At 62.3% G+C, this 454607-nt stretch carries 431 protein-coding genes, 5 tRNA genes, 1 other RNA gene and 3 pseudogenes (2 of these 440 running past the window's edge); 248 read left to right on the top strand and 192 right to left on the bottom strand.

Annotated features, from left to right (window positions below; all coding sequences use genetic code 11):
• The 10 genes from JHX87_RS14970 to JHX87_RS15015 form a co-directional block, all read left to right on the top strand.
• Positions 1-188: the 3' portion of a hypothetical protein gene (locus tag JHX87_RS14970; RefSeq protein ID WP_271885429.1), read on the top strand. 256 nt of this gene lie to the left of the window's left edge; 188 of the gene's 444 nt are visible here — the last part of the coding sequence; its start codon lies beyond the left edge, outside the window; its stop codon occupies positions 186-188.
• On the top strand, positions 185-1318 hold the full coding sequence (locus JHX87_RS14975) for an HD domain-containing protein (protein ID WP_271885428.1): 1134 nt from the start codon (positions 185-187) through the stop codon (positions 1316-1318). The genes JHX87_RS14970 and JHX87_RS14975 overlap by 4 nt, the downstream gene beginning before the upstream one ends.
• A gap of 150 nt (positions 1319-1468) precedes the next feature.
• On the top strand, positions 1469-2680 hold the full coding sequence (locus JHX87_RS14980; RefSeq protein ID WP_271885427.1) for an NADP-dependent isocitrate dehydrogenase: 1212 nt from the start codon (positions 1469-1471) through the stop codon (positions 2678-2680).
• Positions 2681-2734: 54 nt separating this feature from the next.
• On the top strand, positions 2735-3160 hold the full coding sequence (locus tag JHX87_RS14985; RefSeq protein WP_271885426.1) for an EamA family transporter: 426 nt from the start codon (positions 2735-2737) through the stop codon (positions 3158-3160).
• A 70-nt stretch (positions 3161-3230) separates the two neighbouring features.
• Positions 3231-3899, top strand: a complete 669-nt coding sequence (purQ, locus tag JHX87_RS14990; RefSeq protein WP_271885425.1) for a phosphoribosylformylglycinamidine synthase subunit PurQ — start codon at positions 3231-3233, stop codon at positions 3897-3899.
• 139 nt (positions 3900-4038) lie between these two features.
• Positions 4039-5754: a sensor histidine kinase gene (locus JHX87_RS14995; RefSeq protein WP_271885649.1), complete on the top strand. Its 1716-nt coding sequence runs from the start codon at positions 4039-4041 to the stop codon at positions 5752-5754.
• Between the two features lie 25 nt (positions 5755-5779).
• Positions 5780-7105, top strand: a complete 1326-nt coding sequence (locus JHX87_RS15000; protein ID WP_271885424.1) for a sigma-54-dependent transcriptional regulator — start codon at positions 5780-5782, stop codon at positions 7103-7105.
• 680 nt (positions 7106-7785) lie between these two features.
• The gene (gene metZ, locus JHX87_RS15005; protein ID WP_271885423.1) at positions 7786-8973 is read left to right on the top strand and encodes an O-succinylhomoserine sulfhydrylase; all 1188 of its coding nucleotides are present in this window, start codon (positions 7786-7788) and stop codon (positions 8971-8973) included.
• A gap of 124 nt (positions 8974-9097) precedes the next feature.
• Entirely contained in the window at positions 9098-10060 is a 963-nt protein-coding gene (folE2, locus tag JHX87_RS15010; RefSeq protein WP_271885422.1) for a GTP cyclohydrolase FolE2, read from the top strand.
• Between the two features lie 110 nt (positions 10061-10170).
• Positions 10171-12552 (top strand): ATP-dependent helicase, encoded by a 2382-nt coding sequence (locus JHX87_RS15015; RefSeq protein ID WP_271885421.1) that lies wholly within the window; start codon positions 10171-10173, stop codon positions 12550-12552.
• Positions 12553-12555: 3 nt separating this feature from the next.
• Here the strand turns inward: JHX87_RS15015 and JHX87_RS15020 are convergent, their stop codons facing one another.
• Positions 12556-13827 carry an acetylornithine deacetylase/succinyl-diaminopimelate desuccinylase family protein gene (locus tag JHX87_RS15020; RefSeq protein WP_271885420.1) on the bottom strand — a complete coding sequence of 424 codons (1272 nt, stop codon included), beginning with the start codon at positions 13825-13827 and terminating at the stop codon, positions 12556-12558.
• Between the two features lie 180 nt (positions 13828-14007).
• Here JHX87_RS15020 and JHX87_RS15025 point away from each other — a divergent pair, with 180 nt between their 5' ends.
• Genes JHX87_RS15025 through JHX87_RS15040 form a run of 4 tightly spaced genes read left to right on the top strand, consistent with a single transcriptional unit; the run spans position 14008 to position 18214 of the window.
• Positions 14008-14289 carry a hypothetical protein gene (locus JHX87_RS15025; protein ID WP_271885419.1) on the top strand — a complete coding sequence of 94 codons (282 nt, stop codon included), beginning with the start codon at positions 14008-14010 and terminating at the stop codon, positions 14287-14289.
• A gap of 13 nt (positions 14290-14302) precedes the next feature.
• On the top strand, positions 14303-14938 hold the full coding sequence (locus tag JHX87_RS15030; protein WP_271885418.1) for a DUF1523 family protein: 636 nt from the start codon (positions 14303-14305) through the stop codon (positions 14936-14938).
• The gene (deoC, locus tag JHX87_RS15035) at positions 14935-15876 is read left to right on the top strand and encodes a deoxyribose-phosphate aldolase (RefSeq protein ID WP_271885417.1); all 942 of its coding nucleotides are present in this window, start codon (positions 14935-14937) and stop codon (positions 15874-15876) included. Before JHX87_RS15030 ends, deoC begins: the two co-directional genes overlap by 4 nt.
• 7 nt (positions 15877-15883) lie before the next feature.
• Complete coding sequence (locus JHX87_RS15040; protein WP_271885416.1) at positions 15884-18214, top strand: aldehyde dehydrogenase family protein; 2331 nt, start codon at positions 15884-15886, stop codon at positions 18212-18214.
• A gap of 129 nt (positions 18215-18343) precedes the next feature.
• Here the strand turns inward: JHX87_RS15040 and JHX87_RS15045 are convergent, their stop codons facing one another.
• From JHX87_RS15045 to JHX87_RS15055, 3 genes are all read right to left on the bottom strand, one after another.
• On the bottom strand, positions 18344-19339 hold the full coding sequence (locus JHX87_RS15045) for an ABC transporter permease (RefSeq protein ID WP_271885415.1): 996 nt from the start codon (positions 19337-19339) through the stop codon (positions 18344-18346).
• Positions 19332-20339 carry an ABC transporter permease gene (locus tag JHX87_RS15050; protein ID WP_271885414.1) on the bottom strand — a complete coding sequence of 336 codons (1008 nt, stop codon included), beginning with the start codon at positions 20337-20339 and terminating at the stop codon, positions 19332-19334. Before JHX87_RS15050 ends, JHX87_RS15045 begins: the two co-directional genes overlap by 8 nt.
• Positions 20340-20528: 189 nt before the next feature.
• Positions 20529-22232, bottom strand: a complete 1704-nt coding sequence (locus JHX87_RS15055) for a peptide ABC transporter substrate-binding protein (protein ID WP_271885413.1) — start codon at positions 22230-22232, stop codon at positions 20529-20531.
• Between the two features lie 263 nt (positions 22233-22495).
• On the opposite strand from JHX87_RS15055, the gene JHX87_RS15060 reads away from it, so the two are divergent.
• Both JHX87_RS15060 and JHX87_RS15065 read left to right on the top strand, forming a co-directional pair.
• Complete coding sequence (locus JHX87_RS15060; protein ID WP_271885412.1) at positions 22496-24328, top strand: ABC transporter ATP-binding protein; 1833 nt, start codon at positions 22496-22498, stop codon at positions 24326-24328.
• Positions 24325-25668: an NAD(P)/FAD-dependent oxidoreductase gene (locus JHX87_RS15065; RefSeq protein WP_271885411.1), complete on the top strand. Its 1344-nt coding sequence runs from the start codon at positions 24325-24327 to the stop codon at positions 25666-25668. The genes JHX87_RS15060 and JHX87_RS15065 overlap by 4 nt, the downstream gene beginning before the upstream one ends.
• Positions 25669-25674: 6 nt before the next feature.
• On the opposite strand, the gene JHX87_RS15070 is transcribed toward JHX87_RS15065, so the two are convergent.
• Positions 25675-26673: a hypothetical protein gene (locus tag JHX87_RS15070; protein WP_272833718.1), complete on the bottom strand. Its 999-nt coding sequence runs from the start codon at positions 26671-26673 to the stop codon at positions 25675-25677.
• 370 nt (positions 26674-27043) lie between these two features.
• Here JHX87_RS15070 and JHX87_RS15075 point away from each other — a divergent pair, with 370 nt between their 5' ends.
• From JHX87_RS15075 to JHX87_RS15105, 7 genes are all read left to right on the top strand, one after another.
• Entirely contained in the window at positions 27044-28210 is a 1167-nt protein-coding gene (locus tag JHX87_RS15075; RefSeq protein WP_271885409.1) for a M20 aminoacylase family protein, read from the top strand.
• Between the two features lie 139 nt (positions 28211-28349).
• Positions 28350-29234, top strand: coding sequence for a formyltetrahydrofolate deformylase (gene purU, locus JHX87_RS15080; protein ID WP_271885408.1), 885 nt, complete (start codon positions 28350-28352; stop codon positions 29232-29234).
• 395 nt (positions 29235-29629) lie between these two features.
• Positions 29630-30295 carry a hypothetical protein gene (locus tag JHX87_RS15085; RefSeq protein WP_271885407.1) on the top strand — a complete coding sequence of 222 codons (666 nt, stop codon included), beginning with the start codon at positions 29630-29632 and terminating at the stop codon, positions 30293-30295.
• A 284-nt stretch (positions 30296-30579) separates the two neighbouring features.
• Entirely contained in the window at positions 30580-31869 is a 1290-nt protein-coding gene (locus JHX87_RS15090; RefSeq protein ID WP_271885406.1) for a tyrosine-type recombinase/integrase, read from the top strand.
• 3 nt (positions 31870-31872) lie between these two features.
• Positions 31873-32169 carry a hypothetical protein gene (locus JHX87_RS15095; RefSeq protein WP_271885405.1) on the top strand — a complete coding sequence of 99 codons (297 nt, stop codon included), beginning with the start codon at positions 31873-31875 and terminating at the stop codon, positions 32167-32169.
• Positions 32170-32374: 205 nt separating this feature from the next.
• Positions 32375-32725 carry a hypothetical protein gene (locus JHX87_RS15100; RefSeq protein ID WP_271885404.1) on the top strand — a complete coding sequence of 117 codons (351 nt, stop codon included), beginning with the start codon at positions 32375-32377 and terminating at the stop codon, positions 32723-32725.
• A complete protein-coding gene (locus tag JHX87_RS15105) occupies positions 32712-33260 on the top strand; it encodes a peptidoglycan-binding domain-containing protein (protein WP_271885403.1) in 549 nt (182 codons plus the stop codon). The genes JHX87_RS15100 and JHX87_RS15105 overlap by 14 nt, the downstream gene beginning before the upstream one ends.
• 1319 nt (positions 33261-34579) lie before the next feature.
• Here JHX87_RS15105 and JHX87_RS15110 read toward each other — a convergent pair.
• From JHX87_RS15110 to JHX87_RS15120, 3 genes are all read right to left on the bottom strand, one after another.
• Positions 34580-34990 carry a hypothetical protein gene (locus JHX87_RS15110; RefSeq protein WP_271885402.1) on the bottom strand — a complete coding sequence of 137 codons (411 nt, stop codon included), beginning with the start codon at positions 34988-34990 and terminating at the stop codon, positions 34580-34582.
• 236 nt (positions 34991-35226) lie between these two features.
• Positions 35227-35652, bottom strand: a complete 426-nt coding sequence (locus tag JHX87_RS15115; protein WP_271885401.1) for a hypothetical protein — start codon at positions 35650-35652, stop codon at positions 35227-35229.
• Positions 35653-35689: 37 nt separating this feature from the next.
• The gene (locus JHX87_RS15120; protein WP_272833719.1) at positions 35690-35833 is read right to left on the bottom strand and encodes a hypothetical protein; all 144 of its coding nucleotides are present in this window, start codon (positions 35831-35833) and stop codon (positions 35690-35692) included.
• Between the two features lie 172 nt (positions 35834-36005).
• On the opposite strand from JHX87_RS15120, the gene JHX87_RS15125 reads away from it, so the two are divergent.
• Positions 36006-36635 carry a recombinase family protein gene (locus JHX87_RS15125; RefSeq protein ID WP_271885400.1) on the top strand — a complete coding sequence of 210 codons (630 nt, stop codon included), beginning with the start codon at positions 36006-36008 and terminating at the stop codon, positions 36633-36635.
• Between the two features lie 261 nt (positions 36636-36896).
• Here JHX87_RS15125 and JHX87_RS15130 read toward each other — a convergent pair.
• The 6 genes from JHX87_RS15130 to JHX87_RS15155 all read right to left on the bottom strand — a co-directional run bounded on the left by JHX87_RS15130 (position 36897) and on the right by JHX87_RS15155 (position 42918).
• A tRNA-Leu gene (locus JHX87_RS15130) sits at positions 36897-36981 on the bottom strand.
• A gap of 101 nt (positions 36982-37082) precedes the next feature.
• Positions 37083-38003 carry an arginase gene (rocF, locus tag JHX87_RS15135; RefSeq protein ID WP_271885399.1) on the bottom strand — a complete coding sequence of 307 codons (921 nt, stop codon included), beginning with the start codon at positions 38001-38003 and terminating at the stop codon, positions 37083-37085.
• 85 nt (positions 38004-38088) lie between these two features.
• Positions 38089-40176 carry a TonB-dependent receptor domain-containing protein gene (locus JHX87_RS15140; RefSeq protein WP_271885398.1) on the bottom strand — a complete coding sequence of 696 codons (2088 nt, stop codon included), beginning with the start codon at positions 40174-40176 and terminating at the stop codon, positions 38089-38091.
• A gap of 217 nt (positions 40177-40393) precedes the next feature.
• On the bottom strand, positions 40394-42112 hold the full coding sequence (gene metG / locus JHX87_RS15145; protein WP_271885397.1) for a methionine--tRNA ligase: 1719 nt from the start codon (positions 42110-42112) through the stop codon (positions 40394-40396).
• 70 nt (positions 42113-42182) lie between these two features.
• The gene (locus tag JHX87_RS15150; protein WP_271885396.1) at positions 42183-42563 is read right to left on the bottom strand and encodes a carboxymuconolactone decarboxylase family protein; all 381 of its coding nucleotides are present in this window, start codon (positions 42561-42563) and stop codon (positions 42183-42185) included.
• Positions 42541-42918 (bottom strand): MerR family transcriptional regulator, encoded by a 378-nt coding sequence (locus tag JHX87_RS15155; protein ID WP_271885395.1) that lies wholly within the window; start codon positions 42916-42918, stop codon positions 42541-42543. The genes JHX87_RS15150 and JHX87_RS15155 overlap by 23 nt, the downstream gene beginning before the upstream one ends.
• A gap of 187 nt (positions 42919-43105) precedes the next feature.
• Between JHX87_RS15155 and JHX87_RS15160 the strand changes: the two genes are divergently transcribed.
• The 3 genes from JHX87_RS15160 to nudC all read left to right on the top strand — a co-directional run bounded on the left by JHX87_RS15160 (position 43106) and on the right by nudC (position 46210).
• Complete coding sequence (locus tag JHX87_RS15160) at positions 43106-44155, top strand: YjgN family protein (RefSeq protein ID WP_271885394.1); 1050 nt, start codon at positions 43106-43108, stop codon at positions 44153-44155.
• On the top strand, positions 44139-45173 hold the full coding sequence (locus JHX87_RS15165) for a M48 family metallopeptidase (protein ID WP_271885393.1): 1035 nt from the start codon (positions 44139-44141) through the stop codon (positions 45171-45173). Before JHX87_RS15160 ends, JHX87_RS15165 begins: the two co-directional genes overlap by 17 nt.
• Before the next feature lie 62 nt (positions 45174-45235).
• Positions 45236-46210 (top strand): NAD(+) diphosphatase, encoded by a 975-nt coding sequence (gene nudC / locus JHX87_RS15170; protein ID WP_271885392.1) that lies wholly within the window; start codon positions 45236-45238, stop codon positions 46208-46210.
• 49 nt (positions 46211-46259) lie between these two features.
• Here the strand turns inward: nudC and JHX87_RS15175 are convergent, their stop codons facing one another.
• The gene (locus JHX87_RS15175) at positions 46260-46877 is read right to left on the bottom strand and encodes a GcrA family cell cycle regulator (protein WP_271885391.1); all 618 of its coding nucleotides are present in this window, start codon (positions 46875-46877) and stop codon (positions 46260-46262) included.
• Between the two features lie 116 nt (positions 46878-46993).
• On the opposite strand from JHX87_RS15175, the gene JHX87_RS15180 reads away from it, so the two are divergent.
• The 4 genes from JHX87_RS15180 (at position 46994) to JHX87_RS15195 (ending at position 52143) form a co-directional block, all read left to right on the top strand.
• A complete protein-coding gene (locus JHX87_RS15180) occupies positions 46994-47812 on the top strand; it encodes an ABC transporter permease (RefSeq protein ID WP_271885390.1) in 819 nt (272 codons plus the stop codon).
• Between the two features lie 142 nt (positions 47813-47954).
• Positions 47955-49127, top strand: a complete 1173-nt coding sequence (locus JHX87_RS15185; RefSeq protein ID WP_271885389.1) for an aspartate aminotransferase family protein — start codon at positions 47955-47957, stop codon at positions 49125-49127.
• 136 nt (positions 49128-49263) lie between these two features.
• Entirely contained in the window at positions 49264-50190 is a 927-nt protein-coding gene (argF, locus tag JHX87_RS15190; protein ID WP_271885388.1) for an ornithine carbamoyltransferase, read from the top strand.
• A gap of 123 nt (positions 50191-50313) precedes the next feature.
• Positions 50314-52143: a calcium-binding protein gene (locus JHX87_RS15195; protein WP_271885387.1), complete on the top strand. Its 1830-nt coding sequence runs from the start codon at positions 50314-50316 to the stop codon at positions 52141-52143.
• An 81-nt stretch (positions 52144-52224) separates the two neighbouring features.
• Here JHX87_RS15195 and JHX87_RS15200 read toward each other — a convergent pair whose 3' ends face one another.
• Positions 52225-53817 (bottom strand): phosphoenolpyruvate carboxykinase, encoded by a 1593-nt coding sequence (locus JHX87_RS15200; protein ID WP_271885386.1) that lies wholly within the window; start codon positions 53815-53817, stop codon positions 52225-52227.
• Between the two features lie 206 nt (positions 53818-54023).
• On the opposite strand from JHX87_RS15200, the gene JHX87_RS15205 reads away from it, so the two are divergent.
• The 6 genes from JHX87_RS15205 (at position 54024) to JHX87_RS15230 (ending at position 57294) form a co-directional block, all read left to right on the top strand.
• Positions 54024-54449 carry an HPr kinase/phosphorylase gene (locus JHX87_RS15205; RefSeq protein ID WP_271885385.1) on the top strand — a complete coding sequence of 142 codons (426 nt, stop codon included), beginning with the start codon at positions 54024-54026 and terminating at the stop codon, positions 54447-54449.
• A 61-nt stretch (positions 54450-54510) separates the two neighbouring features.
• On the top strand, positions 54511-55485 hold the full coding sequence (gene rapZ, locus JHX87_RS15210; protein ID WP_271885647.1) for an RNase adapter RapZ: 975 nt from the start codon (positions 54511-54513) through the stop codon (positions 55483-55485).
• Positions 55482-55904, top strand: a complete 423-nt coding sequence (locus JHX87_RS15215) for a PTS sugar transporter subunit IIA (RefSeq protein WP_271885384.1) — start codon at positions 55482-55484, stop codon at positions 55902-55904. Before rapZ ends, JHX87_RS15215 begins: the two co-directional genes overlap by 4 nt.
• 11 nt (positions 55905-55915) lie before the next feature.
• On the top strand, positions 55916-56179 hold the full coding sequence (locus JHX87_RS15220) for an HPr family phosphocarrier protein (protein WP_377776051.1): 264 nt from the start codon (positions 55916-55918) through the stop codon (positions 56177-56179).
• A gap of 5 nt (positions 56180-56184) precedes the next feature.
• Positions 56185-56799 (top strand): TetR/AcrR family transcriptional regulator, encoded by a 615-nt coding sequence (locus JHX87_RS15225; protein ID WP_271885382.1) that lies wholly within the window; start codon positions 56185-56187, stop codon positions 56797-56799.
• A 105-nt stretch (positions 56800-56904) separates the two neighbouring features.
• Positions 56905-57294, top strand: coding sequence for a DUF2852 domain-containing protein (locus JHX87_RS15230; protein ID WP_271885645.1), 390 nt, complete (start codon positions 56905-56907; stop codon positions 57292-57294).
• Between the two features lie 50 nt (positions 57295-57344).
• Here the strand turns inward: JHX87_RS15230 and betC are convergent, their stop codons facing one another.
• From betC to JHX87_RS15275, 9 genes are all read right to left on the bottom strand, one after another.
• A complete protein-coding gene (gene betC / locus JHX87_RS15235; protein ID WP_271885381.1) occupies positions 57345-58850 on the bottom strand; it encodes a choline-sulfatase in 1506 nt (501 codons plus the stop codon).
• Complete coding sequence (gene choX / locus JHX87_RS15240) at positions 58843-59784, bottom strand: choline ABC transporter substrate-binding protein (protein WP_271885380.1); 942 nt, start codon at positions 59782-59784, stop codon at positions 58843-58845. The genes betC and choX overlap by 8 nt, the downstream gene beginning before the upstream one ends.
• Positions 59785-59823: 39 nt before the next feature.
• Positions 59824-60699: a 3-hydroxybutyryl-CoA dehydrogenase gene (locus tag JHX87_RS15245; RefSeq protein ID WP_271885379.1), complete on the bottom strand. Its 876-nt coding sequence runs from the start codon at positions 60697-60699 to the stop codon at positions 59824-59826.
• Between the two features lie 139 nt (positions 60700-60838).
• Complete coding sequence (locus tag JHX87_RS15250; protein WP_271885378.1) at positions 60839-61765, bottom strand: electron transfer flavoprotein subunit alpha/FixB family protein; 927 nt, start codon at positions 61763-61765, stop codon at positions 60839-60841.
• Positions 61765-62523 carry an electron transfer flavoprotein subunit beta/FixA family protein gene (locus tag JHX87_RS15255; RefSeq protein ID WP_271885377.1) on the bottom strand — a complete coding sequence of 253 codons (759 nt, stop codon included), beginning with the start codon at positions 62521-62523 and terminating at the stop codon, positions 61765-61767. Before JHX87_RS15255 ends, JHX87_RS15250 begins: the two co-directional genes overlap by 1 nt.
• 136 nt (positions 62524-62659) lie before the next feature.
• Entirely contained in the window at positions 62660-63232 is a 573-nt protein-coding gene (locus JHX87_RS15260; RefSeq protein WP_271885376.1) for a cob(I)yrinic acid a,c-diamide adenosyltransferase, read from the bottom strand.
• Positions 63232-63417 (bottom strand): twin transmembrane helix small protein, encoded by a 186-nt coding sequence (locus JHX87_RS15265; protein ID WP_377776053.1) that lies wholly within the window; start codon positions 63415-63417, stop codon positions 63232-63234. The genes JHX87_RS15260 and JHX87_RS15265 overlap by 1 nt, the downstream gene beginning before the upstream one ends.
• A 39-nt stretch (positions 63418-63456) precedes the next feature.
• Complete coding sequence (locus tag JHX87_RS15270; RefSeq protein WP_271885374.1) at positions 63457-64275, bottom strand: SDR family NAD(P)-dependent oxidoreductase; 819 nt, start codon at positions 64273-64275, stop codon at positions 63457-63459.
• A complete protein-coding gene (locus tag JHX87_RS15275; RefSeq protein WP_271885373.1) occupies positions 64272-64817 on the bottom strand; it encodes an SH3 domain-containing protein in 546 nt (181 codons plus the stop codon). The genes JHX87_RS15270 and JHX87_RS15275 overlap by 4 nt, the downstream gene beginning before the upstream one ends.
• A 148-nt stretch (positions 64818-64965) precedes the next feature.
• Here JHX87_RS15275 and parC point away from each other — a divergent pair, with 148 nt between their 5' ends.
• Positions 64966-67209 (top strand): DNA topoisomerase IV subunit A, encoded by a 2244-nt coding sequence (gene parC / locus JHX87_RS15280; RefSeq protein ID WP_271885372.1) that lies wholly within the window; start codon positions 64966-64968, stop codon positions 67207-67209.
• A 17-nt stretch (positions 67210-67226) separates the two neighbouring features.
• Here the strand turns inward: parC and JHX87_RS15285 are convergent, their stop codons facing one another.
• The 3 genes from JHX87_RS15285 to JHX87_RS15295 all read right to left on the bottom strand — a co-directional run bounded on the left by JHX87_RS15285 (position 67227) and on the right by JHX87_RS15295 (position 69326).
• On the bottom strand, positions 67227-67811 hold the full coding sequence (locus JHX87_RS15285; RefSeq protein WP_271885371.1) for a cytochrome b/b6 domain-containing protein: 585 nt from the start codon (positions 67809-67811) through the stop codon (positions 67227-67229).
• 1 nt (position 67812) lies between these two features.
• On the bottom strand, positions 67813-68271 hold the full coding sequence (locus JHX87_RS15290; RefSeq protein WP_271885370.1) for a c-type cytochrome: 459 nt from the start codon (positions 68269-68271) through the stop codon (positions 67813-67815).
• Between the two features lie 176 nt (positions 68272-68447).
• On the bottom strand, positions 68448-69326 hold the full coding sequence (locus tag JHX87_RS15295; RefSeq protein WP_271885369.1) for a tellurite resistance TerB family protein: 879 nt from the start codon (positions 69324-69326) through the stop codon (positions 68448-68450).
• A 230-nt stretch (positions 69327-69556) separates the two neighbouring features.
• Here JHX87_RS15295 and tuf (JHX87_RS15300) point away from each other — a divergent pair, with 230 nt between their 5' ends.
• From tuf (JHX87_RS15300) to JHX87_RS15325, 6 genes are all read left to right on the top strand, one after another.
• The gene (gene tuf, locus JHX87_RS15300; protein ID WP_272833720.1) at positions 69557-70732 is read left to right on the top strand and encodes an elongation factor Tu; all 1176 of its coding nucleotides are present in this window, start codon (positions 69557-69559) and stop codon (positions 70730-70732) included.
• A gap of 201 nt (positions 70733-70933) precedes the next feature.
• Positions 70934-72604 carry a Pycsar system effector family protein gene (locus tag JHX87_RS15305; RefSeq protein ID WP_271886877.1) on the top strand — a complete coding sequence of 557 codons (1671 nt, stop codon included), beginning with the start codon at positions 70934-70936 and terminating at the stop codon, positions 72602-72604.
• A gap of 93 nt (positions 72605-72697) precedes the next feature.
• The gene (locus JHX87_RS15310; RefSeq protein WP_271886876.1) at positions 72698-73093 is read left to right on the top strand and encodes a VOC family protein; all 396 of its coding nucleotides are present in this window, start codon (positions 72698-72700) and stop codon (positions 73091-73093) included.
• A gap of 61 nt (positions 73094-73154) precedes the next feature.
• A complete protein-coding gene (locus tag JHX87_RS15315) occupies positions 73155-73541 on the top strand; it encodes a VOC family protein (protein WP_271886875.1) in 387 nt (128 codons plus the stop codon).
• A gap of 5 nt (positions 73542-73546) precedes the next feature.
• Positions 73547-73960: a GFA family protein gene (locus JHX87_RS15320; RefSeq protein WP_271886874.1), complete on the top strand. Its 414-nt coding sequence runs from the start codon at positions 73547-73549 to the stop codon at positions 73958-73960.
• Positions 73961-74181: 221 nt separating this feature from the next.
• Complete coding sequence (locus JHX87_RS15325) at positions 74182-75543, top strand: dicarboxylate/amino acid:cation symporter (RefSeq protein WP_271886873.1); 1362 nt, start codon at positions 74182-74184, stop codon at positions 75541-75543.
• Positions 75544-75615: 72 nt separating this feature from the next.
• On the opposite strand, the gene JHX87_RS15330 is transcribed toward JHX87_RS15325, so the two are convergent.
• Positions 75616-76119: a DUF892 family protein gene (locus JHX87_RS15330; RefSeq protein ID WP_271886872.1), complete on the bottom strand. Its 504-nt coding sequence runs from the start codon at positions 76117-76119 to the stop codon at positions 75616-75618.
• A gap of 188 nt (positions 76120-76307) precedes the next feature.
• On the opposite strand from JHX87_RS15330, the gene JHX87_RS15335 reads away from it, so the two are divergent.
• The 32 genes from JHX87_RS15335 (at position 76308) to rplP (ending at position 116005) form a co-directional block, all read left to right on the top strand.
• Entirely contained in the window at positions 76308-78185 is a 1878-nt protein-coding gene (locus tag JHX87_RS15335; protein WP_271886871.1) for an ABC transporter ATP-binding protein, read from the top strand.
• A gap of 51 nt (positions 78186-78236) precedes the next feature.
• Positions 78237-78312, top strand: a tRNA-Trp gene (locus JHX87_RS15340).
• Positions 78313-78713: 401 nt separating this feature from the next.
• Complete coding sequence (locus tag JHX87_RS15345) at positions 78714-79673, top strand: polysaccharide pyruvyl transferase family protein (RefSeq protein WP_272833721.1); 960 nt, start codon at positions 78714-78716, stop codon at positions 79671-79673.
• A gap of 110 nt (positions 79674-79783) precedes the next feature.
• Positions 79784-79978, top strand: coding sequence for a preprotein translocase subunit SecE (secE, locus tag JHX87_RS15350; protein WP_271886869.1), 195 nt, complete (start codon positions 79784-79786; stop codon positions 79976-79978).
• 176 nt (positions 79979-80154) lie between these two features.
• Positions 80155-80691: a transcription termination/antitermination protein NusG gene (gene nusG / locus JHX87_RS15355; RefSeq protein WP_271886868.1), complete on the top strand. Its 537-nt coding sequence runs from the start codon at positions 80155-80157 to the stop codon at positions 80689-80691.
• A gap of 86 nt (positions 80692-80777) precedes the next feature.
• Positions 80778-81230 (top strand): 50S ribosomal protein L11, encoded by a 453-nt coding sequence (gene rplK / locus JHX87_RS15360; RefSeq protein ID WP_271886867.1) that lies wholly within the window; start codon positions 80778-80780, stop codon positions 81228-81230.
• A gap of 3 nt (positions 81231-81233) precedes the next feature.
• Positions 81234-81932, top strand: coding sequence for a 50S ribosomal protein L1 (gene rplA / locus JHX87_RS15365; protein ID WP_271886866.1), 699 nt, complete (start codon positions 81234-81236; stop codon positions 81930-81932).
• Between the two features lie 399 nt (positions 81933-82331).
• The gene (gene rplJ, locus JHX87_RS15370) at positions 82332-82847 is read left to right on the top strand and encodes a 50S ribosomal protein L10 (protein ID WP_271886865.1); all 516 of its coding nucleotides are present in this window, start codon (positions 82332-82334) and stop codon (positions 82845-82847) included.
• 65 nt (positions 82848-82912) lie between these two features.
• The gene (rplL, locus tag JHX87_RS15375; protein WP_271886864.1) at positions 82913-83287 is read left to right on the top strand and encodes a 50S ribosomal protein L7/L12; all 375 of its coding nucleotides are present in this window, start codon (positions 82913-82915) and stop codon (positions 83285-83287) included.
• 230 nt (positions 83288-83517) lie between these two features.
• Positions 83518-87663 (top strand): DNA-directed RNA polymerase subunit beta, encoded by a 4146-nt coding sequence (gene rpoB / locus JHX87_RS15380; RefSeq protein WP_271886863.1) that lies wholly within the window; start codon positions 83518-83520, stop codon positions 87661-87663.
• A gap of 52 nt (positions 87664-87715) precedes the next feature.
• Entirely contained in the window at positions 87716-91948 is a 4233-nt protein-coding gene (gene rpoC / locus JHX87_RS15385; protein ID WP_271886862.1) for a DNA-directed RNA polymerase subunit beta', read from the top strand.
• A gap of 102 nt (positions 91949-92050) precedes the next feature.
• Complete coding sequence (locus tag JHX87_RS15390; RefSeq protein WP_271886861.1) at positions 92051-92569, top strand: GNAT family N-acetyltransferase; 519 nt, start codon at positions 92051-92053, stop codon at positions 92567-92569.
• A 74-nt stretch (positions 92570-92643) separates the two neighbouring features.
• On the top strand, positions 92644-93582 hold the full coding sequence (locus JHX87_RS15395) for a DMT family transporter (protein ID WP_271886860.1): 939 nt from the start codon (positions 92644-92646) through the stop codon (positions 93580-93582).
• Positions 93582-94397: a glycosyltransferase gene (locus tag JHX87_RS15400; RefSeq protein ID WP_271886859.1), complete on the top strand. Its 816-nt coding sequence runs from the start codon at positions 93582-93584 to the stop codon at positions 94395-94397. Before JHX87_RS15395 ends, JHX87_RS15400 begins: the two co-directional genes overlap by 1 nt.
• 270 nt (positions 94398-94667) lie before the next feature.
• Positions 94668-95039: a 30S ribosomal protein S12 gene (gene rpsL / locus JHX87_RS15405; RefSeq protein WP_022705687.1), complete on the top strand. Its 372-nt coding sequence runs from the start codon at positions 94668-94670 to the stop codon at positions 95037-95039.
• A gap of 12 nt (positions 95040-95051) precedes the next feature.
• A complete protein-coding gene (rpsG, locus tag JHX87_RS15410; protein WP_271886858.1) occupies positions 95052-95522 on the top strand; it encodes a 30S ribosomal protein S7 in 471 nt (156 codons plus the stop codon).
• Positions 95523-95540: 18 nt separating this feature from the next.
• Positions 95541-97664, top strand: a complete 2124-nt coding sequence (gene fusA / locus JHX87_RS15415) for an elongation factor G (RefSeq protein ID WP_271886857.1) — start codon at positions 95541-95543, stop codon at positions 97662-97664.
• Between the two features lie 84 nt (positions 97665-97748).
• Positions 97749-98924, top strand: a complete 1176-nt coding sequence (tuf, locus tag JHX87_RS15420) for an elongation factor Tu (protein WP_272833720.1) — start codon at positions 97749-97751, stop codon at positions 98922-98924.
• Between the two features lie 773 nt (positions 98925-99697).
• Positions 99698-101053 (top strand): IS1380-like element ISPme1 family transposase, encoded by a 1356-nt coding sequence (locus tag JHX87_RS15425; protein ID WP_011997539.1) that lies wholly within the window; start codon positions 99698-99700, stop codon positions 101051-101053.
• A 390-nt stretch (positions 101054-101443) separates the two neighbouring features.
• Positions 101444-102583: an efflux RND transporter periplasmic adaptor subunit gene (locus JHX87_RS15430; RefSeq protein ID WP_271886716.1), complete on the top strand. Its 1140-nt coding sequence runs from the start codon at positions 101444-101446 to the stop codon at positions 102581-102583.
• Positions 102580-105639, top strand: coding sequence for an efflux RND transporter permease subunit (locus tag JHX87_RS15435; protein WP_271886715.1), 3060 nt, complete (start codon positions 102580-102582; stop codon positions 105637-105639). Before JHX87_RS15430 ends, JHX87_RS15435 begins: the two co-directional genes overlap by 4 nt.
• Before the next feature lie 249 nt (positions 105640-105888).
• Positions 105889-106980, top strand: coding sequence for an alpha/beta hydrolase (locus tag JHX87_RS15440; protein WP_271886714.1), 1092 nt, complete (start codon positions 105889-105891; stop codon positions 106978-106980).
• 359 nt (positions 106981-107339) lie between these two features.
• Complete coding sequence (locus JHX87_RS15445) at positions 107340-110819, top strand: Hint domain-containing protein (protein ID WP_271886713.1); 3480 nt, start codon at positions 107340-107342, stop codon at positions 110817-110819.
• Between the two features lie 350 nt (positions 110820-111169).
• The gene (gene rpsJ / locus JHX87_RS15450) at positions 111170-111478 is read left to right on the top strand and encodes a 30S ribosomal protein S10 (protein ID WP_042247848.1); all 309 of its coding nucleotides are present in this window, start codon (positions 111170-111172) and stop codon (positions 111476-111478) included.
• A 12-nt stretch (positions 111479-111490) separates the two neighbouring features.
• Positions 111491-112354, top strand: a complete 864-nt coding sequence (gene rplC, locus JHX87_RS15455) for a 50S ribosomal protein L3 (RefSeq protein ID WP_271886712.1) — start codon at positions 111491-111493, stop codon at positions 112352-112354.
• Positions 112354-112974, top strand: a complete 621-nt coding sequence (gene rplD / locus JHX87_RS15460) for a 50S ribosomal protein L4 (RefSeq protein ID WP_271886711.1) — start codon at positions 112354-112356, stop codon at positions 112972-112974. Before rplC ends, rplD begins: the two co-directional genes overlap by 1 nt.
• Positions 112971-113267, top strand: a complete 297-nt coding sequence (locus JHX87_RS15465; RefSeq protein ID WP_271886710.1) for a 50S ribosomal protein L23 — start codon at positions 112971-112973, stop codon at positions 113265-113267. The genes rplD and JHX87_RS15465 overlap by 4 nt, the downstream gene beginning before the upstream one ends.
• 94 nt (positions 113268-113361) lie before the next feature.
• Positions 113362-114201: a 50S ribosomal protein L2 gene (gene rplB, locus JHX87_RS15470; RefSeq protein ID WP_271886709.1), complete on the top strand. Its 840-nt coding sequence runs from the start codon at positions 113362-113364 to the stop codon at positions 114199-114201.
• 3 nt (positions 114202-114204) lie between these two features.
• Positions 114205-114483, top strand: a complete 279-nt coding sequence (gene rpsS, locus JHX87_RS15475; RefSeq protein ID WP_122110449.1) for a 30S ribosomal protein S19 — start codon at positions 114205-114207, stop codon at positions 114481-114483.
• 5 nt (positions 114484-114488) lie between these two features.
• Complete coding sequence (gene rplV, locus JHX87_RS15480) at positions 114489-114869, top strand: 50S ribosomal protein L22 (protein ID WP_271886708.1); 381 nt, start codon at positions 114489-114491, stop codon at positions 114867-114869.
• A complete protein-coding gene (gene rpsC, locus JHX87_RS15485; protein WP_271886707.1) occupies positions 114869-115579 on the top strand; it encodes a 30S ribosomal protein S3 in 711 nt (236 codons plus the stop codon). Before rplV ends, rpsC begins: the two co-directional genes overlap by 1 nt.
• Before the next feature lie 12 nt (positions 115580-115591).
• A complete protein-coding gene (gene rplP / locus JHX87_RS15490) occupies positions 115592-116005 on the top strand; it encodes a 50S ribosomal protein L16 (protein ID WP_271886706.1) in 414 nt (137 codons plus the stop codon).
• Positions 116006-116083: 78 nt separating this feature from the next.
• Here rplP and JHX87_RS15495 read toward each other — a convergent pair whose 3' ends face one another.
• Complete coding sequence (locus JHX87_RS15495) at positions 116084-116734, bottom strand: GntR family transcriptional regulator (protein ID WP_271886705.1); 651 nt, start codon at positions 116732-116734, stop codon at positions 116084-116086.
• A gap of 182 nt (positions 116735-116916) precedes the next feature.
• Here JHX87_RS15495 and JHX87_RS15500 point away from each other — a divergent pair, with 182 nt between their 5' ends.
• The 14 genes from JHX87_RS15500 (at position 116917) to JHX87_RS15565 (ending at position 124634) form a co-directional block, all read left to right on the top strand.
• Positions 116917-118353, top strand: coding sequence for a YfcC family protein (locus tag JHX87_RS15500; protein WP_271886704.1), 1437 nt, complete (start codon positions 116917-116919; stop codon positions 118351-118353).
• 268 nt (positions 118354-118621) lie between these two features.
• Positions 118622-118828, top strand: coding sequence for a 50S ribosomal protein L29 (gene rpmC / locus JHX87_RS15505; protein WP_271886703.1), 207 nt, complete (start codon positions 118622-118624; stop codon positions 118826-118828).
• A 12-nt stretch (positions 118829-118840) separates the two neighbouring features.
• On the top strand, positions 118841-119086 hold the full coding sequence (rpsQ, locus tag JHX87_RS15510) for a 30S ribosomal protein S17 (protein ID WP_271886702.1): 246 nt from the start codon (positions 118841-118843) through the stop codon (positions 119084-119086).
• A gap of 77 nt (positions 119087-119163) precedes the next feature.
• Positions 119164-119532, top strand: a complete 369-nt coding sequence (gene rplN, locus JHX87_RS15515; protein ID WP_010400243.1) for a 50S ribosomal protein L14 — start codon at positions 119164-119166, stop codon at positions 119530-119532.
• On the top strand, positions 119532-119837 hold the full coding sequence (rplX, locus tag JHX87_RS15520) for a 50S ribosomal protein L24 (RefSeq protein ID WP_271886701.1): 306 nt from the start codon (positions 119532-119534) through the stop codon (positions 119835-119837). Before rplN ends, rplX begins: the two co-directional genes overlap by 1 nt.
• Positions 119837-120397 (top strand): 50S ribosomal protein L5, encoded by a 561-nt coding sequence (gene rplE, locus JHX87_RS15525; RefSeq protein ID WP_271886700.1) that lies wholly within the window; start codon positions 119837-119839, stop codon positions 120395-120397. The genes rplX and rplE overlap by 1 nt, the downstream gene beginning before the upstream one ends.
• 19 nt (positions 120398-120416) lie before the next feature.
• Positions 120417-120722, top strand: a complete 306-nt coding sequence (gene rpsN / locus JHX87_RS15530; RefSeq protein ID WP_271886699.1) for a 30S ribosomal protein S14 — start codon at positions 120417-120419, stop codon at positions 120720-120722.
• Between the two features lie 10 nt (positions 120723-120732).
• A complete protein-coding gene (gene rpsH, locus JHX87_RS15535; RefSeq protein ID WP_271886698.1) occupies positions 120733-121131 on the top strand; it encodes a 30S ribosomal protein S8 in 399 nt (132 codons plus the stop codon).
• A 10-nt stretch (positions 121132-121141) separates the two neighbouring features.
• Positions 121142-121675, top strand: coding sequence for a 50S ribosomal protein L6 (rplF, locus tag JHX87_RS15540; protein ID WP_271886697.1), 534 nt, complete (start codon positions 121142-121144; stop codon positions 121673-121675).
• A 12-nt stretch (positions 121676-121687) separates the two neighbouring features.
• On the top strand, positions 121688-122047 hold the full coding sequence (rplR, locus tag JHX87_RS15545; RefSeq protein ID WP_271886696.1) for a 50S ribosomal protein L18: 360 nt from the start codon (positions 121688-121690) through the stop codon (positions 122045-122047).
• Between the two features lie 114 nt (positions 122048-122161).
• A complete protein-coding gene (gene rpsE, locus JHX87_RS15550) occupies positions 122162-122731 on the top strand; it encodes a 30S ribosomal protein S5 (protein ID WP_271886695.1) in 570 nt (189 codons plus the stop codon).
• A gap of 12 nt (positions 122732-122743) precedes the next feature.
• Entirely contained in the window at positions 122744-122929 is a 186-nt protein-coding gene (gene rpmD, locus JHX87_RS15555; protein ID WP_271886694.1) for a 50S ribosomal protein L30, read from the top strand.
• A gap of 110 nt (positions 122930-123039) precedes the next feature.
• Entirely contained in the window at positions 123040-123762 is a 723-nt protein-coding gene (locus tag JHX87_RS15560) for a hypothetical protein (protein ID WP_271886693.1), read from the top strand.
• Positions 123763-123944: 182 nt separating this feature from the next.
• Positions 123945-124634, top strand: coding sequence for a VPLPA-CTERM sorting domain-containing protein (locus JHX87_RS15565; RefSeq protein WP_271886692.1), 690 nt, complete (start codon positions 123945-123947; stop codon positions 124632-124634).
• 103 nt (positions 124635-124737) lie between these two features.
• Here JHX87_RS15565 and JHX87_RS15570 read toward each other — a convergent pair whose 3' ends face one another.
• Complete coding sequence (locus JHX87_RS15570; RefSeq protein ID WP_271886691.1) at positions 124738-125346, bottom strand: hypothetical protein; 609 nt, start codon at positions 125344-125346, stop codon at positions 124738-124740.
• Positions 125347-125590: 244 nt separating this feature from the next.
• On the opposite strand from JHX87_RS15570, the gene rplO reads away from it, so the two are divergent.
• The 18 genes from rplO to JHX87_RS15660 all read left to right on the top strand — a co-directional run bounded on the left by rplO (position 125591) and on the right by JHX87_RS15660 (position 141484).
• Positions 125591-126067 carry a 50S ribosomal protein L15 gene (gene rplO, locus JHX87_RS15575; RefSeq protein ID WP_271886690.1) on the top strand — a complete coding sequence of 159 codons (477 nt, stop codon included), beginning with the start codon at positions 125591-125593 and terminating at the stop codon, positions 126065-126067.
• Between the two features lie 107 nt (positions 126068-126174).
• Entirely contained in the window at positions 126175-127542 is a 1368-nt protein-coding gene (secY, locus tag JHX87_RS15580; protein WP_271886689.1) for a preprotein translocase subunit SecY, read from the top strand.
• 36 nt (positions 127543-127578) lie between these two features.
• Positions 127579-128226, top strand: a complete 648-nt coding sequence (locus JHX87_RS15585) for an adenylate kinase (protein ID WP_271886688.1) — start codon at positions 127579-127581, stop codon at positions 128224-128226.
• Between the two features lie 214 nt (positions 128227-128440).
• Positions 128441-128809 carry a 30S ribosomal protein S13 gene (gene rpsM / locus JHX87_RS15590; RefSeq protein ID WP_271886717.1) on the top strand — a complete coding sequence of 123 codons (369 nt, stop codon included), beginning with the start codon at positions 128441-128443 and terminating at the stop codon, positions 128807-128809.
• Positions 128810-128822: 13 nt separating this feature from the next.
• Positions 128823-129212 (top strand): 30S ribosomal protein S11, encoded by a 390-nt coding sequence (rpsK, locus tag JHX87_RS15595; protein ID WP_271886687.1) that lies wholly within the window; start codon positions 128823-128825, stop codon positions 129210-129212.
• Between the two features lie 115 nt (positions 129213-129327).
• Positions 129328-130344, top strand: coding sequence for a DNA-directed RNA polymerase subunit alpha (locus tag JHX87_RS15600; protein WP_271886686.1), 1017 nt, complete (start codon positions 129328-129330; stop codon positions 130342-130344).
• A 117-nt stretch (positions 130345-130461) separates the two neighbouring features.
• Complete coding sequence (rplQ, locus tag JHX87_RS15605) at positions 130462-130881, top strand: 50S ribosomal protein L17 (protein WP_271886685.1); 420 nt, start codon at positions 130462-130464, stop codon at positions 130879-130881.
• Positions 130882-131202: 321 nt separating this feature from the next.
• Positions 131203-131814, top strand: coding sequence for a helix-turn-helix transcriptional regulator (locus tag JHX87_RS15610; RefSeq protein WP_271886684.1), 612 nt, complete (start codon positions 131203-131205; stop codon positions 131812-131814).
• A 61-nt stretch (positions 131815-131875) separates the two neighbouring features.
• Positions 131876-132466: an acyl-homoserine-lactone synthase gene (locus JHX87_RS15615; protein ID WP_271886683.1), complete on the top strand. Its 591-nt coding sequence runs from the start codon at positions 131876-131878 to the stop codon at positions 132464-132466.
• 72 nt (positions 132467-132538) lie between these two features.
• Positions 132539-133855 (top strand): replication-associated recombination protein A, encoded by a 1317-nt coding sequence (locus JHX87_RS15620; protein ID WP_271886682.1) that lies wholly within the window; start codon positions 132539-132541, stop codon positions 133853-133855.
• Between the two features lie 31 nt (positions 133856-133886).
• Complete coding sequence (crcB, locus tag JHX87_RS15625) at positions 133887-134261, top strand: fluoride efflux transporter CrcB (RefSeq protein WP_271886681.1); 375 nt, start codon at positions 133887-133889, stop codon at positions 134259-134261.
• Complete coding sequence (locus JHX87_RS15630) at positions 134258-135313, top strand: RluA family pseudouridine synthase (protein ID WP_271886680.1); 1056 nt, start codon at positions 134258-134260, stop codon at positions 135311-135313. The genes crcB and JHX87_RS15630 overlap by 4 nt, the downstream gene beginning before the upstream one ends.
• Positions 135310-135969 (top strand): HAD-IA family hydrolase, encoded by a 660-nt coding sequence (locus JHX87_RS15635; protein WP_271886679.1) that lies wholly within the window; start codon positions 135310-135312, stop codon positions 135967-135969. The genes JHX87_RS15630 and JHX87_RS15635 overlap by 4 nt, the downstream gene beginning before the upstream one ends.
• On the top strand, positions 135966-136679 hold the full coding sequence (locus JHX87_RS15640; protein WP_271886678.1) for an ATP12 family chaperone protein: 714 nt from the start codon (positions 135966-135968) through the stop codon (positions 136677-136679). The genes JHX87_RS15635 and JHX87_RS15640 overlap by 4 nt, the downstream gene beginning before the upstream one ends.
• Positions 136680-136841: 162 nt before the next feature.
• A complete protein-coding gene (locus tag JHX87_RS15645; protein ID WP_271886676.1) occupies positions 136842-137858 on the top strand; it encodes an amino acid ABC transporter substrate-binding protein in 1017 nt (338 codons plus the stop codon).
• Positions 137859-137972: 114 nt separating this feature from the next.
• Positions 137973-139229, top strand: a complete 1257-nt coding sequence (locus JHX87_RS15650) for an amino acid ABC transporter permease (RefSeq protein ID WP_271886674.1) — start codon at positions 137973-137975, stop codon at positions 139227-139229.
• A 1-nt stretch (position 139230) separates the two neighbouring features.
• The gene (locus JHX87_RS15655; RefSeq protein ID WP_271886673.1) at positions 139231-140685 is read left to right on the top strand and encodes an amino acid ABC transporter permease; all 1455 of its coding nucleotides are present in this window, start codon (positions 139231-139233) and stop codon (positions 140683-140685) included.
• Between the two features lie 10 nt (positions 140686-140695).
• Positions 140696-141484 (top strand): amino acid ABC transporter ATP-binding protein, encoded by a 789-nt coding sequence (locus JHX87_RS15660; RefSeq protein ID WP_271886672.1) that lies wholly within the window; start codon positions 140696-140698, stop codon positions 141482-141484.
• 72 nt (positions 141485-141556) lie between these two features.
• Here JHX87_RS15660 and JHX87_RS15665 read toward each other — a convergent pair whose 3' ends face one another.
• The 6 genes from JHX87_RS15665 to ttcA all read right to left on the bottom strand — a co-directional run bounded on the left by JHX87_RS15665 (position 141557) and on the right by ttcA (position 147411).
• Positions 141557-142075 (bottom strand): SixA phosphatase family protein, encoded by a 519-nt coding sequence (locus JHX87_RS15665; RefSeq protein ID WP_271886671.1) that lies wholly within the window; start codon positions 142073-142075, stop codon positions 141557-141559.
• Positions 142076-142163: 88 nt separating this feature from the next.
• On the bottom strand, positions 142164-143063 hold the full coding sequence (gene argB, locus JHX87_RS15670; protein WP_271886670.1) for an acetylglutamate kinase: 900 nt from the start codon (positions 143061-143063) through the stop codon (positions 142164-142166).
• A gap of 63 nt (positions 143064-143126) precedes the next feature.
• On the bottom strand, positions 143127-143777 hold the full coding sequence (yihA, locus tag JHX87_RS15675) for a ribosome biogenesis GTP-binding protein YihA/YsxC (RefSeq protein WP_271886669.1): 651 nt from the start codon (positions 143775-143777) through the stop codon (positions 143127-143129).
• Positions 143774-144535: an MOSC domain-containing protein gene (locus JHX87_RS15680; protein WP_271886668.1), complete on the bottom strand. Its 762-nt coding sequence runs from the start codon at positions 144533-144535 to the stop codon at positions 143774-143776. Before JHX87_RS15680 ends, yihA begins: the two co-directional genes overlap by 4 nt.
• Positions 144532-146379: a membrane protein insertase YidC gene (gene yidC, locus JHX87_RS15685; protein WP_271886667.1), complete on the bottom strand. Its 1848-nt coding sequence runs from the start codon at positions 146377-146379 to the stop codon at positions 144532-144534. The genes JHX87_RS15680 and yidC overlap by 4 nt, the downstream gene beginning before the upstream one ends.
• 156 nt (positions 146380-146535) lie before the next feature.
• Complete coding sequence (gene ttcA, locus JHX87_RS15690; RefSeq protein WP_271886666.1) at positions 146536-147411, bottom strand: tRNA 2-thiocytidine(32) synthetase TtcA; 876 nt, start codon at positions 147409-147411, stop codon at positions 146536-146538.
• Positions 147412-147516: 105 nt separating this feature from the next.
• Here ttcA and JHX87_RS15695 point away from each other — a divergent pair, with 105 nt between their 5' ends.
• Positions 147517-148410 (top strand): alpha/beta fold hydrolase, encoded by an 894-nt coding sequence (locus JHX87_RS15695; RefSeq protein ID WP_271886665.1) that lies wholly within the window; start codon positions 147517-147519, stop codon positions 148408-148410.
• Between the two features lie 9 nt (positions 148411-148419).
• Here the strand turns inward: JHX87_RS15695 and yidD are convergent, their stop codons facing one another.
• The 3 genes from yidD to rpmH all read right to left on the bottom strand — a co-directional run bounded on the left by yidD (position 148420) and on the right by rpmH (position 149236).
• Positions 148420-148641 carry a membrane protein insertion efficiency factor YidD gene (gene yidD, locus JHX87_RS15700; protein WP_271886664.1) on the bottom strand — a complete coding sequence of 74 codons (222 nt, stop codon included), beginning with the start codon at positions 148639-148641 and terminating at the stop codon, positions 148420-148422.
• A complete protein-coding gene (gene rnpA, locus JHX87_RS15705; RefSeq protein WP_271886663.1) occupies positions 148638-148991 on the bottom strand; it encodes a ribonuclease P protein component in 354 nt (117 codons plus the stop codon). The genes yidD and rnpA overlap by 4 nt, the downstream gene beginning before the upstream one ends.
• 110 nt (positions 148992-149101) lie before the next feature.
• The gene (gene rpmH, locus JHX87_RS15710) at positions 149102-149236 is read right to left on the bottom strand and encodes a 50S ribosomal protein L34 (RefSeq protein WP_066013101.1); all 135 of its coding nucleotides are present in this window, start codon (positions 149234-149236) and stop codon (positions 149102-149104) included.
• 270 nt (positions 149237-149506) lie between these two features.
• Here rpmH and JHX87_RS15715 point away from each other — a divergent pair, with 270 nt between their 5' ends.
• Positions 149507-150928, top strand: coding sequence for a sensor histidine kinase (locus JHX87_RS15715; protein WP_271886662.1), 1422 nt, complete (start codon positions 149507-149509; stop codon positions 150926-150928).
• Between the two features lie 83 nt (positions 150929-151011).
• A tRNA-Arg gene (locus tag JHX87_RS15720) sits at positions 151012-151088 on the top strand.
• Positions 151089-151464: 376 nt separating this feature from the next.
• On the opposite strand, the gene JHX87_RS15725 is transcribed toward JHX87_RS15720, so the two are convergent.
• Positions 151465-152085, bottom strand: a complete 621-nt coding sequence (locus JHX87_RS15725) for a helix-turn-helix domain-containing protein (protein ID WP_271886661.1) — start codon at positions 152083-152085, stop codon at positions 151465-151467.
• Positions 152086-152322: 237 nt separating this feature from the next.
• Between JHX87_RS15725 and JHX87_RS15730 the strand changes: the two genes are divergently transcribed.
• Together JHX87_RS15730 and JHX87_RS15735 are read left to right on the top strand one after the other, a co-directional pair.
• Positions 152323-152559: a helix-turn-helix domain-containing protein gene (locus JHX87_RS15730; RefSeq protein WP_271886660.1), complete on the top strand. Its 237-nt coding sequence runs from the start codon at positions 152323-152325 to the stop codon at positions 152557-152559.
• A 512-nt stretch (positions 152560-153071) separates the two neighbouring features.
• Complete coding sequence (locus tag JHX87_RS15735) at positions 153072-154514, top strand: helix-turn-helix domain-containing protein (protein ID WP_271886659.1); 1443 nt, start codon at positions 153072-153074, stop codon at positions 154512-154514.
• A gap of 548 nt (positions 154515-155062) precedes the next feature.
• Here the strand turns inward: JHX87_RS15735 and JHX87_RS15740 are convergent.
• Positions 155063-155656 carry a hypothetical protein gene (locus JHX87_RS15740; protein WP_272833726.1) on the bottom strand — a complete coding sequence of 198 codons (594 nt, stop codon included), beginning with the start codon at positions 155654-155656 and terminating at the stop codon, positions 155063-155065.
• Between the two features lie 183 nt (positions 155657-155839).
• On the opposite strand from JHX87_RS15740, the gene JHX87_RS15745 reads away from it, so the two are divergent.
• The 7 genes and pseudogenes from JHX87_RS15745 to JHX87_RS15775 all read left to right on the top strand — a co-directional run.
• Positions 155840-158272: a type VI secretion system Vgr family protein gene (locus tag JHX87_RS15745; RefSeq protein ID WP_272833727.1), complete on the top strand. Its 2433-nt coding sequence runs from the start codon at positions 155840-155842 to the stop codon at positions 158270-158272.
• Positions 158273-158287: 15 nt separating this feature from the next.
• Positions 158288-159232 carry a Tle-like phospholipase domain-containing protein gene (locus tag JHX87_RS15750; protein WP_271883873.1) on the top strand — a complete coding sequence of 315 codons (945 nt, stop codon included), beginning with the start codon at positions 158288-158290 and terminating at the stop codon, positions 159230-159232.
• 77 nt (positions 159233-159309) lie between these two features.
• Entirely contained in the window at positions 159310-159795 is a 486-nt protein-coding gene (locus JHX87_RS15755) for an ankyrin repeat domain-containing protein (protein WP_271883872.1), read from the top strand.
• A gap of 174 nt (positions 159796-159969) precedes the next feature.
• On the top strand, positions 159970-160455 hold the full coding sequence (locus JHX87_RS15760; protein ID WP_271883871.1) for an ankyrin repeat domain-containing protein: 486 nt from the start codon (positions 159970-159972) through the stop codon (positions 160453-160455).
• A 174-nt stretch (positions 160456-160629) separates the two neighbouring features.
• Positions 160630-161115: an ankyrin repeat domain-containing protein gene (locus JHX87_RS15765; protein WP_271883870.1), complete on the top strand. Its 486-nt coding sequence runs from the start codon at positions 160630-160632 to the stop codon at positions 161113-161115.
• Between the two features lie 57 nt (positions 161116-161172).
• Complete coding sequence (locus JHX87_RS15770; RefSeq protein ID WP_271883869.1) at positions 161173-162231, top strand: DUF4123 domain-containing protein; 1059 nt, start codon at positions 161173-161175, stop codon at positions 162229-162231.
• Positions 162232-162390: 159 nt separating this feature from the next.
• A pseudogene (locus JHX87_RS15775) lies at positions 162391-163141 on the top strand (IS630 family transposase); the annotation flags it as partial.
• A gap of 328 nt (positions 163142-163469) precedes the next feature.
• Here the strand turns inward: JHX87_RS15775 and JHX87_RS15780 are convergent.
• The 10 genes from JHX87_RS15780 to JHX87_RS15825 all read right to left on the bottom strand — a co-directional run bounded on the left by JHX87_RS15780 (position 163470) and on the right by JHX87_RS15825 (position 176824).
• Positions 163470-164036, bottom strand: coding sequence for a histidine phosphatase family protein (locus JHX87_RS15780; protein ID WP_271883868.1), 567 nt, complete (start codon positions 164034-164036; stop codon positions 163470-163472).
• Positions 164029-165090 (bottom strand): ABC transporter ATP-binding protein, encoded by a 1062-nt coding sequence (locus tag JHX87_RS15785; RefSeq protein WP_271883867.1) that lies wholly within the window; start codon positions 165088-165090, stop codon positions 164029-164031. Before JHX87_RS15785 ends, JHX87_RS15780 begins: the two co-directional genes overlap by 8 nt.
• Positions 165091-165108: 18 nt before the next feature.
• Positions 165109-166860 (bottom strand): ABC transporter permease, encoded by a 1752-nt coding sequence (locus tag JHX87_RS15790; RefSeq protein WP_271883866.1) that lies wholly within the window; start codon positions 166858-166860, stop codon positions 165109-165111.
• Between the two features lie 104 nt (positions 166861-166964).
• Positions 166965-168287: an ABC transporter substrate-binding protein gene (locus JHX87_RS15795; protein ID WP_271883865.1), complete on the bottom strand. Its 1323-nt coding sequence runs from the start codon at positions 168285-168287 to the stop codon at positions 166965-166967.
• A 131-nt stretch (positions 168288-168418) separates the two neighbouring features.
• The gene (locus JHX87_RS15800; RefSeq protein WP_271883864.1) at positions 168419-169708 is read right to left on the bottom strand and encodes a sigma-54-dependent transcriptional regulator; all 1290 of its coding nucleotides are present in this window, start codon (positions 169706-169708) and stop codon (positions 168419-168421) included.
• Between the two features lie 5 nt (positions 169709-169713).
• On the bottom strand, positions 169714-171642 hold the full coding sequence (locus JHX87_RS15805; protein WP_271883863.1) for an ATP-binding protein: 1929 nt from the start codon (positions 171640-171642) through the stop codon (positions 169714-169716).
• A gap of 20 nt (positions 171643-171662) precedes the next feature.
• Positions 171663-172865 carry an ABC transporter substrate-binding protein gene (locus tag JHX87_RS15810; protein WP_271883862.1) on the bottom strand — a complete coding sequence of 401 codons (1203 nt, stop codon included), beginning with the start codon at positions 172863-172865 and terminating at the stop codon, positions 171663-171665.
• A gap of 233 nt (positions 172866-173098) precedes the next feature.
• The gene (locus tag JHX87_RS15815) at positions 173099-173869 is read right to left on the bottom strand and encodes an enoyl-CoA hydratase-related protein (RefSeq protein ID WP_271883861.1); all 771 of its coding nucleotides are present in this window, start codon (positions 173867-173869) and stop codon (positions 173099-173101) included.
• 1 nt (position 173870) lies between these two features.
• A complete protein-coding gene (locus JHX87_RS15820; protein WP_271883860.1) occupies positions 173871-175184 on the bottom strand; it encodes a ferredoxin reductase domain-containing protein in 1314 nt (437 codons plus the stop codon).
• Positions 175184-176824: an AMP-binding protein gene (locus JHX87_RS15825; RefSeq protein ID WP_271883859.1), complete on the bottom strand. Its 1641-nt coding sequence runs from the start codon at positions 176822-176824 to the stop codon at positions 175184-175186. The genes JHX87_RS15820 and JHX87_RS15825 overlap by 1 nt, the downstream gene beginning before the upstream one ends.
• 156 nt (positions 176825-176980) lie before the next feature.
• Between JHX87_RS15825 and JHX87_RS15830 the strand changes: the two genes are divergently transcribed.
• Both JHX87_RS15830 and JHX87_RS15835 read left to right on the top strand, forming a co-directional pair.
• Entirely contained in the window at positions 176981-177799 is an 819-nt protein-coding gene (locus tag JHX87_RS15830; RefSeq protein ID WP_271883858.1) for a DUF6502 family protein, read from the top strand.
• Positions 177796-178698 (top strand): DUF5666 domain-containing protein, encoded by a 903-nt coding sequence (locus JHX87_RS15835; protein WP_271883857.1) that lies wholly within the window; start codon positions 177796-177798, stop codon positions 178696-178698. The genes JHX87_RS15830 and JHX87_RS15835 overlap by 4 nt, the downstream gene beginning before the upstream one ends.
• A gap of 30 nt (positions 178699-178728) precedes the next feature.
• On the opposite strand, the gene JHX87_RS15840 is transcribed toward JHX87_RS15835, so the two are convergent.
• A complete protein-coding gene (locus JHX87_RS15840; protein ID WP_271883856.1) occupies positions 178729-179442 on the bottom strand; it encodes a tryptophan-rich sensory protein in 714 nt (237 codons plus the stop codon).
• A 113-nt stretch (positions 179443-179555) separates the two neighbouring features.
• Positions 179556-180086 carry a fasciclin domain-containing protein gene (locus JHX87_RS15845; protein WP_271883855.1) on the bottom strand — a complete coding sequence of 177 codons (531 nt, stop codon included), beginning with the start codon at positions 180084-180086 and terminating at the stop codon, positions 179556-179558.
• Positions 180087-180228: 142 nt separating this feature from the next.
• On the opposite strand from JHX87_RS15845, the gene JHX87_RS15850 reads away from it, so the two are divergent.
• Entirely contained in the window at positions 180229-180774 is a 546-nt protein-coding gene (locus tag JHX87_RS15850; protein WP_271883854.1) for a sigma-70 family RNA polymerase sigma factor, read from the top strand.
• Positions 180767-181438, top strand: coding sequence for an anti-sigma factor (locus JHX87_RS15855; RefSeq protein WP_271883853.1), 672 nt, complete (start codon positions 180767-180769; stop codon positions 181436-181438). The genes JHX87_RS15850 and JHX87_RS15855 overlap by 8 nt, the downstream gene beginning before the upstream one ends.
• A 52-nt stretch (positions 181439-181490) precedes the next feature.
• Here JHX87_RS15855 and JHX87_RS15860 read toward each other — a convergent pair whose 3' ends face one another.
• The 4 genes from JHX87_RS15860 to hppD all read right to left on the bottom strand — a co-directional run bounded on the left by JHX87_RS15860 (position 181491) and on the right by hppD (position 187462).
• Positions 181491-184637 (bottom strand): efflux RND transporter permease subunit, encoded by a 3147-nt coding sequence (locus JHX87_RS15860; RefSeq protein WP_271883852.1) that lies wholly within the window; start codon positions 184635-184637, stop codon positions 181491-181493.
• The gene (locus tag JHX87_RS15865) at positions 184634-185773 is read right to left on the bottom strand and encodes an efflux RND transporter periplasmic adaptor subunit (RefSeq protein ID WP_271883851.1); all 1140 of its coding nucleotides are present in this window, start codon (positions 185771-185773) and stop codon (positions 184634-184636) included. Before JHX87_RS15865 ends, JHX87_RS15860 begins: the two co-directional genes overlap by 4 nt.
• A 181-nt stretch (positions 185774-185954) precedes the next feature.
• The gene (locus JHX87_RS15870) at positions 185955-186311 is read right to left on the bottom strand and encodes a Rieske (2Fe-2S) protein (protein WP_271883850.1); all 357 of its coding nucleotides are present in this window, start codon (positions 186309-186311) and stop codon (positions 185955-185957) included.
• A 38-nt stretch (positions 186312-186349) separates the two neighbouring features.
• Positions 186350-187462, bottom strand: coding sequence for a 4-hydroxyphenylpyruvate dioxygenase (gene hppD, locus JHX87_RS15875; RefSeq protein WP_271883889.1), 1113 nt, complete (start codon positions 187460-187462; stop codon positions 186350-186352).
• Between the two features lie 137 nt (positions 187463-187599).
• Here hppD and JHX87_RS15880 point away from each other — a divergent pair, with 137 nt between their 5' ends.
• The gene (locus JHX87_RS15880; RefSeq protein ID WP_271883849.1) at positions 187600-188061 is read left to right on the top strand and encodes an Lrp/AsnC family transcriptional regulator; all 462 of its coding nucleotides are present in this window, start codon (positions 187600-187602) and stop codon (positions 188059-188061) included.
• Position 188062: 1 nt separating this feature from the next.
• Here the strand turns inward: JHX87_RS15880 and JHX87_RS15885 are convergent, their stop codons facing one another.
• The 7 genes from JHX87_RS15885 to JHX87_RS15915 form a co-directional block, all read right to left on the bottom strand.
• Positions 188063-188548 (bottom strand): MarR family winged helix-turn-helix transcriptional regulator, encoded by a 486-nt coding sequence (locus JHX87_RS15885; RefSeq protein WP_271883848.1) that lies wholly within the window; start codon positions 188546-188548, stop codon positions 188063-188065.
• 98 nt (positions 188549-188646) lie between these two features.
• On the bottom strand, positions 188647-189957 hold the full coding sequence (locus JHX87_RS15890; protein ID WP_271883847.1) for a TRAP transporter large permease: 1311 nt from the start codon (positions 189955-189957) through the stop codon (positions 188647-188649).
• The gene (locus tag JHX87_RS15895) at positions 189954-190469 is read right to left on the bottom strand and encodes a TRAP transporter small permease (RefSeq protein WP_271883846.1); all 516 of its coding nucleotides are present in this window, start codon (positions 190467-190469) and stop codon (positions 189954-189956) included. Before JHX87_RS15895 ends, JHX87_RS15890 begins: the two co-directional genes overlap by 4 nt.
• Positions 190466-191470, bottom strand: coding sequence for a TRAP transporter substrate-binding protein (locus JHX87_RS15900; RefSeq protein WP_271883845.1), 1005 nt, complete (start codon positions 191468-191470; stop codon positions 190466-190468). Before JHX87_RS15900 ends, JHX87_RS15895 begins: the two co-directional genes overlap by 4 nt.
• 26 nt (positions 191471-191496) lie before the next feature.
• A complete protein-coding gene (maiA, locus tag JHX87_RS15905) occupies positions 191497-192141 on the bottom strand; it encodes a maleylacetoacetate isomerase (protein WP_271883888.1) in 645 nt (214 codons plus the stop codon).
• A gap of 20 nt (positions 192142-192161) precedes the next feature.
• Positions 192162-193373, bottom strand: a complete 1212-nt coding sequence (gene fahA, locus JHX87_RS15910; protein ID WP_271883844.1) for a fumarylacetoacetase — start codon at positions 193371-193373, stop codon at positions 192162-192164.
• A 165-nt stretch (positions 193374-193538) separates the two neighbouring features.
• Positions 193539-194273, bottom strand: a complete 735-nt coding sequence (locus JHX87_RS15915) for a helix-turn-helix domain-containing protein (RefSeq protein ID WP_271883843.1) — start codon at positions 194271-194273, stop codon at positions 193539-193541.
• A gap of 112 nt (positions 194274-194385) precedes the next feature.
• Here JHX87_RS15915 and JHX87_RS15920 point away from each other — a divergent pair, with 112 nt between their 5' ends.
• Genes JHX87_RS15920 through JHX87_RS15935 form a run of 4 tightly spaced genes read left to right on the top strand, consistent with a single transcriptional unit; the run spans position 194386 to position 198099 of the window.
• A complete protein-coding gene (locus JHX87_RS15920) occupies positions 194386-195345 on the top strand; it encodes an MBL fold metallo-hydrolase (protein ID WP_271883842.1) in 960 nt (319 codons plus the stop codon).
• Between the two features lie 27 nt (positions 195346-195372).
• Positions 195373-196956: an FAD-dependent oxidoreductase gene (locus JHX87_RS15925; protein WP_271883841.1), complete on the top strand. Its 1584-nt coding sequence runs from the start codon at positions 195373-195375 to the stop codon at positions 196954-196956.
• Positions 196944-197147: a DUF2783 domain-containing protein gene (locus JHX87_RS15930; protein ID WP_271883840.1), complete on the top strand. Its 204-nt coding sequence runs from the start codon at positions 196944-196946 to the stop codon at positions 197145-197147. The genes JHX87_RS15925 and JHX87_RS15930 overlap by 13 nt, the downstream gene beginning before the upstream one ends.
• A 22-nt stretch (positions 197148-197169) precedes the next feature.
• Entirely contained in the window at positions 197170-198099 is a 930-nt protein-coding gene (locus tag JHX87_RS15935) for an MBL fold metallo-hydrolase (protein ID WP_271883839.1), read from the top strand.
• A gap of 75 nt (positions 198100-198174) precedes the next feature.
• On the opposite strand, the gene JHX87_RS15940 is transcribed toward JHX87_RS15935, so the two are convergent.
• Entirely contained in the window at positions 198175-198603 is a 429-nt protein-coding gene (locus tag JHX87_RS15940; RefSeq protein WP_271883838.1) for a MarR family winged helix-turn-helix transcriptional regulator, read from the bottom strand.
• A 142-nt stretch (positions 198604-198745) separates the two neighbouring features.
• Between JHX87_RS15940 and hmgA the strand changes: the two genes are divergently transcribed.
• On the top strand, positions 198746-200113 hold the full coding sequence (gene hmgA, locus JHX87_RS15945) for a homogentisate 1,2-dioxygenase (protein ID WP_271883837.1): 1368 nt from the start codon (positions 198746-198748) through the stop codon (positions 200111-200113).
• A 69-nt stretch (positions 200114-200182) separates the two neighbouring features.
• The gene (locus JHX87_RS15950) at positions 200183-201385 is read left to right on the top strand and encodes a CaiB/BaiF CoA transferase family protein (RefSeq protein ID WP_271883836.1); all 1203 of its coding nucleotides are present in this window, start codon (positions 200183-200185) and stop codon (positions 201383-201385) included.
• A 39-nt stretch (positions 201386-201424) separates the two neighbouring features.
• Here JHX87_RS15950 and JHX87_RS15955 read toward each other — a convergent pair whose 3' ends face one another.
• The 6 genes from JHX87_RS15955 to JHX87_RS15980 form a co-directional block, all read right to left on the bottom strand.
• Positions 201425-204448: a CapA family protein gene (locus tag JHX87_RS15955; RefSeq protein ID WP_271883835.1), complete on the bottom strand. Its 3024-nt coding sequence runs from the start codon at positions 204446-204448 to the stop codon at positions 201425-201427.
• Between the two features lie 29 nt (positions 204449-204477).
• Positions 204478-205809 (bottom strand): HlyD family type I secretion periplasmic adaptor subunit, encoded by a 1332-nt coding sequence (locus JHX87_RS15960; protein WP_271883834.1) that lies wholly within the window; start codon positions 205807-205809, stop codon positions 204478-204480.
• Positions 205806-207521: a type I secretion system permease/ATPase gene (locus JHX87_RS15965; protein ID WP_271883833.1), complete on the bottom strand. Its 1716-nt coding sequence runs from the start codon at positions 207519-207521 to the stop codon at positions 205806-205808. The genes JHX87_RS15960 and JHX87_RS15965 overlap by 4 nt, the downstream gene beginning before the upstream one ends.
• A 98-nt stretch (positions 207522-207619) precedes the next feature.
• Positions 207620-209263 (bottom strand): transposase, encoded by a 1644-nt coding sequence (locus tag JHX87_RS18480; protein WP_377775989.1) that lies wholly within the window; start codon positions 209261-209263, stop codon positions 207620-207622.
• A 730-nt stretch (positions 209264-209993) separates the two neighbouring features.
• Positions 209994-210869 (bottom strand): alpha/beta hydrolase, encoded by an 876-nt coding sequence (locus JHX87_RS15975; protein WP_271883832.1) that lies wholly within the window; start codon positions 210867-210869, stop codon positions 209994-209996.
• 54 nt (positions 210870-210923) lie between these two features.
• Positions 210924-211811: an alpha/beta fold hydrolase gene (locus JHX87_RS15980; protein ID WP_271883831.1), complete on the bottom strand. Its 888-nt coding sequence runs from the start codon at positions 211809-211811 to the stop codon at positions 210924-210926.
• 305 nt (positions 211812-212116) lie between these two features.
• Between JHX87_RS15980 and JHX87_RS15985 the strand changes: the two genes are divergently transcribed.
• Positions 212117-214084, top strand: a complete 1968-nt coding sequence (locus tag JHX87_RS15985) for a DEAD/DEAH box helicase (protein WP_271883830.1) — start codon at positions 212117-212119, stop codon at positions 214082-214084.
• Positions 214085-214114: 30 nt separating this feature from the next.
• Here JHX87_RS15985 and JHX87_RS15990 read toward each other — a convergent pair whose 3' ends face one another.
• From JHX87_RS15990 to JHX87_RS16000, 3 genes are all read right to left on the bottom strand, one after another.
• On the bottom strand, positions 214115-215359 hold the full coding sequence (locus tag JHX87_RS15990; protein WP_271883829.1) for an NAD(P)/FAD-dependent oxidoreductase: 1245 nt from the start codon (positions 215357-215359) through the stop codon (positions 214115-214117).
• A gap of 3 nt (positions 215360-215362) precedes the next feature.
• Positions 215363-217027, bottom strand: a complete 1665-nt coding sequence (locus JHX87_RS15995; protein ID WP_271883828.1) for a thiamine pyrophosphate-binding protein — start codon at positions 217025-217027, stop codon at positions 215363-215365.
• A gap of 82 nt (positions 217028-217109) precedes the next feature.
• Positions 217110-217574, bottom strand: a complete 465-nt coding sequence (locus JHX87_RS16000; protein ID WP_271883827.1) for an Lrp/AsnC family transcriptional regulator — start codon at positions 217572-217574, stop codon at positions 217110-217112.
• A gap of 111 nt (positions 217575-217685) precedes the next feature.
• Here JHX87_RS16000 and putA point away from each other — a divergent pair, with 111 nt between their 5' ends.
• Positions 217686-221093, top strand: a complete 3408-nt coding sequence (putA, locus tag JHX87_RS16005; RefSeq protein WP_271883826.1) for a bifunctional proline dehydrogenase/L-glutamate gamma-semialdehyde dehydrogenase PutA — start codon at positions 217686-217688, stop codon at positions 221091-221093.
• Positions 221094-221114: 21 nt separating this feature from the next.
• Here the strand turns inward: putA and JHX87_RS16010 are convergent, their stop codons facing one another.
• Both JHX87_RS16010 and JHX87_RS16015 read right to left on the bottom strand, forming a co-directional pair.
• On the bottom strand, positions 221115-221996 hold the full coding sequence (locus JHX87_RS16010; RefSeq protein WP_271883825.1) for a LysR family transcriptional regulator: 882 nt from the start codon (positions 221994-221996) through the stop codon (positions 221115-221117).
• A gap of 159 nt (positions 221997-222155) precedes the next feature.
• Entirely contained in the window at positions 222156-222407 is a 252-nt protein-coding gene (locus JHX87_RS16015) for a hypothetical protein (protein ID WP_271883824.1), read from the bottom strand.
• Between the two features lie 271 nt (positions 222408-222678).
• On the opposite strand from JHX87_RS16015, the gene JHX87_RS18485 reads away from it, so the two are divergent.
• Both JHX87_RS18485 and JHX87_RS18490 read left to right on the top strand, forming a co-directional pair.
• Positions 222679-223719, top strand: a complete 1041-nt coding sequence (locus JHX87_RS18485; protein ID WP_334220877.1) for an MFS transporter — start codon at positions 222679-222681, stop codon at positions 223717-223719.
• Positions 223670-223930: a hypothetical protein gene (locus tag JHX87_RS18490; RefSeq protein ID WP_334220876.1), complete on the top strand. Its 261-nt coding sequence runs from the start codon at positions 223670-223672 to the stop codon at positions 223928-223930. Before JHX87_RS18485 ends, JHX87_RS18490 begins: the two co-directional genes overlap by 50 nt.
• A 91-nt stretch (positions 223931-224021) precedes the next feature.
• On the opposite strand, the gene cobD is transcribed toward JHX87_RS18490, so the two are convergent.
• Positions 224022-225020 (bottom strand): threonine-phosphate decarboxylase CobD, encoded by a 999-nt coding sequence (gene cobD / locus JHX87_RS16030; RefSeq protein WP_271883822.1) that lies wholly within the window; start codon positions 225018-225020, stop codon positions 224022-224024.
• A 202-nt stretch (positions 225021-225222) separates the two neighbouring features.
• On the opposite strand from cobD, the gene JHX87_RS16035 reads away from it, so the two are divergent.
• From JHX87_RS16035 to JHX87_RS16060, 6 genes are all read left to right on the top strand, one after another.
• Positions 225223-225726: a type III secretion system chaperone family protein gene (locus tag JHX87_RS16035; protein WP_271883821.1), complete on the top strand. Its 504-nt coding sequence runs from the start codon at positions 225223-225225 to the stop codon at positions 225724-225726.
• Between the two features lie 36 nt (positions 225727-225762).
• The gene (proC, locus tag JHX87_RS16040) at positions 225763-226578 is read left to right on the top strand and encodes a pyrroline-5-carboxylate reductase (RefSeq protein ID WP_271883820.1); all 816 of its coding nucleotides are present in this window, start codon (positions 225763-225765) and stop codon (positions 226576-226578) included.
• Positions 226575-226907 (top strand): tRNA-binding protein, encoded by a 333-nt coding sequence (locus JHX87_RS16045; RefSeq protein WP_271883819.1) that lies wholly within the window; start codon positions 226575-226577, stop codon positions 226905-226907. The genes proC and JHX87_RS16045 overlap by 4 nt, the downstream gene beginning before the upstream one ends.
• A complete protein-coding gene (locus JHX87_RS16050; protein ID WP_271883818.1) occupies positions 226907-227854 on the top strand; it encodes a 2-hydroxyacid dehydrogenase in 948 nt (315 codons plus the stop codon). The genes JHX87_RS16045 and JHX87_RS16050 overlap by 1 nt, the downstream gene beginning before the upstream one ends.
• Before the next feature lie 80 nt (positions 227855-227934).
• Positions 227935-228135 carry a CsbD family protein gene (locus JHX87_RS16055; RefSeq protein ID WP_271883817.1) on the top strand — a complete coding sequence of 67 codons (201 nt, stop codon included), beginning with the start codon at positions 227935-227937 and terminating at the stop codon, positions 228133-228135.
• 90 nt (positions 228136-228225) lie between these two features.
• A complete protein-coding gene (locus JHX87_RS16060) occupies positions 228226-229464 on the top strand; it encodes a glycerate kinase type-2 family protein (protein WP_271883815.1) in 1239 nt (412 codons plus the stop codon).
• 10 nt (positions 229465-229474) lie between these two features.
• On the opposite strand, the gene JHX87_RS16065 is transcribed toward JHX87_RS16060, so the two are convergent.
• The 8 genes from JHX87_RS16065 to JHX87_RS16100 form a co-directional block, all read right to left on the bottom strand.
• Complete coding sequence (locus JHX87_RS16065) at positions 229475-229759, bottom strand: protealysin inhibitor emfourin (protein WP_271883814.1); 285 nt, start codon at positions 229757-229759, stop codon at positions 229475-229477.
• A 40-nt stretch (positions 229760-229799) separates the two neighbouring features.
• A complete protein-coding gene (locus JHX87_RS16070) occupies positions 229800-230897 on the bottom strand; it encodes a M4 family metallopeptidase (protein WP_271883813.1) in 1098 nt (365 codons plus the stop codon).
• Positions 230898-231003: 106 nt separating this feature from the next.
• Positions 231004-232011: a sn-glycerol-3-phosphate import ATP-binding protein UgpC gene (locus tag JHX87_RS16075; protein ID WP_271883812.1), complete on the bottom strand. Its 1008-nt coding sequence runs from the start codon at positions 232009-232011 to the stop codon at positions 231004-231006.
• A gap of 4 nt (positions 232012-232015) precedes the next feature.
• Positions 232016-232864 carry a sn-glycerol-3-phosphate ABC transporter permease UgpE gene (ugpE, locus tag JHX87_RS16080; protein ID WP_271883811.1) on the bottom strand — a complete coding sequence of 283 codons (849 nt, stop codon included), beginning with the start codon at positions 232862-232864 and terminating at the stop codon, positions 232016-232018.
• Positions 232864-233742 (bottom strand): sn-glycerol-3-phosphate ABC transporter permease UgpA, encoded by an 879-nt coding sequence (ugpA, locus tag JHX87_RS16085; protein WP_271883810.1) that lies wholly within the window; start codon positions 233740-233742, stop codon positions 232864-232866. Before ugpA ends, ugpE begins: the two co-directional genes overlap by 1 nt.
• A 58-nt stretch (positions 233743-233800) precedes the next feature.
• On the bottom strand, positions 233801-235120 hold the full coding sequence (gene ugpB, locus JHX87_RS16090) for a sn-glycerol-3-phosphate ABC transporter substrate-binding protein UgpB (protein WP_271883809.1): 1320 nt from the start codon (positions 235118-235120) through the stop codon (positions 233801-233803).
• 212 nt (positions 235121-235332) lie between these two features.
• On the bottom strand, positions 235333-236340 hold the full coding sequence (locus JHX87_RS16095) for a DUF808 domain-containing protein (RefSeq protein WP_271883808.1): 1008 nt from the start codon (positions 236338-236340) through the stop codon (positions 235333-235335).
• 167 nt (positions 236341-236507) lie between these two features.
• Positions 236508-237389: a sigma factor gene (locus JHX87_RS16100; RefSeq protein ID WP_271883807.1), complete on the bottom strand. Its 882-nt coding sequence runs from the start codon at positions 237387-237389 to the stop codon at positions 236508-236510.
• A 134-nt stretch (positions 237390-237523) separates the two neighbouring features.
• Here JHX87_RS16100 and cobS point away from each other — a divergent pair, with 134 nt between their 5' ends.
• Complete coding sequence (gene cobS / locus JHX87_RS16105; protein WP_271883806.1) at positions 237524-238495, top strand: cobaltochelatase subunit CobS; 972 nt, start codon at positions 237524-237526, stop codon at positions 238493-238495.
• Between the two features lie 48 nt (positions 238496-238543).
• Here the strand turns inward: cobS and JHX87_RS16110 are convergent, their stop codons facing one another.
• Positions 238544-238774: a ribbon-helix-helix domain-containing protein gene (locus tag JHX87_RS16110; RefSeq protein WP_271883805.1), complete on the bottom strand. Its 231-nt coding sequence runs from the start codon at positions 238772-238774 to the stop codon at positions 238544-238546.
• On the bottom strand, positions 238767-238946 hold the full coding sequence (locus JHX87_RS16115) for a DUF4169 family protein (RefSeq protein ID WP_271883804.1): 180 nt from the start codon (positions 238944-238946) through the stop codon (positions 238767-238769). The genes JHX87_RS16110 and JHX87_RS16115 overlap by 8 nt, the downstream gene beginning before the upstream one ends.
• A gap of 96 nt (positions 238947-239042) precedes the next feature.
• Here JHX87_RS16115 and JHX87_RS16120 point away from each other — a divergent pair, with 96 nt between their 5' ends.
• Entirely contained in the window at positions 239043-239297 is a 255-nt protein-coding gene (locus JHX87_RS16120; protein WP_271883803.1) for a hypothetical protein, read from the top strand.
• Between the two features lie 59 nt (positions 239298-239356).
• Here JHX87_RS16120 and fumC read toward each other — a convergent pair whose 3' ends face one another.
• The 3 genes from fumC to JHX87_RS16135 all read right to left on the bottom strand — a co-directional run bounded on the left by fumC (position 239357) and on the right by JHX87_RS16135 (position 242457).
• A complete protein-coding gene (fumC, locus tag JHX87_RS16125) occupies positions 239357-240751 on the bottom strand; it encodes a class II fumarate hydratase (protein WP_271883802.1) in 1395 nt (464 codons plus the stop codon).
• Positions 240752-240843: 92 nt separating this feature from the next.
• Positions 240844-241752: a dihydrodipicolinate synthase family protein gene (locus JHX87_RS16130; RefSeq protein WP_271883801.1), complete on the bottom strand. Its 909-nt coding sequence runs from the start codon at positions 241750-241752 to the stop codon at positions 240844-240846.
• A 249-nt stretch (positions 241753-242001) separates the two neighbouring features.
• Positions 242002-242457: a MarR family winged helix-turn-helix transcriptional regulator gene (locus JHX87_RS16135; RefSeq protein WP_271883800.1), complete on the bottom strand. Its 456-nt coding sequence runs from the start codon at positions 242455-242457 to the stop codon at positions 242002-242004.
• Positions 242458-242547: 90 nt separating this feature from the next.
• Between JHX87_RS16135 and JHX87_RS16140 the strand changes: the two genes are divergently transcribed.
• The gene (locus JHX87_RS16140) at positions 242548-243225 is read left to right on the top strand and encodes a hypothetical protein (RefSeq protein ID WP_271883799.1); all 678 of its coding nucleotides are present in this window, start codon (positions 242548-242550) and stop codon (positions 243223-243225) included.
• A gap of 10 nt (positions 243226-243235) precedes the next feature.
• Here the strand turns inward: JHX87_RS16140 and JHX87_RS16145 are convergent, their stop codons facing one another.
• The 4 genes from JHX87_RS16145 to JHX87_RS16160 form a co-directional block, all read right to left on the bottom strand.
• The gene (locus JHX87_RS16145; protein WP_271883798.1) at positions 243236-243715 is read right to left on the bottom strand and encodes an SspB family protein; all 480 of its coding nucleotides are present in this window, start codon (positions 243713-243715) and stop codon (positions 243236-243238) included.
• 134 nt (positions 243716-243849) lie between these two features.
• Positions 243850-244204: a transfer-messenger RNA gene (gene ssrA, locus JHX87_RS16150) on the bottom strand.
• Positions 244205-244320: 116 nt separating this feature from the next.
• Positions 244321-246492, bottom strand: coding sequence for a catalase/peroxidase HPI (katG, locus tag JHX87_RS16155; protein WP_271883797.1), 2172 nt, complete (start codon positions 246490-246492; stop codon positions 244321-244323).
• 358 nt (positions 246493-246850) lie between these two features.
• Entirely contained in the window at positions 246851-247876 is a 1026-nt protein-coding gene (locus tag JHX87_RS16160; RefSeq protein ID WP_271883796.1) for a LacI family DNA-binding transcriptional regulator, read from the bottom strand.
• A 141-nt stretch (positions 247877-248017) separates the two neighbouring features.
• On the opposite strand from JHX87_RS16160, the gene JHX87_RS16165 reads away from it, so the two are divergent.
• From JHX87_RS16165 to JHX87_RS16190, 6 genes and pseudogenes are all read left to right on the top strand, one after another.
• Positions 248018-248947, top strand: a complete 930-nt coding sequence (locus tag JHX87_RS16165) for a carbohydrate ABC transporter permease (RefSeq protein ID WP_271883795.1) — start codon at positions 248018-248020, stop codon at positions 248945-248947.
• Positions 248948-248958: 11 nt separating this feature from the next.
• On the top strand, positions 248959-249834 hold the full coding sequence (locus JHX87_RS16170) for a carbohydrate ABC transporter permease (protein ID WP_271883794.1): 876 nt from the start codon (positions 248959-248961) through the stop codon (positions 249832-249834).
• Between the two features lie 29 nt (positions 249835-249863).
• Positions 249864-251162: an ABC transporter substrate-binding protein gene (locus JHX87_RS16175; RefSeq protein WP_271883793.1), complete on the top strand. Its 1299-nt coding sequence runs from the start codon at positions 249864-249866 to the stop codon at positions 251160-251162.
• A gap of 64 nt (positions 251163-251226) precedes the next feature.
• Positions 251227-252312, top strand: a complete 1086-nt coding sequence (locus tag JHX87_RS16180; RefSeq protein ID WP_271883792.1) for an ABC transporter ATP-binding protein — start codon at positions 251227-251229, stop codon at positions 252310-252312.
• Between the two features lie 92 nt (positions 252313-252404).
• The gene (locus tag JHX87_RS16185) at positions 252405-254477 is read left to right on the top strand and encodes an alpha-galactosidase (RefSeq protein WP_271883791.1); all 2073 of its coding nucleotides are present in this window, start codon (positions 252405-252407) and stop codon (positions 254475-254477) included.
• Positions 254478-254578: 101 nt separating this feature from the next.
• Positions 254579-254734: pseudogene (locus JHX87_RS16190) on the top strand (IS5/IS1182 family transposase); the annotation flags it as partial.
• Between the two features lie 26 nt (positions 254735-254760).
• On the opposite strand, the gene JHX87_RS16195 reads toward JHX87_RS16190, so the two are convergent.
• The 4 genes from JHX87_RS16195 to speB (JHX87_RS16210) are packed head-to-tail and all read right to left on the bottom strand — an operon-like array spanning position 254761 to position 259160.
• Positions 254761-256368: a 5-guanidino-2-oxopentanoate decarboxylase gene (locus JHX87_RS16195; protein ID WP_271883790.1), complete on the bottom strand. Its 1608-nt coding sequence runs from the start codon at positions 256366-256368 to the stop codon at positions 254761-254763.
• Positions 256365-256817 carry a universal stress protein gene (locus JHX87_RS16200; RefSeq protein ID WP_271883789.1) on the bottom strand — a complete coding sequence of 151 codons (453 nt, stop codon included), beginning with the start codon at positions 256815-256817 and terminating at the stop codon, positions 256365-256367. The genes JHX87_RS16195 and JHX87_RS16200 overlap by 4 nt, the downstream gene beginning before the upstream one ends.
• Positions 256818-256833: 16 nt before the next feature.
• Positions 256834-258186, bottom strand: coding sequence for a YjiH family protein (locus JHX87_RS16205; protein WP_271883788.1), 1353 nt, complete (start codon positions 258184-258186; stop codon positions 256834-256836).
• Between the two features lie 20 nt (positions 258187-258206).
• A complete protein-coding gene (gene speB, locus JHX87_RS16210; protein ID WP_271883787.1) occupies positions 258207-259160 on the bottom strand; it encodes an agmatinase in 954 nt (317 codons plus the stop codon).
• Positions 259161-259370: 210 nt separating this feature from the next.
• Between speB (JHX87_RS16210) and JHX87_RS16215 the strand changes: the two genes are divergently transcribed.
• Both JHX87_RS16215 and JHX87_RS16220 read left to right on the top strand, forming a co-directional pair.
• A complete protein-coding gene (locus JHX87_RS16215; RefSeq protein ID WP_271883785.1) occupies positions 259371-260276 on the top strand; it encodes a LysR family transcriptional regulator in 906 nt (301 codons plus the stop codon).
• A 139-nt stretch (positions 260277-260415) separates the two neighbouring features.
• Positions 260416-261867 carry an aldehyde dehydrogenase family protein gene (locus JHX87_RS16220; protein ID WP_271883784.1) on the top strand — a complete coding sequence of 484 codons (1452 nt, stop codon included), beginning with the start codon at positions 260416-260418 and terminating at the stop codon, positions 261865-261867.
• 44 nt (positions 261868-261911) lie between these two features.
• On the opposite strand, the gene JHX87_RS16225 is transcribed toward JHX87_RS16220, so the two are convergent.
• From JHX87_RS16225 to JHX87_RS16250, 6 genes and pseudogenes are all read right to left on the bottom strand, one after another.
• Entirely contained in the window at positions 261912-262901 is a 990-nt protein-coding gene (locus tag JHX87_RS16225; protein WP_377775992.1) for a C45 family autoproteolytic acyltransferase/hydrolase, read from the bottom strand.
• A 13-nt stretch (positions 262902-262914) separates the two neighbouring features.
• Positions 262915-264369: a biotin carboxylase gene (locus JHX87_RS16230; RefSeq protein ID WP_271883782.1), complete on the bottom strand. Its 1455-nt coding sequence runs from the start codon at positions 264367-264369 to the stop codon at positions 262915-262917.
• A gap of 18 nt (positions 264370-264387) precedes the next feature.
• A complete protein-coding gene (locus tag JHX87_RS16235; RefSeq protein WP_271883781.1) occupies positions 264388-267129 on the bottom strand; it encodes an aminotransferase class I/II-fold pyridoxal phosphate-dependent enzyme in 2742 nt (913 codons plus the stop codon).
• 96 nt (positions 267130-267225) lie between these two features.
• Positions 267226-268209, bottom strand: a complete 984-nt coding sequence (locus JHX87_RS16240; protein ID WP_271883780.1) for a carbon-nitrogen hydrolase family protein — start codon at positions 268207-268209, stop codon at positions 267226-267228.
• A 195-nt stretch (positions 268210-268404) separates the two neighbouring features.
• On the bottom strand, positions 268405-269886 hold the full coding sequence (locus JHX87_RS16245; protein WP_271883779.1) for an NAD-dependent succinate-semialdehyde dehydrogenase: 1482 nt from the start codon (positions 269884-269886) through the stop codon (positions 268405-268407).
• Positions 269887-271164, bottom strand: a pseudogene (locus tag JHX87_RS16250) (4-aminobutyrate--2-oxoglutarate transaminase). It abuts the gene before it with no gap.
• Between the two features lie 149 nt (positions 271165-271313).
• On the opposite strand from JHX87_RS16250, the gene JHX87_RS16255 reads away from it, so the two are divergent.
• Positions 271314-271880 (top strand): cupin domain-containing protein, encoded by a 567-nt coding sequence (locus JHX87_RS16255; RefSeq protein WP_271883778.1) that lies wholly within the window; start codon positions 271314-271316, stop codon positions 271878-271880.
• Between the two features lie 88 nt (positions 271881-271968).
• On the opposite strand, the gene JHX87_RS16260 is transcribed toward JHX87_RS16255, so the two are convergent.
• The 7 genes from JHX87_RS16260 to JHX87_RS16285 form a co-directional block, all read right to left on the bottom strand.
• Entirely contained in the window at positions 271969-272328 is a 360-nt protein-coding gene (locus tag JHX87_RS16260; RefSeq protein WP_271883777.1) for a RidA family protein, read from the bottom strand.
• A gap of 12 nt (positions 272329-272340) precedes the next feature.
• The gene (locus tag JHX87_RS16265) at positions 272341-273057 is read right to left on the bottom strand and encodes a DUF3726 domain-containing protein (protein WP_271883776.1); all 717 of its coding nucleotides are present in this window, start codon (positions 273055-273057) and stop codon (positions 272341-272343) included.
• On the bottom strand, positions 273054-273419 hold the full coding sequence (locus tag JHX87_RS18495) for a hypothetical protein (protein ID WP_334220875.1): 366 nt from the start codon (positions 273417-273419) through the stop codon (positions 273054-273056). The genes JHX87_RS16265 and JHX87_RS18495 overlap by 4 nt, the downstream gene beginning before the upstream one ends.
• Positions 273420-273449: 30 nt before the next feature.
• Positions 273450-274730 carry a hypothetical protein gene (locus tag JHX87_RS16270; protein ID WP_334220874.1) on the bottom strand — a complete coding sequence of 427 codons (1281 nt, stop codon included), beginning with the start codon at positions 274728-274730 and terminating at the stop codon, positions 273450-273452.
• A gap of 65 nt (positions 274731-274795) precedes the next feature.
• Positions 274796-276343 (bottom strand): BCCT family transporter, encoded by a 1548-nt coding sequence (locus JHX87_RS16275; protein ID WP_271883775.1) that lies wholly within the window; start codon positions 276341-276343, stop codon positions 274796-274798.
• Between the two features lie 44 nt (positions 276344-276387).
• On the bottom strand, positions 276388-277401 hold the full coding sequence (locus tag JHX87_RS16280; RefSeq protein ID WP_271883774.1) for a membrane dipeptidase: 1014 nt from the start codon (positions 277399-277401) through the stop codon (positions 276388-276390).
• On the bottom strand, positions 277398-278849 hold the full coding sequence (locus tag JHX87_RS16285) for an aldehyde dehydrogenase family protein (RefSeq protein WP_271883773.1): 1452 nt from the start codon (positions 278847-278849) through the stop codon (positions 277398-277400). The genes JHX87_RS16280 and JHX87_RS16285 overlap by 4 nt, the downstream gene beginning before the upstream one ends.
• Positions 278850-278941: 92 nt before the next feature.
• On the opposite strand from JHX87_RS16285, the gene JHX87_RS16290 reads away from it, so the two are divergent.
• The gene (locus tag JHX87_RS16290; protein ID WP_271883772.1) at positions 278942-279826 is read left to right on the top strand and encodes a LysR family transcriptional regulator; all 885 of its coding nucleotides are present in this window, start codon (positions 278942-278944) and stop codon (positions 279824-279826) included.
• A 33-nt stretch (positions 279827-279859) separates the two neighbouring features.
• Here JHX87_RS16290 and JHX87_RS16295 read toward each other — a convergent pair whose 3' ends face one another.
• On the bottom strand, positions 279860-280639 hold the full coding sequence (locus JHX87_RS16295; protein ID WP_272833730.1) for a protein-disulfide reductase DsbD domain-containing protein: 780 nt from the start codon (positions 280637-280639) through the stop codon (positions 279860-279862).
• Between the two features lie 233 nt (positions 280640-280872).
• On the opposite strand from JHX87_RS16295, the gene JHX87_RS16300 reads away from it, so the two are divergent.
• Complete coding sequence (locus JHX87_RS16300; protein ID WP_271883770.1) at positions 280873-281472, top strand: YqgE/AlgH family protein; 600 nt, start codon at positions 280873-280875, stop codon at positions 281470-281472.
• Positions 281473-281500: 28 nt separating this feature from the next.
• On the opposite strand, the gene map is transcribed toward JHX87_RS16300, so the two are convergent.
• The gene (gene map, locus JHX87_RS16305) at positions 281501-282298 is read right to left on the bottom strand and encodes a type I methionyl aminopeptidase (RefSeq protein WP_271883769.1); all 798 of its coding nucleotides are present in this window, start codon (positions 282296-282298) and stop codon (positions 281501-281503) included.
• Positions 282299-282402: 104 nt separating this feature from the next.
• Here map and JHX87_RS16310 point away from each other — a divergent pair, with 104 nt between their 5' ends.
• Together JHX87_RS16310 and JHX87_RS16315 are read left to right on the top strand one after the other, a co-directional pair.
• A complete protein-coding gene (locus tag JHX87_RS16310; protein WP_271883768.1) occupies positions 282403-283143 on the top strand; it encodes a competence/damage-inducible protein A in 741 nt (246 codons plus the stop codon).
• Entirely contained in the window at positions 283143-283850 is a 708-nt protein-coding gene (locus JHX87_RS16315; RefSeq protein WP_271883767.1) for a GNAT family N-acetyltransferase, read from the top strand. Before JHX87_RS16310 ends, JHX87_RS16315 begins: the two co-directional genes overlap by 1 nt.
• A gap of 10 nt (positions 283851-283860) precedes the next feature.
• On the opposite strand, the gene kynA is transcribed toward JHX87_RS16315, so the two are convergent.
• The 5 genes from kynA to JHX87_RS16340 form a co-directional block, all read right to left on the bottom strand.
• Positions 283861-284682, bottom strand: a complete 822-nt coding sequence (kynA, locus tag JHX87_RS16320) for a tryptophan 2,3-dioxygenase (protein WP_271883766.1) — start codon at positions 284680-284682, stop codon at positions 283861-283863.
• The gene (locus JHX87_RS16325) at positions 284672-285373 is read right to left on the bottom strand and encodes a cobalamin biosynthesis protein CbiX (RefSeq protein WP_271883765.1); all 702 of its coding nucleotides are present in this window, start codon (positions 285371-285373) and stop codon (positions 284672-284674) included. Before JHX87_RS16325 ends, kynA begins: the two co-directional genes overlap by 11 nt.
• Positions 285373-285936, bottom strand: coding sequence for a DUF4202 domain-containing protein (locus JHX87_RS16330; protein ID WP_271883764.1), 564 nt, complete (start codon positions 285934-285936; stop codon positions 285373-285375). Before JHX87_RS16330 ends, JHX87_RS16325 begins: the two co-directional genes overlap by 1 nt.
• Positions 285937-286013: 77 nt before the next feature.
• Complete coding sequence (locus tag JHX87_RS16335) at positions 286014-286823, bottom strand: hypothetical protein (RefSeq protein WP_271883763.1); 810 nt, start codon at positions 286821-286823, stop codon at positions 286014-286016.
• A gap of 25 nt (positions 286824-286848) precedes the next feature.
• Positions 286849-287913 carry an NAD(P)/FAD-dependent oxidoreductase gene (locus JHX87_RS16340; protein ID WP_377775987.1) on the bottom strand — a complete coding sequence of 355 codons (1065 nt, stop codon included), beginning with the start codon at positions 287911-287913 and terminating at the stop codon, positions 286849-286851.
• On the opposite strand from JHX87_RS16340, the gene mnmC2 reads away from it, so the two are divergent.
• Positions 287912-288583 carry a tRNA (5-methylaminomethyl-2-thiouridine)(34)-methyltransferase MnmC2 gene (gene mnmC2 / locus JHX87_RS16345; protein WP_271883761.1) on the top strand — a complete coding sequence of 224 codons (672 nt, stop codon included), beginning with the start codon at positions 287912-287914 and terminating at the stop codon, positions 288581-288583. The two genes, JHX87_RS16340 and mnmC2, sit on opposite strands and share 2 nt — an antisense overlap.
• A 6-nt stretch (positions 288584-288589) precedes the next feature.
• Here the strand turns inward: mnmC2 and JHX87_RS16350 are convergent, their stop codons facing one another.
• Both JHX87_RS16350 and JHX87_RS16355 read right to left on the bottom strand, forming a co-directional pair.
• Entirely contained in the window at positions 288590-289315 is a 726-nt protein-coding gene (locus JHX87_RS16350; RefSeq protein WP_271883760.1) for a rhomboid family intramembrane serine protease, read from the bottom strand.
• 8 nt (positions 289316-289323) lie between these two features.
• Positions 289324-289734 (bottom strand): META domain-containing protein, encoded by a 411-nt coding sequence (locus JHX87_RS16355; protein ID WP_271883759.1) that lies wholly within the window; start codon positions 289732-289734, stop codon positions 289324-289326.
• 153 nt (positions 289735-289887) lie between these two features.
• On the opposite strand from JHX87_RS16355, the gene JHX87_RS16360 reads away from it, so the two are divergent.
• Positions 289888-291156 (top strand): 4-aminobutyrate--2-oxoglutarate transaminase, encoded by a 1269-nt coding sequence (locus JHX87_RS16360; protein WP_271883758.1) that lies wholly within the window; start codon positions 289888-289890, stop codon positions 291154-291156.
• Between the two features lie 351 nt (positions 291157-291507).
• Here JHX87_RS16360 and JHX87_RS16365 read toward each other — a convergent pair whose 3' ends face one another.
• Together JHX87_RS16365 and soxR are read right to left on the bottom strand one after the other, a co-directional pair.
• Positions 291508-291717 carry a hypothetical protein gene (locus tag JHX87_RS16365; RefSeq protein WP_271883756.1) on the bottom strand — a complete coding sequence of 70 codons (210 nt, stop codon included), beginning with the start codon at positions 291715-291717 and terminating at the stop codon, positions 291508-291510.
• 83 nt (positions 291718-291800) lie between these two features.
• Positions 291801-292451 (bottom strand): redox-sensitive transcriptional activator SoxR, encoded by a 651-nt coding sequence (gene soxR / locus JHX87_RS16370; protein ID WP_419182190.1) that lies wholly within the window; start codon positions 292449-292451, stop codon positions 291801-291803.
• Between soxR and JHX87_RS16375 the strand changes: the two genes are divergently transcribed.
• From JHX87_RS16375 to JHX87_RS16390, 4 genes are read left to right on the top strand one after another with little or no spacing between them, the layout of a single operon-like run.
• Complete coding sequence (locus JHX87_RS16375) at positions 292350-292931, top strand: NADPH-dependent FMN reductase (protein WP_271883755.1); 582 nt, start codon at positions 292350-292352, stop codon at positions 292929-292931. The genes soxR and JHX87_RS16375 overlap by 102 nt on opposite strands.
• Positions 292928-294133: an MFS transporter gene (locus JHX87_RS16380; RefSeq protein ID WP_271883754.1), complete on the top strand. Its 1206-nt coding sequence runs from the start codon at positions 292928-292930 to the stop codon at positions 294131-294133. The genes JHX87_RS16375 and JHX87_RS16380 overlap by 4 nt, the downstream gene beginning before the upstream one ends.
• 26 nt (positions 294134-294159) lie before the next feature.
• On the top strand, positions 294160-295101 hold the full coding sequence (locus JHX87_RS16385) for an ABC transporter ATP-binding protein (RefSeq protein ID WP_271883753.1): 942 nt from the start codon (positions 294160-294162) through the stop codon (positions 295099-295101).
• 5 nt (positions 295102-295106) lie between these two features.
• Positions 295107-295868, top strand: a complete 762-nt coding sequence (locus JHX87_RS16390; protein ID WP_271883886.1) for an ABC transporter permease — start codon at positions 295107-295109, stop codon at positions 295866-295868.
• A 4-nt stretch (positions 295869-295872) separates the two neighbouring features.
• Here JHX87_RS16390 and JHX87_RS16395 read toward each other — a convergent pair whose 3' ends face one another.
• The gene (locus JHX87_RS16395; protein ID WP_271883752.1) at positions 295873-296346 is read right to left on the bottom strand and encodes a hypothetical protein; all 474 of its coding nucleotides are present in this window, start codon (positions 296344-296346) and stop codon (positions 295873-295875) included.
• A gap of 185 nt (positions 296347-296531) precedes the next feature.
• Between JHX87_RS16395 and JHX87_RS16400 the strand changes: the two genes are divergently transcribed.
• From JHX87_RS16400 to JHX87_RS16425, 6 genes are all read left to right on the top strand, one after another.
• Positions 296532-297053, top strand: a complete 522-nt coding sequence (locus tag JHX87_RS16400; protein WP_271883751.1) for an HdeD family acid-resistance protein — start codon at positions 296532-296534, stop codon at positions 297051-297053.
• A gap of 95 nt (positions 297054-297148) precedes the next feature.
• Positions 297149-298513, top strand: a complete 1365-nt coding sequence (gene rimO / locus JHX87_RS16405; protein WP_271883750.1) for a 30S ribosomal protein S12 methylthiotransferase RimO — start codon at positions 297149-297151, stop codon at positions 298511-298513.
• The gene (locus JHX87_RS16410) at positions 298510-299379 is read left to right on the top strand and encodes a sulfotransferase family protein (RefSeq protein WP_271883749.1); all 870 of its coding nucleotides are present in this window, start codon (positions 298510-298512) and stop codon (positions 299377-299379) included. The genes rimO and JHX87_RS16410 overlap by 4 nt, the downstream gene beginning before the upstream one ends.
• 87 nt (positions 299380-299466) lie before the next feature.
• A complete protein-coding gene (gene ettA / locus JHX87_RS16415) occupies positions 299467-301122 on the top strand; it encodes an energy-dependent translational throttle protein EttA (RefSeq protein ID WP_271883748.1) in 1656 nt (551 codons plus the stop codon).
• Positions 301123-301442: 320 nt separating this feature from the next.
• Positions 301443-301820: a tetratricopeptide repeat protein gene (locus tag JHX87_RS16420; RefSeq protein ID WP_271883747.1), complete on the top strand. Its 378-nt coding sequence runs from the start codon at positions 301443-301445 to the stop codon at positions 301818-301820.
• Between the two features lie 23 nt (positions 301821-301843).
• Positions 301844-303076 carry a DUF2254 domain-containing protein gene (locus tag JHX87_RS16425; protein ID WP_271883746.1) on the top strand — a complete coding sequence of 411 codons (1233 nt, stop codon included), beginning with the start codon at positions 301844-301846 and terminating at the stop codon, positions 303074-303076.
• Between the two features lie 8 nt (positions 303077-303084).
• On the opposite strand, the gene JHX87_RS16430 is transcribed toward JHX87_RS16425, so the two are convergent.
• On the bottom strand, positions 303085-303378 hold the full coding sequence (locus JHX87_RS16430) for an HNH endonuclease family protein (protein ID WP_271883745.1): 294 nt from the start codon (positions 303376-303378) through the stop codon (positions 303085-303087).
• An 82-nt stretch (positions 303379-303460) separates the two neighbouring features.
• On the opposite strand from JHX87_RS16430, the gene JHX87_RS16435 reads away from it, so the two are divergent.
• Positions 303461-304102, top strand: coding sequence for a DsbA family protein (locus tag JHX87_RS16435; protein WP_271883744.1), 642 nt, complete (start codon positions 303461-303463; stop codon positions 304100-304102).
• Here JHX87_RS16435 and JHX87_RS16440 read toward each other — a convergent pair whose 3' ends face one another.
• The 4 genes from JHX87_RS16440 to lysM all read right to left on the bottom strand — a co-directional run bounded on the left by JHX87_RS16440 (position 304103) and on the right by lysM (position 308688).
• Positions 304103-304945 carry a glycosyltransferase gene (locus tag JHX87_RS16440; RefSeq protein WP_271883743.1) on the bottom strand — a complete coding sequence of 281 codons (843 nt, stop codon included), beginning with the start codon at positions 304943-304945 and terminating at the stop codon, positions 304103-304105.
• 18 nt (positions 304946-304963) lie between these two features.
• Positions 304964-306064 carry a glycosyltransferase family 61 protein gene (locus tag JHX87_RS16445; RefSeq protein ID WP_271883742.1) on the bottom strand — a complete coding sequence of 367 codons (1101 nt, stop codon included), beginning with the start codon at positions 306062-306064 and terminating at the stop codon, positions 304964-304966.
• 93 nt (positions 306065-306157) lie between these two features.
• Positions 306158-308044 (bottom strand): acyl-CoA synthetase, encoded by a 1887-nt coding sequence (locus JHX87_RS16450; protein ID WP_271883741.1) that lies wholly within the window; start codon positions 308042-308044, stop codon positions 306158-306160.
• A gap of 158 nt (positions 308045-308202) precedes the next feature.
• Positions 308203-308688: a peptidoglycan-binding protein LysM gene (gene lysM, locus JHX87_RS16455; protein ID WP_271883740.1), complete on the bottom strand. Its 486-nt coding sequence runs from the start codon at positions 308686-308688 to the stop codon at positions 308203-308205.
• A gap of 196 nt (positions 308689-308884) precedes the next feature.
• On the opposite strand from lysM, the gene JHX87_RS16460 reads away from it, so the two are divergent.
• Positions 308885-309412: a CAP domain-containing protein gene (locus JHX87_RS16460; protein ID WP_272833732.1), complete on the top strand. Its 528-nt coding sequence runs from the start codon at positions 308885-308887 to the stop codon at positions 309410-309412.
• 3 nt (positions 309413-309415) lie between these two features.
• On the opposite strand, the gene JHX87_RS16465 is transcribed toward JHX87_RS16460, so the two are convergent.
• On the bottom strand, positions 309416-311245 hold the full coding sequence (locus tag JHX87_RS16465; RefSeq protein ID WP_271883738.1) for an ABC transporter transmembrane domain-containing protein: 1830 nt from the start codon (positions 311243-311245) through the stop codon (positions 309416-309418).
• Positions 311246-311316: 71 nt separating this feature from the next.
• On the bottom strand, positions 311317-311949 hold the full coding sequence (locus JHX87_RS16470; protein WP_271883737.1) for a 5'-methylthioadenosine/S-adenosylhomocysteine nucleosidase: 633 nt from the start codon (positions 311947-311949) through the stop codon (positions 311317-311319).
• Between the two features lie 109 nt (positions 311950-312058).
• On the opposite strand from JHX87_RS16470, the gene zapE reads away from it, so the two are divergent.
• Positions 312059-313171, top strand: coding sequence for a cell division protein ZapE (zapE, locus tag JHX87_RS16475; RefSeq protein WP_271883736.1), 1113 nt, complete (start codon positions 312059-312061; stop codon positions 313169-313171).
• On the opposite strand, the gene JHX87_RS16480 is transcribed toward zapE, so the two are convergent.
• Together JHX87_RS16480 and accD are read right to left on the bottom strand one after the other, a co-directional pair.
• Positions 313168-314439 (bottom strand): bifunctional folylpolyglutamate synthase/dihydrofolate synthase, encoded by a 1272-nt coding sequence (locus JHX87_RS16480; protein ID WP_271883735.1) that lies wholly within the window; start codon positions 314437-314439, stop codon positions 313168-313170. The genes zapE and JHX87_RS16480 overlap by 4 nt on opposite strands.
• A gap of 33 nt (positions 314440-314472) precedes the next feature.
• Complete coding sequence (accD, locus tag JHX87_RS16485) at positions 314473-315429, bottom strand: acetyl-CoA carboxylase, carboxyltransferase subunit beta (protein ID WP_271883734.1); 957 nt, start codon at positions 315427-315429, stop codon at positions 314473-314475.
• 91 nt (positions 315430-315520) lie between these two features.
• On the opposite strand from accD, the gene cls reads away from it, so the two are divergent.
• The 5 genes from cls to JHX87_RS16510 all read left to right on the top strand — a co-directional run bounded on the left by cls (position 315521) and on the right by JHX87_RS16510 (position 320672).
• The gene (gene cls, locus JHX87_RS16490) at positions 315521-316948 is read left to right on the top strand and encodes a cardiolipin synthase (RefSeq protein ID WP_271883732.1); all 1428 of its coding nucleotides are present in this window, start codon (positions 315521-315523) and stop codon (positions 316946-316948) included.
• 80 nt (positions 316949-317028) lie between these two features.
• Positions 317029-317796 (top strand): DUF6478 family protein, encoded by a 768-nt coding sequence (locus tag JHX87_RS16495; RefSeq protein WP_271883730.1) that lies wholly within the window; start codon positions 317029-317031, stop codon positions 317794-317796.
• Between the two features lie 11 nt (positions 317797-317807).
• A complete protein-coding gene (locus JHX87_RS16500; protein ID WP_271883729.1) occupies positions 317808-318188 on the top strand; it encodes a hypothetical protein in 381 nt (126 codons plus the stop codon).
• A gap of 111 nt (positions 318189-318299) precedes the next feature.
• Entirely contained in the window at positions 318300-319400 is a 1101-nt protein-coding gene (nspC, locus tag JHX87_RS16505; protein ID WP_271883727.1) for a carboxynorspermidine decarboxylase, read from the top strand.
• A gap of 42 nt (positions 319401-319442) precedes the next feature.
• Positions 319443-320672 carry a saccharopine dehydrogenase family protein gene (locus tag JHX87_RS16510; protein ID WP_271883725.1) on the top strand — a complete coding sequence of 410 codons (1230 nt, stop codon included), beginning with the start codon at positions 319443-319445 and terminating at the stop codon, positions 320670-320672.
• Between the two features lie 71 nt (positions 320673-320743).
• On the opposite strand, the gene JHX87_RS16515 is transcribed toward JHX87_RS16510, so the two are convergent.
• The 6 genes from JHX87_RS16515 to JHX87_RS16540 form a co-directional block, all read right to left on the bottom strand.
• Entirely contained in the window at positions 320744-322462 is a 1719-nt protein-coding gene (locus JHX87_RS16515; protein ID WP_271883723.1) for an ABC transporter substrate-binding protein, read from the bottom strand.
• Between the two features lie 37 nt (positions 322463-322499).
• Positions 322500-322763 (bottom strand): DUF2160 domain-containing protein, encoded by a 264-nt coding sequence (locus JHX87_RS16520; RefSeq protein WP_334220878.1) that lies wholly within the window; start codon positions 322761-322763, stop codon positions 322500-322502.
• Between the two features lie 231 nt (positions 322764-322994).
• The gene (locus JHX87_RS16525; protein WP_271883720.1) at positions 322995-323816 is read right to left on the bottom strand and encodes a carbohydrate ABC transporter permease; all 822 of its coding nucleotides are present in this window, start codon (positions 323814-323816) and stop codon (positions 322995-322997) included.
• A complete protein-coding gene (locus JHX87_RS16530; protein WP_271883718.1) occupies positions 323816-324682 on the bottom strand; it encodes a carbohydrate ABC transporter permease in 867 nt (288 codons plus the stop codon). Before JHX87_RS16530 ends, JHX87_RS16525 begins: the two co-directional genes overlap by 1 nt.
• Positions 324682-325773, bottom strand: a complete 1092-nt coding sequence (locus tag JHX87_RS16535; protein WP_271883715.1) for an ABC transporter ATP-binding protein — start codon at positions 325771-325773, stop codon at positions 324682-324684. The genes JHX87_RS16530 and JHX87_RS16535 overlap by 1 nt, the downstream gene beginning before the upstream one ends.
• A gap of 23 nt (positions 325774-325796) precedes the next feature.
• The gene (locus tag JHX87_RS16540) at positions 325797-326867 is read right to left on the bottom strand and encodes an ABC transporter ATP-binding protein (RefSeq protein WP_271883714.1); all 1071 of its coding nucleotides are present in this window, start codon (positions 326865-326867) and stop codon (positions 325797-325799) included.
• A gap of 418 nt (positions 326868-327285) precedes the next feature.
• On the opposite strand from JHX87_RS16540, the gene JHX87_RS16545 reads away from it, so the two are divergent.
• From JHX87_RS16545 to JHX87_RS16595, 11 genes are all read left to right on the top strand, one after another.
• The gene (locus tag JHX87_RS16545; protein ID WP_271883713.1) at positions 327286-328896 is read left to right on the top strand and encodes an alpha-glucosidase; all 1611 of its coding nucleotides are present in this window, start codon (positions 327286-327288) and stop codon (positions 328894-328896) included.
• 88 nt (positions 328897-328984) lie between these two features.
• On the top strand, positions 328985-331168 hold the full coding sequence (gene glgB / locus JHX87_RS16550) for a 1,4-alpha-glucan branching protein GlgB (RefSeq protein ID WP_271883711.1): 2184 nt from the start codon (positions 328985-328987) through the stop codon (positions 331166-331168).
• Between the two features lie 39 nt (positions 331169-331207).
• Positions 331208-332467 (top strand): glucose-1-phosphate adenylyltransferase, encoded by a 1260-nt coding sequence (gene glgC, locus JHX87_RS16555; RefSeq protein ID WP_271883710.1) that lies wholly within the window; start codon positions 331208-331210, stop codon positions 332465-332467.
• Entirely contained in the window at positions 332467-333891 is a 1425-nt protein-coding gene (gene glgA, locus JHX87_RS16560; protein ID WP_271883708.1) for a glycogen synthase GlgA, read from the top strand. Before glgC ends, glgA begins: the two co-directional genes overlap by 1 nt.
• Positions 333888-336026, top strand: coding sequence for a glycogen debranching protein GlgX (glgX, locus tag JHX87_RS16565; protein WP_271883706.1), 2139 nt, complete (start codon positions 333888-333890; stop codon positions 336024-336026). The genes glgA and glgX overlap by 4 nt, the downstream gene beginning before the upstream one ends.
• Positions 336023-337654 carry an alpha-D-glucose phosphate-specific phosphoglucomutase gene (locus JHX87_RS16570; RefSeq protein ID WP_271883704.1) on the top strand — a complete coding sequence of 544 codons (1632 nt, stop codon included), beginning with the start codon at positions 336023-336025 and terminating at the stop codon, positions 337652-337654. The genes glgX and JHX87_RS16570 overlap by 4 nt, the downstream gene beginning before the upstream one ends.
• Before the next feature lie 202 nt (positions 337655-337856).
• A complete protein-coding gene (locus tag JHX87_RS16575; protein WP_271883703.1) occupies positions 337857-338315 on the top strand; it encodes a (2Fe-2S)-binding protein in 459 nt (152 codons plus the stop codon).
• A 3-nt stretch (positions 338316-338318) separates the two neighbouring features.
• Positions 338319-340466, top strand: coding sequence for a xanthine dehydrogenase family protein molybdopterin-binding subunit (locus tag JHX87_RS16580; protein WP_271883702.1), 2148 nt, complete (start codon positions 338319-338321; stop codon positions 340464-340466).
• The gene (locus JHX87_RS16585; protein ID WP_271883700.1) at positions 340463-341059 is read left to right on the top strand and encodes an Isoquinoline 1-oxidoreductase subunit; all 597 of its coding nucleotides are present in this window, start codon (positions 340463-340465) and stop codon (positions 341057-341059) included. Before JHX87_RS16580 ends, JHX87_RS16585 begins: the two co-directional genes overlap by 4 nt.
• Before the next feature lie 4 nt (positions 341060-341063).
• Positions 341064-341963 (top strand): XdhC family protein, encoded by a 900-nt coding sequence (locus JHX87_RS16590; RefSeq protein WP_271883699.1) that lies wholly within the window; start codon positions 341064-341066, stop codon positions 341961-341963.
• Positions 341960-342505 carry a nucleotidyltransferase family protein gene (locus JHX87_RS16595; RefSeq protein WP_271883697.1) on the top strand — a complete coding sequence of 182 codons (546 nt, stop codon included), beginning with the start codon at positions 341960-341962 and terminating at the stop codon, positions 342503-342505. Before JHX87_RS16590 ends, JHX87_RS16595 begins: the two co-directional genes overlap by 4 nt.
• An 80-nt stretch (positions 342506-342585) precedes the next feature.
• Here JHX87_RS16595 and JHX87_RS16600 read toward each other — a convergent pair whose 3' ends face one another.
• Positions 342586-343260, bottom strand: a complete 675-nt coding sequence (locus JHX87_RS16600) for a DUF1269 domain-containing protein (RefSeq protein WP_271883696.1) — start codon at positions 343258-343260, stop codon at positions 342586-342588.
• Between the two features lie 299 nt (positions 343261-343559).
• Between JHX87_RS16600 and JHX87_RS16605 the strand changes: the two genes are divergently transcribed.
• Positions 343560-344582 (top strand): histone deacetylase family protein, encoded by a 1023-nt coding sequence (locus JHX87_RS16605; protein ID WP_271883694.1) that lies wholly within the window; start codon positions 343560-343562, stop codon positions 344580-344582.
• Positions 344583-344588: 6 nt separating this feature from the next.
• Here JHX87_RS16605 and JHX87_RS16610 read toward each other — a convergent pair whose 3' ends face one another.
• Positions 344589-345059, bottom strand: coding sequence for a PPC domain-containing DNA-binding protein (locus JHX87_RS16610; RefSeq protein ID WP_271883692.1), 471 nt, complete (start codon positions 345057-345059; stop codon positions 344589-344591).
• A gap of 153 nt (positions 345060-345212) precedes the next feature.
• The gene (hchA, locus tag JHX87_RS16615) at positions 345213-346091 is read right to left on the bottom strand and encodes a glyoxalase III HchA (protein ID WP_271883691.1); all 879 of its coding nucleotides are present in this window, start codon (positions 346089-346091) and stop codon (positions 345213-345215) included.
• 138 nt (positions 346092-346229) lie between these two features.
• Here hchA and JHX87_RS16620 point away from each other — a divergent pair, with 138 nt between their 5' ends.
• Positions 346230-347003: an SDR family oxidoreductase gene (locus JHX87_RS16620; protein ID WP_271883690.1), complete on the top strand. Its 774-nt coding sequence runs from the start codon at positions 346230-346232 to the stop codon at positions 347001-347003.
• Entirely contained in the window at positions 347000-347293 is a 294-nt protein-coding gene (locus JHX87_RS16625; protein WP_271883688.1) for a putative quinol monooxygenase, read from the top strand. Before JHX87_RS16620 ends, JHX87_RS16625 begins: the two co-directional genes overlap by 4 nt.
• A 60-nt stretch (positions 347294-347353) precedes the next feature.
• Here the strand turns inward: JHX87_RS16625 and JHX87_RS16630 are convergent, their stop codons facing one another.
• Together JHX87_RS16630 and JHX87_RS16635 are read right to left on the bottom strand one after the other, a co-directional pair.
• The gene (locus JHX87_RS16630) at positions 347354-349411 is read right to left on the bottom strand and encodes a TRAP transporter permease (protein WP_271883687.1); all 2058 of its coding nucleotides are present in this window, start codon (positions 349409-349411) and stop codon (positions 347354-347356) included.
• A gap of 88 nt (positions 349412-349499) precedes the next feature.
• Complete coding sequence (locus tag JHX87_RS16635) at positions 349500-350501, bottom strand: TAXI family TRAP transporter solute-binding subunit (protein ID WP_271883685.1); 1002 nt, start codon at positions 350499-350501, stop codon at positions 349500-349502.
• A gap of 185 nt (positions 350502-350686) precedes the next feature.
• Between JHX87_RS16635 and tpa the strand changes: the two genes are divergently transcribed.
• From tpa to JHX87_RS16655, 4 genes are all read left to right on the top strand, one after another.
• A complete protein-coding gene (gene tpa / locus JHX87_RS16640) occupies positions 350687-352069 on the top strand; it encodes a hypotaurine--pyruvate aminotransferase Tpa (RefSeq protein WP_271883885.1) in 1383 nt (460 codons plus the stop codon).
• A 106-nt stretch (positions 352070-352175) separates the two neighbouring features.
• Positions 352176-353642, top strand: a complete 1467-nt coding sequence (pdxR, locus tag JHX87_RS16645) for a MocR-like pyridoxine biosynthesis transcription factor PdxR (protein WP_271883684.1) — start codon at positions 352176-352178, stop codon at positions 353640-353642.
• A gap of 438 nt (positions 353643-354080) precedes the next feature.
• A complete protein-coding gene (locus tag JHX87_RS16650; RefSeq protein WP_271883683.1) occupies positions 354081-357419 on the top strand; it encodes a M10 family metallopeptidase C-terminal domain-containing protein in 3339 nt (1112 codons plus the stop codon).
• Between the two features lie 89 nt (positions 357420-357508).
• A complete protein-coding gene (locus JHX87_RS16655) occupies positions 357509-357895 on the top strand; it encodes a hypothetical protein (protein ID WP_271883682.1) in 387 nt (128 codons plus the stop codon).
• Between the two features lie 3 nt (positions 357896-357898).
• On the opposite strand, the gene JHX87_RS16660 is transcribed toward JHX87_RS16655, so the two are convergent.
• From JHX87_RS16660 to JHX87_RS16680, 5 genes are all read right to left on the bottom strand, one after another.
• A complete protein-coding gene (locus JHX87_RS16660) occupies positions 357899-358729 on the bottom strand; it encodes an HTD2 family dehydratase (protein WP_271883680.1) in 831 nt (276 codons plus the stop codon).
• Positions 358726-359829 carry a CaiB/BaiF CoA transferase family protein gene (locus tag JHX87_RS16665; RefSeq protein ID WP_271883679.1) on the bottom strand — a complete coding sequence of 368 codons (1104 nt, stop codon included), beginning with the start codon at positions 359827-359829 and terminating at the stop codon, positions 358726-358728. Before JHX87_RS16665 ends, JHX87_RS16660 begins: the two co-directional genes overlap by 4 nt.
• Positions 359829-360992, bottom strand: a complete 1164-nt coding sequence (locus JHX87_RS16670) for an acyl-CoA dehydrogenase family protein (RefSeq protein WP_271883677.1) — start codon at positions 360990-360992, stop codon at positions 359829-359831. The genes JHX87_RS16665 and JHX87_RS16670 overlap by 1 nt, the downstream gene beginning before the upstream one ends.
• Before the next feature lie 90 nt (positions 360993-361082).
• On the bottom strand, positions 361083-361469 hold the full coding sequence (locus tag JHX87_RS16675) for a VOC family protein (protein ID WP_271883676.1): 387 nt from the start codon (positions 361467-361469) through the stop codon (positions 361083-361085).
• A 7-nt stretch (positions 361470-361476) separates the two neighbouring features.
• Complete coding sequence (locus JHX87_RS16680; protein ID WP_271883675.1) at positions 361477-362886, bottom strand: hypothetical protein; 1410 nt, start codon at positions 362884-362886, stop codon at positions 361477-361479.
• 185 nt (positions 362887-363071) lie between these two features.
• On the opposite strand from JHX87_RS16680, the gene JHX87_RS16685 reads away from it, so the two are divergent.
• The 5 genes from JHX87_RS16685 (at position 363072) to arsH (ending at position 367945) form a co-directional block, all read left to right on the top strand.
• Positions 363072-364292: an AGE family epimerase/isomerase gene (locus JHX87_RS16685; protein ID WP_271883673.1), complete on the top strand. Its 1221-nt coding sequence runs from the start codon at positions 363072-363074 to the stop codon at positions 364290-364292.
• Entirely contained in the window at positions 364289-365290 is a 1002-nt protein-coding gene (locus JHX87_RS16690; RefSeq protein WP_271883671.1) for a Gfo/Idh/MocA family protein, read from the top strand. The genes JHX87_RS16685 and JHX87_RS16690 overlap by 4 nt, the downstream gene beginning before the upstream one ends.
• A gap of 100 nt (positions 365291-365390) precedes the next feature.
• Positions 365391-366353, top strand: coding sequence for a 2-hydroxyacid dehydrogenase (locus JHX87_RS16695; protein WP_271883669.1), 963 nt, complete (start codon positions 365391-365393; stop codon positions 366351-366353).
• 43 nt (positions 366354-366396) lie between these two features.
• Positions 366397-367278, top strand: coding sequence for an isocitrate lyase/PEP mutase family protein (locus JHX87_RS16700; protein ID WP_271883667.1), 882 nt, complete (start codon positions 366397-366399; stop codon positions 367276-367278).
• Complete coding sequence (gene arsH, locus JHX87_RS16705) at positions 367253-367945, top strand: arsenical resistance protein ArsH (protein ID WP_271883666.1); 693 nt, start codon at positions 367253-367255, stop codon at positions 367943-367945. The genes JHX87_RS16700 and arsH overlap by 26 nt, the downstream gene beginning before the upstream one ends.
• Positions 367946-368288: 343 nt before the next feature.
• Here arsH and gndA read toward each other — a convergent pair whose 3' ends face one another.
• From gndA to JHX87_RS16730, 5 genes are all read right to left on the bottom strand, one after another.
• Entirely contained in the window at positions 368289-369701 is a 1413-nt protein-coding gene (gene gndA, locus JHX87_RS16710; protein WP_271883665.1) for an NADP-dependent phosphogluconate dehydrogenase, read from the bottom strand.
• A 57-nt stretch (positions 369702-369758) separates the two neighbouring features.
• Positions 369759-370223 (bottom strand): PaaI family thioesterase, encoded by a 465-nt coding sequence (locus JHX87_RS16715; protein ID WP_271883663.1) that lies wholly within the window; start codon positions 370221-370223, stop codon positions 369759-369761.
• A gap of 66 nt (positions 370224-370289) precedes the next feature.
• The gene (gene pdxY, locus JHX87_RS16720; protein WP_271883661.1) at positions 370290-371138 is read right to left on the bottom strand and encodes a pyridoxal kinase; all 849 of its coding nucleotides are present in this window, start codon (positions 371136-371138) and stop codon (positions 370290-370292) included.
• Positions 371135-371815, bottom strand: coding sequence for an MOSC domain-containing protein (locus JHX87_RS16725; protein WP_271883884.1), 681 nt, complete (start codon positions 371813-371815; stop codon positions 371135-371137). Before JHX87_RS16725 ends, pdxY begins: the two co-directional genes overlap by 4 nt.
• 85 nt (positions 371816-371900) lie before the next feature.
• Positions 371901-372452, bottom strand: a complete 552-nt coding sequence (locus JHX87_RS16730; protein ID WP_271883660.1) for a biotin transporter BioY — start codon at positions 372450-372452, stop codon at positions 371901-371903.
• Positions 372453-372626: 174 nt separating this feature from the next.
• Between JHX87_RS16730 and JHX87_RS16735 the strand changes: the two genes are divergently transcribed.
• Positions 372627-373748 (top strand): Ppx/GppA phosphatase family protein, encoded by a 1122-nt coding sequence (locus JHX87_RS16735; RefSeq protein ID WP_271883658.1) that lies wholly within the window; start codon positions 372627-372629, stop codon positions 373746-373748.
• Positions 373748-374503 carry an RlmE family RNA methyltransferase gene (locus JHX87_RS16740; RefSeq protein WP_271883656.1) on the top strand — a complete coding sequence of 252 codons (756 nt, stop codon included), beginning with the start codon at positions 373748-373750 and terminating at the stop codon, positions 374501-374503. Before JHX87_RS16735 ends, JHX87_RS16740 begins: the two co-directional genes overlap by 1 nt.
• A 3-nt stretch (positions 374504-374506) precedes the next feature.
• Here JHX87_RS16740 and JHX87_RS16745 read toward each other — a convergent pair whose 3' ends face one another.
• The gene (locus JHX87_RS16745; protein ID WP_271883655.1) at positions 374507-375559 is read right to left on the bottom strand and encodes a helix-turn-helix domain-containing protein; all 1053 of its coding nucleotides are present in this window, start codon (positions 375557-375559) and stop codon (positions 374507-374509) included.
• 83 nt (positions 375560-375642) lie between these two features.
• Positions 375643-376539, bottom strand: coding sequence for a tRNA (adenosine(37)-N6)-dimethylallyltransferase MiaA (miaA, locus tag JHX87_RS16750; RefSeq protein WP_271883653.1), 897 nt, complete (start codon positions 376537-376539; stop codon positions 375643-375645).
• Positions 376540-376632: 93 nt separating this feature from the next.
• Here miaA and pyrH point away from each other — a divergent pair, with 93 nt between their 5' ends.
• The 8 genes from pyrH (at position 376633) to JHX87_RS16790 (ending at position 385256) form a co-directional block, all read left to right on the top strand.
• Positions 376633-377367, top strand: coding sequence for a UMP kinase (gene pyrH, locus JHX87_RS16755; protein WP_271883651.1), 735 nt, complete (start codon positions 376633-376635; stop codon positions 377365-377367).
• Positions 377368-377524: 157 nt separating this feature from the next.
• A complete protein-coding gene (gene frr, locus JHX87_RS16760; protein ID WP_271883650.1) occupies positions 377525-378088 on the top strand; it encodes a ribosome recycling factor in 564 nt (187 codons plus the stop codon).
• Between the two features lie 7 nt (positions 378089-378095).
• On the top strand, positions 378096-378830 hold the full coding sequence (uppS, locus tag JHX87_RS16765; RefSeq protein WP_271883649.1) for a polyprenyl diphosphate synthase: 735 nt from the start codon (positions 378096-378098) through the stop codon (positions 378828-378830).
• Complete coding sequence (locus tag JHX87_RS16770) at positions 378827-379660, top strand: phosphatidate cytidylyltransferase (protein ID WP_271883648.1); 834 nt, start codon at positions 378827-378829, stop codon at positions 379658-379660. Before uppS ends, JHX87_RS16770 begins: the two co-directional genes overlap by 4 nt.
• Before the next feature lie 3 nt (positions 379661-379663).
• A complete protein-coding gene (dxr, locus tag JHX87_RS16775; protein WP_271883647.1) occupies positions 379664-380821 on the top strand; it encodes a 1-deoxy-D-xylulose-5-phosphate reductoisomerase in 1158 nt (385 codons plus the stop codon).
• A complete protein-coding gene (rseP, locus tag JHX87_RS16780) occupies positions 380818-382149 on the top strand; it encodes an RIP metalloprotease RseP (RefSeq protein WP_271883646.1) in 1332 nt (443 codons plus the stop codon). Before dxr ends, rseP begins: the two co-directional genes overlap by 4 nt.
• A gap of 102 nt (positions 382150-382251) precedes the next feature.
• A complete protein-coding gene (bamA, locus tag JHX87_RS16785) occupies positions 382252-384552 on the top strand; it encodes an outer membrane protein assembly factor BamA (protein ID WP_271883645.1) in 2301 nt (766 codons plus the stop codon).
• Between the two features lie 95 nt (positions 384553-384647).
• Positions 384648-385256: an OmpH/Skp family outer membrane protein gene (locus tag JHX87_RS16790; protein ID WP_271883644.1), complete on the top strand. Its 609-nt coding sequence runs from the start codon at positions 384648-384650 to the stop codon at positions 385254-385256.
• Between the two features lie 17 nt (positions 385257-385273).
• Here JHX87_RS16790 and JHX87_RS16795 read toward each other — a convergent pair whose 3' ends face one another.
• On the bottom strand, positions 385274-386212 hold the full coding sequence (locus tag JHX87_RS16795) for a nucleoside hydrolase (RefSeq protein WP_271883643.1): 939 nt from the start codon (positions 386210-386212) through the stop codon (positions 385274-385276).
• Positions 386213-386333: 121 nt separating this feature from the next.
• On the opposite strand from JHX87_RS16795, the gene JHX87_RS16800 reads away from it, so the two are divergent.
• Positions 386334-388148 carry an ABC-F family ATP-binding cassette domain-containing protein gene (locus tag JHX87_RS16800; RefSeq protein WP_271883642.1) on the top strand — a complete coding sequence of 605 codons (1815 nt, stop codon included), beginning with the start codon at positions 386334-386336 and terminating at the stop codon, positions 388146-388148.
• Positions 388149-388170: 22 nt separating this feature from the next.
• Complete coding sequence (locus JHX87_RS16805) at positions 388171-389232, top strand: CaiB/BaiF CoA transferase family protein (RefSeq protein WP_271883641.1); 1062 nt, start codon at positions 388171-388173, stop codon at positions 389230-389232.
• Between the two features lies 1 nt (position 389233).
• Here JHX87_RS16805 and JHX87_RS16810 read toward each other — a convergent pair whose 3' ends face one another.
• Positions 389234-390205: a zinc-binding metallopeptidase family protein gene (locus tag JHX87_RS16810; protein WP_271883640.1), complete on the bottom strand. Its 972-nt coding sequence runs from the start codon at positions 390203-390205 to the stop codon at positions 389234-389236.
• A gap of 273 nt (positions 390206-390478) precedes the next feature.
• On the opposite strand from JHX87_RS16810, the gene JHX87_RS16815 reads away from it, so the two are divergent.
• From JHX87_RS16815 to JHX87_RS16830, 4 genes are all read left to right on the top strand, one after another.
• Positions 390479-391141, top strand: coding sequence for a 50S ribosomal protein L21 (locus tag JHX87_RS16815; RefSeq protein ID WP_271883639.1), 663 nt, complete (start codon positions 390479-390481; stop codon positions 391139-391141).
• Between the two features lie 5 nt (positions 391142-391146).
• The gene (gene rpmA / locus JHX87_RS16820; RefSeq protein ID WP_271883638.1) at positions 391147-391419 is read left to right on the top strand and encodes a 50S ribosomal protein L27; all 273 of its coding nucleotides are present in this window, start codon (positions 391147-391149) and stop codon (positions 391417-391419) included.
• A gap of 127 nt (positions 391420-391546) precedes the next feature.
• On the top strand, positions 391547-392098 hold the full coding sequence (locus tag JHX87_RS16825) for a GNAT family N-acetyltransferase (protein WP_271883637.1): 552 nt from the start codon (positions 391547-391549) through the stop codon (positions 392096-392098).
• A 127-nt stretch (positions 392099-392225) separates the two neighbouring features.
• Positions 392226-393206 carry an LLM class flavin-dependent oxidoreductase gene (locus JHX87_RS16830; protein WP_271883883.1) on the top strand — a complete coding sequence of 327 codons (981 nt, stop codon included), beginning with the start codon at positions 392226-392228 and terminating at the stop codon, positions 393204-393206.
• A 3-nt stretch (positions 393207-393209) separates the two neighbouring features.
• Here the strand turns inward: JHX87_RS16830 and JHX87_RS16835 are convergent, their stop codons facing one another.
• The 3 genes from JHX87_RS16835 to JHX87_RS16845 are packed head-to-tail and all read right to left on the bottom strand — an operon-like array spanning position 393210 to position 395517.
• The gene (locus JHX87_RS16835) at positions 393210-394556 is read right to left on the bottom strand and encodes a sensor histidine kinase (protein WP_271883636.1); all 1347 of its coding nucleotides are present in this window, start codon (positions 394554-394556) and stop codon (positions 393210-393212) included.
• A complete protein-coding gene (locus tag JHX87_RS16840) occupies positions 394553-395215 on the bottom strand; it encodes a response regulator transcription factor (RefSeq protein WP_271883635.1) in 663 nt (220 codons plus the stop codon). Before JHX87_RS16840 ends, JHX87_RS16835 begins: the two co-directional genes overlap by 4 nt.
• The gene (locus tag JHX87_RS16845; RefSeq protein ID WP_271883634.1) at positions 395215-395517 is read right to left on the bottom strand and encodes a PepSY domain-containing protein; all 303 of its coding nucleotides are present in this window, start codon (positions 395515-395517) and stop codon (positions 395215-395217) included. The genes JHX87_RS16840 and JHX87_RS16845 overlap by 1 nt, the downstream gene beginning before the upstream one ends.
• A gap of 146 nt (positions 395518-395663) precedes the next feature.
• Between JHX87_RS16845 and JHX87_RS16850 the strand changes: the two genes are divergently transcribed.
• Entirely contained in the window at positions 395664-396359 is a 696-nt protein-coding gene (locus JHX87_RS16850; RefSeq protein WP_271883633.1) for a calcium-binding protein, read from the top strand.
• Positions 396360-396422: 63 nt separating this feature from the next.
• On the opposite strand, the gene JHX87_RS16855 is transcribed toward JHX87_RS16850, so the two are convergent.
• From JHX87_RS16855 to JHX87_RS16885, 7 genes are read right to left on the bottom strand one after another with little or no spacing between them, the layout of a single operon-like run.
• Positions 396423-397553 (bottom strand): M20/M25/M40 family metallo-hydrolase, encoded by a 1131-nt coding sequence (locus JHX87_RS16855; protein ID WP_271883632.1) that lies wholly within the window; start codon positions 397551-397553, stop codon positions 396423-396425.
• On the bottom strand, positions 397550-398725 hold the full coding sequence (locus JHX87_RS16860) for a M20 aminoacylase family protein (RefSeq protein ID WP_271883631.1): 1176 nt from the start codon (positions 398723-398725) through the stop codon (positions 397550-397552). The genes JHX87_RS16855 and JHX87_RS16860 overlap by 4 nt, the downstream gene beginning before the upstream one ends.
• The gene (locus tag JHX87_RS16865; protein ID WP_271883630.1) at positions 398709-400382 is read right to left on the bottom strand and encodes an ABC transporter ATP-binding protein; all 1674 of its coding nucleotides are present in this window, start codon (positions 400380-400382) and stop codon (positions 398709-398711) included. Before JHX87_RS16865 ends, JHX87_RS16860 begins: the two co-directional genes overlap by 17 nt.
• Before the next feature lie 3 nt (positions 400383-400385).
• Positions 400386-401261 (bottom strand): ABC transporter permease, encoded by an 876-nt coding sequence (locus JHX87_RS16870; protein ID WP_271883629.1) that lies wholly within the window; start codon positions 401259-401261, stop codon positions 400386-400388.
• Positions 401261-402202: an ABC transporter permease gene (locus JHX87_RS16875; protein ID WP_271883628.1), complete on the bottom strand. Its 942-nt coding sequence runs from the start codon at positions 402200-402202 to the stop codon at positions 401261-401263. The genes JHX87_RS16870 and JHX87_RS16875 overlap by 1 nt, the downstream gene beginning before the upstream one ends.
• Positions 402203-402261: 59 nt before the next feature.
• Positions 402262-403827: an ABC transporter substrate-binding protein gene (locus tag JHX87_RS16880; protein ID WP_271883627.1), complete on the bottom strand. Its 1566-nt coding sequence runs from the start codon at positions 403825-403827 to the stop codon at positions 402262-402264.
• A 46-nt stretch (positions 403828-403873) separates the two neighbouring features.
• Positions 403874-405418, bottom strand: a complete 1545-nt coding sequence (locus JHX87_RS16885; RefSeq protein WP_271883626.1) for a M81 family metallopeptidase — start codon at positions 405416-405418, stop codon at positions 403874-403876.
• Between the two features lie 155 nt (positions 405419-405573).
• On the opposite strand from JHX87_RS16885, the gene JHX87_RS16890 reads away from it, so the two are divergent.
• The 6 genes from JHX87_RS16890 (at position 405574) to JHX87_RS16915 (ending at position 412366) form a co-directional block, all read left to right on the top strand.
• A complete protein-coding gene (locus JHX87_RS16890; RefSeq protein ID WP_272833742.1) occupies positions 405574-406290 on the top strand; it encodes an IclR family transcriptional regulator in 717 nt (238 codons plus the stop codon).
• A gap of 394 nt (positions 406291-406684) precedes the next feature.
• A complete protein-coding gene (locus JHX87_RS16895; protein WP_271883624.1) occupies positions 406685-407788 on the top strand; it encodes an ABC transporter ATP-binding protein in 1104 nt (367 codons plus the stop codon).
• A 13-nt stretch (positions 407789-407801) separates the two neighbouring features.
• Positions 407802-408875 carry an ABC transporter substrate-binding protein gene (locus tag JHX87_RS16900; protein ID WP_271883623.1) on the top strand — a complete coding sequence of 358 codons (1074 nt, stop codon included), beginning with the start codon at positions 407802-407804 and terminating at the stop codon, positions 408873-408875.
• A gap of 98 nt (positions 408876-408973) precedes the next feature.
• The gene (locus tag JHX87_RS16905) at positions 408974-410050 is read left to right on the top strand and encodes an ABC transporter substrate-binding protein (protein WP_271883622.1); all 1077 of its coding nucleotides are present in this window, start codon (positions 408974-408976) and stop codon (positions 410048-410050) included.
• Between the two features lie 59 nt (positions 410051-410109).
• Positions 410110-411408, top strand: a complete 1299-nt coding sequence (locus JHX87_RS16910) for an ABC transporter permease (protein WP_271883621.1) — start codon at positions 410110-410112, stop codon at positions 411406-411408.
• A 4-nt stretch (positions 411409-411412) separates the two neighbouring features.
• On the top strand, positions 411413-412366 hold the full coding sequence (locus tag JHX87_RS16915; protein WP_271883620.1) for an ABC transporter permease: 954 nt from the start codon (positions 411413-411415) through the stop codon (positions 412364-412366).
• 9 nt (positions 412367-412375) lie between these two features.
• Here the strand turns inward: JHX87_RS16915 and JHX87_RS16920 are convergent, their stop codons facing one another.
• The 8 genes from JHX87_RS16920 to JHX87_RS16955 all read right to left on the bottom strand — a co-directional run bounded on the left by JHX87_RS16920 (position 412376) and on the right by JHX87_RS16955 (position 419246).
• On the bottom strand, positions 412376-413320 hold the full coding sequence (locus tag JHX87_RS16920; RefSeq protein ID WP_271883619.1) for an AEC family transporter: 945 nt from the start codon (positions 413318-413320) through the stop codon (positions 412376-412378).
• Positions 413317-414135, bottom strand: coding sequence for an MBL fold metallo-hydrolase (locus tag JHX87_RS16925; protein WP_271883618.1), 819 nt, complete (start codon positions 414133-414135; stop codon positions 413317-413319). Before JHX87_RS16925 ends, JHX87_RS16920 begins: the two co-directional genes overlap by 4 nt.
• Positions 414132-414941, bottom strand: a complete 810-nt coding sequence (locus tag JHX87_RS16930) for a TatD family hydrolase (protein WP_271883617.1) — start codon at positions 414939-414941, stop codon at positions 414132-414134. Before JHX87_RS16930 ends, JHX87_RS16925 begins: the two co-directional genes overlap by 4 nt.
• 3 nt (positions 414942-414944) lie before the next feature.
• Entirely contained in the window at positions 414945-416057 is a 1113-nt protein-coding gene (locus JHX87_RS16935) for a DNA polymerase III subunit delta' (RefSeq protein WP_271883616.1), read from the bottom strand.
• A complete protein-coding gene (tmk, locus tag JHX87_RS16940) occupies positions 416054-416650 on the bottom strand; it encodes a dTMP kinase (RefSeq protein WP_271883615.1) in 597 nt (198 codons plus the stop codon). The genes JHX87_RS16935 and tmk overlap by 4 nt, the downstream gene beginning before the upstream one ends.
• A complete protein-coding gene (locus tag JHX87_RS16945) occupies positions 416650-417798 on the bottom strand; it encodes a D-alanyl-D-alanine carboxypeptidase family protein (RefSeq protein WP_271883614.1) in 1149 nt (382 codons plus the stop codon). Before JHX87_RS16945 ends, tmk begins: the two co-directional genes overlap by 1 nt.
• A gap of 118 nt (positions 417799-417916) precedes the next feature.
• Complete coding sequence (locus JHX87_RS16950; RefSeq protein WP_271883613.1) at positions 417917-418594, bottom strand: DUF2270 domain-containing protein; 678 nt, start codon at positions 418592-418594, stop codon at positions 417917-417919.
• Between the two features lie 79 nt (positions 418595-418673).
• Positions 418674-419246 carry a thymidine kinase gene (locus JHX87_RS16955; protein WP_271883612.1) on the bottom strand — a complete coding sequence of 191 codons (573 nt, stop codon included), beginning with the start codon at positions 419244-419246 and terminating at the stop codon, positions 418674-418676.
• 163 nt (positions 419247-419409) lie between these two features.
• Here JHX87_RS16955 and JHX87_RS16960 point away from each other — a divergent pair, with 163 nt between their 5' ends.
• Positions 419410-420603, top strand: a complete 1194-nt coding sequence (locus tag JHX87_RS16960) for a multidrug effflux MFS transporter (RefSeq protein ID WP_271883611.1) — start codon at positions 419410-419412, stop codon at positions 420601-420603.
• Positions 420604-420639: 36 nt separating this feature from the next.
• Here JHX87_RS16960 and JHX87_RS16965 read toward each other — a convergent pair whose 3' ends face one another.
• From JHX87_RS16965 to JHX87_RS16975, 3 genes are all read right to left on the bottom strand, one after another.
• Positions 420640-421872: a DEAD/DEAH box helicase gene (locus JHX87_RS16965; protein WP_271883882.1), complete on the bottom strand. Its 1233-nt coding sequence runs from the start codon at positions 421870-421872 to the stop codon at positions 420640-420642.
• A 362-nt stretch (positions 421873-422234) separates the two neighbouring features.
• A complete protein-coding gene (gene dtd / locus JHX87_RS16970; RefSeq protein ID WP_271883610.1) occupies positions 422235-422684 on the bottom strand; it encodes a D-aminoacyl-tRNA deacylase in 450 nt (149 codons plus the stop codon).
• Positions 422684-422911: a hypothetical protein gene (locus tag JHX87_RS16975; RefSeq protein ID WP_271883609.1), complete on the bottom strand. Its 228-nt coding sequence runs from the start codon at positions 422909-422911 to the stop codon at positions 422684-422686. The genes dtd and JHX87_RS16975 overlap by 1 nt, the downstream gene beginning before the upstream one ends.
• A 132-nt stretch (positions 422912-423043) precedes the next feature.
• Here JHX87_RS16975 and JHX87_RS16980 point away from each other — a divergent pair, with 132 nt between their 5' ends.
• Complete coding sequence (locus tag JHX87_RS16980; RefSeq protein ID WP_271883608.1) at positions 423044-423295, top strand: DUF2312 domain-containing protein; 252 nt, start codon at positions 423044-423046, stop codon at positions 423293-423295.
• A 60-nt stretch (positions 423296-423355) separates the two neighbouring features.
• Here the strand turns inward: JHX87_RS16980 and JHX87_RS16985 are convergent, their stop codons facing one another.
• Entirely contained in the window at positions 423356-424249 is an 894-nt protein-coding gene (locus tag JHX87_RS16985; RefSeq protein ID WP_271883607.1) for a hypothetical protein, read from the bottom strand.
• A gap of 151 nt (positions 424250-424400) precedes the next feature.
• On the opposite strand from JHX87_RS16985, the gene JHX87_RS16990 reads away from it, so the two are divergent.
• A tRNA-Thr gene (locus JHX87_RS16990) sits at positions 424401-424476 on the top strand.
• A 239-nt stretch (positions 424477-424715) separates the two neighbouring features.
• On the opposite strand, the gene JHX87_RS16995 is transcribed toward JHX87_RS16990, so the two are convergent.
• Positions 424716-425360, bottom strand: a complete 645-nt coding sequence (locus JHX87_RS16995; RefSeq protein WP_271883606.1) for an NADPH-dependent F420 reductase — start codon at positions 425358-425360, stop codon at positions 424716-424718.
• 11 nt (positions 425361-425371) lie between these two features.
• The gene (locus tag JHX87_RS17000; RefSeq protein WP_271883605.1) at positions 425372-426433 is read right to left on the bottom strand and encodes an LLM class flavin-dependent oxidoreductase; all 1062 of its coding nucleotides are present in this window, start codon (positions 426431-426433) and stop codon (positions 425372-425374) included.
• A gap of 111 nt (positions 426434-426544) precedes the next feature.
• On the opposite strand from JHX87_RS17000, the gene JHX87_RS17005 reads away from it, so the two are divergent.
• Positions 426545-426919 carry a winged helix-turn-helix transcriptional regulator gene (locus JHX87_RS17005; protein ID WP_271883604.1) on the top strand — a complete coding sequence of 125 codons (375 nt, stop codon included), beginning with the start codon at positions 426545-426547 and terminating at the stop codon, positions 426917-426919.
• Positions 426920-426922: 3 nt separating this feature from the next.
• Here JHX87_RS17005 and JHX87_RS17010 read toward each other — a convergent pair whose 3' ends face one another.
• The 4 genes from JHX87_RS17010 to JHX87_RS17025 form a co-directional block, all read right to left on the bottom strand.
• A complete protein-coding gene (locus JHX87_RS17010) occupies positions 426923-427222 on the bottom strand; it encodes a GNAT family N-acetyltransferase (RefSeq protein ID WP_271883603.1) in 300 nt (99 codons plus the stop codon).
• Positions 427219-428307, bottom strand: coding sequence for an NAD(P)-binding domain-containing protein (locus tag JHX87_RS17015; protein ID WP_271883602.1), 1089 nt, complete (start codon positions 428305-428307; stop codon positions 427219-427221). The genes JHX87_RS17010 and JHX87_RS17015 overlap by 4 nt, the downstream gene beginning before the upstream one ends.
• Complete coding sequence (gene speB, locus JHX87_RS17020; protein WP_271883601.1) at positions 428304-429341, bottom strand: agmatinase; 1038 nt, start codon at positions 429339-429341, stop codon at positions 428304-428306. Before speB (JHX87_RS17020) ends, JHX87_RS17015 begins: the two co-directional genes overlap by 4 nt.
• A gap of 83 nt (positions 429342-429424) precedes the next feature.
• Positions 429425-429889 carry a MarR family winged helix-turn-helix transcriptional regulator gene (locus JHX87_RS17025; RefSeq protein ID WP_271883600.1) on the bottom strand — a complete coding sequence of 155 codons (465 nt, stop codon included), beginning with the start codon at positions 429887-429889 and terminating at the stop codon, positions 429425-429427.
• 231 nt (positions 429890-430120) lie between these two features.
• On the opposite strand from JHX87_RS17025, the gene ectA reads away from it, so the two are divergent.
• The 5 genes from ectA (at position 430121) to JHX87_RS17050 (ending at position 435007) form a co-directional block, all read left to right on the top strand.
• Positions 430121-430642: a diaminobutyrate acetyltransferase gene (ectA, locus tag JHX87_RS17030; protein ID WP_271883599.1), complete on the top strand. Its 522-nt coding sequence runs from the start codon at positions 430121-430123 to the stop codon at positions 430640-430642.
• 47 nt (positions 430643-430689) lie between these two features.
• On the top strand, positions 430690-431979 hold the full coding sequence (ectB, locus tag JHX87_RS17035; RefSeq protein ID WP_271883598.1) for a diaminobutyrate--2-oxoglutarate transaminase: 1290 nt from the start codon (positions 430690-430692) through the stop codon (positions 431977-431979).
• Positions 431980-431984: 5 nt separating this feature from the next.
• Positions 431985-432380 (top strand): ectoine synthase, encoded by a 396-nt coding sequence (locus tag JHX87_RS17040; protein WP_271883597.1) that lies wholly within the window; start codon positions 431985-431987, stop codon positions 432378-432380.
• Positions 432381-432487: 107 nt separating this feature from the next.
• The gene (locus JHX87_RS17045; protein WP_272833942.1) at positions 432488-433873 is read left to right on the top strand and encodes an aspartate kinase; all 1386 of its coding nucleotides are present in this window, start codon (positions 432488-432490) and stop codon (positions 433871-433873) included.
• 357 nt (positions 433874-434230) lie between these two features.
• Entirely contained in the window at positions 434231-435007 is a 777-nt protein-coding gene (locus JHX87_RS17050; RefSeq protein ID WP_271883595.1) for a hypothetical protein, read from the top strand.
• Between the two features lie 112 nt (positions 435008-435119).
• On the opposite strand, the gene JHX87_RS17055 is transcribed toward JHX87_RS17050, so the two are convergent.
• Positions 435120-435194: transfer RNA gene (locus JHX87_RS17055), tRNA-Thr, on the bottom strand.
• A 135-nt stretch (positions 435195-435329) separates the two neighbouring features.
• Here JHX87_RS17055 and JHX87_RS17060 point away from each other — a divergent pair.
• The 8 genes from JHX87_RS17060 to JHX87_RS17095 all read left to right on the top strand — a co-directional run bounded on the left by JHX87_RS17060 (position 435330) and on the right by JHX87_RS17095 (position 440351).
• Positions 435330-435497 carry a hypothetical protein gene (locus tag JHX87_RS17060; protein WP_271883594.1) on the top strand — a complete coding sequence of 56 codons (168 nt, stop codon included), beginning with the start codon at positions 435330-435332 and terminating at the stop codon, positions 435495-435497.
• Positions 435497-436768 (top strand): UDP-N-acetylglucosamine 1-carboxyvinyltransferase, encoded by a 1272-nt coding sequence (murA, locus tag JHX87_RS17065; RefSeq protein WP_271883593.1) that lies wholly within the window; start codon positions 435497-435499, stop codon positions 436766-436768. The genes JHX87_RS17060 and murA overlap by 1 nt, the downstream gene beginning before the upstream one ends.
• 3 nt (positions 436769-436771) lie before the next feature.
• On the top strand, positions 436772-437248 hold the full coding sequence (locus JHX87_RS17070) for a DUF2948 family protein (RefSeq protein WP_271883592.1): 477 nt from the start codon (positions 436772-436774) through the stop codon (positions 437246-437248).
• Positions 437249-437251: 3 nt separating this feature from the next.
• On the top strand, positions 437252-437749 hold the full coding sequence (locus tag JHX87_RS17075; RefSeq protein ID WP_271883591.1) for a GNAT family N-acetyltransferase: 498 nt from the start codon (positions 437252-437254) through the stop codon (positions 437747-437749).
• A gap of 81 nt (positions 437750-437830) precedes the next feature.
• Positions 437831-439141, top strand: a complete 1311-nt coding sequence (gene hisD, locus JHX87_RS17080) for a histidinol dehydrogenase (protein WP_271883590.1) — start codon at positions 437831-437833, stop codon at positions 439139-439141.
• Between the two features lies 1 nt (position 439142).
• Positions 439143-439403: a SemiSWEET family sugar transporter gene (locus JHX87_RS17085; protein ID WP_271883589.1), complete on the top strand. Its 261-nt coding sequence runs from the start codon at positions 439143-439145 to the stop codon at positions 439401-439403.
• Positions 439400-439879, top strand: a complete 480-nt coding sequence (locus JHX87_RS17090; protein ID WP_271883588.1) for a UPF0262 family protein — start codon at positions 439400-439402, stop codon at positions 439877-439879. Before JHX87_RS17085 ends, JHX87_RS17090 begins: the two co-directional genes overlap by 4 nt.
• Before the next feature lie 4 nt (positions 439880-439883).
• Positions 439884-440351 (top strand): arsenate-mycothiol transferase ArsC, encoded by a 468-nt coding sequence (locus JHX87_RS17095; RefSeq protein ID WP_271883587.1) that lies wholly within the window; start codon positions 439884-439886, stop codon positions 440349-440351.
• A gap of 7 nt (positions 440352-440358) precedes the next feature.
• Here the strand turns inward: JHX87_RS17095 and JHX87_RS17100 are convergent, their stop codons facing one another.
• Positions 440359-441258: a DMT family transporter gene (locus JHX87_RS17100; protein WP_271883586.1), complete on the bottom strand. Its 900-nt coding sequence runs from the start codon at positions 441256-441258 to the stop codon at positions 440359-440361.
• Between the two features lie 180 nt (positions 441259-441438).
• Positions 441439-441672 carry a DUF1127 domain-containing protein gene (locus JHX87_RS17105; protein ID WP_271883585.1) on the bottom strand — a complete coding sequence of 78 codons (234 nt, stop codon included), beginning with the start codon at positions 441670-441672 and terminating at the stop codon, positions 441439-441441.
• A 137-nt stretch (positions 441673-441809) separates the two neighbouring features.
• Between JHX87_RS17105 and JHX87_RS17110 the strand changes: the two genes are divergently transcribed.
• Together JHX87_RS17110 and JHX87_RS17115 are read left to right on the top strand one after the other, a co-directional pair.
• Positions 441810-442676 (top strand): LysR family transcriptional regulator, encoded by an 867-nt coding sequence (locus JHX87_RS17110; RefSeq protein WP_271883584.1) that lies wholly within the window; start codon positions 441810-441812, stop codon positions 442674-442676.
• A 78-nt stretch (positions 442677-442754) separates the two neighbouring features.
• Positions 442755-444323, top strand: a complete 1569-nt coding sequence (locus JHX87_RS17115) for a CmcI family methyltransferase (RefSeq protein ID WP_271883583.1) — start codon at positions 442755-442757, stop codon at positions 444321-444323.
• A gap of 30 nt (positions 444324-444353) precedes the next feature.
• Here JHX87_RS17115 and edd read toward each other — a convergent pair whose 3' ends face one another.
• Positions 444354-446156, bottom strand: coding sequence for a phosphogluconate dehydratase (gene edd, locus JHX87_RS17120; protein WP_271883582.1), 1803 nt, complete (start codon positions 446154-446156; stop codon positions 444354-444356).
• 180 nt (positions 446157-446336) lie between these two features.
• On the opposite strand from edd, the gene JHX87_RS17125 reads away from it, so the two are divergent.
• From JHX87_RS17125 to ftsY, 6 genes are all read left to right on the top strand, one after another.
• The gene (locus tag JHX87_RS17125) at positions 446337-447530 is read left to right on the top strand and encodes an RSP_2647 family RNA methyltransferase (protein ID WP_271883581.1); all 1194 of its coding nucleotides are present in this window, start codon (positions 446337-446339) and stop codon (positions 447528-447530) included.
• Positions 447530-448069, top strand: coding sequence for an RSP_2648 family PIN domain-containing protein (locus tag JHX87_RS17130; protein WP_271883580.1), 540 nt, complete (start codon positions 447530-447532; stop codon positions 448067-448069). Before JHX87_RS17125 ends, JHX87_RS17130 begins: the two co-directional genes overlap by 1 nt.
• 63 nt (positions 448070-448132) lie before the next feature.
• Positions 448133-449593, top strand: a complete 1461-nt coding sequence (zwf, locus tag JHX87_RS17135) for a glucose-6-phosphate dehydrogenase (protein WP_271883880.1) — start codon at positions 448133-448135, stop codon at positions 449591-449593.
• Positions 449594-449595: 2 nt separating this feature from the next.
• Positions 449596-450267 carry a 6-phosphogluconolactonase gene (gene pgl, locus JHX87_RS17140; protein WP_271883879.1) on the top strand — a complete coding sequence of 224 codons (672 nt, stop codon included), beginning with the start codon at positions 449596-449598 and terminating at the stop codon, positions 450265-450267.
• A gap of 19 nt (positions 450268-450286) precedes the next feature.
• Positions 450287-451903, top strand: a complete 1617-nt coding sequence (pgi, locus tag JHX87_RS17145) for a glucose-6-phosphate isomerase (protein ID WP_271883579.1) — start codon at positions 450287-450289, stop codon at positions 451901-451903.
• A 109-nt stretch (positions 451904-452012) separates the two neighbouring features.
• The gene (ftsY, locus tag JHX87_RS17150) at positions 452013-453044 is read left to right on the top strand and encodes a signal recognition particle-docking protein FtsY (RefSeq protein ID WP_271883578.1); all 1032 of its coding nucleotides are present in this window, start codon (positions 452013-452015) and stop codon (positions 453042-453044) included.
• Between the two features lie 85 nt (positions 453045-453129).
• Here ftsY and hisG read toward each other — a convergent pair whose 3' ends face one another.
• On the bottom strand, positions 453130-453810 hold the full coding sequence (gene hisG / locus JHX87_RS17155) for an ATP phosphoribosyltransferase (protein ID WP_271883577.1): 681 nt from the start codon (positions 453808-453810) through the stop codon (positions 453130-453132).
• Positions 453807-454607 carry the 3' portion of an ATP phosphoribosyltransferase regulatory subunit gene (locus JHX87_RS17160; RefSeq protein WP_271883576.1) on the bottom strand. 261 nt of this gene lie beyond the right edge of the window, so the window shows 801 of its 1062 coding nt (coding positions 262-1062); its start codon lies beyond the right edge, outside the window — the gene reads right to left on this strand; its stop codon occupies positions 453807-453809. The genes hisG and JHX87_RS17160 overlap by 4 nt, the downstream gene beginning before the upstream one ends.

Genomic DNA, 454607 nt, shown 5'->3' on the forward strand with positions numbered 1-454607 from the left:
AGCTTGCAGGCACGCTTGTTCTGGCGCTGATGATTGCATGGCACCTGTATCGCAGCTATTCCGGGCTGTGTTCGGTCAGCGATCTGTTCGGCAGTGCGGAACTGGGCATCTATGTCTTTTTCGCCCTTCTGATGACGATGCTGATCCGGCGCGGGGCTGAACTTGTTGCGGAAAGGGCAGGAGAATGAGCGATCTGGATCAATCCTTCGCCTTCCTGTGCGAGGCGGATCGACTGAAATCGGTGCAGCGTGCCAGCGTGCTGATGGATCTGTCGCGCCCCGAAAACAGTGCCGAGCACAGTTGGCATGTCGCGCTTTACGGCATGGTGTTCGGCATCTCTGACCGTGCCATCCGCATGCTGCTGCTGCATGATCTGGTCGAGATCGACACCGGCGATCACCCCATCCATTTGCAACATGACACCCCCGCGATCGAGGCGGCCGAGGCCGCCGCCGCGCGGCGCCTGTTCGGCATGCTGGCGCAGGGCGCGGGGCATGCCGATCTCTGGTCCGAATTCGAGCAGGCTGCGACGCCTGACGCGCGGATGGCCAAGCGTATGGATCATGTGCAGCCGATCATGCAGGTGCTTTGCGCCCCCGATCCCTTGCCTGACCATTTGCAGATCGTGCGCGACAATATGGCCAGCGGCCGCGCCGCCCGGCTGCGTCAGGAATGGCCGCAGATCATGCAGGCCGCCGATGCGCTGCTGGTGGGGCAACCCGTGACCGGAGAGCTTGGCCAGCGGCTGAGGTTTCTGGCCGAGGCCGACCGTCTGAAATCCGTCTATCGCGCCAGTCGCCTCTGCGATTCCTCGCGTCGGGAAAACAGCGCCGAACATAGTTGGCATCTGGCGCTTTATGCGCTGATCATGGCGGCGCATGCCGATCCGCGGGTAGATATCAGCCGGGTGATCCGGATGCTGATCCTGCATGATCTGGTCGAAATCGATACCGGGGATGTGCCGCTGCATTCCGCCAATGGTCAGGCCCATCACAGCGCCGATCAGATGGCCGCCGAAAGCGCCGCCGCCACGCGGATCTTTGGTCTGCTGCCGGATGCGCAGGCGGTAGAGTTTCGGGCGCTGTGGGAAGAGTTCGAAGCCGCGGCCACCCCCGACGCGCTCTTTGCCAAATCGCTGGACCGGGCGCAGCCGGTGATGCAGAACCTGGCAGCGGATGGCGGCACCTGGGCGGAATTCAACGTCACCTATCCGCAGTTGCAGCAGCGCGTCGGCCGCCAGATCGCGCGCGGCGCGCCTGATCTGTGGCGCTGGCTGGATCAACGGGCGCAGCGATGGTTCACGCAAAACGCCCATTGATCCCCGCCGACGGTCCGACGTACCGCGCCCAACCGGCGCGCGACAAGGCGTATCTTTCGGCATACCATAGCATACAACCTTTTCATCCGCGGCAATTCCGGCTATAGCCACCCCCAATCACATTCCAACAGCGATCAACGGGAGCCACCCATGTCTAAGATCAAGGTCGAAAACCCCGTCGTCGAGCTCGACGGCGATGAGATGACCCGGATTATCTGGGATTTCATCAAGCAGAAGCTGATCCTGCCCTATCTGGATATCGACCTGAAATATTACGATCTGGGCATTGAAGAGCGTGACCGCACCGATGACCAGATCACCGTGGACGCGGCCGAGGCGATCAAGAAATACGGCGTCGGCGTCAAATGCGCGACCATCACCCCAGATGAAGCCCGCGTCGAGGAATTCGGCCTCAAGAAGATGTGGCGCAGCCCCAATGGCACGATCCGCAACATTCTGGGCGGCGTGATCTTCCGCGAACCGATCATCTGCAAGAACGTGCCGCGTCTGGTGCCGGGCTGGACCCAGCCGATCATCGTGGGCCGTCATGCATTTGGCGATCAGTACCGCGCCACCGATTTCCGCTTCCCGGGCAAGGGCAAGCTGACCATCAAATTCGTCGGCGACGATGGCGAGACCATTGAACATGAAGTGTTCCAGTCGCCCGGCTCTGGCGTCGCCATGGCGATGTATAACCTGGACGATTCGATCCGCGATTTCGCCCGCGCCTCGATGAATTACGGTCTGGCACGCGGCGTGCCGGTCTATCTGTCCACCAAGAACACCATCCTGAAAGCCTATGACGGTCGCTTCAAGGATCTGTTCCAGGAGGTCTTCGATCAGGAATTCGCCGAAAAGTTCAAGAAGGCTGGCCTGACCTATGAGCACCGCCTGATCGACGACATGGTCGCCAGCGCGATGAAATGGTCGGGCGGTTATGTCTGGGCCTGCAAGAACTATGACGGCGATGTGCAGTCGGACACCGTCGCGCAGGGCTTTGGCAGCCTTGGCCTGATGACCAGCGTGCTGATGACGCCCGATGGCAAGATCGTCGAATCCGAGGCCGCCCACGGCACCGTGACCCGCCACTATCGTGAGCATCAAAAGGGCAATGCGACCTCGACCAACTCGATCGCGTCGATCTTTGCCTGGACCGGCGGTCTGAAGCACCGCGCCAAGCTGGACAATAACGAACAGCTGATGAACTTTGCCACGACGCTGGAAAAGGTCACCGTGCAGGCGGTCGAGGATGGCTTCATGACCAAGGATCTGGCGCTGCTGGTCGGACCCGATCAGCAATGGCTGACCACCATGGGCTATCTGGAAAAGGTCGATGAATATCTGAACAAGGCGCTGGCATAAGGGCCGCGCCAAGGGCCGGGGGCAACCCCGGCCTTTTCTTTTGCAGGTGAGGTCATGGTCGAGAACTGGGTTTTCTGGGCAATCCTGTCAGCGGTCTTTGCCGCATTGACGGCGATTTTCGGCAAGGTCGGCGTCGCCGGAGTCGGGGCCGATTTCGCGACCTTCATCCGAACCGTGGTCATTCTGGCCGCGCTGGCGCTGATCCTGACCGCGCGGCGCGAATGGCAGGGAATCGAGGGGATCTCGGGCAAAAGCTGGTTGTTCCTGATCCTGTCAGGGCTTGCGACCGGCTTCAGCTGGGTCTGCTATTACCGCGCGCTGAAACTGGGCGATGCTGCGCGCGTCGCGCCTGTCGACAAGCTCAGCGTCGTTCTGGTCGCGCTTTTCGGCGTGTTTTTTCTGGGTGAGAAGCTGAGCCTGACCAACTGGACGGGCGTGCTGCTGATCGGGGCCGGCGCGATTTTGGTCGCCTGGCGATAGGAATTGCGGCTTAACACCCGCGCCCGGCTGCGCTATGGAGCAGCCAACCCCATCAGTCCGAGGCCTTGCCATGAAAGCTGCTGTCGTCACGTTTCCCGGATCGAATTGCGACCGCGATCTTGCCATCGCGCTTCAGCAGGCGGGCGCGCAGGTCACCCGTGTCTGGCACAAGGACAGCGATCTGCCGGCCGGTACGGATCTGGTCGCGGTGCCCGGCGGCTTTTCCTTTGGCGATTACCTGCGTTGTGGCGCCATTGCCGCGCAGTCGCCGATTGCCACCGCGCTGCGGCAGCATGCGCAGAAGGGCGGCTATGTCCTGGGCATCTGCAACGGCTTTCAGGTGCTGACGGAACTGGGCCTGCTGCCTGGCGCGCTGATGCGCAACAGCGGGCTGACATTTCTGTGCCGTCAGGCGCAGTTGCAGGTCGAAACCGCCGACAGCGCCTTTACCGCCGGATATGAGAAGGGGCAGAAGATCACGATCCCGGTTGCCCATCACGACGGCAATTACCAGATCACGGATGAAGGGCTGGCCCAGCTGAAATCCGGGGATCGCATCGCCTTTACCTACGCGCCCGGTGTGAATGGCTCGGTCGAGGATATCGCGGGCGTTCTGTCCGAAAATCGCCGGGTGCTGGGGATGATGCCGCATCCCGAACGCAATGCCGATCCGGCACTTGGCGGGACCGACGGGATGCCGTTATTCCGCTCATTGGTGGACAACCTCGTCCAAGCCTGACTTGTTCCATAGGCTTTCTGGGCTTAAATTGCGTCAGTTGCGCAACAGTCCGGACTAACTCGTGATCGAAAACACAAAGGCCAGAACAGCAGGCGGAGGAGGAGAGGGCGGCGCCTCGCTGTCTTACAATCCGTGGTGGCTGCGATTTGCCTTTCTGGCGATTTTCGTGACCGCGCTGGTGTCGGTCTGGACCACGAATGCCTGGCTGACGGCGCGGTTTTCCGAAAACACGCGCGTCCGGTCCGAACTGCGTCTGGCGTTATATACCGGGAACCTGTTGTCGGAATTGCAGCGTACGGCGGTTGTGCCCCTGCTGCTGGCACGCGATCCGGCGCTGATCGGCGCGCTGAACGGCAATGACTTTTCCACCACCTCGGCGCGGCTGATGGCGGCGCAGAAGGAAATCGGCGCGTCATCGATCAAACTGCTGGATGCATCGGGCCGCACGGTCGGGTCCACAGATCGCTATCAGATTGGCACGAATAACGTTCTTGCCCCTTATTTCGTTGATGCATTGCGCTCTAGCGACACGGTGTTCAATGTCACCAACAGCGGCGGCGGGGCCTATGAATTCGCCTATTCCCGCGCTGTCGTCGCGGATGGCCGCACGTTGGGCGTGATCGTCGTCAGCGCGGATCTGAACCGGCTCGAACGCTCTTGGGCCAGCATCTCGGACGCGGTGGCCGTGACCGACAGCGAAGGGACGATCATCCTTGCGACCGAACCGCGCTGGCGCGGCCGCACCCTGCCCGAGGCGCTTGAGGTCCGCTCGGCCCCTTCGGCGATTCAGCGGGCCTTTCAGGTCACCGCCGACTGGGCCTCTTCGCCCGCCGATGCCTACGTGAAGGGCCGCGCGGTGATGCAAAGCGAGTCGCGAATCCCCTTTCGCGGCTGGCGGATGATCAGCTTCACCACCTATGCCTCGATTCGAGAGCGGGTGAACGGCGTCTTGGCGCTTGAGATCATGGGCTTTGCCATGCTGCTGGCGGGCACTTTTTATGTCCTGTCGCGCCGCGCCCGGCGTCAATCCGCCGTCTATATGCGGGAATCCGCTGATCTTCGGGCGCTGAACATGCGTCTGACCCGCGAAATCGCGGAGCGGGAGCGGGTGCAGAAAGAGCTGCGCGTGGCCGAGCAAACGGTGCAGCAATCGTCGAAACTCGCCGCTTTGGGCGAGATGTCGGCCGGCGTAAGTCACGAATTGAATCAACCACTTGCGGCGATGAAGACATATCTGGCGGGGGCTCGGCTCTTGCTGCAGCGCGGGCGCAGCGAAGAGGCGCTGTCCAGTTTTCAGCGGATCGACGATCTGATCGAGCGGATGGGCTCGATCACGCGGCAGCTGAAATCCTACGCCCGCAAGGGCGGCGAGGCGGTCGAACCGGTGGATTTACGCCTGGCCGTCAGCTCGGCCCTGACCATGATGGAGCCGCAATTGCGCAGCGGTTCGATCAGCGTTGTGCGCAACCTGCCGCGTCAGAAAATCACAGTGCTTGCTGACCGAATCCGGCTTGAGCAGGTCGTGATCAACCTGCTGCGCAACGCCGTTGATGCGGTCAAGGACCGCAAGGACGCGCGGATCGAGATCGCGGTGGACAGCGGCACTCACGCTTACTTGTCTGTTCGCGACAACGGTCCCGGCGTATCGGACCTGGAAAAATTGTTTGAACCGTTTTGGACAACCAAGAAGCCAGGTGAGGGAACGGGTCTGGGGCTTGCCATTTCATCGACAATCGTCGCTGACTTCGGGGGCCGACTGACCGCACATAACGAAACCGACGGCGGCGCCGTCTTCCGGGTCGAGCTACCGCTGCACACGCCCGGCCAGCCGCCTCAGGCACTTGCCGCAGAATAGAATATTTCGAGAGAGGAACCATCGGATGTCACGCAAATTAAAGATTGCGATTGTTGATGACGAACCCGACATGCGTGAATCGATCAGCCAATGGTTGGTTCTGTCCGGCTTCGAGACAGAGACGTTTGCCAGCGCCGAAGACGCGCTGAAGGTGATCAGCAGCGACTGGCCGGGAATTGTCGTGTCAGATATCCGCATGCCCGGCATGGATGGCATTGCGTTTCTGAAGCGCCTGATGGGGCTGGATTCCAGCCTGCCCGTCATCATGATCACCGGCCATGGCGATGTCCCCATCGCGGTCGAGGCGATGCGGATCGGGGCCATGGATTTCATGGAAAAGCCGTTCAACCCCGACAAGATGACCGCCCTGGCGAAAAAGGCCACGGCGTCGCGGCGGATGACGCTGGACAACCGCGCCCTGCGTCGCGATCTGTCCGAAGGCCAGCAGGTGATGTCCAAGCTGATCGGCTCCAGCCCGGTGATGGACAGGCTGCGCGAGGATATCCTGGATCTGGGGCAGGCCGATGGCCATGTGCTGATCGACGGCGAAACCGGCACCGGCAAGACGCTGGTGGCCCATGCGCTGCACGCCGTCGGGCCGCGCGCGTCGAAGAAATTCATCCCCGTTTCCTGCGCCGCCTATAATGACGAGGCGCTGACCGCACGGCTTTTCGGGCCGCTGGAAGAAGGTCTGCCCGCGGTCGAAGAGGCCCGTGGCGGAACGCTGTGCCTTGAGGATATCGAGGCCCTGTCCGAGGGGCTGCAGGCACGGCTGCTGGCCTTCATCAGCGAACAGGGCACACCGGCCGAGACCCGAATCATCGCGATTTCCAATGCCCGTGGCGAAGGCCGCAAGGCCGAAGATTCGCTGCGCCCCGATCTGTTCTATCGCCTGTCCGCCCTGAAGATCACCCTGCCGCCGCTGCGCGCGCGGGGCGAGGATATCCTGGCGCTGTTCACCCGCATGGCCGAGCAGTTTTCCGAGGAATATGGCTGCGAACCGCCCCAGGTCAGCGCGCAAGAGGCCGCCCAGCTTCTGCAGGCCCCCTGGCCCGGCAATATCCGCCAACTGATCAATGTGGCCGAACGCGCCGTGCTGCAAAACCGTCGCGGCTCTGGCAGCATCGCCTCGCTGCTGATGGCGGATGGCGAGGATACCCAGCAGGCCACGACGACCGAGGGCAAGCCGCTGAAGGAATATGTCGAAAGTTTCGAAAAGATGCTGATCGACAATACGATGCGCCGTCACAAGGGCAGCATCGCCAGTGTCATGGAAGAACTGTGCCTGCCGCGCCGGACCCTGAACGAGAAGATGGCGAAATACGGCCTGCAGCGCAGCGATTATCTGTAGTCTGAAAAAGGAAGCGAGGGGCAGTGGGCTGCCCCTCGCGACTTCTGACCAGACTCAACTTTCAAAACACACACATCGTCATTCAGACGTAACCAAGTCTCGGTCGTACAACGGCAAGGTACTGGGGTAAAACACTCAGCTCCTTGGGTTTGCCCCAATAACAATCGGGGTTTCCAAGCCGCTCAACTCACTAACACCCTCACCGAAGCGGTACTCTTATATTCTGTCAATGGACGCACTCAGAAGTCGGATATCGCGATGCTGATACACATAAAAGCAGCTGGTAAAACTGCTGCGAACCAACAAATTCATCTGCATCGCGCCCTCCCTCTGGTTGAGCCGTTCCCGCGGCTCCACGTCTTTGCTTGACTGCTCCATCAACATAACCTGAGCGCGAACTATTCCAACCTGTCTATTTGGTCAATAAGTTCAAGATTCTGAACAGCTGACTGTAAATAAACAGAAATTATGCCTCCATTTGCAGGGAGTGCAGAATTTTCCGCAAAAAATTTTCATTACGTATGTTCAATTAAACATCTTTTCGGCTGTAATTTGCGGTTGTGTTGCGATGTCGGCACAGTCCTTATGCGTGAAATCGCTTTTCTTGCCCCGCTGCCGTCGCGCTTGCACAACTGCGGGGCTGGCGCTAACCGGATGCGGTCAGCGAGAGGTGCATTGAAATGACCGAAGATTCCGCCAAGCGTTTGGGTCCGCGTACGCAGGCCGTCCATCATGGCACACGCCGCAGCCAATATGGCGAGATGTCCGAGGCGATCTTCATGACTCAGGGCTTCGTCTATGACAGCGCCGCGCAGGCGGAAAAGCGTTTCGAGGGCACCGGGCCGGATGAATTCATCTATGCCCGCTATGGCAACCCGACCAGCCGCATGTTCGAAGACCGCATTGCCGCGCTGGAAGGCACCGAAGACGCCTTTGCCACGGCCAGCGGCATGGCGGCGGTGAATGGCGCATTGTTTTCCATGTGCTCGGCCGGGGATCATATCGTCGCCGCGCGGGCGCTGTTCGGATCATGCCTTTACGTTCTGGACCTGCTGCAGCGCTTCGGGGTCGAGGTCAGATATGTCGACGGCACGGATCTGGATCAGTGGAAGGCGGCTATCCGGCCCGGCACCAAGGCGGTGTTTTTCGAATCCGTCTCGAATCCGACGCTGGAAGTGATCGATATTCGGGCCGTGGCCGAACTGGCCCATGCTGTGGGTGCGCAGGTTGTGGTCGATAACGTCTTTGCCACGCCGGTCTTTTCGAAAGCAGTCCAGCAGGGCGCAGATATCATCGTCTATTCGGCGACCAAGCATATCGACGGGGGCGGGCGTGCGCTGGCCGGGGTGATTTGCGGCACGCGCCAGTTCGTGCGCGAGGTGGCCGAGCCTTACCTGAAACATACCGGCGGCGCGATCAGCCCGTTCCACAGCTGGCTGATGCTGAACGGCCTGACCACCATGGATCTGCGCGTGCGTGCGCAGGCCGACAGCGCCCTTGCCATTGCACAGGCGCTGCAGGGGCATCCACGGTTGGGGCGCGTCATCTATCCGGGTCTTGCCGATCATCCGCAGCACGAACTGACCATGCGTCAGATGGGGTCGGGCGGCACGATGATCGCCATCGAGTTGAAGGATGGCAAAGACGCGGCCTTTGCGGCACTGGACAAACTGCAGATCATCAAGATCTCGAACAATCTGGGGGATTCGAAATCCATCGTCACACATCCGGCCACGACCACGCATCAAAGACTGTCGGATGAGGTCAAGGCACAGCTTGGCATCAGCCCCGGCCTGCTGCGGATTTCGATTGGTCTGGAGGATACGCAGGATCTGATCGACGATCTGACAGCCGCCCTGAACGGCTGATTACGGCCAAATTTCTGAAAAACGCCGGATTCGGTCGCGAATCCGGCGCAACCTCTTTAGAAACATCCGGTGCGGCCCCATATTCCCGCAGCAATGCATTTGAAGCTGGCAAAAGGTTGGCCTGATGACTGAAGCCCGTCCCATGACCCCCGCCTATCCGGCGCTGGCCCGTCGTTATGATTCCGAGTTCCGCGTTGATGAGGCTTACAAGGCAACGCTGCCCGATCTGCAAAATGGTCCCTCAAGCCTGATCGTCGGGGCGCATGCGCCGATCCAGCATGTCGGGATCTCGAATTTCCGGCTGCCGATCCGCTATCAGACCCGCGATGGCGGGGAAATCGCCCTTGAAACCAGCGTCACCGGTACCGTCAGCCTTGAGGCGGATCGCAAGGGCATCAATATGTCGCGGATCATGCGGTCCTTTTACGGCCATTCGGATCATCTGTTCAGCCTCAAGGTGCTGGAAGCCGCGCTGGACGATTACAAGGCCGATCTGGACGCCTTCGACGCGCGGATCCAGATGCGCTTTTCCTACCCGATCCGGGTGGACTCGCTGCGCTCGGGCCTGTCGGGCTGGCAATATTACGACATCGCGCAAGAGGTGATCGAGCAGCAGGGTCAGCGGCTGCGGATCATGCATTTCGATTACGTCTATTCCTCGACCTGCCCCTGTTCGCTGGAACTGTCGGAACATGCGCGCGAAACGCGGGGACGCCTGGCGACGCCGCATTCGCAACGCTCGATTGCGCGGATTTCCGCAGTGATGAAAGGGCCGGAAAAGATCTGGTTCGAGGATATGGTCGAACTGTGCCGCCGCGCCGTGCCCACGGAAACGCAGGTCATGGTCAAGCGCGAGGATGAGCAGGCCTTTGCCGAACTCAATGCCTCGAATCCGATCTTTGTCGAGGATGCGGTGCGTGCCTTTGCCAAGGAATTGCTGGCCGATCACCGTTTCGGGGACTTCCGCATCATTGCCAGTCATCAGGAATCGCTGCATTCCCATGATGCGGTCAGCCTGTTGACCGACGGTCCGACCTTCGCGCAATCCTCGCTGGATCCGACCGTTTTCGCCAGTCTGCGTGCCTGAGCCTATCGACCTGCTCTGATGGCTGGAACATATTTGAGCGTACATATGAAATCAGAACGTAGAGGGAACAAAGGCTTTCTTTACACAACCGTTCGGCCTATGTTGTGGCGATGGACCTGATTGACGATTCCGACGATGTGACGCCGGTCCCGCTGTCGCAGCGGGCCATGGCCGGGCGCGCGGCCCCTTATCTGGACGGGCTCAACCCCGCCCAGCGTGCGGCGGTCGAGGCGCTGGACGGCCCTGTGCTGCTGCTGGCAGGGGCGGGCACGGGCAAGACGCGGGCGCTGACTTCGCGCATCGCGCATCTGCTGGCGCAGGGCAGGGCGCATCAGCGACAGATCCTGGCCGTGACCTTTACCAACAAGGCCGCGCGCGAGATGAAAGACCGAATCGGCCGCCTGCTGGGCGAGGCGGTCGAGGGCATGCTTTGGCTGGGCACCTTTCACGGTATCAGCGTCAAGATCCTGCGTCGCCATGCCGAATTGATCGGCAATGGCGAGCTGCACCTGAAACCCAGCTTCACCATTCTGGACACCGACGATCAGATCCGGTTGCTGAAACAGCTGATCCTGGCCGAAAATCTGGACGAGAAACGCTGGCCCGCACGGCAGTTGGCGCATTTGATCGATGGCTGGAAGAACCGCTGCCTGACCCCCGCCAGACTGCCGCAGGGCGAGGCGATGGCCTTCGACGGTTGGGGCGGCAAGCTGTATCAGGCCTATCAGGACCGGCTGCTGACGCTGAATGCGGTCGATTTCGGCGATCTGCTGATGCATTGCGTCACGCTGTTTCAGGCGCATCCCGATGTGCTGAAACAATGGCAGGACCGATTCCGCTATATCCTGGTGGACGAATATCAGGATACCAATGTCGCCCAATATATGTGGCTGCGGCTGCTGGCGCAGGCGCACAGGAATATCTGCTGCGTGGGTGACGACGACCAGTCGATCTATGGCTGGCGCGGGGCCGAGGTGGGCAATATCCTGCGCTTTGAAAAGGATTTTCCGGGCGCGCAGGTAATCCGGCTTGAGCAGAATTACCGCTCGACCCCGCAGATTTTGGCGGCGGCCTCTGGCCTGATTTCGGCCAATGCCGGACGTCTGGGCAAGACCCTGTGGACCGAGGCTGAGGCGGGCGAGAAAGTCCGCCTGATCGGCCATTGGGACAGCGAGGCAGAGGCCCGCTGGATCGGCGAAGAGATCGAGGCTTTTCAGGGCGGACATCGCGCGGCCCTGGGCGCGGTGGGGCTGAATGACATCGCCATTCTGGTCCGTGCCAGCCATCAGATGCGTGCCTTTGAAGATCGCTTCATGACCATCGGCCTGCCCTATCGCGTGATCGGCGGCCCGCGTTTCTACGAGCGGCAGGAAATCCGCGATGCGATGGCTTATTTCCGGCTGGTGGTCAGCCCGTCCGATGATCTGGCCTTCGAGCGGATCGTGAACACGCCCAAGCGCGGTCTGGGCGACAAGGCGATCAAGACCATCCAGAATGTCGCCCGTCAGAATGCTGTGCCGCTGCTGGAGGGCGCGCGGATCGTGGTGGGAGAGGGGCATCTGGGCGGCAAGGGGCTGGCCAATCTGCGCGAGTTCGTGGTCGGCGTCGGGCGCTGGCATGCCGATGCGCTGGATGAGGGCATCAGCCATATCGAACTGGCCGAGCGGATTCTGGACGAATCCGGCTACACGGCCATGTGGCAGAATGACAAATCGCCCGACGCGCCGGGCCGGTTGGACAACCTCAAGGAACTGATCAAGGCGCTTGAGGAATTCGACAATCTTCAGGGCTTTCTGGAACATGTCGCGCTGGTGATGGACCGGGATGAGGGGGACGCGACCGAAGAGGTCAGCATCATGACCCTGCATGGCGCCAAGGGGCTGGAATTTCCGGTCGTGTTCCTGCCCGGTTGGGAAGACGGGTTATTTCCGAACCAGCGCGCGATGGATGAGAACGGCACCAAGGGCGTCGAGGAAGAGCGTCGATTGGCCTATGTCGGCATTACCCGGGCCGAGCGTCTGGCCACGATCAGCTTTGCGGGCAACCGGCGGCTGTATGGGCAGTGGCAATCCAGCATGCCCTCGCGCTTTGTCGATGAACTGCCCGAGGAACATGTCGAGGTTCTGACCCCGCCCGGCCTCTATGGTGGCGGCTATGGTGCGGCGATGGCCTTTGCCGGGGCGAATGCGGGCACGCAGATGCATGATCGCGCGGCGAATGCCGATGTCTATAACTCGCCCGGCTGGAAACGGATGCAGGCGCGCGCGACGCAGCACAAGACGCCGGTGCCGCGCAGCAGCGTGACCATCGATGCCAGCGCCGAGGCCATCTTTACCGTGGGCGACCGCGTCAGCCATGCGAAATTCGGCGAAGGTCAGGTGATGGGCATGGCCGAAGACACGCTGACCGTGCAATTCGACAGCGGCGGGTTCAAGAATATCAAGGCCGCCTATGTCCAGCCCGTCGGGCGTGATGACGATGTCCCGTTCTAGGGATTAACCGCCAGTCACCAACAGATCCTGCAGCACCAGCGCCATCACCTTGGCGCTGTCCAGCATATCGGTGACGCCGATCCATTCATCGGGCTGATGCGCCAGATCCAGCACGCCGGGCCCATAGGCGATACAGTTCTTCAGCTTGCCGATCCGGTCGATATGTTTCTGATCATAGGTGCCGGGGCTGACGACATAGCCCGCCTCGCGGCCAAGAATACGCTGGATCGCGGCGGCGGTGGTGCGCACGACCGGGGCATCCTTGTCGGTCATCGAGGGGATCACCTCGAACAGGTCGCGGATTTCGTAGTTAAAGCTGGGACGCTGTGCCTTGACCTTTTCCAGTAGCGCCGTGATCTCTCGTTTGACCTCGGCCAGATCCTCTTCGATCAGAAAGCGGCGGTCGATGACGATGCGGCAGCGATCGGGCACGCAGGGGGCGGGCAGGCCGGTGAAATCCGCCGCCTGTTCCGGCGCGCCACCGTGGATCGAGTTGATATTCAGCGTCGAGGATCGCGCGCCTTCGGGAATGACCGGCATTTCGGTATGTTTGCCCGACAGCAGCGGCCACAAGGTCGCCTCCATCTCTTCCAGCACGGCACCCATATGGCGCACGGCGCAATCGCCCAGAAACGGCATGGAGCCATGGGCGATGCGGCCATGGGTCTCGATCTCGGCCCACCAGACGCCGCGATGGCCCAGACAGATGCGGTCCTTGTGCAGCGGTTCCGGGATGATCACGTGATCGACATGTGCAAAGGCACCCTGCTGCGCCAGATAGGCGACGCCGCCATAGCCGCCGGATTCCTCATCGGCGGTGGCGCTGATCTCGATCCGGCCCTGGTAATCGGGATGGGTAGCGACAAAGGCTTCGGCGGCGATGATGCTGGCGGCCAATCCGCCCTTCATGTCGCAGGCGCCGCGGCCATAGATCCGGTCGCCATCCAACTCTCCGCCAAAGGGGTCGCGGGTCCAGCCGTGGCCGACCTCGACCACATCATGATGGCTGTTGAAATGCACGCAATCGCCGGGCGCCGCGCCCCGGTGCCGCGCGACGATGTTCCAGCGCGGATATTCGGCGCAATCCCCCGGCGTGCCCTTGGCCCGGACCAATTCGCAGTCCCAGCCTTGTGGCTGCATCCGGGCCTGCAGATAGTCGCAGATATCGCGGTAATGGCGTCCCGGCGGGTTCAGCGTCGGGATGCGGATCAGGTCTTGCGTCAGGGCGATCAAGGCGTCGCGCCGCGCGTCGATGGCATCTTTGAGCGTGGTCATGCTGGCAGGCTAGAGCCGCGCGCGATTCATGGCAATAGTGCTGTCATATTCCGCAGGGCAGGACCTGAAAACCACAGCCGGACGATCTGTTTCGGCACCGGCCGTGAACGCTGGTGCATCCGCGAGGGGTCATGTTAGGCTTCCGAAGGATATGAAGGTTCGCAAGAAAGGTGGAGCGACATGGCCGCACTGGCACGCCTGATTGTCTTTGTCCTGCTGGTCGAGACGATGTTCTACCTTCTTCTGCGGATCTACATCAGATCACTCAGGCGCGAAAAGCTGGAAGAAATCTGGGAGACGCGGCATCCTGACATTGCGGGGAACAACGACGCCCGGGACGAGTTTGTCCGCAGGTCGATGGTCGGATTCGACAAGACATTGAAGTCGCGCCTGCTTTGGCTGGTCTTCATCATTCCGACGCTGGCGATTATGGGGATCGTCTATTGGGTGAACTGGCAATAGGGGGCCGCTGACCATGTATTACGTAAAGGTGTTTCTGGGTGTCCTTCTGGGCGTGGTGGTGTTCATGTTCCTGGATTACACGCTGCCATCCAAGAACACCGTCCGGATCACCAATACCTATAACCGGCTGACCGCGATCACGCCGACAAATTCGATCTTCTATGCCAGCGACGATGCGGGCACGGTGGAAAATACCCAAGGTCAGCGCGACATCCGTTTCATCGAAACCGTGCGTCCGAATGGCAAGGTCTTCGTCTATCGCAATGAGGATACCGGCTGGATCTGGCCGCCCTATTTCAAATATGACAGCTCGAACCTGCAGGCCGAGGCGACCAATCTGCGCTCGGATTCGCGCGATCCGCAGTGGGTCAGCGTGACCGCCTATGGCTGGCGCATCGCCTGGCTGTCCTCTTACCCCAATGCGATCTCGATCGATACGCTGGCCGGACCGAATGAGCGCCCGCTGAACTGGGCCGCGCTGATCATTCTGGCTTTGCTGTTCATCTTTCTGGTGCTGATCTGGCGGATGTGGAACCAGTTCATCGAACGCACCGTCGAACCGGCCATCGAAGCCGCCGACGCCCAGTGGGAAGAGGCGACAGCCCGCCGCCGCTCTTTCTTCGACCGGCTTAAGGGCACCGGAAGATGAGGCGAAATCCCGGCACGGATCTGAATACGGATATCTTTGCCGACATCCACATCAACACCCCCGCGGTCGAACGCCGGGCCGCCACGCTGCCCGCCCGCCGCAGCCTGAAGAAAGAGCATCAGGCGGCATGGCTGCTGAATGCCGTGCGCTGCATCGATCTGACCACGCTTGCGGGCGATGATACCGAGGATCGGGTGGCGCGGCTTTGCGCCAAGGCGCGTCAGCCGATTGCGCCGGACCTGCTTGAGGCCGTCGGCGTCACCGGCCTGACCACCGGTGCGGTCTGCGTCTACCCCACCATGGTCGCCGCCGCCAAGCGTGCCCTTGGCAATTCCGGGATTCCCGTGGCCAGTGTCGCCACAGGCTTTCCGGCGGGCCTCATGCCGCTGGATCTACGCCTGGCCGAGATACGTTACGCGGTCGATCAGGGTGCGGATGAAATCGACATCGTGATCAGCCGGGGCCTTGCCCTGCGCGGCGAGTGGTCGGCCCTCTACGACGAAATCCGCGCAATGAAAGAGGCCTGCGGTCAGGCCCGGATGAAGGCGATTCTGGCGACGGGAGAGCTGAAATCCCTGGAAAATGTCGCCCGGGCCAGCCATGTCGCCATGCAGGCCGGATCGGACTGGATCAAGACCTCGACCGGGAAAGAGGGGGTGAATGCGACCCTGCCCGTCTCGCTGGTCATGTGCCGCGCCATCCGCGACCATCAGGCCATGACCGGCCACAAGGTCGCCTTCAAGCCGGCGGGCGGGTTGCGCACGGCCAAGGACGCGCTGAACTGGCAGATCCTGATGAAAGAGGAGCTGGGCCGCGACTGGCTGGATCCCGATCTGTTCCGCATCGGTGCCAGCTCTTTACTGGGCGATCTGGAACGCCAGATCAGCCATCACGTGACGGGCCGCTATGCCGCCGCCCATCGCCTAGCAATTGCCTGAGGGACGAATGAGCCGCGTGAGCGAAATCATGGAAACGATGGAATACGGCCCTTCGGTCGAAGACAGCAGTGCCGTGCGCGACTGGCTTGCGGCAAAGGGGGAGTTCGGCCATTTCATCGGCGGTAAATTCACCGCGCCGGGTGCGGGCTTTGACACCCGCGACCCCGCGACCGGCGATGTTCTGGCGCAGATCTCTCAGGGCAGCGCCGATGATGTCGCCGCCGCCGTTCGCGCCGCCCGCAAGGCGCAGCGCGGCTGGGCGAAGCTGAGCGGCAGCGACAGGGCGCGCTATCTTTATGCCATCGCCCGCCATATTCAGAAACGAGAGCGTTTCCTGTCGGTTCTGGAAACGCTGGATAATGGCAAGCCCATCCGGGAATCCCGCGACGCCGACATCCCGCTGGTGGCGCGGCATTTCTATCACCATGCGGGTTGGGCCGAATTGCTGGACACGCAGTTCCCGGGCCATGTGCCGCTGGGCGTCTGCGGTCAGATCATCCCATGGAATTTCCCGCTGCTGATGCTGGCCTGGAAAATCGCGCCCGCGCTGGCGGCCGGCAATACGGTGGTGCTGAAGCCCGCTGAATATACCTCGCTGACCGCTTTGGCTTTCGCCGAAATCTGTCAAGAGGTCGGACTGCCCGCAGGCGTGGTCAATATCGTCACCGGCGATGGCGAAACCGGCGCGGCATTGGTCTCGGCCAAGGTCGACAAGATCGCCTTTACCGGCTCGACCGAGGTGGGACGCAAGATCGCCGAAACGCTGGCGGGAACCGGGCGCAAGCTGACGCTGGAACTGGGCGGAAAATCGCCCTTCATCGTGATGGAGGATGCCGATCTCGATGCCGCAGTGGAGGGCGTCGTCGATTCGATCTGGTTCAATCAGGGGCAGGTCTGCTGTGCGGGATCGCGGATTCTGGTGGCGGAAAATGTCGCGGACCGGTTCGAAGGGCTGCTGCAGGCCCGGATGGAAAAGCTGCGCCTTGGTCCGCCGCTAGACAAGTCCACCGATATCGGTGCGATCGTCGATCCGGTGCAAAAGGATCGCATTATCTCGATCTGCCGTGCCGCCACCGATGCCGGGGCAGAGCTTGTCGGCGGCAACGCGGCGCAGGGCTGCTTTATCGCGCCGGGCTATCTGCGCCGGATCCAGCCCGCCAATCCCGGCATGCAGCAGGAAATTTTCGGCCCGATCGCGACCCTCTCGACCTTCCGCACGGCCGATGAGGCAATCGAACTGGCCAATAACACGCGCTACGGGCTGGCCGGATCGGTCTGGTCGGAAAGCGCGACAGTGGCCACGGATCTGGCGGCGCGCATCCGGGCCGGGGTGATCTGGATCAACGGCGCCAATATGTTCGACGCCGCCGCCCCCTTCGGCGGTTATCGCGAAAGCGGCTTTGGTCGCGAAGGCGGGCGTGTCGGCATGCTGGAATATCTGGCCGAACCCAAGGTCAAAGCCGTCCGCGAAGCAGAGGCCAAAGCGCCCATTGTCGCCCCCGGATCCGACCCCATGGACGGCATTGACCGCACCGCCAAGCTCTATATCGGGGGGGCGCAGAAACGTCCCGATGGCGGCGGCTCTTACCGCGTGCCGGGCGGGCTGGCGCCCCTTGGCAATCGCAAGGATATCCGCAACGCGGTCGAGGCGGCGGGCAAGGCCACGAAATGGGCGGCGATGGGCGGTCACGCCCGCGCGCAGGTCCTGTATTACATCGCCGAAAACCTCTCTGCCCGTGCAGAGGAATTCGCGGCGCGCACCAGCAGGACTGAAACCGACGCGGCCATAGCCCGCGCCTTCCACTATGCCGCCTGGGCCGACAAGTTCGACGGTGCCAATGTGCAGGCCCGATCCGGCACGCTGGTCAATGTCATCCCCGAAGCTTATGGAGTAATGGGCATCGCCTGCCCGAACGCGCAGCCACTGGCAGCTTTCATGTCGCTGGTCATGCCTGCCATCGCCATGGGCAACAGCGTGGTCGCGATTGCAGCCCAGGACGATCCATTGCCCGTGACCGATCTGTATCAGGTATTTGATACCTCTGACCTTCCGGGCGGCGTGGTGAACATCGTGATCGGCAGCAAAGACGAACTCTCTCAGGTTCTTGCCGCCCATGATGCGGTATCCGCCATGTGGTATGTCGGCTCGCAGACAGGGCTGACGCAGGTTGAGCGGTCAGCCGGGGGCAATCTGAAACCTGTCTGGTCGCCAGAAAATCGCGACTGGACGAAATCTGACGCGCAGGGAGAGATCTTTCTGCGGCACGCCGTTCACGTCAAAACCGTCTGGTTACCCTATGGCGCCTTGCCTGCGGGATCGGCTGGCGCTGCTTATTGAGGTCAAATGGGGGGCTGTCTGCCCCCCAAACCCCCCGAGGATATTTCAACACAAAAGATAAGCTGCTTTCTTCTTTGTCCAAATATCCCAGGGGAGCCGCCTGCAAGGCGGCGGGGGCAGCGCCCCCTTTTATCTGCCGCGAATGCGTGGATCCATGGCATCCCGCAGGCCGTCGCCGATATAGTTCACGCAGAGTACCGTCGTTGAAATGAATAGGCCTGGCAGGATCACCCGGCTTGGGTACAGCGCCATCTGATCCACGGCGTCATAGAGCAGGCGTCCCCAGGTCGGGAAATCGGGGGGGAAGCCAAGCCCCAGGAAGCTGAGGGCGGATTCGGTGATGATGGCTGTTGCGATGCCCAATGTGGCGGCGACCATGATCGGTGAGAGGACATTGGGCAGGATATGGCGCAGGATCATCCGGCCAGATGGAGTGCCTATGGATTTCGCCGCCAGGATGAACTCTCGCTCTTTCAGGCCCAGCACATCGCCGCGTACGATCCGCGCCGCCTGCATCCAGCTTGTCGCGCCGATGGCCGAGACGATGAGGATGAAGATACCCGTGGCCGAGCCCAGCTTCTGCGACAGAGGTTCGCGAAAAAGTGTGACCATCAACAGCAGCAGCGGCAGCAGCGGCAGCGCCAGAAACAATTCGGTCAGCCTCATCAGCGGCGCATCCAGTCGGCGGAAATAGCCCGAGGTCACGCCGATCAGGCTGCCGATGGAGATGGCGATGGTCATGGCGGTCAGGCCCACCGCGATCGAGACACGCCCACCGGCCATCAGCCGCGCCAGCATGTCGCGTCCGAGCTGATCGGTGCCCAGCGGATGGGCCGCTGTGAAGCCGGAATTGCGGGCGCGAATATCCACATAGGTCGGATCGATGGTCCAGATCGACGGTCCGATTGTGACGAAGAGGATGGTTGCGATGAACAGGACCAGCGCCACCATTGCGCCGCGATGGCTGCGGAACTGGCGCCAGATGTCACGCCACTGGCTGCGGGTTTCGCCGCCGGCCTCTTGCGGGTTGTCGGGGGGAAGTTCGCTGGTCACCGCGGAAGCTGCGGCGGTTTCGTCGATCAGTTCCTGCTGGTTCAGCTTCTGCTGGCGCGTGGTCTCAGTCATAGCGGATCCTTGGGTCAAGCAGGCCGTAGATGACATCGGCGATCAGGGTGAAGAGCACGATCAGGATCGCGAAGATGAAGGTCAGCGTCAGCACCATCGGGATGTCATTGGCGTGGATCGAACTGATCAGAAGCTGCCCAAGACCGTTCACCTTGAACACCTGTTCGGTGATGATGGCCCCGCCGAAGACGGTTGGCAGACCAAGCGCGATCACGGTCACCACCGGGATCAGCGAATTGCGCAACACGTGCTTCATCACCACGGTCTTTTCCGACAGCCCCTTGGCGCGTGCGGTGCGCACATAATCCTGCCCCAGATTGTTCAGCATCGAGGCGCGCATGAACCGGCTGATCTGCGCGGCATTATACAGCGCCAGCACCGTGACCGGCATGACCATCTGTCGCACCTGCGCCAGGAAGCTGTCCCAGTCCCGCACCACCAGCGTCGTGTCATAGACCGAGGGGAACCATTGCAGCTTGACCCCGAAGATGATGATCAGAACGACGCCCGTAAAGAAGGTGGGCATCGAAAAGCCGATCATCGAGATGAAGGTGCCCAGCTGGTCGAACCAGCTATATTGCTTATAGGCCGAGATGATGCCGATCGGGATCGCGATCAGCACCCCGATGATATAGGAAAACCCTACCACGGTCAGGGTCTGGGGTACGCGTTGCGCGATGACGTCAAAGACCGGGCTGCGTGACTGGAAGCTGATGATCCGCTGCATGCCGTCGCTGAAACCGGTGCCAAAGACCTGATCGATCCAGTGCAGCGGCTCGACCCAGAAAAACTGCTTCAGCCACAGCACATAGCGGATGTACCAGGCTTCGCCCAGGCCAAGCGCCTCGCGCATCCGCTCTTTGACCTCGGGCGGGACGGTCAGGGGGACATCGCCCAGCGGATCGCCCGGAGAGGCCTCCAGCAGCAGGAAAATCACCAGCGAGATGAACAGCAGCGTCGGGATCGCCAGCAGCAAGCGTCTGATGGTGAAGGTCAGCATGGGGCAGCCTCCTGCCAGGCGATGGGATTGCGATCAGATCTGACCATCGGGATGGGATCCTTTTCCAGTGGCATGCGGCCCGGCCCGCCACGCAGCGACCGGAACCATCGGCAAGGCGGCTGACGTGTCACAGCATGTCGGACAAGGCGGGCGGCACCGGCTTGGCCGTGCCGCCCGCCGGAAGCAGGGTTACTCTTTCACGCGATACCAGTCGGCCACGTTCCAGATTTCCGAATCCCAGGCGTTCAGCGCCACGCCGCCCAGCGAATTTGCATGGGCCGAGGCGGTGCCGCGATAGACCAGCGGAATGATCGCGTTGCTTTCCTTGGTCAGCATCTCGTTCAGCTTCTGCCCGATCTGGCCGCGCTCGGTCGGATCGACGGTCTGGTTCAACTGCGCCAGAAGCTTCTCGTATTCCTCATCGCAATAGCGGCTCATGTTTTCGCCCTGCCACTGATTGTCGGGGCCGGGGGCCTTGGCGCAGGTCCATTTCGCCAGATAGGGCGAGGGATTGCCGCCTTCGAAATTATCGGCATACATTTCGATATCGGCGTAGAATTTCTGGATCGTGTCCGGCGAGCCGGGATCCGAGCCGAAATAGACCGAGGCATCGACGGTTTTCAGTTCCGTCTCGACGCCGATTTCCGACCACCATTGCTTGATCAGCGCCTGAAAATCCTGACGCACGGCATTGACCGAGGTCTGGTACAGGATCGACAGCCGCACGCCGTCCTTGGCGCGGATGCCGTCGCCGCCCTTGACCCAGCCAGCCTCTTCCAGCAGCGCATTCGCGCCCTCGATATCCTGGGTCAGGCATTCGGTATTGGGCGATGCCCAGGCCTCGGGCGCGGGGACATAGTTGCAGGTCGGCTGGCCGGATGCGCCATAGCCGATCTCGGTCAGCAGCGCGCGGTCGATGGCCATGGACAGGGCCTTGCGCACCGCCGGATCGGACAGGAAGGGATGCGGATGCGCCAGGGTCGAGCGTTCGTCGGGGGGCAGAGAGGATGACGGATCGGTCAGGTTCACGTGCAGGCGTTCGACCAGACTGCCAAAAGCGGCCGAGACCTTGCCCTTGCCCCCGGCCTCCATGCCCGCGATGACATCCGGGGCAAGCTGGGTGTTCCAGGCATAGTCATATTCGCCGGTCTCCATCACCGCACGCGCGGCGGCTGCCGCATCGCCGCCGCCTTTCAGCGTCGCCGTGGCGAAGGCGGGCTTGGCTGGGTCGCGATATTCGGGATTGGCCTCGAAGGTAATGACGTCATTGGTCAGGAACTTGGTCACGCGGAACGGGCCGGTGCCGATCGGGTTGAAGTTCTGATCGGTGCAGGTCGGGGCATTGGCGCCCTTGCAGTTTTCGAACTGCGCCTTTTGCAGGATCGGCGTATTCGACCCGACAAAGGCCGAATAGGGATCGGGCATGGCCTGGGTGAAATTGATCTTCACGGTCAGATCGTCGACCGCTTCCATGCTGTCCACGCCTTCGAATTTGGCCAGCTGGGAACAGCCACCTTCCGGGTCCATGCAATATTCGCCGGTAAAGACCACGTCGGCAGCCGTCAGTGGCGTGCCGTCCGACCATTTCAGCCCTTCTTTCAGCTTCCACGTCACCGATTTCAGGTCTTCGGCAATGCCGCCATTGTCCAGCGTCGGGATCTCGGCCGCCAGACGCGGGAACAATTCGCCCTCGGGCGTCATCCCGGCCAGCGGCTCCAGAGTCATGCTTGAGGCGACCATCTCTTTAGTGCCGCCTGACAGATAGGGGTTCATGGTCGACGGGGCCTGCCACAAGATCAGGTTCACCGCGCCATCCGCGCCACGTTCGGCCATGGCGACGGGTGCCAGGGCAAGGGTTGCAGCCGCGCCCAGCATGATTGTTTTCAGTTTCATCTCTCTCTCCTGTTGGGAAAAGACCCGCGCGGGCAGGGTGCGTCAGAACCCCTGCCTCGCCATTTGACGGCTTTCATTCTTGTCATGGCAGCCCCTGTTCTCGCGGGCGTCGTGACGCTTTGCCCCTGCGGAATGTGATCAGTTTCAAACAAAGCTTGAAAGAAAAGCAAGACTTATCCTTCAGGGCGTGCACGCATCTTTCGTCTTTGACTTTTCGCGGGCTGCGGCTAGCCTGATCTTCGGGCAACGCCGGGAGAATGTCGATGCTGGACGAACAGCCGCTTGTTTCCATTAACAAACTTCGGGTCGAGTTTGAAACGAATGACGGTGTTGTCGTTGGCGTCAAGGATATCAGCTTTTCGATCAATCCCGGTGAATGCGTCTGTGTGGTGGGGGAATCGGGGTCGGGCAAATCGGTCAGTTCGCTGGCGCTGATGCGGCTTGTCGAATTCGGTGGCGGGACGATCACCAAGGGCGAGCTTTGGTTTGACGAAGGCGACGGCCATGTCATCGATCTGGCAAAGCAGACCACGCCGACCATGCGCGATATCCGCGGCAACAAGATCGGCATGATCTTTCAAGAGCCGATGACTGCGCTGAACCCGGTTTTCACCATCGGCGATCAACTGACCGAAGGGCTGATCGTCCATCGCGATATGTCAAAGGCCGAGGCCCGCGCCCGCGCGTTGGAGATCCTGAAACAGGTCCGTATCCCGGAACCGGAACGGCGGATGGATCAATATCCGCACGAGCTGTCGGGCGGCATGCGCCAGCGCGTCGTGATCGCCATCGCCATGGCCTGCGAGCCAAGACTGCTGATCTGCGATGAGCCGACCACGGCGCTGGATGTAACGATTCAGGCCGAGATTCTGGCGCTGATCGACCGGCTGAAGCGTGAAAAGCAGATCGCGGTTCTGTTCATCACCCATGACATGGCGGTGGTGGCGCAGATGGCCGATCGCGTCGTGGTCATGTATCGCGGCGACAAGGTCGAAGAGGGCAGCGTCGAAGAGATCTTCGAAAACCCGCGCGAGGATTACACCAGAATGCTGCTTGCGGCGGTGCCCCGGCTGGGTGAGATGACCGGCAAGCCCGCGCCCGAGCGTCTGCGCCTGATGCGCGACGGATCGACGACCGAGGCCACGCCCATCATCGTTGAGAATCCGACGCCGCTGCTGACGGTTCAGAACCTGACCACGCGATTTGCGGTGAAAGGCGGCCTGCTGCGGCGCACCGTGGCCCGGGTCCATGCGGTCGAGGATGTGTCCTTCACCATCAACAGCGGCGAAACCATGTCTCTGGTGGGCGAATCCGGTTCGGGGAAATCGACCGTTGCCCGGTCGATCCTGCGGCTGGTCGAGCCGGAATCGGGCCATGTCGATCTGGGTGGCACCGATATTCTTGCGCTGTCGCCCTCGGCGCTGCGCGATCTGCGGCGCGACATGCAGATGATCTTTCAGGATCCCTATGCCAGCCTCGATCCGCATATGAAGCTGTTCGATCAGGTGGCCGAACCGCTGCAGAATTACGGCATCGGCAATCGCAGCGAACGGCATGACCGCGTGGCGTCGCTGTTCGACCGGGTCGAATTGCCGCGCAGCTTCATGCGCCGCTATCCGCATGAAATGTCGGGCGGGCAGCGCCAGCGCATCGCCATCGCCCGCGCCCTGGCGTTGAACCCGAAGCTGATCGTCGCAGATGAGGCCGTGTCGGCGCTGGATGTGTCGGTGCAGGCACAGGTTCTGAACCTGCTGATGGAATTGCAGCAGGATCTGGGGATCTCGATGCTGTTCATCAGCCACGATATGGCTGTGGTCGAACGGGTCAGTCACCATGTCGGCGTCATGTATCTGGGGCGCATCGTTGAAATCGGCACCCGTCAGCAGGTCTTTGAAAACCCGCAGCACAGCTATACCCGGCAGTTGATGGCCGCTGTGCCCGTCGCCGATCCGCATCAGAAGAAGATCAGCGAAGACCTGAACTTCAAGCCGATCCCATCGCCCATCCATCCTGTCGATTATCAGGCCCCGCCATCGGTCTATAAACAGGTCGCCCCCGGTCATCAGGTGCTGATCGATCCGGTGACCCATTCGTGACATCGTCCCCGCCCATCCCGCCGGGCACCCCGCCGCAATTCCGCGACAGTTTGCCAGAGGCCTGCGATGTCGTGGTGATCGGTGGCGGCATCGCGGGCGTAAGCGCCGCCTTGTATCTGGCGCGCGACGGGCTGGATGTGGTGCTGTGCGAAAAAGGCGTGATCGCGGGCGAGCAATCCTCTCGTAACTGGGGGTGGATCCGGGCGCAGGGCCGGGATGAGGCTGAAATCCCGATCATGCTGACCGCCCGCGCCCTGTGGAAATCGCTGGCGCAGGAACTGGGGCCGGAACTGGGCCTGACGACCTGCGGTGTCAGCTATCTGGCGATGGATCAGGCGGATCTGGCGCGGTTCGAAGGCTGGCTGCCCGTAGCGCGACGCCATGGGCTGGACAGCCGGGTGATCGGGGGCAAGGCCCTTGCAGATCTGCTGCCCCATCAGGCGGGCTGGGCCGGTGCGTTGGTCACGCCCTCCGATATGCGGGCCGAGCCGGTCTGGGCTGTGCCCGCCATGGCCCGGCTGGCCGCCGCCGAGGGCGTCAGGATCCGGGAAAACTGCGCGGTGCGGGGGCTGGATCTGCAGGCTGGCAGCGTGACCGGTGTTCTGACCGAGGATGGACCGATCCGCGCGCCAAGGGTGCTGCTGGCGGGGGGCGCATGGTCGGGTCTTTTCGCGGGAAATCTGGGCCTGTCCCTGCCGCAGCTTTCGGCGCGCGCCACCGTGGCGGCGACAGCGCCGATGCCCGATTTCTGGTCCGGGGCGGCGGTGGATGCGAATATCGCCTTTCGGCGACGCGCGGATGGTGGCTATACGCTGGCGCCCGGCACGGCGCATGATTTCTGGATCGGCCCCGCCGCCTTTCGCCATCTGCGCCATTATATGCCGCAACTGCGCCGCGACCTGTCCCAGACCCGGCTGCAATGGCACGCGCCGCGCGGCTATCCCGATGGCTGGCGCACGCCGCGCCGCTGGGCCGGGGATGAGCCATCGCCTTTCGAGCGGATGCGTTTGCTGAACCCAGACCCCAATCCCGCCCGGCTGAGAAAGATACAGGATGATTTCGCCGCCGCCTTCCCGCAGATCGGCCGCCCGGCACTGCGCGCCGCATGGGCCGGGATGATCGACACCATGCCCGATCAGGTGCCGGTGCTGGATGAAACGCCGATCGCGGGATTTTTCGTCGCCACCGGCCTGTCCGGGCATGGGTTCGGCATCGGGCCGGGCGTCGGCCATGTCATGTCGCGGATCATGCAGGGCAAGGATCCGGGCCATGACCTGACCCGCTTTCGCTTTCTGCGCTTTCAGGATGGCAGCCCGATCCGGTTGGGTCCGGATCTGTAAACACGCTTAATGCAGCGCGCGGTCGCGGCTCATTTCGAACATGATGCCGTTTCGTGGGATGCGCTGATCCTTCAGATCCACCGGCAAATTGCGTTCGGCGATGATTTGCAGGCAAACTTTGTAGGAGCTGGGGTCGTAGTGCCGGATACGCTCCATGGCGGCGGCGACATAGCCTTCGTCCGGGCGATAGATGGGCGATTGCAGATAGAAGCTCAGCAATTGCGCGGCGATGTGATAATGCCCGTCCGGCGCGCCCAGACGGAAGAAATAGCGCAGATAACCCTCCATCGCGGGCGGATCCAGCCAATCCTTTTCATAGAGCTCTTCCGTGTGGACATAGTACCACATGTTGACGGCTGACGGGTTGAAATCGACATCCGCTGCCATGCGCCACAGCGCCAGGACTTCCTTTGGCAGCAGGTTTGTCCGATCGGTGTTCTGAGCGATCCCTGCCAGAGTGTAACTTGCGCTTCCGTACTGATGCCGCGCCCGAAGAAGCAGAAAGAACCGCACCTCGACATCGTCCCAGTAAATTTCAAGCGATTGATCCTCTGCGGTGTTCTCAAGCAGCCATTTCCACGCAGTGTTGTAAGATGAGGCGGCTGTGTCAGGGTCAGACTTGATATCTGCGTAAAACGCAAGGATCGCCTCATTCGTGACCTTGTCGCGAACCTTCCTGATCTGATCGTCCAGCCAGCGGTCGATCCGGGACCGGTCCCAGGCAAACAACTGCCGCCCGCGTCCGGAATGATCCTCAAGATTACCTTGTTCCGCGCGCGGGCCGGAAAGAACTTCGGGCAAGGGCAGGCTGGGCGCTGTCCAGCGGTTCTTTACCCGTTGCGCCCGGTCTGGCCGACGGGCAAGGCGGAACAACATCAGCCCGACGAGATTGACCACCAACAGCAGCATGAAGATCTTGCCGCGCGACCAGCCCGGTTCCGCAGCACGCTGCGGCGGGTATTGCGGCGCTGGTGCGGCAGTATGCGATTGATCTGCGGGGGGCATCGGCGCGCCCTCTGTTATCGCATCCTCGCGCGTGGTGCCGAGACGGTTCAGCACCCGCAGCCTGACGCAGGCGCTGCTATCGCCGAGTATGCATTCCTGCTTCAACTGCTCTCGGACATCTGGCGGGGGCGATGTCTGGGCGAAAGCGGGTGCGGGCAGCGCGCAGAATGCCACCGCCAATACCGTCGAAAAACGCTTTGCAATTAACCGCATGGCTGAAAGACCGAAAGAGAACCACCAAAATATCGGCCCCAACCTAGGGGATTCGCGGCCGCCGCCGCAAGCCGCTTTCGGGTGGGGCAGGATGTGATGCGTGGCCCCTTTCCTGATCGCTGGGAAAGTCCTAACCTATGCGCGAAGGAGACCACCCATGCCAGTCAAGAACCGCTTTGCAGAGCTGCTGCCCGAGATCACCGCGTGGCGCCGAGATTTCCACGAACATCCCGAATTGCTGTATGACGTTCATCGCACCGCAGGCCGTGTCGCGGAATTACTGCGCGAATTCGGCTGCGATGAGGTTGTCGAAGGCATAGGCCAGACCGGCGTTGTCGGCGTGATCAAGGGCAAGTCCGACAGCAAGGGCCGCACCATCGGATTGCGGGCCGATATGGATGCGCTGCCGATCATCGAACAGACCGGGGTGGACTATGCCTCGAAAACGCCGGGCAAGATGCATGCCTGCGGCCATGACGGCCATACGGCGATGCTGCTGGGCGCCGCGAAATACCTGGCCGAGACGCGGAACTTTGACGGCACGGCGCTGGTGATCTTCCAGCCCGCCGAAGAGGGCGGCGCGGGCGGCGAGGCGATGATCCGCGACGGGATCGTCGATCGCTGGGGCATTGATGAATTCTACGGCATGCATAATATGCCGGGCCTGCCGGTCGGCAGCTTCGCGATCAAGCCCGGCCCGATGATGGCTGCGGCGGATCAGTTCGATATCACCGTGACGGGCAAGGGCGGCCATGCCGCCAAGCCGCATGAATGCATCGATACCACGCTGACCGCCGCCCAGATCATCGTGGCGCTGCAATCGGTGGTGTCGCGCAATATCGACCCGCTGAAGAATGCGGTGATCTCGGTCTGCGTGGTCTCGACGGATTCCACCGCGCATAATGTCATCCCGCAGGTGGTCCAACTGAAGGGCACGGCCCGCAGCCTGGACCCGGCGGTTCGCGATCAGCTGGAAGAGGGCATTGCCCGCGTCGCCAGCAATGTCGCGGCCGCCATGGGCGCCACGGCCGAGGTCCATTACGAACGCGGCTATCCGGTGACCATGAACGATGCCGATGCGACCGAATGGGCAGCCGATGTGGCCCGCGCCATCGCGGGCGATATCGACATGGACATGCAGCCGATGATGGGGGGCGAGGATTTCAGCTATATGCTGAACGAACGTCCGGGCGCCTATATCTGGGTCGGCAATGGCGATACGGCGATGGTTCACCACCCCGCCTACAACTTCAACGACGACGCCATTCCCGCCGGGTCCAGCTGGTATGCCGGCATGGTCGAGGCGCGCCTGCCCGCCGCCTGATCGGTGCTTGGCAGGGCAGAAAGTCGCACAGACACGCGCTGGCGTCGGAAACGGAATATTTCAGTCCGGATAACCGGGTGAAATGCCGGATGGGGCGGAGCATTCCGTCCCATTCTGATATCGAGGGGACGAACCGCAGATGAACAGCTTTACCTTGCGCGTCACATGCGCCTCGACCCGTGGCATCGTCGCTGCGATCTCGGGTTTTCTGGCGCAGCATGACTGCAATATTACCGACAGCGCGCAATTCGACGATTCTGCGACCGGTCGTTTCTTCATGCGCGTCAGCTTTCGTTCCGAAGGCAGCGCGACGCTGGAACAGTTGCGCAAGGATATCGTCGAGGTCGCGCAACCCTTTGACATGGATGTCGAGATCACCGCGGATTCCGAGAAGAAGAAGGTGCTGATCATGGTGTCGCGCTTTGGGCACTGCCTGAACGATCTGCTGTATCGCTGGCAGATCGGGGCCCTGCCGATCGACATCGTTGGCGTCATCTCTAATCACCACGATTACCAGAAGGTCGTGGTCAATCACGACATTCCCTTCCACATGATCCGCGTCACCGCCGAGAACAAGCGCGAGGCCGAGGCCCGGCAGATGGAGATCATCCGCGAAACCGGCGCCGAACTGGTGGTGCTGGCGCGTTATATGCAGGTGCTGTCGGATGAGATGTGCCGAGAGATGTCGGGGCGGATCATCAATATCCACCACTCGTTCCTGCCCAGCTTCAAGGGGGCGAACCCCTATAAACAGGCCTATGAGCGCGGGGTGAAGCTGATCGGGGCGACCTCTCATTACGTGACCAGCGATCTGGATGAGGGGCCGATCATCGAACAGGACACGGTGCGCGTGACCCATGCGCAAAGCCCGGGCGATTACGTCTCGCTGGGCCGCGACGTCGAAAGCCAGGTGCTGGCGCGCGCGGTCCATGCGCATATCCATGGCCGCGTGTTCCAGAACGGCCCCAAGACCATCGTCTTCCCCGCCTCACCCGGCAGTTACGTGTCCGAGCGGATGGGCTGAATTTCTTGGGTGGCGTGCCTCTTGCCGTGCGGCGAGGGGCGCTTGGGCAGGACGCGGTTCTGAGTGGTCTCAGGGATGATAAAGACCCGCCTCATGGGCTCAGAAATTTCTCTTGCAATCTATGCACCGGAGTTGAGGCGTAGGTGAGGGGCGGGATCAAGCCCTGAGCAATATGACTGTGTCGAAGCGTCGCTGCGGGTTCATTCGTCTGCTCCCAGCCAAAGACTGGCATTGGCGCTAGCTTGCCATCGATTTGTTTAGCTGCTTCTACTGTGTGGATCACAAACACAAGCGGCTCATTTCATTCGCAAAAAAGAACTCTAAGACTGTGGCGGCATTGATAGTACTTTGATAAGTAACGTCGCGGTACATAATTGAATAGCTAGGCAGTTAGAATGACAGAAGCATGGTCACCGCTTAAACCTGAGGATGCTGGCTTCGTTGCGATAGCCAGATTGGACTATATATTTTTTCTTGAGCAAATGGCGGAGCCGCCCAAGGTTGCATTTGAGAGCCGAGCAGAACTGGAAAAATGGTTATCTGACGAATTTGAAAATTATGAAGTTCGACCAATACTAGGTGGTAATAATGCGGTTCACGTTGCAGTAATAGATCAACGCTTCACGCGTCTAGAGCAGGTTTGGGTTAAAAAGTCCTACCGCGATTACCGCAGGGCAATGAAGTATGTTGCAGAGGAGTTCCATGGCTTATGTGACTTAAGCGCACTAGATGCTGATCATGTTGTTGCTAGAACTATACTAGAAGGCTTCTCGGATTCTTGGATTGCAATTTTCCCGACCTACAGAAGCTCAAATCGTGGCTTTGGATCAATTGAACGCAAACTTCCTAAGGCCCGAAAAGGGTTCGGAAGCATTGAGCTTTCCCCATTGGCGGCTTTCAAGATAATGAACGGGAGGATACCAGTCAGTATTGATGATCTCAATCATGCGCTAGATGATATCAAGAGGCAAATTTCTTCAGACAACAACAACTACCTTCAAGATTTTATACGCTCCATGTATGTTGATTTTTCGAAATATATCGAAGATAGGTATTCTTGACGTTAAACGGCTTGCACATTGCTACCGTTGCTCGCGATCGATGCTGCACGTACAGCGATTGGTGGGAAGGTCCAGCATTGTTGATGCCAAGACGGCGCGCAGCGACAGGTCACTTCGGCGCTCATTTTTCAAGAGGAAAACAGCCTGCAGGGACGCGTGGCATAATCCGATGATATGGTGCGGGCGGCGGGATTCTGCGATTTGAAGCACTAACCCTATGAAACCCTTGCTTTCATTGTGCTTAGTAGGGCAAACCTGTGGGGAATACCTGTGGGGAATCAGCGATGAAACGCAAGAAGCACGGCCTGCCGCCCTATGTTGAGAGGCGTTATCAGACCTTCTACGCTGCGCTTGACGTGCCAAAAGGGGTTAGAGGCATTGTGGGCAAGAAGCGATTTGTTCAAAGCCTTAAGACCAGCGATATTCGCGCTGCGGAACGGATAGCAATGCAGGTTGTGGGTAGGTGGAAAGAGATCATCGAGAGAGCAAAGGGAAACACAGACCTGATCGAAAGCGCCGTTCTTCTTCGTCAGCTAAAAGAAATTAACCCTGAAATTGACGCTGACCAACTAGCCTACCAAGCCTACACACATCAAGTTCAGAAGAATCCCGGTGAGTGGCCTGTAACTGATGTTATCTCGCCGCAACATGGACAAGCCCTTTCCGTAGCAATGGGAGATTCCTTTCCTCTTGCTGTTCATATTTCTGACTATGAAAAATCCTTAACTCACGTTCAAGAACAGCACAAAGAGCGACAAGTTTCCGATGTTCGTAGGTTTGTGAAGAAGTTCCCTACTGCACAATCAGCTACAAATAGAGCAATCAGAGATTGGGTTGAGATACACCTTATCACAGAGAAGGAATTAGCTATCAGGACATGCAATAGGATCATAACAGCCTGTCGTGGTTACTGGAAATTCCTTCAAGACAGGAAGTCTCTTGATCTGCCTCCCCCTTTTGACAGGGTAGTACCTGCACAGAACAGAGTTCTAACACAGAAACAGATTGCCAGCGATCAGAGGCGATCCTTCACACCTGACGATTACAAGAAATTGCTCAAAGCAGCACAGGATGCAGGCGACAAAAACTTGGTGAATCTCATCAAAATTGGTGCTTATACAGGCTGCAGACGGGAAGAACTTTGCAGCTTGAAAGTTGATAACGTCAAGAAAGACAGAATCCAGATAGAAGATGCAAAGACACAAGCCGGTTGGAGGGACGTCCCCTTACATGACGCTATTCTTGATCTTGTCGCTACAATGAAAGAGGAAAGCAAAGATGGCTACCTGTTCTCTGGACTTGCTAATGGGAACAAGCACAAAAAGAGAGGTGATGCTATCGGTAAGAGGTTTACACGGCTAAAGACTTCTCTTGGCTATAGCAAGAACCACGTCTTTCACTCATTCAGGAAAGGCTTTGTGACGCTGTTTGAGAGTATCGGACCAGAGGCAGAGGTGGTGCTTGCAAGAACCATTGGCCACAAGATCACTACGATGTCGTACGGCTTGTATAGTAGTGGTGGCGTCACTTTCGAGGCTAAGAAAGAGTACATCAACAAGATCAGTTGGGAGTAGGGAATGAGACCTTTTGTTTTTAACTTATTTTTGGCATCGTTGCTAATAGTCAGTGGATGCTCCGAGCAGCCAAAAGCCAGCATAATAGGCTTTGATGGTAGCGTGGTAAAAATGGGAATATCCAACCACGGCGCTAAACTTGTCTCTACTCCAACCTTCAGACGCTCGATTACTGAACCTAGAGCCGTTAAGTTTTGTATTGATAAAGGCTTTAGTGGAGCAACCTATCAACAAGAGATCACTGAACAGAGTTACGCGCTTGGGCCGCAGTTTCGACATATCGCCTACCTTTGCGAGTAACCCAGCGGTGCAGACTTGCCAGAAAGCGCCGCAGCAGCGCCAAGGTCAATTATGAACAGGGTGGGCGTCGGCATATCCTTAAAGCCGCTGTATGAGCGTTACAGAGCCTCTCAGAGCCATTGAAGAACTGGTAGACTGAATAGCCAGATCATCTTAGAGTGCCAGATACTTCTGGAATCAACATGCACGACAAATCGGGAATAAGATGGAAAACCTCAAGCATCTACTCACTCAGAGAGAGGAAATAGACAGAAAGATCGCTGCGGACGCAGAAGAACAAGTTGCAGAGATAAAGACACTACTTGAACATCTTTGTAAGGTTACCGGAAAGAACATGTATGAACTTCTTTCGCTTAAAGAACCTGTAAAGACAAGAAATAGAAAGAAAGCAAGCAACCAAGACACACCCGAAAACGGAGAATGGAAGAAATTTAAGAAGGAAAATGACGGAAAGGCCTTTATGGTCGATGGTGAAAGCATCACCTTGAAGAATAAAGGCCCCAACAACAATAAACTTTACTCTGCATGGAAAAGAGGCTCACTTGTCGAAGATTGAACTCAAAGAACTTACCTTTCTTGCGTTTGCACTGCCCGCCTTAATCGCCGCCACAGAGGCAAGCTCGCAGGTAGATCATGGAACCATAGCAGGACATTTTGTTGCTCAACAGAAGCTAGAATTTATGGGCTACGATGTAGGTAAGGCAGATGCGATAATAGGGCCAAAGACACTTGAGGCGATAAGGAAAGATGCGGAACTTAAGGGCTACGAAGCTTCGATGGAAAAATTTCAGGAATTTTACATTGGCGAAGTGATCCGTGGAAGCAAACCCTACGATAACGAAGAAGTTAAGAAGAGGATTACGGAAGCAGTTGGTGAAAAACTGTTAGACCCTTACAGCGCGGTCTATGATAATTGGAGGATTCTTCCATCAGGTGCAATTTGCGTAGACGTTAACGCCAAGAACACTTATGGAGCCTTTACAGGATCAACGCCGTACTATGCTACGGTAATTTTTAATACTGTGATGATCCCTTTCCATGATGAGAATCTTAATTTCTGGAGTTGTTACCTAGATCCTAGAGGACCCTAATTTGGCCTCTTATGGGCGCTTAAACGCTTATAGCCCCCTCCTACCCAAGAGCCCACCAAAGCCGCTGTGCGAGCGTTACAGTGCCTCTCAGGGCCTATCCCTGACCTAAACTGACAAAGCTCTAACAGGATCACCAATGAACTTCCGGTATGCTGGCTTCCCATCGTCAAGAATAGCGTCTTTAACCGTACACCCGTAGCTTTCCTGACAGTACCTGTTCACGATCTTTGCAATGTTCGGTTTGTCGCGGTTCAGGCTGTCTTTGGGTAGCTTGCCTAGCATTGACCCTTTCTCAGCGCCTAACAGCCTTGGGTCCAGAAGCATATTCCTGGTAGCCGCATGACTCCCTGATGCTGCTTCCAGCAGCCCTTGTATCAGGTGTGTACGCTTGTCCTTTGTCATTCGGGTAAGGTCGTGAAGTAGCCAAGAAGCCCTATGGTAGTGATCTTCTGAACGCTTAGCATTCTCACGTCTACGACAAGTCCTTGAAGCGTTCTTCTGACACTTGGTAGAACAGTATCTTTGATTTGTTCTTTTTTTAGTGAAGGTATCGTTACAGACGGAACAGATTAAAGTGATATAAGTCATAAAAAATCCAATCAAAAAAAAGGCCCCCTAGGCCAAATTGGAAAAGCCTAGGGGTTTACATCCACTCCAAGGAGCGTGGAATGAGGTTTGAGAGGCGGCACAATCCACCTCCGCAATTATATAAGAGACAGAAGTGCTAATACGAGCGCAGCGGACAGGTGTGTCCTTGACTCACGATCTAACGATCTATTAGCTACAAATAAATAAAGAAGATAGGGGCAAAGCCCAATACTGTAGTGCCTGCACTATAGCCTCTATTAATCTACAAATAAGTAATACAGATTATTGTAGCTATCAACACTATAGTCAGTTGCGATAGACTGTTGTGAGGCTATGCCGAACAAGAGGCGAGGAAGCGATAGCTTCCGAGAAGTGCAATACTTAAGTTTTAGAAACTACAGTATGACTAAACTACAGTAGTTTTATTTAATAACATATAAGTAATTAATTCAAACTGTAGAGAGGAAAACTTTAGTATTACCCCCTACCCCCATTATGTAGGGTGCCATGTTTGGTTTTGCAAGGCTTATCATGTCAGAATAATCAAATGACGTTACGTCACATTGCATTTTTATTATTGACTGTGACATTTATGCAACACATTACAGGTTGGTCAGAGACGGCAAATTCTTGCTCATTATCGCCTAATATCAGGTTGTTACGCTGGTTTCCACAGTTTTTGCCGCCCCATTACTTGCTTTACGTAGGGTTAACTTTGCGCTCGCCGAGCGTCAATGAATTGTTTTGATTAGATTTTCTGGTACTTCATCGTGACTTCCATCATTGTATGTAGAACCGTATTCTGTGGTTACCCTAGGCTTTTTCTTGTCTGTCTTGACTGTCCTGAACGATAAGAGGGAATTGGGCAACCAAAGACGATAAGTATTTTCTTCTTTTGGGTACTTGAAGAGAACTCCGAACTTCAACAGTTGCAACAGAATCTCAATGTCATACTTCCCTTCCTTTACTTTGAATTTATTGGGGCCGTATGCCATGTATGATCCTAGAGCGATTTTTGTAGACTCGTTGTTTGGTAGCTGATACTTCTCGATCAGTTCATCAACCAGATTCCCTGTCGGTAGGTTCGATGGCGTAAACTTTTCTTCGTAGATGATAATTGATTCATTGTTTGTATTTGTCATTTTGTGTATTCCTTCTCTCAAAATCGGTTAACCAAAAAAGTGTAGAGTAATCTTCTTTGATAATTCTTTGTCTAAAAGGCCCTAGTTCTTCTTTCTTCAAGCAACTAAGGCATAGTGAATAGTGGACCTTCCCATCCCAGAAGGGCTTTTCTCTACAGCCGATCTTTATGCATTGAGGACTATATTTCCTTTCCCACGGATGATAAGTGTGTTGCCTCCGGTTCAGTGTAGCTACGTTAGTCATGGGTAGCCTTCCCCGGATCAGTGGTTTTTTTGCCTTTCTTGTCTTTCAGGTAGGTGTAGTCATAAAAACCGTTAGAGGGCATTTCTATCCCTACCCGTGCCCACTCTCTGAACGATCTAGAGCGTATGCTACGGGTGTCAGTCTCAACGCTACGAAGTTTGGCAAATTTGCGGATAGGTTCCGGTCTCCACGAATAGTGCTGACTATCCATAGCGCGAGTAGTCATAAGCCTGTCTGGATTGTAGCCCATCTTCACTAACAGCCTTGCACCGTCATATGCAGGTGAGTTGACTAATCCGATTAGCTGACCATCCACGAAGATAGCATATTTAGACTTTCTGTCTTGTTTGTCAGAAGGGAGGGTCTCATAAGTTCTGATTTTGTACTCAACGACTATTAAATCTTCTTTTTTCTCCATCTTGTTTCCTAAAATTAAAAAATTCCCTTCCGGGCGATCATCCCAGAAAGGTTAAAAATTCATTTATCTGAATGTAAGGTAGATCAGCATTGCCGATCATGTCGTCTCTCGCCTGACGTGGTGCAGGGTTAGACGCTTTACCTATATAATCACGATCATCACATTTTGCAAGATCAGCCATGTCAGGTATTGACATTTCTTTCAGCGCTAACGGCGTAACGAATCGACTATCCGTAAGGGTATACCTCTACATACAGCCTCACTTGTGCCAGTAAGCGTGTCCATAAGGGTTGTAATGTCTATACGGACATGTCTATATAAGGACAGAACCTTTACGGACAGGAATCACCCTCATGCAGACCATCCTCTACGCCCGTGTCTCTACCCAAGACCAAACCAGTATCCATCAGAAGGCCCAAGCAGAGAAAGCAGGCTTCAAGATTGACAGAGTTGTAGCTGACGAAGGCGTTAGTGGGGTCTCTGTTGCCTTTGCGGATCGTCCAGAGGCTAGACGGCTCTTTGACATGCTAAGACCAGGTGACGTGCTGGTAGTCCGTTGGGTTGATCGTCTTGGCAGGAACTATGACGATGTGACCAACACAATTCGTAGCCTTATGGCACAAGGCATTATTGTCAGGACTGTGATTAACAACTTCACGTTTGACGGCTCAACGAAAGACCCTGTGCAGAAGGCCGTTAGGGATAGCCTCATTGCCTTTATGGCTGCTACTGCCCAAGCCCAAGCCGAAGCGACTAAGGAAGCACAGAAAGCCGGTATCGCTCATGCCAAGGGGCAAGAAGGCAAATATCTAGGGCGCAAGCCTTCCTATGATCGACAGACCTTCAACGCTGTTCTTGATGCTCTGCAAGGCTCTGCAACTGTTTCCGAGATTGCCCGGACACACAACTTGTCACGTCAGGCTGTCTTGAGGATCAGGGACAATACTGAACAGGTTGAGGCAGCACTAGCCAAATGGTCTTGACTTCTTTGTAGCAATGTGAATGGCGGGATTCTTCTTAGGGTCCCCCCAGAAAATCAGGTAGGCCCCCCTGATTCGTGTGGGTAGGCCCTCACATTTCCAAAATAAAACAAAAAGTTAGTATGTCTCTATAGGAATTTCCTTAGGGACCAAGCCAGATTCTACAAAAAAAATGACAGACCTTGCATGGTAGGACAAACCTGTGGGGAATACCTGTGGGGAAGGCATCCATCAAGTCACTGATTTTAAACAGTAATAGGGTGATGGTGCGGGCGGCGGGAGTCGAACCCGCACGGGCCAGGCCCTAGCGATTTTAAGTCGCTTGTGTCTACCGTTCCACCACGCCCGCAAGGGTTGGGATAATCCCGCCCCATCTGCTGTCGCTAACCAAGCCGTCGGGGATTGGCAAGTCAAACCCCGGCCCGGCATCCGCACCGGCCCGGGGGTGCGTCAATAGCTGCGGGTCGGGCGGTCAAAGACCTTGCGGCCCATCAGGCTGCCGACCAGATCCACCATCAGCTTGGCGGTGCGGCCGCGTTCGTCCAGAAACGGGTTCAGCTCGACCAGATCCAGCGAGGTGACAAGCTGGGATTCGTGCAAAAGCTCCATCACCAGATGCGCCTCGCGGAAGGTGGTGCCGCCGGGAACGGTGGTGCCGACCGCCGGGGCGATCGAGGGGTCGAGGAAATCGACATCCAGCGACACATGCAGCAGGCCATTGGCGGCGCGGACCTTGTCCAGAAAGGCGCGCAGCGGCGCGACAATGCCCTGTTCGTCCAGAACGCGCATGTCGTTCACGGCGATATCGCTTTCCTGCATCGCGGCATGTTCGGCCGGATCGACGCTGCGGATCCCGAACATGCAGATATTCTCGCCGGGCACCGGGGCGGGGAAGGGCGGAAAGGGATCAAAGCCCGGGCGGCCATTGGCATAGGCCATCGGCGTGCCATGCAGATTGCCCGAGGTGGTGGACTCGACCGTGTGAAAATCGCTATGCGCGTCCAGCCAGATCACGAAAAGCGGGCGGTTCACGCTGGCCGCATAGGCCGCAACGCCCGCGACCGAGCCAAGCGCCAGCGAATGATCGCCGCCCATGATGATCGGCATGCCGTCGGCCATGGCGGATTGGGTGGCCTCGCGCAATGCGCTGGTCCAGGCGATGGTTTCGGGCAGGTGATGCACGGCATTATTGGTGCAGGTTTCATCGCCAAGGGGCGAGGGGGTGACGTCGCCGCGATCCTCGACCGTATGGCCAAGCGATGACATGGTGCTGGCCAGACCTGCGGTCCGGTAAGCGGCAGGCCCCATCAGGCAGCCCGGGCGGCGCTGGCCTTCGTCAATCGGGGCGCCCAACAGAATGCAATGGGTCATTGCGGCTCCTTCTCTGGATTTCGCCCACCATAAGAACACCCCGCCGGTGAAGTCCACAGGCGAGGTGCGTTCCGCGTTTTCCGGATCAGAATTCGGCGGTCAGCCCGACCCAGAAGCTGCGCCCTTCCAGTACGGTATTCGCATCCGCCGCGATCAATTCCTTGTCGAACAGGTTATAGATCGCCGCATTCAGCGTCGCATAGTCGCTGACCCGGTAATTCGCGCCGATATCGACCGTGGTATAGGCGTCATATTCATAGGCCAGCACATTGCCATCGCTGTCCCATGCCGTGGGCGTGCCATTGGTGCCTGTCCGCGCACCGGCGTTGACTTCCTTGCCGTGATAATTCAGCGCCGCCCAGCTATCCAGCCCATCCACGGGCGTGATCCATTCGCCGCGCAGGTTCAGCATATGCTTGGGCGTACGCTCCAAGGGCAGGCCGCGATAATCGCCGGTCAGCTGCTCGGAATCGGTATAGGTGTAGTTCGCCCGCACCAGCACGTCGTCGGTGATGTCCCAACGTCCGGTCAGCTCGACGCCCTGCAACCGGGCCTTGCCGACGTTGTAAAACTCCCACCGGTTATAGGTGTTGCCATCGACGACGATCGGAGTGTCGGTATTGCGGCTTTCGATCTTGTTTTCGAACCTGGTGCGGAACAGCGTGCCGCCCAGCTCGAAATTGCCGCCATGATACAGGGCGGCCAATTCGATATTGGTGCTTTCTTCCGGGTTCAGATCCGGGTTCGACACGATGACCCCCGCCCCGCGCTGCGTTGTGTAGTAATAGCCGGGAACCACGGAACGCAGATCCGGCGCGCGGTAGCCGGTGGAGATGCCGCCCTTGATGGTCAGGGCCTGGGTCGCGTTCCAGACGGCATAGATCCGGGGGGTGACATGGCTTCCGAACTCTTCGTGATCGTTATAGCGAAGGCCCAGCGTCAGCGCGAAATCGTCGCGGATCTGCCATTCATCCTCGGCAAAGACAGCCCATTGCGCCGCGGAATAGCGATAGGTCTGGCCATCCTGCAGTCCCGGGTTCTGATCGAACAGCCGCGCGTCGAAATACTGCCCGCCATAGGTCAGGCGGTGTTCCCCGTTCCAGTTGACCGGGGTGTTGAATTTGGCGTCGAAAACGCGGTTCTCGATCTTTGGTGCGCGGTCGGAATAGATGAAGCCGCCGGTGCCGTCGCCGGATCCGCGCATGCGCCGACCGGTTTCGCGGGAATAAGACAGATCCGCCGTGGTTGCGCCCCAATTCCCCGAATAGGACAGGACCGCCTGACGCCGTTTGTTTTCCTGGAACGTGTCGGTATAGGGATTGCCGTTGAAATCGTCGATATCCTCGATCGTCTTGCCGATGCGGCCCGTATCCTCCAGATGGGTGATGCTGCCTTCCAGATAGATCTTGTGATCGGGGTTGATCGCATAGCTCAGCCGCGCGCCGACATCCTGCAGGTCGCGCCCCTGCAGCCCGCCAATGACCTCGGCCTCGGAGCGGTCCAGATTGCGTCCCCAAAGCTGCAGGCCGATGGTGTCGCGGATCAGCGGCCCGCTGAGATAGAAGCTCTGCTGCCGGGTCGAGCTGTATTTGTCATCCTGCGGCACGGTGAATTCGGCCGTGACAGATCCGCTCCAGACATCCGCCACCGGCTTGGTGATGATATTGACGACGCCGCCCATCGCGTCAGAGCCGTAAAGCGACGACATCGGGCCGCGCACGACCTCGATCCGTTCGATGGCCGAGACGGGCGGGATGAAGCTTTGTTCAAAGCCGGCGCTGCCATTGACCCGCGATTCCCGCGTGCCCTGACGCTTACCATCCACCAGGATCAGCGTGTACTGCCCCGACAGGCCGCGGATGTAGATGTCTTCGCTGTTGCTCTGGCCGGTGGTCACGACACCCTGCACCTGCTCCAGCGCGTCCGACAGGCTGGTCACGCTGCCCTTGGCCAGCTCTTCGCCGCTGATCACGCTGACACTGGCGGGGGCGTCCTCGACCAACTGTTCGAACCCGCTGGCCGTAATCGTGATCTCATCCAGCAGATAAGGGTCATCCGCCGCTTGCGCCAGCGCGATGGTCGGCGTGGTCAGCGCGGTCACGGTAAGCAGCGTCGCCCGCAGCCGAAGCGGATGGCGGGACATGTAAAAGCGGGCCGGATGTCTTGTCGGCATGAGGATTTCCCTTTGGCAGAGTGCTGAAATTTCTGCCTGGGACAGCGGACAAGAGGAGGGATCGCATACCTGGGTAATTCAGTCGGGATTACCTCGGCTTTGCACAGGCTGCAAGTCGCAAACCGGTCAAATCCGGGTGTCAGCGGTCTGAAATTGCGCAGTATTCTGATGATCTTGCCCGCGCCCCTGCCTGCTGGCCGGGCGGGGTGCGGCGGAATTAGCTGCGCGATCCCTGAAAGCGTTGCGCCCATTCCTCGCGCTGTTCATCGCTGATCTTGGCGAAGAGGACATCTGGCACGGCAAAGCCGTGACCAACCGGCAGAAGGCTGAGCGCCGCGGCCACATCCTCGGGCCAGTCGCGGTTTTCGGTCTGCATTGCCGCCAGCATCTTATCCGCCGCGAAGGGAATGAAGGGCGCCGAGAGGACGGCGTAAAGCCGGATCAGGTTCAGGCCCAGACGAACCTGCATCGCGGCCCGTTCGGGGTCAGTTTTGAAGGTGGACCAGGGCGCAGCGCTTTGCAGATATTCGTTGCCCTGCACCCAGATGGCGCGCAGTTCGGCGGCGGCCTTGCGCACCTCCATCGCCTGCATGAAGCCCTCATAGGCGCGAATGCGGGTCGTCAGCGCCTGGATCAACGCAGTCTCTTCGGGGCCATGCTCGCCGCCTTCGGGAACGATCTCGCCGAATTTCGAGCGGCAGAATTTGGTGATGCGGCTGACGAAATTGCCCAGAACATCGGCCAGATCCTTGTTCACCGATTGCTGGAAATTCTCCCATGTAAATTCGCTGTCGCCGGATTCGGGTGCGTGGCTGAGCAGCCACCAGCGCCAGTAATCGGCGGGCAGGATCTCCAGCGCGTCATCCATGAACACGCCACGCCCCTGGCTGGTGCTGAACTGACCGCCATCATAGGTCAGATAGTTGAAGGATTTGATGTAATCGACCAGCTTCCACGGCTCGCCCGAGCCGATGATCGTCGCGGGAAAGCCCAGCGTGTGGAAGGGAACGTTATCCTTGCCCATGAACTGGGTATAGGTCACATCCTCGGCCCCCTCATCCTTGCGCCACCAGCGGCGCCACTCGGCATCGGGCTTTCCATGCGCATCGGACCATTCGGCGGTTGCGCCGATATATTCGATGGGGGCGTCGAACCAGACGTAAAAGACCTTGCCCTGCATGCCCGGCCATTCCTGATCACCGCGCTTCACCGGAATGCCCCAATGCAGATCGCGGGTGATGCCGCGATCTTGCAGCCCGTCACCGTCATTCAGCCATTTGCGCGCAATCGAGGTGGTCAGAATCGGCCAGTCGGTCTTGCTGTCGATCCAGTCGCTGATTTCGCCCTTCAGCGCCGATTGGCGCAGATAAAGATGCTTGGTCTCGCGCACTTCCAGATTGGTACTGCCGCTGATGGCGCTGCGCGGGTCGATCAGATCGGTCGGATCCAACTGCTTGGTGCAGTTCTCGCATTGATCGCCGCGCGCCTTTTCATAGCCGCAATTCGGGCAGGTGCCCTCGATATATCGGTCGGGCAGGAAGCGGCCATCATCGATGGAATAGACCTGCTTTTCGCTGACTTCGCGGATGAAGTCATGATCGGCCAGCTTGCCCGCGAAATGCTGGGTCAGCGCGTGGTTGCGCTGACTGGAAGAGCGGCCGTAATGGTCAAAGGACAGCCCGAACCCGCGTGCCAGTTCGCTTTGCTCGCCATGCATCCGGGCGCAATATTCCGCGACAGGTTCGCCGGTCTTGGCGGCGGCCAGTTCGGCCGGGGTGCCATGTTCGTCCGTGGCGCAGATGAACATCACCTCATTGCCCCGCGCCCGCAGATAGCGGGCGAAGAGATCGGCAGGCAATTGGGATCCCACGAGGTTCCCAAGATGCTTGATGCCATTGATATAGGGCAGGGCAGAGGTGATGAGGTGGCGTGCCATGATGCGTCCTTGTCAGTCGGCGTTTATCTAGCCTTGATGCACGGTGAAGAAAAGGACCAGCCGCGACAGGTCAGCTATGTTCACCCGCAAAGACCTCTTTCGCGGCGAAAAGCCCGTTCAGCGCGGCGGGAAAGCCCGCATAGACGGCCATCTGCATCAGGATCTCGGTAATCTCCTGCCGGGTCAGGCCGACATTCAGCCCCGCCTGGATATGCACTTTCAGTTGCGGCGTGGCGGTGCCCATCGCCGCCAGCGCGGCAATCGTGGCGATCTCGCGGTCGCGCAGGTTCAGCCCGTCGCGCGAATAGATATCGCCAAAGGGAAATTCCAGCAGATAGGTGGCGAAATCCGGGGCGATATCGGCCAGCGCCTCGATCACCGCCTGCCCGGCATCGCCATCGATCCGCGCCAACTGGCGCTGGCCGCGCTCATATCTCGTCTCGCTTTGCATGATCTGTCCTTTCCTGATCGTAGCTGGCAATCTTGCTGTCCAGAACGGAAAGGGTGGCCTGCAATTCCGCGATCTGCGCGATGACCAGATCGCGGCGCCTGCGCAGTATCGCGGCGCGCTGCGGCCCGGTCTGCGTCCCCTGTTGGCGCAGCCTTGCATAATGCAGCATGTCCTGTATCGGCATGCCCGCCGCTTTCATATGGCCAATGAAGGTGATCCAGACCAGCGCATCCGCCCCGTAATCGCGATGCCCCGCCGCGTCGCGAAGCGCGGGCGGCATCAGCCCGATCCGTTCGTAATAGCGGATCGTATGCGCGCTGCGCCCACTGCGCCGGGCAAGTTCGGCAATCTTCATGGCAACCTTTCCCGTCAGACGCCAGCGAGGCTAACGGTTAGAGCACGCTCTAAGTCAAGCGATCCGCTGAGGATTATCGGCCTCACATTTGGCAAATATGAAATTCTCGTGTTTCAGGGGGTTCCTGACATTCGCGTGATCAGATAAGGCGCCGAATATCGCGTTAAACATTCAGGAATTTTTATAAATGGAACCCACAACTGAACAGCATCAGATCCGCTTTACCGGTGATGCCAAGACATATTTCGGAATCTGGATTGTCAATATTCTGTTGTCCATCGTGACGCTGGGCATTTATTCGGCATGGGCCAAGGTCCGCACGCAGCGCTACTTCAACCAGAATACGCTGATCGACGATCGCCGCTTTGACTATCACGCGACAGGCAAGCAATTGCTGATCGGGCGGCTTCTGGTCGTGCTGTTCCTGATCCTGACAGCGGTGCCCGTGCTGGGTGCTGTCCTGCTGCTGGGACTGATCGTCGCCTTGCCCTGGCTGATCAACCGCTCACTGGCATTCCACGCGCGGATGACCAGCTTTTCCGGCGTGCGCTTCGGCTTCGATGGCAGCTACGGGCGGGCCTTTCTGGTCTTCATGCTTTATCCGCTGCTGTCTGTCCTGACGCTGTTTCTTTTCACCCCCTTCCTGAGCCGCGCTTCACATCGCTATGTGCTGAACAACGCGCGCTATGGGACGGCTCGTTTCGGCTTTGACAGCCCGATTGGCCCGTTCTACGCCGCGTTCCTGCTGTCGGCCTTGACGGGTGTGGCGCTGGCCTGCATCGCGTTCATCGCGCTTGGCGGCGTCGGGATGTACCAGCAGTTCATGCTTGCCGTGCAATATGGGGCCACGCCTCAGGCCGGCTCGGAAATGATCATTCTTGTGCTCTATGCCTCTTTGTTCATCGGGCTTTTGCCGGCGGGCTTCATCTATCAGGCATTTCTGCGCAACGCGGTCTATTCCAATATCACGCTGCAGGGCGGGCATCGTTTCGTCTCGACCGTCAAGCCGCTGCACATGGTCTGGATCGCCATGTCCAACGCGGTTCTGTCCGTGATCAGCCTAGGTCTGCTGTATCCGTGGGCGAAAGTCCGCATGGCCCGCTATCTGGCAGATTCCACGCAGGTGAAGGTCGCAGGCTCGTTCGACGTCTTCGTCGGGATCGAGGAAGGCAAGGTCACCTCGGTGGGCGATGCCTATACCGATATCGAGGGCATCGATCTTGGCCTCGCCGTCTGACGTTGCAGGCGCCGCGAGAGGGCATGCCTTCGCGGCGCGATCCTCGCGGCGGATTGCGGCACGGCTGGTCTGGCAGAATAGTAGCGCAAAGCTGCTTGATGAGGTTGGCGACCTGCTGGTGCAGGGTGTCGTCCAGCGGGTCGAGCAGATGCCGGGCGGCCCGGTTCTGGTTCATTTGCCACAGGGCTGGCTGTTCGAGGCGGATCGGAATGCCGCGCTGGACGGCTTGTCCGCCCCGCGCCCGGATGCCTGGATCAGCCGGTTGGAGGCCTTTCACCCAAGGCTGATCGCGGTGGCGCTTGCCTGCCTGCTTGGCGCCTATTCCATCTGGCGGTGGGGGCTTGATCTGATCGTCGCGCTTGCCATGGCGGTCACGCCCGAGCTTCCCGTCAAGGGGATGGATCAAAGCAGCCTGTTCATGCTGGATCGACTGATGGCCGATGAAAGCCGGATCCCGGCCGGTCGGCAGGCAGAGGTTCAAGCCATCTTCGACCAGTTGACGGATCAAGTGCCGGATGCGCCCTGGGGCGATTATCGGCTGGAATTCCGCGATATGCCCGATATCGGGCCGAACGCCTTCGCGATGCCTGCGGGCACCATTGTCATCACCGATCAATTGCTTGACGAATTTTCGCAAGACGATGTCATCGCAGGCGTGCTGGCGCACGAGTTGGCCCATGTCCATGAACGTCACGTGTTGCGGCAACTGTATCGCGCGGGCAGCAGCTATCTTCTGATCGCCCTGATTGCAGGCGATCCGGGGCCGTTCCTGCAGGATATGCTGCTGGAGGGGAACGCGCTGATGTCCCTGTCCTATTCCCGCAGGCAAGAAGCGCAGGCGGATGCGCTTGGCACTGCCACCGCGGGGGCGGCGGGCTATGACGCCGCGGCGCTTGCGATGTTCTTTGAACGGCTGCAGCGCGATTATGGCGATGGCGACCTGGGCTGGCTGTCGACGCATCCGGGGATGGAGGAGCGCATCCTCAGGATCAGAAATCGGGCGCGACCGTCACCGTGACGGCGGCGCTTGCAGCCGCAGGCGATCGCGGGCAACCTGCCGGAATGATACCTGAATCCGACGTGACATTCGCTGGCAGCTTTCTGGACCGCGCCGACCGGCTGCGTGCCGATGCCGCAGGAATCCGCCGCATGCTGGACGATCCCGCCAGCCTTGTTCTGCCCTTCTGGCATGGCAAGGCGCTGTTTGATCTGACCGCGCATGGTCCGCGCCTGGCTTGGATCTCTGCGGCCGACCGGCTGATCGCGGATTGCCCCGAGCCGCCGATCTTCATGGGGCTGGATCCGGGCGGTCTGCCTCATTTCGCGGCTGATCTCTCCTATATCGCGCCGCCGGATGAAGCGCCGTCAGAGTTTGTCGACCAGCGTACGCTGGATCTGTCCGAGACGCGGAAATTCTTCGAATTGCGCGCCGTCATGGGTGAGATCGACCACCGCGATGCCGGGATCGCGGCAGCGGCCAAGGGGATATTCGAATGGCGGCTGACGCATGGTTTCTGCGCCAATTGCGGGGGCCGCAACCGGGTGGCCCATGCCGGCTGGCGCTTTGACTGCCCGGATTGCGGGCGGCTGCATTTCCCGCGCACCGATCCGGTGGTGATCATGCTGATCCTCGATGGCGACCGGGTTCTGATGGGTCGCAATGCGAACTGGCCCGAGGGGATGTATTCGCTGCTGGCCGGCTTCATGGAGCCGGGCGAGACGGTGGAAGAGGCCGTCCGCCGCGAGGTGCACGAGGAATCGGGCATCCGCGTGGGCGAGGTGCGCTATGTCACCTCTCAGCCCTGGCCGTTTCCGGCCTCGCTGATGATCGGCTGCGCCGGGCAGGCCGAAACGCGTGAGATCACCCTTGATCCGCATGAGCTGGAAGATGCGATCTGGGTCAGCAAGGAAGAGATGGCGCAGGCCCTTGCCGGGCAGCATCCCCGCATCGCGCCAGCGCGCAAGGGGGCCGTGGCGCAGGTGATCCTGCGGGCCTGGGTCGATGGGGTGGTACCGGGGTTCCAGAACGCGCCTTCATTCGAACGTCAGGCATGAAAAAAGCCGCCCCAAGGGAGGGCGGCCATTACAGCGTGCGTCAATGCACTCAGCGACGACGGTCGCGGCGCGAACTCATCGGCTGGAAGGCGACGCCGACATGGGCCTCGCAATAGGGCTTTCCTGCCTGACTGGGCAGCCCGCAGAACCAGAACTTGTCCGTGGCCGGGTCGCCAATGGGCCATTTGCAGGTCCGCTCGGTCAGTTCCATCAGCGACAGCTTGCGGGCCTTTTTCTCGACCTCACGCACATTTGCCAGTGCTTCGGGGCTGATTTCATTCGCCGAAGGCTGCGGCGGAAGCGGCTGACCGGCGGGCACGATGGGGCGGCGCGGAACCGGGGTAAAGCTGGGCTGCGGCGCGGCTGCGGCAGGCTTTTCCGCGGCGGGTTCGGGCTTGGCAGCAGCCGGGGCAGGGTCGGGCTTGGGCGCGGCGGGCTTCTTTTCCGCCTTCTTTTCAGGTGCCGGTGCTTCGGCCTTGGCGGGCGCGGCCGCAGGTTCGCTGCTATTGCTGCTGTCATCATTGCGGTTGGACAGGCCAAGGCGATGGACTTTGCCGATGACCGCGTTGCGGGTCACGCCGCCCAGTTCCTTCGCGATCGCGCTGGCCGACTGACCTTCGCCCCACATGCGCTTCAGCGTCTCGACACGTTCATCTGTCCAGGACATAGCTGCCTTTCCAGGCGGGTCGTCCCGCCGTCCATCTTGAAACCTGTGAATAGTCCCGTCACAAACGGGGCTGCCGAGATTTAGCCTTCGTAACGCAAGAATTCAAGGACCGCAGCATGGCGCGTGACACAATCATGGACAATACCGCGATGGGCGTGCGCCGCTTCGGGCGCGTCAACTGGCTGGGACTTGCCACCCTGGCCAAGCGCGAGGTGATGCGCTTCATGGCCGTCTGGCAGCAAACGATCTTTGCGCCGCTGATGACGGCGGGCCTGTTCGTGCTGGTCTTTGCGCTGGCGCTGGGCCAGGGCAGGGGAGAGGTGATGGGCCTGCCCTATCTGGTCTTTCTGGGACCGGGCATCCTGATGATGACGGTGATCCAGAATGCCTTCGCCAATACCTCATCCTCGATCACCGCGGCCAAGGTGCAGGGAAATATCGTCGATACCCTGATGCCCCCGCTATCTGCGGGCGAATTGCTGACCGGCTATCTGGTCGGATCCGTCGCACGGGCGTCGCTGGTGGCGCTGGTCATCGGCACCGGCATGGTTCTGGTCACCGGTGTCGGAATCGCCCATCCGCTGTGGCTGGTGACCTTCGTGCTGCTGGCGGCGCTATTGCTGGGGGGCTTGGGCATTCTGGCGGGCATTCTGGCACAGAAATTCGATCAGATGGCGGCGATCACGAATTTCATCATCACCCCGCTCAGCTTTCTGTCCGGAACCTTCTATTCGGTCCAGAACCTGCCCGAGCCATTTCGGACCCTGTCACATTGGAACCCGATCTTCTACCTGATCGACGGGGCGCGCTATGGCGTCACGGGCGTCAGCGATGCGCCTCCGGTCCGGGGCGTCCTGATCTGCGCGGCGGTCGTGGGGCTGGTGCTTTTCGTGGCCTGGCGGTGGTTGAAAACCGGCTACCGGATGAAACCGTGATTGCACGGGACAAGAAACCGCGCTATGGCTGGCCCCATGATCGCATGGACCGCATATATCGCCCGTTCACGACGTTGACGCTTTCGTCAACGACCGATCGCTTCTGCCTGCAAAATTTGTCATGCCATTCGGGGAATCCGCCATGATTTCGCATGTTCTGCCGACCTATAACCGTGCCGCCCTGTCCTTCGAACGGGGTGAGGGCAGCTGGGCCATTACGGCCGATGGAACCCGATATCTGGATCTGGGCGCGGGCATTGCGGTGAATGTCCTTGGCCACGCCCATCCCGATCTGGTTGCGGTCCTGACCGAACAGGCGGGCAAGATCTGGCACGTGTCGAATATCTACCAGATACCGCAACAGGAACGCCTGGCCGATCTGCTGGTCGACAACAGCTTTGCCGATACCGTTTTCTTTACCAATTCGGGGACCGAGGCGGCCGAGCTGGCCATCAAGATGGCCCGCAAATACTGGGACCATCAGGGCCAGCCCGACCGGATCGAAATCCTGACCTTCGAGGGCGCGTTTCACGGACGTTCGACAGGCGCCATCGCAGCCGCCGGATCAGAAAAGATGGTCAAGGGCTTTGGCCCGCTGATGCCGGGCTTCCGGCAATTGCCCTGGGACGATATGGACGCCCTGCGCGAAGCGATCGGCGAAAAGACCGCCGCGGTGATGATCGAGCCGATCCAGGGCGAAGGCGGGATCCGCCCGGTCCCGGACGAACAGCTACAAGAAATCCGTGCCCTCTGCGACAAGACAGGCGCGCTGCTGATCCTTGATGAGGTGCAATGCGGCATCGGTCGGACAGGCCGCCTGTTTGCGCATGAATATGCGGGCATTTCACCGGATATCATGATGGTCGCGAAGGGCATCGGCGGTGGCTTCCCCCTTGGCGCGGTTCTGGCAACCGAACAGGCGGCGGCGGGAATGGTGGCGGGAACGCATGGCTCGACCTATGGCGGCAACCCTCTGGGCTGCGCGGTCGGGTTGAAGGTCATGCAGATCGTCACCGACGACCGCTTCCTGTCCGAGGTCAATCGCAAGGCCGCGCTGCTGCGGCAAAAGCTGGAAGGGCTAGTGGCTGCCCATCCCGATATTTTCGAAGGCGTCCGTGGGCAAGGTCTGATGCTGGGGCTGAAATGCCATGTCCTCCCGACAGAGATGGTCGCGGCAGGATACGATCAGAAGATCCTGACCGTGGCCGCGGCCGATAATACGCTGCGCCTGCTGCCTCCGCTGACCATCACCGATGCCGAAATCGCCGAGGCCGTCGAACGGCTGGACGCAGCCGCAGGCCAACTGTCGCGATGAGCATTTCTTCTTTGTCATAAATATCCCGGGGGAAGCCTTTCAGATCCCGTCGAGGGATCTGAAAGGCTGGGGGCAGAGCCCCCTTGACCCCGCCACGACAACATTGCCTGCTGGCCGAAACCATGAAAGCCGACCAATGAACAACTTCCTCGATATCCACACGACCGATCCTGCGGCGCTTCGCAATATCATCGATACGGCGCGGGCCATGAAAACCGCGCGGCAGGGGCGACCAAAGGGAACGCCGGATGATGTGCAGCCGCTGGATGGGCGGATGGTCGCGCTGATCTTTGAAAAACCATCGACCCGGACCCGTATTTCCTTCGACGTCGGGGTCAGGCAGATGGGCGGTCAGACCATGGTGCTTTCGGGCACGGATATGCAGCTGGGCCATGGCGAAACCATCGCCGATACGGCCCGGGTGCTGTCGCGCTATGTCGATCTGATCATGATCCGCACCTTCGAAGAGGCGACTCTGCTGGAAATGGCGGAATATGCGACCGTTCCGGTGATCAATGGCCTGACGAACCGCACCCATCCCTGCCAGATCATGGCCGATATCATGACATTCGAAGAACATCGCGGCCCTATTGCCGGGCGCAAGGTGGTCTGGTCGGGCGATGGCAATAATGTCTTTGCCAGCTTCGCCCATGCCGCAGGCCAGTTCGGCTTTGACCTGACCTTCACCGGCCCGCCGCCGCTGGATCCCGAGCGCGAGGTGCTGGAATTCGCAGCCGCCGCAGGTCGCCCGGTCACGATCGAGCGGGATCCGTCCCTTGCGGTTGCAGGCGCCGATCTGGTCGTCACCGATACCTGGGTCAGCATGCATGATCCGCAATCCGCGAAAGAGCGCCGCCACAACCAGCTGCGCGGCTATCAGGTCAACGCGGCGCTGATGGCCAAGGCCAAGCCCGACGCGCTGTTCATGCATTGCCTTCCCGCCCATCGCGATGATGAGGCGACAAGCGAGGTCATGGACGGCCCGCATTCGGTCATTTTCGACGAGGCCGAAAACCGTCTGCACGCGCAAAAGGCGATCATGCGTCATTGTCTGGGCGTCTGAATCCCCAAGATAACGCCACGTCATGCGCCTTTTGGTTGAGTAAAACCTCGCAGCGCAGTTGAAACGAATCCTCTGACACCTCTGACTGTCGTGATCAGTCACCAAGACGAGGAGGAGGATCAGGTGAGCGTATTCGACTATAAGGATCTGTCAGGGGCCGAGGCTGCGGAACTGGTCGCGCTGACGCATCGGCTTGCCGGTGTGTCCCAGATGAACGGGATGCCCCAGATGGGCGCCCTGATGCAGGGCGGCGTGCTGAGCGGTGGCGCTGTCGCCACGGGCCTTCCGGAGGGCTGGCGCAATGTCGGCGCTGCCGAACTGGGGCTTGATCCATCCGTCGTCGACGCGCAGGGCTTCATCAAACTGACCAGCCCCCTGACCGGAAATCTGCCGGGCGGGCCGCAATTGATGATCTTTGCCGAAGAAAATCCCGATGGCAGCATTGCCCGGCTGGCGGTCTCTTATGCCGGCACCAACAATCTGGCGGATGTGATCGACTACACGCAGCTGAACAGCGGCGAGATGTCCGCCGCGATGGAGCCGGTGCTGAGCGCGCTGCGCAGCTTTGCCGAGGGGCAGGGGCTGACGGGAGAGGATGTCATCGTCACCGGCTATAGCCTGGGGGGCGGCTATACGAATATTCAGGCGCGCTTCGCCGATCAACTTGCGGGTGGGTTCTTTGCCGACTCGCTTTATGTCGGGCATGACGGGCCGGTCATCCATGACGATCCGGGCCGGGTGCTGAATGTCGGCTATGAAAATGACGTCATTTTTCGCGCGACCGGCACGGCCGAGGATTTCTGGGACGCCATCGGTCAGGCCGATCCGCTGCTGTCCAATAATGACAACAGCTATCAGACCACCACGGATAATCTGGTGATCTTCGACGGCGCCTATGCCGGGGCCGAAGTGACGCTGCAGATCGATTCGATCCTGAACCTGATGAGCTGGTGGGGCCATGTCGGCGGCGTCTTTTCCGATGCGCTGCAGCGGGTCGGCAATTCCGCCTTCTATGAGTTCACCAGTCAGGACAGTGCGATTGTCGTCTCTAACCTTGGTGCCGATCTGCGCGGGCTGGTCTGGGTCCGGGACAAGGCGGCGCCGACCTCTGACCATCATGGCGCGCCGGGCTTTATCGTCGGCACGGCCTATGACGACAGGCTGGCCGATGGGCTGAAGGGCGATTGGCTGGATGGCGGGGCGGGCGATGACCTGATCCGCGTGGAGCACGGGTTGAACCGCGTGGATGGCGGGCAGGGTGAGGATATCTTGCAGATCGTCACCCGCGTCGCGGATCTGCAGGTCTATCGGCTGGCGGATGGCACGATGGTCTTTGACAGCGGCAAATCCCTGACGCTGGCCAGTGATATCGAGGCCGTGCAGATCAAGCATCCCGGCCTTCTGGGCGGAACGACCGATTATTCCATCAAGGGTGATCGGTTAGAGGATGAACATTGGTCCTTCTTCGAACTGGGCGACCGCGATATCGCCTATGGGCAGGCGGTCAGCGGGTTAGGCTCTGACGAAGTGCTGTCGGGACGGGTTGTCTTTGGGCAGGCGGGAGATGATCGGATCACCGGAACCTCTGGCGCGGATCTGCTGCATGGCGGAGAGGGCGGCGACCAGCTCAGCGGCGGTCGCGGCAATGACCGGCTGTTCGGGGCCGAAGGCGATGACCAGCTGAGCGCCGGGGCGGGGCTGGATCGTCTTGCTGGGGGGCAGGGCGATGACGTGTTCATCTTCGATGCCGCCGTATCGGGCCGCGCGATTGTCGAGGATTTCAACCTGATGTCGGGCGATCAGGACCAACTGATGTTCCGTGGCGGCGACGGGCAGGCGGCGCTGGCTGCGGCGCAGCAGCAGGGCAGCGATGTCGTGATCGAGTTCGGCAGAATGGTGATCGTGCTGGAAGAGGTGCAACTGGCCGATCTGGAGAACAGCCTGCTGCTGTAAGCCCGGCTTTCCCGGCACGCCAAAAAGAAAAGCAGGTGCCGTTTGCGCGGCACCTGCGGAAATTGGATGGGGGTGTGCCGGTCAGCCGATGGCGGCGGCGCGCACCTCATCATCGATCGCTTCCAGATATTGCGCGAAATTGTCGCTGAACATCTGCACCAGTTTTGCGGCCTGTTCGTCATAAGCCCCGGCATCAGCCCAGGTCTGGCGCGGATCCAGCAGCACATCCGACACGCCGGGAACCGAGACCGGAACCTCGAACCCGAAATTCGGATCCTTGCGGAACTGAACGTCGTTCAGGCTGCCATCCAGCGCCGCCGACAGCAGCGCGCGGGTGGCGCGGATCGGCATGCGTGACCCGGTGCCGAAGGCGCCGCCGGTCCAGCCGGTATTGACCAGCCAGCAAGAGGCCCCGTGCTGCGCGATCTTTTCCTGCAGCAGCTTGCCATAGACCTCGGGGCGGCGCGGCATGAAGGGCGCGCCGAAACAGGTCGAGAAGGTCGGGATCGGCTCGGTCACGCCAACCTCGGTGCCCGGCGTTTTCGAGGTGAAGCCGGACAGGAAGTGATACATGGCCTGCGCCGGGGTCAGCCGCGCGATAGGCGGCAGAACGCCATAGGCGTCGCAGGTCAGCATGATCACGTTTTTCGGATGCCCGCCAAGGCTGGTGTCCGACGCATTGCTGATCGCATCCAGCGGATAGGCGCAGCGCATGTTGTCGGTGATCGAGTTATCCTCGAAATCCAGTTCCAGCGTATCTTCGTCATAGACCATGTTCTCGATCACGGTGCCAAAGCGCGTGGTCGTGGCATAGATCTCGGGCTCGGCCTTGGGCGACAGGTTGATGGTCTTGGCATAGCAGCCGCCTTCGAAATTGAAGATGCCATTGTCTGACCAGCCATGCTCATCATCACCGATCAGGGTGCGCGACGGATCGGCCGACAGGGTCGTCTTGCCGGTGCCCGACAGACCGAAAAAGATCGCGCTGTCTTCGGGATTGTCGATGGCGTGATTGGCGCTGCAATGCATCGGCATGATGCCCTTGCCCGGCAGGATGTAGTTCAGCAGCGTGAACACGGATTTCTTGTTTTCGCCGGCATAGGCGGTATTGCCGATCAGGATCAGTTTCTTCTGGAAATTCAGCGCGATCACGGTTTCGCTGCGGCAGCCGTGGCGTTCCGGGTCGGCCTTGAAGCTGGGGCAGTTGATGATGGTGAATTCGGGCATGAATTCCGCCAGCTCTTCCGCTTCCGGGCGGCGCAGAAGATGGCGGATGAACAGGCCGTGCCATGCCATTTCGGTCACGACGCGCACGTCCAGACGATTTTCGGCATCGGCACCGCCGAACAGATCCTGGACGAAATAGTCCTTGCCCTTCATATGCTCCAGCATGTCGGCATGCAGCCGGTCAAAGGCCTCGGGATCCATCGGCTTGTTGTTTTCCCACCAGATGCTGTCTTCGACATCCGGGGTGCGCACGACATGCTTGTCCTTGGGCGAACGTCCGGTATGGGCGCCGGTGGTGGCCAGGAAGGTGCCGCCCAGTCCCAGACGACCCTCGCCGCGGGCAATCGCCTCATTGATCAGCGAGGGCTCCAGCAGGTTGTAATAGACCCGGCCGAGTCCCTTGATTCCCTGATCTTCCAAGCGGCAATTCGGGTTTACGCGGGTCATGTTGTCGAGGCTCCTGACTGTAGGGCTGCGAGAATTGTAACGGTTGTATTGCGGGCTATAGCACGCGGTGGCGGCTCTGAAAGAAGGGAACGCAAACAGTTAGCGCAAACAGGTAATGTTAACGCCATCAGGCAGTTAATTGCGCGATTGAGGACGGAAAATTAACGCTGATTGCGCAGAATTGGACGGGAAAGGTGATTCGGAAGATGCAGGTTCACGGAACAACGGTGGCATTGAACGGGAAGGGGGTGTTGATCCTTGGTCCCTCCGGGTCCGGCAAGTCGACATTGGCGCTGCAACTGATGGCCGTCGGGGCGCAACTGGTGGCAGATGACCGCACCGATCTGGTGAAGGATGGCGGCGATATCGTGGCACATTGCCCCGAAACGATTCTCGGGCAGATAGAGGCGCGCGGTCTGGGCATCCTTGCGGCAGTGCCCGGACAGCCCGCCAGACTGGCTGCTATTGTCGATCTGGGCCGCGAAAGCGTGGACCGTATGCCACGCTCACAGTTTCATGACATCCTGGGTGTGGCCTTGCCACTTGTCTTGGGGCCGTATCGACCGCATCTTTATGCTGCGTTGCGGCAGTTGTTGATCGGCGGCATGATAACGCAGGGTAAGTCAGCTTAAGCCAGCGAGAAAGGGAACCGGCCATATGGCATTGACGCCGGAACATTGCAGCGGAGACGAGGTGCCGGACACGGTGCAGCGGCTTGTGCTTGTGACCGGGCCGTCGGGCGCGGGCCGTTCCACGGCGATCAATGTGCTTGAGGATCTGGGTTTCGAGGCGATCGATAACCTGCCGCTATCTCTGATCCCCCGTCTGCTGGATGGCCCGACGCGGCCCACGCCGCTGGCGCTTGGTCTGGATGTGCGGAACCGGGATTTCTCGGCCTCGAACGTGATCGAACTGATCGACCGGCTGACCCGCGATCCGCGATACACGCCCGAGGTTCTGTTTCTGGACTGCGCCTCGGATGTGCTGGTCAACCGCTATAACGAGACGCGGCGCAGGCATCCGCTGGCGCCCAACAGTTCTCCGCTGTCCGGTGTGTTGGCCGAGATCGACCTGCTGGGGCCGATCCGCTCGCGCGCGGATGTGCTGGTCGATACGTCGGAACTGTCGCCCCACGATCTGAAGGCCGAACTGACCCGCTGGTTCGATATACGATCGGACCGCAAGCTCAGCGTGTCGCTGCATTCCTTCAGCTACAAGCGCGGGGTGCCGCGCGGCGTGGACATGATGTTCGACTGTCGTTTCCTGTCGAACCCGCATTGGCAGCCAGAGCTTCGGGCCAGAACCGGCCAGGACGCTGAGGTGCAGGCTTATGTGGCATCCGATAACCGATTCGCAGAATTCTTCGAGCGCGTGTCAGGGCTGATCAGGTTTCAACTTCCGGCACATATCGAAGAGGGCAAGTCACACCTGGCCATCGGGTTTGGCTGCACCGGCGGGCAACACCGTTCCGTCACAATGGCTGAAAAGATGGCAGTTGAGCTTGCGAATGCAGGCTGGCCAGTGTCAATAAGGCACAGGGAACTTGAACGGCGCGTCCCGACATTTACGTCCTCGGGCTTTCAGCATCACGGCGCACAGCGTCAGCATGCTGAAACCGGGCAGGAGAAGATGCGGGCGCCCTCTATTGAACGTGGTGGATCGCATTGATTGGTATTGTGATCGTCGCACATGGTGGCCTGGCCCGGGAATATCTCTCGGCGGTCGAGCACGTGGTGGGACCGCAGAAAGGCATTGCCGCAGTCGCGATCGAGGATGATCACGACCGTGCAGCGAAAACGGCTGAAATCCGAACCGCGGCGGATGCCGTGGACAGCGGCGGCGGCGTGGTCGTCGTCACCGATCTGTTCGGCGGTTCGCCCTCGAACCTGTCGCTGCCTGCCTGTGCGGTGCGTGACCGGACCATTCTTTATGGGGCGAACCTGCCCATGCTGGTCAAGCTGGCCAAGTCACGGCACTTGTCGGTGTCCGACGCCGTGGCCTTCGCGAAAGAGGCGGGCCGTAAATATATCAACTCTTACAACGTTCCCCTTGAAGCTGTCGCAAATATCAGGTCGCATGCCGGATGAGTGACGGAACCATGCGCCAACTGGCAATCATCAACGTCAAGGGTCTGCACGCACGCGCCAGCGCGAAATTCGTCGATGTGGTCGAACGTTTCAACGCCGATGCCCAGGTCGAAAAGGACGGCATGCGCGTGTCCGGCGACTCCATCATGGGCCTGCTGATGCTGGCCGCACCGCGCGGAACCGAAATCACCGTCACCACCACCGGCCCCGAGGCCACCGAACTGGCCGACGCGCTGGAGGCCTTGGTCCAGGACTATTTCGGCGAGGGCATGTAGGGGCCGTGGGGGACCGCAAATCCTATCACCACGGCAATCTGCGCGAAGCCCTGGTCGAGGCCACCGCCACCCTGATCGAGGAAATGGGCCCCCTGGCCTTCACCCTGTCCGAGGCTGCCCGCCGCGCGGGTGTCAGCCCTGCCGCTCCCTATCGCCATTTCAAGGGCCGCGAGGATCTGGTCGAAGAGGTGGCGCGTCAGGGATTTCTGGATTTCGCCGCGCGACTGGAAGCTTCCTTTGACGATGGCAGGCCGAACCCGATTGCCGCGTTTCAACGGCTGGGTCAGGCCTATCTGGACTTCGCGCGCGAACGTCCGGGTTATTACATGGCGATGTTCGAATCCGGCATCTCGATCACCGCGAATTCCGAACTTTCCGTAGCGGGCGATCGTGCCACAGGCGTGATGATCCGCGCTGCCGAGGCGCTGACCGCGCCATTACCGGCGGACAAGCGCCCGCCCGCGCGCATGGTCGCGAACCATGTCTGGGCGCTGAGCCATGGCGTGGTCGAGCTGTTCTCTCGTGGCAAGCCCGGCGGTCGCAGCCCGGTCGGCCCGGCCGAGATGCTGGAAAGCGCTGCCATCATCTACATGCGCGGCCTTGGCCTGATCCCCGAATAAATTTTCACGCCCTATACTTGACCGCAGCCGAAAAGCACCCAATTATGTAAATGTGATTAACATTAACATGAAAGGATCGCCACGATGCAAACCGCATCATATCGAATGCCCGCCTATCCGCAGTCGGAATCGCGTGGCTCTCGGCCTTTGACCCGGGTTCGCGATTGGCTGGACGAAAGGGGGCGGCCTGCGTGGATTGCCGCGATGGTTCTGGGCTTCATTGCCTTCTGGCCGGTCGGTCTGGCGATCCTTGGATACATGATCTGGAGCAAGCGCATGATTGGATGCAGCAGCAAGCGCCGGTACCGCGCAAGTTACCATGCGGCCCCGACGGGCAATATGGCCTTTGACGCCTATCGCGAAGAGACGCTGAAGCGGCTTGAGGATGAGCATACCGAATTCATGACTTTCCTGCAGAAGCTGCGCGAAGCCAAGGACAAGGCGGAATTCGATCAGTTCATGGAGCAGCGTGACAAGGAAAAGCTGGACGACTGATCCGCACGCATAACGACCAGGGGCCGGAACACCGGCCCCTGCCGCGTTTCTCATTCGCCGCGCGGGAAGCGCTTGTTGTCTTCCAGCACGTTCAGGTCCATGTGGTTGCGCATGTAACGCTCTGACGCGTCCATCAGCGGCTGATAGTCCCAGGGGAAATACGCGCCGTTGCGCAGTGCCTCATAGACGATCCAGCGCCGGGCCTGCGACTGCCGGACCTCGGCATCATAGGCATCCAGATCCCACCGTTCCGCCGCCATCGCCCGCATCGCGGCAATCTGATCGGCATGCGATGGATCGCTGGCCAGATTGACCCGCTCTTCGGGATCGTCATCCAGATTGAACAACAGCTCGGGATCGGCCTGACAGGCGATGTATTTCCACGGCCCGTCCCGCAAGGCGACCAGCGGGGCGATGCTGCCCTCGGCCGCATATTCCATCGGCACCGGACCGCGCGTCGCCGCGCCATCCGCCAGGGAACGGCCATCCGTCCAGGGCGCGATATCGCGCATCGAAAGCCCGGCCAGATCGCAGATCGTCGGCAGCACGTCGATGGTGCTGACCGGCTCATCCACCCGGCCCGGCGGCATGGAGGGCGCGGAAATCATCAGCGGCACCCGTGCCGAGCCTTCGAAGAAGCTCATCTTGAACCACAGCCCGCGACGGCCCAGCATTTCGCCGTGGTCAGAGAGGAACAGGATGATCGCCTCTTGCCGCGTGTCTTCCAACACCTGAAGGATCTCGCCGATCTTGTCGTCGATATAGCTGATATTGGCGAAATAGGCCTGACGAGAGCGGCGGATGTCGCGCGGGGTGATGTCGAAATTCCGCCAGTCGCTGGCATCCATCAGACGCCTGGAATGCGGGTCGTGATCCTCATAGGCCATCGCCTCGGGCGGCTGCAATTCTGCCGCGCCCTCATAGAGATCCCAGTACTTGCGCCGCGCCACGAAGGGATCGTGGGGGTGGGTAAAGCTGACGGTCAGGCACCAGGGCCGCTGATCCGCGCCGCGCGACAGATCGTACAGCTTGCGACAGGCGTTATAGGCGACCTCATCGTCATATTCATATTGGTTGGTGATCTCTGCCACGCCGGCGCCGGTGACCGATCCCAGATTGTGATACCACCAGTCGATCCGCTCGCCCGGCTTGCGATAATCCGGCGTCCAGCCGAAATCGGCGGGGTAGATATCGGTGGTCAGCCGCTCTTCGAAGCCATGCAACTGATCGGGGCCGACGAAATGCATCTTGCCTGACAGACAGGTCTGATAGCCCGCCCGGCGCAGGTGATGCGCATAGGTCGGGATGTCCGAGGCAAATTCGGCCGCATTGTCATAGACCCGCGTGCGGCGGGGCAGTTGGCCGGACATGAAGCTGGCCCGGCCCGGTGCGCAAAGGGGGCTGCCTGTATAGGCATTGGCAAAACGGGTCGAGCGTTCGGCCAGTCGCTTCAGGTTCGGCGTATGCAGGAAATCGGCGGGGCCGTCGGGAAACAGCGTTCCCGTCAGCTGATCCGCCATCAGGATCAGGATATTCGGTTCAGCGCCATCAGCCATCTATGGCGGCCCTCACGGCGGCAAGCCCGGGCTGCCCGTCAAGCGTCGTCACGCCGTCCAGCCATGCATCCAGAGCCGCCGGATTGTCGGCCAGCCATTCGCTTGCAGCCTCTTGTGCGGCCATGCCGTCATCCAGAATCTTGCCCATCAGGACATTTTCCATCGGCACGTCAAAGACAAGCTGGCTGAACAGCTTTGCGACATTCGGGCAGGTCTCGACCCATTCCTTGCGCGCAAGGGTATGCACGCTGGCGCCGCCGTAATTCGGCCCGAATTGCGCGTCCCCGCCCGACAGATAGGTGATCTCGACCGCCTCGTTCATCGGGTGCGGCGCCCAGGCGAGGAAAACCGTGGGCATGCCCGCCGCATCATTGCGCCTGACCTGCGCCATCATGGCCTGTTCGCCGCTTTCGACCAGCGTCCAGTCGCCCAGACCGAAATCATCGGCCTCGATCATCGCCTGAATCGACTGGTTTGCGGGCGCGCCCGGTTCGATCCCGAAGATCTTGCCGTCAAACTCATCCTTCCGCGCGTCCAGATCGGCGAAATCCGCGACCCCGGCCTCGGCCCCGGCCTTGTTCACGGCTAGCGTGAATTTCGCGCCCTCCAGGTTCTGCACCAGTTCGACCACCGTGCCCGCAGCATCCAGATCCGTGCGGAACTCTTGCTGGGCGGGCATCCAGTTGCCCAGGAACAGGTCGGTCTGGCCGTTCTTCAGCGCCTCATAGCCGACCGGAACCGACAGCGTGGGGATGTCGGCAGTATAGCCAAGCGCCTCCAGCAGGGTCGCCGCGACGCCATTGGTGGCGCTGATATCGGTCCAGCCCGGATCGGAAAAACGCACGGTCATGCAGGTTTCCGGGTCCTGAGCCAGTGCGGGCTGGGCCGCTGCCAGCGTCAGCACCGCAAGGGTAGAGATCTTGAAGCGTGTCATGCGCCCTCTCTCACGTTGGTTATCGGCGGTCGGCCCGGCTTAGCGGGTCGGCACCGGGGTTTCGCCGCGATAGTCATAGAATCCGCGCCCGGTCTTGCGACCCAGCCAGCCCGCCTCGACATATTTGGTCAGCAGCGGGCAGGGGCGGTATTTGGTATCGGCCAGCCCGTCATGCAGCACGTTCATGATCGCCAGACAGGTATCCAGCCCGATGAAATCCGCCAGTTCCAGCGGGCCCATCGGCCAATTCGCCCCCAGCTTCATCGACTGGTCGATGGATTTGACCGAGCCGACCCCTTCATACAGCGTATAGACCGCCTCGTTGATCATCGGCATCAGGATGCGGTTCACGATGAAGGCCGGGAAATCTTCGGCGCTGGCGGCGGTCTTGCCCAGCTTGTCCACAACCTCGTGCAGCAGGTCATAGGTGGCCTGATCGGTGGCGATGCCGCGGATCAGCTCGACCAGCTGCATCACCGGCACCGGGTTCATGAAATGGAACCCCATGAATTTCTCGGGGCGGTCGGTGCGGCTTGCCAGACGGGTGATCGAAATCGACGAGGTGTTCGAGGTCAGGATCGTGTTCGGTTTCAGATGCGGGACCAGATCTTCGAAAATCGCCTGCTTGACCGTCTCACGCTCGGTCGCGGCTTCGATGACCAGATCTGTCTGACCCAGATCCGCCAGTTGCAGCGTGGTGCCGATGCGGCCCATGGCGGCGTTTTTCTCGTCCTGGGTGATCTTTTCGCGGCTGACCTGACGCTCCATGTTCTTGTCGATCAGCATCAGGGCCTTATCCAGCGCGTCCTGACTGATATCGGTCATCAGGACCTCATAGCCGGCCAGTGCAAAGACATGGGCAATGCCATTCCCCATCTGACCTGCGCCGATCACCCCAACCGTTTCAATAGCCATCTGTCCGCATCCTATCTTGGTTGCCGCGACGATAGGGTGCGAAAGGGGGGCGTTTCAATGCGAAAACGACCAGAGGTGACGCCAAGAAAAAACGCCCCGGACAATGCCGGGGCGTTCAAGGGTCGGAAAATCTGCCCGCTTACAGTTTCTCGGTCAGTTCCGGCACGGCGTCAAAGAGATCCGCGACCAGGCCGTAATCGGCGATCTGGAAGATCGGGGCCTCTTCGTCCTTGTTGATCGCGACGATGACCTTGCTGTCCTTCATCCCGGCCAGGTGCTGGATCGCGCCCGAGATGCCCACGGCGACGTAAAGCTCGGGCGCCACGACCTTGCCGGTCTGACCCACCTGCCAGTCATTCGGGGCATAGCCGCTGTCCACCGCAGCGCGTGAGGCACCGACGGCGGCGCCCAGCTTGTCGGCCAGCTTCTCGATGATCTCGAACTGCTCTTTCGAGCCGACGCCACGGCCACCCGACACCACGCGACCGGCCGAGGTCAGCTCGGGGCGGTCGCTTTCGGCCACCTGATCGGACACCCAGGAGGACAGGCCCGGATCATCGGCCAGCACCGCATCCTCGACGGGTGCCGAACCGCCGTCACCCGCAGCGTCGAAGCTGGCGGTGCGCACGGTAAAGACCTTTTTCGGATCCTTCGATTTCACCGTCTGGATCGCATTGCCGGCATAGACCGGACGTTCGAACGTGTCGGCATCGACCACCGCCGACACATCCGAGATCACCATCACATCCAGCAGCGCGGCGACGCGCGGCATGATGTTCTTGGCATCGGTCGTGGCGGGCGCGGCGATGTGGTCATAATCACCAGCCAGAGAGACCAGCAGCGCCGCGGCCGGTTCGGCTAGGCGGTGGCCGTAACGCGCATCCTCGGCGACCAGAACCTTGGCGACGCCCTCGATCTTGGCGGCCTCCTCGGCGGCGGCCTTGGCGCTGGAACCGGCGCAAAGCACCGTCACATCGCCCAGACCCTTGACCGCATTCACGGCCTTGGCCGTCGCATCGCGGTTCAGTTCGCCATTCGTGACTTCACCCAGCAGAAGAACAGCCATCACACGACCCCCGCTTCTTTCAGTTTCGACACCAGCTCATCGACCGAGCCGACCTTGATCCCGGCCTTGCGGCCCTCGGGTTCCTTGGTGTTGACGATCTCCAGCCGCGGCGAGACATCGACGCCGTAATCGGCGGCGGTCTTTTCCTCCAGCGGCTTTTTCTTGGCCTTCATGATATTGGGAAGGCTGGCATAGCGCGGCTCGTTCAGGCGCAGGTCGGCGGTGACGATGGCGGGCATCTTGACCTCGATGGTCTGCAAGCCGCCATCCACTTCGCGGGTGACCTTGGCGCTGTCGCCCTCGATCTCGACCTTGCTGGCAAAGGTGGCCTGCGACCAGCCCAGCAGCGCCGCCAGCATCTGGCCGGTGGCGTTCATGTCATTGTCGATGGCCTGCTTGCCCGCGATCACCAGCCCGGGCTGTTCCTCATCGATCACGGCTTTCAGGATCTTGGCGACGGCCAGCGGCTCGATATCGGTGCCGACATCATCGGCGGCGACGACCAGAATGGCGCGATCCGCGCCCATGGCCAGCGCCGTGCGCAGCGTTTCCTGTGCCTGCTTGACGCCGATCGAGACGGCCACGACCTCTTCGGCCTTGCCTGCCTCTTTCAGACGGATGGCCTCTTCGACGGCAATCTCGTCAAACGGGTTCATCGACATCTTCACATTCGCAAGATCAACTCCCGATCCGTCCGCCTTCACACGGGCCTTCACGTTATAGTCGATCACGCGCTTGACTGGCACGAGAACCTTCATTGGCCTCTCTCCCTTTTGTTTGCGTCATCTTTCGAGGGACAGTGTTAGCGGCTGGTTTTCTGCATGTGCAACATAAAAACGCCTTGAGACGTAGCGTTTGCGGCGCAGATCATGCCACCTGGCGCGGGTGCTGGCGCTAACGGCTGGCCCCCGGAACCCACAGGATATCCTCTGTCCCCCCACCATTTGCCTGTCTGGCCGCCACGAAAAGCCAGTCCGACAGGCGATTCAGATAGCGCACGGCGGCGCTGTTCACATCACCCGCCGCAGCCAGGTCGACCGCCCGGCGCTCGGCCCGGCGTGCCACGGTGCGCGACAGGTGCAGATGCGCCGCCAAGACGGTCCCGCCCGGCAGGATAAAGCTGCGCAGCGGTTTCAGATCGGCGTTCATTTCGTCGATTTCGGTTTCCAGCCGGATGACCTGATCGTCGATGATCCGCAGCACGGGATATTCGGCCTCATCGTCACGGGCCATGTTCGGCCGCGCCAGATCGGCGCCCAGATCGAACAGATCGTTCTGGATCATCGCGATGCGGTCCGACAGGATATCCGCCGCATGCAACCGGCACAGGCCCAGCGTGGCGTTCAGTTCGTCCACGGTGCCATAGGCCTCGACCCGGGCGTCGTTCTTGGCAACCCTGCTGCCATCCGACAGCGCGGTATCGCCCTTGTCGCCGGTGCGGGTATAGATCTTGTTCAGAACGACCATCAGCGTCCCCTCAGCCAGATCAGCGTCATGATCAGCGCGATTGCGACTGCCTGTGCGATAATCCGCCAGCGCATGATCTTGTTGGCATTGCGCCGGTTGAATTCGCCACCTTTTGCGAAGCCGCCGATTCCGGTCAGCAGGATGGCAAACACCACCAGCATCGCCAGAATGATCAGGTAATACATCGAATTGTCTTGCATGCGGGACCGCCTTTCCTGCGCAGACTAGTTGCGGCGGGCGAACCAGTCCAGAGCGCGGGTCGAGAGAATGCGCCGCCCAATGCCGGAAATCCGGGTCGGCGTGGTGACATAATAGCGCGGTTTGGGCCGTCTTGTCGTCAGTGCCTGCAGGATCACATCGCTGACGGCAGAGGCCGGCAGTTCGAAACGGTCTTTCCCTTCGGGATGATAAAGCCGTTTCTGAAGGTTGTCGCGATATTGCTGCTGCCGGGGGCTGTCCTGCCAGTTCACCCATTTTTCGAAATGCGGGATCGAGTTCACGCGGATGCGGCTGGTGATCGGTCCCGGTTCGATCAGCACGACCTTGACCGGGCTGTCCCTCATCTCGATGCGCAGCACGTCCGTCAGCCCCTCCAGCGCGAATTTCGTCGCGACATAGGCGCCGCGCCAGGGGATGCCGACAAGCCCCAGGACAGAGCTGATATTGACGATCCGCCCGCCATGCGCGCGAAAATGCGGGATCAGGCGCACGGTCAGGTCATGGGTGCCGAAAAGATTTGCCTCGAAAATCGCCTGCAGGCCGCCGCGCGGGATATCCTCGACCGCGCCGGGCAGGGCGAAGGCGGCGTTGTTGACCAGCGCGTCAAGCCGACCCTCTGCCAGAACCTCTTCGGCCAGACGTGCCACGCTATCGGGATCGGACAGTTCCAGATGCAGGCAACTCATCCCTTCCGCTTGCCGGGCGGCGATATCCTCGGGCTTGCGGCAGGTCGCCACGACCTGCCAGCCTTCGGCCTGCAACCGGCGCGCGGCGTCCAGTCCGATCCCCGAGGAACAGCCCGTGACCAGAACCCGACCGGTCATTCCGCGGGCGAAAGGAATTGCCCCGACATATAGCCCTCGCGACCCTCGGCATCGCGGATGCGGATCCAGGAGCCATCGGTGGGGCCAAGCGCCTCGACCGGTGCCCCTTCGCCAAGCGCGCCGATCACGCGGTCGCTGGTCGTCGGGCCTGCGCGAAAGTTGACGCGACTGCCGGTCACGTAAAGGATCGGGCCGCTGGCGGTGCTGCGCAGATCCTCGGCGCGATCTTGCTGGCCTTCCTTGCCCTCATGTTCGGGTGAGGGGCGCAGCGGCGGGCCGGGGAACCTGTCGACCCGCTGCGGTGTCTGCGATTCTGCCTGAACGACCGCCGGGGCCGCCTCTTCGGGCTGCGTGTCATCGTTCGGGGCGATCGAGGTCTTGATCTGTTCGATCAGCTTTCTGGTTTCGGGATCCTGCGCGGTGGGACGCGGCTCCTCGGTCGGGGTCACGGTGGCGGTGCTGTCGCCATCCGGGCCGACCGCGATCATGGTCACCGCGATGACGGCCAGCAATGCCAGCACCAAAAGGCCCAGTCGAATCATGCCGTCATCCCCATCGTCTGTCCCATCTGGCGCGGTCCTTAACCTATCTTAACGAGCAAGGCCAATTCCCCGCGCCTGCACCCGGTTCCCGCATCAGGACGAAATTTCCGTCTGGACCGGCGCCGCGCTGCGTCCTATCCAGTGGCGCATGTCAGATGATACGCCGATCGAGCCCGAAGAAAATACCGTCCCCGAACCGCTGAGCCGCGCGATCGGCGACCGGTATCTGACCTATGCGCTGTCCACGATCATGAATCGTGCGCTGCCCGATGCCCGCGATGGTCTGAAGCCCGTGCATCGGCGGATCCTGTTCGCGATGCGCGAACTCCGGCTGTCGCCGAACGGCGCCTTTCGCAAATCGGCCAAGATCACCGGCGATGTGATGGGCAACTATCACCCCCATGGCGATGCCGCGATCTATGATGCGATGGCGCGTCTGGCCCAGGATTTCGCCATGCGCTATCCGCTGGTGGACGGGCAGGGCAATTTCGGCAATATCGACGGCGATAACCCCGCCGCCGCCCGCTATACCGAGGCGCGTCTTGCGGGCACCTCGGAATCGCTGATGGACGGGCTGGCCGAAGACGCGGTCGATTTTCGCCCGAATTACGATGGCACGCTGACCGAGCCTGTCGTGCTGCCCTCGGCCTTTCCCAATCTGCTGGCGAATGGTGCCTCGGGGATTGCGGTGGGTATGGCGACCAATGTGCCGCCCCATAACCTGCATGAGGTGATCGACGCCTGCCTGCATCTGATCAAGACGCCCGATGCGCGCGACGACACGCTGGCCGGGATCATTCAGGGGCCGGATTTCCCGACCGGTGGGGTGATCGTCGAAAGCCGCGAAACCATTGCCGAGAATTACCGCACGGGCCGGGGCGCTTTCCGCGTCCGGGCACGCTGGTCGGTCGAGGATCTGGGCCGGGGCCAATGGCAGGTCGTGGTCACTGAAATCCCCTATCAGGTGCAGAAATCCAAGCTGATCGAGCGTCTGGCCGAGCTGATCCAGACCAAGAAGATCCCGATCCTTGCCGATGTGCGCGACGAATCGGCCGAGGATATCCGCATCGTTCTGGACCCCAAGACCCGCAGCGTCGACCCCGAACAGATGATGGCCGCGCTGTTCCGCGTCAGCGATCTGGAACTGCGTTTCAACATGAACATGAACGTGCTGATCGATGGCCGCGTGCCCAAGGTCTGCAGCCTTAAAGAGGTCCTGCGCGCCTTTCTGGACCACCGCCGCGAGGTGCTGCTGCGCCGCACGAATTACCGGCTGGACAAGATCGCCGCCCGGCTTGAGGTGCTTGAAGGCTATCTGATCGCCTATCTGAACCTGGACCGGGTGATCGAGATCATCCGCTATGAGGATGATCCGAAGGCGGTGATGATCGCCGAATTCAAGCTGTCCGATGTCCAGGTCGAAGCGATCCTGAACATGCGCCTGCGCGCCCTGCGCAAGCTGGAAGAGATCGAGCTGCGCACGGAACGCGACAATCTTCTGGCCGAGCGCGAAGAGCTGCAGGCGATGCTGGCCGATGAGGCGCAGCAATGGTCGCGCATATCGGATCAGTTGAAAGAGGTGCGCAACCTCTTCGGAAAATCCTCGGAAGAGGGTAAACGCCGCACCGATATCGCCGAGGCCCCGGATGTCGCGCCCATCGACATGGACGCCATGATCGAACGAGAGCCGCTGACCGTGATCTTGTCCAAAATGGGCTGGATCCGGGCGATGAAGGGCCATCAGGCGCTGGATGCGGAACTGAAATTCAAGGATGGCGACGGTCCGGGGCTGGCGCTGCATGCGGAAACCACCGACAAGCTGATGGTTTTCGCCTCGAATGGCCGGTTCTACACCCTTCCCGCCAATAACCTGCCCGGTGGTCGCGGCATGGGAGAGCCGCTGCGCCTGATGATCGATCTGCCCAATGAGGCCGAGGTGATCGCCGTGTTCCCCTGGCGCGAGGGCGAGAAATATCTGGTCGCATCGAAGGCTGGCGACGGGTTCATCGTCGCCGCGGGCGATATTCTGGCGCAGACCAAATCGGGCAAGCAGGTGCTTAATGGCGAGGCGCTGCTGTGCCGCCCGGTGACGGGCGATCACATCGTGCTGGTCGGATCGAACCGCTATATGCTGGTCTTCCCGGCCAGCGACTTGCCGGAAATGTCGCGTGGGAAGGGCGTCCGCCTGCAGAAATTCGGCAGCGGCGGCGGGTTGGTTGCGGCTGATACACTGACCGATGCCACCTTCGTGACCCTGTCCGAGGGGCTCAGCTGGCCCATGGGCGGCGGCAAGACCCGCACAGAACGCGATCTTGGCGAATGGCTGGGCAAGCGCGCAAGCGCCGGTCGCGCGGTGCCGCACGGCTTCCCAAGTAACAACAAGTTCGGCTGACCAGTGCGCCGCGCGGCTTAGCGGCGGCGCACCCATTTCCAGCCGGTCAGCATCGGCCTTACCAGATCCTCGTGCTTCCACAGCCGGTAAAAGGCGATGGTGGCGATATGCAGGATGACCAGGATCAGCAGGATATTCGCGCCCAGATGGTGCCAGCCGACCGCCTTGCGCGACGTGGCGCTGCTGACCTGATCGGCCAGCGGTCCGACATTGATGTAATCGTCGGGATCCGCGATCAGCCCGGTTCCCGTCTGCCAGATCAGCGCCGCCAGCATGGCAAAGACGGCCAGACCGCCCAGCGGGTTATGACCGGGCCAGAGGCTGGGCGTGCGCCGGAACATGGTCTTCACATAGGCCAGCAGCGCCCTGGGCCGTGGCAGAAAGCTGGAAAATCGCGCAGGTTCCGGCCCGATGAAGCCCCAGACCAGCCGGAATGCCAGCAGGGTGATGATGCCATAGCCGAACCAGAAATGCAGCGTCATGACATTCGGGCCGAACTTGCCCAACAGCCAATTCGCGATCACCAGCGTTGCCAGCGCCCAGTGGTAGAAGCGCAGGGCAGGGTCCCAGACCCTGACCCGTCTGGCGGTTTCCTGGGCCATGTCAGCGCGGTTTGCGGTAATCGTCGTGGCAGGCCTTGCAGGTTCCGCCCAGCTGCTGCAGCACCGGCCCGATGCTGGCCTGCCCGCCGGTGACGGCGGCCTGCGACCCGGCAGCCGCGTTTTTCAGATCCGCCAGCTTTGCGCTGAAACCTTCGGGGTTTTCGAAAGCCGCCGGCAGGGTCGCGGACTCACTGGTATCCTCGGATGACGTGCCGGGCACCGCGAAGAGGGGCGCCACATTGTAATTCGTCAGCGCCTCCAGATTGGCGGCGGCGGCGGCAGCGGCGGCCTCGTCATAGTCGATCTCGCCCTTGGCCATTCCCGACAGCTTGCCCATCTCGATCGAGATCAGGCTCATATAGCCCTGACGCCCCTCGATCGCGTCTTCGGCATCCTGAGCGAAAATCGCGGTGGGCGCGGCAAGCGCGGTGGCGATGACGGCGTATTTCAAGAATTGCATTGCTGGCTCCTGTCGGGCGTGGCTATGGCGGTTGCGTTCCGGGTGCTGCCAAGGTCGCGGCAGTCTGAAAACATTGCCAGAGAGCGCAAGCCGGATCAATCGTATGCATCAAATGGCTGGGTCTTGCGACCGCGTGCCCCGCCCAGGGAAAATCATGGCCGGGCGGGGCAATAGTGTCAGGAATACAGCGGCGTAACGCCCGCCTCTTCATGGATCTTGTTGACGGTATTTTGATCGACGCCAAGGGCCTTGGCCAGATCGTTCAGATATTCCGCCTCGGCCAGGCTATCCAGATCGATGGCCAGCAGCGACATCAGATAGACCTGCGCCTCAAGCCCCTGCGGCACCTCACGCGCCAGCGCCTTGGCATCGACCGGCGTGGCCATCTGTTCGCGGATGAAATTCCGCTCGTCCTCGTCCAGATCGTCGCCCAGATGGGACAGCAGGCGCTGCTTTTCGGCCTCGTCGATCTTGCCGTCGGATTTCGCGGCCTGGATCATCGCTTTCAGCATCAGCCCGGCCACGGCATTCTGTTCCGGCGTCGGCAGAACCTCCGGCTCGCCATCGTTGGAGACGGCGTCATTGAACAGCTCGCCAAAGCTGGCGTCGTTGCGTTCCTGCGAGTCCTTGCGGGCCAGTCCGCCTGCGGCCGCGCCGCCCGCCGCACCACCGGCCGCGCCGCCCAGAAGGCCGCCCAGCAGATCGCCCAGACCGCCTCCACCTTGACCGCGAGAGCCGGACAGGCTGTCCAGCAGGCCGCCCAGACCGCCCGAGGCGCCCGCCGAATTCGGCCCGCCATAACGGCGGCCGGTACCCGCGCCCGAGGAATTGCCGCCCAGAACCTGCCGCAGCATGTCCGAGACGCTGCCGCCCGAACTGCCGCTGGTGTTATTGCCCAGCAGGTCGTTCAGCAGACCGCCGCTGCCGCCCGAACGCGAACCTGCAGACTGGGTGCTGCGTCCCGAACCCTGCTGGGTTTTCTTCATCAGCGCCCCGACGCCCTTGGCAACCATCACGCCTGCGGCAACACGGGCCAGGCTCTTCATCAAACTCATATCTCTACCTCCGTCAGGATGCCGGAATAGGGGTCATCCCATTGCATTCGTTGTTGAACGACTCGCTTCGCCCTCGGGTTCCCTGCCGATTCCGCGACAAGTTCCGCGCTGACACATATAAAGGCAAAGGGAATTGGCGTTTGCCACCCTTGATTTTTCCCGAATCCGCTTATAAATCGCGGCGCACATTCATCGGGGCCATCACGCCGCCCCGCGATCAGGAGGCCCAGATGGCAAAGGCAAAGTTTGAACGTACGAAACCGCACGTTAACATCGGCACGATTGGTCACGTTGACCACGGCAAGACGACGCTGACGGCTGCGATCACGAAATATTTCGGTGATTTCAAGGCTTATGACCAGATTGACGGCGCCCCGGAAGAGAAGGCGCGCGGGATCACGATCTCGACGGCGCATGTGGAATACGAGACGGATGACCGTCACTACGCCCACGTGGACTGCCCCGGCCACGCCGACTATGTGAAGAACATGATCACGGGTGCTGCGCAGATGGACGGCGCGATCCTGGTGGTGAACGCGGCCGACGGCCCGATGCCGCAAACGCGCGAGCACATCCTGCTGGGCCGTCAGGTCGGCATTCCCTACATGGTCGTCTACCTGAACAAGGTCGACCAGGTGGATGACGAAGAGCTTCTGGAACTGGTCGAGATGGAAGTGCGCGAGCTGCTGTCCAGCTATGACTATCCCGGCGACGACATTCCGATCGTGAAGGGCTCGGCTCTGGCCGCTCTGGAAGGCCGCGACGAGGAAATCGGCGAAAAGTCGATCCGCGCGCTGCTGGAAGCCGTTGACAGCTATGTCCCGACGCCCGAGCGCGCCGTGGACAAGCCGTTCCTGATGCCGATCGAAGACGTGTTCTCGATCTCGGGCCGCGGTACGGTTGTGACCGGCCGTGTCGAGCGTGGCGCGGTGAACGTCGGCGACGAACTGGAAATCGTGGGCATCCGCCCGACCAAGAAAACCACCTGCACCGGCGTGGAAATGTTCCGCAAGCTGCTGGATCGCGGTGAGGCTGGCGACAATATCGGCGCGCTGCTGCGCGGCGTTGAGCGTGACGGCGTGGAGCGCGGTCAGGTTCTGGCGAAGCCGGGTTCGGTGACCCCGCACACGAAGTTCGAGGCCGAAGCCTATATCCTGACCAAGGAAGAGGGTGGCCGCCACACGCCGTTCTTCGCGAATTACCGTCCGCAGTTCTACTTCCGCACGACGGATGTGACCGGGACGGTGAAGCTGCCGGAAGGCACCGAGATGGTGATGCCGGGCGACAACCTGAAGTTCGAGGTCGAGCTGATCGCCCCGATCGCGATGGAAGACGGCCTGCGCTTCGCGATCCGCGAAGGCGGCCGCACGGTCGGCGCCGGCGTCGTCGCCAAGATCCTCGAGTGATCATCGGCGTAGGGTGCGTGCAAGCACGCACCTTACCCAACATCAAGGCCCGTCCCGAAAGGGGCGGGCTTTCGCGTTGAAAGGGGGGGCTGCCCGCGGGAAGGTCGAAGAGATCGGCGCAAATATGCTGATGAACGCACTTGTTCAGGTGGAATACGGTGTCTGCGTCGTTGTCTTCTCTGAATGAAAGGGAGGGCAACTGTGAGCAAGAAGACCAGCAAGAAGGAAAAGGCCGATCCCGTCAGCGGGGATGAGGCAGGTGCCGCTGCGGATTCCGCGCGGGTCGCGGCCGCCTCCGATCCGAAACCGGCGAAGGAAAAGGCACCCGGATCATCGAAAGCGGTTGAGACGATGTTCCGCAGCGCCATTCGCGCAGAGCTGGAGATCATCGCTTTGGCGGCGACAAAGGCGAATATCATGATCTCGCTGAACGGGCTGATCATCTCGGCGCTGATGATCTCGGGGGCGTTCATCTTTGCCTCGACCGCGGCCTTTCTGCTGCCTGCGGGCGTTTTCCTGATCACCGCGGCCGCGTCGATCTTCTTCGCGCTTCTGGCCGCCTCGCCGGAACGGGCCGGGCTGTTCACCGGTCTGCGCGACTGGGCAGCGGCAATGTGGCACGGCAAGGCCCGGCTGCGCGATCTGCGCGGCTATCTGCGCCGCAAAGAGGTCTCGCCCGACGATCCGGACCTGAACGTGCTGATCTATGAACATCGCGTCGCCCTGACGCGGGACCAGCACTGGCAGCGGATGCAGGAATTGCTGCGCGACCGTGAAGAGATCTATCACCGGATGACAGATCAGCTTTACTGGCTGGGGGTGATGGCGGATCGCAAGTTCCGGATGCTGGATCTGTCCTATACCATTTTCCGGTGGGGGCTTCTGGCCTCGGTCCTGGTCTTCATCAGCGTGAAATCCGTGGTCGGCCTGTTCCCCAGCCTTAGCGGCGCGCAGGTCACGCGGCTGCATAATCTGGGCATTTCGGAATTCACCGACATCTATGAACCCTCGGCCGTGCAGCAACTGGCGGATGGGCGGGTGCTCGTGGTCGAGGATGAAGCCTCGCGCGCGATGAGCGTGATGAGCATCGCCGAAGATGGCAGCCTGATCGAAAATGCCCGCGACGATGTGCGCATCACCCGCGCTTTCGGGCGCAAGCTGAACGATCTGGAAGGGCTGTCCATCGATGACAGCGGCAATGTCTATACCATCACCTCGCATTCGCTGAACAAATCCGGGGACCGCAGGCCTGACCGGGAACAGTTGCTGCGTTTCCAGATCAGCGGCAATTCGGTCGGCAATATCCGCAGCTATCTTGGCTTGCGCGATGCGATCGCGACCGATGAGGCGTTGAAGGCCGATATCCTTGCCCAAAGCGGGGAAGAGCCGGATTTCGAGACGCTGAATATCGAGGGCCTGTCCTATTATAAAGAGGCCGGGCACCTGCTGTTGGGCCTGCGCGAGCCGATGGCTGCGGGCCGTTCTGTCGTGCTGATCATGGTCAACCCGGACGAGGTGTTTGAACATGACGGCGCGCCGCGCTTTGCCAAGCCGATCCTGCTGGATCTGCGCGGCGGCGGCATTCGTGCGCTAAGCTATGACCCGATCCTGCGCAGCTTCCTGATCGTGAATGAGATCGAGGGCTATGAGGGCAATCGTTATTCCCAGCTTTGGTCATGGTCCGGCGATGCCGAGGATGCGCCCGAACCCGTCGCGCTGCCCGATATCATCAACCTGAACAATGTCGAATCCATCGATTCGATCACCATTCAGGGTGAGCCGCGCCTGCTGCTGATGAGCGATGAGGGCAATGAAAAGAAGAACCGCCCGGCGCGTTACATGATGTTGGAATATGACCAGATCGAGGGCTGAGGGGCGCTGACCCGGTGGCCGCGACGGCATGGCGCGTCGGCGCGGCCCTGTGATAAAGGAGGACGCGACACCACGGACACAGGAGGTCGCGTCATGGCAAAATATATCCATTCCATGATCCGCGTGCTGGACGAAGCCCGCTCGATCGCTTTCTACGAACAGGCCTTTGGCCTCAGCGTCGCGGACCGGCTGGATTTCGACGATTTCACCCTGATCTATCTGTCAAATCAGGACAGCGAGACAGAGCTGGAGCTGACGGTGAACAAGGGCCGCAGCACCCCCTATGATCTGGGGGATGGCTATGGTCACATCGCCTTTTCCGTGGAGGATGTCGATGCGACCCATGCCCGGCTGGAGGCTGCGGGCCTTGCCCCGCGCAAGCTGGTTGACTTTGCCCCGGGAGGCGAGGTGATCGCGCGGTTTTTCTTTATCGCTGATCCGGATGGCTATCAAATCGAGGTTTTGCAGCGCGGCGGACGGTTCAAATAGGCTGCTGACGGGAATGGTCAGCAGGGTGATCGGATAATGCCCCCTCGAAAGGAGCATTACCATGATCGACCATATCGGATTTGCCGTGTCTGACCTTGCCGCCTCGCGCGCGTTCTATTCGCCTGCGTTGCAGCCACTGGGCATCACCCTGCTGATGGAGGTCACCGAAGAGATGACCGGCGGCCATGGCGCGCATCTGGGCTTTGGCCGCGACAACAAGCCCTTCTTCTGGATCGGAACCGGAAAGCAGGTGGCCACCAGCGTCCATGTCGCCTTCGCCGCCCGGGACCGGGCTGCGGTCGATGCCTTTCATGCTGCGGCCCTGAAGGCCGGGGGCAGGGATAACGGCGCGCCCGGTCTGCGCCCCGAATATCACCCCGGCTATTACGGTGCCTTCGTGCTGGACCCCGATGGCAATAATATCGAAGCCGTCTTTCATGGCGGGTGATGGCCATGAAAACCTATCACGCAAGCTGTTTCTGCGGCGCGGTCCGGTTCGAGGCCGATGGCGATCTGGCCGATGGCACGATGCGCTGCAACTGCCGCTTTTGCCGGAAAATGCGCTATTGGGAGATGCGTCTGCCCGATCCGGCCGGGTTTCGCCTGCTGGCCGGGCGTGACGCGCTTGTCGAAACGCCCAGAGCGCAGGATGACGGGCTGCAGATGCATCACTGGTTCTGCGGCCGCTGCGGAACCCGGCTCTGGACCGATGGCGATATTCCGGAAATGGGCGGCCGTTTCCTGCAGGTCTGCGTCGCGGCCCTTGACGATGCGGGACAGGATGAACTGATCGTCGCCCCGATCCACTGGGCCGACGGCGCCCGTGATGACTGGTGGCAGCCGGCCCCCGAAACACGGCATCTGTGACGGCTGGAATATCGGCGGCGGTGGGTTCCGGTCGGCCCCGCCGCCGCTTTTTTGGCTGCTGTCGCGCATCCCGCAGGGCGCCGGTTCAAGCCGGGAAAATCCCCAAACGCGAGAGAGCTTTGCTAACTGTTCGCCTATTGGTCTACATTCATGCTATCTTTCGGGAAAGCGGCGCCGAAGAAGCGTCATTGTAGCAACGATAACCATCAAGGGATTTTTATATGGCCGACACATCCGACAAAGCCGCGAAGTCAAGCGGCAAGATGAGCCTGACGACAAAGATCATGATCGGGATGGTGACGGGGCTGATCTTTGGCGTCTTCGCCAATCAGGTCAATCTTGGTTTCATCAACGACTACCTGATCAATGGCCTTTTCCACATGATCGGTACGGCCTTCGTGAACGGGCTGAAAATGCTGGTCGTTCCGCTGGTCGTCTTTTCGCTGCTGACCGGCGTGTTCGGGATCAGTGACGTCAAATTGCTGGGCCGCGTCGGCGGCAAGGCATTTGGCCTGTATCTGATGACCACGGCCATTGCGATTGCCGTCGCCATCACGCTGGCGCTGGTGGTGGGGCCGGGTGTCGGCTTCAACATGGAGGGCGTGGATGTCTCGAACGTGAAGGCGGCCGAGGCGCCCAGCGTCTGGATGGTCTTTGCCAATATCGTGCCGACAAATCCCGTCGCGGCGCTGGCCAATGGGGAAATGCTGCAGATCATCTTCTATGTGATCGTGGTGGGCATTGCCGGGCTGATGCTGGGCGAGGCCTCGGCCCCCTTCGTGGCCGCCTGCGAATATATGAACGATCTGATGATGAAAGTGGTCGAGATCGTCATGGCCTTTGCGCCGATTGGCGTTTTCTGCCTGATCGCACGCGTCTTTGCGCAGCAGGGGATCGAGCTGTTCCTGCCGGTCGCCAGCTATGTCGCCGTCCTGACGGGCGCGCTGCTGCTGCACCTGTTCGTGACGCTGATGCTGCTGTTGAAGGTCATGTCGGGGCTGAGCCCGGTCACCTTCATCCGCAAGATCCGCCCGGCGCAGATCTTTGCCTTTTCCACCGCAAGCTCGAACGCGACGATTCCTGTCACCTATCGCTGCGTGACCGAGCGTATGGGCGTCGATAATTCTGTCGCCTCCTTCTCGGTTCCCTTTGGTGCCACGATCAATATGGACGGCACCGCGATCATGCAGGGCGTGGCGACGGTGTTCCTGGCCAATGTCTATGGCATCGATCTGGGGCTGTCGGGCTATATCACGGTGATCGCAATGGCGGTGCTGGCCTCGATCGGGACGGCGGGCGTGCCGGGTGTCGGCCTTGTCATGCTGACCATGGTGCTGACGCAGGTCGGGCTGCCGGTCGAAGGGATCGCGCTGATCCTGGGTGTGGACCGCCTGATGGACATGATCCGCACGGCGGTGAACATCACCGGCGATGCGGTGGTGACGACCATCGTGGCCAAGTCCGAGGGCAAGGTCGATCTGGATGTCTATGACGACCCCACCGCCGGAGAGGTCGATGGCAGCTTCGAGATCGACCCGGAGGCCGAGAAACATCTGGCCGCGATTGCACGGCATACGGACTGATCGGTAGATCATCCGGCATCGTAAAAAAGGCCCCGGTCGCTGCCGGGGCCTTTTCGATTGCGGGCAAGGTGCTCAGACGCCGTCCATGGCTGCCTTGTTGACCTCGCCTTCCGCGATTTCCGTCATGTGGCGATCGCCGTCCCAGGTCTGGTCCAGACATTCCTGCAGCCGGGCGCCATCACCCTCATGGCCCAGGCGGTTCGCGAAGGTGCGCGCGCAGCCATAGCCCGCGATGGCGTAATGGGCCATGCGCTGGTATTGGGTGATGATCGCGGCATCCTGCGCGTCCTCATCGGCAAAATCGGCCTCAAGTGCGTGCTTGCGCGCCTCGACGACAAGACCTTCCATGCCGCGGCAATGCTCTCCGGTCGGGTCCACGCCATGCTCGTTGCACAGCGAGGCCAGCACATCCATCCCTTCCGAGATGCCCTGGCTGCCGGCGATCAGCGCCTCGGACAGTTCTTTCGACTTCGCGGCGCGGCCCATCTCGGTCACGATGGCCATGGATTGCTTGCACGCCGAATAAAGATCGCGAAGCTGGTCCAGATAGAGGTCGTTGAGGTTCTTGATGGTCATTCTCATCTCCGCTTTTTGGGTGACTGCCTCTGGGGCAGTTTGCGCTGCGTCAACGTGGCGTGGCAGAGGCCGTTCCGCGAACCAGCAAAGATCAAGTCGGGGCCGGGAAAAGAGGGTCGGCTTGACTTGCCACCGATCATAGGTCAGCAGATATCCTTGATATTTTTCTGTCAGATTGAAGCGCCTGCATGTTTTCCTGGTTCGAGCGCCGGATTGATCCCTATCCATCGGATGCGCCCGGCACGCCGCCGCGCAATCTGATCGGATTCCTGCTGCATTTCAGCCGGGGCGCCATGCCCTGGCTGCTGCTGATGGCGCTTGGTTCGGGGCTGATCGCGGTGATCGAGGTGGCGCTGTTCGGCTGGCTGGGCGAGTTGATCGACCAGCTGGCCGATACGCCACGCCAGAGCTTCTGGCAGATGCATGGCACGCGGCTGACCTTCATGATGCTGGTGCTGGTGGTTCTGTTGCCATTGCTGAACCTGCTGTCTTCGATGGTGCTGCATCAAAGCCTGATGGGGAACCTTCCGCAGCGGATCCGCTGGCAGGCGCATCGTTACCTGTTGCGCCAATCGGTCGGCTATTTTCAGGACGAATTTGCGGGGCGCATCGCCCAGCGACTGATGCAGACGGCCCTTGCCGTGCGCGAGGTCGCGATGAAGGTTCTGGATGTCGGGACCTATGTGCTGATCTATTTCATCGGCGCGCTGGCGCTGGCGGCCAGTCAGGACTGGCGGCTTGCGCTGCCCTTTGCCTTATGGGCACTGGGTTATGGCGTGATGCTGTGGCAGATCGTGCCGCGCCTTGGCCGCGTGGCCGAGGCGCAGGCCGACGCGCGCTCGGCCATGACCGGGCAGGTCGTGGACAGCTATACCAATATCGCCACGGTAAAGCTGTTTTCCCATTCCGCGCGGGAAGAGGCCTGGATGCGCAGCGGCATGGATGGTTTTCTGCAGACCGTTTACCGCCAGATGCGCCTGTCCAGCCTGCAGGATGTGATCCTGAACCTGCTGAATGTGTGGCTGGTGGCCTCGGTCGCGGGGGTCGGTCTGTGGCTTTGGACGCAGGGGCGGGTTGAGGTCGGGGCGCTGGCGGTTGCGGTGCCGCTGGCCCTGCGGCTGAACAATATGGCGCATTGGATCATGTGGGAATTCGCCGGGCTCTTTGAAAATATCGGCACCGTGCGGGATGGGATTTCCAGTCTTGCATTGCCGCGCGAGGTTCTGGACGTGCCCGGTGCAAAACCCTTGCAGCGGGGGCCGGGCGCGGTGGATTTCGACCATGTCACCTTCCGCTATCGCGGGGTCGAAGGCGCGCGGCCCATGGCGGTGCTGGACGATCTGACGCTGCATATCGCGCCCGGGGAAAAGGTCGGTCTGGTCGGGCGGTCAGGGGCAGGCAAATCGACGCTGATCAACCTGCTGCTGCGCTTTCACGATATCGAGCAGGGACGCATCACCATTGACGGGCAGGACGTCTCGCAGGTCACGCAGGACAGTCTGCGCGCGGCAATCGGCGTGGTGACGCAAGACAGCTCTCTTCTGCATCGCTCGGTGCGCGAGAATATCACCTATGGCCGCCCCGACGCCGATGAGGATGACGTTGCCCGCGCCCTGCGCATGGCCGAGGCGGATGGCTTTGTGCCCGAGCTGTCGGACAGCTATGGCCGCCGGGGGCTGGATGCGCATGTCGGCGAACGCGGGGTCAAGCTGTCGGGCGGGCAGCGTCAGCGCATCGCGATCGCGCGGGTGGCGTTGAAGGATGCCCCGATCCTGGTGCTGGACGAGGCGACCAGCGCCCTGGACAGCGAGGTCGAAGCCGCGATCCAGTCCCGGCTGGAGGTGCTGATGCGGGGCAAGACGGTCATCGCCATCGCCCACCGCCTGTCCACGATTGCGGCAATGGACCGGCTGATCGTGATGGATCAGGGTCGCATCATCGAACAGGGCAGCCATGCCGAATTGCTGGCACAGGGCGGGCTTTATGCACGGCTCTGGGCGCGGCAATCGGGCGGTTTCCTTCTGGCGGATGAGGACGCGGATACGGATATCGTGGAGCAACCTTAATTTCGGCTTGAACCCGCGCGGAAGCTGCCGTAAGCACTCGCCTCACGGCCTAGGGGTATAGCTCAGTTGGTAGAGCATCGGTCTCCAAAACCGAGGGTCGTGGGTTCGAGTCCCTCTGCCCCTGCCAGGTCGTTTGCTTCTCTGCGTCTGTCCGATCTGAGGAACATCTGTCCAGCGATATGATTGTTCCGGTGCAATGCGACAGCAGCCGAAGCCGCCAGTTTTCCCCCGCATATGACACCGATAAGTCGCCCGAAGGCGTCCCGACCAACTTCGCCGCGCTTGAACTTGTGGCCATCCCAAGCTCAGATCGCGCGATCTGCACCGAAATAGCGGGACCGAGGCAACGATCCCGCGCCGCAATTCACGAGGTGATCCATGGCTGGGTCCGCATATTCAAGACATGACGATGAAGCTGTGATTCCGCGAATTGGAATCACGGGGTCATTGGGCAGAGGGAACTATGGCGACGAGCTTTACATAAAGAATTACGAATATTGGTTCTCTCCCTGGGCAAGGCTGTTCTTCATGGCGGGGTTGCCGCGGCAGCCTTACCTGTCGGCCCTCAGGAACGAATATGTCGACATGATGGACGCGATTGTCATGGGCGGCGGTGATTTGCTGTGCCCGTATCGCGAGGCGATTGACCGGGATTTCATCAATCCCGCCTATCTTCGCCGTCCCGTCTATGTGGCGGGGATCGGCGTCGAACGGAACAGGCCGGACATATCGGACAGCGTCGTTCAGCGCTGGTCCGATTTCCTGCGGCATGAGAGCATTCATTTCATTTCCAATCGCGACAGGGGATCTGCGGATTGGCTCAGAGAGCATATCAGGCCACATGTTCCGGTCAGCGATCATCCTGATCTGGTGCTGGCCTTGCCGCTTCCAAAGGCGAAGCCGCCCGAGGGCAAACCCATCGTCGGGCTGGTCACGCGCCATATCAAGCATTCGAAGGAATACCGGATTCTTGAGAAGGCGTCGGCCTATCTGGCCGATAAGGGCTGGCGGGTGCGGCATGTCATTGGCGGTGTCGGACCGCATGGCGCCAAGGATTTCGAGAACGCAAAACTTCTGGAGTTTCCCGGGAAGGAAGTGGTTTATACCGAGGATCTTGACGGCATCAGCCGCGCCCTTGGGGAATGCTCGCTTGTTCTCAGCATGAAGCTGCATACCACGATTGTCGCGGCAATGTATGGCGTGCCGACGATAAGTGTGAACCCGGTCGTCAAGGCAAGAGCCTTCATGGCGGCAATCGGACGACGTGATCTGGCGGTGCCGTCCATGTCTGATGCGCTGATGGACATTCTGCACGCAGGCATCCCGGCCTCTCCGCTTGACGAGGTCAATAAGCTGAAACACGAGGCTGCCGTCTTCATGGGCGATCTGAGCAGGCGCATCTGGTCGGACTTCATTCGCTATAATCCGACGGTCGCGCGGCATGTGTCGGCAGAACCTGCGATCCCGTCGCCACTGGCCTTTTATTAGGCGCTGCGACGCGGGGCTTTCCGGGGCCGCCCCGGCTTAATACATCTGGACGGGTTGAAACGGCGGGCGACAGGCGCTATCTGAGCCCTGCAAATCCGAAGGAGCCGCACGTGGCTAATCCCGTTCAGTTTATCAATCAGGTCCGCGCCGAAGCCGCCAAGATCACCTGGCCGACGCGCAAAGAGGTCATTACGACGACGATCATGGTCTTTATTATGGCGGCGCTGTGCAGCGTGTTCTTTTTCCTGGTGGATCTGGCGATCCGCTTTGGCATGACCGAGGGACTGCGCCTGATCTCGGGCTGAACAAGGGCTTGCATTTCAAGGCTTCGGGCGTTATTTGCGCTCGACTGTCCGGCAAACGGCGTGCATCGGATCCGCATGCGCGCCGCTTTCAATTTCGCCGGGCGATTTTGAATCCAAGGGGTTAACCGCCATCTGGGCGATTCTCTCCCGTATGATGAACAGGGGTCTGTCGGAACATGGCAAAGCGTTGGTATTCGGTCAGCGTCCTGTCGAACTTCGAAAAGAAGGTCGCCGAGGCGATTCGTCAGGCAGTGGCTGAAAAAGGTCTGGAAGAGCAGATCGACGAAGTGCTGGTCCCGACCGAAGAGGTGATCGAGATTCGGCGCGGCAAGAAGGTGACCTCGGAACGTCGCTTCATGCCGGGCTATGTGCTGGTCCATATGGACATGTCGGACCGCACCTATCACCTGGTCAATTCGATCAACCGCGTGACGGGTTTTCTGGGCGCGCAGGGCAAGCCGATGCCGATGCGCGACGATGAAGTCAACGCGATGCTGAACCGCACGGGCGAGGGCGAGGCCGCTGCGCCGCGCAACCTGATCCGCTTTGATGTGGGTGAGAAGGTGAACGTGACCGATGGGCCGTTTGAGGGCTTCTCGGGCATGGTGGAAGAGGTCGACGAAGTCGCGGCCCGCATCAAGGTCACCGTCTCGATCTTTGGTCGGCCCACGCCGGTCGAACTGGAATTCACGCAGGTCTCCAAGACCGCGTGATTGGTCGCGGGAGACGTCGTCTGGTCAAGCCGGCGTCGGACCGCTAAGTCTGCCCCATGGGGGCGTGATGATAAGGAGAAGGCCAGATGGCCAAGAAAGTCGTCGGGCAGCTGAAGCTGCAAATCAAGGCGGGTCAGGCGAACCCGTCCCCGCCCGTTGGTCCCGCACTGGGTCAGCGCGGCATCAACATCATGGAATTCTGCAAGGCGTTCAACGCCAAGACGCAGGAAATGGAACAGGGTGCCCCCGTTCCGGTCGTGATCACCTATTACGCCGATAAGTCGTTCACCTTTGAAACGAAGACGCCCCCGGCCTCGTTCCTGCTGAAAAAGGCGGCTGGCCTGAAGCCGGTCGGCAAGCGGAACCGTTCGAAGGGTTCGGAAAAGCCGGGTCGCGCGACCGCAGGTTACGTCACCGTCAAGCAGGTGCGCGAGATCGCTGAAGCCAAGATGAAAGACCTGTCGGCCAATGACGTCGATCAGGCCATGAAGATCATCCTGGGTTCGGCCCGCTCGATCGGTATCGAGGTGAAAGGCTAAGCCATGGCAAAGATTGCAAAGAAAAAAGCCGCGGCCCGCGCCGCCTTTGAGGGCAAGTCCAACCTGACCGTGGAAGATGCGGTCAAGCTGGTCAAGGACACCGCCTCGGCGAAATTCGACGAGACCGTCGAAATCGCCCTGAACCTGGGCGTTGACCCGCGTCACGCGGACCAGATGGTTCGTGGCGTCGTGACCCTGCCTGCCGGTACGGGTAAGGACGTCCGCGTCGCCGTGTTCGCCCGTGGCCCCAAGGCTGACGAAGCCAAGGAAGCCGGTGCAGAAGTCGTCGGCGCCGAGGATCTGGTGGAATCCATCCAGGGCGGCAAGATCGACTTCGATCGCGTCATCGCCACCCCCGACATGATGCCGCTGGTCGGTCGTCTGGGCAAGGTGCTGGGTCCGCGTAACCTGATGCCGAACCCCAAGGTCGGCACGGTGACCGTGGATGTCGCCAATGCCGTCAAGGCAGCCAAGGGCGGCGAAGTCCAGTTCAAGGCCGAAAAGGCCGGTGTCGTGCATGCCGGGATCGGCAAGGTGTCCTTTGACGCCGACAAGCTGGCCCAGAACCTGCGCGCCTTCGTCGATGCCGTGAACAAGGCGAAGCCCAGCGGCGCGAAAGGGACCTATATGAAAAAGGTCTCGATCAGCTCGACCATGGGTCCGGGCGTGTCGGTTGACGTGGTTTCGGCCGCCGCCAACTAAGATCGCGGCCCGAACAGGGCGATTTTGAAATTCGGAACAGGCGGGCCGTCGCGGCCCGCCTGTTTTCGTTTGTTTGGATCGGGTTGTCGGGTTATACTCGGCGGGCAATTCCTGCATGTCGCGGCCGATTGGCCTCTGCGCGAAATTAACGCTTCACATCCCGCCCAAACATGTTTAAAGAAACGCCTCGCTGCGCGCGCGGATGCGAATCTGCGCGTGTGTCGATTCGTCCGAGACGGTGGGTGCTGGTTTACCAGCTTAATTTCCTGCCTGAGATGGGAACAAGCATTTTTCCGAAGGCATGGCCTTTGGGCGGTCTTGTCCCTTGCGGACTCGGCCCGGTTTTTTATGCCGGGAAAAGTGAGAGCCGGGGGGAAACCCCCAACTTGGAGTGAAACCGTGGATAGAGCACAAAAAGAACAGGTGGTCGAGGAACTCGGCCAGATCTTTGAAAGCTCTGGCGTCGTGGTGGTTGCCCACTACGAAGGGATGACGGTTGCACATATGCAGGACCTCCGCTCGCGCATGCGCGAAGCCGGCGGTTCGGTTCGCGTTGCCAAGAACAAGCTCGCCAAGATCGCCCTGGAAGGTAAGGCCTGCGCAAGCATCGCCGATTATCTGACGGGCATGACCGTGATTTCCTATTCGGAAGATCCGACCGCTGCGGCCCGGATCGCCGACAAATACGCCAAGGATAACGCCAAGTTCGTTATTCTGGGCGGTGCAATGGGTGACACGGCTCTGGATCCGGCCGGTGTGAAAGCCGTCGCCTCGATGCCGTCGCGTGAAGAGCTTATCGCTTCGATCGCTGGCTGCCTGGGCGCGCCTGCTTCGAACATCGCTGGTGCCATTGGCGCGCCTGCTTCGAACATCGCGGGCATCCTCAGCACTCTGGAAGAGCGCGAGGCTGCGTAACGCAACCCTTTCCTGACGAGTGGTTGAAAACCCGACGTTGGAACACTAACTGAGAGAACGGAAAAATGGCTGATCTGAAAAAACTCGCCGAAGAAATCGTGGGCCTGACCCTGCTGGAAGCCCAGGAACTGAAAACCATCCTGAAAGACGAATACGGCATCGAGCCGGCCGCTGGCGGCGCCGTCATGATGGCTGGTCCTGCTGCTGGTGGCGAAGCCGCCGCTGAAGAAAAGACCGAATTCGACGTCGTTCTGACCGAAGCCGGCGCGAACAAGATCAACGTGATCAAGGAAGTTCGCGGCATCACCGGTCTGGGCCTGAAAGAAGCCAAGGACCTGGTCGAAGCTGGCGGCAAGGTGAAAGAAGGCGTTTCCAAAGCTGAAGCCGAGGAAATGAAGAAGAAGCTCGAAGAGGCTGGCGCCAAGGTCGAGCTGAAGTAATCGACCGCATGGTTGATTGATTTTAGGCAGGGTCCGGGTATTTCCCGGTCCCTGCCGAACCTGTCTTGAAGGGCGGTCTGCGATCAGACTTTCCTTCAGGGCATGTTCGAGGTTCGGGAGCTGCACGGTGGGACGGGCGGCAAGTATGGAACCTCACCCCTGCATTCGTAGCCTGCGTTCCGGGGGCCCCGACCCGGAATGTGCGCGAAGACGAAAGGTGACTAGACCCCATGGCGCAAGCTTATGTCGGCCAGAAGCGTATCCGGCGCTACTATGGCAACATCCGCGAAGTATTGGAAATGCCGAACCTTATTGAGGTTCAGAAATCCTCTTACGACCTGTTCCTGAATTCCGGCGAAGGTGCCGGGCATCACGACGGCGAAGGGATCCAGGGCGTTTTCCAGTCTGTTTTCCCGATCAAGGATTTCAACGAGACCGCAACGCTTGAGTTCGTGAAATACGAACTGGAGCATCCGAAATATGACGTTGACGAATGCCAGCAGCGCGACATGACCTATGCCGCCCCGCTGAAGGTCACGCTGCGTCTGATCGTGTTCGATGTCGATGAAAACACCGGCGCGAAATCGGTCAAGGATATCAAGGAGCAGGACGTCTTCATGGGCGACATGCCCCTGATGACCCAGAACGGCACGTTCGTCGTGAACGGGACCGAGCGCGTTGTCGTGTCTCAGATGCACCGTTCGCCGGGCGTGTTCTTTGACCATGACCGCGGCAAGACGCACAGCTCGGGCAAGCTGCTGTTCGCCTGCCGGATCATTCCCTATCGCGGCTCGTGGCTGGATTTCGAATTCGACGCCAAGGATCTGGTCTTCGCGCGCATCGACCGCCGCCGGAAATTGCCGGTGACGACGCTGCTCTATGCCCTGGGCATGGATCAGGAAGGCATCATGGATGCGTTCTACGACACAGTGGATTATTCGCTGCGCCGCTCGGGACGTGAGCAGGGCTGGGTCACCAAGTTCTTCCCCGAGCGCGTCCGTGGCACCCGTCCGGCCTATGACCTGATCAATGCCGACACTGGCGAGGTCATCACCAAGGCTGGCGACAAGGTCACCCCGCGTCTGGTCAAGCGTCTGCTGGAATCGGGCGAGCAGGTGAACCTGCTGGTTCCGTTCGAGCGGATCATCGGCCGCTTTGTCGCCAAGGATATCATCAACGAGGAAACCGGCCTGATCTATGCAGAGGCCGGCGATGAGATCACGGCGGAATATGACAAGGATGGCGAGCTGAACGGCGGCCTGCTGAAGGTTCTGCTGGACAATGACATCACCGATATCCCGGTGCTGGACATCGACCACGTGAATGTCGGCCCCTACATCCGCAACACCATGGCTGCGGACAAGAACATGAACCGCGAACAGGCGCTGACCGATATCTATCGCGTCATGCGTCCGGGTGAGCCGCCGACGGTCGAGGCCGCCTCGACCCTGTTCAACAGCCTGTTCTTTGATGCCGAGCGTTATGACCTGTCCGCCGTGGGCCGGGTCAAGATGAACATGCGCCTGGATCTGGATGCGCCCGATACGCAGCGCACGCTGCGCCCCGAGGATATCGTGGCCTGTATCCGTGGCCTGGTCGAATTGCGCGACGGCAAGGGCGAGATCGACGATATCGACCATCTGGGCAACCGTCGCGTCCGTTCGGTCGGCGAATTGATGGAAAACCAGTATCGCGTCGGCCTGCTGCGCATGGAGCGCGCCATCCGCGAGCGCATGTCGGGTGTCGAGATCGACACCGTCATGCCGCAGGATCTGATCAACGCCAAACCGGCCGCGGCGGCGGTGCGTGAATTCTTCGGCTCGTCGCAGCTGTCGCAGTTCATGGACCAGACCAACCCGCTGTCCGAGGTGACGCATAAGCGTCGTCTCTCGGCGCTTGGGCCGGGCGGTCTGACCCGCGAACGTGCCGGCTTCGAGGTGCGCGACGTTCACCCGACCCATTACGGTCGGATGTGCCCGATCGAAACGCCGGAAGGTCAGAACATCGGTCTGATCAACAGCCTCGCCACCTTTGCCCGTGTGAACAAATACGGCTTTATCGAGACGCCTTATCGCAAGGTGATCGAGGGCAAGGTGACCGACGACGTGGTCTATATGTCCGCGACCGAGGAGATGCGTCACACCGTGGCGCAGGCCAATGCCGAGCTGGATAACGACGGCAAATTCGTTCAGGAACTGGTCAGCACCCGTCAGGCGGGCGATTTCATGCTGAACCCGGTCGATGCCGTCGATCTGATCGACGTGTCGCCGAAGCAGCTGGTCTCGGTCGCTGCCGCGCTGATCCCCTTCCTGGAAAATGACGACGCCAACCGCGCTCTGATGGGGTCGAACATGCAGCGTCAGGCGGTGCCGTTGCTGCGTGCCGAGGCGCCCTTTGTCGGCACCGGGATGGAGGCCATCGTGGCCCGCGATTCCGGCGCCGCCATCATGGCGCGTCGTGGCGGGATCATCGACCAGGTGGACGCCCAGCGCATCGTTATCCGGGCCACCGAAGATCTGGGTGCGGGCGACGCGGGCGTGGACATCTATCGTCTGCGCAAGTTCAAGCGTTCGAACCAGTCCTCGACCATCAACCAGCGTCCGCTGGTGAAGGTGGGTGAGAAGGTCGTCAAGGGTCAGGTTGTGGCCGACGGTCCCTCGACCGATCAGGGCGAACTGGCCATCGGTCGGAACGTGGTCGTCGCCTTCATGCCCTGGAACGGCTACAACTACGAAGACTCGATCCTGATCTCCGAGCGGATCCACCGCGACGACGTGTTCACCTCGATCCATATCGACGAATACGAAGTGGCGGCCCGCGATACCAAGCTGGGTCCGGAAGAAATCACCCGCGACATCCCGAATGTCGGTGAAGAGGCGCTGCGCAACCTTGATGAGGCCGGCATCGTCTATATCGGCGCCGAGGTCGGACCGGGCGATATTCTGGTGGGCAAGATCACCCCCAAGGGCGAAAGCCCGATGACGCCGGAAGAAAAGCTGCTGCGCGCCATCTTTGGTGAAAAGGCCTCGGATGTCCGCGATACCTCGCTGCGTCTGCCGCCGGGTGCTTACGGCACCATCGTGGAAGTCCGTGTCTTCAACCGTCACGGTGTGGACAAGGACGAACGCGCGCTGCAGATCGAGCGTGAGGAAGTCGAGCGTCTGGCACGTGACCGCGACGACGAACAGGCGATCCTGGACCGCAACATCTATGCGCGTCTGAAAACGCTGATCCTGGGCAAGACCGCCGTGAAGGGTCCGAAGGGCGTCAAGTCCAATTCGGAAGTGACCGAAGATCTGCTGGGCACGCTGAGCCGTGGTCAGTGGTGGCAGCTTGCCGTCAGCGAAGAAGAGATCGCCAAGGAAGTCGAGGCGCTGCATCAGCAATACGACAACCAGAAGAAGGCCCTGGAAGCCCGCTTCGAAGACAAGGTCGAGAAAGTCCGTCAGGGCGACGACCTGCCTCCGGGCGTGATGAAGATGGTCAAGGTCTTTGTCGCCGTGAAGCGCAAGCTGCAGGCCGGTGACAAGATGGCCGGTCGTCACGGCAACAAGGGTGTCGTGTCGAAGGTCGTGCCGATGGAAGACATGCCCTTCCTGGCCGATGGCACCCCCGTCGATCTGGTTCTGAACCCGCTGGGCGTGCCGTCGCGCATGAACGTCGGTCAGATTCTGGAAGCGCATATGGGCTGGGCATCGCGCGGTCTTGGCGTCAAGATCGACGAGGCGCTGGAAGATTATCGCCGCAGCGGCGATATGACCCCGGTCCGCGAGGCAATGAAGAACGGCTATGGCGATGAGCTTTATGCCGAGAACTTTGCCGAGATGGATGACGAAACCCTGGTCGAGCACGCCAATACCGTGCGCACCGGCGTTCCGATCGCCACGCCGGTCTTCGACGGTGCCAAAGAGGCCGATATCAATGACGCGCTGAAGCGCGCGGGCTTTGACACATCGGGTCAGTCGATTGTCTTCGACGGTCGCACGGGCGAGCAGTTTGCGCGTCCCGTTACGGTCGGCGCGAAATATGTCCTGAAGCTGCATCACCTTGTCGATGACAAGATGCACGCACGCTCGACCGGGCCGTATTCGCTTGTCACCCAGCAGCCGCTGGGCGGTAAGGCGCAGTTCGGTGGTCAGCGTCTGGGTGAGATGGAGGTCTGGGCCTTGGAAGCTTACGGCGCCGCTTACACCCTGCAGGAAATGCTGACGGTGAAATCGGATGACGTGGCCGGCCGGACGAAGGTCTATGAATCCATCGTCAAGGGCGAGGACAACTTCGAAGCCGGTGTGCCGGAATCCTTCAACGTGCTGGTCAAAGAGGTCCGGGGTCTGGGCCTCAACATGGAACTCCTGGATGCGGAGGAAGAGGAGTAAGGGCCGCGGCCCTTACCCCATTCATCCCCGTACCCTTCATTAGGAATTGAGAATGAACCAGGAAATCGCCACCAATCCCCTGAACCCGCTGGCTCCGCCGCGGCAGTTCGACGAAATCAAGATCTCGCTGGCCTCGCCGGAAGAAATTCTGGCCTGGTCCTTTGGCGAGGTGAAGAAACCCGAAACCATCAACTACCGCACGTTCAAGCCCGAGCGTGACGGGTTGTTCTGCGCGCGCATCTTTGGTCCGATCAAGGATTACGAATGTCTGTGCGGCAAGTACAAGCGGATGAAATATCGCGGCCTCGTCTGCGAAAAATGCGGTGTGGAAGTCACGCTGCAAAAGGTTCGCCGCGAGCGGATGGGCCATATCGAACTGGCCGCGCCTGTCGCCCATATCTGGTTCCTGAAGTCGCTGCCCTCGCGCATCGGCCTGATGCTGGATATGACGCTGCGCGATCTGGAGCGGATCCTCTATTTCGAAAACTACGTCGTGATTGAGCCGGGTCTGACCGACCTGACCTATGGCCAGTTGCTGAGCGAAGAGGAATATCTGGACGCGCAGGACAACTATGGCGCTGACGCCTTCCAGGCCGATATCGGCGCCGAGGCGATCCGCGTCATGCTGGCCAATATCGATCTGGAAGCGACGGCAGAACAGCTGCGCGAAGATCTGAAAGAGGCGACGGGCGAACTGAAGCCGAAGAAGATCATCAAGCGCCTGAAGATCGTGGAAAGCTTCCTGGAATCCGGCAACCGTCCTGAATGGATGGTGCTGACCGTGATCCCGGTCATTCCGCCGGAACTGCGCCCGCTGGTGCCGCTGGATGGCGGCCGCTTTGCGACGTCGGACCTGAATGACCTTTATCGCCGCGTCATCAACCGCAACAACCGCCTGAAGCGCCTGATCGAGCTGCGCGCGCCTGATATCATCGTGCGCAACGAAAAGCGGATGCTGCAGGAATCGGTCGATGCGCTGTTCGACAATGGCCGTCGTGGCCGCGTGATCACGGGCAACAACCGTCGCCCGCTGAAATCGCTGTCGGATATGCTGAAAGGTAAGCAGGGTCGCTTCCGTCAGAACCTTCTGGGGAAACGTGTCGACTTCTCGGGCCGTTCGGTCATCGTGACCGGCCCGGAACTGAAGCTGCACCAGTGTGGTCTGCCCAAGAAGATGGCCTTGGAGCTGTTCAAGCCCTTCATCTATTCGCGTCTGGAGGCCAAGGGCCTGTCCAGCACCGTGAAGCAGGCCAAGAAGCTGGTCGAGAAAGAGCGCCCCGAAGTCTGGGACATTCTGGACGAGGTCATTCGTGAGCATCCGGTTCTTCTGAACCGTGCGCCCACGCTGCACCGTCTGGGCATCCAGGCGTTTGAGCCGATCCTGATCGAAGGCAAGGCCATCCAGCTGCACCCGCTGGTCTGTTCCGCCTTCAACGCCGATTTCGACGGCGACCAGATGGCCGTGCACGTCCCGCTGTCGCTGGAAGCGCAGCTGGAAGCGCGCGTGCTGATGATGTCGACCAACAACGTGCTGTCGCCCGCCAACGGCGCGCCGATCATCGTGCCTTCGCAGGACATGGTTCTGGGTCTGTATTACACGACCATGATGCGCGAAGGCATGAAGGGCGAAGGCATGGCATTCGCCAATGTCGAAGAGGTCGAGCACGCACTGGCCTCGGGTCAGGTGCATCTGCATGCCAAGATCACTGCGCGCATCAAGCAGATCGACGACAATGGCAACGAAGTGCAGCAGCGCTTTGAAACCACGCCGGGCCGGATCCGTCTGGGCAGCCTGCTGCCGCTGAATGCGAAGGCGCCCTTCGAACTGGTGAACCGCCTGCTGCGCAAGAAGGACGTGCAGCACGTCATCGACACGGTGTATCGCTACTGCGGCCAGAAAGAAGCCGTGATCTTCTCGGACAAGATCATGGGTCTGGGCTTCCGTGAGGCATTCCGCGCGGGCATCAGCTTCGGCAAGGACGACATGGTGGTGCCGGACAACAAATGGTCCATCGTGGAAGAAGTGCAGGAGCAGGTGAAAGAGTTCGAACAGCAATATCTGGACGGTCTCATCACCCAGGGCGAGAAGTACAACAAGGTCGTCGATGCCTGGTCGAAATGTAACGACCGCGTCACCGAGGCCATGATGGCCACCATCGCCGCCACCCGCAAGGATGACGACGGTGCCGAGATGGAGCCGAACTCGGTCTATATGATGGCCCATTCCGGTGCGCGTGGTTCGACCAACCAGATGAAACAGCTGGGCGGCATGCGCGGCCTGATGGCCAAGCCGAATGGCGAGATCATCGAGACGCCGATCATCTCGAACTTCAAGGAAGGTCTGACCGTTCTTGAATACTTCAACTCGACCCACGGTGCCCGGAAGGGTCTGTCGGATACGGCGTTGAAGACGGCGAACTCGGGCTATCTGACCCGTCGTCTGGTCGATGTGGCGCAGGATTGCATCATTCGCGAGCATGACTGCGGCACCGAACAGTCCATCACGGCTTCGGCTGCGATCAACGATGGCGAAGTTATCTCTCCGCTGAGCGAGCGTATCCTGGGCCGCACGGCTGCAGAAGACGTGCTGGTGCCGGGCAGCGATGAGATCATCCTGCGCAAGGGTGAACTGATTGACGAGCGCAAGGCAGACGCGGTCGAGCAGGCCGGCGTGCAGAATGTGCGGATCCGCTCGGCTCTGACCTGCGAGTCCGAGGATGGCGTCTGCGCGCTGTGCTATGGCCGCGATCTGGCCCGTGGCACGCTGGTGAATATCGGTGAAGCTGTCGGCATCATCGCCGCCCAGTCCATCGGTGAGCCGGGCACACAGCTGACGATGCGGACCTTCCACATCGGCGGGATCGCCCAGGGTGGCCAGCAGTCCTTCCAGGCTGCGGCACAAGAGGGCACCGTGCAGTTCCGCAACGAAAGCACGCTGACCAACGCCAATGGCGAGCAGGTCGTGATGTCGCGCAACATGCAGCTGGTCATCATCGATGATCAGGGGCAGGAACGCGCCAGCCACAAGCTGTTCTACGGCAGCAAGCTGTTCGTGAAGGAAGGCGAGCGTGTCATCCGCGGTGCCAAGCTGTACGAATGGGACCCCTATACCCTGCCGATCATCGCGGAAAAGGGCGGCGTGGCGAAATTCGTCGATCTTCTTTCGGGCCTCTCGGTCCGCGATGAGACGGACGAAGCAACCGGCATGACGCAGAAGATCGTGACCGACTGGCGCTCGGCGCCGAAAGGGAACGACCTGAAGCCCGAGATCATCATCATGGATGAGAACGGAGAGCCGGTTCGCAACGAACAGGGCAACCCGGTCAGCTATCCGATGTCGGTGGATGCCATCCTGTCGATCGACGATGGTCAGGAGATCCGTCCGGGTGATGTCGTCGCGCGTATCCCGCGCGAAGGTGCCCGCACCAAGGACATCACCGGTGGTCTGCCGCGCGTGGCCGAACTGTTCGAAGCCCGTCGCCCCAAGGATCACGCGATCATCGCCGAAATCGATGGTTACGTGCGCTTTGGCAAGGACTACAAGAACAAGCGCCGCATCGCGATCGAGCCGTCGGAAGAGGGCCGCGATCCCGTCGAATACATGGTGCCGAAAGGCAAGCACATCCCGGTGCAGGAAGGCGACTTCGTGCAGAAGGGTGACTATATCATGGACGGGAACCCGGCACCGCATGACATTCTGCGCATCATGGGGATCGAGGCCTTGGCCGATTACCTCATCGACGAAGTGCAGGACGTTTACCGGCTGCAGGGTGTGAAGATCAACGACAAGCACATCGAGGTGATCGTGCGGCAGATGCTGCAGAAGATCGAGATCCTCGACAGCGGTGATACCACGCTGCTGAAAGGTGAGCATGTCGAGCGCGACGAGTTCGAGGAAGAGAACGCCAAGATCGAAGCCAAGGGCGGCCGTCCGGCCGTGGGCGAGCCGGTGCTGCTGGGCATCACCAAGGCATCGCTGCAGACCCGCAGCTTCATCTCGGCCGCGTCGTTCCAGGAAACGACCCGCGTGCTGACCGAGGCTGCCGTTCAGGGCAAGCGCGACAAGCTGATCGGCCTGAAAGAGAACGTCATCGTGGGTCGTCTGATCCCGGCTGGTACGGGTGGCGCGACCGCCCGCGTCCGCCGCATCGCGACCGAGCGCGACAATGTCGTGATCGAAGCACGCCGCGCCGAGGCCGAGGCTGCCGCGGCGCTGGCGGCTCCGGCTGCGGAAGAGATCGTCGAAGCCGATTTCGTGGAAGTCCCCGAAAACAGCGACGATTGATCGTCTCAGATAATGACAGAAAGGCCCGGCGTCTGCCGGGCCTTTTCCTTTGGTCACTTGTTGTTCTATGGTTGCGGGCGCAACGGCTGCCCATGACCCGCGATGACAGATATTCCCACCCTGACAACGACGCGCCTGATCCTGCGACCGATGCGGGCAGATGACTGGCCGGATTTTTATCGCTTTCTCGCCTCGGACCGCGCGATCCATATGGGCGGTCCGTTTTCGAAGGCGCAGGCCTGGCGCATGTTTTGCGCCGATCATGCGCAATGGGATCTGTTTGGCTGCGGCGCCCTGATGATCCGGCACCGCGATGGCGATGCGGCGGTCGGACAGGTCGGGATCAACTTTGGCCCGCTCTTTCCGGAATATGAGCTTGGCTGGCTGCTTTATCCCGGGATGGAGGGGCAGGGGATCGCCTGCGAGGCCGCCCGCGCCCTGCGTGACTGGGCCCGCGATGCCCGCCGCCTGTCCACATTGGTCAGCTATGTCGATCCGGAGAACCTGCGCTCGCGCCGTCTGGCGGAACGGCTGGGCGCGGTGCCGGACCCGGAGGCCCCACGTCAGGAGGCGTCGGATCTGGTCTATCGCCATTACGGCACACGCAGCGCGGCACCCTAAAACTTCAGATCGGGCCTTGCGAAGCGCGGATCAGCTTCATAACCCTTGGCGTATCACGTCTTTGGTGAGACTGCATGCGCGCCCCTCTTATCTCTCCGATCCGGCGGATGCGTCCGGTATCGATGCGTCCCGAACCGCCACAGGCGGGCGAGAACCTGCGCGGTGCGGGGCTGATGACGCTGTCGATGGTCAGCTTTGCCAGCAATGACACGGTGATGAAATTCGTCACGCAAGAGATGCCGCTGTATCAGGCGATCTTTCTGCGCGGCCTTGTGGTGGTGATTTTCCTGATCGCGCTGGCCTATCGCAAGGGTGGCAGGCTGCGGCGGCCCCAGGGGAAGGATCGCGGCCGGATGGCCCTGCGCGTGGTCGGAGAGGTCGGATCGACGATCCTGTTCCTGAATGCGCTGCAGCATATGGCGATTGGCGATCTGTCGGCGATCATGCAGTCGTTGCCGCTGGTGGTTATGGTGGCGGCGGCGATCTTTCTGGGTGAAAGCCTGGGCTGGCGGCGAACGCTGGCGGCGCTTGTCGGGCTGATCGGGGTGCTGATCATCCTGCGCCCCGGCGGCGAAAGCTTCGGGATCTGGTCGCTGACGGCAATTGGCGCGATGCTGATGGTGACGCTGCGCGACCTGTCCACGCGCCGCTTCAGCGCGCAGGTGACGACCACCACCGTCTCGTTCTATGCAGCCTGTGCCGTGCTTCTGACCGGCGCGGTCGGGATGGCGTTTCAGGGATGGGTCACGCCCAGCCTGTCGCAGCTTGGCCTGCTGCTGCTGTCCGGGGCCTTTCTGACCGTCGGCTATCTCAGCGCGGTCAGCGCCATGCGCATCGGCGAGATTTCCTATGTTGCGCCATTCCGCTATACCTCGCTGCTGGTGGCGATCATCGCCGGGCTGCTGGTCTTTGGCGAATGGCCCGATTTGTGGACATGGGTCGGGGCCGGTCTGGTCGTCAGCGCGGGCATCTATACGATCCTTCGGGAATCGCAATTGGGGTGGAGACGCTGATGCGTGTGCAGATGCTGGGCCTGTGCCGGTTTTCCTATGTCGGGCTGCGCGGCTATCAGGTCGAACATGACAGCGTCGCGGCCCGGCGGGATTATCTGTATGATCCGCAGCGTCTGGCGCGGCGGTGGCTGTGGTTCACGAAGGTCGCCTTGCCCGCATGGCAGGCGCAGACCGACCCGGACTTTACGCTGGTGGTGATGACCGGCCCCGATCTGCCCGATCCCTATCTGTCGGGCCTGCGCGATCTGGCCCGGCAGATCCCGCAGCTGAAACTGGAGCTGATCCCGCCGATGGACTACCATCTGGCGGCCTGCAAAGAGGCGGTCCTGCCCCATATCGACCACTCGGCCGATGTGATCGGGCATTTCCGCCATGACGACGACGATGCCGTCGCCTTTGATTACGTCGCCGCGACGCGCAAGGATTTCAACCGGGTCAAGGCGCTGTGGAAAACGACAGAACGTCTGTCGCTGGATTATGCGCGCGGGCTGATGCTGAAGGCCGGGCCTGATGGCGTCAGTCTGACGCCGCGCATCTGTCACAATATGGGGGTGGCGCTGACCATCTTCCTGCGGCCGGACGTGCCAGAGACGGCCTTGAACTATGATCATTCCAAACTACCTCTGTGGATGCCGGGCGTGGCTGTGACGAAACCGCTGATGTTCATCCGCTCGATCCATCGCGACAGCGATTCCGGCGATATGGGGCCGGGACTGCCCTGGGATGTGAAGGGTCAGCAGCTTGAACGGCAGTTGCAGCGTCGTTTCGGATTCACGCTGGACGGGTTGAACGATCTGGCACGCCAACTGGGCTGACGGGGCACATGGCCGCGGCCCGGCCCATGTTGACAGATCGGTGATTCACACATATATGCCGCACACCCGTCGCAATCCTGCGCCGGGAAAACCAGAACCTTTTCGGTCACGATCCGGGCAAAATTTGTCCCCGATCCTCTGGAAAATAAGCTCGTCCACCCCAATCGGGGACGGATGGGTTTTGGGCTTTTTGCGATTCGCGCAACTGGCCGTCGAGAAGTGGCGCAGTCATCGACTGCGAGTATTGACGAAAGCAAGACGGGGAACCGAATGCCGACGATCCAACAGCTGATCCGCAAACCGCGGCAGCCCAAAGTGCAGCGCTCGAAGTCGCAGCACCTCCAAGGATGCCCGCAAAAGCGCGGCGTCTGCACGCGCGTCTACACAACGACGCCGAAGAAACCGAACTCGGCTATGCGTAAGGTCGCCAAGGTGCGCCTGACGAATGGCTTCGAGGTCATTTCCTACATCCCGGGCGAAAAGCACAACCTGCAAGAGCACAGCGTTGTTCTGATCCGTGGCGGTCGTGTGAAAGACCTTCCGGGTGTCCGTTACCACATCCTGCGCGGTGTGCTGGATACCCAAGGCGTCAAAGACCGTCGTCAGCGTCGTTCGAAATACGGCGCCAAGCGTCCGAAGTAAGGAGAGGCCTCCATGTCACGTCGTCACGCCGCTGAGAAGCGCGAAGTGCTGCCCGACGCCAAATATGGCGATCGCGTCATCACGAAATTCATGAACAACCTGATGGTTGATGGGAAGAAATCGGCCGCCGAGCGGATCGTCTATAACGCGCTGGAGCGTGTTGAAGGCCGCCTGAAGCGCGAGCCGGTCGAGATCTTCCACGAAGCCCTGGACAATGTGAAGCCTTCGGTCGAAGTGCGTTCGCGTCGTGTGGGCGGTGCCACCTATCAGGTTCCGGTCGAGGTTCGCCCGACCCGCCGTGAGGCGCTGGCCATCCGCTGGCTCATCACCGCTGCGAAGAACCGCAACGAAAACACCATGGAAGAGCGCCTTGCTGGCGAGCTGGCCGATGCCGTCAATGGCCGCGGCACCGCCGTCAAGAAGCGCGAAGATACCCACAAGATGGCCGACGCCAACAAAGCGTTCAGCCATTATCGCTGGTAACCGGAAGGAAGGCCCTTAATGGCACGCGATTATCCGCTGCAGCGTTATCGTAACTTCGGCATCATGGCTCACATCGATGCCGGCAAGACCACGACGACCGAGCGTATCCTTTTCTACACCGGCAAGTCGCACAAGATCGGCGAAGTCCATGACGGCGCCGCGACGATGGACTGGATGGAACAAGAGGCCGAGCGCGGCATCACCATCACCTCGGCCGCGACCACGACCTTCTGGCAGCGCCACGAGGACACCGATTACGTCGAGGACCCGAACGAGCGTCTGCGCTTCAACATCATCGACACCCCCGGCCACGTGGACTTCACCATCGAAGTCGAACGTTCGCTGGCGGTTCTGGACGGTGCCATCTGTCTGCTGGACGCCAATGCCGGCGTCGAGCCGCAGACCGAAACCGTCTGGCGTCAGGCTGACCGCTACAAGGTTCCGCGGATCGTGTTCGTCAACAAGATGGACAAGATCGGCGCCGATTACTTCAACTGCGTGAAGATGATCAAGGACCGCACCGGCGGCACCCCGTGCCCGATCGCCCTGCCGATCGGCGCCGAGGACAAGCTGGAAGGCATGATCGACCTGATCAAGATGGAAGAGTGGGTCTGGAAAGGTGAAGACCTCGGCGCAAGCTGGGTTCGTCAGCCGATCCGTGACGAGCTGAAAGATCTTGCTGAGGAATGGCGCAGCAACATGATCGAACTCGCCGTCGAAATGGACGACGATGCGATGGAAGCCTATCTGGAGGGCAACGAGCCCGACGAAGATACGCTGCGCAAGCTGATCCGCAAGGGTACGCTGTCGCTGAGCTTCTTCCCGGTCATGGCTGGTTCGGCGTTCAAGAACAAGGGTGTGCAGCCGCTGCTGAATGCCGTTGTGGATTTCCTGCCCTCGCCGCTGGACGTGCCCGCCTATATGGGCTTCGAGCCGGGCGATGAGACGGAAACCCGGAACATCGAACGCTCTGCCTCGGACGAGCAGCCCTTCTCGGCGCTGGCGTTCAAGATCATGAACGACCCCTTTGTCGGCTCGCTGACCTTCACGCGGATCTATTCGGGTACCCTGTCCAAGGGCGACTCGATGATGAACTCGACCAAAGGCAAGCGCGAGCGTGTCGGCCGCATGATGATCATGCACGCCATCAACCGCGAAGAGATCGAGAATGCCTATGCGGGCGACATCATCGCGCTGGCAGGTCTGAAGGAAACCACCACGGGCGACACGCTGTGCGACCCGAACAAGCCGGTGGTTCTGGAAACCATGACCTTCCCCGAGCCGGTGATCGAGATCGCTGTCGAGCCGAAGTCGAAGGCCGACCAGGAAAAGATGGGCCTGGCCCTTCAGCGCCTGGCTGCCGAGGATCCGTCCTTCCGCGTCGAAACCGATCTGGAATCGGGTCAGACGATCATGAAGGGCATGGGCGAACTTCACCTCGACATCCTGGTCGACCGCATGAAGCGCGAGTTCAAGGTCGAGGCGAATATCGGTGCGCCGCAGGTGGCCTATCGTGAGACCATCTCGACCGAAGCCGAGATTGACTACACCCACAAGAAGCAGTCGGGTGGTACGGGTCAGTTCGGTCGCGTCAAGCTGATCATCACCCCGACCGAGCCGGGCGAAGGCTATTCGTTCGAATCGCGCATCGTTGGCGGTGCCGTTCCGAAGGAATACATCCCGGGCGTCGAAAAGGGGATCAAGTCGGTCATGGATTCCGGTCCGCTGGCAGGCTTCCCGGTGATCGACTTCAAGGTCGCGCTGATCGATGGTGCCTATCACGACGTCGACTCGTCGGTTCTGGCCTTCGAAATCGCGGCGCGTGCCGCGATGCGCGAAGGTCTGCGCAAGGCAGGGGCCAAGCTGCTGGAACCGATCATGAAGGTCGAGGTCGTGACGCCGGAAGAATATACCGGTTCGATCATCGGCGATCTGACCAGCCGTCGCGGCATGGTTCGCGGGCAGGACACGCGCGGCAACGCGAATGTCATCGACGCTTTCGTGCCGCTGGCCAATATGTTCGGCTACATCAACAACCTGCGCTCGATGTCCTCGGGCCGCGCCGTGTTCACGATGCAGTTCGACCATTACGACGCCGTGCCGCAGAACATCTCGGACGAGATCCAGAAGAAATTCGCGTAATCAAGGCGGTGCGCAGGCAACTGCGCACCCTACCATCCCTGTAGGGTGCGTGCTTGCACGCACCGTCACGAAAAGGAGCCAATTATGGCAAAGGCAAAGTTTGAACGTACGAAACCGCACGTTAACATCGGCACGATTGGTCACGTTGACCACGGCAAGACGACGCTGACGGCTGCGATCACGAAATATTTCGGTGATTTCAAGGCTTATGACCAGATTGACGGCGCCCCGGAAGAGAAGGCACGCGGGATCACGATCTCGACGGCGCATGTGGAATACGAGACGGATGACCGTCACTACGCCCACGTGGACTGCCCCGGCCACGCCGACTATGTGAAGAACATGATCACGGGTGCTGCGCAGATGGACGGCGCGATCCTGGTGGTGAACGCGGCCGACGGCCCGATGCCGCAAACGCGCGAGCACATCCTGCTGGGCCGTCAGGTCGGCATTCCCTACATGGTCGTCTACCTGAACAAGGTCGACCAGGTGGATGACGAAGAGCTTCTGGAACTGGTCGAGATGGAAGTGCGCGAGCTGCTGTCCAGCTATGACTATCCCGGCGACGACATTCCGATCGTGAAGGGCTCGGCTCTGGCCGCTCTGGAAGGCCGCGACGAGGAAATCGGCGAAAAGTCGATCCGCGCGCTGCTGGAAGCCGTTGACAGCTATGTCCCGACGCCCGAGCGCGCCGTGGACAAGCCGTTCCTGATGCCGATCGAAGACGTGTTCTCGATCTCGGGCCGCGGTACGGTTGTGACCGGCCGTGTCGAGCGTGGCGCGGTGAACGTCGGCGACGAACTGGAAATCGTGGGCATCCGCCCGACCAAGAAAACCACCTGCACCGGCGTGGAAATGTTCCGCAAGCTGCTGGATCGCGGTGAGGCTGGCGACAATATCGGCGCGCTGCTGCGCGGCGTTGAGCGTGACGGCGTGGAGCGCGGTCAGGTTCTGGCCAAGCCCGGCTCGGTGACCCCGCACACGAAGTTCGAGGCCGAAGCCTATATCCTGACCAAGGAAGAGGGTGGCCGCCATACGCCGTTCTTCGCGAATTACCGCCCGCAGTTCTACTTCCGCACGACGGATGTGACCGGGACGGTGAAGCTGCCGGAAGGCACCGAGATGGTGATGCCGGGCGACAACCTGAAGTTCGAGGTCGAGCTGATCGCCCCGATCGCGATGGAAGACGGCCTGCGCTTCGCGATCCGCGAAGGCGGCCGCACGGTCGGCGCCGGCGTCGTCGCCAAGATCCTCGAGTGATCATCGGCGTAGGGTGCGTGCAAGCACGCACCTTACCCAACATCAAGGCCCGTCCCGAAAGGGGCGGGCTTTCGCGTTCCCGCCAGCGGTCTGACATGAGAACCCGCGCTATACCGTTCTGCTCAACGCCCGGGATCTGACCCTGATCGCCATCTGCCATATTGTCCGAGGCCTGGTGTCGCTGTCCGTCGGCGCTTGATTGCCCTGACCACCCGGCAGCTATCAGCGCTGCTTCGCCAAGCGTCCCAGAGTTGCGGGGCAGGGTATGCTTATCTGCTGATCATGCCGTATGTCGCGGTTGGCCACGTTACCTGCTTATCTCAACTCAAAGTCTGACAGGTCGACATCGCCGCAGAGAATGTCTTGGCGCGCGAATTTCCAAGTGCAGACAATAAAACACGAGAGTTTTAAAATTTTTCCCTTATGATTTTAAATGGTAGGATCCCGTCGCCATTGCACCGGCGTTTCTTGCCAATGCATGCGGCTGCTCATGATCTGCTGATGACCGATCTCGATTTATGCCACCTCTGCCAAGCCTGACCCGACAGATATTCCCGCCATATGGTTATTGCACAATAGCGACCCATATTCGCGACTGAAAACGATTTAACTGCCCGCCCGCCTGTCTTTAAAGTCACGTCCGGCCCTGACGGGTGGGGCGAATGATTGCAATATTACTCCCACATTCTCCAAGTAAGTCGCTGATTTCGCTGTCGTAATCGTGATATTTCGCATATAAATCATGGCGTTGACGGCTGCGAGGGGCGCGTTTCATGGATCACCTGGAGGGTGCGGGCTTGGCGCGGGGAGATCGGGTTGATTTCGACCGCCGTGTGCGTCTGGAGTTCCGTGGTGCGCAGATCAGTTCAGACGGTGGCCTGCTGGTGATGCGCGAGCTTGATGACGTGCTCGGCCTGTCCAATCTGGCGTCGGAGGCGCTGCGAGACAGCCGCACCGGGAAGAACACGCTCCATCGGCTTGACGGATTGTTCCGGCAATCGGTGTTCGGACGACTGGCCGGATACGAGGATGTGAACGATGCCGACCGCTTGGCCCTCGATCCCGTGATGCGTCAGGTCGTTGGCGGCAGGGCCGTCGAGGCGCAAGCTGCTTCGGCATCGCAGATGGGACGGTTCGAGACCGAGACGCTGGCTCTGGCCGCGAACCGGGCGGCGCTGGCCGATCTGAACGGCCAATGGATCGACCGGTTTCATGACCGCAACGGGTTGAAATACATCGTGCTGGACATGGACAGCTCGGTCAGCCCCACCCACGGCGATCAGGAAGGTACTGCCTGGAACGGGCATTTCGACTGCACCTGCTATCACCCCATCTTCTTGTTCAACCAGTTTGGCATGCTGGAGCGCTGCGCCCTGCGTAACGGCAATGTCCACAGCGCCGATGGCTGGCGGGATGTCCTTGATCCCGTCATTGCCCGATATGCTGGCCGCGACCTTGGTGGACGCTTCTTCCGGGCCGACGCTGCCTACGCGATCCCCGCGATCTATATGCGGCTGGAAGAAGCCAGGTTCTTCTACGCCATCCGTCTGCCCGCCAACGCCGTCTTGCGCGAGAAGATCGCGCATCGGCTGACACGGCCCGTGGGACGGCCTTCGCTGACCAAGGTCAAACGGTTCTTCGAGGACTTCGAGTATCAGGCGGCGTCCTGGGACAAGCCGCGCCGCGTCATCGCCAAGATCGAATGGCATCCGGGCGAGCTGTTCCCCAAAGTCGGCTTCATCGTCACCAACCTGCCGATGGAGCCAGACTGGGTGGTGAGGTTCTACAACCAGCGCGGCACCGCAGAGCAGCACATCAAGGAAGGCAAATATGCCTTTCGCTGGACGCGGCTGTCATGCCGGAAGTTCCGGCACAACGAGGTGCGGCTGCAACTGCACGCGCTGGCCTACAACCTGGCAACCTTCCTGCGCTGCATCGAACTGCCCGAGGCCATGGCGGACTGGTCGTTGACCAGCCTGCAACTCAAGCTGATCAAGATCGGCGCCCGCGTCGTCCGCCACGCCCGCGCCATTACCTTCCAGTTGGCCGAGGTCGCCGTCACCGGCCCGATGGTGCGGGCCGTCCTTGCCGCCATCCGCCGTCTTCGAACGCCTCCGTCATGCGCATGACCACGATCCATGCCCAAGCTGAACGAAAGCGGCAGGACAGGTCCGTCTGCCGCGCGGAAAAGCGGCTCTGCCGGGCCAGAATGCTGCGGGTTCGAGGCTTGATCCACCCGACTTCGGCCGTTTGCGCGACGACAGACACCGCTCGGGGCGAAAAACGCTTGCCCAGCGAGCAAAATCAGGCGATCTTGAAGTCAAGCGGCAGGCCACTTGGGGAATGTCGGCTGAAACTCTGAGCATTGGAAAGGTTGAGTCTTCCTGGCAGCACCTTGATTGGGTCCACATATCGCGACTGCGTCCCGCTGCTTCGACTTTTTCCGAACACCAGACGCTGCGCTTGACTAGGCACATAGCTGGGCAGGCTCCTGTGACATTTTCCGTTCAAAACCGGCCATGCCATCTGGCGACGATCCATGCACGAAGGCTACTTTTATGAAATTCAATATCTCTGCGGTCATTTCCCTGACGCTTCTGGCGTCTTTGTCTCCAGCATTCGCACAGGTGGGCGATCCGGGCGAAAGCCTGCGCCCGGCCAAATTGATGGTCCTGGAAGAGGCCGCCGACTTCGTCGAGCGGCGGTTTTTCGGGCGAATCGCGGCCAGATCGACCGTTGATCTGTCCTTTCGGGCGGGCGGCCAGATTGAGGAACTGCCTATCCGACAAGGCCAGTTTGTCGAAGCGGGCACTCTTCTGGGACGACTTGATCGCGGTCCCTTCGAACGCGCCGTGAATGAGGCGCAGGTACAGCTTAATCAGGCCGAACGGCAGTTGGCACGTCTCAGTAAATTGGGGGCGGGCGTCGTAGCCCTAGCTGAAATCGAGAATGCCCAGAGCACACGTGACGTGGCACAGGTGGCCTATGAGGATGCATTGGACAGCCTGAACTATGCCACGATGCAAGCTCCCTTCGACGCGCTCATCTCGCAGCGACTGGCGGATCAATATGCGACAGTTGCGGCGGGCGAACCCGTCGTTCGAGCACATGACATGAGCGAAATCCAGGTTCACATTCAGGTGCCGGAAATCCTGTTCCGCCAGTTCGGCGGCCAGCTGGAGTTTCAGGCCAGCGCGCAGATGGTCGTCGACGGCCCTCTTTATCCATTGGAATACCGCGAGCTGACCGCCGAGGCTGCCGAAGCGGGCCAGACCTATCGCGTAGCCTTCGCGTTCGGCGAGGATCAGCCCGAAAATCTGTTGCCGGGGGCCTCGGCCACGGTTCAGGTCACCGTCCAGCGCCCGGGCTCGGACAGCGTCGTGACGCTGCCGGCCAGTGCGCTGCGCTATGCGCCCGATGGCCGCCCTCAGGTGCTGGTTTATCGCCCCGATGACGCCGACCCCGATCGCGGCACGCTGGCCAGTCGCAGCGTCACGATCGAACCCGCCGGGGGCACCAGGTTTTACATGCTGGACGGTCCCGAGCCGGGCGTGACCATCGTCGCCTCGGGCGCGGCGATGCTGGCTGACGGGACGCGGGTAGGCCGCTTTACTGGTCTGTCCAACGACAATGGTCCTACGCCCGAGGCGTCGCAATGAACCTAGCACGTAAGGCGATCGACGCGCCGCTTCTGACTTGGCTTTTGATTCTCGGCTGCCTTCTGGGCGGCCTGTGGGGGTATGCGACCGTAGGCCGGCTGGAGGACCCGAGCTTTACCATCAAGCAGGCGGTGGTGATCACCTCCTATCCCGGGGCCTCGGCGGAACAGGTCGCCCGCGAGGTCAGCGAGCCCCTAGAATCCGCGATCCAGCAGATGGCCTCGCTGGACACGGTGACCTCGTCGAACAAGCCCGGCTCATCGCGCATCGATGTCGAAATCCTGTCTACGGTCAGTGGGGCCGAGCTGCCGCAGGTCTGGGACGAGCTGCGCAACCGCGTGGCCGATGCCCAATTGCCCGAAGGCGCGAACCTGCCGGTCGTAAACGACGATTTCGGCGATGTGTTCGGGATCTTCATGGCGGTGACCGCGCCCGGGTTTTCGGATGCCGAGATCCACGAGATCTCGACCTATCTGCGGCGCGAGATCCTAACGGTCGAGGGCGTGTCGAATGTGGCCATCGCCGGTTTGCCGGAAGAGGCGGTCTATGTCATGCCAGACATGGCCATCGCATCCAATCTGGGTGTCCCGCCCGGCGCTTTGATCGACCAGATCAGCGCGGCGGCAGCCGTGTCACCCTCGGGGTCTTTGGCGGCGGACGGCAACCGCTTCGGGATCGACGTGCCGCGCGGCACCAACAGCGTCGATGCGCTGCGCGAGCTGACCGTGAACGTGGGAACCTCGGTATTTCAGATGACCGACATCGCCACGGTCGAACGCGGTCGCGTTCCCACCCCGCGCGAAATCATCCGCTTTGACGGGCAAGAGGCGTTCACGCTTGGCATAGCGGGTGTGTCGTCGCAGAACATCGTCGATATCGGCATGCGCGTCGATGCCAAGATAGCCGAACTGTTGCGGGAGCTGCCCCATGGCGTGCAGCTCCACCCCATTTATCAGCAACATCTGGTCGTGGACGAATCCTCGTCCGCATTTCTGGTCAATTTGGCGATGTCGGTGGCGCTGGTGGTGGTGGTGCTGGCGCTCTTTATGGGATGGCGGTCGGCGGTCGTCATCGGATCGACGCTGTTTCTGAACGTGATCGGAACGTTCTTCTTCATGTCGCTTGGCGGGATAGAAATGGAGCGGATCTCGCTTGGCGCGCTGATCATTGCGATGGGGATGCTGGTCGACAATTCGATTGTCTTGGCCGAATCGATGCAGATCAAGATGGCCTCGGGCAGCTCGTCCCGCGACGCCGCCGAGGATGGCGCGAAGCGGGTCCAGCTGCCGCTGCTGGGCGCGACGGTGATCGGCATCATGGCCTTTGCCGGCATCGGCCTGTCGCCGGATGCGACGGGCGAGTTCATGTTCTCGCTGTTCGCGGTGGTGGGGATCTCGCTGCTGCTGTCCTGGGTACTGGCGCTCACCGTCACGCCGCTTCTGGCCCATTACGTCTTCAAGCGCGGCAAGGGCGACGGTGAGGGTGGCGATTACAATGGCCCAGTCTTTCGGGCCTATCGCACGGTACTGGGTGGGGCGCTGAGGGCGCGCTGGCTGTTTCTGGCGGCGATGATCGTCATCACCGTGCTGTGCTTTCGCGGCTTTGCCTCGGTGCCCCAGCAGTTCTTTCCCGACAGCAGCACGCCGGTCTTTTATGCGCATTACAAACTGCCGCAGGGCAGCGACATCCACAGCGTGTCGGACGACATGCGCAAGGCCGAGGAATGGTTGCTGCAGCGCGACGAGGTGACGTCGGTCGCGACCTTCGTAGGCTCGGGGGCGACGCGCTTCATGCTGACCTATTCCCCAGAAGAGGCGCTGCCCAGCTATGGCCATCTGATCATCCGTACCGCCACGACCGAAACGATCCCGCGGCTGTTGGAGGATCTGAACGAATTTGGTCGCGAAACGCTGCTTGAGGGCGAGTTCCGGACCGAACGTCTGGCCTTTGGTCCCGGCGGCGGCGCGCCCATTCAGGCGCGGATTTCGGGGCCCGATCCAAAGGTTCTGCGCGCGCTGGCCGATCTGGTCAGCACCACGCTGACCCGGCAGGATGCGGGATTGATTGATATCCGGACTGACTGGCGCGAATACGAGCCCGTGCTGATCCCAGAATATGCCACGCAGCGCGCGCAGACGGCCGGGATTTCGCGCGCCGATCTGTCAGATGCCGCGCTGATGGCGACCGAGGGCCTGCCCGTCGCGATCTATCAGGAAGCCGACAGGCAGATCCCGATCCGCCTGCGCGGCAGCGGCGCCAATCCCGATCTCGCCCAGCAGATCGTCTATTCCGAGGCTGCCGAGGATTACGTCAGCATGGAGCAGCTGATCGAACGCGTTGGATGGGAGCCCCGCGACACCCTTATCCAGCGCCGCGACCGGGTTCCGACGATCACGGTCGAGGCGGGGATCCCCACAGGGGGCAATGCATCCGATGTCTTTTCTACCATCCGCGCCCCGGTCGAGGCAATCACCATGCCCGATAGTTATGTCCTCGAATGGGGAGGGGAATATGAAAACAGCACCGACGCGCAACGCAGTCTGGGCCAGCAATTGCCGGCTTCACTTCTGATCATGGTGCTGATCTCGATCCTTTTGTTTGGCAAGCTGCGCCAGCCGCTGATCGTGTGGCTTCTGGTGCCCATGGCCGTCAACGGAGTGGTGATCGGTCTTCTCATCACCGGCCTGCCATTCTCCTTCACCGCGCTTCTGGGGCTGCTGTCACTGTCGGGGATGTTGCTGAAGAACGGCATCGTATTGGTCGAGGAGATCGATCTGGTTCGGGCAGAGGGCATGCCCTTCCGAAAGGCGATCATTGAAGCATCGACATCAAGGCTGCGCCCGGTCGTGCTGGCGGCGGTCACCACAATCCTGGGGATGGCTCCGCTGTTGTGGGATCCATTCTTTGCCTCGATGTCGGTGACCATCATGGGCGGTCTGGCCTTCGCAACTATCCTGACCCTGATCGCCGCGCCGGTCCTCTATTACGTGTTGTTTAGCAAGGAAAGAAAAATGGAGGAAGGCGGGAGTGCTAATCCGGTCGGGGCAAGCGGATGATGCGCGGCCTTGCGGCGAATGGGGCTGCCTTCAGGTCACCCATGACAGCACCTGCTGAGAGGCTTCGTGGCGCTAGCAGACTCCGGCAGCAATGCGCGTCCCGCAAATCGGGTGCAGATCAGCGGTAACGGCCTGCGGGACGTGTTTGATAGACAGCCAGCGGCGGCTGGAACAATGGATAATGGGAGAACTGGAATGACCAACGCTCAAGGGTGCTTGCACGCGAACAGGGCATCCTGCCTTTTGATTATGGCCATCACCCTGTTCCTTGGCGGGTGCGCTGCCAGACCCGGTCCTGAGGTTCTGCGAACGATCGAGGCGCGCGTTCCCGGCGCGCAGACCGTCACCATCTATGCCGCCACGACCCGTGAGCGGGCGGCTGAGAACGCTAATGTCTTCACCTCGGGGCGTGCCAGCCAGCCGAACTACTCGTCCTTCGATATCTCGGTGCCGCCCAACCATCAGCCAGGCGTGATCGAATGGCCGGACGAAGAGATCGACCCGCAGACCAGCTTTGCCACGGTCGGGCAAAGCATCCTGACCCGGCAGGGCTTCCTGCAAAAGGTCGCCGCATCGCAAGACAGCAGAAAGGACGTGCTCATCTTCGTGCACGGCTATAACTACAACTTTCCCGAGGCGCTGTACCGGCTGACCCAAATGACGGTCGATGCCGATCTGGACAACACTCCGATCCTGTTCGCCTGGCCTTCTCAGGCTGCCATTGCGGGCTATGTGGCCGACAAGGAATCCGTTACCTATTCGCGCGATGCGCTGGCCGATCTGCTGGCGGCGCTGGCGCGGGACCAGCGCATCGGCACGATCACCGTCTTTGCCCACTCGATGGGCGGCTGGCTGACGGTCGAGGCGTTGCGCCAGCTGCGCCTGTCGGGGCAAAATGACATCCTTGACCGCCTGACCGTCGTGCTTGCGGCGCCCGATATCGACGTCGATGTGTTCCGCGCGCAGATGCAGGTCCTCGGCCCGATGACGCAGCCGATGGCAGTGCTGGTCTCGCCCGATGACCAAGCCCTGCGCGTCAGCAACCGGCTGAGCCGCACCCGCATGCGCGTCGGCGCGCTGGACATCACCGACCCGGCCGTGCAGCAGGCCGCGCGAGAGGCTCGCTTGGCGATCATCGACATCTCCAGCCTCGAGGCTTCGGACGGCCTGAACCATGACCGGTACGTCAGGCTGGCCTCCTTCTACGCCAATCGGGGGCGGGAGGGAGGAGACGGCCCTGGCCCTAGTCTTCGCCGCACAGGGGCCTTTGTATTCAACACGGTCGGCGCCACCCTTTCCAGCCCATTCTCGATCGTGGGCGAGGCTTTGGCGGGTGAGTAGGACCATCCCGCAGACCCGGCGTGGACGACGGTGGCTTGCCGGGGCTGCCTTCACGCTTGTCGTGCTGATCGCCGCAGCCCTGGTGGGGCTGGCCCTGAGGTATCAGCTTTACTACCAAATTGTTAAAAAAATTAGAGGAGTAAATGCGTCTGGAGGAAGGCCCTGGCTATCATTTGATAAGTTCTCAATATCGGCTGAAATGTTTCTTCGATATTAAGAGTTTCTGATCAAGTGAATTTTCCCCGTTCCGTATGCGCCCGCCGTATTGCGGTTTTTCCTTGTTGTTGTGCCTGGCTGGACCGGATCGTTCTGGCGTCTTGGGGATCCCGTGCTGATCCCGGATCACGGAGTATGGGGTAATGGCCACGAATGAAAACGACAGCGTCACGGGCAGCGCTGTAGACGACACGCTGCGTGGTCTGGCTGGCGATGATACCATCAGCGCCGATGCCGGGAATGATCTGGTCTTTGGCGACGATGACGTCAGTCTCTATGATGGTGCCCAATCCCACTATGTCAGGGGCTATGTCGGGACGACCGATGGCGGCGTGACGGGGTCCACCGATTTCACCCTTACCCAGGGGACGCTTGGCGGCAATCCGGTGACAACCGCCGCGACCGTCAGGTTCAACGTCTCAACGCCGCGCCTGATCCGCTTCGTCGATGGCGCGGGCGACACCGAGATCGCGAATGATACCGTCAACGAGCAGGCGTCAAGCGATCCCGACCAATATGTCGAGATCGACGGCATCCTCTACAATGCGGTGATCGACTACACGCTTCGGATGACGGATGCGTCGGGAACAGACTATGTCTTTGCCGTGCTTGACGTCGATTGGGAGCGTGACGGAGATTTCAACGACAATACCAACGGGAATGGCGCCGAAGACGGCCCGATACTGATCCAGATTTCCGGCCCGACGCCGACGGCGACCACGGAACTGACCGCGCAGGAAATCACGGATCCCAATGCCGCCCTGCCTTACGCCAGCTATGCGGTGACGCCAAGCTTCAATGACAGCCTGTCGGGTGGGGACGGCGATGATACGCTTCTGGGTCAACAGGGCGATGATTTCATCGACGGGGGGGCCGGCAATGACTTGTTGTCGGGAAACAGCGGCGTCGACACGATCCATGGCGATCTCGGAAATGACACGATCTATGGCGGCAGCAACAGCGACACGATTTCAGGCGGCCGCAACGATGATGTGATTTACGGCGATAGGGGAAACGCGCCCTATCAGACCAACCTGCTGAAAAACGGTGGCTTCGAAGATATCTCTGGTGGCGTCAATACCGGGTCGACACCCGCCGGCTGGACAACGACGGGGGTCGGAAGCGGGACCTATGCCCTGAACGATGAACGGAAGAGCGAGGGGACTTATGCATTCGCCCTGGGCGGTGGTACCGGCGCGACGGGGCAGACCCTTTCACAGACGGTAAATACGATACCGGGCGAAAGCTATACGCTGAAATTTGATGCGGGTTCCTTTGCCTATCTGTCGGATCTGGGGCTGAACATCAGCAGTGGCGGCAACGTCATCTCTTCCACGAATTTTCAGCCGCCGGAAGAGAGCGCCAATGGGGGCCTGACCTCTTACACCTATACATTCGTCGCGACCTCTGAATCGACGACGATCACCTTTATCAACAATGGTCCCGTCGTGACCGCGCCCAACAGCGATATCGACCTGGACAATATCCGCCTGCTGGAGGCCAATACCGAAGATGGCGGCAACGATACCATCGACGGCGATCGCGGGAATGACACGATCTATGGCCAGGAAGGCGATGACAGCCTTCTGGGTCATCTGGGCTATGACGAAATCCACGGCGGGACGGGTAACGACACGATCGACGGTGGGACCGGCAATGATCTTATCTACGGTGACGATAATATCGATCCGGGTGCCGGGACCGATTATCACGATGTCAGCGCCTATTTCGGGACGACCAATGGCGGGTTGAATGGCGGCCAGGACTTTACCCTGGTTGACGGGACGCTTGGGAATCCTGTTCCGGCGTCTCTGGCGCCCGCACAGGTGCTGTTCAACGAAAGCCAGCCCTCGGTCATCCGCTTCTTTGACAATACCGGTGATGCGATCATCGAAAATGACGGCGGCGGCGCTGCTGGCAACGACAAGGTGAACTCGGACCCGAACCAGTATGTCGAGATCGACGGGGTCAAGTATAACGTTGTCGTCGACTTCACCCTGCAGATGACGGACGGGACGAACCTGTATGAATTCGCCGTGCTTGATGTCGACTGGGATGGCGACGGTGATTTTGACGAGAATGTCGATGGTAACCGGGCAGAGGACGGCCCGCTGCTGATCCAGACCGCGGGGCCCAATCCCCCCGCTGGCACGACGCTGACGGCGGTCGCCGTTCTGGACGGCAACGCGACCGTTGCCTATGGCGACCATGCTGCCGTCACCTATGACGACAGCATCATCGGCGGAGACGGCGACGACACGGTCTATGGCCAGCGTGGCAACGACACGATCCGCGGCGACGGGGGCGCTGACTCGCTCAGTGGCGGCGTCGGTGACGACAATATCTCGGGCGGTATCGGGAATGATACGGTCGAGGGCGGCGACGGCGCCGATATTATTGCGGGCGGCGACGATAATGACAGCCTGTATGGCGAGCTTGGCGATGACACCATACTGGGCGATGCCGGCAATGACCGGCTTTTCGGTGGCGAAGGTAACGACAATCTGGACGGGGGCGCCGGTGAGGATGTCGTTCTGGGGGAAAGTGGTGATGACACCCTGACGGGCGGCGCGGGCCGTGACACCATCGATGGCGGTGCCGGTTCGGATCAGCAGGCAGGCGGCGGGGGCGATGACCTTTTCGTTCTGTCCTCGGGCCATGACACGATCACCGATTTCGGCACGGGCGAAACCGGGCCGTTTAACGACCGTACCGAGGCCACGCCCGATGACGAGCAGGGCAATAACGATTTCATCGACCTTTCCGGAAAGTACAACTGGGACACCTATAATGCTGCGGTTGCTGCGGGCGACATTGATCCCGCCGTTGTGACGACGCCGCTGCAATGGCTGCGCAAGGACCATAATGACGACGGTATCCTGAACGACACGGCCGCCGGGTGGGATGCGAATAATTCGCTGACGTTGATGAATGATGGGGAATCGGTCCTTGAGACCGATCTGAATTACGACCGCACCAATGTTGTCTGCTTTACGCGCGGAACGCGGATCCGGACCATCGACGGCGATGTGCCGGTCGAGGAATTGTTTGTCGGTCAGTCGATTCAGACCTCGGATTCCGGGTTTCAGTCCTTGCGCTGGATCGGCAGCAATCGCGTCTCGGCCAGCACGCTGCGCGCGAACCCGCATCTTCGCCCGATCCGCATTCGGGCCGGGTCGCTGGGCAGGAACATGCCCGATCAGGATCTGCTGCTGTCGCCCCAGCATCGGGTGCTGGTCAGCGCCCCCCCGGTCGAGCGGATGTTCGGCCAGCGGGAAGTGCTGGTGGCGGCGAAGCATCTGACGGATCTGGACGGGGTCGAGATCGCCACCGATGTGCCCGAGGTCGAATATTGGCATTTCCTGATGAATGACCATCAGATCGTCTTCTCGAACCATGCGCGCACGGAAACGCTGTTCACGGGCGCCGAGGCGATGAAGACCATCAGCGCCGAAGCCAGAAGAGAGATTTTCCAGATCTTCCCGCAACTGGCCGAGATGCGCCCGGAATGCGGGATTGCCCTGTCCGCGCCCGCACGTACCTTTGCCAATGGCCGCCGGGGACGTCAGCTGGCACAGCGGATCGCAAAGAACCGCCATCCGGTTGATCATATCGGGGTCTGATCTTGCTGTCCCCTGCACGGGCTGTCAGATATACGCGCAGGCCCGCCCGGAGGTCAGATGATCTCGGGCCCGACACCGACCCCTTCCAGCCTTTGTCCCGCTTGGGCGATCGTGCCGGGGTTTTCAGCGCAGGCGGGGTGAATATCCGCTTCGCCCCTTGACGCGAAGCCGACCTTGGCCTATTAGCGCGCATCGCAGCCCAATTCGCACATGTGCACATAGAATCGGCTGCCATCGTGAGGGCCGTCCGCAATGGGGGCGGCCTTACGGTTTTTCTATACGGTTCGACGCTGGCGTCGCGTGGTGCGCTGTCAGCCTCTCAACTGAAACTCCCCGTAAGAGGGATGACTATGCAAAGCCAAAACATCCGTATTCGGCTGAAGGCGTTTGACTATCGCGTTCTGGATGCCAGCACGCAGGAAATCGTCAACACCGCCAAGCGCACTGGCGCGACGGTCCGCGGCCCGATCCCGCTGCCGAACAAGATCGAGAAATTCACCGTTCTGCGCGGCCCGCACATCGACAAGAAATCCCGCGACCAGTGGGAAATCCGCACGCATAAGCGTCTGCTGGACATCGTCGATCCGACCCCCCAGACCGTTGACGCCCTGATGAAGCTCGACCTCGCCGCCGGCGTGGATGTCGAGATCAAGGTGTAAGAGGAGGCGAAGATGCTGCGTACTGGTGTTATCGCCAAGAAACTGGGCATGACCCGTCTGTTCCTGGAAGACGGCCGTCAGGTTCCCGTGACCGTGCTGCAACTGGACAACCTGCAGGTTGTCGATCAGCGCACCAATGACCGCGACGGCTATACCGCCGTTCAGCTGGGCGCCGGTGAAGCCAAGGCAAAGCGCACGACCGCTGCAATGCGTGGTCACTTTGCAAAGGCCTCGGTCGCGCCCAAGCGCAAGATCGCGGAATTCCGCGTCGCCGAAGAAAACCTGATCAACGTTGGCGAAGAGATCACGGCTGACCACTATTTTGCAGGTCAGTTCGTCGACATCGCCGGCACCTCGATCGGTAAAGGTTTTGCGGGTGCGATGAAGCGCCACAACTTTGGCGGTCTGCGCGCCTCGCACGGCGTGTCGATCAGCCACCGTTCGCATGGCTCGACCGGCCAGTGTCAGGACCCCGGCAAGGTGTTCAAGGGCAAGAAGATGGCAGGTCACCTGGGTGCCGTTCGCGTCACCACGCAGAACCTGCAGGTCGTGCGCACCGATGCCGACCGTGGCCTGATTATGGTCAAGGGCTCGGTTCCGGGTTCGAAAGGTGGCTGGGTCACCGTCAAGGATGCCGTCAAGAAGGCAACCCCTGAGAATGTGATCTATCCCGCCGCGCTGAAATCGGCTGCCGAAGAGGCAAAGCGCGCCGCTGAAGAAGCTGCCGCACAGGCCGCTGCCGAGGAAGAAGCCGCCCGCAAGGCCGCTGAAGCCGAAGCCGCCGCTGCCGAAGAAGCCGCGCTGAAGGAAGCCGAAGCCTCGATCGAGGCTGACAAGGCCGCCGACGGCGATGCTGCGCCCGAAGGAGACAAGTAATGAAACTCGATGTGATCAAGCTGGACGCCGGTAAAGCCGGGTCGATCGAGCTGAACGACGAGATCTTCGGGCTGGCGCCGCGTGGCGACATCCTGCAGCGCGTCGTTCGCTGGCAGCGTGCAAAGGCACAGCAGGGGACCCACTCGGTCCTGGGCAAGTCGGACGTCAGCTACTCGACGAAAAAGATCTATCGCCAGAAGGGCACCGGTGGCGCACGTCACGGGTCCAAGAAGGCGCCGATCTTCCGTCACGGTGGTGTCTACAAGGGCCCGACCCCGCGTTCGCACGCCTTCGATCTGCCGAAGAAAGTTCGCGCCCTTGGCCTGAAGCATGCGCTGTCGGCCAAAGCCACCGCCGGGGAACTGGTCGTGGTCGAGGATCTGAACATCGCTGACGCCAAGACCTCGGCTGTTGCAAAGGCAGTCAAGGAAAACGGCTGGAAGCGCGTTCTGGTCATCGACGGTGCCGAAGTCAACGAAGGCTTCGCCCGTGCTGCGCGCAACCTCGAAGGCGTGGATATCCTGCCGTCGATGGGTGCCAACGTTTATGACATTCTGAAGCGTGACACTCTGGTCATCACGCGTTCGGGTGTCGAAGCTCTGGAGGCTCGTCTGAAATGAGCGCGAAAGCTGAACATTACGATGTGATCGTCAAGCCGATCATCACCGAAAAAGCGACCATGACCTCGGAAAACAACGGCGTTGTGTTCCAGGTTGCCAAGGACGCATCGAAGCCGCAGATCAAGGAAGCGATCGAAGCGCTGTTCGGTGTGAAGGTGACGGCTGTGAACACGACCATCACCAAAGGCAAGGTCAAGCGCTTCCGTGGCCAGCTGGGCCGCCGCAGCGATGTGAAAAAAGCCTATGTGACCCTCGCCGAGGGAAGCAGTATCGACGTCTCGACCGGACTTTGATAACAGGGCACGAATCTGCGGCCTCGGAGTTCCGGGGCCGCTGATCTTTTGACGAAACGGACCAATCTGGTCCAAAGCAACGGAAGACAGAAAGATGGCATTGAAGTCGTATAAACCGACGACGCCTGGCCAGCGCGGGCTGGTTCTGATCGACCGTTCGGAGCTTTGGAAAGGTCGCCCGGTCAAATCCCTTACTGAGGGTTTGACCAAGAAAGGCGGTCGGAACAACACCGGACGGATCACCATGCGCCGCAAAGGCGGCGGGGCAAAGCGCCTGTATCGCATCGTCGATTTCAAGCGCAACAAGTTCGACGTGACCGCGACGGTCGAGCGGATCGAATACGATCCCAACCGGACCGCTTTCATCGCATTGATCAAATATGAAGACGGCGAGCAGGCTTACATCCTGGCTCCGCAGCGTCTGGCCGTGGGTGACAAAGTCGTCGCCGGCAGCCGCGTTGACGTGAAGCCCGGCAACGCCATGCCCTTCAGCGGCATGCCGATCGGCACGATCGTCCACAATGTCGAGCTGAAGCCCGGCAAGGGCGGTCAGGTCGCACGTTCGGCGGGCACCTATGCCCAGTTCGTCGGCCGCGACGGTGGCTATGCCCAGATCCGCCTGTCCTCGGGCGAGCTGCGCATGGTCCGTCAGGAATGCATGGCGACCATCGGCGCCGTGTCGAATGCCGACCATTCGAACCAGAACCTGGGTAAAGCCGGTCGTAACCGCCACAAGGGCATCCGCCCAAGCGTTCGCGGTGTTGCGATGAACCCGATCGACCACCCGCATGGTGGTGGTGAAGGCCGGACCTCGGGTGGCCGGACGCCGGTCACGCCCTGGGGTAAGGACACCAAGGGCAGAAAGACTCGCAACAACAAGACGACCGACAAGTATATTCTGCGGTCGCGTCACGCGAAGAAGAAGGGGCGCTAACCCATGGCACGTTCTGTTTGGAAGGGCCCCTTTGTTGACGCCTATGTGCTCAAGAAAGCGGAAAAGGCCCGTGAGTCGGGGAAATCCGACGTCATCAAGATCTGGTCGCGTCGTTCGACCATCCTGCCGCAATTCGTCGGTCTGACTTTTGGCGTTTACAACGGCCACAAGCACATCCCGGTCAACGTGACCGAGGAAATGATCGGTCAGAAATTCGGTGAATATTCGCCCACCCGGACCTATTACGGTCACGCGGCGGACAAGAAAGCCAAGAGGAAGTAATCGTCATGGGTAAGGAAAAGAATCCGCGCCGCGTGGCGGATAACGAGGCGATGGCGAAAACCCGCATGCTGCGCGTTTCGCCGCAGAAGCTGAACCTCGTCGCGCAGATGATCCGCGGCAAGAAGGTTGATCGTGCCCTGGCCGACCTGACCTTCTCGCACAAGCGTATCGCGGGCGATGTGAAGAAATGCCTTCAGTCGGCCATCGCGAATGCTGAAAACAACCACAGCTTGGACGTCGATAACCTGATCGTCGCCGAAGCCTGGGTTGGCAAGAACCTGGTGATGAAACGCGGCCGTCCGCGTGCACGTGGTCGCTATGGCCGCATCATGAAGCCGTTTTCGGAAATCACCATCAAGGTGCGCCAAGTCGAGGAGCAAGCGTAATGGGTCAGAAGGTCAATCCGATCGGTATGCGCCTGCAGGTCAACCGCACCTGGGACAGCCGCTGGTATGCCGATGACAAGGAATATGGCGATCTGCTGCTTGAAGACCTGAAAATTCGGGACTTCATCAAGAAGGAAGCCAAGCAGGCCGGCATCAGCCGCGTCATCATCGAGCGCCCTCACAAGAAGTGCCGCGTGACCATTCACGCTGCGCGTCCGGGCGTCATCATCGGCAAAAAAGGCGCCGATATCGAGGTGCTGCGCAAGAAGCTGTCGAACCTGACCAGCAGCGAAGTGAACCTGAACATCGTCGAAGTTCGCAAGCCGGAAGTCGATGCCGCTCTGGTCGCTGAATCGATTGCTCAGCAGCTTGAGCGTCGTGTGTCTTTCCGTCGCGCCATGAAGCGCTCGGTCCAGAACGCGATGCGCATGGGTGCATTGGGTATTCGTGTGAACGTCGCTGGCCGTCTTGGCGGTGCCGAGATCGCCCGTACCGAATGGTATCGCGAAGGCCGTGTGCCGCTGCACACGCTGCGTGCCGACATCGACTATTCGCTGGCCGAAGCCACGACCCCTTACGGGATCATCGGCATCAAGGTGTGGATCTTCAAGGGCGAGATCATGGAACATGATCCCCAGGCCCATGATCGCCGCGCCGCCGAGGCTCAGGACGGTCCGGCCCCGCGCGGCCCGCGCCGCGACGCTCGGTAAGGAGTAACAGATATGCTGCAACCGAAACGGACGAAGTTCCGCAAACAGCACAAGGGCCGTATCCACGGCCAGGCGAAAGGCGGCTTTGAGCTGAACTTTGGCTCTTTTGCCCTGAAGGCAACCGAGCCCGAGCGCGTCACGGCCCGTCAGATCGAAGCGGCCCGCCGCGCGATCACCCGCCACATGAAACGTCAGGGCCGGGTCTGGATCCGGATTTTCCCGGATGTTCCGGTTTCGTCGAAGCCTACCGAAGTCCGTATGGGTAAGGGTAAGGGCTCGATCGATTTCTGGGCCGCCCGTGTTCACCCCGGCCGGATCATGTTCGAAATCGACGGTGTCTCGGACGAGATCGCGCGTGAAGCGCTGCGTCTGGGCGCACAGAAACTGCCGGTTCTGACCCGCATCGTTGCGCGCGAAGACTGGTAAGTTCTGACAGGGGAAACCCGTCAAATAGAAGGCCCCGCCATCGCTGGCGGGGCCTTTTTCATTGTCGCGCAGCGCCCGTCAGGCGGCGTTGTTGACGCCCCACCAGCGAAGGGTCAGGTGCAGGTGATGCTCGATCCGCTCGATGGCGGTGGCGCCGTCGCCCTGTTCCAGCGCGGTGATGATCTCCAGATGCTCCTGCATCGCGGGCACCACCCGGTCGGCCAGGAAGCTGCGCGCGTTCTGGATGACCGAGATCCGGTTGCGATTGGCGGCATAGGCCTGACGCAGGAACGTATTGTCCAGACCCGAGGCCATGAAGTCATGCAGCGACAGATCCGTCGCCAGCGCCCGTTTCGACAGATCGCCGCGCGGCGCGTGGCTGGCATCGTCCAGCAGATCCTCATGCGCATTGCGCAGCGCCCGCAATTCTGCGGCATTGCTGTCCAGCAGCCGCTTGATCCCTTCTTTCTCCAACAGCGCCCGCATCTCCATGCATTCGCGCGTGGTTTCCGGCCCAGCTTCCATGATGATGACGCCCCGCTTGGGCAGCACGCTCAGCAGCGACTGCGCTTCGGCACGCTTCACGGCCTCACGCGTGGGGGCCAGCGGAAAGCCAAGCGTTTCGGCCAGCATCGGCATCGCCATGAATTCGCTGCTGCGGATGTTTCCCACGCGCAATGCCTGCAGCAGCGCCTGAAAGGCCTGTTCGGATTGTAGCTCCTCTGGCATGTTGATTTCGGTTCCTCTTTGGCGGCAAGAAAGACTTTCAAGAAATTCCGATGAATGCTTTTCGGAATCCTTTATAGTCACATTCTGATCTATCAACTAACATTTCAGAAGAAATACTAGAGCGAATGTCAAGAAATTTCGGCCATCGCCGTTCCAACAGAATGAAAGCAGCGGAGATTAGAATGACTGAAGAAACCGAGGTTGTAGGCGAAGAGCACAGCTCTCGCGGTTTCAGGATGCCGCATATCTATGTGATCCTGTTCGTGTTCACCGCGATTGCCGCGCTTTTGACACATGTGATTCCGGCCGGTCTGTACGACCGGATCACGCTGCCGAACGGCCGCGCGGCGGTCGATCCCGATACCTTCCGCTATATCGAGGCCACGCCGGTCGGGTTGGAAGAGTTCATGATGGCCATTCCCCGTGGCCTGATCGATGCCTCGCAGGTCGTTTTCTTCACGCTGATCATTGGCGGGATGTTCATGGTGATCCGCAATACCGGCATCATCGACGTGGCCGTGGACAAGCTGACCCGCCGCTTTGCCTCGCGCAGCGTGCTGATGATCCCGACGCTGATGATCACCTTCGCGGTGATCGCGACGCTGATCGGCACGCAGGAACTGGCGCTGGTCTATGTGCCCGTGATCCTGCCGCTGATGATTGCGCTGCGGTTCGATTCAGTCGTCGCGGTGGGCACGGCGCTGTTGGCCACGACGGCGGGCTTTTCGGCGGGCGTGCTGAACCCGATCAACACCGGTCTGGGACAGTCCATTGCCGAATTGCCGCTTTATTCCGGTTTTGGTCTGCGCAGCCTTCTGTTCATCGCGCTGGTCGGGGCGGCGGTCCTGTACCTGATGCGCTATGCCTTGAAGGTCCGTGCCAATCCCGAGCTGAGCCTGATGGCCGACCGCCCGCTGGAGATGGAAAAGCGCCGCATCTATGTGCACGACCTCGATACGCCGCCGATGCAGTTCAGCAAGCGCCAGAAATGGGCCGGGATCGCGACGCTGGTCTTTTTCGGGATCATGGTCTGGGGCGTGCTGACCCGTGGCTGGTTCATGACCGAAATGGCGGGCCTGTTCGTGATCATGGGCATCAGCGTGGGCCTGATCGCCGGGCTGAGCACGGAAAAGATCTGCGAGGGCTTCAACCAGGGTTTCCAGGATGTGCTGGTCGGTGCGATCATCGTCGGCCTGGCCCGTGCCGTCGCCGTCATGCTGGAGCAGGGGCAGGTGATGGACACGCTGGTCAACGGGCTTGGCGGTCTGGTTGGCGGTCTGCCCTCGACCTTCTCGGCGCTTGGCATGTTCGCCTCGCAGCTTGGCTTCAACTTCGTCGTGCCCTCGGGCAGCGGTCAGGCGCTGGTGACGATGCCGATCATGGCGCCGCTGTCGGATCTGATCGGCGTCACCCGTCAAAGCGCGGTGCTGGCCTATCAGCTGGGCGACGGGCTGTCGAACATCCTCTACCCGACCTCGGGCTACTTCATGGCCACGCTGGCGCTGGCCGGGGTCAGCTGGGATCGCTGGGTACGCTTCTTCCTGCCGCTGTTCGGGATCTGGGTCGGCATCTCGTCGCTGTTCCTGATCTATGCGCAGGCCGTGGACTGGATCGGCTGACCTCCCAAAACTTCAGCCATCCGACGGGCGGGGTCTTTCCCCGCCCGCTTTTATTTGACCGGACCGTGACGCTGCGATAAGGGCAGAGCCACCATTGTCGGCGACCCGCTGGCCGACTGGCAGCCATGCGTTCGCGCAAGGGCAAAGAAATGCCTTGTGTTTTGGGCCTGACGGGCCTATAGGCACGGCTTCATCACGAAACTCCACCGGAATCAGGGTGGCCCGGATAACCCGGGGCTCTCCGGTGATGTTGAAAGGAAAAAGCGCCATGGATGCGCAAGATCTGCGTTCGAAGACGCCGGACCAGCTGAAAGATCAGCTCGTCTCGCTGAAAAAAGAAGCTTTCAACCTGCGTTTCCAGCAGGCCACCGGCCAGTTGGAAAACACCGCACGCATGCGCACGGTTCGCCGTGACGTTGCCCGTGTGCAGACCATTCTCAACCAGAAAGCGGCGGAAGCCGCGGCCTCGAACTAAGGAGCCCGGCCCATGCCCAAACGCATTCTGCAAGGCCGCGTCACCAGCGACAAGAACGAACAGACCGTGACCGTTCTCGTTGAGCGCCGCTTCAAGCACCCGCTGCTGCATAAAACCGTTCGTTCGTCCAAGAAATACCGGGCGCATGACGCGGAAAACCAATTCAAGGTGGGTGATGTCGTTCGCATCGTCGAATGCGCGCCGATCTCGAAGACGAAACGCTGGACTGTCCTGACGGACGAAGCTGCTTCGGCATAAGTCCATCATCACAGATCAGTAATGATCGAAACCCTGGGGCCGGATAAGGCCGGTCCCCAAAGGTCGGGAGAAACCAAATGATCCAGATGCAGACCAATCTGGATGTCGCTGACAACTCTGGCGCACGCCGGGTTCAGTGCATCAAGGTCCTGGGTGGTTCGCACCGTCGCTATGCGTCGGTGGGCGACATCATTGTCGTATCCGTCAAGGAAGCCATTCCGCGGGGCCGGGTGAAGAAGGGTGACGTCCGTAAGGCCGTCGTCGTTCGCACCGCCAAAGAAGTGAAGCGCGAAGACGGAACCTCGATCCGTTTCGACCGCAACGCCGCCGTCATCCTGAACAACCAGGGCGAGCCGGTCGGCACCCGTATTTTCGGGCCGGTCGTTCGTGAGCTGCGCGCCAAGAACTTCATGAAGATCATCTCGCTTGCTCCGGAGGTGCTGTAATGGCTGCCAAGCTGAAAAAAGGCGACAAGGTCGTCGTTCTTGCCGGCAAGGACAAGGGCAAGCAGGGCGAAATCACCGCTGTGTTCCCGAAAGAGAACAAGGCGATCGTTGATGGCGTGAACATCGCGATCCGTCACCAGCGCCAGACGCAGAATTCGCAGGGTGGCCGCACGCCGAAGGCGATGCCGATCGACCTGTCGAACCTGGCTCTGATGGACAAGAACGGCAAAGCGACCCGCGTCGGCTTCCGTGTGGAAGGTGACAAGAAGGTCCGTTTCGCCAAGACCACAGGAGACGTGATCTGATGCTGGACGCAACGAAATACACGCCGCGCCTGCGCACGCAGTATCGCGACACCATCCGCGCTGCTCTGAAAGAAGAGTTCGGCTACAAGAACGACATGCAGATCCCGCGTCTGGACAAGATCGTCCTGAACATGGGCATCGGCGAGGCCGTGAAAGACACCAAGAAGGTGAAGCAGGGCGCGGAAGAGCTGTCCCTGATCGCCGGTCAGAAGGCCGTCATCACCAAAGCCAAGAACTCGATCGCAGGCTTCCGCGTTCGCGAGGAAATGCCGCTGGGCGCCAAGGTGACCCTGCGTGGCGACCGGATGTATGAATTCCTGGATCGCCTGATCAACATCGCGCTGCCGCGCGTCCGCGACTTCCGCGGCGTGAAGGGCACGGCTTTCGACGGTCGCGGCAACTATGCCATGGGCCTGAAAGAGCACATCGTGTTCCCGGAAATCAACTTCGATCAGGTCGACGAAGTTCTGGGAATGGACATCATCATCTGCACCACCGCGAAGACCGACGCGGAAGCGAAGTCGCTGTTGAAGCATTTCAACATGCCGTTCAACAGCTGATCGCGGAGGGAAAGAAGATATGGCTAAGAAATCCATGATCGAGCGCGAGAAGAAGCGCGAACGTCTGGTGGCACAATACGCTGAAAAGCGCGCTGCCCTGAAAGAGATCATCAATGATCAGTCCCGCCCGATGGAAGAGCGTTTCAAGGCTTCGCTGAAGCTGGCCGAACTGCCGCGCAATTCCTCGGCGACGCGTCTGCACAACCGGTGCCAACTGACCGGTCGTCCGCATGCGTATTACCGCAAACTGAAACTGTCGCGGATCATGCTGCGCGAGCTTGGCTCGAACGGTCAGATCCCCGGCCTGGTCAAATCCAGCTGGTAAGGGGGCGAATATGAACATGAACGATCCTCTCGGCGATATGCTGACCCGCATCCGCAATGCGCAGATGCGCGGCAAATCGACCGTGCGCACCCCTGCCTCGAAGCTTCGCGCTTGGGTTCTGGATGTGCTGAAGAACGAAGGTTACATCCGCGGCTACGAGGAAGTGACCACCGATGACGGCCATAACGAGCTGGAAATCGGCCTGAAGTACCACGACGGCGCCCCGGTGATCCGGGAACTGTCGCGCGTGTCGAAACCTGGCCGTCGCGTTTACGCCGGCGCCAATGAAATCCCGCAGGTCCGTCAGGGTCTGGGCGTTTCGATCGTGTCGACCCCCAAGGGCGTCATGTCGGATGCAGCGGCTCGCAATGCCAATGTCGGCGGCGAAGTCCTCTGCACCGTATTCTAAGGAGGGCAGGATGTCTCGTATTGGTAAAAAGCCGGTCGAACTGCCCAAGGGCGTGACCGCCGAGATCAAAGGTCAGACGATCGAAGTGAAGGGCCCCAAGGGCACCCGCAGCTTCACCGCGACCGATGATGTCGATCTGGCGCTGGAAGAGGGCTCGGTGACTGTCAAGCCGCGCGGCCAGTCCAAGCGTGCTCGCCAGCAGTGGGGGATGACCCGCTCGATGGTCGAGAACCTGACGACCGGTGTGTCGGAAGGCTTCAAGAAAGAGCTGGAAATCCAGGGCGTTGGTTACCGCGCGCAGATGCAGGGCAAAACCCTGAAACTGTCGCTGGGCTATAGCCACGAGGTGAATTTCGAAACGCCCGAGGGCGTGACGATCACCGCGCCGAAGCAGACCGAAATCGTTGTGGAAGGCATCGACCAGCAATTGGTTGGTCAGGTTGCCGCAAACATTCGTGAGTGGCGCCGTCCCGAGCCCTATAAGGGCAAGGGTATCCGCTACAAGGACGAGTATGTTTTCCGCAAGGAAGGCAAGAAGAAGTAAGGGGCGCGAGAAATGGCACTGAAAAAGCAAAAGCTGTTCCAGAAGCGCCGCCTGCGCGTTCGGAACAAACTGCGTGCGATGGCCAATGGTCGTCCGCGCCTGTCGGTTCACCGTTCGTCGAAGAACATCTCGGTTCAGGTCATCGACGATCTGAACGGCGTGACCCTGGCCTCGGCCAGCACGCTGGAGAAGGATTTTGGCGTGGTGGGCAAGAACAATGTCGAAGCCGCTGCCAAGATTGGCACGGCGATTGCCGAGCGGGCCAAGAAAGCCGGCGTCGAAGAGGTGATCTTCGACCGCGGTGGCTTCCTGTTCCACGGCAAGGTCAAGGCATTGGCCGACGCAGCCCGCGAAGGCGGTCTGAAATTCTGATCTCTGTGGGCGGCGCGTTCCGATGGGGCGCGCCGCTCCGATGATCCGGGGGCTGCGGCCCACCTGGATTGGATGCAACGGCGCGTCAGCGCGCCACCGTAAAAGGAATGCCTGATGGCAGAACGTGAAAACCGCCGGGGCCGTCGCGAAGAGCGCAACGAAACCCCCGAATTCGCCGATCGTCTGGTCGCGATCAACCGTGTGTCGAAAACCGTTAAGGGTGGTAAGCGCTTTGGCTTTGCCGCTCTGGTGGTTGTCGGCGATCAGCGCGGCCGTGTCGGCTTTGGCAAGGGCAAGGCCAAGGAAGTCCCCGAGGCGATCCGCAAGGCCACCGAGCAGGCCAAGCGCAACATGATCCGCGTCGCCCTGCGTGACGGTCGCACCCTGCATCACGACATGGAAGGCCGCCACGGCGCTGGCCGCGTCGTCATGCGCACCGCCGTTCCGGGTACCGGGATCATCGCCGGTGGTCCGATGCGCGCCGTGTTCGAAATGCTGGGCGTTCAGGACGTCGTGGCGAAATCGCTGGGCTCGCAGAACCCCTACAACATGATCCGCGCCACGCTGGACGGTCTGAAGAAGGAATCGAGCCCGCGCTCGGTCGCTCAGCGTCGCGGCAAGAAAGTGGCCGACATCCTGCCTCAGCAGCAAGACAAACCGGCTGACGCCGCTGTCGAAGCATAAGGAGACACGGATATGGCAACCATCGTCGTCAAGCAGATCGGCAGCCCGATCCGCCGCCCCGCCATCCAGCGTGAGACGCTGAAAGGTCTGGGCCTGAACAAGATGCACCGCACCCGCGAGCTGGAAGATACGCCGGCGATCCGCGGCATGGTCAACAAGATCCCGCATCTTGTGCAGATCATCGAAGAAAAGAAATAAGCAAAGGGCCGGGGCAACCCGGCCTTTTCTTTTGCGCTGCCGGGATGCGGCGTTAACCCTTCATTAAAATCCAGCCGCTATCGCTGTCAGATGAAACGGATCTGGCGGGGATGTGGGACGTGATTTGCAGGCTGCTCTGCGCGATCTCTGTCATTTTTGGGCTGGCCTCGGGTGCCGACGCGGGCGCGTGGATGCGCGATCCCAAGGCGGGTTTTCTGTCTTTTTCCAGCGAGATTGACCTCGACGGCAACAGCTATACGGGGATCTACAGCGAATACGGGCTGAATGCCCGTAACACGCTGGGATTCGAGCTTGGCTATACCAATGTCGGCGAAACCAGCATGATGATCTGGTTGCAGCGCCGGTTGGGCAGTGGCGAGGGGCCGAACCAGTGGACCTATTCCACGGGTTTCGGTGCTTTCCTGCGCGAGGGGCAGCTGTTCCCGACCGGCCAGATCGGCATCAATTGGGGGCGCGGGTTCGAACATGTCCTGGGCGGCGGCTGGATGTCGGTCGAAGCGCGGCTGAAGATTGCGGGCAAGCAGGAGCAGGTCGTCTATCTGCAAGGCAAGACCCTGACCGAGGCAGAGTTCCTGACCCCGGAAATCACCACCAAGATCGATGCGACGCTGGGCCTGCGCCCGACCGACAGTCTGATGTTCATCAACCAGCTTCGGTTGGAGGACCGCAGCGATGTCGATTTCTCGGCGCGGCTGGCAAGCTCTCTGGTCTATGATTTCGGGGCGCCAGCCAAGCTGGAGCTCGGGCTGATCGCACCGATTTCAGGCGCGGGAGAGGTGGCGGTGAAGATCGGCACCTGGATCGAGTTCTGATGGCAGCCCCGCCGCGAATCGGGCCTGCTCCGGCTAGGGATCTTCCCTGCCAAAGGGCTGAAAACGCGGGGAAATACGCACAGTCAGTTGCACGATGTGCAATTGACTGTCCAAAAGAACAAGTCAGTTCGGCGGCGAGTATGTGCTAATAAAGGTCACCACTAAGTTGAAGAGGTAATCCAGTGAAACTTAAATTTGTAGCTGTGGCCATCGCGGCCGCCGTTGTGAGTACTGCTGCGCAGGCGGCAACCCTGATCAATAACAGCACCTATGGCCTGTACAATAACTCCATCGGCACGGTGCTGGACGGCACCAACCCCTATGGCGGTTCGACGATGTTCCCACTCGCCAATGGTGCAAGCGGCGATCCCTACCTGAACATCCCCTCCAGCGCAGCACCGGATCTGTCGAAAGCAGCGACGGCTCTGGGCAGCTGGCTGACCAATCCGACGGCGCCCGGCGGAACCTGGAGCGGTCTGCGTTATATCCCCAGCGGCTGGGTGCCTAATACCGAGACCGCCATCATCTACAGACTCGAAGGAGGTGCGACGGGACTGACGAACGTGTTCGCTTCTTTCGGCGTCGATAACGGCATTTTCGCTTGGCTGAATGGACGGTTCCTTGGCGGTCACACCGCTTTCGGTGGGGTGGTTCCCGGTGAATTTACCCTGTCAATCGGCGACGTGTCGGCGGGTACGAACTATCTGCAGATCCTTCTGGAAGACCACGGGGGTGGCACGGGCTACTATGTCAATGTGACCGGCGACGTCGCACCCGCGCCGTCACCGGTGCCGCTTCCGGCTTCGGGCGCGCTGATGCTGGCAGGCCTGGGCGCATTGGCTGCGCGTCGGCGCAAGAAGGCGAAGCAATAAGGCTTTTGGGATCTGAAAACACCTGAAACTGCCCCGGATCATTCCGGGGCTTTTTTCATGGCGAGACCGTGCAAATCTGCGTCGGGCGACCCCTTGGTCGGGCTCAGCGACAGATATAGACCGCACCGCCCACCGCCACGACGCTGACGGCCGCACCCGTCAGGAGCGCGGGCGATGAGGCAATGGCGCTGGCGCCGCCGCTGATGGCGGAGAGGGTGCTGGAAATGAAACTGCCCGAGCCGCTGGCGATCACCGCGCCCGATCCGTCGGGCAGGGCGCGCAGTCCGCGTACCGCGCCATTTGTCGCCGCCCCGGCCATGGCAACCGCCGTATCCTTGGTCTGGTTGACGCGCTGGCACAGCGATTTCGCGGGTTCCTTGCAGCGCCCATAGGCATCGCGGCGCCCCAGATCATAGCCCAGCGTCGAATCGCTTTCTTTGTCATGGCGCAGGCAGAACGGGCCACGCTCTTCATCGGTCAGGTCGGGCGTCAGGCTGCGCAGCACGACATAGCTGGGGCAGGTATCGCGGCCCCACCGGGTGAACAGGATCTCGCGCCTGCTGTAATTTTCCTGCAGGCTGGGCTCTTCCTTGTCATAGGCCATGGGAACGTCCTGGCCGTTGATGCGGGTGGTGCAGAATGTCGGCTCGGCCGCGGTGGCGACTGAGGCGAGGCCAAGGAAGGCGGCAAGGGTCAGAAAGGGTCTGCGCATGATGGTGATCCGGGATAGGGTGCCGCCGGTGATAGCCGGACCGGCGCGGCAGGCAATTCACATCCGCTTGTCGCCGGTTGCATTCCTCGCGCTGTGGCACGCAGGAAACGCCCGCAGCCCTTGATCCATGCCGTGCTTCCGTCTATACGCCGCAGGTGCTTTTGCGAAAGCACGACTCACAAGCAAGAAACGCCGTGTCCGCCCTGTCTCGCTTCGGGGGCGCGTCCGGCCAAGGAGAAGCGATATGAAACTGCATGAAATCCGCGACAACGAAGGCGCGAATCGTAAGAAAAAGCGCGTTGCACGTGGTCCCGGCTCGGGCAAAGGCAAAACTGCCGGCCGTGGTATCAAAGGTCAGAAATCGCGTTCGGGCGTCGCCCTGAACGGTTACGAAGGCGGCCAGATGCCGCTGTATCGCCGCCTGCCCAAGCGCGGCTTCACCAAGCCGAATGCGAAATCCTTTGCCGTGATCAATCTGGGTCAGGTTCAGGCTTTCATCGACGCAGGCAAGCTGGACGACAAGGCCGAGATCACCGAGGACGCGCTGGTCGCGTCGGGTCTGGTCCGCCGCAAGCTGGACGGCATCCGCCTGCTGGGCAAGGGCGAGCTGAAGGCCAAGGTCACGCTGGCCGTGACCGGTGCGTCGAAATCGGCTGTGGACGCTGTCGAGAAAGCCGGCGGCAAGGTTTCCCTGCCTGCGCAAGAAGCGGCGGCGGAATAAGCTGTTGAACGGGGCGTCCGCGCCCCATAGATAGCGAACAGGTTTTCCTGGCGCCGCCGTTCCCGGAAACGGGTCGGCGGCGCTGTCATGACACGGGACGAGAACATATGGCGTCAGCCGCAGAACAGATGGCCGCGAACTTCTCTTGGCAGGGGTTCGGCAAGGCCACCGAGCTTAAACAGCGCATCTGGTTCACGATCGGGCTGCTGATCATCTATCGTCTGGGGACCTATATCCCGGTTCCCGGCATCGATGGTGCGGCATTGCGCAACTTCATGGATCAGGCGCAATCGGGCATCGGCGGCATCCTGTCGATGTTTACCGGCGGTGCATTGGGCCGCATGGGCGTTTTCGCGCTTGGCATCATGCCCTATATCTCGGCCTCGATCATCGTGCAGCTTCTGGCCTCCATGGTGCCCGCGCTTGAGCAACTCAAGAAAGAGGGTGAGCAGGGGCGCAAGAAGATCAACCAGTACACCCGCTATGGCACGGTGCTGCTGGCGCTGTTTCAGGCCTACGGTCTGGCGCGCAGCCTTGAGGCCGGCGGTCTGGCCCATGATCCGGGGGTCTTTTTCCAGGCCTCGGTCGTGATCACGCTGGTGGGGGGCACGATGTTCCTGATGTGGCTGGGCGAACAGATCACCGCGCGCGGCATCGGCAACGGCATCTCGCTGATCATCTTCGTCGGTATCGTTGCCGAGATCCCGACCCAGATCGCGCAATTCCTGGCACAGGGCGCCAATCGCGGTTCCACCCTGCTGACGCTGGGCGTGATCGTGATGGTTATTGCCGTGATCACCTTTGTCGTGTTCATGGAGCGTGCCCTGCGCAAGATTCGCATCCAGTATCCGCGCCGTCAGGTCGGGATGAAGATCTATGACGGCCAGTCCTCGCACCTGCCGATCAAGGTCAACCCGTCAGGCGTCATTCCCGCGATTTTCGCCAGCTCGCTGCTGCTGCTGCCGGTCACGATCTCGACCTTCTCGGGCAGCGATGCCGGGCCGGTCATGTCGATCATTCTGGCCTATTTCGGCCCCGGACAGCCGCTTTACCTGCTGTTCTTCGCGGCGATGATCATCTTCTTTGCGTATTTCTATACCCATAACGTCGCCTTCAAGTCTGACGATGTGGCCGACAACCTGAAGAATCAGGGCGGCTTCATTCCCGGGATCCGTCCCGGCAAGCGGACCGAGGAATATCTGGATTATGTCGTGAACCGGGTTCTGGTGATCGGCTCGGGCTATCTGGCTGCGGTCTGTCTTCTGCCCGAGATCCTGCGCTACCAGTGGTCGATTCCGTTCTATTTCGGCGGCACCTCGGTGCTGATCGTGGTCTCGGTGACGATGGATACGATCAATCAGATCCAAAGCCACTTGCTGGCCCACCAGTATGAAGGTCTGATAGAAAAATCCCAGTTGCGCGGGAAGCGTAAGCCGGGAAGTGCGAAGCCGCGGCGGGCACCGTCACGTCGCTGAGAAGACCGGAATTCAGGCTAGGTGAGGGACAGAGCCATGAGCATCAATATTATTCTTCTGGGGCCGCCTGGTGCGGGCAAGGGAACACAGGCGCGTAAGCTGGTTGAAGAGCGCGGGCTGGTCCAGCTGTCCACCGGCGACATGCTGCGCGCTGCCAAGAGCTCTGGCACCGAGATGGGCAACCGGGTCGCGGAAGTGATGGCTCGTGGTCAACTGGTCACGGATGAGATCGTCATCGGTCTGATCCGTGAAAAGCTGTCGGAAGGGGGCAATGGCTTCATTTTCGACGGCTTTCCCCGCACGCTGGCCCAGGCAGATGCCCTGGGGCATCTGCTGGAAGAAACCGGAATGACGCTGGATGCCGTGATCGAGATGCAGGTCGAGGATGAGGCGCTGGTACGCCGCATCACCGGCCGCTTCACCTGCAATAATTGCGGTGAGGTCTATCACGACGACAGCAAGCCCACCAAGAAAGAGGGTGTCTGCGATGTCTGCGGCTCGACCGATCTGAAACGGCGCGCCGATGACAATGAAGACAGTCTCAAGACCCGGCTGCTGGAATATTACAAGAAGACCTCGCCGCTGATCGGCTATTACTATGCCAAGAAGAAACTGCATTCGGTCGATGGTCTGGCCCAGGTCGATGCCGTCGCGACCGAAATCAGCGCTGCCCTGAACGGCTGATCCGGTCAGCAGGGCAAGCAGTTTGCGCTTGTCAAGAACTTCTTGCCTGCAGACCTTGACGATTGGGCGAGGTGGCCTTAAATCACGTCATCTCGCAAGAGAATCACTTGTGTTGACAAGTGGGAATTGGCACGGCCCGAAGGGACGCCTTTCGGGCCTTATGTTGTGAAAAAAGGTTCCGGTGTTACGGAACCGCAACCGAAAAGGAAAACGCGTGGCTCGTATTGCTGGCGTAAACATTCCGACCGGGAAACGCGTCCCGATCGCACTGACCTATATCCACGGCATCGGCCCGATGTATGCAAAGCAGATCATCGAAGCCGTCGGCATCGACGCTAGCCGTCGTGTCAACGAACTGTCGGATGCCGAAGTTCTGCAGATCCGCGAATATATCGACGGCAACCTGACCGTCGAAGGCGACCTGCGCCGTGAAACGCAGATGAACATCAAGCGCATGATGGATCTGGGTTCTTACCGTGGCCTGCGCCACCGCCGCGGCCTGCCGGTTCGCGGTCAGCGCACCCACACCAATGCCCGCACCCGCAAGGGCCCGGCGAAGCCGATCGCTGGCAAGAAGAAGTAAGGGGTAACGGACAATGGCACGCGATAAGACCCGTATGAAGCGCAAAGAGCGCAAGAACATCGCCGCAGGCGTTGCTCATGTGAACTCCAGCTTCAACAATACCAAAATCCTGATCTCGGACGTGCAGGGCAATGCGATCGCATGGTCGTCGGCCGGTACGATGGGCTTCAAGGGTTCGCGCAAATCGACCCCTTATGCTGCCCAGATGGCTGCCGAGGATGCAGGCCGCAAGGCGCAGGATCACGGCGTGAAAACGCTGGAAGTTGAAGTTCAGGGCCCCGGTTCGGGCCGTGAATCGGCGCTGCGCGCGCTGGCCGCTGTCGGCTTCAACATCACCGCGATCCGCGATGTGACCCCGATTGCACATAACGGCTGCCGCCCTCCGAAGCGCCGCCGCGTCTGATTTCGGATAAATAACAGCCAAACCGCGCCCCGCTGCGCGGTTTGGCCATTACGTTTTCAACCTCGGGCGTTTCCGGCCTTGGACATGGGGCGGAAACAAGTATGGAGGCAAACGCATGATCCACAAGAATTGGGCCGAACTGATCAAGCCGACGCAGCTTGAAGTCAAGCCTGGCGCCGACGCGACGCGCACCGCGACGCTGGTTGCCGAGCCGCTGGAGCGTGGCTTCGGCCTGACGCTGGGCAACGCGCTGCGCCGCGTTCTGCTGTCCTCGCTTCAGGGCGGCGCGATCACCTCGGTTCAGATCGATAACGTCCTGCATGAATTCAGCAGCGTCGCCGGTGTGCGTGAAGACGTCACCGATATCGTCCTGAACCTGAAGGGCGTGACGCTGAAAATGGATGTCGAAGGCCCCAAGCGCCTGACCCTGTCGGCCAAAGGCCCGGGTGAGGTGAAAGCCAGCGACATTCAGGAAACCGCAGGCATCACGATCCTGAACCGCGACCATGTCATCTGCCACCTGGATGACGGTGCAGACCTGAACATGGAACTGACCGTTGCCACTGGCAAGGGTTATGTCGCCGCAGACAAGAACCGTCCCGAAGACGCCCCCATCGGTCTGATTCCGATCGACGCCATCTTCTCGCCGGTCAAGCGTGTCAGCTATGAAGTCACCCCGACCCGCGAAGGTCAGGTGCTGGATTATGACAAGCTGACCATGAAGATCGAAACCGATGGTTCGCTGACTCCGGAAGACGCCGTGGCCTATGCTGCGCGCATCGTTCAGGATCAGCTGTCGGTCTTCGTCAACTTCGAAGAGCCCGAATCGGCCAACCGTCAGGACAATGATGACGGTCTGGAATTCGATCCGCGCCTCTTGAAAAAGGTCGACGAGCTGGAACTGTCGGTGCGTTCGGCCAACTGCCTCAAGAACGACAATATCGTCTATATCGGCGATCTGATCCAGAAAACCGAAGCCGAGATGCTGCGCACCCCGAACTTCGGCCGCAAGTCGCTGAACGAGATCAAGGAAGTGCTCTCGGGCATGGGCCTGCATCTGGGCATGGATGTCGTCGACTGGCCGCCGGAAAATATCGAGGATCTGGCCAAGCGTTTCGACGACCAGTTCTGAGCTTTCGGCAGGGCGCGGCCTGATCGCGCCCTGCCACCCCGGGCATTCCGCCCCAAGGAGAGTGGTCCGCACGCATGGACCGCCAGACAAAGCAAAAGACGTTAAAGGAGAAACATCATGCGTCACGCTCGCGGTTACCGCCGTCTCAACCGTACCCACGAACACCGCAAGGCGCTGTTCGCCAACATGGCTGGCTCGCTGATCGAGCACGAGCAGATCAAGACGACCCTGCCCAAGGCCAAGGAACTGCGCCCGATCGTCGAAAAGCTGATCACGCTGGCCAAGCGCGGCGATCTGCATGCCCGCCGCCAGGCTGCCTCGCAGCTGAAGCAGGACCAGCATGTCGCCAAGCTGTTCGAGGTTCTGGGCGAGCGCTACAAAGAGCGTCAGGGCGGCTATGTCCGTGTTCTGAAAGCCGGATTCCGCTATGGTGACATGGCCCCGATGGCAATCATCGAACTGGTCGACCGCGATCCGGCTGCCAAGGGCGCTGCCGATCACGCCCGCACCGAAGCCGAGGCGAATGCCGACGAATAATCGGCCCGTTTCGGTCTCGCAGATGCCGAATCACAGCACCCCGTCACAGCAGATGTGGCGGGGTGTTTTTCTGTTTGCAGCATGACGATGTGATGAATTGCTGTCCTATAAGGCAGCTTTTCGTTAAGTTTGCGCTTAATTTTTCATAGGGTGACGCAAGGGCACTTGTGTCAAAACGCCGTGAAATAAGGGGGAGAAAGGCGAAACGCGCCAACTGTCGCTTTTCACGTTAGAAAAATTAGCGTTAACGCTGTAGCAATGAAACTGAGACATTATTAGTTTGAACTCTGAGCCAATAGAATGCAATTTGTCTAAAAAGTCATGTCCTCACGCGCTGATATCAATGCGGCTTTAAGAAGCCTTGGGAAAGTGTCCCCCTCGGGATACTTTGTGGGGCTGCATATCCGCTTTGCCGCGCCGCTGATGCAGTTCCAGACCTATCCGGAAGATTGGGCCGAATTCTATTCCCAGAACGGCTATGCCTTGCGGGACCCCACGATCGCCTGGGGTTTTTCGACGACGGGTGCCTGTCGATGGTCGAATTTGCCGATTCCCGACCCGTTCAGTATATTGAAGGATGCCGCAAGCCATGGCCTGACATTTGGTCTGACTGTTTCCTGTGGACCAATCAATTCCCGCACCATCGCCAGCTTCGCGCGCGATGATCGCGAGTTCATGGATGACGAGATCGTGGATATCTCGGCAACGGTACGGCGGCTTCACGATATCACGGAGCCGCCTGCAAGCCTGACAAAGGCACAAAAAGAAGCCCTTCGTTGCATCGCGGAGGGCGATCGCCATGCGGCGGCGGCAGCTAAACTTGGCATTACCGAAAGCGCCTTCAAGGCAAGGCTGATTTCAGTTCGGGAACGACTGAAAGCCAGAACCACCGCCGAAGCGCTGCAGAGAGCCAAGGAGTACCGTCTGTTGTAGGGCTTTCGCCCAGGGGACCGTGAGGCAGTGAGGGGAACCTCACACCCCAGGAGTACTTGAAATGCAGACGACGACCCTCTCATTCTCCAACCTTCACAATTATGGAGAATTATTCGCCAACCTTTTTCGGGCACGGAAGCAAAGCTTCATCGTGCAGAAGAAGTGGGAGCTTCCCGAGGCGGAGGACATGGAGTTTGACCAGTACGATACACCGCAAAGCCGGTGGATCGCGATCCATGATAACGGGCTGGTCCTTGCCGGGATTCGCCTGACGCCCACGACTGCGCGCTGCGGTGTCTACAGCTACATGATCCGCGATGCACAGCGCGGGCTGCTGGGTGGCTCGATCCCAGAGAATCTGCTGTATGAGGATGCGCCCGTCGACGAGCAGGCGTGGGAATGCTCTCGTGTCTTTGTCAGCCATGACATTCCGCAGATGTATCGTCGCAAGGTGCATTTCAAAATGGTCGAGGCGATGACCGGCAGCGCCCGTGAAATGGGGGCCAGCCGCCTGATCGCCTTGACCGGTGCCAACTGGCCGCGCTGGTATGGCCGTTGCGGGCTTGAGGCGCAGGCAATCGGCCCGGTCCTGCGGATCGATGATGGCGATTTCCAATGCGTTGCCATCGATCTGACGGCCAAGCTGCATTGAGCGGCGGGGTACAGGCGGGCCGGCTGATGGGGACTGTTCCCCGCCATCCGGGCCGCCTAGAATGGCGGCATAATGGCCGATCTGTTTGATAGCGCATCTTTCTCTGCCCCGCCGCCAAATCCGGCGGTGCGTCCCCTGGCCGACCGTATCCGTCCGGCGATGATGTCGGAGGTGATCGGCCAGGCAAAGATCCTGGGCCCTGACGGGCCTCTGGGGTCGATGCTGGCCGCAGGCAGTCTGTCCTCACTGATCCTGTGGGGGCCGCCCGGCGTGGGCAAGACGACGATTGCCCGGCTGCTGGCGGATGAGACCGATCTGGCCTTCGTTCAGATCAGCGCGATCTTCTCGGGCGTGCCGGAACTGCGCAAGGTCTTCGAGGCCGCGCGGCTGCGCCGTCAACAGGGGCGCGGCACCCTGCTATTCGTCGATGAGATCCACCGCTTCAACAAGGCCCAGCAGGACAGCTTCCTGCCGCATATGGAGGATGGCACCATCCTGCTGGTCGGCGCCACGACCGAAAACCCGTCCTTCGAACTGAACGCCGCCGTCATGTCGCGCGCGCAGGTCATCGTGCTGGAGCGGTTGAGCCTCAAGGATCTCGAACTGCTGGCGCAGCGGGCCGAGAAGGAACTGGGCCGCAAATTGCCGCTGACGGCTGAAGCCCGTGATGCGTTGCTGGAGATGGCCGATGGTGACGGGCGCGCGGCGCTGAACCTGATCGAACAGGTCGCGGCATGGCGCGCCGATAAGCCTCTGGACGTTCAGGCCATGTCGCAAAGGCTGATGCGGCGGGCGGCGAAATACGACAAATCGGGGGATGAGCATTACAACCTGATCTCGGCCCTGCACAAATCGGTACGCGGCAGCGATCCCGACGCGGCGCTGTACTGGCTGGGCCGGATGCTGGAAGGGGGCGAGGATCCCCGCTATCTGGCCCGCCGCATCACCCGGATGGCGGTCGAGGATATCGGTCTGGCCGATCCCGCCGCACAGCGCCATTGTCTGGACGCCTGGGCGCTGTACGAACGGCTTGGCAGCCCCGAGGGCGAATTGGCGCTGGCGCAGGCGGTGATCTATCTGGCGCTGGCCCCGAAATCGAATGCGGGCTACACCGCCTACAAGGCCGCCCGGGCCGAGGCGAAGCGCACCGGCAGCCTGATGCCACCCGCCCATATCCTGAACGCGCCCACGCAGATGATGAAGGATCAGGGCTATGGCGCGGGCTATGCCTATGATCACGATGCCGAGGACGGCTTCAGCGGACAGAATTATTTCCCCGACGGGATGAAGCGCCCGGTTCTTTACACCCCTGTCGAGCGCGGTTTCGAGCGTGAGTTGAAGAAGCGCAACGACTGGTTCGTGTCGCAGCGGTTGAAGCGGGGCGGTTGACTTTGCCCGCGCCGGCCCACAGTACCGCGCCATGATGAATGCCTATCTTCAGGTCGCCCTTGGCGGCGCGGCGGGTGCGATGGCCCGCTTTGCGGTCAGCCGGATGGCCGCGCTCTGGATGCCCGGATTTCCGGCCGGAACGCTGATCGTGAACGTGCTGGGCAGCTTTGCCATGGGCTTGCTGAGCGTCTGGATGATGCTGCGGATCGGCACCGCCTGGGCGCCGCTGCTGCTGACCGGGCTTCTGGGCGGCTTCACCACGTTTTCGGCATTTTCACTGGATGCGCTGACGCTGTGGGAACGGGGGCAGGGCGGGGCCGCGGCGGGCTATGTGCTGCTGTCGGTCATCGCCTCGCTGATCGCGGTTCTGGCCGGCGCGGTCATGGGCAGGGGGATATGGGCATGAGCCGCGTTCAGACGATCAGGATCGGCAAGGATGAGGGCGATCAGCGGCTGGACCGCTGGCTGAAGAAGAAGTTTCCGCAACTGACGCAGGGCGCGGTCGAAAAGATGTGCCGCAAGGGCGAGTTGCGCGTCGATGGCGGCCGGGTCAAGGCCAATACCCGGATCGAGACCGGGCAGGAGGTCCGCATCCCGCCGCTGCCCGAGGCCAGCCCTGCGCCTGCGCGGGCGCGCGCCGAAGGCCCGCATATCCCCGACAGCGACCGCAGGATGATCGAAGAGGCCGTCCTGTGGAAGGACGAACATATCATCGCGCTTAACAAGCCGCCGGGCCTGCCCAGCCAGGGCGGCAGCGGTCAGGGAAATCGCCATGTGGACGGCCTGACCGAAGCGCTGAAATTCGGCTATAAGGATCGGCCAAAACTGGTGCATCGTCTGGACAAGGATACCTCTGGCGTATTGCTGTTGGCGCGGACCGATCGCGTCGCCCGCGCGCTGTCCGAGGCTTTCCGCTCGCGCACCACGCGCAAGATCTACTGGGCCGCCGTCGCGGGCGTGCCGCAGCCGCGCATGGGGACGGTGCGCTATGGGCTGGTCAAGGCGCCCGGCCATGGTCGGGGCGGCGAGGGCGAAAAGATGATGGCGGTCCTGCCGCGCGACATTCCCAATGTCGAAGGTGCCAAGCGCGCCACCACCGATTACGCCGTGCTGGAGGCGCTTGGCACGCGGGCAAGCTGGTGCGCGCTGGTGCCGATCACCGGGCGGACCCATCAGCTGCGCGCGCATATGGCCGAACTGGGCCATCCGATCGTGGGGGATGGCAAATATGGCGGCTCGGGTCAGGAAAATCTGGGCGATGGCTGGGGCGCGCAGCTGGGCGGGGAAATCAGCCGCAAGCTGCATCTGCATGCCCGCAGCCTGTCCTTTGACCATCCGATCACGAAGAAGCGCATGACCCTGACCGCGCCCTTGCCCGATCACATGCAGCGCACATGGAAAACGCTGGGCTGGCATGAAAACGATGTCCCCGATGATCCCTTTGCCGAGGTCGAATGAAACTGGTCGTCTTTGATGTCGATGGCACGCTGATCGACAGTCAGCACCATATCCACGCCGCCATGTCCTCTGCCTTCAGCTGCGCCGGGCTTGAGCCCTTGCCAAAGGACAGCGTCTTGCAGGTCGTGGGCCTGTCTCTTCCCGAAGCCGTCGCCGTTCTGGCGCCCGACGCGACACCCGAGGTTCAGACACGGATCCTGCTTGGCTATCGGCAGGCCTTTCTGGCGGCGCGCATGCTGGACGCCGCGCCTCTTTATCCGGGTGCGCGCGAGTGTCTGGACCGTCTGGCGCAGCAGGATGATCTGCTGCTGGCGGTGGCGACGGGCAAGGCGCGTCGCGGACTGGATGCCATGATCGAGGAACATCGCCTGCAAGGCCGTTTCGTCAGCCTGCAAACCGCCGACCACCACCCCTCGAAACCGCATCCGGCGATGCTGCAGGCGGCGCTGGACGAGGCTGGCGTCACCGCCGGCGATGCGGTGATGATCGGCGATACCAGCTTTGACATCGAGATGGCGCAGGCAGCGGGCGTGACGGGTTTTGGCGTCAACTGGGGCTATCACAGCGCCGATCAGCTTCGCGCCGCCGGGGCCGCGCTGGTTGCCCCGGATTTTCCCGCATTGACCACCGCAATCGAAGAATGGGCCGTGACATGACCGAATGGAAAGCGCGTCGCTTCTGGAAAAAGGCCGATATCCGTCCCGTTGGCGACGGGTGGGAGGTCGTTCTGGACGACAAGCCCGTGCGCACGCCGGGCAAGCTGCCCTTGATCCTGCCGACCGAGGCGCTGGCACATGCGATTGCCGAGGAATGGGACGCGCAGGGCGATATCATCGACCCGAATGCGATGCCGCTGACGCGCGCCGCGAATTCCGCCATCGAAAAGGTCGCGCCGCAATTCGATGAGGTGGCGGCGATGCTGGGCGAATATGGCGCCACCGACCTGCTGTCCTATCGTGCCGAGGGGCCGGATGATCTGGTCCGCCAGCAGGCGCAGGGCTGGGATCCGCTGATCGACTGGGCCGCGACCGAATTGAAAGCGCCGCTGAGAATTACGCATGGCGTTGTGCCGGTCGATCAGGATCCCGCCACGCTGGCGCGCCTGCGCGACGAGATCCGGGCGCTGGATCATTTCGGCCTGACCGCCCTGCACGATCTTGTGACGCTGCCCGGATCGCTGGTTCTGGGGCTTGCGGTCATCCGTGGCCGCTTGACGCCAGAACAGGCCTTCACGCTGTCCCGCATCGACGAGGATTACCAGAGAAGCATGTGGGGCGAGGATGACGAAGCCCGCGAGGCGGCTGAAAACCGCCGCGCGGCAATCGCGCAGGCGGAACGCTTCTGGACCCTGTCGCGGCCTGTCTAAAAGATAGGCCGGATGGCGTCACGCTTGACCTGTCACGGACTATAGGCACAATACCGCTTATTGGGGGCGCTTGGTGCTGTTCCCGAATAACTCTTGGCCAGTCACGCTGGTCAGACGCTGTTGGTCGGTTCCTGGCTGGCAGCATCCAACAATGAGGTAGAAATGAAAAAAACAATCTTTCTTGGCACTGTCGCCGCCGCGACTCTGACGGCGGGCATGGGCATGGCCGACACGTTGGCGGATGTGAAAGCGCGTGGTGAGTTGAACTGCGGCGTGAATACCGGCCTCGTCGGTTTCGCGGCCCCGGATGCCAACGGAAACTGGACCGGTTTCGATATCGACGTGTGCAAGGCCGTCGCCGCTGCCGTGCTGGGCGACCCGTCCAAGGTCAAATATGTGCCGACCACGGGTCAGACCCGCTTCACGGCGCTGGCCTCGGGCGAGGTTGACGTGCTGGCGCGGAACTCGACCTGGACCTTCTCGCGCGATACCGACCTGAAACTGGATTTCGCGGGCGTCAACTATTACGACGGTCAGGGCTTCATGGTCAGCAAGGATCTGGGCGTGACCTCGGCCAAGGAACTGGACGGGGCAACGGTCTGCATCCAGACCGGCACCACGACCGAACTGAACCTGGCCGATTATTTCAAGGCCAACAACATGACCTACACCCCGGTCAATATCGACAGCAATGCCGAGGGTGAGCAGCAATATATGGCCGGTGCCTGTGACGCCTATACCACCGATGCGTCGGGGCTGGCGGCGACCCGTGCTGCCTTCGCGGATCCCGAAAACCATATCATCCTGCCCGAGATCATCTCGAAAGAGCCGCTTGGCCCGGCTGTGCGCCATGGCGACAACAACTGGGGCGATATCGTGCGCTGGACGCTTTATGCGCTGATCGCGGCCGAGGAATATGGCGTGACCTCGAAGAATATCGAGGAACTGTCGAAATCCTCGCAAAACCCCGAGGTTCAGCGCCTTCTGGGCACCTCGGATGATCTGGGTGCGATGATTGGTCTGGATGCGGAATGGGCCAAGCGCGCCATTCTGGCCAGCGGCAATTATGGCGAAATCTTTGCCGCCAATATCGGCGAGCAGACCCCGATTGGTCTGGCCCGCGGCCTGAACGCCCAGTGGACGCAGGGCGGTCTGATGTATGCGATGCCGTTCCGGTAAGCAAAACGATCGGCAAAGGGGGGCGTGATGCCCCCCTTTGCCTTCTAAGCGACGAAACCGGTAATCCACTTACATAAGCGGCGCAAAGTCGCAGGCCGGCAGCAGGGGAAATAGATGGCAGATACCGCGATACCGGCCAAAGAGCCGTTCCGTTTGAGTATGCTGATTTATGATCGGCGTTACCGCTCGCTGACCTTTCAGGTCATCGTGTTCATTCTTGTCATGGCCTTCGGCTGGTGGCTGGTCAGCAACACGGTCAGAAATCTTGAAGTTCTGGGCAAGGATTTCAAATTCGACTTTCTGTCGCAGCGCGCGGGCTATGATATTCCGCAGCCGCCCATTCCCTATACGGCCGACGATACGCATTTGCGTGCCGCCGTCGTGGGGGTGCTGAACACGCTGATCATCACCGTGCTGGGCTGCGTCGCGGCCACCGTGCTGGGGGTGATCGTGGGGGTTGCGCGGCTGTCCAACAACTGGCTGTTCGCGCGGCTGATGACCGTCTATGTCGAGGCCTTCCGCAATGTGCCGCTGCTGCTGTGGATCCTTGTGGTCTTTTCGGTCTTTCGCGAGATTCTGCCCCCGCCGAACGCCTTTCGGGGCGAAGATCCCGCAGCCTCGATGATCCTGTTCGACAATGTGGCGCTGACGAATCGCTATACCGCGATCCCGACGCTGGGCATGACCAACGATCCGGGCAGTCTGGATCTGGGCTGGCGTGTGACCATCAGTTGGGCGGCGATTGCCTTTATCGTGGTGCTGATCGGCGGCTGGCTGGTGCATAAGGCCATCGTCAAATGGGCGCAGGCCACGCAGGATCAGACCGGGCAGCGCCCGACGACATGGTGGATGAGCCTGATTGTGATGGTGCTGCCGTCGCTGCTGCTGATCTGGTATTTCGGTCTGCACATGATCCCGCCGGAACTGAAGGGATTCAACTTCACCGGCGGTCTGAACATCAGCAATGCGCTGGTCGCGTTGTGGCTGGCGCTGACGCTGTACACCGCCGCCTTCATCGCCGAGATCGTGCGCGCGGGCATCCTTGCCATCAGCAAGGGCCAGTCCGAGGCCGCCTTTGCCCTTGGCATCAGCCCGCGACGGACCATGAACCTTGTCATTCTGCCGCAGGCGCTGCGGGTGATCGTTCCGCCGCTGATCTCGCAATATCTGAACCTGATGAAGAACAGTTCGCTGGCGATTGCCGTGGGTTTCATGGAGCTGAAAGGCACGCTGGGCGGCACCACGCTGAACCAGACCGGCCGAGAGCTGGAATCCATCCTGCTGATGATGGGCATCTATCTGATTCTCAGCCTGATCATCTCGTCGGGGATGAATCTCTTCAACGCGCGCGTCAAACTGAAGGAGCGGTAAGATGAGTGAGATTCACGCACAGACCGCCCAATATGTCCGCGACACGATGCTGCCGCCGAAACCGCCGCCCGAAAACGACTCGGGCGTGGTGAAATGGCTGCGGAGCAATCTGTTTTCCGGGCCGGTCAATACGATCCTGACGATTCTGGGGATCCTGATCGTCTGGCTGCTGGTCAATCATTTCTGGGGCTGGTTCACGCATTCGGTCTGGAACGCGGGCAGCCTGTCGGAATGTCGGCAGCTGATCGTCGAAAGATGGGGCGAGGGTTCGACCGGCGCATGCTGGGCGGTGATCCGCGAACGCTGGATGCAGTTCACCTTCGGCTTCTATCCCTCCGAACTCTACTGGCGTCCGACCATGGCCTTTGGCCTGCTTTTCGTGGCGCTGGCGCCGGTGCTGTTTTCGGAATCGCGCAAGATCCGCCGCATCGTTCTGGTGACCGCAGCTGTCCTGACGCTGGGTGCGATGCTGCTGCTAGGGGCACCTGCGGTCTGGCTGATCTTTGCCGCCGCCGTCTTCGCCGCCGCCATCGTCGCTGCGGAACAGCGCCCCAGCCTGCTGCTGATCTTTTCGCTGCTCTTCCCCTTCCTGGGGGTCTGGTGGCTGTGGGGCGGTTCGCTCTGGGGTCCGATCATGGCGCTGATGGGGCTGGTGTTGGGCTGGGCGGCGTTCATGCTGCTGGGCCGCCTTTCACCCATGCTGGCCGGGATTGGCATGCTGCTGGTGCCGCTGCTGTGGTGGGTCTATCTGGCGGGCGCTGCGGCGCAGGATGCCGAAAGGCTGATCTCGCTGTCGATACCGGCGGTGGCCTCTGACCGGTTCGGCGGCTTCCTGTTGTCGATCACCATCGGGCTGTCGGGCATCGCGCTGTCGCTGCCCCTGGGGATCGTGCTGGCGCTGGCGCGTCGGTCCGACATGTTCCTGGTGAAAACCATGTCGGTGATGTTCATCGAATTCATCCGCGGGGTGCCGCTGATCGCGCTGCTGTTCGTGGCCTCGCTGCTGCTGAACTATTTCCTGCCGCCGGGCACGAATTTCGACATCATCCTGCGCGTGATCATCATGGTGACGGTCTTTGCCGCCGCCTATATGGCCGAGGTGATCCGGGGTGGTCTGGCGGCCCTGCCGCGCGGCCAGTACGAGGCGGCCGACGCCCTGGGGCTGGATTACTGGAAGGCGCAGCGGCTGATCATTCTGCCGCAGGCGCTGAAGATCAGCATTCCGGGCATCGTCTCGACCTTCATCGGCATGTTCAAGGACACCACGCTGGTGACCTTCGTGGGCCTGTACGATCCGCTGAAATCCATGTCTGACGCCGTCCGCGCCTCGACCGACTGGAAGGGTATCTACTGGGAGCCCTATATCTTCGTCGGCGTCATTTTCTTCATCATCTGCTTCGGCATGTCGCGCTATTCGATGTATCTCGAGCGTCGGCTGCAGCGTGACCACAGGTAAGGAGGCCGCCATGAGCGAAGCCATCACCCGCGAAATCGACCGCAGCCATATGCAGGTCAGCGACGAGGTCGCGATCTCGATCAGCAATATGAACAAGTGGTACGGGACGTTCCACGTGCTGCGCGACATCAATCTGACCGTGCATCGCGGAGAGCGTATCGTCATCGCCGGGCCTTCGGGGTCCGGCAAATCGACGCTGATCCGCTGCATCAACCGGCTGGAAGAGCATCAGGCCGGGCAGATCGTCGTCGATGGGATCGAACTGACCAGCGATATCAAGAATATCGACAAGGTCCGGTCCGAGGTCGGCATGGTGTTTCAGCATTTCAACCTGTTTCCGCATCTGACGGTGCTGGAAAACTGCACGCTGGCGCCGATCTGGGTCCGCAAGGTGCCCAAGAAAAAGGCCGAGGCAACGGCCATGCATTTCCTTGAAAAGGTCAAGATCCCGGAACAGGCCAATAAATATCCGGGCCAGTTGTCGGGCGGTCAGCAGCAGCGCGTGGCCATCGCCCGGTCGCTGTGTATGCAGCCACGGATCATGCTGTTCGACGAGCCGACCAGCGCCCTTGACCCCGAGATGATCAAGGAGGTGCTGGATACGATGATCGAGCTGGCCGAAGAAGGTATGACCATGCTGTGCGTCACCCATGAGATGGGTTTCGCGCAGGCCGTGGCGAACCGCGTGATCTTCATGGATCAGGGCCAGATCGTCGAGCAGAACAACCCGCATGACTTCTTCAACAACCCGCAATCGGACCGGACCAAGCTGTTCCTCAGCCAGATTCTGGGGCACTGATACCGGGCCACAAAAGCAACGGGCCGCGGCGAGATCTCGCTGCGGCCCGTTCGTTTTCGGCGAAAGCTGCGGTCAGATGCGGCCGTCGAAGCGGACGAAATCCATCACGCTGCCGCTGCGGGGCTGAACCTGGGACCAGTTGTCGATCTGGAAGTCGATGACCAGCGTGGCGCAGGTGGGATAGCGGCGGAATTCCGGGTCCAGCGGCGTATTCGCGGGCAGCAGCGCGGCCAGTTCGGAAATGCCCGGATTATGGCCCAGCATCATCACCGTGGGTTGCGAGGCGCTGCGCAGGATCGTCAACATCTTGTCAGGGCCGGCATGATACAGGCCCGGCTCGATCCGAATCAGCGGGCGCACCTCCAGCGCGGCTTGCGCGACCATGGCCCATGTCTCTTGCGTGCGCTTGGCCGAGGAGCACAGGACCTCTTCCGGCTCATACCCGCGCGATGCCATGAAGTCGCCCAGCTCAAGGGCCGAGCGGCGGCCGCGGGCATTCAGCGGGCGGTCGTGATCGGGCAGGGTCGGGTCATCCCAAGCCGATTTGGCATGACGCGTCAAAATCAGCCGGCGATATCCAAGCGGAGTCATGGGGATGCCTTATTTAATGTCGATCAAATGATAACCTGCCACAGCATTTCGCGGTTCGGCAAGAGCCGTCTGAACGAACTGCTAAGAGTTAAGGTTCCGAGCGACCCTGCCGCAACCCGTGCGGTCGCGTGCTGGGTCTGGTCGAGCGGATGATCGAGCCCGCGCCATGTTCGGTGAACAATTCCAGCAGACAGGCATTCGGCACCCGGCCATCCAGAATGACGACGGCGCGCACCCCGTCCTGCAGCGCCTTCAGCGCGGTTTCGGTCTTGGGGATCATGCCGCCCGCGATCTGGCCATCCGCGATCATCGCGCGCACCTCATCCGGATGCAGCTGGGTGACGACCTCGCCCTGCGCGTTCTTGACCCCGGCCACATCGGTCAGCAGCAGCAGGCGATCGGCGCGCAGCGCGCCCGCGATGGCCCCGGCGGCCGTGTCGCCATTGACGTTGAAGGTCTCATTATCTGCCATGCCGGTGGCGACCGGCGCGATGACGGGGATCATGCCTGCGGTGTAAAGGTCGCGGATGATCTGGACATTCATTTCGACCGGGCGGCCCACGAAACCCAGTTCGGGATCGTCGGCTTCACAGACCATCATGTCATCGTCCTTGCCGCTGATGCCGACGGCCCGTCCGCCCGCATCATTGATGGCCTGAACGATGCGCTTGTTGACCAGACCCGACAGCACCATTTCGACGACATCGACGGTTTCCTTGGTCGTGACCCGCTTGCCCCGGACAAAGCGGCTTTCGATGCCCAGCTTGCCCAGAAGATCGTTGATCATCGGTCCGCCGCCATGACAGACGACCGGGTTCATGCCGACCTGCTTCATCAGCACGATGTCACGCGCGAATTCCGCCATCGCATCATCGTCGCCCATGGCATTGCCGCCGAATTTCACCACCACCACGGCATCCGAATAGCGCTGCAGATAGGGCAGGGCCTCGGACAGGGTGCGGGCGGTGGCGATCCAGTCTTGGTTCATCTTCTGCGTTCTCATCAAAATGGTCCCTCTGCAGCGCTCCGGACCCTAGGACGCCCGCGCGGGTCAGTCCAGCCCGGCAATGATCGCGCGAAGCGTTGCGATGCCCTGACCCTTTTCGGAAGAGGTCACCACCAGTTGCGGAAAGGCGGCCGGGTGCTTTTGCAATTCGGTCTCGACCTGCTCGATCACCGGCTTGATGGCGTTCGGACCCAGTTTGTCGGCCTTGGTCAGCACGACCTGAAAGGGTACGGCGGATTTGTCCAGCAGGGTCATGATCTCGTGATCGACCGGCTTGACGCCGTGGCGTGCATCGATCAGGCAAAAGGCGCGCCGCAGGGTCGGGCGCCCGGCCAGGTAATTCTTCAGCAGGGCCTGCCATTTGGCGACGACGGCCAGCGGGGCCTTGGCGAAACCATAGCCGGGCAGGTCCACCAGATAGCCGTGATCGCCCAAGGTGAAATAGTTGATTTCTTGCGTGCGGCCCGGCGTATTCGACGCCCGCGCGATCCCCTTGCGCCCGGTCAGCGCGTTGATCAGGCTGGACTTGCCGACATTGCTGCGCCCGGCAAAGCAGACCTCGGGGCGATCCGCCGGGGGCAGGCCATCCATCGCGACCACGCCCTTCAGGAAATCGACCGGCCCGGCAAATAACAGCCGCGCGGCCTCGGCCTGTGCGGGATCGGGCTCCTCCGCGACGGGGAAGGAAACTTTCATAATCTGACCTCATCGCCGATCTGAATGGTGCCACCAGTGACCACCTCGGCGAAGATGCCGAAATTGGTGTGGCCGTAGAATTCCTGCAACCGGTCCAGCATCTGGCAATCGCGCGATCCGGTTTCGCTATTGGCGCTGGTCGCATCGCAGCGGGTGATATGGTCGGTGATCCGCAGCTCGACCGAGCCGATATGGATCACCTGCCCGATCAGATCCGCCTCGGCCTGCGGGGGCAGCCCTTTCAGCCACAGATTGCCGCGCCAGCGGTCGATGCCGATCTGCTGGCCCATGCGGGTTTCCAGATCGGCCAGACTGTCCAGCGACAGGATCGAGATCCAGGGCCATTTGCTGTCCGTCCAGATCGCCGCGCCCCGCACCAGACGCGAGGCGGGCGAGGCATCGCCGGGCCACAGCGGGCGCAGCCAGTCCAGAAGCGCGGCCCCTTCGGTCACGGGATCGAAGCTGAGGGCAGGGCGGTCGGGATGGGTCAGGCTGATCCGCCGATCCTGCCAGCCGCCCTTGACCGCTTGCAGGGCATGGCCGGTCACGCCGCGCAGAAACTGTGTTTTGGGCATCCAGCGATCGGGTTCGCCATCGCTTTGGCTTTTCCGGGCGTGGCGTTCGCCTGCCTCTGTCAGAACCGCCCATTCGCGGTCGCCGGGCAGTCGTCGTGCCGCCTGAAGGGCGATCTGGCCCAGATCTTCGCCCCCGACCGACTTGATCGGGTGGCGACGGATATGGGCCAGATGTGCGGTCATTTCTTGCCGGACTTCTTCCGCCCGACAGGGACCGATGATTTGATATTGCCGAACAGGTCCGGGCGGTGACCATGCATCGACATGATCGTGTACTGCTGGATGATGGTGATCACGTTGTTGGTGATCCAGTACAGAACCAGACCCGAGGCAAAGCCGCCCAGCATGAACATGAAGACCCAGGGCATCAGCGCGAAGATCATTTTTTGCGACGGATCGGCGGGGGCCGGGTTCAGCTTTTGCTGCAGCCACATGCTGATGCCCAGGATGATCGCCAGCGCGGGCAGCGACAGCGAATGCAGCAGCGTCCCTTGCGCCGGTGCGGCATAGGGCAGCAGCCCGAACAGGTTCAGCAGGCTGGACGGGTCCGGCGCCGAGAGGTCGCGGATCCAGCCGATCCAGGGCGCGTGGCGCAGTTCGATGGTGACGAAGATCACCTTGTAGAGCGAGAAGAAGATCGGGATCTGCAGCAGCACCGGCAGACAGCCCGCCGCCGGGTTGACCTTTTCGCGCTTGTAAAGCTCCATCACCTCTTTCTGCATCTTCATCCGGTCATCGCCGGTGCGCTCGCGGATCGCCTCCATCTCGGGCTGCAATTCCTTCATCTTCGCCATCGAGACATAGGATTTGCGCGCCAGCGGGAAGACCAGCAGTTTCAGGATGAAGGTCAGGCCGATGATCGACCAGCCCATATTGCCGATATGCTGGTTCAGCCAATGCAGCAGGCGGAAGATCGGCTTGGTCAGGAAGTAGAACCAGCCCCAGTCGATCGAATCGACGAAACGCTGGATGCCGGGGGTTTCCTCATAGCCCTTGATGACTTCCCATTCCTTCGCCCCCGCGAAGAGGTAAGAGGTCGCCTCCAGCAGCTGGCCCGGCTGGACCGTCTGCATCGGATAGCGGGTCTCGGTCTGGTAGATATCGGCGCCATCGGCATATTTCACCACCGCCTCGAAGGACTGACCGGCGGCCGGGGCCAGCGTGGTCATCCAGTATTTGTCGGTAAAGCCGATCCAGCCGTTTTCGGTGACATTGTAGATGCTGGCGCGGCCTTCGCGGGCAACCGGGTCCTGATCGGCGATATCGCCGTAATCCATCTCGACCAGCTCGCCATCATGCATGCCGACCGCGCCTTCATGCAGCACGAAGAAATTCTGCGTGTCGGGTTTGCCGTGGCGGGCGATGATGCCATAGGGCGCGGCGGAAAAGGCCGCGTCGCCATCGTTCTGGACGCTTTGATCGACGGTGAACAGGTAGTTGTCATCCAGTTCATAGGTGCGGCGGAAGATCTGGCCCGCGCCATTGTCCCATGCCAGCGTGACGGGCTGGCCGGGGGCAAGGACGTCGCCCGATTCCACGCTCCAGACCGTTGCCGGGTTGGGCACCAGCGACGGATCCACGCCCGGGCCAGGGGTCCAGCCATAGACGGTGTAATAGGGCTTGGACGTGCCGGTCTGGATCGTTGCATCCGCCGTTGCCGAAGACGGCGCCAGCAGGCGCACATCGGGCGAATTTTCGTCCAGCGTTTCCTTGTATTTCAGCAGCAGCAGATCGTCGATGCGACCGCCCGCCAGCGAGATCGACCCCTTCAGCGAGGGGGTCTCGATCTGAATGCGGCCTGCCTGCGCGGTTGCGGGCGTTGCGCCCTCTGCCGTCAGATCGGCTGGGCCACTGGCAAAATCGGACGCCGCCGGGCCGGAAAGTTCGCCCGAGGCGCTTTGTTCGGCCACCGGCTGTTGCGCCGTGTCTTCGACCGGCGGTTCAGGCGCGAAGAGCGTGTACCAGATCAGGATCACCACAAACGACAGAACTGTCGCCAGGATGAGATTGCGATTGTTATCTTCCATTCCGTCACCAATGTCTTCGCGTCAGTCGCGCCGGTTCAACAGAAGGGGGCGTCAAAGGTCAAGCGGAATTGGCGTTTCCCCCGGTTTTCGCAGGCCGTTCACGCGCTGTTTCGATGCTGTCGGCGGGTTTTGACCCGGCTTTCGCGACGGCGGCGGTCAATCCGCAGCCGGGCGCAGATCGGGAATGTCCGAGATCCCCTCGGACGCCGGGAACAATCCGGCAAAGTCGAACAGCTTCGGATCCAGCAAATGCGAGGGGCGCACGTTCATCAGCGCGCGGAACATGACCTGACGGCGACCCGGGCTGCGGCTTTCCCATTCGTCCAGCAGGCGTTTCACCTGAACGCGCTGCAATCCTTCCTGGCTGCCGCACAGATCGCAGGGGATGATCGGATAGTTCATGGAACGGGCGAATTTCTCGCAATCGGCCTCGGCCACATAGGCCAGCGGTCGCAGCACGGTCAGATCCCCGTCTTCATTCAACAGCTTGGGCGGCATGGTTGCCAGACGCCCGCCGTGGAACAGGTTCATGAAAAATGTTTCCAGAATATCGTCGCGGTGATGACCCAGCACCACGGCCGAGCAACCTTCCTCGCGGGCGATACGATACAGATTGCCACGGCGCAGACGCGAACAAAGCGCGCAATAGGTGCGCCCCTGCGGCACCTTTTCCTTCACGATGGAATAGGTGTCCTGATATTCGATACGATGTTCCACGCCGCGCTGGCTGAGGAATTCGGGCAGCACCGTGGCGGGAAAGCCCGGCTGGCCCTGATCCAGATTGCAGGCCAGCAGATCGACCGGCAGCAATCCGCGCCATTTCAATTCATGCAGCACCGCCAGCAAGGTATAGCTGTCCTTGCCACCCGACAGGCAGACCAGCCAGCGATCGCCGGGCCGGATCATGCCGTAATCCTCGATGGCCGCGCGGGTTTCGCGCACCAGCCGCTTGCGCAGCTTGCGAAATTCGGTCGAGGAGGGCGCGCCCGCGAACAGGGCGTGGATCTCGGTATCGTCGGAATCATCCAGCATGGGTTCGGATTAGGCTAACAACCGCCTTGCGGCAAGTGCGACGTGTATTCATTTTGTGAAACGCAAAGGTGGTGCTATGCTGAACAAATCAGTTCAGGTGTTCCCATGGCATTCATTTTCTCCCGACGCGCCTATTTGCCTGCGGAAAGCAGATTTACGAACAGTGCCTCGGGGACGACGCGCTATCTGCGGCTTGTGGCCTCGGATGCCGGTCCGCATGGCGGTCCTGCCATGTCCCCGACCGACTGGCTGGCGATGGTTCAGGACACCGCGCAAACGCCCGATATCCTGATTTTCGTGCATGGCTACAATACCTCGCAGGCGGCCCTGTGGCGACGTCATATGGTGTTGAAGCTGAAACTGGTCGAGAACGGCTACAAGGGGGCGCTGGTCTCTTACGACTGGCCCTCCGATGGCGACAGGTTGCGCTATATCTCGGAACGGCGCGAGGCCAAGGCGGTGTCCACTGCATTTCTGGCGGATGGCATCCTGATGCTGCTGACGCGCGCCGCAGGTTACCGGGTTCATATTCTGGCGCATTCCATGGGCGCCTATCTGACATTGCGGGCGCTGGCGGCCTTCGGCGGCGTTGGGCGCGTCGATCAGGTCATCTTCACGGCGGCGGATATCAACTCGGCCTGGATGGGGTCTGGCGTCTGGGGCGGCATGGTCATGCAGCGGCGTTGCCTGCGCTTTACCAATTATCACAATCCCGATGACAAGGTGCTGGTCCTGTCGAAGAACTGGTTTCACAGCGGCGCCGAGCGTGCGGGGCTGGAGGGGCTGCCGGGCCGGACCCCGCCGAACTGCCGCGATGTCTATTGCGCCCGCCAATATCAGATAGGGACCGCCGCGCGGACGCTGGCGCGGTCGCATAACTGGTATTTCGAGGATAGCGGCTTTTACCGCGATCTCAGCATGACGCTGGCAGGGGTCAAGGCGGCGCAGATGCCGACCCGCGTGGCAACAAACAAGGGCGGGCAGGCGCTTTATGCTTGACCGTGCGGCTTAGTCGGGGACGTTATCGACACCCGATCCGCCCCACGGATGGCAGCGGGCAATCCGCCGCACCGTCAGCCAGCCCCCTTTGAAGGCCCCGTGCTTTTCCAACGCTTCCAGCGAATAGGCCGAGCAGGTCGGCTGAAACCGGCAGCCATGCCCGACCCAGGGCGACGCCACCAGACGATAGGCGCGCACGGGCAGCGCGACGATATGGGCCAGCGGGCTCATTTGTGGATCTTGCGCAGCGCGGCCGCCAGATCCTTTTGCAGATCGGCAAAGTCGCGGCTGACGGTTTCACCCGGGCGGCCGACCAGCACATAATCCCAGCCGGGCCTGGCACCCGCCATCAGCCCAAGCCGCGCTATCTCGCGCAGGCGCCGCTTGGCGCGATTGCGCATCACCGCATTCCCGATCTTCTTCGAGCAGGTAAAGCCAACGCGCACCAGAGGCTGGTCATCCCGGCGATGGCGCGCCTGCAGCAGAAACCCCGGCATGCCCTGACGGCGCGCCTTGGCAGCGGCCAGGAAATCGGCGCGCTTGGCCAGGATCTCGGCCCGGTTTCGCGGGGCATCGGACATGCGAAAAGCCGCCTCGCCATCATCCGGTTGCCGATGCTCAGCAGGGGGATGGGGCAGGGGCGGCATATTCAAGGCCTTTTCTGGCGGGGGCAGGCCCCGCCGGGCACGCATTAAGCCGACAGGCTCTTGCGGCCTTTTGCGCGGCGGGCATTCAGCACGCGACGACCGCCTTTGGTCGCCATGCGCGCACGAAAGCCGTGACGGCGCGCACGAACAAGGTTCGAGGGTTGGAAAGTGCGCTTCATGGTTCAGATCTCCGGATCGTAGCTTGCGGGTGGCATTTCGGCGCAAGGCAGGGCAAAACACCACAAGCCCCGCGCAGAGGCGCCGGTTATTCGAGGGCCGCTGGATAATCCAGACTGCGCCCGGCGTCAACAGTGAATAGAATTTTCATCGCCCTATTGAAAGGAACCCGCGCGCCATCACATTCGTTTGATGTGCAAAATGATGGGTTTTAAAGTCGAACAGGCGCGAAACGCCTTTGGTGCCCACCCTGAAAGACCGGCAATACAGGAATGCGACTGAACACGATCTCTGGCCGATTCGCTGCGCTGACGATTATTTTCGTCGTGCTGGCCGAGATTTGCATCCTGTTGCCCTCGCTTGCCAGCTATCGTCTGGACTACCTGGAATCGCGGTTGGAGCGGGCGCAGATCGCCAGCCTTGCCTTGCTGGCAACCGATGAATCGCTGGCCAGCGATCTGGAATCAGAGCTGTTGCAGAATGCGGGCGTTTTCAACGTGGTGCTGCGGCGCAACGATATCCGCCAGCTTGTCCTGTCATCGCCAATCCCCGGCCCCGTCTCGGCGACCTATGACCTGCGGGAAGAGGGCGTCTTTCAGACCATGGATGACGCGCTGCGGACCCTGTTCGATAATCGTGATGAGGTTATCCGGGTCATCGGCTCGCCCGTGAATCAGGCGGGACAGCTGATCGAGATCACGATGAATACCGCCCCGCTGCGGCAGGGGATGATCGATTACGGACTTCGGCTGTTGCTGCTGTCGGCGGCCTTCTCGGTGATGACGGCGCTGCTCTTGAACCTTGTGGTGCAGCGTCTGGTGCTGGTGCCGATCCGCCGCGTCATCAGCCATATGGTCGCCTATGCCAATGCGCCCGAGGATCCGCGCCATATCATCGCCCCCAATGCCCGGATCGCGGAGCTGAACGCCGCTGAATCGGCGCTTGAGACGATGCAGAAGACGGTGACCTCCTCGCTGAAGCAGAAAGAGCGGATGGCGCAATTGGGGCAGGCCGTCGCCAAGATCAGCCACGACCTGCGCAATATCCTGACCACGACGCAGATTTTTGCCGACCGTCTGGAAGACAGCGCCGACCCCAAGGTGCGCCGCGCCGCGCCCAAGCTCGTCAACTCGATCAGCCGCGCCGTGACCCTGTGCGAAACCACGCTGGCCTTCGGCAAGGCGGAAGAGCCGCCGCCCACCCTGTCACGCTTCAATCTGGCGCAGCTTGCAGCCGATGTGGTTGAGGCCGAGACATTGGCGGGCGAGGCCGTCGGCAAGGTGGATTTCGTGACGGACATTCCGCCCAGTCTGACGATCCGCGCCGACCGCGATCAGCTTTACCGCGTTCTGACCAATCTCATCCGCAACGCGCGTCAGGCGATCGAGGGCACGGGAGAGCCGGGGACCGTCGAACTTGCGGCTGGCGAAAACGACAATGAATGGTGGATCCGCATCGGCGATACCGGACCCGGTCTGCCGGAAAAGGCGCGCGAACATCTGTTCAAGCCCTTCTCGGGCAGTGCGCGCAAGGGGGGGACGGGGCTTGGCCTGACCATCGCCGCCGATCTGGTGCGCGGTCACGGCGGCGCGGTCGATCTGATCCGCAGCGATGCCGAGGGCAGCGAATTCATGATCCACATCCCGCGCGATGTCAGCATCGCGCTGCAACCGCAGCCCGCGGCGGCCCAATAATCTTTTCCCGCGACCCGCGTTCGATTTTTTGCTTTTGCCCCTTGCAACCCCTGACGCAGGACGCTAGATGCTCGCCCTACGACGGACCCGTAGCTCAGCTGGATAGAGCACCAGACTACGAATCTGGGGGTCGGGCGTTCGAATCGCTCCGGGTCCGCCATTGCCCAACTTATCGTCTGTCAGAGATTTCTGGCTTTCTGTCAGATTTCTGACCCAATCGCCCCTTCGGCGTCGTCGCCGGGGCTTGATGTTCCTTGTCTCGGGCATCGCGTTTTCCCTCTATACTTGGTGTGATCTGCAAGATCCGCCCCTTGAGGCGCGCTCTTGCAGGTCTGCCACGTGGCGAACGCGGAAGGGGGCGAGGCAAGTTTATTCGACCGGGGTGGAGCGGCCCGCAGGCGCAGCCGAGGACACGGCCCGGTTTAATCGACTTGCCCGAGGGGGAAGGCAGCGTCTTCCCCCTGACAGGCCGAGGGCGTTTGGCTTGCCCAAATCCCCTTGGTCCCGGGATTGCCGGACTGCGCGAAAGCGCAGCCTCATTTTTTCCTCAGGAAAGATACGTTATCGCTCCATCCAAGGCCTATCAGATGTCGAACGAATTTCGTGACGGGAAACTCGCTGAAGATGGGGATGATCAGCATAAGGACAACGAGGAACGAGGCGACGAGGAGGATGTCCGCGATCTGATCATCAAATATTGAAGGCAAGCCCAGATCGCGCCGGCGAGTATCGACCCAGCCGTAGACTGTCGCTATTGCAAAGGCGCGATCCTGTATCGCCAGCAAGACGCGAGCCGGGCGGGAGAAGTTATTCTCTCGGTACGCTTTGCATTCTGCCCGAACTTCAGAGAGCCAAGATGGCTTGTTCTTCGGGTCTTTTCCGGGGGCTGCGTTCGCAGAGTTTACATGGCTGGACAAGGCCTCGCGCAGGACCTCCGTCGGCAACGGATCCTGCCCGATCCTGTCCATGACTGCCAGGCGGGTCGATAGCGGAAGTTCCCTGCGCCCGGATTCATAGTTGCTGTAGTCACTCAGGGACTTATCGATGCGCTCAGCGAATTCCTGACGGCTGAGGCCATTCTCTTCCCGGATCTTCCGCAGGCGCCCCGCCCCGACATTCTTGGCAATTGATTCGTAGTCGTCGCCCTGGTTCGTCATGGCACCGCATCCCGTCACATTCTTGCGCTGTCACTAAGTATAGGTTCCTGAGGTCTCGCCTGTGACGATTCTTTGCTGGATCTCCTTGGCTTCCGACAAACGTGGAGGAGATTCCACATTTGTGGCGTGAATTTCTTTCGATGAATCAATATGTTTCAATTGACGCGAGCGATTGCGCTTCCTTAGCTGACCTCACGCTTTGGTTTGCCCGAGGCCCCGGACAGGAGCGATGTGATCATGCGACAGCCGTCAAAACTGAGTCTGGACGCCCATGAGCGTCTGAAGGCAGAGCTTCGCATCCGGGGGTCGTCGCTGGCACAGATATCCCGCGATCTCGGCGTGTCGGATTCAGCGCTGTCTCTTGTCGGAAAGGGCTATCACCGCTCGCGCAGGATCGAAAAGGCGCTGGCGGATGCCATCGGCAGCACGCCCGAGGCGCTTTTCCCGGATCGCTATCGGGGAGATGAGCCATGACCTAGAAAAGCAAAAGGCCAAGGAAGCTCGAACTTCCAAGGCCTTTCTGAGGTGTATCAAGTTTGCGACCAGATACACCTCTTTCATGACCCATAATCCGGGACCGGTCAAGCCTGCAGATGATGCTGCGGGGCGGCTCTGTTCACCCCGATCCATGAAGGAGGGCCCCAGGTGGCTGCCGCAACGCCGGCGGTCGGGGCAGATGACATGTGCGATGATGATGACGATGCCCCATGGCAGCCGCCCATCCGCAGCACCGGATCGCGCAGCTTTGCCGCACGGTCCAGGTCCAGCCTGCGCGGCTTTCTTCTGGCGCTTTTGCCCGCCGAGGAACGATGGCGCCAGATCATCTATGAAAGCAACCTCGAGCGGCAGACGGCGCTGTTGCTGCTGGCGCGGCCGGACATCTGGAATCTGTGGGATCAGCCGCCGAAAGTGACGTTCACCGATGCAAGCGGTCGGACCGCGCATCACACCTTCGACTATCTCGCCCAGTTCCGCGATGGTTCGAAATGGGCGGTCGCGGTCAAGCCAGAGGCACGCGTCGCGCGTGCCTGCATCGCTGCGACACGCACGGCGTGGCGCTCTGCGCCTTGCCTCCCGGTGCCAATTCGCACGAGACCTATGACGTCGTTACCCAGGTCATGCGACACGACAAGCTGCTTGCCGCAGCGGCGGCCGACCCGGTTCCGCTGCAAGATAGCCCGTTCGAGGCCTATATTCGCCTGCGCATTCGTCACGGCCCGCAGGACGACTGGCTGAAATCGCTGGAACTGGTGCATCTTCACCGCGCCTGCATGACCCTTGGCCTGACAATCTCGGGCCATGAGGAAAAGCGCCTTATCGAGGTCGACCGCAACAGCGAGCGGCGTGCCTGTGACGTCGGATTCGCGGTGCTCGCGCAGGGAGCGCCGGGTCTTGAACAGGCCTTCGAGCGGTTGCGTCACCAGGCGCGGGACGCCAGGGCCTATTTCTCTGCCGACCTCGGACATTTCCATGCCTGGCTGCGGACGGTGCAGGATGTCCCGGCGCTTGATTGTCTCACCTCGGTCGTGCGGCGCCATGTCTTCCGGCACTACCCAGCCAAGCCCGACCGGCCCGTCCTCGGCAGGCTTCCCGATGCGATCGCCCAGATCACCTTCGACGAAGCTCGCAGCCGGGCGAAGCTGGGCGTCAGCTTTCTGAAACGTCTTCTCGCGCATATAGACGGCGTCGAGCCGAGTGAGGTCGCGGCACGGATCAGCATCACGCCGACCGATCTGGACCGGGTCACTGCATTCTGGGCGACGCTCTGCAATCTCACAGAGGCGGCCGAGGCTCTGGGCATCCGGCCCGAACAGGTGAAGGCCCTGATCCACGCAGGGGTGCTGTCGCATCTGCGTTTCGGATCGGCGCTGCGCTATCCCTGCCGCGCGGAAATCGACGCGCTTCTGCAGGCTGTCGATGTGCTTCCCCGGTCCCGACCATGGTCCGGCGATCTGCCGCTGACGACCTTCTGCGCCCATCGGAGCATCAGCCTGGCGGGCGTCATCGCGGCGTGGCGCAGCGGCGTCCTCGTTGGGCAGGTCGCGCAGGGCGAGGGCACTGGACTTCAGGCCTTGCGCATCGCACCGGATGCCCTTTGCGACCGGGATGCGCAGCGCCCGGATCGCGACCCAGGCCTTGCTGACGCGGCAAGATATCTGCGCATCAGCCTGACCGCGATCCGATGCTTGCGCGATGCGGGCCTGCTGCAACAGATCCGCAAGCGCAATGCCGACACCAATTTCCAGCGCAGCTGCATCACCAGGACCAGCATCCGATTGCGAACGGCAACCGTGGTTTTTTCACCCTCGCTCGCCTTCTTCCGGGAGGAGTCGCTCAGGGGTTTCACGCCAAACATCGTCTCATACGAGGCAAGGCCTTTGAAGCGTGTGTGGGCATCGTCGGCGATCACCATGACCCGGGGAAATTGAAGCTCCTTGACCCCTTGGTGGGTGCCATAGGAGCTGCGGTCTTCGACATAGGCGAGGTAGCGCGCCACTTGGGAAAACGGGGCCGGAAGCGCATGCATTCAGGCCTCGGTGATGGTGGTTTCGGTGGGCGGTGTGGCCTCGGGCGTGGTCAGGCCCTGCTCGTCAAAGGAGAGATCAAACTCGGCAGAGAGGTCGGCCACGTCCTAGGCCACGGGAGTGTCGTCAGGCAAAAAGGGCCGAAGCTGGTCGGGGATCGGGAAAAGCCGGTGCTCGGCCACGGCCGCCAAAACTTCGGCACAACTCCTATCCCGTTCTTCCTCAAATAGCGTCATCAGCGCGGCGACGCCCGCCCGCTCCGCGTCGAGGCCAGTAGCCTGGCCAGCCCGCCCCGTTCGGATAAGCTTTCTCATTTGGTCAAGGTGGGGGGGCATCTCGCGGCTTTTGGGATCGCATCTGCCGGTGATCTAACAACGAAACCAACTCTCAAAACTGGTACATTCTCCAATCACGCCACCCTTGTCACAACGATCGATAGATGAACGGTCTTTCTAGAGCAGACGTTGGCGCACGGTCTGCCAAGGTCGGAATTGTCCCGCATAGCAGACACCCGGCAAAGGGATCAGTGGGTCGTCTTCGGCAGCTTGCTTGGCGGCTTCATAGCCCATGCGGTTGATGGAGAAGCGGCGGGTGATGGATCGGCGGGGGCGCTTGGTGCCCTTGCGGGGGCGTCCGGGGATGTCCTCGGCGGGCAGCTCGATGCGGGCGATCCAGGCGGCAGAGCGGTTTCTTGTGGCCTTGGCATAATGGACGCCGGTGATCTCGGAGCGGTGCTCGGAGGGGGCTTTTTTGCGGGTGACCTGGCGCATCTCGGTGCGGGTCAGCGGCGGGACGATCTCGAGAACTGCATCCCGGTAGGCCCGCGCGACAAAGAGGGACTGGGCGGGGCCGCCATATGTGCTGTCAGAGAAGGAGGTTTGGATCATGCGGCCGCCGCGCGAGAGGCGGACGGTCCAGGCTTGCTGGCCGGTCGCGTCCGGTGACTTGCGGGAAATTCCGTACATGTCGCTGGGGTGGCCGCGGCGGGATGGCGGTTTGGGTGCCAACTTGCCGGTGCTGCCCGCCTCATTGTTGTCATCCGCCATGCCTCTCCTGCCTCCGATCGGTGACCGCTTATTCTAGCGGCCCCTTCGCCCGCGCCAAAGCCTTTAGGGCCTCTCGCGACGTCTTTCTGCGTTGCTGGCGAGATCGGGGCTGACAGTCCGTCGGGGCCGTGTATATAGTCGGCCCTGATTTTGAGTTGAGTTTTTGTGGTTAAGGGGTTTCGCATGAGCGCCGACTTCATCCAGGCTGAGCGGATTCTGCGCATTGACAGCGCTCTGGGGGCGGATGTGCTTCTGGCGCAGAAGCTGCATTGGCGTGAGGCGATTTCCGAGCTGTTCGAGGGGCGTGTCTCGCTGCGGTCGAAATCGCCGGATCTGACGCCGCAGGATCTGCTGGGCAAGCCGGTCGATCTGCGGCTGGAACTGGGCGGCGGGCAATGGCGGCAATGGAATGCGATCGTCACCGATCTGCGCGCAGGCCCCCGCCAGAGCCGTGGGCTGCGCCATTACGAGCTGATCCTGCGCCCGGATCTGTGGCTTCTGTCGCAGCGCTCGGATTGCCGGATCTGGCTGGACATGTCGGCGCTGGAGGTGGCGCAGACGCTGATGTCGGAACATGGCATCGCCGCGCCGCGGACCGGCGGCGTGACCGATCCGGTGCCGCCGCAGCATTACTCGGTGCAATGGAACGAGACCGATCTGGCCTATCTGACGCGGCGGCTGGAGGAGGACGGGCTGTTCTTCTGGTGGTCGCATGAGGAAGGCGCGCACCGGTTGCATATCGCCAGCCATGCCTCGGGCTATCTGGGGGGTGAGGATGTGCGCTTTGCCCATGGCTCGACCGATCGCAATCACATTAACCGGTTCGAAACCACCTTCCGCTACATTCCGGGGGCGCATGCCGGGGGCGACTGGAATTTCCAGACCCCGGGCCATGTGCCGGGCGGGGTCAGCCCCGGCCTGATCAACCTGCCCCGGAATGGCGGTTACGAGCGATATGAATACCCGGTACAGGCGGGCTATGGTCCGGGCGGCCGCGCCAGCGACGGGATCGAGGATGGGGCGGTGGAACGCGTGGCCCGTCTGCGGATGCAGGCGGATGAGGCCGAGCATGCCCGGGTCGAGGGGTCGTCGAATGTGCGTACGCTTGCGGCGGGGTCGCGGCTGACGCCCTATGACGTGGCCAATCCGGACAATGTCTTCGCGCCGCATGTGATCCTGGCGATCGAGCATGAGGTGACGGATACCAGCTATGAAAGCGTCGAGAACCAGCCCGAATATGTGAACCGCTTCCTGGCGCTGCCCGCGGATGTGCCCGCGACGCCGCGGCGGGTAACGCCTCAGCCGCGGATCGACGGCACCCAGGTGGCGATCGTGGCGGGCCCTGCGGGTGAGGAGATCCATCCCGACGAATATGGCCGCGTCAAGCTGTGGTTCCCCTGGGACCGGCGGGCCAGGAAGGATGGCTCGGACACCTGCTGGGTGCGGGTGACGCAGAACTGGGCCGGTGCCGGCTGGGGCGGCCAGGTGATCCCGCGCATCGGTATGGAGGTGATGGTCAGCTATCTGGACGGCGACCCCGACAGGCCCGTGGTGACAGGCGTCGTCCCGAATGCCAGGCAGAAAGTGCCTTACCCTCTGCCCGCCAACAAGACCAAGATGGTCATGCGTTCCAATACCCATAAAGGACAGGGCTTCAACGAGATCAGCTTCGAGGATGAGACCGGGCAGGAAAACATCGCGCTTCATGCCCAGAAGGACCAGACGCTGAAGGTCCTGAACAACCGCATGAAGCGGGTGGATAACGATCAGGTCGAAAGCGTGGGCAGCAACAAGTCGATCGAGATTGGCAGCAACCACCAGGAACGCATTGGCGGCTCGATGAATCTGACCGTGGGCGGCGGCAAGCTGGGCCTCTTCGCAGCGCTTGCTGGAATCGCGGGACAGGCGACCAAGGATGCGATGAACGTGGCCGAGGAGGCGGGCGATCCTTCGATCCCAGCCTTTCTGGGCGGGGTTGTCGCCGCGACAGTTGGTGGCGAGATCGCCTCCAGCCCGCTGATCTCGGCCTTCGACGGTGCCGGTCAGAACAAGGCGGTTGCGGGGGCTGAACAGGTCGGCACGGGCACCGCGCTTGGCGGTGTGCTCTCGGCGATCATGCCGGTCTCGGGGGTGATGAACACGCTGGTCGAGAAGTTCAAGGCCGACACGATCGGCCTGGCGCGGACCGAGCAGATCGGGTTGTTCAAGAACACCATGGTCGGCTCGGTCCGCAACACGACCATCGGGCAGAAGGAATTCACCAAGGTCGGGGTCGAGCAGCGCCTGCAGGTCGGCAAGACCAAGACCGTCGATGTGGGCGAGGAATACACCACCCATACCGGCCAGCGCGCGGCGCATAGTTCGGGCAAGCTCTACCAGATCTCGTCCGAGGAGAAGTTCGAAGGCACCTCGCGGGTCTGGGAGATCAAGGCCGACGACACGCTGCTGCTGTCAGCACCAGGCGGCTATGTCGAGATCAACAAATCCGGCGTGCGTATCCGCGGGCTGAAGGTCCTGATCGAGGGCAATGCCATCGACTTCAAATCCGGCGGCCCCGGCGAAGGCAGCAAATGCCTCCGCGCCATGGCCAAATCAGCAACGCCCTTCGTGAGGTAGAGGATGGGGGGTACGGTGAAAACGGCGACAAACGATCTGGCGGACGCTTTGCTTGAAAGTGGGGTGACAGCGGCGCAGATTGAACATGCCGAGGCGATGGCCGATGCCGATTTATCACCCGGTAGTGACAACGCGCCTTGCAAGCAGTGCCGGGAAGACATCTGCAAGGCTTTGAGGAAACAACTGGACAACAACAGGGACGAGCAGGAAAAGGCCATGCTGGCCGCCGCGACCTATGACCCGAACGCGCCGCTGCCTGAAGGATACAGGCGGGCGACCGAGGCTGATCTTCAGAAGATGGGGCTGTCGGATGGCGCGGGGAGCAACTTGCTGGTGTTGCGAGATGAGCCAGACTTTCATGCTGAGGCTTTTGTGAAGACCGACCCGATTAGTGGTGCGGAAAGCTATGTGGTCGGCTTCAAGGGGACCAAGATGTCCAGTACAGCTGACTGGCAGACCAATATAAGCCAGCGCCTGGGATTGGAGACGGCATATTACACACAGGCTAGCTGGATAGGAGAGGGTCTTCGCCGATCTGGTGTCGGCCCAACCTCTTTCGTCGGTCATTCGCTTGGGGGCGGTCTGGCTGCTACGGCATCGGGGGCGTCGGGATTTCCTGCTCAGACTTTCAACGCCGCCGGGCTGTCGGGTAGTACTTTGGCTGGCTTGCCGCTGGCCAATACCGATCTGGTTCATGCCACGAATGTTACGGGCGATATCCTGAGCGACTTTCAGGACCGGTTCGGTCCCAAGGCCTTCGGTATCCGGCGCAGCATTGCCGATGTGAAGGCTGCTAATTATTCCCGTGGGCAATGGACCGGAAATAACTTCAATACGAGCTTGGAAAACAACGCCAAAAGCGGAGTTCAACTGCATGGGATGCAAGAGGTGCAGAACTCACTGAAACAGGAAGAATCCCAGATTCAACGACAGATGGAGGCAAATGGATGCGGTGGTTGACTAAGGCGGCCGTCGCCTCGGCTCTGGTCGTATTGCTGGCAGTGGGATGGGCGCTCGCAAAGGATGAGAGGCAGGACATGGCACAGAACGTCGACATTTATAAACTCTATAACGATCTTCCGGTCATCTTCTGGCGGATTAGCGAGCGAAATTATCCTGCGGTCGATGCACTGCTGAAGGCTGGGGCCGATCTGGAGACACGTGGTTTTTTTGGTGTGACACCCGTCATTTGGGCGGCAGGTGGCGGCAGTTGGGGCATGGTCAAATTCCTGATCGAACGTGGCGCGGACCCGAGCGCTTATGCCGGGAATGGCATGACCGTTGCAGATTTGGCGCTTAACTCCCGGGTTATGCTGGACAGTCCGAACGGCCAGGACCTTCAGGATGTGCGCGCCATCCTCGCGGAACGCGGGCTTTACGACGATGTACCCACGCCTGCGCATCTGCGAGCACAAATGGAGGCCGGGACATTGCCGCGCCCGCCCTATTTTGACGAATGGCGCGCGACGCACTGGCCTGTCGAAGCCAATGCACGCGCCGACAAGATACGGGCGCAGCAGTGAGTTCTCAGCCAATGCCCGATGGGTTCTGTTTTCTGACATCGGCCAAGAAGAGGCACGGATCGAACGGCAGATGGAGGCAAATGGATGCGGTGGTTGACTAAGGCGGCCGTCGCCTCGGCTCTGGTCCTAATGCTGGCAGTAGGATGGACGATCGCAAAGGATGAGGGGCAGGACATGGCACAGAACGTCGACATTTATGAACTCTATAATGACCTGCCGATCATCTTCTGGCGGATCAATGAAGAGAATTATTCCGAAGTTGATGCGTTGCTAAAAGCCGGGGCTGATATAGATACCCATGGTTTTTTCGGCAGAACGCCCGTTCTCGCGGCGGCAAGCAGTGACAATTGGGTTATGGTAAAATTCCTGATAGAACGTGGCGCGGACCTGTCCGCTTACGCGGGCAATGGCCAAACAGTTCCGTACAGAGCCCGCAATTCTCGTGTACCCCTTGAAAGCCCCGACGGGCAGGCTTTGCAGGAGGTGCGCGCCATCCTCACCGAGCGCGGACTTTATGACAATATTTCCACCCCGGCCGAGCTGCGAGCACAAATGGAGGCCGGGACATTGCCGCGCCCGCCCTATTTTGACGAATGGCGCGCGACGCACTGGCCTGTCGAAGCCAATGCACGCGCCGACAAGATACGGGCGCAGCAGTGAGTTCTCAGCCAATGCCCGATGGGTTCTGTTTTCTGACATCGGCCAAGAAGAGGCACGGATCGAACGGCAGATGGAGGCAAATGGATGCGGTGGTTGACTAAGGCGGCCGTCGCCTCGGCTCTGGTCCTAATGCTGGCAGTAGGATGGGCGCTCGCAAAGGATGAGAGGCAGGGCATGGCACAGAACGTCGACATTTATGAACTCTATAACGATCTTCCGGTCATCTTCTGGCGGATTAGCGAACGAAATTATCCTGCGGTCGATGCACTGCTGAAGGCTGGGGCCGATCTGGAGACACGTGGTTTTTTTGGTGTAACACCCGTCATTTGGGCGGCAGGTGGCGGCAGTTGGGGCATGGTTAAATTCCTGATCGAACGTGGCGCGGACCCGAGCGCTTATGCCGGGAATGGCATGACCGTTGCCGATTTGGCGCTTACCTCCCGTGTTCTGCTGGACAGTCCGAACGGCCAGGACCTTGAAGATGTGCGCGCCATCCTCGCGGAACGCGGGCTTTATGACGATATTCCCACGTCGGCAGAGCTTCGTGCCCAAATGGATGCAGGCACTTTGAAGCGTCCGCCCTACTTCGACGAATGGCGTGCGACGCATTGGCCGCCAGAAGCCAATGCGCGCGCCGATCGGATCCGCGCTGAGAAATGATTACCGCGCTCTCTAAGCATTTTGGTTAAATCCGCAACATCATTCGCGAGGAAAAGGATGAAGCAGAACGATCCCTGGTCACTGGATGCGGCGAACCAACCCGCGCGCGATGAACCGACAACGGAAGCGCAAACTCCGACAACGCTGGAGGAAGTATTGCTGGCGCTGGATCACAAGGCTGCGCCGGTCTTTGCGGTTCTCGACGGCGCGCAATTCGACAACCTTCCGCAAGAGCTGATGCTGGGCGATTTTGTCAGCCGCCCGCTCTATCTGGATCGCGGCGACAACAACCCCGAACAGATCATCACCGCCCCGCATATGGTCTGGTTGGACGAACGCCCCGAGAAAGTCACGGGCCGAGCGCCGCAGGAAATCATCCCTGCGCTGATGTCCCTCATTGGCCAGCGCCCCGCCGCCGTCTTCTGGCAATGCCCCGATGGAGCCGATGCCCTCTACAAACACCTCAGAGGCATCAATATGGTGATGTACCCGAAGGCTGCGCTGAGGGATTTCGAGGAACCTCAACCCGCGGAAGCTGACGAGAGCCAGAAGCCAGATACGCATACCTTGGTGCTGTTTCGTCATGCAGATGCCAATGTGCTGGCGCAGACTCTTCCAGCGATGGATTCGCAGGAGATAGCGCGTCTCTACGGCCCCGCGACACAGCTGACTTTCGCGCCTGCACTCGAGTGGGCAAGTGGTCGGGACTGGTGGCGTGCCGACAGACCCGAGACCCCGTCTAATCCTCATCGCGGCCATCTGAGAATTTCGATGGAAACGGTCGTTCGCACCGAGGGTGTTCGGCTTGATCGCAACAGAGGGCGCATTACCGCCTACCTGCGCCGAGTGGCGCCCGACCAGACACGCGATCTGGACGACGCGACGCTCAATGCGATGACAGGACGCTATATGAATGAGGCCCGCTCATATGGCGTGCGTAGCGAGGCTGGCATGGGAAGGTGGGCCTATCTCCAGCTTATCACTGGCGAGAAAACGGGACAGGATCGAAGCGTGCATGAACTTATGACTGCCAAGGAGCCTCGTATCTCTGCCGATCAGCGTGTGCGCCTACTGCTACAGCAAAGCGCTGTGGCGATAAGGGAGGGCAAAGCATGAGCTACGCTCTGGCTGCACGGCAAGGGGCTATCTGGGGCGGTCGTTTAGGGGCGCTATTTGGTCCTCTAGATCGGGATGTTGCTTGAGTGAATCGGGGGGGATTCCCATCGAGGCTGAATTCTGATTCACCATGGGGGCTGGGAGTGGAGGCCAGCCTGCATGACCAAACCCCTTTCGATGGATATCCGGGACCGTGCGATGGCGCGGCTTGATGAAGGTCAGACGGTGCGCGAGGCGGCGGACGCCCTGAGTGTGGCGCCTTCGAGCGTGGTGAAGTGGTCGCAACGCCGGCGGGCCATGGGCAGTGCGGCACCCGGCAAGATCGGCGGGCATGTCCCGCGCAAGATCCGTGGGGAGCATGCCGACTGGCTTCGGGCCCGGATGGTGGACGGGGCCTTCACCCTGCGCGGCCTGGTGGCCGAGTTGGCAGAACGCGGGCTCACGGTGGACTACCGCACGATGTGGGCCTTTGCCCATGGCGAGGGGCTCAGCTTCAAAAAAAACCGCGCTCGCCAGTGAACAGGAGCGACCTGACGATGCCCGCAAACGGGAGCGCTGGAAGGCGCACCAGGGCAGCATCGACCTGAAACGGCTGGTGTTCCTCGACGAAACCTGGGCGAAGACCAACATGGCCCCGCTGCGCGGCTGGGCGGCGCGGGGCCAAAGGTTGATCGGGCGCGCGCCGTTCGGCCACTGGAAGACGATGACCTTCGTCGCCGCCCTGCGACATGACGGGATCGTGGCCCCCTGGGTGATCGACGGGCCGATCAACGGCGAGAGCTTCCGAACCTATGTCGAACGGGTCCTGGTCCCCGAGTTGCGCGAGGGTGACATCGTCATTCTCGACAACCTCGGAAGTCACAAGGCCCCTGCAATACGCAAGGCCATCAGGGCCGCAGGCGCAAGGCTGTTCTGGGTGCTGTGCTGTTCCTGTGCATTACCGGGCTGAAGATGCAGCCCTCGCGTTTTTGGGCGATGCGGGCGAGATCTTCGGGCTTGGTGCGTTGCAGGCTCCTCTTGCGTCGGGAGGAGCAGAGGCGGCAATGGTGGACCGGCTGACGGGCGTTGGAATTGGTCTGGCTGCCATCGCGGTACTGGTGCTGGCGGCGCGCTAACTGCTGGATCCGATGTTCCGGCCGTTGGCGCGGTTTGGCGCACGCGCGGTGTCGGCGGCTGATCTGAATATGTCCGGGGGCGGCAGGATGCCGCCCGCGAACGGGGTGTTCAGGAAGGGGTGTTCAGGAAGAGGCGCGGCAATCTGATACCAAGCAGGAAAGGCTGGATAGCAGGACTGGCGTGCTGTTGTAAAAGACCGGGGGTGCGTAGCCAAGCGCCTCGGTCAGGGCGGTCAGCGCGGCCATATGGCTGACGATCAGGACTGGACCGCGATTGTCCGGCAGATCGTCATAGGCGGCCTTCATACGGGCCTTCACCTGTGACCAGGGCTCGGCCCCGCCACCGGCATCCTCTGCGGTGATGAAACTGTCAGAGGATCCGTCGCCGCGAAGGATGTCACGGCGCATCATGCCTTCCAGCCTGCCGAAATCACGCTCGATCAGGCGCGGGTCGGCGACGGCGGTGATGCCCTGCGACACGGCCACGATCTGCGCGGTTGTCATGGCGCGTTGCAGGGGCGAGGACAGGATGCGGCCCAGCCGTTGCCCGACCATCAGGATGCCCGCCTGATGCGCCCCGATGATGCCCGCCTGGTTCAGCGGGATATCGGTGCGGCCCTGCAACCGGCCTTCAAGGTTCCAGTCCGTCTGTCCGTGACGAAGCAACCAGATCTTATCCGGATCAAGCATGAAGGACGACCGCGCTTTGCATATTCACCTGCAGGGCGATCTCGGCCCCGGTCGGCAATGTGGTTTCGCCCTGGCGATGGCTTTTGTCGACGACCAGCTCGCTTCCCGCGGCAGAAACGATATAGCGGATCTGACTGCCCAGGAATTCCGAATGCAGCACCTTGCCGGGGATCGTGTCGCCATCCGGACGTTCGCCAATGGCGATATTCTGCGGACGTAGCACGATCGCGGCATCGCCGGGGTTGGAGCTTCCGATGGGCAAAGCGTCGCCGCCGGTGGTGACAAAGCGCAGCGCATCGGCGGATTTTTCGATCCGGCCTTCCAGAATATTCGCGGTGCCCAGAAAGCGCGCCACGAAGAGGTTGACCGGATTGTCATACAGATCCTGCGGGCGGCCGACCTGCTGGATCACGCCCTTGTCCAGAACGGCGATGCGGTCGCAGGTGCTGTTGGCCTCTTCCTGATCATGGGTCACGAAAATCGTGGTCAGTCCCAGCTTGCGCTGCAGGGCCAGCAACTCGCGGCGCATCTGCACCCGCAGGCTGGCGTCGAGATTCGACAGCGGTTCGTCCAGCAACAGCACCTGCGGCTCGATCACCACGGTGCGGGCCAGCGCGATCCGCTGCTGCTGCCCGCCCGACAGCTGGTTCGGCATCCGGTCGGCCAGATGCGACAGCCCGACCAGGTCCAGCGCATCATTGACGCGGGTCTTGATCTGGGCGGCGGGGACCTTGCGCTCTTGCAGGCCGAAGGCCACGTTATCGCGCACCGACATATGCGGCCACAGCGCATAGGATTGGAACACCATGCCCACATTGCGCTTCCACGGTGGCAGCGACAGCACATCGCTGCCGCCGACCTTGATCGAGCCCGAAGGGCGCGGGCCGAAGCCCGCGATCGAGCGTAGCAGCGTCGACTTGCCCGACCCCGAAGGGCCGAGGAAGCCGAAGAACTCGCCCGGTTCAATCGTCAGGTTCACGCCGGTCAGCACGCGGGTGTCGCCAAAGGACAGGTGCAGATCCTGGATCTCGATTCCGGAGGTTTCCGTTTTCATGGTCATATCTCCCATAACTCAGTGTTCGCCGCCGGTGGCGCGAAGTTTCTTGTCGCGTTCGATGATGATCTGGGACAGAAGCGTGCCCAGACCCACGATGATGACGGCCACCACGCCAAGTGCGGCACCCGCACCCCGGCCCGAGGGCGTCTGCATGAACAGGTAGATGCCATAGGCCAGCGGGCTGTCAGCCTCGGACGAGACCAGCATGATCGTGGCCGAAAGCTCGACCGCGGCGGTGGCAAAGCTGGTGACGAAGCCGGCAAGGATGCCCCCTGCCATCAGCGGCACCACGACGCGGCGAATGGTCCGCCCCTTGGTCGCGCCAAGGCTTTCGGCGGCCTCTTCCAGCGCCAGGCTGACCTGTTGCAGCGCGGCCATGCAGGCGCGCAGCGCATAGGGCAGGCGGCGGATCATCAGCGCGATGACGATGATCACCCACCAGCTGGCCAGCGGCTTGCCCACCAGCGGCACCTGCACGTCCTGGAATGTGCGCAGATAGCCGATGCCCAGCACGACCCCCGGCACCGCAAGCGCAGCGGTTGCCATGTAATCCAGCCATTTGCGGCCCGCGATGCCGGTGCGCAGCACGATATAGGCAATGGCGGTGCCGATCAGCACGTCGGCTGCGGCGGCCAGTCCGGCATAAAGCAGGGTATTGGTGATATAACCTTTGGAATCCGCCCACATCCGCGCATAGTTGTCCAGCGTGTAGCCGTCCGGCAGCGGGGCATAGGACCAGATGGTGCTGAAGCTCAGCAGCAGCAACCCGATATGCGGCGACAGGACCAAGAGCAGGATCAGGATGACGGCACCATAGGCCATGGCCTTTTCGGTCGGGCGCAGGTCGCGCTTGGACAGACCGCCGCCGCCTTTCTGCACGGTGGCATAATCCTTGCCGCGCATCACCAGGAAGGATGCCCAAAGCGACAGGATCGAAAAGGCCACCAGAATGCACGAGATGACATAGCCCATCGGATCGCCCACACCGACCGTGGTGATGCGCAGATAGGCCTGCGGGGCCAGCATGTTGTTGACGTTCAGCAGCAGCGGCGTGCCCAGATCGTCAAAGACCTTGATGAAGACCAGCACCGCGCCCGCGATATAGCCCGGCATGGCCAGCGGAAAGACGATCCGGCGGAACATGCGCATGCCCGAAGAACCCAGGTTCTGCGCCGCTTCCTCCATCGAACGGTCGATATTGCGCAGCGCCGCCGACAGGTTGATCAGGATGAAGGGGAAATAATGGATCGACTGAACCAGAATGACGCCATTCAGCCCTTCCATGAAGGGGATGGTAAAGCCCAGATGTTCACGCAGCAGCAGGTTCACCGTGCCATTGCGACCAAAGATCAGCTGCATCGCGACCGCGCCCACGAAGGGCGGCATGATCAGCGGGATGAAGCCCAGGCTTTGGATCAGGGTCGAGCCCGCAAAGTTGAACCGCGTGGTGATATAGGCCAGCGGCAGGGCGATCAGCGTCGCGAAGACCACCGACATGGCCGAGACATAGAAGGAATTGTAGAAGCTTTCCCGGAACAGGCTGCTGCGCAGGAAATCCCCGAAATTCTGCAGCGTCAGCCCGCCGCCATTCGGGTCCAGAAAGGCCACATAGACGACCTGCAGCACCGGAAAGATCAGGAATCCGAACAGGAACAGCGCAATGAACAGCGCGATCAGGTGAAGTCCGGAAAGGCGGGGGAAGAGGAAGGCTGGCAAACGCTCGGCAAGCGAAGGCCCATACGCCGTAGGGCGACTATCAGATGGCATGGTGATGTCCTGCCTGCTTTTGAGGGGTGAATGGCGCGTGTCGCTGCGATCAGCGACACTGCGGTGCCCTGCGCGGCAGATACCGGCCGCGCAGGGCGAGAGGATCACATGGCGGCGGCTTTTTCAGCCAGTTCCTTGGCGCGCCGATAGTTTTCGACGACCATGCTGTCCCATTCCTGCTCGATGGCGGCCTGGCGGGCATCCACCTCGTCATCGGCCTTCTTGCGCTTGCTGCTGAAGGCGGCCGAGAATTCGGGGTCAAGGCTTTGTTCTTCGGTGATCGGCAGGGCCTCGATCAGGCTGCGCGCCTCGGCGATCAGGGCCGCGGCTTCGGCATTGCTGCCATCGGGATGCTTGGCCTCGGCCTCGTGCACGGCCTTCACGGCGGCGCGCAGATCGTCCAGACGATAGGTGATCATCACGTCGAACATGGACGAGACGATATAGTAGCGCGCGCCCGAGGTATCGACGTCGAATTTCACTGCCGCGCCGATGCTGTCATCCTCGAACGGGTTCGGCAGGCCCTCGGGGGCGGATGCATAGGTTTCGGGATTGACCGGCAGACGCATGATCGCCGGGTCCAGCAGGGTCTTTTGCCCGTCGGGCGACAGCAGGAATTCGATGAACTTGACGGCGCCTGCCTCATTCGGGGCATTGGCGACAACGCCGATATTGGCGGGCACCAGCGCGGTCACGCTGGGATAGGCGAAATCGACCGGAAAGCCCGAGGCCTTGGACGAAAAGCCGAAGAAGTCGATCACGATGCCAAGGCCGAAATTGCCGGTATTGACGCCATCGGGCACGCCGAAGCTGCGTTCGGACACGGTGGCAAAGTTGCCCGCGATCCATTTCCAGTCAGCCCAGCCCTGTTCCCAGCCTTCGCCCTGCAGCACGGTTTCCACGGTCAGGTGCGTGGTGCCCGAACGCGAGGGCGCGGACATGCCGACATGGCCGAAATATTCCGGCTTTTCCAGATCCGCCCATTCGCGCGCGGGTTCCAGACCGTTGGCCTCCAGATAGCGGGTGTTCCACATGATGCCATAGCCCGAGGCGGCAAAGCCAAAGTAATGCCCGTCGGGATCGTTCATCGGGTAAGAGCCGATCATGTCGGGAATACCGCTGACATTCAGCGTCGGCTTGGCCAGATGGCCGTTCTTTTTCAGAACCTCGAAAGCGTCGGGGGCCGATGCCCAGAACAGATCCGTGGTGTTGTTGCCTGCCGTCTCACCGACATATTTCACGCCCGAGGAGGTGCTTTTGTTCAGCACTTCCAGATCATATTCGGGATTGGCCGCTTCAAAGGCCTTTTCGATGACGGTGGTCATATCATCGGGAAACGAGGTCACGACAGTGACCTTCTCCGCCGCCAGTGCGCCGCCTGTCATCAGGCCAAGCGTTGCCACGCTGCTGCAAAGCAGTTTCTTCATTCTTTCCTCCCTTAGGTGTCCGTTCTCCTCGACGGATGAAAGAATTTTAGTGGCAGGCGGATATGCAATCAACTATTTGTTTTTAAAAAGAAAAATTAGAATTTTCGGGTCAGTTTCGACACGCTTTCGGGTCAGTTTTGACCCGAATCCAGCAATCCGCAGGCCTTCATGCGCAGGTAAAGCCGCTTGCGTGGGATGCCCAGGGCCTCGGCGGCCTCGGCCTTGCGACCCCCGGTTTTCTGCAAGGCGGCCTGCAGCAGGGCTGATTCGAACTCTTCCATCGCCGCGTCGTAACCCAGTGCGTCCGGCGCAAGGGGCGCATCGCCCTCGGCATCGGGCTGCAGCGTGACCCGCAATCCGATCACCAGCTTTTCCGCGACATTGCGCAATTCGCGCAGATTGCCGGGCCAATGATAGCGGCGATAGGCGCGCAGATCCTGTGCCGGAGGCTGCGGGATTTCGCGGCGATGGCGGGTGGCCGCTTCGCGCAGGAACTGGGCCAGCAGCAGAAACACATCGTCGTCGCGCTGGCGCAGCGGGGGCAATTCGATTTCGGCAAGGCTCAGCCGATAATAAAGGTCGTCATCCAGCATGCCGTCGGACCGCAGTTTGGCAATTCCCCCTTCGACCGATGCGACAAGGCGCGGCCCGTCCGGCCCGATCCCGTCCAGCAGGCCCACCAGCTGCGCCTGTGCCGCATGGGACAGGGCGGCAATGCGGGCCAGATACAGCGTGCCGCCCGCCGCCTGCGCCAGCGCGCCCAGCGCGGCGCCGTCACCCAACAGCGCGGCCTCGATACTGATGTCTTTCAGCGCGCCGCAATCCAGCACCACATAATCGCCGCCCCGGTCGGCATTGTCGTGGATCGCCTGCGCCGCGACCGCCTTGCCGGTTCCCGGCTCTCCTGACAGCAGGACCGCCACATCCAGCCCGGCGACTGCGGCGATCTCTCGCCTCAGATCGCGCATCACCTGCGATTTTCCGGGCAGCCGTGATTTCAGACTGTCGCCCGAGCTGATCCTGGCCCGCAACTGACGGTTTTCCAGATTGAGGCGTCGCGATTCCAGCGCCCGGCGCAGGATTTCGCGCAGATAATCCGAAGGCGAGGTCTTTTCCAGAAAGTTGAAGGCGCCGCCCCGGATCGCCTGCACCGCCGTGGGAATGTCGCCATGCGCGGTAAACAGGATAAAGGGCACTTCGGGCGCCTGTTCCTGCGCGCGTTCCAGCAGCTGCAACCCGGTCATGCCGGGCATGCGCATGTCCGACAGGATCACCCCGTTCCAGTCGGGCTGCAACGCGGCCAGCATCGCCTCGGCATCGGAAAAACCACGCGCGGGCCAGCCGCTGCCCTCGATCACCTCGACCAATGCGGGCAGCAGGTCGGCATCATCATCGACGACATAAACGACGGGGTCGTTCATCTGGCTCACTCCACTTTCTGCAGCAGCAGATTTGCGCTGACGCCGCCGCCACGGGCGGGAACAAGGCGCAGATCGCCACCCATATCCTTCGCGATATTATAGGAAATTGACAGGCCAAGGCCCATGCCGCGCCCCGCGCTCTTGGTGGTGACAAACGGGTTCAGCGCGTCTTCGGGATGCAGATCGCCCAGACCGGTGCCGTTATCCGTGACCGACAGCGCGATCATCTGACCGTCTGGGGCGGCGTCCACGGTGATCCGCCCGTCGGGCTGATCGGCAACGGCATCCAGCGCATTGGTCAGCAGGTTCACGACCACCTGTTCGATCAGCACGGCAACGCCAAGGACGGTGATGCCCTCGATCCCCGGGCCGATCTGCGGGCGAATGGCAGCCACGTCAAAACGGGTTTTCAGCAGGTCGGTGGCATCCTCGACCACGCGCGCGAGCGCGACCGGCTCTCGCTGGCTGTCGGCGCGGCGGGCAAAGCGGACCAGATGCGCGATGATGGCCTGCATCCGGCCCGTCAGATCGGCGATGCGGTTCAACTGACGCTCTGCCTCTTCGGTATTGCCTGACTGCCGGGCATCGTCCAGCAGCATCAGGCGATATCGCAGCGCGGTCAGCGGCTGGTTCAATTCGTGGCTGATCCCGGCCGACAGATTGCCAAGCGCGGCCATCTTGCCGGTCTGCACCAGATCGGCCTGGGTCTGTTTCAGCTCGGAAATGGCGCTGTCGCGGGCCTCGATCGCGCGGGCGAAATCATCGACGGCGGTGCGGATGCGCCCGATCTCATCCTGACGCGGCATACGGCGCAATCGGGTCCCCGAGGATTCCGAAAGCTCCAGCATTCTTGAGGTCAGGGCCCGCAGCGGCATGACGATCCGTCGGCGCATCACCCCGAAGATCAGCGTGATCCCCGCAGCCCCCAGCAGAAGCGTCAGCGCCGCCAGCGCGGCCATGGTCCAGCGGGCCGAGGTGACGCCGCTGCTGATCGCGGACAGGGCCTGATGCTTCTCGGCCTCGCCCAGTTGGGACAGGCGGTTTTGCAGATCGGTCAGCCCTTGCTGGATCAGCCCGATTTCCTGAAAGATCCGGGCGTCCAGTTCCAGCATCTGGCTGCGCAGGGCCAAAAGGCCCTTTTGCAGGTCGAAGGACTGGCGCAGCAATTCGACCGATTGGCGCAGCGTCAGGAATTCGATCCCCTCGGGCAGGCGGGAAATCCGCTCGGTCAGGCGGGCCTGCATGTCCAGACCCAAACCGCTTAACTGATCTATCTGGCCCTGGCTTTGGCTGACGGCGGATTGCAGCAACAGCGTCACCACGGTGCCCGCATCCGTGCCCAGTTGCAGCACTTCATCGCGCAGCACGCGTTCAGCGGCGATCTGCTGCAGCAGCAATTCGCGGCTTGGCCCGTCCTGCGCATCTTCGATTTCCAGCATCTTGGCGCGGATATTGAAATCGTAATCGCTGAGCAACGGGTCAATCTCATCCTGGATATCCACGTTCAGCCAGCGCAGCGCATCCAGCCGTCCGGCCATCTCTTCGGCCTGCTGGCGCCGCCGTTCGGTCAGCGGGACCAGCGCCGCGATCCGGTCGCGCAGATCGGTGATCATGGCGGAATTTCCGGCCGAGCTATCCGTCACGGCCCCGGCAAGCGAAGCCTCCAGACTGGCCGAGACATCGCCCAACTCTTCGATCAGCCCGTCCGATGCGCCCTCATCCCCGATGATCCGCGTGGCCAGCGTCGTCAGCCGCGCCGATTGGCTGGCGATTTCGCCGGTCAGCGCGATCCGGGGAACCTGCGCCGTCGCAATCTCTGCGAAATCGCGCTGGAAACGGGCAAAGACCAGATTGGTGGCCGCCAAAGCGAACCACATCAGCATGACCGTGCCCAGAACCAGCATCATCAGCCGCTGCCACAATCCGACACGCATCCATCTTCGGCGGAGAGAGATCACGGCTTCGGGGCCTCCAGCCGGGTCAGGGCCAGATCGACCGCGTCAAGCTGCGCCTTCGCGGCTGCGGCCCATCGCTGGCGCGCCTCTTGCTGCGCTTCGTTCATGCGGATCAGGTCGCTGGCATAGCCGGGATTGGCATTCAGCGCGCTGGGCAGGGCCTCGGTCTCGGCAATCGGGACGCGGGACAGTTCGCGCCGCAGGCTGGCAAGTTCGGCCGCCTCGACCGCGCCTTCCAGCGCGTCGATCCGCGCGAACATGTTGCGCCTGCGTGGCAGCAGATCCGCGATGAACAGCTCGAAAATCATGTTCACCGACCAATAGCGCGCCTGGGCCAGTTCGGCGTCATAGCCCTGCCAGCTGCGATGGATGGCAAGGTCCAGCGCGTCGGGAATGGCGTCACCGGCAGCATCGCGGATCGCGGGCGAGGCCGGGATCCGCCCGACCTCTGGCTGCAACAGGATCCGCTGCCCCTGATCCGAGGTCACGAAGCCCAGGAAGTCGCAGGCGGCAACGGGCTGTCCGCCGCCCGTCAGCAGGCCGATCTGGGCGGGAAAGACCATCACCGGCTGACCATAGCGGAAATCAAGCCCGCTCTGGGTCTGCGCCAGAAAATCGATGGTCAGCCCGATGTCGAACCGGCCGGCCTCGATCCCCTCGATCACGCCAAAGCTGCGCGCGCTGAGCGTCGCCAGATTCTGCGACAGCGCCAGAAGGAAGCTCCAGCCTTCCTCCCATCCCCGGACCTGCAGGAAACGCTCGACCATCATATGCGATGTGCCCGAGCGTGACGGCAGCGCCATGCCGATCTTGCCGCGATAGGCCGGCAGAAGCAGGTCGTCCCAGGTGCCGGGCATGAAGACCTCATTCCCTGACCTGCGCGCCCACCCGATCGAGGAGAAGGCAAAGGGCACATAGCCATCCGTCCCGGCGGCCTCGCATCCCGTGGTGCTGAACCCGGATCTTGCCTTGATCAGCGCGAAAGGTTCGGGGGCAGAGACCCAGAAGATGTCGAATTGGCGACTGTTGCCGCGGATCACCTCGGACAGGGCGGAATTGGTATTCTTGTTCAGGACCAGCACCTCGATCCCGGGATGCGCGTCGCGAAATCCGGCAATCAGCGGATCGGTCAGCGAGGGCGGCAAAGAGGTGATGATCCGAAGGGTCTGCGCGACGGCCGCAGTGGGTGCGGCCAGCGCCATCACCAGCGCCGCGATCAGCCACGGCAGCTTTGTCCTGAGGATCGGAATTGCCCGCCACGAAGTCAGAGCGCTATCCTTTGGTCTTGGTTTCAGATGCAACTGCTCTGATGAGTTTAGTCCCTATCGGCATGATCCGTCGATAGGATGTGGGTTTATTAATTTCGCAGCGCCCGTCAGGCGGGCCATTTTGCAAATGCGCGCGGCCCGTATCCCGGCCGCGCGCGGAAGCCCGATCACGCCCCGTTGAAACGTGGCGGGCGCTTTTCCAGAAAGGCGGCCATCCCCTCTTGCTGCGCGTCCGAGCCGTAAAGGGCGTGATACATCTGCCGTTCGAACCGCAGCCCGGATTCCAGCGCCCCCTGTTCGGCCATATTCACGCAGGCCCTTGCCATCATCGCGATGTCGCGCGGGTAACCGGCGATTTCGCGGGCCGTGGTCATGGCGGCTTCGGCCAGGTCATCGGCAGGGACGACACGGCTGATCAAGCCCATCTGAAGCGCCTCGGGCGCGGTAATCATGCGGCCGGTCAGGATCAGATCCATCGCCCTTGCGCGCCCGATCAGACGGGTCAGGCGCTGCGTGCCGCCGATGCCGGGAATGCAGCCGATCTTGATTTCCGGCTGTCCGAACCGGGCACTGTCGGCGGCCAGGATGATGTCGCACATCATCGCCACCTCGCATCCGCCGCCAAGGGCAAAGCCATTCACCGCCGCCAGTTTCGGCAGGCGAAGACCCGCGAAGCGATCCCACCCGGCAAAGAAATTGCTGGCATACATGCTGGTGTAATCCTGCACTGCCAGTTCGCCGATATCGGCGCCTGCGGCAAAGGCGCGGCCCTTGCCCGTCAGGATCAGGCAGCCGATCCCGGGATCGGCATCAAAACCGGTCGCGGCCTCCAGCACCTCTTCCATGACCTGCGTGTTCAGCGCGTTCAGCCTGTCAGGACGATTGAAGCGGATCGTGGCGACGCGGCCATCGGTTTCGGTTTCGATGGTGTCAAACATGTCAGCTGTCCCAGATTGCGCCATAGGCCGGGATGCCCAGGCTTTCCATATCATGCACCACCCAACGGGTGAGCTTCTGGTTCGAGATCACGATCACCGCCTCGGCCCCGCTGTCGCGCACGGCTTGCAGCGCCAATGCGGACAGGTCCGGCTTGCCATCGGTATCGGTGTCCCAGATCACCGGCTTTTCGGTATGGGCCTCGATCTCATCGACCAGCGCATCGCCATAAGTCGCGCGCGGGCTGCGGGTGGACCAGACCAGCCGGTTGGGCACCATGCCTTTCAGCAGATGCGGCAGGATGGGACCGATGCCCGAACCCGTGCCGATATAGACGACCCTGGTGAACAGTTCCTCGATCCGCGCCACGCCGGATGTGGTGATGCCCTTGACCCAGACATGGCTGGGCGGGTTGTCGATGAAATCTCCGGTCCAGTCGCCCGCCCGGCTGATCGCCAGACGATAGCCGGGCCGACCGGGCGTCGGAATATTGGCGAAGGAATGATATTGGCCGAAGGGCGTATGGGAAATCGCGTTGGAACTGCCCGCGAAGGGCGTATCGCCATAGTCGAACCCGGCGATGACCACGTGGTCCGAGGGCTTTTCGATGGTCACCGGAACCCGTTTCAATGTCAGCCAGGGCGAAAGGATCGACAGCGTGATCAGGCACAGCATCCAGAAGGCCGGGGTTTCGGTCAGCACGCCACCCGTGTCGCGGGTGATCGAGATCGTCTGCGCCCAGAACAGCGCCAGAACCGTCCAGCCCGCGAAACGGTGGATCTTTTCGAAGGCGTCATGAAAGCGCGCGCGGATTGGTCCGATGGCCGAGGCGATCATCAGCGCCATCAGCCCGACCATCGCCAGGCTCAGGCCGATTGTGCGGTCCGAGGGGATTGCCGCGCCGTTCAGCCGGTTGGCCAGCATCGCATAAAGCAGAAATCCGAACCAGACCGTGCCGGTCACAGTGCCGCCGGAATGCAGCCCGCCAAAGTGAAACACCTTGCCCGCGCCCCATCGGATCCACAGCGGCCAGCTGGTCGGGATCCGCGTGGCCAGCCAGAACAGCGCGTTGACCACCCGCTGCTGCCGGATCAGGATGCCCAGCGACAGGTTGATCAGCGCCATGTCCGCAATCGGGCCAAGCGCGAAGGCGCCATCCGCACGCCACGTGCCATCGCGAAGGCCGATCACGAAAACGCTCAGGTTCAGAAGGGCGACCAGACAGGCCAGCCGACGATACTCCATCAGGGCGGGATGGCGGGTGATGCGACGCCAGCGGGGGGTGGTCGTGTCAAGCTGCGCAGTCTCTGTCGTCATTATTTCAGCTCCAGCGCGCGCAGGGCGATCTCTGCTTTTGCCATTTCCAGCAACAGCCGCTTGTCGATCTTGCCGCGCGGGGTGCGCGGCAGTTCTGGCAGCGCCATCACCAGCGTCGGAACATTGTAATAGGGCAGGCTGTCGGCCACCGATTGCGTGGCCTGTTCCGGGTCTGCCGTGGCAGGGGAAATGAAGCTGACCAGATTGCGGTCGTCATATTTCAGCGTGACGGCGCGCGTGCAGCCGCCGGCGGCCTCCAAGGCCCGGGACACGCCGTCAAGCTCGACCCGGAAGCCCGCGATCTTGACCAGATCATCGACGCGGCCGAAATGCAGAAGCTCTCCATCCTCGGTCCAGGCGCCCAGATCGCGGGTATTGAACATCATATGGCCGGGGCGGAACGGATCGGGGCGATAGCGCTCGGCCGTCAGGTCGGGATTGGCCAGATAGCCCGCCGTCACGCAATCGCCGCCCGCCCACATCTGCCCCTTTTCGCCAATGGGCAGCGGGTTCAAATCTTCGCCCAGAATGTAGACGGTGTTGTTTGGCGTCGGGCGGCCGATGGTCAGGGCGGCCTTATGGGCGCTGTGGGGTTCGGCCGTGTTGATGATGGTCGTCTCGGTCGGGCCGCAAGAATTGTAGAAGGTGCAAAATTGCGACCATCTATCGGCCAGCCCACGCGGGCAGGGCTCACCGGCAACGGCGGCCACGCGGATCTGGCGGCAACGATCGACATCCAGCGTGTTCAGGATCGAGGGCGTGCAGATCAGGATATCCACCTTTTCCGCCGTCTCGGCGATGGATTTGCCGCGAATGACCAGCGTGGCACCATTGGACAGCGCGCCCAACACCTCCCATGCAGCCATGTCAAAGGCGATGGACAGGATCTGCCCCACACGCAGGCCGGGCCGCATGCCCAGATTGCCGGGGCGTGTGTGCAGGATATTGCACAGGTTCTTGTGGGTGACCTGCACGCCATTCGGCACGCCGGTGGTGCCCGATGTGAACAGGATCATCGCCCGGTCTTCGGGGTGAAGCGTGAAGCGCGGGCCTTCGGGGGCGGTGTCGGGCAGGGACGGATCGTCCATCACCTCATCAATGCAGATCAGCGTTTGCTTGCCTGCCTCTGCCGGAACGGCCTCGCGCAGTGAGGACAGCGTCAGCAGCACCCTGGCCCTTGTGATCCGGGCGATATGGCGCAGCCCTTCGGTGGGCGCCACGCCGACATGCTGCGGGGCATAGGCGGCGCCGACCTTCATCACGGCCAGAATCCCGACCAGCATCTCAAGAGAGCGTTGAAGGTACAGCCCGACCACCTGACCGCGCCTGACGCCCTGATCCGCCAGCAGATTGGCCAGCCGGTTCGACGCCAGATCAAGCGCGCCATAGGTGATCGAACTGCCCTGATACTCCGCCGCGACGGCATCGGGCTGCAGCGCCGCATAATGGCTGAACCCCGCCAGGATCGTGGCAAAGCGCGGCTTTTCCGTGGTCCCCCAGCCAAAGCTGTAAAACCGGTCGCGATCAAGCGGGCTCAGCGCCTGCAGTCCCGGTGACAGCGGCGATGGAAGCCCGGTTTTCAGGGCCAGGGGAATCGGGTCGCGCCGCTGAAACCGTGTCTCGGATGCCAGATCTTGCATCGTGGGATCTCCTTTTGCGTGTGTTTGATTCAGGAATAATGGGAATTTTTCCCATTTTTGTGTCACGATGCTACACATCCCATCACGAAACTGTGTGCGCTTGATAAAAACCGGGCAATGCGCTGAATAATGCCACCGACATATGAGGATGTTTTCTTGAGCAGCAATTCGCCGGATCTGTTTTCTGACGTGCTTGCAGATTTGCTGGCGCCGCTTGCGCAGGCGCTGGTCGCGCAGGGAATGACGCTGGCATCCGCGACCGAGGCGTTGAAGCAGGCATTGTGCAACGCGGCGATCGTTGCGGAAGGCGAGGGCGTTTCCGACAGCCGGATCAGCATTCTGACCGGCCTGCACCGCAAGGATGTCCGTCGCCTTCGGTCCCATGAGCCGGTCGTGCCGGGTCGTAAGACCGCCAACCGGATGGCGCTGCTGATCGGGCATTGGGCGACGGATCCGGATTTTCAGGGGCAGGACGGCAGACCACGCGCCCTGCCACGCGAAAGCGCCGACGAAAGACCGGCCTTCAACGATCTGGTGCGGCGGTTACGGCTGGATATGGCGCCCGGATCGATGCTGCAGGCGCTGATCGATCAGGGCGCGGTGTTTCAGGATGAGGATGGGTTGCTGCATCTGGCCTCGGACGCGCTGGTGCCGGAAGTCGGGGCGCAAGAGCTGGTCGCGGCCTATCACGCCACGCTGGCCACACATATGGCGGCGGCGACGCAGAACCTGCTGGCACAAAAGGGCGCGCGGCGGCAGTTTGACCGGGTGCTTCGATATTCCCATCTCAGCGATGCCTCGGTCGCGGAACTGGACCGGCTTGCCCGCGACGAGGCGCAGTCATTTCTGACACGGCTCAACGCCCGCGCGCATGAATTGCAACAGCGCGATGCGGAACATGGCGCGCGGGGCCGCTTTGCCGCAGGTGCCTATATCCTGCCGACGCCGGACGCAGCAGAGAAGGACGCAGAATGAGTTGGCATCGAGTTTTCCTGACTGTGCTGATCGGCCTCTTTTCGATCACCTTTGCTTTGGCTGACAATGACGATGCAGACCGGGAAGGGGGGATCATCGGCACCGGTATCCTTGGCACGATCACCGATCTTGGCAGCATCTATGTCAATGGACAGCATATCCGTTTTGACCCTGACTTTGCCATTGCCGAGGGGGTATCGGTAACGACGGCCGATGAATTGCAGCCGGGCCACACCGTCGCCGTGGTCGCGACTGCTGAGGGCGATGACTGGCGCGCGGCCGATATCCGGCAGGTCGTGCCGCTGGTCGGGCCTGTTCAGGCGAAATCGGATGTGGTTCTGCAGATCATGGGAACGACGGTCCTTGCAGATGCGGCCTTGTTGCAGACCATCCAGCCGGGCGACTGGATCGCCGTCAGCGGCCTGTGGCAGTCTCGGCAGGTTATCGCGACCCGTCTTGATCCGGTCGATCCCGGCACCCCGGCCCGGATCGAAGGCACGGCGCTGGATTACGAGGTGGGACAGCCGCTGCGGATCGGCGGAACCCAGATCACGGGGCTTGTGCCACAGCATATTCAGCAGGGCGACGTCCTGCGCGTCACAGGTGCTGCCGACGCCGCCACGCTGAAGGCCCAGCGGCTGGAAACAGGCGTCTTCGCGGCGACGCCGCAGGTCGTCTTTTCCGAGGGGTATTTCTCTGTGCCGACGGCCTCGGGGCTTTACACACTGCTGGGGGCGGATGTTGTGTCCTACACGGATAATCCGGGGATGATCGACCCTTCGGCCCGGCAACTTGTCTGCAGCAATGATGGCAGGCTGTTCCCCGCACCCGCCGATCAACTGGCGCCACAGGAGATTGCCTCGATCCTCACGAAATGCGCATCGGGCGTGGCATGGTGATGCCCGGGGCCGCCAGAGGGCGCTGCGAGATCACGCGGCCTGTCGCCTTCCGCGAAAGAAGCGCCAGACCAGCGCGACCAGCCCGACAGCCGCCAGCAATGCGACCGGCCAGTAGGTGGCATCGGCATTGGCCGCGATAATGCCGATCAGGGCCCATCCGACCGCGATGGGATAGCTGGCGATTTCGGGCCGCTGCGCCTGGACAGACAGCGCGACGATCAACGCAAGCGCAAGCAAAAGCAGCGCCGAAGCCATGCCCGAAAGAAGCCCATAGCCCGACAGCGTCACGGCCATTGCGACCGCTGAGGCCGCCGTCAGCCAGCCTGCGTAAAGCCCTATCGGACCTGCCTGCCAGATCCGGTCCTTGCGACCGCTGCGCAGCAAGGCGGTGATCGCGCCGCCGGCCATCACGATAATCATCACGGTCGCGAGGATCGGACGGGCATTGGCGACGGCGATCCAGGGCACGCCGACAGCCAGCGACAGCGCAAGGGCAGGGCGCGCGGCCTGCCAGTCTGGATCCTCGGCCCGGCGAAGTGCGCCATAGGCCAGACCCGCGATCAGCCACAGGTAAATCACGCCCCAGATCGAAAAGGCCCAGCCTGCGGGTTGGGCGGGCCAATGGTCCAGAACCACCGGAAACTGATCCTTGGTGAATCCGTTGAAGCCATCACTGGCCAGCGGGGACAGCGCGAAGGCGACCGCCAGGATCAGGACGGCCCAGGCCCGGAATTTCATCGTCATCACCCTTTTCGTGTTGTAGCCGCGGTGGAAGGCTGGCCGCGCATGCCGTGTGAAAAAGAAACGGGCCGCAGCCATCGCATGTGCGAAAGGCTGCGGCCCGGTCAGGCGTCAGATTACATCGCGGGCATCAGCACCGCGTCGATGACATGAACCACACCGTTGCCGGCAGCCAGATCGGCGGCGGTGACGGTCGCGCCTTCGTTGATCTTGACCATATCGCCATCAACCGACAGCTTCAGGCGGCAATTGCCGATGGTGGTGACTTCGGCCATGCCGTCGCCATCTTCGACCATCTTCACGACGTCAGCAGCCATCGCCTTGGTATCAACCACATGGCAGCCCAGAATCTTGGTCAGCATTTCCTTGTTCTCGGGCTTCAGGGCGTCTTCCAGCGCACCTTCGGGCAATGCGGCAAAGGCGGCATCGGTCGGTGCAAACACGGTGTAGGGGCCTTCACCCGACAGCGTCTCGACCAGGCCGGCGGCGGTCACTGCGGCTTCCAGAGTTTCATGATCGTCGGAACCGACGACGATATCGACGACAGTTGCGGGCATATCGCCGGACATCTTGTTCATGTCATCTGCAAAGGCGGCACCGCCGAAAGCAATGGTCGCGGCTGCAATCGAGGTTTTCAGAAAGTTCATGTCAAATCCTCCGTGTGTTGACTGCATCGGGAACGGGTGGCCAAGGGGAATAGTTGCAGAAATCTGATCACGGGTTCGTGATCGTTACCCGGTGGCTTGCACCCGCCAGCGGACTGGGCCAAGCTGCGCAAAAGGGGGCAGTATGACCGCATCCGACGACCTTGCCGCATTGCTGGCGCGCGTTGCCTTGCGTGATCGCGCTGCGTTTTCCGCCCTGTATCAGGCGGCCTCACCGAAACTTTTTGGTATTTGCCTTCGTATCCTCAGAAACAAGCCCGAGGCAGAGGATGCGTTGCAGGACATATTCGTGAAAATCTGGCACAACGCAGACCGCTATGCCGCATCGCGGTCCAGCCCCTATGCCTGGCTGAACACGGTCGCACGCAATCATGCCATCGACCTGCTGCGCGCCCGCAAACCCGGCGGGGGGGATCTGGACCTTGCCGAGCAACTTGCCGCCGATGAGCCTTCGCCCGAGGAAAGCGTCATCAACGCCTCGGAAGGGCGTCGCATCGACGCCTGCATGGAGCAACTGCCCCCGCAGCGGGGCGAGGCCGTGCGTTTGGCCTATGTCGAAGGTGACAGCTATATCGAACTGGCCGAAAGGTTCTCGGTCCCGCTGAATACGATGCGCAGCTGGCTGCGCCGAAGCCTGATCCAGCTGCGCGAGTGTCTGTCCCATGGCTGATCCGCGCGACATCGCCAGTGCGGGCGAATATGTGCTGGGGACGATGCCCCTTGCTGAAAGACAGGCCTTTGCGCAGCGCCTGCGCGAGGATGAAGATCTGGCGCAAGAGGTTGCCCGCTGGCAGTCCCATTTTGCGCCGCTGGATGATGAGATCGACCCGGTGACCCCGCCGCCGCAAGTCTGGAACGACCTGCAAAAGCGGCTGTTTGATGAGGCGCCAAAGCCTGCGGGCGTGTCGCCGTTCTGGCGCTGGCTGGGTCTTGGCGGCTCGCTGGCCGCGGCGGCCCTGGCTGCGGTGATCTGGCTGTCGCCGGAACCGCCGGGGTCGGACGGGCTGTGGGTCTCGGATATGGTGTCCGAGGATGGCTCGGTCCGGCTGGCCGCGCTTTATGACGAAGATAGCGGAGAGATGCGCGTCTCGGTCGGCGGTAAGGCCCCGGCCGAGGGGCGGGATTGGGAGCTTTGGCTGATCCAGGGCGACCGCGATCCGATCTCGCTGGGGGTGATGCCGCATCAGGGCAATGCCGCCATGCCGATCCCCGAAGAGCTGCGCCTGCTGATCGCCGACGCGACGCTGGCGATTACGGACGAACCGGCAGGCGGATCGCCGCAGGGCGTCGCCACCGGCCCGGTGGTCGCCGCCGCGCCCCTGCGCCGCATCTGATAGGGCCGACAGGCGATGGCCGCACCCCCGGCGTCGGGGACGCGGTAGAGGTTCAGCCCTCCAGCGACTTCGATCCGGCCTTGCCGAACCTGTCGGCCATCCATTCCGTCACGCTTTGAATCACGAAATACAGCGACGGGATGATGAACAGCCCGATCAGTGTCGCCCCCAACATGCCGCTGATGATGGTGATGCCCACGGCATTCTGCGCACCCGCGCCCGCGCCATGGGATTCCGCCAAAGGCAGCACGCCGAAGATAAAGGCCAGCGCCGTCATCAGCACGGCGCGGAACCGCGCCTCGGCGCCCTGCCGGGCGGCCTCGAAGACGGGCATGCCCTCTTCCCGCCTCTCCTTGGCGAATTCGACGATCAGGATGGCGTTCTTGGCCGCCAGACCGATCAGCAGCACCAGCGCGACCTGCACATAAAGGCTCATCTGCGTATTGGTGATGACCAGCCCAAGCCCGGCCCCAAAGGCCGCCGCGCCCAGCGACAGAAGGATCGCAATGGGCAGCGAAAAGCTTTCATACAGTGCCACGAGGAACAGATAGGCGAAGATCAGCGACATCACATAGGTCAGGTATTGCCCGCCGCCGCCCTGCTGTTCCTGATAGGACAGGCCGGACCAGGCGACGCCATAGCCTTCGGGCAAGGTTTCCTGGGCGATGCGTTCGCTGGCCGCCATGGCAGAGCCGGAACTGGCCCCGGGCGCGGCCTGACCGTTCACCGTGGCCGAGACCGACTGATTGAAGCGCGTGATCACATAGGGGCCAAGCACCGTCGTGGTCGAGGCCAGCGTGCGCAAGGGCACCATCGCACCGCTGTCGCTGCGGATATAGAGGTTCATCAGATCGTCGATATCGGCGCGATATTGGCCATCCGCCGCGATGGTGACCTGATAATTCCGCCCGCCGGTGGTAAAATCGTTGATATAGCTGGACCCGAAGGCCGATCCGATCGCGCTGTAGATATCCGAGGGGCTAAGCCCCAGACGCTCTGCCCGGACCCGGTCCACGTTCAGATAGACCTGCGGCACATCCGCGCTGAAGGTCGAGCTGAGCCCGCCGATGGCCGGATCCTGATTGGCGGTCGCCAGAAAGGATCTGAGCGTCTGGGCAAGCTCATCCGGGGACTGCCCTTCCAGCGCCTGCAGGCGCATGTCCAGACCGCCCACGGTGCCAACACCGGGGATCGGCGGCGGCGAAAAGGCGGCGATGCTGGCGCCGGGCACCTGGCTGAACCGCTGGTTCAGCGATCCCAGGATCGCGCCCAACTGTGTCTCTTCGCTCTGACGTTCTTCCCAAGGGGTCAGGGCGGCGATGGCCATGCCGCCATTCGGCGCGGCGGTGCCCTGCAGGATGCTGTAGCCGGATACCGAAATCACCTCTTCCACGCCCGGCGTCTGCCCAAGCTCGTCCCGCACAAGGGCCATGATCTCATCCGTGCGCTGCAACGATGCCGCATCGGGAAGCTGGACATTGACGAAGAGCGCGCCCTGATCCTCGTCGGGCAGGAAGGTGCTGGGCAGCGAGGTGATCAGATAGGCGGCGCCAGCGGCGCAGGCGGCCAGAATGCCCAGCGGCAGCAGCCAGAAGCGCAGCATAAAGCCCACGATCCTGCCATAGCCGTCGCGCAGCCAGTTCAGCCCGGATTCGATCCAGGCCAGCGGGCCGCGACGTTTCCCCCCTTTCGGCGCGCGCAGCATCACGGCCGCCATGGCGGGGCTAAGCGTGACCGCGACAATGGCCGACATCACCAGCCCGCCCGAGATCGTGACCGCGAATTGGCGGAACAACTGGCCGTTGATGCCGGGCAGGAAGCCGGTCGGCACCACCACGGCCAGCAACACGAATGTGGTCGAGATGATCGGCCCGGTGATCTGTGCCATGGCCTTTCGCGATGCCTCGGCCACCGACATGTAGGGGTCTTCTTCCAGATTGTGCTGGACATTCTCGACCACCAGAATGGCGTCATCCACCACCAGCCCGATGGCCAGAACCAGCGCCAGAAGCGAGATCATGTTCAGCGAATAGCCCAGCATCAGCAGCACCGCCATCGCGCCCAGAAGCGAGACCGGGATGGACACCCCCGCCACGATGGTCGCCCGCCAATCCTGCAGGAACAGGAAGATCACCACCATGACGATGATAAAAGCCTCGACCAGGATATCCATGATCAGCTCGATACTGGAGCTGACGAACAGCGTGGCGTCATAGACGGTCGCATAGGCCAGATCCTTCGGAAAGCTGGACTGCTTCTGTTCCATCAGATCCAGCACGGCCTGCCGCGTTTCCAGCGCATTGGCGCCGGGTGCCAGATTGACCTGCATCATGGTCGAATTATAGTCGCCCAGCTTGGCCTGCACTGCATAGGATTGCGCGCCCAACTCGATCCGCGCCACATCGCCCAGCCGGACCACGCTGCCGTCGTCGCCGGTGCGCAGGATCAGCCGCGAAAACTGCTCTGGTTCGGCCAGACGGCCTTGCGAAACCAGCGTGAACTGCACCTCGGTGCCTTCGGGGGCGGGCGGGCCGCCAAGCTCGCCCAGGGCGGCCTGCACGTTCTGACTGCGGATCGCGGCGGCGACCTCATCGGCGGTGACGCCAAGCGCCACCATCTTCGGTGTGTCCAGCCAGACCCGCATCGCATATTCCGACGTCCCGATGGCCGAGGCATCGCCGACGCCGCTGACCCGCACGACCTCATCAATCAGGGTGGTGTTGACGTAATTGGCCACCGACAGATCGTCCATCTGGCCATCCGCCGAATAAAACCCAAGCGACAGCAGGAAATCGGGTGAGCGGGCGCGCACCTGCACGCCCTGCTGCTGCACCTCACTTGGCAGGCTGGAGGTCGCAAGCTGCACCCGGTTCTGCACATTGACCTGTGCCTGATCGGGATCGGTGCCGATATCGAAGGTCACCGACAGCGAATATTGCCCGGCATTGGAACTGGTCGAGGACATATAGGTCATGTCATCGACGCCATTCACCGCTGATTCAATCGGCCCGCCGATCACATCCGCGACGGTTTCCGCGCTGGCCCCCGGATAGACGGTCGAGACGGTGACGGTCGGCGGGGTGATATCGGGATATTGCTGGATCGGCAGGGCAAACAGCGCAATCGCCCCGACAATCGAAATCACCGTCGAGACGACGATGGCAAAGCGGATCCGCCTGATGAAGAAATCCGAGATCATGGGGCGTCACCTCCGGTGCCCTGATCCTGCGCGGGTGTGGTTGCGGCGACGGTCATGCCGTCCTGCAACCGCTGCACGCCCTCGGTCACGACGGATTCGCCCTGTTGCAGACCTTCCGTGACGGCCCAGCCATTCTGCATGCGCGGTCCTGTCTCGATCCGCCGTTGCGAGACGGTCGAGTCATCGTTCAGCACAAAGACATAGCGCCCTTCGCGGTCCTGCAGTACGGCGGTCTGGGGCACGACGGGAAATTCCTGCGGGTCTTTCTCGGCGATCACGACGGTGACGAATTGTCCCGGCAGCAACAGCGCATCGGGATTGTCGTAGACCACCCGGACGGCAACGCTGCCGGTCGCGGGATCGACGCGGTTGTTGATATATTCCAGCCGCCCCGCCAACGGGTAATCCGAGCCGTTGGCCAGCGTGACATTGAACGTTACCGCCTCGGCGCCGGTATCCGCGATATCGCTTTGCTGCAGATCCAGCAACAATTGCTCGGGCAGGGAAAAGACCACGCGGATCGGATCAAGCTGCACGATCTGGGCCAGCGACCCGGCCGAAGGGCCGACGAAATTGCCCTTGGTGATCAGGGCCTGACCGATCTTGCCGGTGATCGGGCTGGTGATCGTGGTGTAGCCCTGATTGATCTGGGCCAGCTTTACGCCCGCCTCGGCGGCCTGCACATTCGCCTCGGCCACCTGAAAATCCGCGCGGGCCTGTTCAAGGTTCACCTCGGCCGAGGCATTGCGGTTGACCAGTTCCTGCTGGCGGGCGGCCTCGCTTTCGGCGCGGACGCGCTGTGCCTCGGCCTGTGCAAGGCTGGCTTGGGCGGACAGCACCTCTGCCTGATACTGGTCGGGCTCGATGCTGAACAGCGGATCGCCGGTGTCGACAATCTCACCGGCGTCGAACAGGACCTCTTCGATAAAACCCTGTATACGCGCCTGAATTTCCACGCTTTCGATGGCTTCGACGCTGGCGGTAAAGCTGTTCAGGGCACCGATCCGGGCGGTTTCGATCTGCGCGGTGATCACGGCGGGCGCGGGGGGCTGTTGTGCCGAAACCCCGGTTGCGGACAGGCCCGTGATCAGCGCCATTCGCAGCGCGCGGGCCGTTTTGCTATTAAAACCGAACATTCATCTGCCCCCGATGATCATTTCCTTAACTATAAGGTTTTAAGGAAATTTCAGTTCCTGTGCCACAATTAACGGTGCGGGGGGCCGTGCAGCGGTGCGCACCGGGCGCGTCTTTGCGGCAGCGTCGGGGGCTGAGCCGCCGCAAAGACAGTGCGTTTCATAGATCTGTCAGCGGCCGGGATCAGGGCTGGCCGATGACCAGCATCGCACCCTCGACCCGCACCGGCACCGGATCAAGATCGCAATCCGCGCCCTCCACCACCTGACCGCTGTGGATGTCGAACCGCGCGCCATGGGCGGTGCACATCAGGTTCGTCCCATCCGCAGACAGCATCTGATCGCCGCGATAATTCAGCGGCAGATATTGATGCGGGCAGGCATTCACATAGGCGCGGATGCCCTGATCGGTCGCCGCCAGCAGCAGGGGGAATTTGCCCTTCTCGGTCTCGACCGTCAGGGCCTGCACGCCCTGAACCTGATCCTGCGGGCAAATGACGGTGCCCGGCGCGGGGGCCGAGCGGTAATCGGTCCAGCTCATCTTCGGATGGTCCCGCCCAAGGACGGGGCCTGACCTTCTCAGCTGGCCGGTTCGGCGTTCAACACGCCACGGCGGATCTGGTCTTCCTCGATCGACTCGAACAGGGCGCGGAAATTGCCCTCGCCGAAGCCGTCATCACCCTTGCGCTGGATGAATTCGAAGAAGATCGGCCCGATCACGGTTTTCGAGAAGATCTGCAGCAGGATCCGCGTCTCGCCGCCGCCGACGACGCCTTCGCCATCGATCAGGATGCCGTGCTTCTGCATGCGCTCGATCGGCTCTTCATGGCCCTTCACGCGCTTATGCGACATCTCGTAATAGGTGTCGGGCGGGCCGGGCATGAATTCCATCCCCGCGGCCGAGATCTGATCGGTTCCGGCATAGATATCTTCGCTGGCAATGGCGATGTGCTGGATGCCTTCGCCCTTGTATTCCTTCAGATATTCCTCGATCTGGCTGTGATCGTCGGTGGATTCGTTGATCGGGATCCGGATCTTGCCATCGGGCGAGGTCAGGGCGCGGCTGACCAGCCCGGTCTGCTTGCCCTTGATGTCGAAATACTTGATTTCGCGGAAATTGAAGGTGTCGTGGTAGAATTTGTACCAGGTGTCCATATTGCCGCGAATGACGTTATGGGTCAGGTGATCAAGATAGTAGAAGCCAAAGCCCTTGGGGCTTGGGTTCGGCTCACCCAGCCAGTCGTAATCGGCCTCATAGGCGCTGCCATCGGCGCCATAGGTGTCGATGAAATACAGCAGCGAACCGCCAATACCGTAAACTGCCGGGGCGTCGATGGATTTGCCGGTGCCGGTATATTCGGTCGCGCCCAGATCCAGCGCACGTTTCAGCGCCGCCTGGGCATCGACCACGCGCCAGGCCATCGCCGGCGCGCAGGGGCCGTGTTCCTTGACGAATTCGGCGGCATGGCTGTCGGGATCGGCATTCAGGATGTAATTGATATCGCCCTGACGATAGAGCGCGATGTTCTTCGATTTGTGCCTTGCCACCGGCGTGAAGCCCATCTGGCGAAAGATCTTGTCCAGCTTCTCGGGCTCGGGGTGGGCGTATTCGACGAATTCGAAACCGTCGGTGCCTGCGGGATTCGCGGCGCTGATCGTGGCTTTCGGGGCGTTATGCGGGAAGGGGCCCATCATCTTCTCCTTCTGGCGGTGCTTTTATCTTCTCGCGTGGATCATAGCGCCATGGCGATGCACGATGCTTGCGAAGCGCCGCAGGAAAATGCCATTATTGCACGAAACATGCAGGTTATGACCGGATTGCGCGCGCCATGCAGCTTGATCGCTTTGATATCGCCATTCTTGTTGCATTGCAGCGTGACGGCGCCACCACCAATGCCGCCCTGGCCGAGATCGTGAACCTGTCGGCCTCTCAATGTTCGCGACGGCGCGCGGCGCTGGAGGCGGCGGGCGTGATCGAGGGCTACTCCGCCCGACTGAACGCCGCGAAGCTGGGTTTTGGGCTGCGCGCGATCATCCGGGTGAACCTGTCCAGCCACGGTCAGGGCAAGGAAAGCGATTTCGCGCGTTTCGTGGCCAGCCAGCCGCAGATCCGCTCGGCCTTTTCGGTGTCGGGCGATGCGGATTACGTGCTGGATATCCGCTCCCACGATCTGGAGGCTTTTGCCGATTTCGTCCATCGGCACCTGCTGCCGCATCCGCAGGTCGCGCAGGTCCGGTCCGAGATCGTGCTGAAAACCCTGAAAGACGATCAAGGCGTCGGGCCGCTTTGATCTAGGGGCTTGACCGTCCGGGGCGGGGAAAGGGCGTGCCGCGGCCTTCGCGCGGTTCGGTCACCTGCGCGATCGCCTGATCCAGCGCATCGATGCCGCGTTCCAGCGCGGCCCGATCCTCGGCGGGCATGGCGTCCAGAATTTCGCGGGCGCGGGCCTCGACCTCTTGCAGGGCGGTCTGGAACAGCGTCCGGCCGGCATCCTTGATGGCATAGTTGCGCAGCCGCCGGTCCGAGCCAAGGATCGCCCGCGTGATCAGGCCCTTCTCCTCCAGCCGGGTCGCGGCGCGGCTAACCTGCACCTTGTCCAGCGAGGTCCGCTGCGACAATTGCAGCGAATCCAGTCGCCCGGCATCGTCCAGCAGGAACAACAGCCGCCATTCCTCGCGGGTGAAACCGTGTTCGCGCCCGTAAACGGCGACCAATTGCCGCGAAAAGGCTTCGGCCGTCACGGCCAGGCGATAGGGAAAGAATGTCTCAATGCGCATGACGATACCGTCTGGTTGAAATGCCGCAAGGCTGCGGCGGATGGCCCGCCCGCACCGTGGCGCGGATGGGGTCGTGGTGTTGGCCGGTCCGGCCGGGGCTAGAGGATCAGCGCCAGCGACAGGGATGGCAAGGCGATGATCAAGGCCAGACGGACGATATCGGCAAGCCAGAAGACATAGACGCCGCGAAAGATCGTGGACAGCGACACATCGGGCAGGACCGAACGCAGGACGAAGACATTCATCCCGATGGGGGGCGTGATCAGGCTGATCTCGGTCACGACGACGACGATGATTGCGAACCAGATCAGCACAGAATCCGGATCCTGCAGGATGGCCAGTCCGAAATCCAGGTCCGAAACCAGCGGATAGAAGACCGGCACGGTCAGCAGGATCATCGACAGGCTTTCCAGAAAACAGCCCAGCACCATATAGATCAGCACGATCACCAGCAGCACGGTCCAGGGCGACAGGCCCAGATTTTCGACGATGTCGGACAGGCTGTCGGGCAGCCCGGCGAAGGTGACGAAATTGCTGAAGATCTCGGCCCCGATGATGATCGCGAAGATCATGGCCGAGGCGGTGGCACTGTCCAGAAACGCCGTCGACAGCGCCTGACGGCTAAGCCCGCCGGTGGCGAAGGCGATCAGCAGCGCGGCGGCGGCCCCCATGCCCGCGGCCTCGATCGGGGTGAAAAGCCCGCCATAGATGCCCGACATGATGAACAGGAACAGCCCCAGAACGGCGATCACGCTGATGGTGTCGCGCCGGGTCATCGGGTGTACCTCACCCACCTGCGGGGCCAATTCCGGCTTCAGCCGCACTGCCACCACCACCGCCAGCAGATAGCCGATGATGCCCAGGATGCCGGGAATGATGCCCGCCAGGAACAGCTTGCCGATATCGGCCTCGGTCAGCAGGCCAAAGATGATCAACACGACCGAGGGCGGGATCAGAATGCCCAGCGTGCCACCCGCCGCGATGGCGCCGGTGGCAAGGCTGTCGGAATAGCCAAAGCGGCGCATCGAGGGCATGGTGACCTTGGACATGGTCGCCGCCGTTGCCAGCGAGGATCCGCAGACCGCCGAAAAGCCGCCGCAGGACAGCACCGTAGCCATGGCCAGCCCGCCGCGCATCCGGCCAAAGACACGGTCGGCGGCGGAAAACAGGCCCTGCGCGATGCCCGATCCGGCCAGTACATTGCCCATGAAGATGAACAGCGGCACGACCGACAGCGAATAGTTCAGCCCGGTTTCAAAGACGGCATTGCCAACCATGGCGCCCGCCGGACCCCACCCGCGCAGCAGCGCAAAGCCGATGCCGCCGACGATGGTCATGGCGAATGCGATGGGCACGCGCAGGAACACCATCAGCAACAGGATGGCGAAGGCGATCAGGGAAATGGTCATGGTTCTTCTCGCCTGAACAGGATGATCACGGCCGAGACGGCGCAGCTTGCCGCCGCCAGAAAGGCCAGAGGCGCCATTGGCAGCGCCAGCGAGGGGCTGCGCGTGCCGTCATGCAGCTGATCCAGCCCGATCACCAGCAGTCGCCATGTGAAATAGGCCAGCGCCAGACCGGAAACGATCCCGGCCAGCCGCCCCAACAACCGTTGAACCGGGCGCGGGAACAGATGCAGCGCCAGATCGACCTCGACATGGCTGCCATCGGCGGTGGTCAGCGGCAGCGCCACGAAAACCAGTGCCGCCAGCAGCATCTGCGTCAGTTCATAAGCGCCGCCGAAAGGCCGGTTCAGCAGATAGCGGCCGATCACATCGATGCAGGTCACCGCAATCAGCGACAGGATCAACAGCGCCGCCGCCCCCGCCAGCACGCGATACCAGGTCGTTTGCCGGTGCGGGGGCTGGCCCGGAGGGGAGTCCGGGACCAGCGGGTCGGCGCCGTGGCCGGGCGCCGTCATTCGGCGCCGACTCCGGTCATCTTGCGGAACTCGGCCAGCGCGGCGGTGCCGTTATAACCGTCGCCCAGACTGTCGGCCCAGCCTTGCTCCAGTTCCGAGGCCTTGGTGCGCAGTGCCTCGACCACCTCGGGGCTGGCTTCGTAGAAGTCGATCCTGTCGCCGATTTCCTCTTGTGCGGCGGTATCGGCATCGTTCCACGCCTTGCCCACACGTTCGGCAAAAGCCTCGCCCGAGATCGCGTCGATGGCGGCGCGGTCCTCTTCCGAGATGCTGTTCCACTTGTCTTCATTGATGACGAAGAACCATGTGGTGTTATAGATCCCGCCCGGCACGGTCATCGAATATTTGATGTCGTCGGTCAGGTTGAAGGCCGTCAGCGCCTCATAGGTGAAGGCCACCCCGTCAATGACGCCGCGCGACAGCTTTTCGTAGACCTCGGGCGAGGACATGAACAGCGGCGTCGCCCCCAGGGCCGAGATCAGATCGCCGACATAGCCACCCGGCACGCGGATCTTCAGACCCTGCATGTCATCGACGGTTTCGATCTTCAGCTTGTTGTTATGCAGCAGGCCCGGGCCATGCATGAAGAGGCCCAGCAGATGTGTGCCTTCGTGTTCCGCTGCGGCGTCCAGCTGACCGCCATAGATGCTCCAATAGGCCTGCGAATTGGCTACGGCATCGTCGCCAAGGAAGCTGAACTGACCCAGCCGGGCGCGGGTGAAGCGATCATCCTCGGTAAAGGAATGCAGGCCGTAGGTGATATCGGCAATGCCATCGCGGGCCATGTCGAAATGCGCGGGCGGGCTGCCCAGCGGCTTGCCGGTGATGCGCACGGTGACGCGGCCATCGGTGACGGCCTCGACCTCTTCGGCCCAGGGCTCGAAGGCGTTGACGACGATCGGGTGCTTGGGCGGCAGCCAGGACGACATGATCAGCTCTTCCGCCAGAATCGGGGTCGCGGATAGCAGCAATCCGGCCAGCGCCAGTTTCAGTGACTTCATTTTCTCTCTCCCTGTTGTTCCTTCGCCTAGCGCGAAGGGTCGAACTTGTCTGGATGCGCCTGTTGAAAGGCGTCGTTTGTCTGACAGGTCTTTGCGACTGCCATGATGCGCGGCAGATGGTCGAAGCCCACCCCCCAGCGTGTTGCGTTGTAAAGCTGCGGGATCAGCGTGCAATCGGCCATGCCGGGGCTGTCGCCATGGCAGAAGCGGCCGGTGAAGCCGGGATGATCCAGCAGATGTTCCACCGCCGCCAGACCGGCGGCGATATTGTCGCGGTTCCAGTCGGCGCGGGCATCCTGACCGCCGACCTCCTGCACGCGGGCCAGCACGTTCAGGTTCGAGATCGGGTGGATTTCGCAGGCAATGGCCAGCGCGATCGCCCGCACATGCGCCCGCGACGCCGCATCCTTCGGCAGCAGGGCAGGATCCGGGCGCGTTTCCTCAAGATAGTCGATGATGGCCAGCGATTGCGTCAGCATCAGCCCGTCAATCGCCAGCGCGGGAACCAGCCCCTGCGGGTTGATCGCCCGATGCGCGGGCTGGCGTTGCTCACCCGCGACCAGATTGACCGAGACGCTTTCATAGGCCAGCCCCTTCAGGGCCAGCGCAATCCGCACCCGGTAGGACGCGGAAGAACGCCAATAGTCGTAAAGGACGATCTTGCCTGCCATCTGATCCGTCACGGTTGCGCTCATTCGCTGGCGGGCAGGACGGTGCCAGTGCAGGGACCGAAGCCGATGCGATAGCCCGACCCCTGCGCATAGCCGTAAAGGCCGATCTCATCCCCGTCCTGAATGAAGGTGCGGCTTTCGCCATTCACCGTGACCGGGTTCTTGCCGCCCTGCGTCATTTCCAGCAGGGCGCCGGTTTCGTTGATCTCGGGGCCGGAAATCGTGCCGCTGCCCAGCAGGTCGCCGACGCGCATCGGGCAGCCGGATCCGGTGTGATGGGCCAGCTGCTGGGCGCTGGAAAAATACATGACGTTGTAATTGGTGTGCCCCATGCGTTGCCCGTTCATGGTCCAGCCAACGGTCATGTCGTAAAAGCCCGGACGTTCTTCCTGCAGATAGGGCAGCAGCGGGTTCACCCGTTCCGCGCCCGCGCTGCGGAAGGGTTCCAGCGCCGCCTGTGTCACGACCCACGGGCTGATCGTGGTGCCAAGGGCCTTGGACTGGAACGGGCCCAGCGGCTGATATTCCCAGGCCTGAATGTCGCGTGCCGACCAGTCGTTCAGCAGGACATAGCCAAAGATCATCTGTTCCGCCTGCTCGACGCTGACCCGTTCGCCCAGATTGCTGTCCGCGCCGACAATGGCACCCAGTTCCAGTTCCAGGTCAAGCCGCTTGCAGGCGGTCCAGACCGGCCCGTCATCGCCTTTCACCTGTCCCATCGGGCGGCGGATATCGGTGCCCGACACCACCACGGATGAGGCACGGCCATTATAGCCGATGGGCATATGGGTCCACTGCGCGGGCAGCGCGTTTTCGGGGCCGCGGAACAGCACGCCGACATTGAAGGCGTGATTTTTCGAGGCGTAGAAATCGGTGAATTCGGTCACCCGGATCGGCAGATGCAGGGTGGCGTCTGCCATGGCGACCAGCGGCGTGTCCTGATTGCCGTCCTCGGCCAGCAATTCGGTCAGGCGCTCGCGGATCCGGTCCCATGCCGGGCGGCCAAGCGCGATGAAGTCATTCAGATGCGGCCGGGCGAAACTGCCCTTGGCATCCAGCAGCCCGCGGGCTTCGCATTCGGCCAGATCCACGATCATGTCGCCAATGGCCACACCACAACGCGGGGCGCTGTCTGCCGTCGAAAAGACGCCGAAGGGCAGGTTCTGAATCGGAAAATCGCAATCTTCTTTATTCGCAGCCGCAATCCAGCTGCGGCGTGGTTGCTTTGCCATGGGCGAAAGCCTCCTGTCTGTCTGATGATGCGGCTGTTCAGCCCAAAGGCCGCCGCAATGCTGTAAAAAGGATTCGTTCAGAGATATTTTGTTGCAGTTGAAACTAATCTGTCAAGAAATCATTTCTAATGAAACAATATCTTTCCCGGCAGGTGACACTCTTCATCAGGACATGATCGCAGCCAGCATGTCACTGGATTTCGATACGCCCAGCTTTTGATAGCTGCGCTGCCGATAGGTCAGCACCGTGCCGTGACCCAGACCCAACTCTCCGGCGATCTGGCGCGCCGTGTGCCCGGCAAGGCTGCGCGCGCTGATCTGCCTTTCGCGCAGCGACAGCCGGGGATGAGACGCCGCAAGCCGCGCCTCGACCTGCTGGACCAGCGATTGTTCCTCATCGCGCTGTTGCGTCAGCCGGGTCAGGGCGGTGATCGCGATCTGTGCCAGCGCGCCAAGCTGGGCCAGATCTGGTTCGTGCTGGTGGCGATGATAGAAGGTCACCACCAGGCTGTGCTGCGGTGCGCGCCAGCCGAAACAGATCTTTTCGGAAAAGCGGGGCTGTTCGAAGCACAGCTTGCGATAGGCGCCCAATTCGATGGATTCGGCCGGGATGCGGCACATGAATCCTGTGTCGGGCTGCGCGTTCATACGGGCAATGACCGCCGGATCGCTGCGATGAAAGCGTCGGGCATAGGCGCCCGCGCGTTCCGCCACATCGCCCAGATCGCTGCTGGAGGCCAGCGTTTCAGGCGCGCCATCGCCGATGCGATAGGCAAAAAGTTCCGCGATGCCGGATGCGCTATGGGCGGCGTCCAGCAACCGTTCGGAAAAGACGCCTGCATCGCGGGCTTCCAGCAATGCGACGGCGCGATTCGGGTCGATCAGCCCTGCCGAGGTCATGTTTCCCTCCCTGTCCGGTTGTCGATAGGTCTAACGACATACAACCCGAACTCGTTTCATTAGAAATGATTCTGACGCGATTTCAACGAAAATCCATGTGAGAGAGATAGGAATGAGCAAGCCATTTGCATCCTCGGCCGATACCGATCAGAAAACCGATACGCTGGAAGTGCTGGCCGATGGCGTTTACGCACTGACCGCCGAGGGCGATCCGAATGTGGGCGCGGTCGAGGGCGAGGATTTCGTCGTCGCAATCGAATCGCGGGCCACGCCCTCGGCCTCTCGTGACTGGCTGAAGATCCTGCGCGAACATACGGACAAGCCCGTGCGCTATCTGGTGCTGACGCATTATCACGCGGTGCGGGTGCTGGGGGCCAGCGCCTTTGACGCGGGCGATATCATCATGTCCGACGCCTCGCGCGATCTGGTGGCCGAACGGGGCGAACAGGACTGGAAAAGCGAATTCGGCCGCATGCCGCGCCTGGCCAAGAATGCCGATGAGGTGCCCGGCCTGACCTGGCCAACCATCACCTTTGCCGACAGCCATGACATCGATCTGGGCGGCGATCGTGGCAAGCTGGAACTGCGCTTCCTGGGTCGCGGCCATACCGGCGGCGACATCACCGTCTGGCATGACAAGACCCGCACGCTTTACGCGGGCGACCTGGTGGAATCCAAGGCCGCGCTTTACACCGGCGATGCCTATCATTTCGACTGGGCGGGCGGCACGCTGGACCGGGTCAAGGCCTATCGCGCCGAAAACCTGATCGGCGGGCGCGGGGCCGTGTCGCGCGGCGTGGCGGAAACCGACGCTGCCGTGGAACAGACGCGGAAATTCCTGAACGGCATGATCGAAAATACCGGCCGCGTACACAAGGCCGGCGGCGATCTGAAGGCCGCCTTCGAGGCGACCCGCGACGCGCTGGCCCCGGAATTCGGCGCCTGGCCGATCTTTGAACATTGCCTGCCCTTCGACGTGCAGCGTCTGTGGGACGAATTCGACGGGATCGAACATCCCCGCATCTGGACCGCAGAGCGCGACCGCGAGGTCTGGGCAAAGCTGCAAGGCTGACACAATTAGCAAAGGGAGGAGGGGATCATGGCGAATATTCAGGGCATCCCGGTCTATAAAGAGATCGGCCAGACGCCTGCACCCGCCATCGCCCGGGATCACGCGCCTGTCGTGGTCGTGGGGGCGGGGCCGGTCGGTCTGGCCATGGCGCTGGATCTGGGTCGTCGCGGACATCAGGTGACGGTGATCACGCGTCTGGATTTCATCGCCCATTGTTCCAAGGCGATCTGCTTTTCCAAACGCTCGCTGGACATTCTGGACCGGCTGGGCGTTTGCGATGCGGTCATGCAAAAGGGCGTGACCTGGAATCTGGGCAAGGTCTTCTGGGGCGACGGGGCAGAGCCGGTCTATCAGTTCGACATGCTGCCGGTGAAGGATCAGAAACATCCCGGCTTCATCAATATCCAGCAATATTACATCGAGGAATATCTGCTGGACGGCTTGCGCGCGCTGCCCAATGTCGATCTGCGCTGGGGCCATGTGATCGAAGAGGTCACGCCCCGGCAGGATGGCGTCCTGCTGGACATCTCGACCGATCAGGGGCGCTATCAGCTGATGGCGGATTGGCTGATCGCCTGCGATGGCGCGCGCTCGACCGTGCGAGAGCGGATGGGCCTTGATTTCGAGGGGCGCGTTTTCGAGGATAACTTCCTGATCGCGGATATCCGCATGCCCGATCACCAGATGCCGCCGGAACGCTGGTTCTGGTTCGACCCGCCCTTCAATCCGGGCCGGTCGGCGCTGATGCATCGTCAGCCCGATGGTGTCTGGCGGCTGGACTTCCAGCTTGGCTGGAATATCGACCGCGAGGCCGCGACACGTCCCGAGAATGTCGAGCCGTTCATCCGCGCCATGCTGGGCGATGAGGTCGCCTTCGAGCGCGAGTGGTATTCGGTCTATACCTTCCAGTGCCGGCGCATGGCGCGTTTCGTGCATGGGCGGGTGATCTTTGCAGGCGATTCCGCGCATCTCGTGTCGCCCTTCGGGGCGCGGGGCTGCAATGGTGGCTTTGCCGATATCGACAATCTGGGCTGGAAGCTGGATCTGGTGCTGCGCGGTCATGCCGATGAAACGCTGATCGAGACCTATAATCACGAAGCCGTCGCGACTGCGGATGAGAATATCCTGAACTCGACCCGCTCGACCGATTTCCTGACGCCCAAATCGGCGGCCAGCCAGGCCTTGCGCGACGCGGTTCTGGAACTTGCCCGCGACCACGATTTTGCCCGGCCCTTCGTGAATTCGGGCAGGCTGTCCACGCCTGTCGGCTTTCCCGAAAGCCCGCTGTCGACGCCGGATGAGGATGCGTGGTCCGGCGGCGTGCCGCCCGGTGCGCCGGTACTGGATTCGCCGCATGAGGATGGCTGGCTGATGGAACAGCTTGGCGATGATTTTGTCCTGCTGTCCCGCGACTGGGCTGGCGAGGTTCCGCCCGGCCTGCGCGTGGTGCAGCTGGGGCAGGTCGCGGCAGACCGGCTGGGGCTTGGCGAGGGCGGGGCCTGCCTGATCCGCCCCGATCATTATGTCGCCGCGCGCTGGAAGAACCCCGACGCGGCCCGCATCGAGGCGGCCCTGGCCCGCGCGAAAGGAGGCCAGATATGGCACAGCTGATCGTTTCCGCGAACCTGACCGGACATGACGACATCTATGAAAAGCTGGTCGCGATGCATGACGGCCTGACCGAGGGCGAAAGCCTGAAGCTCTGGTCGCGGCTGGTTCTGGTGCTGGTCAATCATATCGGCGACGCCGAGGTGATCGATCAGGCCATTGCCATCGCCGCGCCCGGACAGGGTCAAAAGTGATTTTTCTGAAGGAGAACTGAATATGACGATATCGAGCAGGCTTGGTCTTGCCGCGCTTGCGCTGACCGCATGGGCCGGATTTGCGCAGGCGGAAACTGAATTGGTGGTTCTGGGCACCGGCACGCCCGTCGCCGATGGCGACCGGGCAGGGGCGGGGGCCGCCGTGATCTATAACGGCAAGGCCTATCTGTTCGATATCGGCGGCGGCGTGGTTCAGAACATGATCAAGGCCAGCGGCGTCAAGGGCGTTGCCGCGCCCAAAGATCCGCAGGGCCGCGAGGCGCTGTTTCCCACCATCGCGGATCAGTTGTTCCTGACCCATCTGCACAGCGATCACATCCTTGATTTCCCCGAGCTTGCCGGAACGCTGTGGTGGCGGCGCGATGGTCAGATGCAGGTCTATGGCCCTACCGGCGCGCAGGAAATGGCCGATGGCTATTACACCATGCTGGCGACCGACACGAATCTGCGCATCAACAGCAATCAGCCGGTCGACAACCCCGAGAATTTCAAGGTCAATGTCAGCGAATATGACAAGGCCTTCACGGTGCAGGATGGCGATGTGAAGATCGAGGGCTTCCCGGTCCCGCATGGCGATATCTCGCCCGCTTTCGGCTATCGCATCACCACGCCGGACAAGGTGATCGTGATCTCGGGCGATACCAATTACAGCGAAGAACTGATCGAGATGTCGAAGGGCGCCGATATCCTGCTGCATGAGGTGATCAGCAGCGAGGGGCTGAGCGGGCTGCCGGAATTCTGGCAGGATTATCACAACCATTCGCATACCACGACCGAGGAACTGGCCGAAATCGCCAATGCCGCCCAGCCTAAGCTGCTGGTTCTGACCCATATCCTGAACTACGGCGCGCCGATGGATGGCGTCGCGGATGAGGTGCGCAAGAACTATGATGGCGAGGTCGTCATGGCCAAGGATCTGGACGGCTTCTAAGCCAAGGCATCGCCCGGCCTGATGCCCGTTGCGGGGCAGGCGAAGGGCCATTTCACCACGGGTCGGGCGGCGGGGCTATTCCGTCGCCCGTTCCGCAATCCGCGCCACGGCGCGCTTCAAGGCGGCGGCATCCTCGCCAATCTCTGCCAGCAATTCGGCCTGAAAATCCTCGGCAATGCGGCCAAGGCGCTGCATCAGGCGCTGGCCCTCTTCGGTCAGTTCCAGGACGATCAGGCGACGGTCGGTTTCATGGCCTGATTTGCGCACCAGCCCCGCCTCTTGCAATCTGGAGGCCGCCCGGCTGATCATGGATTTATCCAGATTGACCCGGCTGTGAATGTCGCGAACGCTGACCGTTCCGGAATGGTTCAGATGCGCCAGCACGCGCCATTCGGGCACCGTCAATCCCGCCTCATCCGCATATCTTGCCGCGAATCGGCGACTGACAAGCGATGCCGCCACGGCAAGCTGATAGGGCAGGAAATCATCCAGCTGAAAGCTCATCCACGATCCTTTTCCACCAGAACAGCAGGATTTCGTTGCATGCGCAATAATAAACTGGCTTGCGCGGATCGCGCTTGACATCGTTGCTGCTGCAACGGTATATTCATTGCATTAGCAACGAGTTTGCGGAGGAGAGACTGACATGACCATCCAGGAACTGCCCCAGGGAATGATCCGGGCCACCAGCACCACGGGCACCCACGAGGGCTATATGCCGGGCTTCGGCAATGACTTCGAAACCGAGGCGCTGCTCGATGCGCTGCCGCAGGGTCAGAACAGTCCGCAGAAATGCAATTACGGCCTTTACGCCGAGCAGCTGTCCGGCACCGCCTTCACCGCGCCGCGCGGCCAGAATGAGCGGACCTGGTGCTATCGCATCCGTCCCTCGGTCCATCATACGGGGCGGTTCAGCGCGATCGACGTGCCCTATTGGAAAACCGCGCCGAACGTGCTGCCCGATGTGACCAGCCTTGGCCAGTATCGCTGGGACCCGGTGCCGATGCCGGGCGCGGATGAGGATCTGACCTGGATCACCGGCATGCGCACGATCACCACGGCGGGCGATGTGAACACGCAGGTCGGCATGGCCAGCCATATCTATCTGGTCACGCGCTCGATGCAGGACGAATATTTCTTCTCGGCCGACAGCGAATTGCTGGTCGTTCCGCAAGAGGGGCGGCTGCGCTTTTGCACCGAACTGGGCATAATCGATCTTGAGCCCAAGGAAATCGCGATCATCCCGCGTGGAATGGTTTACCGCGTCGAGGTGCTGGAAGGTCCGGCACGCGGCTTTGTCTGCGAAAACTATGGCCAGAAATTCGACCTGCCCGGCCGTGGCCCGATCGGCGCCAATTGCCTGGCCAATCCGCGCGACTTCAAATGCCCCGTTGCCGCCTTCGAGGATCGCGAGGTGCCCAGCCGCGTCGTCATCAAATGGTGCGGCCAGTTCCACGAAACCCATATCGGCCACAGCCCTCTGGATGTCGTCGCATGGCATGGCAATTACTGCGCCTATAAATATGACCTGCGCACCTACAGCCCGGTCGGCGCCATCCTGTTCGACCATCCCGATCCGTCGATCTTCACCGTGCTGACCGCGCCCTCGGGGCAAGAGGGCACCGCGAATATCGATTTCGTGCTGTTCCGCGAACGCTGGATGGTGGCCGAGCACAGCTTCCGCCCGCCCTGGTATCACAAGAACATCATGTCCGAGCTGATGGGCAATATCTATGGCATCTATGACGCCAAGCCGCAGGGCTTTGCCCCCGGCGGGATGAGCCTGCATAACTGCATGCTGCCCCACGGCCCTGATCGCGACGCCTTCGAGGGGGCCTCGAATGCCGAGTTGAAGGCCGAGAAGCTGGACAACACCATGTCCTTCATGTTCGAGACCCGCTTCCCCCAGCATTTGACCGAATTCGCCGCGAAAGAGGCCCCGATGCAGCAGGAATATATCGAGGTCTGGGACCAGCTTGAAAAGAAATTCGATGGCACTCCGGGCGTAAAGTGACGTAAGCCATGGGAGGGCATGCCGGGCATGGTCCGGCTGCCGGATTGATGGATAACATCGGGACCGCCCATGGCAGAAGAAGTGAACGGCCCGTTGCACGGGCTGCGCGTGATTGACCTGACCCGGGTTCTGTCGGGCCCTTTCTGCACCATGATCCTTGGCGATCTTGGTGCAGATGTCGTCAAGGTCGAGCCGCCCAAGGGCGATCCCGTCCGCGCGCAGGGCACGATGACCGACGGGGTCTCGGGCTATTTCGCGGGTTTCAACCGTAACAAACGCTCGATCGTTCTGGATCTTTACAGTCAGGCGGGCCGGGCGGTGCTGTGCCGGATGCTGGCCGATGCCGATGTGCTGGTCGAGAATTTCCGCCCCGGCACGCTGGACAAGCTGGGACTGGACGCGGCCGCGCTGAAGACGCTGAACCCGCGCCTGATCGTGGCCAGCATCAACGGCTATGGCAGCACCGGACCCTATACGGATCGCCCGGCCTTCGATTTCATCGCCCAGGCGATGAGCGGCTTCATGGGTGTGAATGGCGAGGCCGATGGCCCGCCGATGCGCGCCGCGCCTCCGGTCAGTGATCTGGTGGCGGGGATCTATGCTGCGGTGGGCATTCTGGGCGCGGTGATCGGGCGTGACAGAACCGGGCAGGGCCAGACGGTCGAGGTGGCGATGGTCAACGGGCTGCTGAGCCTGATGGCCTATCTCGCCTCGGAATATTTCGCCACTGATGAACTGCCGCCGCGCACCGGCAACGATCATCCGCTGGTCTATCCCTATGGGCTGTTTCTCTGCGCGGATGGTCAGATCGCGGTGGCGAATTCGCACGATCAGATCCTGCAACGTTTCCTTGATACGCTGGACCTTGGTTGGGTGATGGCGGATCCACGCTATGACAGCAATGCCAAGCGGATGGCCGCGCGGGAAGATCTACGCAGCCTGATCGACAGCCGCATGGCGGGCAAAAGCCGCGATCATTGGCTGGGCGTGCTGAACACGGCGGGGGTGCCCTGCGGGATCGTGCAGGATCTGTCGCAGGTGGTGGCCGATCCGCAGATCCGGGCGCAGCAGATGGTGATCGAGGCGCCCTGGCAGGACGGCCCGAACCTGCGCGTTCTGGGCTTTCCGATCAAGCTGGGCCAGACGCCCTGCACCGTCCGCAAACCGGTGCCCCGGCTGGGCGGCAGCACTGCCGAGGTGCTGGCGGAACTGGGCTATTCCGAGGATGAGATCGAGGGATTGCGGCAGGCGGGGACCATCGCGCTGGCCTAGAAGGCGGCGGGGCCAAGGCTGCCCCGCCGGTTTTCGGCGCTATTCGGCGGCGGTGCGCAGGGCGGCCTTGGCGGGCGCGCGCATCTTCATTTCCAGATACAGACCCGCCTCGTCGCTTTGGCTGCGTGGCCGCGTGGGAAGCTGCGCGGCGATCAGCGATTTCGCGCGGGCAAATTCCTCGGGCGTGACGGGACGGTTCTGGAAGGCGGTGACGTCATTGTCGATCAGCAGCGGATAGATCCGCAGGCTGGGGCCGACCCGCTGCCGCTTGTTGAAATGCAGCCCGACCGCCAGACCGATGGGCTGCACATCAAGCCGGTTGAAGCGTCCCGGCGTGTTCCAGACGAAATTCCCGATATTGAACAGAACCGGGCAGCCGTCGATCACCTCGGCCTGCTGGGTGATATGCGCGCCATGGCCTATGATCAGATCGACACCGGCGGCGACAAGGGCGGCGGCGCTGTCGCGCTGGCTGTCGGTGATATCTTCGTAATCGGTGCCCCAATGGGGGAATGCCACGAAGGTCGGGTTTGGCAGCACCTCGCGCAGCGACTGGATCTGCTGTGCGATCTGATCGGCGGCAATCGGGGCCACGCCGCCACGCGCGCCATTCGCATACCAGCGGTAGCGGCGATCATATCTGGGGCGATGTTCGAACCCGGCAAAGATGACCAGCGACTGTTCGATCCCGCCCACGGCAAAGCGGTGGATCAGCGGATGCGTCGCCGTGTCCCGGTCCGCGCCCGCGCCAAAGGCCGCGATGCCCGCATCGTTCAGCCGGGTCAGCGTCTCGCCCAGACCGGTCATGCCGCAATCCAGCGCGTGATTGTTGGCCAGCGTGACGGCGTCGATCCCGGCCTGTTGCAACGCCGCGACCGTGTTATCGGGATCGCACCAGCCCAGATATTTCTTGTTGCCCTGCAAGCCCGCATCGGGGCGCGAGGCAAGTGGCACTTCAAGGTTTGCGACCGTCAGATGCGACTGCGCCAGAATGCCGCGCAGATTTGCCAGCGAATAGCCGTGACCATGCGTGCCAAGAACCCGTTGCAGATCGGGCAGGCGAGGGTGGCTCATATAGCTTTCGCCAAAGCCGATATCGCCAAGGAACAGCGCGGTGAACTGATCGGGATCGGCGTCCGCGCGCGGCACGGGCTGGGCATGTTCGGCACGCTCTTCGATGATCTGCGGATCCACGACGCCCAGATCCAGCCCAAGCGCCCTGACAGCCGCACCAAGCGCATCGGGATCATCGACGGGCACGACCCGCTCACCGGCCAGACGCTGGATGGCGGCCGCGACCAGATCGGCGTCCTGCCAGTCCGCGTCGGGCGACAGGATCGCCAGATCGATACGCTCGACGCCCAGACCCTCTTCGACGATCTGGCTGGGGGTCGCCTCGATCACGGCGGCGTCGATCTGCGCGTCCCAGTCCAGCGCCCCGGCATCGGTCAGCCGCCGCAGCGGCGTCACCGTGTCGGATTGCGAGATCAGCGCGACGTTACTTGCCGCCTCGGTGGCGGCGGCCTCGATCCGGCGGCGCATCTGGGCGGTCTGGTCCTGCGTGCCGATCAACGCGATGACCGGCATGCGCGATGGCGCGCCATCCGGGAACAGCATGTCCAGCATCGCATCGGTGATCTGGTGGCCACGGTCGCCCATCGCGTGGATCTGCATATGGATGCCCGGGCGGCTGTTCACCTCGCAAATGGCGGCCTTGTTGTCGCGCCACGAGACCGCGGGATCGGTGCTGATGAAATCCACCCCGCAGACATCCAGCCGGACGATCCGGGCGGCCTGCACGGCCAGTTCGCGGTTGTCGGGGTGGATCATGTCGGTGATGTCGATGCCTTCCCCCCCGCGCGAGACGTTGGATTCCCGCCGCAGCAGCACGGTCTGGCCCTTTTTCGGAACGCTGTCAGGTTGCAGCCCCTGTTCGGCCAGCACTTCCAGCGCGTTGTCATCCAGTTTCAGCAGCCGCATGATCGCCATGCTGCTGGGCAGCACCCGTTCACGTTCGGGGCGAAGGTTTTCACGCTCGATCAGTTTCGCGACGGTCGAGGTGCCGTCGCCCGTGACCTGCGCGGCGCGGCGATGGCAGGCGGCGACCATGCGGCCATCGATGATCAGCAGGCGATATTCCTCGCCCTCGATCAGGCTTTCGACCAGCACATGCGGGGACACTTCTTGCGCGCGTTTGAAGGCCCGCGCGAGATGCGCCTCATCCGTGACCCCGACAGTCACGCCGCGCCCCATATTCCCATCGCGCGGCTTCACCACGACGGGAAATCCGATCCGTGCCGCAAATCGCGCCGCCGCGCTTGCGTTCCGGGTGACATATTGCTGCGCCACCGGCAGGCCCGCCTGTTGCAGAATACGATGCGCAATCCCCTTGTTGCGCGACAGCGCGCCCCCGATCGAAGAGGTATTCGTCGATTCCGACCCCTTGAGCACATGTGAGTACTGCCCCAGTCCAAGCTGGATGTAATGCGACTGATGCAGCACCGACCAGGGGATGCCGCGCGCAATGGCGGCCTTTGCGATCTTCAGCGAATCCGCAGCCGGGGTCTCGCGCCGCGTCGCGGCCATGAAGCCGGTCAGTTCTTCGATGAACAGATCGTAAAGCGCCCGGGCCTTTGCCCCGTCCAGCATGGCCTGTGCCATCGCGATGGCCACCCTGGCGGCGGCCAGACCCACGCTTTCGGATTTGACTTCGTAAAGCGCGATCCCCTGCCGTTCCAGTTCGGCGGGGCTGGTGACATAATTGGCTGATGCCGTTTCCCGCCAGGAACAGAACTTGACCGGCCAGAGGGCATATCGCTGTGTCAGGATGGCCAGGACTTCGATGGCACCGGCCATTGGCACCGGTGCCTTCGCGCGGGCAAGGCGGCGCCAGGCGGGACAGTCGCTGATCGTTGCCTGAAGGCGTCGCAGCATTTTGCCCAGCTCTGCGATCGCGGCGGGGGGCATTTCAAGATCGGCGGCGCCCTCGATCTGCACGTGAAGCGCAAGGCGGCGGGTATGAATATTTCCCGGCTGGAACAGGCGGCTTTCGATAATCTGCATCAGGCAACCTTTCTTGGTGTCAAATATCGTCAGCTCTCGCGCATGCCGCGCGAAATGAACTGGGTAATGGGCGAAAGAAGGTAGTCCAAAGTCGTTCGGGCGCCGGTATGGATCATGACTTCGGCGCTCATCCCCGGCTGGATGGGCACGGTTCCGGTTTCGACATCGCTGCGGTTCAGCGTGACGCGGGCAAGGTAATAGGGCGCGCCGCTGCGTGGATCGACCAGACGGTCGGCCGAGACGGTCTGCACCACCCCCTCAATCGGGGTCTGACTGCGGCGGTTCAGCGCGGACAGCCAGACCTGCGCCTCTTGCCCCTGAGAGACCTGATCGATATCCAGCGGATCTATCGTCGCCTGCACCACCAGCTTGTCGCTGACGGGCACGATCTCCATCAATGTCTGGCCTGCGGCGATCACGCCCCCGACCGTGTGGATTTGCAGGCCGGTGACTACGCCTGTCACGGGGGCGCGGATTTCGGTGCGGCCCATCACATCCTGCGCCGCCGCAAGCCGCTGGGCCAGCTCATAGGCGCGGGCGCGGGTGTCGCGCAATTCCTGCACGACCTCGGTGGCCATGCTGTTTTTCAGCTCGGACCGGCGCAGGGCGGTTTCCTCGATCTTTTGCCGCGCGGTGCCGATGGCGGCGCGATAGCTGGCGATCTCTCCCTGCAGCTCGGCCTGTTGCCGCTTCAATTGCAGCAGACGCGGGCGGTCGGTCAGGTTGCGGTCATAGAGCGATTGCACATCGGCAATTTCCTGATCCAGCAGGGACAGCCGGCTTTCGGACGAGGTGATCTGATCCTCCAGCCCCTGAATCTGGGTGTTCAGCCCGCCGATGGTGCGCTGAAAGATGGTCAGACGGTCCTGTAGCAGCGTCCGGCGACTGTCGAAAATGCTCTCTTGCCCACGCATCACGCCCTGCACGGCCTGATCGCCGATCTTGCGGCTGAGTTCGGGCGGGAAGCTGATCTGATCGTCGCCCTGCTGTTCGGCGACCAGCCGGGCCTCGGTCGCGCGGGCCTCGAAATATTGCGACTGGATTTCATTGAGGCTGGAGGATGGGACCGTGTTCTGCAGCCGGATCAGGGGTTGCCCGGCCTCGACCGCATCGCCGTCGCGGACCAGGATCCCGTCCACGATACCGCCTTCCAGATGCTGCACCGTGCGCACATTGGTATCTACGCTGACAATGCCCGGCGCGACCACCGCACCTTCCAGTGGCGCGGTCGCCGCCCAAAGATAGAATGTGCCGAAAAACACGGCGATGACGGCGAAACCGCCAAGGGCGAGACGCCGACCAAAGGGCTGTGCGTCGTCAAAGGGAACAGCCGGGGGCGATGCGCTGTCGGGCAGGGTCATGTCACGCTCCTCAGATGGTCGCGTGCACGGCGCAGCGTGTCATCGCCGGTATTCTCGGTCACCTCATGCGAGCGTTTGCCGCCAAGGATCAGGAAACGATCCGCCATCCGCGCGATCTGCGAGCCGTGGATGGATTGGGTGACGATGATCGACGCACCGCCCGATTTCAGATCGGCCACCGCCGTCACCATCAACCGCCGGGACGCGGTGTCCAGATTGGCCGAGGGTTCGTCCAGCACGATGATGCGCGGGCGGCGGTAAAAGGCCCGGGCCAGCGCGATCCGCTTGCGCTCGCTGCCCGACATGCCAAAGCCATCGCCGCTGATCTGGGTGTCATAGCCATCGGGCAGGTGGATGATCTTGTCATGGATGCCGACCAGCTTCGCGGCGGCGACCACATCCTCGAAATCGCCCTCGCCCATGCGGGCGATGTTCTCGCGGATGGTGCCGGAAAACAGCTCGGTATGCTGGGGCAGAAAGCCGACCATGTCGCAGCGGGCCTCGGGGGCGAGGCGCGACAGTTCGATATCGCCCAGTCGGATCTGCCCGTCGCGCGGCGACAGCACGCCGACCAGCAGCCGTGACAGGGTGGTCTTGCCTGTGCCCGCAGTGCCGTTCACGACCAGCATTTCGCCCGGGGCAAGGCGCAGCGACAGGCGGTTGAACAGATAGAAGCGTTCGCCCGGGTGACGATAGCTCATCTGATCCAGGATCAGCGCCGCATCCGGCACATCCTCGGGGACCGAGGCCTGCGCCATATCCACATCCGCCAGCCGCTTGCGGATCGCCTGATAGGCGGTCAGCGTCTCGCGCAGGTTGCGGTAATTGCTGATCGCCTCATTGGCCAGCGAAAAGCCGAAGCCCGCCATGATCCGTGCCGCAAAGATGCCGCCGAAGGTCAGTGATCCGATCACCACCAGCCAGACCCCGACGGCGATCATGGCGATGCGCAGGAATTGCCCGACGCCACGGCGCAGCGTCTTGAACATGATCTGGCGGTCCTGCACCTGCTGCTTTTCCTGCAGCCGCGCCGTGGCCGTGCGCCGCCATCTTTCCGTCAGCGCGGCGCCCATGGAAAACGCCCCGACGCTTTCGCGGTTCTGGCCCGCCGCCTGCACCAGTGCCGTCTGTTCGCGATGCGCCACGCCTGACGCGCGACGGCCATCGCGGGTCAGGCTGTCGCTGAGCACGCCGATGATCAGCAGCACCACCAGCGCCGCGACCCCGATGATGCCCAGAAGGGGGTGGATCAGAAAGATCGCGATGAAGAAGATCGGGACGAAGATCACGTCCATCCAGGACACCAGCGGTCCCGACACGAAGGCGCGCAGGGTTTCCAGATAGCCCAGCGATTCAATGATATCGGCGCTGTGTTCGACGGGGCGATGGCCGCCAAGCGCCTGCCCGACCAGTTGCGGGCCAAAGCGCCGCTCGATCCAGACGCCCCACCTGACCAGCATCCGGCGGCGCAGCACATCCAGCGCCATGCCGCAGCAGATGGCGACAACCGCCATGGCGGTCAGCATGACCAGCGTTTCGATGCTGCGGCTGGCGGGCACCCGGTCCAGCGCCTGGATCAGATAAAGCGGCATGGCGAATTTCAGCAGGTTGAAGCAGGTCGTGAAGATCATCACGACCACCAGCCCGGGCCGAGAGATCCGCCACGCCGCGCCAAGCGCGGATTCGGTGCCTGCTTTTCTTCGTCTGGCCATTACTTGCTATCACTCGATACTTGATCACTGCCCTGCCGGCTTCCGGGGAACGGATCCCGGCAGGGGTTGGCTGTTGTGGCAGGATGCCGTGGCTGCGCCTATTCGGCGGCGGCGATATTCACGCGCCGCTGGAAGGCCAGGCCGATATCTGCGCGATCCGCGTCGTTGTCGGCGCGCGCCGTCAGGTCGGGCGCATCGTCCGAGCCATCGTCCTCATCCGCGAATTCGTCATCGCCAAGGGCCGGGGGCGGCCATGCGACCCCATCATCCGCGTGCATGCTGCGAAAGCTGGCCTTGCGCAGCATGTCGCGAATGTTATCCAGCACCTGATTGATATCCTCATGGCCATGCCGCTGCGTTGTCAGGCTTGCCAGAAGCGATGCGACAGCCTCTGGCAGATCCGCGGCAGGGGCGTCGATCACGGCCTTGACGGCGGCAATCGGCGGTGTGGCCGCGCCGAGGAAGGCGGGCTGGTAATCCGTCTTTTTCAGTCGCGGGATGCGCAGCTCGATGGTGCCGAAATCCGTCACCCAGTCCTGCAACCGGTTGCCGTTGCGCCAGTCGCGGCGATTGCTGTCATGCCTGCCATAGGCGGTGCCGCAGATCTGGTCGGTATCGGCCTGCATCACGTAATGCGCCGCGCAATCCAGGATATCGCGGGCCAGGGTCGTGCCGCTGGCGCCCATGTGGCGCCCGTCGGCGGTCAGCATCACCATATTCCCCAATTCGACCGTCGCCGGGATGACGCCGCGCGACAGGGCTTTCAGCGCAGGCTGCAGGTGACTGTCGGCGCAGCTTCGGGCCGCCCGGTCGCGGATCGCGCTCATCAGCGCGCCTTGCTGCAATTCCCAGGGCGAAAACACCCGCAGCCCGGTCGAGGCCTCGGCCTCTCGCACCCCAAGAGGGGAACGGCCCAGACGCCCGCTGAGGCCCAGCACCGCGTGTCCGGCGCTGTTCAGCAGATCGACGCCATATTTCGCACCCATGGCGTCATAGGCGGCGAAAACGGTGCCGATGGTAAAGTCCATGATCCGCTTGCTGTGGATCAATTGCGAGGTTTCCAGCTGTTGCAGACCGTCCGCAATCTCGATCACGGCCACCTCGCAGCCTTGGGCGGCGGCGTAATTCATCAGTCGGCAGGTGGCGCTTTCGATATCGGCGATGCTGACCAGATAGGTGCTGGCATGGCCCGCATCGGTGAAATCCAGCGACAGATCGGCGCCGGCATCGCGCACGATCCACATGTCACCGCCCGCCCCGGTACCGGTGATCTTCAGCGCCGCGACCTTGTGGCCCAGCCGCTTGAAGCCGCGCACAAGCGAGGTCGCCGTCAGCGTCTTGCCCGCATTCATCGAGGTGCCCAGAGACAGCACCGCCGGGATCGAGGGGGCGAAATCCGGCGCAGGCACCGCAAATTGCATCACGTTCAGCCTTGTGCCGTCGGCATCGCCCAGAATGCCCAGCGGAGTGATCCGCGTCGGCGGTTTCATCCGCTGATGCCGGGACATCTCCAGCGAGGCGATGCCCCCTGCCGCGACCAGATCGCAAGGCCCCAGATCTGCGCCGATCTGTGCCTCGTACTGGTCCGGGGCATAGCGGTTGCCAAAGCAGACGATGATCTCATCGCCCGGAAAAAGATGGGCGCGACGCCCGTCGGTCAGCTCCAGCTTGGTGTGTTTTCCGATCTCATCGATCCGCGCCAGAACCAGATCGCCCGGGTTGGGGCGCAAATCGCCGGTCAACAATGTCTGATATGCCTTGCGTGGTACCCTTCGGGTGCTGAATGCGCGCTTTGCCCGCGAAATGCGCGGTCTGCCGATCGTGACGTGGACCATGGACCAAGTCTCCCAAATACTGTGCAAACGGCACCGTGCCGATGCGCTCTCGTTACCTTTCCTTTTCGTTAGCAAGCGCCTCAATTTGCGTGCAACATCCCGGGGCAGAGGGCGCGTCATGTCGCCGACGTGATCGGATGAACTTTTCAGTCTATTGATTTCAAGGGGTTTTTATACTGGAAGGTGATTTGACGAATTTCGCCGCTAATTTCTGCGCTGCGGCAAAGACGGCGTTTTTGCGCCGTCTGCATCCGGCCCCCGGGGCGCGTGATTATCGCCCTGACGCGGGGTGGAAACAGACACAGGCGGGGCGAAATTTGGCTTCTATCTGAAAGAGGTAATCCGGTCCGGCGCCTTGTTTGATATATACATAACAGGCACGGGACCACTGCTTGCGCGCAGCGCGGCATTTCCGGTATCGCGCGCCATCACGGCTGGCAGGCGGATCATGGCCTGTAACATTTGTATAGGCTAAATCATGCCAGATGGGCTGCGGTCCCGACGCGGAAAACTGCCAGTTCGGCGCGTTGGGTCGGTGCCGGTCTGTTGTGGTACGCTGACGGGCTGCGGATAGCCGCCAGATCCCCCCCCGGATCCGGGCAAGAGGCCGCGAATCAGGGGTGCCGTGCCTGACCGATCAGAACCCCATCGCCCGCCCGATCGTTTGCGCCTGCAGCATGCCGCGGGCGCTGTGGCCTACATCCTCGGCGCGCACCAGACGCCAGTTGAAGGGCAGGCCCCGGCTTTCGGCGATCTTGCGGGCCATCTCATAGGTGCGTTCACCGCGTGTCAGCCGGTTGTCCCCCTGCCGCATCGCCTCATCCGTCGTCACAAGGCTTTTCCGGCCTGTATCCTTCTGGCCCAGATAGATGGTGACGGGCGCGGCCAGATATTCGCGCAGCCTGCGATCCGGCTGAAAGCTGTCCGGCATGCCGCCATAGCCGTAGGGGATCTGCTCTTCGTCAGTCGGCAGGACATAGGTCGAGGGGTTGGCGATGATGATACGCGCGACCTCATCGGGCATGGCATAGGCGGCGACGCGCGACAGGAATTGCCCGCCTGCGGAATGGCCGAACAGATAGACCGGGGCATCGGGATCGCCGTTCTGTTCCTGCGCCCAATCGACCAGATCCCCGATCATCTCGACCGTCCATTCCTCTTCCGGACGCAGCTTTCCGGCGCGCAGCAGGCCGCCGCGATGGTAGGCCCAGTTGGGAAAGCTCTCCTTGCTGAAACGCGGCGCATAGACCGAAAAGCAGCCCTCATCCGCCAGCGGGATCGAGCCCCGAAGATAGGACCGCGCCGTGCGGCTGTTGCCGTGAAAGATGATCAGGATCGAAGGCGCGGCGCAGGCCCGTGGCTGATAGACAAAGACCGGCAGTTCTTTTCCGTCGATATTGGCCGTGCGCCTGCTGATCTCGGCGGTGTCGGCGCTGGCGATTGTCGTCCAGATGGCCGAGGCCAGAAATCCGGCCCATGTCACGATCCTTCCGGTCAGGTCACGATATCCCATCTTCCGCCCTTTCCGTCCCAGGAAAACAAAAGATGTGCCTGGCGGGGCGGCGGATCAAGCCGGGTCCGCTGCGCCGAAGGCGGGTTTTCGCACATGCGCGGCCGGGTCGGCAGGGCAAAGATGCGCGGCAGCGGGCATTTCCAGCATCTGACAGGCACGGCATGGCTGCAACATGGCCTGCGCCGAATGATCGACGCCGGGCACCAGATCGATCCGCCAGTTGAAGTCGCAGCGCAGCCGCAGCGCGGTCATCGCCGCCAGATTGAAGGTCCTTGTCGCGCGCGCCAGCCGGTCGCTCCCTTGCCGTTTCGCGGCCAGACTGCGCGACAGGCTGGGATCGGTGGCCTCGCGATCCTCCAGCCCCACGGACAGCGTGATCGGACGCTGCAAATAGCGCCGTTGAAGCGCCTGACCAAAGGGTTTGGGAAAGGCGCCGCCCAGCCCGTAAGGCGCAGCTTCGCCCGTCGGATAGCGTCCCAGAACCGGCAGGACATGGGTCGAGGGGCTGACGATCACGATCCGCTGCGGCGCGCGTTCAAACCCCTGAAAGGCCGCGACGCGCGACAGGAACTGCGCCCCGGCCGAAAAGCCCCATAGCCAATAGGGCGCGTCCCCGGACGGGTGAAACTGCCGGACAATCGGCTCGACAAGGCGCGTGGTCCATTGCTGGCTGGGGCGCATGCGGCGTCGGCCATCGGTGATATTGCCGCGCTGATAGCGGTCCGGGGGGAAGCGCCGCTTGTCAAACAACGGCGCGGCAACGGTGACGCCGCAGGCTTCCGATAGAGGGATGGCGAAATCGCGCAGCATTTCTGCATTGGCGCTGTTGCCGTGAAACAGCATCAGCAGCCCGCCGCGATCTTCGGCGGGGCGATGCGTGAAAACCGTTAGCCTGACCCCCTCCACGCTGACATCCTGCCGCGCCGAGCCTTGCGATATCACCTGTTCATTCCTTCCGCCGCGACCCGTTCTGCAGATCTGTCCCGCTCTTGCCGCGACAAGAATGTGGGGAATGGCTGCGGCGCTGCAACTCGCAAATCCGCGAGCGATGGTTCCCTGCCGATATGTGACGCGACGGACGGCGCAATTCCACCCGGTTGCGGTTTCCTTTGACTTCTGCCGCGCGGACCTGTAGGCCGCCCCCTTCGGCGCTTGAAGATTTCCGAAGACGGGCAGGTGGGAGGCTCGTCGACCGGGGGAAAGTGCCGCTTATCCGGTGTTTGGCACCCCCTATTCTGGCGAAGAAGATGACACATGACAAAATTGCCGCGCCTTTGGCTGCGGCGCTGGCGGACAAGGGCTATGACAGCCTGACCGCCGTTCAAGAGGCTGTTCTGGCCGATGGTCTGGAAGGCCGCGATATGCTGGTCTCGGCGCAGACCGGTTCGGGCAAGACGGTGGCCTTCGGGCTGGCGATTGCGCCCGATCTGCTGGACGCGTCGCAGGCATTGCCGCCCGCGCAGGAACCGATCGGACTGGCCATTGCGCCGACGCGAGAGCTTGCCCTGCAGGTCGCACGCGAGCTTGGCTGGCTCTATGGCAAGGCCGGCGCGCAGGTCGTCACCTGCGTCGGCGGCATGGATTTCCGCGCCGAAAAGCGCGCGCTGGATCGTGGCGCGCATATCGTGGTCGGCACGCCGGGCCGCCTGCGCGATCATATCGAGCGGGGATCGCTGGATATGTCCTGGCTGCAGGTCGCGGTGCTGGACGAAGCGGATGAGATGCTGGATCTGGGCTTTCGCGAGGATCTGGAATTCATCCTGCAATCGGCCCCCAAAGATCGCCGCACGCTGATGTTCTCGGCCACCGTGCCGCCCGAGATTGAATCGCTGGCCAAGGATTTTCAGCGCGACGCCCAGCGAATCGTCGCCAAGGGCGAGGCGCGTCAGCATGGCGATATCGAATATCGCGCGCTGAACGTGGCCGCGCGCGACCGCGAACCGGCGATCTTCAACCTGCTGCGCTTTTACGAGGCGCGCACCGCCATCATCTTCTGCAAGACGCGGGCCAATGTGACCCATCTGTTGGCGCGGATGTCCAATCGCGGCTTTCGCGCCGTGGCGCTGTCCGGAGAGCTTAGCCAGCAAGAGCGGACCCATGCCCTGCAATCGCTGCGCGACGGGCGGGCGCAGATCTGCGTGGCGACCGATGTGGCTGCGCGCGGGATCGACTTGCCGGGGCTGGATCTGGTGATCCATGCCGATCTTCCGACCAATTCCGAGACCCTGCTCCACCGGTCTGGCCGCACCGGTCGGGCGGGCTCCAAGGGTGTCTCGGCCATGATCGTCATGCCGTCCGAGCGGAAGAAGGCCCATTCCCTGCTGCGCCGTGCCAAGCTGGATGCGGAATGGGGCGCACCGCCCTCGGCGGATGAGGTGCTGGCCCGCGATAATGAGCGGATGCTGGAAAGCCCGGTCTTTGAGGCCGATCCCGGCGATGACGCCGAACTGGCCGCCGATCTGCTGCACCGGTTCGGGCCGGAACGGCTGGCCGCTGCGCTGATCCAGCTGTGGCGCGAGGGTCGCCCCGCGCCCGAGGAACTGACCGTGCTGCAGGACCGTCCGCCGTCCGAGCCGCGCCAGCGTCCGGAATTCGGCGATTCCGTCTGGTTCCATCTTTCGGTCGGCTATAGCGGGCGGGCCGAGCCGCGCTGGCTGCTGCCCAAGATCTGCGATGCAGGCGGGATCAACCGCGATGCCATCGGCGCGATCCGCGTCAAGACCGATGACAGCTTCGTGCAGGTCGACGCCAAGATGGCCGAGCGTTTCGGCGCCATGACCGAGCTTGAACCGGGGCTGGAAATGACCCGTCTGGCCGAGGCCCCCGATCTGGACGCACCGCGCGGCAACAAGCCCGGCCCGCGTCCGGCCCGCGGCCCGCGTAGCCGTGACGAGCGTCCCTCGGCCCCGCGCCCACCGCGCAAGGATTTTGGCGACCGGACGGACGGGAAGCCCGCGAAAAGCTGGGACAAGCCTGCCCGCGTCGCGAAACCCTCGGAAGCGGCCTTCCATGACGCGCCGCCCGCCGATGGCGACAAGCCCCGGAAAAAGCCGCGCTGGACGGCCGAGGACAAAGCCAAGCGCAAGCCGCGCGCCGCGGTTCTGTCAGCCGATGACCGCCCCCGCCGCAAATTCGCCAAGGGCGGAAAACCCGGTTTCGCTGCGGGCAAGCCGCGTGGAGCGAAATCCGGCAAACCGCCGCGCAAGGGGAAATAAACCAAAGGCCGCCTTCCGGGGCGGCCTTTTTCATATCACGGCTTTTTCCACAAAGGGTCGGTTCGCAATGATGCGTTCCACGCCGACCTCGGTGAAATCCAGCGTCTGATAGGCGCCGTGGGTGATCAGTTCGGCCACCGCGCGCCCGGTCGCCGGGGCCTGTTGCAACCCGTGGCCGGAAAAGCCATTGGCCAGAATGAAATTCGGCAGATCGGAATGCGCACCGACGATCAGATTGTGATCCAGCGTGTTATAGGCATAGTGACCGGCCCAGTAATTGACCGGGCGGATCGCCTCGAATGCCGGGGACCTCGCGGACAGCGCGGGCCAGATGATCTCGTCGAATTCATCGTAACGGGGTTCGAAATCATCCGGGGCGACAGGCGGATCATGGGCGGGGGGACATCCCGCCAGAAAGCAACTCCCTTCGGGGCGGCAATAGACCCCACCCGGATCGATCATCAGCGGCAGCCGCCCCTGATTGATCCGGGCCGAGCCTTCGGGACTGGCGGCACATGTGAAAACGGTGATGCAGCGTTTTCGGGCCTCGACCGGGATGTCCAGCCCGGCCATGCGGGCCGTCAGCGCCGCGCGCGGACCCGAGGCATTGACCACGTAACCCGCCGCGATCCGCTGCCCCGAGGCCAGCGTCACCCCGGTGACCCGCCGCCCCTGACGCTGGATCGCCACGACCTCATCTGTGACGCAATCGGCCCCTTGCGCCCGCGCCTTGTTGCGAAACCCGTTCATCAGCCCGGTATTGTTGAACCAGCCTTCGCCCGAGCGCCCGTAAGAGGCCAGCGCGATATCCTCGACATTCAGATGGGGAAAGGCATGGGCCAGATCGGCGGGCGACATCAACTCGACATCCGCGCCGCAGGCCTTCTGCACCTTGTGATTGTCGCGCAGTATCTGTTCCTGTTCCGCCGTGCGCGCCAGAAACAGATAGCCGCCGGGATGGAAATTCAGGTCGGGCCGGTCGCTGCCCACCTGCATCAGGTCCGGAAAATCGCGGATCACCTGCGATCCGTACTGGCTGATCTTGACATTGATCGCGTTGGAAAACTGCGTGCGGATGCCCGAGGCAGACAGAGCGGTCGAGGCGTGGCGATAGGTCGGATCGCGTTCGACAATCAGGACGCGGCCCTTGAAGCCGTCATTGGCCGTCAGGTAATAGGCGACCGCAGATCCGATCGCCGCCCCGCCGATGATGACCACGTCATAGCTGCTGTCCGAGGCGCGGCAATCCGGTTCGGGATCAGGCCGCCGCGCCATGGGTCAGCCCCGTTTCGACAGCGCGGCGTCGCGCATCTGGCTAAGCGTCTGGCGTGGGGTCAGCGCCTCGGGCGAGATGTTCAGATCCAGCAATGCGCCGCTGTCGGATGCCATCGCGCGGTCAAAGGCATCGGCGAAATCTTCGGTCCGTTCGACCCGTTCGGCGTGAAAGCCATAGGCGCGGGCGAGGGCGCTGAAATCGGGGTTGATCATGGTCGTGCCCGAGACGCGGTCGGGATAGTTGCGTTCCTGATGCGCGCGGATGGTGCCGTAGATCCCGTTATTCAGCAGCAGCACGATGGGTTGGGCGCCATGCTGCATGGCGGTCGCCAGTTCCGTGCAGTTCATCTGGAAATCGCCATCGCCCGCAAAGCAGACCACCACGCGGTCGGGATCGGAGATCCTGGCGGCAATGGCGGCGGGCAGCCCATATCCCATGGCCCCGGATTGCGGCGCCAGCAGGCGGGCGCGCGGACCGAATTTGAAGAATTTATTCGGCCAGACTGTGAAATTCCCCGCGCCATTGGTCAGTACCACATCATCGGGCAGGCGGTCGCGCAGATGCGCCATCACCTTGACCATATCCACGGGCGAGGGCTGGTCGGGCGCGGCAAAGGACGCCTCATATGCCGCCCGTCCGGTTGCGCGCCACTCTGCCCAGTCGCCGGTCACCGGGCGCAGGGCGGCGGCGAATTCGTTCGGACCCGCCTGAATGCCCAGATCGGGCTGATAGATCTTGCCGATCTCCAGATCAGAGCCATGGACATGGATCAGCTTTTGCTTAGCCTGCGGCGCCGACAGCAGGCTGTAGCCATCGGTCGTCATCTCGCCAAAGCGGATATTCACGGCAAGGATCAGATCGGCATCGCTCAGCAGCTTGCGGACATGCGGGGGCATGCCGACGCCGGCCTCGCCACAAAAGACGGGCGAGAAATTGTCGAAGCGGTCCTGAAAGCGGAAAACGGCGATGGCGGGAATGTCCGAGGCCTCGGCAAAGGCCTGAAACGCGGCGCGGCCCGCATCGGTCCAGTTGCACCCGCCCAGCAGGATCAGCGGGCGTTTGGCCTGGGACAGCATCGCGCGGGCCTTTTCCATCGCCGCAGGAGAGGGCGCGGGTTCGGCGATCTCTGCCGGGCCGGTCAGCGGCGGGGTGTCGGTCAGATCTGTCAGCATGTCTTCGGGCAGGGCGATCACGACCGGACCGGGGCGGCCCGTGGTCGCGGTTTTCCAGGCGCGGGCGGTGATTTCGGGAATGCGCTCGACCCGGTCGATCTCGACCGCCCATTTCGCCATGCTGCCAAAAACGGCGCGATAGTCGATTTCCTGAAACGCCTCGCGGCCCCTCATGTCGGTGCCGACCTGACCCACGAAAATCAGCATCGGCGCGCTGTCCTGCATCGCCGTATGAATCCCGATCGAGGCATTGGTGACCCCCGGCCCGCGCGTCACAAGGCAGATGCCCGGACTGCCGGTCAGCTTGCCCCAGGCTGCCGCCATAAAGGCCGCGCCGCCTTCGTTGCGGCACAGGATGAAATCCAGCTTGCCCCGTGTGTCATGCAGCGCGTCCAGCACGGCCAGATAGCTTTCGCCGGGAATGCCGAAAGCCTTGGTCGCACCAAGCGCCCTCAGGCTTTCGACCAGAAGCTGTCCGCCATTGCGCTGCGCCATGCTGTCCCCCTGCGTTGCCCTGCCGTCATGCTGATCGCAGCGCGCGGGAAAATGCAATCCCGTTCAGACAGGTCGCATCCGGTCACGAGAGGCTGAAATCCTGCTCGACCACCGCCTCCATCGCGACAAAGCTGGCGGTGGAGCTGATATGGGGCAGGGCCGAGATCTGCTCTGCCATGATCTTGCGGAACTCGCTCATATTGCGGGACCGGACCTTGACCAGATAATCGAAGCCGCCCGCGATCATATAGCATTCCTCGACCTCGGGGATCTTGCGGATCTCGGTATTGAACCGTTCCAGCGCCTTCTGCCGCGTATCCTCCAGCCGGATCTGCATATAGGCGACATGGGTCAGGCCCAGCTGCAGCGGCGACAGATTGGCGCGGTAGCCGGTGATCAGGCCCATCTCTTCCATCTGGCGGATGCGCAGGGCGACCGGGGTCTTGGACAGGCCGACCTTTCGGGCAAGCTCGCTGATCGGAATGCGCGCATTGGCGACCAGTTCGGACAGAATCTTGCGATTCGTGGGGTCAAGCTCGACATTCATGCAGTATTTCCGTCGAATATTGTTCTGATTGCCTATCAGAATTACATTCTTTGGGCGCACCGTCTATTCTGAATGCGATAGTATACGGCTAGCTGTTTTCTGGAGCCCGCCATGTCCCCGACGTCTCTTGCCGCTTTTACCCTTGATGCCAAATATCGCGACGAAGCCGATCTTCTGCCGGAACTGATCGCGCAGGCCGATCTGTCCGAGGCCGAGCGGATCGCCATTACCGCCCGCGCCGCCGATCTGGTGCGCCGGATCCGCAAAGAGGCCAAGCCTTCGCTGATGGAACATTTCCTGTCGGAATACGGGCTGTCCACGCGCGAAGGTGTCGCGCTGATGTGTCTGGCCGAGGCGATGCTGCGCGTGCCCGACAAGATGACCATCGACGCGCTGATCGAAGACAAGATCGCGCCCTCGGACTGGGGCAAGCATCTGGGTGAGGCGTCCTCGTCGCTGGTCAATGCCTCGACCTGGGCGCTGATGCTGACGGGCAAGGTTCTGGACGACGATCAGCCCGGCATTGCAGGCACGCTGCGCGGCGCGATCCGCCGTCTGGGCGAGCCGGTGATCCGCACCGCCGTGGGTCGGGCGATGCGTGAAATGGGCCGGCAATTCGTGCTGGGCCAGACCATCGACGCCGCGCTGGAAAATGCGCGCGCCTATGAAAAGCAGGGCTATACCTACAGCTATGACATGCTGGGCGAGGCGGCGATGACGGCCGAGGATGCCCAGCGTTATGCCCGCGAATATGCCAATGCCATCGCCGCCATCGCCAAATCCTGCACCAAGGGCTCGGTCGAGGCCAATCCGGGCATTTCGATCAAGCTGTCGGCGCTGCATCCGCGCTATGAGGTCGCGCAGGAAGAGCGTGTCCTGCAAGAGCTTGTCCCGGTGGTGCTGGATCTGGCCCGCAAGGCCAAGGCAGGCGGCATGGGGATGAATATCGATGCCGAGGAACAGGACCGGCTGGTGATCTCTCTGAAGGTGATCGAGGCGGTTCTGTCCGATCCCTCGCTGGCCGGATGGGACGGGTTCGGCGTGGTCGTGCAGGCCTATGGCAAGCGCGCGGGCCAGACCATCGACTGGCTGTATCGGACTGCGCAGCGTCTGGATCGCAAGATCATGGTGCGTCTGGTCAAGGGCGCCTATTGGGATACCGAGATCAAGCGGGCGCAGGTCGAGGGTTTCCCCGGCTTTACCCTGTTCACCAACAAATCCGCCACCGATGTCAGCTATATCGCCAATGCCCGCAAGCTGATCGGCTATGCCGACCGGATCTATCCGCAATTTGCCACCCATAACGCGCAAAGCGTGGCCGCGATTCTGGAAATGGTCGGCGGTATCAATTTCGAATTCCAGCGCCTGCACGGCATGGGAGAGCGCCTGCATGACATCGTGATCCGTGAAACCAAGGGGCGCTGCCGCATCTATGCGCCGGTCGGGGCGCATCGCGATCTGCTGGCCTATCTGGTGCGCCGCCTGCTGGAAAACGGCGCGAACTCATCCTTCGTGCATCAGATCGTGGATGAGGAGGTGACCCCCGAAGAGGTCGCCCGCGATCCCTTTGACGAACTGGTCACGGCGCGTCCGCCTGCGACGCTGGTGCAGCCTGACGATCTGTTTGGCGCCGGTCGCGAGAATTCGGCGGGCTTCGATCTGACCGATGAAGAGACGCTGGCCCGGATCGAAAAGGCCCGTTCGGGCGATCTGCCCGATGCGGGGCCGCTGACCGCTTCCGATGCCATGGGAACCACCCGCCCCGTCCTGAACCCGGCCACGGGAGAGAGCGTGGCGCAAGTGACCGAAGCCTCGGCCGAGACGGTCGCGCAGGCGATTGCCGATGCGCGTCCATGGGATGCTCCGGCCGCTGATCGCGCCGCCGTGCTGCGCCGCGCGGCTGACCTTTACGAAGAAAACTACGGTCCCATCTTTGCCGCCCTTGGCCGCGAGGCCGGGAAATCGCTGGGCGATGCGGTGGGCGAATTGCGCGAGGCCGTGGATTTCCTGCGCTATTACGCCCAGCAAGGCGAACATCGTACCGAGGCACCGCGCGGCATCATCACCGCGATCAGCCCGTGGAACTTTCCGCTGGCCATCTTCACCGGTCAGATCGCCGCGGCGCTGATGGCCGGGAATGCTGTGCTGGCGAAACCGGCCGAGCAGACGCCGGTGGTCGCGGCCATCGCGACCCGGCTGCTGCATCAGGCCGGTGTGCCTGCCAGCGCCCTGCAACTGCTGCCCGGCGATGGCGCGACGGTGGGTGCGGCGCTGACCGGCGACGCGCGCATCAATGGCGTCGTCTTTACCGGATCGACCGACACCGCGAAGATCATCGCCCGCAGCATGGCCAAACACATGGCACCCGGCACCCCGCTGATCGCGGAAACCGGCGGTCTGAACGCGATGATCGTCGATTCCACCGCGCTGCCGGAACAGGCGGTGCGCGATATCGTCATGTCCTCGTTCCGCTCTGCCGGTCAGCGCTGCTCGGCGCTGCGCTGCCTCTATGTGCAAGAGGATGTCGCCCCGCATCTGATCCAGATGCTGAAAGGCGCGATGGATGAGTTGACGGTGGGCGATCCCTGGCTGCTGTCCACCGATGTCGGCCCGGTGATCGATGATGAGGCGCAGGACGGCATCTCGGATTATCTGAGCAACAATGCCAATCGCGTTCTGCACAAGTTGGACGTGCCCGCGCAGGGCCATTTCATCCCGCCGGCCATGTTGCAGGTTTCCGGCATCGAGGATCTGGAACGCGAGATCTTTGGTCCGGTCCTGCATGTCGCGACCTATCGTGCCCGCGATTTGGACAAGGTCGTGGCGGCGATCAACGGGCGTGGCTTCGGTCTGACCTTTGGTCTGCACACCCGGATCGATTCCCGCGTGCAAGAGGTCACCGACGCGATCCATGTCGGCAATATCTATGTGAACCGCAACCAGATCGGCGCCATCGTCGGCAGTCAGCCCTTTGGCGGCGAAGGCCTGTCGGGCACTGGTCCCAAGGCTGGCGGTCCGCTGTATCTGGCGCGCTTCTTTGCGCCGGAACTGCCGCAGGCCGAGGCGACGGAATGGGTGAAGAATGACGATCCCGCCCGGATCGCCAAGGCGCTGCGCGATGCCCGCCCGACTGCCATCACCGAAAATCTCATGCCCGGCCCGACCGGCGAACTGAACCGCCTGACCATGCTGACCCGCGCCCCGGTCCTGTGCCTTGGCCCGGGAACCGAGGCCGCGCAGGCGCAGGCCGTGGCGGTTCAGTCTTTGGGCGGTCAGGCCGTCGCCGCGCAAGGGTCGCTGACGCCCGGGGATCTGCGCGATATTGACGGCCTGTCCGTGGTGCTCTGGTGGGGTGATCGTGAGACGGGGCGGACCTATGCCGATGCCCTGGCACAGCGCAGCGGCGATATCGTGCCGCTGGTCTGCTCATTGCCCGATCTGGCCTATATCGCGCATGAGCGCCATCTGTGCGTCGATACGACGGCGGCAGGCGGGAACGCCGCCTTGCTGGCTGGCTAAGACAGGTTTGCGGCTGGGCGATCAGTCCAGCCGCAGGTCCCCCATGAAGTCCAGAAAGCTGCGCATCGCGGCGGTCATCAGCTTGCCGGTCGGAAACAGGATGCTGATGGGCACATGCGGCATGGTATATTCGGGCAGCAGTGAGATCAGCCTGCCCGCGCGGAGATCCTCTTCCACGATGAATTCCGGCAGCAATGTCACCCCCATGCCATCCAGCGCCATGCGGTACAGCAAATCGCCGTTATTCGACGCCAGAATGGGCTGGATCTTCTGGTGAATGGTCTCGCCATCGCGCTGAAAGGACCAGGAATCGCCCGTGCGCAGATTGGTGTAATGCAGGCATTTATGGTCCTTCAGATCGGCGGGCAGAAGCGGCAGGCCGAACTTTTCGATATAATCCGGCGTTGCCACCAGCATGATCTTGCCCTGATGCAGACGCCGCGCGTGAAGCGATGAATCGGCCAGATGGCCGACCCGGATCACCGCGTCGAAACCATCGCCGATGATATCGCTGGCACCGTCCTCCAGCAGCAGTTCCAACTGGATATCGGGGTAGGTCTCCATGAACCGGCGCAGATGCGGTTGCAGAACCTGCAGCGTATAGGCGACAGGAGATCCGATCTTCAGCGTGCCCGCCGCCTGACCGACCGCATTGCGCACGCCCTCATGCGCGGCGTCCAGACGGTCCAGAACATCGCGCAACTGGACCCCATAGGCCTCGCCCACCGTCGTCGGCCGTACCGTCCGCGTCGTGCGCGTCAGCAACCGCGCCCCAAGGCTGTCTTCCAGATCCGAGATGTATTTGCTGGCAAGGCTGCGCGAAATGCCCATGCGACGGGCCGCCGCGGCGAAACTGCCTTCGTCCAGAATGCTGACGAATGTGCGAAGGACGATAATATCCATGCGGGGCCTTATCCCGTTGCTTTGAAAGCCTGTTTGTCAGTTTGCCACAGGTTTCGCCAGAGCGGGATGTACAGAAACCGCCCTGATCGGGCGGTTTCCGGGGTATCTTGACCGATACCAGAGCAGTCAGTGACAGCCTTGCGGGCCGTCGCAGGCCGCTTAGCGGGTGTAGGTATCGACCGGCTTCTCACCCGAGAAATCGGTGATGCTCAGCTGCGTGTCGGCTTTCAGGCCCGAACGGTCCAGCTCGGCCTGGGTCAGAACGGTGCCGGCGTCAACGGTGACGGCCTGAGCGGCTTCGATCCGGGTCGGGAATGCCTCGGGGCGCTCGTTGTCAGCACCTGCGGGGGCGGCTGCAACCGAACCGGCGGTCAGGGTCAGGGCGGTCAGAGCAATGGCAAAGCGTTTCATATCTTTTTTCCTTCGTGATGTCGGAAGCGTCTTCGCTTCCTGCTTGGTGAAGGACAGATAAGTTTGTGCCCGAATGGCGGGTAGGTACGATTTATCGATAAGACTGTTCGGGATCGTTCAACAATCACGGCGCTGTGATGGGGTAGATTGCGCGGAGCTGCCACCAGAGCCTGATGGACAGTTGAGAGGTCAGAAATGGCAGCTTTTAGCCGTTTCCAGTCCGCCGTGGCCATGGCTATGCTGGGCCAGCAAAGCTAATCGGAGGCTGAGTTTGTCGAATGTCCTGATTCGAACCAATCGCGATTATCGCCTTCTGCTTTCGGCCAGTTCGGCGTCGAATCTGGCCGACGGGGTCGGATTGGTCGCATTGCCCTGGCTGGCAACGATGCTGACACGTGATCCGATTCTGATTGCCGGGGTCGCGACTGCGCAGCGCCTGCCGTGGCTGGTGTTCGCACTGCCTGCCGGGGTTTGGACGGATCGTGCGGACCGGCGGTTGCTGATGGTGCGCGCTGATCTGGTGCGGGTGGTGTTGATGGCATTTACCGTCCTGATGGTTATTTCGCAGTCCGCCCTGCCTGTGCCCGACGGATCCGGTCCACTGGCCATCCTGTCCCTGATGCTCATCGCTTTCCTCTTCGGTTCCGCCGAGGTGATCCGCGACAATGCCGCCCAAACGATCCTTCCCTCCATTGTCGCGCAGGAAGATCTGGAGCGGGCTAACGGTCAGATGTGGAGTGCCGAGCAGATCGCGGGCCAGTTCGTCGGCCCTCCGGTGGCAGGGGTATTGATCGCGTCTTCGGTCGCGCTGCCCTTTGGGATCAACGCGACGGTCTATGCCGTTTCTGCTCTGCTCATCTGGCTGATCGCGTTGCCGCCGCGAAAAGCTGCCTTTGCCAACCACTTCCTGCCTGCGCTGCTAGAGGGAATGGGGTGGATGTGGCGTAATCCGCTGATCTTGCGCCTTGCCATTATGCTTGGGGCGATTAATGCCCGTGTTCATCGGTGGCATGACAGTTCTGGTTCTTTATGCGCAGGAGGTTCTGAGCCTGTCCGCAATCGGATACGGGCTGCTGCTGACGTTTGCCGCGATGGGAGGTGTTGTGGGTGGTCTTCTCGCGCCTACTTTGGCGCGATGGTTGGGCATGAGGCACAGCCTTATCGTAGCACTTGGCGTATTCGTCGTCATCAACCTTATTCTTGGGTTGTCCAGCTCGCCGGTGATGGCTGGCATTGCCCTGTTTTGCGAGGCAGCGGCAGGAATGCTGTGGAACGTGGTCACGGTCAGCTATCGCCAGCGCCTGATCCCTGACGAATTGCTGGGCAGGGTGAATTCAGTCTACAGGTTCTTCGGCTGGGGCGCGATGCCGTTTGGTGCGATGGGGGCGGGTGCCTTGGTGACGGCGCTGACACCCGCCGTCGGTCGAGGTGATGCCCTTCACGTGCCCTATCTGTTCGCCTCTGGCGTTTGCGGTATGCTGTTGGCCTATACCGCCATGCGCCTTCGCTTCGGCCAAGCGTAAGGCTCCGCAGAGCGGGCGTCCGGGCGTTTGATGGCGGCAGTCTGTTTCCGCCGGAAATGCTAAGCGATCGGCTGCGGCATTGCCGGATCGGTCAAGTTCTTGCCATGCTATCCGTCGCGGTCGGGAAGACGGCTTTGAAGGCATGCGCGATCCGGTCCCATTCCTGACGGTTGCCCGGAACGCCCATGCGCATCCAGCTTTTCGAATAAGGGAAACGCCGCGTCCAGATATGGTGGCGCGCCAGCGCCGTCTGGGCCGCTTGCGCATCGCTTACATCATACAGGCGGAACAGATGCGTGCCGCCGACGACCTGCCATCCGGCCTTCATCGCAAACCGGTCCAGTCTCAGGCTGGCTTCACAGTGATAGCCGATCGCGTCTTCGGCCCATTCACGGTCAGCCATGGCGGCCGTTGCGATGTCCAGCGCTGGTCCGTTCACGGCCCAGGGGCCTGCCGCCTCGGCCAATCTGGCGAGCAGGTCCGGCTGCGCGATGACAAAACCCAGCCGCAGTCCGGCCAGACCCCAGAATTTGCCGAAGCTGCGCAGGACCAGCGCATTCCGGGGCAGGGAAGGGATCAGCGACAGATCCGGCCTTGGATCGGCGAAGCTTTCATCCACCACAAGATGCCCGACCGTCGTGGCCAAGGTCGCAAGTGTCTCAGCCTGCCATTCCCGCCCGTCCGGATTGTTGGGATTGACCAGCACGGCAAGGTCGAACCCCTCCATCTGGTCGATCCCTGAGACCTCGGATACGGGCCAGCCGGCGTGCCGCAAGCTGGCCGCATGTTCATTATAGGTCGGTGTCAGAACGGCGGCGCGGCCCGGGGGAAACAGGCGCGGGATCATCTGGATCGCGGCCGAGGCGCCATTCACCGCCAGCAGTCGTGACGGATCGCAACGGTAGCAGGCGGCAGCGACCCCGATCAGCCTTTGCATCGCGGCGTGGGTTGGCAGACTGCGCCAGGCGGCGTCACTGATGCCGCTGACCGGCCAGGGACGCCGGTTGATGCCGGTGGAGAGGTCGATCCAGTCGCCCCCACCATAGGTCGCCATGGCCCAGTCGATATTCCCGCCGTGATCGCGCGCCATGACGCCTCTCCTGCAAATTTGGCTTTGTTTGCTAGGCGTAAGCTGTCCTGTCCGCAATGCGTTTACCAATTTTTACTTTACATGGAGGGAAATCATCGACACGATATGTAGTAAGAACATTCGGGCACCTGTGCCCTGTGTTGTATGAAGACCAAGGGTTAGCGGCGCCAGAATCGCACCCATCAGAGGCAGGACAGAAGCAATGGCACAGAGCGAACGATTCGTCGCGGGCGATGAGATTCATCCTATTGATATCGTCGAATCCGTCGCTGCCCATCACGATTGGGAATTCGACAGGCTGGCAGATGACCAGATTGCCATGGTGGTCGCGGGGCAATGGCGGAATTATTCGCTGACCCTGGCCTGGTCGCCGCGGGAATCCGTGCTGCGCCTGATCTGCACCTTCGACATGGATCCCCCGGCCGCGCGGCTGCCGCTGATCTACGAGACGATCAATCTGGCGAATGATCAGGTCTGGGATGGCGGCTTTACCTTCTGGTCGCAGCAGCGGCTGATGGTCTGGCGCTATGGGCTGGTGCTGGCGGGTGACACCTTTGCCTCGCCCGAACAGATCGACCAGATGATCGGAAATGCGCTGATCGCCTGCGAACGCTTCTATCCCTCGTTCCAGCTGGTAGGATGGGGCAATACCGATCCGACCGCCGCACTGGACATCGCCATGGGCGAGGCCTACGGACGGGCATAAGGGGGCCGCGCCCCCGCAAGATTGCTGGGGGAGCAGATGAGCGAATTCGACGACATCAACGAACGTGGCCTTGTGCTGGTCGGCTGTGGCCGCATGGGTGGCGCGATGCTGAAGGGCTGGCTGGCCCGTGGCTTGCAACCGGGATCGGTGACGGTCATCGACCCGAAGCTTGCGCCCGAATGGCAGGACAAGGGGCTGCGCGTGAATGCGCCGCTGCCCGATAACGCCGCTGTGCTGGTGCTGGCCGTCAAGCCGCAGATGATGGCCGACGCCCTGGGCGAGGTGCCCTCGCTGACCGATACGCTGGTCGTCTCGGTCGCGGCGGGCACGACGATTGCCACCTATGAGGCCACTTTCCCCAATGCCGCCGTCGTCCGCGTCATGCCAAATACGCCCTCGGCCATCGGGCAGGGGATCTCGGCGCTGATCGGCAACCATCGCGCGACCGCCGCCGATTTGGATCTGGCCGAGGCGCTGATGCGGGCCGTGGGCCGCGTGGTGCGGCTGGACAGCGAAGATCAGATGGATGCGGTCACCGGCCTGTCGGGCAGCGGCCCTGCCTATGTCTTTCACATGATCGAGGCCATGGCCCAGGCGGGCGAGGCCGAGGGGCTGTCGCCTGACCTTGCGCTGGAGCTGGCGCGGATGACCGTTGCGGGGGCTGGCGCGCTGGCCATTGATGCGGATGAGGATCCGGCAGTGCTGCGCGAAAACGTCACCTCGCCCGGCGGGACCACGGCGGCCGGGCTGCGGGTGCTGATGGATGCGCAGGACGGTCTGCGGCCGCTGATGACGCGCACGGTTGCGGCCGCCGCCGAACGGGGCCGCGAACTGGGCCGCAACGGAAAATGACCATCTCGTTCGACGATTTCCTGAAGGTCGATATCCGCGTCGCCACCATCACCCGCGCCGAAGCTTTCCCAGAGGCGCGAAAGCCCGCCATCAAGCTGTGGCTTGATCTGGGGGCGCTTGGGGAACGCAAATCCTCGGCCCAGATTACGCGGCATTACGCGCCCGAAACGCTGATCGGTAAGCAGGTGCTGTGCGTGGTGAATTTCCCGCCGCGCCAGATTGGCCCCTTCATGTCCGAGGTTCTGGTGCTGGGCGTGCCCGACCCGGATGATGAGGTGGTGCTGATCACGCCCGATCTGACTGTCCCGAATGGTGGAAGGCTTTATTGATGAAATTGCTTGTGACCCGACCGATGACGGCGCGCGCGACGCGGGCGATCTTGGACAGATTTCAGACGGATTTTCACGAAAACCGCCCCTTGACCGAGGCAGAGGCCGCGCAGGCGATGCGCGATTATGACGCCATCATCCCGACGCTGGGCGATGCGTTTTCGGCCAGGGCGTTTCAGGGCGACCTGCGCTGCAAAATCCTGGCGAATTTCGGCGCGGGCTATAACCATATCGACATCGCGGCGGCGCGCGAGGCCGGGATTACCGTCACCAATACGCCCGATGTGGTGACCGACGCCACCGCCGATATCGCGCTGACGCTGATCCTGATGACCATGCGCCGCGCGTCCGAGGGCGAGGCGTTGCTACGCGCGGGCAAATGGACCGGCTGGCATCCGACGCAGCTTCTGGGCGGGCATGTGACCGGTGCGACGGTGGGGATCATCGGCATGGGCCGGATCGGTCAGGCCATCGCCCGGCGCTGCCATTTCGGTTTTGGCATGAAGGTGGTGTTCTTCAACCGCTCGACCGTGACGGGGCTGGACTTTCCCGCCCGCCAGATCCCGGATCTGCATGACATGCTGCATGCGGCGGATGTCGCCGTCGTGGCTGTTCCCGGCGGTGCGGGCACCCGCCATCTGATCGCCGGGCCCGAATTGCAGGCGCTTGGGCCGGATGGCTATCTGGTCAATATCGCCCGTGGCGATGTCGTCGCCGAAGCGCCGCTGATCGCCGCGCTGACCGATGGCACCATCGCCGGCGTCGGGCTGGATGTTTACGAGCGTGAGCCGCTGGTCCCGCAGGCGCTGCTGGACGCGCCGAATGCGACGCTTCTGCCGCATCTGGGCACGGCGACGGATGAGGTGCGCACCAATATGGCCTTGCGCGCATTGCAGAACGTGATCGCATTTTCAGAAAACCGCAGCCCCGAGGACGTCGTAAGCTGACTTTTGATAAGTCATGGAACATCCCATTTTTCGGCACGTTAATGGCTCACAAGACTTAACCTAGTTTTAAGGAGAGTGTTATGAACTGGGATGTTGTCCAAGGGAAATGGAAGCAGATCAAAGGCTCGGTCAAGGAAAAATGGGGCGAGCTGACCGATGACGAGCTGGACCAGATCGATGGCGACAAGGAACAGCTGTCTGGCAAGCTGCAGGAAAAATACGGCTGGGCCAAGGAAGACGCCGACAAGCAGATCGACGATTACTTCCGCGATCAGGGCTGATATCACTGCCGCGTGATGGATTAAGGAAAGGGTGCCTTCGGGCGCCCTTTTTCGCTTTCTCTTGCCTCTGACCGCGCCTAGCATCGCGCCATGTCACAGATCACAGACCCTCTTGCCCTGCGCGCGCTGGACCTGATTCAGGCGGGCATTCGTGCCGCCGATCCTGAACATGCGACCAGCGCTGCCTTGCCCGACCTGCTGGCCAATCCGCCCGCTGGCGGTGGTGTCTGGCACATCATCGCCCTGGGCAAGGCCGCCCGCGCCATGGCCAAGGCGGCGCTGGACGCGTTGCCACAGGCGCGGGCGCTGGTGGTGACCAATGCCGGAAATGATGCACGACTGCCCCGCGCCGAAATTCTGGTTTCAGGTCACCCCGTTCCCGATGCCGCAGGCGAGGCTGCGGCCCGCCGGGTCGAAGACGTTCTTGCAGGCGCCAAGCCCGGCGACCGGGTGCTGGCGCTGATCTCGGGCGGTGGATCGGCCATGCTGCCAGCGCCGGTCGAAGGCGTCAGCCTTGCGCAAAAGCAAGAGGTCAATCGTATCCTGCTGGGCGCGGGGGCTGATATCGCGCAGATGAACCTGATCCGTCAGGCCCTGTCCCGGCTGAAGGGCGGGGGCTGGCTGCGCGCCAGCCGCGCACCGGTCACGGCGCTGATCCTGTCGGATGTGCCGGGCGACGATCTGCGGGTCATCGCCTCGGGGCCGACCGTGGCGCCCATCGGCTCGGTTGCGCAGGCGGCGGATATGGCGCGCGAGTTGCAGATCTGGGATGATCTGCCAGACGCGGTTCAGACGGCCTTGCAGCGCCCGCAGGATAGGCGCGCCCTGCCGCCCGCGACGAATATCCTGATCGGCTCGAACGCGCAAAGCGTCGCGGCCATCATCGCGGCGGGCGCGCGCGATGGTGGAGCCGAACTGACGGGCGATGTCGAAGATTGCGCCCGGGCGTTGGTCCGCGCGGCGCAATCGGTAAAGCCGGGCGAGGCGCTGGTTTTTGGCGGCGAAACCACCGTGCGGCTGACCGGCGACGGGCAGGGCGGACGCAATCAGGAACTGGCCCTGCGTTTCGCCCGTGCCGCAACCGATCTGCCGGGGAACTGGGCTTTCGCCGCCATCGGCAGCGACGGGCGCGACGGGCCGGGCGAGGCCGCAGGGGGTGTTGTCGGCCCCGAAACGCTGCAACGCATCCGCGATGCCGGGATCGATCTGGATCAGGCCCTGTCGCGCAATGATTCCGGACCCGTGCTGCAGGCCGCTGGCGGGTTGGTTGTGACCGGTGCGACCGGCACGAATGTGGCCGATCTGGCGCTTTTCATCCGCGAAAGCTAGGCGGCGCGGTCTACATCTGGTCGATCAGGTCCAGCATCTCGGGCGGCAATTGCTGCTCGTGCAGGGTGAAGCTGTGGCTGTGCCGCGCCTCATCCGTGACCGTGATGTGATAGGTCATGCGGTCGGCGCCACTGCCATAGGGTTGCTGTGACAGGCGCTCCAACTCATCCGGTTCGAACGCATCCGAAAGTTCCTGCCGCATGGGTGCGGCTTGCTGGTCGACGTCAATTGTCTTGTTCAGGCCAGAGGCGACAATGCCGCCAAAGCCGCCTTTTGCTGCGATTTCGATAATCATGGCATCTGCCCACAGGATTACGCTACCGCATAATCTAGGGTCAGATCGCGATTCCTACAAGTTTCCATGCGCGGCGCAGCATCACCGCCTCGGTCGAGCCATTGCCGGTCAGTTCATTCGCGGATTGGATGGTCTGATCGGCCCAGTCCAGAAAGGTCGCCATCGGATTATTCAGCGATTGCAGCGCGTGATACCAGATCCGGCCCGGCGCCTCCCACGCGTTCCCGCCCAGATAAGAGGCGAAGAGGTAGAAGGCGTGGTTGGGAATGCCGGAATTGATATGCACGCCGCCATTATCCTCGGGCGTGGTGACGAAGTGATCCATGTGCCAGGGCTGCGGATCCTGGCCCAGAAGATTGTCGGAATAGGCGGTGCCGGGCGCCTTCATGCTGCGCAGCGCCTGACCGTTGATGCCGGGACCAAGGATGCCGCGCCCGACCAGCCAATCCGCCTCATGCGCCTGCTGACCAAGCGCGCGTTGCAGCGTCAGGCTGCCAAAGACATCCGCAATGCTTTCATTCAGCGCGCCCGATTGGTTCTCATAGATCAGGCCGCCGGAATACTGGATCACGCCATGGGCCATCTCATGCCCGACCACCGACAGTTCCAGAAAGGTGCGGAACAGCCTGCCATCCCCGGTGCCATAGGCCATCTGCCTGCCGTCCCAGAAGGCGTTGTTGTAATCTCGCCGGTGGTGGACCGTGGCGATCAGCGGCATGCCGTCGCCATCCAGTGAATCGCGGCCATATTCCTCTGCAAACAGAGAGAACACTTCGCCCGCGGCGTCATAGGCGGTATCGGCATCGGCGATGCCGGTGTTCGGATCGCCCTCGGACCGGACCAGAAGGCCGGGCAGGGCGGCGCGATACTGGCCATCGTGGATCTGGCGGTTGGGCTTGACGCTGCCATCGGGCAACGCCGCTGCACGCCCCAGCGGCGTGGCGGAGATTTCGTGCGGGGGCAGGCCCGGATGGGTCATCTCTGCCCGCTCTTCGCGCACCTTCTCATTCTGTTTCAGCAGGCGGCGGGCCATCGTCGCCACGGCCTCGTCTCCGCGCATCTCAAGGACACGCAGCATATAGGGCGGCACGATGCAGTTCAGCGGATGATGGTGAGAGCAAGCGAGCGAAAAACACATGTGACGAATCCATTCTGAATGATTCTTACACTACCATAGGACGAACAAGAACAAAACAGGAACAATTTTCACGAAGCAGAAATAGACGCGTGTTCGGCGCCGCAGGTCAGTCGATCCTGCGGCCTGTTTCCGCTTGGAAAAGATGCAATGAGCCGGGCCGGTAATTCAGCCGCAGGACGTCGGACAGCTGCGCATCTGACGGCATCGTGATGGTGATCTGCTCATTGCCGATCTGCCCGTGAACCAGACGCTGCGCGCCAAGTTCCTCGACCGCGCCGACCTTCATCTCGATCGGGCCGTCGGGGCTGACCGACAGATCCTCGGGTCGGATGCCGATTGTGCCCGCATGGGCGCTGCCGGGCAGATGCGGGACCGAACTGGCCTTGATCAGGTTCATCGCCGGGCTGCCGATAAAGCCCGCCACGAAGGTCGAGGCAGGCTTGCGATACACCTCCAGCGGGGTGCCGATCTGCTCGACCTTGCCCGCGCTGAGGACCACCAGCCGGTCGGCCAGCGTCATTGCCTCAAGCTGGTCATGCGTCACGTAAAGCGAGGTCGTGCCAAGGCGTTTCTGCAGATCCTTGATTTCCAGCCGCATGGTGATGCGCAGCTTGGCGTCCAGATTGGACAGCGGTTCATCGAACAGAAAGGCCGCCGGTTCGCGCACGATGGCCCGGCCCATGGCGACGCGCTGACGCTGCCCGCCAGACAGGGCACGCGGCTTTCGATCCAGAAAGGCGCCGATCTGCAGGATCTCGGCTGCCTCGGCCACGCGGCGGTCGATCTCGGCCTTGGGGGTGCGGCGGTTCTTCAGCCCATAGGCCAGATTCTGGCGCACCGACATATGCGGGTAAAGCGCGTAGTTCTGAAAAACCATGGCGATGTCGCGGTCCATCGGCTCGACATCATTGACCACGCGGTCACCGATGCGGATCTGGCCTTCGGTGATGCTTTCCAGCCCGGCCACCATCCGCAGCAGGGTGGATTTCCCGCAGCCCGAGGGGCCGACCAGCACGATGAATTCGCCATCCGCAATGTCGATATTCACATCGCCAATCGCGCGGGTGCCGCCGGGATAGATCTTGCCGACATTGTCGAGGGTGATTGAAGCCACGTTATTATTTCTCCGTCTCGACAAGACCTTTGACGAACAGTCTTTGCATGAAGATCACGACCAGCAGCGGCGGCAGCATCGCCAGCACGGCGGTCGCCATGATATAGTTCCACTGCGGATCGGTATCGGCCACCGTGGACATGCGCTTGATGCCCGCGACGATGGTATACATGTCCGATCCCGTCGTGATCAGCAGCGGCCACAGATATTGGTTCCAGCCATAAATGAACATGATCACGAACAGCGCCGCGATATTCGTGCGCGACAGCGGCAGCAGGATATCCCAGAAGAATTTCAGCGGTCCGGCGCCGTCGATGCGGGCGGCCTCGGTCAGCTCATCCGGCATGGTCAGAAAGACCTGCCGGAACAGGAAGGTCGCCGTGGCCGATGCGATCAGCGGAACGATCAGGCCAGGATAGGTGTTCAGCATGCCCAGATCCGCCACCACCTGAAAGGTCGGCACGATGCGCACCTCGACCGGCAGCATCAGGGTCGAGAAGATGATCCAGAAGGCGACCATGCGGAAGGGAAAGCGGAAATAGACGATGGCGAAGGCCGAGAGGACCGAAATGGCGATCTTTCCGACCGCGATGCCAAGCGCCATGATCAGTGAGTTCAGCATCATCCAGCCCACCGGCGGCATGCCCGAGGTCGAGATCCCGCTGTTCAGCATCCGGCTGTAATTTTCCCAGGCCTGATCCCCGAACCACATGGGGACCACGCCGCCGAGGAAATCGTTGGATGCATGGGTCGATGCCACCAACGCGACCCAGACCGGCAGCGCCACGATGGCGACACCGACGATCAGCACCAGATGGGCCAGCACATTCAGAAAGGGGCGATTTTCAACCATCAGTAAGCCACCTTCTTTTCGACAAAGCGGAACTGGATCACCGTCAGCAGGATGACAATGGCCATCAGGATCACCGACTGCGCCGCCGAGGATCCCAGATTCTGGCCGATAAAGCCGTCCTGATACACCTTGTAGACCAGAATATTGGTCGATTGCGCGGGTCCGCCCAGCGTCGTCGCGTCGATCACCGCAAAGGTTTCGAACAGCGCATAGACCAGATTGACCACCATCAGGAAAAACGTCGTCGGTGAAAGCAAGGGCAGGGTGATGGTGAAAAATCTTTTCACAGGCCCCGCGCCGTCAATGGCCGCCGCCTCGCGCAGGCTGGCGGGGATGGATTGCAGGCCCGCGATGAAGAACAGGAAGGAATAGGAAATCCGGCTCCAGGCCGAGGCGATGACGACAAAGATCATCGCGTCGGTCGGGTCGAAGATCCAGTTGAAGTTGATGCCAAGCTGTCTCAGCACATAAGGCAGAATGCCGATCGAGGGGTTGAAGATGAACCACCACAGGATCCCCGCGACGGCAGGGGCGACCGCATAGGGCCAGATCAGCAGCGTCGTATAGACCTTTTCCGATTTGATCAGCCGGTCCACGGCCACCGCCATCAGCAGCGCAAAGACCATGGTGACCACCGTGACCGAGACGGTGAAGATCAGCGTCACCGAAAAGCTGTTCAGATATTCCGGGCTTTTGAAGAGCGCCTTGTAATTGCCAAGCCCGATGAATTCGGTCTTCAGGCCAAAGGCGTCTTCGCGCAGAAAGCTTTGCCAGACGGCCTGACCCGCAGGCCACAGAAAGAAAATCGCCGTGACGATCAATTGCGGTGCCAGCAGCAGCAGCGGCAGAAGTTTATTGTTGAAGACGACCTTTTTCATCGCTGGCTCCGGCAGGGAAAGACGCCCGCAAGCAAAGCTGCGGGCGTCCCACGTTCGGTTACTGGTTCTGTGCCTGGAACTCTTCGATCAGGGCATTGCCGCGGCTGACAACCGCATCCAAGGCGCCCTGCGCGTCCTTGCTGCCACCCAGAAGCGCCTCGAACTCTTCGTCGATGATGGTGCGAACCTGCACGTAATTGCCAAAGCGCAGACCTTTGGAATTCGCCGTCGGCTCATTCAGCGTGATCTGCTTGATCGCGGTATCGGCGCCCGGATTGGCCTCGTAATAGCCCTGTTCCTGCGACAGCTCATAGGCCGCGGTCGTGATCGGCAGATAGCCCGAGAACTGGTGCCAGTCGGCCTGCACCTCGGGTGAGGAGAGATAGGTGAAGAACTTTGCTACACCCTGATATTCCTCATTCGCGCGGCCTTGCAGCACCCACAGGGTCGCGCCGCCGATGATCGAGTTCTGCGGTGCGCCCTCGACATCGTCGTAATAGGGCAGCATGGCGAAGCCCAGATCGAAATCCTTCGAGTTTTCAACGACCGAGGCGCGCGAACCGGAAGTGTTCATCATCATCGCGCATTCCTGCCCGTAGAACATCGGCGGGGCGTTATCGCCGCCCAGCGGACCGGCATATTTATAAAGGCCCTCATCGGCCCATTTCTTCATGTTTTCCCAATGCTTGACCTGCACCGGCCCGTTGACCGTCAGGCGCGCATCCAGTCCGCCAAAGCCGTTTTCCAGCGTGCCGATGGGCTGGTTGTGCCAGGCCGAGAAATTTTCGGTCTGGATCCAGCTGACCCAACCGGTCGTGAAGCCACAGCTTGCCGCACCCGATTCGACGATTTTGCGCGAAGCCTCTTCCATCTCGGCCCAGGTCTTGGGCGGCGATTCAGGATCCAGCCCGGCCTTTTCGAAGGCGGTCTTGTTGTAATACATGATCGGGGTCGAGCTGTTGAAGGGCATCGACAGCATATTGCCACTGGTGTCGGTGTAATAGCCGGCCACGGCGGGCAGATAGGCGGCCGGATCGAACGGCTCTTCATTGTCGGCCATCAGTTGATAGACCGGATAGATCGCGCCTTCGGCGGCGATCATGGTGCCGGTGCCGACCTCGAAGACCTGCACGATGGCGGGCTGCTGCTTGGCGCGGAAGGCGGCAATCGCGGCGGTCATCGTCTCGACATAATTGCCCTTGTAGGACGGGACGATGTTATATTCGTCCTGGCTTTCGTTGAAATTCGTGGCGATTTCTTCCAGCTTCGCGCCCAGTTCCCCGCCCATGGCATGCCACCACTGGATGTCGGTTTTTGCCTGCGCGGCAGAGAGCGATGCGATCAGCGCCATTGCGGACGCGGCGAACATTTTGGTCATTCTTTCCTCCCTATGGAGTTGTTTTGCGACACCGGGCCTAACGGCCATTGGTGACGGCGACGCAACAATCCTGTGAGGGAAATGTGACAGCCTTTGACCGACTGGTCAACGACATGTTTTTTCTTTCCGCGCCAGCTGCTTTTCGCGAATGTTCCCGGATATTCGTTCCTGCCAATGGCCTGATCGCTGCCGGAATTTGCTGTCGGTCCCGATCAGGCCTTGTCGGTGCTGCCGAACATGCCCCGGACCGCGCCGATCAGCGGCACGATCGTGGCATTCAGCACCGGGTTGATGACATATTTGACGACCGGGATCAGGATCAGGCCAAGCGCCAGACCGAAGATCCCGTCAAAGAAGGCCGTGGTGGCCCAGGCCACAAGCCCCGGGGCCTGCGGGACGGCCGCGGCTGCGGCCTCGGACATGTGGTGGATCCAGTCATAGGGCGCGCTGAACCCCATTTCGGACAGCCCGTGCAGGATGATCTGACCGCCCACCCAGATCATGGCGGCAGTGCCCACGATGGTCAGCGCCTTCATGAAGCCGGGCATGAACTTCACGATTCCCCGGCCCAGCGATGCCAGAAAGCCGTCATTCCTGCTGGCCAGATGGACGCCGACATCATCGGCCTTCACGATCACGGCGACAAAGCCATAGACGGCCACCGTGATGCCAATGCCCACGACCGCCAGAATCAGCGCCTTCATCCAGATCGGATCGTCGGCGGGGATGGTCGACAGCGCGATGGTCATGATCTCGGCCGAGAGGATGAAATCGGTCTTGATCGCACCGGCCACGCGCGTTTCTTCCAGCGCGGCACCGTCGCCCTTGGGATTGGTGTGCTTTTCGCTGTCATGGGTATCGCCGCCCCAGCCAAGCGCATGGGCGACCTTCTCGGCGCCCTCGTAACACAGATAGCCGCCACCCAGCATCAGCAGGGGCGCGATCAGCCAGGGCGCGAAGATCGACAGCAGCAGCGCCACCGGCAGCAGGACGATCAGCTTGTTGAAAAAGGAACCCCGGGCGATTTTCCAGACGATGGGCAGTTCTCGGCTGGCGTCGAACCCCTGCACATATTTCGGCGTCACGGCAGCATCGTCGATGACCGCGCCGGCCGCCTTGGCCCCGGCCTTGGCGGCCTGACCGGCCACGTCGTCGATAGAGGCCGCCGCGACCTTCGAGATGGAGGCGACGTCGTCGAGAAGTGCCAGAAGACCGCTCATGTGGTTCCTTTACAGATCTGTTCAGGGTTGGGCCGCTCACGGGATTGTCAGCGAAGCATATGGCGCGAAACGCAAAAAGGGGCGAAGAAGTTCACCGCTTTGCCGGAATTCGACAGAATTGGCCCGGCGCGCGGGGGGATTGGACGCGTTTCGACCGTGAATTCCGGCTACCAGATATAGGCCAGACCTGCCGCTGCGGCCAGTGCAAGCAGCGCGATCAGCAGCCGCCTCAGATAGCGCGGGTTCTGTTCATTCGGATCTTCGGCCAGAGGCGCGGCGATCAGGCCCAGCGTCTCGCGCGTGCGCTGCCGCGCGCGGGCAGGGGCCATGATGGGTGTCAGGCCGGCTGTCAGCGGCGCAAGATTTTCCTTCCACCCGCCCACGATGGCCCGCAGGTCGGGCTCGTCCGCCTTGCGGTTCAGCGTCGCCTCGGTCGTCTCTTCATCCAGCAGGCCCAGCACAAGTTCGGCCGCCAGCAACTGGTCGGCCTGCGCGGGCGACAATGTTTCGGCAGATTCCGCGGGCAGGCACAGCAGATCCGACTTCAGCATCTCGCGCTCGGTCCGGGGCGAACTGCCGTTCCGCGCCGCCAGATCGTCATAGGTCAGCCCGCGCAGATAGATTTCGCGCAGGTTTTGCAGCCGCTCCATGTCCAGCCTTGCCAGAGGCCCCTGATCGGGGCGCAGGATGGCGGAACCCTCCGCATCGCCCTGTGTCGGCGCGGTAAGCTGCACCACGGGTTTCGTGTCGGGCCTGCGCTCGCTGCGCCTTGCATTGCGCAGCCGCGACAGCGCGCGATTGCGCGTGATGTCGATCAGCCATGTCATCGGCTGCAGTTTGAAATCGACAAAATTATGCGACTGCTTCCAGACCGCGACATAGACATCCTGCAGGGTTTCCTCGGCTGCGGGCCTGTCATTCAGCATCATGACGCAAAGCGCATGGATCCGGGCCGAGGTCATGTCGTAGAATGTTTCAAAGGCCGCGCGATCGCCCTTGGCGATCTGCGCAATCAGTCTTTCCAGCTGCTCGTTCTGCGCGTCTGCCACGTCCTGGTCCTGCTGTTTTGCCGCAGTTAAGGATTAACTCTATGTAGCGCGGCAGGCGCCGTCAACGCGAGGGCCGCTTGCACCCGCGCCACATATGCGCGATCAATGGCGCGTTGCGAGGAAAGGGCCCGACGATGCTGGACATGAACGCCAAACCCACCGAAGAGATCGACCTGCGCGAGACGTTCGGTCTGGACAGCGATATGAAGGTCAAGGGTTTCGCCGAACGCAGCGACCGCGTGCCCGAGATCGACAGCACCTACAAGTTCGATCCCGACACCACGATGGCGATTCTGGCGGGCTTTGCCTATAACCGCCGGGTGATGATCCAGGGCTATCACGGCACCGGGAAATCCACCCATATCGAACAGATCGCCGCCCGCCTGAACTGGCCCTGCGTGCGGGTAAACCTGGACAGCCATGTCAGCCGGATCGACCTGATCGGCAAGGACGCGATCAAGCTGGTCGATGGCAAGCAGGTGACGGTCTTCCACGAAGGCATCCTGCCCTGGGCGCTGCGCAACCCGACCGCGATCGTCTTTGACGAATATGATGCAGGCCGCGCCGATGTGATGTTCGTGATTCAGCGCGTGCTGGAGGCTGATGGCAAGCTGACCCTGCTGGATCAGAACGAGGTCATCACCCCGAATCCCTATTTCCGCCTGTTCGCCACCGCCAATACGGTCGGTCTGGGCGACACGACCGGGCTGTATCACGGCACCCAGCAGATCAACCAGGGCCAGATGGACCGCTGGTCGCTGGTCAGCACGCTGAACTATCTGTCCCATGATGCAGAGGCCGCCATCGTCCTGGCCAAGAACCCGAATTACAACAACGAAAAGGGCCGCAAGACCATCAACCAGATGGTGACGCTGGCTGATCTGACCCGCACCGCCTTCATGCAGGGCGATCTGTCCACGGTCATGTCGCCGCGCACGGTGATCTCTTGGGCGCAGAATGCCCGCATCTTCGACAATGTCGGCTATGCCTTCCGCCTGACCTTCCTGAACAAATGCGATGAATTGGAGCGTCAGACGGTCGCCGAATTCTATCAGCGCCTGTTCGATGAGGAACTGCCGGAAAGTGCTGCTGCGAAGGCAAGCTGATCGCGTTACCGTCCGGCAAGGCGTCCCGTAGGGATAGTGAGGCGTCCGTTACCGCTGTAACCCGTCCAGCACGAACAGCCGCACCGCCGTTGCCAGCCCGACTTCGGGCGGGCGGGCGTGGTCGATCTGGCCGATCAGCCGGGCGCGGGTCGTGCCGCGCGCCTTTGCGATCGTGCCAAGCGCGGTCCAGAAGGCATCCTCCAGCGAGACCGAGGTGCTGTGCCCGTCAATCGTGACCGAGCGTTTGACCGGCGGGCTCATCGGCGGAAAGTCACTCATCCTCTGTGCGATGCGCTTCCAGCGCGCGCGTGGCGCGCTCGGTTTCGGCCTTGCGCAGGTTCTTCTGCGCCTTGGCTTCACCGAATTTCACGGAATTGGCGTCCCCTGCCGCGCGTTTTTCAGCGCGGGCGCGGTCCTTACGGGCCTGTCGCAGGTTCACTACCTTGGTCATGGCCGCAGGTTATCGCGACGCTTGCCGGAAAAAAAGTCCGTTTCCATTTCGCCGCCCTTCGGGTCTACTGACATTTCCTGGTAAAAGAGGTTCGATATGCGCGAATTCTTTATTGACTGGTCAGAGCGCCTGATCGCGGTCTTTGTCATCGTGGCGGGAATCGGGGTCATCTTCGCCAGCCTGGCGGCGATGTTTTCGGGGATACCCGGAGGGTTCCTGCAGGGGCTGCTCATCCTGATCGGCGGCTGCATCTACCTGATCATCATGGGCGGGATGCTGTATGTCGCCTTTGGCATTTACCGCAACACGCTTGAAACCAACCGTCTGCTGGCGGAAATGCTGCGTAAATAGGCGCCTGAGCGTGAAAGGCGCGTGCCCATGGGACGCGCCTTTCCGTTATCCTGGGTCGATCAGCCCTTGGGGCCGATCATGTCTTCGGGACGCACGACCTTGTCGAAGGTCTCGCCATCGACCAGCCCCAGATTGATCGCCTCTTCGCGCAGGGTGGTGCCGTTCTTATGCGCGGTCTTGGCGACCTTGGTGGCATTGTCATAGCCGATGGTCGGCGCCAGTGCCGTCACCAGCATCAGCGATTCCTTCATCAGCTTGTCGATCCGTTCGACATTGGCCTTGGTGCCGACGACCATATTGTCGGTAAAGCTGCTGGCCGCATCGCCCAGAAGCTGCATCGACTGGATGACATTATAGGACATCATAGGGTTATAGACGTTCAGTTCGAAATGACCCTGCGAGCCCGCAAAGGTCACGGCGGCGTCATTGCCCATGACATGCGCGCAAACCATGGTCAGCGCCTCGGCCTGGGTCGGGTTCACCTTGCCCGGCATGATCGAGGAGCCGGGCTCGTTTTCCGGCAGGATCAACTCGCCCAGACCCGAGCGCGGGCCGGATCCCAGCAGGCGCATGTCATTGGCGATCTTGAACAGCGAGGCCGCGACCGTTTTCAGCGCGCCCGAGAAGAAGACCATGGCATCATGGGCGGCCAGCGCCTCGAATTTGTTCGGCGCGGTGACGAAGGGCAGATCGGTGATCCGGGCGATTTCGGCCGCGATGTCGGTATCCCAGCCCTTGCGCGTGTTCAGCCCGGTGCCCACGGCGGTTCCGCCCTGCGCCAGTTCGTAGATATCGCCAAGGGCCAGCTTCACCCGCTCGATGCCCTTTTCGACCTGATAGGCATAGCCGCCGAATTCCTGGCCAAGCGTCAGCGGCGTCGCATCCTGCGTATGGGTGCGGCCGATCTTGATGATGTCCTTGAACTCTTCCGACTTCGCGGCCAGCGCCTTTTGCAGCTTTTCCAGCCCCGGGATCAGCACATCGCGGGCCTGCATGGCGATGCCGATATGCATCGCGGTCGGGAAGGTGTCGTTCGAGGACTGCCCCATATTCACGTGGTCATTGGGATGGACCGGGGTCTTGCTGCCCAATTCGCCGCCCAGAATCTGGATGGCGCGGTTCGAGATGACCTCATTCGCGTTCATATTGGACTGCGTGCCCGAGCCGGTCTGCCAGACGACCAGCGGGAAATTGTCGTCAAACTTGCCTTCGAACACCTCGGTGGCGGCCTGTTCCATCGCCTTGGCGACATCGTCGCCCAGCTTGCCGTCCCGGTGATTGATCCGCGCCGCCGCCAGCTTGATCGCCCCAAGCGCACGGATGATCGGCACCGGCTGATGTTCCCAGCCGATCGGGAAGTTCAGGATCGAACGCTGCGTCTGCGCGCCCCAGTATTTCGAGGCGTCAACCTCTAGCGGGCCGAAGCTGTCGGTTTCGGTGCGGGTGTTGGTCATCGCGTGCTCCTCACGGTTTCGCGCAGTTTTTAGCGGCTGTGCGCCCCGTCCGCAATTCGTATACCAAAGTATGCTAACGCCAACATCGGTATTTATGCGCCTTGCAGGCTGTCCAATGCTGCGCGCAGGCGGTCCAGCTGGCTGTCGGGCAGCGGCAGAACCGGCCGTGGCGGCTGCGCCTGCGTCACCGACATCAGATGCGCCAGCGAATAGATCACCCGCAGGCTGCCATATTCGCGAAACAGCGCCCAAAGCGGGGCCATGACCTGTTGAAGGCGTGCGACCTCGGCCCTGTCGCCCTGTCTGGCAGCCTGCGTCAACTTCAGCGCGGGCAGGGGCAGCAGCCCGGCAATGACGCTGAACCAGCTGTCAGCCCCGGCCAGAAGCGCGTCCGGGCACAGCCAGTCGCCGCTATAGCCGATCACGAAACCGTCTGGCGTGGCATCGCGCAATGCCGCGATCTCGCCTGCGAAGTCTCCATCCGCGGGCAGGGGCATCTTGACCGCGTGAATGGTCGGGATCTGCGCCAGACGCTGCAAGAGCTTGACCGAGAAGGTAAAATTCGTGGTCGAGGGGTTATTATAGATGCACAGCGGCAGGTCTGTGGCCGAGGCAACAGTGGCATAATGCTGATAGACCTCTTCTTCGGTCAGCGGCGTGTAAGAGACCGGCGCCAGAAGCAGCCCGTCCGCCCCGTTCGCGGCCGCGTGACAGGCCAGATCCTGCGCGTGATCGGTGCGCAGGGCGCCGATGCCGACGATCAGCGGCAAACGCCCCGCCACGACATCGCGCCCGGTTTCCAGCACGCGCCTACGCTGAGCCAGCGACAGATAGGGATAGCTGCCGGTGCTGCCCAGAAGGCAGATCGAATCGAGCGTGATCTGATCGCTCCGCGCCTCGGTCAGATCCGTCAGCAGGCGCGTGAAATCAGCCTCGATCAGTCCGCCGTCGGGATCCGAGAGGGTAGGGGGAAAGGCCGAAAGCCCGGAAAAGACAGACATGTAACGCGCTCCTTATCCTCGTGCTGATCCTTACCGGCAGAAGGGCATGGCGCCAAGACAAAGGCAAGCGGCTTGGCGGGCGCCGATTGTTAGAGCGTTTCGGGTTTAGGTTGATACATATCCGCTCAGCCTGCCTGTCGCGCCAGCGGCAGGCACGCGTCCGCCCGCCCCACGGCGGGCGCGTTCCGCGCCCACCCGGGCAGACGCTCAACGCGAAGCGAGACTGCCTCAACCTTAACCTGAAAAGCTTTAGGTCTGGGGAACGTCCCCCTCAAGCCGCGCGGTCATCCTCTGCAGCACCAAAAGCGTCGTTTCATATTCGGCGGGATCAAGATCGCCGCAGGTATCCCTGATGACCCCGCCGATGATCCGCGTCACCGGATCGCGCAGCTCCTGCCCCTTCTCGGTCGCCGCAATCTGTACCACGCGCCGGTCGTCGGCTCTGGCATGCCGATCGACCAGCTCCTTGCGGGTCAGCCGGTCGATAAGGCGGGTGACGGTGGTCCGATCCCGGCTGGTCAGCCGGGCAAGCGCCGTCATGGTCTGGGGTCCGTCCTGCCACAGGATCATCATCAGCGACCATTCTTCGGCGGTCAGCATCAGCCCCTGTTGCTGCAGGCGCGACGTCGCCTCGGCCCGCAAGGCCTGCGCGGCCCGGTTGATCCAATGTGGCAGCGCCGCGCGGAAATCAAAGTTTGCATTCATGTGCTATTAGCAATATGTGTATTTTGCACTTATTGGAGTCTCCCCATGGCGTCTCTTACCATTGTTGGACCATCCGGGCGATATCGTCACGTGACTTTGTCAGAGCCCGATCCCCGTCAGGCGCTGGTTCTGGCCTTTGACAGCAATGCCCCGCGGTTTCGGCGCGCCCGGCATTACAGGACCCTGACCGCCGGTCTGAATGCGCTGGCCGACAGGTTGCGTGCCATGCCCGGCGCGGCAGAGGTCGTGCTGTTCAAATCGATCCTGACCCCGCCCGGGCGCGGTCATCTGCCGGGGATCGGTCGGGTGACATTCGATCTGGTGCTGCTGATCTGGTGCCATGATGTCGAAGCCGCCGCCCGGATCGAGGCCAGCGATGCCTTTCAGGCGATGCGCGATCAGGCAGGCAGCCGCGCCGTGATCTTTCAGGCGCGAAACGTCCGCCGCATCGGGCCGGTGGATCACAGCCGTCCGGGCGTTTTCCTGTTCAACTGGTTCGCGGCGCAGGACGTGGCGCAGAATCTGGCGGTCTGGGAACATACGGCGGGGTGGTTTCAGGATGTGACCCATCTGGATAACTCAACCGTACTGCAGCCGATCACGCCGATAGAGGGGCTGTCGATCGTCAATCACTGCAGATGGGACAGGCTGCGTGATATCCTGCCCGCGCTGATCTTCCGGCGCTCTTTCCGCAGCTTCGTACTGGCGAATTTCGCGGCCAACCGGGTGGCTGCGCGCCCGATCCTGTACCGCATGGTCACGCGCTAAGGCGCAGGGATCACTTGCGCCACTTGTCCAGGCTGACGACCTCTCCGCCGCCCTTGGGTTCATCGCCGGGGCCGTCTTCTTCCTGGGCCTCGTCACCGAATTCTTCGGTCTCGTCATCCTCGTCTTCGTCGCTGTCCTGCGTTTCAAAGCGCAGGCCGAATTCGACGGAAGGGTCGACAAAGGTGCGCAGCGAGTCAAAGGGGATGCGCATGGGCTCGGGCGAATTGCCGAAATTCAGCGTGATGGTAAAACCATCCTCATCGACCGACAGATTGTCGAACCAGTGCTGGATGACGATGGTCATTTCCTCGGGATAGCGTTCGCGCAGCCAATCGGCCATTTCGACCCCGTCTTCGCGGGTGTCGAAGGTGATGAAAAAGTGGTGCTCGCCGGGCAGGCCATGTGCCGCGACCTCTTCCAGAACATCTGCAATCAGACCTTGCATCGCACGATGCATCATCCTGCCATAGTCGATTTCAGACCGTGCCATCGCGTCTACCCCTCGTAGTTGCCACCACCATAGGGATATGCGCCGAGATAAAAAAGGGGGCTGTTTTCCGCCGGATGAAGAAAGCAATTCCGGTCAGGCGGATCGCGCGCTTTTGTCGCGTCTGAGGTGGGGAAGGTGCAGGATTCTGTTGCAAGGCTCCTGCGGGCCCCGCCTTACGCTGCTAGGCGCAAGGAGTTAGGTTTCGGTTACCCGAGCTGCTTACGCAGCCAGAGCGACCGGAGCACGGTTGTCGTTGGCAACTGTACAATTTGCACCGATGACGGTGGTAGCTCACCGAGACAAAGCAAACATCTTTAGACGTTCGTCGATCCTGTTTCGGCCCCATGATCCCCCAACGAAGGCGATTTGGTGGAGCCGCCGGGTACCGCCCCCGGGTCCGATCCGCTTATTACATGCGCGTTTATGTCCATAGCCCGGCTTGCGCCGAACGGTTTGAATATAGGCGGTCCGGCTGGGCTTCGCAACGGGGGTGGCGGGAATACCCGCCGCGCCAGTCGGCTTTGCCACGATGCGGGCGGGCAGGGTCATGAAAAAGCCGCGCGACCCATCGGGCCGCGCGGCTGGTTTGTTCAGGGAATGCCCGATCAGGCCAGATCGTAACGATCCGCGTTCATCACCTTGGTCCAGGCAGCGACGAAATCACGGGCGAACTTTTCCCGGTTATCGTCCTGGGCATAGACCTCGGCATAGGCGCGCAGGATCGAGTTCGACCCGAAGACCAGATCGGCCCGCGTGGCGGTCCATTTCGTGGCCCCCGTGGCGCGGTCGCGCAACTCATAGCTGTTGCGCCCGGTGGGCACCCAGCTATTGGCCATATCGGTCAGGTTGACGAAGAAATCATTCGTCAGCGTGCCTTCGCGATCGGTCAGGACCCCATGCTTGCTGCCGCCGTAATTCGCGCCGATGACGCGCAGGCCACCGACCAGCACCGTCATTTCCGGCGCGGTCAGACCCAGCAACTGGGCGCGGTCCAGCATCATCTCTTCGGGCGAGACGACATATTCCTTTTTCTCCCAGTTGCGGAAGCCATCTGCCAGAGGCTCCATCGGATCGAAGGATTCGGCATCGGTCTGTTCGGCAGTGGCGTCGCCGCGACCTGGGGCAAAGGGCACGGTCAGATCCAGACCAGCAGCTTTCGCGGCCTGCTCGATCCCGACATTGCCTGCCAGCACGATGATGTCGGCCACGCTCGCGCCGGTTTCGGCGGCGATCGGCTCCAGCACGGACAGGACACGGGCCAGACGCTGGGGCTCATTGCCTTCCCAATCCTTCTGCGGGGCCAGACGGATGCGCGCGCCATTCGCGCCGCCTCGCTTGTCCGAGCCACGGAAGGTCCGGGCGCTGTCCCAGGCGGTCGCGACCATATCGGCAACCGACAGCCCGCTTTCGGCGATGCGTGCCTTGGCGGCCTCGACATCGTAGCCGGTCGAACCTGCGGGGATCGGATCCTGCCAGATCAGATCTTCCTGCGGGACGTCGGGACCGAAATAATTGTCTTTCGGGCCCAGATCGCGGTGGGTCAGCTTGAACCAGGCGCGGGCAAAGGTGTCGCGGAAATATTCCGGATCGGCGCGGAATTTTTCCATATAGCTGCGATAGATCGGATCGACCTTCATCGCCATATCGGCATCCGTCATCAGCGGCATGGTCCGGATCGAGGGATCCTCGACATCCGGCGGCATGTCCTCTTCCGCGATATTGACCGGCTTCCACTGGTTTGCACCGGCGGGGCTTTTGGTCAGTTCCCATTCATGGTCCAGAAGCATGCTGAAGAAGCCGTCATCAAAGACGATCGGATTCGAGGTCCAGGCCCCTTCCGGTCCGCCGACGACCTGATCGCGGCCAATGCCACGGGTTTTCTTGTTCAGCCAGCCCAGGCCCTGATCCTCAAGGCCCGCAGCCTCGGGTTCGGCACCCAGATCGTCGGGATTGCCGTTGCCGTGGCATTTGCCGACGGTGTGACCACCGGCGGTCAGCGCGGCGGTTTCTTCGTCATCCATCGCCATGCGCTTGAAGGTCTCGCGCACCTGATCGGCCGTCCTTTGCGGATCGGGGACACCGTTCACGCCTTCGGGGTTCACATAGATCAGGCCCATCTGAACAGCGGCCAGCGGGTTTTCCATCGTCTCGGGCTGCGACACATCGTCGTAACGCGCATCCGAGGGCGCAAGCCATTCCTTCTCGGCGCCCCAATAGACGTCTTTTTCAGGGTGCCAGATGTCTTCACGACCGAAGGAGAAGCCAAAGGTCTTCAGCCCCATGGTCTCATAACCGATGGTGCCCGCCAGAATGATCAGGTCGGCCCAGGAAATCTTGTTGCCGTATTTCTTCTTGATCGGCCACAGCAGGCGGCGGCCCTTATCCGTGCCCGAGTTGTCGGGCCAGCTGTTCAGCGGCGCGAAACGCTGGTTGCCGGTCGCGCCACCGCCGCGGCCATCGGCCAGGCGATAGGAACCGGCAGCGTGCCAGGAAACGCGCACCATCATCGGGCCGTAATGCCCGTAATCGGCAGGCCACCACTCTTTGCTGTCGGTCATCAGCGCGCGAACATCGGCCTTCAGCGCCTCGATATCCAGCGATTTCAGCTCTTCGCGATAGTTGAAATCCGGGCGCATCGGATTCGTCTTGCTGTCATGCTGGGCCAGGATGTCCAGGTTCAGCGCGTTCGGCCACCAGCTGGTGACCGATTCGTTGTTGGAAGTATTGCCGCCATGCATGACAGGGCATTTGCCTGCAGGGGTCCGGTTTCCGTCCATGTGATCCTCCGATTGGATGCTGCGATATTCGTGGCGTGCGGGCGGTCCGCATTCTCGCGGGGGGCAGGGCCATCTCATCTTACGCCCGCTGATGACAAGCACATAGCAATAGCTAGGAATAAAACAAAATCGGTAATTCTATAAAAGACGATAAGAAAAAGTTATAGTAACTGCCATGCGCCCTGTTATCCTATGGCCAGAATCGTCCGGGTCATAGTCGACAGGTGATATTTTGGTTCGCCCTTCAGAGCGCTTTACCCTTTGCGACAGGATTGCCGTTCATCGGCTCTGCTGGCGCTTGGATCACTGCCGATCTCCCTCCCGCCATTCAGTTTGTATCAGAAATTCTGCAAAGCGTTTACAGACTCATGCAAGAGGCCCGTTCGACAAATTCGGGGAAAATCCTCACCCTGGGCTCTTGGATCGGCAGTCCCTTGAGGCGCTGCACCAACAATTCTGCGGCGATCCTGCCCTGAGCGCCTGCATCGTTGCGCACGGTGGTCAGTGGGGGGGCGATATATGCCGCGAAAGGCAGGTCGTCGAAACCGACGACCGAGACGTCATCGGGCACCGAAAGCCCGAGGCTGTTCAGCGCGCCGATCACACCAAGCGCAATCGTGTCATTCCCGGCAAAGATTGCGGTCAGGTCAGGATTATCCTCCATCAGGGAAATGGTGGCGGCGTAACCGCTTTCGGCGCTGTAATCCGCGTGGATGATCGCGCGCGGGTTCAGCGCAATTTCGTGTGCAGCAAGCGCGCTTTTCAGCTGGGTCAGGCGGGCCTCGGCGGCGGCGAACTCGATGGGGGCGAAGGGAATGCAGCCGATACGGCGATGCCCCAGGCCCACGACATGCGCCACGCTGGCGTCAATGCTCTCCGCAGTTTCCGAGAAAACGCAGACCTCATCGGGGTGTCCGATTGATCCGATCATCACCACGGGAAAGCCGCTTTCAATGAGATTGCGCAGATCCGCGTCACCGTGATGCGGACTGAGAACCAGCAACCCGTCGATGCGCCGTGAAACCACCAGATCGTTATAGGGGTTCACGCCCTCGCGCCGTTCGAATGTTTCCAGCAGAAGGCTGTAACCTTCGCGGCGCAGCACGTCCGCGATGGCGTAGTGCAACATCGGGATAAAACCATCGACGCGCAGCGAATCCCGGTCGGTGATCAGCAGCCCCACCGTATCCGTCGTCCCTTTCTTCAGCATCAGCGCCGCGGAATTTGGCCGATAGCCAAGGACACGCGCCGCTTTGCGCACCTTTTCCTTGGTCTCATCGCTGAGGCTGACCGCGTTCGAGCCGTTCAGCACATGCGATACGGTCGAGCGGGAAACGCCGGCCAGCTTAGCGACGTCATGGCTGGTAACCGATTTCTCTTTCATATGCGGCATTTACCAAGAGAACACGTGTTAGTCAAATATTTGAATTGACTTATCGCGACTGTTTTCGCATTACTAACACGTGTTAGTATGCCGCCGAGTCGCCTCTGGCCATTCGCGGCATGGGAAACAGGAGGGGGAATCATGAGTGGAAGAGCCGACTCGTCGCCGCGAAACGCAAAGACGCCGACACGCCGCAGCGCCTTGCGGCGCAAAGAGGCCGTTGTCGGCTATCTCTTCATCCTGCCGGCATTGATCGGGCTGGTCCTGTTTTACGTGCTGCCAACCATTCGCGCCGCGCAGATCAGCATGACCAACTGGAACCTGATGCGTCCGGCGAAATGGGTCGCGCTTGAAAATTACACGAAGCTGTGGGGTGACGGACAGTTCTGGGACTCGATGTGGATCACGCTGCTTTACGTGCTTTACAATATTCCCGTTCAGACTGCGCTTGGCCTGCTGATCGCCGTACTGGCCGACCGGCTGGCGAAATCGGTGACATTTCGGGCCGTGATCATCGCGCCCTATCTGATTTCCAACGTGGTCGCGGGCCTTGTCTGGTTGCTGATGCTGGATCCGCTGATCGGGATTACCAACAGCTTCCTGTCGATGATCGGCATCGGTCAGCAGGCCTTTCTCAGTTCGCCCGATCAGGCGCTGGTGTCGGTTGCGGCCATTTCGATCTGGCGGCATGTCGGCTTTACCGCGCTGCTGTTCTATGCCGGGCTGCAATCCATTCCAAAGGACCTCTACGAGGCCGCGCGGCTGGATGGTGCATCGGAATTCGCGATGTTTCGGCTGATCACCATGCCGCTGCTGCGCCCGGTGCTTGTCTTCGTGCTGGTCACCAGCGTTGTCGGCTCGTTTCAGGTCTTTGACGTGATCGCCGTGACGACGCAGGGCGGGCCTGCCGGATCAACCCGCGCGGTGCTTTGGTACATCTATGAAAACGCCTTCAAATTCAGCCGTATGGGCTATGCCTCGGCGATGTCGATGGTGCTGTTCGTCATCCTCATTCTGGTGACGTTGCTGCAGATGAAACTGCTGCGCGGCGACCAGTCGGACCTCGGGTAAGGAGACGCGCCATGCTGAGAACCATGACCCTGAACAAGGCCATCGGATATGCCGTTCTGGCAATGATCTGCATCGCCTCGCTGCTGCCGATCTGGATGGCCTTCAAGACCGCCATTACCTTCCCTTCGGATGTCTTTGCCAGTGCCGACCGGCTGTGGCTGGATCGCCTGACCTTCGGCAATTTCCCCCGCGTTCTGGGGCTGCCCAGCAGCGTCGAGCCGCCGGCAAACAGCGGTCAGCCGATCAACTTCATGATCGCGTTGCGCAACAGCGTCATCTATACCGGCCTGCTGGTGACGGGGCAGTTGTTCTTTTCCTCGCTGGCCGCCTATGCCTTTGCCCGGCTGCGCTTTCCCGGTCGCGATACGCTGTTCTACATGATCATCGCGGCGACCATGATCCCTTCGATCGTGCTGTTCATCCCGAATTTCGTGCTGGTGCGTCAGTTGGGCTTGCTGAACACCTTCGCCGGGATGGTCGCACCCAGCATCCTAATGCTGCCCTTCGCCGTGTTTTTCCTGCGCCAGTTCTTTCTGACCACCCCGAAAGAACTGGAGGAGGCCGCCCGGCTGGATGGGCTGAACTGGTTCCAGGTCTATTGGCACATCGCGCTGCCGCTGCAGCGCGGGCCGATGGCGACGCTGGCGATCCTGCTGTCCATTCAGGCATGGAATGACTTTTTCTGGCCCTTCCTCGTCGGCCAGGGCGAAAGCGTGCAGGTGATGGCCGTTGCGCTGGCCAATTTCCAAAGCCAGGCGGGGCAGGGCCAGCCCGACTGGACCGGCCTGATGGCGGCGGTGATGCTGTCGATCATCCCCGTCCTGTTCCTGCTGATCTTCTTTGGCCGCCGCATCGTGGAATCGCTGCAAACAAGCGGCATGAAGTGACCTGAGACATCTTGATGGGAGAGAGAGTGATGAAACTGACCATGCTTGCCCTGCTGACCGGAACCGCGCTTGTGCCGGTGGCCGCCTCGGCGCAGGACACCGTGCAATACTGGATGTGGGACGGCCAGCAGGCCCCCGTTTACCAGCAATGCGCCGCAGCCTTCGAGGCTGTGAACCCCGATATCAGGATCGAGATCACGCAGAATGGCTGGGACCAGTACTGGACCGCGCTGACCACCGCGATGATTTCGGGCGATGCGCCGGACGTATTCGTGAACCACGTGACGCGCTTGCCGGAAATGTCGGCCAATCAGGTCATCACCGATCTCGCCCCGCTGATCGCCGAGGCATCCTATGACACTTCGGGCTATCTGCCCGGTCTGCTGGACAACTGGTCGCGTGATGGCGCCGTTTACGGCCTGCCCAAGGACTGGGCGACCGTTGCGCTTGGCGTGGATACCGAAAAGCTGCAGGCCGCGGGCCTGAGCATGGAGGATCTGGCGGATCTGAGCTGGAACCCCGAGGATGGTGGCAGCTTTCAGCAGGTCATTGCCAGGCTGACCGTCGACAGCAATGGCGTGCATGGCGATCAGGACGGCTTTGACGGCAATTCGGTCGAGACCTTCGGCCTTGTCATCAATCCGCTGAGCCCCGGCGGCGAAACGGAATGGAGCTATCTGGCCGCCAGCACCGGCTGGCAATTCATCGACGCGCCCTGGGCCACCGAATACCGCTTTGACGATCCGCGTCTGGCCGCCACGCTTGGCTGGCTGCGCGATCTGGGCCGCAAGCATCATTTCATGCCGATGCAGGAACAGACCGGCAAGCTGGGGGCGGAAACGCTGATGTTCTCGGACAAGGGGGCGATGACGGTCGTCGGCTCCTGGCTGATCGGGCAATACAACCAGACCAAGCCCTCGATCGCCTTCGCGCCCGTGCCGGCGGGCCCAAAGGGCCGCAAGTCGATGTTCAACGGGCTGGCCGATTCCATCTGGACGGGCAGCGATGTGCCGGACGCGTCGTGGAAATGGGTGCAGTTTCTTGGCTCGGACGAATGCCAGTCGATCGTGGCCGAGGCTGGCGTGGTCTTTCCGGCGCAGGCCGATCAGGTCGACAAGACCGTCGCCGCCTATGAGGCGCGCGGGATCGACGTGTCGGCCTTTACCGCGGTCGCCACGCCCGAAACCACCTTTGCCTTTCCGATCACCGATTACGGCAACGAGATCGACGCCATCATCCGCGCGGCCTTTGACCGCGTGATGCTGGGCGATGGCGACCCGGCAGAGATCCTGCAGCAGGCGAATGACGAGGTGAATTCGCTGTTCTGACGCCTTTGCTGCGGGGCGCGCCCCGTCGCGCCTCGCCGACCGCTTTCTTAGGGAGGACAACCGAATGTCTGGTCTCGAACTTACCGATGTGAACAAGATCTATGGCGACGTACATGTCATCCATGACGTCAATCTGACCGTCGAGCCGGGGGAGTTCTGCGTTTTCGTCGGGCCTTCGGGCTGCGGCAAGTCCACGCTTTTGCGGATGGTCGCGGGGCTGGAGGATATCTCTGACGGGACGCTGGATATCGGCGGAACACCGATGAACGATGTCGATCCCTCGAAACGCGGCGTGGCGATGGTGTTCCAAAGCTATGCGCTGTACCCGCATCTCAGCGTGCGCGAGAACATGGGCTTCGGCCTGCGCTTCGACAAGACGCCCAAGGCCGAGATCCAGCGCCGCGTGAATGATGCCGCCAGAGTTCTGCAACTGGACCATCTGCTGGATCGCAAGCCCAAGGCCCTGTCCGGCGGCCAGCGCCAGCGCGTGGCCATCGGCCGCGCCATCGTCCGCAAGCCCGAGGTGTTCCTGTTCGACGAGCCTCTGTCGAACCTCGATGCCGAATTGCGCGTGAACATGCGGGTGGAAATCGCGCGGCTGCACAAGGAACTGGGCGCGACCATCATCTATGTGACCCATGATCAGGTCGAGGCGATGACCCTGGCCGACAAGATCGTCGTCCTGCGCGCGGGACGGGTCGAACAGGTCGGCGCGCCGCTGGATCTCTATGACGATCCCGACAATATCTTCATCGCCGGTTTCATCGGCAGCCCCAAGATGAATTTCCTGCCTGCAACGGTGGTCGAAGTCGCGGGCGAGATTGCCCGGATCACCCTGGACAGCGTTGCATCGCAGCCGATCCCGTTCCGACTGCCGCAAGGCGGATTGACGGTCGGCCAGAAGGTCACGGTGGGGATCCGGCCCGAACACCTGCTGCAGGACGGTCCGGCGAAAATTCAGCTGACGACCGATATTGTCGAACATCTTGGCGGTGAATCCTATGTCTATGCCCATGATGACGGTGACACCCGCATCATCATGAAGCTTGGAGATGCCCGTGACGTCCGCCCTGGCGGCCATCCGATCACGGCCTGTTTCGACCCCGCCCGCGCCTATCTGTTCGACGCCGACGGCAATCGCTGCCGTTGATGGCGCCGACGGATCGCGGGGCGCGTGAACACCTCCCCCACGCGCCCCGCAAAACCTTGCCCTCGTGACCCAATATCCTTGAAAGCCGCCACATGACGACGAATTTTCACCGTATCGATACATCCGCGCAAACGCTGATCCTGCGTATTCGCGACGACAGGATGGCCGAAGCGATCTATTGGGGCGTCGCTTTACCTGCCGATGAAGATCTGCAGATGCTGTCCGCGTCGCATGAGATCGACATGACCGGCGGCATGCTGGATGCCATTGCCCCGCTGTCGATCTGCCCCGAAGCCTCGGCCTCGTTCCATGGCCAGCCGGGATTGGCCCTGTCCGGTGCAGATGGCCCGCTTTTGCCGCGCTTTCGCTTTCAGGGGACGGTGGCGGGTGACGGTCTGGCGCTGCGCTTTGCCGACCCGGATCTGGGCCTGACCTACACGGCGCGTTTCCGGGGCGAGGGCGACGTGATTACGGCCTCGTCCTCGCTGCGGGCTGAGACTGCGATCCTCTGTCACTGGCTTGCCGCGCCCGTGCTGCCCGCGCCGCAGCTGTCCGATGAGATCCACGACTGGCACGGCACATGGCTGCGCGAATATCAGCGTCAGATCACGCCCTGGTCATATGGGATCCGCCTGCGCGAATCGCGCAGCGGTCGCTCGGGGCACGAACACCCGCCGGTCGCGCTTATCCCCGTGCGAGGCGCCGGCAAGACGGGTGGCGAGGTTCACGCCCTGCAGCTTGCCTGGTCAGGCGGACATCGCTTCGTGGCCGAGGCGCTGCCGGACGGGCGCCGTCAGTTGCAGATGGGAAAGGCCTGGGATTCCGAACGCCCGGGCACGCTGTTTCATTCGGGCGATCTGGTTCTGGCCGTATCCACGACCGGAGAGGCGGGAATTGCCCGTGCCTATCAGCGCCATATCCGCGATCATGTCGTCACATGGCCCAATCCCACGCGCCCCCGCCCGGTGCATTATAACTGCTGGGAGGCGACCTATTTCGACCATTCCCTCGATACGCTGTCACAGATCGCCGAACGCGCCGCTCAGCTTGGCGCCGAACGCTTTGTGCTGGACGATGGCTGGTTCGGCAAGCGCGACGACGACACCACCTCGCTGGGCGACTGGACCATCGACCGGCGGAAATGGCCCCAGGGTCTGACGCCGCTGATCGACAAGGTGCAGGCCCTCGGCATGAGTTTCGGCCTCTGGGTCGAGCCCGAGATGGTCAACCGCGACAGCGATCTGTTCCGCGCTCATCCCAACTGGCTGCTGGGCCCTGACGATCAACTGACGGGACGCAACCAATACCTGCTGGACATTGCCCGGCCGGACGTGCGCGATTACCTGTTCGACGCGCTGGATGCCCTGCTGCGCGCGCATGGGATCGACTATCTGAAATGGGACCACAATCGCCTGCTGCCGATCACGGATGCGGCGCAGGCGGACGGTCTGTATGCGCTGCTGGACCGCTTGCGGGCCGCCCATCCGGCGGTCGAGATCGAAAGCTGCGCCTCGGGTGGGGGACGGATCGACATGGGTGTTCTGGCGCACACGCATCGGGTCTGGCTGTCTGATTCCAACGACGCCATCGAGCGGCTGCGCATCCAGCATGATGCGGCCCTCTTCATCCCGCCCGCAGTGACCGGCAGCCATGTCGGCGCATATAAAAGCCACACCTCGGGTCGCATTCTGCCGATGTCCTTCCGTGCATGGGTCGCCGCGCAGCGCCATATGGGGTTCGAGATGGATCCCCGCGACCTGACCGCAGAAGAGGCCGAAATCCTCACCCGCGTGACCCGCTGGTGGAAGGACACCCGCGACTGGCGCATGGCGGGCGATACGATCCCGCTGGACAGCGCCGATCCCTCGGTCACATCGGAAATTCAGATCGCCGCCGATGGCAGCCGCTTTGTGCTGTTTGCCGGACGCCACGCGACCTCGGTGCAATCGCTGCCCATCGCGCAGCGACTGACCGGGCTGGACCCCGACGCCCGCTATCGCCTGCGGCTGCTGAACCCCGAGGACCGCCCCCCGCAATCGCGCGGCAAGGTGGCGCTTGAGACCGGAGACATCACCCTGTCCGGCGGCGTCCTGATGTCGCGTGGCGTGAACCTGCCGCTGTCATGGCCCGCCACGATGTGGGTGGTCGAGGCAGAGCGGATCTAGCTGTTAGCTTTCAGCAGGTTTTCCATTCGGACCTGAGATAGGTCGTTTCGACGCAAGGAATTTCACCCGGGTGTAGGGTGTGTTTCAAGCTGGCATCTGCGATGGAGACCAGCTTGGCACGAGACCTTATGTCGGACGAGGGATGTGTGTTCTTTGAGCGCTTCATCCTCGCCCTCCGCGCCCCGAACAGACGCAAAGCCACCAACCATCGCCTCGTCCTTGATGGGATTTTCTGGATTGCCCGAACCGGGGCGCCAAGGAGCGGCCTGCAACCTGCACGTTTCTACATCGTCAGCGACCAGCCCTGCGCGGTGGCGTCGTCGATTTCAATGAGGGTGGGGCGGTCGGCGGACAGGGATTTTTCCAGCGCGCTCATCAGTTCCTCAGGCGTACCCACACGGACGGCATGGCATCCGAACCCGCGGGCGATGGTCTGGAAATCGGGCGTCAGGATGTCGACGCCGATTTCGGGGATCTGGCGGTCGCGCATATAGGTCTTGATCTCGCCATAGCCGCGATTGTTCCACAGCAGGATGGGCAAGGGCAGCCGCAATTCCACCGCGGTTGCCAGTTCAGCGATCGAGAATTGCAAGCCACCATCGCCGATCAACCCGATGACCGGACGATCGGGGCAAGCGATCTTTGCGCCGATAGCGGCAGGCAGCCCGTAGCCAAGCGTGCCGTAACCGGTCGAGGAGTTGAACCAGCCACGAGGGCCCGGTGCGTCATAGGTCAAATTGGCGCCATAGACGGGCTGCGTGGAATCCCCGGCAACGATCAGGTCTGGCCAGCGATCAGCGATCATATCAAAAATCCGGCCATGGATTTGATAGGCATCGGGGATGGAGCCCCAGGCGGCCTTTCTCAGCCGGGCGGCGCGGTCCACGCCGTTGCTGCGGGGTGCGGCGTTGGCCTCTTCGGCCAGGGCGGCGCAGAAATTCCCGGCATCCGCCACGATCCCCAGATCGGCAGTCGCATTGCGGCTGAGCTGCTCGGCCTCGATATCGACACGGATCAGCATGCCCTCGATCTTCGGTCGATCGCCAAACAGCAACGTGTCCGTCTCGCCCAGTTCGGTGCCAATGGCCAGAACCACATCCGCCTCGCGCAAGGCATCCAGCACCGGCTGTTGCGGCAGAAGCGTGCCGACCAGCAGCGGATGGCGTGGTGGCAGCACCCCCTTGGCATTGATCGTCAGAAGGGTCGGCGCGCCCAATGCCTCGACCATGCGCTGCGCCTCATCGGCGGCGCCCGCCGTGCCGCCGCCCAGAATGACCAGCGGGGCCTCTGCACCGCTGAGCCAATCGGCGACCTGGATGACAGCCTCGGATGAGGGGGACGGGCGCAGGGGATGGGGGCGGGCGTCAGGCAGCAGATGATCGGCCGGGGCCACGATGACATCCAGCGGCAATTCGATATGCACGGGACGCGGGCGTGCCGCGTGAAACACCGCGGCGGCGCGGTCCAGCACGGCGGGAAGCTCATCCCGCGACATGACGGTATGGCTGAAGGCGGCCACGCCCTCGACCAGCGCGCTTTGGTTCTTGAGCTCGTGCAGGCGCCCCTCGCCACGGCCAAGCTCGTTTCTGTTCAGAACGCTGGAGATGACCAGCATCGGCACCGAATCCGCATAGGCCTGACCCATGGCGGTGGCGATATTGGTCATGCCCGGCCCCGAGATGATGAAACAGGCTGCGGGCCGTCCCGTGGCCCGGGCATAGCCGTCGGCCATGAAGCCCGCGCCCTGTTCGTGGCGGGGCGTGATATGGGTCAGCGCGGTGTCGGGCATGCCGCGATAGAGTTCGACCGTATGGACGCCGGGAATGCCGAATACCGTGTCGAAACCATGCGCCTCAAGCAGGCGTGGAAGGATCTCACCCAGAGTTGTCATTCTGACGCTCCATCATTGCGGATCACAAGGACCGACGCCTGCGCGTGATTGACCACCCGCGATGCGACCGAGCCCAAGGCGTAAGACGCGACGCCCGGGCGCCGCGCGCGCATCACGATCAGATCAGCACTGATTTCCTCGGCGGTATCGATGATCGTGCCGGCCACAGGGCCATATCTGACCAGGCGCTGGTCGCTGGGCAGGTCGGGCCAGCGCTGTGACAACATCGCGGCCTGCTCGTGCGTTGCGTGTTTGATCATCGTCTCGATCATGCCTTCGGGATCCGTCACGGTGGACATGAACAGTTCCGGCACGACGGTCAGAAACACGATGCTGGCATCGCCCGACAGTGCCTGCTGTTCGACGAAATCGAAGAACCGGCTGCGGTTATGCTCTGACGAGGAATCCAGCGGCACAAGGATCTTGCGTGGTGAAGTGGCTGACGTCATGGTGCTTTCCCTGTTCTCAGAAGACAAGCTTGGCCAGAAGGATGGCAAGAGGTGTCGCGATGATGGTGCGGATCACGAAGATCATGACCAGATGGCCCAGATGCAGCCCAAGATTGGCTCGCAGCAGCAATGCGCCCACCTCGGACATGTAGATCAGCTGCGATACCGACAGGATGGCGATCAGGAAACGGGTTTCCTGGCTTGGGATATCGGCTCCGATCAGCGCCGGCAGATACATGTCGGCAAAACCGATGATCATGCCGGGGGCGGCTGCCTGGGCATCGGCAACGCCCGCCCATTCCAGAATTGGCACGAAGGGGGTCGAAAGCCAGGTAAACAAGGGCGTGTATTCGGCCACGATCAGCGACATCATTGCAATGGCCAGTGTCGCGGGGACAAGGCCGAACCAGATGCCGATCAGGTTATGAAGACCCTTGCTCAGAAATCCTGCGAAGCCGGGCGCCTCGGACGCACGGGCCAGCGCCATGCGGGTTCCGGCCTGCATCGCCGTTTCACCCGGCTTCAGCACGTCGTCTTCATGCGGCGTCACGCCGGGGGCATAGCTGTCGGGAATCCAGGTCAGCGGCGGAATGCGGGGCAGGATCAGCGCGCAGACAAAGCCGATCAGCATGACCGATCCGTAATAGCTGAAAAAGACGTCCTGCAGGCCGACGACCTTGGCGATGACATAACAGAACGGCACGGACACGATCGAGAAGGTCGTGGCGACAGTGGCGGCCTGACGTCGGCTGTAGACGCCCATGTCATATTGCTGCACCGTCAGCATGACGCCCACCGGCGCCGCGCCCAACCACGAGGCCAGCCCGTCGATGGCCGAGCGTCCCGGCAACCGGAACAGCCGCTTGAAGGCGCGCGACAGGAAAGAGCCCACGAATTCCATGAAGCCGTAATCCGTCAGCAGCGGCAGCGCCAGCGCGGCAAAGAAGAACAGCGCCAGCAGGTTCTTCATCAGAAAGCCGACGACGGTTCCTCCCGTCGCGCCCGAGGTGATGAATTCGGGGCCGATCCCGGTGAAGTAAAGCACGCAGAACACCGCGCCCAGAACCCGCAGGATCAGCCAGGTCGGGGATACCCGGAAGACCTTCTTGATGAAGGCAGACCCCACATCCAGCCGGAAGGTCGAGAATGCAATCGTCAGGGCGGCGGACAATACGGTCACGGCGATCAGCAATCCGCTGACAAGCGTGCTTAAATTCTCGTTCACCCAGTCGATCAGGATGCCGAAAGGAATGGTGAAGCTTTCCCCGTTCGGGACGGGAAAGAGAAAAACGATAGCGCCCAGCAATGAGGGCAGGATGAATTTCAGCCACAGGCTGCGCGGCGCTGTCGAAACGATGGTGTCGTTCATACCTTGAACCTCCTGTACTTTCAGCCGCGCCGGTCCGGCAGGACGCACAGCATCTCGTAAAGAAGATTTGCGGCGATCAGGGCGGTATTGCCGCTGGGATCGTAGGGCGGAGAGACCTCGACCAGATCGCAGCCGACAAGGTTCAGACCCGCACAGCCGCGCACGATTTCATAGGCTTGCCAGATCGACAATCCGCCCGGTTCGACCGTGCCGGTGCCGGGGGCGAAGGCCGGATCGAGACTGTCGATATCGAAGGTCAGATAGACCGGCGCATCGCCGATACGCTCGCGGATCTCGGCCATCAGCGGGGCCAGCGACTTGTACCAGCATTCCTCGGCTTGAACGACGCGCCAGCCCTTGGAGCGGCCCCAGTCAAAATCATCGGGCGCATAGCCGGTCGTCCGGACCCCGATCTGCGTCACCTTGTCGTTCTGCAGGCAGCCATCTTCCCAGGCGCGGCGGAAGGGGCAGCCATGGGCGACGGTTTCGCCGAACATGTGTTCATTGGTATCGGAATGGGCATCGACATGGATCAGCGCGACCGGGCCGTGCTTCTTCGCGATGGCCTTCAGGATCGGCCAGCTCAGCGTATGATCGCCGCCCAGGGTCAGCGGGATCGCGTCATGCGACAAAAGCTCGTCATAGAAATCTTCGATGATGGCGACGGATTTCTTTAGATCGAAGGTGTTGATCGGCACATCGCCAATATCGGCGACCTGCATCCGCGCGAAGGGGGCCGCGCCCGTGGCCATGTTGAAGGGCCGGATCATGCGGCTTTCATCACGGATCTGACGCGGGCCGTGACGCGTACCGGCCCGGTTCGAGGCGCCGATATCCATGGGAATGCCCACGAAACAGGCGTCCAGACCGGCCGCATTGGGCGCGCTTGGCAGGCGCATCATCGTGGCCGGTCCGCCAAAGCGCGGCATCTGATTGCCGCCCAGCGGCTGGTTGAAATTCGGGTCGTCCGTCATCCTGCGCTCTCCTCCGCTAACTGTCCGCCGCCGCCTTGTCCGAACGATACCTTTGCCCGCTTTCGGCTCAAATGCATGCGTGCCGGGCCGACCGGAACATCGCGGTCGGCGGGGTGGCTGCCTCCTCGACCCATTTTTAAATTCCTTGCCAAGATCGGAAAACCATGGATGCATTGGGGCTTGAGATCGAAAAAAATAGCGGTATCGAAAATGCTCAAGCAAGTCCGTGATGCGGATATCCATCTTTTGAGGGTTTTCGTGGCGGTTGCCGAAAGCGGCGGCTTTGCCGCGGCGCAGGATCGGCTGAATGTCGCGGCCTCGACGATCAGCACCCAGATCTCGAATCTGGAGACCCGGCTTGGCTTTCGTCTGTGCGATCGCGGGCGCGCGGGCTTTGCGCTGACCAATCAGGGAGAGATCGTGCTGACCTCGACCTACAAGCTATTGCGTGACCTTGGCGAGTTTGTCAGCACGGTCGAGGCCGCGCAGGAAGATCTGGTCGGGGTGATCCGCATCTATCTGATCGACAACATCCTGTCGCATCCGGAATTTCGGCTGGCCGATGCGCTCAGGACATTACGGACCGAACATCCTTTTCTGCATTTCGAGATCCGGCAGATGGCCCCGGGGCGCATTGATGTCGCCCTTATGAAACGCGAGGCGGATATCGCTGTGGGGTGGTTCAACACGGTCATGCCCAGCCTTAAATACGAACAGCTGTTCCGGGAACGGCACAAGATCTATTGCGGCCGGGGCCATCCGCTGTTCGACCTGGCGCCGGACGGGGTCGATCCGCTGGTGCTTGAACAATCCGACTGGGTGTCGCGTGCCTATGATCTGCCCCAGACCATCCATTTCGCGCATCCGCCCGTCACCACCGTGACAGCGCATTACATGGAAGGTGTCGCCTATTTCCTGCTGGCGGGCACGCATGTCGGCTATCTGCCCGACCATGTTGCCGCGAAATGGGTCGAGAAGGACGAATTGCGCGCCATCCTGCCCGACAGATATGTCCATGAACTGCCGATGAGCGTGGCCGCCCGCGAAGATATCGCACGCGAACGCAGGGTCCATACGGTCCGGCAGGCGATCCTTGAGGCGCATCGATCGGCATGAAGGGGCACGCCTGACGCCTGACAGAGCGCGGTGCCGGGTTATGATGCGTCGATTTCCGTCGATGAAACACGTGGGGCGTTCGTGATCCTTTCCCATCCTGCCATGCCGGATAGTAGGGCAAAGGATGAAAGGGACGATCATGGCCGATGCATTGCTTGAACGCGAAAAGACAGTTTTCATTGGCGGGGAATGGCAGCATGGCCGGGGCAGCGATCCTTTACAGGTGATCGACCCCAGTACCGGCGCTGTCCTGTCGCGGCTGGTGCCGGGCAATGCCGGGGATGTTCAGCAGGCGGCCCGGGCTGCGGCGATGGCCTTTCCGGGCTGGAAACGACTGCCCGGCGACCGGCGCGCGCGCTATCTGCGCGGCTTTGCGCGCGGGCTGGAGGCCCGCAAGACATATCTTGTCCGCGTTCAGATGCACAACAACGGCAAACCCCGCATCGAGGCAGAGATCGACGTCGACGATGCCATCGCCACCTTCGACTATTACGCCGGTCTGGCCGACGGTCTGGACGAGCGGCAGGATGCGCGCGTCGATCACATGGGCGGCGCGCATTTCGGGCTGGTTCGGCATGAACCGGTCGGCCCGGTCGGCCTGATCGTTCCGTGGAACTTTCCGCTTGTCACCAGCGCCTGGAAGATCGCGCCCGCGCTGGCCGCGGGCTGCACCGCGGTGATGAAAACCAGCGAGATGACCCCGCTGAACGAACTGGTCTATGGCGAGATCGCCGAGGAAATCGGTCTGCCCGCCGGGGTGCTGAATATCGTGACCGGCGCGGCAGAGGTCGGCGTTGCACTGACCCATGCGCCCGAACTGCGCAAGATCAGCTTTACCGGGTCAAACATGATCGGCGCCAGGGTGATGGAGGCCGTCTCGGCGCGCTGTCTGCCGGTGTCGCTGGAACTGGGCGGCAAATCCTCGATCATCGTGACCGCCGATGCCGATCTGGATCAGGCGATCGATTGCATCATGGGCGGCATCTTTTTCAACAGCGGTCAGATGTGTTCGGCGACCTCGCGCCTGATCGTCGATCGTGCGATCGAAGCCGATCTGGTCGAGGCGCTTGTGGCCAGAACAAATGCGCTGAAGATCGGCTCTCCCTTTGAAGACGGGACAGAGATGGGGCCGATGACCACGAATGCGCAATACCGCAAGGTCCTGTCCTTCATCGCCGAGGCCAGATCCGACGGTCTGAGCCTTTTGACCGGCGGCGACAGGATCGACCGTCATGGGGATTTCATCGCACCGACGATCTTTCGCGATGTCCCAAGAGATCACGTCTTGTGGCGTGATGAGATCTTTGGCCCGGTGCTGGCGACAACCTCGGTCGCGTCCGAGGACGAGGCGGTCGCGGCGGCCAATGACACGATCTTTGGCCTTGTCGGATCCGTGGTCAGCGGCGACTGGGCCCGCGCCAAGGGGATTGCCGATCAGATCGAGGCGGGCCAGATCTGGATCAACACGCCGCAGATCGTCTATCCCGACAGTGCCTGGGGCGGCTTCAAGCAAAGCGGGATCGGGCGGGAACTGGGACCTTGGGGCCTGTCGGGCTATCAGGGCGTGAAACACATCCTGTCTGAGGTCTGATCCCCGCGACGGGCGGCGACTACTGCGGACGGGCGGACGCTGGGTCAGGCCGGTTTTTGCTGCGCGACGGGCGCGGGCACGTGAATGCTGCGCGTCTCATCGACGAAACCATTGAAGCGCATCGGCCAGCGCGCGCCCGGCCAGCGCAGTTCCGCCTCGCCCTTTCTTGGCCTGTAGACCGCCGTGTAAAGCGTGCCAAAGCCACGATCGAAGGCGGTCGAATAGATCGGCGGTTTCAGAAAGGCGCCGATGAATTTTTCCTCGGGCTCGACATGCAGGGTCAGGCGTTGCAGCAGGAAACGCTCACGCTCGACCGTGGCGGTCATACGGGCATGGGCCTCCCACTCGACCCGTTCCTGATGATTGGTCGCGACGGCATTATGCGACACGATGGCCGGGCGGTCCGGCGCCATATAGACCGTCGCGAAGCGGCGCTTTCGGTCCAGCACCGTCACGTTATAGCTCATATGCGTCGGAATGCGCGCCAGCACATCGGATGCCTCTGCCGCCGTCTCGCAGGTCTGCAGCACATAGCGCAGGATCAGCGGCACGCCAAACCCATCGCCAACGATCCGGCGCCCGCCGAAGGTCAAGGACACGGCAAGACCGGCATCGTTCATCCCGTCGACAAGCCCCCACAACCCGTCCGAGCTGCCCATCACCCGCCGGCCATGCCAGCCCGTGTTCAGGAAGATCGCATCGAAAGCCAGCGGGTTATAGTCGTAATTGCGCACGATGACCGGCTCTTTCCCCGGCCAGATCGCCTGACTGCAGCCCGACAGATAGGGCGGAGGTCGATAGAAGGACAGAAATCGCGACGACAGATCGCCCCCGCCCGCCAGATCGCACAGCGCCTCGTAAAGCGGCATGATCTCTGGCATGTGCTGTTGCAGGGCCGTCCGGCATTCAAGATAGGTCGGCCGTGCATCCGCACCTTCGGACAGGAACCAGCGGCGATAGGCGGGCCAATATTGGGCAAACAACCCGGCCCAAATCGGACCGGGTGTCGTTTCGCTTATCGCTCGCCATGCAATCTGCATTCTGTCGCTACAGGATCTTGAACGCCGGATCGGACAGCTCTGGTCCTGCCGTCACCTCGGGCAGGGGGCGGGCCTGGAACTGCGACTTGATGCCGTGGATCCAGCGCTTTGCGCGCTCATTCAGCTTGAAACCGTTGGTCATAGACCGTCCCCGCGTCACCAGAATCCCCAGATCGGCGCCCTCATAGCGGAAATCCCCCGGCTTCTGGATGCGCAGGAAAAACGCCTCGCTTTCGCTTTCGACCGCGCGGCGGTGATAGTCGAAGCGGTCAAAGACCACGCTGCCATCCTCGCGCATCTTGTAGATCCCGGTCGGAGGCGCCTCGGTGATGATATCGACATTATCCTCGGTATATTTGATCACCATCTGGGACCAACTGTCGATCATGTTGGGATCGGCCCAGCGGGCGTTCAATTCGTCCACGTCCAGCTTGAACTGCGCCTTGGAAAATTCCAGCAGATGGAACAGGAACAGCGGCGCATCGGCATGGGCGAAGGCCGCGTGGTTGGTCATGGAACTGCAGCCCGTGATACGCGGGTTCAGCTCTCCCAGCCACAGGTCGCCGGTCTTCTTGTCGATCAGGAAATCCAGCTCGAAATAGCCGCGATAGCCTTGCTTGCGCAGTTGCTCGCCGAATTTGAAGGTCAGGTCGCGGGCCTTCTGGCGCGCCTTGGGCGGAAAGGCGGTCGCGAAGATCTCGTTCCCGCACCATCCGCCGCGATAGGGGGTCAGTTCCTTGAAGCCGACCAGTTCCGTCATCAGCGGGCCGACAATGGTGCCCTGACTGGTCGCGCAGGCCTCGATGGCCGATCCGCGGCAGTCGATCCGCTTCATGATCTTGATCTCGCCTTCGCCGACGATCTCATGCTCGTGCTTGCGGAAATCGGCTTCGGATTTGATGAAGAACGTAGTGTGCCCGCTGTCACCAAAGGCCGATTGCAACACCAGATCATGGCCGATCCCTGCCTTTTCGCAGGTGTTTCTCAGATCCTCATAGGATTTCACCTCGGCCAGCACGTTCGGGACCGAGGGCACGCCCGCCTTGTTGCCGATGCGCACGGTCTCGATCTTGTTGTCGCATTTCGTCCGCAGCTTCGCCTTGGGGAACCAGACCTCGCCGCCCAGTTCCTTGACCAGCCGTTCGGTTTCCTCATCGAACATCAGAAAGACGAATTTGGGCTTGCCGCCGCGCCGCTTCACAAGGTCGACCACCTCTTTGTGCTGCAGCAGGTAATTGTTGATATCTTCAATGGACTGGAATTCGGAATGCGGCTGCTCGGTCGGGCAGAACACGTTCGGATGCTTGCCGTCATAGCAATCCAGATAGCAGATATATTTGAAATTCTTCGACCATTCATCGATGCCAAGCAGATTGAAATTCGTCGCCGAGACGAAATAGATCGGCTCTTCGTTGCGGTGGAAGTAACGGCGGATCTCCGAGATGTTGTTGAGTTTCGGCATGGTTCGTCTGTCCTTCCCCTATTCTGCTGCAGTCGCAAGTTTTCTGGTCTGTCCGACCAGAGCTTCGTCCGTAAAGACACGCAGGCCAAGCTCTGCGCGGTAACCGTGTATTTCGTTCACATCCAGGGCACGCATGAAGGCCAGGATTTCGCGGCTGACAGTCTGGCCGGGCACCAAAATCGGAAAGCCCGGCGGATAGGGGATGATGAAAGAGGCTGAAACCACCTCTCGGCCGGCATCCATGGCCGCCTCGATCCCGCCATCCAGTTCCATATAGTCGCAATTGTTTTCGTCATAGGCCAGGAAAAAGGCCGCGCGGATGTCGCCCTCGCCTGTTTCCGGGTCAAGACAGAATGCTTCGTGAAAACGAGAGAAATCCGGCAGCGGCGGCAGATCCTGCATCAGGTTCTTGACGCGCCGGTCGAAGGCCAGACGTTCCATCCGCGAGGCATCGTCCAGCAGATCGTCCAGACCTTTCGCGATCTCGACCAGAACCTCGATCAGATAGGCGACCGAGGACCGCGTGGTGCCGATATTGGTCATGAACAGCACGGTGTTGCGCGAGGTCTTGTTGATCTGGATGCCGTATTTATCCATCAGGATCTGGGTCTTGAAGGTGTCGCCATCCCAGCCGGTGCCGCCGACCGCCAGGGTGACGCGGGTGGCGTCAAGGACAAATTCGTCCTTTTCCCAACAATCCCAGGTGTCGGTCCAGCCCTGTTCGGAATCGTAATAGCTTTCGACGCCCGAGGCACGATATTCGGCCGGGATCATGTCCCCGGCAGTCAGCACGCGGAAATATTTCCGCAGCAGGGGGTGGGTCGAAATCGCCCGGCGCATGGACATGGCGGCCTCGACCTGGCGTTGCACCAGTTCGAAGCCCTCAAGCTCGACCTGACGGCGGCCGACATCCAGCGATGCGATGATCTGGTAATTCGGGCTGGTCGAGGTATGCGTCATATAGGCTTCGTGGAAGCTGGCCTCGACCTCTCCCTTGAAGTCCTGATCGTTGACATGGATCATCGACCCCTGCCGCAAAGAGGTCAGCGTCTTGTGGGTCGATTGCGTCGTATAGACCCTGACCCGCGCGGCCGGCGGCGGCAGAAGCTGCGTTTTCAGCAAGGTCGCGTCATCGGCATCCTTCAGCTTCGCCTGCTGCTTCTCATAGGCCTTGGCATGCGCTTGCGAGCGCAGGCGTTCGCGCAGGTTGTTGGCCGCGCTCATCCCGGTCCGGTGACGATAGGTCGGGCCGAAACGGGCAAATGCAAACCATGCCTCATCCCAGAGGAAGATCAGGTCCGGCTTGATGGCAAGGCATTCCTCCATCACGCGTTCGACATTATAGACGACGCCGTCAAAGGTGCAGTTGGTCAGCAGCAGCATCCGCACCTGATCCAGCTTGCCCGCCGCCTTCAGTTTCAGCAGTTGATGCTTGATTTCGCGGATCGGGACAGCCCCGTACATCGAATATTCGTTCAGCGGATAGCTGTCGAGATAGCGCACCTGCGCCCCCGCCAGCACCATGCCGTAATGGTGCGACTTGTGGCAATCGCGGTCCACCAGAACGATATCGCCCGGTCGCACCAACGCCTGCACCACGATCTTGTTGCAGGTCGAGGTGCCGTTCGTGGCAAAGAAGGTCTGCTTCGATCCGAAGGCGCGGGCTGCAAGCTCTTGCGCTTCCTTGATCGGGCCGTGCGGTTCCAGCAGGCTGTCCAGCCCCCCGGACGTCGCCGATGTCTCGGCCAGAAAGATGTTCGGCCCGTAAAAGGCGCCCATATCCTGAATCCAGTGCGAGCGCGAAATCGACTTCCCGCGAGAGATCGGCATGGCATGGAACACGCCGGTCGGCTGTTTCGAGTATTCCTTGAGCGCCGTAAAGAAGGGCGTTTTGTAGCGCGCCTGAACCCCCCTGAGGATATTCAGGTGCAGTTCCATGAAATCTTCCTGATTATAGAAGACACGGCGGCAGATCCCCAGATCCAGCCCGGCGATATCCTCGACCGACCGGTCCGTCACCAGATAGGCATCCAGTTCGGGCCGCACCCGCGCCACCAGCCGACACAGTTCCGGGCCATAGTTTTCGGGCGCGATTTCGTCGATGGCGTCCTCGCCGCCGGCCCGGTCCAGATAGCGCTTGAGGATCGGAAGATCGGCATGGGATTCCAGCGACAGTCCGGGCCGGACCACGATCGCCTGAATATTGTGGTTGAACAGCACACCGATCAGCGCATCTTCCAGCGACGGGACGACAACCGGTTCGTAGATGAACGGATCCTCGGGTCGGCGCATGGCGCGCATCGAATCCTTCAGGAAACGCTCTTGCTGCTCGGTGACATTATCGACGATCAGCACTTCGAAGTAATGTTTGGACAAGGCCCGCGCTTCTGGCGACAGGATGGCCTCATCATCGTGATCCTCGCTGTCGGATGCATCGCGTTCCAGCGGAATCGAACGGCGGCGATATGCGCCTGTGGTCAGCGCCCGTGTCACGCGACGGACCAGAAAGGACACATCCTCCAGATGCCCATGCTCGAACTGTCGGCGGATATAGTCAAATGCCGTGATGCCGGGAAAGGCCCAATATCGCTCGATCAGCGACAGCGCGTCGAACAATTCGCCGATATGGGTCTTGAGTTTCGCGGAACTGGCCTTTCCGCTTTCTCGGTGCAATCGCTCCAACGCCACGCGCAGCGCGCTCCAGCGGTCCGAGCGCAGTTGCACGGCTGAATAATAGTCGCTCATCGACTCTTTCGACATGGTCCCCCCTCCCATTTCGAGATCGCGGTTCCGTAATGCGGATCGCGATTTAAGTCCCTGCCGATCGCCCGGACCGGGCAACCGGCAGGGATGTCTTTATTCGGCGATCTTGACCGCCTGAGGTGCAAGAGCCTCCTCTGCTCCTTTGAAAGACGGTTGCGCGGCATGGTCTTCCGGCCCGCCGATATAGGTGTCGCGGAACGACTGATCCCCCGGCAGGACGCCGCCCTGCTTGGGCATGGCCAGCGGGCCCAGCGACTGCAGATAGCTGTCGGTGCCGCTGTCGCGGTCATAGACCGGAAAATCGACCGAGCGGTCGCGGAAACTTTTCAGCACCTGCCCAAGGCCCTTCAGGCCGTGAAGGCGCTGGCGACGGACCTGATCCAGGTCGATCTCGATCGGGAACATATCCTCCTGACCTGCCGACTGGTGCAGCACCTGGGCCGACGGATCAACCACGCAAGAGCGGCCATTGCCGCCCGAGCCCAGACCGTTCACGTCAAAGATATAGCACTGGAACTGCGCCGCCGTAGCCCGCGCAATGGCCAGTTCGGCATCGCGGTCTGTGGTGCCCGTCAGAACCGGATGCAGCAGCACCTCGACGCCCTGACTGGTCAGCTGGCGCGTGGTTTCGGGGAACCAGATATCGTAGCAGATCGACAATCCGAATCGCCCGACCTCGGGCACGTCAAAGACGCAGAAATCGGTGCCGGCTTCCACGCCGGTTTCATAGGGGCGGAACGGAAACATCTTGCGATAGGTGGTCACGATCTCGCCCTGCGGATTGATGACCGTCGCGGTATTGTAGATCTTGCCCTCGGGGGTCTTTTCGAACATCGACCCCGGCAGAAGCCAGATATTGTAGCGTTTCGCCGCCGCCTGAAAGCGCTCGATATGCTCATTCGTCAGCGGCAGCGCATGACGCGACAGCGGCCCGAACGCGGCCAGTTCCGAAAACAGGACCATCTGGGTCCAGGGGAACCGTGCCATCAGGATATCAATGCGCTGCAACATGCCCTCGATATTGGGCTGCACCGCGTTGACCCACATCTGGACGCCGGTGATTGCAAAAGGTGTCATTCTGCCGTTTCTTTCTCGATTTTCATCGCGCGCCGATCCGTCAGGGCTGGCGCGCGACTGTGATGTTTGTGGCTGCCCTGCTGGCCGTCCATCCCGGCCAACCCTGCAGGGCCGTCACGTTATGGCCAGCCTAGCGCGATCAGCCTTGACCGCAAGCCTTCTTCCGGTTTCAGGATCGCGCAACGCCTGCCGCCGTCAAAAGTTGCCGCTCAGGCAAAGATACTTGATCTCAAGATAATCCTCGGTCCCGTACCGTGATCCCTCGCGGCCAAGCCCGGACTGCTTGATGCCGCCGAAAGGCGCAAGCTCGGTCGAGATCAGGCCGGTATTGATCCCGACCATGCCCGATTCCAGCGCCTCGGCCACGCGCCAGACACGCCCGTGATCGTTGCTGTAGAAATAGGCCGCCAGACCGAATTCGCTGTCATTGGCCATGGCGATGACGTCGGCCTCATCCTCAAAGCGGAACAGCGGCGCGACGGGGCCGAAGGTTTCTTCGCGGGCGATCTTCATCGCGGCGGTGACGCCGGTCAGGATCGTCGGCGCGAAGAAATTCCCGCCGCGTGGCAATCGCGTGCCGCCCGCGATCACCTGTGCGCCCTTGCCGGTCGCATCAGAGATGTGATCCTCGACCTTCGCCAGTGCCGCTTCGTTGATCAGCGGGCCGGTGGTGACACCCTCGGAAAAACCGTCGCCGACCTTCAGCGCGGCGACCTTTTCCTTCAGCTTTGCCGCGAATTCATCATAAACGCCCGATTGCACATAGATGCGGTTCGCACAGACGCAGGTCTGACCGTTATTGCGATATTTCGCGATCATCGCGCCTTCGACCGCCGCGTCGATATCGGCATCGTCAAAGACGATAAAGGGCGCATTGCCGCCCAGTTCCAGCGACATTTTCTTGATCGTATCCGCGCATTGGCGCATCAGGATCTTGCCCACGCGGGTCGAGCCGGTGAAGGTGATCTTGGCGACCTTTTCATTGTCGCACAGCTCTTGGCCGATGGTGGCCGCGTCCGAGGACGGGATGACGTTCAGGACGCCCGCCGGAATGCCGGCCCGCTGACCCAGAACCGCCATGGCCAGGGCCGACAGAGGCGTCAGCTCGGCCGGCCTGACCACAAAGGTGCAGCCCACCGCCAGCGCCGGCGCGACCTTGCGGGCGATCATCGCATTGGGAAAATTCCAGGGCGTGATCGCGCCGACAACCCCGACCGGCTGTTTCAGCACGACGATGCGCTTGTCACGCTGATGGCCGGGAATGACATCGCCATAGACGCGCTTGGCCTCTTCGGCGAACCATTCGATGAAGGACGCGCCATAAAGGATTTCGCCCCGCGCCTCGTGCCACGGCTTGCCCATCTCGGCGGTCAGGATCGTGGCCAGATCATCGGCATTCGCGATCATCAGGTCGAACCAGCGGCGCAGGATGGCGCCGCGTTCCTTGCCCGTGCATGCGGCCCAGTCAGCGCGGGCGGCGTCGGCGGCGGCAATGGCTGCGGCGGTGTCGGCGACATCCAGATCGGCAACATGGGCGATGCAGTCGCCCGTTGCGGGATTCAGGACCGGGAAGGTCGTCGCTTTCCCGATCCAGACGCCATTCACAAAGCCACGCGTCTCCAGCAGGCTGGGGTCTTTCAGGTCCAGAGCGGCGACCTGCGCTTTCACATCCAGCATTTACCGGGCCTTCACAGCATCAATCGAGGCTTCCAGAATATCCAGCGCCTCGGCGAAGATCTCGGTCTCGATGGTGATCGGGGCCAGGAATCGGATGACATTGCCATAGACGCCGCAGGTCAGCAGGACCAGACCGCGTGTCAGCGCCTCGGCGCGGATGGCATTCGCCATATCCGGGTTCGGTGCCGTCCCGTCGGCGGTGTTGAACTCTGCCGCGACCATGAAACCCGGGCCGCGGATATCGACGATTTCAGGCACCCGCTACCGGATCGATTCCAGACGCTGGCGCAGGCGTGAGCCAAGCTCGTTCGCGCGGGCGCAGAGGTCCTCTTCCTCGATCACATCCAGCACGGCATTGGCGGCGGCGATGCCCAGCGGGTTGCCGCCATAGGTTCCGCCCAGACCGCCGGGCTGGGCCGCATCCATCACCTCGGCCCGGCCCGTGACGGCGGCCAGAGGCAATCCGCCCGCCAGTCCCTTCGCCATCGTGGTCAGATCGGGCGTCACGTCATAGGCCTCCATCGCGAACAGATGGCCGGTGCGGGCAAATCCGGTCTGGATCTCATCCGCGATCAGCAGCATGCCATGCTCGTCACACATATTGCGCAATCCGCGCATCAGTTCCGCCGGGGCAGGATAGAACCCGCCTTCGCCCTGAACCGGTTCGATGATGATGGCGGCGACGCGTTCCGGGTCAAGATCGGCCTTGAACAGCTTGTGCAGGGCGCCAAGCGCCTGGTCGGTCGAAACGCCGTGCAATTCGACCGGGAAGGGCACGTGATAGACATCGGGCATCATCGCGCCGAAATTCTTCTTATAGGGCGCGACCTTGCCGGTCAGGCTCATCCCCATGAAGGTACGGCCGTGGAAGGCGCCGCCAAAGGCGATGATCGCTGGGCGGTTGGTCGCGGCGCGGGCGATCTTGATGGCGTTTTCCACCGCCTCGGCCCCGGTCGTGACAAAGACCGTTTTCTTGGCGAAATCGCCTGGCGCCTTGTCGTTCAGACGCTCGGCCAGACGGATGTAATTCTCATAGGGCAGGACCTGATGGCAGGTATGGGTGAAATCGCCCAGCTGCTCTTGCACGGCGGCCATGACCTTGGGGTGGCGATGGCCGGTATTGACGACCGCAATGCCCGCCGCAAAGTCGATATAGCGATTGCCCTCGACATCCCAGACCTCGGCGTTCTGCGCGCGTTTGGCATAGATCTGCGTCTGCATCCCGACGCCCCGCGCGACGGCCGTGTTCCGGCGCTCTGCGATTGCTGCATTTGTCATGGCACATACCCCAAGGTTTCGCCGGATCTCACCATCCGGCCCGGTTACAGGCTTCTAATCTGTTTCAGATCGCGGAAAAGTCTGTTTTTCGATATGTTCAAGCTGCTGTTTTCTGGTGTATTCAGATGCCAGCGTTTAATATTTCAAACATGAGAAACATGGATCAGGACGGGCTGGAGGTCGGACGGAAATTGCGGGCATTTCGCGAACGGGCGGGATTGTCGCAGCGGGCACTTGCCAAACGGGCCGAAGTGACGAATTCCACCATATCCCTGATCGAGGCCGGCCGCGTCAGTCCCTCGGTCGGGGCGCTGAAGCGCATTCTGGACGGGATCCCCGTCGGCATGTCGGAATTCTTTGCCTTCGAACCGGCAAAGGATCCGACCGTTTTCTATCCCAGCGAGGAACTGACCGAGATCGGCAAGGGCGGTGTGTCGCTGCGGCAGATCGGCTCTGACCTCTATGGTCGCGCGATCATGATCCTGATGGAGACCTATGACAAAGGCGCCGATACCGGTCGCGTCATGTACAGCCACGAGGCCGAAGAGGGCGGTATCGTCATCTCGGGCCGGATCGAGGTCACCGTGGGCGCGCAACGCAAGATCCTTGGGCCCGGCGACGCCTATTATTTCGACAGCCGAAACCCGCACCGCTTTCGGCAGGTCGGAGAGGAAAAATGCGTCATCGTCAGCGCCTGCACGCCGCCGACCTTCTGATCCCTGGCAGATGTCATGAAAAGGCCGGGGCGCGCGTATGGCGGCCCCGGCCTTTCCGATGGCCGCTGAATTGCAGGTTGCTCTCCGGTTATCCGCCGCGTTTCACATGCGCGACGGCGATCATCTCGACCCGCATGCCCGGACGCGCCAGCGCGACGCCGCCGGTGGCGCGTGCGGGCGGGGCGGCGGGGTCGATCCACGCGTCCCAGACGGCATTCATGCCCTGAAAATCGGCCATGTCGCTCAGCCAGACCTGAACCGAGGCAATGTCGGCCTTGCTGCCGCCCAGTTCGGCCATCACGGCGTCGATCTTGGCCAGAACCTGTTTCGTCTGCGTCTCGATATCCGCCGTCAGGTCGCTGGGCACCTGACCGGCCAGAAAGGCGATGTCGCCGATGCAGACCGCCTGGCTCATTCTCTGGCCCGGGTTCAGATGTTTCATGCTCATATGGTTTCCTTCTCAGTCGTTATCCTGTGTGCCCGCACCGGCACCCGCGCGGGATGCCTCGGTCGAGGGGACGGTTGTTTTCATGGCCAGTTCGGTCAGCTTCTGCATGGTCTGGCGGCTGATCGGGCGCAGCGCGGCGGGGTCCTGCCAGGTCCCGTGACCCGCGCGCCGCGACAGCCGAAGCAGGATCCGATTGGCGTGATGCAGCGCGGCAAGATCGCCGTCGATCTGCCCGCTGCCACCGATCAGCACCGTGCCGTCGTCCCAGCCAAGTTCCAACAGCACCGCCTTGCGGCGGGCGATCTCGGCCAGGAAGGGCAGCAGCAGGACCGGCTGGCTCACCGGGCCGATGATCAGGCCATCGCCATCCTCAATCCCCTCTGGCAGATCGGCGAAATCGCACAGGGTCGCGCCAAGCGCGATCGGGCAGATGGGATCGGATCCCGCGCTGCGCCACCGGCCACGGGCGACCACGGGGCAGATATGCGGCCAGCCCTTGCCCGCCGCCAGTTGCAGCTGATCCAGCAGCGCCCCGGCCCCGTCCAGCCCCATCGAGGCCAGCCAGCCCGCCGCCGTTCCGGCCTCTTCCGCCAGCCCCCATTCCATGCCTGCGCCACGCGCGGCCTTGGTGCCAAGGGCCACGATTTCATTGCGGGACAGCTGCACTTCGGAGACCTCTTTTGGCGGAACGGGCGGGCCGGACCGGGTCGGATCGCTGGGCCCGGTCATCTGCCACGCTCCTGCGGCAGATCCAGCGGGTAGGGGGCATATTGGAATAGGCAGATCCTGACCCATTTGTCGGATCGCGGATCGAAATGGCTGGCGCCGAAAAAGGCCAGCTTGCAGCGCATCATGTCGATGGGCAGCGTGTCTTCGGCGATCAGGTTGTCGCGGATCTCGGCATAGGGTCTGCGCGCGGTGATCTGGGCGCGGCGGACCATATAGCGGTGCTGCGGATGTCGCAGCAGGAAGGCCGCGACTGGATCGCCATCCGGCCAGCCCTGCAGGGCCGAGGCCAGATCCGCGCTCATCCAGCCGACGCAAAGCGGTTGTTCCAGCGCCACACCCGGATCCCGGTCGCGATGACCCAACCGGGGTTCCTGCTTTTCTTCCGAGACATATCAGAAACGCGACAGGTTTTCGGGCCTGCCAAAGTCGATACCAATGGCCCAGTCGTAATGGCGCAGCAGGATCTGGCGCAGATCGCCGATGCTCATGCGCCCGTCCAACTGGAATTCGGTGCTTTCATCCAGGCTCATGCCCTGCGCCAGCCCGTCGATCAGATCGCCATGGGGTTCAAGGATCAGCGCCAGCAGCGCCTCTTGCCCCTCTTCGGTCAGGGTCTCTTCGCCCCATCTCCACAAACTGTCCCAGGGCAGGGCGCTGTTGCCGGGAAAATCCGCCAGCTTTCCCGCGACCCGGTCCAGATCGCCCCGCAGATCCTGCAGACGCGCCATTTGCAGCGGATGCGCGGTGACCCAACTGGCCGCATTCTTCTGCGCTTCGCCAAAGGCACGGTTCAGATCATCCACAGCGCGGGCCGAAGCCGTCTCCAGCCGCCGCACACGGGCCAAAGCCTCTTCCCGCGCGGCCATCCAGCAATGCAGCAGCGCGGGATGGCGCACGATGAAAGGGGCCATGCCCAGACCGGTGGAATTGCCGACGCCCATACGCAGCTTGATGGCGGGATCAAGCCGCGCGGCGCCCGGACCGCCGCGCATCGCCGCCAGATGTTCCACGATGTCGATGGTGAATTGGCGCGTCAGCCAGACCGACAGCATCTCGGCCTGAAAGGGGCTGGCCATCTCGGGCCGGTCGGCAATGGCGCTGCGATCCGCCGCGCCGAATTTCCCCGATCCGTAGACCGCGGTGGTGCGCATCAGATAACCGACGGCATCGATCTCGGCCAGGTCGGGTTGCAGGCCCTGCGACAGACGCTCGACCACATGCCGGAACAGCCGGACCGAGCGGTTGGCCCGGCTGAGCGACAGTTCCCTGGTGCTGATCCGGCCGGCCTCTTGCAGCGGCACGTTCCGGGCCAGCCGGTCGATATCGGCGACTGAGGGATCGCCGTCGAACAGGGTGAAGGTGGCGTCCCATGCGGTGGCGATCACCCGGTCCGAGCGCATCTCTTCGGGCAGGTCATGGGCAAAGGCCACAAGGCTGTAGGTGCGGTCGGGGCCGATGGCGCGATAGACGGCGTGGCCCACGCCCTTGGCATCGACCTGCCAGACGGGGCGGTCAAAGCGCCAGTCGCCCCCGGTCATGCGGCGCAACATCACGCGCAGGAAGGACAGCCTTGTCGGGTGGGCCGACCCCATGCGCGACAGCCGCATGACGGTCGCGGGCGGCCGCGGTGCGATATGGCGCCCGGCACCGGTGTGAAACGATGTGTCTGGCATGGCGTCACGACCTTTCTTGAAATGATGGAGAGGGGGCCGGGCAGCGCGCTGCCCGGCCAGCGGATCTACTCGCGCCCCAGGGCCAGGGTGATGCGCAGCGCATCCCACAGCGAGGGCAGCAGAACCAAGGATACAGGAACAGCCGTCACCACGATAAAGCTTTGCAGCTTGCCGACGCCGCCCGACCCGGTCGAGATCAGGATGACCGCCATCACCCCCATGGCCAGCCCCCAGAAGGCGCGCAGCGGGGCCGAGGGGTTGTCATCGGACATGGCCGTCGCGATCACATAGCTCATGGAGTCGCTGGTCGTGGCGACGAAGATCATCGTCAGCACCAGAAACAGCAGCGACAGCAGGAACCCCCAGGGCATCCCTTGCGTGATGGCCAGCAGGCCTGCGGGCAGGTTGAACCCCTCGAACGGGCCCGAGATGATGCCCGGCGTCGCCTGTTCCAGCGCGATGCCAGAGCCGCCGATGATGGTGAACCAGAAATTCGTGATGATCGGCGCCACGATGGCCAGCATCAGGATGATCCCGCGGATCGTGCGGCCCCGGCTGACGCGGGCGATAAAGATCGCCATCAGCGGGCCATAGCCAAGGAACCAGCCCCAGAAGAACACCGTCCACCAGCCCAGCCAGCCCGGATCGCCGAACAGCCCGGCCTCTCCGCGATACATGGCCATGCCAAAGAAGTTCCGCAGATACAGCCAGAAGCTTTCAATGAAGCTGCTGAAGATAAAGCCCGTCGCACCGGCCGCCAGCATGAAGGCCAGAAGCGCAAAGGCCAGAACGATATTCGCCTTGGACAGAAACTGGATGCCTTTTTCCAGCCCCGTCATGGCCGAGATCGTATAGATGCTGGCCAGCGCCAGGATGACGACGACCTGCGTGGCAAAGCTGTCGGGAATGCCGAACAAGGCATTCAGCCCATAGGACATCTGCAGCCCCAGAAAGCCGATCGGACCGACCGTCCCGGCCACCACCGCGATAATGCAGCTTGCATCCGCGATCAGCCCGACGGGCCCGTGCAGCGCCCGCTCGCCAAAGACCGGATAGAGCAGCGTGCGCGGTGCCAGCGGCAGACCCTTTTCATAGTGGTAATGCATGAACATGACGGTGGTCAGCGCCCCCAGGATCGCCCATGCCAGAAAGCCCCAATGCAGATAGGATTGCGCCAGCGCGGCATGGGCCATCGCGTCGGGATCGCCCGACAGATCGCCGAAATAGGGCGGTGTCGACAGGAAATGCGCAATCGGCTCACCCGCAGCCCAGAAGACGCCGCCGCCGGCCAGCAGCGTGCACATGATCATCGAGGCCCATTGAAAGCCGGTGAATTCCGGTTTCTCCAGCCCGCCCACGACCTTGCGGCTGCCCGGCAGAACGCAGATCACCAGCCCGATCAGGAAGGTGGCCAGCAGCAGGATCTGCCAGTACAGCCCGAAATAGCGCGCGGCCAGCGCAAAGCTCTTGTCCAAGATGGCCGAAAGCGTGTCGATGCTGATCAGCGCCAGCGCGCAGAACAGCAGAATAAATCCCCCCGTGACCGCGAAAAGCGGCTTGTCCACGCGGTCAAGCCAGCCGCTTTCGGTCTGCTCCTTGGTTGAATCCGTCATGATCTTCCTCCCTAAAAGATCGGCGCGGCAGTCGGTGCTGCCGCTTATTCAGCGACGTTGTGATACCGCTTGCGTGTTTCGGCCCGTGCGCCGAAGCTTTCGTCGAAGAAGCGCAGCCAGTTTCCTCCCATGACTGCGGCGATATTCGTGGCATCCATCCCCGTGGCCTTCAGACCCGTGGCGATGCGCCCGAAATCGCGGTTATCCGCGAACCAGTCGGGCATGTCGGGAAAGCCGGGCGCCGAGGCGCTGCCCTCGCCATAATCGATCTGTTTGGTCCAGCGGCCGGTGCGCATCCATTCGACGATGCTGTCGGGCTGGTCCTGACACAGGTCCGTGCCGATCCCGATATGGTCGATGCCCATCAGATCCGCCGTCCGCGCGACCATGTCGCAGAAATCCTGCAAGCCGCAGGCGCTGCCGCCCTTCAGGTGATGCGGATAGACCGAAAAGCCCAGCATCCCGCCGCTTTGGCCAAGCGCGCGCAGGACGTCATCGGATTTGTTGCGCAGCGCCGGATGCCAGTTGGCGGGGTTGGCATGGGTGATGGCGATCGGGCGGCTGGAATGGTCGATGGCCTCGATGGTGGATCGCGTGCCGGAATGGCTCATATCCACGACCAGCCCGACTCGGTTCATCTCGGCCACGACCTCACGGCCCATGCGGGTCAGGCCGGTATCCTCCGCTTCATAACAGCCGGTCGCCAGCAGGGACTGGTTGTTATAGGTCAGCTGCATGAAGCGCAGGCCCAGCGTGTGCAGGATTTCGACCAGCCCGATATCATCCTCGATACAGGACGGGTTCTGCGCGCCGAAGAAGATCGCGCTGCGCCCGGTGTCGCGGGCAAGGGTCACGTCGGCGGCTGTCCGGCCCTGAAAGATCAGATCAGAGAACTGCTCGAACCAGCGGTTCCAGCGTTCGATGTTCAGCACCGTTTCGCGGAAATTCTCGTGATAGGTGATGGTGACATGGACGGCATCGACGCCGCCTTCGCGCAACTGGCGGAAAATCTTTTCAGACCAATTCGCATATTGCAGGCCATCTATCAGCGGGGTCATTCCGGCGCCCCCGCCGCGACATAGGCGGTCTTGACGGTGGTGTAGAATTCGGCGGCGTAACGCCCCTGTTCGCGCGGCCCGAAGGAAGAGGCCCCGCGCCCCCCGAAAGGCACGTGATAATCGGTGCCGGCGGTGGGCAGGTTCACCATCACGCAGCCCGCGCGCATATTGGCGCGGAAATGGCTGGCGCGGGCAAGGCTGCGGGTCATGATCCCGGCGGTCAGGCCGAATTCGCTGTCATTGGCGGTGACCAGCGCCTCGTCATAGCTGCCGACGCGGATGACGCTGGTGATCGGGGCGAACATCTCTTCGCGGTTGATGCGCATGTCGTTGCGGGTGCCCGCAAAGACCGCCGGGGCCATGAAATAGCCATCGGTCGCACGTTCAAGCCGCGCGCCACCGCAGAGCAACTCCGCGCCTTCGGCCTTGCCCGCCTCGATATAGGCGAGGTTCTGGTCCAACTGGAACTGAGAGACGACCGGCCCGATCTGCGTGTCCTCTGCCAATGCGTGGCCCACATTCAGCGCCTGCGCGGCCTGAACCAGCCGTTCGACAAAGGCGTCATGGATCGCCTCATGCACGATCAGGCGCGATGCGGCGGTGCATTTCTGTCCGGTTCCGCCGAATGCCGCCCCTGCGGCATGGGCGACGGCCAGATCCAGATCGGCATCCTCCATGACGATCATCGGGTTCTTCGACCCCATCTCCATCTGCACCTTGGTCATATTCGCCATCGCTGCCTGCGCGATGCCGCGCCCCACGGGGACCGAGCCGGTAAAGCTGATCGCATCGATCAGCGGGCTTGCCACCAGCCGCTGCCCCACGGCGCGGCCGGGGCCGGTGACCAGGTTGAACAGCCCCGCCGGGATATCCTGCCGGGCAATGATCTCGGTCAGCGCGACGGCGCTGGCGGGCGTGACATTGGCGGGCTTCCAGATCACCGCATTGCCAAAGGCCAGCGCGGGCGCGATTTTCCATGCCGGGGTCGCGACCGGGAAGTTCCAGGGCGAGATGATCGCCACCACGCCCACGGGTTCGCGGCGCACGTCGATCTCGACGCCGGGACGGACGCTTTCGGCCAAATCGCCCTGATTGCGCAGACATTCGCCCGCGTAATAGGTGAAGAACTGGCCCGCGCGATATACCTCGCCCTTGCCTTCGGCCAGCGGCTTGCCCTCTTCGCGTGAGATCATGCGGCCGATTTCCCCGGCGCGGGCCATCAATTCGGTGCCAATGGCCATCAGCACGTCATGGCGCTTTTGCACGCCGGCGGCCCACCACCGGGGCCATGCTTCTCGCGCGGCCTCCAGCGCCTGATCCAGATGGCTGCCATCGGCCTGGGCATAGGCCCCGATCACATCCGACAGATCCGACGGATTCAGGTTTTCGACCACCGAGGCGCCGTCCGTCCACTGACCGGCGATGTAGATTCCAGTATTGGCCGTCATATCTGTCTCCTCATTCTTCAGGGACAGCACTAGACGATGAGTATGATTTCAGGCAATCTTGAAATATTGATGATTAATTCAGAAAAATTGAAATGACGATCAAGCTGGAAATGTTGCGCGTCTTTCGGACCGTTGCCGAACAGGGATCGCTGGCGCAGGCTGCCGCTATTCTGGGGCGCACCCCGTCGGCCGTGTCCATGATGCTGGCGCAGTTCGAGGATAACCTTGGCGCGCCCCTGTTCGAGGCAGAGCGCAAGAACCGCCTGACCAAGCTGGGCGAGCATGTGCTGGCCGAAGCCGTGCGCGCGACGGATGTGTTTCACAGCAGCGTCCTGTCAATCGGGCGGCTGACCAATTCGATTGCCGGAACGGTGCGCATCGCGGCGGTGCCCTCGGTGACGGTGACGCTGCTGCCCCGCGCCATCGCGGAATTCCGGCGCCAGCGCCCGCAGGTGCGTCTGGAAATCAGCGATCTGGACAGCGCCTCGGTCCGGCGCCGCATCCGTCTGGACGAGGCGGATATCGGCATCCTCACCGCCTCGGCGGATGATGAGGATGCCGACGCGACGGTGATCATGCGCGACCGGCTTGGCATCGTCTATCAGCAGGGCGGAACGATAGGTCAGGCGCTGGACAGCGGCGATCAGCCGCCCAGCTGGCGTCTGCTGGCGCAGGAAACCATGATCGCGAACCCGCTGTGCAATCTTGTCCCGCATGACATCGTGCCGCAGCTTCTGGAAAGCTGCACCTTGCAGGCACGCAATACGACCGCGCTTTTATCCTTTGTCCGCGAGGGGCTGGGCGCGACGATCCTGCCGGAAAGCGTTCTGGCGCATTTTCCCCACGGGCTTGGCTTTGCCTGCCCGTCTGATCCGGCTGCTATGCGGACTGTGCGCATGATCCGACCCCGCGACCGCAGGCTCAGCCCCGCCGCGCAGGAATTCTGGAATTCGCTGCAAGGCAGTGTGCCGGTCTGATCTGGCAGGCTTTTCGGGCGCTTTCTGTCGGCGCTAGGGCTGGCAGCCCTCGATCTCCGCCGCGCCGTTGCTGCCGATGACCGTCAGGCGCAGGCGCTGGATGTCCAGCGGGAAGGGGGCGGCGCTGCTGGGAACGAAATCTGCCACCGCCACCGTGCCGTCGGCGCGCTGTTCGATCTCGGTGCCCGAAACCCATATTTCGGGCTGACCGGCCAGTTCGATGGCGGCGATCTGGATCTGTTCATGGGGCAGGGTGATGGCCACTTGCACACCGTCAGAGATGTTCTGCACATGGCAGGTCAGATCCTGTCGGACGGGCTGGGGAACATTGGCCAGCGCGGCCTGGATCAGCGGATCAGGCTGGGGTGCGGGCTGGTCGGCCTGCAGTTCCAGATGCGCGGGCACGCAGATGCTTTCGCACAGGCCCAGATCGACGCTGGCCGACAGGGACACCGGTTCCCCGGCCTGTTTCGGGCTTGCCGTGAAGGGCAGGACCAACCGGTCGTGATAGCCCATGGTCAGCGACTCACCCGACCGGATCGCTTCGGGTGCGGGCCAGTGCAGGGTGATCTTGTCCAGATTGCCCGACCCGCTCCAATCGAAGCTGGGGGGCATGCCGCTGTCGCCGGGGCTGCGCCAATAGGTTTTCCAGCCCGGTTCCAGCCTCAGTTCGATTGCGGCGATGCGATTGCCCTGACCGTCCATCCAGCCGGGCAGGATCCGCGCCGAGGTCAGACCGGGTGGCAGATCGCGCGCAATTGCGGGCGTGGCGGCAAGGGCAGTGGCGATCAGCAGGAACTTCAGGCGTGTCATAATCATTTTATACCCATTGGACCGCGCCGGATGAAGTCACAAAGCGGCGCGGCCCTTGTAAGATAAAGGCAGAGTGATGATGTTGTCATGAATGGGTCAGCGCCAATCACACATGACCGATGCCTTTTGTGCCGCCGCGCGAGGGGCCGAACTGTCGTCACATTCGGGGTCGGCGGTGCATGGCACGGATCGGCCCGCAGTGAAAGTGTCAGGTTCCGGTCAAGGAGGTCTGGATGAGTATTGATTTTGATAACTCCGCCGACAAGGCAGAGGGCAACCTGACCGGCAAGATCCTGATCGCGATGCCGGGCATGTCGGATCCGCGATTCGAGCGCTCGGTCGTGCTGATCTGCGCCCATTCCGATGATGGCGCGATGGGCCTGGTGTTGAACAGCCCGCTGCCCGAGGTCGATTTCGGTGATCTGCTGCAGCAACTGGGGATCGAGGTGGATGACAGCATCCGCAATGTCGAGGTGCGCTTTGGCGGCCCCGTCGAACCGGGGCGCGGTTTCGTGCTGCACAAGGTGCCGGAACATGGCGAGGATCCCGAGGGGCGTGTGCGGATCGGTCGTTCGCTGGCCATGACCACGACACGCGATATTCTGGAAGATCTGGCGCTTGGCCGTGGTCCCGATACCGCCGTGCTTGCGCTTGGCTATGCCGGTTGGGGGCCGGGCCAACTGGAAAGCGAGTTGCTGCAGAATGGCTGGCTGACCGGGGAAAGCGCCGATGATCTGATCTTTGGCACCTCGGATCAGGATAAATGGTCCCGCGCGCTTGGCGTGCAGGGGATCGACCCGTCGATGCTGTCGGGCGCGGCGGGCCGCGCCTGACCGCGATCACCGCGCCGCCAGCGGCGGGTCAGCCCAGATCGGGAAAGAACTTGTCCGAAGGGGTGAAGATCTCGAACCCGTCAGCGGTGACGCCGATGGAATGCTCGAACTGTGCCGACAGCGACCGGTCGCGGGTCACGGCGGTCCAGTCATCGGCCAGAACCTTGGTTTCGGCCCGGCCCAGATTGATCATCGGCTCGATGGTGAAGAACATGCCTTCCTCCAGCACCGGGCCTTTGCCCGCGCGGCCGAAATGCAGCACATTCGGCGGCGCGTGGAACACCCGGCCCAGCCCGTGACCGCAGAAATCGCGCACCACGGACATGCGGTGACCTTCGGCATAGGTCTGGATGGCGGCGCCGATATCGCCGAAGGTGGCGCCGGGGCGGACGGCCTCGATCCCCTTCATCAGGCTGTCATGCGTCACCTGGATCAGCCGCTGCGCCTTGACCGAGGGTTTGCCCGCGACATACATACGGCTGGTATCCCCGTACCAGCCATCGACGATCACGGTGACGTCGATATTCAGGATATCGCCATTGCCCAGCGTCTTTTCGCCCGGGATCCCGTGACAGACGACATGGTTCACGCTGATACAGCTGGCATGCTGATAACCGCGATAGCCGATCGTCGCCGAGGTCGAGCCCAGCTCTTCCACGCGGCGCTGGATGAAATCGTCCAACGCGCCGGTTGTCACGCCGGGCTGGACCAGCGGGCCGACCTCATCCAGGATCTGCGATGCCACGGCCCCGGCCTTGCGCATTCCTGCGAAATCTTCGGCGGCATGAATGCGAATGCCCTCTTTGGTCAATTGGCTGTGGTCCATCACTCTTCCTTTCATCTGTCGGCATAGATAGTCCTCTATGCCCACTTGTTCCAGCCCCGTGCGCAGGCGTAGAACGTGGCCATGACAGATGAAAGGGGCGGGCGATGCAGTCAGACAATCCGACGGCGGCGATTCTGGTGATCGGGGATGAAATCCTGTCGGGACGCACGCGGGAAGGCAATGCCCATCATCTGGCCCAGGTGCTGAACGCCACAGGGTTTGATCTGCGCGAAATCAGGGTCGTCTCGGACGATCAGGACCAGATCGTGGCGGCGGTTCGGGCGCTGGATGGCAGTCTGGGCGGGGCCTGGGATCTGCTGTTCACCAGTGGCGGGATCGGGCCGACCCATGACGACATCACTGCCGATGCCGTGGCCCTTGCCCATGGCACCACGGTCGAGGTGAATGACGAGGCGCGCGCCCTGCTGCAGGATCGCTGCGACCGGATGGGCACCGAACTGACGCCGAACCGCCTGCGCATGGCGCGGGTGCCGGTGGGCGCGCGGCTGATCCAGAACGCGGTCTCTGCCGCGCCCGGCTTTTCCATCGGCAACACGCATGTCATGGCCGGCGTTCCCGAAGTCTTTCGCGGCATGGTTGACTGGCTGATCCCGCAGCTTGCCGCAGGTCGGCCGGTTCAGTCGCAATCGGTCGAGGTTCGGCGCGGCGAAAGCGACGTGGCCGAGGATCTGAAGGCGATTGCGGGCGAATATCCGGATCTGTCGCTGGGCTCTTACCCGTTCAACGACGCCGATGGCTGGGGCACCAATCTGGTCGTGCGCGGCCTTGATGCCGAACGCGTGTCCGAGGCGATGGCCGCGATCAAGCAGCGCATGGCCCTGTGATGGATCACGCATTCTCCGAAGCCTTCGAAGCCACATGGCCCGCCGCCGACTATGCACAGGCGGGCGGTTTTCGCGTCGGACGCGGCCTGGGCGCAGGCGGTCGCGTCAGTTCGGCCCGCGTTACCGGCGACTGGCAGTCGGGCGATATCGCGGGGGTCGAGGCGATCTGCCATGGCTGGAACCAGCCCGCGATATTCCGCGTCGATGATGCGAATGACGGGCTGGTCGCGGCGCTGCAGCAGGCGGGCTATCGCGCTGTCACGCCGACGGTGATCATGTCGGCCCCGATCGGGGCGCTTACCGATCGGGAAATTCCACCCGTGACAAGTTTTGACATCTGGCCGCCGCTGGCGATCCAGCGAGAGATCTGGCTGGCGGGCAATATCGGGGCCGAACGGCAGGCGGTGATGGATCGTGCGCCGCAGCTCAAGACCTCGATTCTGGGCCGGGCCGAGGATCGCGCGGCGGGCGCGGCATTCGTGGCCATCGCCGGGCAGGTCGCGATGATCCATGCGATCGAGGTTCTGGCGCCCTGGCGCCGTCGCGGGCTGGCGGGCTGGATGATCCGCGGAGCGGCGCTATGGGCGCGCGACAACGGCGCGACGCGGATGGGGCTTGCGGTCACGCGGGGCAATCACGGCGCCATCGCCGCCTATCACGGTCTGGGGTTTCAAGAGATCGCGGGCTACAGCTATTTCACCCGCTGAGGCGCAGGGCCTAAAGATCGGTCCGCAATTCCCACAGATCGGGGAACAGCACGACATCCAGCATCTTGCGCAGGTAATTCACCCCCGATGTCCCGCCTGATCCGCGCTTGAAGCCGATGATGCGTTCGACCGTGGTGACGTGGTTGAAGCGCCAGCGGCGAAAGTAATCCTCGAAATCGACCAGCTTTTCGGCCAGCTCGTAAAGCTCCCAATATTTGCGGGGATCGCGATAGGCCTCGGCCCATGCTGCGCGGGCCTTGGGGTCGGGGCGATGCGGCTCATCCAGTTTCGCGCGGGCAGGCACGTCAAAGCCCGCCGCGCGCAGGCGACCCGTGACCGTATCGTACAGAGAGGGGCGCGTGACCTCGGCCCGCAGCGGATCGGCCAGTTCCTCGCGATGCGCATGCGGGCGGAGCATCGCCATATTGCGGTTGCCCGCGACGAATTCGATCATCCGGTACTGATAGGATTGAAAGCCGCTGCTTTCGCCAAGGCTTTCGCGGAAATCGGTATATTCGCTGGGCGTCATGGTGCGCAGCACGTCCCAGGCCGAATTCAGCTGCTCCATGATCCGCGCGACCCGGGTCAGCATCTTGAAGGCCGGTTGCAGATCGCCCGCCGCGATGTGATCGCGCGCCGCCGACATTTCATGCAGCGCCAGTTTCAGCCACAGTTCCGAGGTCTGGTGCTGGATGATGAACAGCATCTCGTCATGGGCATCCGACAGCGGGTGCTGCGCCGTCAGGATCTGATCCAGACCCAGATAATCTCCATAGGACATGCGCCCCTGAAAGGACATTTGCGCCCCATCCTTGGCGGGATCATAGGCCATGCTGTCCGTCCTTTCCTGTCGCCTTGCGGATGGCCGCAGCTATCAGGGCGGGCACCTCTGGCGCAAGGCCGATGGGGTCAAGCCGTGGTCCGTCAAAGCCCGCCTGATCCAGCGCGGCGGGCAAATCGCCCAGCACATGTTCGGCACGCAGCGCGAAAAACGGCAGGCTGACGGCGCGATCCAGCCCGATGGCGGCATCTGCGATGAAGGGCTCTTGTTCGACAAAGCCGGTGACGACGCGGGCAAAATGCGGGGCGATCCCGGTGGCGATATCGGTGGTGATCGTAAAGCTGGCTTGTGAGCGCTGCGATCCATGGGCCGTCAGAAGCAGGGTGGTGTCGCCCGGCTGCCAGCCCTGTTCCGCCGCAGCCCGATGCGCCGTGGCGACGATCAGCCCCGGCAGGGCCGGATCGGTTCCGAAGGGCCGCAGGATCCGGGCGCCTCCGGCCCCTGCCTCTGCCAGCCTGCGGGGCAATTCGCGCCCGGTAAACCACCCCTCGGCCATGAACATCGGATAGATAAGGCTGTCGTCATCGGCTGCCTCGGCCAATGCGCCGGGCATGGCAAGCGTGGTGCCGACAACCTCGCAACCCGGATCCTGCGCCGCCACCGCCGCAGCCAGATCCTGCGCCGCGCGCTGTTGCGGACCGGGATCGCCCGGCTGTCCGTGAGAGACGATGACGGCGCGCATCAGTCGCGGAAATATTGCGCGAAATGGTCGGGCATCGAAAATTCCCGCAGCGCGCGGGCGCGCCCTTCGGCGGACATCTTGCGGGCGGTCTTTTCGATGATGCGCGGCATCTTTTCATCCGGTTGTTCGGCCATGAAATCGCCCAGATACCAGCGGATGAAGGTGAAGCAGATCACATCTTCCAGCGCCTGCACCTCGGGGTCGCGCTTGATGCCCTGCTTGGTCAGCATCTTGCGGGCCTCCTGAATATCGCCCTCGGGGTAGCCTGCATCGGCCATGATCCCGGCGACCCGATCGGCATGGCGGCGCCCCTGTTCCGTGCGCCATTGCAGATAGCCCGCGCGATCCTTCGGGTATTCCTCACGGGGAAGGGTCCAGCGCTCGATATGCTGGCCGCGACAGGCGATCCGCAGCACGTCCGAGGCATCTGGGAACAGCCGTTCCTGCTCGGCCGTCATTCGCTGCCCGTAAAGCAGGGCTGCGGGCTGGCCCTCTTCAAGGTTCGGATCCTTCGCATTGGCCCGGTCGATGGCTGTGAACACGGTGTCTAGTCTTGTTGTCATGGCGATCTCCTGCTGAGGGCATTTCAGCGGTTCGCCGCCCGGATCGCAAGCATGAAAGACATGTGCAGCGTCGCCGGTCACAGATAGCCGAAAGTGCGCTGATAGTCCTGACAGCGTTCGGCCAGACTGTCGGCGATGCGCACCTCTTCCGGGGGCAGGCCGCGTGATTGCGCAGTGACATGCACCTTTGCACAGTTCTGGTGACGCTCGACCTCATAGCCTCGATCGATATCGCGAAGCCGCCCCGCCTCATCGCCCAGCAGCGGCCAGTCCAGCATGTCGGCGATGCGCTGGCGTTCCTGCCGCGAATGGGCGAAATCCTCATAGCGCGCGATACCCGTCACCCTGTCGCCCAGATCCGCAACAAGACGGACCATGGCCGCCGCGTTATCGATGCAATAGCGTTCCGCCCATTCCCGGCTGTTGATGTCGTCCTGACCCTGCCTGATGGCTTTTTCGCGCAGGCTCAGATAGATCTGGTGGATATTGCGCGTGTTGATCAGAATGCGGCGCGGCCGGATCGTGTCGATGGTCGGCTGGTGAAAGTCGAACTTGACCTCTTTCGCGCCCCATCTTTGCAATCCCGACAGTTTCGGGGCCAGAAGCTGCTGATATCGCTGCCGCAGGCGTTCGGGCGTGCGCTGCGCTGTGGGCAATTGCCATTCGGCCACGCTGTCCGCGATGCCGAACGTCACCGCCATGTCGGCCATGCCCGCCGCTGTGGCGCCGTGGATGAACCACGGCTCGATCATCATCCAATGTGTCGGCTCCCGTGTCAGAATATTGCACAGCAGGGTGCTGCCAGACCGCGCCATCGAGGCGATATAGGCATGGGCGCGGAACGGGCTGTCCTCTTGCGCGGTCAGAAAGCCGGGGGTTTCGGTCATATCGGCCTGCTCCTTGATCCGTCTGTCAGCGCAGGCGGAAATCTTCGGGAATATCGTCAATGCCGTCAAGGATCAGCGCGGCCATGACCCGGGCGATTTTCGGTGCCATGCCGAATCCGATCTTGAAACCGCCATTGGCGACAAAGGTCTCGGCACGTCCCGGCCAGCGCCCCAACAAGGGCGCGCGCGATCTGGCGCGTGGGCGGGCGCCGGCCCAGCGGTCGATCACCGGCGCCTCGGCCAGCGCCGGGCAGATCCGCCGCGCGCGGGCGATGATCTGGTCCAGCTGATCGTCGATAGCCAGATCCGCATAATCGTTTTCCGAGGTCGAGCCGATGGCCACCGTGCCATCCGCATGGGGCACGATATGCAGCGCGTCGGCAAAGATCTGCGGCGCATCGGCGGCACTGTGGCGCAGCAGGGCCGACTGTCCCTTCACGCCCTTGCCGATATTGCGGTTCAGATCCTGCGTCAGATCCAGCAGACCCGGCGTGCCCGTGGCCCAAAGCACCGGCCCGGCCACATCCCCCGGGCGAAGGGGCTGGCCTTCGATCACCTGTCCGCCCGCGCTGCGGATGGCGGCCACAAGCGCAGCCAGCGCGGCGCGCGGGGCGATGCGGGCGGTCAGATCATCCTCCAGCCACAGGCCGGTCGGGCTTTCGGGGCACAGCGCCGCGCGCGGCGTGTCGGTCAGGCGCATCTGAAGCTGTGCGGGCCAGCGCCTGCGGGCCTCATCAATGCGCGCGCGCAGGCGTGTGGCCGTCTCGGCATCGGGCACGGGTTGCACCCGGCCTGTCCGCGCATAGCCCGGGGACAGGCCGCCCGCAGCCTCGACCCTCGCCCAGAAGTCCTCGGCCATCAGCAGGCTCTGTAGCTGAAAGGCCTTCTTGTGGTTCCAGTTCTCGGGCGCATGCGGGGCCAGCGCGCCGACATGGCCGCCCGAAGATCCCGCGCCGATGCGCTGAGCCTCGATCACCGCGACATTGGCGCCACGCCGCGCCAGTTCCCATGCGCAGGACAGGCCCAGAATGCCGCCGCCGACGATTGTAACGCTTGTCAAACCCGGTGCCTTTCCCCTAGCTGCCCGCATGAGTGATCTAGACGATCAAAGCGGCGCGAACCAGCCGCAGTTGGAATGGCGCGACGGCGGGATCCCGGTCTCGACCCGTTTCGACGATCCCTATTTCAGCCTGTCTGGTGGGCTGGCCGAAACGCGGCATGTGTTTCTGGCAGGCAATGACCTGCCCGCACGTCTGCGGCCCGGCTTTCACGTGGCAGAGCTTGGCTTTGGCACCGGGCTGAACTGTCTGGCCCTGGCACAGGTTGCGCAGATGCCGGTCACCATGACCAGTTTCGAGGCCTTTCCGATGAGCCGGGGGCAGCTGGAGCAGGCCCATGCCGCCTTTCCCGAACTGGCGGCGCTGGCCGTGCAGCTTCGGACGGGTTGGGGGCAGGATGTCATTCAGGTGGGTCAGGTCAGCCTGCATCTGCGGATCGGGGATGTGGCCGATACGCTGCCTGCATGGCCGGGTCGCGCCGATGCCTGGTTTTTGGACGGCTTCTCTCCGGCCAAGAACCCCGAGATGTGGCGCGATGAGATCATGGCCGAAGTCGGGCGGCACAGCGCGCCGGGCGGCACATTCGCGACCTATACGGCAGCCGGTCAGGTCCGTCGCGCCCTGGATGCGGCGGGGTTCGAGGTTCAGCGCCGCAAGGGCTTTGGTCGCAAGCGGCATATGAGCGTGGGGCTTCTGCGCTGATCACGCCTAGCGCCGGTTGATGCGCGGGATGCGGCTTTCGGAATAGGCGGTGCCGGGATGGGGCGGATGCCCCTCGGTCAATTGCCAGAAACCCGTCCCGCCCAGTTGCAGGAAACGCGGCGCCGCGAACAGCAGCCCGGCGATAAATCCGCCCGCATGCGCCCAATAGGCGACGCCGCCATCAGCGCCCTGCAGCATGAACCCGCCAAAGATCTGTAGGCCGAACCAAAAGGCCAGCACGACCCAGGCGGGCAGGGTGAACATCCTGACATAGATGACCAGGATCAGCACCACATCGACGCGCGCCCGGGGAAACAGCAGCAGATAGCCGCCCATGACCCCGGCCACCGCGCCCGAGGCTCCGACCATCGGCACCGCCGATTGCGGATCGGCCATGATCTGCGCCCCGGCCGCCGCCAGTCCCGCCGCCAGATAGAACAGCAGGAAGACCAGATGGCCCAGCTGCTCTTCCAGATTATCGCCGAAAATATATAGAAACAGCATGTTTCCGGCGATATGCAGCAGGCCCGCATGCATGAACATATGCGTCAGCAGGCCCCACATCATTTCGCCATTCGTGACCGCAACCGGATAAAGCGCCAGCCGGTACCACAACATCTCGCCGCCGATGGCGGGCATCGTCAGGATATACATGACGATATTCGCCACGATCAGCCCATAGGTGACATAGGGCGTTCTGAAGGACGGGTTGTGGTCGCGAATGGGAAACATGGGTCAGTTCAGTTCTGCGCCGGCTGCAACAGGATGCGCGGCGTGCCCTCGGGGTCGATCAGGGCAAGGCCGCCATCTGCGGCCTGATAGCGGGTGACCGATTGCAGGGCGGCGGCAAAGCGGATGTCGCCAGCGCTGCGGGCCTGATCGAAACAGGCCTTGCGCGTCTGCGCCATGCCGATAATGGCCAGCGCGCCGTTCTGATCGGTGATCTGGGCGCTGTAATTGTTGCAGGGGCCTTGCCCGCTGATGCGGTTATCCTCGGCGATCTGCATGGTGGTGCCCTCGGGGGCGGGCGTGCCGTCGATGCTGCTGACGACATAGCTGCCCGGCGGCGGCATCTTGGCATCCGTCGTGGCGCAGGCGGTGATCAGGGTCAGACCGGTCAGGGCGGCGATTGCATGACGATAGCGTGACATCGGATATCCTTTGTTATGCCAGATTTTGCGCCCGGCCAGCTTCGCCCGCCCGGCGCGGTCATGCAAGGTGAACTGTCGCGCCGCGCGATCCAGCCCCTGTTCCCGCCGGTCCGGGCAGGCTAGAGTCCGCCGCAAGGATTGATGGAGATCGCTATGACCACGCTGACCGATCGCAAGAACGCCGCCATTTCGCGCGGCGTTGGCATGACCACCCAGATCTATGCCGACCGCGCTGAAAACGCGGAAATCTGGGACAAAGAGGGCAACCGCTATATCGATTTCGCCGCCGGAATCGCGGTCGTGAATACCGGGCACCGCCACCCTCGAATCATCGAGGCGGTGAAGGCGCAGTTGGACCGTTTCACCCATACCTGCCATCAGGTCGTGCCCTATGAAAACTATGTCCAACTGGCCGAGCGTCTGAACAATCTGGTTCCGGGCGATTTCCCGAAAAAGACGATCTTTGCCACCACCGGCGCCGAGGCGGTGGAAAACGCGGTCAAGATCGCGCGCTATTACACCGGCCGTCCGGGCATTGTCAGCTTTGCGGGCGGTTTCCACGGCCGCACCTTCATGGGCATGTCGCTGACCGGCAAGGTGCAGCCCTACAAGGCTGGTTTCGGCGCGATGATGCCCGATGTCTGGCACCTGCCTTTCCCCAACCCGCTGCATGGCGTCTCGGTCGAGGATGCGCTGAAAGCGCTGGAACGGCTGTTCAAATCGGATCTGGAGCCAGAGCGCGTCGCCGCCATCATCGTCGAGCCGGTGCAGGGCGAGGGCGGGTTCTACGAGGTTCCGGCAGGCTTCATGGAAAAGCTGCGCGGCCTGTGCGACAAGCATGGCATGCTGCTGATCGCGGATGAGGTGCAGACCGGTTTCGCCCGCACGGGCAAGCTGTTTGCGATGGAACATCACGGCGTTGCCCCCGATCTGACCACCATGGCCAAGGGTCTGGGCGGCGGCCTGCCGATCAGCGCCGTGACCGGCCGGGCCGAGGTGATGGACGCCCCCAATCCCGGCGGTCTGGGGGGCACCTATGCGGGCAATCCGCTGGCGGTCGCGGCGGCCAATGCGGTTCTGGACGTCATCGAGGATGAGGACCTGTGCGATCGCGCGACCCGCCTTGGCCAGCGCCTGAAACAGCGTCTGGCCGGAACCCGCGAACAGGTGCCGGAGATCGTCGATATCCGCGGCCCGGGCTTCATGAACGCGGTCGAGTTCAATATCGCCGATACCGCCACGCCCAATCCCGAATTCGCCAATCGCGTCCGGGAAGAGGCGCTGAAGCGCGGCCTGATCCTGCTGACCTGCGGCGTTTACGGCAATGTCATTCGCTTCCTTGCCCCGATCACGATCCCGGATGCCGTCTTCGAAGAGGCGCTGGATATTCTGGACGAAAGCCTGCTGGCGGCGCGCAGCTAAAAACCAGACCGTCGGTGCCGGTCAGTCGCTCGGCACCGACCCGACCTCAAGACCGGCCCGACCTCCAGCCCGATCCGCGTCAAGGCGTCGGACATGCGCCTGACAGCAGGCGGGCCGATGCGCGCGTGGCACGGGGTCCGCGCGCAGACCTGCCACCAGCGTCAGATCCGGGGGCAGATGCTGGTGGGCCACAAACCAGCGGAAACCTGCGCTGTCCGGCTTGCCGCCCAGTGTCTTCAGCCGCGCGAAGGAATCACTGTCGGGCACGTGCACCGGGTGCAGTGTCACATTGCCCAGGGACGAGCAGAAAGCCGCAAGCGCCGCGACCTGTCGGGGCGGTGACGCCTGCTCTCACAGCCAGAGGATGATGTCGTCGCGGGGATGCGTGTCGGACAAGGACTGGATCATGACCTGAACCGGGTCCAGATTCCGCCCCGCAAACGAGGTCATCACATCCAGCCGGGTCGGCGCGCGGTTCTGATATTTGCGGCGCTGATCATGCTGCACCCCACTGGCCCAGGTGCCGGACAGTGCCCGATAGGAATGGTGCAGGGCAGGCATGAAACGGCTTGATGACATCTTTGCAGAAAGGTGAAAAAGACCCTGTTCCACTGACGTTGTGGCGCACAGGCACCTTGGGGCAATCAACGATCAGCACCCGGTTCCAGCCCCGCAGCACCCGGCCCCTCTGCCGCTGCTTCGTCGCCGGGGTTGAACATCTGGCATAACTCATGCGACAGACAGCCGCAGCGGATGCAGCCGCCCAGCCTGTCGCGCACCAGTTCCAGCGTCCTGATACGTCGGTCCAGATCGTCGCGCCATGTTTCGGATATGCGCTGCCATTCCTGCTGGTCCAGTGCTGTGCCCGTCAGGGCAGGGCGCAGGGCCTGACGAATTTCGGTCAGCGGAATTCCTGCGCGCTGGCCCGCCTTGATGATCGCCAGAACGCGCAGGCTGGCACGGGAATAACGCCGGTGATTGGCGGCATTTCGGGTGGAATGCAACAATCCCTGGCGCTCATAAAAGTGGATGGCAGAGACGGCGATGCCGCTGCGTCGGGACAATGCGCCGACGGAGATTGTTGGGGGCGAGGACGGAATGGGACTGTTCTTGCAGGACATTTTCACCTTGTCCTCAACCATGGTTAAGGTCTTAGGGTCGCAGGCCGGGCAGGAATTGGCAAGGAGCAGGCAATGGCAGAGGGCAACCGCATCGGGGTGGTCCTCGGTTCGATCCGCAAGGGACGGATCAATGACCGTGTTGCCGCGTGGACGGTTGCGCAATTGCAGGCGCATGGCTTCGAGGTCGATGTGATCGACCCCGCCGACCCCGACCTGCTGCCGGTTCAGATCAATGACGATGCGGCCATTTCACGGCTGCGCGCACGGATGGAGCCGCTGGCAGGCCATGTCATCGTCACACCGGAATATAACCATGCCGAGCCGGGATGGCTGAAAACGCTGATCGACGCGGTGACAGCGGAATGGTGGACGCGGCCGGTGGGGATCGTCAGCTATGGCGGCGTCTCGGGCGGGTTGCGGGCGACCGAATCCCTGCGTGTCGTCTTTGGCGAATTGCATGCGGTGGTGATGCGCGACACGATCAGCTTCTATTCGCCCTGGCGCAAGATGGATGAGCAGGGGAATATCCTTGATCCGGACGAAGCCATCGCCGCGCAGACCGCGATGGAGGTTTTTTCCCACCGCCTGCATTGGTGGGTGGATGCGCTTGCCGAAGCGCGCCTCGCGCGTCCCTATACGCCGGTGGCACGATGAGATCGGATCGATTGCTGCGCGATCCACGTGCCTGGGGGTTGATGCTGGCCGCGACGCTGACAATCATGTCGAATTCGACCATCACACCGGCGCTTCCGGGGCTTCAGGCACGGTTTGCCGATGATCCCAATGCCGAGGTGCTGACCCGGTTGCTGATCACCGCGCCATCGCTGGTGGTGGCGATCATCGCGCCTTTCGCGGGGGCTTTGACCGACAGGTTGGGGCGCAGGTTGCCGCTGTTTCTGGGGCTTCTGATCTATGCGCTGGCGGGCACGGCTGGGCTGTATCTGAACGGGCTGCCCGCCATCCTTGCCAGCCGGTTGATCCTTGGCCTTGGCGTGGCCTTCGTGATGACCGCGCAGGCCGCGCTGATCGGCGATTATTTCCAGGGCGCGGCGCGCGGGCGCCTGATGGGCTATCAGATCGCGGCGACGAATATCGGTGGCCTGATATTCGTGACGGTCGCGGGCTATCTGGCGGGGCTGGACCCGCGCTGGCCCTTTGCCATCTACGGGCTGGCGATCATCATGTTTCCGTTCCTGTGGCGGATGCTGCCAGAGCCGATCCTTGCACCCGGTCAGACCGATCTGGCCAATCCCGCCGCCCTGCAGGCGGAGCCGGGCTGGCAGGCCACCGTGGCGATCATGTCGGCTGCCGCCGCGCTGACCTTCGTGATCTTCTATGCCGTGCCGACGCAGCTTCCCTATCATCTGCGCGGACTTGGCATCACCGATCCGCAAAAGGCAGGCGTGGCCATGGCCTCGATGATGTTCGCCGCGGCGCTGACCTCGGTCGTGTCGGGCTGGATCCGGCCGTGGCTTGGGCGTATCGGCACGCCGGTCACGGGCTATCTTCTGATGGCAGCGGGCTTTGCCACCGTGGCTGCGGGCCGGTCGCTGGGCCTTGAGATGGTCGGAATGGCGCTGATCGGCGGCGGCATAGGGATGTGCATGCCGACCTTTATCACCACGGCGCTGAACGTCACCCCCGCCCACCGCCGAGGCCTGGTTTCGGGTCTGGTGACCTCGGCGATTTTTCTGGGACAGTTCATTTCGCCTCTGGCAAGCCAGCCCCTTGTCACCCATCTGGGATATTCCGGCGCGTTCCATGTCGGCGCGGCAGGCTATGTCACCTTGGCGGTTCTGCTGGTGCTGGTCCTGAAACGGAAACCCCGGCAACAACAGCCAGCCAGCGCGTCCTGATCGCGCGACAAGCAAAGGAGCCCGGCATGACCGGTATCATCGAAATCGACCACCTGTCGAAGGAATATGACAGCGGCACCAAGGCGCTGAGCGATGTGTCGCTGTCGATCAATGAGGGTGAGATCATCGCCCTGCTTGGCCCGAATGGCGCGGGCAAGACGACGCTGATCTCGACCATCTGCGGGCTGGTTGTGCCGACCGGCGGCACGGTGCGCGTCGGCGGTCACGATATCCGCACGGATTGGCGCGCCGCGCGCAAGCTGATCGGGCTGGTGCCGCAAGAGATCATGCTGGAACCCTTCGAGACGGTGATGAACAGCGTCCGCTTTACCCGCGGGCTTTACGGTCAGGCGCCGGATGATGCCTATATCGAAGAGGTGCTGCGCAGCCTGTCGTTGTGGGACAAGCGCGAGGCCGCCACCAAAGAGCTGTCGGGCGGGATGAAGCGTCGCGTGATGATCGCCAAGGCGCTGTCGCATCGGCCCAAGATCCTGTTTCTGGACGAGCCGACGGCGGGCGTCGACGTGGCCCTGCGTCGCGGCATGTGGCAGGTGGTCGAACAGCTGCGCCGCGACGGCGTGACCATCATCCTGACGACTCATTACCTGGAAGAGGCTGAAGAGATGGCCGACCGCGTCGGCGTCATCAACAAGGGGCAGCTTCTGCTGGTCAAGCCCACGGCCGAGCTGATGGGCGAGTTTGGCAAGAAGACCCTGACCATCGAACTGGATCAGCCGCTGACGGCCATCCCTCAGGACGCCTCGGACCGGAACCTGCGGCTGTCCGATGACGGTCGCGCGCTGATCTATGACTATGACACGCGGGCGGAACGCACCGGGATCGCCCGTCTGCTGGGCGATCTGGCGGCGCAGGGGATTTCCGTGCGCGATGTCTCGACCCAACAATCCAATCTGGAAGAAGTATTCATGACGCTGGTATCCGAACCGCGTCAGGAGGCAGAGGCATGAGCACCCTGAACTGGCCCGGCATCCGGGCGATCTTTCACCACGAGATGTCGCGCTTCTTCCGCACGATCATGCAATCCCTGCTGTCGCCGGTGATCTCGACCGTGCTGTATTTCGTGGTCTTTGGCGCGGCCATCGGCGGGCGGATCCAGTCGGTGGATGGCGTCCCCTATGGCGCCTTCATCGTGCCCGGCCTGATGATGCTGACGGTGCTGCAGCAATCGGTCAGCAATGCCAGCTTCGGGATCTATTTCCCGAAATTCAGCGGCACGATCTTTGAATATCTGGTCTCGCCCGTGGGCTGGATCGAGGTGACGATGGGCTTTGTCGGCGCCGCCGCCACCAAGGCGATCCTGATCGCGCTGGTGATCCTGCTGACCAGCTTCTACTTCGTCGGCGTCCATATCCTGCATCCGTTCTGGATGCTCGCCTTTCTGTTCCTGACCTCGCTGGGCTTTTCGCTGCTGGGCTTCATCATCGGGCTGTGGGCGAAATCCTTCGAGCAGTTGCAGATCGTACCGATGATGGTGATTACGCCGCTGGTCTTTCTGGGCGGCGCCTTCTATTCGGCCAGCATGCTGCCGCCCTTCTGGGAAGCGGTGGCAAAGCTGAACCCGGTGCTTTACCTGGTTTCGGGCTTTCGCTGGGCGTTTTTCGGGCTGGCCGATGTGCCGGTGGGCGTGTCGCTGATCGCGGTCTGCGTGATGATCGCGGTCTGCATGGCGATCATCCGCTGGATCTTCGCAACCGGTTGGCGCCTGCGCGAATGACGGGTCAATTGCGGCGGCGTCTGGCCGGGATGCTGTCGCAGATCGGCGTTTGCGGATCCAGCCGGACATAGTCGCGCGCGCTGATCACATTCATCTGCAGCGACCGGTTCCAGCCGCCGAACCAGCGGTCGCGGATGCCGTTGCGGTAATAGCTGCCCATGATCTGATCGACATAGGGCGGAATGATCGAGGTATTGGGGATGCGCGGCGCGTGAAAACCGACCCGCGCCCGCGGCCCCAGACAGGCATTGCGCATGGTGATCAGCATGGTGCAGGCCGACCGGCAATAGCCCCGGATCCGCACGATCTTGCCCGAATTTTCCAGTTTCGAGCGGGTCTGCGTCATCTCGACCACATTGCCGCCGCGATCATCGACCACATCGATGAATTGGCCCCGGTCGATGATCCGGGCCTCGGCCGCGCCGCTGATCGCAAGGATCAGGAAAACGGCCAGAACCGGCGTGATATGGCGTGACATTCTGTTCATCCGCTCAATCTGCGTGATCGCCCGCACAAGCGAAAGCCACGGCTGCGTGATAAGATGCCGCAGGCACCAATATGTTACACATGGTTCACTTTCTGCCCCTGGTTGTGCCAAAGTCGAATGCAGCAGTCCTGAGTTTATGAGAACATTTATTGGTGCTAATCAAAGGAGCATCGTAAATGTCAAATCGTATTCTCTGGATCGTGATGGGCGTGATCTCCATCATTGCCGGGATCTTCGCGCTGGCCAACCCGTTTTCGGCGTCGCTTGCGGCGGAACAGCTTGCGGGTTGGGGGTTCCTGATTGTCGGCATCCTTGACCTGATCGCGGCCTTTCGCAGTGACGAGCGTAGCAAGATCTGGGCGATCCTGCTGGGGATTTCGTTCATTCTGCTGGGCATCATGCTGATCGCACGGCCCCTGCAGGGCGTTGTGGCGCTGACCGTCGTGGTGGCGACACTGTTCCTGATCTCGGGCGCGTTCAAGGTTGTCTGGTCCTTCCAGCTTCGCGGCACGGGCGCATTCTGGATGGTGCTGCTCAGCGGTCTGCTGTCGCTGTTGCTGGCCTTCATGATCTTCGCGAACTTCCCGGCCTCGGCGATCAGCATCCTTGGCATCCTGCTGGCGGTGGAACTGATTTCCAGCGGCGTGTCGATGATCGCGCTGTCCTCGGTCATCGCGGACTCCTATCGCAGAAACTGACGCAGCAGATGTGACGGGCGGCAGTCGTCGCCCGTCTGGCCAGCCATACAAGGCTTCCCTTGCTTTTGCGCAGGGCTGAACCTAGTTACGCCAGCATGTCATTGAACCCGCCCATCATCCGCCCCGATCTTGCCCGCGCCACGATCCCCGAGGAACGCCGCGCCGGACAGCCCACCATTGGCATGGTCAGCCTTGGCTGTCCCAAGGCGCTGGTCGACAGCGAACGGATCCTGACCCGCCTGCGGGCCGAGGGCTATGCGATCAGCCCCGATTATGCGGGCGCCGATGCGGTGATCGTGAACACCTGCGGCTTTCTGGACAGCGCCAAGGCCGAATCGCTGGACGCGATTGGCGAGGCTTTGGCCGAAAACGGGCGGGTGATCGTCACAGGCTGTCTGGGGGCCGAGCCGGACTATATCACCGGCGCCCATCCCAAGGTTCTGGCCGTCACCGGCCCGCATCAATATGAATCGGTGCTGGATGCCGTGCATGGTGCCGTGCCGCCCGCGCCCGATCCCTTTATCGACCTGCTGCCCGCATCCGGCGTCAGCCTGACACCGCGGCATTACAGTTATCTCAAGATTTCCGAGGGCTGTAATCACAAATGCAAGTTCTGCATCATCCCCGATATGCGCGGGCGTCTGGTCAGCCGACCGGCCCATGCCGTGATGCGAGAGGCCGAAAAGCTGGTCGAGGCCGGGGTCAAGGAGTTGCTGGTCATCAGTCAGGACACCTCGGCCTATGGTGTCGATCGCAAATTCGCCGAAGAGCGTGGCCACCGCGCCCATATCACCGATCTGGCCCGCGATCTGGGCGGACTTGGGGCGTGGCTGCGGCTACATTACGTCTATCCCTATCCGCATGTGCGCGACCTGATCCCGCTGATGGCCGAGGGGCTGGTGCTGCCCTATCTGGACATCCCCTTCCAGCATGCCCATCCCGATACGCTGAAGCGCATGGCACGCCCCGCCGCTGCCGCAAAGACGCTGGATGAGATCGCCGCCTGGCGCGCGATCTGCCCCGAGATCACGCTGCGCTCGACCTTTATCGTCGGCTATCCGGGCGAAACCGAGGCCGAGTTCCAGACCCTGCTGGACTGGCTGGACGAGGCGCAACTGGATCGTGTCGGGGCGTTCCAATATGAAAATGTCGCGGGTGCCCGCGCCAATGATCTGCCCGATCACGTCCCGGCCGAGGTGAAGCAGGACCGCTTCGACCGCTTCATGGAAAAGGCGCAGGCGATTTCCGAGGCCAAGCTGGCCGCCAAGGTCGGTCAGCGGATCGAGGTGATCGTGGATGAGGTCGATGCCGAAGGCGCGACCTGCCGCACCAAGGCCGATGCTCCGGAAATCGATGGCAACCTGTTCATCGACGAAGGTTTTCAGGATCTGAAACCCGGCGATATCGTCAGCGTGACCGTGGATGAGGCGGGCGAATATGATCTGTGGGGCCGTCTTTGATCACGATCAGTCCCGCCTTTGATCCGGCGGGGCTGCCGCGCAAGCCCGGTGCCCTGTGCATCGGGGCGCAGAAGGCGGGCACATCCTGGCTGGCGCAGATGCTGGGCCAGCATCCGCAGGTCTGGGTCTCGCCCTTCAAGGAAGCGCAATATTTCAACCACCGCTTCATTCCCGGCCATCGCAAATGGATCGGCTGGCACTATCGCAACAAGCCGCAGGAGATCCGCGAACGCCACCGCCGCCGCGAGGTGCCGATGCCGCCGGAACTGGACGCCTATCTGAACGCGATCACCAGTGGAAAAATGTTCCATAATCAATGGTACAAGCGCATCTTCGCGCCCGCACCGCAGGGGGCCATGCCGCTGGACATTACCCCGGAATATTCAGGCCTGCCGGACGAGGGCGTTGATTTCGTCCGCCAGTTTCTGCCCAAGGCAAAGATCATCTATCTGATCCGCCATCCGGTCGATCGCGCGATCTCTCAGCTTCGGATGAATCTGCAGCGCAACAAGCGTCATCCTCAGACGGATGCGGAATGGCTGGCCGAAATCGACAGCCCCGAGTTGTTCGAACGCGGCGATTACGCGGCCTGTCTGCCGCGCTGGCAGGCGCGCTTTCCCGATATGCTGGTGATCCCCTTTGGCCGGATCGCCCGCGCCCCCGCAGCGGTCATGGCAGAGGTTCAGAACCATCTGGGAATTGCTGCTTTCGACTATCGCGATCTGACCCAGAAGGTTTTTGCCAACCCGGAAGGGGTGCTGGAACCGCCGCCCGTGGCGGTCGAGGCGCTGGCCCGGCGGCTTCAACCGCAGCTTGACTACCTGCAGGCGGCCTTTCCAACCGAATTCTGCCAGAATATTCGCTGAGCTTTGCCGCCTGCGGGGCATGAGGCGGCTTCAATTCCAGCCCTGCATGGCCTAGATACCCAGCAACAGTGTGCAGGAGAGATTCCGATGGCGGCCTATCAGTTCGTTTATCACATGGACGGCGTGTCCAAGACCTATCCCGGCGGCAAGAAGGTGTTCGAGAACATCCGCCTGAACTTCCTTCCCGGCGTGAAGATCGGCGTGGTCGGCGTCAACGGCGCCGGTAAATCGACGCTGCTGAAGGTGATGGCCGGTCTGGACAAGGATTTCTCGGGCGAGGCCTGGGCCGCGAAGGGAGCGACTGTCGGCTATCTGCCGCAAGAGCCGCAACTGGACGAGTCGCTGAATGTGCGTGACAACGTCATGCTGGGCGTCGCGGCCAAGAAGGCCAAGCTGGACCGCTATAACGAGCTGGCGATGAACTACTCGGACGAAACCGCCGAGGAAATGGCCAAGCTGCAGGACGAAATCGACGCCGAAAACCTGTGGGATCTGGACAGCCAGATCGACGTCGCGATGGAGGCCCTGCGCTGTCCGCCCGACGATACCGATGTCTCGACCCTGTCGGGCGGGGAACGCCGCCGGGTCGCGCTGTGCAAGCTGCTTCTGGAACAGCCCGACATGCTGCTGCTGGACGAACCGACCAACCACCTCGATGCGGAAACCATCGCCTGGCTGCAAAAGCACCTGATCGAATATCCCGGCACCATCCTGATAGTTACCCATGACCGCTATTTCCTGGATGACATCACCAGCTGGATCCTGGAACTGGATCGCGGCCGGGGTATCCCATACGAAGGAAACTATTCCGCCTGGTTGGAACAGAAGGCCAAGCGGCTGGAACAAGAGGCCCGCGAGGACAGGTCGAAGCAAAAGACGCTGGAACGCGAACTGGAATGGATCCGCGCCGGTGCCAAGGCCCGTCAGGCCAAGCAGAAGGCCCGGATCAACGCCTATAACGAAATGGCCAGCCAGTCCGAGCGTGAAAAGCTGTCGCGCGCGCAGATCATCATCCCCAATGGCGAACGTCTGGGCAATAAGGTGATCGAGGTGGACGGGCTGAAAAAGGCCATGGGCGACAAGCTTCTGATCGAGGGTCTGGAATTCAACCTGCCTCCGGGGGGGATCGTCGGCGTGATCGGTCCGAACGGGGCCGGTAAATCGACCCTCTTCCGGATGCTGACCGGGCAGGAACAGCCCGATGACGGTGCCATCACCTATGGCGATACGGTCAATCTGTCCTATGTCGATCAGTCGCGTGATGCGCTGGACCCGAACAAGACCGTCTGGGAAGAGATCAGCGGCGGGGCCGAACAGATCGAACTGGGCGATGCGACGATGAACAGCCGCGCCTATTGCAGCGCCTTCAACTTCAAGGGTGGCGATCAGCAGAAGAAGGTCGGCCAGTTGTCAGGCGGTGAGCGCAACCGCGTGCACATGGCCAAGCTGCTGAAATCGGGCGGCAACGTGCTGCTGCTGGACGAACCGACCAACGATTTGGACGTGGAAACCCTGCAGGCGCTGGAAGCCGCGCTGGAGGATTTCGCGGGCTGCGCGGTGATCATCAGCCACGACCGTTTCTTCCTTGACCGTCTGTGCACGCATATCCTGGCCTTCGAAGGCGATGCCCATGTCGAATGGTTCGAGGGCAATTTCGAGGCTTACGAGGAAGACAAGGTCCGCCGTCTGGGACCGGACAGCATCGAGCCGAAGCGGGTCAAGTACAAGAAATTCACCCGCTAGCCTGTCACGCGGCGCAGACATGTGACCGGGATCCCTCATCAGTCCCTGATGGGGGATTTTGCTTGTTCGCTTGCCGGTTATGCCGTGATAATCTCGGCGCGCAAATCTTTTACGCCATCTGAATAAGGCTTTATCCGGTGCATCCTGTCCTTCGCGCGCTTGCGTATGTGTTTTCTTTTTCTGTGATCTCTGGTGTCGCGGCATGGGCCGGGACGGGGGCAAACAGCGCGGCGGCCGATCTTTCGGCCTGCCAGACGGGCGATCAGGAGGCCTGCCTTCGCGGCGCCCGGTCCGCGCAAGCTGCGGGGGATAACGCGCTGTTGCAGGTCTTTTCGGAAACGGGCTGCGCCCATGGCAACGTGATTTCCTGCAGTGATGAGGGCATGCTGATTATCGCGGGTCTCAATCCGGACGGCGATCTGCAGCGTGCCGTGACATTGGTTCAGCAAGGCTGCGACCGGGACTATGCGCGGGCCTGTACCAATCTGGGCTACCTGCATTTTACCGGCACCGCAGTTTCGCAGAGCCCGGAAAAGGCGGCCAGTTATTACCGGCGCGGCTGCGACGGCGGCAGCGCCGCGGGCTGTCGCAATCTGGGGCTGATGGTGGCGCAGGGCGACGTGCCCCAGAAAGGTCTGCCGAGTGTTGATGAACTGTTGGATCGCGCCTGTGATCTTGGCGACGTTACCGCCTGCTGAGCCAGGCCAGATGAGGAGTTGAAATGAAGGACTGGCTGCAATCGGGTTGGATCCTGCGCCTGCGCGAGGTGCTGGGGAAGATGTGGGTGCGGGTCGTGCTGTACAGCCTAGCCGGGATCGTGCTGGCGGTTGTCGCGCCATTCGTCGGGCCCTATCTGCCCTTCACGCCCGAGATGGATCTGGCCTCGGGTGCCGTGGATTCGCTGTTGAACATCATCGCCTCAAGCATGCTGGCGGTGACGACATTCTCGATGTCGATCCTGGTCGGCGCCTATGGCTCAGCCACTTCCAATGCCACGCCCCGCGCCGTCCGCCTGCTGGAAGGGGACAAGACCGCGCAGACGGCGGTGTCGGTCTTCATGGGCTCTTTCATGTTCGCGATCGTCGGCATCGTCTGCCTGGCGGCAGAGCTTTACAGCGATCAGGGCCGGGTATTGCTGTTCGTCGCCACGCTGGTGGATATCGCGGTGATCGCCTCGGCATTGTTGCGCTGGGTGAACCATCTGAATGATTTCGGCCGGATGAGCGATATCATCGACCGGATCGAGCGGGCCTCGCTGCCTGCGGCGCGGCTGTATCGCGACCGTCCCTCGCTGGGCTGCGTGCCGCGCCCGCTGGAGGAAACCGAAACAACGGTCATGCTGAAGGTCCAGAAATCGGGCTATGTCAAATTCGTCGATATGAACAGGCTGCAGACCGTGGCCTCGGCCGAGGATCTGCATGTCGAAGTCCTTCGCATGCCCGGCAAATATGTCCATGAAGGCGAGGCGCTCTTGCGTCTGAGCAGGCCCGCAAGCGAAAAGAGCCAGAAGCTTCTGCGTGAGGCATTCAGCCTGGGCGAGTCCCGCGCCTTCGATCAGGATCTGTTCTACGGCATGATCGTTCTGGGAGAGGTGGCCAGCAAGGCGCTGTCGCCGGGGATCAACGATCCGGGCACCGCGATCGAGGTTCTGCGTGCCGGCACCCGGGTTCTGCGCGTCTTCCACGGCACGCCGGACAAGGAAAATTCCAACTATTTCGACCGTGTCCACACGCCCCCGATCGACGTGCATGCGCTTTACAGAACCTTCTTTGCGGCGATTGCGCGCGATGGGGCGGGGCTGATCGAGGTGCAGGAAACGGTGCAGGATTCGCTGTCCTCGCTTGAAACCTTCGGCGATCCTGCCGCAGCGCGTATCGAGGCTGCCCGCGCCCGCAAGCGCGCCTCTGACGCGCTGGATCAGGAATGGGAGCAGGAGACGCTGCGCAATGCCTGAGGCGGCCCTCAGCGTATCTTGCCCTTCCAGCCGGGCGGGCGCTTTGCGACCCATCGGAAGAACTTTGCCAGTTCGGGATGGCCGCGCAGCGCCTCGACCGTGTTGTAATGGCGCGCAAGCTCGGTTTCGGTGATGGTCTTGTGGATCATCGAATGGCAGGCCTGATGGATCAGCACCACCGGCCCGCCCTTGCCGCCGCGCAGCTTGGGGATCAGATGATGCCGGCTTTGCGGCACGCCCGGCGGGATCGGGCGGTCGCAAAGCGGGCAGATCGGGTCTGACGGGAAAGTGAGGTTCGGCATCCTGTCTGTCGGTTTACCCCCGCGTCCGGGACGCGGTAAGGCTGGGCTTCATCCGTGACCAGTGTAGCCGAAAGGAACCGCCATGCCGACCCGTCGCTTTGTTCTTGCCAGCGGTGCCGCCCTTGGGGTCGTTCCGGCCCTGCCGACATTCGCGCAAAGCGCCCAGCGTGCGAACCCCATGCCCGAGGAGTTGCGGCAGGCACTGGAACGCGATCCGACCTCGCCCGTACTGGGCAATCCGCAGGGCAATATCACGCTGACGGAATTCTTCGACTATAATTGCCCCTTCTGCAAAAAGATGGTCGGCACGATCCAGCAGCTGATTTCCAGCGACCCGCAACTGCGCGTGACCTATCGCGAATGGCCGGTCTTTGGCCCGGGATCGGATTTCGCCGCGCGGGCGTCTCTGGCCTCGCTGCAGCAGCGGAAATACTGGCAGTTTCACGCCGCGCTGATGGCCATGCGCGACCGTGCCGAGGAGGGCAGCGTCATGCGGGTCGCCCGTCAGGTCGATCTGGATGAGGCAAAGCTGCGCAAGGATATGCAGTCCGAGAACGTCGAAACTCATATCAGGAACAGCGCCGATCTGGCGCAGCATATGGGGCTGATCGGCACGCCGACCTTCATCTGCGGAGATGAGGCCGCCTTCGGAGAGCTGAGCCTTGACGACCTGCGCGAACTGATCGCCCGCGGGCGCGAGGCCCTGGGCGTCAGCAAGGCCTGATCAGTCCAGCATCTTGTTGAAACTGCACAGATCCAGCCCCTCGGGCGTCAGATAGTCGAAATGCCGTTCCACCGCGCGGGCGACATCCTTTTTCGAGGCTTTGGACATGCCACGCTTGCGCAGAATTTCGGGCGGGTGTCGCGGCGTGTCATTATCCCCGCGATGCGTGACGATATTGGGGAAATGCGGATCGGTGACGGCGACCAGCCGCTGCGGGATTGCGTAATGCCCGAAATCAAAGATCGTGCGCGATGAATGGCGCACGCAGGCACCGGCGCTGAAAAACGGGCTGAACCAGTTATAGATCCCCTCGGTCGGGCCATCGGTGACGCAGTAGAAGATCGAGGGGAAGCTGACGGCAAAATGCGCATTGCGCCACATGCAGACGGCGTGCCTGCGCAGGCGGCGGACGTAATCCTTGGCCACGCAATCATCGTCATCCAGCCGGAACTGCATCGTGTCCTTCAGGTCCAGGTCGATCTCTTCCGCGACCTGCTTGATCGCGTCCGAGATGTGGATCGGCGGCAGGAAGCGCAGAACCACCTGATCGACGCCGCGACAGATCTCGCGCAGCTTGTCCTGATATTCCAGCGGCATCCGGTCCGATGAAACGACCAGAAGCTGAAAATCCGCATCCGATTGATTGGCCAGCGACCGCAGCGTCAGGTGCTGAAAGGTCTGCAGCCGCGCCTCGATCCGGGCCGGGTCGAACAGCTCGATCGCCTTTTCGGCATAGATCCCCTCAAGCGCCTCATCGGGTTGGTTCTTATAGGCTTTCCAGTCGCCCCGCCCCAGCATCGAGAAACGGCAAACGCCCAATATGCGTACGTCACGGTCGTTCATGTCGGGATATCCTGCGCGTTAAAGGGCTTGCACCCGCTTGGAAAGGCGGCGTTCCAGACCATTCCCGCGATCACGATCAATGGCATAATCGATACTGGCCTGAACGGCATCCTCGGTCGGCGCGATCCAGCCCGCAGCGCTGTCGATAAAGCCGTTTTCGGCCAGTTGCTGCGCCAGAAGCTCGTGGTCCAACTCGCCCCAGCTATGGTGGTTCGTGTGCCGATGTTCCTTGTCCATCCAATGCGCGGTCAGGGCATTGATGACGACCGGCTGTCGCCCGGTCATGCCCTCAAGCTGCAGGGCAATCCACTCATGGGCGTTATTTTCGCGACGCAGGATGAAGGCGAATTTCTTCGAGGGGTCCGCGGTCATTCCCGCAATATGGAAGGCCGAACTGTCGATGCCCACGATATGCGTGGCCGACTTGTAATAGCGCAGCTGATCGACCAAGGGGATTTTTTCGGGGTAGAGCGGGGTATAGCCGTTGCGAACCATGTTTTCTTCGATGGCCTGTTCCGCAATCACGCCGCCGCGGCCAGAGAATTTGGCGCGCGAGATGTAGATTTTACGCGGTGGATCCGTCTCGATCCGATCGGTCAACTCGTGCATCGTTTGCTGATACTCGGGGGTGCCCTTGGCAATCTTGCCCAGACCGAAGCCCTGGCCGGGAACGATCAGTTCTTCGACCTCGATCGGCTCGGGCGCCAGGGTGACTTCGGCGTCAAGCCCAAGAAGATCCCAGTAATCCTGACGATAGGCGACCTTGAATCTGTTCAGGCCGGCATGTTTGGGGACAAAGATGATGCTGTCATATTTTTCGCGTTTGAAGGCCCAGCAGCGCGACATCGTCTCGACAATGAAGTGGCCGAAATGGCCGTAGAACAACCCGCCCCACATATGGCGACCCGGCAGACGCATGACGGGTTTTACGTCCGGGCTGCCGCCCAGCGTCATACGCGTGCCGCCCCGCCACAAAGACGCATGCAGGCAATCGCCGCCCTCTTCGCTATAGACGCCCATTGCCGGCCGCTGGACCGCCTGTGTCACGGGGCAGATTATCGCATTCTTGATGGTGACGATTTCGCGGGACCAGCCCTCATCGGGTAGGGGTTCGCTCATAGAATTTCCTTGGTCGTGATCAGGCAGAGGGTGCGCATCATCTTGCGCACCCTCTTACCCAAGTTCATGCAACTTCGAAAGGTATTTCCTGGGTCAGACCCATTCCCAGGGGCGAGTGAACTCTCCCAGCCGGGCCTTGACGGCCTCTTCATCGGGGCAGTTTTCGCGCGACAGCCTGGCGACCAGGCCGCGCTTCTTGTCATCGACAACCTCGATCACATGGGCGCCCGTGCCTTCCAACGCCGCATTGTAGACGCGGGTGATGGCCATCTTGCGCAGCTCGGGCTTGAAGATCTTGCCGATTGCGGTTTTCGGAAGCTCTGCCACGATTTCCAGATGTTTCGGCACTGCGGCGCGTTCGTGGATGTTCTGGCGCGCATGCTCCATCAGCTCTTCGGTGGTGACATCTGCGCCGGCGACCAGTTCGACATAGCAGCTGGGCAATTCGCCCGCGAAGGCGTCGGGCTGGCCGATGGCGCCGGCGAAGGCCACGGCGGGATGGCTGAGCAACCCGTCCTCGATCTCGGCCGGGTCGATATTGTGACCGCCGCGGATGATCAGATCCTTGGCGCGGCCGGTGATCCACAGATAGCCATCCGCATCCAGTCGGCCCAGATCGCCCGTGCGCAGATACCGCTCTTCGGTGAAAAGGCGGTGGTTCTTGTCGGCCTCGGTATAGGTCGAGCCGGGAAAGACGCCGGGGTTCGAAATGCAGATCTCTCCGACCACATCGGTGGCGCATTCATGCACATTGCCCGCATCGTCGTGGTTCAGGATGCGGATATGGGTATAGGGCAGGGGGATGCCGACCGAGCCTACCTTCTTCATCCCGTCAACCGGGTTACAGCTGACCAGACAGGTCGCCTCGGTCAGGCCATATCCTTCGGCGATCTCCACCCCCGTGGCCGCCTTGAAGCGGTTGTAAAGCTCGATCGGCAGCGGGGCCGAGCCGGAAATCGCCGTGCGCAGCGATGAGACATCGGCATCCACCGGCCGCTGCATCAGCGCAGAGATGGCCGTGGGAACCGTGATCAGGAAGCTGCATTGCCAGCGTTCCAGCAGCTTCCAGAAATTGTCGAAAACGCCGTCGCCGCGATAGCCCGCAGGCGTCGGCATCACCACATGCGCCCCCGAGGCGATGCAGGACATCAGGATCGGATAGGCCGCAAAGACGTGGAACATCGGCAGCGGGCACATCAGCACGTCGTTTTCGTCAAACAGCAACGAGCCGCCCAGCCAGCCGTTATAGATCATCCCCGAATATTTGTGCTGGGCGACCTTGGGCGTGCCGGTGGTGCCGCCGGTGTGGAAATAGGCGGCGACGCGATCTTCCTGCACATCCTCGAAATCAAGGCGGGTATGTTTCTGGCTGCTGGTCGCGGGTTCGAAATCCAGCACCTTGGCGTGGTGGCGGGCCTTCACCTTCGGGCGGATCAGCGGCACGATGAATTTCTTCAGCCCCGTCAGGTGCCGGTTCAGGTCGATCTGCACGATATGGGTGACATTCGGCGCTTCAGCCACGGCCTCGGCCGCCTTTTCGGCCACATCGGTTTTCGGGAAGGCCTTCAGCGTGACCAGAACCTTTGCCCCTGTCTCACGCAGGATGCCCGCGATCTGGGTCGCGTCCAGCAGCGGGTTGATCGGATTGACGATCCCGGCCGTGGCGCCTGCCACCAGAACGACCGGGGTTTCGATGCTGTTCGGCAACAGATAGGCGACGGTGTCATTCGGACCGACGCCAAGGCTGCGGAACAGGTTGGCGGTTTCGGTGACGCGCTCGTGGAACTCCTGCCAGCTGAGCGTCGTGGCGTGATCATTCGGCCCTGCCAGCAATTGAAAGCTGATCGCAGGCCGGTTCGGAAAGCGCTCGGCCGTGCGTGACAGGAACCCATAGAGGGTCTTTGGAAGATCGCGCGCCTCATAGGGCATTTCTTCCTCGACCGCGTTCCGGTCGTCATAGGTTGCAAAGCGGCTGCTCATTCGTCCTCCCCTTCCGGGACGATATTTTCTGTCCCGCTCCGCTGCACAGCATGGGCCAGTCAGGGGAAGTCCGGCAAGCATTTTGGCGAATTCGGAACGTAAAACGCGGCGTCAGTTCTGTCTGACGCCGCGCTATTTTCCGGTGACGTTGCGGCAGGTTACTGCGGAATGCGCAGCTTCTGGCCGGGATAGATCTTGTCGGGATCGCTGAGCATCGGGCGGTTTGCCTCGAAAATGGCGTGATATTTATTGGCATCGCCCAGATATTTCTTGGCAATGGCCGACAGGGTTTCGCCCTTTTCGACGGTGTGGAAGACCGGATCCTTGGCACCGGCTTCTTCCGGCAGATCGGCCTCGACCTTGGCGATGCCTTCGATATTGCCGACCGCAAGCACCAGCTTTTCAAGCGTCTCGCGATCAGCGCCGCGCGATTCGACTTTGACGGTATCGCCGCGCAGCGTCAGGTGGACATCGCTGCTGTCCAGATTCAATGCGCGCAATTCCGCCTTCAGCGCCTCGACCTTGCGGGTCGTTTCGGCGTCCTGACCCGGCTTTTCGGGGGTCTCGGCGGTTTTCGGCGTAGCCGCTTCGGCCTTGCCGAAAATCGACTTGCCCGCGTCTTTTACGAAGTCCCAGATGGCCATGCTGCCCGTCCTTTCGGAAAGTTTTAGGTATTTCTCCCGCCCAACGCGTGGCTTGGGCAAGGGTTCCTGTGGCATAAAACCGCTACCGTTATTGGTTCGTCAACCTCTGACGGTATAAAAGGTCTTATCCCGGATGGGCTTCCGGGAAGGCAAAACACCTTATCGAAAGCTCGACAATATGACGTTGAAGATACCCATGCTTTTCATGGGGTGTCTGGTGCTGCTGACCGCTTGCGCCAAGACGACCTCTTATACCTCGACCAAAAGCCCCGTCCGCGATCCCTATGCGGTTCAGGCCATCGCGCCCGGCGATGCGACCTGCCTCAAGACCAGCACCGCCGAGAACCGTCACGGCGCCAGGGCGACGAATGCGATGCGCAGCCGGGCGGGCCTGCCGCCGGTACGGGCCAATACCTTGCTGGCCAAGGTTGCCGCCGCCCATGCCTGCGACATGGCAAAACGGGGCCGGATGACCCATCTGGGGACGCGGACCTCTGGTCCGGGCGAGCGGGTGAAGAGGGCGGGTTACCGACCAATGGTTACGGCCGAGAATATCGCCGCGGGTCCGTTCAGCCAGCCCCGCGTGCTGAGAGAGTGGAACATCTCGTCAGGGCATCGCGACAATATCATGATCCCGCAGGTCAGCGAATATGGCATCGGGCGGGCCATCGGCTCGGATGGGCGGACGCGCTTCTGGACGGCCGTTTATGCGGCGCCGAAATAAGAGCTAGCCTGCGGCCCGGGCCGAGCCGGGCTGGTCAGATTGCGCAGGCTGCTCGGGCGTCTGATCGGTGAATTGCATGCGTGCCAGACGGGCGTAAAGGCTGCCCTGCGCGACCAGTGTCTCATGCGTGCCCTCGGCCACGATGCGGCCATGTTCCAGCACGATGATCCGGTCTGCCTTCTTCACCGTGGCAAGGCGATGGGCGATGACAATCGTGGTCCGGTTCTGCGACAGCTTGGCGACGGCCTCCTGCACCAGCGCCTCGGATTCCGCGTCCAGCGCGCTTGTCGCCTCGTCCAGCAGCAGCACCGGCGCGTCGCGCAGGATGGCACGCGCGATAGCGATGCGCTGGCGCTGGCCGCCCGACAACATCACTCCACGCTCGCCAAGCGCGGTGTCATAGCCCTGCGGCAGCGCCTCGATGAAATCGGCGGCATGTGCGGCCTGCGCTGCGGCCCGGACATCGGCATCGCTGGCATCGGGGCGGCCAAGCCGGATATTTTCGGCGGCAGTGGCTGCAAAGATCACCGGATCCTGCGGGACCAGCGCCATCGCCTGCCGGAAATCGTCGCGACGCATGTCGCGCAGGTCGATCCCGTCCAGCGCGACGCTGCCCGATGCCGGATCCCAGAAACGCTGCACCAGTTGAATGATCGTGGTCTTGCCCGCGCCCGAGGGGCCGACCAGCGCAACCGTTTCGCCCGGCGCGATGGTCAGGCTGATATCCTCCAGTGCCGAGATATCGGGACGCGAGGGATAGCGAAAGCTGACAGAGTCCAGCGCGATATGCCCCCTGACCGGGCGCGGCAGTGCGACGGGCTGTGCCGGATCAGTCAGATCATCCCGCGCGGCCAGCAATTCGCCCAGCCGTTCGGTCGCACCTGCGGCGCGCTGCAACTCTCCCCAGATCTCGGACAGGGCGCCGGATGAGGTGGCGACCAGAATGGCATAGATGACGAATTGCACCAGCTCACCCGCCGTCATCACGCCCATGCGGACGTCGCGGGCGCCGATCCACAGCACGCCGATCACCCCCGCGAAGATCAGGAAGATCACGATGGCCGTCATCAGGGCGCGGGTGCGGATCCGGTGCAGCGCGACATCGAAGGATTTTTCCGTGGCGGCATCGAATTGCGCGATGCTGCGGGCCTCGTGCGTGTAGGCCTGCACGGTCTGCGCGGCCAGCAGCGTCTCGGACGCCGCGCCGGAAGAGGTCGCGATCCAGTCCTGATTGGCGCGCGACAGGCGGCGCAGTCTGCGCCCCAGCACGATGATCGGCACCAGGATCGTCGGTACGATCAGCAGAACCAGCCCCATCAGCTTGACCGAGGTCAGCGCCAGCATCAAAAGCCCGCCCGCAAGGATCAGCATGTTGCGCAGCGCGATGGACAGGGACGAACCGATCACCGATTGGATCAGCGTCGTATCGGTGGTGATGCGCGACAGGATCTCTCCGGTCATCACCCGCTCGAAAAAGGCGGGGCTCAGGGTGACGACGCGGGCAAAGACGGCCTTGCGGATATCGGCCACGACACGCTCGCCCAGCCGGGTCACGAAGAAATAGCGGGCCGCCGTGCCAAGCGCCAGCAGGCCGACGATGACCAGCGCCGCGGTGAAATATTCGTTCAGCAGGCCCGCGCCATCGTCGAAATTATCGACGACACGGCGCACCGCCAGCGGCAGGACCAGGCTGATCGCCGAGGTCAGCACCAGCGCCACGATGGCGATCAGCACCTGCCCGCGATAGGGCATGACAAAGGGCAGCAGCGCGCGCAGGGCGCCGACCCGCTTGCTGGTGGGGCGATCTTCCAGTGGGGGATTGCTGCGTGCCATGATGCCTTGTTCTGTAGAAAAACCCCTGACCGTTTAGGCCGGGGGCCTCCCAAGGACAAGCGCCGCAGCGATTAAAGCTCTATATCGCGATCGGAAATGGCCTGCGACAAAGCGTCCACAGCCGCCGCCAGCCTTTCGTCGACAAGGTGCAGGTATTGCGTCCAATCCGACAGGCCACGCAATTCCTCGGCCCCGTCGGAAATGCCGCGCAGGCCGATCAGCGGGATGCCGAATTGCTGCGCGGCGCGCAGATGGGCGAAGGTTTCCATATCGACCATATCCTCGGCAATCTCGTCATAGGTCGCGCCGCTGACGATATTCGCCCCGGTCGAAAGGGTCGCATCCGGGATATTCGGGATGCGCAGGGGCAGGCGGACACGCACCGGCAGATCCAGCAGCGGGGTCTGTCCCTTTTCGAAGCCCAGGGGCGAGGCGTCCATGTCGCGATAGCCGACGGCGGTGACCTGATAGACCTCTCCCTGCATCAGGCTGGCCGATCCGGCCGAGCCAAGCGAGACGATCAGCCGGGGCGGGACATGCATCCGCGCCAGCGCCATGGTCAGCTTCACGCCGCCCTCGACCGGGCCGATGCCGGTGAACAGGGGGGTGATCCGCCGCCTCAGGTGATCGCCATATTCGGCATCCACGGCCATGACGAACAGGACCGGCACCCCCGCGATCTGATCCGGCATGTGATGTGTCATCGGCGATCCTTTCCGGTTTGGGCCCAAGGCGTGACACAGGCCGGGCGCGCCGGTCAAGTCGCCCGATTGGCCCTTGTCCGCGATCCGGCAACATGCCAATTGCGGGATCATGGGCAAGATCAGCGATCTGTATCAGCAGCGCGTGGCCGACGGGAAACTGACCCCGGATCCGGCGCAAACCGGGATTCTGCCCTATATGGACAGGGTGCTGGCGGAGCTGTCCTCGGCCCCCTCTGGCACCGAGGCCCGTCCGAAGTCGCGCTGGCGGTCGTTTTTCGGCAGCCGGGAAGAGGTTGCCGGTCAGGCGCAGGTCAAGGGGCTGTATCTGTGGGGCGGCGTCGGGCGCGGCAAGTCGATGCTGATGGATCTGATGGCCGAGGCGTCGCCCGTGCCATCCCGGCGCGTGCATTTCCACGAATTCATGCAGGAAATTCAGGCGGGGCTGAACGCTGCCCGCCAGCGCGGAGAGCAGGACACCGTCAAGCCCGTCGCGATGGAGGTCGCCCGCAAGGTCCGGCTGCTGTGTTTCGACGAAATGCAGATCACCGATATTGCCGATGCGATGATCGTCGGGCGGCTGTTTCAGGTGCTGTTCGATCAGGGCGTGGTGGTGGTCACGACCTCGAACCGGGTGCCCGAGGATCTGTACAAGAACGGGTTGAACCGCCAGCTTTTCCTGCCCTTCATCGAATTGATCCGCGAGCGGATGGAGGTCGTGGAACTGGCCAGCCAGACCGATCACCGTCAGGGCCGCGTGGCGGGCGGGCAGGTCTGGTTCAGCCCGGCAAATGCCGAGGCGCGGTCGGAAATGGATGCGATCTGGGCCGAATTGACCAAGGGCGCAGAGGTCGGCCCCTGCGTCATCAATGTCGGCAATCGCAGCTATGAACTGCCTGCCGCCACCAATGATGCGGCGCGGGGCAGTTTCTGGGATCTGTGCGGCCAGCCTTTGGGGCCTGCAGATTATCTGGCGCTGGCGCAGCGGGTCGATGTTCTGCTGATCGACGAAATCCCGCGGCTATCCTCGTCCTATTACAACGAGGCCAAGCGCTTCGTCACGCTGATCGATGCGCTTTACGAGGCCAAGGTGCGGTTGATCGCCAGCGCGGCAGATCAGCCCGAGCAGCTTTACAATGAAGGCGAAGGCAGTTTCGAATTCGAACGCACGGCCAGCCGCCTGCGCGAGATGCAGGATGCAAGCTGGGGCGCGGATCGCGCCTAACCGTTCTCGCGCAGGATACGCCCCGCCAGATACAGCGAGCCGCAGATCAGGATGCGGGCATGCGGATCCGTGTCGACGATCTGCCCGATCGCCTGCGCCGGGGACTCGGCGGTGCGCGCGGACAGCCCGGCCGCCGTGACGAAATCACGGGTTTCCGCGGCCGACAGCGTGTTCTGTTCCCCCGGGATGCTGATCGCGGTCAGGCTGGCCGCATGCGGCGCCAGCGGGCGCATATAGCCGGTGACGTCCTTGGTGTTCAGCATGCCGCAGATCAGATGGGTCGGACGCCGGGGCAGGGCGGCCAGGGTCGCCGCCAAGGCCTCGCCCCCGGCCGGGTTATGGCCGCCATCCAGCCATAATTCGGCCTGCGCGCCCGCCAGATCGACCAGCGGCCCATGGGTCAGACGCTGCATCCGGGCGGGCCATTCGGCCTGTGTCACGGCGGCGGTCGCCTGAAGATCGGTCGCCCCCAACTGCCGCAGGGCGGCCAGCGCGGTGCCCGCGTTCTGGATCTGATGCGCGCCGATCAGATTGGGCAGCGGCAGATCCCAGACCCCGATATCGTCCTGATAGATCATGCCGTCGCGATCCGGTGCGGCCATCCATTGCTGGCCATAGGCGTGGATCGCTGCCGACAGGCCCGAAGCGCGGTTTTCGATGACCCGCAGCGCCTCTTCCTGTTGCGGGGCGATGATGACGGGGGTTTCGCGCTTGATGATGCCTGCCTTTTCGGCGGCGATCTGTTCCAGCGTATCGCCCAGATATTGCGTGTGGTCGATGCTGACCGGGGTGATCACCGTCAGTCGCGGCCTGTCGATCACATTCGTCGCATCCAGCCTGCCGCCCAGCCCGACCTCAAGCAAGGTATAGTCGGCCGGCACACGAGAGAAAGCCAGAAAGGCCGCCGCCGTGGTGATTTCGAAGAAGGTGATCGGCTGGCCGTCGTTCACGGCCTCGCATTCCTCCAGCGTGGCGGCCAGATCGGCCTCGGGGATCAGATCCCCGGCCAGCCGGATGCGTTCGTGAAAGCGCGCCAGATGCGGCGAGGTATAGGCGTGGACACGCTGTCCCCCGGCTTCCAGCCCGGCGCGGATCATCGCCTGGGTCGAGCCCTTGCCATTCGTGCCCGCGATGTGAATGACCGGCGGAATGGCGCGTTCGGGATGGCCCAACGCAGCCAGAAGCCGGTGCATCCGGTCCAGGGTCAGGTCGATGACCTTGGGATGCAGCGACATCAGCCGGTCAAGGATCGCGTCGGAATCAGTCATCTCGGAGACACCCGGCAGGTTGATGGGGCCGGATCAGCCGCCCGTCTTGGCGGGGGCTTCTGCCTTGGCAGGTTCGGCGGGAACGGCGGCTGCGGCCAGTTCCTCGGGCGTGGGGGCGGGCAGATCGCCTTTGGTCGGCGCGGGCAGATTGCCCAGCATCCGCAGGACCGAGATCAGTTCGTCGCGCAGATCCTTGCGATGCGTGACCCGGTCCAGCATGCCATGTTCCAGCAGGTATTCGGCGCGCTGAAAGCCCTCGGGCAGCTTTTCGCGGATGGTCTGTTCGATCACGCGCGGCCCGGCAAAGCAGATCAGCGCATTGGGTTCGGAAATCTGGATATCGCCCAGCATCGCATAGCTGGCGGTCACGCCGCCGGTGGTCGGATGGGTCAGCACGACGATATAGGGCAATCCGGCCTCGCGCAGCATCTCGACCGCGACGGTGGTGCGCGGCATCTGCATCAGCGACAGGATTCCTTCCTGCATCCGCGCGCCGCCGGCGGCTGAAAACAGCACCAGCGGGCGGTTGGTTTTGACGGCACGTTCGGCGGCGGCGATGATCGCGTTGCCCACATACATGCCCATCGAGCCGGCCATGAAGCTGAAATCCTGCGCGGCGGCAATAATGGGCGTGCGGCCGATATCGCCTTCGGCCACCAGCATCGCCTCTTTCTCGCCGGTCGATTTCTGCGCGGCCTTCATCCGTTCGGGATATTTCTTCTGATCACGGAATTGCAGCGGATCGGCGATGGGTTCCGGCACCTTCACCTCGACAAAGGCACCGCCATCGAACAGCGCGGCAAAGCGTTCGCGCGGCGAGATCTGCATGTGGTGATCGCAATTGGTGCAGACGTTCAGATTTTCCGCAAGCTCGCGATGAAACAGCATCGTTCCGCATTCAGGACATTTCGACCACAGATTCTCGGGCACTTCACGGCGCGAGAAAAGTGAGTTGATGCGCGGGCGGACGTAGTTGGTGATCCAGTTCATTCGCGGGCGACCTCGGGCTTGTTGCAGCCTTGGAAATAGGCCGCATGAGAGGGAATTGCAATTGCCGGGGTGTGCGCAGATATTGCGCGCCATGTGGGCCTCGGCTTTTGTTCTTTTGCATACGGCGCTGGTCTGGGCGCTGATCGCGCGGGTGCTGATCCGTCCGCGGCTGGACCCGTCGACCCGGCTGGCCTGGATCATGGTGATCGAGGCGATTCCCGTTTTCGGTATCCTGGCCTATGTGCTGTTCGGAGAGGTTCGCATGAACCATGCCGAGGTGCAGCGCATGGCCGATGTGCGCGATCACCTGACCGGGCTGCGCACGGCCAGCCCGCATCTGGTGGCACGCCCGCCGCAATATGCGCGCACCGTGGTGGCCGCAAATGCGGCGGTGGGCGGCATGGCGGCGCTGTCGGGCAATCGCATCACCTTGCTGGAGGAAACGGACGGCGCGATCGATCACATGGTCGATGCCATCGACAGCGCGAGGGATCACGTCCATATCCTGTTCTATATCTGGCTGCCCGACCATAGCGGCCAGAAGGTCGCCGATGCGATCAGCCGCGCCGCTGGTCGCGGGGTGGAATGTCGCGTGATCGTCGATGCGCTTGGATCGCGTGGACTTGTGCGGTCCGATCTGTGGCAGCAGATGCAGAAGGCGGGCGCGGAATGCGTGACCGCCTTTCCCTGGGGCCTGCCCTTTGTCAGCGCGCTGTTCCGCCGTCTGGACCTGCGCAATCACCGGAAAATCCTGGTTGTGGATAACCGCATCGCCTTTACCGGCAGCCGCAACTGTTCGGACATGGCCTTCGCGGTGAAGCCGCGTTTTGCGCCCTGGATCGACGTCTTTTTCACGGTCGAGGGTCCGGTGGTCCGGCAATTGCAGGCGGTCTTTCTGGGCGACTGGATGAGCTATACCGGCAAGGATCTGGGCGACATGCTGCAGCTGGTCCCGCCGGCAGGCGATCCGGGCGAAGTCGCACAGGTCATTGCCACCGGCCCGGACAGGCGTGCAGGCAGCATATCGGATTGCCTGATCACCATGCTGGCCACGGCCGAGGAAAGCGTGATCATCACCACCCCCTATTACGTGCCTGATGTCGCTTTGGATTCGGCGATCCGCGCCGCCGCACGACGCGGCGTGCAGATCACGATGATCCTGCCCGCGCGCAACGATTCCCTGGTGGTGGGCGCGACAAGCGAAGGCTTCTACTACGGGCTTCTGGCGGCAGGGGTGCGGCTGATGCTGTACGGGCCGGGGCTTTTGCATGCCAAGATCATGACCGTCGACGGCCGCATGGCGATGATCGGCAGCGCCAATCTGGACCGCCGCAGCTTCGAGCTGAATTACGAGGTCAATATGTGCATTCTGGATCCCGGCATTGCCGATGATCTGAATGCCCGGCAGGCCAGCTATATCGCCCGTTCGCACGAAATTACCTTGTCCGAGGTGCGGAATTGGAGCCTGCTGCGACGCCTGCGCAACAACCTTCTGGCGCTGGCATCGCCGGTCCTGTGACCGATGGCGCTTGTTCGCGCGGCAGCGGCCAGCTATCCCGGTAGAAGCGTTATTCAACTTGAGGGCGATCCGATCAGGGCATGAGATGGCTATGGCAGAAACTGCGTCTCAACGCCTCGGGGCAATGGGCTGCTGCGGCTGATCGTGTCGCCCGCAGGCGCAGGCCGCCCCCGGCCGATCTTTATGAAGAGGCGCGGCTTCTGCATGCCGATCTGACCCGCTTTCTGCAACAGGCCGATGCGCTGCGCCAGAACGGGGCGGGGCAGGCGCTGCCGCAGGCGCGGGCCGGGACGGATTGGTGGTGGCGTCCGCTGTCGCTGTCGCGGGCCTGCGAGGCATCGGCGCTGGTCGCGCCCGGTTCGGGACAGCCTTTCGGCTATGAGCTGACGCTGTGGCACGATTGCCCCCGCCATGCGCTGATCCTGCGCCAGATCCGCAATCAGCGCCACCCGAAGGATCCACCCTATGCGCTGCGTCTGGAAATGCTGGGCTTCGGCGGCGATTACCTGTCGCTGTCGATGGATCTGCCCGATGAGGCGCGCGCCGATCTGGGAAGCCGTCATGTGCTGCGGCTGGACGGTATCCTTGCGGCCGAGCGTGCGCTGACCGCCTATGCCCGGATCAATCTGGTGCAGGGGCCGAACACGGCAACGATCCTGCGGCAATTGGGCGATCCGATCGACGGTCCGGGCGCGGAACGCTTTGCCGAATTCGATCTGGCCTATGCCGATATCACCAGCCGGGCCATCGACAAGGCCTGGGTGGACCTGATCTTCGAGGCTCCGGCCATGAATGCGGTGACCATCCACGACCTTGCCCTGTCACGCCATCCCCGCGCCGAAATCTGACGGAGAAGACCATGAAATATGTCGATCACGGTGTTCAGGGCGGGGTCTGGTCGGGCCAGCTTGGCGCAAAGACCGCTCCGGCCCGCATCTGCGCGGTGCTGCGCGGGCAGGTGGTGGCACAGGGCGACCTGACGCCCGAGGGCAAGGGACAATGGCGGGTGCAGATCCAACTGCCCGCCGCGCTGATCTCGGACGGGGTGCATTCGCTGGCGCTGATCGCGGATGACGGCGCCGCAGGCGATCCGCCTTCGCCCGCGGCGATGCATCTGGCGCGTCTGTCGCTGATCGCGGGGTCGCCGCTGGCCGATGATCTGCAGGCTGAAATCGCCACGCTGCGCGATGAGCTTGAATTGCTGAAACGCGAATTTCGCCATTTCGCCGCCACAGTTTAGCGCCAGCCGCATCCATTCGAAACCGTCGGCGGTTCCTTGCGACTGACGGGGGTTATCGCTATATCAGGGCTTTCTGTTTTGCGGCCGGTATGGCCCAGCTGGGGACGCGATATGAGCGAAGTGCAAACGCCCTTTTACCTGATCGACAAGGCCAGTCTGCGCCGCAATATGGAAAAGGTCGCCTATCTGCGCGAACGCTCGGGCGCCAAGGCGCTGCTGGCGCTGAAATGCTTCGCGACCTGGTCGGTATTTGATTTCATGCGCGACTATATGGACGGGACGACCTCGTCCTCATTGTTCGAACTGCGCCTGGGGCATGAGGAATTCGGCAAGGAAACCCATGCCTATTCCGTCGCCTGGGCCGATCACGAGATCGACGAAGCGATTTCCTATGCCGACAAGATCATCTTCAACAGCCTGTCGCAGCTTGACCGTTTCGGCGACAAGGCCAGCGGCATCAATATCGGGCTGCGGCTGAACCCGCGCTTTTCGACCAGCGGCTTCGATCTGGCGGATCCGGCGCGCCCGTTCTCTCGGCTGGGGGAATGGGACATCTCGCGTCTGGAGGCGGCGATGGACCGCATCAGCGGCGTGATGATCCATTACAATTGCGAAAACGGCGATTTCGACCTGTTCGATCACCAGTTGACGCGGATCGAGACCGAATTCGGCGATATCCTGCAGCGGCTGGACTGGGTCAGCCTGGGCGGTGGCATCCATTTCACCGGCGAGGGCTATCCGCTGGACCGGCTGGCCGACCGGTTGAAGGCATTTCAGGACCGTTTCGGGGTGCAGGCCTATCTGGAACCGGGCGAGGCCAGCATTACCCAGACCACCTCGCTTGAGGTGTCGGTCCTTGATATCATCAATAACGGCAAGGATGTCGCCATCGTCGACAGCAGCATCGAGGCGCATATGCTGGATCTGCTGATCTATCGCGAAACCGCCAAGTTGCCGCAGGATGGCGCGCATGAGTACCAGATCGCCGGCAAGACCTGTCTGGCGGGCGATATTTTTGGCGAAGGGCGCTTTGCCCGGCCCTTGCAGATCGGTGACCGGATCAGCATTGCGGATGCCGCCGGTTACACAATGGTCAAGAAGAACTGGTTCAATGGCGTCGCGATGCCGTCCATCGCAATTCGGGAAGAAGATGGAACGATCCGTTCCGTTCGCGAATTCTCTTACGACGATTACAAAAGCAGCCTGTCCTAAGGCATCCAACCTTCGCCCCTGACAAAGATAAAGGAGTGGGAATTGGCCAAGAAGAACGTCCTCATCATCGGCGCGGGTGGCGTCGCGCAAGTTGTCGCACATAAGGTCGCGCAACAGGCCGCCGAATTCGGCGATCTGCATATTGCGAACCGAACCAAGTCCAAGGCCGATGCGATCGTGACATCGCTGCGGGACAAGGGCCACAAGATGCCCTTTGCCAGCCATGCGCTGGACGCGATGGATTCGGCAGCCGTGGCGGCGCTGATCGAAAAGCTGGACGTGAAGATCGTCATCAATGTGGGCACCGCCTTTATCAACATGACGGTGCTGGAAGGCTGTATCCGTGCGGGCGCCGCCTATATCGATACCGCGATCCACGAAGATCCGGCCAAGATCTGCGAAACGCCGCCCTGGTACGCCAATTACGAATGGAAGCGGCGCGACGATGTTGCCAAGGCGGGCATCACCGCCATTCTGGGCGCGGGCTTCGATCCGGGCGTCGTCAACGCCTATGCCCGTTTTGCCGAGGATGAGTATTTCGACAAGATCGACAGCATCGATATCGTCGATATCAATGCCGGATCGCACGGGCGCTATTTCGCGACAAATTTCGACCCCGAGATCAATTTCCGCGAATTCACCGGCACCGTCTATGCCTGGCAGGGCGGCAAATGGACCGAGAACAAGATGTTCGAGATCGGCCGCGAGTGGGATCTGCCCGTGGTCGGCAAGCAGAAGGCCTATCTTTCGGGCCATGACGAGGTGCACAGCCTGTCGGCCCGCTACAAGGATTCGGATGTCCGCTTCTGGATGGGCTTTGGCGATCACTACATCAATGTCTTCACGGTGCTGCAGAATTTGGGCCTGTTGTCGGAACAGCCGGTCAAGACCGCCGAGGGGCAAGAGGTCGTGCCGCTGAAAGTGGTCAAGGCCGTGCTGCCCGACCCGGCCAGTCTTGCGCCCAACTATACCGGCAAGACCTGCATCGGCGATCTGGTCAAGGGCAGGGGCCCGGATGGCAAAGAGGGCGAGGTCTTCATCTATAACGTCGCCGATCACAAGGATGCCTTCAACGAGGTCGGCAGCCAGGGCATCAGCTATACTGCGGGCGTGCCGCCGGTCGCAGCCGCGGTCCTGATCGCGCGCGGCATCTGGGATGTGAAGAAAATGGCCAATGTCGAGGATCTGCCTGCGCGCCCCTTCCTTGAGCTTCTGGGAGAGATGGGCCTGCCCACGCGGGTCATCGACGCCACCGGCGATCATCCGATCTGACCTGCTGAACATCGCTGAAACGAAAAAGGGGCGGCCAGAGGGCCGCCCCTTTCAATGCATGGTCTGGAACATCATTCCTGCCAGCTTTTCACCAGCTCGTCATAGCTGATGGTTTCCGGCTGCGGCTTTTCGTTTTCCAAGGGCAGTTGCGGCGCGATGGTGCCGTTTTCGGTGGCGAAATTGTTCCACCAGGCCAGATCATGCTCTTCGGCCATTTTCGGGCCGATATCGCCCTGAATGCCCGCACGCTCCAGACGCTCCATCACCTTTTCCTGCTCGGCGCAGAGGCTGTCCATCGCCTCTTGCGCGGTCTTGGCGCCCGAGCTGGCATCGCCGATGGCCTGCCACCACAGCTGCGCCAGCTTCGGATAGTCGGGCACATTGGTGCCGGTGGGCGACCAGTTCAGCCGGGCGGGGCTGCGATAGAATTCGATCAGCCCGCCCAGTTTCGGCGCACGCTCGGTAAAGCTGTCATCCTGGATCGTGGACTCCCGAATGAAGGTCAGGCCGACATGGGATTTCTTCACATCGACCGTTTTCGAAGTCACGAATTGCGCATAAAGCCAGGCGGCCTTGGCGCGGTCATCCGGCGTGGATTTCAGCAAGGTCCAGGAGCCGGCATCCTGATAGCCCAGCTTCATGCCTTCCTGCCAATAGGCGCCGTGCGGCGAGGGGGCCATGCGCCATTTCGGCGTGCCATCCTCGTTCACGACGGGCAAGCCGTCCTTGACCATGTCGGCGGTGAAGGCGGTGTACCAGAACATCTGCTGGGCGATCTCGCCCTGCGCCGGGACCGGGCCGCTTTCGCTGAAGGTCATGCCCTGCGCAGCGGGCGGTGCATAGGCCTCCATCCAGTCCAGATATTTCTGGATTGCATAGACCGAGGCCGGGCCGTTGGTATCGCCGCCACGCGCCACGCAGCTGCCCACGGGCCGGTCGTTTTCATCGACGCGGATGCCCCATTCATCGACCGGCTTGCCGTTCGGGATCCCCTTGTCGCCATTCCCGGCCATGGACAGCCAGGCATCGGTGAAGCGCCAGCCAAGGCTGGGATCCTTCTTGCCGTAATCCATATGGCCATAGACCGTCTTGCCGTCGATCTCGCGGCCGGTAAAGAATTCGGCAATGTCCTGATAGGCCGACCAGTTGACCGGCACGCCCAGATCATAGCCGTATTTTTCCTTGAAGGCGGCCTGGATCTCGGGGTCGTTGAACCAGTCATAGCGGAACCAGTAAAGGTTCGCGAATTGCTGGTCGGGCAGTTGGTAAAGATTGCCATCGGGCGCGGTGGTGAAGCTGATGCCGATGAAATCGTCCAGATCCAGATCGGGATTGGTGACATCGGCCCCGGCACCCGCCATCCAGTCGGTCAGATTGCGCGCCTGCTGATAGCGCCAATGTGTGCCGATCAGGTCGCTGTCATTGACATAGGCGTCATAGACATTCTCGCCCGACTGCATCTGCGTTTGCAGCTTTTCGACCACATCGCCTTCGCCGATCAGGTCATGGGTCAGCTTGATGCCGGTGATGGCCGAAAAGGCCGGGGCCAGCACCTTGGATTCATATTCATGCGTGGTGATGGTTTCCGACACGACATTGATTTCCATCCCGGCAAAGGGCTGGGCCGCGTCGATGAACCATTGCATCTCGGCCTCTTGCGCGGCGCGGTCGAGGGTCGAGAGTTCGCCGATTTCCTCATCGAGGAATTTCTTTGCCGCATCCATATCGGCCTGCGCGGCGGTCGCCATCAGCGCAAGCGCCATGGCGGTCGTCGTCAAGTGAAGCTTCATGTCTTCCTCCCAGTTTGCCGGTGTGGTCCGGCGGTTGTTACACCCAGCGGAAGACCGCTGCGGCGTAGATCAGCGCGACGGCCAGCCCGCCCCAGACCGGCATGCCCATCACCCCAAGCCAGATCAGGCAGATGAAGGCCGAGCCGAGCAGGCTGATGAAGAGCCGGTCGCCGCGCGTGGTCATGATCCCCAGCACGCCCTTGCGCGGCGTTTCGGGAAAGCGGATGGCGAGCCAGGTGAACAGGATCAGAAGGCCCGCGATGATGGTGAAGAACAGCGCCGTCGGAAAGGTCCAGGCCATCCAGCCGCCGGGATTGAGGCTGCCGGTCCAGTCCCTGACGCCATCCCGCGCGGGAACCCGGGTGGTGAGCCAGAAGATGAAGCCGAGCCAGAGAAGGCCGAGAACTGCGAAGCCGGTATTGACGGATCTATGCATGGGCGTGTCCCGTGACTGCGTCCCGCGATGGCCGGGGGCGCTGCCCCCGGACCCCCGGGATATTTGTGCAAAGAAGAAAGGCGCTTTTTGTGGTCATCACACACGTCCCAGGGCAAAGCCCTTGGCGATGTAGTTGCGCACGAACCAGATCACGAGCGCGCCCGGGATAATGGTCAGGATGCCCGCCGCCGCCAGCACGCCCCAGTCGAGGCCCGAGGCGCTGACCGTGCGGGTCATGGTGGCGGCGATGGGCTTGGCATTGACCGAGGTGAGGGTGCGCGAGAGGAGCAGTTCGACCCAGGAGAACATGAAGCAGAAGAAGGCGGCGACGCCGATTCCGCTGGCGATGAGCGGCATGAAGATCTTCACGAAGAAGCGCGGGAAGGAATAGCCGTCGATATAGGCGGTTTCGTCGATCTCTCGCGGGACGCCGGACATGAAGCCTTCGAGGATCCAGACCGCCAGCGGCACGTTGAAGAGGCAATGGGCCAGGGCCACGGCAAGGTGGGTGTCGAAGAGCCCGATCGAGGAATAGAGCTGGAAGAAGGGCAGGGCAAAGACCGCTGCCGGGGCCATGCGGTTGGTGAGCAGCCAGAAGAACAGGTGTTTGTCGCCCAGAAAGCGGTAGCGTGAAAAGGCATAGGCGGCGGGCAGGGCGACGGTGATCGAGATTGCGGTATTCATCACCACATAGATCAGGCTGTTCACATAGCCCATATACCAGCTGGGATCGGTCAGGATCGTGCGGTAATTCTCCAGCGTCGGGTTGCGGGGCCAGAGGCTGAAGGCGCCGAGGATCTCGGTATTGGTTTTCAGCGACATGGTCAGCAGCCAGTAGATCGGCAGCATCAGGAACAGCAGGTACAGCGCCATGACGATGGCGGATCCGCGGCCTTTGGATTCGGCGACTGCAGCCATTACGGCGCCCCCTGATCTTTGGTCATGACGGTGTAGAAGACGAAGGAGATCAGCAGGATCACCAGGAAGTAGATCAGGCTGAAGGCCGCCGCCGGGCCAAGGTCGAACTGGCCGGTGGCGATTTTCACCAGGTCGATGGACAGGAAGGTGGTGGCATTGCCCGGTCCGCCTCCGGTCACGACGAAGGGTTCGGTATAGATCATGAAGCTGTCCATGAAGCGCAGCAGCACCGCGATCAGCAGCACGCCCTGCATCTTGGGCAGTTCGATATAGCGAAAGACCTTCCAGCGGGATGCCTGATCGATCCGGGCGGCCTGATAATAGGCGTCCGGGATGGATTGCAGCCCGGCATAGCAGAGCAGCGCGACAAGGCTGGTCCAGTGCCAGACATCCATCACGATGATGGTGATCCAGGCGTCCAGCGCGTCATTGACATAGTTGTAATCGATGCCCATGGCCTTCAGCGTATGGCCCAGCAGGCCGATATCGACGCGGCCGAAGACCTGCCAGATGGTGCCGACCACGTTCCATGGGATCAGCAGTGGCAGGGCCATCAGCACCAGGCAGAAGCTGGCCCAGAAGCCCTTTTTCGGCATGTTCAGGGCGATGAAGATGCCCAGCGGAATCTCGATCGCCAGAATGATGCCGGAAAACAGCAACTGGCGCCCAAGCGCGGCGCGCACGCGGTCGGAATCGATGGTGTCCTGAAACCATTCCAGCCCGGCCCAGAAGAACTGGTTGCCGCCGAAGGTGTCCTGGACCGAGTAATTCACCACTGTCATCAGCGGCAGCACCGCCGAGAAGGCCACCAGCACCAGAACCGGCAGGACAAGGAACCAGGCGCGGTTATTGACGGGTTTTTCCATCAGGCGGCCCTTTCGGAAGCAGAGGGGTCCACGCGCCAGTCATCGACATAGACATGCAGATGCGCCGGATCGGGAATGACGCGATTTGCGTCGGCGGGAAGGGGCTGGTCTTCGGGCACGACGACATTCACCTCTGTCTGGCCGACATGGCCGCGGACGATGCGGTGATGGCCGACATCCTCGATCCGCGCGATGGTGAAGGGCAGGCCCTCATCGCCCGAGCCGAGGCGCAGGAATTCCGGGCGAATGCCGATCTGGGTCTTGCCGCGCTGCGGGGCGTAGCGGTGGGGCAGGGCGATCTGCGCGCCTTCGACCCGCGCAGTGCTGCCATCCAGTTCGGCATCGATGACATTCATACCTGGCGAGCCGATGAAATAGCCGACAAAGGTATGCTCCGGCGCATCGAACAGCGCCTGCGGCGTGCCCGCCTGCACCACGCGGCCGTCATACATCACCACGACCTGATCGGCGAAGGTCAGGGCCTCGGTCTGGTCATGGGTGACATAGATCATCGTGTGGCCGAACTGGCGGTGCAGATCCTTGAGCTGGGTCCGAAGTTCCCATTTCATATGCGGGTCGATGACGGTCAGCGGTTCGTCGAACAGGATCGCGTTGACATCCTGACGCACCATGCCCCGGCCCAGGCTGATCTTCTGCTTGGCATCGGCGGTCAGGCCCTGGGCGCGGCGGTCCAGCGCCTCGGTCATGCCGATCATCCGGGCCACTTCGGTGACGCGGTTCAGGACCTCGGCCTCGGCCATGCCGCGATTGCGCAGCGGAAAGGCCAGATTGTCGCGCACCGACATGGTGTCGTATACCACAGGGAACTGGAACACCTGCGCGATATTGCGCGCGGCCGTGGGCAGGCCGGTCACGTCCTCATTGCCAAAGAGGATGCGCCCCTGCGACGGCACCAGCAGCCCCGAGATGATGTTCAGCAGCGTCGATTTTCCGCAGCCCGACGAGCCCAGAAGCGCATAGGCGCCGCCATCCTGCCAGGTCATGTTCATCGGCTTCAGCGCCCAGTCGGCTTCCTGCGTCGGGTTGGGCAGATAGGAATGCGCCAGGTTTTCCAAGGTGATTTGGGTCATATGTCTTGTCCCTCGGGCATGGCTCAGGCCGCCGCGGCATAGGGCGCGGGCCGGGCCAGCGCACCATCGGGGGTGAACAGGTAGATATGAGCGGGATCGACCCAGACGGTCAGATCCTGACCGGGCCGAAGCTGATGGACGCCGTCGACCAGCCCGACCCAACGGTCGGCGCCGTGATGGAGGTGCAGGAAGGTGCGGGCGCCGGTGATTTCGGTGGTGTCCAGTCGCGCGCGCAGGGCGACGGCACCGGCGCGTTCCTGCGGCGACAGATGGGCGGCGCGGAAGCCCGCCATGTAATCGCCATCGGGCAGGTTGCCGATCTCCCATGACGCATCGTCCAGCGTGGCGCGGCCATTGCGGACCTGCACGGATTTGAAATTCATCGGCGGATCGCTGAACACCCGCGCGGTGGTGGCGTCCTGTGGCGCGCGATAGACCTGCGGCGTGGGGCCGAATTGCGTCACGCGGCCTTCCCACAGCGTCGCGGTATTACCGCCCAGCAGCAATGCCTCTTCGGGTTCGGTGGTGGCATAGACGAAGATCGCGCCGGATTCTTCGAAAATGCGCGGAATTTCGGCGCGCAATTCCTCGCGCAGCTTGTAGTCCAGATTGGCCAGAGGTTCGTCCAGCAGGACCAGTCCGGCACCCTTGACCAATGCCCGCGCCAGGGCGCAGCGCTGTTGTTGCCCGCCCGAAAGCTCCAGCGGTTTGCGCTGCAGCATCGGCGACAGGCGCATCATTTCGGCCGTTTCACGCACGCGGCGGTCGATCTCGGCCCGGTCAACGCCCATCAGCCGCAGGGGCGAGGCGATATTGTCGTACACGCTCATCGAGGGGTAGTTGATGAACTGCTGATAGACCATCGCGACCTTGCGGTCCTGCACCCGCTGGTCGGTCACATCCTGACCGTTCCAGAACACCCGGCCCTGCGTCGGCCGGTCCAGCCCCGCCATCAGCCGCATGATGGTGGTCTTGCCCGCCAGCGTCGGTCCCAGAAGCACGTTCATGCTGCCGGCCTGCAGCGTCAGATCGGTCGGATGGATATGCACCCGGCCGCCCACGGATTTCGATATGCCGCGCAGGTCAAGCGTCATGCAGCGGTTTCCATCTTCGTCATCGGGTTCTCCCTGATCGCGCCCGGTGATGCGCGATGCTGCCCTGCTGGCCCGCGAGAACATCGGCAATTTTCGGCATATTTTCCCCTCAAGCAGCGCCATCCGATCATGTCGCACGGCGATCTGTCAATGAGAACTTTTCGCGAATGCGCGATTATATTCGTAATACGGTAAAACGCGCATCCAGATGACGCAAAGTTACTTTTGCGAAAATTCGGGTGATCGGCATGAATTTTCGTTCAGTGCAGGCCGCTGGGCTCTTCACGTATCGCCGATGGTGCCGATCCCTACCGGCAATTCACATTCATTAACGCTTTCGCCTTGCCGCCACGTTATGTCTGCGCGATAGGTGGGTGTTAGGGCAAACAGTAACGATTCGACCTCGTCAGGAGTATTTATGACAGAAACGGCCGTAGATCGCGACTGGTGGCGGGGATCGGTAACATATCAGGTCTATCCGCGATCATTCATGGATTCCAATGATGACGGGATCGGCGATCTGAAAGGCATTACCGACCGGCTGGACTATATCGCCTCGCTGGGCGTTGATGCGATCTGGCTGTCGCCCTTTTTCACCTCGCCGATGAAAGACATGGGATATGACGTGTCGGATTATACCGATGTCGATCCGGTCTTTGGCGATCTGGCCGATTTCGATGCGCTGGTGGCCCGCGCGCATGAACTGGGGCTGAAGGTCATCATTGATCAGGTGATCTCGCATTCCTCGGACCAGCACCCGTTTTTCGAGGAAAGCCGTTCCTCGCGCGACAATGACAAGGCCGACTGGTATGTCTGGGCCGATCCACGGCCCGATGGCACCCCGCCCAATAACTGGCTGTCGATCTTTGGCGGCTCTTCCTGGGAATGGGATACGCGTCGGCGGCAATATTACCTGCATAATTTCCTGAAAGAGCAGCCGGACTGGAATTTCCACAATCCCCGCGTTCAGGATTACCTGCTGGATCAGATGCGCTTCTGGCTAGAGCGTGGCGTGGACGGGTTCCGGCTGGATACGGTCAATTTCTATTTCCACGACAAATTGCTGCGCGACAACGCCGCCAACCCGCTGCCCTGGGCGCAGGATGCCGTGCGCCCCTTCGAGATGCAGTTCTGCCTGTTTTCCAAGAACCAGCCCGAAAATCTGGATTTTCTGGAGCGTCTGCGCGCCCTGATGGATGAATTCGACGCCCGCACCACCGTGGGCGAGGTCGGTGACAGCCATATGGCGATCCGGCTGATGGGCGAATATACCAGCGGCAAGCGGCTGCACATGGCCTATTCCTTCGAGATGTTGGGCCCGGATTTCACCGCCAGCCATTTCCGCAGCCGCATTCAGGCCTTTTTCAGCGGCGCGCCGGACGGGTGGCCCTGCTGGGCGTTTTCCAACCATGACGTGCCGCGCCATGTCGGGCGCTGGCTGCCCCATGCGGCGGATCAGGACGACCTGGCCCGGCAGGCCGCCGCCATGCTGCTGAGCTTTGAAGGCTCGGTCTGCCTGTATCAGGGCGAGGAACTTGGGCAGGTCGATACCGAGCTGACATTCGAGGAACTGACGGATCCCGATGGCATCACCTTCTGGCCCGAATACAAGGGCCGTGACGGCTGCCGCACGCCGATGGCCTGGGACAGCGCGGCACGCAATGGCGGGTTTTCGGGCGCCGACACGACCTGGCTGCCGGTCAAGGCGCCGCAACAGGAACGCGCGGCCTCGGTTCAGGAAGACGACCCGGACAGCGTTCTGAATTTCTATCGCCGGATGCTGGCCCTGCGGAAATCCGAACCGGATCTTCGCGACGGCGCGATCCACTTTCTGGACCTGCCCGAACCAATCCTGGGCTATCGTCGCGGCGAGGATTTCATCTGCCTGTTCAACCTGTCCGCGGACGAGGTTGTGGCGCCGCTGAACGGCAGGGTCCTGCCGGTGTTGACGCAGGCCGCAGATATCTTTGATGATGAAGTCAGGCTTGGGCCGAATGGGTTCGTGATCGCCCGGATGTCGGGGGACTAGGGCGGATGCGCGAGGGGTCGCAGGATATGCCGCCGGATCGCGCCGCGAATGACATTGGCTTTTTGCAGCCTGTGGGAAAGGATGATTCATGAGCAAATCCACGCGTCCGCCCCATCTTTCCGATGATGCCATACGACGTCTGATCGAGGCGCGTCACGCCTCTCCTTTCGAGGTGCTGGGCCCCAAGCCCCATGGCAAGCAGATCTGGGTGACGGCGCTGCTGCCCGATGCCGTCGGGCTGGAGGCGATTGTCGGCAAGGGCACGGTGGAACTGCCCCGGATCGAAGGCCCGCTTTTCGGCGGCGCGATCCGCAATCTGAAAAGCGGCTATCGGCTGCGCGCCCGGTTCGAAAATGGCGAAAGCTGGGAGTTCGACGATCCCTATCGCTTCGGGCCGGTCATGGGCGAGGTCGATCAATACCTGATCGGCGAAGGCACGCATCGACAGCTTTGGAAGGCGCTTGGCGCGCATCCGATCACGCATGAGGGCGTCAAGGGCGTTCATTTCGCCGTCTGGGCGCCCAATGCGCGGCGGGTTTCGGTGATTGGCGACTTCAACCAGTGGGACGGTCGCCGCCATCCGATGCGGCCCGTCGGCCATACCGGCGTGTGGGAGATTTTCCTGCCCGGTCTGGCCGAGGGCACGACCTATAAATACGAGATCTCGGGCCAGAACGGCGCCCTGCTGGAAAAGGCCGATCCTGTCGGCTTCGGGTCGCAGCATCCGCCGGAAACCGCGTCCGTGGTGCGTGATATCTCGGGCTATGGCTGGCAGGATGGCGACTGGATGGCCACCCGCGCCGCGCGCCATCGCCGCGATCAGCCGATCTCGATCTACGAGGTGCATCTGGGGTCCTGGCGCCATGCCGAAGGCGGGCGCAGCCTCAGCTATAAGGAACTGGCGGTCCAGCTGGTCGATTACGCGAAATGGATGGGATTCACCCATCTTGAGCTTTTGCCGGTCAGCGAATTTCCCTTTGACGGATCATGGGGCTACCAGCCGGTGGGCATGTATGCGCCCACGATCCGCTTTGGCCCGCCGCATGAATTCCGCGATCTGGTGCAGGCGGCCCATGATGCGGGGCTGGGCGTGATCATGGATTGGGTGCCGGGGCATTTCCCCTCGGACGCGCATGGCCTTGCGCAGTTCGACGGCACGCATCTGTATGAACATGCAGACCCGCGCGAGGGGTTCCATCAGGACTGGAACACGCTGATCTATAATTACGGCCGTACCGAGGTTCGCAATTATCTGGTCGCCAATGCGCTTTACTGGCTTGAGGAATATCATATCGACGCGCTGCGCGTGGATGCGGTCGCCTCGATGCTGTATCGCGACTATTCCCGCAAGGACGGGGAATGGGTGCCCAATCGCGACGGTGGCCGGGAAAATTACGAAGCCATCGACTTCATGAAGGACATGAATGTCCAGACCTATGGACGTGTCGATGGCATCATGACCGTGGCCGAGGAATCGACCGCCTTTCCCGGTGTGACAACGCCGGTGGATGCGGGCGGTCTGGGCTTTGGTTTCAAATGGAACATGGGGTGGATGAACGACACCCTGCGTTACATCGAGAAGGATCCGATCTACCGCTCCTATGATCATCACCTGATGACCTTCCCGATCGATTATTCCTTTTCCGAGAATTTCATCCTGCCGATCAGCCATGACGAGGTCGTCCATGGCAAGGGCAGCATGATCGCGAAGATGCCCGGCAATGAGTGGGAGAAATTCGCCAATCTGCGCGCCTATTACGGCTTCATGTGGGCGCATCCGGGCAAGAAGCTGTTGTTCATGGGCTGCGAATTCGGGCAGTGGCAGGAATGGAACCACAATCAGTCGCTGGACTGGGACGCCCTGCATGGCGAAAAGCAGCGCGGGCTGCAGGCGCTGGTGCGCGATCTGAACCATCTTTATCGCGATACGCCGGCGCTTTATCGCCGCGATTGCGACCCGTCGGGCTTCCGCTGGATCGCAAATGATCCCGAACGCTCGACCATCTGTTTCGCGCGCTTCGGGGATGAGGGCGACAAGCCCGTGGTGGTGATCTGCAACTTCACCCCGGTCGAGCGGCAGGATGTCCGCGTCGGGGTGCCGGTCGCCGGAGGCTGGCATGAGGTGATGAACAGCGATGCCGAGCAATATGGCGGCGGCCATCGCGTGAATTCAGGCGAGATGCACAGCCAGCCGGTCGAATGGGACGGTCTGCCCAATTCGATCAGCGTCACCTTGCCGCCATTGAGTGTTTTGATCTTTCGTTTGGGATAATTATTGACGCGGCGCGTCAGGAAAAAGGGGGAATTGCGAATGGTGGATGACAGAAGGCTTGGCCAGCGGTCGATGGCGTTTGTCCTGGCGGGGGGGCGTGGCTCTCGTCTGAAGGAACTGACCGACAGACGTGTGAAACCTGCCGTCTATTTCGGCGGCAAGGCCCGGATCATCGATTTCGCGCTGTCCAATGCCATGAATTCCGGCATCCGCAAGATGGCCGTCGCCACCCAGTACAAGGCGCATAGCCTGATCCGGCATTGCCAGCGCGGCTGGAACTTCTTCCGGGCCGAGCGGAACGAGTTTCTGGACATCCTGCCCGCCAGCCAGCGGATGGGTGAGGAAAACTGGTATCGCGGCACCGCCGATGCGGTCACGCAGAATATCGACATCGTGGACAGCTATGGCGTCGATTACATCGTCATTCTGGCCGGCGATCACATCTACAAGATGGATTACGAGATGATGATCCGTCAGCATGTGACCGAGGGCGCGGATGTCACCGTCGGCTGCCTGACCGTGCCGCGGATGGAGGCTACGGCCTTTGGCGTCATGGCCACCGATGCCGATGGGCGGATCACCTCTTTCCTGGAAAAACCCGCTGATCCGCCGGGCATTCCGGGCGATCCCGACAAGGCGCTGGCCTCGATGGGGATTTATGTCTTCAACTGGAAATTCCTGCGCGAATTGCTGCTGAAGGATGCGCAGGACCCGAATTCATCGCATGATTTCGGCAATGACCTGATCCCCGAGATCGTCCAGAACGGCAAGGCCATCGCCCACCGTTTCGACGATTCCTGCGTGCGCGCGCCCGGCGCCGATGTCTATTGGCGCGACGTGGGTACGGTCGATGCCTTCTGGCAGGCCAATATCGACCTGTCGAACTTCACCCCCGAACTGGATCTTTGGGATCGCAGCTGGCCGATCTGGACCTATTCCGAAAGCGTGCCGCCCGCGAAATTCATCCATGACGAGGCCGACCGGCGCGGGGTGGCGATTTCCTCGATGGTGTCGGGGGGCTGCATCATCTCGGGGACCGAGGTGCGCAATTCGCTGCTGTTCACGAATGTGCATACCAACTCTTACGCGGTGCTGGATCATGCCGTGGTGCTGCCAAGGGTGGTCGTCAACCGCTCGGCCCGGCTGCGCCGCTGCGTGATCGACAGCGGGGTCGAGATCCCGGCAGGTCTGGTCGTGGGCGAAGATCATGCCGAGGACGCGAAATTCTTCCGCGTTTCCGAGCGGGGGGTCACGCTGATCACCCAGGACATGGTCGACAGGTGGAGCGCGGCGCGGTAATGCAGGTTCTTTCGGTCACATCGGAATGCGTGCCGCTGATCAAGACGGGCGGCCTGGCCGATGTGGCCGGGGCGCTGCCCGGCGCGCTGGCGCCATTTGGCGTCACCATGCGGACCCTGCTGCCGGGATATCCGGTGGTCATGGGGATGGTGAAGGATGCCAGACCCGTCGCCCGGTTCGACAATTGTTTCGGCGGACCTGCTGACCTGTTGGCCGCCACCGTCGCAGGGCTGGATCTGCTGATCCTGGATGCGCCGCATCTGTATGACCGGCCCGCAGGCCCGTATCTGAACCAGTCCGGTGTGGATTGGGTGGATAACCCGGAACGCTTTGCCGCGCTGAGCTGGGCGGCCTCGGAAATCGCGAATGGCGCCATCAAGGATTGGCAGCCCGATCTGGTCCATGCGCATGACTGGCAGGGCGGTCTGGCGCCCTATTACATCGCGCGATCGGGCGCGGCCGGGCGGGTGCGGACCGTTCTGACCATCCATAACATCGCCTTTCAGGGGCTGGCACCGGCCTCGAAAATCGCGGCGCTCAGGCTGGATCCTGCGGATTTCCATGCCGATGCGCTGGAATATTGGGGGCAGATCAGCGCGCTGAAGGCGGGGCTGGTCTTTGCCGACAAGCTGACGACCGTGTCGCCCACCTATGCCGAAGAGCTGATGACACCCGAATTCGGCATGGGTCTGCAGGGCGTGCTGCGGGATCGGCGCGCCGATTTCACCGGCATCCTGAACGGGATCGATGATGAGGTCTGGTCGCCCGCATCGGATGCCGAGGTCAAGACCTACAAGGCGCCCAAGGGCAAAGGCCCCAACAAGCAACGCCTGCGCGAGGAATTCGGTCTGGCCGAGGCCGGGGGGCCGCTTTGCGTGGTCGTGTCGCGCCTGACCGAACAGAAGGGGCTGGATCTGCTGTTGCAGGCCTTGCCGACGCTGATCGGGCGCGGTGGCCAACTGGCTCTGCTGGGATCGGGCGATCCTTGGCTGGAGGACGCCTTTCGCCGGGCCGCGGGGCCGAATGTCGGCATCCGCATCGGCTATGACGAGGCGCTGTCGCATCGCATGATCGCGGGCGGGGATGCGATCCTTGTGCCGTCGCGCTTTGAACCCTGCGGGCTGACGCAGCTTTACGGCCTGCGCTATGGCACCCTGCCGCTGGTGGCGCTGACCGGGGGGCTGGCGGATACGGTCATCCCCGCCACGCCTGCCAGCATCGGCGCGCAGGTGGCCACGGGGGTTCAGTTCTATCCTGTCAGCGCCGAGGCGCTGAGCAATGCGCTGAACAAGCTGTGCGACCTTTACGAACAGCCCGAAAGCTGGGCAAAGATGCAGCGGAATGCTATGGGGCAGGCCGTGGGCTGGGATCAATCCGCGGCCCGCTATGCAGCCCTCTATGACTCGCTGATGACGAAGAGATGACCGAAAAATTCAATCTGACCGCCGGTCGCCCCTTTCCGCTGGGCGCGACATTCGATGGCGAAGGCGTCAATTTCGCCGTATTTTCGCAGCACGCCACCCGCGTGACCCTGTGCCTGTGCAATCAGAAGGGCGAGGAAACCGTCCTGCTGGACCTGCCCGAACGGGACGGCCATATCTGGCACGGCTATCTTCCCGGCATGCAGCCCGGCCAGCAATATGGCTTTCGCGTGCATGGCCCCTATGAGCCGCAGAATGGCCATCGCTTCAATCCGCACAAGCTGCTGATGGATCCCTATGCCAAGCGGCTGACGGGCCATCCGGTCTGGAACGACGCGCTTTACGGCTATCAGATCGGCAGCCCGGCGCTGGATCTTAGCTTCGACATTCGCGACAGCGCGCCCTATATGCCGCGCAGCGTGGTCGTGGATCCGGCCTTTAGCTGGGGCGAAAGCAGCGGTCGTCCGCAGCACGCCTGGTCGGAAACCGTGATCTATGAGGCGCATGTCAAGGGCCTGACCGCCGAGCACCGCGATGTCAGCCAGCCGGGCAAGTTTCTGGGCATGGCGTCCGAGCCGATCCTGGACCACCTGACCGATCTGGGCGTGACCACGATCGAATTGCTGCCGGTGCAGGCCTTTATCAATGATCGCTTTCTGGTCGATCGCGGGCTGACGAATTACTGGGGTTATATGAGCTATGGCTTCTTTGCCCCCGATCCGCGCTATCTCTCGGGCGGCGATATCGCCGAGTTTCAGCAGATGGTCGCCCGTTTCCACGCCGCCGGGATCGAGGTCATTCTGGATGTGGTCTATAACCACACGGCCGAGGGCGACCAGATGGGGCCGACCCTGTGTCTGAAGGGCTTCGACAATGCCAGCTATTACCGGCTGGCCGACGATCGCCGCTATTACCATGACGACACCGGCACCGGAAATTCGCTGAACATGGATCACCCGGCGACCCTGCGGCTGGTGATGGATTCGCTACGCTACTGGGTCGAGGTGATGCGCGTCGACGGCTTCCGCTTCGATCTGGCCTCGACGCTGGCGCGCACGGGCGGGCAATTCGACCGCGATGCGCCCTTCCTGCGGGCGGTGCGGCAGGATCCGGTGCTGAACCGGGTCAAGCTGATCGCCGAGCCATGGGATGTCGGGCCGGGCGGGTATCAACTGGGCGCCTATCCGGCGCCGTTCAAGGAATGGAACGACCGCTATCGCGACCGCGTCCGCGCCTTCTGGCGCGGGGATGAGGGGATGGTGCCCAAGCTGTCCAGCCGCGTTGCGGGATCGGCCATCCGCTTTGACCATGACGGGCGGCCCGCGACCTCGTCGATCAATTTCCTGACCGCCCATGACGGTTTCACCCTGATGGATACGGTCAGCTACAACAGCAAGCATAACGAGGCCAATGGCGAGGATAATCGCGACGGCCACGATCACAACTTCTCGGACAATTGCGGGGTCGAGGGGCCCAGCGACGATCCCGAGGTGCTGGCCCGCCGCGCCCGCAGGCGGCGCAACATGATGGCAACCCTGATGCTGAGCCAGGGCACGCCGATGGTTCTGGCCGGGGATGAACTGGGCAATTCGCAGGGCGGCAATAACAACGCCTATTGCCAGGACAATCCCATCGGCTGGGTGAACTGGGACGAGGCTGATCCCGAATTTCTGGATTTCTGCCGCAAGATCATTGCCTATCGCAAACAGACCCCGATCCTGCGTCAGCGCCGGTTCCTGCATTCACAGACGCGCATGATCGACGGGCTTCCCGATCTGTTCTGGCGTCGCGCGGATGGCGAACCCATGACGCCCGAGGATTGGGCCGATCCGACGCTGAAATTTCTGGGGATGGAGGTGCGCATGGCCCGCAACTCTCCGCCCTACGAGCCGCGTCTGGGTGCGGTCTATGTCATCTTCAACGCGGGCGACGCGCGCGAAGCCACGCTGCCCGCCGCCCCCGAAGGCGAATTCTGGCGCCGCTGTTTCGACACGGCCGAGGATGACATTCTGGCGCCCGTCGCGCTCAACACCCAGATTCAGGCCGATTCCGTCGCGGTTTTTGAACTTTTTCAGCAAGTAGCAGAGTCGAAGCCGATGAAAGCAACCGTCAAGCAGACGAAGGGACAACCCGCATGACCCAGCATATCGTCAAGACCAGCCCGATCGAGGGGCAAAAGCCCGGCACCAGCGGCCTGCGCAAGAAGACCCGTGTCTTCATGCAGCCGCATTATCTGGAAAATTACGTCCAGTCGATTTTTGACGGCATTGGCGGCGTTGAGGGCAAGACGCTGGTCGTCGGCGGCGACGGGCGCTATTTCAACGACCGCGCCATTCAGGTGATCCTGCGCATGGCCGCGGCCAATGGCGCGGCGGCCTGTATCGTCGGGCAGGGCGGGATCCTGTCCACGCCCGCGGCGTCGCATCTGATCCGCAAGCGGGAAACCGATGGCGGGCTGATCCTGTCGGCCAGCCACAATCCCGGCGGCCCGGATGAGGATTTCGGCCTGAAATATAACGGTCCGAATGGCGGTCCTGCGACGGAGGGCGTCACCGACCGCATCTTCGCCCGCACCAAAGAGATCGACCAATACCGCATCCTGGATGCGCAGGATGTCGATCTGGACGTGGTCGGGGAAAGCCAGCTTGGCCAGATGCGGGTCGAGATCGTCGATCCGGTCACCGATTACGCCGCGCTGATGGAAAGCCTGTTCGATTTCAACGCGATACGGTCGATGTTTGCCGACGGGTTCCGCATGCGCTTTGACGCCATGCATGCCGTGACCGGCCCCTATGCGACCGAGATTCTGGAAAACCGGCTTGGCGCGCCTGCGGGCACGGTGGTCAATGGCACGCCCAGCCCCGATTTCGGCGGCGGCCATCCCGATCCCAACCCGATCTGGGCCAAGGATCTGATGGATGTGATGTATGGCGCCGATGCCCCCGATTTCGGCGCGGCCTCGGATGGTGATGGCGACCGCAACATGATCGTGGGCAAGGGCAGCTATGTCAGCCCTTCGGACAGTCTGGCGGTGCTGGCCGATCTGGCGCATCTGGCGCCGGGCTATGCCGCCGGGCTGTCGGGGATCGCACGCTCGATGCCGACCTCTGCGGCGGCGGACCGGGTGGCCGAGGCCAAGGGCATCGCCTCTTTCGCGACGCCGACCGGCTGGAAATTCTTTGGCAATCTGCTGGATGACGGGCGCGCCACGATCTGCGGCGAAGAAAGCGCGGGCACCGGATCGGACCATGTGCGCGAAAAGGACGGGCTGTGGGCGGTTCTGCTGTGGCTGAATATCCTGGCGGCAAAGGGCAAGGCGGTGGTCGATGTGATGCGCGATCACTGGGCGCGCTATGGTCGCAACTACTATTCGCGCCATGACTACGAGGCGGTGGATTCCGCGGTGGCGAATCAGCTTGTGGATGATCTGCGCGCCTCTCTGGACAATCTGCCGGGGAAAAATTTCGGCCCGCTGACCGTCGCATCGGCCGAGGAATTCGCCTATGACGATCCGGTCGATGGCTCTCGCTCGACCGGGCAGGGGATCATGGTCGGATTTACCTCGGGCGGGCGCGTGATGTACCGCCTGTCAGGAACCGGGACCGAGGGCGCGACCCTGCGGGTCTATCTGGAGCAGCTGGAGACCGATCCGCAAGCGGTTGAAAAGGATGCACAAACGGCGCTGGCGGACGTCATCGCCGCCGCAGATCAGATCGCCGGAATCCGCGAAAGAACCGGACGCGACGCGCCCGATGTGATCACCTGACCTTTGGGCAGGCAGGGATTTCGCCATTGCCAGCCCGCCGTCCCCGGGATATGTCCGGGGACAGGCAACAGCAGTTTTGATAATCAAAACCGTTTAGTTTTATAAACTTACGGCAATCCCCGAATTCGGTCCTGGCCAATGCCACTTGACGCGAACGGGGGATCGGCCATCATGACAGAACACCCAGCTAGAGAGGCCAGGTATGACCAGTTTCACTGTGAACGGTCGGGATGTCGATCTCGACCTTGATCCCGATACTCCCCTTCTTTGGGCCCTGCGCGACGAGTTGCGCCTGACCGGCACCAAATTCGGCTGCGGCGTCGCGCAATGCGGTGCCTGCACGGTCATGGTTGACGGAATGCCGCGCCGGTCCTGCGTCACCCCGATCTCGATGGTCGAGGGCGGCGAGGTGACGACCATCGAAGGCATGGAAGGCCCCGAAGTCAAAGCCGTTCAGGCCGCGTGGGAGGCGATTGACGTGCCCCAATGCGGCTGGTGCCAGTCGGGTCAGGTGATGTCGGCCACCGCATTGCTGCAGATGGTGCCCAATCCCACCGATGAGGACATCAACAACGCCATGGCCGGGAATGTCTGCCGCTGCGCGACCTATGTCCGCATCCGTCAGGCGATCCACGACGCCGCCAAGACGCTGGAGGGTTAAGCGATGACTGCGATGCACACCACCCGCCGTGGCTTTCTGGCAGGCAGCGCCGGGCTGATGCTGGCCCTGACGCTGCCGCTGCCCAAAGCGCGCGCGCAGCAGGCCGCGGCCGAGCCTTTCGCGCCGAACGCCTTTATCCGCATCGGCACGGATGACACCGTGACCGTGATGATCAAGCATCTGGAAATGGGGCAGGGGCCCTATACCGGCCTGTCCACATTGGTGGCCGAGGAACTGGATGCGGATTGGTCGCAGATGCGGGCCGAGGGCGCACCGGCGAACGCGGAACTCTATAACAACCTTGCCTTCGGGCCGATGCAGGGTACCGGCGGATCGACCGCCATCGCCAACAGCTATATCCAGATGCGCAAGGCAGGTGCCGCCGCGCGGGCCATGCTGGTTGCGGCCGCCGCGCAGGAATGGGGCGTCCCGGCCGAGGAAATCACCGTGAAGGCGGGCGTGATCTCGCATGAGGGATCGGGCAACTCCTCGGGCTTCGGTGCGCTGAGCCAGCTGGCCGCAAGCCAGACGGTGCCGGAAGATCCGCCGCTGAAAGAGGCCAAGGATTTCGTGCTGATCGGCACCGACCTGCCCAAGCTGGATACGGCGGCCAAGACGACCGGCAAGGCCGAATTCACCATGGATATCTTCCGCGACGGCATGTTGACCGTGGTGGTGGCCCATCCGCCGAAATTCGGTGCCACGGTTGCCAGCTTCGACGACAGCGCCGCGCTGCAGGTTTCGGGCGTTGAAATGGTGCGCCAGATCCCGTCAGGCGTGGCGGTCTATGCCACCAACACCTATGCCGCGATGAAAGGGCGCGATGCGCTGAGCGTGGAATGGGACGACAGCGCCGCCGAAACCCGCAGCTCCGCCGAGATGTTCGAGGAATATGCCCAGGCCCTGGCCGAAGGCGGCCAGACCGTCGAAGAGCACGAGGATATCGCCGTTCTGGACGATGCCGCCCAGGTGCTGGAGGCCGAATACCGCTTTCCCTATCTGGCTCATGCACCGCTTGAGCCGCTTGATGCGGTGATTGAGGTCAAAGAGGGCAAGGCCGAGATGTGGTATGGCTGCCAGTTCCCGACGCTCGATCACATGACGGTGGCGCAGGTTCTGGAGATGCCTCAAGAGGATGTTCGCATCAATGTGCTGATGGCGGGCGGCTCTTTCGGGCGCCGCGCGCAGGGCACGTCGCATCTGGCCGCCGAAGCCGCCGCGATCGCCAAGGCGGCGGGTCGCGATGGCGCCTTCAAGCTGGTCTGGACGCGGGAAGATGACGTGAAGGGCGGCTATTACCGTCCGATGACCATCCACAAGCTGCGGGCCGGGCTGGATGCCGATGGCAATATCATCGGCTGGGAAAACATCGTCGCCAATCAGTCCATCCTGATGGGCTCGGCGATGGAGGGCATGTTGCAGGGTGGCCCCGATACGACCTCTTACGAAGGTTCGTCCGGCCTGCCCTATAACCTTGGTGCAAAGCGCATCGGCTGGGCGCGGATGCAAAGCCCGGTCAGCGTGCTGTGGTGGCGGTCGGTCGGTCACACCCATACCGGCTATGCGGTCGAGGCCTTTCTGGATGAGGTGCTGGAGGCTGCGGGCAAGGATCCGGTGCAGGGCCGTCTGGACCTGCTTCCCGAGAGCGAAACCCGCGTGCGCGGCGTGATCGAGAAGGTGGCCGAGATCTCGGGCTGGAACGGCACGACGCGCGACGGCAAGGGCTATGGCGTCGCCTATGTCAAAAGCTTCGGCACGCATGTCGCCCAGGTGGTCGAGCTTGAGGATCGCGGCGGCGTGCCGCATCTGACCAAGGTGTGGTGCGCCGTGGATTGCGGCGTGGCCGTCAATCCCAACGTGATCCGCGCGCAGATGGAAGGCGGCATCGGTTTCGCCCTGGGCACGGCCCTGCATGACCGCATCACCTTTGCCCCCGGCGGCGAGGTGCAGCAGTCCAACTATCACAACTATCCCATGCTGCGGATCGGTGAGATGCCCGAGGTTGAAGTCGCGATCATCCAAAGCGATGCCGACCCGACCGGGGTGGGTGAGCCGGGCGTGCCGCCTCTGGCCCCGGCCATGGCCAATGCATGGCGTGCGCTAACCGGAAACAAACAATATGAGCTGCCCTTCAGCGGAGTAACATCATGAAGCATATGGCCTTTATCCTTGGTGTCGCGCTGCTGGGCGCGGCGCCTGCCGCTGCGCAGGACACGCTGTCCGGCCCCGAGGCCTTTGCCGATATCGCGGATGAAGCCGAACGCTCTGCCGCGATCTTTCAAGAGATGGGCAAGGTGCTGACGGATGCGCGATGCGTGAACTGTCACCCGGTGACTGGCGGCCCGACGCAGGGCGACGATATGCGTCCGCATTCGCCGCCGGTCATCCGTGGCGATGCCGATTTCGGGGCGCCTGCGATGAACTGCACCACCTGTCACAGCGGCCAGAATGTCGAATTCACCTCGGGTCAGGGCAGCATTCCGGGGCACGAGCCCTGGGTGCTGGCCCCGGTCGAAATGGGCTGGGCCGATGTGCCGTTGAGCGACATCTGCACCCAGATCAAGGATCCCGAACGCAATGGCGGCCGCGATCTTGAAGCCTTGTACGAGCATATGGCCGAAGACGGCCTTGTCGGCTGGGCCTGGGATCCGGGGACAGGGCGGACACCTGCGCCCGGCTCGCAAGAGCTGCTGGGTCAGCTGACCCGCGCCTGGATCGATACCGGCGCGGCCTGTCCGAGCTGACCCCGTGACCTGCCAGATACCGGAAATCTCACGCGCGGATGACAATTCGCGCGTGATCCGCATCTGCGAAAGCGAGGTGCCGCTGACCCTGCCCGACGCGGCAGGTCCGGTTGCGCTGGCGATCATTACCGGCGTCGAAGGCCCCTCTTACCGGCCCCTTGGCGCGACGATGGTGATTGACGCGCAAGGTCGTTCCCGGGGAAGCCTGTCTTCGGGCTGTATCGAGCAGGACGTGATCCTGCATGCGAAACAGGCGCTGTCGGACGGGCAGATCCGCGATCTGCGCTATGGCGCGGGTTCGCCCTATCGCGATCTGGCGCTGCCCTGCGGCGGCGGTCTGGATATCCGCATCATTCCCGCGCCGGATCAGGTGGCCCTGAAGAATGCGCGCAGCCAGATCGACCAGCGGCAAGAGGCTCAGCTGACCATCGACCCGCTGGTGCTGAACATCCTGCCACAGCCCCGCTTTCTGGTGCTGGGCAAGGGGCCGGAGGCGCGCTGCTTTGCCGCCCTGGCGCTTGCGGCGGGTTATCCGGTCGAGCTGTTTTCCCCCGACGAAGAGACGCGGCGCGATTTTGCACATGGTGGTGCCATGACGGGTGCGGAGTGGCCGCAGGGCCTGCAGATCGACCCGCGCACTGCCGTTACGCTGTTCTTCCACGATCATGACTGGGAACCGCCCCTGCTGCAGGCGGCGCTGGCCTCGCCCGCCTTCTTTGTCGGTGCGCAGGGCAGCATGCGGGCGCATCGGGCGCGCTGCGACGCGCTGATGCTGCGGGGTGTCTCACCGCAGGATATCGGGCGGCTGGCCTCTCCTTTCGGGCTGATCCCCTCGGTTCGCGATCCGCGCACCCTTGCGGCATCGGTCCTGGCACAGGTGCTGGATCAGGCCCGCCTGCCATGAGCGTGGCGGCGCTGTTGCTGGCGGCAGGTCAGTCGCGGCGTTTTGGCACGGCGGATAAGCTGCTGGCCGATCTGGATGGTCGGGCGCTGGTCACCCATGCCGCGGGCGCGCTTGAGGGTGTCGCGGACCGGGTTGCGGTGGTTTCCTCTCGGGCGGTGGCGGATCTGTTGCAGCCGATGGGGTTCCGACTGGTGATGCAGCCCCCCGGACAGCCGCAATCGGCCAGCCTGTCAGCCGGGATTTCGGCGATTGACGGATCGGGCGCGACGCGGGTTGTCATCGCGCTTGGGGATATGCCCTTCATCGGGACAGGCGATATTGCGGGGCTGATTGCGTTGCGCGACGACGCACCGGGCTGCTGCTGGAAGGATGGCGCGCCCATCCCGCCCGCGATCTTTCCGGCCAGCTATTTTGGGCGGCTGATGGCCCTGACGGGCGACCGGGGCGCGGGCGCGCTGTTGCGGAATGTGCCGCCGACCATGCGGATCGAGATTCCGGCCGCACGGCTGCGCGATATCGACCGACCCACCGATCTGCCGTGATCGCCGCACCTATCCCGTGCCGATGCGCCTTTGAATGGGTCATCTCTGCCGCGTGACGCGGCAGAGATCCGATCACGGGATCAGGAAGCGTTTTCGGGGCTGCCTTCCGGCTTGCGTTCCGCGCTGCTCGCAGAGCCGCTGCCAGAGCCACTGTCGGAACCGAAGAAGCTCTTGAACTTCTCCTTGGTCTTTTGCCAATCCGCTTCCAGATCGGCCTTGCGCTCGGCCCGCTTTTCTTCGCGCAGCACACGGCTGGCTTCTTTCGAGGCTGCGCGGGCCGCGTCCTCGGCCTGAACGATCTCGGCCAGTATGTCGTCATAATCATAGCGGACCAGACTGCCGTTGGACGCAATGACCAGCGTATCGACGACCGAGGTGTCATGCTCGTCCATATCGACGAACAGCGCGGTGCTGCCGGGGGCAAGCTGCGCGCTGACCTTGGACAGAACGGCACTGTCATCCACGGCTGTGTCCAGATCGACCAGCGATCCCATCAGCGCCCCGGTCGAAAATCCAAGCAGCACACCAAGCGGGCCACCAAGAATGCCGATCAGCGCCCCAAGCGCGCTGCCGGTCAGGGTCCCGGCATCGATGACATTGCTGTCACCATCCTTCAGAAGGATGCGCCCGTCCTTTTTCCGCTCGGCCACGCCGGCCTGATAGATCTGACTGCCGAATTGTGCGCGAAGGTCGGAAAGCACCTGATAGGCTTTGCTTTCCTCTGGCCATGTAACAACGATGATATTTCTGGGCATGTAAAGAGCCTCCACTCTAAGAATAGCGTCTCATGCCATAACAACCAGGCCTGTTTCCGGCTGATTCTGACAGGTCGATGGTAAACGCGCCGACAACCTGAGAGGTCGATTTCTTTCCTTTCTGCGCAACTGTAAGCTGATTTCCGCCTGTTCCGGGGCGGAATGTCACTTTTTCGCGACCAGTAAGCCCCGCAGTACGCTGCGCTGTTCTGGGGCGTGACGAATGCCGACCGGCCCTTTGACGGCGGGTCGATCCTGCTGCAATCTGGCCCGGCCGCGACGGACAGGAAGGATGTCAGATGATAGCGATTTTCGATGAGCGTCAGCGCCTGCATGACCCGCAGTTCCGGCTGTCGGACGGGAAGCTGGTGCAAAACCCCGATCGCCCGGACCGCGTGGAAGAGCTGATGCGCGGTGCAAGGCAGGCCGGGCTGGAATTCGCGGTGCCCACCGATCACGGGCTTGCCCCGCTGGCTGCATTGCACACGCCCCGCTACCTTGGCTTTCTTGGCGGCATCTATGCCCGGCGCAAGGAACTGGTCCCCGATCTGGTCGAGGTTGTGCCCAGCCGGATCGCACCGATGCGTGATGTCCATTACTCCTACGACAGCGACGCGCAGATCGGCTATCATAACACCGATACATCCGCGCCGATCGGGCCGGACAGCTGGACCTCGATCTACTGGTCGGCGCAAACGGCGCTGAGCGGGGCCGATCTGATCCTGTCCGGGCAGCGCTGCGCCTATGCGCTGGCGCGGCCTTCGGGCCATCACGCCTATGCCGAGATTGCGGGCGGGTTTTGCTATCTGAACAATTCGGCCATTGCCGCCGAATATCTGCGCGCGGCAGGGCATCGTCCGGCGATACTGGATATCGACGTGCATCACGGCAATGGCACGCAGGCGCTGTTCTATGACCGCGACGATGTGATGACCCTGTCGCTGCATGTCGATCCGGCCGAGTTCTATCCCTTCTATGCCGGTGGCGCGCAGGAATGCGGCGCGGGGCGCGGGCTGGGTTTCAACCTGAACCTGCCCCTGCCGCGTGGCACGGGGGATTCCGATTACCTTGTGGCGCTGGATCACGCGCTGCAACAGATCGCGGCGTTTGGCGCTTCGGTGATTGTCGTGGCCCTGGGGCTGGACGCGCATGAGCACGATCCGTTCCGGGGGCTGCGCATCACCACGCCCGGTTTCGCCCGGATCGCGGCGGCGATTGCGGGGGCCGGGGTGCCGATCCTGAATGTGCAGGAGGGCGGCTACATGCAGCCATCCCTTGGCGATAACCTGGCCAGCTACCTGTCCGCCATGCCGCAGGGTTAGAGGGGTTCAGACCGTGAAATCGCCCATTGGCATCCGCTTGTAGATCGCGAGCTCGTCAAAGCCCGATTGCGGGCAGGGCTCTCGGGCGAAGCGGATATCGGTCAGCAGAAGCAGGGTGATTTCTGCGGTGGTATAGATCGTCGTGCCGGGCAGAAGATGGCAACCGTAACAGCGGCCTTCACCATCGGCCATGCTCAGGTGCAGATGCTGACGCTGCGGATCGATGGTGCCGGATAGCGAGGTGATCTCATATCGGCCGCGATAGGGCGTGGGGCCTGTCTGATCGGCATGGAGAAGCTGCACCCGGTCAAGGCTGCCGACGCAGGCGACGACCGCCATCGCCTGCGCGCCTGACTCTCGCTGTGCCTGCCGCAGACCGGCGATCAGGTCGCTGCCCGGGGCCAGACGCATTGCGGCAAACAACCCGCGAGAGGGGGCATAGTGGGCGATGTCGGTGCGGGATGCGGAATCGGTCACGGGGTGTCCTTTGCTGGCCTCAGCATCGGCGATTGCGCGATCCTGTCAAGCAGCCTGCCCCGTGGGGAGATGCCCACCCGGTCGCGCCGGGCGGGCACAATCTGCATGCGCGGGTTTCGCCATCAGGCGACCACCACGCGCGACAGAGGTCGCTTATTCAGAGACCGCTTCCAGCAGCGCCCTGGCCGCCATCTTGCCAAGCGCATTGGACGCCAGCGGGCTGTCGCCGGTCAACAGCTTGCGGTCGCGGTGGACGGCGCCGGTCAGATCGTCATTCATGATCTTCACGCCCAACTCTTTCAGGCGCGTACCCAGAAGCCAGGGCAACTGGCCGGGCATATAGCCGATATCCACATTGGCGCCTTCGTCCAGCGCGTCGGGGAAGACACAGATTTCATAGCCCTTGAAGGGATAATCCTCGGGATCCTCATTGAGGGCCGGGGCCAGCAGACAGGCCGGGCCGTGGCACAGCGTGATGATGAAACGGTCGTTTTCCAGCGCCCAGTTCATCGCGGTCTTGACGCCTTCGCTTTCGGGAATGCCGACCAATGCGCCATGCCCGCCCGGGACCAGAACGCCGATATAGGGCGAATCCGGCGCGGTCAGTTCGGGCAGCACATCCGACAATTTCCGGGGCTGCCTGATCTGCGGCAAATATTTTTCATAGACGGATTTCACCGCCTCATCTTCCTGCGGGAAGGCCCAGTATTCGAATTTCACCGGATTGCCCGAGCGCGTCACGATCTCCATCTCGAAGCCGGCGGCGTCGATATGGTGCATCGGCAGCAGCGTCTCGACCGGGTGGTTGCCGGACGAAAAGAACTTGTCGTTCTGCATCAATACGTAACGCTCGTCCGAGGCGATCACCAGCACCTTCCACTTGCCGCCGGTATAGGGCTTGTCGAAATCAGTGCCGTCATAATCCGTCTTCGACGCGGTATATTGGCTCAGCGAATAAGGCGAAGGGAAAAAGCCATCCTCCTGCGCCGGATCCGGTTGCGGTTCTTTGCTAAGATTTTGACCGTCGCTCATGCTTTTTCCTTTCGGGTGAAAATTCTTAGAACTCTGCGAGTCTTACAGGGAACGGCTTACATCCGCTCGCATGGAACCTTAGCTAGGTATCCATATGGTCGCGCACAAGCGGACTGTCTCAACGTAAAGGAGTGAAGGATGACAAAGCGGGTTCTGATTACAGGGGCAGGTTCCGGGTTCGGCAAGGGGGTTGCGCTTGGGCTGGCGCGCAAGGGGCATGACGTCATCGCCGCCTGCGAGATCTGGCCGCAGGTGACCGAATTGCGGCAGCTGGCCAGGGAGGAGGGTCTGGAACTGCGCGTGATCAAGCTGGACGTGCGCAGCCAGATCGACCGCGACCACGCCTTCCAGTTCGAGATTGACGTTCTGTTCAACAATGCCGGGATCATGGAATCTGGGCCGGTTCTGGAACTGCCGCCCCAGATCGTGCGCGATATTTTCGAAACCAACGTGTTCGCGGCGCTGGAAATGGCGCAGGGCTTTGGCAAGCAGATGGCCCAGCGTGGCAGCGGCAAGATCGTCTGGACGTCGTCCATTGCGGGGCTGGTCAAGGTGCCGTGGGATTCGGCCTATGCGGCCTCGAAACACGCGGTCGAGGCCTTCTGTTCGGCCATGCGGGAAGAGCTTGCGCCCTATGGCGTCAAGGTCGCGACGGTCAATCCGGGCGCATTTCGCACCGGGTTCAACGACACCGGCATGGAATCGCAGGATCAGTGGTGGGGTCAGGCGCCGCGCGTCATGGATCACTGGCCGGTGCGCGAATTGAACAAGCAGCACGATCCGCAAGAGATGATCGACGCCATCATCGATGTGATCGAGGCCGATGAACATCCCTACCGCACCGTCCGTCCCGCCGCCGCCGAAGAGATGGCCAAGCGCGAGCAGCGCGAGGAATGGGAACGCAAGGTATGACGCAGATCCACGTCACGGCGCGCTTTCGGATCAGGCCCGGCAGCGCCGATCAGGCGATCCCGATCCTGACCGAAATGACCTCGCATGCGCGGGCCGAGCCGGGCTGCATCGATTACGGCTATTTCCGCCAGACCGATGATGCCGATGCCTTCACCTCGATCGAGGTCTGGGCCTCGGCTGCGGATGAAGCGGCGCATAACGGGACGGATTTCCTGTCGGATGCCGTGTCCAGATTGCGCCCGTTTCTGGACGGCCGACCGCATGTGACGCGATATTGCCGCATCGCCTGACCGCGGTGACGGGATCTGCTGAAGGCGCGGCCGAGTTGATCGGCCGCGCCCGGTTTCGTGTCAGGCAGCCACCGCCCGCTTGTCCAGGAAATGCTGCTTCAGCGCGATCCCCACCAGAATGGCCAGCCCGACGGCGGTCGAGACCGGCTCTGGCGCGATCAGCAGGAAGGCGGCGATCACCAGCAGCAGGCGCTCGACGATATTCAGCGGCGCCATCAGCCAGTTGGTCAGCGCGGCAGACAGCGACAGGATGCCCAGCACCGCGCCCGAGAAGGCGAGGATGAAGGAGGCCCAGGTAAAGCCCTCTGTGACCAGCAGCAGCGAGGGCGAGAAGACGAAGACAAAGGGCACCAGCGCCTTGCCCATCGAAAGCCGGAAGGCGGTGTTGCCCGCCTTGAACCCGTCCGCCCCCGCAATCCCGGCCCCGGCATAGGCGGCCATCGCCACGGGTGGTGTCACATCCGCGATCACGCCGTAATAGAAGACAAAGAAATGTGCGACCAGCGGTTGCACATCCATCAGCCCCAGAACCGGCGCGGCCACCGCCGCCATGATCAGATAGTTCGCCGTCGTGGGGATGCCGCAGCCCATCAGGATGCAGACGATCGCGGTGATCATCAGCGTATAAAGCAGCGTCAGCGTCGGCGTGGTCATCAGATCAAAGGGCAGCATGCTGAGGAAGGCATAGGTCGATGTGGCCATGTCCTGCGCCAGCGAGGTCACCATGAAGGCGATCTTGAAGCCCACACCGGTCAGCGTGACGATCCCGATGATGACGCCGACAAGTGCGGCGGCGGCGGTGATCGACAGCGATTGACGTGCGCCCTGTACAAACCCCTCGAAAATGCCCGAAGCGGTTTCCTTGATCCCCTCGGTCAGGCCCTTCGCGCTGATGCATTGATACAGATAGACGGCCATGCAGGCGACGATGCCCCAGAAGGCCGACAGAAAGGGGGTGCGCCCCGACATCAGCATATAGACCAGCAGGATCAGCGGCATCACCGACAGCCAGCCCTTTTTCAGCACGGCCATGGCATTCGGCAGCTCTTCCTTGCTGAGGCCGCGGATGCCCAGGCGACGCGCCTCCAGATGGACCTGCACCAGCACGCCGAAGAAATGCATGAAGGCCGGGACCACGGCGGCGATCAGGATCGTACGCAGCGGGATGCCCAGCGATTCCACCATCAGAAAGGCGACCGCGCCCATGATCGGCGGCGTGATCTGCCCGCCGGTCGAGGAGGCGGCCTCGACCGCGGCGGCGAAGTGACGGCGGAAGCCGATCTTGATCATCGCCGGAATGGTCAGCGCACCGGTGGTCACGGTATTGGCGATGGACGAGCCAGAGATCGAACCCATCAGCGCCGAGGACAGCACCGACACCTTGGCCGGGCCGCCGGAATAGCGTCCGGTCAGCGCCGTGGCCAGATCGATGAACAGCGGGCCAAGGCCGATGCGCTGCGCCATCACGCCGAACAGCACGAAATGGAACACATAGGTCGCGATCACGCCAAGCGCGACGCCATAGATGCCCTGCGATGTCAGGTACAGATGGTTGACGATGTTTTTCCAATCGGCGCCCGGATGCACGAAAATCCCCGGCATCTGCTGGCCGAAATAGGCATAGGCCATGAACAGGATCGCGATGACCGGCAAGGGCCAGCCCATCGAGCGGCGCACGGCCTCCAACAGCACGACCAGCATGATGGTGCCCATGGCGACGTCGGTCGTGGTCGGGTTGCCGACGCGGAAGACAAGCTGGTCATAGATCCAGGGCACATACATCGCCGCAATGGCTGCGGCGAAGGCCAGGATCCAGTCCACGACCGGAATCCCAAGAATGGCGAACCGCTTGGCAATGCCCCGGCGATTCGAGAAGGCCGAGAAGCACAGGAACAGCACGAACATCGACACGCCCAGATGGAAGCCGCGATGCGTCGTGGCCTGTGGGATGCCAAATCCGGCGGTATAGAAGTGATAGACCGACAGCAGGAACAGGATTACCGCTGTCAGGATGGCAACCGGGCGCGTCAGCGTGCGAAATCGCGCCTCGGGATCGTATTCTTCCTCTAGCGCGCGCAGGTCGGCTTCGGAAAGTTGGCGCGTCTGATCTTCTGTCATGACGGCTCCCCTGTTGGATTTTCTTTATGGTTTTTTATTGAAATACGGCCCCGTTCCGGGGGCCGTATTCATATCGCGCGGCGGATGATTATTCGATCATCCCGGCTTCGCGGTAATATTTTTCAGCGCCGGGATGGAACGGGATGCCCGCGCCGTCGGTCGCGCTGTCCAGCGTGATCAGCTTGCCCTTGGCATGGCCCGCCGCGAACAGCTTCTGGGTGTTTTCGTTGTAAAGCGCCTTGGTGATCTCGTAGACCAGCTCTTCGGGCTGATCGGCGCTGGTCACGAATTGCGCCCCGACCGAGATGGTGGGAACCTCGCCGTCCTGGCCTTCGTAAGTGCCCGCCGGGAAGTTGTCGGCGGCAAAGAAGGTGTATTCGCCCAGCAGCTTTTCGGCCTCTGCTCCGGTGATCGGGATCAGCTTCACGTCATGCTGGCTGGCCAGTTCGGCAATCGCGCCGGCCGGATAGCCGCCCACGAAGAAAAACGCATCCATCGCGCCATCGCGCATCCGGTCCGCCGCCTGATCAGGCTTCAGATATTCGGCCGAGATATCATCCTCGGACAGACCATAGGCCTCCAGGATCAGCTTGGCATCGACCAGCGTGCCGGAACCCGGCTCATCCAGCGAGACTTTCTTGCCGGCCAGATCCGACACGGTTTCGATACCGGCATCAGCCCGCGCAACCAGATGGATGCTTTCGGGATAGAGGTTCGAGATCAGGCGGAGTTTCTCGACGGGCGGCTGTTCGGACCACAGCCCGGTGCCGGTCTGCGCCCAATAGGCGACGTCGGATTGGGTAAAGCCCGCTTCCATCTGACCGCCATTGATGGCGTTGATATTGCCGACCGACCCGTTCGAGGCAACGGCCGTCGCCACCAGACCCGGCACACCGCAGGATCCGCCATCCTCGCAGGCGCGCGATCCCGGCGGGTTCGAGATCGCATTCGCGATCAGACCACCGATCGGATAATAGGTTCCGGCGGTGCCGCCGGTGCCGATACGAAAGAACGCCATGTCTTGCGCGGCGGCCCCCTGGGCAAAGATGCCAATGGCGGCGGCCAGTCCAAGGATAAAGCGTTTGTTCATGGTAACCCTCCTGTTGGTTATTCCTTCTGGCTATCACGGAAATATCAGGCTCGGGAAGTCAATCGGATTTTCCAAACAGTTCAGAGCAGTTTGCGCTGGACTTATCAGAGTTCGAAATCTGGCCCTATGCATTTCCCGCGAACAGGCGCACCGTCAGGAAAACCCTTTCGATGGACCCACGCACCATGCCCCCTCTGGATCTGCAAACGAATGACCTCTCTCACGTGGTCGAGGCGGACCGCGCCCATGTCTGGCATCACCTGAGCCAGCACAAGGCCTATGAAACCATCGACCCGCGTGTCTTCGTCGAAGGCCGGGGGATGCGGCTGTGGGACGCCACCGGCAAGGAATTCCTTGACGGCGTGTCGGGCGGCGTCTGGACCGTGAATGTCGGCTATGGCCGGGAAAGCATCGCCAATGCCGTGCGCGATCAGCTGATCAAGCTGAACTATTACGCAGGCGCCGCAGGCACCGTGCCGGGGGCGCTGTTCGCGCAGCGCCTGATCGAGAAGATGCCGGGAATGAGCCGCGTCTATTACTCGAATTCCGGGTCCGAGGCGAATGAAAAGGTCTATAAGATGGTGCGCCAGATCTCGCACCACAGACACGACGGCAAGAAGTGGAAGATCCTGTATCGCGACCGCGATTATCACGGCACCACCATCGGCACGCTGGCGACCTCGGGTCAGGATCAGCGGGCGATGCAATACGGGCCCTATCCTGACGGTTTCGTGCGCGTGCCGCATTGTCTGGAATATCACGCGCAATGGGATGTCGAAAATTACGGCGAACGCGCGGCGGATGCGATTGAAGAGGTGATCCTGCGGGAAGGCCCCGACACGGTTGGCGCCATCGTGCTGGAACCCGTGACGGCGGGCGGCGGCGTCATCACCCCGCCCGAGGGCTACTGGCCGCGCGTCCAAGAGATCTGCCGCAAATACGATATCCTGCTGCATATCGATGAGGTCGTCTGCGGGTTGGGCCGCACCGGCACCTGGTTCGGCTATCAGCATTACGGCATTCAGCCCGATTTCGTGACCATGGCCAAGGGCGTCGCCTCGGGCTATGCGGCGATTTCCTGCACCGTGACGACCGAGCGCGTCTTCGAAATGTTCAAGGACGCGCCAGAGGATGTGATGAATTATTTCCGCGATATCTCGACCTTTGGCGGCTGCACCTCGGGTCCGGTCGCGGCGCTGGAAAATATGCGCATCATCGAGGATGAAGGGCTGTTGGAAAACACGGTCGCGATGGGCAACCGGCTGATGGACAACCTGACCACGCTGATGGACAAGCATGCCGTGATCGGCGATGTGCGCGGCAAGGGGCTGTTTTGCGGCGCGGAACTGATGCAGGACCGCGCGACGCGCGAACCGATGGACGAAAAGCGCGTGCAGGCCGTGGTCGCGGACTGTCTGGCGCAGGGGGTGATCATCGGCGCGACCAACCGGTCGGTTCCCGGCTTCAACAATACCCTGTGCCTGTCGCCCGCGCTGATTGCACAGCCCGACGATATCGACGCGCTGACCACGGCCATCGACAAGGCCCTGACCAAGGTCTTTTCCTGATCCCTGCCGGATGGCGCCACTGGCGCCCTCTGACAAACTGGCGCGGCGGGCTTGAACCGCCGCGCGCATTTTGTCTTGATCGGGGGGCATCCGCCGAAAGCCCGCCATGCCGATCCCGACCGAAGCCTTCTTTCTGGACCACAGATCCGAACTGCCGCTGCAACTGCAATTGCGTCGCCAGATCATTGCCGGCGTGCAGGAAGGCCGCTTTCGTCCGGGCGAAAGGCTGCCCTCGACCCGTGCTCTGGCCCGGCAACTGGGTGTGGCGCGGGTGACGGTGACGCAGGCTTTCGCGGAACTGGTCGCCACGGATTACCTGCGCGCGCAGGATCGGGCGGGCTATTACATCTCGGACGCCATCGATCTGGCGCTGGACGTGGATGAGGTCACGCCCGTGGCCGAACGCTTTTCCTGGGACGCGCATCTGGACGACCGTTATCAGCGCGCGCAGCGCAGCGACCGGGTGACGGATTGGCGGCGCTTTCGCTTTCCCTTCGTCTATGGTCAGGCGGACCCTCAGCTTGTCGATCTGTCCGCATGGCGCGACTGTGCCGTCCGCGCCCTGGGGCGGCGCGAATTCGCGCCCATGACCGGCGATCTTTATGGCGAGGATGATCCCGAACTGATCGACTATATCGCCCGCCATATCCTGCCGCGCCGTGGCATCCGGGCCCGCGCGGACGAGATCCTGCTGACGCTGGGCGCGCAGAACGGGCTGTGGCTGGCCGCGCAGATCCTGCTGCGGCAGGGCGGTGACTGCGCGGTGGAAGACCCCTGCTATCCCGGCCTGCGCGAGATCCTGTCCCATACCGGCGCGGTGATCCGTCCGGTGCCGGTCGATGCGCTTGGCCTGCCGCCCGAACAGATCCCCCTGGGCCTGAAGGCCGTATTCACCACCGCCAGCCATCAATGCCCCACCAATTCCACGATGCCGGTCGAGCGTCGTCGCCAGCTTCTGCGGCTGGCGCAGGATCGCGGTTTCGCCGTGATCGAGGATGATTACGAATTCGAGATGTCCTTTGCCGGATCGGCCTCGCCCGCGCTGAAGGCGATGGATCGGGCGGGGGCGGTGATCTATATCGGATCCTTTTCGAAATCGGTCTTTCCGGGGCTGCGGCTTGGCTATGTCGTGGCCGATGCCCGCGTCATCCGCGAGGCGCGGGCCCTGCGGGGCATGGTTCTGCGTCATCCGCCCGGTCTGTTGCAGCGGACTTTGGCCAGTTTTCTGTCGCTTGGCCATTACGATGCGCAGCTGAACCGGATGCGGCGCGCCTATGCCGAACGGCGCGCCGTCATGTCCACGGCCATCGACACCCACGGCCTGTCCCGGGCGGGCGGCGGTCGCGCCGGAGGCTCCAGCTTCTGGCTGGCGACGCCGCCGGGACTGGACAGCGCAAGGCTGGGTCAGGCGCTGCGCGATCATGAGGTGCTGATCGAGCCGGGGACCCCCTTTTTCGCGGATCGGGCCAGGGGGGCGGGTTTCTATCGTCTGGCCTATTCCTCGATCCCCGCATCCCTGATCGAGGAGGGCGTCGACCGGATCGCACAGGTTCTGCAGCGGTTGCAGCGTTAGGCCATGCTATATGGCCCGCCGATGACCGGCTGTCAGGCTGGATTTCACCGCCGGACGCGGCTCGGCGGAAACCGGCCCGACAAGCGGTGGCGCAGCTTTGGGTTGATTTTATCGCCTGCCTCTGCGGTCGTTTATAAGCCGTTGTCGATAAGCGGAAATGCCTGATGCCTGAGCGCCGCGACAGCCTTTCCAATTGGGCGCACTTATCGGCTGAAATTCGCTTATACAAATGATAGTTTTTGTAAGGCAATGATAATTAAAGTTTTTGTAATGATTTTATGTCCTGCGAGAATCGTGGACAGCCTAAATATGTACCATCATTATCAGCTTAGGTGGCAAGCTTTCCCATCAGAATAAAGTCAGTCGGCATCTGTTCGCCGACCGATGGGTCATGCGCTGTAAGCCACCTAAGGTTGTTAAACAGGGAGTTCCAAGAAAATGCCGTCCGAGAATCAAGCGACCGAAGACTGGTGGATCAACGACCAGACACCGGACAACCCCTATGGTAAAAGTGACGACTACGAAGCCTATCTGACCTATATGGGCGCATTGCCCCGCAGTCTGACGCCGGAAATCGCGGCAGAGCCGCTGCGGATCAATGTGACCGGTCTGAACGAGTTTCCCGAATATAAAGAGGCTGCCCTTGGGGCGCTGAATGTCTGGGCCTCGACCACACCGCTGCAATTCGTGATCGTCGATGATGCAGAGTTCAGCAGAGATACCGACTGGATGGAGGTCACCAGCCCCGATCTGGGCGAGACCAGCGACGGCAGCGCCTTTTCCAGCAACCGCTATGTCAGCGTCGGCCAGCGTTTTCACGATACCGAGCCTAATCTGACGGATCTTGGCGGCTATGTCTTTGACGCCTTCATCCACGAATTCGGCCATGAATTTGGCCTGAACCACCCCGGCCTTTACAATTACAGCGGTCCGGGCGGCGTGCAGATCAACTATCTGAACAACGCCACCTGGATCTATGACCGGCAGCAATACAGTGTCATGTCCTATTTCGACGGCATCGATGTGGGCGAGGATACGCGCTGGTCTGCGACCACCCCGCTGACGGCGGATATCGAGGCGGTGATCCGCCGCTTCTTCTCGACTGTCGATGACGATGGGGTGCGGACCTATCAGGCGATCCACCTCAATGATGGCGACAATACCTATGGCTTCAACGCCAATCTCTATGGCTATGAACTGACCTCGTCGGGAATGCAGCGGGATATCGGCTTCGTGATCCACGATACCGGCGGCAATGATACGCTGGACTTCTCGGGCTCGACGGCGGGAACGATCCTTGATCTGCGCGCTGGACAGTTTTCCAGCGTGAACGGCCATCGCAACAATGTCTCGATCTTCGCGGGGCATAATGCGGATCAGACCGAATATTACATCGAGAACGGCATCGGCAGCGGCTATGACGACGTGCTGATCGGCAATGATGGCAATAACGTGCTGGACGGCCGCTATGGCAATGACAGCATGGCGGGCAATGGCGGCGACGACGTCTATTTCGTCGATTCAGCCGATGATGTCGTCCGCGAAGAGGCCAATGGCGGCAATGACACCATCATCGTCATGGTCGATGGGCTGGATATCGGTCAGGTCGATCATGTCGAGAATATCATCTATGTCGGCGGCTCGCCCCTGTCCCCGCCGGATGGCGGCACGGATGAGACGCCCAATGGCGGCGGCACGCTGGGCAGCATCATCTTTGGCACCAACGGGGATGAGACGCTGGATGGCGGTGCGGGCGGCAATACGATCTTCGGTCTGGACGGGGATGATTTCATCACCGGCGGGCGCGACACGCTGGCCAGCCGCGATATCAACAACACCATCGCCATTGCCGATCTTGAGGATCAGACCGAAACCGACGACGGCAATGACGCGCTGTATGGCGGTGCCGGGAACGACACCATCAACGGTGGCGCGGGCGATGACACGCTGGATGGCGGCGATGGCGATGACCTGCTGCGCGGGCAGGCCGGAGCCGATGTCTTCCGCGGTGGCGCAGGCAGCGATACCGTGGATTACAGTCAGGAAAGCCCCTTCCAGTTGCTGGTCAACCTGGAGCGCAATATCGCCAGCGGCGGCACGGCTTCGGGCGATACCTTCGACAGCATCGAAAACCTGATCGGCTCTGATGACCGGATCGACCGCTTTGTGGGTACGTCGGCGGCGAACCACTTTATCGGTCAGGGCGGTGGCGACGTGTTCAACGGTCGTGACGGCAATGACCTGCTGGATGGTGGCCGGGACGGCGACCTTCTGTATGGCGAAGGCGGCGATGACACGATCATCGGCGGCGCGGGTCAGGATTACATCGATGGCGGCGACGGCATCGACACCGCGGATTATTCGCGCAGCTCGGAAGGCGTGATGATCGATCTGGTCAATGGCACCGGCCGTGGCGGCGATGCCGATGGTCCGGTGCAGATCGTCGGCCGTGGCACGGTGATCCGCCACGACATCATCGCCAATATCGAAAACCTGATCGGTTCGGGCTATGACGATCACCTGATCGGCGATGCGGCCAATAACGAACTCTATGGCGGCCGCGGCGATGACACGCTGACCGGCGGTGAGGGCGCCGATGTGCTGCATGGCGGTGCCGGTCGGGATACGGCCGATTACTCTGACTCGACAACCGGCGTCAGTCTGAACCTGTCGGGCAATAACAGTGGCGGCGATACCTATATCTCGATCGAGAACCTTGCGGGATCGGGCATGGACGACCGCCTGCGCGGCGATAATGCTGCAAACCGGCTGGTCGGGCAGGGCGGCGATGACGTCCTTCGCGGCGGTCGCGGTGACGATATCCTCTATGGCGATTTCTTCATCGTAGGCGGACCGACGCCCCGTCCGGGAATGGGCGATGGCTATATCGACCTGGGGGCTGATGCGACGAATAATTCGATCGAGGATGCGCTGGATATCTCGGACAACTTCTCGCTGACCTACGATCCGAATATCTTCGACTCGACCGGCATCCTGCACACGACCGTCAATGCGACGGGCAATGGCAAGGGCGGTTTCTACAAGATCGACCTTGCTGCGGGAACCACGATCACCATCGATATCGATGGCATCGCCGATCCCAATGTGCATGACAGCTGGGTCCGCCTGCTGGACAGCGAAGGAAATATCCTCACTGAAAACGACGATGGCGGCAACGATCCGGGGTCGACCAGCAATCGCGATTCCAGCGCTGTCTTTGTGGTTCAGGAAACCGGCACCTATTACATCGTGGAAGGCGGCTGGTCCCAGGAATCACCGGGCAATGGCTGGACCGAAGCCGTGCCGGAAGGTTCGACCTATACGCTGAATGTCTCGGTCGAGTTCCCGCCGGAACCCATTGCGCCGGGCGAGGCGGGCTCGGACCGGCTGTTCGGTGGCCGTGGCAGCGACCTGCTGGATGGCGGTTTGGAAAGCGACCTTCTGGTCGGTGGCGCAGGCGAGGACTCGTTCCGCTTCTCGACTGAGCTTGGCGATAGCAATGTCGACCGGATCCGCGACTTTACGGTGGGCGATGACCTGATCCTGCTGGCGCAGGATATCTTCAGCGAGATCGAGGATATGGGTGCGCTGGCCTTCGACGCATTCACCAGGAACAAGGCCGGTGTCGCGCGTGATGCAGAAGATCGCATCATCTATGACACCAATGACGGCACGCTGTCCTATGACGCCGATGGGACGGGGGATGGCGACGCCATCGTCTTTGCCCGGCTGAGCAGCGGCCTGAACCTGTCTTCCGATGACTTCTTTGTCATCTGATGACCTGCGGAAGGGGGCAGACGCCCCCTTCCAACCCTTGCTATTCTGATTTTCCCGCCACCCGCGACAGATCAAAAAGGAGAGGCCAGATGAAACGTCATCCAAATCGCCGCGCCATCCTGTTCGCCGCCAGCACGGCCGCGCTTGCCGCTGCCACGGGCGCCAGTGCCGCGCAAGGGGCCGAAATCCGGGGCGTGATCGAATTCGCCACCGGCGATGCCATCCCCAAGGGTCGGCTGGAAGTCTATATTGACGGCGCAGCCGAGGCCCGCGCCGCCGCATCCCGGACAGAGCTTGCCATCGAAGGTGACGCGACGGTGGTTGAATTCGCCCTGCCCACCTCTTCCGCGGATGTGCCCGAGGCAGAGATCGTGGCCGAACTGACCCGTGCCGATGGCTGGCTTCTGGCGCGCGGAGCGGCCCTCGCCAAGCCCGGCGAGCCTGTGACGATCACGCTTTACACGGTGATGTATTAAGCCCTACCACCGCGCATCGGCCTGCATGGCCACTGGCCCATCGGCATAGCTTGTCCACAGATGCAGCCCGTGATCCTCGTCCCGCGCATTCAGCGTGAAATCCGCATCGTCAAACAGCGGCGACAGGCTGCGAAAGTCGAATTGCGACGGTCGCCGCCCGCGCAGCTTTTCTGCATATTGCACCAGCATCGTGGCCTGCAAAGGTCCGTGCACGATCAGGCCGGGATAATGCTCGACCTCGCGCACATAGGGGGTGTCGTAATGGATGCGGTGGCCGTTGAAGGTCAGCGCGGAATAGCGAAACAGCAGCGGGGCCGAGGGGGTGACACGCATCCGGTATTGGCCCTGCGCGGCGGGCGGCGGGCTGGCCGCGCGGCCCGCAGCCTCGGCAGGGCGATAGACGATATCCTGCCGCTCGCTCAGCACGGCGCGGCCATTGGCGGTGATCTCATGTTGTACCGTGACGAAGCACAACGCCCCGCTGCGGCCCTCTTTCAGCGCGACGTCCTGAATGGTCGACTGTCGCGTCACCGTTTCGCCCACGCGAATGTCGTCATGGAAGGTCAGGGCGCCGCCCGCCCACATCCGCCGGGGCAGCGGCACGGGGGGCAGGAAGCCGCCCCTTTCGGGATGGCCGTCCGGCCCCAGTTCCGAGGTCGGAACGGCGGGCTGCGCAAGGCAGAGATGGATCATGACCGGCGCCGGGTCGCCATCCTGCACCGGCCCCGCCTGATCGAAGGTCGCGCGAAAGCGTGCCGCAAGGGCGTGTGTCAGCAGTTCTGATTGCGTCTCGCTGCGGCCGATCCAGCCGCGCAGATGGTCCAGATCGATCATGTCGGCCTCTTGTGGGAATTCGGCAATGCGGGCACCGGGCCATAATGGCGATCCTGCCCTGCGAACTGCGCGGCGGGCGCGGGGTAAGAGACGGGACCGGCCTCGGTTTCCACCCGGATGCGGCGCAGATGCGGGTGCCGCGACAGGCCCGCCATGTCATTGACATTGGCAAAGGCGATATCGGCGCGGATCAGCAGGTCGATGGCGGCTGCCGCATCCGTGCTGGCAAAGGCCGCGCTCAGCATCGCATCGGTCAGATCCCTGTTCGCCACGCGCGCCAGATTGGTCGCCAGACGCGGATCCCGGCCCAGCTCGGGCGCTTCAAGAAACAGTTCCGCCAGCTTGCGCCATTCCCGGTCGCTTTGGACCGAGATCAGGATCTGCTGACCATCGCGGCTGGTAAAGACACCATAGGGTGCGATCGAGGGATGGCGCATGCCGATGCGTTTTGGCCCCTTGCCGCCTTCATGGTTCATCAGCGGCACCGTCAGCCAATCGGCCATGACATCGAACATCGAAATCGCGATCTGCGTGCCCTTGCCGGTGATGCCGCGTTGGATCAGGGCCTCCAGAATCGCGGCATGGGCGGTGGCGCCGGTGGCGATATCGACGATTGAGATCCCGACGCGGGCAGGTTCTTCGGGGCCGCCGGTGATCGAACACAGCCCGGTTTCCGACTGGATCAACAGGTCATAGGCCTTGCGATCCGCCATCGGGCCATCTTCGCCATAGCCAGAGATCGCGCAGCTGATCAGGCGCGGATAATCCCGCGCCAACCGCTCTGGCGGAAAGCCCAGACGGCCCAGGGCGCCGCGCTTGAGGTTCTGGACCAGCACATCCGCCCCTGCCAGCAGATCCGCCAGCGCGGATTTGCCCTCTGGGCTGGCCAGATCCAGCACGCGGCTTTCCTTGCCCCGGTTCAGCCAGACGAAATAGCTGGACTGACCGCGCGCCACATCGTCATAGCCCCGCGCGAAATCGCCCTCGGGCCGCTCGATCTTGATCACGCGCGCCCCGGCATCGGCCAGACGGCAGGTGGCAAAAGGCGCGGCCACGGCCTGTTCGATGGCAATGACGGTCAGGCCTTCCAGCGGGCGCATCAGAAGGACCGGGGCAGGCCAAGGATATGTTCGGCCACATAGGACAGGATCAGATTGGTCGAGATCGGCGCGACCTGATACAGCCGGGTTTCGCGGAATTTGCGTTCGACGTCATATTCATTCGCAAAGCCAAAGCCGCCATGCGTCTGGATGCAGGCATTCGCGGCCTCCCAACTGGCCTTGGCGGCCAGATATTTGGCCATGTTCGCCTGTGCACCGCTGGGCTGCTGTGCGTCATAAAGACGGCAGGCCTCGTAGCGCATCAGGCTGGCGGCCTCGATTTCGACAAAGGCCTCGGCGATGGGAAACTGCACGCCCTGATTCTGGCCGATGGGGCGGCCAAAGACGACGCGCTCATTGGCATAGGTCGTGGCGCGGTCGGTGAACCAGTAACCATCGCCGATACATTCCGCCGCGATCAGCGTCCGTTCGGCATTCAGCCCGGTCAGGATATATTTGAAACCCTGTCCCTCTTCTCCGATCAGGTTCTCGGCCGGGATTTCCAGATTGTCGAAAAACAATTCGTTGGTTTCATGGTTCACCATATTGGCGATGGGCTTCACCTCCATCCCCGATGCCATCGCCTGTTTGATATCGACGATGAAGATGGACATGCCCTCGGATTTCTTGCGCACCTGATCCAAAGGTGTCGTCCGGGCCAGCAGGATCATCAGATCGGAATGCTGCACGCGGCTGATCCAGACTTTCTGACCATTGATCACATAGCGGTCGCCCTTGCGCACCGCCGTGGTCTTGATCTTGGTCGTGTCGGTGCCGGTCGTCGGTTCGGTCACGCCCATGCTTTGCAGGCGCAATTCGCCGCTGGCGATGCGGGGCAGGTATTTCTGGCGCTGCGCTTCGGATCCGTGCCGGACCAGCGTGTTCATATTATACATCTGACCGTGACAGGCGCCGGAATTGCCGCCTGCGCGGTTGATCTCTTCCATGATGATGCTGGCCTCGGTCAGGCCAAGGCCCGATCCGCCATAGGCCTCGGGGATCAGGGCGGCCATCCAGCCCGCCTTGGTCAGCGCCTCGACGAAATCTTCGGGATAGGCGCGATCGGCATCGATCTTGCGGTGATATTCGTCGGGAAATTCCGCGCAAAGCGCGCGGACCGCGTCGCGAATATCCTGATAATCATCGGATTGATGCAGCGTCATTCTGCCCCCTCATGCCTTTGTTCGGGACAGTTTGGCGCCTTGGCAGGAATAATTCCAATAGATGATGATGCTATCAGCTATGCCATGACGTTATGATTGCGGCGGATATTCGGCGATCTCGATCAGGTTGAGATCCGGGTCGCGCAGATAGATCGACGTGATCGGACCCGTCGCGCCGCTGCGTGCCACCGGGCCTTCGATAATCGCGACGCCCTTGCGCCTCAGCGTGGTGATGACCTGCGCCAGCGGGCGATCCGCGATGAAGCACAGATCCAGCGATCCGGGCACGGGCAGATGTGCTTTCGGCTCGAACTCTTGCCCCTTCACGTGGATATTCAGCTTCTGCCGACCAAAGCGCAGGGCCTTGCGGCCATCCCCGAAGGTCTCAAGCGCCATGCCCAGAATATCGACATAAAAGGCAATGCAGGCGCGTTCATCCGTGGTCGTAAGGACAAGGTGGTCAAGCCGGTCGATCATCATATCCTCATGGCAGGACGGTCAGCAGCAGCGCCCAAAGCGATATCAGAACGCCCATTACCAGCACATAGGCCAGATTCCATTTCAGCCCGACATCGCGGGGCGGAATCTTCCCGAAAGAGGCGACCAGCAGAACCGATGCGGTAAAGGGCGAGGTCGTTCCCGACAGGGCCCAGCCGCCGGTGATCGCGACGACCATCGCCGCAGGGGGGATGCCCAGCACCTCGGGTGACGGTAGCAGCGGCACCAGCAGCGACACGGCCAGGATCGGGTTCATGCCGATCTGCCCGGTCAGAGGCACCAGCCAGACCATGGCCACCACGATCAGTTGCGGTGGCAGCACGGTCAGGTCCAGCCCTGTCCGCTGGATCGCGGGCACCAGAACGAAGGCGCCAAGGCTGCCGATAAAGCCCGCCATGAACAGCAGCACGATCTGGCTGCGATAGGTCGGCAATTCCTGCATCAGAAAGGCCGCGACCCGCCGCCGGGTCTGCGGCAGGCGTGGTCCAAGGGCCGGATCCGCCTGGGCAAAGCTCCAGATCAGGGCGATCAGCGGGACAAGCGTCATCACGGCGCCGATCACCTCGACCCCTGTCAGCAGATACAGCAACAGCGTGCCCGCCGCGACGATGGCCAGCAGCAGGATCAGCGGCCGCAGATAGCGCAGCCAACTGCCGCTCTCGGGCGGACGCGGTGGCGGGGTCTGCGTCAGACGCGGCTTGAAGATCGTGTCCATCGCCCAGCCGACGGCGATCATCAGCGCCGTGGTGACCAGACAGGGCAGCAGCACCGCCCCCCAGCTTGCCCCCGGCACCAGTGCCAGCGTGATCACCATCGAAAAGGTCAGTGGCGACCAGCACAGCGTCGCGGCAAAACCGCGCTGGATGGCGACCAGCATCCGCCGCAGACGCAGGCGTCTGATCCGGGCATCGGGCTCTGACGCGGTGCTTTCAACCGCCAATGAGCCCAGCAGCGCGATAGAGCCATACATCAGGATCAGGCCGAACAGATGCCCGCCAATCGTCAGCGCCAGATAGCGCCGACCGGGCGGTTGCCGCGCCAGAAACCGGCCGCATTCCAGAATCGCGGGCGAACGGATGGCCGCGCTGCGCAGGGCCGAAAGCGCACAGTAAAGCGCGATGACGAAGGTGCCCGTCTCGACCGCTTTCAGCAGCCCTGCGGGCCAGTCCTGATGGGTTGCCATGGCCCAGATGACCAGCACCAGACCGATGGCGACGAAGGTGACCTCTTTGGCTGGCACGCTGAGACAGAAGGCCAGAACCACCAGCACCGCAAGCCCGCCTGCGATCGCTGCAATGACGTGGCTGCCGCTGTATTCGAACAGGATCATCCCCAGCATGACCACCGCCAGCAGCAGCCCGGCCACGGCGTTGATACGCTCATGTCCCTTGATCATCCCTGTCCCCCGGGGCTTTCTTGGCGGCCTTTGCCGCATCCTGTGGCCACATGACCCCGGATTGCGGGCGATGTGCAATAGGCTTTGGCAGAAGGGTGCTGCCAGAACGCGGGCCAACCCGCCGCAGCTTGACCCGCAGAAACCAAGGCGAAATAAGCGATCCGATCACAGGACGGGGGCATGAAATGACCGAGGATCGCTTTCGCTGGAACACCGCCGCGCATCGCGACTGGATGCTTGCCGATGCGCGGCGTCAATTCGCCTTCTTTGCGCCCTCGCTGAACCCTTCGGGCGGGTTCGACTATCTGGACGATGACGGGCGATCCCTTCCGGGCCAGCCGCGCGAATTGCATGCCACGGGGCGGATGGTGCATGCCTTCGCGCTTGGCCATGCGGCCGGGCTGGTCAGCGATGGCCGGGTCGTCGATCACGGAATGCAGACGCTGTGGCGGCACCATCGCGACGCGGGGCAGGGCGGCTATCTCTGGTCCTTCGATGCCTCGGGTCAGGTGGTGCGGGGCGACAAGCTGGCCTATGGCCATGCCTTTGTCCTGCTGGCCGCCGCCAGCGCGAAGCTGATCGGGCATCCCGATGCGGACCGTTTGCTGGACGATATCCGGCAGGTGATCGAGGACAGGTTCTGGGACGCAGATCACCGCCGCATGCGGGAAGAATATGCCCGCGACTGGTCCGAAATCTCGGATTATCGCGGCATGAATGCGAATATGCACAGCGTCGAGGCATTTCTGGTCGCCTATGAAGCGACGGCGGACCGGCTGTTTCTGGATCGCGCGCTGGACATGATCCGCTTTTTCATCGGCAAGATGGCCTTCTCGCATCAGTGGCGGGTGCCAGAGCATTACGACCTGAGCTGGCAGGTGGATACGGATTACGAAGGCGATCCGATGTTTCGCCCGGCGGGGCGGACGCCGGGGCATTGGTTCGAATGGGCGCGGCTGTGCCTGCAGGCCTGGGATCTGGATGGCAGGCGCGATCCGGCGATACGGGACTGGGCGCGGGCGCTGTGCGATCGGGCGGATCGCGATGGCTGGTGCGATGCGGATGGTGGCGGGCTGCTCTATACCGTCGATGCCGAGGGTCGGCCCTTGCGCGAAAACCGCTATTGGTGGCCCGTGGCCGAGGCGATTGCCGCCATTGCCACCCTGCAGAAGCTGGGCGAGGATCACGGCGCGGCCTATGCCCGCTATCTGCGCTGCGCCGAGGCGAAGTTCATCGACCTTGATCGCGGCGGCTGGTATCCCGACGCGGATCGGCAGGGCACCCAGTTCACCGGCAAACCCGATATCTATCACGCGGTTCAGGCGGTGCTTTATCCGCTGAGTCCCGCCGTCTCTCGGCTGTCTGATGCGCTGGCTGCGGATCTGGCGCAAGGGGCGGGCCGATGAGGTGGGGGCTGATCGGGGCCAGCCAGATTGCGGCCTTCAGCATGATCGCCGCCTTGCGCAGTTTCGCGGGCGACCGGGTGATCTCGGTCCTCAGCAGCGATCCGGCGCGGGCGCGGGATTATGCCGCGCTCCACGATATCGCCCATGCCTTCACGGATCTGGATCAGATGCTGGCCGATCCGGCGCTGGACGCGGTCTATATCTCGACCACCAATGACCGGCATTTCGCGCAGGCCATGGCGGCGATCCGGGCGGGCAAGCATGTCCTGTGCGAAAAGCCCCTCGCCATGTCGGTTGCGGATGCGGTCACGATGGTCCGCGCGGCGCAAGAGGCGGGGCTGGTGCTGGCCACCAATCACCATCTGCGCAATGCGGGCAGCCATCAGGCGATGCGCGATCTGATCCGCGCGGGCAGGATCGGAGAGGTGCAAAGCATCCGTGTCTTCCACGCCGTCTATCTGCGGCCGGAATTGCAGGGCTGGCGGATCGACAATCCCGCAGCCGGCGGTGGCGTGGTCGCCGATATCGCCACCCATGACGCCGATGTGGTGCGCTTCCTTCTGGGCGAAAGCCCGGTCGATCTGGTCGCCATGACCTCGGCCCGTGCCCTGGGCAAGGGGGTCGAGGATAACGCCATGTCGATCTGGCAGATGCCTTCGGGGGTGCAGGTCTTTTGCCATGTCAGCTTTACCCATCCCCATGCCGGGACGGGGCTGGAAATACATGGCACAGAGGGCTCGATCATCGCGCGTAATGTGATGACACAGCGCCCCGGTGGTACGGTTGACCTGCATCGCGGAGGGCAGGTCGAAGAGGTCAGCTTTGGCGAACGGAACCTCTACGCCCATGGCATCGGCATGTTTCGCGATGCGGTGGCGGGGCAGGGGCGTCCCGCGGCGGATGGCGCGGATGGCGTGCGCTCGCTGGCGGTGGCGCAGGCGATGCTTGAGGCCGGACGGACAGGGCAGCGCGTCACGGTCGATTACGGCGGGATCTGAGCCGCAGGCGGGCATCGCCGCTTGCGTGCCGGAAAGCGATGGGCAAAGTTGGACGTGCCGCGCAGAGGTGCGTGGCAGATTTCGGCAAAGGATATCCTGCATGACGCCCGACGTTCTGGTCGCCCATACCCTGCCGCCCGAACAGATGCAGGACATGGCGCGCCGCTATCGCCTGCATCGTCTGGATCTGGCCACGCCATCTGATCGCCCCGCGCTCTTGGCAAGCGCCGGGCCGGTCTGCACCGCGATGGTGGTCAGCGGTCATGTCACCGTGGATGCGAAGCTGCTGGACCAACTGCCGGCGCTGCGGCTGGCCGCCTGTTCCTCGGCCGGTTACGATCAGATCGACCTGGCAGAGATGACGCGGCGGGGGATCGCGCTGACCAATACCTCGGCCGCGCTGCTGGACGACGTGGCCGATACGGCGCTGATGCTGATGCTGGCGGCGCGGCGTCGGCTGGTTGCGGGCGATGCCTATGTGCGCACGGGCGCATGGGGGCGCGACGGGATGTTCCCGCTGACCTCTGCCACGTCAGGCAAGCGGGCCGGGATCGTCGGGCTGGGCCATATCGGGCAGGCCATCGCCCGGCGTTGCCTGCCCATGGGGCTGGAGATCGGCTATTTCAGCCGCAGCCGGAAAGCCGGTATGGACTACCGCTTTTTCGACGATCTTGCGGCATTGGCGGGCTGGGCCGATATCCTCTTCATCGCCACGCCGGGTGGGGCGGACACGGCCGGGCTGATCTCTGCCCCCGTGCTGCGCGCGCTTGGCCCGGACGGCACGCTGATCAATATCGCGCGCGGAACCGTGGTGGATGAAGCCGCCCTGATTGCCGCGCTGCGACAGGGTCAGCTTGGCGCGGCGGGGCTGGACGTTTTCCTGAACGAGCCGACCCCGGATCCCGCCCTGACGGCGCTGCCCAATGTCACGCTATACCCGCATCACGCCAGCGGCACGGTCGAGACCCGCGCGCGTATGGCGCAGCTGACATTGGACAATCTGGCCGCGTTCTTCGCAGGAAAACCGCTGCTGACCCCGGTGAACAAGATCATACTTACTTGACGGATGCGCCTGAATGTTCATCCTATGTTCCAGAGGGGGCGTGATGGACGATCAGATCAGGAAATTCGAACGCTTCCGGGCGCTGCATCTGTCGGGCGTCTTTGTTGCGCCCAATCCGTGGGATGCGGGATCGGCGCGGCTGCTGGCCAGCCTGGGCTTTCCGACGCTGGCGACGACCAGCGCGGGCTATGCCTTTTCCAGGGGCAAGCTGGATTCGCGCGCCGCGCTTGACCGCGACGAGATCCTGCGAAACGCGGCCCAGATCGTCGCCGCGACGGATCTGCCGGTTACGGCGGATCTGGAAAACGGTTTTGGCGACGCGCCCCGGATCTGCGCCGATACCTTGCGCATGGCCTGCGCGGTCGGGCTGGTCGGCGGCTCGGTCGAGGATGCGACCGGCGATCCCGATGCCCCGATCTATGAGACGTCGCTGGCGGTCGAACGTATTCGCGCGGCGGCCGAGGCTGCATCGGACCTGCCCTTTCTGCTGACCGCGCGGGCTGAAAACTATCTCTGGGGCCGTCCCGACCTGACGGATACGATCCGGCGGCTGCAGGCCTTTTCCGAGGCCGGGGCGCATGTCCTTTACGCGCCGGGCCTGCCTGATCTGCAGGCGATCCGCACCGTCTGCGCCGAGGTCGACAAGCCGGTCAATGTCGTCGCCGGGCTTGTCCCTCCGCATCACACGGTCGCGCAACTGGCAAAGGCGGGCGTGCGCCGGATCAGCACCGGCGGATCGCTTGCCCGTGCGGCGCTTGGCGCCCTGATGCGCGCCGCGGAAGAGATCGCCCTGCATGGCAGTTTCGATTACGCGCAGCATGCCTTGCCCACGCCGGTGATCGAGGGGATGATGGCGCCCAAACCGCCTGACGCGCCGATGCAGAACAAGGACCGCCCCGATGATCCCGGATCTTCCCAATCTTGACCCCGACCTTGTCCGGCGCCCGCAGATCGACGGTCCTCCGCCGCGCATCCTGTTGCTGTACGGATCGCTGCGCGAACGCTCTTTCAGCCGCTTTGCCGCCGAAGAGGCCGCCCGCCTGTTGCGGCATTTCGGCTGCGAGACGCGGATCTTCAACCCCTCGGGGCTGCCCTTGCCCGATGATGCCGGTACCGATCACCCAAAGGTGCGCGAATTGCGCGATCTGTGCCGCTGGTCAGAGGGGCAGGTCTGGTCCAGCCCCGAACGCCACGGCGCGATGACAGGGATCATGAAGGCGCAGATTGACTGGATTCCTCTGTCCGAAGGCGCTGTTCGCCCCACGCAGGGCAAGACGCTGGCGGTGATGCAGGTCTCGGGCGGGTCGCAAAGCTTCAATTCTGTCAACCAGATGCGGGTTCTGGGTCGATGGATGCGAATGATCACGATCCCGAACCAGTCCTCGGTCCCGAAGGCGTGGCAGGAATTCAATGATCAGGGCCGGATGCGCCCCTCGCCCTTCTATGATCGCATCGTCGATGTCATGGAAGAACTGGTGAAATTCACGCTGCTGACGCGCGACATTTCGGGCTATCTGACCGACCGCTACAGCGAGCGCAAGGAAAGTGCGGCGGAACTGTCCCGCCGCGTGAACCAAAGCGCCGCGACGTGATCGCCTGCGAGATCGGGCGCAGGACGAGCGATCCACGGGCAATCTGGCTGATCAGTCAATTCACGTAAGGTCCGTGTCGTGATAACTGTTGGGTCTGGCCTATAGGAAAGCCTCTACAATCTGACTAAAGCGTTTCGGGTTGATCTTGAATCGCGAGGGGGCCTTCATTGACGATTTATGCCCCCCTGTTCAGAAAGATGGATCCCTTCATCAGTTATGTCATTGGCACTCGGGTGGCTGTATCAGCATTAGATTGAAGAAGGCTTTAGAAGCCCCAGAACTATAATCCGGAAACGCTTTAGCCGCCACTTCGACGCAAGCCGCGGGAGTTCAGATCAGTGGCTTAGCTGTCTTCGCCCCAGGGGCCGTGGGGGTCGTCCAGCCCGTCTGTTCGCTTGAAGCCATGTGCGCCGAAAAAGTCGCGCTGTGCCTGGATCATGTTCGCCGTGCCGCGCGCGGTGCGCATCATGTCGAACCACATCAGCCCGGATGCCAGTGCGGGCAGGGCGTGGCCTGACGCGATCCCCTCTGACACGACCTGACGCAGCGCGGGCAGCGCCTTCTCGATCAGATCGGCAAAGAAGGGCGCCATGACCAGATTGCGCGAGGGGTTTTCCTCCAGCGCCTCGGCCATATCGTTCAGCATCGCTGAGCGGATGATACAGCCGGCGCGCCAGACCCGCGCGATGCCCGGCAGATCCAGCGTCCAGCCGAATTTCTCGGACGCGGCGGCGATCATGGCAAAGCCCTGCGCATAGCACAGGATCTTGCCTGCGATCAGCGCCTGTTCCAGCGTTTCGGGCGAGAATTCGTGCTGTTTCGGCGCAATGCCAAAGCGATCCTGACCCGCCTTGCGCTGGTCCAGCAGGGCCGAGACATTGCGCGCCATCACGGCAGATTCGATCACCGGGATCGGCGCGGCCAGATGCTGCGCCTCGATCGCGGTCCAGCGTCCGGTGCCCTTCTGTCCGGCCTGATCCAGGATCACATCCACCATCGGCTTGTCGCTATGGGGGTCACTGGCCGCTGTGACCTTGGCCGAAATCTCGATCAGGTAGGATTGCAGGGGACCGTCGTTCCACCCCTCGAAAATCGCCGAGATCGCGGCGGCGTCCATCTCCATCCCGTCACGCATCAGGCCGTAAACCTCGGCGATCATCTGCATATCGGCATATTCGATGCCGTTATGGACCATCTTCACGAAATGGCCGGCCCCCGCATCGCCCATCCGTGCGGCACAGGGGTCGCCATCCTCGGCCTTGGCGGCAATCGCGGTCAGGATCGGCGCAACGCGGTCCCAATCGGCCTGAGTGCCGCCGCCCATGATTGACGGCCCGTGCCGTGCGCCATCTTCGCCGCCCGACACGCCCATGCCCAGAAAATGAAACGGCAGGCGGCCATCGCTGCGGCGATTGGTGTCGTGAAAATCGGCATTGCCTGCATCAATGACCAGATCGTCCTTGTCCAGAAGCGGGCTCAGCGCCTCTAGCTGCTGATCGACGGGCGCGCCTGCGGGCACCATCAGAATGATGGTGCGGGGCGTCTTGATCGCGGCGACGAGGTCTTGCAGGCTTTCCGTCGGAATGATGCGGGGGGCCAGATCGCCCGCCTCGTCCTTGAAACGATGCGTGACCTCGGTGGTGCGGTTCCAGACGGCAATGGGAAAACCCTTTTCCGCGATATTCAGCGCCAGAGCCGCACCCATCGTGCCCAGCCCGATCAGGCCGATATCTGCCTGTGCAATTTCCTCTGCCATATCGCGATTCTCCTGAAAATTCTGTTATGCGATGTTTACGCTAACGACTTGTGGCTGTCACGACGCTGCGGCAGCGCCCTGTCCATGTGGCTTGGCGCGGATTAGCGTTTGCACCCCCGTGGCGACATGAACACGCCGATCTGCGGAGACGCCCCAGACATCCAGCTGACAGACCGTCAGGGTGCGCCCCGGTTTCACGACGCGACCGACAGCTTCCAGATAGTCACCCTGTCCGGGGTTGAGAAGGTTCAGCTTGAATTCCACGGTCAGCACCGAAGATTCATCCGCGAACAGCGTATAGGCCGCAAAGCCGCCCGCCGTATCGGCAACCGCACTGGTGGCGCCGGCGTGGAAATAGCCGTGATGCTGCGTCACCTCGGGGCGAAAGGGCAGACGCAGGATCACCTGCCCGGCGGCGATCTCGGCGATCTCGGCACCCAGATGGTTCATCAGACCCTGCAATGCAAAGCTGCTGCGAAGCCGCTGTTCGACTGCGGGATCAAGCGGGTCGTGACGTGTCATGCGGTTTCTCCTGCGCTTTGCGTGACATAGTGCATTGCAGCGCCGGATTGGAAAGGGGCAGGCGGCTTACAGTTGCAATAATTCCTGACGGAAAACCGGTTCGTACAGAACGATCTCGCGCGCGCCGACGCGGGCGGCATGGGCCAGCGCCATGCCGGTCAGCCGCTGCGCCGAGGCGACGGCCCGGGTCAGAGAGCGGCCCTTGGCAATGCCTGCCATGACCAATCCGCAAAAGAGATCGCCGGTTCCGGGCAGCGCCACCGGAATCAGCGGCGTGGCAAGGCGCTGGACGCCATCCGCCCCCAGGATGACGCTTTCAAGCTGATCCTGCGGCGTATCGTCCAGCACGCATCCGGTCGCGATCAGATCGGCCTTGTCCGACAGGCGCAGATCGGATGCGGCGGCGCGCAGATCGGACAGGGTCGCGATGGGCTGTCCGGTCAGATAGGCCAGTTCGAAGGAATTCGGGGTCGCCAGATCCGCCAGCGGCAGCAGCCGGTCACGCATCATCCGCGCCAGTTCGGTCGGGACGTAAAGCCCGGGGTCATGATCGCCCAGCACCGGATCGCACAGGTATCGCAGATGGGGATTGGCCGCCTTGGCCCGCGCGACGAAATCGGCCGTCAGTTCTGCCACCTCGACCGAGCCGATATAGCCCGACATGATCCAGCCTGCCCGCTGCGGCAGGTCGCGCTCTTCCGCGCCAAGCAGCAGATCGGCAAACAGATCGGCGGGCACCGGCGCGCCGCGCAGGGTCGGGTAATCGGGCGTATTGGAAAAGATCACCGTGGGAATGGCCGCAACCTCCAGCCCGGCGGCCTGCATCGGGAACAGGGCCGCCGAATTGCCGACATGGCCATGCACCACCTGACTTTGGATCGAGATGACCAGCGGGGCCTTTGCAGTCTCGTTCACGGTGATCCCTCCAACCTTGGGCGCCAATCCTCGACCTTGCCGCTTTCAAGCCGACGTCGCGCATAGCGCCGCCAGCCGTCGGCCAGAACATCAAGTGCCGCGATTTCCTGCAAAAGATCAAGGTTCAGGCGGTCGATATACATGACATGCCAAAGCCGCCGCAACGTCCAGTCGGGGGCCAGACGGTCGATCTGGGTCAGTTCGGCATCCGGGCCGACCATGCCTTCCTCCAGCACCCTGTAATACCATCCCGTGCGCCCGGTTTGCTGCACCCGCCGCGCCATGTCGGGGATGCCGAACCGGTGGTTCAGCTTCCAGCAGGGCTGACGGCCCTGCGAGACCTGCACCAGCGCTGTGCCCAGCTGGAAGATATCGCCGACGGCGACATTTTCCTCGGTCATGCCACGGGTCGAGACATTCTCGCCAAAGGCGCCGGTTCGGGTCAGGATCGGTAACGGTCCCAATTCGGCGCGCCAGTCGGCATAGTGATCGAACGGATAATGATGCACCGCCTTTTCGATGCCGCCATGCACCCGGCGGTCAGCCTGCTCATCACCTGCTAGCCCCTCTGGTCCCAGCCAGACGGGGCCCGTCACCGGGGTTTTCGCGATGCCGCTTGGCTTTCCGGTGTCGGCCAAGGGGGCGACACTACCGGTCAGAATTGTCAGGCGCATGATCCGATCCCGCCGCTGCATGACTGTGGGACATGAAAAAAGCGCGGGCCACGGGGCCCGCGCTGCAATCGCGTTCTGTCGGCCAGGATCAGCCGCGCGTGCTGCGCAGGCGGTTCACGCCTTCGACCAGCATGACCCCAAGGGCGATCTTCACGATATCGCCCGGCACGAAGGGCATCAGGCCGACGGCCAGCAGGTCGCTGGAGGGCACGAAATTCGCCAGCCAGGCCAGACCTGCCGCATAGATCAGCGCCGTGCCCGCGATCATGGCCAGCGCGCGTCCGATCATGCCGCGACCCTGACCCAGAACCCCGGTCACGATGGTTGCCAGCACAAAGCCGACCAGAAAGCCGCCGGTCGGACCCGCCATATAGGCCAGGCCAATACCCATGGCCGGAGTGCCCGCAAAGACCGGCAGACCCGCGGCGCCCGCGGCCATGTAGGTCAGGATCGCAGCCAGCGCCAACCGCGGCCCCATCACGACCGCCAGCACCAGAACGGCCAGCGATTGCAGGGTCATCGGCACCGGCCAGAAGGGCACCTGCGTCTTGGCCGCAAGCGTCAGCAGCGCAACCGCGCCCAGTGTCAGTCCGATATTGCGAGGGCTGACCCCGCTGGCGATACGGGTATCAAGTTGCATTGGAAAACCCCTTTTGCTTGTTTCGCGAATCGACGACCGGAACAGTCGCTGCTCTGATTATTTCACATTGTACTAACGCGACGAGATTCTGGTATCAATCCCACCCCGCGCCCCTTGATTGCAGGAAGGTGGCAAGCTACCTTTTGATTAACTTGTCATCGGAGGGCGTGTGTCATGGCGCCCAAGCGTCCTGCGGGTGCGGACGCGTTCCCGAAAAAAACGGTAGAGCCGTCACCCACCCGCCAGGCCGAGGAAGGGCAGCTTTATGCCGCCCTTGACCTTGGTACAAATTCGTGCCGGATGCTGATTGCGCGACCGCGCGACAGTCAGTTTCAGGTTGTCGACAGCTTTTCCAAGCCCGTGCAGCTGGGGCTGGGGCTGGAAGCTTCGGGGCGCCTGTCCCGCAGCTCGATGGCGCGTACCGTCCACGCATTGCAGGTCTGTCGGCGCAAGCTGGAACAGCATAACGTCCGCAATATGCGTTTGGTTGCAACCGAGGCCTGCCGCCGTGCCCGCAACAGCCGCGACTTCCTGCGCTCGATCCGTCGCGAGACCGGGTTGCCGGTCGAGGTGATCGGCGCCGAGGAAGAGGCGCGGCTTGCCGTGATCTCTTGCGCGCCGCTGGTCAGCCACAAGACGGAAACGCTGATGGTGGTCGATATCGGCGGCGGCTCGACCGAGCTGGTCTGGATCGATCTTGAGGATGTCGAACCCAAGGAACGGCCCCGCGCGATCATGCGGCTGTCGGATGGGTTTTCCAATCCGGTGCCGGGCGGGGCGCGGGTGGTGGACTGGATCAGCGTGCCCCTGGGCGTGGCCACCTTGCGCGATCAATTCGCCGATGTCGAAGACGATCAGGGCCGCTTCGCGTTGATGAGCTGGTATTTCGAGGAAATGCTGTCGGGCTTTTCGCCCTATCAGCAGGGCTCGCCGGATGAAGGGTTTCAGATCATCGGCACATCGGGGACCGTCACGACGGTGGCGGCCAGCTTTCTGGGTCTGCGTCGCTATGACCGGACCAAGGTGGACGGGCTGGAGATGACCAGCGATCAGATCGACCGGGTGATCCATTCCTATCTGCAGCTTGGGCCAGAGGGTCGGCGCGCGGATCCGCGCATCGGGCGCGAACGTCACGCGCTGATCATGTCGGGCGCGGCGATCCTGCAGACCCTGATGCGGGTCTGGCCGACCGACAAGCTTTCCGTGGCGGATCGCGGCCTGCGAGAGGGGTTGCTTTACGCCCAGATGGTGCGCGATGGAGTGCTGAAGCCTGATGGATTGAACGGAGTGGCATGATGACAAAGGGACCGGGCAGCCGCGCGGGCAAATCCAGCGGACGCGGGCAGCGCGATCTGAAAGTGCGGGTCAAGACCGCCAAGGGCCGCAAGCTGTCCAGCAAGCTGTGGCTTGAGCGGCAGTTGAACGATCCCTATGTCGCCCGCGCCCGGCGCGAGGGCTTTCGCGGGCGCGCAGCCTATAAGATACTGGAATTGGACGACAAATATCGCTTTCTGGTGCCCGGGGCGCGCGTGGTCGATCTGGGCTGCGCGCCGGGCGGCTGGTGTCAGGTCGCGGTCGGGCGCGTCAATGCGTTGGGCGAAAAATCCGGCAAGGCCGTCGGCAAGGTGCTGGGCATCGACCTGCAAGAGGTCGATCCGATTGCCGGTGCCGAGATCCACCAACTGGATTTTCTGGCCGATGGCGCGGATGATCAGGTCAAGGCATGGCTGGGCGGTCCGGCCGATGTTGTCATGTCGGATATGGCGGCCTCGTCTTCCGGGCACAAAGGCACCGACCACCTGCGCATTGTCGCGCTGGTCGAGGCGGCGGCGGCGCTGGCTTTCGATATCCTTGAGCCGGGCGGCACCTTTGTCGCCAAGGTTCTGGCCGGCGGTGCCGAGACTGAAATGCAGGCCATGCTCAAGCGGAACTTCGACAAAGTGGCGAATGTCAAACCACCGGCCAGCCGCAGCGATTCATCCGAGAAATTCGTGGTTGCAACCGGCTTTCGCGGTCGTCGGGATGAGGCGGAAGAGGATCCGGAGGCCTGATCCTCAGCGCGATTGCGCGCGAAACACTTCGGGCACGCGGCCCGTTGCGGCGACAAAGGCGCGGGTGAAATGGGCGTGGCTGGTATAGCCAAGCTCTGACGCGATCCGGTCGGGCCGCTGGTCGCTGTTGCGCAGCAGGTCCACGGCGCGTTCCAGCCGCAATTCGTGCACCAGTTCAATCGCCCGCCGCCCGCGCGCCGCGACGCAGGACCGATCCAGCGCGGCAGTCGTGGTGTTCAGCTGCTGCGCCATCTCGGCCACCAGATCGCAGGACCCAAGGGATTGCGCCGCCAGCGTCAAAAACCGCTCGACCAGCGGTCGGTCGGGCTGTTGCGCGATCCGCGTCTGTCGGATCCGGCGCTGCGGATCCAACTGGCCCAGCCGCAGGGACAGCAGATTCATCAGGCAGGTGATGGTGTCCGATTCCGGCGCGCGCGCCTCGGCCGCCAGATCGTGCAGCGTGGCCAGCAGTTGCGGCCCATGCTGCCCGATATGGGCGGCCAGCGCCTTGTCGGGAAAAGGCGGGCAGGCCAGACGCGCCAGATGGGCGGGGATCAGCGCCACATGGCCGCGCGCATCGGTGCCGGGCAGGGCGGCGAATGCGGTGCCCGCCGGGATCAGCCGCAGATCGCCCAGCCGCATGACGTGATGTCTGCGCGGAAAGTCGACCTGCATCCGGCCATCTGTGACCCAGATCAGCGTGTGATCGGGCCGCGTACGCGGCTGCGGCGGCAAAGAGCGGCTGCCCCAGACAAATGCCTCCATCGGCAACAGGCGCAGCCCTGACTGATGCGCGGCCGGACGTCCCGCGCGGACAGCGGGGTTCAGGGTCAGTTTCTCGACCGAACGGATATTGGCCGGCGTCGGAAGAAGCGCGGCCGGGCCCTGATCCGGGTCCTCCTGCGCGCGTCCTTCGGGGATGTCCTGGGCATTGATCCGGCCACAATCCGGATCGCTCAGCCCGCCGATATTCGGGGCGAAACGCTGGCCGCTCCGTAATCGGCTGGGCGAAAACGGAAAACTGGTGTTCCATTCAGGGCGTTCATGCAGCGACACGAATCAGGCCTTTGACAGCGAAACATATAGGCGAATTATTGCCGATATGGGTAAGCTATTCAACAGATTGCTTGTTTAACGCTTTATTTATTGGCGTTTGCTGCCTCTTGCCCCACGGGCCAGGGCTGCCAATCTTTCATCCGGCCGCGAAACCAGATCCGCTGAGACTTGGCATATTGGCGGGTGGCGATGATGGCGCGTTCGGTCGCATGGGCCAGATCGGTTTCGCCGCGCAGATGGGCGACAAGGTCCGGCGCACCGATGGCCCGCGCCCATTGGCTGGCCGGATCCCAATGCGGCAGCATGGCGCGCGCCTCGTCCAGGGCGCCCTGTTCCATCATCAGATGAAAGCGCCGCGCGATGCGGTCGGCCAGCCAATCGCGATCCGTGGTGATCAGGATGCGCTGGCTTTCGTCCGGTCCGATCAGAGGCGGGGGCGTGTCGGCCTGCCATTCGGCCAGCCCCCTGCCAGTGGCGCGCAGCACCTCCCACGCGCGCTGGACTCGGGCCGGGTTCCGCAGGTCGATCCGCCCGCCGGTCAGCGGATCCAGATCGGCGATCATCAGCGCCAGCCCGTCATCGCGGCGCAACAGCGCATCGCCCTCGGCCCGGATCCCGGCCGGAACGGGCGGCACATAGGCCAGCCCCCGGGTCAGTGCCGTCAGATAAAGCCCTGTCCCGCCAACGATAATCAGGCGCTGGCCCATCAGCGCGCCGACATCCTTCAGCCAGTCGCCGACGGAATAGCTGCGGTCCGGGGTGACGTGCCCGTAAAGCGCATGCGGGGCCGCAGCCTCGTCATGCGCCGAAGGCCGCGCCGTCAGCACCCGCCAGCAGGACCAGATCTGCAGCGCATCCGCATTCACGATCAGCCCGCCCTGCGCCTGCGCCACGGCCAGCGCCAGCGCCGATTTGCCGCTGGCGGTCGGCCCTGCGATCAGCAGGTGGCGCGATGCGTCGATCTGATCCGGTCGGAACACTGATAAGACCTTTACCAAAGGTTGATCACAGGGGGGTTTTGCGACATTTTGCGCGGCGATGAAAGTGACGCCCTTGGCAAGGAAGGACATGAGATGACCGACGACAAGGGCGACGCGCCCACGCAATATGGCCGCGTAATGCTGAAAATCTCGGGTGAGGCGCTAATGGGCGATCAGGGTTTCGGCCTGCATCCGCCCACCGTGGCCCGCATCGCCAATGAGGTTGATTCGGTCGCCAAGATGGGGGTCGAGGTCTGCATGGTCATCGGCGGCGGCAATATTTTCCGCGGGCTTCAGGGCAGCGCTCAGGGGATGGAGCGCACGACGGCCGATTACATGGGCATGCTGGCCACGGTGATGAATGCGCTGGCCATGCAATCCGCGATCGAGGCCCTTGGCCATCATTGCCGGGTGATCAGCGCCATCCGCATGGATGAGGTCTGCGAGCCCTATATCCGCCGCCGCGCCATCCGCCATCTGGAAAAGAAGCGGATCGTGATTTTCGCCGCAGGCACCGGCAATCCCTATTTCACCACCGATACCGCCGCCACCCTGCGCGCCAATGAGATGAATTGCGAGGCGATCTTCAAGGGCACCAAGGTCGATGGCGTCTATGACAAGGATCCCAAGAAATTCCCCGATGCCAAACGCTATGGCGATGTCAGCTATGATGAGGTGCTGCAAAAGCATCTGGGGGTGATGGATGCCTCGGCCATTGCGCTGGCGCGGGACAACAAGCTGCCGATCATCGTCTTCTCGCTGGATGAGCCGGGCGGGTTCCGCACAATTCTGGAAGGGCGCGGCACCTATACCCGCGTTCATAACTGACGCTGGCGGGCCGCGCCTGCCCGGGATGATCCCGCGGTCAGGCGCGCCCGGTCAGGCAATTTGACGCTGATCTGATTGCATCGGTTGCGGGCAAAGCCTTTGCCATGCATATGCAATCCGGTTACAAGCATTCAAAAGCAGATCAGAGGCAGCCCCAATGGCAGAGGATATCGAAATCGACATCGACGATCTTGAGCGGCGGATGAAAGGCGCGATGGAAAATCTGCGCCATGAATTCGGCTCTCTCCGCACGGGTCGGGCCTCGGCCTCGATGGTCGAACCGGTGCAGGTCGAGGCTTATGGCCAGATGACCCCGATCAATCAGGTCGGCACCGTGAACGTGCCCGAGCCGCGCATGGTCACCATCAATGTCTGGGACAAGGCGATGGTCGGCAAGGTCGAGAAGGCCATCCGCGAAAGCGGTCTGGGCATCAACCCGCAGCTGAACGGCACCATCATCATGCTGCCGATCCCCGAGCTGAACGAAGAGCGCCGCAAGGAACTGACCAAGGTCGCCGCCCAATATGCCGAAAGCGCCCGCGTGGCGATCCGCAATGTGCGCCGCGACGGGATGGATCAGATCAAGAAGGGCAAGGCCAATGGCATGCCCGAGGACGATCAGAAATTCTGGGAAACCGCGGTTCAGGAACTGACCGACAAGATGATCGGGAATGTCGATCAGGTTCTAGAGGCCAAGCAGGCCGAGATCATGCAGGTCTGAGGGTAGAATGGCCGCTGAAACCGCACAGGTACTGGCATCCGGTGGGTCCGAACAGCGGCCTCGCCATGTGGCGATCATCATGGACGGAAACGGACGTTGGGCGACGGAACGCGGCTGGCCGCGCTTGGTCGGCCATCGTCGGGGTGCCGAACGCGTCAAGCAGATCGTGCGGGCCTGCCCCGATCTTGGCGTCAACTGGCTGACCGTCTATGCCTTCTCGACCGAGAACTGGAAACGCTCGACCGAGGAAGTCCTTGGTCTGATGAAGATCTTCCGCCGCTATATCCAGTATGAAGCACAGGGCATGGCCGCCGAGGGCGTGCGCATGCGGTTCATCGGTGGCCGTGAAAGGCTGGACGCCAAGCTGCAGGCGCTAATGGGCTCTATCGAGGCGCGGACGGCGGGGAATACCCGGCTGAACCTGACCGTGGCGATCAATTACGGCGGCCGGGACGAAATTACCCGTGCCACCGCCCGGCTGGCCAAGAAGATCGCCAGCGGCGAAGTGACCGACCCGACCGAGGCCGATCTGGCCGCCTGTCTGGACACGGCCGGTCAGCCCGACCCGGATCTTGTGATCCGCACCTCGGGCGAGACGCGGACCTCGAATTTCCTGCCCTGGCAGGCGGCCTATGCCGAATATGAATTCACCCCGACGCTGTGGCCGGATTTCACGCCCGACCATCTGGCGCAGATCCTGGACCGTTTTGGCCTGCGTGATCGCCGCTTCGGGGGCGTATGACCGGCGGCGGCGAAAAAGCTGCGGGGAAATGGGGCGATCTGTCCCGGCGTATCGCGTCCACGGTGGTGCTGATTGCGATCGGGGTCATGCTGGCAACGGCTAGCGGGATCTGGCTGCGGCTGGGCATGGCGCTGATTTCTGCGATCACCTTCTGGGAACTGGCCGCCATGACCGGCTGGGCCAACCCAACGCTGAGCCCCGGTCCCTTCGGTCGCTGGCGCGCCATCGCGCTGGCGCTGATCGCGGGGCTGTCACAAGCCGCCGCGCTGCTGTTCGATTTCCCGGGCAGCATCCTGATCCTGCTGCTGCCGATCATCGCCGGGTTGCCCGGCGCAACGCCACGCGACCGCTGGACCTACGCGCTGTTTGGCGCGGCGATCATGCTGGTCGCCTATGGTCTTGTCGGCTTCCGAGAGGAATACGGCCTGCCCTTCGTGCTGTGGCTGATGGGGATCGTCATTATCTCGGACACGCTGGGCTATTTCGCCGGGCGCATCTTTGGCGGGCCGAAATTCTGGCCTGCGGTCAGCCCGAAAAAGACCTGGTCCGGCACGGTGGCGGGCTGGATCGGATCGGCGATCTTCGGCTGGATCCTCTATATGACCGGACATGGCGATGTGGCGCTGGTCTGGGTGTCGCCACTGGTCTGTTTCGCGGGGCAGCTGGGCGATATCGCGGAAAGCTGGCTGAAGCGGCGGGCCGGGGTCAAGGACAGTTCGAACCTGATCCCCGGTCATGGCGGGTTCATGGATCGTTTCGACGCAGTGACGGGCGCGGTGCTTGCCACGATGGTGATTGGACTTGTGGCCAAACTGCCCGTAGTGAGCTGACCCATGCGACGTATATCCATTTTCGGCGCGACCGGTTCGGTCGGTGCCAACTGTGTTGATCTGATCCGGCGGGAACAGGGCAGCGGCGCCTATCGGGTGGTTGCGCTGACCGGGGGCCGCAATATTGCGCGGCTGGCCGAGATGGCGCGCGATTTGCAGGCAGAAATCGCGGTCACGGCCTATCCTGACCTGCTGGACGATCTGCGCGCCGCGCTGGCAGGCAGCGGGACAGAGGCCGCAGCCGGGCCCGAGGCGCTGATAGCGGCGGCCCAGCGTCCCGCCGATTGGGTGCTGTCTGCGATTGTCGGATCAGCCGGGCTTGCACCGGGTCTGACCGCCCTGCAAGGGGGCAGCATTCTGGCTTTGGCGAACAAGGAATCGCTGGTCTGTGCCGGTCCCTTGCTGCGTCGTGCGGCGGATGCGGCCGGGACCAGGATCCTGCCCGTCGATTCAGAACATTCCGCCGTATTTCAGGCACTTGGCAATGATAGCCTCGACAGCGTCAAGACGGTGACGATCACCGCCTCGGGCGGCGCATTCCGCGACTGGCCGCTGGAGCGGCTGGCAGCTGCGACGGTGGCCGAGGCCTCGACCCATCCCAACTGGGCCATGGGTCAGCGGATCACCATCGACAGCGCCTCAATGTTCAACAAGGCGATGGAAGTGATCGAGGCGAAAGAGTTTTTCGGCCTGCGCCCCGATCAGATCCGCGTTGTCGTGCATCCCGAATCCATCATTCATGCCATGGTCAGCCATATTGACGGCGGCACCATCGCCCATCTGGGCGCGCCGGACATGCGCCACGCCATAGGTTACGCACTGCATTGGCCGCAGCGCGGTGCGCTGCCGGTCGCGGATCTGGATCTGGCGGCGCTTGGTCGGCTGACCTTTCGCGAACCCGATGAGATCCGCTGGCCCGCCCTGCGCCTTGCGCGCGAGGTGATGCAGGCGGGTGGCATGGCGGGCGCGGTCTTCAATGCTGCCAAGGAACAGGCGCTGGATGATTTCATCGCCGGGCGCATCGCCTTTACCGAGATGTCTCCGCGCGTCGAAAATACCCTGTCGGCGCTGTCCGCACAGGCAGGCTTCGCGGCTGATCCCGACGATCTACAGACCGTCCTGGAATGGGACCAAGCAGCCAGACAGGAGGCCGCCGCATGAGCGAACTGATCCCGCAATTCGGCGGCACCATCTGGACCCTGGCGGCATTTATCGTTGCGCTGGCAGTGATCGTGACGGTGCATGAATACGGCCATTACATCATCGGCCGCCTGTCGGGTATCCGGGCGCTGGTCTTTTCCATCGGCTTCGGGCCGCGCCTGTTTTCGCGGCGGGACCGGCGCGGCACGCTGTGGCAGGTCGCGGCCATCCCTCTGGGCGGCTATGTCAAGTTTCTGGGCGACAGCAATGCGGCCAGCGCGGGAACCGGGCGCGCGGTCGATCCGGCCCTGCGTCGCCAGACGCTGAACGGCGCGCCGCTTTGGGCGCGCTTTGCCACGCTGCTGGCGGGGCCGGTGTTCAACTTCATCCTGTCGATCCTGATCTTTGGCGGCTTCGCGCTGGTTCAGGGCTTGCCGTCATCCGATGTGGTGGTCGGCCAGATCGACGAGGCGCCGCCCGCCATCGTGAATGATTTGCGGACCGGCGACCGGGTGATCGCGATCGGTGACCAGCCGGTGGAAAACTGGTCCGATATCGGCGCCGCCGCGCAGGTTTTGCCCGTCGCGCCGCAACAGGACTGGACCGTGATCCGCAATGGCGCCGAAATCGTCGTGCCCGGTCCCGATCCGATGCCTGCGCGGATCAGCGGTGTCGCACCGCGCAGCGCGGCTGCGGATGCCGGGCTTCGGGCCGGGGATGTGGTCATGTCCATCGAAGGTCAGCCAGTCACCCGCTTTACCCAGATGCGCGATGCGGTCGAAGCGGCACAGGGGCAGGCCATCGTCCTGAACGTCTGGCGCCCGGGCGAGGGGCGGGCGGATTACACGCTGGCCCCGAAAATGCAGGACCTGCCCGCTGCCGATGGCGGCTATGAGCAGCGCTGGCTGATCGGCGTCACCGGCGGCTCCAGCTATTTCGCGCCCGAGATGCGCCGCGCAGGCCCGGTCGAGGCCTTGTGGCTGGGCGTCCGGCAGACATGGGAGATCATCACATCGTCGCTTTCGGGCATGTGGGCGATGATCACCGGCCAGATCGGCAGCTGCAATCTGGGCGGGGCGATCTCGATCGCGGAAAGCACCGGACAGGCGGCCAGTGCGGGCGGCGCGAATTTCCTGTGGTGGATCGCGGTGCTGTCGGCAGCCATCGGTTTTCTGAACCTGCTGCCGATCCCGGTTCTGGATGGCGGGCATCTGATGTTTTACACGTGGGAAGCCATCACCGGGCATCCGCCTTCGGACCGGGTGCTGAATCTGCTGACCGCGATTGGCATGGCGGCGGTGCTGTCGCTGATGATTTTCGGCCTCACGAACGATATTTTCTGCCCATAAGGCGCGATGCGCTTTTGACAGGGCCAGCCGTTTGGGGCACAAGCTGAAGGCAATTCAAGGTGCCGTCAGTGCACCGCTGCAAACTGAAAAAGAGGGGCGGCAATGACACGGAAACTGGGCAAGGGCGCAGTGGCGCTGGTCACGGCATTGACGATTACCGCGCCGGCAGCGCTGATCCCGTCAGCCGCTTCGGCCTATGTCTTCAACGATGTGCAGATCGAGGGCGCGCAGCGGATCGAACCGGCCACGATCCTGTCCTACGCCAATATCGCGCGCGGGCAGAACGTATCGGCAGGAGAGCTGAATTCCGCGCTGCAGCGGTTGCAGAATGCGGGCCTGTTCGAAACCGTCGAGGTCGAGCCGCGCGGCAATGTTCTGGTCATCCGGGTGCGCGAATATCCGACCATCAACCAGATCAGCTTCGAGGGCAATCGCCGCATCGATGATGAGCAGCTGGCCGAGATCGTCCGTTCGCAATCCCGCCGCGTCTATCAGCCCTCGCAGGCGCTGGCGGATGCGCAGAATATCTCGCAGGCCTATGCCACCGAGGGGCGTCTTGCCGCCCGCGTCGACCCCAAGATCATCCGCCGCAGCGATAACCGCGTCGATGTCGTCTTCGAAATCCGCGAAGGCGACCTGACCGAGATCGAGCGTATCGGCTTTACCGGCAACCGCGCCTTCAGCGACCGCCGCCTGCGCAACGTGCTGGAAACCAAGCAGGCGGGTATTCTGCGCCGCCTGATCCGCGCCGATACCTTCGCGCCCGAACGGATCCCCGTCGATCAGCAATTGCTGACCGATTTCTATCGCTCGCGCGGTTACGCCGATTTCAAGGTTCAGGCCGTGGCGCCGGAACTGACGCGCGAACGCGACGCGTTCTACGTGACCTTCAACATTCAGGAAGGCCCGCGCTATCGCTTTGGCCGCGTCGATACCGTCTCCGAGATTCCGGGCGTGGATGCGTCTGCCTTTGCCGCGCAGAACCGCGTCGATCGCGGCGATGTCTATAACCCCGCAGCCATCGACAATACCATCCGCCGGATGGAAACCGTGGCCATTCAGCAGGGTCTGAACTTTGTCAATATCGAGCCGCGCATTTCCCGCAATCCGCAGAACCAGACGCTGGATCTGACCTTCGCGCTGACCCGCGGCCCGCGCGTTTTCGTCGAACGGATCGATATCGAGGGCAATACCACCACCCAGGACCAGGTGATCCGTCGCCAGTTCACCACGGTGGAAGGCGACCCCTTCAACCCGCGCGAAATCCGCAATGCGGCGGAAAGGATCCGGGCGCTTGGCTATTTCTCGGACGCGCAGGTCGACAGCCGCCAGGGCAGCAGCCCCGAGCAGGTGGTCGTCGATGTGAACGTCGAGGAACAGCCGACGGGTTCGCTGTCCTTCGGCGCCTCTTATGGCAAGGCGCAGGGCGTCGGCTTCAATGTCTCGCTGAATGAAAGCAACTTTCTGGGGCGCGGTCAGATCGTCGGTCTGACCCTGTCCACGGCCGATGGCGATCAGCAATCCTCGATCCGCTTTGTCGAGCCTTATTTCCTTGGCCGCGATCTGCGCTTTTCTGCCGGTGCCTTCTATAACGTCACCGAAAGCCTGAACTCGGATTATAATACCCGCTCGGTCGGGGTGAATACCTCGGTCGAATTTCCGGTTTCGGAAAATGGCCGGTTGCAGCTGCGCTATCAGTTGAAAAAGGAAACGCTGGACAGCGTGCCCGACAGCAGCTCGATCATCCTGCAGAACGAAGAGGGGCAGCGCACGACCTCGGCCATCGGCTATTCCTATAGCTGGGACAGCCGCCGTCTGGGTCTGGACCCGGTCACCAATTACAAACTGTCCTTCGGTCAGGATTTCGCGGGTGTCGGCGGCGATGTGAAGACCATCACCACCACCGCCTCGGCAGGGATCGAAAGCAATGCCTGGCGCGAAGAGGTCACCTTCCGCGGCGAATTGGAGCTGGGGGCGATCCACGGATATAAAGATTATTCGCCCTGGATCCTGGACCGTTTCCGCGCGGGCACCCGTGTTCGCGGCTTCGAGGCAAACGGCATCGGCCCGCGCGATCTTGCGGCCGAGAATGAAGACGCCCTTGGCGGCAATTACTATTGGGCCGCCCGCGCCGAGGCGCAATTCCCCATCGGCCTGCCCGAGGAATATGGCATCACCGGCGGTCTTTTTGCCGATGTCGGCTCGATCTGGGGGCTGGATAATACGGTCGGCACCAATGGCGTGCGTGTCGATGACGACATGTATGTGCGCGCGGCCGTTGGTGCGTCGATCTTCTGGACGACTCCGATTGGTCCGCTGCGCTTCAACTTCTCGAAAGCGGTGGCCAAGGAAGATTACGATGACGAACAGAACTTCGACCTGACCATCTCGACCCAGTTCTGATGCGGGTCGGGCGCCTCTGTCGGGCCCTTGCGGCGCTGCTTGCTGTGGCAGGCGGCGCCGTTGCCGTTTCGGCGCAGAATAGCGATGGCCCCGTCATGCCCCCGCCGCAATCCGCGCCGAACCAGATCCCCTCGCGCATGATCGAGGCGCCTGCGGACGCCCAGCAGGTTTTGCAATCGCCGATCCTGACGGTGGATCAGGACGTGCTGTTCACGAATTCCGCCTGGGGCAAGCGGACGCAGGCCATTCTGGAGGAAGAAGGCACCAAGATCGCCGCCGATAATGAGCGTCTGGCGGATCTGCTGTCGGCGGAAGAGGCCGAATTGACGCGGCTGCGCGACAGTCTGGATGCAGGAGAGTTCCGCCAGCGCGCCGAGGCCTTCGACACCCGCGCGACCGAGGTGCGCCGCGAACGGGCGCAGGCGGTGCAAGAGTTGAACGCCTGGGCCGAGGCGGATCGCACCGCCTTTTATCGCGCCGCGCTTCCGCTGATGGGAACGATTGTCGAGGAACGTCGCGCCGTCGCGGTGCTGGACCGGCGCACGGTTTTCGTGTCGCTGGACGCGATTGATGTGACCGCCGATCTGATCGCCCGCGCCGATGAAGAGCTTGGCGATGGCGATGGCGTGGTGCCCTTCACACCCTCGCCCACCCCAGCCAGCGATCAGCCCATGAATGACGGGGCGCAGCCGCTGGAGAACTAGCGCCAGCCCCCGCCGGATCAGGGCAGGCTGGCAATCCGTTCGCTGAGCAGGTCGAAAAAGCCGTCGCGATCCAGGTTGCGGATGAACAGCGCATTGGCCGGGCGACCGGTGACGCGCCACCAATCCGCGACGGTCATGCCGGTGGTGAACTCTCCCTGCGTTTCAATCTCGACATTGATCTCTCGGCCCTCGAACAGGTCGGGTCGGATCAGCCAGCCAATGGTGCAGGGATCATGCAGCGGCGCACCCGCGCTGCCGTATTTTTCCTTGTCGAAACGCTCGAAAAAATCGGTCCAGCTGGCGACGGCCGGGCCGCAGCGGTTGGGCAGGGCGCGCATCGTCTCGATCCACTCGCGCGAGGTCAGGGCCTGATGCGTGGCATCCAGCGGCAGCACGGTGATCGGAACGCCCGAGGCAAAGACCTGCCGCGCGGCCTCGGGATCGACATAGATGTTGAATTCGGCGGCCGGGGTGACATTGCCGACCTCGAAATAGGCGCCGCCCATCAGCACGATCCGCGCCACGCGACCGATGATTTCGGGCGCGCGCTGAAAGGCGGTGGCGATATTGGTCAGCGGGCCAAGCGGGACCAGCGTGACCGTGCCCTCAGGCTGCTGGCGCAGGGTGTCGATGATGAAATCGACCGCATGTTCCGGCTGCAGGGCCAGGGTGGGTGCGGGCAGTTCGATCCCGTCCAGCCCGCTTTTGCCATGCACGTTTTCCGCCGTGACCAGACTGCGCGCGATGGGCCGGTCGCAACCGGCATAGACCGGGATGTCGGTGCGGCCCGACAGTTCGACCACCTTGCGCGCATTCAGTTCGGTCAGCGCCAGCGGCACATTGCCCGCCACGGCGGTGATGCCCAGCACCTCAAGCTCGGGGCTGGCCAGCGCCATCAGGATGGCCACGGCATCGTCCTGTCCCGGATCGGTATCGATAATGATCTTCTGCGCCATGTGACATCCTTGCATTTGCCAAGCCCCATTTCTGTGATGGCGGGCAGGAAGGTGCAAGGCCCCTTATGCAGCATCGACGTGCCGGATTGACCGCCACGCGCAGCCGCGATAGGGCGCTGGCATGGCACGCGCACCCCTTCTTCAACTGACCGATATTTCGCTGACATTCGGCGGCAACCCCGTCTTTCAGGACCTGTCCCTGATCGTCCAGCAGGGCGACCGGGTGGCATTGGTCGGCCGCAACGGATCCGGCAAATCGACGCTGATGAAGGTGATGGCCGGGCTGGTCGAACCCGACCGGGGCGAGGTGATCCTCGGCGCCGGTGCCCATGTCGGCTATATGGAGCAGGACCCGGATCTGTCGGGCTTCCAGACGCTGGGCGAATTTGCCGCCAGCGGCCTGCCCGAATCCGAGGCCTACCGCGTCGAGATGGCGGCCGAGGGGCTGAAATTCGATCCGGCGCGCCCGGTCTCGACCGCCTCGGGCGGAGAGCGTCGCCGCGCCGCGCTGGCGAGATTGCTGGCGCAGGCGCCGGAACTGATGCTGCTGGACGAGCCGACGAACCATCTGGATATCGAGGCCATCGGCTGGCTGGAAGATCACCTGTCGCAGACCCGCGCGGCCTATGTCATCATCAGCCATGACCGTGCCTTTCTGCGCCGCCTGACCCGCGCGACCCTGTGGATCGACCGGGGCGAGGTGCGTCGGCAGGAACGCGGCTTTGAACATTTCGAGGATTGGCGCGAGGCCGTCTGGTCCGCCGAGGACGACGCCCGGCACAAGCTGGACCGCAAGATCAAGGCCGAGGCGCGTTGGGCGGTCGAGGGTATCAGCGCCCGGCGCAAGCGCAATCAGGGCCGCGTGCGCGCGCTGGCCGATCTGCGGGCGGAGCGCGCGGCGCAGATCCGCAGGCAGGGCACGGCGGCGATGGCCTTCGAGGCCGGTCCGCAATCGGGCAAGCGCGTGATCGAGGCGCAGGGCATCACCAAATCCTTTGGCGACCGCACCATTCTGAAGCCCTTTGACCTGCGGGTGAAACGCGGCGACCGGATTGCCTTTGTCGGCCCGAATGGCGCGGGCAAAACGACCCTGATCAGGATGCTGACAGGCGAGATCCCCCCCGATCAGGGCAGCGTCACGCTGGGCACCAATCTGGATCTGGCGGTGTTCGATCAGACGCGCTCGGCCCTGAACCCGGATCAAAGCCTGTGGGAATCGCTGACCGGCGATCCCGAGATGCGCGTCTCGGGTCGGGCGGATCAGGTGATGGTGCGGGGTCAGCCGCGCCATGTGGTCGGCTATCTGAAGGATTTCCTTTTCGACGATGCGCAGGTCCGCGCGCCGGTGCGCAGCCTGTCGGGCGGCGAAAAGGCCCGGCTGCTGCTGGCGCGGCTGATGGCGCGGAACTCGAACCTTTTGGTGCTGGACGAACCGACCAACGATCTGGATGTCGAAACGCTGGATCTGCTGCAGGATATTCTGGGCGATTATGACGGCACCGTGCTGCTGGTCAGCCACGATCGCGATTTCATCGACCGCGTGGCCGATACCACCATCGCGATGGAAGGCGATGGCCGTGCCGTGATCTATGCCGGAGGGTGGAGCGATTATCGCGCCCAGCGGGGCGAGGATGCGCCTGCGACGGCCCCCGTTTCCGAAGCCCCGGCGCGAAAGCCTGTGTCTGCGGAAAAACCGAAAGCGGCGAAATCGGGCCTCAGCTTTACCGAAAAGCACCGGCTTGAGGAATTGCCCGCTGTGATATCCCGGCTGGAGGCCGAGATCGCCAAGCTGTCGGCATTCCTGTCCGATCCCGATCTTTATGCAACCGCGCCGCAGAAATTCGAAAAGGCGACTGCCGCGCTGTCGGAACGCCAATCCGCGCTGGAAGCCGCCGAGGAAGAATGGTTGCTTCTTGAGGAAAAGGCCGCAGGCTGATCCTGTCGGCGGGGGAGGCACCATGGTCGCAGCATTGCAAGGCATCCGTATCGTCGAATTCGCCGGTCTTGGTCCGACGCCTTTCGCGGCGATGTGGCTGGCCGAACATGGCGCGCAGGTCGTCCGCATCGTGCGCCCGGAGGAACAGCCGCTGCTGGGCCCGCATCGCGATTTGCTGAACCGTGGCCGGGATTGGGTCGAACTGGACCTGAAACGCCCGCAGGATCATGCCGTCGCCCGCGAACTGGTGCTGCGCGCCGATGCGCTGATCGAAGGGATGCGCCCCGGCGTGATGGAGCGTCTGGGCCTTGGTCCAGCGGATTTCGCCGATAATCCCCGACTGGTCTATGGCCGCATGACGGGATGGGGGCAATCCGGGCCTTTGTCCGACAGCGCGGGCCATGACATCACCTATCTGGCGATCACCGGCGCGCTGCACGCCATCGGTCCTGCCGAACATCCGGTCCCGCCGCTGAACCTGCTGGGGGATTTCGCGGGCGGGTCGATGTATCTGGTCTCGGGCATGCTGGCGGCAATGCTGCGCGCCAGCCGCACGGGGCGCGGGCAGGTGGTGGATGCCGCGATTACCGATGGTGTCGCGCATCTGATGACCATGATTTCGGGGCTGCGCATGGCAAACCTGTGGTCTGACCGGCGCGAGGCCAACCTGCTGGACGGCGGTGCGCCCTATTACAGTCTGTATCGCTGTGCCGATGGCGGTTTTCTGGCCATCGGGGCGATCGAGCCGAAATTCTGGTCGAGATTGCTTGAACTGCTGGGGATCGCGGCCGACAGCCTGCCGGATCGTGGCGATCCCGACAATTGGCCCGCGATCCGGGCACGGCTGGAACAGGTGATCGCACGCCGCTCTCGTGACGAATGGGCGCGGCTGCTGGAGGGGCAGGACGCCTGCGCCGCCCCCGTCCTGTCGATCGACGAGGCCCCGCGCCATCCCCATAACATCGCGCGCCGCAGCTTTTCGGGACATGAGCCGATGCCAGCGCCGCGTCTGTCGGCCACGCCGCCCCATATTCGCAGCGGGCAGGAAATCCGGGCCGAGGTCGCGCTGCAACGCTGGTTGTGATCTATTGCGCGGGCAGGGCGTGATCGGTGATCCAGTCATGCACGAAGGTCAGCTTTTCGCGGATGCGCGGGGTCAGCACGAAGGGATAAAGGTCCGAATTGTCCAGCGCCCGGTTGATGTCATTGATGGCGATGGCGACATCGGTGGTGATGGTCAGAAGATGTTCGGCATTTCCGTCCTGATAGGGGGCGTAATCCGGGGGTAATCCCGACATGGACAGGCCCGCATTCACGAAACTGTCGGTGAAATCGACCATATGCAGCAGATGCGCAGTTGTCTCGGCCCAATCCTCATGCGGATGGGCGGTGGCGTAATCGGTGATATAGTCGCCTTTTGGCGGCTTCGGATTTGCGTAATGCGCTTGCAGGGCCGCACCGTAATCGGCGCGCTCATCCCCGAAAATCTCGCGGAAGGCGGGCAGGAACTCGGGCTGGGCCGAAAGGCGGGTGAACAGGAAATGCGCGATCTCATGCCGCAGATGCCCCACCATCGAGCGGTACTGCTCGCGCAGTTGGTGCTGTCTTTGCAGGCGGATCAGCTCATCCGCCTCGGTAACATTGATGGTGATGATGCCATTGGCATGGCCCATCATCACCGGCTCTTCGCTGTCGCCGATCCGCTCTGACATCATGCGAAAGCGCGGGCGGGGGCCGGGATCCGCCTGGGTGAACCAGCCCCAGTTCGACAGATTGGCCAGCACCCACCGTTTCGCCCGCTCGGCCCGCGCCAGAAGCTGGCGGTTGTCGCCGACCGACAGATCCGGCACCACATCCGTCATCAGGCAGGACCGGCACCAGAGCTGGCCAGGTTCCGCCATCCAGTTGCAGCCGATGCTGTCGCGATTGACGCATGGGGCGGCCTCATTCAGCATGGTGCGCGCCTCGGGGTCGTAGTAAAGCTGCGCCCCGCAGCCGCAGGAGAGGTTGTCGAAAAAGACGCGGTTTCCGCTGGCCGGGCACGTAAAACTTTGCATTTGTCCTATCCTGCGCTTGCTGATGGGAATGCATGAGGAATTGTCAGGGTTCCCGCGAATTTTCGCCTGCCTGACTGCTGTAACAGGCCTGTAACACTTGACTTGGCGGGTCGAATCCGCCATATGCGGGGCAACCGGCCGGGCTTTTGCTCTTGGCCGGCTCGTTATTTTTGAATGACACCCTGATGGACAGGGTGCGCTGTTCGAAGGCGGCATGGCCAGAACTCCGGGCGTACCGGGGCCGAAGGACGCGGTAGACAAAGGAAAGAAGCGATGTTCGCTGTTCTGAAAACTGGCGGCAAGCAATACAAGGTGCAGGCAGGCGATGTGCTGCGCGTTGAAAAGCTGAGTGCCGCAGCTGGCGACAAAGTCCAGTTCAACGATATTCTGATGGTCGGCTCGACCCTGGGTATGCCGCTGGTCGATGGTGCCTGCGTTCAGGCCGAAGTGATCGACCAGATCAAGGCTGACAAGGTCATCACCTATGTCAAGCGCCGCCGCAAGCACAGCTCGCAGCGGACCCGTGGCCACCGTCAGCAACTGACCCTGCTGCGCGTGACCGACGTGCTGGAAAAAGGCGCCGACAAGACCGGCGTGATGGCTGCTGTCGGTGCCCGCACCGCTGGCGCGCAGAAGCCCGCCACCGCCGCGAAGCCCGCCAAGGCAGAGGCTGCCGCTTCGGTCGGCACCCGCCCGTCGAACCTGCTCGACGCGGCGCGCGACGGTCAGGCCGACGATCTGAAACTGATCTCGGGTGTTGGTCCCAAGCTGGAGGAACTCCTGCACGAGAACGGCGTTTACCACTTTGATCAGATCGCGGCCTGGAAGAAGAAAGAGATCGAGTACATGGACGATAAGCTGTCGTTCCATGGCCGGATCGAACGTGACGAATGGATCAAGCAGGCCAAGGAATTGGCCAAAGGCAAGAAGGACTAACAGTCATGGCACATAAGAAAGCAGGCGGTTCGTCCCGTAACGGCCGCGACTCAGCCGGTCGCCGTCTTGGCGTCAAGCTGTATGGCGGTCAGGAAGCCATTGCAGGCAACATCATCGTGCGCCAGCGCGGCACCAAGTGGTGGCCGGGCACGAATGTCGGCATGGGCAAGGATCATACCCTGTTCGCACTGACCGATGGCCAGATCAGCTTCCGCAAGGGACTGAAGGGCCGCACTTATATTTCCGTGGTACCGGCCTCTCTCGAGGCAGCCGAGTAACCCAAAATTAACATTTCGATGTTATCGGGGGGATCGGCGAAAGCCGGTCCCCCCGGACCTTTTTATATCGACCAGTTTCCGGGAGGGGGAAATGGTAATGTCTGCACCCATGCGGGAGGGAACGAGATTGGATGATTTGACCATCAACACGCAGGTGTTGAGCCAGCCAGTCATCGAAACCGAACGCTTCATACTGCGTCCCTTGCGTCCGTCGGATGCCGGGATGATTGCCCATTATACCGCCGATCGCCGCGTCGCCGAGGGCACCCGTGCGATCCCGCATCCGCTGCCGCCGGGCGCATCCGAAAGTTTCGTGATCCGCTCGATGAGCGTGGATCGGACCGAAGATGTCTGGGCCATTGACGGCTCGGCCTACAAGCTTGCCGAATTGCTGGGCGTCGTGTCCCTGACGCAGATGGAGGGCGATCAGTCCGAACTTGGCTTCTGGATAGGCGCGGGCTTCTGGAATACCGGCTTCGCGACAGAGGCTGTCGATGCCGTCGTCAAGGCCAATCCGCATAAATCGCGCACCCTGTTTGCCGAAGTGTTTCAGGACAATCCCGGCTCGGCCCGCGTGCTGACCAATTGCGGCTTTGTCTATCTGGGCGATGCCGAAAGCTGGTCGGTCGCACGCAATGCCCGCGTGCCGACCTGGACCTACGTGCGCAAGATGGGCTGAACTGCCCCTTCGCGATCAAACTGCGCCCGGGGTTACGTCCGGGCGTTTTCATGTCGTGCCTTTGCTTTTCGCGCGGTCAGCCGTTGTAAATCCGCGCGTGCCACCTAATTGCTTTGATATGAGCAAAATTCCTTATTCCCTTCTCGATCTGTCGCCCGTGCCCGAGGGGTTCGAGGCCGCAGATGCGATCCAGAACACGCTTGATCTGGCGAAAAAGGCCGAAAGCTGGGGCTATCATCGCTTCTGGCTGGCCGAGCATCATAATATGCCGGGCATCGCCAGCGCCGCGACCGCGGTCCTGATCGCGCTGGTGGCGCAGGCGACCAGCCGGATGCGTGTGGGGGCGGGCGGTATCATGCTGCCCAATCACGCGCCGCTGACCGTGGCCGAAGCCTTTGGCACGCTGGCCACCGTCTTTCCCGACCGGATCGATCTGGGTCTGGGCCGCGCGCCTGGCGGGGATGCGGCCGTCATTCGCGCGCTGCGCCGCGACCCGATGGCCGACAGCTTTCCGCAGGATGTGGTCGAGCTTCTGACCTATTTCGGGCCGGAAAACCCCGCCGCGCCGGTGCGCGCGCTGCCGGGTGAGGGCACGAATGTGCCAATCTGGATCCTGGGCAGCAGCCTTTACGGCGCGCAACTGGCCGCGCATCTGGGGCTGCCCTATGCCTTTGCCAGCCATTTCGCGCCCGGGGATATGGATCAGGCATTGCAGATTTATCGCGACCGCTTTCGCCCGTCGGACTGGCTGGATCAGCCCAAGGCGATGATCGCCATCAATGTCTTTGCCGCCGATGACGCGGATGAGGCGCATTATCTGCGCAGTTCAATGCAATTGGGTTTTGCGCGTCTGCGTACGGGAATGCCGGGCAAGCTTCCGGCGCCGACCCGCGATCTGGATGGCGCCATCGGCGCTCAGATGCGGCGCATGGTGGATCAGGCGCTGCGTGTCACTACCGTCGGCAATCCCGCGCAGGTCGAGGAACAGTTGCGCGCCCTGATCGCCGCATATCAGCCCGATGAGGTGATCCTGACCGGCCAGATCCACGATCACGCGGCCCGATTGCGCAGCTTCGAGATCGCGTCGCAGGTGATGGCGGGGCTGTGATGCCTATCTGGCGTGCAGGCTGATCTGAACCAGCAGGCCCGGATCCGCATTCTGAAAGCTGACCTCGCCATCCGCCGCATCGACGATATCGGCGACGATGGCCAGCCCGATGCCGTCCCCCTCGCTGCTTTCATCCAGCCGGACACCCCGTCGCGCCAGCTTGCTCAGCGCGGCCTCGGGCACGCCGGGGCCGTCATCGCGAATGGTGATCAGCGCCTGACCGCCCTGCCGCTCGGCGGTGACTGACACCGCGCCTTGCGCATGGCGCATCGCGTTTTCCAGCAGCGCGCCCATCGCTTCGGTCAAATCATCGGCATCGATTCTGGCCAGAAGCCCCGGGTCGGTCTGCGTCTGCCAGCTGATATCGGAACCAATCGGGGTCCGCTTCAGCACCTTCACGACGCGATTGATCACCTGATCGGGCGATGCCTCGGCGCTGCTGCGATCCGATTGGATCCGCGCCCGCGTCAGTTCACGGTCCACAAGGCGACGCATGGCGACCACGACGGTTTCAATGCTGTCAGCCAGCGCGGGCTTGCCCTGATCGCGCAGCTTTTCGGCATCGCCCAGCAGCGCCTGCAAGGGCGTCTTGAAGCCATGCGCCAGATCCGCGGCGCGGTGGCGGGCGCGGTCCAGTTCCACGTCGCGCGCATCCAGAAGCTGATCGATCTGGCGCGACAGCGGCACGACCTCATCGGGCAGATCGGTGCCGATCCGCGCGCGCTGCCCCGAATTCAACGCCGTCACCCGCTTGCTGACCTGCGACAGCGGCTGCAGCCCGATGCGGATCTGCATCCAGAAAGCCGCCAGCAACAGCGCGGCCAGAATGCCCAGAAACGGCAGCAGCGAGGTGACGAAATCGCGCTTGGCCTCTTGCAACGCCGTCCGCTCGGTCGCGACCAGAATGCGCAGCGGCAGCGGGGCGCCCGTCGCGTCCCTGACCAGCAGGCTTTGTTCCAGCACCAGCAGACGTTCCCCCTGCGGGCCCGGCAGCGACAGCACCCGCGTTGCGCCGGGCGCGGCCGCCTCTGCCGGGGGCGTCAGGCGAAAATCCCACAGCGATCTGGAGCGGCGTTCATCCGTCCCCAGACTGATCTGCCAGTAATGGCCCGAATAGGGCTGGTGATACAGGGGGTCCGAGGGCGGATCATGCAGGAAGGGGCGGCCTGCGGGATCGGTCTCGACTATTCCCGCAAGGGCCCGTGCCCGCGCCTCTAGATCATTGACGGCGACGCGTTCGACATGGCGTTCGAATAACAGCGACAGCCCGACTGCCGACAGCCCCAGGGCGATCAGGATGGCAACCGCGCCTGCAAGCATCAGCCGCCAGCGGATGGTGGTCGGCCTCATGCCCCGCTGTCCAGCGCGTAGCCAAAGCCGCGCCGCGTGGCGATGACGCCCGGTCCGATCTTGCGGCGCAGGCGGGTGATGACCGCCTCGACGGCATTGGCCTCTTTCGCGTCGTCATCGCCGTAAAGATGCTCCAGCAATTCGGTCGGCGGCACGACACGGTCGCGGTGCAGAGTCAGATAGGCCAGTAGGCGGAATTCCAGCGGCGTGACCGGCACCGGCACGCCCTCGATCGCGATCTGCATCCGGTTGATATCGACCGACAGCCGCCCGACCTGCTGGACCGAGGCCGCGCGACCGCCCGACCGCCGCACCAGCGCGCGGGCGCGGGCGATCAGTTCCTCCATGCGGAAGGGCTTGGGCAGGTAATCATCGGCGCCCGCGTCGATACCTTCGACCCGTTCGGTCCAGGCGCCCCGCGCGGTCAGGATCAGCACGGGGCTTTCGCATCCCTCGGCCCGCCATCGTTTCAGCACGGTCAGCCCGTCCAGACGCGGCAGACCCAGATCCAGCACGATCAGGTCATAGTTTTCGGTGCCGCCCTGAAACCACGCATCCTCTCCGTTATCGACATGTTCGACCCGAAATCCCGCGGATTCCAGTGCGCGTTGCAGGTCCGTCGCAATTCGCGACTCGTCTTCGACAATAAGGGCGCGCATCAGCCATCCTCTTCAACATCCAGGATCGCGCCGGTTGCCGCGTCCAGATCAACCTCGATCAACAACCCCTCGGGGGTGATCACGTCGATCTCATAGACGCGCGTTCCCTTGTCATATTCAAGTTCCACCTCGACGATCTGACCGGGATGCTCGCGTTCCAGTATCGTCAGGATATCCGCAAGCGGCAGGATTTCACCATCCTGCACCGCATCCAGCACCAGGTCGTAATCCGCCACTGGGACGTCCTGCGCAAAGGGCGCGGATGCGGCGAAGAGGCAGGCGAGGGCAAGGGCGTATTTCATGCCACGGACCATAGCCTGCGCTGGCTGACAATTTGCTGACAGCCGGGATCAGAAAGCTGTCAGTTAACCTTCGCTATAAGCGATTCGTACCCGGGCCAGCCAGGCAAGGCGCAGCCCGATGATGAAAAAAGACAAGGAATTTAACCATGGCCTATAACGGTAATTTTGACGGTGAACTTAATCTTCAGGACGTCGATTGGCTGGGCATCGATCTGCAGAATATCAAGGGCACCATCAAATCCATTGCCACCCGCAACGGCAATGACACGATCGTCGGCGGCAATGGCCCGAACGAGATCAAGGGCGGTGCGGGCAATGACCGCATTCTGGGTGGCCGTGGCCATGACGAGTTGGAAGGCAATGGCGGTCGCGACATTCTGATCGGCGGCGCCGGGAATGATGAGCTGGAAGGCGGCGCGGGCCATGACACGCTGCGCGGCGGCGCGGGCCATGATGAGCTTGAGGGCGGCGCCGGTCGTGACCGGTTGTTCGGCAATGGCGGTCGTGACGATCTTGAAGGCGGCGCGGGTGCCGATACGCTGAATGGCGGCGTGGGGGCCGACACGCTTGAGGGCGGTCGTGGCAATGACATCCTGATCGGCGGTGCCGGTGCGGATCAGTTCGAATTCGATCTGGGTCATGGCCGCGACATCATCCGCGATTTCGAAAACGGTCGCGACAAGATCGAGATTGACGATTTCAGCCGCGCTCAGGTCCGTCAGGTCATCAACAATGCCGTTCAGGATGGCGATGACGTCGTCGTCACGCTGTCGCATAACACGTCTTTCACGCTGGAAGACATGCAGCTGAACCAGCTGGATATGAGCGATTTCGTTTTCTGAACCGAGTGATCTGTTCACCAGTGCCGTGGGGTGGCCAGTCGGTTCTGGCCGCCCTTTTTGCGTTCAGCGGATCTCCATCATCAGGCCCGCAGCCAATCGGGCACGTTCCGCCAGGCTGTCGATCTGGATATGTTCGTTCAGCGTATGCAGGCCCGCGCCACGCGGGCCGATGGAATCCAGCGTCGGCACGCCCATCGCGCCGGTGAAATTGCCGTCCGATCCGCCGCCCGCGCTGCCTGCGGTCAGCTCAAAGCCGATCTGGGCGCTAAGGCGGTGGGCCAGATCGTAAAGCTGCATGGTGCCCTGATCCGGTTCCCAGACAGGGCGCGTCACGCCACGGTTCACGATGAAATCGACGCCGCCTTCATGGCCCTGAAGCGCCTCGATCGCCGCCACGCCCCGATCCAGATCTGCCTGAGTCTTGGCCATGCTCAGCACCTCGGCCCGGCATTCGGATGAGACGCAATTCACCCATTGCCCGGCATGGATGACCCCGACCGAGAAGGTGCAGTCCTCGGTCGTCATGGCCTCGATTTCCAGGATCTTGCGGGCCATCGCGGCAATGGCCGAGCGGCCGTCCTTCAGCGCCCAACCGGCATGGCTGGGCCGCCCCTGCGTCAGCAGATCAAAGCGCGCGATCGCATAGCGCCCGATCACCGCGCCGCCATCGGCCGAGGCCGGTTCGGGGACCAGAACGGCGCGCTGGCCACGGGCGTGATCCTCGATCAGGTCGCGGGTGGCGGGGGTGCCGACCTCTTCATCGGGGGTGAACAGGAAGGTCACCGGCAGGGGCGTCTGCAGCCCGGCTTTCAGGATCTGGCGCATCGCCTCCAGCATGACGTAATTGCCGCCCTTCATGTCCTGAATGCCGGGGCCATAGGCGCGGCCATCCTGAACCCGGAAGGGAAGCTTTTCCAGCGTACCGATGGGGTGGACCGTGTCGAAATGGCCCGACACCAGAATTCCCGGCTTGCCCTGATCGGGATGCGGAAAGCTGGCGCGAATGGAATCGCCAAAGCCCCCGGTGCCGGGGATTGTTTCCACCGTGGCGCCAATCGCGGACAGATCCCGCGCGGCCATGGCCATCATCCGGCTGACGGCTGCGGCATCCCAGGTCGGGCTTTCGCATTCGACCCAAGGGCGCAACCCGGCCAGCATCTGATCCGAATCGAAGGGCAGGGCCAACGGGTTCATGCGGCGTTCCCCAAGGGCAGGCGGCGTTCGATCAGGCGGGCATAGATCGAGGCGCCGACCGGCAGAATCTCCGGGTCCAGCACAAAGCCCGGATTATGCAGCGGCACCGTGCCCGCATGGCCCAGATTGCCATAGGCGCCGGGCACGACCTGCAACATATCGGCAAAATCCTCGGATCCGGTGAAGGGGGCGATGGTATCGTCAACATTCGCATCGCCCACGATATCGCTCGCCGCCGCCAGCCACTCGTCGCTGAGGGTGTCGTCATTGACCAGAACGTCGAAGATTTCGCGGAACTCCACCCCGATCTGCAACCCATAGGCCAGCTCGAACCCCTGACAGATTTCGCGCATGCGGCTTTGCATCAGGTCGCGGATCTCGGGCTTGAAAAAGCGGATGGTGCCCGCGATCCGGGCGGTTTCGGGCACCACGTTATAGGCGCTGCCCGCGTGTATCTGGGTGACCGACAGCACCGCCTGTTCCAGCGGGGGCATGTTGCGGCCCAGAATCGTCTGGAACTGTCCGACCAATGCCGAGGCCGCGACCAGCGCATCGCGCGATTGCTGTGGCATGGCGGCATGGCTGCCCTTGCCCTTGACCGTGATGTCAAAGAAGGACGCCCCGGCCATGGCCGCGCCCTTGCAGATCATCGCCCGGTTGGGCTTGCCGTTTGGCTGATTGTGCATGCCATAGACCTCATCCACCGGAAAGCGCTGGAACAGCCCGTCCGCGATCATGCCGCGCGCGCCGCCCAGACCCTCTTCGGCGGGCTGGAAGATGAAGACGGCGGTGCCGTCGAAATTGCGGCTGTCGGCCAGATATCTGGCCGCGCCCAGCAGCATGGTGGTGTGGCCGTCATGTCCGCAGGCATGCATCCGATCGGGCGTCTGCGAGGCATAGTCCAGCCCGCTGGTTTCCGTGATCGGCAGCGCGTCCATATCGGCGCGCAGACCGATCCGGCGATTGCCCGCGCCCTTGCCGCGCAGGATGCCCACTACGCCGGTGCCCGCGATCTTTTCATGCACCTCGTCAAAGCCGTATTCGCGCAGCTTTTCGGCGACGATGCCCGAGGTGCGGACCTCTTCGAAGCCGATCTCGGGATTGGCGTGCAGATCGCGAAAGATCCGGGACAGCTCGGCTGCGGTGGCGTCAATCTCAGGCAGGACGGGCATCGGGGGCCTCATTCATCATACGGAAATTCTGGAAATCCCAGTTTCGGCCGGGGGCGGCCTCGATCAGGGCACGGGTATAGGGATGGGCGGGGGCGCCCAGCACATCGGCGGCAGGGCCGTGTTCGACCACGGCGCCGCGCTGCATGACGATGACATCGTCGCAGATCTGGGCGGCGACGCGCAGGTCGTGGGTGATAAAGACGATGGCGATGCCCAGTTCCTGCTGCAACTGGTCCAGCAGGTCCAGCACCTGCGCCTGAACCGAGACATCCAGCGCCGACACGGCCTCATCCGCGACCAGCACATCGGGGCGCATCATCACCGCGCGGGCAATCGCGATCCGCTGTCGCTGCCCGCCAGAGAACATATGCGGATAGCGGTGCAGCGCGTCTTCGGGCAGGCCCACGACCTGCAACAGCCGCGCGGCCTCGGCCATCGCCTCGGGCTTGGGCGTGCCATAGTTCAGCGGGCCTTCGGTCAGGCTGCGCGCAATGGTCCAGCGCGGGTTCAGCGAGCGCATCGGATCCTGAAACACCACCTGCAGCTTCTGGCGATGCGGGCGCAGCCGATTGCGCGACAGCGTGGCGATATCGCTGCCATCCAGCAGGATCCGGCCCGAACTGGGATCGATCAGCCGCATGATGCAGCGCGCCACGGTGGATTTGCCGGACCCGGATTCCCCCACGATCCCAAGCGTCCGACCGCGTGTCAGGGTAAAGCTGACATCCTTGGCGGCATGGGCCTGTGGCAGTTTCTTCAGGATGCCACCGCCGCCATAGATCTTGTTCAGACGCTCGACCTGCAAGACGATCTCGGACCCTTCGGGGCGGGCAGGGCGCGGCGACAGGCTGGGAACCGAGGCCAGCAGATCGCGGGTATAGTCCTTTTGCGGATGCCGCAGGATCTGTTCGACCGGCCCGCGTTCGACGATCTCGCCATATTTCATCACATAGACGGTATCGGCGATCTCGGCGACGACGCCCATATCATGGGTGATGAACAGGACCGCCGTGCCGTGATTGGCCTGCAATTCGTCAATCAGCGACAGGATCTGCTTTTGCGTCGTCACATCCAGCGCGGTGGTCGGTTCGTCGGCGATCAGCAGCACGGGTTCCAGCACCAGCGCCATCGCAATCATGATGCGCTGCCGCTGCCCGCCGGACAGCTGGTGGGGATAGCTGGAAAAGACCCGTTCGACATCCGGCAGGTGCACCTGCTCCATGATGTCGATGGCGCGTTGACGGCGCTCGGCCGAGGAGAGGCTGGTATGCAGCTCCATCACCTCCATGATCTGATCGCCGACACGCAGCACCGGGTTCAGCGCCGTCATCGGTTCCTGAAAGATCATCGCGACGCGGGCGGCGCGCAATTCCCGCATCTGCGCCTGCGTCAGCGGCAAGAGGTTCTGGCCCTGAAGGTTGATCCGGCCACCTGTGACCTTCAGCGCCTCGGGCAGCAGGCCCATGATCGCCAGAGAGGTGACGGATTTGCCCGAACCGGATTCACCCACAAGACAGACCGTCTCGCCCTGATGGATGGTGACATCGATCCCTTTCAGCACCTGCGGCTGGCCCGGCGTATCGGGCAGGGCGACGGTCAGATCGTCGGTTTCAACGGCGATATCCGCCTGATCGAAATTGCGTGACTTGAACTGCATGGCTTACCCCGCCCGTTTCTTCAGCCGTGGATCCAGCATGTCGCGTGCGGCATCGCCCAGCAGGTTGATGGACAGGATACACAGCGACAGCATCAGGCCGGGATACAGGATCAGCTCGGGCTTGATGCGAAAGAACAGGCGTCCCTCTGCCATGATATTGCCCCATGTCGGGGTTTCGGTGCTGACGCCCGCGCCCAGAAAGGACAGGATCGCCTCGGTCAGGATGGCGGATGCCAGGATATAGGTGCCCTGAACGATCAGCGGCGCCAGCGTGTTCGGCACCAGATGCTGGATCAGGATTTTCGGCATGGAAGAGCCAAGGGCGATGGCCGCCTCGACATAGGGTTCCTCGCGCGCGGTCAGCACGACGGAGCGGACCAGACGCACCACGCGCGGGATTTCGGGGATGGTGATGGCCGCGATGACCGACCCGACCGAGGGGCCGTTCAGCGCCACCAGCGCAATCGCCAGCAGGATCGAGGGGATGGCCATCAGCGCATCCATCATCCGCATGATGATCGCATCGGCGGTGCGGAAAAAGCCTGCGACCATGCCGATCACCAGCCCCACAAGGACCGAGACGACCGCCGTGGCAATGCCGATCATCAGCGACAGCCGCCCGCCGATCAGCACGCGCGACAGGATATCGCGCCCGAAATTGTCGGTGCCAAGCGGGTGCCCCTCGATCGGGCCTTTCAGGCGCACCAGCGGGTCCATGACCAGCGGATCATGCGGCGCGATCCAGGGCGCCAGCAGCGTGACGATGACGATGACCGCCAGCACGAAGGCGGCGATGCGCGGGGCGATCCCGGCATTGGGCATGCGGATCATCCGCAGAACCGGCTGCATGGCCGAGGCAGGAGGAGGTGTCTGTGCCATCAGTAGCGGATCCTTGGGTCAAAGAGCGAATAGCTGAGGTCGATCAGCAGGTTGACCAGCACGTAAAGGAAACTGGTCAGCAGGATCATGGCCTGAATGACCGGATAGTCCCGCGCCAGGATGGCATCGACGGTCAGGCGGCCAATGCCCGGGATGTTGAACACGGTTTCGGTCACCACGACGCCGCCGATCAGCAGGGCGAAGCCGGTGCCGATGACGGTCAGGATCGGCACGGCCGCGTTTTTCAGCGCATGGCGGAACAGCACGATCCGTTCCGGCGCGCCCTTGGCGCGGGCGGTGCGGATGTAATCCTCGCCCAGTACCTCCAGCATATTGGCGCGGGTCATGCGCGCGATCAGCGCGACATAGATCGTGGTCAGGGTCAGCGCGGGCAGGAAGGCGTTGTGCAGGAAGGCAAGGAACCCTTCCGAGATCGGCGTATAGCCCTGCACCGGGAACCAGCCCAGCTTCAGTGAAAAGATCAGAATGAAGATATAGCCGATGACAAAGACCGGCACCGAAAAGCCCAGGACAGAGAATGTCATCACCGCGTAATCCGCCGCGCTGCGATGTTTCCATGCGGCGATCACCCCCATCGGCACGGCCAGCATCACCGACATGATGATGGTCAGCAGCGCAATGGACAGCGTCGGCTCCATCCGGTCCGCGATCATTCCCGATACCGAGGTTTTCGAGATCAGCGAGGTGCCCAGATCGCCCTGCAGCAGCTGCCCGACCCAGGTGATGAACTGCACATGCAGCGGCTGGTTCAGGCCCATCGCCTCGCGGATGCGCTCTAGCTGGGCGGGGGTGGCCATGTCGCCCGCGATGATCGCCGCCGGGTCGCCCGGCGTCAGGCGCAGCAGCAGGAAGACGAAGACGGCCACCAGCAGCATGACGGGTATCACGGCCAGAATGCGGCGCAGGACATATCCAAGCATCGAAAAATCCTCGATCGGTCAGGTGCGGGGCGGCGCGTCCTGCCGTCCCGCAAGTTCGGTCACTCGCCCTTCTTGAGGTTCCAGAAGACCGGCACGGGCGACGGGATCATATCCGTCACATTGGCCCGCCGCGCCTGCGGCAGGGTGTACTGGCCCAAGGGCACCTCAAGCACGGTTTCGATCGAGTGGCTCTGGATTTCCTCGGCCGCGGCCTTTTGACCTTCCAGATCGGGGGCGGCGATGTAATCCTCTTTCAACTGCTCGACCCGTTCATCGCTGGGCCAGCCAAACCAGGCGTCATTGCCGCGCCCGTTCAGCATCGGGTTCGAGATCGGATTCGAAATCTCGGGCACCATCCAGTTGGTGATGAACATGTTCCAGCCGCCATCGGCAGGCGCTGCCTGACCCGCGCGGCGGGTGACCAGCGTTTGCCAGTCCATCGGCTGCATATCGACGTTGAAGCCTATATTGCGCAGCATCTGCGACACGACCACAGGCTGCGTCGCCAGCGCCACCAGATCGGTCGGCGCCATCAGCACGACCGGCGTGCCGTCATAACCCGAGTCCGCCAGCATCGCCTTGGCCGCTTCCATATCCGCGCCCTGTGTCAGGCTCTCGGTGCCGGTTTCGCTGCCCAGCGGCGTGCCGCAGCCCAGCAGGGCGCCGCAGATCTGGTAATATTCCGGGTTGCCGATCATCGCCGCCAGCACGGTTTCCTGCGAAATCGCGCGCAGGGCGGCCTGACGGACCTTTTCATTGTCGAAGGGAGGGTGAAGGAAGTTCATCCGCGCCATGGTCATCATGCCGGTCGGCTCTCGCACCTCGACCACGACATTCGGATCGCCCTCCAGCAGGGGCACCAGATCGACCTGCATCTGTTCGATATAGTCGATCTCTCCGCCCGACAGCGCGTTCACGGCGGTCTGGATATCGGGCATGTTCACCCATTTGACGGTATCGACATTCACCACCTTGCCGCCCGCCATCCAGTCGGCGGGCTCGTCACGCGGGACGTAATCGGCGTTCTTGGAATAGGTGACGCTGACGCCCGGCTGGAATTCATCCGTCTCGAAGATGAAGGGGCCAGAGCCGGTGTAATCGGTGATCGGCTCATCCGCCGGCGTTTCGGCCACGCGCGCGGGCATGATGAAGGGGGGCAGGGCCGATTGCTTGGACAGGACATCCAGCATCGGCACGAATGGCTCTTTCAGCGTCCAGGTGATCGTCTTGTCGTCGGTCGCCTCCAGGCTTTCGGTGCGGTCCATCACGACCTGCCCGCCCGCATCCTTCTGCGCCCAGCGTTTCAGCGAGGCGACGGCATCGGCTGCCGTCACCGGCGCCCCGTCATGGAATTTCAACCCGTCGCGCAGGGTGAAGGTATAGACCTTCTGATCGTCCGAAATCGTCCAGTCCGCCATCTGCGGCTGCGGCTGGAATTCGGAATCCTGCGCGATCAGCACGTCATAGATCATATAGGCATGGTTGCGGGTGATATGTGCCGTGGTGATCACCGGGTCCAGCACGCGCAGGCCCGAATGCATCACGGCCGTCACGGTGGTTTCGGCCCAGGCTGCACCCGCAAGCATGGTCGAGGCCAGCAGGGTCGCGGTCAATCGTTGAAACATGATTTCCTCTCTGGTTGGTCGGGAAGGGCGTGGCGGATCTTGGGTGTCAGCCTTTCGCCGATGGGGTGAATGGCGCTCCGCCGGGTTCCAGGCGGATTCCGGGGCGAAGATGTCGCCAGGGCAGGGCCGCAGGGCTAAGCGGCATGGGTCCGGGCGCGGTCACGGTCAGGATCGTCTCTGCGATATCGTTGAAATCCGCCCGGAAATGGACCGAGCTTTTGACCACGACGATATCTTCCTCTTCGGGCTGGATGCCCAGAAAGCGGAACATCTCGCGATCTGCCATCTGGGCCTTTTCCGAGGTGACGACGACACGCACGCCGCCGATGCGCAGGCAGGCCGAGGGGCCAAGATCCAGATGGGCGCCGCCGTAATAGCCGCCGGTGGCGTGACAGGCCCCGTCCGACAGGGCCTCGACGGTAAAGCGTGCCCGGAAGGGCGCGTCGCCCGCAATCCCCGAACGCCCGCCAAGCGCGATCTCGATCTCGCTGCCCGTGCCTGCCTGGTGCGCGGCGCTTGCGGCTTGCGGGTCGGTGATCAGCCCGATGGCCGCGCGCTGCGCATCGGCCGCAACCAGCGCCCGCAGAATCCCCATCGTGTCGGAGTTTCCGCCCGCGCCGGGATTGTCCTGCGTATCGGCAATCAGGATCGGGCGGCTGGCATCCGCCGCCAGCCTGATCGCATGCGCGACGCCCGCATCGGGATCGTAAGAGATCCCGGCAAATTCGGCCTCGGCATCAATGACGGCCTGCGCGATGCGGTCGGTGCAGGCCTCTGCCTGCTGGCGCGTCTGGGCATAGGCCAGGACCGAAGGGCCGCAATCGGCAAAATCCGCCGCCGGAAAGCCCATGAACAGCGAGGATGTATAAACGCCCGGCACATCCTCGGCGGCCATGCGGTACAGGCGCCCGCCCGGCTCTGCCAGGGTCGATTGCCAGGCGATCGGGATCAGGAAATCCAGCTGGCGGAACGATTTTTCATTCGGAATGCCCGCCAGCAGCCGGTCCAGCTGAACCGCCGCGCGATGCCCTGTCTCGGCCATATCGACATGGGGATAGGTGCGAAAGCCGACCAGACAGTCGGCGCTGTCCACCATCAGCCGGGTGATGTTTCCGTGCAGGTCAAGCGCCGCGACCAGCGGCACATCGGGGCCGATCACGTCGCGGACGCGCGACAGCAACTGGCCTTCGCCATCCGGCGCGCCCTCGGCCACCATGGCGCCATGCAGGTCCAGGAACACGCCGTCCAGCGGACCGGCCTCGCGAATGCCCTGCAGGATTTCTTCGGTGATGGCCTGATAGCAGGCCGCCGTCACCGGGGCCGAGGGCACGGCACCGGCCCACAGGATCGGCACGACCTGCCACTTCGCAGCCTTGGCAAAGTCCAGCGCCCCGGCGATGGGCAGGTTCACATCCACCGCACGGCGCAGGATCTGATCCCCGCGGCTCAGTGGAAGATAGCCGCCACCCTGCTGGAACGACCGCAGATCCGCGGGGCTGGGCGCAAAGGAATTGCTTTCATGAACAAAGCCCGCCACCGCAACGCGGGGCGATCTGGTCCGGCTGTCGACAGCGGCACTGGGTGATTCCATAGTGTATTGCAATCCGATACAGTTGCATTGCATCATGAGTTTACGTAGCGGAATTTTGATCTGTCAATAGTGGAGGCAGCATGACATCGTCCGGTTCCGATTTTGCAGCCGAGAGGGCAGATGACCCGTTATTTGTGCAATCTCTGGCGCGGGGCATGCAGGTCATGTCCGCGTTTCAGGGGGTCGAGCGGCCGCTGTCCCTGTCGGATATCGCGGCGCGGACCTCGATCACGCGCAGCGCGGCGCAGCGAATCGTCCATACCTTGCGCAAGATGGGCTATCTGCGCCTGACCGAGGATGGGCGCGGCTTTCTTCCTGATCTTGCCGTGCTGGATCTGACCTATGACTATCTGCGTCTGAACCCGTTGCTGCGCCGCGCCAGCCCGGCCCTGCTGGAACTGCGCCGCAATGTGCGAGAGCGGGTGGACCTGTCCATCTTCGACGGCCAGCGCATGGTCTATGCCGCCCGGATGCAAAGCAAGCGCGAGATGTTCTTTGCCACGCTGGTCGGGAATACGGTGCCCACCTTCTGCACCTCGGGCGGCTGGGCGGTGATGGCGCATTTGCCCGATGATGAGGTCGACGCCCTGCTGCGCGATGCCGACATGACGCCGCTGACGCCGCGCACGCTGACCGATCCTGCCGCCATCCGCGACCAGATCGCGTTGGCCCGCGAAAACGGTCACGCGCTGGCGGTCGAGCAGATCCTGATGGGCGAGGTCGCCCTTGCCGGTGCGATTCCGGGATCGGATGGGCGGCCAGTCGCGGCAATCCACGTGGCCGGATCGCTGTCGGAATGGCAGCCCGAGGACTTCCGCCGCCGCATCGCCCCGGTGGTGGCCGAGGCGATCCGCTCGATCCGGCTGCTGTAAGGACAGAATCTGACGCGGGCCGGGCGCGATTTCGGCAGAAACCGATGTCGCAAAATGTCGTTTTCAGGCATCGCGCTTTTCGGGAATTTTGCGTTAACGATCACACAAAACATGCTATTTTTCCGGCATTTGATACCGGTTTTGCAGACAAAACAGGCAATCTTTCAGCCAGCCGGGATCAAATTCAGGCTTTGAGAATTATCTGGCAAGATACTGATATATAAAAGATTAATTACGTTGATGCGGTCCGGTTTACCCACTGGCGCCGCCAAATTTCCGGGCATTTAACTGAAAGGCCCTGTGAAATGTCGCAAATGGTGTTGCCAGCCTGTCGGGCCGCTGCTTAACCTGAACCCTGCGCTGAATAACCAATCGACAACAGGGAGAGCGCTCATTGCTGGACCAAGGACATGGCGATGCTTTCGTCGTCTTCGAGCATGTGCAAAAAAGCTACGATGGCAAGACGCTGGTCGTCAAAGATCTGAATCTCGACATCGGCAAGGGTGAGTTTCTGACCATGCTGGGGCCGTCAGGCTCGGGCAAGACGACCTGCCTGATGATGTTGGCGGGGTTCGAGACGGCCACCCACGGCGATATCCGCCTTGACGGCAGGCCGATCAATCAGGTGCCGCCGCATAAGCGCGGCATCGGTATGGTGTTTCAGAACTATGCGCTGTTTCCCCATATGACGGTGGGCGAAAACCTGTCCTTCCCGCTGGAAGTGCGCGGCATGTCCAAGGCGGAACGGACCGAGCGGATCCAGAACGCGCTGGACATGGTGCAGATGGGACAATTCGCCAATCGCCGCCCGGCGCAGCTTTCGGGCGGGCAGCAGCAGCGGATCGCGCTGGCCCGTGCGCTGGTCTTTGATCCCAAGCTGGTGCTGATGGACGAACCCCTGGGTGCGCTGGACAAGCAGCTGCGCGAACATATGCAGTTCGAAATCAAGCAGTTGCACGAAGAACTTGGCATCACGGTCGTCTATGTGACCCATGATCAGGGCGAGGCGCTGACCATGTCCGACCGGGTCGCCGTGTTCAACGATGGCCGCATCCAGCAGCTTGCCCCGCCATCGGAACTGTATGAACGGCCCGAAAACAGCTTCGTCGCCCAATTCATCGGCGAGAATAACAAGCTGCCGGGCACGATCGAGGAAATGGAGGGCGACCGGGCTTTGGTCAGGCTGTCCACGGGCGAGGTGATCGACGCAACGCCGGTCAATGTGACCAAGGTCGGGCAGCCGACTCTTGTCTCGATCCGGCCAGAGCGCGTCGAATTCAAGCCCGAACTGATGCCGCCGGGCGCGCATATGATTGGCGCCACGGTGCGCGACGTGATCTATATGGGCGACATCCTTCGGGTGCGGCTGAATGTGGCGGGATCCGAGGATTTCGTGATGAAGATCCGCAACACCCTTGGCCAGACGAAATTGGAGCCGGGACAGCAGATCAAGGTCGGCTGGCACCCTGCCGACGCCCGCGCGCTGGACCCGGCCTAGAAAGGATATTCCCATGAAAAAGCTCTTGCTGATCTGCACCACCTGCGCCGCGCCATCGCTGGCATTGGCCGAGGGTCAGATCGAGGTTCTGTCCTGGGGCGGCGCCTATACCCAATCGCAGGTGGATGCCTTCAATATTCCCTTCGAGGCAGAGACCGGCATCAAGGTGAACATGGTCGATGTGGACAACCCGGCCACGCCGCTGATGGCGCAGGTCAAGGCGAATAACGTCACCAGTGATCTGGCCAGCGTCGGCTTTTCCGATGCGACGCGGCTTTGTGACGAAGGCGCGCTGATCGAGATCGACCCCGCCGATCTGCTGCCCGCCCCCGACGGCACGCCTGCCGCCGATGATTTTCTGGAAGGTGCGCTGTCGGATTGTTTCGTCGCCACCGATGTCTATTCCACCATCGTCGCCTATGACGAAAGCCGCTTCCCCGACAACCCGCCCAGGACGCTGGCAGATTTCTTTGATGTCGAGGCCTTTCCGGGCAAGCGCGGCCTGCTGAAGGAACCGCGCTTCAATCTGGAAATGGCGCTGATGGCCGATGGCGTGCCCGCGGCCGAGGTTTACGACCTGCTGTCAACGCCCGAAGGTCTGGACCGTGCCTTTGCCAAGCTGGACACGATCAAGGATCACGCGATCTTCTGGGAGGCCGGGGCGCAGCCGCCGCAATTGCTGGCCGATGGCGAAGTGGTGATGTCGCAGGCCTATAACGGGCGGATCTTCAATGCGACCGTGGATGAGGGCAAGCCCTTCAAGATCATCTGGGACGGCCAGATTTTCGAGGTCGAAGGCTGGGTGATCCCGGTGGGCGCGCCCAATCTGGATCAGGCCATGGACTATCTGAAATTCTCGACCAGCGCGGAATCGCTGGCCCGCGCCTCGATGCAGATCAGCTATGGCCCGCCGCGCCAAAGCTCGGCGCCGCTGGTCGGCAATTACAAGGACACCGATATCCCGATGCCGCCGAACCTGCCGACCTCGCCCGAAAACATGGGCAATGCGCTGGGTTTCGACAATGATTTCTGGGTCGATCACCTGTCCCAGCTGAACGAGCGCTTCGCCGCCTGGCTGGCAAGCTGACAAGGAAATCTGCGGGCGGCGTTCTCGCCCGCAGACCGCCCCACGGGGCCATCAAGATTGGGTTCGCAAATACCCGATAACCACAGGGAGAAGATTGAATGAAACGCCTTCTGGTCCTTTCGACCGCACTTGCAGGTATCGCCATGACCGCCTCTGCCAAAGAGGTGAACGTGGTGTCCTGGGGTGGCGCCTACGAGAAATCGCAGGTCGAAGCCTATAACAAGCCCTTCACCGAAGCGACGGGCATCACCGTGAACATGATCGCCGCCGACAACCCGGCCACGCCGCTGAAAGCGCAGGTCGAGGCGAAAAACATCACCGCCGATGTCTTTGATATCGAGGTCAGCGACGCGATCCGCCTGTGCGACGAAGGCGCGCTGGTCGAGATCAATCCCGACGATCTGCCCGCATCCCCCGATGGCACCCCGGCTGCCGATGACTTCCTTGACGGCGCGCTGCAGGATTGCGCCGTGGCCAATATCTTCTGGGGCACGGTCATCGCCTATGATGAGACGAAATTCGCCGATGCCGCGCCCAGCTCGGCCGCTGATTTCTTTGATCTGGAAACCTATCCGGGCAAGCGCGGCCTGCCCAAGAACCCCAAGCGGACCCTGTATCTGGCGCTGATCGCGGATGGTGCCTCGGCCGATGAGATCTATGATCTGCTGGGCAGCGACGAGGGTGTGAACCGCGCCTTTGACAAGCTGGACACGATCAAGGACAGCGTCGTCTGGTGGGAAGCCGGGGCGCAGCCGGTGCAATTGCTGGCCGATGGCGAAGTGGCGATGGCCACCGGCTATAACGGCCGTTTCTTCGACGCGATGGTGGCCGAGGGCAAGCCCTTCAAGATCATCTGGGACGGGCAGTACATGGATATGGACATGTTCGCCATTCCCAAGGATTCGCCCAATCCCGAAGAGGCGATGGAATATCTGAAATTCGCCACCGACACGCAGCGTCTGGCCGATCAGGCGAAATGGATCGCCTATGGCCCGGCGCGCAAATCCTCGGCCCAGCTGGTCGGTCTGTATCAGGACGGCAAGACGGAAATGGCGCCGCATATGCCCACCAGCGAAGACGCCCTGAAGAACGCCGTGATGGATGACCCGGAATTCTGGGCCGACCATGACGCCGAACTGACCGAGCGTTTCAACAGCTGGCTGGCCAGCAACTGATCTGAACGATGCCGCCGCCCCATGCCGGGGCGGCGGTTTGCACGAATTCCGGGAATATCATGGCGAACGCATTAGATCCGCATGCCGCCGTTGCGACGGTTGCGACGGGTGAGACCGATGGCACGCTACGGACCGCCGATGGCAAACCGCTGGCCCGCGCGCTGGCACGGTCGCAGACCCGGGCCCGGCGCAGGGCGTTTCTGCTGGTTCTGCCGCTGCTGGCCTTTGTCCTGATCACCTTCGTGGTGCCGATCGGGCAGATGCTGCAAAGGTCCTTCTATAATGACGGCTTCTCGGCCCATATGCCGGAACTGTCGCAATGGTTCGCCGATAATCCGCGCGGGACCGAGCCCGATGACGCCGCCTGGGCGGCGCTGGCCGATGATCTGACCTCCGCCGCCGAGGACCGCACCATCGGCATCGTCGGCACCCGCATCAACTATGACGTTCCGGGCACGCGGTCGCTGTTCACCTCGACCGGGCGCAAGGCCAAGCGCGGGCTTGAACCGCCCTACAGGGAAACGCTGCTGGACCTGGACGATGAATGGGGCGATCCGCGTCTGTGGAGCGCGATGCGCGAAGCCTCGACCCCGTTCACCACGAATTTCTATTTGGCCGCGACCGACCGCACCCGCGACGAATCCGGCAAGATCGTGCAGGTCGAGGAACGCCAGCGTGTCTATATCATGCTGTTCATGCGCACCTTCTGGCTGTCGCTGCTGATCACCGCGCTGACCTTTGTGCTTGGCTTTCCGATTGCCCATCTGCTGGCGACGCTGCCGATGCGGAAATCGAACCTGCTGATGATCCTTGTCCTGCTGCCCTTCTGGACATCGCTTCTGGTGCGGACGACCAGCTGGATGGTGCTGCTGCAGCAACAGGGGGTGATCAATGACGTGCTGGTCTGGCTGGGCGTGATCGGCAATGAACAGCGGTTGCAGATGATCTATAACCAGGCGGGCACGATCATCGCGATGACGCATATCCTGCTGCCCTTCATGATCCTGCCGCTTTATTCCGTGATGCGCACAATCAACCCGTCCTATGTGCGCGCGGCGCGCAGTCTGGGCGCGACCAGCTGGACCGCCTTTCGCCGGGTTTATTTCCCGCAGACCCTGCCGGGTCTGGGGGCAGGGGCGCTGTTGGTCTTTATCCTGGCGGTGGGCTATTACATCACGCCCGCGCTGGTCGGCGGATCCTCGGGTCAGCTGATTTCCAACCTGATCGCGCTGCATATGACCGATACGCTGAACTGGTCCATGGCCGCCGCGCTGGCCGCGCTGCTGCTGGGCTCGGTCCTGATCCTGTACTGGCTCTATGACCGCATGGTCGGCATCGACAATCTGAAGCTGGGGTAATCCGATGGCTGTTCCGACATATGCTTCCCCGCTGGAGCGCGCATGGCACTATGCCTATCTGGTGATCTGCGGGCTGATCTTTTTCTTCCTGATCGCCCCGATCGTGGTGATCATCCCGCTTTCCTTCAACACCGAGCCCTACTTCACCTTCACCGACAAGATGCTGTCCTTTGACCCCGATGGATACAGCATGCGCTGGTATGACAGCCTGCTGACCTTCGGCATGCAGCGCCCCGATGCGCCGCGTGATCTGAACTGGTGGGCCGATGCCTGGGCCAATGCGAAATGGGTGAATGCGGCCAAGAATTCGATCATCATCGGCTTCTTCTCGACGCTGCTGGCCACGGCGCTTGGCACACTGGCGGCACTTGGCCTGTCGCGGCCGGAAATGCCGTTCCGCCGGGCGATCATGGCAATCCTGATTTCACCCATGATCGTGCCGCTGATCATCACCGCCACGGGTATGTTCTTCTTCTATTCGAACCCCTGCACGCTGCTGGGCTGGTTCGGACTGCCCACGGAATGCGGGCGGCTGGCAGGCACCTATCTGGGGGTGATCCTGGCCCATGCGACGCTGGGCATTCCCTTTGTGATCATCACCGTCACCGCCACGCTGGTTGGGTTCGACCAGTCGCTGAACCGGGCGGCGGCATCGCTTGGGGCCAATCCGCGCACGACCTTCTTCCGCATCACCATGCCGCTGATCCTGCCGGGCGTGATCTCGGGCGCGCTGTTCGCCTTTGTCACCAGCTTTGACGAGGTCGTGGCGGTGCTGTTCATCGCGGGCCCCGACCAGCAGACCATCCCGCGCCAGATGTGGAACGGCATCCGCGAACAGATCAGCCCGGCCATTCTGGCGGTGGCGACGCTGCTGGTGGGCTTTTCCATCGCACTGCTGGCGACGGTGGAACTGCTGCGTCGCAGGTCCGAGCGGATCCGGGGCATCACCCCGCATTAGGCCGCGCGGTCAGGGCAGGATCGCCAGCCACATCCAGATGGTCAGGATCGACAGGGCGGTGGCCAGCAATACGCTGGATGCCGCCACCCGCCGCGCCGATCCGTAAAGATCGGCAAACAGAAAGGCATTCACGCCCGGCGCCATCGCCGCCGTCAGCACGGCCGAGCGGAGGCCCGCCACATCAAGCCCGCCCAGCGTTGCCAGACTCAGCGTGATGGCCGGATGGATCAGCAACGCACAGATGCAGCACAGGGCGATGGCCATCATGTCGCCTTCGGGGCGATAGCGGACCAGAATCCCGCCCAGCCCGAACAAAGCCGCAGGCAGGGCCGCCCGCGCCATCATGTCGACGGCGCCCCAGAACCCGTCCGGCATGACCAGCCCGGCCTGCATCAGCACATTCATCACCACACCGCACAGAATGCCGATCACCATCGGCGTGCGCAGTACGCCCATCACCGCGGTCAGCGCCACGCGCCCCACCGACAGGCCGCTGCCGCGGGCGCGGGTGAATTCCATTACCGTGATGCCAAAGGTATAAAGCATCGGCGAATGCAGCGCGATGATGGTCCAGTTGCCATCCAGCGCCTCGGTGCCATAGGCGCGTTCGGTGATCGGAATGCCCAGCAGAAGGCTGTTGGAAAACAGGCAGACAAAGCCGATGGCAACGCAATCCATGGGCGGGCGCCTGAACCAGAACTTCGCCCCGGCCCAGCCGATCAGATAGCTGGCAAAGGCCCCGGCATAGAAAGGCAGCAGCAGGTTCAGCCGGAAATCCGCGCCCAGATCCAGCTTGGCCATGGATGAGAACAGCAGCGTCGGCACCGCAAAGGATTGCGCGAATTTCATCAGGCTGTCGACGCCCGAGGGGCTGAACAGCCCCCGCCATGCCACCAGATATCCGAAACCGATCACCAGAAAGACCGGAAGGATGATGGTGAACAGCGCGCTCATGGCGTGGCGGTCACATCCGGGGTCTGGTCGCCGGCCTGCAAGACCATGCCGTCATGGGCGGGCTGGATGTGGTCGGGCGTCTGCGAGGCGACCTCATCATGATCGATATCGATATGCATATTCGTCAGCACACCCCGCTGCGGGGCTGCCCGCGCCATCCAGTCCAGCGTCTGCGCCAGATGGGCATGGCTGGGATGCGGCTCGTATCGCAGCGCGTCGCAGATGAACAGCTCGGCCCCTTCGATGGCGGGCCATGCGGCCTCGGGGATGGCCGACACATCGGGCAGATAGACCATGCCGCCAAAGCGATAGCCAAGGGCGGTGATCTCTCCGTGCTGGACGCGGAAGGGGATGAAGCGGATCGGGCCGCCTGCGCCCTTTACCGTGAAGGCATCGGTGATCGGATGCAGGTCGCAGATCGGGGGGTAGAAGCTGCCCTCGGGCGTTTCGAAAATATAGCCAAAGCGGTCCTGCAGCGCGGCGGCTGTTGGCGCATCGGCCCAAAGCGGCATCTTGCGCCGGGCGTTATAGACCAGTTGCCGCAGGTCATCGACGCCATGGGTGTGATCGGCATGGGGATGGGTATAGATCACCGCGTCCAGCTGTCCGATATCCGCATCCAGAAGCTGCGGCACCATATCCGGGCCGGTATCGATCAGCACCTGTGTCACGCCCTCGGGGCCGGGCCGTTCCACCAGCAGGGAACAGCGCCGCCGCCGGTTTTTGGGGTTCTTCGGATCGCAGGCCCCCCAGCGACCGCCCAGCCGTGGCACCCCGCCCGAAGAGCCGCAGCCAAGGATCGTGGCGCGGATCACGCGGCGTCCCCCTGTGCGGCCTTCCAGAACAGCCGGTCGAAATTGGCCGAGGTCTGGCGCGCGAAATCGGCATATTCCATGCCGAACAGATCGGCGCCCACAGCGGCGGTTTTGGCGACATAGGCCGGTTCGTTGCGCTTGCCGCGATAGGGCGGGGGCGCCAGATAGGGGCTGTCGGTTTCCACCAGGATGCGATCCACCGGTGCGGCGGCGAAAATCTCGCGCAATTCGGTCGAACGCGGGAAGGCCGCGATGCCCGACATGGACAGATAGAAGCCCAGATCCAGCGCCGCGCGGGCCAGACCGGCGCCCGAACTGAAGCAATGCATGACGCAGCTATAGGCCCCGGCCCGGTGTTCCTCGGTCAGGATGCGGGCCATATCCTCATCCGCGTCGCGGGCATGGATGATCAGGGGCAGACGGGTCTGGCGCGCGGCCTCGATATGCAGGCGCAGGCTGTCCTGCTGGGCGGCGGCGGTCTCGGCGGTATAGTGGTAATCCAGCCCGGTTTCGCCAATGCCGACCAGTTTCGGATGCTGCGCAATCCGCAGGATCTGATCCAGCGTCAGGGCGGGCTCTTTCCCGACGCTCATCGGATGCAGGCCAAAGGCATAGAAAACGCTGTCATGCGCCTCGGCCAGTCCGCGGACAGTGGGTTCCTGTGCCAGCGTCGTGCAGATCGAGACCATGCGCCCGACCCCTGCTTCATGCGCGCGGGCGATCAGGGCGTCATGTTCGCCGTCGAAATCCGGGAAATCCAGATGGCAATGGCTATCGACAATCGGCGGAAGGGCCGCTTCGGTCATGGGTCAACTCTTGGCAGGTGGCGCAGATTGGGCGGGTGGCAAATGGGCCAGTTCCGTCACCATATCCATTACCAAAGCCGCAGGGTCAAGATTGACCGCCCGCCCCGCCCGCGCCCGCGCCGACAGCCGTGCTTGCGCATCGGCCCAGATCCGCGCGGCGCGGTCATCGGGCGACAGGCGCGCCAGCAACGCACCCTCGCCATTCGCGGCCTGCGGCAGCGGCGGGCCCATCAGCCCGGCGCGTGCCGCCCGTGTCAGGAACCGATCCAGCAGCGTGATGGTCAGATCGAAGGGATCGCCATCCGCGCCCGCGCGACCCGCCGCGCCATCCGCGAATTTCGCGGCGGCCATGCGATCCATGCGGGGCAGGGTGCCGAACAGATCGATCAGCTGCTGAAACCGTGCCAGCCCGTCCTGACCGGCCAGCCGCAACGCCTCGCCCACGGAGCCGTCCGACAGCGCGGCCAGCGGTTCGGCCTCATCCGCGATGCCCAGATCGGACAGCACGCGGCCCATCTGATCGGGGTTCAGCGGCGACAGGCGCAGGCTGCGGCAGCGAGAGCGGATAGTGGGCAAAAGCCGCGCGGGCTGATGCGTCACGATCAGGATCAGCGCATCCTTTGGCGGCTCTTCCAGCACTTTCAGCAGGGCATTGGCGGCGGCGGTGTTCATGTCGTCGGCCGCGTCGATAATCGCGATCCGGCGACCGCCCTCGGCCGAGGACATGTGAAAGAAGGACAGCAGGCGTCGGATCTCATCGACGGTGATTTGCGCGCTGAGACGCCCCGCCTTGTCGTCCCAGGGACGCCGGATCAGCTGCAGGCGCGGCTCGGACAGCGCGGCGATACGGCGAGAGGTCGGGGCATCTGGATCGCTGGTCAGATCGTCGCTTTGACTGTCGGCCAGCATCCAGCGGGCCATCGCCCAGGCCAGCGTCGCCTTGCCCACGCCACGCGGGCCGGTCAGCATCCAGGCGTGGTGCAAGCGTCCGCCGCGCGCGGCATCGGTGAATTCAGCGATGGCGTGATCCTGCCCGATCACCCGGGCGGTATGGCGCGGATGTGGCGCACCCGGAACGCGGTCTGGTTCCGGTATGTCGGCGGGATCCGTTTTCACAGGGCGGCCCGGACACGCTGGGCCACCTGTTCGGGCGTGGCATTCCCGTCAATCAGGCGCACCCGGTCAGGATATTCGCGGCTCAGCGCGCGAAAACCGTGGGCCAGCGTTTCCTGAAAGCCCAGACCAAGGCTTTCAAAGCGATCCTCTGATCCGCCGCGCGCCTTGCCACGGGCCAGCCCGACGGCGGGGTCGATATCGATCACGAAGGTCCGGTCCGGTTCGATCCCGATCGACAATTCATGCAACTGATCGACGACGCCGCGCAGATCGCCGCGTGTCGCGCCCTGATAGACGCGGGTGGAATCGGCAAAGCGGTCGGTGATGACGATGTGTCCCGCCGCCAGCGCGGGGCGGATCGTGCGCTCCAGATGGTCGCGGCGGGCAGCGGTGAACAGCAGGCATTCGGTTTCAGCCGACCAGCGTTCCCCCGCGCCTTCGACCAGCAGCCGACGGATCTCTTCGGCGCCCGGAGAGCCGCCGGGTTCCCGCGTCAGCAGGACATCGCGGCCCTCGGCCCGCAATGCCTCGGCCAGCAGCCGGGCCTGCGTGGACTTGCCGCAGCCGTCGATGCCCTCGAAGCTGAGAAACATCAGAGGCCCGTGGCCTCGATGGCCTTGTTGCCCAGACGGATCACCGCGCCTTTCATGCGACCGGCGAAACCCGCCTCGGGGACGTCCTGCGCGGCCAGAAGCGGGGTCACCGCCTGCGGCGTTCCGGGCATGGTCACGACCAGTTGGCCGATCTGATCGCCCTTCATGATGGGGGCGGGGATGGGGGATTGATAGACGGCCTCGACCTTGACCTGATCGCGGGCGCCGGCGGGGATCAGCACATTGACCCCGTCGCTGGTGGTCAGCCCGACGCGCGATTGCGTGCCCAGCCAGACGGGCGCCTCGACCACGGTATCATTGGCGGGCACCAGCGTTTCCATGGTGAACTGGCGGAAGGCCCAGTTCACGATCCGCTCGGCCTCTTCGGCGCGGGCGGTTTCGCTTTGCAGGCCGCTGATCACGAAGATGACCCGGCGGCCATCCTGCACGGCCGAGCCGACAAGACCGTAGCCTGCCTCTTGCGTATGGCCGGTTTTCAGGCCGTCCGCGCCGATGCCAAGGCGCAGAAGCGGGTTCCGGTTGAACCGGTTCGAGGGCACGCGGTCCATATACCGGAACTCTGTCAGGGCGAAATAGGGGTAATATTGCGGATATTGCTGGATCAGATGCAGGGCCAGAACGCCCAGATCCTCGGCCGACATGCGATGGTCGGGCGCGGGCCAGCCGGTCGAGTTGCGGAAGGTCGAATGTTGCAGCCCCAACTGCCGCCCGCGTTCGGTCATCTGGCGGGCAAAGGCCTCTTCGGTGCCGCCAAGGCCCTCGGCAACCACGACGCATGCGTCGTTGCCCGACAGGACGATGATCCCCTTGATCAACTGCTCGACGGTGGGATTGTCACGCGGCTCGACGAACATCTTCGAGCCGCCCATTTTCCACGCCTTGGTCGAGACGGGCAGCGTGTCATCCAGTTGCAAACGGCCGCTTTCCAGCGCCTCGAACATCATGTTCAGCGTCATCAGCTTTGACATCGAGGCGGGCGGAATGGGCGTCTCGGCGTTCTTTTCCAGCAGCACCGTGCCGGTATTCACGTCATAGACCCAGGCTGCGGTCGCATTGGTATCGAATGCCTGTGCGGAACCGGCTGTGATGCCAAGAACGGCGACAAGCTTCAGCAGTAGGGCGCGCATGAGAGATCCTTTGCCTGTTGTTAGCCGATGGTTACTATAAGCCCGTCCCTGCCGCAACGCGGCTGCCCCCGATATGCACAGATTTGAACGACAGGGCGGCGATGGCGCGTGTGCGCCCCTAGCCCATTCCCAGGGGATCGACGCGCAGCCGGGCGCGGGCGGAATCCGCGCGTTCGCTGAAAAACGCGATCAGGCCCCAGCTGATGCAATAAAACGCGCCGATGGTCAGCACCAGCCAGCCCGGGATCGGGCCGATGGCGGCCCGTTGCAGCAATTCCGCCGTCGATGTCAGCGGTGTCGGATGCACGATCAGCTTGCCCAGATAGGCGGCGGACTGGATCAGCAGGATCCAGAAATAGTTCCGCCGGATGCGCCGTCCGATCGCGGTCCACATGCTGACGTGATAATGCGGATGCTGGTAATCATCGGCCAGACGGTCCTGCCAATGCTCTTCCAGATGCAGGTCGCCCTCTTGCAGGATCGGCGCGATGAAATGCAGTTCCAGCCAGCGGCAGCGCGCGCGCCAGACATTGAAATAGCGATAGCGTCGCGCCTCCAGCATCAGAAAGAAGATGATCAGGATGCCGACCAGAACCAGCGGTAGGGGCGAGGCCTGGGGCGAGGAATAGGTGATCGACAGCGCCACCCCCAGCGTGACGACGGACCAGTTGGTCGTCGTATCCAGCCGCGTGCGCCAGATGGTCGAGCGATAGACCTCGCCTCGGTAAAGATGCGCGATCACGCCCATTTCTGCGGCGTCAAGTTTGCGCCGGGGTTCCGATTTGCCCTCGTCCATCTTTCTTCTCCCTGCCTGCTACAGTGGCAGGGGCGCTAACATTCGGCAAGAGGTGATGCAAAATCCGGCAGTTGGCGGATCAGGCGCCCGTGGCCTCGCGCCAATGGCGTCGGCACAGGGAGACATAGGTTTCGTCGCCGCCCACCTGGATCTGATCGCCTTCGGTAATGGCGCGACCCTGTTCGTCGCGGCGGATCACCATGGTCGCCTTGCGTCCGCAGAAACAGATGGTGCGGACCTCGCGCATGTCATCGGCCAGCGCCAGCAGCGCGGCAGAGCCGGGAAACAGCTCACCCCGGAAATCGACGCGCAGGCCATAGCACATGACGGGGATATTCAGATCATCGGCCACGCGGGCCAGTTGCCAGACCTGATCGGCTGACAGAAACTGCGCCTCGTCGATAAAGATGCAGGCGCTGTCGCGCCCCTGCGTTTCGATCAGCGCGAAAAGATCGGTCTGGCTGTCAAAGGTCAGCGCATCCGCGCCGATGCCGATGCGGCTTGCGATCCGGCCCGTGCCTGCGCGATCATCCAGCGCCGCCGTCAGCAACAGCGTGGCCATGCCGCGTTCGCGATAGTTGTAGGATGCCTGCAACAGCAAGGTGCTTTTGCCGGCATTCATGGTGGAATAGTGGAAATACAGCTTGGCCATGCGTCCAGATAGCCGCGCGGTTTCCCGCGATCAAGACGCGCGGTCCCCCGCGGTGCTTGTCAGTCGCGGCCATTTATGCGAATTGTCGCGGACCGGACATGTTTTCCTTCGCCGTGGCGACTGCGCGCCATGTCCATGATTTCCAAATCACAGGTTTGAACCGATGCGTGACCCGATGTTCCGCATGGCCCTGCTGCTGGGTCTTTTATCCGCCGTCGGTCCCTTCGCGATCGACATGTATCTGCCCGCGCTGCCCGAGGTCGCCCGCGATCTGGGCACGGATGAGGCCACGGCGGCGTTGACGCTGACCTCTTATTTCATCGTCTTCGGCATTGCGCAGATGATCTACGGCCCGCTGGCGGATGCCGTGGGACGCAAGTTGCCGCTGCTGATCGGGGTGGTGATCTTTCTGGTGGCGACCGTGCTGTCGGCGGTGGCGCCGACCATGGGCGCGCTGATCGCCGCGCGGGCCATGCAGGGGCTGGGTGCCGCCACGCTGATGGTGGTGCCGCGCGCCGTCATCCGGGACATGGCGACAGGCCCGGCAGCGGCAAAGGTCATGGCGACCATCATGATGGTGATCGCGGTCTCGCCCATGCTGGCGCCGCTGTCGGGGGCCTTCATCATGCAATGGGGCAGCTGGCGCGAGATCTTCTGGGTGCTGGCGGCGGTGTCGCTGGTCAGCCTGGCGCTGATCGTCTTCGTGCTGCCCGAAACGCTGCGGCGCGAGGACCGTCAGCCGGTGCGGCTGGGCGCGTTGACGTCGGGCGCGCTGCGCCTTCTGGGCGATCGCCGGTTCATGGGCCTGACCATGATCGGCGGCTTTGGGATGGCCAGCTTCTTCGTGTTCCTGTCCTCGGCCAGCTTTGTCTATACCAGCCAGTACGGGATGAGCCCCAAGCAATTCTCGCTGGCCTTCGCGGTCAATGCGATAGGCTTTTTCACCGCCTCGCAATTCGCCGGGTGGATGACGCAGCGCTTCGGGATGGAGCGGGTGATTTCCATGGCCATCACCATGTTCGCGCTGCTGTCGACGCTGCTGGCCGTCATTGTCCTGGCAGGATTTGACGCGCTGCCGGTGGTGATGACGGGGCTGTTTTGCGCCAATGCCTTTCTGGGGCTGGTCATGCCGACGGCCATGGTCATGTCGCTGGACCCCCATCCCGATATCGCGGGTCTGGCCTCATCCCTTGGCGGCACGATCCAGATGTTGACTGGGGGCGTCATGATTGCCGTGACGGGCCCGTTTCTGGACAATAGCGCAGCGACCATGGTGCCTGCAATCGCGCTTTGCGCGTTGCTGGCATGGCTGTCGGCGGCGCTGTCGCTGCCACGGCTGAGATTGCGGGCCGCCTGACGAAAAAGGCCGCAGGATGTCCTGCGGCCTTTCGTCTTATGCTTTTGCCTTCTGGCTTTTGGGGCGGCGCGAGGGGCGACGTGCCGGACGCTTGTTGCCGCCATCCTGCGGCTTGCCGCCGCGCCCACGCTGACCGCGCGATGGTTGCTGGGGCATCGCTGGCGCCTCGCCGCCGATCACCGGGATCGCGGCCTTCATCGCCTTTTCGATGGCTCGCAATTCGCCAACCTCTGCCGGCGCGCAAAAGGCGACGGCACGGCCGTCGCGGCCTGCGCGCGCGGTGCGACCGATGCGGTGGACATAGTTTTCCGGCACGTTCGGCAGGTCGTAGTTATAGACATGCGCCACCGCCGGAATATCCAGACCGCGCGCGGCCACATCTGTGGCCACCAGGATCTGAGTGTCGCCCTTGCGGAAGGCGTCCAGCGCCCGTTCGCGCTGACCCTGACTTTTGTTGCCATGGATCGCCGCGACCGCAAAGCCCCATTTATCCAGCAGCTTGGCCAGCTTCTCGCTGCCATATTTGGTGCGGCCAAAGACCATGGCCAGCTCGCCCGGATGCTTGGACAGATATTCCGCCAGCAAGGCCGCCTTGTCGCCCTGGGTGGTGAAATGCACGCCCTGATCGATCTTCTTGGCAGCCTGTCCCGGAGGGTTCACCTGTACCTTGACCGGATCGGTCAGATAGGTATCGGCCAGTTCCGACATCAGCTTCGGCATGGTGGCCGAGAACAGCAGCGTCTGGCGCTGCTTCGGCAGCATCTTCGCGATTTTGCGCAGCGTGTGGATAAAGCCGATATCCAGCATCTGGTCGGCCTCATCCAGCACCAGATAGGTTGCGGCCTCAAGGCTGATCGCGCGGCGCTCGATCAGGTCCATCAGGCGGCCCGGCGTCGCGATCAGCACATCCACGCCGCGCGACAAACGCTCGGTCTGGACATTGATCGAAGCCCCGCCCACCACGCGATAGCTGCGGATCGGCGTGCCTTCGGCATAGGCGTCGATATTCTGCGCGATCTGCGTCGCCAATTCGCGCGTCGGCGCAAGGATCAGCGCGCGGCAGGTGCGCGGTTCGGGCTTTTTGCCGAATTTGATCAGCCGGGTCAGCATCGGCAGGCCAAAGGCCGCCGTCTTGCCCGTGCCGGTCTGGGCCAGGCCCAACACATCGCGCCCCTCGACGATCGAGGGGATTGCCTGCGTCTGGATCGGCGTCGGGTCGGTCAGGCCCATGGCGGCGATATTGGCGTTGATCCGTTCGTCAATGCCCATGTCGTAAAAGGGACCGCTGGGCAGCGGATCGCGCGAGGGTGCGCGGCGACCGGGATTGGGGCGGGCATGCGGTGGCTGGGCGGGACGACCCTTGCCCTTGCCACGCCGAAAATTCCCGCGGGATTGTCTTTCTTCCATAATCAATACTCGTTCCCCGCATCCCCCGTATCGGATGCAGAGCAGGGGCCGCGCAGTCATGGCGCGGCGTTCAGCAGGGGTGCGGGCGCGATACGAGGGTGCCCGCAAGCCTCCCCGCGTGAATGGGAAACTGGGATGGTGCCGTGCCAGAGGCGAAATTTTCGCGGCTGCTCACGCGGCAGCGGGCGACGACTGAACCCAGATGGGGGGTGCGGCGCATAAAGTCAAGCGCGGTCCGCGCTATCCAGCCAGATCGTCACCGGTCCGTCATTCAAAAGCCTCACCTTCATATCCGCGCCAAACCGCCCGGTTTCGACCGCGATACCCTGCTGGCGCAGGCTTTCGGCAAAGCGCAGATACAGCGCCTCGCCCAGATCCGGCGCGGCGGCGGTGGAAAATCCGGGGCGATTTCCGCTGCGCGTATCTGCGGCCAGCGTGAACTGGCTGATGACCAGCGCGCTGCCGCCGGTATCAAGGACCGATCTGTTCATGCGATCCTGTTCGTCGCGAAAGATCCGCAGCTTGGCCACACGTGCGGCCAGCTTGTCGGCGGCATCGGGCGTGTCGCCCTGCATTGCGCAGACCAGCACCAGAAGGCCGGGGCCGGTCTGGCCGATGGTCTGGCCGTCGACCTCGACCGAGGCTTCGGTGACGCGTTGGATCAGCGCGCGCATCAGGGGGCCAGAAAGATGCCGACGACCACCAGCATCAGCCCGATGGTCGATGCCGCCAGCGCGGCCATGTTCACGGCCACCGCACGCTGCATCAGCGCCCGAAGCTGCGCATCCTCAAGACCTTTCGAGCGGGCGCGAGAGACGGTGAAAATGCACCAGATCAGCGCCCCAAGCCCGATCAGGGTCAGAACGGCGCCGCCCCAGATAAGGCCGTCATAGATCGTCATGTCGTCATCCCGTGCTGATCCGCTTTTGCTGCAAACCGGCCTAGCGGTGATTGCACCCCGGAACAAGACCGCCTAACAGTCTGCGTCAGATATCGGGCAGCCCGGACCCGCCGAACAAAGGAAAGAAACGCAATGCAGGACGATCACGCTTATGGCGTTGCCGCCGACGAACTGCGTCAGTTCATCGAGCAATTCGAACAGCTTGAAGCCGAGAAAAAGGACATTGCCGAGCGCCAGAAAGAGGTGATGGCCGAAGCCAAGGCCCGCGGCTATGACACCAAGGTGATGAAAAAGATCGTCGCCCTGCGCAAGCGCGACCGCGACGATGTGGCCGAGGAAGAGGCCATTCTGGAAATGTACAAGACCGCCCTTGGCATGGGGTAAGCGCGTCCGGGGCGGCAGGGGCGGCATGGCCCGCCCTGTCGCCCCTTCGCCTTGTTCGGCCTATTCGAGGGTCGAACTGGTGGGCAGGATAAACTCGACCCCCGGCAGAACCGCGATTTCCCCGACATCGGCGCGGTAATTGCGGGTCATTTCATCGACGATTTCCTGCGTCCAGCCGGGCAGATCGATCTGCATCTCGACCCCTTCGGGACGGACATGCTCGGTCAGGATCTGCGAACTGATCATGCGGCGCTGCGCAATCGTCAGGTGATCGCGGTCGCCGATTTCGGCTTTCAGCCGGGCATTGCCCTCATCCGTCAGCAGTTCCTGCAGATAGGTCATCCCGCCCACCAGCGGCGCGTCTGACGGCATATCGGCCATCAGGCGCACGATTTCCGGCCAGATCAGCGGCACATCCTCGTGGCACCAGATCACGATCCGGCGGCCATGCGCCGCGCTGACCAGACGCCGGATCGCGTCGCTCCAGCGCAGGTCCAGCGGGTGCCGCCCCTGCATCAGCGTGTGATAGTTGCCGCCGGCGAAAAGCGGCAGGATGTCGGGGATCAGCGTCGCAGGGTTGCGGATGGCGACGAAAAACTCGGTCTCGGCCTCGGGGAACAGATTGGCCAGGGCGGCGCAGCGCAGGCCGATCTGGGTATACAGCCCCTCCTTGCTGACCGCGCGGCCCGTCGCCCCCATGAAGGTCGGAGAGGAAAACATCACGCGCTGCGGGTCTTCGGTCTCCAGAATCGCGTCCAGCATGATCTGCACCATGGCCGGCGTCGCCTGCCCCCCATTCAGCGACATCAGCGCATCTTCGAACAGCCCGCGATGATGTTGCGGTGTGATCACCTCGGTCCGGTGGTTCAGCAGCCAGTTGCGATTCCTCAGCAGGGTTTTCAGCAGTCGGTCGCCATCGGTGCCATGCACCCCAACGTGAAAGACCATCTGCATGTGCCGCCCCTTCTGCCTTCTTACCGATCCCTGACGGGTCGGGGCAGATTAGCGGCCGAACGGGCGCAGTCAATTTGCTTTCCCCGACGTTTTTTCCCATATCAGGCAGATCTTGCGCCCTGGCCCGCCCTCGTGATAACAGGCGGGCACTGCCGTCATAGCTCAGTTGGTAGAGCGTCTGATTTGTAATCAGGGGGTCCGGGGTTCAAGTCCTCGTGGCGGCACCACTTCACAAAATGGTTTATATTCCCTATTTAACGGCTTGATAAGGCTTGGGAAAATTGCGCCGTAGTTGCGGGGTGGCGGGCGTTTGCAGTCGAAACCCGCCGGTTGGTTCGGTCGGCCGCCAACGCAGGAGATTGCCGGAAATCTGCACGCCGGATCAAAAATGTCGGGCAAGATTTAGTCAAGTTTTCAAGGTTATGCAGGCACCGGGCCGCAGGCTGGCCCGGTGCTTTTGGTCATGTCAGGCGGCTTCGGGAATCCGCAATGCGGACTTCAGCTCTGTGCGTTTCAGCCCGGCGCCAAAGACCGGCGTGCCGATCGCAAAGCCGCGCGCCGAGGCGAGCGGTCCGGTCTCGACCGGATCAAATCCCAGCCGGTCGATGAATCCGGCCACGGCCTTGCGCGCCGCCGGGTCGTCCCCGGCAAGGGCCATGCCGCGACGATCCGGATCCCCCGCAGGGCGCGCGTCGCCGTCGATCTCGTGATAGCCCATATGGTTGAAGCTGCGCACAAGGCGCGCCCCGTCCAGATAGTCGGCCACCACTTCGCTGCTGCTGGGCGCGCCTTCGAATTCAGGCAGGGTGCCATCCGTCGGTGCCCAGTAATTCATCGCATCGATGACGATCTTGCCGCGCAGCGCGCCCGCCGGCAGGCTGCGATATTTCGACAAGGGCAGCGCCAGCACGATGATGTCGCTTTCGGCGATGACCTGATCCGCATCGGCCGCAACGGCACCCGATGCCGTGAATTGCAGCACCAGCGCGATATCGGCGGCGGGCCGGGACGAGGCGACGCGCACCTCATACCCGGCGGCCAGGGCACGGCGGGCAATCGCCGTGCCGACGCGGCCTGCGCCAAGGATGCCGATCACTTTGGGGTCGGACATATTGCTCTCCTTCATTCAACGTCGGCCGTTGCCGGGGCCTTCTCGGCCAGCGCGGCATCGACAAGCGGTTTCACCCTTGTTCCCAGCAACTCGATCGAGCGCAGGAAATCCTTTTGCCCCAACTGACCCAGATCCATCTGGAAGAAGTGGCGGTCATGCTGCATCACCCGGTGCAGATCCAGAATACGGTCGGCGATCTCTTCGGGCGAGCCGACGAACAGCGCGCCCTTGCCATTGGCATCGCGGTCATATCCGGCGCGTTGCGGGGCCGGGAAGCCGCGGATCTCGCCAAGGGCGCGGAACGCCTCGTGATAGTGGTTCCACCACAGATCTTTCGCGGCCTTCGCATCCTCGCCGACAAAGCCCGGGCTGGCGACGGAAACGCGGGTATCCGCGCCCGGCACCTTCACCTGCGCCACCGCCTGACGATAAAGCTGTGCCAGCGGGCCAAAGCGTTCGGCCTCTCCGCCGATGATGGCGTAGCTGACCGGCAGACCGGCAATCGCGGCGCGAACCGAGGAATTGGGGTTCCCGCCCGTCGCAAGCCAGATCGGCAGCGTGCCATTTTCGGGACGCGGCACGACCAGCGCCTTGTCCAGCGAGGGGCGGAAGCGACCTTCCCACGTCACCTCTTCGCTGTCATTCAGACGAAGCAGCAGGTCCAGCTTTTCGGCATAGAGATCGTCGTAATCGTTCAGGCTATGCCCGAACAGCGGAAAGCTCTCGGTCGAGGAACCCCGGCCAGCGGTTATTTCGGCGCGACCGTTCGACAGCGCGTCCAGCGTGGCGAATTGCTGAAACACGCGCACCGGATCATCCGTTGACAGCACCGTCACGGCGCTGCCCAGCGTGATGTTTCTGGTGGTGGACGCCGCCGCCCCAAGGATCACCGTCGCCGCCGAAGCAGGCATTTCGCGCGTGTGATGTTCGCCGATGCCGAAATAATCCAGACCGACCTCATCAGCCAGCTGGATCGCCTCCAGCAGGTTGCGCTGCGCCTGGGCGGTGCTGCCCAATTCGCCGGTTTTCGGATCGCGCTGGACGTCGCCAAAGCTGTAAACACCCAATTCCATTGTCTTCCCTCCGTTCGTCAGCGGTCAGATTATTTTCTGCGATCCGCTGGTATAAATTCGTAACCTGCACCTATATTGATACTGATTTTGCGCGAACAAGAAGGCACATCCATGATACCGCCCCAGTCAGATCAGAGCCTGCTGAGCAATTGCGACGCTGTTCGCCCCATTCTTGTGCGGATCGGGGATAAGTGGTCCGTGCTGATCGTGATGGCGCTGCGCGACGGGCCGCGCCGCTTCAATCAGATCCGCCGGGATATCGGCTCGATCTCGCAACGGATGCTGACGCTGACCCTGCGCGGGATGGAGCGGGACGGCCTGGTCTCGCGCAAGGTTTATCCGACGACGCCGCCGCGCGTGGAATATGCGCTGACCGATCTGGGCCAGTCGCTGCGCGGCCCGGTCGAGGCGCTTGGCGGCTGGGCCATCGCGCATGAGCCGCAGATCGTCGCGGCGCAGGCGCGCTATGATGCGGAAAACGGATAGGCGTCAGCCGACCACGATATCGTCATAGTCGCGGTGGCTGGCGTAGAAGCGGCCCATGAAGCTGCATTTCAGCACCGCCTTGCGCCCCGAGGCGCGGATCAGATCGAAGGTTCCCGTGGCCAGCCGCGTGCCGATGCCCTGACCGGAATATTCAAAGGGCACCTCGGTATGGGTCATCACGAGATTGCCGTTCTCGTCGATCCGGTAATAGGCGGCGGCGATGTCGTCATCCTTCAGCGCCAGTTCGAAACGGTTCTGATCGGCGTTTTCGACGACCCCGGTGTCATTCTTCTGCGTGGTCATGTTTTTCCAATCCCCAGATGCCGGGTCAATTCGCGCGCCGCCGCGCCGCCCGCACGGTTCGCCCCGATGGTCGAGGCAGAGGGGCCGTAGCCCACCAGATGCACCCGCGGGTCGCGCGCGACCTGAGTGGCCAGCCGGCCGGTCATGGTGATGCCGCCATTTTCCTCTCGCAATTGCAGGGGCGCCAGATGGTCCAATGCGCTGCGAAAGCCGGTCGCCCAGATGATCACATCCGCTGCAGCTTCGGTGCCATCGGGCCAGCGGATGCCTGTCGCCGTGATCTCGGAAAACATCGGTCGGCGGTTCAGGACGCCGCGCGCCTCCATCGCCTCGATGGCGGGGCTGCGCGGGATGCCGGTGACGGACACGACCGAACGCGGTGCAAGGCCCTGTCGAACGCGCTGTTCCACCTTGGCGACGGCGGCGCGTCCCAGATCGGGGCCGAAGGCGGGATCGACGAATTCCGGCGGCCTGCGCGTGACCCAGATCGTGTCGGCCAGATGAGAGACCTCATCAAGGATCTGCAGCGCCGAGATGCCTGCACCCACGATCACGACCCGCTTGCCCATGAATTCATCGGCGGTCTGGTAATCATGGGTGTGCAATTGCCGCCCCTGAAACAGCTCTCGTCCGGGATAATAGGGGATCTGCGGTGCATCCCAAGTGCCGGTGGCATTGATGATGCCGCGCGCGGAAAAGGTTTCGTGATCGGTTTCGACCCGCAACCGTTCGCCACGATTACAGACCAGCCGCGTGGTCACCGGGCGATAGATCGGCAGGTGGAAGCGGTCTTCATAGGCCTTGAAATAGGCAGGCACGGCCTTGGCCGCGCGTACCTCGGTCTGGCCGGGGTCCAGCACCTCGGCGAAGCCCATTCCGGGCAGGTCATGCAAACGGTTGACGGTTTTCATGGTCAGCGAGGGCCAGCGGTATTGCCAGGCTCCGCCCGGTTGGGGCGATTTGTCCAGAACCAGAAAGCCGCGCCCGCCGGTCAGCCCCAGCTTTTGCAGGTGATAAGCCGCCGACAGCCCGGCCTGACCGCCGCCAATCACCAGAATGTCGATCTTGTAGGCAAGGTTGCTCATGCCGGGCGGCCAAGCGCGGGGCTGAAGTTCAGCAGGCACAGGATTTCGAACAGAACCTGCGCGGCGATCCGGGCGGTGGCGTCATTGCTGTCATATTGCGGGGCGACCTCGACCACATCGCCGCCAATAAGGTTCACCCCTTTCAGGCCACGCAGAATCTGCAGCACCTCTCGCGGGGTCAGCCCGCCCACCTCTGGCGTGCCGGTGCCGGGGGCAAGGGCCGGGTCCACCGCGTCGATGTCAAAGGACAGATAGGTGGGGCCAGTGCCGACGATCTCTCTGGCGCGGGCGATGACGGCGGGGATGCCCATTTCGTCGATCTCTTCGGCATGGATCACCGTCATGCCCGAGGCATAGGAAAACTCCCACAGAAATTCGGCCGAGCCGCGAATGCCGATCTGGATCACCCGTTCCGGGTCCAGCACGCCGTCCAGCACGGCATTGCGCATCGGTCCGCCGTGGTGAAACTTCACGCCCTCGGCGATGCCGCTGGTGTCGCAATGGGCGTCGATATGGATCAGGCCCACGGGCCGGTCGCGCCCGATGGCGCGCAGGATCGGATGGGTCAGCGAGTGATCGCCGCCGACCGACAGAGGCAGGGCGCCTGCCTGCAGGATGGCGTCGATATGCGCCTCGATATCGCGGTGGCTTTGGTTCAGGTCGTAGCGGCTGGTAAAGACGCAGTCGCCGATATCGGCCACGGCCAGATCATGCAGGGGCAGGCAATCGAGGACGTGGTTATAGGGGCCGATCCGCTCGATCATGCGCATGGCGCGCGGGCCGAAGCGTGTGCCTGCGCGGTTGGACACGGCCAGATCCATCGGAATGCCGCTGAGCGCGACCTGCAGGCCGGTGGCGTCATTGCGATGCGGCGCGCCCAGAAGCGTGGGCATGCCCGCCCAGGGCAAGGCGCGCCTGCCGCCCTGAAACAGCCGGTCGCCGATGCGTGCAAATCGCGGATCGTGGAATTTGCCGCTGTTTTCGCCGTCAAACTGCTGGCGCAGCTTTTCCAGCTTATCCTGATCAAAGGTCATTGCGCGCTCCTGCCGGGTAAGGCCCCTTGTCCGGGCAGGATGGCACCGTCCCCGGGCAAACGGAAGTACGGTGCCCGCGCCGGCTAAAGTTCGCCGGGATACAGCACCGCGCCGGTATCCGCATCGCTTCCGTCCAGCATGGTCGCGACGCGTTCCAGCACGGCGACGATCATCGCCTGTTCCCAATCCTGCAGCGAATCGAAATCGCGGGCAAAGCGTTGTTGCAGCGCATCGGGCGCGCGTTCCAGCGCGTCGCGGCCATGATCGGTCAGCACGATCAGCGTCTGCCGACGATCCGTCCGGCTTTGTTCCCGGCTGACATGGCCCGCGCGTTCCAGCTTGTCGATGATGGCCGTGACCGTGGCCGGCGCCACATGCATCCGCTTGGCAATCGCGCCGCCGGTGCTGCTGCCGGTTTCGGCCACGATCTGAACGACGCGCAACTGAACGGGCGTCATGCCGGCCGATTGGGCCAGCTCTTTGCTATGGGCCTCGGATGCGCGCAGGATCCTGCGCAGCGCGATAAGACAAACGTCGATACGGTCCAATACATTCTCCAGACGGGGTCCTGTACTATTCGGGATTCCGTCCTTGCGGTCAATCTGCGCGGAATTTCGCTTCATTATGTGAATAATTTGTAACGATAACGGATCAGCAATCATTGGCCAGAATCTGTGCTATAGGCGGATTTTTGGCAAAATAACGATGCTGCGGTTGCGAAATGGCCAATCCATGATATTTAGTGTCACGAAATAAACGAGAGCTGAGATATGAGAGACATGGTCGAGTCCGACGGCCTGCAGGACGTGGTGTTCGAAAAGCCCAGTGCCGAAGATGGCAGCGATATCTGGGCGCTGATCCGGGCCTGCGCGCCGCTGGATGAAAACAGCATGTATTGCAATCTGATCCAATGCGACCATTTCGCCGACACCTGCATTCTGGCGCGCCGCGGTGATGCGCTGGTCGGCTGGATCTCGGGCTATGTGCTGCCCGATGCGCCCGATACGCTGTTCGTCTGGCAGGTTGCCGTCTCGCCCGAGGCGCGCGGTCTGGGCCTTGGCGGCAGGATGCTGGATCAGCTTCTGTCGCGCGACGATCTGGCTGCGGTCCGAAAGCTGCAGACGACCATCACGCGCGACAATGGCGCAAGCTGGGGGCTGTTCCGCAGTCTGGCTGAACGCCACGGCGGGGCGCTGAGCGATGAGCCCCATTTCAGAAAGGACGACCATTTCGACGGCGCCCATGCCACCGAACATCTGGTCACGATCCGCTTCCCCGCGTCGGTGACACGTGCGGCCTGACCGGCCCCGACCGACGCCTGACACCCATTCAAATTCCGAGGTCCCCCATGCCCACCGCAAAGACGGCTGACACCGATATTTTCAAGCGCCGCGAATCCGAGGCGCGTTCCTATTGCCGCAGTTTTCCGACGGTCTTTACCAAGGCCAGCGGATCGTTGATGACCGATGAGGCCGGGCGCGATTACATCGACTTTCTGGCGGGCTGTTCGTCGCTGAATTACGGCCATAACGACCCCGACATGAAGGCTGCGCTGATCGATCACATCGCGGCTGACGGCATCGCTCATGGGCTGGATATGTATACCACCCAGAAGGCCGCATTCCTGAACGCCTTCGAGCGGCTGATCCTGAAACCGCGCGGCATGGATTACAAGGTGATGATGACCGGCCCGACCGGCACCAATGCGGTCGAGGCTGCAATCAAGCTGGCCCGCAAGGTCACCGGTCGGCGCAATATCGTGGCCTTCACCAATGCCTTCCACGGCATGACCATGGGCAGCCTGGCGCTGACCGGCAATTCAGGCAAGCGAGAGGGCGCGGGCGGCGGCAGTCTGGCCGACGTCACCCATATGCCCTTCGAAAATGCCATGGATGACAAGGACACGCTGGAATATATCGAATGGGTTCTGGAAAACCCGTCCAGCGGCATGGATGACCCGGCCGCCTTCATCGTCGAACCCGTGCAGGGCGAGGGCGGTCTGAACGCCGCCAGCAAGGAATGGCTGCAGGGCATCCAGCGTCTGGCGCGCAAACATGGGGCGCTGTTCATCATCGACGACATTCAGGCCGGGATCGGCCGCACGGGCACCTATTTCTCGACCGAGGAATTCGGGCTTGATCCGGATATGATCACGCAGGCGAAATCCTTCAGCGGCATGGGGCTGCCCTTTGCTGCGCTGCTGATCAAGCCGCAGCATGACATCTGGAAGCCAGCCGAACATAACGGCACCTTCCGCGGCAACACCCATGCCTTCGTCACCGCGCGTGTCGCGCTTGAGAAATTCTGGGCCGATGACGCCTTCCAGAAAGAGGTGCAGCGCAAATCCGCAATCCTGCGTCAGCGGTTGGAACAGATCGCGGCGCTGCTGCCGGGGGCCACGCTGAAAGGCCGGGGCATGATGCGCGGCATCGATGTCGGCAGCGGCGATCTGGCCGGCCGGATCTGCGCCACCTGTTTCGACAATGGGCTGATCATCGAAACCTCGGGCGCGCATGACGAGGTGGTCAAGGTGCTGGCCGCCCTGACGATCCCCGACGAGATTTTCACCAAGGGTCTGGACATCCTGCAGGACGCCGTGCGCGCCTGCGCAGGCAGCAACCAGATCGCAGCGGAGTAACAGACATGATCATTCGTGATTTCAACAAGCTGAAGAATACCGAACGCGATGTGCGCGACGCGCAATGGAGCTCGGTCCGCATGCTTCTGGCCGATGACAAGATGGGCTTTTCCTTCCACATCACCACGCTGGAAGCAGGGTCCGAACATACGTTCCATTACAAGAACCACTTCGAAAGCGTCTATTGCATGTCGGGCAAGGGCTCGATCACCGATCTGGCCACCGGTGAAACGCATCAGATCCATCCCGGCGTGATGTATGCGCTGAACCTGCATGACAAGCATATCCTGCGGGCCGAGGAAGAACTGGTCATGGCCTGCTGCTTCAACCCGCCCGTCACGGGCACCGAGGTGCATCAGGCCGACGGCTCTTATGCCGCGCCGCAGCAGGTCGATGCGTGATCTTGCAGACTGAAAAAGAGGCCCGGCCCGCGACAGGCGGCCGGGAAAGCACTTTGGCAGAACAAAGCTATCCCGAACATACGGTTGAAAAGATCGGCGGCACCTCGATGAGCCGCCTGAAGGAGTTGCGCGATACGCTGCTGATCGGGGACCGGACGGGGGCCGATCTTTACGGTCGCATCTTCGTCGTCTCGGCCTTTGGCGGGATCACCAACCTGCTGCTGGAACACAAGAAGACCGGAGAGCCGGGCGTCTATGCCAGCTTTGCCAACGCGTCGTCCGATCACGGCTGGCTGGAGGCGCTGGATCGCGTGTCCCAGGCCATGCGCGCGGCACATGCCGACATTCTGGAGCATTCGGCCGATCTGCTGCAGGCGGATGAATTCGTGCGCGAACGGATCGAGGGCGCGCGCTCTTGCCTCTTCGATCTGCAGCGGCTGTGCAGCTATGGCCATTTCCGGCTGTCGCGCCACATGATGGTGTTTCGCGAATTGCTGTCGGGTCTGGGCGAGGCGCATTCGGCCTATGTCACGGCGCTGCTGCTGGGCCGCGCCGGGGTCTCTGCCCGCTATGTCGATCTGACCGGCTGGCGGGATGAGCGCGAATTCACGCTGGAACAGCGGTTGCAGGTGGCGATGGAGGGTGTCGATCTGACATCCGAACTGCCGATCGTCACCGGCTATGCCCAATGCAATGAAGGGCTGATGGCGGAATTCGATCGCGGCTATTCCGAGGTCACGTTCTCGCGTCTGGCGCGGCTGACCGGCGCGAAAGAGGCGATCATCCATAAGGAGTTCCACCTTTCCTCTGCCGATCCGGGGCTGGTGGGCGTCGAGACGGTGCGCAAGCTGGGCCATATCAACTATGACGTGGCCGATCAGCTGGCCAATCTGGGGATGGAGGCGATCCATCCGCAGGCCGCCAAGACCCTGCGTCAGGCGCGGATCCCCCTGCGGGTCACGAATGCCTTCGATCCGGGCGATCCGGGCACGCTGATCGACGATGCGCCCGCAAAGGCCACCGGCGCCGAAATCGTCACCGGCCTGCCCGTCGTCGTGCTGGAGCTGTTCGAACAGGACATGGTCGGGGTCAAAGGCTATGACGCCGCAATTCTGGACGTTCTGGCGCGGCACAATGCCTTTATCGTGTCCAAAAATTCGAACGCGAATACGATCACGCATTTCCTTGCGACCTCGCTGAAGCGGGCAAGGCGCATCGAATCCGAACTTGCCGCGCTCTATCCATCGGCCAGCGTCACCGCGCGCTCAGGCGCGATCGCCTCGGCCATCGGGCGGGATCTGAAGGGACAACGGGTGCTGATGCGCGGCTTGCAGGCACTGGACAGCGCCGGCGTCGAGGTGCAGGCGGCGCAGAAATCCAGCCGTGCGGTGGACGTGCAATTCCTTCTGCATCCCGACGACCTGGACCGAGGGATCACGGCACTTCACGCCGAACTGATCGCAGAGGAAAACCGCACCAGCATCGCGGCCTGATCCCGACCGGAAAACCAAACGAAAACGGCGCCTCACATGGCGCCGTTTTTCATGCGCATCGTGAGTCTAAGTCAAGGCATCGGTGCTAATCTTGATTTGGCGATTGAAGTGGTGCTGTGCGATGGCCTTGATCTCGATGAATTGCCTTCTACTATTAGGATTATGGGATACTTCTATCCCCCCCTACCGATCAATGTATGGCCCTTGTAGGAAAACCAAACAGGAAGCAGCGATGCCGTTCATGCTGCCGATGGGCAACAAGCTTTTGGGGATCCGGTATATTGCAGGAACGGGGTTAGATGTGCATCTTACCGGATATCGGAACTTCTGGAATTTTCAGGGCGCATTGAGGGTTGTATGGTAGACTTTCCCCGACATCTTACTAAATATTTCAAATGGGAGGATAAAAAATATTTGAGTAACGGCTCGATACGATTTGGTAATACTGCTGAATATCGAGCTGCTGAAGACAGCATGAAGTTAGAGGCGCGTGGAGACAATAAGGAAGGTGTCCAGGAAAGATATAGTTTTCCTTGCCCAACTGAACCTTCTGAATTCCGCTCTCCGGATTACATAAATGCTCGAAATGCTTATTTTCGTGACGCCCCTTCGGGAGTCACTATGAGCAACAATTACCACACCTCATCGATCAATGCTTGGGTGTTTTGTGCGAGCATCGGTAACTATGATGAGAAACATCACAGAAGGATGATGGATGGCGACGAAAGCACGGGTTACAAGGGAAACCCTTCTCTCGATGGCTGGTGTGTTTTTGATACTCAAGCTCTTCTTACGGCGGTGTGGCAGGCGCTCCCTAGTCATGAAAAATTTTTCAGACACAATCCCTCTGCGCAAACAATATATTTCAGAGAGGTTGATTATTCTTGGGAGCCTAAGCCCTTCGCCAGCGCATTTGAGGAGGTTAGTGCTTTCTTTGCTCGCCCCCAGTTGCGTGACGATGAAGTGGTCAGGCAGCTAACTACGAAGAGACAGCATTTCTCAACCGAAAGAGAGTTCCGCATAATTGCTCGAATAGACGAGCGTTCCTCCCTGCCGGATCACGAACCTGCTCTAGTTGTTGCGAGTTCTGATATATGCAGATCAATAATTGGTTTTGGTCGTGTAAAACAATGAGCTTATTTCTCAGGCTGCTCCGCAGCACTTCTCGATTGCCCCGATGCACCGAAGAGCGGGACCACGGACCTTTGGCTGTGCAGCGCCTTATAAGCATCTACCAAAAAGGAAATGGTGCTGTGAGAGAGGATTGAACTCTCGACCTCTCCCTTACCAAGGGAGTGCTCTACCACTGAGCTACCACAGCGCCGGTGGAGGGGCGTTTAGACAAACATCGCGCGGCGCGCAAGGGGGTCTGCCAAATTTCACGCATTTCGCGGAAACAAGCCTCTCTTTTGCGGCATTGCTGGACTGTCGCGGCATCCGCGGCTAACAGGTTTGCATGAACAAACGATCCGATGACAGCAAGAAGCCGGAATCGCGCGAGGACAGGCTGCGCGCCGCGTTGCGCGCGAATCTGCAGCGTCGCAAGGCGCAGGCGCGTGCGCGGGCTGACAAGCCGGATCAGGATAATGGCGTGGGCAGCGACACAGGCGGAGACGACAGCTGATGGATCAGATCATCGTGGAAGGGAATGGCCCCCTGCAGGGCGAAATTCCGATTGCCGGGGCGAAAAACGCCTGCCTGACGCTGATGCCTGCGACGCTGTTGACCGATCAGCCGCTAACGCTGACCAATGCGCCGCGCCTGTCGGATATCCGCACCATGACCGCGCTGCTGCAAAGCCTGGGGGCCGAGGTCGCCTCGTTGCAAGAGGGGCAGGTACTGTCCATGTCCAGCCATGCGCTGACCAGCCAGCATGCGGATTACGAAATCGTGCGCAAGATGCGGGCCTCGATCCTGGTTCTGGGGCCGCTGCTGGCGCGTTTCGGACAGGCCGAGGTGTCGCTGCCCGGCGGCTGCGCTATTGGCGCGCGTCCGGTCGATCTGCATCTGCGCGCCTTCGAGGCCATGGGCGCCGATCTGGATCTGCGCGATGGCTATGTCCGCGCCACGGCGCCTGCCGGCGGTCTGCGGGGCGCGGTGGTCGATTTTCCGGTCGTGTCGGTCGGCGCTACCGAAAATGCGCTGATGGCCGCGGCGCTGGCCCGTGGCACAACGGTGCTGAACAATGCCGCGCGCGAGCCAGAGATCGTCGATCTGGCGCAATGCCTGCGTCGCATGGGCGCGCAGATCGAGGGCGAGGGGACCTCGACCATCACCATTCAGGGGGTCGATACGCTCAGCGGCGCGACCCATCCGGTCGTCACCGACCGGATCGAGCTGGGCACCTATATGCTGGCTCCGGCCATGTGCGGCGGAGAGGTCGAGTGTCTGGGCGGCCGGATCGATCTGCTGGCGGCCTTTTGCGAAAAGCTGGATGAGGCCGGGATCACTGTCGAGGAAACCGCCCGTGGGTTGAAGGTCAGCCGCAGGAATGGCGGCGTGAAGGCGGTGAATGTCCGGACCGAGCCCTTCCCCGGCTTCCCCACCGATCTGCAGGCGCAATTCATGGCGCTGATGTGCGTGGCCGAAGGCACCAGCGTTCTTGAGGAAACCATCTTCGAAAACCGCTTCATGCACGCGCCTGAACTGATCCGGATGGGCGCCCATATCGACGTCCATGGGGGGCACGCGACGGTCACGGGCGTTGAAAAGCTGCGCGGGGCGCCGGTCATGGCGACCGATCTGCGCGCCTCGGTCAGCCTGATTCTGGCCGGGATGGCCGCAGAGGGGCAGACCACCGTCAGCCGGGTCTATCATCTGGATCGCGGATATGAGCATGTTGTGCGCAAGCTGCGTGGCGTTGGTGCCCATATCGAACGTATCAAGGAGGAGTGAAGAATGGTCGAAGACGCCCGTTTCGCCGATGCCGATCCGCGCCCGCTGGCGCTGAAGGCCGAGGATCAGGACGATCTTCGGGTGATCTCGGCCTTGTTGCAGGATGCGATCCTGCCCGCGTCAGAGATTTCCTATGATGCGCGGGCGCGGCGTCTGGCGCTGCTGATCAACCGCTTTCGCTGGGAAGACGCGGATATGGCGCGGGCCGAGGGGCGGCCGTTCGAACGCGTGCAATCCGTGCTGGTGATCGGCGATGTGATGAAGCTGGTCAGCGACGGCGTCGATCGCGATGCCGATACCGTGCTGGAACTGCTGGCGATCAACTGGCAGCCCGGGCAGGATGGCACCGGCCGCCTGTCGCTGGAATTCGCAGGTGACGGGACGCTGGCGGCTGATGTCGAATGCATCAATCTGGACCTGCGCGACGTGACGCGGCCTTATCTGGCGGTGTCGGGCAAGGCGCCTTCGCATCCTGAATAACCCATGCTGGTCTGGCCGCTGGGACCGGATCGTGCGGCGGAATGGCGCGATATCCGGCTGACGGCCCTGCGTGATGCGCCCGACGCCTTTGATGCGACACTGGCCGACTGGCAGCATCGCCCCTTGGCCGATTTTGCGCAGCGGCTGGCCGACGTGCCGACATTTGCGGCAGGTGACAGGGTTGGCGCTCCGCTGGCCGTCGCATCATGGCTGGCCGGGCTGGATCCGCAGCATCCCCGGCGTGGCTGGCTGCTGGCCGTCTTTGCCCACCCGCAGGCGCGGGGCCGGGGCTATGCCGACGCGGCAATCCGCGCGGCCATGGCGGATGCATCGCGGTCGGGGGCAGACTCGATGGGCCTGAATGTCCGGGCGACGAACATCCCGGCGCAGCGCCTCTATCACCGGCTGGGCTTTCGCGCGGTTCAGGGGCTGCGGGTGACGAATGCGCATGGCCTGCCAGAGATCCAGATGATCCTGTCGCCGCTTTTGCCGCCGCAATGACCGCATCGCCTTGAGGCTGCCCGGCGCAGTCGCTAACAAGGCGTGACGCAGCCGTGACCGCTGCCATCTGCGAGGAAGATCATGCCCGTCAAGCTGAATAGCCGCGATGCCGATTTCGAAACCCGCTTTGTCGAGATGCTGTCGGCCAAGCGCGAGGATTCCGCCGATGTGAACGATGTGGTGGCCGGGATCATCGCGGATGTGCGGGCGCGTGGCGATGACGCGCTGTGCGAGTTGACGGCGAAATTCGACGGCATGGACCTCTCGGCCGATCAGATGCGCTTCAGCCCCGAGGAAATCGAGGCCGAGATTGCCAAGGTCGGGGCCGAGGATCGCGCGGCACTGGCGCTGGCGGCGGAACGGATCCGCGCCTATCACGCCCGCCAGATGCCCGAGGATGTCAGCTGGACGGATCCCGACGGGGCGACGCTGGGCTGGCGCTGGTCGGCCGTGTCGGCGGCCGGGCTTTACGTGCCGGGCGGGCAGGCGGCCTATCCCTCCAGCGTGCTGATGAATGCGATCCCCGCGCGCGTGGCGGGCGTGGATCGTCTGGTGATCTGCGTGCCAACGCCCAACGGCGTCGTCAATCCGCTGGTCCTGCTGGCCGCGCAGCTTGCCGGGGTCGAGGAAATTTACCGGATCGGCGGTGCGCAGGCGATTGCGGCCATGGCCTATGGCACCGACACGATCAGGCCGGTGGACAAGATCACCGGTCCCGGAAATGCCTATGTCGCCGCCGCCAAGCGACAGGTCTTTGGTCGCGTCGGCATCGACATGATTGCGGGCCCGTCCGAGGTGCTGGTGATTGCGGAAGGCGATCAGAACCCCGATTGGCTAGCCTGGGATCTGCTGGCACAGGCGGAGCATGATGCGGATGCGCAATCCATCCTGATCACCACCGACGAAGCGCTGGCCGATGCCGTGGCGGGGGCGGTGGATCGCATTCTGCCGGGCCTGCCGCGCGCCAAGATCGCCGGGGCAAGCTGGCGCGATTACGGCACGATCATCATTACCCGCGATCTGGAAGAGGCCGCCAACCTGTCGAACCGCGTGGCCCCCGAACATCTGGAGCTTTGCGTCGAGGACCCGCAGGCACTGGCCCCGCTGTGCCGCCACGCAGGGGCGATCTTCCTTGGCGCCTTCACGCCAGAAGCCGTGGGCGATTATGTCAGCGGACCGAACCATGTCTTGCCCACCGCCCGCTCGGCCCGGTTTTCGTCGGGCCTGTCGGTGCTGGATTTCATGAAGCGCACTACCATGGCGCAGCTGACCCCCGGCGCGCTGGCCGCCATCGGGCCTGCGGCGGAACGTCTGGCCCGTGCAGAAGGGTTGCAGGCGCATGGCGCCTCGGTCGCCGCGCGGCTGGCGGTGCTGAACGAAGAGGTCGGCTAGGATGGAACCCACGACCCTGATCGGGTTTCTGGCGGCGATCCTGGGCACGATCTGCTGGGTGCCGCAACTCGTCAAGGCCTTGCGCAGCCGTCAGGTCGAGGATCTGCCGATGGGCACCAATCTGTTGCTGCTGTCCACGATCACATTATGGTTGATTTACGGCATCCTGCTGAAGGAATGGCCGCTTATTCTTGCAAATCTCTTTTCAATTTGCTGCGTTGGCACGATCGTTTGGGCAAAAATCATATGGGGCAAAAGATGAGTCGTATCAGCCGGATCAATATCGACGATTCCGCCGTCGCCCCCGTAACCCCGGAGATGGAGCAAGAGCGTCGCGTCGCGGTGTTCGACCTGATCGAGGATAACAGCTTTTCCGTTCCCGGTCGCGACGATCAGCCGGTGCCACCCGGCCCCTATGCGCTGGATCTGGCGATCCGCGAAGGGCGGCTGGTCTGTGACGTGCAGACGGAAAACGGCGCGAAGGTGGTAGAATTCCACCTGTCGCTTGGGCCCTTCCGTCAGGTGGTCAAGGATTACTTCCAGATCTGCGAAAGCTATTTCGATGCGGTGAAACGCCTGCCGCCCGCCCAGATCGAGGCGATCGACATGGCCCGGCGCGGCATTCACAACGAAGGCGCGCGCACCTTGCAGGAAAGGCTGGAGGGCAAGGCCGAACTGGACATCGACACGGCGCGGCGCCTTTTTACCCTGATCTGTGCCTTGATTCCGCAGGCGTGACATCATGGAGCAGGGCAAATTTCCTCACTCGGTTCTGTTCTGCTGCGACCATAACGCCATCCGCTCTCCTATGGCCGAGGGCATGATGAAGAAATTCTACGGCCATACCGCCTATGTTCAATCCGCAGGCGTGCATAACGACATGGAGGTGGACGGCTTCGCCATCTCGGTCTGCGATGAGATCGGCATCAGGATCGCCAATCACCGCAGCCGCAGCTTTGACGAGATGCAGGATTGGGGCGATGATCTGGGCGGTTTCGACCTGATCGTCGCGCTGTCACCGGCCAGTCAGCGTCTGGCGCTGGAAATGACGCGGGTCTTTCATCTGGATGTCGAATACTGGCCGATCATGGACCCAGCAGGTCTGGCCGAGGGACGAGAGGCGAAGCTGGCCGCCTATCGCCAGACGCGGGATCAGATCAGGACCAAGATGATCAGCCGCTTTGGCGATCCGACGGTCCCGCAGGATTGATCCCGCATTAATCCCGCCGCCGCGCCTGCCGGTTCTCTTCGGTCAGCAGCCACAGCGACGCACCGATGATCAGCGCCGATCCCAGCCACATCGACCCGGGCGGCACGAAGCCGAAGGCCAGCACCCCAAGCCCGACATTGAACGGCAGCTTGACGTGATCGAAGGGCTGCAGGAAGGCCGCATCGGCGATGGAATAGGCCCGCGCCAGCGCATATTGTGCCAAAGCGGTCAGAAGACCGGCGACCAGCAGCGCCAGCGCCGCGGTCGGGCCGCTTACCGCAAATCCGCCCGCGCCCGGCGCCATCGCCAACAGCGCATTCAGCGGCGTCATCAGCGCCAGCAGGTACAGGGTCAGCGTCTCGGGGCTTTCGGTGGCGGTCATGCGCTTGGTCATCAGCGAGGCCGCCGCCCACAGCGCCGCAGCGCCGACAGGGGCCATGACCCAGGGCGTAAACGCATCCGACCACGGCGCCAGGATGATCGTGCCGCCGATAAAGCCCAGCACGACGGCCAGCCAGCGTTGCGCCGTCACCTGTTCGCGCAGCAGCAGCGCCGCCCCGATGGTCACGAAAAAGGGCGACAGCATGATCAGCGAAATCGCCTGCCAGATCGGCACATGGGCCAGGCCAAAGGTCCAAAGCTGCACCCCGCCCACGCCAAAGCCCACACGCAGGATATGGGCGGGCAGGTGCCGCGTCTTGAAGGCCGACAGCCCGACCCCCTGCCAGGGCAGCAGCGCGATCAGCGCGACGCCATATTGCCAGAAGGTCGCCGTCGGGGCCGCGACGCCCAGCTTCATCGTCGCGAATTGCAGCATCGTATTGACGCAGGCAAACATGGCGCCCGCGCCGATCATCAGCAGCGCGCCCTGCGTTGCGGGACTGAACCTGGTGGGGGCAGAGGTCATTGGCGCGGCTCCTGTCATGCCTGCTGGTGTCGTTGCGGACAGACAGGAACGGCGCGCCTGCGCCGGAACCGCTTAGATGCTGCCGGTCGCCCGGTGACGCCGACGAACACCCCGCCCTGATATCGCGGCCCGAAAGCCGTCCGTGTCAGATAAGGCGGGGTGGGGGTGCTGGCAAGACATTCAGCGACGGCGGCGCCAGTTCATGGGCACATCCCAGACCGGGCGCGCAAGCTCGGCCTCGACATCATCGCGGGTCAGGCCGACATCGCGAAGCTGATCGTCGGTCAGACGCGACAGATCGATACGGCTTTTATGCATGTCGAACATGGTCAGGATACGCTCTAACCAGTTGGGGCGCGGGACGATGCCCTGGCCGGTGACGACGCGCAGCATGGCTTCTGATCTCTGGGTCATTGATCTGCTCCGTTTATGTATCGCATCAATATTATAGATGCTTATTCCCTATTCGATTTCCGTGATTGATCTATACGCGCGGCGGATGTATTTTAAAAATGAATGGTTTTGATTGAAGTCATAAGGATTCTTGAACGATGCGAAATCTGGATATCGGCACGCTGCGCTCGCTTCAGGCGGTGGCGGAATATGGTGCGGTCACCCGCGCGGCCGAGGCGCTGAACATGACGCAAAGCGCCCTCTCCATGCAGATGAAACGGCTTGAGACACTGTTCGATCATCCGGTGCTGGAAAAGCAGGGGCGCGGTGTCATGCTGACGGTTTTTGCGCATGAGCTGCTGAACGAAAGCCGCAAGCTGGTAGCGCAGAATGACGCCATCATGGCGCGGTTCACGGGGCAGCGCCCGGCAGGTCGCCTGCGTCTGGGCCTGACGACGGACTGGATGTTTGTCCATGTGCCCAAGGCCGTGCGCGATTTCCGCGAAGCCAATCCGAATATCGAGGTGGTGATCAGCGACGGGCGCAGCAACCATTTGCGGCAATTGTTCCGCCAGAACGATCTGGACATGATCATGACCACCGAATTTGACTGTCCCACAGGGGCGCAGCATCTGATGAAGGCGGATCTGGCCTGGTTCGGGGCGATTGGCGGCGATGCCTGGACGAAACGTCCTCTGCCGCTGGCGAATTCGCCGTCCTGCGCCTATTTCCCCCGCGGCATCGCCGCGCTGGAGGCGGCTGGCATCGAATGGGAACACACGCTTGGCGTCGGCGATTGCGAGGCCAATCAGGTGCTGACCGCTGCCGATCTGGGGGTCAATATCTATCCGCGTGCCTTGCCGCAGCCGGGGCTGGAGGTGATCGATCACGGCGGCGCGCTGCCGCCGCTGCCGCCGACCTGGCTGAACGTCTATATCACCGATGGCCCCGCACAGGCCGGTGCGGCAGAATTCGCAGGCTTCCTGCGCCGCGCGGTGTCCGAGGTCACCTCTGCCGCTGCCTGATGGGGGGCGGGGATGGTAAAACTGCCTTCCTTATTCATTCTGAACCGTTCATTTATATGCGACTTGAAAGGACCCTGAATGATCGACGACCTGACTCGCCTCGCAATTCTGAACGGCACCGACAAGTTCGGGATGCATGATTACACGCCCGTCTATTACGATCTGCTGCGGCATCTGCGCGATCGCCCGCTGCGGATGCTGGAAATCGGCGTTGGCGGTTATGGCGACCCCGATCAGGGCGGCGAGTCATTGGCCACATGGCGCGATTTCTTTCCGCAGGCGCGTATTGTCGGGGTGGATATCCAGCGCAAGAATATGGATCTGGGGCCGCGCGTGACGATCCTGCAGGGCAGTCAGGTCGATGCCGCCTTTCTGGCACAGGTGGTTCGCGATCACGGTCCTTTCGATATCATTCTGGACGATGGCAGCCATCGCAACGAACATGTCGTCGGATCCTTTGAAATGCTGTTTCCTGCACTGGCTCCTGGCGGTATCTATATCGTCGAGGATACGCAGACGGCGACCTTCCCGAAATATGGCGGATCGCTGGATCTGACGCCTCCGAATATGGTGGGGTTCTTCGGGGCCAAAGCCGAGGCGTTGTTTCGGGGACGCAACACCGACGATATCGCCGCCATCGAACGGTTCCACAATATCATCGCCATTTACAAACGTGACCCGTCAGCCGACGCGCTGACCGCCGCCACAGACCGCCATCGCGCGCGCGCAGGTGCCGAGGCCTTGGATGCCGCGGGCGATCTTCTTGCCGATCCGAGCGCAATGAATGCCCTGATCGCATCTTTGCCAGAGGAGGGCGTTGTTCGCATCACGGGCTCGGTCGAACAGATGCCGCTGCTGCAAGAACTGTTCCTGCAGATCGATCATCGCGAGCTTCGCGCATATCACCCCGACGCGGCAATCCCGGATTGGGCAACATCTTTGCTGTCGATGAAAATCTACCCGCAAGAGATCGTGCTTGTAGTCGGCGACAATGATTATCCATCGAATTTCGCCTTTGATACCTCTCACCCGCGCGTCGTAGAGGCGATGGCTGTCATGGCCGATCTCGTCGATGACGAGGCCGCGACGTCGAATGGTATCCTGCGCTACGTGATTTTCCTGCGAGAGACCAAGAAAGAGCGGACGGACCGCAAGTTTCTTTTGCGACTTGCCGATCTGAATTCAACCGATCGCCGTTACTTCAACCTGGCCCTGACGGATGCGACGGACAGAAAGGACTGGGCGACCGTTGTTCGGCTGGGTCGTCAAGGGCTGCAACACTATCCCGACGACCTGCGTTTCGTCGTGCAACTGGCGCGCGGGATCCGTTTTACTCAGGGGCTCGCCGCAGCGCATGAGATGATGGTCGAGGCCTATCAGAAATCCCCTGATGCGGCCGCCATCGTCAATGGACTGGCAAGTTTGAAGATCGCCATGGGCGACATCGATGAAGGCATAAAGCTGCATGAGAAATGCGCCGAGATGGTGCCTCGGAACGCCCGCTCGGACAGGCTGCGCGGCCTTCTTCTGCTATGCCGGAACCGCAATCAGGTCGAGGCCGCGCGGCGCGTGGCGCGGAAGCTGCTGAAATACGCGCCTGACGATCCAGAGGCGCTGGCGGTTCTGGAGGCCGAGGCCAGCCGCTGACATCGCAACGGCTGGCCGGATCGCCATGGCTCAGACGACGACGCCCGCACCTTCGGTCGCAGGGCCTGCCACGGCGCGGAAGGCGGCGAACATTTCGCGGCCCATGCCCTCGGCGCTGTGCGAACCGTCGAAGGGCGCGGGTTTCCGGTCGTCGAACGTGTCGTTGAGGTTCTCGATCACCCCCATCACCGCATCCAGCCGGATCACATCGCCATCATGGACCCGTGCCAGCGGTCCGCCGACCGAGGCCTCGGGCGAGATATGGATAGCGGCAGGCACCTTGCCCGAGGCGCCCGACATGCGGCCATCGGTGACCAGCGCGACCTTCAACCCGCGATCCTGCAACACGGCAAGGATCGGCGTCAGCGAATGCAGTTCCGGCATGCCATTGGCGCGCGGCCCCTGAAAGCGGACGACGACAATCGTGTCCTCGGTGAATTCGCCGTTCTTGAAGGCGGTTTTCACCTGCTCTTGATCGCTGAAGACGCGGGCCTTGGCCTCGATAATATGGCGTTCGGGGGCCACGGCGCTGACCTTGATGACGCCACGGCCCAGATTGCCTTCCAGCTGTTTCAGACCGCCGGTCTTCGCAAAGGGGTCCGAGGCCGGGCGCAGGATCTTGTCGTTCAGCGTCTCGCGCGCGCCGTCATCCCAACGGACCCGCGCCCCCTCCAGCTTGGGCTCGGCCGTGTAGCCATCGAGGCCGGTGCCGTTGATCGTCTTGACGTCGGGATGCAGCAGGCCCGCATCCAGAAGCTGACCGATCATATAGCCGATGCCGCCGGCCGCGTGGAAATGGTTCACATCGGCCAGCCCGTTCGGATAGACCCGCGCCATCAGCGGCACGGCTTCCGAAATGTCGTGGAAATCCTCGATATCGATCAACACGCCCGCAGCACGCGCCATGGCCGGGATATGCATGACCAGATTGGTCGAGCCGCCCGTGGACATCAGGCCCACCATGCCGTTGACGAAGGCTTTTTCGTCCAGAATTTCACCTGCGGGCAGATAGTCGTTGCCCAGCCGGGTGATCGCCGCCGCGCGTTCCACCCCGGCCGTGGTCAGGGCGTCGCGCAGCGGTGTGTTGGGGTTCACAAAGCTGCTGCCGGGCAGGTGCAGGCCCATGAATTCCATCAGCATCTGGTTGCTGTTGGCGGTGCCATAGAAGGTGCAGGTGCCGGGCGAATGGTAAGAGGCCATCTCGGCCGCCATCAGCGCGTCGCGCCCGACCTCGCCCGCAGCGAATTGCTGCCGGACCTTGGATTTTTCGTCATTGGGCAGGCCCGAGGGCATCGGACCGGCGGGCAGAAAGACGGCGGGGATATGACCGAAGGTGGCCGCGCCCATCACCAGACCCGGCACGATCTTGTCGCAGACGCCCAGATAAAGTGCCGCATCGAAACAATCATGCGACAGCGCCACGCCGGTCGCCAGGGCAATGACATCGCGCGAAAACAGCGACAGCTCCATCCCTGCACGGCCCTGGGTCACGCCATCGCACATGGCAGGAACCCCGCCCGCCACCTGCACCGTGGCGCCTGCGGCATGCCCCGCCTTGCGGATCAGGTCGGGGTAGCGCTCGTAGGGCTGATGGGCCGACAGCATGTCGTTATAGGCCGTGACCACGCCGATATTCGGTTTGCGCGTGGTGGCCATTTCGTCCTTGTCGGGCATGGCCGCATAGGCATGGGCCTGATTGCCGCAGGACAGATGCGCGCGGCGCGGGCCTTCCTCGGCGGCGCGGGCGATTTTCTTCAGATATGAATCCCGGCTGGACTGGGAACGGGTGCGAATACGGTCGGTAACACGGTCAATGGTGGCGTGAAGGCTCATCAGTCTGGCTCCCCTAGCTTATGTCTGACATACGCCGTTAGCGTTAACACATCAAGTAATACTTACATGTTGGGCTGATTTCAACGCCAGTGTCACGCGATTATTCCCGCAGCCACCGAACGGGCGCGCTTGTGCCTGCGCTGGCGTCGTGTCACAGCGGATCGGGAAAGGATACACTTCATGAGCGAACGTCCCGTCATCCGGCTGCGCCCGAAATCACGCCCTCAGGCGATCCGTCACGGCTTTCCCTGGGTCTATGAGGATGAGGTGGTTCTGGACCGGCGGACCCGCAAGCTGACACCGGGCAGTTTCGCCCTGCTGGAGGATGCCGAGCGTCGGCCGCTGGCCACGGTGACGGTCAATCCCGATTCGAAGATCGTGGCGCGCGTGATGGATCTGTCCCCGGACGCCGTGATCGACGAGGACTGGCTGCGCGACAGGCTGGCGCGGGCGTTGCAAATGCGGACGCGGCTATATGATGCGCCCTTCTATCGGCTGGCCCATGCCGAGGCCGACGGCCTGCCCGGGCTGGTCATCGACCGTTTCGGCGATGTTGCGGTGATGCAGCCCAACGCCGCCTGGGCCGATGCCATGGCCGATCAGATCGCCGCCGCGCTGACCAATGTTGCGGGCGTTTCGACCGTGATCCTGAACGGGCAGGGGCGGACGCGCGGCCTTGAGGGTCTGGCCGAGCGGACCGAGGTCTTGCGCGGCACAGCCCCCACCGGCCCGGTGCCGGTGCAGATGAATGGCGCAACCTATCTGGCGGATGTGATGGGCGGGCAGAAGACCGGGCTTTTCTATGACCAGCGACCCAACCATGCCTTCGCACAGCGGCTGGTGGCCAAGGGCGAGGTGCTGGACGTGTTCAGCCATGTCGGCGGCTTTGGGCTGGCAATGCTGGCGGCGGGCGCGGATCGCGCGACCTGCGTTGATGGCAGCGCCCCGGCGCTGGACCTGGCGCAGGGCGGGGCGCGGGCCATGGGCGCCGAGGATCGGCTGACGGTCCTGCAATCGGATGCGTTCAAGGCGCTGGAGCAATTGGCGGCGGATGGTCGGCAATTCGACGTTGTCATTTGCGACCCCCCGGCCTTCGCACCCTCGAAATCCGCGCTGGAGGCTGGCTTGCGCGCCTATGAGCGGGTGGCGAAACTTGCCGCGCCTCTGGTGACGCCGGGCGGCTATCTGGGTCTGTGCAGTTGCAGCCATGCGGCGGATCTGACGCAGTTCCGCAATGTCTCTGCCCGCGGTATCGGGCGCGGCGGGCGGCGGCCTGTCCTGATCCACAGCGGGCAGGCCGGGCCGGATCATCCGACCCTGCCGCAACTGGCCGAAACCGGCTATCTCAAGGCGCTGTTTTTCAGGCTGGACTGATGCGCGCCGTTCTGGATGCCAATGTCCTGTTCCCCACCATCCTGCGCGAAATCCTGATCGATTGCGCGCAGGCGGGGCTTTTCCATCCCCTGTGGTCGGCGCGCATCCTGTCGGAATGGCGTCATGCTGCGGCGCGGCTTGGGCCTGATCAGGATCAGATCGCGGGGGCCGAGATTGCCTTGCTGAACCTGCATTTCCCGGATGCGGCGATGCCGGATGACGGCATTCGGACCATTGATCTGGACTTTCCCGACCCCGCCGACCGTCACGTGGTCGAGGCCGCGCTTGCAGGCGATGCCGCCCTGATCGTCACCGCGAATTTGCGCGATTTTCCCCAGCACCTGATGCGGCAGCTGGGGTTGCGCGCGATCCATCCCGACGCTTTCCTTCTGCAGCTTTACCAAGGCGATCCGCAACAGGTCCTGCGCGCGGTGCAGGCCGCGCAGGGCAAGGCCACCCGGATGGGAGGCGACCTGGATGTACAGCAGATGTTAAAGCGATCCCGCCTGCCAAGGCTGGCAAAGGCGGTCAGAGGTTGAAATATATTGCCGTTAACGCTAACAAGCACTTTAATTGAAAGTGCTGACGAAATGGAGGACAGCATGGTCTCTCGCGTCATTCCAGTGGATGATTTTGATCTGGTGATTTTCGGGGCGACCGGTGATCTGGCGCATCGCAAGATTATCCCGGGCCTTTTCCGCCGCTTTGTCGCGGGCCAGATCCCCGACACGGCGCAGATCATTGGCGCTGCGCGTACCAATCAGGGCGACGAGGAATTCCGCTCCGAAGCGGCCAAATCCATTGTCGAGTTCGGGGGTGTCGACAAATCCGATCCGGAACTGGCCAGATTCCTGCCGCTGCTGGGCTATGTTCCCATCGACGCCAAGGGAACGGGCGGCTGGAAGGATCTGAAATCGCGGATGCGCAAGGGCGCGATCCATGCCTTCTATTTCTCGGTCGCGCCGTCGCTTTTCGGCGATATCGCTGAACGGCTGGCAAAAAACGGCATTGCCGACGCGCAAAGCCGGATTGTCGTCGAAAAGCCTTTCGGCCGCGATCTGGAAAGCGCGCGGGCGCTGAACAAGATGCTGGCGCAGTATTTCGTCGAGGAACAGATCTACCGGATCGACCATTATCTGGGCAAGGAAACGGTCCAGAACCTGATGGCCGTGCGCTTTGCCAATATCCTGTTCGAACCGCTGTGGAACGCGCAATATATCGACCATGTGCAGATCACCGTGGCGGAAACCGTGGGTGTCGCCGGGCGCGGCAGCTATTACGACAAGTCCGGCGCGATCCGGGACATGGTGCAGAATCACATGATGCAGCTGCTGTGCCTGATCGCGATGGAGCCGCCCTATCACTTCGATCCCGATGCCGTGCGCGATGAGAAGCTGAAGGTGATCCGCGCGCTTGAGCCTGTCTCGGCCACCGAAATCGTGCGCGGGCAATATCAGGCGGATGAGGAAAGTGACGGCTATCTGGTGGATTCCGAAAATCCCGATTCGCGCACCGAAAGCTATGTCGCGATGAAGGTGCGTATTTCCAACTGGCGCTGGCAGGGCACGCCCTTCTACCTGCGCACCGGCAAGAAGCTGCGCGCCCGCACCAGCGAGATCGCCATCACCTTCAAGGAACCGCCGCATTCGATCTTTGAGGATGCGGGCACCTCGGGCGCGCCTAAGGCCAATGAACTGGTCATTCGCCTGCAGCCGAATGAGGGGATGAACCTGAAGGTGATGATCAAGGAACCCGGCCCGGGCGGCATGCGTCTGGTTCAGGTGCCTCTGGACATGACCTTCGCCGATGCGCTTGGCCCGGAAGGCGCCGATATGCCCGACGCTTATGAGCGGCTGATCATGGATGTGATCCGCGGCAATCAGACCCTGTTCATGCGTGGCGACGAGGTCGAGGCCGCCTGGGCCTGGACCGACCCGATCATCAATGCCTGGGACGAAAGCAAGACCCGGCCCGAGCCCTATGATTCGGGATCTTCGGGCCCGGAAGAGGCGTTGCGCCTGATGCATCGCGATAACCGCCGCTGGAGAGAGATCCGCGCATGAGCATGGAATTCATCGAATATCCCGACCGAGAGATGCTGTCGCTGTCGCTGGCCGATCGTCTGGCCTCGGAACTGGGGCAGAGCCTGCGCGTGAATGACCGCGCCAGCCTGTGCCTGCCGGGCGGTACGACCCCGGTTCCGGTTCTTGAGACGCTGAGCGGGACCGATCTGGACTGGGATCGCGTCACCGTCTTTCTGGGCGATGAACGCTGGGTCGATGGCAATCACACCCGCTCGAACAGCCGCCTGCTGCACCGCCACCTGCTGAAGGACAAGGCAGCCGGGGCGCAATATATCGACCTCTATACCGGCGATGCCCGGCCGGAAGAGGCGCAGGACAAGCTGATCGCCGCGCTGAAGCCGCATTTCCCGATCACGGCGACCATGCTGGGCATGGGCAATGACATGCATACGGCCAGCCTCTTCCCGGATGCGGCGCAGCTGAAAGATGCCATGGGATCGGAGGCGCCGCTGGTCATGCCCATCCATGCCGAGGGCGCCGGAGAGCCGCGCATCACACTGACCCGCCCGGCGCTGGAAAACTCGATGAATATCCACCTTCTGATCATGGGCCCGGAAAAGCGCGAGACGCTGGAACGCGCGGTCAAGCTGGACCCGATGCAGGCGCCGATCCGGGCATTTCTTGATAACGCGACCGTTCACTGGGCCGAATAGGCTGTAGGAGATTTCCGACATGACAGATATCTGGAGCCGGCTGAAATCCTGCCGTCAGGCGCAGGGCGACACAAGCATCACCTCGCTGTTTGACGCGGACGCCGACCGGGCGACCGCCTTCAGCACCCGTGCTGACGGGCTGCTGTTCGACTGGTCCAAGACCATGATCGACGCCGATGCCCGTGATCTGCTGCTGGATCTTGCCCGCAATGCGGATGTCGTGGCCCGGCGCGAGGCCATGTTCGGCGGCGAAAAGATCAATGAAACCGAAGGCCGCGCCGTGCTGCATACGGCGCTGCGCAATCTGTCGGGCAGCGTGTCTGTGGACGGTCAGGATGTCATGCCACAGGTCCGCCAGACGCATGACCGGATGGCAGCCTTCGCCAATGACGTCCGCTCGGGCGCCTTTGCGGGGCAGGGGGGCAAGATCACCGATGTGGTCAATATCGGCATCGGTGGATCGGATCTTGGACCCTATATGGCAACGCTGGCCATGGCGCCCTATCACGACGGGCCGCGCACGCATTTCGTCAGCAATGTCGATGGCGCCGATATCGCCGATACGCTGAAAGGTCTGGATCCGGCAACGACGCTGGTCATCGTCGCCTCGAAAACCTTCACCACCATCGAAACGATGACCAATGCCCAGACGGCCCGCGACTGGATGGCCAAAACGCTCAGCGACCCGGCGGCGCAATTCGCCGCGCTGTCCTCGGCCGTGGATAAGACCGGCGAGTTCGGCATCGATGAGGCCCGCGTCTTCGGCTTCGAGGATTGGGTCGGCGGGCGCTATTCGGTCTGGGGCCCGATCGGGCTGTCGCTGATGCTGGCCATCGGGCCGGATCGCTTTGACGAATTCCTGGCGGGCGGTGCGGCGATGGATGCCCATTTCCGCAGCGCGCCGCTGGCCGATAACCTGCCGGTGCTGCTGGCGCTGGTCGGCATCTGGCACCACCAGATCTGCGGCTATCCGACCCGCGCCGTCCTGCCCTATGACAACCGGCTGATGCGCCTGCCCGCCTATCTCCAGCAGCTTGAGATGGAATCGAATGGCAAGCGCGTCGCCATGGACGGATCGGACCTGACGCTGCCCTCCGGCCCGGTGGTCTGGGGCGAGCCCGGCACCAATGGCCAGCACGCCTTCTATCAATTGATCCATCAGGGCACGATGCCGGTGCCCTGCGAATTCATCCTGGCCGCCCGCGGTCACGAGGATGAACTGGCCCATCACCACATCCTTCTGGCCGCCAATTGCCTGGCCCAGTCCGAGGCGCTGATGCGTGGCCGCAGCCTCGATGAAGCCCGCGCCCTGATGGAGGCCAAGGGCCTTCGCGGCGCGGAACTGGACCGTCAGGCCCGGCATCGTGTGTTCCCGGGCAACCGCCCCTCGACCACCCTGCTGATCCCGCAACTGACGCCCTATACGCTGGGCCAGATCGTCGCGCTTTACGAACATCGCGTCTTTGTCGAGGGCGTGATTCTGGGCCTCAACAGCTTCGATCAATGGGGGGTCGAACTGGGCAAGGAACTGGCCCTGAAGGTCGAACCGCTGCTGAAAGGCGAGGCTTCGCCCGATCATGACCCATCGACCGAACATCTGGCACAGGCCTTCCGCCAGATGCGCGCCGACAACTGATCAGGGGGCTGCGGCCCCCTTTTCCCACCAGATCGCCCGGCCATGCCGCTGCGGGCTTCCCCTCGGGCGGCGCAATGATTAGGTTCGGCCCGATCAGAAGGAAGCGGATATGTCGTTTTTCACCAAAATGCGCGAGCGGCTGACCCGCTCTTCATCGAAGATCGGTGATGGGCTTGACGATATCGTCTCGGACGGCGCGACCGAACAGCCCGATGCCGCGCCCCCGCCGCCAGCCGAACAGGTCGTGCCGCCACCGACCCCGGGTCTGGTCGGTCGCCTTTTCGGCCGCAGCGAAAGCCCTGTGGAGGAACCGCGCCGCGCCCTTGACGACGACATGCTGGAAGAGCTTGAAGATATGCTGGTTCAGGCGGATCTCGGCGTCGAAACCGCCCTGCGCGTGACCGCCAATATCGCCGAGGGCCGGATGGGCCGCCGCCTTTCCGTGACCGAATTGAAGGAACTTCTGGCCGCCGAAATCGCCCGCATCATGACCCCCGTGGCTCGCCCGCTGCCGCTTTATCCGAAAAAGCCGCAGGTGGTGCTGGTCGTCGGCGTCAATGGCGCGGGCAAGACCACCACCATTGGCAAACTGGCCAGCCAGTTCCGCGCCGCCGGAAAATCCGTTGTGATTGCCGCAGGCGATACGTTCCGCGCGGCAGCCGTCGAACAGCTTCAGGTCTGGGGCCAGCGCGCGGGCGTGCCGGTTATGGTCGCGGCCCAGGGCTCGGACCCCGCCAGCCTCGCCTTCGACGCCATGGGCAAGGCCGAGGCCGATGGCGCCGACCTGCTGATGATCGACACGGCCGGGCGCCTGCAGAATCGTCAGGACCTGATGGAAGAACTGGCCAAGATCGTCCGCGTCATCCGCAAGAAAGACCCCTCGGCCCCGCATAATACGCTGTTGGTGCTGGACGCGACCACGGGCCAGAACGCGCTCAATCAGGTCGAGACGTTCCAGAAACTCGCCGATGTCTCGGGCCTCGTGATGACAAAACTCGACGGCACCGCGCGCGGCGGGGTTCTGGTCGCCCTAGCCGACCGCTTCGGCCTGCCGATCCATGCCATCGGCGTCGGTGAACAGATCGACGATCTCGATGCCTTCGACGCACAGGAATTCGCCCGCGCTCTCGTGGGTCTCTAAGACGGGCCTCTGACAGGCCCTTTCTTCTTTGCAAAAATATCCTTGGGGGAGGCCCTGAAAGGGCCGGGGGCGAAAGCCCCCTGCCTCAGCCCGCCACCCCAAGCTGGGCCAGAAACCGATCCATCTCCGGCCCCGCCGCGCGGCGATTGCCGTAAAGCGTTGCCTGAGACCGCAAGATCGGCTCTTCCGACAGGATTTTCAGGTTGTTGGCACGTAGGGTCGCGCCGGAACTGGTGATATCGGCAATCGCCTCGGCGGTCTGATTTGCCACCGTCCCCTCGGTCGCGCCCTGGCTGTCGACCAGCTGATAATCCGCGACTTCATGCTCCGACAGCCAGGCCCGAACCAGCCGGTGATATTTCGTCGCGATCCGCAGGCGCATGCCATGCGCGGCCCGGAAATCCCGCGCGATCGAGGTCAGATCGTCCAGATCCCGGCAATCGCGCCAGCAGGCCGGAACGGCCAGAATCAGATCGGCATGGCCAAATCCCATCGGCGCGATCTCGATCAGATCCGAGGCCCAGCCGGGCAGCTTTTCCCGCACCAGATCGGTCCCGGTCACCCCCAGCTCTATCCGCCCGGCGGCCAGTTCGCGCGGGATCTCACCCGCCGAAAGCAGCACCAGCGCCACATCTTCGGCACCCTCGACCTGACCGGCATAGTCACGATCCGACCCGCTGCGCGACAGCCGGACCCCGCGATCCGCGAACCAGTCGAAGCTCTGCTCCATCAACCGCCCCTTCGAGGGCACGCCAAGGCGGATCATCGCACAGCCTCCAGTTCCGCGACCAGGCCGGGCCGGATGATCCCGCCCACGGCCGGAATCGTACGCCCCTTGCCCAGAACCGCCATCAGCGCATCATAGCGCCCGCCCGAGGCGACGGGCGGCCAATCCGCATGCGCGGCCAGAAAGCTGAAGGTGAAACCGTCGTAATATTCCATGGTCGCACGGCCATGGCTGGCATCGAAGATGATCGTCGCGGGATCGATCCCCATTCTGGCGATCGTCGCAAACCGCGCTTCGATGCGCGCGACGGCAGGCGCGATGGCCGGAAAATCCGCAGACAGATCACGCAATTGCTGCATCGCCTCGGGTGCCGATCCACGCAGCGTGAACAATTTCTGCAACCGTGCGGACCATGCGGCGGGCAGGGGCGGCTCATCGCGATCCGCCTGCAGCCGCGCAATCCTTGCCGCCATCTCATCCGCGCCGCGCAGCCCCGACCAGACGACATCATCCTCTGCCAGCACCAGCGGCCGGGCAGGCCGCGAGAACCGATCCAGCAGGCGCTGAAACCGATGCGGCCGCCAGATATGGTGCAAAAGCGCATCGCGCCGCGCCTGCGGCAGCGGCATCCCCCGCACCGCATCCATCAGCAGCGACATGTCACCGGTTTCCGCCTGCAGCCCGTAGCCCTGCAACTGCCGGTGAAACAGGGCAAAGACCTCGGCATCCGCATCCGCATCGTGGGCGAAAAGCTCGAAGCCGCATTGCAGATATTCATTGTCACGCGGGTTTTCGGGGCGCAGGTCGCCCATGTCCTGCTTGCGAAAAACCTCGCC

The organism is Paracoccus fistulariae (assembly GCF_028553785.1).
Lineage (GTDB): Bacteria > Pseudomonadota > Alphaproteobacteria > Rhodobacterales > Rhodobacteraceae > Paracoccus > Paracoccus fistulariae.

Coding starts and splice junctions, on each gene's coding strand:
- JHX87_RS14975 (WP_271885428.1), top strand. CDS start 185: ATGAGCGATCTGGATCAATCCTTCGCCTTCCTGTGCGAGGCGGATCGA.
- JHX87_RS14980 (WP_271885427.1), top strand. CDS start 1,469: ATGTCTAAGATCAAGGTCGAAAACCCCGTCGTCGAGCTCGACGGCGAT.
- JHX87_RS14985 (WP_271885426.1), top strand. CDS start 2,735: ATGGTCGAGAACTGGGTTTTCTGGGCAATCCTGTCAGCGGTCTTTGCC.
- purQ (WP_271885425.1), top strand. CDS start 3,231: ATGAAAGCTGCTGTCGTCACGTTTCCCGGATCGAATTGCGACCGCGAT.
- JHX87_RS15000 (WP_271885424.1), top strand. CDS start 5,780: ATGTCACGCAAATTAAAGATTGCGATTGTTGATGACGAACCCGACATG.
- metZ (WP_271885423.1), top strand. CDS start 7,786: ATGACCGAAGATTCCGCCAAGCGTTTGGGTCCGCGTACGCAGGCCGTC.
- folE2 (WP_271885422.1), top strand. CDS start 9,098: ATGACTGAAGCCCGTCCCATGACCCCCGCCTATCCGGCGCTGGCCCGT.
- JHX87_RS15015 (WP_271885421.1), top strand. CDS start 10,171: ATGGACCTGATTGACGATTCCGACGATGTGACGCCGGTCCCGCTGTCG.
- JHX87_RS15020 (WP_271885420.1), bottom strand. CDS start 13,827: ATGACCACGCTCAAAGATGCCATCGACGCGCGGCGCGACGCCTTGATC.
- JHX87_RS15025 (WP_271885419.1), top strand. CDS start 14,008: ATGGCCGCACTGGCACGCCTGATTGTCTTTGTCCTGCTGGTCGAGACG.
- JHX87_RS15030 (WP_271885418.1), top strand. CDS start 14,303: ATGTATTACGTAAAGGTGTTTCTGGGTGTCCTTCTGGGCGTGGTGGTG.
- deoC (WP_271885417.1), top strand. CDS start 14,935: ATGAGGCGAAATCCCGGCACGGATCTGAATACGGATATCTTTGCCGAC.
- JHX87_RS15040 (WP_271885416.1), top strand. CDS start 15,884: ATGAGCCGCGTGAGCGAAATCATGGAAACGATGGAATACGGCCCTTCG.
- JHX87_RS15045 (WP_271885415.1), bottom strand. CDS start 19,339: ATGACTGAGACCACGCGCCAGCAGAAGCTGAACCAGCAGGAACTGATC.
- JHX87_RS15050 (WP_271885414.1), bottom strand. CDS start 20,339: ATGCTGACCTTCACCATCAGACGCTTGCTGCTGGCGATCCCGACGCTG.
- JHX87_RS15055 (WP_271885413.1), bottom strand. CDS start 22,232: ATGAAACTGAAAACAATCATGCTGGGCGCGGCTGCAACCCTTGCCCTG.
- JHX87_RS15060 (WP_271885412.1), top strand. CDS start 22,496: ATGCTGGACGAACAGCCGCTTGTTTCCATTAACAAACTTCGGGTCGAG.
- JHX87_RS15070 (WP_272833718.1), bottom strand. CDS start 26,673: ATGCCCCCCGCAGATCAATCGCATACTGCCGCACCAGCGCCGCAATAC.
- JHX87_RS15075 (WP_271885409.1), top strand. CDS start 27,044: ATGCCAGTCAAGAACCGCTTTGCAGAGCTGCTGCCCGAGATCACCGCG.
- purU (WP_271885408.1), top strand. CDS start 28,350: ATGAACAGCTTTACCTTGCGCGTCACATGCGCCTCGACCCGTGGCATC.
- JHX87_RS15085 (WP_271885407.1), top strand. CDS start 29,630: ATGACAGAAGCATGGTCACCGCTTAAACCTGAGGATGCTGGCTTCGTT.
- JHX87_RS15090 (WP_271885406.1), top strand. CDS start 30,580: ATGAAACGCAAGAAGCACGGCCTGCCGCCCTATGTTGAGAGGCGTTAT.
- JHX87_RS15095 (WP_271885405.1), top strand. CDS start 31,873: ATGAGACCTTTTGTTTTTAACTTATTTTTGGCATCGTTGCTAATAGTC.
- JHX87_RS15100 (WP_271885404.1), top strand. CDS start 32,375: ATGGAAAACCTCAAGCATCTACTCACTCAGAGAGAGGAAATAGACAGA.
- JHX87_RS15110 (WP_271885402.1), bottom strand. CDS start 34,990: ATGACAAATACAAACAATGAATCAATTATCATCTACGAAGAAAAGTTT.
- JHX87_RS15115 (WP_271885401.1), bottom strand. CDS start 35,652: ATGGAGAAAAAAGAAGATTTAATAGTCGTTGAGTACAAAATCAGAACT.
- JHX87_RS15120 (WP_272833719.1), bottom strand. CDS start 35,833: ATGGCTGATCTTGCAAAATGTGATGATCGTGATTATATAGGTAAAGCG.
- JHX87_RS15125 (WP_271885400.1), top strand. CDS start 36,006: ATGCAGACCATCCTCTACGCCCGTGTCTCTACCCAAGACCAAACCAGT.
- rocF (WP_271885399.1), bottom strand. CDS start 38,003: ATGACCCATTGCATTCTGTTGGGCGCCCCGATTGACGAAGGCCAGCGC.
- JHX87_RS15140 (WP_271885398.1), bottom strand. CDS start 40,176: ATGCCGACAAGACATCCGGCCCGCTTTTACATGTCCCGCCATCCGCTT.
- metG (WP_271885397.1), bottom strand. CDS start 42,112: ATGGCACGCCACCTCATCACCTCTGCCCTGCCCTATATCAATGGCATC.
- JHX87_RS15150 (WP_271885396.1), bottom strand. CDS start 42,563: ATGCAAAGCGAGACGAGATATGAGCGCGGCCAGCGCCAGTTGGCGCGG.
- JHX87_RS15155 (WP_271885395.1), bottom strand. CDS start 42,918: ATGAAGATTGCCGAACTTGCCCGGCGCAGTGGGCGCAGCGCGCATACG.
- JHX87_RS15160 (WP_271885394.1), top strand. CDS start 43,106: ATGGAACCCACAACTGAACAGCATCAGATCCGCTTTACCGGTGATGCC.
- JHX87_RS15175 (WP_271885391.1), bottom strand. CDS start 46,877: ATGTCCTGGACAGATGAACGTGTCGAGACGCTGAAGCGCATGTGGGGC.
- JHX87_RS15180 (WP_271885390.1), top strand. CDS start 46,994: ATGGCGCGTGACACAATCATGGACAATACCGCGATGGGCGTGCGCCGC.
- JHX87_RS15185 (WP_271885389.1), top strand. CDS start 47,955: ATGATTTCGCATGTTCTGCCGACCTATAACCGTGCCGCCCTGTCCTTC.
- argF (WP_271885388.1), top strand. CDS start 49,264: ATGAACAACTTCCTCGATATCCACACGACCGATCCTGCGGCGCTTCGC.
- JHX87_RS15200 (WP_271885386.1), bottom strand. CDS start 53,817: ATGACCCGCGTAAACCCGAATTGCCGCTTGGAAGATCAGGGAATCAAG.
- JHX87_RS15205 (WP_271885385.1), top strand. CDS start 54,024: ATGCAGGTTCACGGAACAACGGTGGCATTGAACGGGAAGGGGGTGTTG.
- JHX87_RS15220 (WP_377776051.1), top strand. CDS start 55,916: ATGCGCCAACTGGCAATCATCAACGTCAAGGGTCTGCACGCACGCGCC.
- JHX87_RS15230 (WP_271885645.1), top strand. CDS start 56,905: ATGCCCGCCTATCCGCAGTCGGAATCGCGTGGCTCTCGGCCTTTGACC.
- betC (WP_271885381.1), bottom strand. CDS start 58,850: ATGGCTGATGGCGCTGAACCGAATATCCTGATCCTGATGGCGGATCAG.
- choX (WP_271885380.1), bottom strand. CDS start 59,784: ATGACACGCTTCAAGATCTCTACCCTTGCGGTGCTGACGCTGGCAGCG.
- JHX87_RS15245 (WP_271885379.1), bottom strand. CDS start 60,699: ATGGCTATTGAAACGGTTGGGGTGATCGGCGCAGGTCAGATGGGGAAT.
- JHX87_RS15250 (WP_271885378.1), bottom strand. CDS start 61,765: ATGGCTGTTCTTCTGCTGGGTGAAGTCACGAATGGCGAACTGAACCGC.
- JHX87_RS15255 (WP_271885377.1), bottom strand. CDS start 62,523: ATGAAGGTTCTCGTGCCAGTCAAGCGCGTGATCGACTATAACGTGAAG.
- JHX87_RS15260 (WP_271885376.1), bottom strand. CDS start 63,232: ATGGTCGTTCTGAACAAGATCTATACCCGCACCGGCGACAAGGGCGAT.
- JHX87_RS15265 (WP_377776053.1), bottom strand. CDS start 63,417: ATGTATTACCTGATCATTCTGGCGATGCTGGTGGTGTTTGCCATCCTG.
- JHX87_RS15270 (WP_271885374.1), bottom strand. CDS start 64,275: ATGACCGGTCGGGTTCTGGTCACGGGCTGTTCCTCGGGGATCGGACTG.
- JHX87_RS15275 (WP_271885373.1), bottom strand. CDS start 64,817: ATGATTCGACTGGGCCTTTTGGTGCTGGCATTGCTGGCCGTCATCGCG.
- parC (WP_271885372.1), top strand. CDS start 64,966: ATGTCAGATGATACGCCGATCGAGCCCGAAGAAAATACCGTCCCCGAA.
- JHX87_RS15285 (WP_271885371.1), bottom strand. CDS start 67,811: ATGGCCCAGGAAACCGCCAGACGGGTCAGGGTCTGGGACCCTGCCCTG.
- JHX87_RS15290 (WP_271885370.1), bottom strand. CDS start 68,271: ATGCAATTCTTGAAATACGCCGTCATCGCCACCGCGCTTGCCGCGCCC.
- JHX87_RS15295 (WP_271885369.1), bottom strand. CDS start 69,326: ATGAGTTTGATGAAGAGCCTGGCCCGTGTTGCCGCAGGCGTGATGGTT.
- tuf (WP_272833720.1), top strand. CDS start 69,557: ATGGCAAAGGCAAAGTTTGAACGTACGAAACCGCACGTTAACATCGGC.
- JHX87_RS15310 (WP_271886876.1), top strand. CDS start 72,698: ATGGCAAAATATATCCATTCCATGATCCGCGTGCTGGACGAAGCCCGC.
- JHX87_RS15315 (WP_271886875.1), top strand. CDS start 73,155: ATGATCGACCATATCGGATTTGCCGTGTCTGACCTTGCCGCCTCGCGC.
- JHX87_RS15320 (WP_271886874.1), top strand. CDS start 73,547: ATGAAAACCTATCACGCAAGCTGTTTCTGCGGCGCGGTCCGGTTCGAG.
- JHX87_RS15325 (WP_271886873.1), top strand. CDS start 74,182: ATGGCCGACACATCCGACAAAGCCGCGAAGTCAAGCGGCAAGATGAGC.
- JHX87_RS15330 (WP_271886872.1), bottom strand. CDS start 76,119: ATGACCATCAAGAACCTCAACGACCTCTATCTGGACCAGCTTCGCGAT.
- JHX87_RS15335 (WP_271886871.1), top strand. CDS start 76,308: ATGTTTTCCTGGTTCGAGCGCCGGATTGATCCCTATCCATCGGATGCG.
- JHX87_RS15345 (WP_272833721.1), top strand. CDS start 78,714: ATGGCGGGGTTGCCGCGGCAGCCTTACCTGTCGGCCCTCAGGAACGAA.
- nusG (WP_271886868.1), top strand. CDS start 80,155: ATGGCAAAGCGTTGGTATTCGGTCAGCGTCCTGTCGAACTTCGAAAAG.
- rplK (WP_271886867.1), top strand. CDS start 80,778: ATGGCCAAGAAAGTCGTCGGGCAGCTGAAGCTGCAAATCAAGGCGGGT.
- rplA (WP_271886866.1), top strand. CDS start 81,234: ATGGCAAAGATTGCAAAGAAAAAAGCCGCGGCCCGCGCCGCCTTTGAG.
- rplL (WP_271886864.1), top strand. CDS start 82,913: ATGGCTGATCTGAAAAAACTCGCCGAAGAAATCGTGGGCCTGACCCTG.
- rpoB (WP_271886863.1), top strand. CDS start 83,518: ATGGCGCAAGCTTATGTCGGCCAGAAGCGTATCCGGCGCTACTATGGC.
- rpoC (WP_271886862.1), top strand. CDS start 87,716: ATGAACCAGGAAATCGCCACCAATCCCCTGAACCCGCTGGCTCCGCCG.
- JHX87_RS15390 (WP_271886861.1), top strand. CDS start 92,051: ATGACAGATATTCCCACCCTGACAACGACGCGCCTGATCCTGCGACCG.
- JHX87_RS15395 (WP_271886860.1), top strand. CDS start 92,644: ATGCGCGCCCCTCTTATCTCTCCGATCCGGCGGATGCGTCCGGTATCG.
- JHX87_RS15400 (WP_271886859.1), top strand. CDS start 93,582: ATGCGTGTGCAGATGCTGGGCCTGTGCCGGTTTTCCTATGTCGGGCTG.
- rpsL (WP_022705687.1), top strand. CDS start 94,668: ATGCCGACGATCCAACAGCTGATCCGCAAACCGCGGCAGCCCAAAGTG.
- rpsG (WP_271886858.1), top strand. CDS start 95,052: ATGTCACGTCGTCACGCCGCTGAGAAGCGCGAAGTGCTGCCCGACGCC.
- fusA (WP_271886857.1), top strand. CDS start 95,541: ATGGCACGCGATTATCCGCTGCAGCGTTATCGTAACTTCGGCATCATG.
- tuf (WP_272833720.1), top strand. CDS start 97,749: ATGGCAAAGGCAAAGTTTGAACGTACGAAACCGCACGTTAACATCGGC.
- JHX87_RS15425 (WP_011997539.1), top strand. CDS start 99,698: ATGGATCACCTGGAGGGTGCGGGCTTGGCGCGGGGAGATCGGGTTGAT.
- JHX87_RS15430 (WP_271886716.1), top strand. CDS start 101,444: ATGCCATCTGGCGACGATCCATGCACGAAGGCTACTTTTATGAAATTC.
- JHX87_RS15435 (WP_271886715.1), top strand. CDS start 102,580: ATGAACCTAGCACGTAAGGCGATCGACGCGCCGCTTCTGACTTGGCTT.
- JHX87_RS15440 (WP_271886714.1), top strand. CDS start 105,889: ATGGCCATCACCCTGTTCCTTGGCGGGTGCGCTGCCAGACCCGGTCCT.
- JHX87_RS15445 (WP_271886713.1), top strand. CDS start 107,340: ATGGCCACGAATGAAAACGACAGCGTCACGGGCAGCGCTGTAGACGAC.
- rpsJ (WP_042247848.1), top strand. CDS start 111,170: ATGCAAAGCCAAAACATCCGTATTCGGCTGAAGGCGTTTGACTATCGC.
- rplC (WP_271886712.1), top strand. CDS start 111,491: ATGCTGCGTACTGGTGTTATCGCCAAGAAACTGGGCATGACCCGTCTG.
- rplD (WP_271886711.1), top strand. CDS start 112,354: ATGAAACTCGATGTGATCAAGCTGGACGCCGGTAAAGCCGGGTCGATC.
- JHX87_RS15465 (WP_271886710.1), top strand. CDS start 112,971: ATGAGCGCGAAAGCTGAACATTACGATGTGATCGTCAAGCCGATCATC.
- rplB (WP_271886709.1), top strand. CDS start 113,362: ATGGCATTGAAGTCGTATAAACCGACGACGCCTGGCCAGCGCGGGCTG.
- rpsS (WP_122110449.1), top strand. CDS start 114,205: ATGGCACGTTCTGTTTGGAAGGGCCCCTTTGTTGACGCCTATGTGCTC.
- rplV (WP_271886708.1), top strand. CDS start 114,489: ATGGGTAAGGAAAAGAATCCGCGCCGCGTGGCGGATAACGAGGCGATG.
- rpsC (WP_271886707.1), top strand. CDS start 114,869: ATGGGTCAGAAGGTCAATCCGATCGGTATGCGCCTGCAGGTCAACCGC.
- rplP (WP_271886706.1), top strand. CDS start 115,592: ATGCTGCAACCGAAACGGACGAAGTTCCGCAAACAGCACAAGGGCCGT.
- JHX87_RS15495 (WP_271886705.1), bottom strand. CDS start 116,734: ATGCCAGAGGAGCTACAATCCGAACAGGCCTTTCAGGCGCTGCTGCAG.
- JHX87_RS15500 (WP_271886704.1), top strand. CDS start 116,917: ATGACTGAAGAAACCGAGGTTGTAGGCGAAGAGCACAGCTCTCGCGGT.
- rpmC (WP_271886703.1), top strand. CDS start 118,622: ATGGATGCGCAAGATCTGCGTTCGAAGACGCCGGACCAGCTGAAAGAT.
- rpsQ (WP_271886702.1), top strand. CDS start 118,841: ATGCCCAAACGCATTCTGCAAGGCCGCGTCACCAGCGACAAGAACGAA.
- rplN (WP_010400243.1), top strand. CDS start 119,164: ATGATCCAGATGCAGACCAATCTGGATGTCGCTGACAACTCTGGCGCA.
- rplX (WP_271886701.1), top strand. CDS start 119,532: ATGGCTGCCAAGCTGAAAAAAGGCGACAAGGTCGTCGTTCTTGCCGGC.
- rplE (WP_271886700.1), top strand. CDS start 119,837: ATGCTGGACGCAACGAAATACACGCCGCGCCTGCGCACGCAGTATCGC.
- rpsN (WP_271886699.1), top strand. CDS start 120,417: ATGGCTAAGAAATCCATGATCGAGCGCGAGAAGAAGCGCGAACGTCTG.
- rpsH (WP_271886698.1), top strand. CDS start 120,733: ATGAACATGAACGATCCTCTCGGCGATATGCTGACCCGCATCCGCAAT.
- rplF (WP_271886697.1), top strand. CDS start 121,142: ATGTCTCGTATTGGTAAAAAGCCGGTCGAACTGCCCAAGGGCGTGACC.
- rplR (WP_271886696.1), top strand. CDS start 121,688: ATGGCACTGAAAAAGCAAAAGCTGTTCCAGAAGCGCCGCCTGCGCGTT.
- rpsE (WP_271886695.1), top strand. CDS start 122,162: ATGGCAGAACGTGAAAACCGCCGGGGCCGTCGCGAAGAGCGCAACGAA.
- rpmD (WP_271886694.1), top strand. CDS start 122,744: ATGGCAACCATCGTCGTCAAGCAGATCGGCAGCCCGATCCGCCGCCCC.
- JHX87_RS15560 (WP_271886693.1), top strand. CDS start 123,040: ATGTGGGACGTGATTTGCAGGCTGCTCTGCGCGATCTCTGTCATTTTT.
- JHX87_RS15570 (WP_271886691.1), bottom strand. CDS start 125,346: ATGCGCAGACCCTTTCTGACCCTTGCCGCCTTCCTTGGCCTCGCCTCA.
- rplO (WP_271886690.1), top strand. CDS start 125,591: ATGAAACTGCATGAAATCCGCGACAACGAAGGCGCGAATCGTAAGAAA.
- secY (WP_271886689.1), top strand. CDS start 126,175: ATGGCGTCAGCCGCAGAACAGATGGCCGCGAACTTCTCTTGGCAGGGG.
- JHX87_RS15585 (WP_271886688.1), top strand. CDS start 127,579: ATGAGCATCAATATTATTCTTCTGGGGCCGCCTGGTGCGGGCAAGGGA.
- rpsK (WP_271886687.1), top strand. CDS start 128,823: ATGGCACGCGATAAGACCCGTATGAAGCGCAAAGAGCGCAAGAACATC.
- JHX87_RS15600 (WP_271886686.1), top strand. CDS start 129,328: ATGATCCACAAGAATTGGGCCGAACTGATCAAGCCGACGCAGCTTGAA.
- rplQ (WP_271886685.1), top strand. CDS start 130,462: ATGCGTCACGCTCGCGGTTACCGCCGTCTCAACCGTACCCACGAACAC.
- JHX87_RS15610 (WP_271886684.1), top strand. CDS start 131,203: ATGTCCTCACGCGCTGATATCAATGCGGCTTTAAGAAGCCTTGGGAAA.
- JHX87_RS15615 (WP_271886683.1), top strand. CDS start 131,876: ATGCAGACGACGACCCTCTCATTCTCCAACCTTCACAATTATGGAGAA.
- JHX87_RS15620 (WP_271886682.1), top strand. CDS start 132,539: ATGGCCGATCTGTTTGATAGCGCATCTTTCTCTGCCCCGCCGCCAAAT.
- crcB (WP_271886681.1), top strand. CDS start 133,887: ATGATGAATGCCTATCTTCAGGTCGCCCTTGGCGGCGCGGCGGGTGCG.
- JHX87_RS15630 (WP_271886680.1), top strand. CDS start 134,258: ATGAGCCGCGTTCAGACGATCAGGATCGGCAAGGATGAGGGCGATCAG.
- JHX87_RS15635 (WP_271886679.1), top strand. CDS start 135,310: ATGAAACTGGTCGTCTTTGATGTCGATGGCACGCTGATCGACAGTCAG.
- JHX87_RS15640 (WP_271886678.1), top strand. CDS start 135,966: ATGACCGAATGGAAAGCGCGTCGCTTCTGGAAAAAGGCCGATATCCGT.
- JHX87_RS15645 (WP_271886676.1), top strand. CDS start 136,842: ATGAAAAAAACAATCTTTCTTGGCACTGTCGCCGCCGCGACTCTGACG.
- JHX87_RS15650 (WP_271886674.1), top strand. CDS start 137,973: ATGGCAGATACCGCGATACCGGCCAAAGAGCCGTTCCGTTTGAGTATG.
- JHX87_RS15655 (WP_271886673.1), top strand. CDS start 139,231: ATGAGTGAGATTCACGCACAGACCGCCCAATATGTCCGCGACACGATG.
- JHX87_RS15660 (WP_271886672.1), top strand. CDS start 140,696: ATGAGCGAAGCCATCACCCGCGAAATCGACCGCAGCCATATGCAGGTC.
- JHX87_RS15665 (WP_271886671.1), bottom strand. CDS start 142,075: ATGACTCCGCTTGGATATCGCCGGCTGATTTTGACGCGTCATGCCAAA.
- argB (WP_271886670.1), bottom strand. CDS start 143,063: ATGAACCAAGACTGGATCGCCACCGCCCGCACCCTGTCCGAGGCCCTG.
- yihA (WP_271886669.1), bottom strand. CDS start 143,777: ATGAAAGTTTCCTTCCCCGTCGCGGAGGAGCCCGATCCCGCACAGGCC.
- JHX87_RS15680 (WP_271886668.1), bottom strand. CDS start 144,535: ATGACCGCACATCTGGCCCATATCCGTCGCCACCCGATCAAGTCGGTC.
- yidC (WP_271886667.1), bottom strand. CDS start 146,379: ATGGAAGATAACAATCGCAATCTCATCCTGGCGACAGTTCTGTCGTTT.
- ttcA (WP_271886666.1), bottom strand. CDS start 147,411: ATGCTGGATGATTCCGACGATACCGAGATCCACGCCCTGTTCGCGGGC.
- JHX87_RS15695 (WP_271886665.1), top strand. CDS start 147,517: ATGGCATTCATTTTCTCCCGACGCGCCTATTTGCCTGCGGAAAGCAGA.
- yidD (WP_271886664.1), bottom strand. CDS start 148,641: ATGAGCCCGCTGGCCCATATCGTCGCGCTGCCCGTGCGCGCCTATCGT.
- rnpA (WP_271886663.1), bottom strand. CDS start 148,991: ATGTCCGATGCCCCGCGAAACCGGGCCGAGATCCTGGCCAAGCGCGCC.
- rpmH (WP_066013101.1), bottom strand. CDS start 149,236: ATGAAGCGCACTTTCCAACCCTCGAACCTTGTTCGTGCGCGCCGTCAC.
- JHX87_RS15715 (WP_271886662.1), top strand. CDS start 149,507: ATGCGACTGAACACGATCTCTGGCCGATTCGCTGCGCTGACGATTATT.
- JHX87_RS15725 (WP_271886661.1), bottom strand. CDS start 152,085: ATGACGAACCAGGGCGACGACTACGAATCAATTGCCAAGAATGTCGGG.
- JHX87_RS15730 (WP_271886660.1), top strand. CDS start 152,323: ATGCGACAGCCGTCAAAACTGAGTCTGGACGCCCATGAGCGTCTGAAG.
- JHX87_RS15735 (WP_271886659.1), top strand. CDS start 153,072: ATGGGCGGTCGCGGTCAAGCCAGAGGCACGCGTCGCGCGTGCCTGCAT.
- JHX87_RS15740 (WP_272833726.1), bottom strand. CDS start 155,656: ATGGCGGATGACAACAATGAGGCGGGCAGCACCGGCAAGTTGGCACCC.
- JHX87_RS15745 (WP_272833727.1), top strand. CDS start 155,840: ATGAGCGCCGACTTCATCCAGGCTGAGCGGATTCTGCGCATTGACAGC.
- JHX87_RS15755 (WP_271883872.1), top strand. CDS start 159,310: ATGGCACAGAACGTCGACATTTATAAACTCTATAACGATCTTCCGGTC.
- JHX87_RS15760 (WP_271883871.1), top strand. CDS start 159,970: ATGGCACAGAACGTCGACATTTATGAACTCTATAATGACCTGCCGATC.
- JHX87_RS15765 (WP_271883870.1), top strand. CDS start 160,630: ATGGCACAGAACGTCGACATTTATGAACTCTATAACGATCTTCCGGTC.
- JHX87_RS15770 (WP_271883869.1), top strand. CDS start 161,173: ATGAAGCAGAACGATCCCTGGTCACTGGATGCGGCGAACCAACCCGCG.
- JHX87_RS15780 (WP_271883868.1), bottom strand. CDS start 164,036: ATGCTTGATCCGGATAAGATCTGGTTGCTTCGTCACGGACAGACGGAC.
- JHX87_RS15785 (WP_271883867.1), bottom strand. CDS start 165,090: ATGAAAACGGAAACCTCCGGAATCGAGATCCAGGATCTGCACCTGTCC.
- JHX87_RS15790 (WP_271883866.1), bottom strand. CDS start 166,860: ATGCCATCTGATAGTCGCCCTACGGCGTATGGGCCTTCGCTTGCCGAG.
- JHX87_RS15795 (WP_271883865.1), bottom strand. CDS start 168,287: ATGAAGAAACTGCTTTGCAGCAGCGTGGCAACGCTTGGCCTGATGACA.
- JHX87_RS15800 (WP_271883864.1), bottom strand. CDS start 169,708: ATGAACGACCCCGTCGTTTATGTCGTCGATGATGATGCCGACCTGCTG.
- JHX87_RS15805 (WP_271883863.1), bottom strand. CDS start 171,642: ATGCGTGTCGGATTGTGGCAGCGGCTGATGATGCTGGTTCTGGGCACG.
- JHX87_RS15810 (WP_271883862.1), bottom strand. CDS start 172,865: ATGGCGCTGGCCGCACCCACTGCGGCCGTCGCGCAGACCCTTCGGATC.
- JHX87_RS15815 (WP_271883861.1), bottom strand. CDS start 173,869: ATGTTTGACACCATCGAAACCGAAACCGATGGCCGCGTCGCCACGATC.
- JHX87_RS15820 (WP_271883860.1), bottom strand. CDS start 175,184: ATGACGACAGAGACTGCGCAGCTTGACACGACCACCCCCCGCTGGCGT.
- JHX87_RS15825 (WP_271883859.1), bottom strand. CDS start 176,824: ATGCAAGATCTGGCATCCGAGACACGGTTTCAGCGGCGCGACCCGATT.
- JHX87_RS15835 (WP_271883857.1), top strand. CDS start 177,796: ATGAGTTGGCATCGAGTTTTCCTGACTGTGCTGATCGGCCTCTTTTCG.
- JHX87_RS15840 (WP_271883856.1), bottom strand. CDS start 179,442: ATGACGATGAAATTCCGGGCCTGGGCCGTCCTGATCCTGGCGGTCGCC.
- JHX87_RS15845 (WP_271883855.1), bottom strand. CDS start 180,086: ATGAACTTTCTGAAAACCTCGATTGCAGCCGCGACCATTGCTTTCGGC.
- JHX87_RS15850 (WP_271883854.1), top strand. CDS start 180,229: ATGACCGCATCCGACGACCTTGCCGCATTGCTGGCGCGCGTTGCCTTG.
- JHX87_RS15855 (WP_271883853.1), top strand. CDS start 180,767: ATGGCTGATCCGCGCGACATCGCCAGTGCGGGCGAATATGTGCTGGGG.
- JHX87_RS15860 (WP_271883852.1), bottom strand. CDS start 184,637: ATGATCTCGGATTTCTTCATCAGGCGGATCCGCTTTGCCATCGTCGTC.
- JHX87_RS15865 (WP_271883851.1), bottom strand. CDS start 185,773: ATGTTCGGTTTTAATAGCAAAACGGCCCGCGCGCTGCGAATGGCGCTG.
- JHX87_RS15870 (WP_271883850.1), bottom strand. CDS start 186,311: ATGAGCTGGACCGATTACCGCTCGGCCCCCGCGCCGGGCACCGTCATT.
- hppD (WP_271883889.1), bottom strand. CDS start 187,462: ATGGGCCCCTTCCCGCATAACGCCCCGAAAGCCACGATCAGCGCCGCG.
- JHX87_RS15880 (WP_271883849.1), top strand. CDS start 187,600: ATGCAGCTTGATCGCTTTGATATCGCCATTCTTGTTGCATTGCAGCGT.
- JHX87_RS15885 (WP_271883848.1), bottom strand. CDS start 188,548: ATGCGCATTGAGACATTCTTTCCCTATCGCCTGGCCGTGACGGCCGAA.
- JHX87_RS15890 (WP_271883847.1), bottom strand. CDS start 189,957: ATGACCATTTCCCTGATCGCCTTCGCCATCCTGTTGCTGATGGTGTTC.
- JHX87_RS15895 (WP_271883846.1), bottom strand. CDS start 190,469: ATGACGGCGCCCGGCCACGGCGCCGACCCGCTGGTCCCGGACTCCCCT.
- JHX87_RS15900 (WP_271883845.1), bottom strand. CDS start 191,470: ATGAAGTCACTGAAACTGGCGCTGGCCGGATTGCTGCTATCCGCGACC.
- maiA (WP_271883888.1), bottom strand. CDS start 192,141: ATGGCAGGCAAGATCGTCCTTTACGACTATTGGCGTTCTTCCGCGTCC.
- fahA (WP_271883844.1), bottom strand. CDS start 193,373: ATGGCAAAGCAACCACGCCGCAGCTGGATTGCGGCTGCGAATAAAGAA.
- JHX87_RS15915 (WP_271883843.1), bottom strand. CDS start 194,273: ATGACCTCGGCAGGGCTGATCGACCCGAATCGCGCCGTCGCATTGCTG.
- JHX87_RS15920 (WP_271883842.1), top strand. CDS start 194,386: ATGAGCAAGCCATTTGCATCCTCGGCCGATACCGATCAGAAAACCGAT.
- JHX87_RS15925 (WP_271883841.1), top strand. CDS start 195,373: ATGGCGAATATTCAGGGCATCCCGGTCTATAAAGAGATCGGCCAGACG.
- JHX87_RS15930 (WP_271883840.1), top strand. CDS start 196,944: ATGGCACAGCTGATCGTTTCCGCGAACCTGACCGGACATGACGACATC.
- JHX87_RS15935 (WP_271883839.1), top strand. CDS start 197,170: ATGACGATATCGAGCAGGCTTGGTCTTGCCGCGCTTGCGCTGACCGCA.
- JHX87_RS15940 (WP_271883838.1), bottom strand. CDS start 198,603: ATGAGCTTTCAGCTGGATGATTTCCTGCCCTATCAGCTTGCCGTGGCG.
- hmgA (WP_271883837.1), top strand. CDS start 198,746: ATGACCATCCAGGAACTGCCCCAGGGAATGATCCGGGCCACCAGCACC.
- JHX87_RS15950 (WP_271883836.1), top strand. CDS start 200,183: ATGGCAGAAGAAGTGAACGGCCCGTTGCACGGGCTGCGCGTGATTGAC.
- JHX87_RS15955 (WP_271883835.1), bottom strand. CDS start 204,448: ATGCAGATTATCGAAAGCCGCCTGTTCCAGCCGGGAAATATTCATACC.
- JHX87_RS15960 (WP_271883834.1), bottom strand. CDS start 205,809: ATGACCCTGCCCGACAGCGCATCGCCCCCGGCTGTTCCCTTTGACGAC.
- JHX87_RS15965 (WP_271883833.1), bottom strand. CDS start 207,521: ATGGCCAGACGAAGAAAAGCAGGCACCGAATCCGCGCTTGGCGCGGCG.
- JHX87_RS15975 (WP_271883832.1), bottom strand. CDS start 210,869: ATGGGATATCGTGACCTGACCGGAAGGATCGTGACATGGGCCGGATTT.
- JHX87_RS15985 (WP_271883830.1), top strand. CDS start 212,117: ATGACACATGACAAAATTGCCGCGCCTTTGGCTGCGGCGCTGGCGGAC.
- JHX87_RS15990 (WP_271883829.1), bottom strand. CDS start 215,359: ATGGCGCGGCGGCCTGATCCCGAACCGGATTGCCGCGCCTCGGACAGC.
- JHX87_RS15995 (WP_271883828.1), bottom strand. CDS start 217,027: ATGGCGCAGCGCAATGGCGGACAGCTTCTGGTCGAAAGCCTGAGGGCG.
- JHX87_RS16000 (WP_271883827.1), bottom strand. CDS start 217,574: ATGAATGTCGAGCTTGACCCCACGAATCGCAAGATTCTGTCCGAACTG.
- putA (WP_271883826.1), top strand. CDS start 217,686: ATGTCCCCGACGTCTCTTGCCGCTTTTACCCTTGATGCCAAATATCGC.
- JHX87_RS16010 (WP_271883825.1), bottom strand. CDS start 221,996: ATGGATATTATCGTCCTTCGCACATTCGTCAGCATTCTGGACGAAGGC.
- JHX87_RS16015 (WP_271883824.1), bottom strand. CDS start 222,407: ATGAAACGCTTTGCCATTGCTCTGACCGCCCTGACCCTGACCGCCGGT.
- JHX87_RS18490 (WP_334220876.1), top strand. CDS start 223,670: ATGCTGTGGAACGTGGTCACGGTCAGCTATCGCCAGCGCCTGATCCCT.
- cobD (WP_271883822.1), bottom strand. CDS start 225,020: ATGGCGCGCGATCACGGCGGGAATATCGACTGGGCCATGGCGACCTAT.
- JHX87_RS16035 (WP_271883821.1), top strand. CDS start 225,223: ATGGCACAGAGCGAACGATTCGTCGCGGGCGATGAGATTCATCCTATT.
- proC (WP_271883820.1), top strand. CDS start 225,763: ATGAGCGAATTCGACGACATCAACGAACGTGGCCTTGTGCTGGTCGGC.
- JHX87_RS16045 (WP_271883819.1), top strand. CDS start 226,575: ATGACCATCTCGTTCGACGATTTCCTGAAGGTCGATATCCGCGTCGCC.
- JHX87_RS16050 (WP_271883818.1), top strand. CDS start 226,907: ATGAAATTGCTTGTGACCCGACCGATGACGGCGCGCGCGACGCGGGCG.
- JHX87_RS16055 (WP_271883817.1), top strand. CDS start 227,935: ATGAACTGGGATGTTGTCCAAGGGAAATGGAAGCAGATCAAAGGCTCG.
- JHX87_RS16060 (WP_271883815.1), top strand. CDS start 228,226: ATGTCACAGATCACAGACCCTCTTGCCCTGCGCGCGCTGGACCTGATT.
- JHX87_RS16065 (WP_271883814.1), bottom strand. CDS start 229,759: ATGATTATCGAAATCGCAGCAAAAGGCGGCTTTGGCGGCATTGTCGCC.
- JHX87_RS16070 (WP_271883813.1), bottom strand. CDS start 230,897: ATGTGTTTTTCGCTCGCTTGCTCTCACCATCATCCGCTGAACTGCATC.
- ugpE (WP_271883811.1), bottom strand. CDS start 232,864: ATGGTTGAAAATCGCCCCTTTCTGAATGTGCTGGCCCATCTGGTGCTG.
- ugpA (WP_271883810.1), bottom strand. CDS start 233,742: ATGAAAAAGGTCGTCTTCAACAATAAACTTCTGCCGCTGCTGCTGCTG.
- ugpB (WP_271883809.1), bottom strand. CDS start 235,120: ATGACCAAAATGTTCGCCGCGTCCGCAATGGCGCTGATCGCATCGCTC.
- JHX87_RS16095 (WP_271883808.1), bottom strand. CDS start 236,340: ATGAGCGGTCTTCTGGCACTTCTCGACGACGTCGCCTCCATCTCGAAG.
- cobS (WP_271883806.1), top strand. CDS start 237,524: ATGCTGGACATGAACGCCAAACCCACCGAAGAGATCGACCTGCGCGAG.
- JHX87_RS16110 (WP_271883805.1), bottom strand. CDS start 238,774: ATGAGTGACTTTCCGCCGATGAGCCCGCCGGTCAAACGCTCGGTCACG.
- JHX87_RS16115 (WP_271883804.1), bottom strand. CDS start 238,946: ATGACCAAGGTAGTGAACCTGCGACAGGCCCGTAAGGACCGCGCCCGC.
- JHX87_RS16120 (WP_271883803.1), top strand. CDS start 239,043: ATGCGCGAATTCTTTATTGACTGGTCAGAGCGCCTGATCGCGGTCTTT.
- fumC (WP_271883802.1), bottom strand. CDS start 240,751: ATGACCAACACCCGCACCGAAACCGACAGCTTCGGCCCGCTAGAGGTT.
- JHX87_RS16130 (WP_271883801.1), bottom strand. CDS start 241,752: ATGTCTGTCTTTTCCGGGCTTTCGGCCTTTCCCCCTACCCTCTCGGAT.
- JHX87_RS16135 (WP_271883800.1), bottom strand. CDS start 242,457: ATGAATGCAAACTTTGATTTCCGCGCGGCGCTGCCACATTGGATCAAC.
- JHX87_RS16145 (WP_271883798.1), bottom strand. CDS start 243,715: ATGGCACGGTCTGAAATCGACTATGGCAGGATGATGCATCGTGCGATG.
- katG (WP_271883797.1), bottom strand. CDS start 246,492: ATGGACGGAAACCGGACCCCTGCAGGCAAATGCCCTGTCATGCATGGC.
- JHX87_RS16160 (WP_271883796.1), bottom strand. CDS start 247,876: ATGAAAGAGAAATCGGTTACCAGCCATGACGTCGCTAAGCTGGCCGGC.
- JHX87_RS16165 (WP_271883795.1), top strand. CDS start 248,018: ATGAGTGGAAGAGCCGACTCGTCGCCGCGAAACGCAAAGACGCCGACA.
- JHX87_RS16170 (WP_271883794.1), top strand. CDS start 248,959: ATGCTGAGAACCATGACCCTGAACAAGGCCATCGGATATGCCGTTCTG.
- JHX87_RS16175 (WP_271883793.1), top strand. CDS start 249,864: ATGAAACTGACCATGCTTGCCCTGCTGACCGGAACCGCGCTTGTGCCG.
- JHX87_RS16180 (WP_271883792.1), top strand. CDS start 251,227: ATGTCTGGTCTCGAACTTACCGATGTGAACAAGATCTATGGCGACGTA.
- JHX87_RS16185 (WP_271883791.1), top strand. CDS start 252,405: ATGACGACGAATTTTCACCGTATCGATACATCCGCGCAAACGCTGATC.
- JHX87_RS16195 (WP_271883790.1), bottom strand. CDS start 256,368: ATGACAACTCTGGGTGAGATCCTTCCACGCCTGCTTGAGGCGCATGGT.
- JHX87_RS16200 (WP_271883789.1), bottom strand. CDS start 256,817: ATGACGTCAGCCACTTCACCACGCAAGATCCTTGTGCCGCTGGATTCC.
- JHX87_RS16205 (WP_271883788.1), bottom strand. CDS start 258,186: ATGAACGACACCATCGTTTCGACAGCGCCGCGCAGCCTGTGGCTGAAA.
- speB (WP_271883787.1), bottom strand. CDS start 259,160: ATGACGGACGACCCGAATTTCAACCAGCCGCTGGGCGGCAATCAGATG.
- JHX87_RS16215 (WP_271883785.1), top strand. CDS start 259,371: ATGCTCAAGCAAGTCCGTGATGCGGATATCCATCTTTTGAGGGTTTTC.
- JHX87_RS16220 (WP_271883784.1), top strand. CDS start 260,416: ATGGCCGATGCATTGCTTGAACGCGAAAAGACAGTTTTCATTGGCGGG.
- JHX87_RS16230 (WP_271883782.1), bottom strand. CDS start 264,369: ATGCCGAAACTCAACAACATCTCGGAGATCCGCCGTTACTTCCACCGC.
- JHX87_RS16235 (WP_271883781.1), bottom strand. CDS start 267,129: ATGTCGAAAGAGTCGATGAGCGACTATTATTCAGCCGTGCAACTGCGC.
- JHX87_RS16240 (WP_271883780.1), bottom strand. CDS start 268,209: ATGACACCTTTTGCAATCACCGGCGTCCAGATGTGGGTCAACGCGGTG.
- JHX87_RS16245 (WP_271883779.1), bottom strand. CDS start 269,886: ATGCTGGATGTGAAAGCGCAGGTCGCCGCTCTGGACCTGAAAGACCCC.
- JHX87_RS16255 (WP_271883778.1), top strand. CDS start 271,314: ATGAGAAACATGGATCAGGACGGGCTGGAGGTCGGACGGAAATTGCGG.
- JHX87_RS16260 (WP_271883777.1), bottom strand. CDS start 272,328: ATGAGCATGAAACATCTGAACCCGGGCCAGAGAATGAGCCAGGCGGTC.
- JHX87_RS16265 (WP_271883776.1), bottom strand. CDS start 273,057: ATGACCGGGCCCAGCGATCCGACCCGGTCCGGCCCGCCCGTTCCGCCA.
- JHX87_RS16270 (WP_334220874.1), bottom strand. CDS start 274,730: ATGCCAGACACATCGTTTCACACCGGTGCCGGGCGCCATATCGCACCG.
- JHX87_RS16275 (WP_271883775.1), bottom strand. CDS start 276,343: ATGACGGATTCAACCAAGGAGCAGACCGAAAGCGGCTGGCTTGACCGC.
- JHX87_RS16280 (WP_271883774.1), bottom strand. CDS start 277,401: ATGACCCCGCTGATAGATGGCCTGCAATATGCGAATTGGTCTGAAAAG.
- JHX87_RS16285 (WP_271883773.1), bottom strand. CDS start 278,849: ATGACGGCCAATACTGGAATCTACATCGCCGGTCAGTGGACGGACGGC.
- JHX87_RS16290 (WP_271883772.1), top strand. CDS start 278,942: ATGACGATCAAGCTGGAAATGTTGCGCGTCTTTCGGACCGTTGCCGAA.
- JHX87_RS16295 (WP_272833730.1), bottom strand. CDS start 280,639: ATGACACGCCTGAAGTTCCTGCTGATCGCCACTGCCCTTGCCGCCACG.
- JHX87_RS16300 (WP_271883770.1), top strand. CDS start 280,873: ATGAGTATTGATTTTGATAACTCCGCCGACAAGGCAGAGGGCAACCTG.
- map (WP_271883769.1), bottom strand. CDS start 282,298: ATGGACCACAGCCAATTGACCAAAGAGGGCATTCGCATTCATGCCGCC.
- JHX87_RS16310 (WP_271883768.1), top strand. CDS start 282,403: ATGCAGTCAGACAATCCGACGGCGGCGATTCTGGTGATCGGGGATGAA.
- JHX87_RS16315 (WP_271883767.1), top strand. CDS start 283,143: ATGGATCACGCATTCTCCGAAGCCTTCGAAGCCACATGGCCCGCCGCC.
- kynA (WP_271883766.1), bottom strand. CDS start 284,682: ATGGCCTATGATCCCGCCAAGGATGGGGCGCAAATGTCCTTTCAGGGG.
- JHX87_RS16325 (WP_271883765.1), bottom strand. CDS start 285,373: ATGCGCGCCGTCATCGTCTCTCACGGACAGCCGGGCGATCCCGGTCCG.
- JHX87_RS16330 (WP_271883764.1), bottom strand. CDS start 285,936: ATGACAACAAGACTAGACACCGTGTTCACAGCCATCGACCGGGCCAAT.
- JHX87_RS16335 (WP_271883763.1), bottom strand. CDS start 286,823: ATGACCGAAACCCCCGGCTTTCTGACCGCGCAAGAGGACAGCCCGTTC.
- mnmC2 (WP_271883761.1), top strand. CDS start 287,912: ATGAGTGATCTAGACGATCAAAGCGGCGCGAACCAGCCGCAGTTGGAA.
- JHX87_RS16340 (WP_377775987.1), bottom strand. CDS start 287,913: ATGCGGGCAGCTAGGGGAAAGGCACCGGGTTTGACAAGCGTTACAATC.
- JHX87_RS16350 (WP_271883760.1), bottom strand. CDS start 289,315: ATGTTTCCCATTCGCGACCACAACCCGTCCTTCAGAACGCCCTATGTC.
- JHX87_RS16355 (WP_271883759.1), bottom strand. CDS start 289,734: ATGTCACGCTATCGTCATGCAATCGCCGCCCTGACCGGTCTGACCCTG.
- JHX87_RS16360 (WP_271883758.1), top strand. CDS start 289,888: ATGACCACGCTGACCGATCGCAAGAACGCCGCCATTTCGCGCGGCGTT.
- JHX87_RS16365 (WP_271883756.1), bottom strand. CDS start 291,717: ATGCCTGCCCTGCACCATTCCTATCGGGCACTGTCCGGCACCTGGGCC.
- JHX87_RS16375 (WP_271883755.1), top strand. CDS start 292,350: ATGGCAGAGGGCAACCGCATCGGGGTGGTCCTCGGTTCGATCCGCAAG.
- soxR (WP_419182190.1), bottom strand. CDS start 292,451: ATGCGCCTGCAATTGCGCAACCGTCCACGCGGCAACACGGTCATTGAT.
- JHX87_RS16380 (WP_271883754.1), top strand. CDS start 292,928: ATGAGATCGGATCGATTGCTGCGCGATCCACGTGCCTGGGGGTTGATG.
- JHX87_RS16385 (WP_271883753.1), top strand. CDS start 294,160: ATGACCGGTATCATCGAAATCGACCACCTGTCGAAGGAATATGACAGC.
- JHX87_RS16395 (WP_271883752.1), bottom strand. CDS start 296,346: ATGTCACGCCATATCACGCCGGTTCTGGCCGTTTTCCTGATCCTTGCG.
- JHX87_RS16400 (WP_271883751.1), top strand. CDS start 296,532: ATGTCAAATCGTATTCTCTGGATCGTGATGGGCGTGATCTCCATCATT.
- rimO (WP_271883750.1), top strand. CDS start 297,149: ATGTCATTGAACCCGCCCATCATCCGCCCCGATCTTGCCCGCGCCACG.
- ettA (WP_271883748.1), top strand. CDS start 299,467: ATGGCGGCCTATCAGTTCGTTTATCACATGGACGGCGTGTCCAAGACC.
- JHX87_RS16425 (WP_271883746.1), top strand. CDS start 301,844: ATGAAGGACTGGCTGCAATCGGGTTGGATCCTGCGCCTGCGCGAGGTG.
- JHX87_RS16430 (WP_271883745.1), bottom strand. CDS start 303,378: ATGCCGAACCTCACTTTCCCGTCAGACCCGATCTGCCCGCTTTGCGAC.
- JHX87_RS16435 (WP_271883744.1), top strand. CDS start 303,461: ATGCCGACCCGTCGCTTTGTTCTTGCCAGCGGTGCCGCCCTTGGGGTC.
- JHX87_RS16440 (WP_271883743.1), bottom strand. CDS start 304,945: ATGAACGACCGTGACGTACGCATATTGGGCGTTTGCCGTTTCTCGATG.
- JHX87_RS16445 (WP_271883742.1), bottom strand. CDS start 306,064: ATGAGCGAACCCCTACCCGATGAGGGCTGGTCCCGCGAAATCGTCACC.
- JHX87_RS16450 (WP_271883741.1), bottom strand. CDS start 308,044: ATGAGCAGCCGCTTTGCAACCTATGACGACCGGAACGCGGTCGAGGAA.
- lysM (WP_271883740.1), bottom strand. CDS start 308,688: ATGGCCATCTGGGACTTCGTAAAAGACGCGGGCAAGTCGATTTTCGGC.
- JHX87_RS16460 (WP_272833732.1), top strand. CDS start 308,885: ATGCTTTTCATGGGGTGTCTGGTGCTGCTGACCGCTTGCGCCAAGACG.
- JHX87_RS16465 (WP_271883738.1), bottom strand. CDS start 311,245: ATGGCACGCAGCAATCCCCCACTGGAAGATCGCCCCACCAGCAAGCGG.
- JHX87_RS16470 (WP_271883737.1), bottom strand. CDS start 311,949: ATGACACATCACATGCCGGATCAGATCGCGGGGGTGCCGGTCCTGTTC.
- zapE (WP_271883736.1), top strand. CDS start 312,059: ATGGGCAAGATCAGCGATCTGTATCAGCAGCGCGTGGCCGACGGGAAA.
- JHX87_RS16480 (WP_271883735.1), bottom strand. CDS start 314,439: ATGACTGATTCCGACGCGATCCTTGACCGGCTGATGTCGCTGCATCCC.
- accD (WP_271883734.1), bottom strand. CDS start 315,429: ATGAACTGGATCACCAACTACGTCCGCCCGCGCATCAACTCACTTTTC.
- cls (WP_271883732.1), top strand. CDS start 315,521: ATGTGGGCCTCGGCTTTTGTTCTTTTGCATACGGCGCTGGTCTGGGCG.
- JHX87_RS16495 (WP_271883730.1), top strand. CDS start 317,029: ATGAGATGGCTATGGCAGAAACTGCGTCTCAACGCCTCGGGGCAATGG.
- JHX87_RS16500 (WP_271883729.1), top strand. CDS start 317,808: ATGAAATATGTCGATCACGGTGTTCAGGGCGGGGTCTGGTCGGGCCAG.
- nspC (WP_271883727.1), top strand. CDS start 318,300: ATGAGCGAAGTGCAAACGCCCTTTTACCTGATCGACAAGGCCAGTCTG.
- JHX87_RS16515 (WP_271883723.1), bottom strand. CDS start 322,462: ATGAAGCTTCACTTGACGACGACCGCCATGGCGCTTGCGCTGATGGCG.
- JHX87_RS16520 (WP_334220878.1), bottom strand. CDS start 322,763: ATGGCCTGGACCTTTCCGACGGCGCTGTTCTTCACCATCATCGCGGGC.
- JHX87_RS16525 (WP_271883720.1), bottom strand. CDS start 323,816: ATGGCTGCAGTCGCCGAATCCAAAGGCCGCGGATCCGCCATCGTCATG.
- JHX87_RS16530 (WP_271883718.1), bottom strand. CDS start 324,682: ATGGAAAAACCCGTCAATAACCGCGCCTGGTTCCTTGTCCTGCCGGTT.
- JHX87_RS16535 (WP_271883715.1), bottom strand. CDS start 325,773: ATGACCCAAATCACCTTGGAAAACCTGGCGCATTCCTATCTGCCCAAC.
- JHX87_RS16540 (WP_271883714.1), bottom strand. CDS start 326,867: ATGACGCTTGACCTGCGCGGCATATCGAAATCCGTGGGCGGCCGGGTG.
- JHX87_RS16545 (WP_271883713.1), top strand. CDS start 327,286: ATGACAGAAACGGCCGTAGATCGCGACTGGTGGCGGGGATCGGTAACA.
- glgB (WP_271883711.1), top strand. CDS start 328,985: ATGAGCAAATCCACGCGTCCGCCCCATCTTTCCGATGATGCCATACGA.
- glgC (WP_271883710.1), top strand. CDS start 331,208: ATGGTGGATGACAGAAGGCTTGGCCAGCGGTCGATGGCGTTTGTCCTG.
- glgA (WP_271883708.1), top strand. CDS start 332,467: ATGCAGGTTCTTTCGGTCACATCGGAATGCGTGCCGCTGATCAAGACG.
- glgX (WP_271883706.1), top strand. CDS start 333,888: ATGACCGAAAAATTCAATCTGACCGCCGGTCGCCCCTTTCCGCTGGGC.
- JHX87_RS16570 (WP_271883704.1), top strand. CDS start 336,023: ATGACCCAGCATATCGTCAAGACCAGCCCGATCGAGGGGCAAAAGCCC.
- JHX87_RS16575 (WP_271883703.1), top strand. CDS start 337,857: ATGACCAGTTTCACTGTGAACGGTCGGGATGTCGATCTCGACCTTGAT.
- JHX87_RS16580 (WP_271883702.1), top strand. CDS start 338,319: ATGACTGCGATGCACACCACCCGCCGTGGCTTTCTGGCAGGCAGCGCC.
- JHX87_RS16585 (WP_271883700.1), top strand. CDS start 340,463: ATGAAGCATATGGCCTTTATCCTTGGTGTCGCGCTGCTGGGCGCGGCG.
- JHX87_RS16595 (WP_271883697.1), top strand. CDS start 341,960: ATGAGCGTGGCGGCGCTGTTGCTGGCGGCAGGTCAGTCGCGGCGTTTT.
- JHX87_RS16600 (WP_271883696.1), bottom strand. CDS start 343,260: ATGCCCAGAAATATCATCGTTGTTACATGGCCAGAGGAAAGCAAAGCC.
- JHX87_RS16605 (WP_271883694.1), top strand. CDS start 343,560: ATGATAGCGATTTTCGATGAGCGTCAGCGCCTGCATGACCCGCAGTTC.
- hchA (WP_271883691.1), bottom strand. CDS start 346,091: ATGAGCGACGGTCAAAATCTTAGCAAAGAACCGCAACCGGATCCGGCG.
- JHX87_RS16620 (WP_271883690.1), top strand. CDS start 346,230: ATGACAAAGCGGGTTCTGATTACAGGGGCAGGTTCCGGGTTCGGCAAG.
- JHX87_RS16625 (WP_271883688.1), top strand. CDS start 347,000: ATGACGCAGATCCACGTCACGGCGCGCTTTCGGATCAGGCCCGGCAGC.
- JHX87_RS16630 (WP_271883687.1), bottom strand. CDS start 349,411: ATGACAGAAGATCAGACGCGCCAACTTTCCGAAGCCGACCTGCGCGCG.
- JHX87_RS16635 (WP_271883685.1), bottom strand. CDS start 350,501: ATGAACAAACGCTTTATCCTTGGACTGGCCGCCGCCATTGGCATCTTT.
- tpa (WP_271883885.1), top strand. CDS start 350,687: ATGCCCCCTCTGGATCTGCAAACGAATGACCTCTCTCACGTGGTCGAG.
- pdxR (WP_271883684.1), top strand. CDS start 352,176: ATGCCGATCCCGACCGAAGCCTTCTTTCTGGACCACAGATCCGAACTG.
- JHX87_RS16650 (WP_271883683.1), top strand. CDS start 354,081: ATGCCGTCCGAGAATCAAGCGACCGAAGACTGGTGGATCAACGACCAG.
- JHX87_RS16655 (WP_271883682.1), top strand. CDS start 357,509: ATGAAACGTCATCCAAATCGCCGCGCCATCCTGTTCGCCGCCAGCACG.
- JHX87_RS16660 (WP_271883680.1), bottom strand. CDS start 358,729: ATGATCGATCTGGACCATCTGCGCGGCTGGATCGGCCGCAGCGAGACG.
- JHX87_RS16665 (WP_271883679.1), bottom strand. CDS start 359,829: ATGCGCCCGCTGGAAGGCCTGACCGTCATTGCCATCGAACAGGCCGTG.
- JHX87_RS16670 (WP_271883677.1), bottom strand. CDS start 360,992: ATGACGCTGCATCAATCCGATGATTATCAGGATATTCGCGACGCGGTC.
- JHX87_RS16675 (WP_271883676.1), bottom strand. CDS start 361,469: ATGATCGACCGGCTTGACCACCTTGTCCTTACGACCACGGATGAACGC.
- JHX87_RS16680 (WP_271883675.1), bottom strand. CDS start 362,886: ATGATCAAGGGACATGAGCGTATCAACGCCGTGGCCGGGCTGCTGCTG.
- JHX87_RS16685 (WP_271883673.1), top strand. CDS start 363,072: ATGACCGAGGATCGCTTTCGCTGGAACACCGCCGCGCATCGCGACTGG.
- JHX87_RS16690 (WP_271883671.1), top strand. CDS start 364,289: ATGAGGTGGGGGCTGATCGGGGCCAGCCAGATTGCGGCCTTCAGCATG.
- JHX87_RS16695 (WP_271883669.1), top strand. CDS start 365,391: ATGACGCCCGACGTTCTGGTCGCCCATACCCTGCCGCCCGAACAGATG.
- JHX87_RS16700 (WP_271883667.1), top strand. CDS start 366,397: ATGGACGATCAGATCAGGAAATTCGAACGCTTCCGGGCGCTGCATCTG.
- arsH (WP_271883666.1), top strand. CDS start 367,253: ATGATCCCGGATCTTCCCAATCTTGACCCCGACCTTGTCCGGCGCCCG.
- gndA (WP_271883665.1), bottom strand. CDS start 369,701: ATGGCAGAGGAAATTGCACAGGCAGATATCGGCCTGATCGGGCTGGGC.
- JHX87_RS16715 (WP_271883663.1), bottom strand. CDS start 370,223: ATGACACGTCACGACCCGCTTGATCCCGCAGTCGAACAGCGGCTTCGC.
- JHX87_RS16730 (WP_271883660.1), bottom strand. CDS start 372,452: ATGCAACTTGATACCCGTATCGCCAGCGGGGTCAGCCCTCGCAATATC.
- JHX87_RS16735 (WP_271883658.1), top strand. CDS start 372,627: ATGGCGCCCAAGCGTCCTGCGGGTGCGGACGCGTTCCCGAAAAAAACG.
- JHX87_RS16740 (WP_271883656.1), top strand. CDS start 373,748: ATGACAAAGGGACCGGGCAGCCGCGCGGGCAAATCCAGCGGACGCGGG.
- pyrH (WP_271883651.1), top strand. CDS start 376,633: ATGACCGACGACAAGGGCGACGCGCCCACGCAATATGGCCGCGTAATG.
- frr (WP_271883650.1), top strand. CDS start 377,525: ATGGCAGAGGATATCGAAATCGACATCGACGATCTTGAGCGGCGGATG.
- uppS (WP_271883649.1), top strand. CDS start 378,096: ATGGCCGCTGAAACCGCACAGGTACTGGCATCCGGTGGGTCCGAACAG.
- JHX87_RS16770 (WP_271883648.1), top strand. CDS start 378,827: ATGACCGGCGGCGGCGAAAAAGCTGCGGGGAAATGGGGCGATCTGTCC.
- dxr (WP_271883647.1), top strand. CDS start 379,664: ATGCGACGTATATCCATTTTCGGCGCGACCGGTTCGGTCGGTGCCAAC.
- rseP (WP_271883646.1), top strand. CDS start 380,818: ATGAGCGAACTGATCCCGCAATTCGGCGGCACCATCTGGACCCTGGCG.
- bamA (WP_271883645.1), top strand. CDS start 382,252: ATGACACGGAAACTGGGCAAGGGCGCAGTGGCGCTGGTCACGGCATTG.
- JHX87_RS16790 (WP_271883644.1), top strand. CDS start 384,648: ATGCCCCCGCCGCAATCCGCGCCGAACCAGATCCCCTCGCGCATGATC.
- JHX87_RS16795 (WP_271883643.1), bottom strand. CDS start 386,212: ATGGCGCAGAAGATCATTATCGATACCGATCCGGGACAGGACGATGCC.
- JHX87_RS16800 (WP_271883642.1), top strand. CDS start 386,334: ATGGCACGCGCACCCCTTCTTCAACTGACCGATATTTCGCTGACATTC.
- JHX87_RS16805 (WP_271883641.1), top strand. CDS start 388,171: ATGGTCGCAGCATTGCAAGGCATCCGTATCGTCGAATTCGCCGGTCTT.
- JHX87_RS16810 (WP_271883640.1), bottom strand. CDS start 390,205: ATGCAAAGTTTTACGTGCCCGGCCAGCGGAAACCGCGTCTTTTTCGAC.
- JHX87_RS16815 (WP_271883639.1), top strand. CDS start 390,479: ATGTTCGCTGTTCTGAAAACTGGCGGCAAGCAATACAAGGTGCAGGCA.
- rpmA (WP_271883638.1), top strand. CDS start 391,147: ATGGCACATAAGAAAGCAGGCGGTTCGTCCCGTAACGGCCGCGACTCA.
- JHX87_RS16835 (WP_271883636.1), bottom strand. CDS start 394,556: ATGAGGCCGACCACCATCCGCTGGCGGCTGATGCTTGCAGGCGCGGTT.
- JHX87_RS16840 (WP_271883635.1), bottom strand. CDS start 395,215: ATGCGCGCCCTTATTGTCGAAGACGAGTCGCGAATTGCGACGGACCTG.
- JHX87_RS16845 (WP_271883634.1), bottom strand. CDS start 395,517: ATGAAATACGCCCTTGCCCTCGCCTGCCTCTTCGCCGCATCCGCGCCC.
- JHX87_RS16850 (WP_271883633.1), top strand. CDS start 395,664: ATGGCCTATAACGGTAATTTTGACGGTGAACTTAATCTTCAGGACGTC.
- JHX87_RS16855 (WP_271883632.1), bottom strand. CDS start 397,553: ATGAACCCGTTGGCCCTGCCCTTCGATTCGGATCAGATGCTGGCCGGG.
- JHX87_RS16860 (WP_271883631.1), bottom strand. CDS start 398,725: ATGCCCGTCCTGCCTGAGATTGACGCCACCGCAGCCGAGCTGTCCCGG.
- JHX87_RS16865 (WP_271883630.1), bottom strand. CDS start 400,382: ATGCAGTTCAAGTCACGCAATTTCGATCAGGCGGATATCGCCGTTGAA.
- JHX87_RS16870 (WP_271883629.1), bottom strand. CDS start 401,261: ATGGCACAGACACCTCCTCCTGCCTCGGCCATGCAGCCGGTTCTGCGG.
- JHX87_RS16875 (WP_271883628.1), bottom strand. CDS start 402,202: ATGCTTGGATATGTCCTGCGCCGCATTCTGGCCGTGATACCCGTCATG.
- JHX87_RS16880 (WP_271883627.1), bottom strand. CDS start 403,827: ATGTTTCAACGATTGACCGCGACCCTGCTGGCCTCGACCATGCTTGCG.
- JHX87_RS16885 (WP_271883626.1), bottom strand. CDS start 405,418: ATGGAATCACCCAGTGCCGCTGTCGACAGCCGGACCAGATCGCCCCGC.
- JHX87_RS16890 (WP_272833742.1), top strand. CDS start 405,574: ATGCAGGTCATGTCCGCGTTTCAGGGGGTCGAGCGGCCGCTGTCCCTG.
- JHX87_RS16900 (WP_271883623.1), top strand. CDS start 407,802: ATGAAAAAGCTCTTGCTGATCTGCACCACCTGCGCCGCGCCATCGCTG.
- JHX87_RS16905 (WP_271883622.1), top strand. CDS start 408,974: ATGAAACGCCTTCTGGTCCTTTCGACCGCACTTGCAGGTATCGCCATG.
- JHX87_RS16910 (WP_271883621.1), top strand. CDS start 410,110: ATGGCGAACGCATTAGATCCGCATGCCGCCGTTGCGACGGTTGCGACG.
- JHX87_RS16915 (WP_271883620.1), top strand. CDS start 411,413: ATGGCTGTTCCGACATATGCTTCCCCGCTGGAGCGCGCATGGCACTAT.
- JHX87_RS16920 (WP_271883619.1), bottom strand. CDS start 413,320: ATGAGCGCGCTGTTCACCATCATCCTTCCGGTCTTTCTGGTGATCGGT.
- JHX87_RS16930 (WP_271883617.1), bottom strand. CDS start 414,941: ATGACCGAAGCGGCCCTTCCGCCGATTGTCGATAGCCATTGCCATCTG.
- tmk (WP_271883615.1), bottom strand. CDS start 416,650: ATGTTTCTCAGCTTCGAGGGCATCGACGGCTGCGGCAAGTCCACGCAG.
- JHX87_RS16945 (WP_271883614.1), bottom strand. CDS start 417,798: ATGCGCGCCCTACTGCTGAAGCTTGTCGCCGTTCTTGGCATCACAGCC.
- JHX87_RS16950 (WP_271883613.1), bottom strand. CDS start 418,594: ATGGACGAGGGCAAATCGGAACCCCGGCGCAAACTTGACGCCGCAGAA.
- JHX87_RS16955 (WP_271883612.1), bottom strand. CDS start 419,246: ATGGCCAAGCTGTATTTCCACTATTCCACCATGAATGCCGGCAAAAGC.
- JHX87_RS16960 (WP_271883611.1), top strand. CDS start 419,410: ATGCGTGACCCGATGTTCCGCATGGCCCTGCTGCTGGGTCTTTTATCC.
- JHX87_RS16965 (WP_271883882.1), bottom strand. CDS start 421,872: ATGGGCATTGACGAACGGATCAACGCCAATATCGCCGCCATGGGCCTG.
- dtd (WP_271883610.1), bottom strand. CDS start 422,684: ATGCGCGCGCTGATCCAACGCGTCACCGAAGCCTCGGTCGAGGTCGAC.
- JHX87_RS16975 (WP_271883609.1), bottom strand. CDS start 422,911: ATGACGATCTATGACGGCCTTATCTGGGGCGGCGCCGTTCTGACCCTG.
- JHX87_RS16980 (WP_271883608.1), top strand. CDS start 423,044: ATGCAGGACGATCACGCTTATGGCGTTGCCGCCGACGAACTGCGTCAG.
- JHX87_RS16985 (WP_271883607.1), bottom strand. CDS start 424,249: ATGCAGATGGTCTTTCACGTTGGGGTGCATGGCACCGATGGCGACCGA.
- JHX87_RS16995 (WP_271883606.1), bottom strand. CDS start 425,360: ATGTCCGACCCCAAAGTGATCGGCATCCTTGGCGCAGGCCGCGTCGGC.
- JHX87_RS17000 (WP_271883605.1), bottom strand. CDS start 426,433: ATGGAATTGGGTGTTTACAGCTTTGGCGACGTCCAGCGCGATCCGAAA.
- JHX87_RS17005 (WP_271883604.1), top strand. CDS start 426,545: ATGATACCGCCCCAGTCAGATCAGAGCCTGCTGAGCAATTGCGACGCT.
- JHX87_RS17010 (WP_271883603.1), bottom strand. CDS start 427,222: ATGACCACGCAGAAGAATGACACCGGGGTCGTCGAAAACGCCGATCAG.
- JHX87_RS17015 (WP_271883602.1), bottom strand. CDS start 428,307: ATGAGCAACCTTGCCTACAAGATCGACATTCTGGTGATTGGCGGCGGT.
- speB (WP_271883601.1), bottom strand. CDS start 429,341: ATGACCTTTGATCAGGATAAGCTGGAAAAGCTGCGCCAGCAGTTTGAC.
- ectA (WP_271883599.1), top strand. CDS start 430,121: ATGGTCGAGTCCGACGGCCTGCAGGACGTGGTGTTCGAAAAGCCCAGT.
- ectB (WP_271883598.1), top strand. CDS start 430,690: ATGCCCACCGCAAAGACGGCTGACACCGATATTTTCAAGCGCCGCGAA.
- JHX87_RS17040 (WP_271883597.1), top strand. CDS start 431,985: ATGATCATTCGTGATTTCAACAAGCTGAAGAATACCGAACGCGATGTG.
- JHX87_RS17045 (WP_272833942.1), top strand. CDS start 432,488: ATGAGCCGCCTGAAGGAGTTGCGCGATACGCTGCTGATCGGGGACCGG.
- JHX87_RS17050 (WP_271883595.1), top strand. CDS start 434,231: ATGGTAGACTTTCCCCGACATCTTACTAAATATTTCAAATGGGAGGAT.
- JHX87_RS17060 (WP_271883594.1), top strand. CDS start 435,330: ATGAACAAACGATCCGATGACAGCAAGAAGCCGGAATCGCGCGAGGAC.
- murA (WP_271883593.1), top strand. CDS start 435,497: ATGGATCAGATCATCGTGGAAGGGAATGGCCCCCTGCAGGGCGAAATT.
- JHX87_RS17070 (WP_271883592.1), top strand. CDS start 436,772: ATGGTCGAAGACGCCCGTTTCGCCGATGCCGATCCGCGCCCGCTGGCG.
- JHX87_RS17075 (WP_271883591.1), top strand. CDS start 437,252: ATGCTGGTCTGGCCGCTGGGACCGGATCGTGCGGCGGAATGGCGCGAT.
- hisD (WP_271883590.1), top strand. CDS start 437,831: ATGCCCGTCAAGCTGAATAGCCGCGATGCCGATTTCGAAACCCGCTTT.
- JHX87_RS17085 (WP_271883589.1), top strand. CDS start 439,143: ATGGAACCCACGACCCTGATCGGGTTTCTGGCGGCGATCCTGGGCACG.
- JHX87_RS17090 (WP_271883588.1), top strand. CDS start 439,400: ATGAGTCGTATCAGCCGGATCAATATCGACGATTCCGCCGTCGCCCCC.
- JHX87_RS17095 (WP_271883587.1), top strand. CDS start 439,884: ATGGAGCAGGGCAAATTTCCTCACTCGGTTCTGTTCTGCTGCGACCAT.
- JHX87_RS17100 (WP_271883586.1), bottom strand. CDS start 441,258: ATGACCTCTGCCCCCACCAGGTTCAGTCCCGCAACGCAGGGCGCGCTG.
- JHX87_RS17105 (WP_271883585.1), bottom strand. CDS start 441,672: ATGACCCAGAGATCAGAAGCCATGCTGCGCGTCGTCACCGGCCAGGGC.
- JHX87_RS17110 (WP_271883584.1), top strand. CDS start 441,810: ATGCGAAATCTGGATATCGGCACGCTGCGCTCGCTTCAGGCGGTGGCG.
- JHX87_RS17115 (WP_271883583.1), top strand. CDS start 442,755: ATGATCGACGACCTGACTCGCCTCGCAATTCTGAACGGCACCGACAAG.
- edd (WP_271883582.1), bottom strand. CDS start 446,156: ATGAGCCTTCACGCCACCATTGACCGTGTTACCGACCGTATTCGCACC.
- JHX87_RS17125 (WP_271883581.1), top strand. CDS start 446,337: ATGAGCGAACGTCCCGTCATCCGGCTGCGCCCGAAATCACGCCCTCAG.
- JHX87_RS17130 (WP_271883580.1), top strand. CDS start 447,530: ATGCGCGCCGTTCTGGATGCCAATGTCCTGTTCCCCACCATCCTGCGC.
- zwf (WP_271883880.1), top strand. CDS start 448,133: ATGGTCTCTCGCGTCATTCCAGTGGATGATTTTGATCTGGTGATTTTC.
- pgl (WP_271883879.1), top strand. CDS start 449,596: ATGGAATTCATCGAATATCCCGACCGAGAGATGCTGTCGCTGTCGCTG.
- pgi (WP_271883579.1), top strand. CDS start 450,287: ATGACAGATATCTGGAGCCGGCTGAAATCCTGCCGTCAGGCGCAGGGC.
- ftsY (WP_271883578.1), top strand. CDS start 452,013: ATGTCGTTTTTCACCAAAATGCGCGAGCGGCTGACCCGCTCTTCATCG.
- hisG (WP_271883577.1), bottom strand. CDS start 453,810: ATGATCCGCCTTGGCGTGCCCTCGAAGGGGCGGTTGATGGAGCAGAGC.